General features: G+C 53.8%; 374 protein-coding genes, 2 tRNA genes, 1 rRNA gene and 2 riboswitches (1 of these 379 running past the window's edge). Of the genes, 165 read left to right on the top strand and 212 right to left on the bottom strand.

Going from position 1 to position 442,096, the window contains the following annotated elements; translation table 11 throughout:
- The first annotated feature begins 185 nt into the window (after positions 1-185).
- Together rrf and K355_RS0109085 are read left to right on the top strand one after the other, a co-directional pair.
- Positions 186-300, top strand: a 5S ribosomal RNA gene (rrf, locus tag K355_RS0109090).
- A gap of 104 nt (positions 301-404) precedes the next feature.
- Positions 405-481: transfer RNA gene (locus K355_RS0109085), tRNA-Met, on the top strand.
- Positions 482-813: 332 nt separating this feature from the next.
- On the opposite strand, the gene K355_RS0109080 is transcribed toward K355_RS0109085, so the two are convergent.
- Entirely contained in the window at positions 814-1,593 is a 780-nt protein-coding gene (locus tag K355_RS0109080) for an IclR family transcriptional regulator (RefSeq protein WP_022731817.1), read from the bottom strand.
- A gap of 179 nt (positions 1,594-1,772) precedes the next feature.
- On the opposite strand from K355_RS0109080, the gene K355_RS0109075 reads away from it, so the two are divergent.
- The 7 genes from K355_RS0109075 (at position 1,773) to K355_RS0109045 (ending at position 10,190) form a co-directional block, all read left to right on the top strand.
- Complete coding sequence (locus K355_RS0109075) at positions 1,773-3,290, top strand: ABC transporter substrate-binding protein (RefSeq protein WP_022731816.1); 1,518 nt, start codon at positions 1,773-1,775, stop codon at positions 3,288-3,290.
- A gap of 25 nt (positions 3,291-3,315) precedes the next feature.
- Positions 3,316-4,233 (top strand): ABC transporter permease, encoded by a 918-nt coding sequence (locus tag K355_RS0109070; RefSeq protein ID WP_022731815.1) that lies wholly within the window; start codon positions 3,316-3,318, stop codon positions 4,231-4,233.
- Between the two features lies 1 nt (position 4,234).
- Entirely contained in the window at positions 4,235-5,158 is a 924-nt protein-coding gene (locus K355_RS0109065; protein WP_022731814.1) for an ABC transporter permease, read from the top strand.
- A gap of 10 nt (positions 5,159-5,168) precedes the next feature.
- On the top strand, positions 5,169-6,182 hold the full coding sequence (locus K355_RS0109060; RefSeq protein WP_022731813.1) for an ABC transporter ATP-binding protein: 1,014 nt from the start codon (positions 5,169-5,171) through the stop codon (positions 6,180-6,182).
- Positions 6,182-7,147, top strand: coding sequence for an ABC transporter ATP-binding protein (locus tag K355_RS0109055; RefSeq protein WP_022731812.1), 966 nt, complete (start codon positions 6,182-6,184; stop codon positions 7,145-7,147). Before K355_RS0109060 ends, K355_RS0109055 begins: the two co-directional genes overlap by 1 nt.
- Positions 7,144-8,730: a gamma-glutamyltransferase gene (locus K355_RS0109050; protein ID WP_022731811.1), complete on the top strand. Its 1,587-nt coding sequence runs from the start codon at positions 7,144-7,146 to the stop codon at positions 8,728-8,730. The genes K355_RS0109055 and K355_RS0109050 overlap by 4 nt, the downstream gene beginning before the upstream one ends.
- A 65-nt stretch (positions 8,731-8,795) precedes the next feature.
- On the top strand, positions 8,796-10,190 hold the full coding sequence (locus K355_RS0109045; protein ID WP_022731810.1) for a M20 family metallopeptidase: 1,395 nt from the start codon (positions 8,796-8,798) through the stop codon (positions 10,188-10,190).
- A 639-nt stretch (positions 10,191-10,829) separates the two neighbouring features.
- On the opposite strand, the gene K355_RS0109035 is transcribed toward K355_RS0109045, so the two are convergent.
- Together K355_RS0109035 and K355_RS0109030 are read right to left on the bottom strand one after the other, a co-directional pair.
- Positions 10,830-11,186 carry a nuclear transport factor 2 family protein gene (locus tag K355_RS0109035; RefSeq protein WP_022731808.1) on the bottom strand — a complete coding sequence of 119 codons (357 nt, stop codon included), beginning with the start codon at positions 11,184-11,186 and terminating at the stop codon, positions 10,830-10,832.
- Positions 11,187-11,198: 12 nt separating this feature from the next.
- On the bottom strand, positions 11,199-11,657 hold the full coding sequence (locus tag K355_RS0109030) for a VOC family protein (RefSeq protein ID WP_022731807.1): 459 nt from the start codon (positions 11,655-11,657) through the stop codon (positions 11,199-11,201).
- A gap of 117 nt (positions 11,658-11,774) precedes the next feature.
- Between K355_RS0109030 and K355_RS0109025 the strand changes: the two genes are divergently transcribed.
- A complete protein-coding gene (locus tag K355_RS0109025) occupies positions 11,775-12,695 on the top strand; it encodes a LysR family transcriptional regulator (protein ID WP_022731806.1) in 921 nt (306 codons plus the stop codon).
- A 75-nt stretch (positions 12,696-12,770) separates the two neighbouring features.
- Here the strand turns inward: K355_RS0109025 and K355_RS23605 are convergent, their stop codons facing one another.
- On the bottom strand, positions 12,771-13,784 hold the full coding sequence (locus K355_RS23605; protein WP_051145960.1) for a GlxA family transcriptional regulator: 1,014 nt from the start codon (positions 13,782-13,784) through the stop codon (positions 12,771-12,773).
- Positions 13,785-13,882: 98 nt separating this feature from the next.
- On the opposite strand from K355_RS23605, the gene bcoG reads away from it, so the two are divergent.
- The 3 genes from bcoG to K355_RS0109005 all read left to right on the top strand — a co-directional run bounded on the left by bcoG (position 13,883) and on the right by K355_RS0109005 (position 17,303).
- Entirely contained in the window at positions 13,883-14,794 is a 912-nt protein-coding gene (gene bcoG / locus K355_RS0109015) for a 3-dehydrocarnitine:acetyl-CoA trimethylamine transferase BcoG (RefSeq protein ID WP_028791465.1), read from the top strand.
- Positions 14,794-16,251, top strand: coding sequence for a carnitine 3-dehydrogenase (locus K355_RS0109010; RefSeq protein ID WP_022731803.1), 1,458 nt, complete (start codon positions 14,794-14,796; stop codon positions 16,249-16,251). The genes bcoG and K355_RS0109010 overlap by 1 nt, the downstream gene beginning before the upstream one ends.
- Positions 16,252-16,364: 113 nt before the next feature.
- On the top strand, positions 16,365-17,303 hold the full coding sequence (locus K355_RS0109005; RefSeq protein WP_022731802.1) for an alpha/beta hydrolase: 939 nt from the start codon (positions 16,365-16,367) through the stop codon (positions 17,301-17,303).
- A 76-nt stretch (positions 17,304-17,379) separates the two neighbouring features.
- Here the strand turns inward: K355_RS0109005 and K355_RS0109000 are convergent, their stop codons facing one another.
- From K355_RS0109000 to K355_RS0108980, 5 genes are all read right to left on the bottom strand, one after another.
- Positions 17,380-19,386 carry a CocE/NonD family hydrolase gene (locus K355_RS0109000; RefSeq protein ID WP_022731801.1) on the bottom strand — a complete coding sequence of 669 codons (2,007 nt, stop codon included), beginning with the start codon at positions 19,384-19,386 and terminating at the stop codon, positions 17,380-17,382.
- A gap of 107 nt (positions 19,387-19,493) precedes the next feature.
- On the bottom strand, positions 19,494-21,125 hold the full coding sequence (locus K355_RS0108995; protein ID WP_022731800.1) for an ABC transporter ATP-binding protein: 1,632 nt from the start codon (positions 21,123-21,125) through the stop codon (positions 19,494-19,496).
- The gene (locus K355_RS0108990) at positions 21,118-21,945 is read right to left on the bottom strand and encodes an ABC transporter permease (RefSeq protein WP_022731799.1); all 828 of its coding nucleotides are present in this window, start codon (positions 21,943-21,945) and stop codon (positions 21,118-21,120) included. Before K355_RS0108990 ends, K355_RS0108995 begins: the two co-directional genes overlap by 8 nt.
- Complete coding sequence (locus tag K355_RS0108985) at positions 21,942-22,949, bottom strand: ABC transporter permease (RefSeq protein ID WP_022731798.1); 1,008 nt, start codon at positions 22,947-22,949, stop codon at positions 21,942-21,944. The genes K355_RS0108990 and K355_RS0108985 overlap by 4 nt, the downstream gene beginning before the upstream one ends.
- A 185-nt stretch (positions 22,950-23,134) precedes the next feature.
- A complete protein-coding gene (locus tag K355_RS0108980; protein WP_022731797.1) occupies positions 23,135-24,724 on the bottom strand; it encodes an ABC transporter substrate-binding protein in 1,590 nt (529 codons plus the stop codon).
- Between the two features lie 865 nt (positions 24,725-25,589).
- Between K355_RS0108980 and K355_RS0108965 the strand changes: the two genes are divergently transcribed.
- Both K355_RS0108965 and K355_RS0108960 read left to right on the top strand, forming a co-directional pair.
- Positions 25,590-26,003, top strand: coding sequence for a universal stress protein (locus K355_RS0108965; RefSeq protein WP_022731794.1), 414 nt, complete (start codon positions 25,590-25,592; stop codon positions 26,001-26,003).
- A 65-nt stretch (positions 26,004-26,068) separates the two neighbouring features.
- Positions 26,069-27,739, top strand: a complete 1,671-nt coding sequence (locus K355_RS0108960; RefSeq protein ID WP_022731793.1) for a BCCT family transporter — start codon at positions 26,069-26,071, stop codon at positions 27,737-27,739.
- Positions 27,740-27,849: 110 nt separating this feature from the next.
- Here the strand turns inward: K355_RS0108960 and K355_RS25065 are convergent, their stop codons facing one another.
- Positions 27,850-28,314: an META domain-containing protein gene (locus K355_RS25065; protein WP_022731792.1), complete on the bottom strand. Its 465-nt coding sequence runs from the start codon at positions 28,312-28,314 to the stop codon at positions 27,850-27,852.
- 236 nt (positions 28,315-28,550) lie between these two features.
- On the opposite strand from K355_RS25065, the gene K355_RS0108950 reads away from it, so the two are divergent.
- The 6 genes from K355_RS0108950 (at position 28,551) to K355_RS0108920 (ending at position 34,165) form a co-directional block, all read left to right on the top strand.
- Positions 28,551-29,543, top strand: a complete 993-nt coding sequence (locus tag K355_RS0108950; protein ID WP_022731791.1) for an Ldh family oxidoreductase — start codon at positions 28,551-28,553, stop codon at positions 29,541-29,543.
- Positions 29,544-29,845: 302 nt separating this feature from the next.
- Entirely contained in the window at positions 29,846-30,691 is an 846-nt protein-coding gene (phnC, locus tag K355_RS0108940) for a phosphonate ABC transporter ATP-binding protein (protein ID WP_022731789.1), read from the top strand.
- Between the two features lie 71 nt (positions 30,692-30,762).
- A complete protein-coding gene (gene phnD / locus K355_RS0108935) occupies positions 30,763-31,779 on the top strand; it encodes a phosphonate ABC transporter substrate-binding protein (RefSeq protein WP_022731788.1) in 1,017 nt (338 codons plus the stop codon).
- A 69-nt stretch (positions 31,780-31,848) separates the two neighbouring features.
- Positions 31,849-32,661: a phosphonate ABC transporter, permease protein PhnE gene (gene phnE / locus K355_RS0108930; protein WP_022731787.1), complete on the top strand. Its 813-nt coding sequence runs from the start codon at positions 31,849-31,851 to the stop codon at positions 32,659-32,661.
- Between the two features lie 3 nt (positions 32,662-32,664).
- Entirely contained in the window at positions 32,665-33,312 is a 648-nt protein-coding gene (locus K355_RS0108925; RefSeq protein ID WP_022731786.1) for an LbetaH domain-containing protein, read from the top strand.
- Between the two features lie 154 nt (positions 33,313-33,466).
- Positions 33,467-34,165: a DUF1045 domain-containing protein gene (locus K355_RS0108920; protein ID WP_022731785.1), complete on the top strand. Its 699-nt coding sequence runs from the start codon at positions 33,467-33,469 to the stop codon at positions 34,163-34,165.
- A 58-nt stretch (positions 34,166-34,223) separates the two neighbouring features.
- On the opposite strand, the gene phnN is transcribed toward K355_RS0108920, so the two are convergent.
- From phnN to phnG, 8 genes are read right to left on the bottom strand one after another with little or no spacing between them, the layout of a single operon-like run.
- A complete protein-coding gene (gene phnN / locus K355_RS23590; protein WP_022731784.1) occupies positions 34,224-34,865 on the bottom strand; it encodes a phosphonate metabolism protein/1,5-bisphosphokinase (PRPP-forming) PhnN in 642 nt (213 codons plus the stop codon).
- Positions 34,862-36,004, bottom strand: a complete 1,143-nt coding sequence (locus tag K355_RS0108910; protein WP_022731783.1) for an alpha-D-ribose 1-methylphosphonate 5-triphosphate diphosphatase — start codon at positions 36,002-36,004, stop codon at positions 34,862-34,864. The genes phnN and K355_RS0108910 overlap by 4 nt, the downstream gene beginning before the upstream one ends.
- Positions 35,997-36,692: a phosphonate C-P lyase system protein PhnL gene (phnL, locus tag K355_RS0108905; protein ID WP_033368770.1), complete on the bottom strand. Its 696-nt coding sequence runs from the start codon at positions 36,690-36,692 to the stop codon at positions 35,997-35,999. Before phnL ends, K355_RS0108910 begins: the two co-directional genes overlap by 8 nt.
- 24 nt (positions 36,693-36,716) lie before the next feature.
- Positions 36,717-37,499 (bottom strand): phosphonate C-P lyase system protein PhnK, encoded by a 783-nt coding sequence (gene phnK, locus K355_RS0108900; RefSeq protein ID WP_022731781.1) that lies wholly within the window; start codon positions 37,497-37,499, stop codon positions 36,717-36,719.
- Entirely contained in the window at positions 37,499-38,437 is a 939-nt protein-coding gene (locus tag K355_RS0108895; protein WP_022731780.1) for an alpha-D-ribose 1-methylphosphonate 5-phosphate C-P-lyase PhnJ, read from the bottom strand. The genes phnK and K355_RS0108895 overlap by 1 nt, the downstream gene beginning before the upstream one ends.
- Before the next feature lie 5 nt (positions 38,438-38,442).
- Entirely contained in the window at positions 38,443-39,576 is a 1,134-nt protein-coding gene (locus tag K355_RS0108890; protein WP_022731779.1) for a carbon-phosphorus lyase complex subunit, read from the bottom strand.
- Positions 39,577-39,578: 2 nt separating this feature from the next.
- A complete protein-coding gene (gene phnH, locus K355_RS0108885; RefSeq protein ID WP_022731778.1) occupies positions 39,579-40,187 on the bottom strand; it encodes a phosphonate C-P lyase system protein PhnH in 609 nt (202 codons plus the stop codon).
- Positions 40,184-40,672 (bottom strand): phosphonate C-P lyase system protein PhnG, encoded by a 489-nt coding sequence (phnG, locus tag K355_RS0108880; RefSeq protein ID WP_022731777.1) that lies wholly within the window; start codon positions 40,670-40,672, stop codon positions 40,184-40,186. The genes phnH and phnG overlap by 4 nt, the downstream gene beginning before the upstream one ends.
- Positions 40,673-40,804: 132 nt before the next feature.
- Here phnG and phnF point away from each other — a divergent pair, with 132 nt between their 5' ends.
- Entirely contained in the window at positions 40,805-41,518 is a 714-nt protein-coding gene (phnF, locus tag K355_RS0108875; RefSeq protein ID WP_022731776.1) for a phosphonate metabolism transcriptional regulator PhnF, read from the top strand.
- An 11-nt stretch (positions 41,519-41,529) separates the two neighbouring features.
- Here the strand turns inward: phnF and K355_RS25060 are convergent, their stop codons facing one another.
- Positions 41,530-43,737 carry a class I SAM-dependent methyltransferase gene (locus K355_RS25060; protein ID WP_022731775.1) on the bottom strand — a complete coding sequence of 736 codons (2,208 nt, stop codon included), beginning with the start codon at positions 43,735-43,737 and terminating at the stop codon, positions 41,530-41,532.
- 103 nt (positions 43,738-43,840) lie between these two features.
- The gene (locus K355_RS0108865) at positions 43,841-44,476 is read right to left on the bottom strand and encodes a trimeric intracellular cation channel family protein (protein WP_022731774.1); all 636 of its coding nucleotides are present in this window, start codon (positions 44,474-44,476) and stop codon (positions 43,841-43,843) included.
- Positions 44,477-44,797: 321 nt separating this feature from the next.
- Here K355_RS0108865 and map point away from each other — a divergent pair, with 321 nt between their 5' ends.
- Positions 44,798-45,547 carry a type I methionyl aminopeptidase gene (map, locus tag K355_RS0108860; protein WP_028791462.1) on the top strand — a complete coding sequence of 250 codons (750 nt, stop codon included), beginning with the start codon at positions 44,798-44,800 and terminating at the stop codon, positions 45,545-45,547.
- Positions 45,548-45,648: 101 nt separating this feature from the next.
- On the opposite strand, the gene K355_RS0108855 is transcribed toward map, so the two are convergent.
- Positions 45,649-47,841: a malate synthase G gene (locus tag K355_RS0108855; RefSeq protein WP_022731772.1), complete on the bottom strand. Its 2,193-nt coding sequence runs from the start codon at positions 47,839-47,841 to the stop codon at positions 45,649-45,651.
- A gap of 392 nt (positions 47,842-48,233) precedes the next feature.
- Positions 48,234-49,628, bottom strand: coding sequence for an MFS transporter (locus K355_RS23580; protein WP_022731770.1), 1,395 nt, complete (start codon positions 49,626-49,628; stop codon positions 48,234-48,236).
- Between the two features lie 444 nt (positions 49,629-50,072).
- Between K355_RS23580 and K355_RS0108835 the strand changes: the two genes are divergently transcribed.
- Together K355_RS0108835 and K355_RS0108830 are read left to right on the top strand one after the other, a co-directional pair.
- Positions 50,073-51,035 (top strand): TAXI family TRAP transporter solute-binding subunit, encoded by a 963-nt coding sequence (locus K355_RS0108835; protein WP_022731768.1) that lies wholly within the window; start codon positions 50,073-50,075, stop codon positions 51,033-51,035.
- 75 nt (positions 51,036-51,110) lie between these two features.
- Positions 51,111-52,877: a TRAP transporter permease gene (locus K355_RS0108830; RefSeq protein WP_022731767.1), complete on the top strand. Its 1,767-nt coding sequence runs from the start codon at positions 51,111-51,113 to the stop codon at positions 52,875-52,877.
- An 82-nt stretch (positions 52,878-52,959) separates the two neighbouring features.
- On the opposite strand, the gene K355_RS0108825 is transcribed toward K355_RS0108830, so the two are convergent.
- Positions 52,960-53,145, bottom strand: coding sequence for a PLDc N-terminal domain-containing protein (locus tag K355_RS0108825; protein WP_022731766.1), 186 nt, complete (start codon positions 53,143-53,145; stop codon positions 52,960-52,962).
- 145 nt (positions 53,146-53,290) lie between these two features.
- Positions 53,291-54,475 carry a BaiN/RdsA family NAD(P)/FAD-dependent oxidoreductase gene (locus K355_RS0108820; protein WP_022731765.1) on the bottom strand — a complete coding sequence of 395 codons (1,185 nt, stop codon included), beginning with the start codon at positions 54,473-54,475 and terminating at the stop codon, positions 53,291-53,293.
- A 210-nt stretch (positions 54,476-54,685) separates the two neighbouring features.
- Here K355_RS0108820 and K355_RS0108815 point away from each other — a divergent pair, with 210 nt between their 5' ends.
- Positions 54,686-55,648, top strand: coding sequence for a TPR end-of-group domain-containing protein (locus K355_RS0108815; protein ID WP_022731764.1), 963 nt, complete (start codon positions 54,686-54,688; stop codon positions 55,646-55,648).
- A gap of 96 nt (positions 55,649-55,744) precedes the next feature.
- On the opposite strand, the gene K355_RS0108810 is transcribed toward K355_RS0108815, so the two are convergent.
- Positions 55,745-56,422: a D-lyxose/D-mannose family sugar isomerase gene (locus K355_RS0108810; RefSeq protein ID WP_022731763.1), complete on the bottom strand. Its 678-nt coding sequence runs from the start codon at positions 56,420-56,422 to the stop codon at positions 55,745-55,747.
- Between the two features lie 253 nt (positions 56,423-56,675).
- Between K355_RS0108810 and K355_RS0108805 the strand changes: the two genes are divergently transcribed.
- The 3 genes from K355_RS0108805 to K355_RS0108795 all read left to right on the top strand — a co-directional run bounded on the left by K355_RS0108805 (position 56,676) and on the right by K355_RS0108795 (position 59,105).
- Positions 56,676-57,410: an SIMPL domain-containing protein gene (locus K355_RS0108805; protein ID WP_022731762.1), complete on the top strand. Its 735-nt coding sequence runs from the start codon at positions 56,676-56,678 to the stop codon at positions 57,408-57,410.
- 108 nt (positions 57,411-57,518) lie between these two features.
- A complete protein-coding gene (locus K355_RS23575; RefSeq protein ID WP_081649491.1) occupies positions 57,519-58,211 on the top strand; it encodes an rRNA large subunit pseudouridine synthase E in 693 nt (230 codons plus the stop codon).
- Positions 58,212-58,217: 6 nt separating this feature from the next.
- Entirely contained in the window at positions 58,218-59,105 is an 888-nt protein-coding gene (locus K355_RS0108795) for a 23S rRNA (adenine(2030)-N(6))-methyltransferase RlmJ (protein ID WP_022731760.1), read from the top strand.
- Positions 59,106-59,198: 93 nt separating this feature from the next.
- On the opposite strand, the gene K355_RS0108790 is transcribed toward K355_RS0108795, so the two are convergent.
- Together K355_RS0108790 and K355_RS0108785 are read right to left on the bottom strand one after the other, a co-directional pair.
- Positions 59,199-59,903, bottom strand: a complete 705-nt coding sequence (locus K355_RS0108790; protein ID WP_022731759.1) for a ChrR family anti-sigma-E factor — start codon at positions 59,901-59,903, stop codon at positions 59,199-59,201.
- Positions 59,900-60,490 (bottom strand): sigma-70 family RNA polymerase sigma factor, encoded by a 591-nt coding sequence (locus tag K355_RS0108785; protein WP_022731758.1) that lies wholly within the window; start codon positions 60,488-60,490, stop codon positions 59,900-59,902. Before K355_RS0108785 ends, K355_RS0108790 begins: the two co-directional genes overlap by 4 nt.
- A gap of 214 nt (positions 60,491-60,704) precedes the next feature.
- Between K355_RS0108785 and K355_RS0108780 the strand changes: the two genes are divergently transcribed.
- Genes K355_RS0108780 through K355_RS0108760 form a run of 5 tightly spaced genes read left to right on the top strand, consistent with a single transcriptional unit; the run spans position 60,705 to position 66,077 of the window.
- Entirely contained in the window at positions 60,705-62,048 is a 1,344-nt protein-coding gene (locus K355_RS0108780; RefSeq protein ID WP_022731757.1) for an NAD(P)/FAD-dependent oxidoreductase, read from the top strand.
- Positions 62,045-62,890 carry a DUF1365 domain-containing protein gene (locus tag K355_RS0108775; protein WP_022731756.1) on the top strand — a complete coding sequence of 282 codons (846 nt, stop codon included), beginning with the start codon at positions 62,045-62,047 and terminating at the stop codon, positions 62,888-62,890. The genes K355_RS0108780 and K355_RS0108775 overlap by 4 nt, the downstream gene beginning before the upstream one ends.
- A gap of 6 nt (positions 62,891-62,896) precedes the next feature.
- Positions 62,897-64,174 carry an SAM-dependent methyltransferase gene (locus K355_RS23570; protein WP_022731755.1) on the top strand — a complete coding sequence of 426 codons (1,278 nt, stop codon included), beginning with the start codon at positions 62,897-62,899 and terminating at the stop codon, positions 64,172-64,174.
- Positions 64,161-65,495 (top strand): MFS transporter, encoded by a 1,335-nt coding sequence (locus K355_RS0108765; RefSeq protein ID WP_022731754.1) that lies wholly within the window; start codon positions 64,161-64,163, stop codon positions 65,493-65,495. The genes K355_RS23570 and K355_RS0108765 overlap by 14 nt, the downstream gene beginning before the upstream one ends.
- A gap of 33 nt (positions 65,496-65,528) precedes the next feature.
- Positions 65,529-66,077 (top strand): DUF3833 domain-containing protein, encoded by a 549-nt coding sequence (locus K355_RS0108760; protein WP_022731753.1) that lies wholly within the window; start codon positions 65,529-65,531, stop codon positions 66,075-66,077.
- Here the strand turns inward: K355_RS0108760 and K355_RS0108755 are convergent.
- From K355_RS0108755 to K355_RS0108745, 3 genes are read right to left on the bottom strand one after another with little or no spacing between them, the layout of a single operon-like run.
- Positions 66,040-66,486: a nuclear transport factor 2 family protein gene (locus tag K355_RS0108755; protein ID WP_022731752.1), complete on the bottom strand. Its 447-nt coding sequence runs from the start codon at positions 66,484-66,486 to the stop codon at positions 66,040-66,042. The genes K355_RS0108760 and K355_RS0108755 overlap by 38 nt on opposite strands.
- Positions 66,483-67,250, bottom strand: a complete 768-nt coding sequence (locus K355_RS0108750) for an SDR family NAD(P)-dependent oxidoreductase (RefSeq protein WP_022731751.1) — start codon at positions 67,248-67,250, stop codon at positions 66,483-66,485. The genes K355_RS0108755 and K355_RS0108750 overlap by 4 nt, the downstream gene beginning before the upstream one ends.
- Positions 67,247-68,050 (bottom strand): DUF6134 family protein, encoded by an 804-nt coding sequence (locus K355_RS0108745; RefSeq protein WP_022731750.1) that lies wholly within the window; start codon positions 68,048-68,050, stop codon positions 67,247-67,249. Before K355_RS0108745 ends, K355_RS0108750 begins: the two co-directional genes overlap by 4 nt.
- Before the next feature lie 145 nt (positions 68,051-68,195).
- Here K355_RS0108745 and K355_RS0108740 point away from each other — a divergent pair, with 145 nt between their 5' ends.
- Positions 68,196-68,984 carry an RluA family pseudouridine synthase gene (locus tag K355_RS0108740; RefSeq protein ID WP_033368761.1) on the top strand — a complete coding sequence of 263 codons (789 nt, stop codon included), beginning with the start codon at positions 68,196-68,198 and terminating at the stop codon, positions 68,982-68,984.
- On the opposite strand, the gene K355_RS0108735 is transcribed toward K355_RS0108740, so the two are convergent.
- On the bottom strand, positions 68,931-69,857 hold the full coding sequence (locus K355_RS0108735) for an AEC family transporter (protein WP_022731748.1): 927 nt from the start codon (positions 69,855-69,857) through the stop codon (positions 68,931-68,933). The genes K355_RS0108740 and K355_RS0108735 overlap by 54 nt on opposite strands.
- 107 nt (positions 69,858-69,964) lie before the next feature.
- Between K355_RS0108735 and K355_RS23565 the strand changes: the two genes are divergently transcribed.
- Both K355_RS23565 and darG read left to right on the top strand, forming a co-directional pair.
- The gene (locus K355_RS23565; protein WP_033368692.1) at positions 69,965-70,681 is read left to right on the top strand and encodes a DUF4433 domain-containing protein; all 717 of its coding nucleotides are present in this window, start codon (positions 69,965-69,967) and stop codon (positions 70,679-70,681) included.
- Positions 70,678-71,718 carry a type II toxin-antitoxin system antitoxin DNA ADP-ribosyl glycohydrolase DarG gene (darG, locus tag K355_RS0108725; protein ID WP_022731746.1) on the top strand — a complete coding sequence of 347 codons (1,041 nt, stop codon included), beginning with the start codon at positions 70,678-70,680 and terminating at the stop codon, positions 71,716-71,718. Before K355_RS23565 ends, darG begins: the two co-directional genes overlap by 4 nt.
- 4 nt (positions 71,719-71,722) lie before the next feature.
- Here the strand turns inward: darG and K355_RS0108720 are convergent, their stop codons facing one another.
- The 9 genes from K355_RS0108720 to K355_RS0108675 all read right to left on the bottom strand — a co-directional run bounded on the left by K355_RS0108720 (position 71,723) and on the right by K355_RS0108675 (position 84,233).
- Positions 71,723-72,169, bottom strand: a complete 447-nt coding sequence (locus K355_RS0108720; RefSeq protein ID WP_022731745.1) for a methylglyoxal synthase — start codon at positions 72,167-72,169, stop codon at positions 71,723-71,725.
- Positions 72,170-72,308: 139 nt separating this feature from the next.
- Positions 72,309-73,715: a dihydrolipoyl dehydrogenase gene (gene lpdA / locus K355_RS0108715; protein ID WP_022731744.1), complete on the bottom strand. Its 1,407-nt coding sequence runs from the start codon at positions 73,713-73,715 to the stop codon at positions 72,309-72,311.
- A 24-nt stretch (positions 73,716-73,739) separates the two neighbouring features.
- On the bottom strand, positions 73,740-75,014 hold the full coding sequence (gene odhB, locus K355_RS0108710; protein ID WP_022731743.1) for a 2-oxoglutarate dehydrogenase complex dihydrolipoyllysine-residue succinyltransferase: 1,275 nt from the start codon (positions 75,012-75,014) through the stop codon (positions 73,740-73,742).
- A gap of 105 nt (positions 75,015-75,119) precedes the next feature.
- Positions 75,120-78,032 carry a 2-oxoglutarate dehydrogenase E1 component gene (locus K355_RS0108705; protein ID WP_022731742.1) on the bottom strand — a complete coding sequence of 971 codons (2,913 nt, stop codon included), beginning with the start codon at positions 78,030-78,032 and terminating at the stop codon, positions 75,120-75,122.
- 70 nt (positions 78,033-78,102) lie between these two features.
- Positions 78,103-78,978, bottom strand: a complete 876-nt coding sequence (gene sucD, locus K355_RS0108700) for a succinate--CoA ligase subunit alpha (RefSeq protein WP_022731741.1) — start codon at positions 78,976-78,978, stop codon at positions 78,103-78,105.
- Between the two features lie 2 nt (positions 78,979-78,980).
- On the bottom strand, positions 78,981-80,210 hold the full coding sequence (gene sucC / locus K355_RS0108695; RefSeq protein ID WP_258548867.1) for an ADP-forming succinate--CoA ligase subunit beta: 1,230 nt from the start codon (positions 80,208-80,210) through the stop codon (positions 78,981-78,983).
- 141 nt (positions 80,211-80,351) lie between these two features.
- Positions 80,352-81,302 (bottom strand): malate dehydrogenase, encoded by a 951-nt coding sequence (gene mdh, locus K355_RS0108690; RefSeq protein WP_022731739.1) that lies wholly within the window; start codon positions 81,300-81,302, stop codon positions 80,352-80,354.
- 683 nt (positions 81,303-81,985) lie between these two features.
- Complete coding sequence (zapE, locus tag K355_RS0108680) at positions 81,986-83,113, bottom strand: cell division protein ZapE (protein WP_022731737.1); 1,128 nt, start codon at positions 83,111-83,113, stop codon at positions 81,986-81,988.
- A 130-nt stretch (positions 83,114-83,243) separates the two neighbouring features.
- Positions 83,244-84,233, bottom strand: a complete 990-nt coding sequence (locus K355_RS0108675; protein WP_022731736.1) for a zinc transporter ZntB — start codon at positions 84,231-84,233, stop codon at positions 83,244-83,246.
- A 164-nt stretch (positions 84,234-84,397) separates the two neighbouring features.
- Here K355_RS0108675 and K355_RS0108670 point away from each other — a divergent pair, with 164 nt between their 5' ends.
- Positions 84,398-87,022, top strand: coding sequence for a mechanosensitive ion channel domain-containing protein (locus K355_RS0108670; protein WP_022731735.1), 2,625 nt, complete (start codon positions 84,398-84,400; stop codon positions 87,020-87,022).
- Positions 87,023-87,053: 31 nt separating this feature from the next.
- Here the strand turns inward: K355_RS0108670 and K355_RS0108665 are convergent, their stop codons facing one another.
- The 3 genes from K355_RS0108665 to nadA form a co-directional block, all read right to left on the bottom strand.
- Positions 87,054-87,458 carry an NUDIX hydrolase gene (locus K355_RS0108665; protein WP_022731734.1) on the bottom strand — a complete coding sequence of 135 codons (405 nt, stop codon included), beginning with the start codon at positions 87,456-87,458 and terminating at the stop codon, positions 87,054-87,056.
- A gap of 18 nt (positions 87,459-87,476) precedes the next feature.
- Positions 87,477-88,316 (bottom strand): carboxylating nicotinate-nucleotide diphosphorylase, encoded by an 840-nt coding sequence (nadC, locus tag K355_RS0108660; RefSeq protein WP_022731733.1) that lies wholly within the window; start codon positions 88,314-88,316, stop codon positions 87,477-87,479.
- A 76-nt stretch (positions 88,317-88,392) separates the two neighbouring features.
- Positions 88,393-89,415 (bottom strand): quinolinate synthase NadA, encoded by a 1,023-nt coding sequence (gene nadA, locus K355_RS0108655; RefSeq protein WP_022731732.1) that lies wholly within the window; start codon positions 89,413-89,415, stop codon positions 88,393-88,395.
- A 485-nt stretch (positions 89,416-89,900) separates the two neighbouring features.
- On the opposite strand from nadA, the gene K355_RS0108650 reads away from it, so the two are divergent.
- Both K355_RS0108650 and K355_RS0108645 read left to right on the top strand, forming a co-directional pair.
- Positions 89,901-90,227 carry a hypothetical protein gene (locus tag K355_RS0108650; RefSeq protein WP_022731731.1) on the top strand — a complete coding sequence of 109 codons (327 nt, stop codon included), beginning with the start codon at positions 89,901-89,903 and terminating at the stop codon, positions 90,225-90,227.
- 280 nt (positions 90,228-90,507) lie between these two features.
- Positions 90,508-90,732: a hypothetical protein gene (locus K355_RS0108645; protein WP_022731730.1), complete on the top strand. Its 225-nt coding sequence runs from the start codon at positions 90,508-90,510 to the stop codon at positions 90,730-90,732.
- Positions 90,733-90,797: 65 nt separating this feature from the next.
- Here K355_RS0108645 and K355_RS0108640 read toward each other — a convergent pair whose 3' ends face one another.
- The 8 genes from K355_RS0108640 to fsa form a co-directional block, all read right to left on the bottom strand.
- Positions 90,798-92,186 (bottom strand): glutamine synthetase family protein, encoded by a 1,389-nt coding sequence (locus K355_RS0108640; RefSeq protein WP_022731729.1) that lies wholly within the window; start codon positions 92,184-92,186, stop codon positions 90,798-90,800.
- Between the two features lie 43 nt (positions 92,187-92,229).
- Positions 92,230-93,051, bottom strand: coding sequence for an isocitrate lyase/PEP mutase family protein (locus K355_RS0108635; protein WP_245562928.1), 822 nt, complete (start codon positions 93,049-93,051; stop codon positions 92,230-92,232).
- Between the two features lie 27 nt (positions 93,052-93,078).
- A complete protein-coding gene (locus tag K355_RS0108630) occupies positions 93,079-93,570 on the bottom strand; it encodes a class I SAM-dependent methyltransferase (RefSeq protein WP_022731727.1) in 492 nt (163 codons plus the stop codon).
- Between the two features lie 99 nt (positions 93,571-93,669).
- Entirely contained in the window at positions 93,670-94,275 is a 606-nt protein-coding gene (locus tag K355_RS0108625) for a glutathione S-transferase family protein (RefSeq protein ID WP_022731726.1), read from the bottom strand.
- A gap of 106 nt (positions 94,276-94,381) precedes the next feature.
- Positions 94,382-94,723: a YrhK family protein gene (locus tag K355_RS23560; RefSeq protein ID WP_245562927.1), complete on the bottom strand. Its 342-nt coding sequence runs from the start codon at positions 94,721-94,723 to the stop codon at positions 94,382-94,384.
- An 83-nt stretch (positions 94,724-94,806) separates the two neighbouring features.
- Positions 94,807-95,757, bottom strand: coding sequence for a tyrosine recombinase XerC (locus tag K355_RS0108615; protein ID WP_022731724.1), 951 nt, complete (start codon positions 95,755-95,757; stop codon positions 94,807-94,809).
- Positions 95,736-96,425 carry a DUF484 family protein gene (locus tag K355_RS0108610; protein ID WP_022731723.1) on the bottom strand — a complete coding sequence of 230 codons (690 nt, stop codon included), beginning with the start codon at positions 96,423-96,425 and terminating at the stop codon, positions 95,736-95,738. The genes K355_RS0108615 and K355_RS0108610 overlap by 22 nt, the downstream gene beginning before the upstream one ends.
- A gap of 148 nt (positions 96,426-96,573) precedes the next feature.
- A complete protein-coding gene (gene fsa, locus K355_RS0108605; RefSeq protein ID WP_022731722.1) occupies positions 96,574-97,230 on the bottom strand; it encodes a fructose-6-phosphate aldolase in 657 nt (218 codons plus the stop codon).
- A 196-nt stretch (positions 97,231-97,426) separates the two neighbouring features.
- Here fsa and K355_RS0108600 point away from each other — a divergent pair, with 196 nt between their 5' ends.
- Entirely contained in the window at positions 97,427-99,658 is a 2,232-nt protein-coding gene (locus tag K355_RS0108600) for a primosomal protein N' (RefSeq protein WP_022731721.1), read from the top strand.
- 39 nt (positions 99,659-99,697) lie between these two features.
- On the opposite strand, the gene K355_RS23555 is transcribed toward K355_RS0108600, so the two are convergent.
- Complete coding sequence (locus tag K355_RS23555; protein ID WP_022731720.1) at positions 99,698-100,528, bottom strand: substrate-binding periplasmic protein; 831 nt, start codon at positions 100,526-100,528, stop codon at positions 99,698-99,700.
- A 64-nt stretch (positions 100,529-100,592) separates the two neighbouring features.
- Between K355_RS23555 and K355_RS0108590 the strand changes: the two genes are divergently transcribed.
- The 7 genes from K355_RS0108590 to atpC all read left to right on the top strand — a co-directional run bounded on the left by K355_RS0108590 (position 100,593) and on the right by atpC (position 107,014).
- Positions 100,593-100,913, top strand: a complete 321-nt coding sequence (locus K355_RS0108590; protein WP_022731719.1) for a MazG-like family protein — start codon at positions 100,593-100,595, stop codon at positions 100,911-100,913.
- A gap of 33 nt (positions 100,914-100,946) precedes the next feature.
- Positions 100,947-101,585, top strand: a complete 639-nt coding sequence (locus tag K355_RS0108585; RefSeq protein WP_022731718.1) for a glutathione S-transferase family protein — start codon at positions 100,947-100,949, stop codon at positions 101,583-101,585.
- Between the two features lie 498 nt (positions 101,586-102,083).
- Positions 102,084-102,641, top strand: coding sequence for a F0F1 ATP synthase subunit delta (locus K355_RS0108580; protein ID WP_022731717.1), 558 nt, complete (start codon positions 102,084-102,086; stop codon positions 102,639-102,641).
- Positions 102,641-104,173, top strand: a complete 1,533-nt coding sequence (gene atpA, locus K355_RS0108575; protein ID WP_022731716.1) for a F0F1 ATP synthase subunit alpha — start codon at positions 102,641-102,643, stop codon at positions 104,171-104,173. Before K355_RS0108580 ends, atpA begins: the two co-directional genes overlap by 1 nt.
- A 30-nt stretch (positions 104,174-104,203) precedes the next feature.
- Complete coding sequence (locus K355_RS0108570; protein WP_022731715.1) at positions 104,204-105,097, top strand: F0F1 ATP synthase subunit gamma; 894 nt, start codon at positions 104,204-104,206, stop codon at positions 105,095-105,097.
- 52 nt (positions 105,098-105,149) lie between these two features.
- Positions 105,150-106,568, top strand: a complete 1,419-nt coding sequence (gene atpD, locus K355_RS0108565) for a F0F1 ATP synthase subunit beta (protein ID WP_022731714.1) — start codon at positions 105,150-105,152, stop codon at positions 106,566-106,568.
- A gap of 41 nt (positions 106,569-106,609) precedes the next feature.
- Positions 106,610-107,014, top strand: a complete 405-nt coding sequence (gene atpC, locus K355_RS0108560) for an ATP synthase F1 subunit epsilon (protein ID WP_022731713.1) — start codon at positions 106,610-106,612, stop codon at positions 107,012-107,014.
- A gap of 102 nt (positions 107,015-107,116) precedes the next feature.
- On the opposite strand, the gene K355_RS0108555 is transcribed toward atpC, so the two are convergent.
- The 4 genes from K355_RS0108555 to K355_RS0108540 all read right to left on the bottom strand — a co-directional run bounded on the left by K355_RS0108555 (position 107,117) and on the right by K355_RS0108540 (position 113,818).
- Entirely contained in the window at positions 107,117-109,732 is a 2,616-nt protein-coding gene (locus tag K355_RS0108555) for an ABC transporter permease (RefSeq protein ID WP_147250365.1), read from the bottom strand.
- A gap of 24 nt (positions 109,733-109,756) precedes the next feature.
- Entirely contained in the window at positions 109,757-110,203 is a 447-nt protein-coding gene (locus K355_RS0108550) for a response regulator (RefSeq protein ID WP_022731711.1), read from the bottom strand.
- Between the two features lie 318 nt (positions 110,204-110,521).
- A complete protein-coding gene (gene ccmI / locus K355_RS0108545) occupies positions 110,522-111,814 on the bottom strand; it encodes a c-type cytochrome biogenesis protein CcmI (protein WP_022731710.1) in 1,293 nt (430 codons plus the stop codon).
- 21 nt (positions 111,815-111,835) lie between these two features.
- Positions 111,836-113,818 (bottom strand): heme lyase CcmF/NrfE family subunit, encoded by a 1,983-nt coding sequence (locus tag K355_RS0108540; protein ID WP_022731709.1) that lies wholly within the window; start codon positions 113,816-113,818, stop codon positions 111,836-111,838.
- A 206-nt stretch (positions 113,819-114,024) separates the two neighbouring features.
- Here K355_RS0108540 and K355_RS0108535 point away from each other — a divergent pair, with 206 nt between their 5' ends.
- Positions 114,025-115,041, top strand: coding sequence for a cation diffusion facilitator family transporter (locus K355_RS0108535; RefSeq protein ID WP_022731708.1), 1,017 nt, complete (start codon positions 114,025-114,027; stop codon positions 115,039-115,041).
- Positions 115,042-115,134: 93 nt separating this feature from the next.
- Here the strand turns inward: K355_RS0108535 and K355_RS0108530 are convergent, their stop codons facing one another.
- The 8 genes from K355_RS0108530 to K355_RS0108495 all read right to left on the bottom strand — a co-directional run bounded on the left by K355_RS0108530 (position 115,135) and on the right by K355_RS0108495 (position 125,131).
- Positions 115,135-116,295 carry a ribonucleotide-diphosphate reductase subunit beta gene (locus tag K355_RS0108530; protein ID WP_022731707.1) on the bottom strand — a complete coding sequence of 387 codons (1,161 nt, stop codon included), beginning with the start codon at positions 116,293-116,295 and terminating at the stop codon, positions 115,135-115,137.
- Between the two features lie 57 nt (positions 116,296-116,352).
- The gene (locus K355_RS23550) at positions 116,353-119,313 is read right to left on the bottom strand and encodes a ribonucleoside-diphosphate reductase subunit alpha (protein ID WP_022731706.1); all 2,961 of its coding nucleotides are present in this window, start codon (positions 119,311-119,313) and stop codon (positions 116,353-116,355) included.
- Positions 119,314-119,430: 117 nt separating this feature from the next.
- Positions 119,431-119,657: riboswitch (cobalamin riboswitch) on the bottom strand.
- A 166-nt stretch (positions 119,658-119,823) separates the two neighbouring features.
- A complete protein-coding gene (locus K355_RS0108520; protein ID WP_022731705.1) occupies positions 119,824-120,579 on the bottom strand; it encodes a PhoH family protein in 756 nt (251 codons plus the stop codon).
- Positions 120,580-120,916: 337 nt separating this feature from the next.
- A complete protein-coding gene (arsJ, locus tag K355_RS0108515; protein ID WP_022731704.1) occupies positions 120,917-122,143 on the bottom strand; it encodes an organoarsenical effux MFS transporter ArsJ in 1,227 nt (408 codons plus the stop codon).
- Between the two features lies 1 nt (position 122,144).
- Positions 122,145-123,185, bottom strand: coding sequence for an ArsJ-associated glyceraldehyde-3-phosphate dehydrogenase (locus tag K355_RS0108510; RefSeq protein WP_022731703.1), 1,041 nt, complete (start codon positions 123,183-123,185; stop codon positions 122,145-122,147).
- Positions 123,182-124,237: an ACR3 family arsenite efflux transporter gene (arsB, locus tag K355_RS23545; RefSeq protein ID WP_033368753.1), complete on the bottom strand. Its 1,056-nt coding sequence runs from the start codon at positions 124,235-124,237 to the stop codon at positions 123,182-123,184. The genes K355_RS0108510 and arsB overlap by 4 nt, the downstream gene beginning before the upstream one ends.
- Before the next feature lie 20 nt (positions 124,238-124,257).
- Positions 124,258-124,770, bottom strand: a complete 513-nt coding sequence (locus K355_RS0108500; protein WP_022731701.1) for an arsenate reductase ArsC — start codon at positions 124,768-124,770, stop codon at positions 124,258-124,260.
- Positions 124,771-124,801: 31 nt separating this feature from the next.
- Positions 124,802-125,131: an ArsR/SmtB family transcription factor gene (locus tag K355_RS0108495; protein ID WP_022731700.1), complete on the bottom strand. Its 330-nt coding sequence runs from the start codon at positions 125,129-125,131 to the stop codon at positions 124,802-124,804.
- A gap of 160 nt (positions 125,132-125,291) precedes the next feature.
- Here K355_RS0108495 and K355_RS0108490 point away from each other — a divergent pair, with 160 nt between their 5' ends.
- From K355_RS0108490 to K355_RS0108480, 3 genes are all read left to right on the top strand, one after another.
- Positions 125,292-125,606 (top strand): ArsR/SmtB family transcription factor, encoded by a 315-nt coding sequence (locus K355_RS0108490; RefSeq protein WP_022731699.1) that lies wholly within the window; start codon positions 125,292-125,294, stop codon positions 125,604-125,606.
- A 49-nt stretch (positions 125,607-125,655) separates the two neighbouring features.
- Positions 125,656-126,690, top strand: coding sequence for a permease (locus tag K355_RS0108485; protein ID WP_022731698.1), 1,035 nt, complete (start codon positions 125,656-125,658; stop codon positions 126,688-126,690).
- A gap of 111 nt (positions 126,691-126,801) precedes the next feature.
- A complete protein-coding gene (locus tag K355_RS0108480) occupies positions 126,802-128,397 on the top strand; it encodes a peptide chain release factor 3 (protein ID WP_022731697.1) in 1,596 nt (531 codons plus the stop codon).
- 78 nt (positions 128,398-128,475) lie between these two features.
- Here the strand turns inward: K355_RS0108480 and K355_RS0108475 are convergent, their stop codons facing one another.
- From K355_RS0108475 to K355_RS0108465, 3 genes are all read right to left on the bottom strand, one after another.
- Positions 128,476-128,805, bottom strand: a complete 330-nt coding sequence (locus K355_RS0108475; protein WP_022731696.1) for an AzlD family protein — start codon at positions 128,803-128,805, stop codon at positions 128,476-128,478.
- Positions 128,802-129,611, bottom strand: a complete 810-nt coding sequence (locus K355_RS0108470) for an AzlC family ABC transporter permease (RefSeq protein ID WP_022731695.1) — start codon at positions 129,609-129,611, stop codon at positions 128,802-128,804. Before K355_RS0108470 ends, K355_RS0108475 begins: the two co-directional genes overlap by 4 nt.
- Before the next feature lie 131 nt (positions 129,612-129,742).
- Positions 129,743-130,651, bottom strand: a complete 909-nt coding sequence (locus K355_RS0108465; protein WP_022731694.1) for a LysR family transcriptional regulator — start codon at positions 130,649-130,651, stop codon at positions 129,743-129,745.
- Between the two features lie 183 nt (positions 130,652-130,834).
- On the opposite strand from K355_RS0108465, the gene K355_RS0108460 reads away from it, so the two are divergent.
- From K355_RS0108460 to K355_RS0108435, 6 genes are all read left to right on the top strand, one after another.
- Positions 130,835-131,935 (top strand): ABC transporter substrate-binding protein, encoded by a 1,101-nt coding sequence (locus tag K355_RS0108460; RefSeq protein WP_022731693.1) that lies wholly within the window; start codon positions 130,835-130,837, stop codon positions 131,933-131,935.
- A 152-nt stretch (positions 131,936-132,087) separates the two neighbouring features.
- Positions 132,088-133,137, top strand: coding sequence for an ABC transporter ATP-binding protein (locus K355_RS0108455; protein ID WP_022731692.1), 1,050 nt, complete (start codon positions 132,088-132,090; stop codon positions 133,135-133,137).
- Positions 133,134-133,985: an ABC transporter permease gene (locus K355_RS0108450; protein WP_022731691.1), complete on the top strand. Its 852-nt coding sequence runs from the start codon at positions 133,134-133,136 to the stop codon at positions 133,983-133,985. The genes K355_RS0108455 and K355_RS0108450 overlap by 4 nt, the downstream gene beginning before the upstream one ends.
- Positions 133,982-134,788 (top strand): ABC transporter permease, encoded by an 807-nt coding sequence (locus K355_RS0108445; RefSeq protein WP_022731690.1) that lies wholly within the window; start codon positions 133,982-133,984, stop codon positions 134,786-134,788. Before K355_RS0108450 ends, K355_RS0108445 begins: the two co-directional genes overlap by 4 nt.
- Positions 134,789-134,841: 53 nt before the next feature.
- On the top strand, positions 134,842-135,897 hold the full coding sequence (gene speB / locus K355_RS0108440) for an agmatinase (protein ID WP_022731689.1): 1,056 nt from the start codon (positions 134,842-134,844) through the stop codon (positions 135,895-135,897).
- Positions 135,898-135,900: 3 nt separating this feature from the next.
- Entirely contained in the window at positions 135,901-136,704 is an 804-nt protein-coding gene (locus K355_RS0108435; RefSeq protein ID WP_022731688.1) for a carbon-nitrogen hydrolase family protein, read from the top strand.
- Here K355_RS0108435 and K355_RS23540 read toward each other — a convergent pair.
- A complete protein-coding gene (locus K355_RS23540; RefSeq protein ID WP_245562926.1) occupies positions 136,677-137,537 on the bottom strand; it encodes an AraC family transcriptional regulator in 861 nt (286 codons plus the stop codon). The two genes, K355_RS0108435 and K355_RS23540, sit on opposite strands and share 28 nt — an antisense overlap.
- A gap of 441 nt (positions 137,538-137,978) precedes the next feature.
- Here K355_RS23540 and K355_RS0108425 point away from each other — a divergent pair, with 441 nt between their 5' ends.
- From K355_RS0108425 to K355_RS0108395, 6 genes are all read left to right on the top strand, one after another.
- Entirely contained in the window at positions 137,979-140,102 is a 2,124-nt protein-coding gene (locus tag K355_RS0108425) for a methyl-accepting chemotaxis protein (RefSeq protein WP_022731686.1), read from the top strand.
- 597 nt (positions 140,103-140,699) lie between these two features.
- Entirely contained in the window at positions 140,700-141,833 is a 1,134-nt protein-coding gene (locus tag K355_RS0108415; RefSeq protein ID WP_028791454.1) for an efflux RND transporter periplasmic adaptor subunit, read from the top strand.
- A gap of 2 nt (positions 141,834-141,835) precedes the next feature.
- Positions 141,836-145,003 carry an efflux RND transporter permease subunit gene (locus tag K355_RS23530; protein WP_022731683.1) on the top strand — a complete coding sequence of 1,056 codons (3,168 nt, stop codon included), beginning with the start codon at positions 141,836-141,838 and terminating at the stop codon, positions 145,001-145,003.
- Between the two features lies 1 nt (position 145,004).
- Positions 145,005-146,456: an efflux transporter outer membrane subunit gene (locus tag K355_RS0108405; RefSeq protein ID WP_022731682.1), complete on the top strand. Its 1,452-nt coding sequence runs from the start codon at positions 145,005-145,007 to the stop codon at positions 146,454-146,456.
- 115 nt (positions 146,457-146,571) lie between these two features.
- On the top strand, positions 146,572-147,183 hold the full coding sequence (locus K355_RS0108400; protein ID WP_022731681.1) for an alpha-ketoglutarate-dependent dioxygenase AlkB family protein: 612 nt from the start codon (positions 146,572-146,574) through the stop codon (positions 147,181-147,183).
- 146 nt (positions 147,184-147,329) lie between these two features.
- The gene (locus K355_RS0108395) at positions 147,330-148,379 is read left to right on the top strand and encodes a LacI family DNA-binding transcriptional regulator (protein WP_022731680.1); all 1,050 of its coding nucleotides are present in this window, start codon (positions 147,330-147,332) and stop codon (positions 148,377-148,379) included.
- 26 nt (positions 148,380-148,405) lie between these two features.
- Here K355_RS0108395 and K355_RS0108390 read toward each other — a convergent pair whose 3' ends face one another.
- Positions 148,406-149,005 (bottom strand): DNA-3-methyladenine glycosylase I, encoded by a 600-nt coding sequence (locus K355_RS0108390; protein ID WP_022731679.1) that lies wholly within the window; start codon positions 149,003-149,005, stop codon positions 148,406-148,408.
- 338 nt (positions 149,006-149,343) lie between these two features.
- Here K355_RS0108390 and K355_RS0108385 point away from each other — a divergent pair, with 338 nt between their 5' ends.
- Genes K355_RS0108385 through folD form a run of 3 tightly spaced genes read left to right on the top strand, consistent with a single transcriptional unit; the run spans position 149,344 to position 150,906 of the window.
- Positions 149,344-149,640 (top strand): YggT family protein, encoded by a 297-nt coding sequence (locus tag K355_RS0108385; protein ID WP_022731678.1) that lies wholly within the window; start codon positions 149,344-149,346, stop codon positions 149,638-149,640.
- Positions 149,641-149,677: 37 nt separating this feature from the next.
- Entirely contained in the window at positions 149,678-150,010 is a 333-nt protein-coding gene (locus K355_RS0108380; protein WP_028791452.1) for a DUF167 family protein, read from the top strand.
- Positions 150,007-150,906, top strand: a complete 900-nt coding sequence (gene folD / locus K355_RS0108375; protein ID WP_022731676.1) for a bifunctional methylenetetrahydrofolate dehydrogenase/methenyltetrahydrofolate cyclohydrolase FolD — start codon at positions 150,007-150,009, stop codon at positions 150,904-150,906. The genes K355_RS0108380 and folD overlap by 4 nt, the downstream gene beginning before the upstream one ends.
- A 153-nt stretch (positions 150,907-151,059) precedes the next feature.
- Here the strand turns inward: folD and K355_RS0108370 are convergent, their stop codons facing one another.
- A complete protein-coding gene (locus tag K355_RS0108370) occupies positions 151,060-151,929 on the bottom strand; it encodes a DMT family transporter (RefSeq protein WP_022731675.1) in 870 nt (289 codons plus the stop codon).
- Between the two features lie 105 nt (positions 151,930-152,034).
- On the opposite strand from K355_RS0108370, the gene K355_RS0108360 reads away from it, so the two are divergent.
- Positions 152,035-152,979, top strand: a complete 945-nt coding sequence (locus K355_RS0108360) for a LysR substrate-binding domain-containing protein (protein WP_022731674.1) — start codon at positions 152,035-152,037, stop codon at positions 152,977-152,979.
- Here K355_RS0108360 and K355_RS0108355 read toward each other — a convergent pair.
- Positions 152,974-154,887: an SLC13 family permease gene (locus tag K355_RS0108355; RefSeq protein WP_022731673.1), complete on the bottom strand. Its 1,914-nt coding sequence runs from the start codon at positions 154,885-154,887 to the stop codon at positions 152,974-152,976. The genes K355_RS0108360 and K355_RS0108355 overlap by 6 nt on opposite strands.
- A gap of 187 nt (positions 154,888-155,074) precedes the next feature.
- Here K355_RS0108355 and K355_RS0108350 point away from each other — a divergent pair, with 187 nt between their 5' ends.
- Complete coding sequence (locus tag K355_RS0108350) at positions 155,075-156,313, top strand: winged helix-turn-helix domain-containing protein (RefSeq protein ID WP_022731672.1); 1,239 nt, start codon at positions 155,075-155,077, stop codon at positions 156,311-156,313.
- Positions 156,314-156,431: 118 nt separating this feature from the next.
- Here K355_RS0108350 and K355_RS0108345 read toward each other — a convergent pair whose 3' ends face one another.
- The 7 genes from K355_RS0108345 to K355_RS0108315 all read right to left on the bottom strand — a co-directional run bounded on the left by K355_RS0108345 (position 156,432) and on the right by K355_RS0108315 (position 163,869).
- Entirely contained in the window at positions 156,432-157,202 is a 771-nt protein-coding gene (locus K355_RS0108345) for an SDR family NAD(P)-dependent oxidoreductase (protein ID WP_022731671.1), read from the bottom strand.
- Between the two features lie 84 nt (positions 157,203-157,286).
- A complete protein-coding gene (locus tag K355_RS0108340; RefSeq protein WP_022731670.1) occupies positions 157,287-158,288 on the bottom strand; it encodes an ABC transporter ATP-binding protein in 1,002 nt (333 codons plus the stop codon).
- Positions 158,289-158,327: 39 nt separating this feature from the next.
- Complete coding sequence (locus tag K355_RS0108335; RefSeq protein WP_022731669.1) at positions 158,328-159,158, bottom strand: carbohydrate ABC transporter permease; 831 nt, start codon at positions 159,156-159,158, stop codon at positions 158,328-158,330.
- A gap of 9 nt (positions 159,159-159,167) precedes the next feature.
- Entirely contained in the window at positions 159,168-160,040 is an 873-nt protein-coding gene (locus tag K355_RS0108330) for a carbohydrate ABC transporter permease (RefSeq protein ID WP_022731668.1), read from the bottom strand.
- Positions 160,041-160,207: 167 nt separating this feature from the next.
- Positions 160,208-161,521 carry an ABC transporter substrate-binding protein gene (locus tag K355_RS0108325; RefSeq protein WP_022731667.1) on the bottom strand — a complete coding sequence of 438 codons (1,314 nt, stop codon included), beginning with the start codon at positions 161,519-161,521 and terminating at the stop codon, positions 160,208-160,210.
- A gap of 195 nt (positions 161,522-161,716) precedes the next feature.
- The gene (locus K355_RS0108320; RefSeq protein WP_022731666.1) at positions 161,717-162,667 is read right to left on the bottom strand and encodes a sugar-binding transcriptional regulator; all 951 of its coding nucleotides are present in this window, start codon (positions 162,665-162,667) and stop codon (positions 161,717-161,719) included.
- Between the two features lie 176 nt (positions 162,668-162,843).
- Positions 162,844-163,869 (bottom strand): aspartate-semialdehyde dehydrogenase, encoded by a 1,026-nt coding sequence (locus K355_RS0108315; RefSeq protein WP_022731665.1) that lies wholly within the window; start codon positions 163,867-163,869, stop codon positions 162,844-162,846.
- 490 nt (positions 163,870-164,359) lie between these two features.
- Between K355_RS0108315 and K355_RS0108310 the strand changes: the two genes are divergently transcribed.
- The 4 genes from K355_RS0108310 to sigJ all read left to right on the top strand — a co-directional run bounded on the left by K355_RS0108310 (position 164,360) and on the right by sigJ (position 167,861).
- The gene (locus K355_RS0108310; protein WP_028791450.1) at positions 164,360-165,583 is read left to right on the top strand and encodes an SAM-dependent methyltransferase; all 1,224 of its coding nucleotides are present in this window, start codon (positions 164,360-164,362) and stop codon (positions 165,581-165,583) included.
- Between the two features lie 220 nt (positions 165,584-165,803).
- Positions 165,804-166,223 carry a hypothetical protein gene (locus K355_RS0108300; protein WP_022731662.1) on the top strand — a complete coding sequence of 140 codons (420 nt, stop codon included), beginning with the start codon at positions 165,804-165,806 and terminating at the stop codon, positions 166,221-166,223.
- Between the two features lie 146 nt (positions 166,224-166,369).
- On the top strand, positions 166,370-166,804 hold the full coding sequence (locus tag K355_RS0108295) for a carboxymuconolactone decarboxylase family protein (protein WP_022731661.1): 435 nt from the start codon (positions 166,370-166,372) through the stop codon (positions 166,802-166,804).
- A 133-nt stretch (positions 166,805-166,937) separates the two neighbouring features.
- Entirely contained in the window at positions 166,938-167,861 is a 924-nt protein-coding gene (sigJ, locus tag K355_RS0108290) for an RNA polymerase sigma factor SigJ (RefSeq protein ID WP_033368751.1), read from the top strand.
- Positions 167,862-167,894: 33 nt separating this feature from the next.
- Here the strand turns inward: sigJ and K355_RS0108285 are convergent, their stop codons facing one another.
- The 21 genes from K355_RS0108285 to ccoN form a co-directional block, all read right to left on the bottom strand.
- The gene (locus K355_RS0108285; protein WP_022731659.1) at positions 167,895-169,937 is read right to left on the bottom strand and encodes a hypothetical protein; all 2,043 of its coding nucleotides are present in this window, start codon (positions 169,935-169,937) and stop codon (positions 167,895-167,897) included.
- A 170-nt stretch (positions 169,938-170,107) separates the two neighbouring features.
- A complete protein-coding gene (leuB, locus tag K355_RS0108280) occupies positions 170,108-171,211 on the bottom strand; it encodes a 3-isopropylmalate dehydrogenase (protein WP_022731658.1) in 1,104 nt (367 codons plus the stop codon).
- 91 nt (positions 171,212-171,302) lie between these two features.
- Positions 171,303-171,914 (bottom strand): 3-isopropylmalate dehydratase small subunit, encoded by a 612-nt coding sequence (leuD, locus tag K355_RS0108275; protein WP_022731657.1) that lies wholly within the window; start codon positions 171,912-171,914, stop codon positions 171,303-171,305.
- A 4-nt stretch (positions 171,915-171,918) separates the two neighbouring features.
- Positions 171,919-172,107 (bottom strand): hypothetical protein, encoded by a 189-nt coding sequence (locus K355_RS0108270; protein ID WP_022731656.1) that lies wholly within the window; start codon positions 172,105-172,107, stop codon positions 171,919-171,921.
- 12 nt (positions 172,108-172,119) lie between these two features.
- Positions 172,120-173,526 carry a 3-isopropylmalate dehydratase large subunit gene (leuC, locus tag K355_RS0108265; RefSeq protein ID WP_022731655.1) on the bottom strand — a complete coding sequence of 469 codons (1,407 nt, stop codon included), beginning with the start codon at positions 173,524-173,526 and terminating at the stop codon, positions 172,120-172,122.
- A gap of 628 nt (positions 173,527-174,154) precedes the next feature.
- Entirely contained in the window at positions 174,155-174,565 is a 411-nt protein-coding gene (gene rplS / locus K355_RS0108260; protein ID WP_022731654.1) for a 50S ribosomal protein L19, read from the bottom strand.
- 3 nt (positions 174,566-174,568) lie between these two features.
- The gene (gene trmD, locus K355_RS0108255) at positions 174,569-175,285 is read right to left on the bottom strand and encodes a tRNA (guanosine(37)-N1)-methyltransferase TrmD (protein ID WP_022731653.1); all 717 of its coding nucleotides are present in this window, start codon (positions 175,283-175,285) and stop codon (positions 174,569-174,571) included.
- A 3-nt stretch (positions 175,286-175,288) separates the two neighbouring features.
- Complete coding sequence (rimM, locus tag K355_RS0108250; RefSeq protein ID WP_022731652.1) at positions 175,289-175,963, bottom strand: ribosome maturation factor RimM; 675 nt, start codon at positions 175,961-175,963, stop codon at positions 175,289-175,291.
- Positions 175,964-176,010: 47 nt separating this feature from the next.
- Positions 176,011-176,421: a 30S ribosomal protein S16 gene (rpsP, locus tag K355_RS0108245; RefSeq protein WP_022731651.1), complete on the bottom strand. Its 411-nt coding sequence runs from the start codon at positions 176,419-176,421 to the stop codon at positions 176,011-176,013.
- A gap of 162 nt (positions 176,422-176,583) precedes the next feature.
- Entirely contained in the window at positions 176,584-178,071 is a 1,488-nt protein-coding gene (gene ffh, locus K355_RS0108240; RefSeq protein WP_022731650.1) for a signal recognition particle protein, read from the bottom strand.
- A gap of 232 nt (positions 178,072-178,303) precedes the next feature.
- Positions 178,304-179,173, bottom strand: a complete 870-nt coding sequence (gene panC, locus K355_RS0108235) for a pantoate--beta-alanine ligase (protein WP_022731649.1) — start codon at positions 179,171-179,173, stop codon at positions 178,304-178,306.
- Positions 179,174-179,233: 60 nt separating this feature from the next.
- On the bottom strand, positions 179,234-180,079 hold the full coding sequence (gene panB, locus K355_RS0108230) for a 3-methyl-2-oxobutanoate hydroxymethyltransferase (RefSeq protein WP_022731648.1): 846 nt from the start codon (positions 180,077-180,079) through the stop codon (positions 179,234-179,236).
- A 214-nt stretch (positions 180,080-180,293) separates the two neighbouring features.
- Complete coding sequence (locus tag K355_RS0108225; protein ID WP_022731647.1) at positions 180,294-180,992, bottom strand: cyclic nucleotide-binding domain-containing protein; 699 nt, start codon at positions 180,990-180,992, stop codon at positions 180,294-180,296.
- Between the two features lie 79 nt (positions 180,993-181,071).
- Positions 181,072-181,263: a cbb3-type cytochrome oxidase assembly protein CcoS gene (ccoS, locus tag K355_RS0108220; protein WP_022731646.1), complete on the bottom strand. Its 192-nt coding sequence runs from the start codon at positions 181,261-181,263 to the stop codon at positions 181,072-181,074.
- Positions 181,260-183,689, bottom strand: a complete 2,430-nt coding sequence (locus tag K355_RS23525; RefSeq protein ID WP_022731645.1) for a heavy metal translocating P-type ATPase metal-binding domain-containing protein — start codon at positions 183,687-183,689, stop codon at positions 181,260-181,262. The genes ccoS and K355_RS23525 overlap by 4 nt, the downstream gene beginning before the upstream one ends.
- Positions 183,686-184,204, bottom strand: a complete 519-nt coding sequence (locus tag K355_RS0108210) for a FixH family protein (RefSeq protein ID WP_022731644.1) — start codon at positions 184,202-184,204, stop codon at positions 183,686-183,688. Before K355_RS0108210 ends, K355_RS23525 begins: the two co-directional genes overlap by 4 nt.
- 36 nt (positions 184,205-184,240) lie before the next feature.
- Positions 184,241-185,734, bottom strand: a complete 1,494-nt coding sequence (ccoG, locus tag K355_RS0108205; RefSeq protein ID WP_022731643.1) for a cytochrome c oxidase accessory protein CcoG — start codon at positions 185,732-185,734, stop codon at positions 184,241-184,243.
- A gap of 242 nt (positions 185,735-185,976) precedes the next feature.
- A complete protein-coding gene (ccoP, locus tag K355_RS0108200) occupies positions 185,977-186,849 on the bottom strand; it encodes a cytochrome-c oxidase, cbb3-type subunit III (protein ID WP_022731642.1) in 873 nt (290 codons plus the stop codon).
- Between the two features lie 15 nt (positions 186,850-186,864).
- Positions 186,865-187,026 (bottom strand): cbb3-type cytochrome c oxidase subunit 3, encoded by a 162-nt coding sequence (locus K355_RS25355; RefSeq protein ID WP_022731641.1) that lies wholly within the window; start codon positions 187,024-187,026, stop codon positions 186,865-186,867.
- A 14-nt stretch (positions 187,027-187,040) separates the two neighbouring features.
- Positions 187,041-187,772, bottom strand: a complete 732-nt coding sequence (gene ccoO, locus K355_RS0108190; protein WP_022731640.1) for a cytochrome-c oxidase, cbb3-type subunit II — start codon at positions 187,770-187,772, stop codon at positions 187,041-187,043.
- Between the two features lie 12 nt (positions 187,773-187,784).
- Entirely contained in the window at positions 187,785-189,242 is a 1,458-nt protein-coding gene (gene ccoN, locus K355_RS0108185) for a cytochrome-c oxidase, cbb3-type subunit I (protein WP_022731639.1), read from the bottom strand.
- A 420-nt stretch (positions 189,243-189,662) separates the two neighbouring features.
- Here ccoN and K355_RS0108180 point away from each other — a divergent pair, with 420 nt between their 5' ends.
- From K355_RS0108180 to K355_RS0108170, 3 genes are all read left to right on the top strand, one after another.
- Complete coding sequence (locus tag K355_RS0108180) at positions 189,663-190,172, top strand: hypothetical protein (RefSeq protein WP_028791447.1); 510 nt, start codon at positions 189,663-189,665, stop codon at positions 190,170-190,172.
- Between the two features lie 75 nt (positions 190,173-190,247).
- On the top strand, positions 190,248-191,093 hold the full coding sequence (gene dapF, locus K355_RS0108175) for a diaminopimelate epimerase (RefSeq protein WP_022731637.1): 846 nt from the start codon (positions 190,248-190,250) through the stop codon (positions 191,091-191,093).
- 189 nt (positions 191,094-191,282) lie between these two features.
- Entirely contained in the window at positions 191,283-192,476 is a 1,194-nt protein-coding gene (locus tag K355_RS0108170; protein WP_022731636.1) for a phosphoglycerate kinase, read from the top strand.
- Between the two features lie 148 nt (positions 192,477-192,624).
- Here the strand turns inward: K355_RS0108170 and K355_RS0108165 are convergent, their stop codons facing one another.
- From K355_RS0108165 to gpmI, 11 genes are all read right to left on the bottom strand, one after another.
- Positions 192,625-192,870: a hypothetical protein gene (locus tag K355_RS0108165; protein ID WP_022731635.1), complete on the bottom strand. Its 246-nt coding sequence runs from the start codon at positions 192,868-192,870 to the stop codon at positions 192,625-192,627.
- Positions 192,871-193,080: 210 nt separating this feature from the next.
- Positions 193,081-194,067 (bottom strand): squalene/phytoene synthase family protein, encoded by a 987-nt coding sequence (locus K355_RS0108155; RefSeq protein WP_022731633.1) that lies wholly within the window; start codon positions 194,065-194,067, stop codon positions 193,081-193,083.
- Positions 194,068-194,177: 110 nt separating this feature from the next.
- On the bottom strand, positions 194,178-194,852 hold the full coding sequence (locus tag K355_RS0108150; protein ID WP_022731632.1) for a hypothetical protein: 675 nt from the start codon (positions 194,850-194,852) through the stop codon (positions 194,178-194,180).
- 219 nt (positions 194,853-195,071) lie between these two features.
- Positions 195,072-195,917 carry an alpha/beta fold hydrolase gene (locus tag K355_RS0108145; protein WP_022731631.1) on the bottom strand — a complete coding sequence of 282 codons (846 nt, stop codon included), beginning with the start codon at positions 195,915-195,917 and terminating at the stop codon, positions 195,072-195,074.
- Between the two features lie 39 nt (positions 195,918-195,956).
- Positions 195,957-196,763 carry a methyltransferase domain-containing protein gene (locus K355_RS0108140; protein ID WP_022731630.1) on the bottom strand — a complete coding sequence of 269 codons (807 nt, stop codon included), beginning with the start codon at positions 196,761-196,763 and terminating at the stop codon, positions 195,957-195,959.
- A 64-nt stretch (positions 196,764-196,827) separates the two neighbouring features.
- Positions 196,828-197,019, bottom strand: a complete 192-nt coding sequence (locus K355_RS0108135; protein WP_022731629.1) for a hypothetical protein — start codon at positions 197,017-197,019, stop codon at positions 196,828-196,830.
- An 84-nt stretch (positions 197,020-197,103) separates the two neighbouring features.
- Positions 197,104-197,664: an RNA pyrophosphohydrolase gene (locus K355_RS0108130; protein ID WP_022731628.1), complete on the bottom strand. Its 561-nt coding sequence runs from the start codon at positions 197,662-197,664 to the stop codon at positions 197,104-197,106.
- Between the two features lie 49 nt (positions 197,665-197,713).
- Entirely contained in the window at positions 197,714-199,288 is a 1,575-nt protein-coding gene (locus K355_RS23520) for a divergent polysaccharide deacetylase family protein (protein WP_245562925.1), read from the bottom strand.
- A 34-nt stretch (positions 199,289-199,322) separates the two neighbouring features.
- Positions 199,323-200,624 carry a S41 family peptidase gene (locus K355_RS0108120; RefSeq protein ID WP_022731626.1) on the bottom strand — a complete coding sequence of 434 codons (1,302 nt, stop codon included), beginning with the start codon at positions 200,622-200,624 and terminating at the stop codon, positions 199,323-199,325.
- Complete coding sequence (locus K355_RS0108115) at positions 200,621-201,958, bottom strand: murein hydrolase activator EnvC family protein (protein ID WP_245562924.1); 1,338 nt, start codon at positions 201,956-201,958, stop codon at positions 200,621-200,623. The genes K355_RS0108120 and K355_RS0108115 overlap by 4 nt, the downstream gene beginning before the upstream one ends.
- A 13-nt stretch (positions 201,959-201,971) precedes the next feature.
- Positions 201,972-203,564 carry a 2,3-bisphosphoglycerate-independent phosphoglycerate mutase gene (gene gpmI / locus K355_RS0108110; RefSeq protein WP_033368743.1) on the bottom strand — a complete coding sequence of 531 codons (1,593 nt, stop codon included), beginning with the start codon at positions 203,562-203,564 and terminating at the stop codon, positions 201,972-201,974.
- Between the two features lie 286 nt (positions 203,565-203,850).
- Positions 203,851-203,947: riboswitch (glycine riboswitch) on the top strand.
- Between the two features lie 203 nt (positions 203,948-204,150).
- Here gpmI and K355_RS0108105 point away from each other — a divergent pair.
- On the top strand, positions 204,151-205,593 hold the full coding sequence (locus tag K355_RS0108105) for an L-serine ammonia-lyase (RefSeq protein WP_022731623.1): 1,443 nt from the start codon (positions 204,151-204,153) through the stop codon (positions 205,591-205,593).
- 161 nt (positions 205,594-205,754) lie between these two features.
- Positions 205,755-206,288: a dihydrofolate reductase family protein gene (locus K355_RS0108095; protein ID WP_022731622.1), complete on the top strand. Its 534-nt coding sequence runs from the start codon at positions 205,755-205,757 to the stop codon at positions 206,286-206,288.
- 141 nt (positions 206,289-206,429) lie between these two features.
- Here K355_RS0108095 and rlmH read toward each other — a convergent pair whose 3' ends face one another.
- The 4 genes from rlmH to K355_RS0108075 form a co-directional block, all read right to left on the bottom strand.
- A complete protein-coding gene (rlmH, locus tag K355_RS0108090) occupies positions 206,430-206,888 on the bottom strand; it encodes a 23S rRNA (pseudouridine(1915)-N(3))-methyltransferase RlmH (RefSeq protein WP_022731621.1) in 459 nt (152 codons plus the stop codon).
- A 138-nt stretch (positions 206,889-207,026) separates the two neighbouring features.
- Entirely contained in the window at positions 207,027-207,416 is a 390-nt protein-coding gene (gene rsfS / locus K355_RS0108085; protein WP_022731620.1) for a ribosome silencing factor, read from the bottom strand.
- Between the two features lie 57 nt (positions 207,417-207,473).
- Positions 207,474-208,055: a nicotinate-nucleotide adenylyltransferase gene (locus tag K355_RS0108080; RefSeq protein ID WP_028791441.1), complete on the bottom strand. Its 582-nt coding sequence runs from the start codon at positions 208,053-208,055 to the stop codon at positions 207,474-207,476.
- Positions 208,056-208,078: 23 nt separating this feature from the next.
- Positions 208,079-209,365: a glutamate-5-semialdehyde dehydrogenase gene (locus tag K355_RS0108075; RefSeq protein ID WP_022731618.1), complete on the bottom strand. Its 1,287-nt coding sequence runs from the start codon at positions 209,363-209,365 to the stop codon at positions 208,079-208,081.
- A 320-nt stretch (positions 209,366-209,685) separates the two neighbouring features.
- Here K355_RS0108075 and K355_RS23515 point away from each other — a divergent pair, with 320 nt between their 5' ends.
- Together K355_RS23515 and K355_RS0108060 are read left to right on the top strand one after the other, a co-directional pair.
- Complete coding sequence (locus K355_RS23515; RefSeq protein WP_033368685.1) at positions 209,686-211,548, top strand: ABCB family ABC transporter ATP-binding protein/permease; 1,863 nt, start codon at positions 209,686-209,688, stop codon at positions 211,546-211,548.
- Positions 211,549-211,623: 75 nt separating this feature from the next.
- A complete protein-coding gene (locus K355_RS0108060) occupies positions 211,624-212,733 on the top strand; it encodes a YHYH protein (RefSeq protein WP_147250366.1) in 1,110 nt (369 codons plus the stop codon).
- Between the two features lie 64 nt (positions 212,734-212,797).
- Here the strand turns inward: K355_RS0108060 and K355_RS0108055 are convergent, their stop codons facing one another.
- The gene (locus K355_RS0108055) at positions 212,798-213,754 is read right to left on the bottom strand and encodes an AEC family transporter (RefSeq protein ID WP_022731615.1); all 957 of its coding nucleotides are present in this window, start codon (positions 213,752-213,754) and stop codon (positions 212,798-212,800) included.
- Positions 213,755-213,891: 137 nt separating this feature from the next.
- Between K355_RS0108055 and K355_RS23510 the strand changes: the two genes are divergently transcribed.
- A complete protein-coding gene (locus K355_RS23510) occupies positions 213,892-214,545 on the top strand; it encodes a DUF4269 domain-containing protein (RefSeq protein ID WP_022731614.1) in 654 nt (217 codons plus the stop codon).
- 1 nt (position 214,546) lies between these two features.
- On the opposite strand, the gene K355_RS25055 is transcribed toward K355_RS23510, so the two are convergent.
- The 4 genes from K355_RS25055 to nadB all read right to left on the bottom strand — a co-directional run bounded on the left by K355_RS25055 (position 214,547) and on the right by nadB (position 219,217).
- Positions 214,547-215,611, bottom strand: coding sequence for a sensor domain-containing diguanylate cyclase (locus tag K355_RS25055; RefSeq protein ID WP_022731613.1), 1,065 nt, complete (start codon positions 215,609-215,611; stop codon positions 214,547-214,549).
- A 147-nt stretch (positions 215,612-215,758) separates the two neighbouring features.
- The gene (locus tag K355_RS23500) at positions 215,759-216,841 is read right to left on the bottom strand and encodes a GGDEF domain-containing protein (protein WP_022731612.1); all 1,083 of its coding nucleotides are present in this window, start codon (positions 216,839-216,841) and stop codon (positions 215,759-215,761) included.
- 235 nt (positions 216,842-217,076) lie between these two features.
- The gene (locus K355_RS0108035) at positions 217,077-217,535 is read right to left on the bottom strand and encodes an MOSC domain-containing protein (protein WP_022731611.1); all 459 of its coding nucleotides are present in this window, start codon (positions 217,533-217,535) and stop codon (positions 217,077-217,079) included.
- A 35-nt stretch (positions 217,536-217,570) separates the two neighbouring features.
- Positions 217,571-219,217, bottom strand: coding sequence for an L-aspartate oxidase (gene nadB, locus K355_RS23495; protein WP_022731610.1), 1,647 nt, complete (start codon positions 219,215-219,217; stop codon positions 217,571-217,573).
- Positions 219,218-219,454: 237 nt separating this feature from the next.
- Between nadB and K355_RS0108025 the strand changes: the two genes are divergently transcribed.
- Entirely contained in the window at positions 219,455-219,865 is a 411-nt protein-coding gene (locus K355_RS0108025; RefSeq protein WP_051145964.1) for a GFA family protein, read from the top strand.
- 40 nt (positions 219,866-219,905) lie between these two features.
- Here the strand turns inward: K355_RS0108025 and K355_RS0108020 are convergent, their stop codons facing one another.
- The 8 genes from K355_RS0108020 to K355_RS0107985 form a co-directional block, all read right to left on the bottom strand.
- On the bottom strand, positions 219,906-220,880 hold the full coding sequence (locus tag K355_RS0108020; protein WP_211219026.1) for an SAM-dependent methyltransferase: 975 nt from the start codon (positions 220,878-220,880) through the stop codon (positions 219,906-219,908).
- A gap of 95 nt (positions 220,881-220,975) precedes the next feature.
- Entirely contained in the window at positions 220,976-222,277 is a 1,302-nt protein-coding gene (locus K355_RS0108015; RefSeq protein WP_022731606.1) for an esterase-like activity of phytase family protein, read from the bottom strand.
- 165 nt (positions 222,278-222,442) lie between these two features.
- Complete coding sequence (locus K355_RS0108010) at positions 222,443-223,048, bottom strand: flavin reductase family protein (RefSeq protein WP_022731605.1); 606 nt, start codon at positions 223,046-223,048, stop codon at positions 222,443-222,445.
- 86 nt (positions 223,049-223,134) lie between these two features.
- Positions 223,135-224,424: an amidohydrolase family protein gene (locus tag K355_RS23490; RefSeq protein ID WP_022731604.1), complete on the bottom strand. Its 1,290-nt coding sequence runs from the start codon at positions 224,422-224,424 to the stop codon at positions 223,135-223,137.
- A 53-nt stretch (positions 224,425-224,477) separates the two neighbouring features.
- Entirely contained in the window at positions 224,478-225,419 is a 942-nt protein-coding gene (locus K355_RS0108000; protein WP_022731603.1) for an ABC transporter permease, read from the bottom strand.
- Between the two features lie 11 nt (positions 225,420-225,430).
- Positions 225,431-226,501 (bottom strand): ABC transporter permease, encoded by a 1,071-nt coding sequence (locus K355_RS0107995; RefSeq protein ID WP_022731602.1) that lies wholly within the window; start codon positions 226,499-226,501, stop codon positions 225,431-225,433.
- Positions 226,498-228,108 (bottom strand): ABC transporter ATP-binding protein, encoded by a 1,611-nt coding sequence (locus K355_RS23485; protein ID WP_022731601.1) that lies wholly within the window; start codon positions 228,106-228,108, stop codon positions 226,498-226,500. The genes K355_RS0107995 and K355_RS23485 overlap by 4 nt, the downstream gene beginning before the upstream one ends.
- Before the next feature lie 125 nt (positions 228,109-228,233).
- The gene (locus tag K355_RS0107985) at positions 228,234-229,241 is read right to left on the bottom strand and encodes a BMP family protein (RefSeq protein ID WP_022731600.1); all 1,008 of its coding nucleotides are present in this window, start codon (positions 229,239-229,241) and stop codon (positions 228,234-228,236) included.
- Positions 229,242-229,717: 476 nt separating this feature from the next.
- On the opposite strand from K355_RS0107985, the gene K355_RS0107980 reads away from it, so the two are divergent.
- Complete coding sequence (locus K355_RS0107980; protein ID WP_022731599.1) at positions 229,718-230,818, top strand: site-specific DNA-methyltransferase; 1,101 nt, start codon at positions 229,718-229,720, stop codon at positions 230,816-230,818.
- Positions 230,819-230,958: 140 nt separating this feature from the next.
- Positions 230,959-231,168, top strand: coding sequence for a hypothetical protein (locus K355_RS0107975; RefSeq protein ID WP_101303042.1), 210 nt, complete (start codon positions 230,959-230,961; stop codon positions 231,166-231,168).
- A gap of 99 nt (positions 231,169-231,267) precedes the next feature.
- Here K355_RS0107975 and mutY read toward each other — a convergent pair whose 3' ends face one another.
- Positions 231,268-232,341, bottom strand: coding sequence for an A/G-specific adenine glycosylase (gene mutY, locus K355_RS0107970; protein ID WP_028791437.1), 1,074 nt, complete (start codon positions 232,339-232,341; stop codon positions 231,268-231,270).
- Between the two features lie 69 nt (positions 232,342-232,410).
- On the opposite strand from mutY, the gene K355_RS25050 reads away from it, so the two are divergent.
- The 9 genes from K355_RS25050 to K355_RS0107925 all read left to right on the top strand — a co-directional run bounded on the left by K355_RS25050 (position 232,411) and on the right by K355_RS0107925 (position 241,802).
- Positions 232,411-233,034, top strand: coding sequence for a DUF721 domain-containing protein (locus K355_RS25050; RefSeq protein ID WP_022731596.1), 624 nt, complete (start codon positions 232,411-232,413; stop codon positions 233,032-233,034).
- A gap of 233 nt (positions 233,035-233,267) precedes the next feature.
- Entirely contained in the window at positions 233,268-233,864 is a 597-nt protein-coding gene (locus K355_RS0107960) for a thioredoxin domain-containing protein (RefSeq protein WP_022731595.1), read from the top strand.
- Between the two features lie 77 nt (positions 233,865-233,941).
- Entirely contained in the window at positions 233,942-237,475 is a 3,534-nt protein-coding gene (gene smc / locus K355_RS0107955) for a chromosome segregation protein SMC (protein ID WP_022731594.1), read from the top strand.
- Between the two features lie 65 nt (positions 237,476-237,540).
- Positions 237,541-238,890, top strand: coding sequence for a class I SAM-dependent methyltransferase (locus tag K355_RS25045; RefSeq protein ID WP_162142290.1), 1,350 nt, complete (start codon positions 237,541-237,543; stop codon positions 238,888-238,890).
- Between the two features lie 445 nt (positions 238,891-239,335).
- A complete protein-coding gene (locus tag K355_RS26050) occupies positions 239,336-239,692 on the top strand; it encodes an AtpZ/AtpI family protein (RefSeq protein WP_028791436.1) in 357 nt (118 codons plus the stop codon).
- Between the two features lie 34 nt (positions 239,693-239,726).
- Complete coding sequence (locus K355_RS0107940) at positions 239,727-240,449, top strand: F0F1 ATP synthase subunit A (RefSeq protein WP_022731591.1); 723 nt, start codon at positions 239,727-239,729, stop codon at positions 240,447-240,449.
- Positions 240,450-240,509: 60 nt separating this feature from the next.
- Positions 240,510-240,734, top strand: coding sequence for a F0F1 ATP synthase subunit C (locus K355_RS0107935; protein ID WP_022731590.1), 225 nt, complete (start codon positions 240,510-240,512; stop codon positions 240,732-240,734).
- A 74-nt stretch (positions 240,735-240,808) separates the two neighbouring features.
- Positions 240,809-241,294, top strand: a complete 486-nt coding sequence (locus K355_RS0107930) for a F0F1 ATP synthase subunit B family protein (RefSeq protein ID WP_022731589.1) — start codon at positions 240,809-240,811, stop codon at positions 241,292-241,294.
- 4 nt (positions 241,295-241,298) lie between these two features.
- The gene (locus K355_RS0107925; protein ID WP_022731588.1) at positions 241,299-241,802 is read left to right on the top strand and encodes a F0F1 ATP synthase subunit B family protein; all 504 of its coding nucleotides are present in this window, start codon (positions 241,299-241,301) and stop codon (positions 241,800-241,802) included.
- 93 nt (positions 241,803-241,895) lie between these two features.
- Here the strand turns inward: K355_RS0107925 and K355_RS0107920 are convergent, their stop codons facing one another.
- The gene (locus K355_RS0107920; protein ID WP_022731587.1) at positions 241,896-242,861 is read right to left on the bottom strand and encodes a glutathione S-transferase family protein; all 966 of its coding nucleotides are present in this window, start codon (positions 242,859-242,861) and stop codon (positions 241,896-241,898) included.
- Positions 242,862-243,017: 156 nt separating this feature from the next.
- Between K355_RS0107920 and K355_RS0107915 the strand changes: the two genes are divergently transcribed.
- Positions 243,018-243,983, top strand: a complete 966-nt coding sequence (locus tag K355_RS0107915; RefSeq protein WP_022731586.1) for a LysR family transcriptional regulator — start codon at positions 243,018-243,020, stop codon at positions 243,981-243,983.
- Positions 243,984-244,008: 25 nt separating this feature from the next.
- On the opposite strand, the gene K355_RS0107910 is transcribed toward K355_RS0107915, so the two are convergent.
- The 4 genes from K355_RS0107910 to K355_RS0107895 are packed head-to-tail and all read right to left on the bottom strand — an operon-like array spanning position 244,009 to position 250,804.
- Positions 244,009-246,084, bottom strand: a complete 2,076-nt coding sequence (locus tag K355_RS0107910; RefSeq protein WP_022731585.1) for a hypothetical protein — start codon at positions 246,082-246,084, stop codon at positions 244,009-244,011.
- Positions 246,081-248,798, bottom strand: a complete 2,718-nt coding sequence (locus K355_RS0107905; protein WP_022731584.1) for a DUF4159 domain-containing protein — start codon at positions 248,796-248,798, stop codon at positions 246,081-246,083. The genes K355_RS0107910 and K355_RS0107905 overlap by 4 nt, the downstream gene beginning before the upstream one ends.
- Entirely contained in the window at positions 248,795-249,763 is a 969-nt protein-coding gene (locus K355_RS23470) for a DUF58 domain-containing protein (RefSeq protein WP_022731583.1), read from the bottom strand. Before K355_RS23470 ends, K355_RS0107905 begins: the two co-directional genes overlap by 4 nt.
- Before the next feature lie 3 nt (positions 249,764-249,766).
- On the bottom strand, positions 249,767-250,804 hold the full coding sequence (locus K355_RS0107895; protein WP_022731582.1) for an AAA family ATPase: 1,038 nt from the start codon (positions 250,802-250,804) through the stop codon (positions 249,767-249,769).
- Positions 250,805-250,919: 115 nt separating this feature from the next.
- On the opposite strand from K355_RS0107895, the gene K355_RS0107890 reads away from it, so the two are divergent.
- From K355_RS0107890 to K355_RS0107870, 5 genes are all read left to right on the top strand, one after another.
- Positions 250,920-251,498 (top strand): DUF1285 domain-containing protein, encoded by a 579-nt coding sequence (locus K355_RS0107890; protein ID WP_022731581.1) that lies wholly within the window; start codon positions 250,920-250,922, stop codon positions 251,496-251,498.
- The gene (locus tag K355_RS23465; protein ID WP_022731580.1) at positions 251,498-252,142 is read left to right on the top strand and encodes a CoA pyrophosphatase; all 645 of its coding nucleotides are present in this window, start codon (positions 251,498-251,500) and stop codon (positions 252,140-252,142) included. Before K355_RS0107890 ends, K355_RS23465 begins: the two co-directional genes overlap by 1 nt.
- Positions 252,143-252,165: 23 nt before the next feature.
- Entirely contained in the window at positions 252,166-252,456 is a 291-nt protein-coding gene (locus tag K355_RS0107880) for a hypothetical protein (protein ID WP_022731579.1), read from the top strand.
- A gap of 63 nt (positions 252,457-252,519) precedes the next feature.
- Positions 252,520-253,833 (top strand): CCA tRNA nucleotidyltransferase, encoded by a 1,314-nt coding sequence (locus K355_RS0107875; RefSeq protein ID WP_022731578.1) that lies wholly within the window; start codon positions 252,520-252,522, stop codon positions 253,831-253,833.
- On the top strand, positions 253,833-254,483 hold the full coding sequence (locus K355_RS0107870; protein ID WP_022731577.1) for a GDSL-type esterase/lipase family protein: 651 nt from the start codon (positions 253,833-253,835) through the stop codon (positions 254,481-254,483). The genes K355_RS0107875 and K355_RS0107870 overlap by 1 nt, the downstream gene beginning before the upstream one ends.
- A gap of 47 nt (positions 254,484-254,530) precedes the next feature.
- Here K355_RS0107870 and K355_RS0107865 read toward each other — a convergent pair whose 3' ends face one another.
- From K355_RS0107865 to K355_RS0107850, 4 genes are all read right to left on the bottom strand, one after another.
- The gene (locus K355_RS0107865) at positions 254,531-254,881 is read right to left on the bottom strand and encodes a hypothetical protein (RefSeq protein ID WP_022731576.1); all 351 of its coding nucleotides are present in this window, start codon (positions 254,879-254,881) and stop codon (positions 254,531-254,533) included.
- A gap of 162 nt (positions 254,882-255,043) precedes the next feature.
- Positions 255,044-256,864: a GGDEF domain-containing protein gene (locus K355_RS23460; protein WP_245562923.1), complete on the bottom strand. Its 1,821-nt coding sequence runs from the start codon at positions 256,862-256,864 to the stop codon at positions 255,044-255,046.
- A gap of 237 nt (positions 256,865-257,101) precedes the next feature.
- Positions 257,102-258,055 carry a site-specific tyrosine recombinase XerD gene (locus K355_RS0107855; RefSeq protein WP_022731574.1) on the bottom strand — a complete coding sequence of 318 codons (954 nt, stop codon included), beginning with the start codon at positions 258,053-258,055 and terminating at the stop codon, positions 257,102-257,104.
- 11 nt (positions 258,056-258,066) lie between these two features.
- Positions 258,067-260,055: a hypothetical protein gene (locus K355_RS0107850; RefSeq protein WP_022731573.1), complete on the bottom strand. Its 1,989-nt coding sequence runs from the start codon at positions 260,053-260,055 to the stop codon at positions 258,067-258,069.
- A gap of 525 nt (positions 260,056-260,580) precedes the next feature.
- On the opposite strand from K355_RS0107850, the gene K355_RS0107840 reads away from it, so the two are divergent.
- From K355_RS0107840 to K355_RS23455, 6 genes are all read left to right on the top strand, one after another.
- Positions 260,581-261,228, top strand: coding sequence for a shikimate kinase (locus K355_RS0107840; protein ID WP_245562922.1), 648 nt, complete (start codon positions 260,581-260,583; stop codon positions 261,226-261,228).
- A 4-nt stretch (positions 261,229-261,232) separates the two neighbouring features.
- On the top strand, positions 261,233-262,348 hold the full coding sequence (aroB, locus tag K355_RS0107835; RefSeq protein ID WP_022731570.1) for a 3-dehydroquinate synthase: 1,116 nt from the start codon (positions 261,233-261,235) through the stop codon (positions 262,346-262,348).
- A 150-nt stretch (positions 262,349-262,498) separates the two neighbouring features.
- Entirely contained in the window at positions 262,499-263,773 is a 1,275-nt protein-coding gene (locus K355_RS0107830; RefSeq protein WP_022731569.1) for an HlyC/CorC family transporter, read from the top strand.
- A 220-nt stretch (positions 263,774-263,993) separates the two neighbouring features.
- Positions 263,994-264,443, top strand: coding sequence for a CBS domain-containing protein (locus K355_RS0107825; RefSeq protein ID WP_022731568.1), 450 nt, complete (start codon positions 263,994-263,996; stop codon positions 264,441-264,443).
- Between the two features lie 164 nt (positions 264,444-264,607).
- Complete coding sequence (locus tag K355_RS0107815; protein WP_022731566.1) at positions 264,608-265,249, top strand: DUF2889 domain-containing protein; 642 nt, start codon at positions 264,608-264,610, stop codon at positions 265,247-265,249.
- 114 nt (positions 265,250-265,363) lie between these two features.
- The gene (locus K355_RS23455) at positions 265,364-266,707 is read left to right on the top strand and encodes a hypothetical protein (protein ID WP_022731565.1); all 1,344 of its coding nucleotides are present in this window, start codon (positions 265,364-265,366) and stop codon (positions 266,705-266,707) included.
- A 29-nt stretch (positions 266,708-266,736) separates the two neighbouring features.
- Here the strand turns inward: K355_RS23455 and K355_RS0107805 are convergent, their stop codons facing one another.
- The 3 genes from K355_RS0107805 to K355_RS0107795 form a co-directional block, all read right to left on the bottom strand.
- Positions 266,737-267,363, bottom strand: coding sequence for a c-type cytochrome (locus K355_RS0107805; RefSeq protein WP_022731564.1), 627 nt, complete (start codon positions 267,361-267,363; stop codon positions 266,737-266,739).
- Complete coding sequence (locus K355_RS0107800) at positions 267,363-268,616, bottom strand: PQQ-dependent sugar dehydrogenase (protein ID WP_022731563.1); 1,254 nt, start codon at positions 268,614-268,616, stop codon at positions 267,363-267,365. Before K355_RS0107800 ends, K355_RS0107805 begins: the two co-directional genes overlap by 1 nt.
- A 142-nt stretch (positions 268,617-268,758) precedes the next feature.
- A complete protein-coding gene (locus tag K355_RS0107795; RefSeq protein WP_028791434.1) occupies positions 268,759-269,055 on the bottom strand; it encodes a BolA family protein in 297 nt (98 codons plus the stop codon).
- A 160-nt stretch (positions 269,056-269,215) separates the two neighbouring features.
- On the opposite strand from K355_RS0107795, the gene K355_RS0107790 reads away from it, so the two are divergent.
- The 4 genes from K355_RS0107790 to gluQRS all read left to right on the top strand — a co-directional run bounded on the left by K355_RS0107790 (position 269,216) and on the right by gluQRS (position 273,920).
- Positions 269,216-269,866 (top strand): J domain-containing protein, encoded by a 651-nt coding sequence (locus tag K355_RS0107790; protein ID WP_022731561.1) that lies wholly within the window; start codon positions 269,216-269,218, stop codon positions 269,864-269,866.
- 192 nt (positions 269,867-270,058) lie between these two features.
- Positions 270,059-271,066 (top strand): cobaltochelatase subunit CobS, encoded by a 1,008-nt coding sequence (gene cobS, locus K355_RS0107785; protein WP_022731560.1) that lies wholly within the window; start codon positions 270,059-270,061, stop codon positions 271,064-271,066.
- A gap of 59 nt (positions 271,067-271,125) precedes the next feature.
- Positions 271,126-273,054, top strand: a complete 1,929-nt coding sequence (gene cobT / locus K355_RS0107780) for a cobaltochelatase subunit CobT (protein WP_028791433.1) — start codon at positions 271,126-271,128, stop codon at positions 273,052-273,054.
- Positions 273,055-273,080: 26 nt separating this feature from the next.
- Positions 273,081-273,920, top strand: a complete 840-nt coding sequence (gene gluQRS / locus K355_RS0107775; protein WP_022731558.1) for a tRNA glutamyl-Q(34) synthetase GluQRS — start codon at positions 273,081-273,083, stop codon at positions 273,918-273,920.
- An 11-nt stretch (positions 273,921-273,931) separates the two neighbouring features.
- Here gluQRS and K355_RS0107770 read toward each other — a convergent pair whose 3' ends face one another.
- Complete coding sequence (locus tag K355_RS0107770; protein WP_022731557.1) at positions 273,932-274,858, bottom strand: LysR family transcriptional regulator; 927 nt, start codon at positions 274,856-274,858, stop codon at positions 273,932-273,934.
- Positions 274,859-274,961: 103 nt separating this feature from the next.
- Between K355_RS0107770 and K355_RS0107765 the strand changes: the two genes are divergently transcribed.
- Together K355_RS0107765 and K355_RS0107760 are read left to right on the top strand one after the other, a co-directional pair.
- Positions 274,962-275,561 carry a short chain dehydrogenase gene (locus K355_RS0107765; protein ID WP_022731556.1) on the top strand — a complete coding sequence of 200 codons (600 nt, stop codon included), beginning with the start codon at positions 274,962-274,964 and terminating at the stop codon, positions 275,559-275,561.
- A gap of 223 nt (positions 275,562-275,784) precedes the next feature.
- Complete coding sequence (locus K355_RS0107760; RefSeq protein WP_022731555.1) at positions 275,785-277,851, top strand: putative bifunctional diguanylate cyclase/phosphodiesterase; 2,067 nt, start codon at positions 275,785-275,787, stop codon at positions 277,849-277,851.
- Between the two features lie 94 nt (positions 277,852-277,945).
- On the opposite strand, the gene K355_RS0107755 is transcribed toward K355_RS0107760, so the two are convergent.
- Positions 277,946-278,134 (bottom strand): hypothetical protein, encoded by a 189-nt coding sequence (locus K355_RS0107755; protein ID WP_022731554.1) that lies wholly within the window; start codon positions 278,132-278,134, stop codon positions 277,946-277,948.
- Positions 278,135-278,570: 436 nt separating this feature from the next.
- Here K355_RS0107755 and rpmB point away from each other — a divergent pair, with 436 nt between their 5' ends.
- Together rpmB and K355_RS0107745 are read left to right on the top strand one after the other, a co-directional pair.
- Entirely contained in the window at positions 278,571-278,864 is a 294-nt protein-coding gene (gene rpmB, locus K355_RS0107750; RefSeq protein WP_022731553.1) for a 50S ribosomal protein L28, read from the top strand.
- Between the two features lie 376 nt (positions 278,865-279,240).
- Positions 279,241-279,807: an HNH endonuclease gene (locus K355_RS0107745; protein ID WP_022731552.1), complete on the top strand. Its 567-nt coding sequence runs from the start codon at positions 279,241-279,243 to the stop codon at positions 279,805-279,807.
- A gap of 87 nt (positions 279,808-279,894) precedes the next feature.
- Here the strand turns inward: K355_RS0107745 and K355_RS0107740 are convergent, their stop codons facing one another.
- The 4 genes from K355_RS0107740 to K355_RS0107725 all read right to left on the bottom strand — a co-directional run bounded on the left by K355_RS0107740 (position 279,895) and on the right by K355_RS0107725 (position 284,500).
- The gene (locus K355_RS0107740) at positions 279,895-282,069 is read right to left on the bottom strand and encodes a TonB-dependent siderophore receptor (RefSeq protein ID WP_022731551.1); all 2,175 of its coding nucleotides are present in this window, start codon (positions 282,067-282,069) and stop codon (positions 279,895-279,897) included.
- A gap of 149 nt (positions 282,070-282,218) precedes the next feature.
- Positions 282,219-283,106, bottom strand: coding sequence for an AraC family transcriptional regulator (locus tag K355_RS0107735; RefSeq protein ID WP_022731550.1), 888 nt, complete (start codon positions 283,104-283,106; stop codon positions 282,219-282,221).
- A gap of 254 nt (positions 283,107-283,360) precedes the next feature.
- The gene (locus K355_RS0107730; protein WP_022731549.1) at positions 283,361-283,864 is read right to left on the bottom strand and encodes a disulfide bond formation protein B; all 504 of its coding nucleotides are present in this window, start codon (positions 283,862-283,864) and stop codon (positions 283,361-283,363) included.
- A 48-nt stretch (positions 283,865-283,912) separates the two neighbouring features.
- Entirely contained in the window at positions 283,913-284,500 is a 588-nt protein-coding gene (locus K355_RS0107725) for a YqaA family protein (RefSeq protein ID WP_022731548.1), read from the bottom strand.
- A 236-nt stretch (positions 284,501-284,736) separates the two neighbouring features.
- On the opposite strand from K355_RS0107725, the gene K355_RS0107720 reads away from it, so the two are divergent.
- Positions 284,737-284,822 (top strand) — tRNA-Leu (locus tag K355_RS0107720).
- A 109-nt stretch (positions 284,823-284,931) separates the two neighbouring features.
- Here the strand turns inward: K355_RS0107720 and tkt are convergent.
- Entirely contained in the window at positions 284,932-286,938 is a 2,007-nt protein-coding gene (gene tkt / locus K355_RS0107715; RefSeq protein WP_022731547.1) for a transketolase, read from the bottom strand.
- A 135-nt stretch (positions 286,939-287,073) separates the two neighbouring features.
- Here tkt and K355_RS0107710 point away from each other — a divergent pair, with 135 nt between their 5' ends.
- The 4 genes from K355_RS0107710 (at position 287,074) to fba (ending at position 290,384) form a co-directional block, all read left to right on the top strand.
- Positions 287,074-287,859 carry a triose-phosphate isomerase gene (locus tag K355_RS0107710; RefSeq protein WP_022731546.1) on the top strand — a complete coding sequence of 262 codons (786 nt, stop codon included), beginning with the start codon at positions 287,074-287,076 and terminating at the stop codon, positions 287,857-287,859.
- Entirely contained in the window at positions 287,856-288,317 is a 462-nt protein-coding gene (gene derI, locus K355_RS0107705; protein WP_022731545.1) for a D-erythrulose-4-phosphate isomerase, read from the top strand. The genes K355_RS0107710 and derI overlap by 4 nt, the downstream gene beginning before the upstream one ends.
- Before the next feature lie 63 nt (positions 288,318-288,380).
- Entirely contained in the window at positions 288,381-289,349 is a 969-nt protein-coding gene (locus K355_RS0107700; RefSeq protein ID WP_022731544.1) for a class 1 fructose-bisphosphatase, read from the top strand.
- 3 nt (positions 289,350-289,352) lie between these two features.
- Positions 289,353-290,384, top strand: coding sequence for a class II fructose-bisphosphate aldolase (fba, locus tag K355_RS0107695; RefSeq protein WP_022731543.1), 1,032 nt, complete (start codon positions 289,353-289,355; stop codon positions 290,382-290,384).
- A gap of 263 nt (positions 290,385-290,647) precedes the next feature.
- Here the strand turns inward: fba and K355_RS0107690 are convergent, their stop codons facing one another.
- The 4 genes from K355_RS0107690 to K355_RS0107675 all read right to left on the bottom strand — a co-directional run bounded on the left by K355_RS0107690 (position 290,648) and on the right by K355_RS0107675 (position 294,929).
- Positions 290,648-291,598 (bottom strand): D-ribose ABC transporter substrate-binding protein, encoded by a 951-nt coding sequence (locus tag K355_RS0107690; protein WP_022731542.1) that lies wholly within the window; start codon positions 291,596-291,598, stop codon positions 290,648-290,650.
- A gap of 90 nt (positions 291,599-291,688) precedes the next feature.
- Positions 291,689-292,723 (bottom strand): ABC transporter permease, encoded by a 1,035-nt coding sequence (locus K355_RS0107685; protein WP_022731541.1) that lies wholly within the window; start codon positions 292,721-292,723, stop codon positions 291,689-291,691.
- Positions 292,724-292,734: 11 nt separating this feature from the next.
- Complete coding sequence (locus tag K355_RS0107680; RefSeq protein WP_022731540.1) at positions 292,735-294,282, bottom strand: sugar ABC transporter ATP-binding protein; 1,548 nt, start codon at positions 294,280-294,282, stop codon at positions 292,735-292,737.
- Entirely contained in the window at positions 294,279-294,929 is a 651-nt protein-coding gene (locus K355_RS0107675) for a DUF2291 family protein (RefSeq protein ID WP_022731539.1), read from the bottom strand. Before K355_RS0107675 ends, K355_RS0107680 begins: the two co-directional genes overlap by 4 nt.
- 507 nt (positions 294,930-295,436) lie before the next feature.
- Here K355_RS0107675 and K355_RS0107670 point away from each other — a divergent pair.
- The 6 genes from K355_RS0107670 (at position 295,437) to K355_RS23450 (ending at position 302,934) form a co-directional block, all read left to right on the top strand.
- Positions 295,437-297,038: an FGGY-family carbohydrate kinase gene (locus tag K355_RS0107670; RefSeq protein ID WP_022731538.1), complete on the top strand. Its 1,602-nt coding sequence runs from the start codon at positions 295,437-295,439 to the stop codon at positions 297,036-297,038.
- 1 nt (position 297,039) lies between these two features.
- Positions 297,040-298,548 carry a glycerol-3-phosphate dehydrogenase gene (locus K355_RS0107665; RefSeq protein ID WP_022731537.1) on the top strand — a complete coding sequence of 503 codons (1,509 nt, stop codon included), beginning with the start codon at positions 297,040-297,042 and terminating at the stop codon, positions 298,546-298,548.
- Positions 298,548-299,480, top strand: coding sequence for a TIM barrel protein (locus K355_RS0107660; protein ID WP_022731536.1), 933 nt, complete (start codon positions 298,548-298,550; stop codon positions 299,478-299,480). The genes K355_RS0107665 and K355_RS0107660 overlap by 1 nt, the downstream gene beginning before the upstream one ends.
- Before the next feature lie 95 nt (positions 299,481-299,575).
- Positions 299,576-300,511: a sugar-binding transcriptional regulator gene (locus K355_RS0107655; protein ID WP_022731535.1), complete on the top strand. Its 936-nt coding sequence runs from the start codon at positions 299,576-299,578 to the stop codon at positions 300,509-300,511.
- Positions 300,512-300,534: 23 nt separating this feature from the next.
- The gene (locus tag K355_RS0107650; RefSeq protein ID WP_022731534.1) at positions 300,535-301,296 is read left to right on the top strand and encodes a DeoR/GlpR family DNA-binding transcription regulator; all 762 of its coding nucleotides are present in this window, start codon (positions 300,535-300,537) and stop codon (positions 301,294-301,296) included.
- Between the two features lie 1,086 nt (positions 301,297-302,382).
- Positions 302,383-302,934 (top strand): hypothetical protein, encoded by a 552-nt coding sequence (locus K355_RS23450; protein ID WP_022731531.1) that lies wholly within the window; start codon positions 302,383-302,385, stop codon positions 302,932-302,934.
- Between the two features lie 22 nt (positions 302,935-302,956).
- Here the strand turns inward: K355_RS23450 and K355_RS0107630 are convergent, their stop codons facing one another.
- The 3 genes from K355_RS0107630 to K355_RS0107620 form a co-directional block, all read right to left on the bottom strand.
- Positions 302,957-303,724 carry a 2OG-Fe(II) oxygenase gene (locus K355_RS0107630; RefSeq protein WP_022731530.1) on the bottom strand — a complete coding sequence of 256 codons (768 nt, stop codon included), beginning with the start codon at positions 303,722-303,724 and terminating at the stop codon, positions 302,957-302,959.
- A gap of 123 nt (positions 303,725-303,847) precedes the next feature.
- Positions 303,848-304,462, bottom strand: a complete 615-nt coding sequence (locus K355_RS0107625) for a phage tail protein (protein ID WP_022731529.1) — start codon at positions 304,460-304,462, stop codon at positions 303,848-303,850.
- A 295-nt stretch (positions 304,463-304,757) separates the two neighbouring features.
- Positions 304,758-305,216, bottom strand: a complete 459-nt coding sequence (locus K355_RS0107620; RefSeq protein WP_022731528.1) for a DUF6916 family protein — start codon at positions 305,214-305,216, stop codon at positions 304,758-304,760.
- 567 nt (positions 305,217-305,783) lie between these two features.
- Between K355_RS0107620 and K355_RS23445 the strand changes: the two genes are divergently transcribed.
- The 5 genes from K355_RS23445 to K355_RS0107595 are packed head-to-tail and all read left to right on the top strand — an operon-like array spanning position 305,784 to position 318,027.
- A complete protein-coding gene (locus tag K355_RS23445) occupies positions 305,784-312,074 on the top strand; it encodes a DUF4347 domain-containing protein (protein WP_022731527.1) in 6,291 nt (2,096 codons plus the stop codon).
- 36 nt (positions 312,075-312,110) lie between these two features.
- Positions 312,111-313,748 carry a TolC family protein gene (locus tag K355_RS23440; RefSeq protein ID WP_162142289.1) on the top strand — a complete coding sequence of 546 codons (1,638 nt, stop codon included), beginning with the start codon at positions 312,111-312,113 and terminating at the stop codon, positions 313,746-313,748.
- A 55-nt stretch (positions 313,749-313,803) separates the two neighbouring features.
- Positions 313,804-314,523: an efflux RND transporter periplasmic adaptor subunit gene (locus K355_RS23435; protein WP_022731525.1), complete on the top strand. Its 720-nt coding sequence runs from the start codon at positions 313,804-313,806 to the stop codon at positions 314,521-314,523.
- Positions 314,524-315,864, top strand: coding sequence for an efflux RND transporter periplasmic adaptor subunit (locus K355_RS23430; RefSeq protein WP_022731524.1), 1,341 nt, complete (start codon positions 314,524-314,526; stop codon positions 315,862-315,864).
- A 6-nt stretch (positions 315,865-315,870) separates the two neighbouring features.
- Positions 315,871-318,027, top strand: a complete 2,157-nt coding sequence (locus tag K355_RS0107595) for a site-2 protease family protein (RefSeq protein ID WP_022731523.1) — start codon at positions 315,871-315,873, stop codon at positions 318,025-318,027.
- A 1,077-nt stretch (positions 318,028-319,104) separates the two neighbouring features.
- Here K355_RS0107595 and K355_RS0107585 read toward each other — a convergent pair.
- From K355_RS0107585 to K355_RS0107525, 13 genes are all read right to left on the bottom strand, one after another.
- Positions 319,105-320,259: an iron-containing alcohol dehydrogenase gene (locus tag K355_RS0107585; RefSeq protein ID WP_022731521.1), complete on the bottom strand. Its 1,155-nt coding sequence runs from the start codon at positions 320,257-320,259 to the stop codon at positions 319,105-319,107.
- 22 nt (positions 320,260-320,281) lie between these two features.
- Positions 320,282-321,754 (bottom strand): NAD-dependent succinate-semialdehyde dehydrogenase, encoded by a 1,473-nt coding sequence (locus tag K355_RS0107580; RefSeq protein ID WP_022731520.1) that lies wholly within the window; start codon positions 321,752-321,754, stop codon positions 320,282-320,284.
- A gap of 15 nt (positions 321,755-321,769) precedes the next feature.
- On the bottom strand, positions 321,770-322,924 hold the full coding sequence (locus K355_RS0107575) for an iron-containing alcohol dehydrogenase (RefSeq protein WP_022731519.1): 1,155 nt from the start codon (positions 322,922-322,924) through the stop codon (positions 321,770-321,772).
- A gap of 26 nt (positions 322,925-322,950) precedes the next feature.
- Positions 322,951-323,613: an ABC transporter ATP-binding protein gene (locus tag K355_RS0107570; protein ID WP_022731518.1), complete on the bottom strand. Its 663-nt coding sequence runs from the start codon at positions 323,611-323,613 to the stop codon at positions 322,951-322,953.
- Positions 323,610-324,386: an ABC transporter ATP-binding protein gene (locus K355_RS0107565; RefSeq protein WP_022731517.1), complete on the bottom strand. Its 777-nt coding sequence runs from the start codon at positions 324,384-324,386 to the stop codon at positions 323,610-323,612. The genes K355_RS0107570 and K355_RS0107565 overlap by 4 nt, the downstream gene beginning before the upstream one ends.
- Positions 324,383-325,330, bottom strand: coding sequence for a branched-chain amino acid ABC transporter permease (locus K355_RS0107560; protein ID WP_022731516.1), 948 nt, complete (start codon positions 325,328-325,330; stop codon positions 324,383-324,385). The genes K355_RS0107565 and K355_RS0107560 overlap by 4 nt, the downstream gene beginning before the upstream one ends.
- A gap of 1 nt (position 325,331) precedes the next feature.
- Positions 325,332-326,231, bottom strand: a complete 900-nt coding sequence (locus K355_RS0107555) for a branched-chain amino acid ABC transporter permease (protein WP_022731515.1) — start codon at positions 326,229-326,231, stop codon at positions 325,332-325,334.
- 75 nt (positions 326,232-326,306) lie between these two features.
- Positions 326,307-327,620 carry an ABC transporter substrate-binding protein gene (locus K355_RS0107550; protein WP_022731514.1) on the bottom strand — a complete coding sequence of 438 codons (1,314 nt, stop codon included), beginning with the start codon at positions 327,618-327,620 and terminating at the stop codon, positions 326,307-326,309.
- A 21-nt stretch (positions 327,621-327,641) separates the two neighbouring features.
- A complete protein-coding gene (locus K355_RS0107545) occupies positions 327,642-328,979 on the bottom strand; it encodes an ABC transporter substrate-binding protein (protein ID WP_022731513.1) in 1,338 nt (445 codons plus the stop codon).
- A gap of 242 nt (positions 328,980-329,221) precedes the next feature.
- Positions 329,222-330,601 (bottom strand): sigma-54-dependent transcriptional regulator, encoded by a 1,380-nt coding sequence (locus K355_RS0107540; protein ID WP_022731512.1) that lies wholly within the window; start codon positions 330,599-330,601, stop codon positions 329,222-329,224.
- Positions 330,564-332,324 carry a sensor histidine kinase gene (locus K355_RS0107535; protein WP_022731511.1) on the bottom strand — a complete coding sequence of 587 codons (1,761 nt, stop codon included), beginning with the start codon at positions 332,322-332,324 and terminating at the stop codon, positions 330,564-330,566. Before K355_RS0107535 ends, K355_RS0107540 begins: the two co-directional genes overlap by 38 nt.
- A gap of 191 nt (positions 332,325-332,515) precedes the next feature.
- On the bottom strand, positions 332,516-333,253 hold the full coding sequence (locus K355_RS0107530) for a histidine utilization transcriptional repressor HutC (protein WP_022731510.1): 738 nt from the start codon (positions 333,251-333,253) through the stop codon (positions 332,516-332,518).
- On the bottom strand, positions 333,250-334,626 hold the full coding sequence (locus K355_RS0107525) for a formimidoylglutamate deiminase (protein WP_022731509.1): 1,377 nt from the start codon (positions 334,624-334,626) through the stop codon (positions 333,250-333,252). Before K355_RS0107525 ends, K355_RS0107530 begins: the two co-directional genes overlap by 4 nt.
- An 81-nt stretch (positions 334,627-334,707) precedes the next feature.
- Between K355_RS0107525 and hutI the strand changes: the two genes are divergently transcribed.
- The 12 genes from hutI to K355_RS23420 all read left to right on the top strand — a co-directional run bounded on the left by hutI (position 334,708) and on the right by K355_RS23420 (position 348,798).
- Positions 334,708-335,943: an imidazolonepropionase gene (gene hutI, locus K355_RS0107520; protein WP_028791428.1), complete on the top strand. Its 1,236-nt coding sequence runs from the start codon at positions 334,708-334,710 to the stop codon at positions 335,941-335,943.
- An 81-nt stretch (positions 335,944-336,024) separates the two neighbouring features.
- Positions 336,025-337,602 (top strand): histidine ammonia-lyase, encoded by a 1,578-nt coding sequence (gene hutH, locus K355_RS0107515; RefSeq protein WP_022731507.1) that lies wholly within the window; start codon positions 336,025-336,027, stop codon positions 337,600-337,602.
- Positions 337,603-337,796: 194 nt separating this feature from the next.
- Positions 337,797-338,831, top strand: a complete 1,035-nt coding sequence (locus K355_RS0107510; protein ID WP_022731506.1) for an ABC transporter substrate-binding protein — start codon at positions 337,797-337,799, stop codon at positions 338,829-338,831.
- 96 nt (positions 338,832-338,927) lie between these two features.
- The gene (locus K355_RS0107505; RefSeq protein ID WP_022731505.1) at positions 338,928-339,785 is read left to right on the top strand and encodes an ABC transporter permease; all 858 of its coding nucleotides are present in this window, start codon (positions 338,928-338,930) and stop codon (positions 339,783-339,785) included.
- Positions 339,778-340,602, top strand: coding sequence for a quaternary amine ABC transporter ATP-binding protein (locus K355_RS23425; RefSeq protein WP_022731504.1), 825 nt, complete (start codon positions 339,778-339,780; stop codon positions 340,600-340,602). The genes K355_RS0107505 and K355_RS23425 overlap by 8 nt, the downstream gene beginning before the upstream one ends.
- On the top strand, positions 340,599-342,101 hold the full coding sequence (locus K355_RS0107495; RefSeq protein WP_028791426.1) for an HAL/PAL/TAL family ammonia-lyase: 1,503 nt from the start codon (positions 340,599-340,601) through the stop codon (positions 342,099-342,101). The genes K355_RS23425 and K355_RS0107495 overlap by 4 nt, the downstream gene beginning before the upstream one ends.
- Position 342,102: 1 nt before the next feature.
- A complete protein-coding gene (gene hutG, locus K355_RS0107490; protein ID WP_022731502.1) occupies positions 342,103-342,903 on the top strand; it encodes an N-formylglutamate deformylase in 801 nt (266 codons plus the stop codon).
- Positions 342,900-344,585 carry a urocanate hydratase gene (gene hutU, locus K355_RS0107485; protein ID WP_022731501.1) on the top strand — a complete coding sequence of 562 codons (1,686 nt, stop codon included), beginning with the start codon at positions 342,900-342,902 and terminating at the stop codon, positions 344,583-344,585. The genes hutG and hutU overlap by 4 nt, the downstream gene beginning before the upstream one ends.
- Before the next feature lie 71 nt (positions 344,586-344,656).
- A complete protein-coding gene (locus tag K355_RS0107480; RefSeq protein WP_022731500.1) occupies positions 344,657-345,754 on the top strand; it encodes a TRAP transporter substrate-binding protein in 1,098 nt (365 codons plus the stop codon).
- A gap of 62 nt (positions 345,755-345,816) precedes the next feature.
- The gene (locus K355_RS0107475; RefSeq protein WP_022731499.1) at positions 345,817-346,338 is read left to right on the top strand and encodes a TRAP transporter small permease subunit; all 522 of its coding nucleotides are present in this window, start codon (positions 345,817-345,819) and stop codon (positions 346,336-346,338) included.
- Positions 346,338-347,885, top strand: coding sequence for a TRAP transporter large permease (locus tag K355_RS0107470; RefSeq protein WP_022731498.1), 1,548 nt, complete (start codon positions 346,338-346,340; stop codon positions 347,883-347,885). Before K355_RS0107475 ends, K355_RS0107470 begins: the two co-directional genes overlap by 1 nt.
- Positions 347,886-348,048: 163 nt before the next feature.
- On the top strand, positions 348,049-348,798 hold the full coding sequence (locus K355_RS23420) for a thioesterase II family protein (protein ID WP_022731497.1): 750 nt from the start codon (positions 348,049-348,051) through the stop codon (positions 348,796-348,798).
- Between the two features lie 13 nt (positions 348,799-348,811).
- On the opposite strand, the gene K355_RS0107460 is transcribed toward K355_RS23420, so the two are convergent.
- The 3 genes from K355_RS0107460 to K355_RS0107450 form a co-directional block, all read right to left on the bottom strand.
- Entirely contained in the window at positions 348,812-350,455 is a 1,644-nt protein-coding gene (locus tag K355_RS0107460; protein WP_022731496.1) for a cyclic peptide export ABC transporter, read from the bottom strand.
- Position 350,456: 1 nt separating this feature from the next.
- Positions 350,457-352,106, bottom strand: a complete 1,650-nt coding sequence (locus K355_RS0107455; RefSeq protein WP_022731495.1) for a cyclic peptide export ABC transporter — start codon at positions 352,104-352,106, stop codon at positions 350,457-350,459.
- Positions 352,107-352,217: 111 nt separating this feature from the next.
- Positions 352,218-353,303 carry a pyridoxal-phosphate dependent enzyme gene (locus K355_RS0107450; protein WP_022731494.1) on the bottom strand — a complete coding sequence of 362 codons (1,086 nt, stop codon included), beginning with the start codon at positions 353,301-353,303 and terminating at the stop codon, positions 352,218-352,220.
- Between the two features lie 194 nt (positions 353,304-353,497).
- Between K355_RS0107450 and K355_RS0107445 the strand changes: the two genes are divergently transcribed.
- Positions 353,498-354,793, top strand: a complete 1,296-nt coding sequence (locus K355_RS0107445) for a TAXI family TRAP transporter solute-binding subunit (protein ID WP_147250367.1) — start codon at positions 353,498-353,500, stop codon at positions 354,791-354,793.
- 13 nt (positions 354,794-354,806) lie between these two features.
- Here K355_RS0107445 and K355_RS0107440 read toward each other — a convergent pair whose 3' ends face one another.
- Genes K355_RS0107440 through K355_RS0107425 form a run of 4 tightly spaced genes read right to left on the bottom strand, consistent with a single transcriptional unit; the run spans position 354,807 to position 359,279 of the window.
- Positions 354,807-355,466 (bottom strand): hypothetical protein, encoded by a 660-nt coding sequence (locus tag K355_RS0107440; protein ID WP_022731492.1) that lies wholly within the window; start codon positions 355,464-355,466, stop codon positions 354,807-354,809.
- Positions 355,463-356,476 (bottom strand): ABC transporter substrate-binding protein, encoded by a 1,014-nt coding sequence (locus K355_RS23415; RefSeq protein WP_022731491.1) that lies wholly within the window; start codon positions 356,474-356,476, stop codon positions 355,463-355,465. The genes K355_RS0107440 and K355_RS23415 overlap by 4 nt, the downstream gene beginning before the upstream one ends.
- Positions 356,473-358,497, bottom strand: coding sequence for an MFS transporter (locus tag K355_RS0107430; protein ID WP_022731490.1), 2,025 nt, complete (start codon positions 358,495-358,497; stop codon positions 356,473-356,475). The genes K355_RS23415 and K355_RS0107430 overlap by 4 nt, the downstream gene beginning before the upstream one ends.
- Complete coding sequence (locus K355_RS0107425) at positions 358,494-359,279, bottom strand: hypothetical protein (protein WP_022731489.1); 786 nt, start codon at positions 359,277-359,279, stop codon at positions 358,494-358,496. The genes K355_RS0107430 and K355_RS0107425 overlap by 4 nt, the downstream gene beginning before the upstream one ends.
- Positions 359,280-359,470: 191 nt before the next feature.
- Between K355_RS0107425 and K355_RS23410 the strand changes: the two genes are divergently transcribed.
- The 5 genes from K355_RS23410 (at position 359,471) to K355_RS0107400 (ending at position 363,196) form a co-directional block, all read left to right on the top strand.
- Entirely contained in the window at positions 359,471-359,977 is a 507-nt protein-coding gene (locus tag K355_RS23410) for a YcjF family protein (RefSeq protein WP_022731488.1), read from the top strand.
- Positions 359,978-360,018: 41 nt separating this feature from the next.
- Complete coding sequence (locus K355_RS0107415) at positions 360,019-360,216, top strand: hypothetical protein (protein ID WP_022731487.1); 198 nt, start codon at positions 360,019-360,021, stop codon at positions 360,214-360,216.
- A gap of 47 nt (positions 360,217-360,263) precedes the next feature.
- The gene (locus K355_RS23405) at positions 360,264-361,622 is read left to right on the top strand and encodes a prohibitin family protein (RefSeq protein ID WP_022731486.1); all 1,359 of its coding nucleotides are present in this window, start codon (positions 360,264-360,266) and stop codon (positions 361,620-361,622) included.
- Positions 361,623-361,728: 106 nt separating this feature from the next.
- Positions 361,729-362,292, top strand: a complete 564-nt coding sequence (locus K355_RS0107405) for a YcjF family protein (RefSeq protein ID WP_022731485.1) — start codon at positions 361,729-361,731, stop codon at positions 362,290-362,292.
- A 127-nt stretch (positions 362,293-362,419) separates the two neighbouring features.
- Positions 362,420-363,196, top strand: coding sequence for a 4'-phosphopantetheinyl transferase family protein (locus tag K355_RS0107400; protein WP_022731484.1), 777 nt, complete (start codon positions 362,420-362,422; stop codon positions 363,194-363,196).
- Positions 363,197-363,271: 75 nt separating this feature from the next.
- Here K355_RS0107400 and K355_RS0107395 read toward each other — a convergent pair whose 3' ends face one another.
- Both K355_RS0107395 and K355_RS23400 read right to left on the bottom strand, forming a co-directional pair.
- A complete protein-coding gene (locus K355_RS0107395; RefSeq protein WP_022731483.1) occupies positions 363,272-366,775 on the bottom strand; it encodes an AMP-binding protein in 3,504 nt (1,167 codons plus the stop codon).
- The gene (locus K355_RS23400) at positions 366,776-383,974 is read right to left on the bottom strand and encodes a hybrid non-ribosomal peptide synthetase/type I polyketide synthase (protein WP_022731482.1); all 17,199 of its coding nucleotides are present in this window, start codon (positions 383,972-383,974) and stop codon (positions 366,776-366,778) included.
- A gap of 428 nt (positions 383,975-384,402) precedes the next feature.
- On the opposite strand from K355_RS23400, the gene K355_RS0107380 reads away from it, so the two are divergent.
- A complete protein-coding gene (locus K355_RS0107380) occupies positions 384,403-385,347 on the top strand; it encodes a cyclase family protein (RefSeq protein ID WP_022731480.1) in 945 nt (314 codons plus the stop codon).
- 73 nt (positions 385,348-385,420) lie between these two features.
- Here the strand turns inward: K355_RS0107380 and yghX are convergent, their stop codons facing one another.
- The 20 genes from yghX to K355_RS0107280 form a co-directional block, all read right to left on the bottom strand.
- Entirely contained in the window at positions 385,421-386,308 is an 888-nt protein-coding gene (gene yghX / locus K355_RS0107375; RefSeq protein ID WP_022731479.1) for a YghX family hydrolase, read from the bottom strand.
- A 273-nt stretch (positions 386,309-386,581) separates the two neighbouring features.
- On the bottom strand, positions 386,582-387,535 hold the full coding sequence (locus K355_RS0107370; RefSeq protein WP_022731478.1) for a D-2-hydroxyacid dehydrogenase family protein: 954 nt from the start codon (positions 387,533-387,535) through the stop codon (positions 386,582-386,584).
- A 41-nt stretch (positions 387,536-387,576) separates the two neighbouring features.
- Positions 387,577-388,806, bottom strand: a complete 1,230-nt coding sequence (locus K355_RS0107365; protein WP_022731477.1) for a beta-ketoacyl-ACP synthase — start codon at positions 388,804-388,806, stop codon at positions 387,577-387,579.
- Positions 388,803-389,528 carry a 3-oxoacyl-ACP reductase FabG gene (fabG, locus tag K355_RS0107360; RefSeq protein WP_022731476.1) on the bottom strand — a complete coding sequence of 242 codons (726 nt, stop codon included), beginning with the start codon at positions 389,526-389,528 and terminating at the stop codon, positions 388,803-388,805. Before fabG ends, K355_RS0107365 begins: the two co-directional genes overlap by 4 nt.
- The gene (locus tag K355_RS23395) at positions 389,525-390,031 is read right to left on the bottom strand and encodes a hotdog family protein (protein WP_022731475.1); all 507 of its coding nucleotides are present in this window, start codon (positions 390,029-390,031) and stop codon (positions 389,525-389,527) included. The genes fabG and K355_RS23395 overlap by 4 nt, the downstream gene beginning before the upstream one ends.
- Entirely contained in the window at positions 390,028-391,251 is a 1,224-nt protein-coding gene (locus K355_RS0107350; RefSeq protein ID WP_022731474.1) for a beta-ketoacyl-[acyl-carrier-protein] synthase family protein, read from the bottom strand. Before K355_RS0107350 ends, K355_RS23395 begins: the two co-directional genes overlap by 4 nt.
- A complete protein-coding gene (locus tag K355_RS0107345) occupies positions 391,251-391,850 on the bottom strand; it encodes a DUF3261 domain-containing protein (RefSeq protein WP_162142288.1) in 600 nt (199 codons plus the stop codon). Before K355_RS0107345 ends, K355_RS0107350 begins: the two co-directional genes overlap by 1 nt.
- Positions 391,851-391,858: 8 nt before the next feature.
- Positions 391,859-393,118 (bottom strand): NAD(P)/FAD-dependent oxidoreductase, encoded by a 1,260-nt coding sequence (locus K355_RS0107340; RefSeq protein ID WP_033368679.1) that lies wholly within the window; start codon positions 393,116-393,118, stop codon positions 391,859-391,861.
- Complete coding sequence (locus K355_RS0107335; protein WP_022731471.1) at positions 393,111-395,423, bottom strand: MMPL family transporter; 2,313 nt, start codon at positions 395,421-395,423, stop codon at positions 393,111-393,113. Before K355_RS0107335 ends, K355_RS0107340 begins: the two co-directional genes overlap by 8 nt.
- Entirely contained in the window at positions 395,423-396,073 is a 651-nt protein-coding gene (locus K355_RS0107330; protein ID WP_022731470.1) for a LolA family protein, read from the bottom strand. Before K355_RS0107330 ends, K355_RS0107335 begins: the two co-directional genes overlap by 1 nt.
- Positions 396,070-396,480 (bottom strand): acyl-CoA thioesterase, encoded by a 411-nt coding sequence (locus K355_RS0107325; protein WP_022731469.1) that lies wholly within the window; start codon positions 396,478-396,480, stop codon positions 396,070-396,072. The genes K355_RS0107330 and K355_RS0107325 overlap by 4 nt, the downstream gene beginning before the upstream one ends.
- On the bottom strand, positions 396,477-398,039 hold the full coding sequence (locus K355_RS0107320; RefSeq protein ID WP_022731468.1) for an HAL/PAL/TAL family ammonia-lyase: 1,563 nt from the start codon (positions 398,037-398,039) through the stop codon (positions 396,477-396,479). The genes K355_RS0107325 and K355_RS0107320 overlap by 4 nt, the downstream gene beginning before the upstream one ends.
- The gene (locus tag K355_RS0107315) at positions 398,029-399,738 is read right to left on the bottom strand and encodes a glycosyltransferase family 2 protein (RefSeq protein WP_022731467.1); all 1,710 of its coding nucleotides are present in this window, start codon (positions 399,736-399,738) and stop codon (positions 398,029-398,031) included. Before K355_RS0107315 ends, K355_RS0107320 begins: the two co-directional genes overlap by 11 nt.
- Complete coding sequence (locus K355_RS23390; RefSeq protein WP_022731466.1) at positions 399,735-401,417, bottom strand: ApeI family dehydratase; 1,683 nt, start codon at positions 401,415-401,417, stop codon at positions 399,735-399,737. Before K355_RS23390 ends, K355_RS0107315 begins: the two co-directional genes overlap by 4 nt.
- Positions 401,414-402,013 carry a COG4648 family protein gene (locus K355_RS23385; protein WP_022731465.1) on the bottom strand — a complete coding sequence of 200 codons (600 nt, stop codon included), beginning with the start codon at positions 402,011-402,013 and terminating at the stop codon, positions 401,414-401,416. The genes K355_RS23390 and K355_RS23385 overlap by 4 nt, the downstream gene beginning before the upstream one ends.
- Positions 401,994-402,242, bottom strand: coding sequence for an acyl carrier protein (locus tag K355_RS0107300; protein ID WP_022731464.1), 249 nt, complete (start codon positions 402,240-402,242; stop codon positions 401,994-401,996). Before K355_RS0107300 ends, K355_RS23385 begins: the two co-directional genes overlap by 20 nt.
- Before the next feature lie 2 nt (positions 402,243-402,244).
- On the bottom strand, positions 402,245-402,508 hold the full coding sequence (locus tag K355_RS0107295; RefSeq protein ID WP_022731463.1) for a phosphopantetheine-binding protein: 264 nt from the start codon (positions 402,506-402,508) through the stop codon (positions 402,245-402,247).
- Positions 402,483-403,316 carry a lysophospholipid acyltransferase family protein gene (locus K355_RS23380; RefSeq protein WP_022731462.1) on the bottom strand — a complete coding sequence of 278 codons (834 nt, stop codon included), beginning with the start codon at positions 403,314-403,316 and terminating at the stop codon, positions 402,483-402,485. The genes K355_RS0107295 and K355_RS23380 overlap by 26 nt, the downstream gene beginning before the upstream one ends.
- Positions 403,309-404,079 (bottom strand): beta-ketoacyl synthase chain length factor, encoded by a 771-nt coding sequence (locus K355_RS25040; protein WP_022731461.1) that lies wholly within the window; start codon positions 404,077-404,079, stop codon positions 403,309-403,311. The genes K355_RS23380 and K355_RS25040 overlap by 8 nt, the downstream gene beginning before the upstream one ends.
- An 8-nt stretch (positions 404,080-404,087) precedes the next feature.
- The gene (locus K355_RS0107280; RefSeq protein WP_022731460.1) at positions 404,088-404,486 is read right to left on the bottom strand and encodes a hypothetical protein; all 399 of its coding nucleotides are present in this window, start codon (positions 404,484-404,486) and stop codon (positions 404,088-404,090) included.
- A 281-nt stretch (positions 404,487-404,767) separates the two neighbouring features.
- Between K355_RS0107280 and K355_RS0107270 the strand changes: the two genes are divergently transcribed.
- Entirely contained in the window at positions 404,768-405,250 is a 483-nt protein-coding gene (locus K355_RS0107270; RefSeq protein ID WP_022731459.1) for a 4'-phosphopantetheinyl transferase family protein, read from the top strand.
- A 520-nt stretch (positions 405,251-405,770) separates the two neighbouring features.
- The gene (locus K355_RS0107265) at positions 405,771-406,130 is read left to right on the top strand and encodes a DUF2218 domain-containing protein (RefSeq protein ID WP_162142287.1); all 360 of its coding nucleotides are present in this window, start codon (positions 405,771-405,773) and stop codon (positions 406,128-406,130) included.
- A 124-nt stretch (positions 406,131-406,254) separates the two neighbouring features.
- Here K355_RS0107265 and K355_RS0107260 read toward each other — a convergent pair whose 3' ends face one another.
- A complete protein-coding gene (locus K355_RS0107260; protein ID WP_028791422.1) occupies positions 406,255-407,142 on the bottom strand; it encodes a LysR family transcriptional regulator in 888 nt (295 codons plus the stop codon).
- A 157-nt stretch (positions 407,143-407,299) separates the two neighbouring features.
- On the opposite strand from K355_RS0107260, the gene K355_RS0107255 reads away from it, so the two are divergent.
- Complete coding sequence (locus tag K355_RS0107255) at positions 407,300-408,799, top strand: CoA-acylating methylmalonate-semialdehyde dehydrogenase (protein WP_022731456.1); 1,500 nt, start codon at positions 407,300-407,302, stop codon at positions 408,797-408,799.
- A gap of 104 nt (positions 408,800-408,903) precedes the next feature.
- Here the strand turns inward: K355_RS0107255 and K355_RS0107250 are convergent, their stop codons facing one another.
- From K355_RS0107250 to nirB, 4 genes are read right to left on the bottom strand one after another with little or no spacing between them, the layout of a single operon-like run.
- Complete coding sequence (locus K355_RS0107250; RefSeq protein ID WP_022731455.1) at positions 408,904-409,917, bottom strand: siroheme synthase; 1,014 nt, start codon at positions 409,915-409,917, stop codon at positions 408,904-408,906.
- Positions 409,889-412,597, bottom strand: a complete 2,709-nt coding sequence (locus tag K355_RS0107245) for a nitrate reductase (protein WP_022731454.1) — start codon at positions 412,595-412,597, stop codon at positions 409,889-409,891. Before K355_RS0107245 ends, K355_RS0107250 begins: the two co-directional genes overlap by 29 nt.
- The gene (nirD, locus tag K355_RS0107240) at positions 412,587-412,937 is read right to left on the bottom strand and encodes a nitrite reductase small subunit NirD (RefSeq protein ID WP_022731453.1); all 351 of its coding nucleotides are present in this window, start codon (positions 412,935-412,937) and stop codon (positions 412,587-412,589) included. The genes K355_RS0107245 and nirD overlap by 11 nt, the downstream gene beginning before the upstream one ends.
- 4 nt (positions 412,938-412,941) lie before the next feature.
- On the bottom strand, positions 412,942-415,413 hold the full coding sequence (nirB, locus tag K355_RS0107235; RefSeq protein WP_022731452.1) for a nitrite reductase large subunit NirB: 2,472 nt from the start codon (positions 415,411-415,413) through the stop codon (positions 412,942-412,944).
- Between the two features lie 776 nt (positions 415,414-416,189).
- Here nirB and K355_RS0107225 point away from each other — a divergent pair.
- The 3 genes from K355_RS0107225 (at position 416,190) to K355_RS0107215 (ending at position 419,395) form a co-directional block, all read left to right on the top strand.
- On the top strand, positions 416,190-417,497 hold the full coding sequence (locus K355_RS0107225) for a NarK family nitrate/nitrite MFS transporter (RefSeq protein WP_240626433.1): 1,308 nt from the start codon (positions 416,190-416,192) through the stop codon (positions 417,495-417,497).
- Positions 417,498-417,622: 125 nt separating this feature from the next.
- A complete protein-coding gene (locus K355_RS0107220) occupies positions 417,623-418,213 on the top strand; it encodes an ANTAR domain-containing response regulator (RefSeq protein ID WP_022731449.1) in 591 nt (196 codons plus the stop codon).
- 3 nt (positions 418,214-418,216) lie between these two features.
- A complete protein-coding gene (locus tag K355_RS0107215) occupies positions 418,217-419,395 on the top strand; it encodes a CmpA/NrtA family ABC transporter substrate-binding protein (protein ID WP_022731448.1) in 1,179 nt (392 codons plus the stop codon).
- An 84-nt stretch (positions 419,396-419,479) separates the two neighbouring features.
- Here the strand turns inward: K355_RS0107215 and K355_RS0107210 are convergent, their stop codons facing one another.
- The 4 genes from K355_RS0107210 to K355_RS0107195 form a co-directional block, all read right to left on the bottom strand.
- Positions 419,480-422,224 carry a sensor histidine kinase gene (locus K355_RS0107210; protein ID WP_022731447.1) on the bottom strand — a complete coding sequence of 915 codons (2,745 nt, stop codon included), beginning with the start codon at positions 422,222-422,224 and terminating at the stop codon, positions 419,480-419,482.
- A gap of 5 nt (positions 422,225-422,229) precedes the next feature.
- Positions 422,230-422,451: a hypothetical protein gene (locus tag K355_RS23370; protein WP_022731446.1), complete on the bottom strand. Its 222-nt coding sequence runs from the start codon at positions 422,449-422,451 to the stop codon at positions 422,230-422,232.
- A gap of 33 nt (positions 422,452-422,484) precedes the next feature.
- A complete protein-coding gene (locus tag K355_RS0107200) occupies positions 422,485-422,868 on the bottom strand; it encodes a response regulator transcription factor (protein ID WP_022731445.1) in 384 nt (127 codons plus the stop codon).
- 153 nt (positions 422,869-423,021) lie between these two features.
- Positions 423,022-424,599 (bottom strand): helix-turn-helix domain-containing protein, encoded by a 1,578-nt coding sequence (locus K355_RS0107195; protein WP_022731444.1) that lies wholly within the window; start codon positions 424,597-424,599, stop codon positions 423,022-423,024.
- Positions 424,600-424,800: 201 nt separating this feature from the next.
- Between K355_RS0107195 and K355_RS0107190 the strand changes: the two genes are divergently transcribed.
- The 5 genes from K355_RS0107190 (at position 424,801) to K355_RS0107170 (ending at position 429,975) form a co-directional block, all read left to right on the top strand.
- Positions 424,801-426,162: an ABC transporter substrate-binding protein gene (locus K355_RS0107190; RefSeq protein ID WP_022731443.1), complete on the top strand. Its 1,362-nt coding sequence runs from the start codon at positions 424,801-424,803 to the stop codon at positions 426,160-426,162.
- A 117-nt stretch (positions 426,163-426,279) separates the two neighbouring features.
- Positions 426,280-427,296, top strand: a complete 1,017-nt coding sequence (locus K355_RS0107185) for a branched-chain amino acid ABC transporter permease (protein WP_022731442.1) — start codon at positions 426,280-426,282, stop codon at positions 427,294-427,296.
- 1 nt (position 427,297) lies between these two features.
- Entirely contained in the window at positions 427,298-428,461 is a 1,164-nt protein-coding gene (locus K355_RS0107180; RefSeq protein ID WP_022731441.1) for a branched-chain amino acid ABC transporter permease, read from the top strand.
- A gap of 3 nt (positions 428,462-428,464) precedes the next feature.
- Positions 428,465-429,226, top strand: coding sequence for an ABC transporter ATP-binding protein (locus K355_RS0107175; RefSeq protein WP_022731440.1), 762 nt, complete (start codon positions 428,465-428,467; stop codon positions 429,224-429,226).
- The gene (locus K355_RS0107170) at positions 429,223-429,975 is read left to right on the top strand and encodes an ABC transporter ATP-binding protein (protein WP_022731439.1); all 753 of its coding nucleotides are present in this window, start codon (positions 429,223-429,225) and stop codon (positions 429,973-429,975) included. Before K355_RS0107175 ends, K355_RS0107170 begins: the two co-directional genes overlap by 4 nt.
- Positions 429,976-430,084: 109 nt before the next feature.
- Here the strand turns inward: K355_RS0107170 and K355_RS0107165 are convergent, their stop codons facing one another.
- Positions 430,085-430,555, bottom strand: coding sequence for an Lrp/AsnC family transcriptional regulator (locus K355_RS0107165; protein WP_033368699.1), 471 nt, complete (start codon positions 430,553-430,555; stop codon positions 430,085-430,087).
- A 144-nt stretch (positions 430,556-430,699) separates the two neighbouring features.
- On the opposite strand from K355_RS0107165, the gene hppD reads away from it, so the two are divergent.
- Positions 430,700-431,812: a 4-hydroxyphenylpyruvate dioxygenase gene (gene hppD, locus K355_RS0107160; protein WP_022731437.1), complete on the top strand. Its 1,113-nt coding sequence runs from the start codon at positions 430,700-430,702 to the stop codon at positions 431,810-431,812.
- A gap of 204 nt (positions 431,813-432,016) precedes the next feature.
- Here the strand turns inward: hppD and K355_RS24840 are convergent, their stop codons facing one another.
- From K355_RS24840 to K355_RS0107140, 4 genes are all read right to left on the bottom strand, one after another.
- Positions 432,017-432,349, bottom strand: coding sequence for a GNAT family N-acetyltransferase (locus K355_RS24840; RefSeq protein WP_211219025.1), 333 nt, complete (start codon positions 432,347-432,349; stop codon positions 432,017-432,019).
- Between the two features lie 105 nt (positions 432,350-432,454).
- Positions 432,455-433,768: a TRAP transporter large permease gene (locus K355_RS0107150; RefSeq protein ID WP_022731436.1), complete on the bottom strand. Its 1,314-nt coding sequence runs from the start codon at positions 433,766-433,768 to the stop codon at positions 432,455-432,457.
- On the bottom strand, positions 433,768-434,304 hold the full coding sequence (locus tag K355_RS0107145; protein ID WP_022731435.1) for a TRAP transporter small permease: 537 nt from the start codon (positions 434,302-434,304) through the stop codon (positions 433,768-433,770). The genes K355_RS0107150 and K355_RS0107145 overlap by 1 nt, the downstream gene beginning before the upstream one ends.
- The gene (locus K355_RS0107140) at positions 434,301-435,359 is read right to left on the bottom strand and encodes a TRAP transporter substrate-binding protein (protein ID WP_022731434.1); all 1,059 of its coding nucleotides are present in this window, start codon (positions 435,357-435,359) and stop codon (positions 434,301-434,303) included. The genes K355_RS0107145 and K355_RS0107140 overlap by 4 nt, the downstream gene beginning before the upstream one ends.
- Before the next feature lie 203 nt (positions 435,360-435,562).
- On the opposite strand from K355_RS0107140, the gene K355_RS0107135 reads away from it, so the two are divergent.
- The gene (locus tag K355_RS0107135) at positions 435,563-436,405 is read left to right on the top strand and encodes an IclR family transcriptional regulator (protein WP_022731433.1); all 843 of its coding nucleotides are present in this window, start codon (positions 435,563-435,565) and stop codon (positions 436,403-436,405) included.
- 19 nt (positions 436,406-436,424) lie between these two features.
- Here K355_RS0107135 and K355_RS0107130 read toward each other — a convergent pair whose 3' ends face one another.
- Entirely contained in the window at positions 436,425-436,853 is a 429-nt protein-coding gene (locus K355_RS0107130) for a MarR family winged helix-turn-helix transcriptional regulator (protein WP_022731432.1), read from the bottom strand.
- A 79-nt stretch (positions 436,854-436,932) separates the two neighbouring features.
- On the opposite strand from K355_RS0107130, the gene hmgA reads away from it, so the two are divergent.
- The 3 genes from hmgA (at position 436,933) to maiA (ending at position 440,085) form a co-directional block, all read left to right on the top strand.
- Entirely contained in the window at positions 436,933-438,303 is a 1,371-nt protein-coding gene (hmgA, locus tag K355_RS0107125; protein ID WP_022731431.1) for a homogentisate 1,2-dioxygenase, read from the top strand.
- Positions 438,304-438,394: 91 nt separating this feature from the next.
- Positions 438,395-439,414, top strand: a complete 1,020-nt coding sequence (locus K355_RS0107120) for a fumarylacetoacetate hydrolase family protein (protein ID WP_022731430.1) — start codon at positions 438,395-438,397, stop codon at positions 439,412-439,414.
- Positions 439,415-439,425: 11 nt separating this feature from the next.
- Positions 439,426-440,085, top strand: coding sequence for a maleylacetoacetate isomerase (gene maiA / locus K355_RS0107115; RefSeq protein ID WP_022731429.1), 660 nt, complete (start codon positions 439,426-439,428; stop codon positions 440,083-440,085).
- 6 nt (positions 440,086-440,091) lie between these two features.
- On the opposite strand, the gene K355_RS0107110 is transcribed toward maiA, so the two are convergent.
- Positions 440,092-441,684, bottom strand: a complete 1,593-nt coding sequence (locus K355_RS0107110; RefSeq protein ID WP_022731428.1) for a gamma-glutamyltransferase family protein — start codon at positions 441,682-441,684, stop codon at positions 440,092-440,094.
- Positions 441,685-441,802: 118 nt separating this feature from the next.
- Here K355_RS0107110 and K355_RS0107105 point away from each other — a divergent pair, with 118 nt between their 5' ends.
- Positions 441,803-442,096 carry the 5' end (the start) of a GntR family transcriptional regulator gene (locus K355_RS0107105; RefSeq protein ID WP_022731427.1) on the top strand. The gene runs 420 nt beyond the window's last position, so only the first 294 of its 714 coding nucleotides appear in the window; its start codon is at positions 441,803-441,805; the stop codon falls past the right edge of the window.

Below are 442,096 nucleotides of genomic sequence, written 5' to 3'. Positions count from 1 at the left end.
GGCTGGGTGTGGAAGCGTGGCAACACGTGAAGCTAACCAGTACTAATTGATCGATCGGCTTGATTGATCCCTCTTGCTACTGTCTGCATAGCTTGCGCAGCGGTAAAATCTAGCAAGACCAAATACAACAGTGTTCGCACACACAATCACGATATCCATTCTCTTCAAATGCTGTGTTTAGATGGCTCGGTGGCATTAGCGGCCGGGAACCACCTGATCCCATCCCGAACTCAGAAGTGAAACCAGCCTGCGCCGATGGTACTTTGTCTTAAGGCACGGGAGAGTAGGTCACTGCCGGGCCTTCTAAACACAGCAACATATTCCCTAAATCACACCCAAACATCAAACGCCGCTTCTTCATTGACGCGGCGTTGTCTGTTTAAACAACAGAAAATACCCACTGACGCGGGGTGGAGCAGCCCGGTAGCTCGTCAGGCTCATAACCTGAAGGTCAGAGGTTCAAATCCTCTCCCCGCAACCAAATAAAAAAGGCTCGCCCTCGTGGCGGGCTTTTTTAATGTCTGGAAGGTGGGGTAGGTGGACTTGAACCTTATGTTCAAACCAAGCAAAGCTTTGCGCAGGTTCAGCGTAGGGCGAAGCCCATAGCTAAATCCTACCCCCGCAACCACTTCTGTTATAAATCGCTCCTTTGCGAGATATGACAAAGCCCAAAAACAAAACACCCCGCTCAGCTTTCGCAGAGCGGGGTGTTTTGTTTGGTTATATACAATCTCAGAATTTTGAATTTTAGATGATGTGCCGTGGGCTGGTCTCCGCTGCATCAATCATCTGATTGTGCAAGGTCGGCGCCGTTTATCTTGATGGCACAATAGATTGGGCAGCTTCAACAACAAGCGGGGCAATTTCCGCTTCCGCACGTTCGATGGTCCAGCGGATCGACGGCAAAGAACAGTGGATTGCGCCAACCGGTATTCCCTCAATACTGCATATCGGGGCGGCAACATTGACTTCATCGGGTAAAACCTGCCCCTGTGTGGTGCAATATCCCTTTTCTCGTGCCACCAGGATATTGTCGAGTATGGCACCACGATCCATCGTTGTGCGCTGGGTGTATTGCCGGGTTGGCCAGTTGCTTACCGCGTCACGGATGGCCTGATCGGACTGGCGGCTCAGGATGACGCGCCCCGATGAAGCGACAAGTGCGGGTACCCGTCGGCCAATCGCCGAAGCCCCGAAATTGGTGCGGTGATTGGGCATGCGCACGACATAAATAATATCGGTTCCGATTGGCTCGGCCATGTTGATGGTTTGTGATGTTTGGCGGCTCAGGTCGATCAAACGCGGCATTGCCAACTGCGCCAGATAATCAGCCCATAGATAACTGTACGCCATTTCCAGATATTTGACAGATGGCGAAAACCTACGTGTTTCCGAGTTCTTTTCCAGATAACCAAGCTCGTATAACGTATTGGCATATCGCTGTGCCGCACTCTTTTCAAGACCGGTAACCTTCACAAGATCGCCCAGGCCGAGTTCGGTTTTATCTTCGGAAAAAGCCTCAAGTATCCGCATGCCCTTTTCAAGGGATGTGACAAAAAGGGTGTCCTGCTGCCGGGCTTTGGCATCCGTCATGGTCGCATTTCCTCAGGTTTTTTAATGACAAACGTGCTGGTTGACATCCAGCTTTCAGTTGCCTTATCGTAGTTATATACAGTACGCTGTATTATAATATAATACAAGGTGTTTTAAATACATCTAATGTGTCTTGCCGCAAATATTGTGAAGCGGGGCATTCATATCAGGAGGCTATAATGAAACAGATCCTTAAGGGGGCTGGAATCTTTGCCCTCGCCATGGCTGCTGCTGGAACAGCTGCTGCCAACAAAGCTGACGATACCCTCAATGTCGCGTTCTCCAAAGAACTTGAAAATGTCGACAGTTATTTCAACTCTGCGCGTGAAGGCGTCATCATGCAACGCTCCATCTGGGATGGGCTGGTTTATCGCGATCCTTACACCGGCGAGTATAAGGGAAATCTGGCGACGGACTGGAATTGGGTTGATGACAAAACCCTTGAATTCAATCTTCGCCAGGGCGTTACCTTCCACAACGGCGAACCTTTCGATGCTGACGATGTGGTCGCGACCGTTAACTGGGTTGCGGACGAAAAGAACGGGGTGAAAACCCAGCGCAACGTCAACTGGATGGAAAGTGCTGAAAAGATTGACCAATTCAAGGTCCGCATTCACCTGAAGGCGCCATTCCCTGCGGCTATCGAATATCTTGCCGGGCCGGTGTCGATTTACCCCAACGAATACTACGCGAAAGTCGGTCCGACCGGCATGGGACTTAATCCGGTGGGAACGGGTCCGTACAAGGTTGTTTCGGTCGAACCGGGCAAGCATTTCGTGCTGGAGAAGTACGAAAATTATCACAAGGACAGCCCGAAGGGGCAGGCTAATATCGGTCGTCTCGATATTCGTACCATTCCTGATTTCAACACCCAGGCGGCCGAACTGTTCAGCGGCGGTCTGGACTGGGTCTGGCAGGTGCCGCCAGATCAGGCCGAAAGTCTGGCGGCTATGGGCGAGTTCACGGTTGCCAATGAAAGCACGATGCGCATCGGTTATCTGCAATTTGACGCGGCTGGTCGCAGCGGTGAAAACAACCCGTTCACCAACAAGCTTGTGCGTCAGGCCATTTCCCATGCCATTGACCGCGAAGCCATCGTTGCATCGATGCTTAAGGGGAAATCCCGTGTGGTCAATTCGGCCTGCTTTCCGTCGCAGTTTGGCTGTGATCAGGACGTTACCGTCTATGATTACAATCCGGAAAAAGCCAAGCAACTGCTAGCCGAAGCTGGTTATCCGGACGGGCTGGAGATCGACTTCTATGCCTATCGTGACCGCGAATATGCCGAAGCCATGCTGGGGTATCTCGAAGCGGTCGGTATCAAAAGCAATTTCAAGCTTTTGCAATATTCGGCATTGCGTGAACTGAGCATGAAGGGTGAGGTATCAATGTCGTTCCAGACATGGGGTTCCTATTCTATCAACGATGCGTCGGCGATCGTCAGCCAGTATTTCAAGCTCGGCAGTCTTGATAGTGCGCAAGATGAGCAGATCAAGGAATGGCTGGATGTTGCCGACAGTTCCGTCGATTCTGACGAACGCAAGGAATACTATTCCAAAGCGCTGAAGCGTATAGCGGAAGAAGCCTATTGGTTGCCGTTGTTCTCCTATAACTCGAACTACGTGTTCACCAAGGATCTGGAATATGCACCGACCACGGATGCTATTCCGCGCTTCTTCCAGATGAGCTGGAAATAATCCTCCGGATCAGGGGTTCAGAACGGTGTTGGTATATACGTTAAAAAGGCTTGGCTTGGCCTTGCTGGTTACGCTTGCGGTCTCCATGCTTAGCTTCGCGCTTCTCTATCTTTCTGGGGATCCTGCGGCAGCTATTGCGGGTGAAACGGCAAATGCCGATGATATCGAAGCTGTAAGGATATATTACGGCTTTGATCGACCATGGGTCGTTCAGTATGGCGAATGGATGTTCAATGCGATCAGGGGGGATTTCGGCACAAGTTATTACTTCAAATTGCCGGTATCACAATTGGTTGCTGATCGCCTGTCCGTCACGATGTTGCTTGGCTTATGCGGAATCTCGTTTGCGCTTTTAACGGCGGTTCCGTTGGGCGTTGCCGCCGCCGTTCGCCCCAACAGTATCATTGACCGAATTGCCTTGTTCCTTTCGGTCATGGGGCAGGCCATGCCAAGTTTCTGGTTTGGCCTGGTCCTTATTGTCCTGTTCAGTATCAAGCTTCGCCTTCTGCCGCCTTCCGGTTCGGACAACTGGCAGAACTTTGTGATGCCAACCATTGTGCTGGGCTATTACGCCATGCCGGCCATTATGCGCCTGACTCGTGCCGGGATGCTTGATGTGCTCGGTGCGGATTATGTCCGCACCGCACGCGCCAAGGGTGCCGGTGAATTCCGTGTCATGTTCAAGCATGCCCTTCGCAATGCCATCATCCCGGTTGTCAGTCTGGCCGCCGTGCAGATGGGCTTCATGCTGGGCGGATCGATTGTCGTTGAATCGATCTTTGCCCTGCATGGCGCGGGCTATCTGGCATGGGAATCCATTGGTCGTAACGATCTGCCAACCGTGCAGGCCTTGATCCTGGTGTTTTCGATGTTCTATATCGTCTTCACCTTCCTGTCGGATTTGTTGAATGCGTGGCTTGATCCGCGCATGAGGGTGGGCTGACATGACCAACACGACCGAAACCATCCACGCTGTCGCACCCAAGGTTGAACCCGAAGTCCTGAGCGGCCCGACACCACGACAGATTTTGGTGACCAAGGTTCTTGGTCACAAGGGGCTGATGTTTGGTGCTATCGTGCTTCTGGTCATCTTCCTGATGGCGCTTTTTGCGCCCCTTCTGGCACCTTATGATCCCTATCATCAGGACCTGATGCACCGGATAGTGCCCCCGGTATGGGATGCCAAAGGCAGCTGGGACAATATCCTTGGTACCGATCATCTGGGGCGGGACTATTTGTCACGTTTGCTTTATGGCGCACGTATTTCATTGGCCATCGGGGCGATTGCGGCCCTGATTTCCGGTATTATCGGCACTAGTATGGGGGTTGCTGCCGGTTATTTCGGCGGACGTGTCGATTCCTGTGTCACCTTTCTGATCAATGTGCGTCTTGCGATGCCCGTGGTTCTGGTTGCGCTGGCTGTGGTTGCGCTGTTTGGCGGTTCGCTTGAAGTCGTGATTACGGTTCTTGGTCTTTTGCTTTGGGACCGGTTCGCGGTCGTGATGCGGTCCGCCACCCTGCAATTGCGATCCATGGAATATGTCACCGCGGCTAAGGCTATCGGCTGTTCGACCAAGCGCATCCTGTTTAGCGAAATCATGCCGAACATCACAAACAGTCTGATTGTGATTGTCACGCTTGAAATGGCGCATGCAATTTTGTTGGAAGCGGCCCTGTCGTTCCTGGGCCTCGGGGTGCAGCCGCCAACACCGTCTTGGGGGTTGATGGTATCGGAAGGCAAGCAGATGCTTCTGTTCCAGCCATGGATGATTGCCATCCCCGGTGTCGCGCTGTTCATCCTTGTTCTGGCGATCAATCTGCTGGGCGATGGTCTTCGCGATGTTTCCGCACCTGAAAACCGCAACTAGGGGCATCAGCATGGAAAATATTCTTTCTGTTCGCGGCCTGACGGTCGATATCCCGCTGGCGGCCGGAACGCTGCATGCCGTGCGAGGCATTGATTTCGATGTGAAGCGGGGTGAAACCCTTTGTGTGGTGGGTGAATCAGGCAGTGGCAAATCCCTGACCTCGCTTGCGATCATGGGCCTTCTGCCCAAGCAGGCCCAACGTTCGGCACAGGTTCTTGATTTTGAGGGGGTCGATCTTCAAACGGCGTCAAAGCGCGATATGCGCAAACTGCGCGGTAACCGGATTTCGATGATCTTTCAGGAGCCGATGACCTCGCTTAATCCGGCATATACGATTGGCGATCAACTGATGGAAGCCCTTTTGCTTCATCGCAAGGTTTCCAAGCCAGTTGCGTGTGATCGTGCCATCGAACTTCTGGAAAAGGTCGGGATCACGGCGGCAGCCAACCGCATGAAACAATATCCCCATCAGCTTTCCGGCGGTCTGCGCCAGCGCGTGATGATTGCCATGGCCCTGATGGGGGAACCGGATCTGATCATTGCAGATGAACCGACAACCGCCCTTGATGTCACCATTCAGGCCCAGATATTGCGCCTGCTTAAGGATCTTCAGCGTGAATTGAACATGGCGATGATCCTGATTACCCACGATCTCGGCGTGGTGGCCCGCGTCGCAGACAAGGTCGCCATCATGTATGCCGGTGAAATGGTTGAATCGGGCAGCACCGCCGAAGTCTTTACCGCGCCAAAGCACCCCTATACCCGCGGATTGCTTAACTGTATTCCGGTGCCGGGTAAAACCGCTGCGGGGGAACATCTGGGGTCGATCCCCGGCATCGTGCCGTCTCTTATCGGTGATGTGGTCGGCTGTGCTTTCCGCAGTCGCTGTGACGAGGCAACCGCGCAATGTTCATCCGACATTCCCGCGCGGGTTTCGTCGGCAGGGCACCTTTATCGCTGTGTTCACGATTATGATGGGCCCGCATCCCCGTCGATGAACCAGCCAAAATCGGGGGAAGCATAATGTCCGTTCCGGTTCTTGAACTTGATAACGTCTCTAAAATCTTTTCGATCAAGCAAGGCATCTTTGGCAAACGCAAGGACCTTCGCGCAGTTGACGAGTTGACTCTAAAATTACAAAAGGGCGAGGTCCTTGGACTGGTCGGCGAATCCGGCTGTGGCAAAAGTACCCTTGCACGTATTTTGCTGGGACTGGAAACACCAACAAAGGGCCGGGTTCTGGTCGATGGTGAAGACATCACTACCCATGACAGATCCTATTTGGCGCGCCGTATTCAGCCGATTTTTCAGGACCCCTATTCGTCACTTAACCCGCGCAAAACCATAGGTGACATCATCTCGTTGCCGTTACGTGTGCACAAGGTCGGCGATCCGCGCGACTGGGACAAGCAAACCGCCGATATTCTTGATGTTGTCGGTTTACCCAAACGGGTTTTGCGTAGTTATCCAAGCCAGCTTTCAGGCGGGCAACGTCAGCGTGTCGCTATTGCGCGCGCACTGATTATGCGTCCGGAAATCGTGATATGTGATGAACCGACCTCGGCCCTTGATGTCTCGGTACAGTCGCAAATCCTTAATTTATTGTCGGATTTACGCAATGAATTCGGGCTGACCTATCTGTTCATCAGTCACAATCTTGCGGTGGTCGAACATCTGGCAACACGGGTAGCGGTCATGTATCTGGGACGTATTGTCGAAGAAGCAGACGCGTCTTCGCTGTTTGCCAGCCCGGATCACCCATATACCAAGGCGTTGCTGGAATCGGTTCTGACACCGGACCCATCATTTGGCGTTCCCGATACGCAATTGGGGGCTGTGTTTCCCAACCCGATCAACCCGCCTAGTGGATGTCATTTCCATCCACGCTGCCCGCGGGCGATTGATATATGTTCGACCAAGGCACCGGTCGCGACCCTTCATCAGGGCAAACGGGTTGAATGTCATCTGGTCGAAGGGGCGGTTCAATGATCCGCGACAATTTTTCCAACATGCAGTCGGTCCGTAAAAACGTCGTCACCGTCGAAAATGGTGGAGTGGTCGCAGCCCAACATAAGCTAGGTGCCCAGGTTGGGGCTGACATTCTTGCCGCTGGTGGCGATGCCATTGATGCCGCGATTGCAACATCTTTTGCCATGGGTGTGGTCGAACCCTGGATGAGCGGCCCGGCAGGTGGCGGTGCAATGGTGATTTACCGCGCCGACGAGGACCGGACCTATACCATTACCTTTGGCATGCGTTCTCCCGCGGGGCTTAAAATTGCGGATTATCCGTTATCAGGCGAGGGCGTTGCGGGAGATCTGTTCCCATGGCAACGCGTCGTCGGGGACCGTAATCAGATTGGAGCCACCGCAATTGCCGTACCCGGCACCGTTGCTGGTATGGGGCTGGCGTTTGATCGGTTTGGTACGATGCCGTGGCGTGATCTTGTTTCACCGGCGACAAGACTTGCGCAAGGTGGCCTATCGGTTGATTGGTATGCCGCCCTTATCATCGCGGCCAGCACCCGCGAACTTGCCAAGAACCCAACTGCGGCGGAGACCTTTCTTGAAGACGGGCAATGGCCAACCATTGCCGGATGGACAGCGCTTTCGGACAAGCGGATCAATCTTGACCGAATGGTAACCACCCTACAGCGAATTGCCGATAAAGGCGCACGCGAATTTTACGAAGGCGACCTTGCAGCGGAAATCGTTGCCGATGTTAAGGCTGCGGGCGGATGTTTGTCTCTTGATGACATGAAATCCTATCAGGCTGTTTTGGCTGACCCGCTGGCAACATCCTATCGCGGAGGGACGATCTTTACCCCGCCTGCGATGACGGCGGGTGAAAACCTTGCCGAATGTCTGGAAATTCTATCACATCAAGAACTCCAAGGCACTAAACCGGAGATGGATGCCTACGCCGCCTATGTTGACGCGCTTAAGGCTACCTATAAACGCCGTTTGCATGATATGGGCGATTTCGATGACAGTCGCGCCCCTGCCTGCACCACGCATTTCAGTGTGACCGACCGACACGGTAATATGGTTACCGTGACGCAAACGCTGCTATCGATCTTCGGCTCTAAGGTCGTCCTGCCCGGAAGCGGGCTTTTGATGAACAACGGGATCCTGTGGTTCGACCCTGAACCGGGAAGGCCAAACTCGTTAGCCCCCAACAAACGCTGTCTAATGAATGTTTGCCCGGTCATCGGGCAGCACAAGGACCGGCGTTTTGCCATCGGGGCATCCGGCGGGCGCAAGATTTTGCCAGCCATCCTGCAACTAACATCCTGCCTGATGGATTTCGATATGACCCTCGAAGACGCTTTTCATCAGGCGCGGGTCGATTTCAGCGGCGGCGATACGGTGATTATTGATCAAAGCCTTTCGCCCGATATCGTTGCTGCCCTTGGGGAACGCCATCATTCCGTGACCACACGCCGAACCGCTTTCCCCTATGCCTTTGCCTGCCCGGCTGGCGTACTTCGTCAGGGACAGATCAATCAGGGCATGACTGAAATCATGTCCCCCTGGGGCGATGCCGTGGCCGAAAATCGGAATGGGTCGTGAAACGCACAAGCGCTGCCATTCCCTTAAGGATTTGATGGCGTAGCGGAAATAATAAGGATTAATCAATGTCAACGCGTGCTGATGCTATCGAAAATGTCACCCGGTATTTCGAGGACGGGCAGTTCATCGACGAACTGCGTCGAATGGTCGAACAGAAAACCGAAAGCCAGAAGCCCGACAATCTAGAAGCGCTTTATGGCTATCTTGCCGATGTGATTGTTCCGATGGTGCGCGATATGGGGTTTGAAACCCGCATCATCGATAATCCCAAGCCCGGTTTCGGACCGTTTCTGTTTGCCGAACGCCGCGAAGGTGATGACTTGCAGACCATCCTGACATACGGGCATGGCGATGTGATCCTCGCACAGGAAGGCCAATGGCGCGAAGGACTTGAGCCTTTCAAGCTGGTGATTGAAGGTGATCGGGTTTACGGGCGTGGTACGGCGGATAACAAAGTGCAGCATTGCATTAATCTGGCGGCCCTGCGGTCGGTCATTCAGACACGCGGCGCGTTGGGCTTTAACTGCAAGGTGATCATTGAAATGGGCGAAGAGGCGGGGTCACCCGGCCTTGCCGAACTGTTTACCAATTATCGCGACCTTTTTGCCGCCGATGTCCTGATTGCATCCGATGGCCCGCGCCTTAGTGCTGAACGCCCGACCATGTTCATGGGGGCGCGGGGGGCTATCAATTTTGCGCTTTCGCTGAAATATCGCGACGGCGGACATCATTCGGGCAACTGGGGCGGGTTGCTCAAAGATCCGACGATCGTATTGTCACATGCGATTGCGTCGATAGTTGATGAACGTGGCCAAATTCAGATTCCCGAATGGCGTCCCGATAGCCTAAGTGATGAAGTCCGCGAGGCCCTTAAGGATTGTCCAATCACCCAATCCGAATCCGGACCGAGCATTGCCCCTGATTGGGGTGAGGAAAGCCTGTCTTTGGCGGAAAAGGTCTATGGCTGGAACAGCTTTGCTGTTCTGGCCGCAAAGGCCGGCAACCCGGAAAAACCGGTGAATGCCATCGCGCCCGAAGCCGTCGCGCATTGCCAGTTGCGGTATGTGGTCGGAACGGACGCGGATGAAATTTTACCGGCGTTGCGCCGTCACCTTGATAAACACGGCTTCACGGATATTGAAATCATTCCATCGACAAAAGGTTTCTTCCGGGCAACCCGGCTTGACCCGTCCCATCCATGGGTGATCCGTGTGCGTGATTCAATCACCGAAACCACCGGCATCAAACCGGCGGTGTTGCCCAATCTCGGTGGATCGTTACCCAACGATACATTTGCCTATATCCTTGAAATGCCAACCGTCTGGGTGCCGCATTCCTATGCGTCATGTTCACAACATGCGCCTAATGAACACATCCTGCAAAGCCTCAGCCGTCAGGCCCTGCAAATGATGGCTGGTGTGTTCTGGGATATTGGTGACATAGCTGGGCCCCGATCATGACGGGGGCAAAAGAAATATCCGCTGCAAACTGCACGCTTGATCCGATGGAATGGACGCTTAAGGGCGATCGCACGGAACTGCCGATTAGTCCGTGAAGGATCCGAGATCTCCTGTTGGCTCCTGAATGATGAAAGCCGGAAGAGCAGAAGTGCTATTCTGGCTTTTATATGTCGGTGAAGGTTTTGGTATATTTTTTGAGCTAGCAGAAAGAGTGAAATTGTTGTCAGCCAGATAGTTAGGCGTGGATATTGAACCCGCAAACAGGCCAGGCCTGTTTGCCAGGTTCTTTGCGAAGGCCAACGGCCGGAGCTGAGCGACCAAAGGGAGCGCTAATACTACCCCCGCAACCAATAAAAAGACCCTGTCACCTCACGGTGGCAGGGTCTTTTATTGCCCGCAGCGATAGTATTTAAACCTATGGCTTTCCTGCGTTATGGGCCTGTGCTCATAACTTGACGTCTTCAGGTCTAGCACGGCGAAGCCGCGCGCAGATTGCGTCCCGCCGCAGGCTGCAACCCATCCATCACCCATGCGCCTTCGTTGTTGTTGATTATTTGTCACAGAAGCTGAACAGAAAGGACGGGTTAATACCCCGCCCTCTTGTTTGCATCGAAAATGTGTCCGCATGGAAACCGGAACTTAGAGTCCGGAAATATCGGCGAAGACCAGGTAGTCGACAATTTGATTGTTCTCGAACCGCAGGGTGGTTGAAAAGAAAGCGGAATGACCGCTGCCATCAAGCCGCAGGTAGTCAACAGAGCCATTACAGATGGTGGTGTCACCATCTGCGTAAATGCCGTCAATCTGATGGGTCATGCTGGCGATACTGTCAAAAAACGTCTGGTTTGCGGCCAGAACCTGTTCCTTGCCGACGACAGGCGCGTGATTGCAAATACGAAAGTTGACGTTATCGGACAGGTATGTTGCGAGTTTTCTCACATCCTTGCGGTCGACGGCATTACGATAGAGGTCTTTTACATCGATCTCGGCGGTCATGTTTATGGTTCCTTATACTGCTGTACCAACACGGATGATGCTGGAGGTCTCGCCGCCGTACATGTTCCGTTTTGTTGGTTCGTTGGTGAGATACTGGATGAACTCGAATTCGAAGCCCGATGGATCCGTGAAGTAGATTGTTTTCCGGTAAGGATGATCGGCACCAATGGTTCCGATTATGTAGCCTTTGCTTTGAAGGCGAAGGGTCAAGCTATCGACGTCTTCGACAGTAAATCCGAGATGGGCGAGACCCGGCGCGTTGCTTTTTAAATCGCGGTTTGGTGCATCGCTGCCGCTGTTAAGCGTGATGTATTGCTGGTCTGTCCCGACATGAAGCCAGCGACGTTTTTGGCCGTACCAGTCACCTTCGCCCTGCCCGCGGACCTGCCAGTCAGGGAAGGCAGTCAGGATAAAATCAAGTGTGGTGCTGATGTCTTTAACCACCAGATTGACGTGTTCGAGCTGAAACATTGTGGCGTCTCCTGCACTATTGTTTGGATGACCACAGGCTAATTTGTTTCTCTATCCTTGGTAATATGATATCTTAGAAAATGATTGTGGAGATAAACTCAACAGAAGCGCCGGTTGATGAAAGACATAAACGCAACATTAATTTTTGCAGCCGTCATTGATGAGGGGAGCTTTTCCGGGGCGGCGGACAGGCTTGGTGTGACGAAGTCTGCTGTCAGCAAGCGCATTACAACCCTTGAAGCGCGGCTTGGTGTAAAACTTTTAAGCCGGACAACCCGAAAACTAAGTCTGACCGAGGCGGGTGAACGCTATTTGATCCATATTCGCGAAGCGCTTCGTGCAATCGAAGATGCCGAGTTCGCGGCGGGTGAATTGCAGGAAGTCCCGCAAGGGGTTTTGAAGATCAGTTCACCGATGTCGTTTGGCCGGTTGCATGTCGCACCGGTAATCCCGCAGTTTTTAAAGAAGTACCCGCAAATCAAAATTCAGATGGATATGAGCGACATGTCCCCTGATCTTGTCGGCGGGGGATATGACATTGCGTTACATGCCGGTGAACTGAGCGAGACCAGCCTTGTGCGTAGAAAGCTGGCACCGCTTCATAGCGTTCTGTGTGCGTCGGAAAGCTACATCGAAGAGTTCGGACCTCCTTTGATGCCCGATGAATTGGTCCGTCATAACTGCCTGCTTTATTCGTACCATACGTCTGTGGATGAATGGGTATTCACAAAGAACGGCACGGATACCCGCATTCAGGTGTCGGGATCCTATCAGGTTAATAACAGCGAAGCTTTACGCGAAGCGATATTGCAGGGGATCGGGATTGGGCGACTTCCGACGTTCCTTGCGGGGCCTGACATCCAAAGTGGTCGGTTGGTGCCGGTGTTGCAGGATTTCGAAATGCCGATGAAGGAAATCTATGCCGTATTTCCGGAACGGAAATATTTGCCGCAAAAGGTACGGGTCTTTATCGATTTCATTGTCGATTACCTGGGCGGTGATGTTCCTTATTGGGATCGATGGAAGACGTCGTTTTAGCGCGGGCAAAATTCAGTGAAGAAAACTGAAGGTTTGGGCAAAAGTGCGCAGCTTTAAAAGGCAGTGCTGGATCGATCAGCCTTTCGTTTCTTCATCCGGGTTAACCGTTGCAAAGGAACGGTTGCCACGCATTGCCCGGACACTTCGAATGGTGGTGCCAAAGCTTTGAGAGAAGGCCCGGCTGAGTGTGGAGCTGCTTTTAAAGCCGGTTTGAAGTGCAATACTGGTCAAGGGAAAATCAGTTGATTGTGCAAGATCACGCGCCCGGCCCAGACGCAGCATTTGATAATATTTTCCCGGCGCCATGTGCAGATTTTGGTGAAAAATGCGATCCAGACTGCGTAACGAACAGCCAACGTTGGCGGCAATCGCATCAAGCGAAACCGGTGTTTCGATGTTTGCAAGCATGTCACTGACAGCACGCCGCAAAAAGGCGGCCCCGGGGCCACGCAAACGATCCGCACCGCGTGTTTTTTCATACTGGTTTTCGGCGTCATAGACGAACAGATTACTGACATCAAAGGCAACAGCCGGTCCGAATTGGCCGGACAGAATGTGAAGCATCAACTCCATCACGGTCGATGCACCGCCCGATGTGATGAATTTGCCATCTTGTACAAAACGATCCTGCCGGACGATGACGTCGGGAAATTGTTCGGCAAACTGATCAAGTTCCTGCCAGTGAATGGTGGCAGACTTTTCATCTAGCATATTGCAAGCCGCAAGGATCCAGGCGGCTGTATCAAGTCCAATGACGTGCCCTGCATGTTGCGCAACATTAATCAGGCGCGCACGCGTTCGGGCATTAAGGTGATCGCGCATCTCATAACCCGAAATTACCACCAGATAGTCGATCTTTTCGCCGGGTTTACCTGATGATAGTCCAGCTTGCGGCGTGATGACCAAGCCGCTTGAACTTTGTACAGGTGCGCCATCAATTGTGCAGATCGTCCAGTTGATATCCGGTCCGTTTGGCAGGCGGCTGGCCGCGCGCAATGGTTCCAGCGCGCTGGCCAACACCATGTTGGAAAATCCATCAAACAGGACAAAGACAAAGTGCTGAGACTTGGTTGGATCAATTTCTGGCATAAAATGCAAAATAAGTGACGGAAGGTGCAAAATCAAACGTTGTGTTCAACGGTAAGCTATTTGCAGATTTTTTGATTTTACAACCCGAAGAGACCGTCATGCCCCTTACCATGAACCGCGAGGTTTTCATCACTGCTGCCGTTACCGGATCGGGTGCGACACAGGACAAATCCCACCATGTGCCAAGATCGCCGGCACAAATCGCCGCCAGCGCGATTGATGCTGCCAAGGCGGGGGCTGCTGTTGTGCATTGTCATGTGCGCGATCCTGAAACGGGCGCGCCGTCGCGTGATCTGGGGCATTACCGTGAATTGACCGAACGTGTCAGGGCGGCGGACGTTGATGTTGTCCTGAACCTGACGGCAGGTATGGGCGGGGATATTGTTTTTGGATCAACTGAAGCACCGCTGCCCGTCAACAAAGGTGCCACCGATATGATCGGCGCTACGGAGCGTATGGCCCATATTGCCGACTGTTTGCCGGAAATCTGCACCCTTGATTGCGGGACAATGAACTTTGCCGAAGCCGACTACGTCATGACAAATACACCGGGCATGTTACGTGCCATGGGACAGATGATGACTGATCTTGGTGTCAAGCCGGAGATCGAAGCCTTTGATACCGGACATCTGTGGTTTGCCAAGCAGCTCGTCTCCGAAGGCATCCTGACCAGCCCGGCATTGGTGCAGCTTTGCATGGGGATTCCATGGGGTGCGCCAAATGATCTGAATACCTTCATGGCGATGGTCAACAATGTACCGTCCGACTGGGATTGGTCGGCCTTTTCGATTGGCCGTGATCAGATGCCCTATGTTGCGGCATCGGTTCTGGCGGGCGGGAATGTTCGCGTTGGACTGGAGGACAATATCTATTTGTCCAAGGGCGTTCTTGCGAGCAATGCCCAACTGGTTGAACGTGCAGTTGGTATTGTTGAGAGCATGGGCGCAAAGGTGATTGGTCCGGATGCGGTACGCAAAAGGCTTGGTCTGACCAAGCGGGAGCCACGCTAATGTCCAGTACCAACCCAAATCCCAAAAAAGCAGCAGTTGTTGGCGGCGGCGTTATCGGCGGCGGCTGGGTCGCGCGTTTCCTTTTGAATGGCTGGAACGTTTCTGTGTTTGACCCGGATCCGCAAGCAGAACGCAAAATCGGCGAAGTTATTGAAAATGCGCGCCGTAGCTTGCCCGCACTTTATGACCGCGCGCTGCCAGAAGAAGGTATTCTTACCTTTCATAATGACATGGCTTCTACAGTTGCCGATGCAGCCTGGATTCAGGAAAGTGCGCCGGAACAATTGGCGCTAAAACACAAAATTCTGGCGGATATACAAGCCCATGCGCCAAAGGATTGCCTGATCGGTTCGTCGACATCTGGTTTCAAGCCAAGTGAGTTACAGGAAGAATCGATCAATCCCGGTCAGATCGTTGTCGCCCATCCGTTTAACCCGGTTTATCTGTTGCCGTTGATCGAAGTTGTACCGTCCAAGGCGACGGATGCCGCAGCTGTTGACGCCGGGTGTGAAATACTGCGATCCGTTGGCTTGAAGCCACTTGTCGTGCGCAAGGAGATTGATGCGCATATTGCCGACCGATTGCTTGAAGCGGTTTGGCGCGAAGGTCTTTGGTTGGTGCATGACGGAGTGGCAACCACGCAGGAAATTGATGATGCGATCCGGTTTGGCTTTGGTCTGCGTTGGGCGCAGATGGGGCTTTTTGAAACCTATCGCATTGCCGGGGGCGAGGCCGGTATGGAACATTTCATTGGGCAGTTTGGCCCGGCCCTGAAATGGCCCTGGACCAAATTGATGGATGTGCCTGAACTGACCCCGGAGCTGACCGCCCGCATTGCCCAGCAATCGGATGATCAGTCCGGACATATGACAATCCGCGAGCTTGAACGTCTGCGCGATGACAATCTTGTCGGCATGATGCGTGCGCTTAAGAAGTCAGGGAGTGGGGCGGGTGGTACGATCAATGATCACGAAGCATCCCTGCAAAATCATGGGTCAATTGATCACCTTCCCGTTACAGTAGATCGTCAAATCCCACAAAGCTGGACAGATTATAACGGGCATATGAACGAAGCCCATTATGTTGAAATCAGTGCACAGGCGAGTGACCGTTTCATGGAGCTCATTGGTGCAGATGCCGAGTATATAACTGCCGGAAGCAGCTATTTCACGGTTGAAAACCATGTTTGCTATGTACAGGAAATCACTGCTGGGGATCGTATTTCTGTGACGACGCAGTTGATTAAGGGCGAGGGTAAAAAACTACATCTGTTCCATCGCCTGATGATGATTGATGGACAGGTTGCAGCAACGGTTGAAACCATGTTGCTGCATGTCGATCTAAAAACGCGTCGGACGTCTGAGCCGGGTGGAATTGTCGCGACAAATCTGGCCGAAATCGCGGTCCTGCACGATCGTTTGGCCAAACCTGAACAGCTTGGTCGTGCCATTGGGTAAGCTCAAAACGGTTTAAGACGGGTAACAATAATGTCGTGACGGCCCCTGCAGCCTTTAACTGCGGGGGTATCCGCGTTACGCTGTTGCACGTTTTCTCCAATGAGGTCCCGGTGATGTCGCGTTCCGATCAGGTTTCTTCCGATCTTGTGTATGACCCAATGCCGGATGAAGAAGGTATTCGGTCCTTTATTGCCAAATGCGATGGTTTCTTTCCGCCGGACGCGGTCGCGGCGGGCATTGATCAGCAGCGCAAATGGTACGACGCACTCTGTGCCGAATTTACCTTTCCCCATCCCGACGGGATGGGGGTAGAAGATGATGTGGTCGGTGATGTGCCCGTGCGCCATTATCGCCCGGCAATGGTAACCACGAACCACAAGATTGTTTATATGCATGGCGGCGGGTTTGTGGTGGGATCGCGGGATAGCCATGATTCGATTTGTGCGGAAATTGCGCAAGCTGCCGGTGCTGAGTTAATCGCCATAGACTATCGCCTTGCACCGGAGCATGTGTGGCCCGCCCAGCACGATGATTGTTACCGTGTCGCGCAAAGCCTTCTGTCAGCGGGGCGGAAGCTTGTTTTGGTCGGGGATAGTGCCGGTGGCATGTTGGCCGCGGGTCTTGCGGTGCGTGCGCGCGAAGAGGGCTTTGGCGACCGGATTTTGGGGCAAGTATTGATTTATCCGGCCCTTGGCGGGGATTTGAACTGGCCAAGTTATGGTCAGATGGCCAACGCGCCGGGATTAAGCACGGATGACGTGATTTATTACCGAGATGTGCTTAAGGCCCCAATGGATGATCCATTTGCCCATGCACTGTCGGTTGAAGATTTGCGCGGGCTTCCGCCAACCTATATCACGGCAGCCTATTTTGATCCGCTGCGCGATGACGGCCGTGAATTCACAGCCCAATTGGCCCGTGCCGGGATTGATGTGCAGTATCGCGAAGAACCGCAATTAATCCACGGGTGGCTGCGGGCGCGGCACATGAGTGACGCGGCAAAAGCCGGGTTTTCACATTTGTGCGCAGCAATTGCGCAAATGGTGGGCTGAAAAAAAAACGATGATCTGGCGAATACAGATTTAGATGGAACGCTAAAAAGGGCCGGATAACCGGCCCTTTTCGTGTTTACATGAAATTGCGGGGAATGGTTTTTTCCCATTTCTTTTCAAATATTTGCTGATCATCTTCGTAGGCGATCATCCATGCACTGACAAACCAGTTGTCGCGATCACAGCTGAGTTCGGCATGGCAATCTGTGCGTACCGACCATTCATCACGCTTCAAATCACACGTCCATGCCGCCTCTCCGCGCATGCTATTGGGATCAAGCGGATTGATGGTCCAGGTTTCGCTGCGTACTGAACGGGTGGCAAGACGGGAATCGGGATGTTCGAATAAACCGGTATCTTCATAGATGCGGTATCGTGTTTCGTTCTGTGTGAGGTTGCGCTGCACACTGCGTTCAGTGCGGCTTGGCTTATGTTCGATATAGGTCGGTAACGGATCGGGGTTCTCGGGTTGCTTAACCGTAATTTTTTCATGATTGCCCAAAAGCGGCAGATCAAATTTGATTGATGATGGTGCAATGGTAAGCCCGGCATCAAAGGGCGGCGGCAAAATCATCGGCCAGTAGGATGTCGAAAGTGCTAGGCGAATACGATGGCCGGGTTTGAAACGATACCCGCAAGCATCGAGTGTCAGCGTGATTGTGACTTTCTTATCGCGCGGCATCGGTTGCGGATTGTCGTAATTCGCCGCCAGATCGCGATGCGCCAAGTTTAACACGCCAAACGAAACCCGGGTTGCCGTGCCGTCAGGATGAACATCAACAAGACGCGCGCAGAGGTTTGACCAATCTGCGTCGCATTCAAGATCAGCGTTCAGCACCGGGCGCCCCAAAAGGTCGACCTCAACGTCAAGCGGGGTGGTTTCAAACACCAATGATCCGGCATCATCACCACGCTGATCAATCGCCATTTCCGCGTCTGGTTTCAGGGTGAAATATTCTCCTGACGCCGTCCCGGTATCGAGCGGTGATTTCAAATAGATATCGGCAGCAGGCATTTTATCGTCGCCAGCCTCAAACGACAGTTTTCCGGCTGCCACAAACATCGAACGGGTTTCAGGTGTGCTCCAACTGTCCTTGGCAACCCAGAACCCCGGATCAAAGTCCCGACGCGGGGCGGGTTTTACCCCATCAAGGATATAGGCGCGCATTTGCGGTAGGGTATCGGCACCATTATTTTCGTTGCGCAGCCATTTGTTCCACCAATTGATTGCCTCTCCGATAAAATCGGCACGCGGTTTTGGCCATGCGAAATGCGGATATTTGTGCACCCATGGACCAATCAGCGCCTTGGACCGGTCAGGCATGCCTTCAATCGCCCGGATCGGGGTGTTGCGATAGCCATCGGCCCATCCGGCTAACACCATGGACGGGATTTTGACCGCATCGAAATCTTCGCAGATTGATGCATGTTTCCAGAAGTCATCACGGGTTTGATGCGCCAACCATTCTTCAAGGAAAAACGGTTCTTGCTCAAGCCGGTGCAACCACATGTTTCGCCAGTCATCACCGACCAGTTCGGGGTCAGGTGTGCGTGATTGATAGGCCAGCATGGTCGCAGCCCATGAAAGTTGCACAGCCAACTGACAACCGTTTTTATAGTGAATATCGTCGTTATATCGATCAACGGTAGAGGCAATTGAAATCACGGCCTTAAGCGCCGGAGGATTAAGGGCCGCGACCTGAAGGCAGTTAAACCCGCCCCATGAAATCCCCATCATGCCGACCGATCCATTGCACCAGGATTGTTTGGCAATCCATGCAATCAGCTCAACCGCGTTGGCCAACTCAAGTTCGGTATATTCGCCGTCAATTACGCCATCAGATTCACCCGATCCCCGGATATCAACCCGGACACCGGCGATCCCGGCCTTGGCAAATTCTGGATAGGTCGCCTCATCGCGTGAACAGGTACCATCGCCCTTGCGATAGGGCAGAAATTCAAACACAGCAGGGACCGGATCGGCATCGGTGCCATCGGGCATCCATATGCGCGCGGCAAGTCGGGTGCCATCGTCCAAAGTGATAAAGGTGTTTTCAATTACAGTGAATTTGCGGTCGGACATTGTGGGGCGTCCTTTGGAGCTTGAAGTTTTGGTTTACAGGATGGCTTATGAGAAAAGGCGGATCGTTTTATGCGATCCGCCTTTTGTTGCATGTTCTGAACGACTTGTCAGTGACCAGCACTTTCCATTTTACGTGTGGCAAGGACATTTTCCAGCCAACCCAGCTTCATTTCCGGAACCGACTTCAACAGGAGGTCGGTGTAATCATCAAATGGTGGGTTCAGGACCTCGGACCGTGGCCCGAAATCGACCAGCTTGCCTTGCAGCATGACCGCTACAGAATCAGCAATCGCGCGTACAATCGCAATGTCATGGGTGATGAACAGATAGGATACCTGGCGTTCTTTTTGCAAACGCATCAGAAGATCCAAAATCCCCTCGGCCACCAGTGGATCAAGGGCGGAAGTTGGCTCATCACACAAGATCAATTCTGGTTTGGCTGCCAGTGCGCGCGCAATTGCCACGCGCTGTTTCTGACCACCGGAAAGTTCGGCTGGATAGCGATCATAGAACGTTTCGCCCATCTCGATTTCATCAAGAAGTTCGATGACTTTTGCCTTGCGCGCAGCACCACGCATTCCGAAATAGAATTGTAGCGGACGGCCAATGATCTGGCCCACTGTCTGGCGCGGGTTCATTGCTGTATCGGCCATTTGATAGATCAGCTGAATACGGCGTAAATGATCGCGAGACCGTTTCTTTTGTTCGGCAGAAAGTTCTTCGTCGACAAAGGTGACCTTGCCTTCAAACGGGGGCAAAAGGCCGGTGATGACACGCGCCAATGTAGATTTTCCCGAACCGGACTCACCAACAACGGCAAGGGTCTGACCCCGCGGCACATGCAGCGATACGTCATGAAGAACCTGAACACCATTTCCATACGCCGCCGAGATGTTCTCAACTTTTAGCAACGCATCAGATTGATCTCGGGCTTCGGCCAGTTTGGTCTGACGGACATTGACCAGCGCCTTGGTATAGTCCTGACGCGGGTTTTCAATGATCTGTTTGACCGGGCCGTATTCAATGGTATCGCCATTGCGCAAGACCATGATGTCATCAGAAATCTGCGCGACGACGGCAAGGTCATGCGTGATATAAAGTGCTGCCGTTCCGGTTTTCTCAATCGCGTTTTTTATCGCGGCCAGAACGTCAATCTGGGTTGTGACATCAAGGGCGGTTGTCGGTTCGTCAAAGACGATTAGTTCCGGGTTGGAACAAAGCGCCATGGCCGTCATGGCACGTTGCAGCTGACCGCCGGAAACCTGATGGGGATACCGGTCCCCAAAGTTATGGGGATCAGGAAGTCCAAGAATTTCAAACAGGTAATCAGCGCGCTTTCGTGCTTCTTCGCGCGTCATCAACCCATGTTCAATCGAGCTTTCAATCACCTGATCGCCCAGCTTATGCGCCGGGTTAAAGGATGCCGCAGCCGATTGCGCAACGTAGCAAACACGTGCACCACGGATGCTGCGAATGCCTTTTTTGTTCATCGACAGGATGTCTTTACCATCAAGTAAAACCTGCCCGCCAGTGATGCGGACACCGCCGCGGCCATAGGCAAGGGCGGCCAGACCAATGGTGGATTTACCCGCACCCGATTCCCCGATCAGACCAAGGACTTTGCCCTTTTGCAGATCAAAGGAAACACCGTGCACAATATCGATATCCTGCGGGTCTTCACCCGGTGGAAAAATGGTCGCGCCAATGCGAAGATCGCGTACCGATAAAAGATCAGACATCACCGCGTCCTCCTTTCAGGCTGGACGTACGTTTTAGCAACCAGTCGACGACCATGTTCACACAGACGGCCAATGCCGCAATTGCGCCGCCGGGAATAAGGGCGGCCTGAATGCCGAAAATGATACCGTCCTTGTTGTCTTTGACCATGCCGCCCCAGTCCGCCGCAGGCGGTTGGATGCCAAGGCCCAGAAATGACAGGGTCGACAGGAACAGGATCGAGAAGGCGAAACGAAGACCAAATTCAGCAAGTAATGGAGAGAGCGCATTGGGCAGAATTTCGCGGAAAATGATCCACATCCGGCCTTCACCGCGCAGTTTGGCAGCCTCAACAAATTCCATAACCGCAATATCAAGCGCCACGGCACGACCCAGACGATAGACACGCGTGGAATCCAAAATTGCCATAACGGCAATCAGGATAAAGATGTTTTGCGGCAGGACGGCCAAAACCACCAGTGCGAAGATCAATGTCGGGATCGACATCATCAAATCGTTTAGGCGTGATAGCCCCTGATCAATTGGACCGCCTGATACGGCGGCTGTGAAGCTCAGGAAAATACCGATCGAAAACGACAGGATTGATGCCGCAAGCGATACAAACAGCGTTGTTTGTGCACCGTAAATCAACCGCGATAACAGATCGCGTCCAAGGTTGTCTGTGCCTAGAAGGTACAGCTCATTGGCGGGTTCCCAAACGCCGGCAACAATTTCACGTTCGCCAAAGGGTGCAATAAGGGATGCAAAAACAGCACAGAAAAATGCAAATAGAATGCCCAGAATACCGATCCAGGCGGTCAGCGGGATTTCACGTAATCTCATCGCGGATGCCTCAGTCTCGGATTGGCGATAATGGCGACAAGATCGGCCACCATGTTCAGAAGGATATAAACCGCAGCAAAGATAAGGCCGCAGGCCTGCACCACGGGCATGTCGCGTACCGTCACGGCATCGACCATATATTGCCCCATGCCGGGATAGACAAAGACAACCTCGACCACGACAACACCGACAACCAGGTAAGCCAGGTTCAGTGCAACCACATTGACGATTGGGGCAATGGCGTTTGGTGCTGCATGTTTGACAATCGCCTTAAACGCGCCAAGGCCTTTGAGCTCTGCTGTTTCCATATATGCCGATGACATCACACTGATGATGGCCGCACGGGTCATACGCATCATATGAGCCAAAACCACCATAACCAGTGTTGCCGTTGGCAAAGCTATGGCCGCCATGCGTTCAGACCACGGCATGCCATCATAGACGGTTGATGGGAATGTCGCGACACCCAGTTGGACAGCAAAGAAGACAATCAGCAGATAGCCGATAAAGAATTCAGGCAATGAAATTGCCGCCAGTGAGAGGATATTAATCACACGGTCCGGAATGCGGTTGCGATAATGGACCGCAACCATGCCAAGGCCAACTGCCAGCGGTACGGATATGGCCGCCGCAAAGAACGCCAGGAATAACGAATTGCCAAGGCGCTTGGTGATTTGTTCGGTCACCGGGGCACCACTGGCCCAGCTGTTGCCAAAATCACCCTGCACAACCCCGCCAAGCCATTCGAAATAGCGCGTGGTGATTGGACGATCCAGACCAAGATCGGCGCGTATATTTGCAATGGACTGTGGTGTGGCCGATTGACCAAGGTAAGTTTGGGCGAAATCACCCGGCAAGGCTTCGATCCCTGCAAAGATCAGGACTGAAACAGCCCAAAGCAACAGTAAACTCAAACCCAGCCGTTCGACGATCAAGACCGTCAAAGGATGGCTTTCTTTTAGTCGGTGTCGCGCGGCGTACACGCCGGCCAAGGGATTGGCCATAAACACATTCTCCCTGTATGGGCCTGAGCGGAAATTCAAGACGGGTGGGACAACGAAGAACCATCTTCGTAACCAATCTGGAATTTTCGATCAGACCGTCATTCAATCACGTGAGCCAACAACGAGATGGGGATCACGGTAAAAACCGTGATCCCGCATAATCGTAATTGGGATAAATCCCGATCTTAGCTATTGAGCCACAGACGTGTTGCGACATAGCCGTTTGACATGTCGTTACCAATGTCCTGAACAAAACCAGAAACATTCGTCGTCGTCGCGTTCACAAAGTCGTTAAACATCGGCAGGATTAAACCGCCGGTGTCACGGACCATCAGTGCCATGTCGTGGTACATTTCTTTACGCTTGTTCTGATCCAGTTCGGCACGCGCTTCGAGCAACACTTTATCGAAATCCGTGTTGAAGAAACGGGTATCATTCCAGTCAGCCGAGGAGAGATATGCTGTTGAATACATCTGATCCTGGGTCGGACGACCACCCCAGTAAGAGGTACTGAACGGTTGAACGTTCCAGACGTTTGACCAGTAACCGTCACCCGGCTCACGTTTGATTTCGATGTCGATACCGGCTTTTTTCGCACTTTCCTGATACAGAACGGCTGCATCAACAGCACCCGGGAATGCAACGTCGGATGTGCGCAGCAAAACCGAACCATCATGACCGGATTTCTTGAAGTGGAATGCGGCCTTATCCGGGTCGTACGAACGCTGTTCGATGCCTTCCGGGAACAGGGCGTATGTTTCGTTGATCGGGAAGTCGTTACCAACTTTGCCGTAACCGCCAAGAATCTTTTCGACCATGGTTTCACGGTCCATCGCATGTTTCAGCGCCAGACGCAGGTCGTTATTATCGAACGGTGCGGTGTTGCAATGCATGATGAAGACATAGTGACCCCGACCGGATGTGGTCTGGATATCAACATTCGGTGCGCGCTTGAGCAGGCTGACGGTTTTTGGGTCAACGCGGTTGATGAAGTGAACCTGACCCGATGACAGGGCTGCCATACGGGCGGTGGCATCGTTCATCACAATCATTTCGACGGAATCAACATAGCCGCGGTCGCTGCGCCAATCGTTCTCGTTTTTAACAAATGTCGCGCGGACACCGGCTTCAAAGTTGTCAACTTTGAACGGACCGGTACCGATGCCAGAGCTTGGATCGTCATACCCGCCACCCGGCTGGATCACGAGGTGATAATCGCTCAGCAGCAGTGGAAGATCGGCGTTGCCTTCAGAAAGGGTGATGACCAGATCGCCACCCTTGTTTTCGATACCTTTGATCGAACCGAGAACACCCAGAGCACCGGATTCCGATTTTTCATCGGTGTGACGGTTCAGGGTTTTGATAACGTCATCAATGGTCAGTTCGGAACCATTGTGGAATTCAACGCCCTTGCGGATTTTAAAAGTCCACACCGATGCGTCGGCATTCGGTTCCCAGGATTCAGCAAGTGCCGGTACAGCCAAGCCGCTTGTCGGGTGCGATTCGACAAGCGTGTCGCCCCAGTTACGGTTCATGGCAAAGGTGAACTGCGAAGAAGATTTCGCCGGATCAATGACGTCGGTTGAAGAGCCGCCCTGCAGGCCGAGCTTCAGGTGACCGCCGCGCTTGGGTTCCTGTGCCATGGCAGATTTGCCATAAAGGCTGGTCGCTGCCGCAAGGGTCAGACCAGCGGCCATGGAACGGCCAATGAATTCACGACGGTTCATTTCGTGTGCACTGACACGTGACGCAAAATACTTGATAGGATCAGTCATCCCAGTTCCTTCTCTGATATGTCATAAACTTGTTGAATTATGTATTGCTGTGGCAGTTCCGGCCTCTTGATTGGTCTTGGTTCTTCAAGGCCGGTCTTGGTACCGTTTCGGCACATCGGGCATGGCGCAGTTCTGAATTCTGCTAGTTTTGTCATGCCTCTGCTTTTGTGCAGTTGATGAGCCCCCCTTTGGCCACAAAATTTATCCCCTACGGGTGTGTGCACTACCATGGATGCAACTCCTAAAAGGAAAAGCACCCAACAGGTCAACCTCACCGAAACCAATCAATGTTTCGGCGTGGCAGCACGTGTTGTGTGGGACAGACAGTGCACAAATCTGTGTCATCGTGACATGGGTGCCTTACATGCATCAAGCCGCTGGCAGGAAGTGTCAGGTGATTTTCGCACCTGAAAATAGATATTCGACCAATAATCTTCGCGAAAAAACAGCATAGAAAATCGATATGTTTTGCTTTGAAATACCTTGCAGAATAAGGGTTTGATGCCGTGCGAGTGCCAATTGGTATATGCGTGAATTATCGGATTAAAAAAAAATTGAAAATTTCACGTTCGAACAGGAAAAAGACCAAAACCAGCTGACAAAAGTCAGTTGGTTTGATCAAAAAATATTCGAAACTGCGATTCGAAATGGATTGCAGAAACCCAACCCTATCCAGACAGGTCTCATGAACAACTACTGTCAAACGACAGGTTCCTAGTTTTCCTCGACTATTTCGCGTATGCGAAAGACAGACTTTGTAAATGGTGATTTTGATTTAGATGCCTGTCGGTGTTACGCTTTCGAAACTGTCCTGTTGATCGCAAGCGATCTGATTGTAAGGATGGTGTGTACAAGGGAGGGATCAATGTATCAAAAGGTGCTCGTACCTATCGATTTGGCCCATGCCGATAAGTTGGAAAAGGCAATTCAAACGGCCGTCGATTTAGCTCTGCATTATAAGGCGGAAATCTGTTTCCTCGGTGTGGGGGTAAATACACCTTCGGATGTGGCGCATAACCCGAAAGAATTTGAGCAGAAACTGTCTGAGTTTGCGAAATCCTGTAGCGCGAAATTTGGCGTTACTGCGACAGCAAGTGCGCATATCTCGCACGACCCAGCTGTTGACTTGAGTAAGGCACTCGTTGCCAAGGCCGACGAACTTAGTGCTGATCTGATCGTGATGGCAACGCATGTCCCCGGCGTTGCGGACCATATTTTTGCTTCTCACGGAGGATATGTTGCGTCTCACTCGGATCTTTCAGTGTTCCTTGTGCGTTAGGCAACAGTCTTATCGAATTTTCGGCTAGGGGTAGCTGTAAATCAAATAAACTTAGGGAGTTTAAAATGGGGTCAGAAGCTGACACGGGCATTGAAAGCCCAGACGGTGCGGCAAACCCGATCAAGACGGATTATGAAATCGGGCAAGACAATTTCCAAAAAGAGATAGGGCCTTTTGGCCTTGATGTACACAATCCGGTCTTTTTGATTTCCGGATTGTGTATTGTTGCTTTCGTCTTCCTCACACTGGCCTTTCAGGAAAGTGTCGGGCCGATGTTTAACGACCTTCGCGGTTGGCTGACATCGACGTTTGACTGGTTCTTCCTATCGGTTGCCAATGTTTTTGTTGTGTTGTGCCTGTTCTTAATTGTCTCGCCGCTTGGACGTGTGCGTCTTGGTGGTGCTGATGCGACCCCGGATTACTCTTATTCAGGGTGGTTCGCGATGCTATTTGCCGCAGGCATGGGCATCGGTCTTATGTTCTACGGTGTGTCTGAGCCGATTTCGCATTTCACGTCCTCGTTTGGTGGAACTGCGTTCGGGGATGACGGCATGCGAACCGACTGGGCACCGCTTGGTGCTGCGGCCGGTGATGCAGATGCCGCATTTGATCTTGGCATGGCGGCAACGATTTTCCACTGGGGACTTCATCCTTGGGCAATCTATGCCACGGTGGCACTGGCACTTGCGCTGTTTTCCTTTAACAAGGGATTGCCGCTCACCATGCGGTCGGTTTTCTATCCGATCTTTGGTGAACGCGTTTGGGGCTGGACTGGTCATTGCATTGATATTCTTGCGGTTTTCGCCACGCTGTTTGGCTTGGCGACGTCACTTGGTTTTGGTGCGGAACAAGCCAACGCCGGTCTTAACTTCCTGTTTGATATTCCGGTCAGCGATGGATCAAAAGTTTTCTTGATCATTGCAATTACCGGTGTGGCCTTGATTTCGGTGCTGGCCGGGCTTGATGCCGGGGTCAAACGCCTTTCGGAAATCAATATGGTGCTGGCGGCATTACTTTTGCTGTTTGTTGTGCTGGTTGGGCCGACGATGGACATCATCACGGGCTTCTTCACCAGTCTGGTCGCCTATGTTGAATATCTGCCGGCACTTTCCAATCCGGTTGGGCGTGCCGATACCAACTTTAGCCAAGGCTGGACATCGTTCTACTGGGCTTGGTGGATTTCCTGGTCACCGTTTGTCGGCATGTTCATTGCGCGTGTTTCGCGTGGTCGCACCGTGCGCGAGTTCCTCACTTGTGTCCTGATCATTCCGTCACTGGTCTGCATTCTGTGGATGACCGCATTTGGCGGGACTGCCGTTCACATGGTGACTGAAGGCGTTACTGCGATTGCCGAGGCAGGCCTTCCGATCAAGCTGTTTACGATGCTTGAGCAGATGCCTTTGCAGGCAATTACATCCTTCCTTGGTATCGTTCTGGTGATTGTATTCTTCGTGACCTCGTCGGATTCCGGTTCGCTTGTGATCGATACGATTACAGCTGGCGGCAAGGTGGATGCGCCAGTGCCGCAGCGTGTGTTCTGGTGCACGTTCGAAGGACTGGTGGCAATTGCATTGCTTCTGGGCGGTGGTCTTGGATCGTTGCAGGCGATGGCGGTTTCTACCGGCTTCCCATTTGCAATTGTTCTGCTGCTGGCGTGTTATTCGATCATTCAAGGATTGCGTACGGAACCCAAGGCGGTTGGTGCGAACTCCAAGGCAACTGTCGACAGCGACTGATGCTTGTCCTGCGCATTGCAGAACAAGACAATCTTAGAAAAGAAGGGGTGCAAATTTGCACCCCTTCTTACGTTTGGCACGTTTGACGTGCGATTTTTGTTTTGAGATTTTTACGGCGTGATCGGGACAAATTCCATGATCGGTTTTCCGTTGGTGTCGCTTAGCACCAGCGTATCTTTGGCGAGCTGCCAATCGCTGACCTTTTCCATCGCATTATTAAATGCGTTTTCGATCGCCATGGCATCTTCAACACACATCATTTGCGTGGCGCCAAGCGGCGATAATTTCAGTTTCCCATCGTTTTCTTCATATGTACCAAAGTAACGGTTACAGCCGGTCGACCCGACAACTTTGCTGTCTGCGGTGAAATTTGCACTGGCTAGAACGGGTGACATTGGGGCCAGGGTTTCGTTCCCGTCCACGACCATTGAGAGTTGCCAATTCTTGCCCGTTATTGCCGACCAGTTACTTACCATTTCGGGCTGTTCGGATTTACTGGTGGTGTTGCAGGCTGCCAGCAACAGGGCACTTGCCATAGCAAAGGAAGAAAGCGTCGTCGATTTGACAGTAAGCATGATGATTTTCCGTTTTTATCTCTGTCCCGGCCTATACCGCACAAGTATGGCCAGACTGTTCCCTATTTTCAGTGACACTGTCGCATATGTTTAAGGCAATATTTTAGCGCAAGGCCGAACCTTCATCGTCATCCACATACTGAAATGAAAACGCCTTTGCGCAATATGAGCTGATTTGGCTATGATATGGATCCTGCCCTTCATGACAGAACATCCAAGTCCAAGGCCACCTCATCATGAAAATCTCTCTGTCCGATGCGCATGCGCTCGTCAGTGATACATTGATCCGATCAAAGGTCCGTAAAGACAACGCGACATCCGTTGCAACGGCGCTGGTAGCCGCCGAGGCATCCGGGCAGGGCGGGCATGGGTTTCGTCGTGTGCCCGCCTATTGTGCTCAGGCACGTGCAGGCAAAGTCGATGGCTTTGCCACGCCGACAATGCAAATGCCGACACCGGGCGTCTTGCAGATTGATGCGCAGTTTGGTTTTGCCTATCCGGCTTTGGATTTGATGGTTAAACATCTGCCCGAAATGGCACGTCGTCAGGGGATTGCGATTGCATCCATCCACAAATCACATCATGCGGGGGTTATGGGGCTGACGGTTGAACGACTGGCCGAGCAGGGTCTGGCCGCGATGATGTTTGCCAATGCACCGGCTGCGATGGCGGCATGGGGTGGGCGTCGCCCAATGTTTGGAACCAACCCGATTGCTTTTGGTGTGCCGGTTGGGAATGCCGGTGACCCGATTGTGATTGACCTTGCCTTGTCCAAGGTCGCGCGCGGCAAGATCATGGCGGCCAAACAAAAGGGTGTTTCAATTCCGGGTGATTGGGCGGTCGATACCGATGGTAATCCGACAACAGACCCGGTTAAGGCCCTCGAAGGTACAATGGTTCCGGCTGGTGGGGTAAAGGGTGCCGCACTGGCCATGATGGTTGAGCTTTTGGCAGCGGGGCTTACAGGGGCACAGTTTGGTCACCAGTCATCATCACTGTTTGATGATAAAGGCAGGCCACCTGCATTGGGGCAAATGATCATTGCCATTGATCCCGTAGCAACTGGTGGGTCCGATATTGCAGATCACCTTGCCAGCATTGCCAATGAAATTGCCGCCGAAGAAGGTGTGCGACTTCCAGGGCTACGCGGTAAGTCGGTTAGACAGAAGGCAGAGTCCGACGGGATAGAGATTGAAGAAGACGTCATGGATGCAATCAATAGAATATAGAAATTGACCATGTTTGCCGTATGGCTGAGGATATTTACTTATATTTATGTGGTTTTTCACGATCATTATTTTCAGATTATATCTTTTTTAGTAATCATGTTTGCATGTAAATATGATTATGACAGTTTCTATTTTCATACCCTGATTTTTAATTCTAAAAATACTTGATGTATAGACAAGTTTAATTGTTGTCGGGCAAATTAGGCCTCCGTAATCATCGAACTGTAACATCAGTGTCACCATAGAGTCGCCGTTCATGCGTAGTTTCATCCTCCAGCGAAACATATGCAGGCGAATATTTGATGCTGGTTGTAGATATATCCGGACTGAACAAAAGCTTTTCCCGTGACAAGCGTGCTCTGAATAATGTCAGGCTCCAGGTTCGGGAAGGTGAAATGGTGGCGCTGATTGGCGCATCCGGTTCGGGAAAATCCACCCTTATTCGCCATATCGCCGGTTTGCTGCGCGGGGACCGTGATGGTGGCAAGATTGCCGTCTTTGGCGAGACCATTCAGGAAAATGGCAAGATTTCCCGTGGTGCACGCAAGGTGCGCGCCGACATCGGTGTGATCTTCCAGCAATTCAACCTTGTGAGCCGCTTGACGGTTCTGACCAACGTTCTGATGGGGATGCTGGGGCGTGTACCAGCATGGCGCGGGTCTTTGTGCATGTTTACAAAATCCGAGCGTATGCGTGCCATGAGTGCCTTGGCACGTGTTGGCATCGATGGGCATGCAACTAAAAAAGCTCGTCATCTTTCCGGTGGTCAGCAACAGCGTGCGGCCATTGCACGCACAATCACACAGGGTGCACGTCTTATTTTGGCTGACGAGCCGATTGCGTCGCTTGATCCGGCATCATCGCGCAAGGTGATGAATACGCTTGATCGCGTAAACCGCGAAGACAACGTCACTGTGATCGTATCTCTTCATCAAGTCGATTACGCCAAGGATTATTGCAAACGCACCATCGCCATGCGCGATGGTGAAGTTGTGTTTGACGGACCGTCAAGCCAACTGACACCGGCGTTCCTCCAAGAACTTTACGGTGAATATTCTTCCGAGCTTTTTGCAGATGGTTCTGATGACACGGCAAAGCCCGTGGCCGAGCCGGTTGCGAAAAAGGATCTGGCTGTGGCGACAAGCTAGCCGGGTCACTGATGTGAACTGCCTTACCTTTTTGAATTCATGTCTAAATCAAATATGACAGGGGACTTCTTATGATCCGTAAAACAATTGCGTCTGTTGCACTTGCAGCAAGCATGCTCGCTTCGGGCTTCGCCCAGGCCGATGTTGAGTTCAAACCGCTTGAAAATGATCCGGAGACCATCGTTTTTGGTTTTATCTCGACTGAGTCGAGTTCCAACCTGAAAGCTCAGTGGCAGCCGATGATCGATGATATGGAAGAAGTGCTTGGCAAAAAAGTCGACGCATTCTTTGCCCCGGATTATGCCGGTATCATCGAAGGCATGCGTTTTGGTAAGGTTCACGTTGGTTGGTTTGGTAACAAATCCGCAATGGAAGCCGTTGACCGTGCAGGCGGTGAAGTCTTCGTTCAGACGTCCAAAAGCGATGGCACGAACGGGTATTACTCCCACATCATCACGCAGGCAGATAACGACAAGCTCAACACGCTTGCCGACATGCTTAAATGCGATGGTTCATTGAACTTTGGTATTGGCGATCCGAACTCGACCTCGGGCTTCCTCGTGCCGTCTTATTATGTCTTTGCACAGAACGGCGTTGACCCGAAAGATTGCTTTAAGACCGTTCGTAATGCGAACCATGAAACCAACCTGATGGCGACTGCCAACAAACAGGTTGATGTTGCTGCCAACAACTCTGAGCAGCTTGCACGGACCAACATGGTCAAGCCTGAAATCACCGACAAGGTCAAAGTAATCTGGACATCGCCGCTGATCCCGTCTGACCCGATGGTGTATCGTAAAGACCTGTCACGCGAACTGAAATCTGAAATCAAGGCCTTCTTCCTAGGCTACGGTCGCCTTGGCAATGTTGAAGAAGCGAACAAGGTTCTTGGTGGCATTCAGGACGGCATGGGCAAATTCATGGAAAGCTCCAACGCGCAGCTTTACCCGATCCGTCAGCTTGCACTTTTCAAAGACAAGCTGAAAATCCAGAACACCGAAGAACTGTCTGCTGACGAAAAAGCAGAACGTGTTGCTTTCATCGACAAGAAACTCGCTGAACTCGACATTCTTGTTTCTTACGAATAATCGGCCTTTTGGCAGGGAGCGCACCAAAAGTGCGCTCCCTGTTCGCATTTACCATCCGGGATTTACACGATGAACAGCAGCATTTCTTCGACATCACTTGCCGCACCGGACTTGCCACCGCGCGACCTTAAACGGTCGATGGGAAGCATGCTTCTTTGGGCCTTCATTTTCGGTCTTTTGGCATGGTCGTGGGAGGGGGCTGATATGCGCCCGATGGCCCTGATCGAAAACAGTGGCAACATGGTCGATTTCGCAGATGGATTTTTCCCACCAGATTTTCTGATGTGGAAAACCTATGTCAGTGAAATGTGGATCACGATCCAGATTGCAATCTGGGGCACCGCACTTGCGATTGTCTGTTCGATCCCGTTTGGCATTTTGTGTTCTGAAAATATTGTTCCGTTCTGGGTGTATCAGCCGGTGCGCCGCCTGATGGATTCCTTCCGCGCAATCAATGAAATGGTTTTTGCCATGTTATTCGTTGTTGCCGTGGGCCTTGGCCCGTTTGCAGGTGTGTTGGCACTTTGGATCCATACGACCGGTGTTCTGGCAAAACTGTTTTCCGAGGCGGTTGAGGCCATTGATCCTGAGCCAGTCGAAGGCATTCGGGCAACCGGTGCCAATGGGTTGCAGGAAGTTATTTTCGGCGTGATCCCACAGGTTCTTCCGCTTTGGATTTCCTATTCTTTGTATCGTTTTGAATCAAATGTGCGGTCTGCCACGGTGCTTGGCATTGTTGGCGCCGGCGGGATCGGTATGGTTCTTTGGGAATATATTCGGGCGTTTTATTACGCCGAAACCGCAGCTGTTATGATCATCATCATTATTTCTGTCAGCCTGCTCGACATCATATCGCAGCGTCTTCGTAAGCTTGTGACCTGATCAATGGGATACAAGATTACGCAAACCAAACCGGCGATGAAGAAATTATCCGAACAGCCGACCCTTGATGAAACTGCCGTTGTTGTTGATTGCGAACTGGGATCCTGGACCGAGATTGGCCCGCGGACCAGTATCCGCGAGACCGTGATGGGCGATTATTCCTATGTCGTCAATGACAGTGAAATCATCTATTCGGACATCGGGAAATTCGTCAATATAGCGGCTCATACACGCATCAACCCTGGGCAGCACCCGATGGATCGGGCGTCCATGCATCATTTCCAGTATCGATCCAGCGCCTATGATCTGGGTGATGATGATCCGGCGTTTTTTGACTGGCGTCGAGAAAAGCGGGTCAAACTTGAACATGATGTCTGGATCGGTCATGGCGCCATCGTTCAGGGTGGTGTCACCATCGGGACTGGCTCCGTTGTTGGATCGGGGGCGGTGGTGACCAAGGACGTTGCGCCCTATACGATTGTGACAGGCATACCGGCTACACCCCTGCGTCCACGATTTGAAGCCGACATTGTCGATGCCTTGTTGCGCATCCGTTGGTGGGACTGGTGTCACGATATGCTTGCGGAAAATCTGAATGATTTCCGGACACTGCCGGTGCGTGATTTCTGTCTGAAATTCGATACGATCTGATTGGTTTCAATCTGTAATCCTTTTACAAGAATTGATCCCGGCCGGAGGTTGTTCTTCCTCCAGCGCATCTTTATCTAACTTCCCTGTTGCGCAGTATTGGTTGCTTTCCCAAAATGCCAGCCCCTACCGTCAGTAAGATTGACCCAGATATCCCATGACCGACTATCAACGTTATGCTCTTTATTTCGCACCCCATGCCGAAAGTGACCTTGGTACTTTTGGCAATGGCTGGCTTGGCCGTGAGCCGGCGCAGGATATCGATTTGCCCCGGCCTGAGATTTCAAACCTTAATGCGAACGATATAATTGCAGCCACGACCTCACCGACGCGATACGGGTTTCACGGCACGCTTAAACCGCCTTTTGCGTTAAAGAACGGGCAGGGTCGCGCTGATCTTGAGGCTGCGGTGGAAAGTCTTTGTGCAGATGCTGCGCCGATTACATGTGGTCCGTTGATATTGAAATCCATTGGCCAGTTTCTAGCATTGGTACCGACCGAGCCGGTTACACCACTTGAGAATCTGGCTGGAATGCTGGTGCGTGGTCTTGATGGCTTTCGTGAGCCGGAAGATGCGGCTGGCATGAACAAGCGCCGTTCTGCCGGGCTGACAGAACGACAGGAAGACTACCTTATCGCTTGGGGGTATCCCTATGTCATGGAAGAGTTTCGCTTCCACCTGACGCTTAGCAACAAGCTTGACCCTGAGCAATTGGCAAGGTTTGAAGCATCCCTCAGGCCAATTATCGCGCCGCTCTGTGATGCGCCGTTTCAGATTGATGATATCTGTCTTTTTGGGGATCCCGGAAACGGAAAGCCGTTTCGTTTGTTAAAGCGTTTTGCTTTGACGGGATAAGAAAATGCTGCAGTAAATCCTGCAGCATTTTTTATAGGAATAATCTGTAAGGGCCTGGCTAGATGCTGCTTGATACAGGTACTGAGGTTAGCTGAGGTGCAAGGTTCTTTGCACGGATCGCCTGAATAAACCGGCTGATCCCGGTTTCCAAATCTGCGTCGTTATGCACCTGCATGACGTTTGGCCCATTAACTTGGTAGGCCGATGCGCGCGCCAGACGTTTTTCAACTTCATACCGGTCTTCGCGTCCCCGTGCTTCAAGACGTTGACGCAAAACATCTGCGTTGGCGCAGATGCTGATGACACGGACATGATCTTCACCGACAAGTGCGCGTGCATCGTCAATCACGCTGCGCGAAACATTGACGATTACCGTTTTGCCATTGGTCACATCATCTTGCACGTGGCGTGGCACGCCATAACACATATCATGGGCCCGCCAACTCAGAAGGAAGGCGCCCTGTTTGGCCATTGACGGGAAATCTTCCGGGCGCACCGGAATATGATTTTCACCAATGGTCCCGGCCGGGCGGGTGATGCAGCGCCGTGGAAAGCAGCAATGTGCTTCTTCGGAAAGTCGGTCACGGGCACCGTCAAGAAGGCTGTCTTTTCCAACCCCGCTGGGGCCGACAACAAGGATCAATAGCCCGCGTTTGGGGGCATCATCCGTTGGATGATGCCGGTCGTCATGTTCGGTCATGATACCCGTACACCTTCGCGCCAGACACCGCGCACGATTGGATGATGGGGGGAATGATGGACACGGATCAGATCGCCGCGTTTGCCAACGGCGATTTCACCACGATCGGTCAGATCGACCTGGGTTGCCGGGTTAAGCGAAACGGTGCGAATGGCACGTGGCAGATCATATTCGTTGAAATCATCAAACAGCTTCATCGCCCCATGCAGCAGGCTGTGCGGGACATAGTCGCTGGAAATAATATCAAGATAACCGTTCTTGGCGAGATCACCCGCGGCGACATTACCGTTATGCGATCCACCGCGCACAAGATTGGGGCCGCCCATCATCACACCAAGTCCTGCCTCATGTGATGCCTTGGCGGCCTCAAGCGTGGTCGGGAATTCAGCGACCGTCATTTTGTCCGCGACGGCTTCGGCCACATGGGCATTGGTGGCGTCATCGTGGCTTGCCAGCGCAAGCCCCTTGGCATGAGCCGTTTCGACCACATGGCGGCGATGCTTTGCGGAATAAAGCTCGGAATCGCGTCTACGTGTTGCGACAAATTTGCGCATTTCCTCATCATTCAAGCCATATTTCCCCTGATAATAGGTGTAGTAGGCTTCTAGACTAACGAATTGGCGCTGGCCCGGTGTGTGATCCATGACCGACAACATTTTCACCAGTGGCATCTCAACCAAGGTACCAAGAGCCTCAATCATGCCGGGAAAGGAAGTTTCGCAGCGCAGATGCAATTTGTGATCCGCGCGCAAAAGATTGTTGTCTTGCGCGTGGGCAAGAGCCTCGACCGATTCAACCAGCCGGACAATACGTTCTGACCCTTCATTGACATCGCCAATCGATACGGCGTCAAAAACAGTCGTAATCCCGGCACTTGCAACCTGATTGTCATGCGCAATAACCGCAGCGGTGGCCGGCCAGCGGGTTTTTGGGCGTGGGGTCAGATGTTTGTCGAGATTGTCGGTGTGCAGTTCGACAAGACCGGGCATCAGGTAGTCCCCGCCCATATCTTCGGCGCCGGGCAGGTTGGATGCCCGATCCGACACATCTGTAATGATCCCGTCCTTTATCTGCACGGCGCCATCAATGACATCGTTCGCCAGCACAATTTTGGCGTTTGTAAAAATCTGTTCAGTCATTGGCCCCAACTTTAAACGATGTCACATCAAACGACCCTGTGCAGACGGCATCACGGGTTTCATGGTCGTGGAAAATACCGGCAATTGCCGCACCACGGGATTTGGCTTCTTCGATCAATGCCAGAACCGTTGCACGGTTGTCGACATCAAGCGATGCGGTCGGTTCGTCAAGCAGCATGACTGGATAATCGGCAATAAAGCCACGGGCAATATTTACTCGTTGCTGTTCACCGCCCGAAAAGGTCAATGGCGAAAGCTGCCAAAGACGTTCAGGAATACGCAGGCGGGACAAAAGACCCCGCGCCTTGGCCGTTGCATCGGCGCGTGATGTGCCAAGTGCGACCAGTGGTTCGGCAACAATTTCGAGCGTCGGCACACGCGGAATAACACGCAAAAACTGGCTGACATAGCCCATCGTGCGTTTGCGCATATCAAGGATCGCATGCGGGCTGGCCGTGGTGATGTCGAGCCATCCGCCATCGTGCCTGACGTTGATTGATCCGCTTGAGCATGTGTAATTGGCGTAAAGCATGCGCATGAATGTACTTTTCCCGGAACCGGACTCGCCGGTCAGCGCAATACAGTCCCCCGCCGATAAACTAAACTCTATGTCATTAAAAACCGGGATCGTTACGCTGCCCTGCGTGTGCAACGTAAAGCTTTTTGAGACGTTTTGAGCATGAAGCATTTCAGACATTTTTTTGCCCCGGGTTCAGTTCTGAAGAATGGAAGAAACAAGCAGCTGGGTGTAGGCATGCTGCGGATCATCAAGAACCTGATCGGTCAGCCCGCTTTCAATCACCTTGCCCTGTTGCATCACCATCAAACGGTGAGACAGCAAACGGGCCACTGCGAGATCGTGGGTGACGATAATCACTGCAAGATTAAGGTCGTGAACCAGCCCGCGCAGCAGATCGAGCAAACGCGCCTGAACCGAAACGTCCAGACCACCCGTGGGTTCGTCCATAAAGACGAGGCGCGGGCTGGTTACGAGGTTGCGGGCAATCTGCAAACGTTGCTGCATGCCGCCCGAAAAGGTTGAGGGCAAATCATCAAGGCGCTCGGACGCAATTTCGACTTTGCCCAGCCAGTTGTCAGCAGAACTGCGAATATTGCCATAGTGGCGATCACCCACTGCCATCAGGCGTTCGCCAATGTTCGCCCCGGCACTGACATTCATGCGCAGGCCATCTCGCGGGTTCTGATGGACAAAGGCCCAATCAGTGCGCATCAACAACCGGCGTTGGGCTTCTGACATTTCATAAACGTCGCGGGTGCCGTCAATCCGGGTTTGATACTCAACGCTGCCTTTGGTTGGTTCTTGTTGTGCGGAAATGCTGCGCAGCAAAGTTGACTTTCCCGAACCGGACTCACCAACGATGCCAAGAACCTCGCCCGGGCGAAGTTCAAAACTGACATCCTTGCAGCCAACCCGGTCGCCATACATCATGGTCAGGTCATCAACGCGCAGAAGCGGATCATTCATCTTGGTCATTACTCTGCTGCCTTTTCGCTGCTTGGGTTGCTTTTGGGGCCGCCAAGCGGCTGGTCATGATGTTGCGGGCCACGATGGCCGGCATCCTGTCGTTCGCTGCAATAATCGGTGTCAGAGCAAACAAACATCCGGTTGCCTTTGTCATCGAGGATGACTTCATCAAGGTAACTGTCGTGCGAACCGCACATGCCGCATTCGTCGTCCCATGATTGCACCTCAAACGGGTGATCTTCGAAATCAAGGCTTTTGACCTTGGTGTAGGGTGGCAGAGCATAGATACGTTTCTCACGACCGGCCCCGAAAAGCTGAAGCGCTGCCATGTTATCCATTTTCGGATTGTCAAATTTTGGGGTTGGGGACGGATCCATCACATAGCGATCGTCGACCATCACCGGATAGGCATAGGTCGTTGCAATATGGCCGTGACGGGCGATGTCTTCGTATAGTTTCACATGCATCAGGCCGTATTCTTCAAGCGCGTGCATTTTCCGGGTTTCGGTTTCACGTGGTTCAAGAAAACGAAGCGGCTCAGGAATAGGCACCTGATAGACAAGAACCTGATCTTCGCGCAATTCCTTTTCGGGAATGCGGTGCCGGGTTTGGATGATCGACGCCTCGGCGGTTTTTTCTGTGGTTGCCACATTGGCCGTCTTGGCAAAGAACTGGCGAATGGACACTGCATTGGTGGTGTCGTCCGCCCCCTGATCAATGACTTTCAGGGTATCTTTGGGGCCAATGACGGCGGCCGTTACCTGAACGCCACCCGTGCCCCAGCCGTATGGCATCGGCATTTCACGTCCGGCAAATGGTACTTGATAACCCGGAATGGCAACGGCTTTAAGCAGTGCGCGCCGGATCATGCGTTTGGTTTGTTCATCAAGATAGGCAAAATTATAGGCCGAAGCCGTATCAGCCGCATTATGTACAGTCTGTTCCATGGCGATTACTCCGCGGCTTCGGATTGGGTTTTGATTTCTTGTGCGTCGGCCTTGGCAAGTCGGGCTTCGACCTCGGTCCGCATGCGGCGCACCAGTTCCAGTTCACCCTGGAAATCGACGTAATGAGGCAGTTTGATATGTTCGACAAAGCCGGTGGATTGGACATTGTCGCTGTGTTCCATAACGAACTCGCTGTCTTGCGCCGGGCCCATGATTTGTTCGCCCATTTCATTGGCGCGCATGGCACGGTCGACCAATGCCATCGAAATCGATTTGCGTTCGTTCTGACCAAACACAAGGCCATATCCGCGGGTAAACTGTGGCAGTTTGGTTTTCGATCCCTTGAACTTATTGACGGTTTCGCATTCGGTCAGCTCAATGTCGCCAATATCAATGGCAAAACCCAGTTCTTCGGGTTCGATTTCGACCGATACCGTGCCATAGCGAATTTCACCGACAAAGGCGTGACTGTTGGCATATCCACGCTGTGTGGAATACCCAAGGGCCAGAACAAAGCCTTCATCCCCGCGTGACAGGTTTTGTAAACGCAAGTCACGCCCGGCCGGGAATTTGATCGGTTCGCGGGTTAAATCAGCAACCGGGGCATTTTCATCAACCGGTGTTGGTTCATCTTGAATAAGTCCCTCGTAGTTCAGGATATCATCCAAAACACGCGGCATATGGTCATCAACCGGGTTTTCACCACTTGGCGCTTCGGCGGGATCTTCGCCATTGGCCATCAGGGTGAAGTCCAAAAGTCGGTGCGTATAGTCAAACGTCGGGCCAAGAATTTGCCCTCCCGGAAGGTCTTTAAACGTTGCAGAAATACGGCGTGATACGTCCATTTCCGCTGTTTTGATCGGTTTGGAAAAGGCAAAGCGCGGCAAGGTCGTGCGATAAGCACGCATTAGGAAAATGGCTTCGATCAAATCACCGCGCGCCTGTTTGATCGCAAGGGCGGCCAGATCGCGGTCGTAGAGCGACCCTTCGGCCATAACCCGGGTGACCGACAGCGACAATTGCTGTTCGATCTGGTCGGTTTCGATTTCTCTGACGTCTTTGTTGCCACGGCGCTGTTCTGCCAGAAGCCGGTGGGCATTGTTGATGGCGCGTTCGCCACCTTTTACAGCAACATACATGGTTACTTGACCTCAATCCGGGTGGTGCGTGAAAGGGCGGCGATTTTGGTGTCGGACGCGAAAATGACATCGACACCGCATGGGAAAAGATGATGGTTCTCGGCTCGCCACGCATGAAACGCTGCCGGAAGACCTTTGATATCCAAACTATGGGTATCCTTGATCCCTGGGCCCCGAAGATGCATTTCCCGGTTGTCGGTGATGTCGTCGACCATCAGGATCAATGTTGCCGACTGATCAGGGTATTCGGCAGTGCCAACCGGAAGCTGTGCGATAAAGGACAGGTCTTCATCGCTTTGCGCAACGGCGAAATCGGCCTGCGAGGCGTCTGTTGTGATCGGGCTGCCGCAATGGAATTTCAAATGCGTGGTGGCCGCGTTGGTCGCACAAGCGGGAGACAACCAAACCGTGGTGTCCATATCCGCCATTGCAAGAAGTGCCGCGGTGGAGGATGTGTTTAGGCCATCTGGTGCAGTGATGTTAATCGGCAGGTTGTAAATGCGGCCGGGACGCGACATGGCGTCAAGTAACACACGGAAAACAGCGTTCGAATCAAATGCGGCATGATCAAAACCGGACAGCAAGTTACTTGTCTGGGATTGCAGGGTCATTCGTCTTCTCCGCGGACAAGGGTAAAGAAATCGACTTTGGTTGCGGCAACCTTATGGGCATGGTCGCGTTTGGCAGCGGCTTGTTGTTCGGCAAGGACGTCGATAAAGGCGCTGGCGGTCTGATCGCGCAACATAACGGCATCAAACAGGGCGGCATATTGTGCCTGAACCCGATCACGTCCCTTGACGTATGAGTGACCAACCGTTCCGTCTGAAAGGGTTACAGCGCAGCGTGTAACCGTCATTTCGCCAAGGTTGAACCGTTGTCCTCCTCCGCCTGCGCGACCGCGCACCATCACCATGCCGACTTGTGGCTCGCGTAGATGGCTCCACGTGGTCGCGCCGTATTTGTCGGACCATTCGGTTTCAAGGGTCTTACGGTCAGTGCGGGCAAGAACTGCCATCCAGCGTTGACGCGCAGCTATCGCGCTGTCGTCCGTCTTCGCGGTGTCTGGTGCTGCGGTCGGGGCGGCTTGGGCCATCATATGTCTGATCCTTTTTCATGGATGTCGACAAATTCAAAATTTGTCTAGACGTCTATACATGTTTACGTTATAAGCCGATCTATCGACCTTGGCAAAGGTCTTGCGGTGAAAGTTTTGTGAACGGGAAAAGTTATGGATTGGGAGCCGGGGCTATCTATCTGGAAGCAAATCGAAAAACAGCTTCTGACAGATATTGCGGACGGGGTGTTTTCCCCGGGGGATAAAATGCCGACCGAAATGGAACTGGTGCGCCGTTTCGGCGTGAATCGCCATACCGTACGCCGTGCGATCGCGGCCCTCGTCGATACCAATGTCGTCCGGGTGGAACAGGGACGCGGGGCCTTTGTTCAGGAACAGATCCTTGATTACCCTCTGGGCGCTAAAACCCGGTTTTCCCAGATTGTATCCGGGCGTCATCGCTTGCCGGACAAACGCTTGGTATCGTCCGAGGTGCTTAAGGCAACTGCAACGGTCGCGCAATGTCTGGACGTAAAGCTGGGCACACGGGTGATTGAACTGTTTTCAGTGTCCGAAGCCGACGGTGTGCCGCTGGCGGTGGCGACAAGTTACCTGCCAGCCGCGCGATTTGACGGCATTGTCGAGATTTTCATCGAAACAAAATCGCTGACCGAAGCGTTCAAACGGTTCGGGATTGACGATTATACCCGCAAAACCACCCGCATTTCAGCAGCACTGCCCTCGTCACGTGTCGCAAGCCTGCTTAAACAGGCCAAAAACCGCCCGGTAATCTCGACCGAAAGCATCGATGTCGATTCGGCCGGTGTGCCAATCGAGTTCGGCGTTACCGCTTTTTCCAGTGACCGGGTGCAGCTGATTGTCGAATAGTGCAGATACGTTTAATGGGCAGGCTTTCGACACCAGAACTGATACATTGCTCTGAATGTGTCGGGGTTATCAAGTTCATACGCGTGCCATTTATCAAGACGTTTTTCAGCAGAAAATCCGTTTAGTTCTTTCCGGAAATTACCGAGTTGACCCGCGAAATTCATTTCGAAATCGAGAAATTCCAGATTAAGGGTTTTCAAATATTCTTTGATTTCCGGCAAGGTGAAGCGGTGTTCCTGAATATGAAAGATCAGGTCGCGACAAGCACTCAAACTATGAAAGTCTGATCTGCGGCATAGTTGGGCTAAGACCAGATCACCTTTTGCGGCTGCGTTGATAATATATTGTCGGCACGTACGAATGCCGTCCGCGGTTGGTTCGAAATTTTGTTCGGCAACAATTTTGCGCCCTGCCAGAACGTCCTGTCGGGCTGCCTCGCTATACAGACCAATCTTCATGAGGCCGCCGGGTTTGACGCGTCGTACAAGAATTTCCCATCCCAAAAGCGGGCTTTCGAGATGGTGTAAAACGCCGACACATTCAACAACATCAAACTGCTTCTCTATTTCATCAAGTTGTAGAATATCGGCTTGGAAAAAGGAAATGTTGTCTATGTTGAGTTTTGCAGATTGCCGTTTCGCATAAGCTAGGCTGGCAAGACTAAGGTCAACTGCGGTTACTGTCGATGCTTTGTAGCGTGTGGCAGGTTGGATAGAATGTTGCCCGGTCCCACAGCCGGCAACCAGTATTTCTGGCGCGTCTGGCGCAACATAATCGCCAAGTTCAAGTAAAATAGGGGGGGATGTCAGGACGTCGGCGATTGACAGATCGTATCTGCGAACTGCTGCGTTTATCCACCTTGGGTATGGGTTCTGCTCATACATGTCGCGTACAGAAGAAGACACGCCATCTGAGATTTTTGTCAGTTGGCCGATAGTCGGTCGAATCTCGTTTTCTTCCAGCGGCTCTTTTATCTGCCTTTCTATAACCGGCAGGAGCGAACTGGGCCAATTTTGTGCTGTCAATATATTTGCCCACGCATAATGAGATAGTGGTGCGTAGGCAGCTAGTATCGTCAATTCCACCGGGTTAGGGGTGGCGCCATCCGCGACAATTTTTGCCAGTTTATTTTCAAGTTGGCTTATGGCCTGTTTTTCTGCTTCGGAAACGACATAAGCGTACTCGTTATTAAAGCACTGCAGGGCAAGGCTGATCGCAAGGGGTAATATTTCATCATCACGTGACGTATCCGATGTAAGCATTTCCCTGCGGCAGCGTGTCAGAATTCTCTCAAGAGCAATGTTGTCGATCGGGGTTGCAGACATCAGCATCATCAGGGATGTGCATTTTGCCAACGTAATCATGTCTGACCAAGGATCTGAAATACCAACCGCATCCGGCTTGGCCCAGCGGTTGAGTACTTCGGCGATTTGAGTATCGTGTTCTGCTGCGACAATCACGGTTTGCACAAGGTCCTGCATCGGCAAAGTTTCGGAGCGAATCAGATATTGTAACCTAATTTCGACGCCCGCAGAGGATGGTGCCGACGCGGTCAATATTTTCAGACAGTCACAAAATAGTTGCCAGTGACGGTTTTCGCCGGGTCGGCGGCCAATGGCGAGGCTGTGAAACTTTAAGGCCTCATTGTACTGGTTTTGTTTTTCAAGTGCGGTTGCGATATCAGACAATACGTCAGGATCTGATGATCTCTGCATCAGTGCCTGTTCTAGATGGGTTAACGCCTGATCTGTGTTCCCAAGAAGCAAGTGCGTTTGGCCGAGAAGTTTGTGTCTACTGAACGCGCCTTTGGGTGTGCTTGGGGCATTTTCGAGCATCGCAAGCGCGCGCGAATAATGTTTCTGCTTTATCAAAAGCGTGCCCAGATTATGATAGGCATCAACATAGCTTGGTTGAATAGCAATAGCGTTTTTGAAGCAGGCCTCTGCGTGTATAAAATCGTTTAAGGCAACCAAAACAACGCCGAGATGGTCGTGGGCTACTGCATTGTTTTGCTGAATAGAAACGGATTGGAATATCAGATTTCTTGCCTGTTCGTGCGAACCCGTCCGGTGGCAACATAGTCCAAGGTGATGCAGGGCAGCTGGGTGATCGGATTGTATGCGTAACACCTCAAGATATTTCCGTGAAGCCTCACGAAAGTCGCCTTTCGCAAAAAAATCGTCTGCTGTTTGCAATATACCCTGAACCGGATTGGACATTTTTTTGCCTATTTTGAATGTCTGTCGAAGACAAGCTTATTTTCCAACGTCTTTCGTTTGGGTTTACAAAGCGCATATTTCGTAAAAACCAAAATGACGCTGATCAATACTCCCGCCCGGGACGTGCTTTATAGACCGGGAACCCCAGCTTGAACTTGATTGCGGCAGCGCGCAGGATAAAGGCGGCAAAAAATGCGATGAAAGCAATCGGGCCACGGGGAAGTTCAAGAATATCTGTGCCAACCACATAAATACTGGCGCCCATAAAAGCACAGCTGATGTAAATTTCTGGGCGCAGGATAAGCGGGATTTCATTACAAACCACGTCGCGGACCATGCCGCCAAATGTTGCGGTGATCATGCCAAGGATGATGGCAACAAGTGGCGAAACACCAAGGTTCAATCCAATGGCCGCCCCGGTGACGCCAAAAAGTGCAAGCCCCAGTGCATCAAGCCAGATTAGCGCGACATAGCGCCGCTCGACAAGATGGGCCGTAAAATAGGTAAAGATCGCCGCGGCAATACAGGTAATGATCCAGGCCGGATCCTTGATCCAGAAAACCGGCGTTTCCCCGGTAATCACATCACGCACTGTCCCACCGCCAATGCCGGTAAAGGTCGCGATTAGGACAAAGCCGACAACATCCATCTGGCGTCGGGATGCTTCAAGTGCGCCTGTGATCGCAAACACCGCAACGCCCGCCAGTTCAAGCCAATAGATAATTTGGGTAATGGTCATAGCGCCCTATTTGGTTGCGGATTGTACATGGTGGTGTTTGGTTGGTTTTCGTCGTGCATTGTGGCCATCAACATCCTGATTTTCAAATGTACTATCAAATTTAAGTATAGTGTTATTGTTGTATCGAATGGTTATGGAATGGGCAGGGTACAATGAACTATTCTGTCTTGCGGGATATGCCGTCCGGTCATGAAATATCTGGCGAAATGCAAGCGCGTGGCTAATGCTGAAGATATCGCGAAGTAGCCACATCTGCATTTATGTGGCTTGTCGAAAACGGGTTTTCTTGACTTCGCAGCACGGCATCGTAATAACCAACTTATGACAATTTCATCGGATAAAGAACTCGATCATCTGCGTCGTATTGGCCGCATTTGTGCGCGCGCGCGGGACGTTATGGGGGCTGCGGCAGTACCCGGCATCACCACCGCGGAACTTGACCTTATCGGGCGAAAGGTCCTTGAAGATGCAGGGGCCGTTTCAGCCCCGGAAAGCGAATATAAGTTCCCCGGTGCGACCTGCATCAGTGTCAACGAAGCCGTTGCCCATGGCATTCCCGGGGATCAGGTTCTTGCGGATGGGGATCTGGTTAACATTGATGTTTCCGCGTCCCTTGATGGGTATTTTTCCGATACCGGAGCCAGCTTTGTCTGTGGTGCGGCAAAACCCGAACTGATCAAACTGTGCGACGATGGCAAAAAAGCCATGTGGGCCGGGATCAAGGTTGTCCGCGACAAGGCACCCATCCGCGAAATTGGGCTTAAGGTCGAAAATTTCGCGCGTAAGGGCGGCTATACCCTGATCCGTAATCTCGCGAGCCACGGTATTGGTAAATCACTACACGAACATCCTCATACCATTCCGACATGGGATGATCCCAAAGAACGCCGGACCCTTAAAAAAGGGCAGGTGATCACCATCGAGCCGTTCCTGTCTCTTGGGGCGAAATGGGCGGTGGATTGTGATGATGGCTGGACGCTGTTTTCTGATACTGGCGACGCCACGGTGCAATATGAACACACGCTTGTCGTCACCGACAAAGGCTATGAGATCATGACACTGAGTGCATAGAGATTAAAATGCTGCAATTTATGCTGCAGCACTTTGTGCAATAAAAAGCCGCCCAACGATGTGGGCGGCTTTTGTTTTGGGATCGATTGTAAAGGCGGTGTTTACGCGCCGTATTTCGCTTTGGCCTCGCGCCGACGGGCATGAAGAACCGGCTCGGTGTAGCCATTTGGCTGTTCGCGGCCTTTGAATACCAGATCACATGCTGCAGTAAAGGCAACGCTGTCATCAAAGTTCGGTGCCATGTTGCGATAGGTCGGATCCCCGGCGTTCTGCTTGTCAACGACCGCAGCCATACGTTTGAGGGTTTCCATGACCTGTTCTTTGGTGCACAGCTCATGATGCATCCAGTTGGCGATATGCTGGCTCGAAATACGCAAGGTGGCCCGGTCTTCCATCAGGCCAACATCATTGATGTCAGGCACTTTGGAGCAGCCAACACCACTGTCGATCCAACGAACGACATAGCCCAGAATGCCTTGCGCGTTGTTATCAAGCTCTTCCTGAATTTCGCTTGGCATTGGTTTGATATCGCCAAGACGCGGGATCGCCAAGATATCATCAAGATTGGCCCGTTCACGTTTGCCAATTTCATCCTGCACCGCACGAACATCAACCTGATGATAGTGAATGGCGTGCAGGGTGGCAGCGGTCGGTGAAGGAACCCATGCGCATTTTGCACCGGCATTGGGATGGCCAATTTTGGCGTCCATCATTTCGGCCATACGATCAGGTTTGGCCCACATGCCTTTACCGATCTGCGCAACGCCTTTCATGCCGCACTGAAGACCAACATCCACGTTCCAGTTTTCATACGCCGCGATCCAGTATTGATCTTTCATCGCATCCTTACGCACCATCGGACCAGCTTCCATGCTGGTGTGGATTTCATCACCGGTTCGATCAAGGAAACCGGTATTGATGAAGACAACACGGTCTTTGGCAGCCCGGATGCACTCCTTAAGGTTTACCGTTGTGCGGCGTTCCTCATCCATGATGCCGACCTTAAGCGTGTGTTCGGGCACATCAATCGCATTTTCGACAAAGGCAAACAGGTCGCTGGTCAAGGCGACTTCCTCTGGGCCGTGCATTTTCGGTTTCACGATATAGACACTGCCATGGCGTGAATTGGCCAATTCGTTCTTGCCTTCAACGTCGTGCTTGGCAATCAGCCCCGTGATCATGGCATCAAGGAAGCCTTCGGGCACTTCGTTGCCGTCGGCATCAAGAACCGCATCTGACGTCATTAGATGGCCTACATTACGCACCAGCATCAAACTACGGCCCGGCAGAACGACTTCGTGGCCGTCAACACCCTTATAGGTCCGGTCCGGGTTGAGGCGACGGGTTACCGTCTTGCCACCCTTTTCGAACTTTTCCTCCAGTGTACCCATCATCAGGCCAAGCCAGTTACGGTAGGCAAGGGTCTTGTCTTCCGCATCAACGGCGGCGACTGAATCTTCGCAATCTTGAATGGTCGTGACGGCCGACTCCATGATTACGTCAGAGACACCCGCAGCATGTTCTTTGCCAATCGGGTGGGTCGGATCAATGCAGATTTCGATATGCAGGCTGTGCTTGCGCAGCAGAATTTCCGAAAGTGCGCCGTTCTTTTCGTTGTAGCCAATGAACTGGGATGGCTGAGCAAGCGCGCTTTCACTGCCATCAGACAGGGTCACCACCAGTGTCCACCAGCCCGATCCATCATCGCGTACTTCATACTTTGTAACGTCAGCATGATGGCCGGTTGCAAGTGGGGCGGCTTCATCAAGGAAGTTCGCCGCATAGGCCACCACAGCTGCCCCACGCTTTGGGTTAAAGCCCTTGGTCTTTTCTTTGCCATCGGCATCATCTATGACATCCGTGCCATACAGAGCGTCATAAAGGCTGCCCCAACGGGCATTGGCCGCATTAAGCGCATACCGTGCATTCATCACGGGCACCACAAGCTGCGGCCCGGCAACACGGGCGATTTCCGGGTCAACATTCGTGGTGCTGATGTAAAAATCATCGCCTTCCGGCAGAAGATAGCCGATGTCGATCAAAAAGTTCTTATAGGCAACCGGATCGCGTGCCTGATCCTGACGTGACACATGCCATTCGTCGATCTTGGCCTGCAGCTCATCACGCTTTGCCAAAAGTGCTTTGTTGCGTGGCCCGAGTTCAGTGACGAGTTTTTCAAACGACGCCCAGAACTGATCAGAACTGATCCCCGTTCCCGGAATGACTTCGTTGGCAATCAGATCATGCAAAACCGATGCGATCTGAAGGCCACCTTTTTGGATGCGTTGGGTCATGTTTACTCTCACCAGACTTGGAACCGTCACGGGAACCGGCATGAAAATCCTGAACCCCGCGATAACGTTTGAGACAACATATGGTCTCAAACCGCAGTGGGTCCACAGCAGGTTTTATTATTTTGGGATGTTTTCCGCATTATGGAATGCTGTCCATAAGATGCGGCAGTGGCGAAAGAACGTTGATTTTCCTGACATTGGCCCAAAAAGGCCGACGTGTTCTCGGGCAAAAAGCAGGGGCACGGCCTGTGGCGCGCCATGATCGAACGGCAGCCGGGCACGTATTAAACATGCCATTACATATGGTTGTGTGAACACCAAATAGCGGTGATGCCCCAATTATAATTCAGGTTGCATCCCGATTTGGGAATGCAGCCTGATAAATCTCGTTCTTATTTCGCTTCTGGTTTCGCGCTTTCGTCATCCTCATCGACTGCGACATGCCCATAGTCGTCGGGATGTGCTGTGCCATCCGGCGTCAAAAGGTCGCTGACCTCATCGGTCTCTTGCGAAGAGTCTTTTGTGGAGCCGTCCGCGCTTTCGTCGGGAACTTCATCGGTAATCGATGACAGCTCAAACGCCATAGGGGTTGTGCGCGGAACCGCCACGAACTGACCTTGCTCCTCGAGAGAGATGCGACGACCAAACCCAGCACGATAAATGGCGAATCCGGCAACCAGAATCCCGATCACGGAAAACAGGAATGGCAGTGCCCAGGGGCCAAAGTACCCGATTGCGCTCGACCCTAGCAATGGACCCGCTGCGGCGGAGCCACCGTAAATAATCAAAAGGCCGCCCGATGCAGGCACGATGTCTTCGGGTTCGAGGTAATCATTCACATAGGCCACAGCCAATCCATAGATCGGCATGATGAAGACCCCGGTGATCCCGCCCCAAAGTGTCAGATTGTCTTTGATCACGTCGGGGATGACAAGCGGGATCAGCCCGCAAACAGCAAGACCAAGTAAGACAACAATCATCACGTATTGGCGCGGCACAATGTCAGAAAGCTTGCCGATCGGGAACTGCATGACCATGCCGCCCAGAATGACAAAAAACATGAAATAGGCGACGTTTTGCGTGCTTAAACCAAGTTCGGCGGCAAAGACCGGCCCAACACCGTAAATCGCCCCAGACAAAACCCCGGCGCCGGATGCGGCGACAAACCCCAGCGGTGAAATCTTGTAAAGACGACGAAACGTCATGCGTTCGCCACTAACCGCAGAAGGCGGTGGCTGACGGGTCAAAGCAAGTGGAACAAGCGACAGCGACAGCAAGACCGACGCAACGGTAAATAGCTCAAAGCTGCTGATTGGCGACATGTTCAGCAGCAACTGGCCAATTGCCAAGCCACCGAGTGACACCGTCATATAAATCGCAATTGTGCTGCCGCGTGACGTGTTGTCGGACTGCGCATTCAACCAGCTTTCCACCACCAGATAGAGGCCGGAAAGACAAAGACCGGTCATGGCGCGAAACAGTGACCATGTGAGCGGATCAACATACACAGCATGGAGCAATGTGATCGCCGAACCGGCGGATGCAAGGGCGGCAAAGGTCCGGATGTGACCCACGCGGTTCACAAGGCTGGCACCCCAGACAATCCCGGCGACAAAGCCGATATAGTAGGATGCCATGATGATACCAGTATAAACCGGAGAGAATCCTTCTGCCGAGGCGCGTAGCGCCAACAGGGATGATTGCAAAGATGACCCGCTGTTAAGCGCAAAGGCGGCAAACAACGTCGCAGACAATGCAATAATCAGGGCAACCGGCGAACGCGGCATGGAATCCTCAACTGAATTCTGGTGATGCAGGAACTACCCTGCGGCAAGGTTGGGAAAGCTGTCAATCATTACAACGTACTGAGCTAAAACGATTTACAGCCGTTCCCGAGATTAACGCTGCTTTGTGCGTTATGTTCCCGTGGGAATGCTTGTGTCCCTTTAAGCGTGAAGCCTGGCCGCGAATAGCGTCGGTTTTGCACAACTGCCATGTGAAAACTGACCCGTTTGGCGTAAGGTTTACATCTCTGACAGGCTGCGAAATCGCATAAGCAGCTTGACCTTCATGTACTTCATGCTTTCTATGGCCGTGAATTTGGGTCATTTTTGCCAAAACGCTCCTGAAACGGGGCTGTATTTTGCACTTATTGCCACCAACGAAAGGTTCGCTGCCAAGTTCGGCATTCAAAGCCGACAAGCGGACTGCTCATACAAGGGGAGGAAGCCTTGAACATTCTGCGTACACTTGGCGTAATTACCGCCGGTATCATGGCACTGTCTGCGGCGTCTGCCGTACAGGCCGAAACCCGTGTCACCCTGAAATCAGCCAAAGCTGCGTCATCCTATTACCAGATGGCCGCACAGCTTTCCGAAGCGATGAAAACCGGCACCAATGGTGACGTGATTATTACGGTTGAAGAAAGCCAGGGTTCGGTTCAGAACGTCATGGAAGCCATGGTCCGTTCGGGCAACTATGTGTTTACCTCCCCACCCGGTTTGGTCGGACTGGCACAAAACAGCAAAGGCCCGTTTGAAGGGCGCCCGACGGAAAAATTCGAAGCCGTTCGTGCCCTGTTCCCGATCCCGTCCCTGACCATGCATTTTGTAATGCGCAGTGATTCCGGTGCGACGGACTTCGCTGGTCTTGAAGGCAAAACCATCCTTCTGGGCAAAGGGTCCTTCGGCGCGAAAGAAGGTGAAAAATACCTCGATCTGTTTGGTCTTGGCGGTAAGGTTGAGCTGGCCGATGCCGAACTTTCCAACGCGGTTGCCGCACTTAAAAACGGTCAGATTGATGGTTTCGTTACCGCGGGCTCCTGGCCTGCGCCGAACGTGATCGAAGCAGCGGCCGGAACCGACGTCAATGTCCTGTCACTTTCCGATGAGCAACTTGCGCTGACCAAACGCGACAAAACGGTTATTCCAGCTGGCACCTATAGCGGTCAGGACGAAGACATCACAACCGCTTCGCTGTCGGTTGTTGCCTTTGCAACGACCGAGATGGAAGACGAAACCGCCTATCAGTTGACCAAGACATTCTGGGAGCAAAAAGCCAAAATGGGTGAAAGCTCATCGTGGTGGAATGGTGTTGCCCCTGACATGCTGGGCAATATCGCGGGCAAAATTCATCCCGGTGCATTGCGTTATTATGCCGAGGCCGGTTTCCCGGTCCGCGATGATCAGCGCTAACACCTGATTACCCATAAAACATAACAGGCCCGGCGTACCTGCCGGGCCCTTCTTTATCCAACAAACTGAATAAACATGTCGGCCATTTCTCGCCCCATCTGGATTATGCTTGGTGCAATTTCGATTGCATTTCACCTTTGGTTGATTTTTTCCGGCCTCGTCCCCAATCTTGTCAGCCGTCCGATCCATATGGCGCTTGCTTTGCCATGGGCACTGATCTTTGTTGCCAAAACACGGGCGCAAAATATATCAGGCGTGATCCTGACTGTGATTGGCCTGATCGGGTGTGGCTGGATTGTTTTGAATCATGGCAGTCTTGCTGATCAGTATGGTTTCCTGATGGGCAATACCCAGATCGCCATTGCCGTCGCCCTTTTGGGGATTGTTCTGGAAATGGCACGCCGCGCCATTGGCTGGCCGTTGCCGATGGTTGCGGGCATTGCATTGCTTTACGCGCTGTTTGGCGAATATGTTCCGGGCGAATTTGGCCATGCGGGGCTTCCGGTTGAAAGCATGCTGGGCACATTGACCATTGCCGAAGGCGGTCTTTGGGGCAGCCTGACCGGTGTATCGGTCAGCATTGTTGCGATTTTTGTGATTTTCGGTGCGGTCCTAAATGCTGGCGAAGCCGGGCAGGGATTCATAAATGTTGCCGGTGCGGCGGCGGGCCGTCTTAAGGGCGGTGCGGCAAAAGTATCGGTTATTTCATCTGCTCTGTTTGGCTCCATTTCGGGATCGGCATCGGCCAACGTGGCGTCAACTGGTGCGATTACTTTGCCCGCCATGACGCGGCTTGGGTATCCCAAACGCCTTGCGGCCGCGGTTGAGGCAGTGGCGTCTTCTGGCGGGCAGATCATGCCACCTTTGATGGGGGCAGGTGCCTTTGTCATGGTTGAACTCACCGGGCGACCCTATGTCGATATCATGGTTGCCGCGACCTTGCCGGCATTCCTCTATTTCCTTGCGGTATGGGTCGGGATTAACGCCTTTGCCATGCGGTTTGATCTTCCCGGTGTGCCAAAGGAAGACCGACCAACCATGCGCGCGGTTATCATCACGTCGTGCTTTTTCCTCGTCCCCTTCACCATTCTGCTTTGGGGTATGTTTGGTGGGGGCTACACGCCGCAATATTCGGCCTGTCTGGCCCTTGTTGTCGGGGCGGTATTGCTGTTCTTGGATGGAAATCTGTCGTTTGATCTGGCGCGCACGAAGGACCGTTTCACCGATGTCTGTCTTAATGCGGGGCGTCAGGTGGCGATGATCGGCTCGATCATTCTATGTGCATCGATTGTGATTGGTGTGCTTGGGCTAACCGGACTTGGGGTGAAAATCACATCGCTGCTTTTGTCGGGCTCTGGCGGGATGCTCTGGCCAGCTTTGCTTCTGACCGCATTGGCCTGTTTGATTTTGGGCATGGAAGTGCCAACAACAGCGGCCTATGTGATCTGCGTTTCGGTTGCCGGTCCTGCCTTGATCGAGCTTGGCCTTGATCCTTTGCAGGCACATCTGTTTGTTTTCTGGTTCGCACTTTTGTCGACCATCACACCACCGGTTTGTGGTGCGGTTTTCATTGCTGCGGGCATGGTCGAAGAAAACTGGCTCAAGGTTGCGGGCACTGCAATGGCGTTGGGTATTGGGCTGTATATCGTGCCGTTGGCGATGGTGGCCAATGCATCCCTGATTGATCTTGGGTCAGACCCCGTATGGGCGATTGCAGCAGGACTGAAGGTGGCTGTTGGTTTGACCGCGATATCGTATGGACTGATATCACCACGGCCATTGATTGTGCGGATTGGGCTTGCGCTGTCTGGTGCGATTGCGATTTTCGCGGCAGGTATTTGAGAATGCACAAAGCCCGACAGTTTACTGTCGGGCTTTGTCGTTTTAGATGCTGGTTTTAAATTCCAGCTGAAATCTTGCGGGCTTAGGCGCGCCCGCTACGCGGACCGGCAAACAGCCAGATGATCAGGCCCAGGACCGGCAGAACAAGAACAAGTACAATCCAAAGAACTTTCGACCCGGTGCTCGCACCACTGCCCAAAATATTAATGACCGCCCAGATATCGGCGATCAAAATGATTAAACCAAGTATTCCACCATATTCAAACATGTCCAAACCTCATTAATTTGTTGCTGCGGCTATTTGATACCGCGCTTGATCATGAAACGGCCAAGGACTCTATTTGTTCCCGCACGAGGAAACACACGCATTATATATGCGCCTAATGGTTGGGGTGTGTAAACGAATTTCGACCTCAGGCAACCTGCCCGGCAGACCAGCCAGACGACCAGGCCCACTGGAAATTAAATCCGCCAAGATGCCCTGTCACATCAACAACTTCACCGATGAAATACAGGCCAGGCACACTGCGGCATTCCATGGTTTTCGATGACAGTTCGTTGGTATCTACCCCACCAATCGTCACCTCGGCGGTGCGGTATCCTTCGGTGCCATTTGGCATGACAGCCCACTGATTGACATCCATTGCCAGCTTGCGAAGCGCCTTGTCACCGGTTTCGCCAATCGGACGTTCAAGGTCATGACGCGCTGTTATCATTTGCGCCAAACGGTTGGGCAAAATACGCGACAGCACCGTGTGAACGGCCTGTTTCGGGGTTTCACTTTTGGCCGATTTCAAAAGATCAAACGCGTCTTCTTCGGGATTGAGGTTCACTACAATCCCGTCGCCTTCATCGCAATAAGATGAAATCTGTAAAATGGATGGACCTGAAAGGCCGCGATGGGTGAACAGCAACCCTTCGCGGAATTGCTTTTTATTGCATTGAACCACCGCATCAACCGAAATGCCCGATAACTGACCCATTTGCGCGCGCAACTCAGGATCAAACGTCAGCGGCACCAAAGCCGCCCGGGTCGGGATGATGTTTAATCCGAACTGACGTGCAATTTGATACCCAAATCCTGTTGCCCCGATTTTCGGGATTGAAAGCCCGCCACATGCCACCACAAGCGATGCACAAGTCCATTGCGCGCCCGTGCGTGTTGTTACGTCAAACCCGCCATCGTCGCGGCGGATAATGTTGGAAATTTCCGTGTTCAGGCGAATAGTGACATCTGCGGCGTCACATTCATCAAGCAACATATCGATGATCTGAAACGAACTTTCATCACAGAACAACTGGCCCAACGTTTTTTCATGCCAGCTGATTTCATGATGGTTCACCATTTCGATGAAATCATGCTGGGTATAGCGTTTCAGGGCGGATACACAGAACCGCTTGTTCTGCGACAGGAAGTTTTCCGGGCTTGTATGGATGTTGGTGAAATTGCACCGTCCCCCGCCGGAAATACGGATTTTCTCGGCGGGTTTGTCGGAATGATCGACCACCACAACAGACCGGCCGCGCTTGCCAGCTTCGATGGCACACATCAGGCCCGCAGCACCCGCACCGACTACAAGAACATCAATATTTTTCACGCAGAACCGACCCGTTTGAATTTTTAAATACCGAACCGCTTATACGGATAAACGTACCCGTTGTCAGTGCGCATACATGCAAGGCTGCAATCATGCTGCAACATAGTTTGGTTGTTTGACTACACCTGTTTGCATTTTTGAAACGCTTTCTATGGGATTCTAAGCGTTACGCGGGTAACGTGACCAAATCATAAAAAGAGGAACACGGGGATGGTGACACTGTCTTTACGGCGGGCAACTTTTGTTGCATCACTTTTGATATTGGCAGGCATTTTCGCCGTACAGCCGGGGTTTGCCCAAACGGCGGAGCCTGAAACCCGTGAGGATGCCAAGTCGGGGGATGCATTCGATGCGGTGCCAGATGTCGATTTCAGCCCGGTGGATGCCAAAGAACGCACCAACATGCCGCCATTGATGGAACGCTATGTTCTTGATGAACTGAAAAGCCTGCGTACTGAAATGCAGGGCATGCGCGCGGAATTGATGCGCGAAGTCGTCAACCGGCAGCTTGAAGCCATCGACAAGGCGATTTCCTATTCATCCAATACCGTGACGTATTTCTTTTATTTCGTGGCTGCTGTCGGTGCGCTTCTGACCATGCTGGGCTGGCAGTCGCTTCGCGAGTTGAAATCAAGCGTGCGCAATCTTGCCAATACGGAATTGCAGCGTTTGTCTGAAGAATTCGAACGACGCCTGACCTCGCTTGAGGATGAGTTGCGTTTGAAATCCAAGGTGATCAACGAGCATCAGCACGAAATCGAACGCACACAGGAAATCCATGCACTGTGGCTGCAAGCCAATCAGGTCACGAACCCGCGTTCAAAAATCGAAACTTATGACAAGATCCTTGAACTGGCACCGGGCGATCCGGAAGTCATGGCCTATAAGGCAGATGCCGCCCTTCAACTTGGTGATCGCGACTGGGCACTGAGCCTGTGCAATCGGTTGCTGGCCGAAGAACCCGGAAGTGCCAATGGCCACTATCAACGGGCCTGCGCAAATGCCGGACTTGGTTTCCGCGAAGCCGCACTTGCCGATTTGCAGCGTGCGATCGAACTTTCTGAATCCATGCGTCAACCGGCCTGGACAGAAGAAGAATTCGAACCCCTGCGTGACATGCCGGAGTTTAACGAAATTCTTGGCGACAAAAATGACCTGCCGCCTGCTGAATAAACAGCAGTGTGGCACGGCCATCGGACCGACTGAAAACGCAAAAGCCCCGCAAAGAAAAATTGCGGGGCTTTTGTTTGCTTGCTCTATGAGGCGGTCTTACTGCGCAGGCAGTTCATTCCAAAGTGGGTGGATTGGTGCGACGTCTTCTTCGATCTTGGTAAAGCGCGCATCACAATCAAAGAAATAGTTATCGGCAAGATCATCATTAACCTGCGAAACTTCGCCGACAATAACCGGGCCTTTGCCAACTTCGCCGTAAAAGCGATGCACAAGGGTCCGCGGCAGGGTCACGCTTTGCCCCGGTTCCAGAACAACCTTGCCACCTGCAGGCAGGATGTTGAGCTTACCATCGGTGCGCACCTGTACGTCATTTACCCGGTCCATCTGACCATCTTCGGTCAGGTTGCAAAGCTCAATCACAAGGTTGCCGCCGCCGCGCACAATGATGTCTTCCATTTTGACCTTATGGTAATGCCATGGGCATTCCTGATCCTCACCGACAATCATGATTTTTTCGGCATAGGGTACTTCGCCGGGTTGACGCAGGATGCCATTGCGCAGGCAAAACAGGATCAAACCGCGCTTGGCAAAATTGCCTTCGCCATAATCCGTCACGTCCCAGCCCATCTGATGCCCGCGGCACCATTTTGCCAGATCGGGTTCTGCGGCCCACTGGTCCGGGCTGTAATGGCCCCAAACAGGAAGTTTAAAGGAAATGGACGCGTAAAGTTCTTTTGCATGCTCGATGCAGGCGTTGATTTCCGAACGCAGCATGGGGACCTCTTGTGACGTGTGATTCTGACGGGGCAGTATATCCTACCCCTGACGGTATGCGGCGCTTTTATCATGGGCAATCAAAGAATGCGATAGTTTTTGAATGCATTCAAATTCTGCTTTTATGATGAATTTCCGGCGAATACACTGCCTCTCTGTTGCCGCTTTTTATGTTGATAGATCATAATTAAAGGTATGATTTGCGCAGATATAATACATTTCGGTGCGCATTTGATTGGGAAGAGGCAAAGTTATGGTTCAGTCGTCTGGTTTGGTCAAGGTCGTCGCCGCCGTGATCGTTGGTGTGGCAATTGCCGGGGCGGGGTGGTTTGTTGGTAACGGTATCGCAAACATGCGATCGCTTGATCGCTATGTCACTGTTAAGGGATTGGCGGAACAGGATGTACAGGCCGACCGGGCGGTCTGGCCAATCACCTTTGTTGCAACCGATGATGTGCTTCAGACAGCGCAGGCGAAAATTGAGGCCGATACCAAAACGCTGATCGATTTTCTGGCAAGCCACGGCATTTCAAAGGAAATGACCGAACTGCAAAACCTTCAGGTTACCGATCAGCTCGCCCAGTCATATCGTTCTGGCCCGATTGAAAGCCGCTATATCGTCAATCAAACCATTCAGGTCCGGACTGAGGATGTGAAGGCGGTTGTTGCCGCATCTCAGGATATCGGCAAACTGCTTCAGGGCGGGATCGTTCTGGGTGGGCAGGGCTATAACCCCGGCCCAAGTTACATGTTTACCGGGCTTAATGACGTCAAACCCGAAATGATTGCCGCCGCGACCGCCAACGCCCGCGAAGCCGCCGCGCAGTTTGCCGCCGACTCTGGTGGTCAGTTGGGCGGGATTCGCCGCGCAACACAGGGACTGTTTCAGATTTTGGCAGCCGACGGCGCACCCAACATGAACGAAGCCAGCCAGATCAATAAAACCGTTCGAGTTGTGACCACGATGGAATATCTGATCCGCGACTGATGTTTGCGAGTTTCGCGGTGGGCTGAAACGTGATCCTTTGCCGACAAATTGGCATTTGGCACGTGGGGATGTGTTGACAGCCGCCGCAAAGCTGGTTTTATGCGCGCCATGGCGCAGCTGATCCTTTTTAACAAGCCGTATGGTGTTCTGACCCAGTTTACCGACCGTGAAAACGGCCGATCGACATTGGCTGACTATATCAAACAGCCCGGTGTCTATGCCGCCGGCCGCCTTGATCGTGACAGCGAAGGTTTGTTGTTGCTGACGGACAATGGGCCGCTCAATGCGCAGATTGCCCACCCCAAATACAAAAAACCGAAAACCTATCTGGTGCAGGTCGATGGTGAACCGACAGATGCGGCCCTTGATGCGCTGCGCGACGGGGTTGAGCTTAAAGACGGCATGACACTTCCGGCAAAGGTGCGCCGGATTGATGAACCGGCAAATCTTTGGGAACGCGATCCACCGGTGCGCTATCGCAAAGAAATCCCGACAAGCTGGATTGAGCTGACCATTGCAGAAGGTCGTAATCGGCAAGTGCGCCGCATGACCGCAGCGGTTGGTTTTCCAACCTTGCGCCTGATCAGGCATGCAATTGGGGACTGGACGCTTGAAGGCATTGCGCCGGGCGAACATCGCGTGATCGAGGTTGATGCACCGCCGGCAACCCATCGCCGCCTGTCCCCCGGATCGGCCAAGCCGCCGCGCAAACATCAATCGGGTGGCAAGGCGGATGCCGTGCTAAACAAATCCAAATCCCAGAAACCCGGTCGCCACCGGTCACGTCCGAAGAAAGGATAAGCCGCGATGCTGAGTTATCTGCATGGCTATCACGCCGGAAATTTTGCCGATTTGCACAAGCATGCGGCCCTTTGGTTGATCTTGACGCATCTGCGCAAAAAGAAAAAACCGTTCTGCGTGATTGATACCCATGCCGGTTCGGGATGGTATGACCTTGGCAGCGACCAGGCGGCCAAAACCGGCGAGTGGCATGGTGGTATTGGTGCCGCACAGACGGGCAAAAACGCGCCTGAAATTCTGCAAGACTACATGGATCATGTGAGCCGCTTTGATCCGATTGCCCACGGGCGCGAGTATGGCGTGCGGGACACGGATGAATATGCCGGTCCGTTCTATCCGGGATCACCGTTTATTGTGCGCGAAATGCTGCGTGATGAAGACGAACTGGTTCTGATGGAACTCCATCCGCGTGAAAACGAAACCCTGTATCACCGGGTGAAACGCGATCCGCGCATTCATCTGCATAAACGCGATGGATACGAAGGACTGGTTGCCATGATGCCGCCCGCGATCCGGCGTGGTTTGGTTCTGATGGATCCGAGTTACGACGTAAAACAGGATTATCAACGGGCGGCCAATTCCCTGCAAAACGCATGGGATAAATGGCCGACGGGCACCTTTATGCTGTGGTACCCGATCCTTGAAGACGGCTTTGATGCAGACCTTCGCAAATCGATTGGGGCGATCAAATCGCAAGGCGGTGTTTTATGCGCCGAACTGGCCGCCGACCATGGCGGGGCCAAAGGACGCATGCGCGGGGCCGGACTTTTGGTGATCAATCCGCCGTGGCAGTTCGATCAGGATATTGACGTCATCGGAAGCTGGCTGGCAAAAACATGCAAGCTGCCAGGACCGGGGCATCACACAACAAGCTGGCTGGTGCCCGCGGAATAAAATCGCAAACATGCTTTAAAACAAAAGCTCCGCTGGCAAGTTTGCCAACGGGGCTTTCTGCGTTGGGACGCAGTTGGATTTGGTAATCGTGCCTTAAATGCCAAAGAAAGGTTGCAGCAGCTTTGGCAAAAATCCGCTGAATTTCATCGGGGCATCGGTGGCAATCAGGCAAATGCACTCTTCGGCAGTATCGGCAATCGGTTGATGATCAACATCATCATCCAGATCGGCCACATCACCCGCCCGGAACCGCCCGATATCATCGATATAGGACCCTTTAAGCAGCAAGGTCATTTCATGACCGTGGTGACCATGGTCGGGGATCGAAACGCCGGGTGCGATTTTCATCAGGCGTACCGTGCCTTTGCTCTCGACCGATTTCAGCTGAAAATGCTTAACGCCCGGTGCAAGCGTCTTCCACGGCACATCTTCAAGTGACAGCACGTTGTCAGGCAAAAACTTGACCAATGGTGTGGGGATGGACGGCATGGCACTGCCGGTGATGCTTTCCCCAACGGCAATCCTGCGCGTCATTGGTAATTCTTGCACTGCCGGGTTTTCATTGGCGGTTTCACGTTCGAGCATTGCCATCACGTGATCAAGCGAATGATCGGCCATTTCCATGCGGGTCACATTTTCAAGAACAGCCCCACCCATGGTTTCAAATTCGGCAACTTTGTCGCGGCAGTGCGGGCACACGGTCATGTGCGTTGCCACAAGAAGTTCCATCGCCTGCGACATCGTGCCACTGGCGTAATCCATCAAGGTTTGGTCTGTTGGATGATGTTTAATATTCATGCGAGATCTTCCAGTCCGCCACGCATCTTGCCAAGTGCCAACCGCAATCGGGATTTTACCGTTCCGAGCGGGATATCAAGGCGTTCAGCAATTTCGCTGTGCGAGCAATCTTCAAAAAACGACAATTCAACAACGATCTTTTGGTCGGTTGGTAATTCTTCCATTGCAGCTTTGACAAGGACCGCGTGCTCATCTCGGCTGACAACTTCGTCTGCCAGCGGGTCCGTATCAACAATCAATGCCGTGTCAGAATCATCAACCTCGATATGTTTGCGTTGCCGGAACCTGTCAATGCGAAGGTTCCTGGCGATTGTGAAGATCCATGTACTTGCGGCGGCCTTTGAGGGATCAAACAGGTGTGCTTTGCGCCAAACCTGCATCATTGCTTCCTGTGCCAGTTCTTCAGCGGTTTCGGAATTGCCACCAAACCGGAACATGTACGCTTTCACCCGTGGGGCAAAATGCGCGAACAGACACGCAAATGCCTCCCGGTCACGTATCGCCGCAACGGAAACGATCCAATCGGCACATTTCTTTGCCTCGGCCGGGTCGGCCGGACCGGGGCGTTTGGTAACGGTGCCGCTCATTCTGGTTTCAGGTCCCCCTTGGGGCCGCGCCAAGATCATGTTCATCATGCAAAATCTTACGGCGGCCGCGAACTATCGGATCACTGCGAATTATACGTTTTTTGCCAGTCACTTACAAACTTGGTTGAGGCAAATGAACAAGTGATCCAGAACTTGGTGTCTTGCGTATTTATATGTAGTTTTAATCATAACACTGCAAGCGGGCCAAACGCATATGAACAACGTCACGTCGGGGAAACTAAATATAGCGGTTGTCGGGTCGGGTATATCCGGGCTTTCCGCCGCGTGGCTGTTAAGCCAGTCCCATAATGTGACGTTATATGAAAAGGATGACCGCCCCGGCGGCCATTCCAACACTGTTGATGCCGGGGATACGCCGGTTGATACCGGTTTTATTGTTTATAACACCCGTTGCTACCCCAATCTTTGCGCATTGTTTGACTATCTTGATGTGAAAACGACCGAAACCGATATGTCGTTTGCCGCCTCCATGGAGAATGGTGGTCTTGAATATGGCGGGGCAGATTTGACCGCGCTATTTGCGCAAAAACGCAATATTTTGCGCCCGCGTTTTTGGAAAATGGTGCGTGACATTTTACGGTTTTACCGTGAAGCCCCGGCCGCACTTGAGGATGGCACCGCAGAAACAACCAGTCTTGGCGATTATCTGCGTGACAATAAGTACTCGCAGTCCTTCATCAACGATCACCTTTTGCCCATGGGGGCCGCGATCTGGTCAACACCGGTTGATACCATGATGGCCTATCCTCTGGCGGCTTTCGTGCGATTTTGTCAAAATCACGGGCTTCTGCAAATCAAGGACCGCCCGCAATGGCGCACGGTTGTTGGTGGATCGCGTGAATATGTAAAACGCATGACCGCGGGTATTTCCGGCGGTGTTGTTCTTGATCGTGCGATTGCAAAGGTCGGGCGCACCGCATCGGGCGGGGCATATGTCGAAGACCGATACGGCAAACGTGATGAATATGACCACGTTGTTCTGGCCTGCCACGGCGATCAGGCGCTGGCACTGCAAGATGTCCCGGACCCAAGGGTGCGTGGGTTGCTGTCGGCCTTCAAGTACGAACGTAATCTGGCGATCCTGCATGACGATGAAAGCCTGATGCCAAAAAATCACAAGGTTTGGTCAAGCTGGAATTATCTGGCTGAAGAACAGGATGGTGAACAAAAAGTCTGCGTGACCTATTGGATGAACCGTTTACAGCACCTTGATGACGCCAAACCGCTTTTCGTCACACTGAACCCGGCCCAGCATCCGCGTGACGGAAGTGTCATCCGGTCCTTCCTGTATGATCATCCGTTGTTTGATGCCGGTGCGATGGCCGCCCAGAAAGACCTGTGGTCGATACAGGGGGTGGATAACATCTGGTATTGCGGCAGTTACTTTGGCTATGGCTTCCATGAAGATGGCCTTCAGTCGGGCCTTGCGGTTGCCGAGGCCCTTGGTAACGTACGCCGCCCCTGGACGGTCGAAAATGAAAGCGGGCGCATTCACGTTGCCGAACGTGCCGCTGTGCATGGCAGCGAGGCCGCATGACACAAAAATTTGCCTCTGCCTTATATGAGGGTGTCGTCACCCATCACCGCCTGCGCCCCAAAAAGCATAAATTGCGGTATCGGGTGTTTTCCTTCCTGCTTGATCTTGATGAAATCGACGATATCGCGGCGCGACTTCGATTGTTCAGCCGCAATCGGTTCAACCTGTTTTCATTTCACGATAGCGATCATGGCAGCATCAAAGGCGGCGGCACAGCAGCAGGCGCAAAAACCGATTTGCGCACCCGGCTTGAGACGGTTTTAACCGCCAATGATCTGGGTGACTGCACGCACAAGATCGAGTTGCTGTGTTATCCGCGATTGCTGGGGTTCGTGTTTAATCCGCTGTCTGTTTACTTTTGTCACCGGTCTGATGGATCGGTGGGGGCGGTGATCTATGAAGTGTCAAACACCTTTGGTGATCGCCATAGCTATCTGATCCCGGTCGGGGAAAAAGATATCGATAAAAACGGTGTGCTTCGTCAGTCCTGTGCCAAGGGATTTTATGTATCGCCCTTTATCGATATGGAGGCCGATTATCATTTCCGCATTCGTATGCCGGGCGACAATGTTGCCCTTGGCATTCGCGAAACCGATGCCAAGGGTGCGTTTCTAAATGCGGTGTTTGCGGGTGATCGAAATGAATTGTCTGACCGTAAACTATTAGGAGCGTTCATCCGTTATCCGCTGATGACATTAAAAGTTGTCGCGGGAATCCATTGGGAGGCCCTCCTTCTGTGGCGCAAAGGGATGACATTCCACAAACGACCAGCCCCACCATCACATCCGGTGACATACGTGCTGGCAACTGGGACGAAGGCGGCCCAAGCAGGAAAGAGATAACAAGAAATGCCCAACCGCAATCGTACTGCTTCTGTTTTTGGTAATCCCCTGCGTGATCGTCTCGTCCCGATGCTTGGCAGCATGACCGGCAGTCGCAGTATTTTGAAATCGATGCTACGCCATGTTCTTGCGCATCTGCATTACGGTCGACTGACGACCATTTTGCCAGATGGCGGAAGTCTGCATTTTACCGGCGAACAGGAAACCGACCTTCAGGCCGTTATTCAGGTCCACCGTTGGGATGCTCTGCGCCGGTTGGCAACGGGGGGTGACGTTGCCTTTGCCGAAGCTTACATGGATGGTGGCTGGAGCAGCCCGGACATTACCCGTCTGATGCGTGTTGCGATGCTCAATGAGGCCATCGTTCAGGCCCGGCTCGCGGGTGGTTTCTTGTCGCGCACGATTGCCCGCCTAGGCCATTTACGCAATAGCAACACGCTTGAAGGCTCAAAACGCAACATTTCCTATCACTACGATCTGGGTAACCGGTTTTACGAGGCGTGGCTTGATCCGGGCATGACCTATTCATCAGGCTATTACACGAAATCCGACGTGACGCTTGAAGCATCCCAGGATGCGAAATACGAACGTATTTGCGATTTGGCGCGTCTTCAACCGGGTGAAACGGTACTTGAGGTTGGCTGTGGCTGGGGTGGGTTTGCCGAACTGGCAGCGGCGAAATATCGCTGCAATGTGACCGGTTTGACCTTATCGAACGAACAGCATGGCTATGCCCGCCGCCGTCTTTTGATGCAGGGTCTTAATGACCGCACCGACATTGTCCTGCGCGATTACCGTGAACAGGACGGAAAATTCGACAAAATTGTTTCGATTGAGATGTTCGAGGCCGTTGGCGAAGAACACTGGCCAAACTATTTCGACATGATCCGAAAACGACTGCGCCCCGGCGGCAAGGCAGTTTTGCAGATCATCACAATTGATGATGACCGGTTTGAAACCTACCGCAAGGGGGCTGATTTCATTCAGCGCTATATCTTCCCGGGCGGCATGTTGCCGTCCCCGACCGCACTGGTCAAAGCGGTGAATGATGCTGGCCTGTATTTGCAACATTCTGAATTCTTTGGCCAGTCCTATGCCCGCACCTTGGCTGAATGGCATCGCCGTTTCCAACACGCATGGCAGGACATCTCCAAACAGGGGTTTGACGAGCGGTTTAAACGCATGTGGGAATATTACCTCGCCTATTGCGAAACCGGGTTCGAGCAGGGTTCGATCAACGTTGGTTTGTTTGTGATTGAGCACCCCAACAATGTCCCATCCTGATACCAGCAAACTTTCATCGGTTTTATATGCACTTCCGGCGATGGCGGCAGCCGTGCCGACAATTCCGGCTTACGTGTTGTTGCCAAGCTACTATGGCGACGATCTTGGCATTGGGCTTGGCATCACGGGTGCTGTTTTATTGTTGGTGCGCATTATCGACATGATGACAGATCCGCTGGCGGGGTGGCTTTCGGACCGTAGTGGCCAACGCAAAATATGGGTCGGCATCGGTGCGGTGGTTGCGGGCATCGGGCTTTGGTTCCTGTTTACACCGCCGCCAAGCCCGAGTGCGGGTTACTTGTTCTTATGGGCCAGTATCCTGTTTCTTGGCTGGACCTTGTTTCAGGTGCCCTATCTTGCGTGGGGGGCAGATCTTTCCGGTGATTATAAAAAACGGACCTCAATAACCGCCATGCGCGAAGGGGCGGGATTGCTGGGCATTGTCCTTGCGGGCGGAATACCCGTTGTGATGACCCATTCCAGTCGGGCGGGTGAAATTGAAACGCTTGCCATCGTGACAATCATTCTTGGGGCGATCTTTATTGCCCTTATGATCTGGCGGGTTCCTGACCGTGTTGCGCAGCATAGAACATCTGATGGCGGCAATCCTGACAGCCTTCAGGCTACAGTGCGCCTTGGTATCAGAAGCCTGCGTCAGAACGGTTTGTTCGTACGTCTTTTGTCTGCATGGATGATCAATGGTCTGGCGGCCGGGTTGCCTGCGGTCTGCTTCCCGCTTTTTGTGCGCTACTACCTCAAACTTGATCAGGAAACCGAAAACCTTCTGATCCTGCTTTATTTTGCTGCCGCCATCTTTGCCATTCCGCTGTGGGTGGCCTTGGCCGCCCGGATGGGGAAACACCGCATCTGGTGTGCCGCAATGGTGCTTGCGATCGTGGCGTTTATGTTTGTCCCTATGCTTGATGCCGGGGATGCGATTGGCTTTGCCGTGATTTGTATTTTTACCGGGGCGGCATTGGGGGCAGATCTCGCCTTGCCGCCCGCCATTCAGGCCGACGTTGATGACTGGGATCGCTTCCGGTTTGGTAAGCGCCGCACGGCCCTTTTGTTTGCACTTTGGAACATGACCAACAAGCTTGCCATGGCGTTGGCTGCGGGCATTGCCCTGCCCATTCTGGGGGCGTTTGGTTTGACCGAGGGGCGTTCTGATAATTCTTTGGCATTGATTGTTCTAGTGCTGATCTATGCGGTGATCCCTATCGTATTGAAAGCAGGAGCAATCGGGATGATGTGGGGTTTTCCGTTGGACGCATCACATCAGGTTGCCATTCGTCGGCGCCTGTTACGCCGCAACGTTTGATCTTGGGTCTTTAAAAACAACAGGAGCAAGCTGATGCTGCGAAATTCTATGGTGCTGTTCTTTATCGTGGTGCTAACCGGATGTGGGTCGATGAAACCGCAGGATTTTGCGCAAAAACAACCCCGCTTCGATGTGTTCGACTATTTCGAAGGCGAAAGCCGGGCCTGGGGGATTTTTGAGGATCGGTTTGGGAAATTGCGCCGTCAATTTACCGTCGACATCACCGGGACCATCGAAAACGATGTTCTGACACTCGACGAGCGGTTTCTCTATGACGACGGCGAAAAAGACCAGCGCGTCTGGACCATTCGCAAAACAGGCGATCATTCCTATCAGGGTCAGGCGGACGACATTATTGGCGATGCCATCGGCAGTCAGTATGGCAATGCGCTTAACTGGTCATACGACATGGATTTAAAAGTAGGTGACGGGTCGTGGCGGGTGAGTTTTGATGACTGGATGTTTTTGCAACCCGACGGCGTTCTGGTCAACCGTGCTCGGGTGAAAAAGTGGGGGTTTGAGATTGGCGAAGTGACGCTGTTCTTTACAAAGCCGCAACCCGCCGTGCAAGCCGCCGAATAAACCAACCTAGTACCGGGATTTTGGCATAGAAGTTTTGCGAGGCATCCCAATGATCGACATGCGATGTTAGTAAGCTTTTGTCTTCATTGAATGTTAGCGCTGTCATCCCGGTGATATCCCACTGACCAATCACCCGCATTCTTGCGCTAAATGTCCAGCGCAGAAAAGCCATATCACCGTCAAAGGCCGTGTGTGTGACGTCAAATTTTGGGTTTTCGGTTTCGCTAAAGGTTTTGGCCAAATAGGCACAAACCTTGTCGGGGCCGCGCACGGTTGTAAACGGATCTGTGAACGCGAAGTCGGCCGTGACCATGCTTGATAACTGATCGACAGTGTCAGGCGACAGGTTTTCATAATAAGCACTATAGGCCGCGACCAAGTGGCGTTGACGGTCGGTTGTGTCGGTCATTTTTTCACCATTTTGCGCATCAGTTTGAAATAGATCCGATAGGGCAAAATACGCGCAAGTTTTAACTGACGCACAAAAGCCGGTGGAAAAGCGATTTCAAAATCATTGCTTTCACAGAGCTCACGATACATGAAATCGGCAGCCTGCTGCGGTGTTTGTAAATGGGGCATGTCGAAATCATTCTTTTCGGTCAGGCGCGTTTTGACAAAACCCGGATTGACCAGACGCAATAAAACGCCACTTCCTTCCAGCTCGGCATGTAGTGTTTCACACAAATTGATCAATGCCGCCTTGGTCGGGCCATAGGCCCCGGCATTTGGCAGCCCGCGATATCCGGCAACAGATGCCATAACCGCGATCTCGCCCGATTTGCGGGCACGCATTTTGGCCAATAACGGCTCCAGACAATTCACGATGCCCATATAGTTGGTTTCAACGTGATCCTTGATGGTTGCAGCACTAAATGCGCCAACCGCCATTGGTGAATAGATACCCGCTGCCAGAACGACCAGGTCAGGCAGACCAAACTCATCTTCGATTGCCTCCACGGCCGCCTTGACTGCATCGACATCGGTGATGTCTAGCGGCACGGCTTTCATGTCGGGTTTGTCGTCTGCCAGTTTTTGCAAGGAGTCTGCATTTCGCGCCGAAATGATGACTTTTTGGTCGGCATCTGTTGGGCAATTCTGGAATTTTTCCGCTAAGGTCGCGCCAATGCCGGCAGATGCGCCGACAATCCAGATGGTTTTGAAGCTTTTTATCATCCCCGATCCTTTTGTCCGGTTCTGGTCATACAATTCATGCAGCGATAGATGATGGTCGATCCATCATTTGCCTCAAACTGCAACCCGACCCAGCGACCGTCCTGATCGTACCATGCGTTGGTGATGAGATCGCCGCTATAGGTGAAATGCGTTGCCATGAGTGTCCCGCTGGTCGTGCGCAGTTGTTCGCGGTCTTTGGCCTGAATTGTCACATCGTTGGCATTGCCGGTCAGCGTGTTGAGAACAGATGTGCTGTTTAAAACACCACAGTTCCAGTGGTCTGTTGGGAAAACCCCGGCGGGAAGATCCTTTTCACCGTCAGGGCCGGTTACCAGCAACTGTCCGTTGTCTTGTTTCGCGTTGATTGTTGTCTGTTCGCCATCATCGTCAACCTTGACCGAAAGTGCTGCAAGTTTGCCATCCTGCCACAGGCTTTCAGATCGGTAGCGGAAACTGTATGCGTTAAAGCCAAGGAAGGAGATATCGATGTTACTTTGGGCGACGACCTGAATGCCGTCGGTGAAGCGATGGAATTGGACGATGTGACTGCCGACCGGGGCATCATTACGCCGGATCTGAAACCGCAGTTCATTGCCGTACCGCTCAATCGGGTCAAAGTTCCGACAGGTCTGTGGACTGTCAAATGCAGACGTCAGTGCTGAGATTTCCGCAACCTTCCCTGTTGCATTTGGCCCGGCAATGTCATCAGCACGGGCATTGGCGCTGATCAGCAGCCCGGTCAGGAGACTGATCGTGGCAACAGTCAAAGAGGCAGGCAAAGTTTTTCGGATCGCAATCATGGCGTTTCCCGACAAATGTTAGTGTCACACGGTATTGGTGATCTCTTCTTGTTACGCACATCAGGGGAGTGTGGATCAAACGTCATGATCATTGCTGCAAATGTCTGGATGGGGTAAAGCAGGGGCAGATATGAAAGGCCACGCCATGCTTCACCCGATCGCCGAAGACCTCATCGCGCATGTATTGCATCGTGATTCAAACATCATAGTGCTGAACAAGCCGCCGGGACTGGCGTCTCATGGTGGGCCGAAGACCTATTTCCATGTCGATGCCTATTTGCCTGATTTGAAATTTGGCATTCAGCCCGAACCAACTTTGGCCCATCGGCTGGACCGTGATACGGCGGGCTGCCTGTTGCTGTGCCGTCATCCAAAATCATCGAAAAAAATCACCCGCCTGTTTACCGAGAAACTGATCGGTAAATCCTATTGGGCGGTGGTGCGTGGTGCGATGGCCGATGATCATGGCTTCATTGATGCCCCGATTGGGAAAACCAACGATGAAAGCGGCTGGACCATGCTGGTCCACGAAGACGGCCAACCGTCCAAGACCGAGTACAAGGTGCTCGGGCGTGGCAAGGACGCCGATGGGGCCGATATCACATGGCTGGAACTTGTACCCCATACCGGGCGTACCCATCAGCTGCGCGTCCACCTCGACCACATCGGTCATCCGGTGATTGGGGATCCGTTCTACGGGCGTGGCGATGAACCGCCGATCTTTGGCGAACCACCAACGTTGATGTTGCTATCGCGTCAAATCACTGTGCCGTTCCATGCCGAACGTGATCCGGTGATTGTCGATGCCCCACCGCCGGAACTGATGCGTGCTGGTTTGGCGGCGTGTGGCTATGACGGCGAGTATGCCGCGCATGCCGCCTCAATTGATGCTCAATACACCGGCGATGACAGCGACGCTGAAGGCGGAGAGTAACGTCTCAAGCGTGATAATGGACGCCATGGCATCGGGATCGCCATTCAACTGACGTGCGAGGATATAGGCATTCCCAGCACACGGCATGCCAGCATACAGAACCCCCATGGCCAAAACCATGCCATCGATACCGGCCAGATACAGGCAAACGCCGGTAATCAGCGGCAGGACGGCAAGCTTGATGGTGGTGGCCAATGCAATGGCGCCTAACGCCTGCTTATCCAGCACAAAGCGCAATCCGGCCCCAACGGACAGCAGGCTAAGCGGCAAGGCTGCGGTCTTGAACAGAGCCGCCGTATTTTCGATTGGAACCGGCACGTGAATATCACTGATATTCAGGACGGCCCCGGCCCCGGCAGCCAGAATGATCGGGTTTTTGACAATCCCGCCCAAGATGCGTTTCAGGTTGCTTTTGCCCCCGCTAAACGCGCTTAGAACCACAACACCGAGCATATTGGTGGCAATCACCATCACAGCGATAAAGACAATGGCCAGTGCAAGCCCCGCACTGCCGTAAAACGCATCGGCAACGGCGAGCAGCACATAGCTGTTATAGCGAACTGATCCTTGGAAAATCGACGTGAACAGGGGTGTATTGCGTGTAATCACTGGGCGCAACAGCAACAATACTGCTGACAGACCAAGGGTCGCAAACAGAGTGACGGTAACAGCTGTACCAGCATTACCGCTTGAGAAATCCGCCCGGTAAATCTCGACAATCAAAAGCGACGGCAGCAATAGATAATAGGTCAGCCGATCAATTCCGGCCCAGATATCCGCCCCGGTGATCAGATAGCGTTTTAGTGCCGCCCCAACCAGAATGGCGGCAAAGATCGGAAAGATGGCGGCGGTCAGTTCATAGGCGAGATTCATATAGAGAATGACCTAGAAATTGCTATGGTTGGTTTCAGTGGGTTGTTTGATAATGTAATTACAAGTGGCGATGTCACGTCATTTTTTCTAAAATTCTGGGGTCTAATTTGCCGGATAGATTTATTTTTCGCCAAGTGTACTACCAAGATATCGAAATATTTTTGGTTGACGGAGAGGTGCGTTCAAAAAATCACGAGAAGCCTCAGCTGTGTCATCAAGCTTCCTATCAGAGTATCGTTGACCGAAGAGGAAGTCCGCTTTTTCAGATGCCTGATGGCGGTGTTGTTAACGATTACGTACCATTCTATTTTTCCCCGATTACATCATTCACGTATACAATTTCCAAGGGGAATGTAGAGCTGATGTCTCCCTCAGGCGATAATTTAGGGCCCGCTTGCGAAGATGATAGGGTGTTTCTGGTTGCAAGGGTTGAAAGTTTCCGCGATAGCGGGCGGGATTTCTGTTTTAGTGACTTCGCCTTAAACTCAAATGCACCATTGCCAACTCTATGTGGTGACTTAGATTGTTTGGAAGCACATGTTCATTGGGATATGTTTGACGAGTATCCTTACAAAGGTAGAATCGAAGAGCTTGGTTATAATGGTGTTTGCCAATGGTTCAAAAGTATGGATCGTCCACCGGAACGGATGACACGAAGCCAAAAGCGCATGGCTGAATTTTTGGTTCGTTCCGCAGTCCCACTTGGTCTAATAGATTGCTTGATTGTCAAATCAGAGGTGATGAGAGATAAGCTCAATCATATGATGGATGTCTCAGCTTGGAACATCCCAATATACGTAAAACCCGGATGCTACTACCAATGACCATCTTATTCAAAAAAGGCGACATGTTTTCCGAGGCAGTGGATGCTCTCGTGAACACGGTTAACTGTGTCGGAGTGATGGGAAAAGGTGTTGCTCTTGAGTTTAAGAAGCGTTGGCCAGACAACTACAAAGAATACAAAAAATTGTGCTCTGCAAATGGCTTAAGGCCCGGCGAAGTTTTTGTTTTTGATACAAAACAACTTTTCTCGACAGATGGGCCGAGGTTTTTGGTCAATTTTCCGACTAAAGATCACTGGAGAGCTAAATCCAAGCTGGATTATGTTGAGAGCGGTTTGGATGCTCTCGTCGAGGCGATTGAGAATTATGGCATAAAATCTATCGCGATTCCGCCGCTAGGATGCGGAAATGGCGGGTTGGATTGGTCTGATGTAAAACCGTTAATCATCGAAAAGCTCGAGAAAGTCTCAAATGTTGACGTCCGGGTATTTTATCCAAAAGAAGCGTTCGATGAACCGGAGTATAGTCACCCTAAGTTTGCAATGACATTTGAGCGGGCAGTGCTTCTCAAATGTCTGGGTGACTTAGAGCGATATTTTGATGGATCATTCGATAGAATTTCGCTGCAAAAAATAGTGTATTTTTTGCAGGCTACCGGTGTGAATTTTAACCTGAAGTTCTCACGGAATTTGCACGGACCGTACTCAGAATCGTTGAAGAAAGCTTTTCTCGCTTTTGAGTATCATAAGATGATTGCCGGTTTTCAAACTGGCGATAGACAGGCACATGTAACACCAAGCGGATATGCTGCTGCAGATGAGTATCTTAATTCTAACGATGCAGCAGATCGTATTATTGATCGTTTAGGTAAACTGGTGCAGGGCTATGAAAGCCCTTACGGTCTGGAGCTGCTATCTTCTGTTCATTGGTTGGCACATCATGAGAATTGCTATCCGCTTGAGATGGTAATCAAAGAGATGAACAGCTGGAACGAGAACAAAAGAAACATCTTCAGCAATGAAACAATACGTGTGGCTTACGGGCGCTTGCAGGAAGATGGTTTACTGAACTGCGCGTAAATCACTAAACCTTGCGATTGGTGTAATCGGCAAAAGCCTGTTCTGGGGAATGACCGCGATATTGTTCGCAGATTTCTTCAAAATTCGGATTGCTGATCAGAAGGTCGGCTGTACTGCGGTTACACGCAATCGGAACTTCATACATGTTGGCAAGCCGGATCAAGGCGCGCACATCAACATCATGGGGTTGGGGCGTCATCGGGTCGGTGAAAAAGAACATTGCTTGCAATTCGCCATGTGCAATCATCGATCCAAGTTGCTGATCTCCACCAAAGGGCCCGCTTTTCAAGGCGACAATATCAAGATCGGGAAACCGTTCCTGAAGAACGCGACCCGTGGTGCCGGTTGCAAAAATCCGCGAGCCCGTGAACTGTGCCTTATGGGTTTCCAGCCAATCTGCCATTTCGCGTTTTCGACGGTCGTGGGCAACAAGTCCGATCGATAAAGTCATGGGATGCGATCCTCAGGCTGGAAAAGTTAAATCATCATACAAAATAAGCCGGTGTTTGGCAGGGCCAATTTATCCATCAGACAAAATAAAACGGCCGCCCGCAAGGACGACCGTTTCAATTATCCTATGACGGATAAGATTACATGTGGATTGCGCGTTTGTCCGCGTCCAGCGCTGCTTCCTTGACGGATTCGCCAAGAGCCGGGTGGGCGTGGCAGGTGCGTGCGATGTCTTCGGCGGATGCGCCGTATTCCATCGCCAGAACCACTTCGGCAATCAGGTCACCAGCAGCCGGGCCGACAATATGCGCGCCGACAACACGGTGCGTTTTCTTGTCTTCGAGGATTTTGACGAAACCTTCCGTGCTTTCCATTGCCTTGGCGCGACCATTGGCGGTGAAGGGGAATTTGCCGACTTTATAGTCAACGCCTTCTTCCTTCAGCTGCTCTTCGGTTTTGCCAACAGCTGCAACTTCCGGCCAAGTGTAAACAACACCCGGGACCTTGTCGTAATCGACATGGCCTTCTTCGCCAGCCAGCATTTCGGCAAGGGCTACACCGTCTTCTTCGGCCTTATGAGCCAGCATCGGACCGGCGATTGCATCGCCGATGGCGAAGATGCCACCAACATTGGTCTGGAAGTGTTCGTCGGTTTTAACCCGACCACGTTCGTCAAGCTCGACGCCAGCTTTATCAAGACCAAGGCCAGTGATAAACGGACGGCGACCAATCGCGACCAGAACGACATCGGTTTTGATTTCTTCTGCGTCGCCACCCTTGGATGGTTCAACAGTCAAAGTCACACCAGACTTGGTTGATTTCGCACCGGTAACCTTGTGGCCCAGTTTGAATTCAAGACCCTGTTTGGCGAAGATGCGCTGTGTCTGTTTGACCAGCTCACCGTCCATGCCCGGTAGGATACGATCAAGGAATTCGATCACGGTCACTTCGGTACCAAGACGACGCCAGACAGAACCAAGCTCAAGCCCGATCACGCCAGCACCGATAACAACCATCTTTTTCGGCACTTTCGGCAGAACCAGTGCACCGGTCGACGAAACGATGTTTTTCTCATCGATTTCAACACCCGGCAACGGGGTAACTTCCGAACCCGTGGCGATCACGATGTTCTTGGCGGTGATGGTTTCTTCGCCACCATCAAGAAGAGCAACCTTAACGGTGGTCGGTGACGTAATTTCGCCAGCACCTTTGACATAGGTAATCTTGTTCTTTTTGAACAGGAACTCGATACCTTTGACATTTCCGTCAACAACCTTGTCCTTACGGGCCATCATCTTTTCGATGTTGACCTTTGGCTTGCTGACTTCGATGCCATGGGTATCGAAATGCTCGGTTGCTTCCTCAAACAGGTGCGAGGAATGCAGCAGGGCTTTGGATGGAATGCACCCGACATTCAAGCAGGTGCCGCCAAGGGTGCCGCGTTTTTCAACGCAGGCAACCTTAAGACCAAGCTGTGCGGCGCGGATGGCGCAAACGTAACCGCCAGGACCGCCACCGATCACGACAACGTCGTAGTTCTCACTCATGAGTTCTTTGATCCTTTTGTCTGATCAGATGTCGAGCAGAATGCGTTCTGGGTTCTCGATGCATTCCTTGACGCGTACCAGGAACGAAACCGCTTCGCGGCCGTCAATGACACGGTGGTCATAGGACAGTGCCAGATACATCATCGGACGAATTTCGACTTTGCCGTCGATTGCGACCGGGCGCATCTGGGTTTTATGCATGCCGAGGATACCCGACTGCGGTGCATTGAGGATCGGGGACGACAGAAGCGACCCAAATACACCACCGTTCGAAATGGTAAACGAACCACCACTCATTTCATCCATGCCGAGTTTTCCGTCACGCGCACGCTTGCCGAAATCGACAATGGTGCTTTCCAGATCAGCAAAGTTCTTTTCTTCTGCTGAACGGATAACCGGAACAACAAGACCCTGCGGGGTGCCGACAGCAACGCCGATATCGCAGTAGTTTTTATAGATGAAGCTGGTGCCGTCGATTTCGGCATTAACAGCAGGCCACTCTTTGAGTGCCGTGGTGCAGGCTTTGATGAAGAAGGACATGAAGCCAAGCTTCACACCGTGTTTCTTCTCAAAACCTTCTTTGTATTTGTTACGGCATGCCAGAAGGTTGGTCATGTCCACTTCGTTATAAGTGGTCAGCATGGCCGCAGTGTTCTGGGCTTCTTTCAAGCGGCGCGCGATGGTCTGGCGCAACTTGGACATTTTGACACGTTCTTCACCGTCGCGCAGGTCACGCTCAGGCTTCGGTGCTGCCGGGGCAGGTGCCGCCGCCGGGGCTGCAGAACGCGATGCCGATCCGCCGCCTTCAAGGAAGTTCAGAACATCGCCCTTGGTCAGGCGACCGTCTTTGCCCGAAGCCGGAATTTTTGACGGATCAAGATTTTTGTCTTCGACCAGTTTACGAACAGCAGGGGCCAATGGATGGTCGCTGTTTGATGCGGTCGTCGAAGCAGGCGCAGCAGCAGGAGCCGGTTTGGCTTCTTCTTTCTTCGCCGGTGCTTCTTCTTTTTTCTCGGCTGGTGCCTCGTCCTTGGCTGGTTCCGCCGCAGCTGAACCTTCAGCACCTTCGGTGATCATGGCGATCAGGGCGCCAACTTCAACCTCGTCGCCTTCGCCAACAACCAGTTCGGCAATCGCGCCGGCAACCGGTGAGTTGACTTCAACCGTGACTTTGTCGGTTTCAAGTTCGACAATCGGTTCATCGGCTGCAACAGCATCACCAACTTTTTTGTACCATTTCGCCACTGTGGCTTCGGATACAGACTCGCCCAGTGCGGGAACTTTAACTTCAGTCGCCATTTTTTCCTCGACCGTTTTTTCAATCAGGCAGTGTGGGCCTGCCGTGATGCGAATGAATTCTAAATGAACGTATCGGACGGGCGATTCCTCGCCCGTCCGGTAAAGTTATTTGACGCTTAGTGCCGCATCGACAAGTTCGGCCTGTTCACGCAAGTGGGCCTTAAGAAGACCCGTTGCCGGCGAAGCGGATGCTGCACGACCGACATAGACGGGACGACCCGTCTTGTGTTTGATGCTGGCAAGTGTGCCTTCGATACGACGATCGACGTAGTACCACGAACCCATGTTTTCGGATTCTTCCTGGCACCAGACAACATCAGCATTCGGATATTTGGCCAGTTCCGTGGCAAGTTCTTGTTCTGGCCACGGATAAAGCTGTTCGACACGCACAAGCGCAACATCTTCGATGCCACGGTTTTCACGTTCGGCGAGAAGGTCGTAATAGACCTTACCCGACGACAGAACGACGCGTTTGACCTTGCTGTCAGCGACCATTTTTCCGCTTTCGCTGATCACCGGCAGGAATTTGGTCCCCGTGCCGAATTCGGACAGCGAGGATACAGCCTGTTTGTGACGCAGAAGCGATTTCGGCGTCATCAGGATCAACGGTTTACGGAACGAACGGCGGATCTGACGGCGCAGGATGTGATAATAGTTTGCTGGTGTCGTGACGTTCGCCACCTGCATGTTATTTTCACCACAAAGCTGCAGGTAACGTTCCAGACGTGCAGAACTATGTTCTGGACCCTGGCCTTCGTAACCGTGCGGCAGAAGCATCACCAGACCCGACATACGCAGCCATTTGGCTTCGCCCGAGCTGATGAACTGGTCAATGATGACCTGTGCGCCGTTGGCAAAATCACCGAACTGGGCTTCCCACAGAACCAACGAATGCGGTTCTGCAAGGGTGATACCATATTCAAAGCCAAGAACACCTGCTTCGGACAGCGGCGAGTTGAGAACCTCAAGCTCGGCCTGACCGGTGCGGATGTTATTGAGCGGGGTGTATTTTGCTTCGTTGGTCTGATCAATCAGCTTGGCATGACGTTGCGAGAACGTTCCGCGCTGGCAATCCTGACCAGACAGACGAACAGGTGTGCCTTCGCACATCAAAGTTCCGAATGCCATGGCTTCGGCAGTTGCCCAGTCGATACCTTCGCCGGTTTCAAACATCTTGGCTTTGGCCTTCAACTGACGAAGGATTTTGCGGTTGATGTCATAGTCACTTGGCGGGGTCGACAATGCACGACCAACTTCGGCCAGCAGATCGTCGGCAACGCCGGTATCACCGGTCCAGTCCGCATCTTCGCCGTGCGAGGATGCAAGACCCGACCATTTACCTTCAAGCCAGTCAGCCTTGTTCGGACGGTAATTTTCCGACGCCTTGAATTCGTCATCAAGATAATCCTGGAACGATTTGTCCAGTTCCTTGATGCGATCTTCGGTCAGAAGACCTTCCTTGATCAGCTGTTTGGCATAGATGTCCTTGGTGGTCGGATGTTTGCCGATCACGTCATACATCTTGGGCTGGGTGAATGCCGGTTCGTCACTTTCGTTATGGCCAAAGCGGCGATAGCAGAACATGTCGATGACGACGTCCTGTTTGAACTCCTGACGGAATTCAGTCGCGATACGTGCCGCATGGACCACTGCTTCGGGATCGTCGCCATTGACGTGCAGGATCGGAGCCTGAACGACTTTGGCAATGTCCGAGCAATAAGGCGAAGAGCGTGAATCTGTTGGTTTGGTCGTGAACCCGATCTGGTTGTTGACCACAAAGTGGATCGTACCGCCGGTACGATAGCCTTTGAGGTGCGACAGATCGAAGGTTTCTGCCACAAGGCCCTGACCGGCAAAGGCCGCATCGCCATGCAGGAGGATACCCATAACCTGCTCACGTTCGGTGTCTTTGCGTTGGGACTGTTTGGCACGAACCTTACCAAGGACAACCGTGTTGACCGCCTCAAGGTGTGACGGGTTTGCCGTCAACGAGAGGTGAACAACATTGCCATCAAATTCGCGGTCGGCGGATGTCCCGAGGTGATATTTAACATCACCTGAGCCCATCACGTCGTCCGGTTTTGACGGATTGCCCATGAATTCCGAGAAGATCGCACGGAACGGCTTGCTCATAACGTTGGCAAGAACGTTCAGACGACCACGGTGCGGCATACCGAACACAACCTCGCGGATGCCAAGCTGGCTCCCGCGCTTGAGGATCTGTTCCATTGCCGGCATCAGGGATTCACCACCATCAATACCAAAACGCTTGGTACCGACATATTTGGTGTGCAGATAGTTTTCGAACCCTTCGGCAGCAATCAGGCGGTCAAGGATGGCTTCCTTGCCGCGTGCGGTAAACTGAGTCTGGTTCCCGATGCTTTCAATACGCTGTTGAATCCATGCTTTCTGGTCAGGTTCCTGAATGTGCATGAATTCAATACCGATGGACCCGCAATAGGTTTTGCGTGCTATCGATACGATCTGACGAATGGTCGCGGTCTCAAGGCCAAGTACATTGGCGATGAAGATCGGACGGTCCAGATCGGCCTCGGTAAAGCCATAGGTCTTGGGATCAAGTTCCGGATGTGGTTCACGCGGGGCAAGGCCCAGCGGATCAAGATTTGCTTCCAGATGTCCGCGCACACGGAAGGATCGGATCAGCATCAGTGCGCGAATAGAGTCATTGGCTGCCGCACGAATGGCGTCGGAATTAACCGACCCACCAGCAGGTGCGGAATAGGCTGCCGGCGCATAGGCCGCTTGGACCGGACGTTCGGCATACCCTTGTGAGACGTCGTATCCCTCCATGCCGCCGACAACCGTGGTTTCCCGTGGTTGCCAGCTTGGCCCACGCATTTCTGCGAGGAGTGCGGAGGCGTCGTCCTGCAACCCGTCAAAGAACTCTGCCCAGCTTTGGTCAACCGCAGTCGGGCTTTCCGTGTAGCGCGCATAAAGTTCAGCGATGTAGGTTGCGTTCGACTCGTTCAGAATCGTATCGAGATCTTGAGGTTTCATTTGTGGTCTTGGAAGGCATGGTCCCCAAGAAGGACCACGCCCCCCCTTGCCTTTCCTCTGACTACCCAGATTAGCCCTTCAACGCCTTCAGCATGGTCGAACCGAGGCTCGCAGGCGAATCAGCTACAAGTACGCCAGCACTGCGCATTGCTTCCATTTTCGCATCCGCAGTGCCCTGACCGCCGGAGATGATCGCACCGGCATGGCCCATGCGTTTACCCGGAGGTGCAGTCACACCCGCGATGAAGCCAGCAACCGGTTTCTTGACAGCCGAAGCTTTCAGGAACTCACATGCTTCTTCTTCTGCAGTACCACCGATCTCACCAATCATGATGATGCCTTCGGTTTCCGGATCCCGCAGGAACAGGTCGAGGCAATCAATGAAGTTGGTGCCGTTGACCGGGTCACCACCAATACCGATACAGGTCGACTGACCCAGGCCAGCGGCCGTGGTCTGTGCAACTGCTTCGTAGGTGAGGGTTCCTGAACGCGACACGATACCGATTTTACCGCGACGGTGAATGTGACCGGGCATAATGCCGATTTTGCATTCATCCGGGGTGATGACACCCGGGCAGTTCGGACCGATCAGGCGGGTCGAAGAACCTTCGAGCGCACGCTTGACGCGAACCATGTCGGCAACCGGAATGCCTTCGGTGATGCAGACAGCCAGTTCGATTTTCGCATCGATGGCTTCAAGAATTGCATCAGCAGCAAAGGGCGGCGGAACATAGATGACCGAGGCATTTGCTTCGGTAACGTGTTTCGCTTCGGCAACGGTGTTGAAAACCGGCAGGTCAAGGTGCTTGGTGCCGCCTTTACCCGGGGTAACGCCGCCAACCATTTTCGTGCCATAGGCAATAGCCTGTTCGCTGTGGAAGGTACCCTGCGAACCAGTGAAACCCTGGCAGATAACTTTGGTGTTTTTATCGACGAGAACAGCCATAGTTACGCGGCCTCCTTCACAGCTTTGACCACCTTCTCGGCGGCATCGGCAAGGTTATCAGCCGAAACAATCGGCAGACCCGATTCTTCGAGGATCTTCTTGCCAAGTTCGACATTGGTACCTTCGAGGCGAACGACCAGCGGAACGTTCAGGCTGACTTCGCGGGCTGCTGCCACAACGCCGTCTGCAATCACGTCACACCGCATGATGCCACCAAAGATGTTGACCAGAATGCCTTCGACATTCGGATCAGACAAGATCAGTTTGAAGGCCGTGGTAACGCGTTCTTTGGTTGCGCCGCCACCAACGTCGAGGAAGTTTGCCGGTGCACCACCATAAAGTTTGATGATGTCCATGGTTGCCATGGCAAGGCCTGCACCATTGACCATGCAGCCGATGGTGCCATCAAGCTTGATGTAGTTGAGGCTGTGCTTGGCAGCTTCAAGTTCGGCCGGATTTTCTTCGTCTTCGTCGCGCAGGTCTTCGATGTCCTGATGACGGAACAGCGCGTTGTCGTCGAAGCTCATTTTGCAATCGAGCGCAATGATGTCACCATCGCCGGTCACGACCAGCGGGTTGATTTCAACCATTGCAGCATCGGTATCGAGGAAGCACTGGTACATTGCTGACATGAACTTGACAGCTTTGGAAACCTGCTTGCCTTCAAGGCCAAGAGCGAACGCCAGTTTGCGGCCATGGAAGCCCGAGAAGCCAGCAGCCGGGTCGATGTCAACGGTGACGATCTTTTCCGGGGTTGCTTCTGCAACTTCCTCAATGTCCATGCCACCTTCGGTGGATGCCATGAAGATCACGCGTGAGGAAGCGCGGTCAACGAGAACCGAAAGATACAGTTCACGTGCGATATCGCAGCCTTCTTCGATGTAAACGCGCTTGACTTCTTTGCCGTCCGGACCGGTCTGGTGGGTAACCAGGGTCGAACCGAGCATCTGTTCAGCGTTGGTGCCGACTTCTTCGACACTTTTGACAACACGAACACCGCCCTTATCGCCGGCTTTGTCTTCCTTGAAGGTGCCCTTACCGCGGCCACCTGCATGGATCTGGGATTTCACCACATAAACCGGGCCAGCCTGGGACTGGGCAGCTTCAATGGCTTCCTCGGCGGTGTAGGCAACTTTGCCGTTCGGCACAGTCACACCGTATTTGCGAAGAATTTCTTTCGCCTGGTACTCATGAATATTCATGTTAGGTCGCTTTCTTGCCTTCCGTACGATTTCCTGTGGGTCAGAAATCGGGATTTCAATGTCCCCGTAACTTGCGGGAGGGACTTTATTGCGAGGCCCGCGATCATTGAAGTTTGAAAAACTACAATGATTGAAAAACGGGCCGGTCACTGACCAGCCCGTTTCGCGTTCTTAGAGCATGCCCTTGGCAGCTTCGACGAGGCTGCGGACAGCTGCCACGGAACTCTCGAAGTTTGCCTTTTCGGACTCGTCGAGATTGATCTCGACGATGCGTTCGACACCGCCAGCGCCCAGAACAACCGGGACGCCAACGTAAATACCATCAACGCCGTATTCACCGCTCAGATAAGCAGCAACCGGCATGACGCGTTTCTGATCTTTCAGGTAGCTTTCTGCCATCGCGATTGCCGAAGCAGCCGGGGCGTAAAATGCAGAACCTGTTTTCAGAAGGGCAACGATTTCGGCACCACCATCACGGGTACGCTGAACGATCTCGTCGATCTTTTCCTGCGTGGTCCAACCCATTTTGATTAGGTCAGGAACCGGGATGCCTGCAACGGTCGAATAGCGGATCGACGGGACCATGGTGTCGCCGTGACCGCCAAGAACGAACGCGGTGACGTCCTTGACCGATACTTTGAATTCTTCTGCGAGGAAGTAACGGAAACGTGCTGAATCCAGAACGCCAGCCATGCCAACAACTTTCTTCGGATCGAAGCCAGTTGCCTGCTGCATCACCCAAACCATCGCATCAAGCGGGTTGGTGATCACAATGACGAATGCGTTCGGTGCATGTTCCTTGATGCCCTGACCAACCTGGGTCATGACTTTGGTGTTGATGCCGATGAGATCATCACGGCTCATGCCCGGCTTGCGGGCGACACCTGCGGTGACGATGACGACATCAGCGCCTGCGATATCCTTATAGTCACTGGTACCCTTGAGGTCGGCATCAAACATGTCGACGGGGGAGGATTCAGCAATGTCGAGCGACTTGCCCTGTGGCATGCCATCAACGATGTCGAAAAGGACGACGTCGCCAAGCTCTTTCAGTCCGACGAGGTGAGCAAGCGTGCCACCAATATTGCCAGCACCGACGAGCGCGATCTTGTTGCGGGCCATTCCGTTACCTTCTTCCCTATTGCACTTCCTGGGGGTCGAAACTCAAGTTGGGAGCGCGATTGAAAATTTAAACCTGCGAACGCGAAATATTCGTTCGTAAACATCAAGTGTCGTAAACTGATTTGTCCTGATTTACAAGGGGAAACGCCGCTGTTTTTACGAGGAAAACCGCCGGTTCCCGGTTTGTTGCAACTATGGTCTAAACGCTCAAAAACCGGTCATGCTGCAATTGCGAACAAGTCAGAATATGCAGCAAAACCAAAGCCAGTTTGCGATTGCGCGATGCCTAAAGGAAAGGCAGTGCGGGCTTTTGCCGCGAATTCGGGCGCGAGATGATGTTCTGATCCGCACAGCATTGCATGAAACTGCTATCTGCCATGCGGTGATGCTGTATTCGAAAAATCGCGCGTTCGGTGAATTTTGCGCATTTGTGCGTTTGTGATCGTGCTCACGCAAGAATCGCCGCCCGAAAAGCTACTGCGTGGCGAATAATTGCAATTGTTTTAAACTCAGGTGGGTGGAGTCGTTTTTCCCATACGAAAATATGGTGTCCGACTGTGGCATGGCGCGGGCTAATCCGCTGTGATTACCCGGGGAAAGTGCCCGATAAAACGCGCACATGGATACCGCGTCTCCGCACATCAATTTGCGCCTGTGCATATGTGATCAACAAGCACGCCTGATCAGGTCAGATGCGCCATATCGAGGTATTCCTGACTGCGCATTTCAGTCATACGTGACACTGTGCGCTGAAATTCAAACGAATAATCGCCGTCGGTATAAATCTCGGTGGGGTCGCATTCAATCGCACAGATCAATTTGGTTTTATGTTCATACATTGCATCGATCAGGGTGCCAAAGCGCTTTGCCCAATCCCGACGTGCGTCAGGCAATTTCGGAATGAAATCGATGACAATGGTATGGAAATGGGTGGCAAGTGCAATGTAGTCGCCCGGCCCAAGCGGGCGCGTGCACAGTTCTTCAAAGCTGAATTTGGCAACACCGGCCCCGACGGCCGAGATTTCGATCTTGCGGCCTTTAACAGTCAGGCTATCGGGGGCGACGCGTGCGCCTTCTGTCAGGGTGGTGAACATTTCGTCGATTTTGGGCAGGGCATCATCGCGCGATATCGGATAAACGAAAACGTCCGCCGCCGTCAGGTTGCGCATGCGATAATCGGTCGCGCTCGCCAGTTCAAGAACATCAAGCTTTTGCTTGATCATCTCAATAAACGGCACGAAATTCTGCCGCTGAAGGCCGTCTTTATAAAGGTCATCAGGTTGGCGATTTGATGTGGTGACGATCACCACACCATGTTCGAACAGATGTTCAAACAAACGACCGAGAATCATCGCATCGGTAATATCGGTGACCTGCATTTCATCGAAACACAATAGCCACGCGTCATTTGTCAGATCTTTTGCGATTGGCGGGATGGGATCGGCGTCGTCTTTTTCCTTTTGCTGACGATACCGGTGCATGCGGTTATGGACGTCTTGCATGAAGTCATGAAAATGAACGCGGCGTTTTTGTTCAATATCGATGGTTTCATAGAACAGATCCATCAGCATGGATTTGCCCCGTCCGACTTCGCCGTAGATATAAAGCCCGGACGGCGGGGTGGGTTCATCGCGGCGGCGCGTCAGGCCAAACCGTTCGCGCCAGCCACCTGATCCGGTTGCCGGTTCATAGTTTGACAGGGCGTTTTTGAGGCTTTGCAGCTTTTCCGCGCAGAGTTCCTGCATCGGGTCATGGGACAGCTCACCATTGGTGATTTTCGCGCGGTAACGTGAAAGCGGGCCGTCAGTCATTAACATATCTCGATTGCAGTGAAAGAAACGCGGGCGTTGGCAAAGTCATAGCGCCAAGCAGTACCGCATTGCAACAAGGTGCTGTGCAATTCAGCCACGGCCCATGCGCAGGCGGGGCGGTATCATCTGTTCATATCAGCCGCATTTTTTTGAACAACCAGACTTCCAGCGCGACAAATGCGCTTAAGATAACGACCACACCGACAAATCCCCATGGGCTGTCGGCGGCCGGGATGCCACCGACATTGATGCCCAGCAGCCCGGTGACAAAACTGATCGGCAGGAAAAGTCCGGCAATGACGGTCAACCAATACATGGTTCTGTTCATCCGTTCGGTTTCAAGCGCCATCAGGTTTTCATTCACGATCTGAATGCGCTCGCGCAGGGAGTCGAATTCTTCGACCAGACGGATGGTTTTGTCGGCCAGTGCGCGCGCACGTCGTTTAAACCGTTTGTCCGACCAGCTTGGTTTGTGCTCGACAAACTGGCCCAGTGCGTCGCGTTGTGGGGCAAGATGACGCCGCAAGCGCGACAGCTGGTTGCGAATGTCGGACCCGCGCATGCGCAAGGGCAATGTTTTACCTTCGGTCACTGTTTCCTGATCATCTTCGATGGCTTCGACGTCTTCTTCAAGGTCACGCACGACATTTTCAACCCGATAGGCCAGCCGTTCGGCAACGGTCAGGATGAAATCATCGGGACTGCGCGGGGCAGTCCCCTGTGCAATGGCATTACGGATATCGTCAAACGCCTTAAGCGGTTGATTGCGCAATGTGATGATGATGTTTTCCGACAGCCAGAAACGAACGGAAATCATGTCGGCCGGATCGTTTTCCGCATTCAAGTTGACCCCGCGCAGGTTCATGGAAAAACCATGATCATAGAAGAACACAGACGGGCGGGTGCCACGGGTGGCAAGGTTGGTGGCAATTGTCGGGTCGATGCCGGCAATATCCATCAGCCAATCGTGGACCCCCTCTGTCATCCAGTCGAGGTGAACCCAAAGATAATGACCGTCGTCAAGGGCGGGTATTTTGGTGGCAAGCTCGCCCCAGTCAATGGATTGCGCGGTACCGGTTGGGGCGACGTCGAATGCGTTGATCAGGCCCGATGTCGTCATCTTTGGTTCCCTTTGTGGCTGTGGCGCACAAATTTGAATGGTGGTTGGCGTGTTGCCGGGAACGAAACGTTGCGTGATTCGTTCTGGGCTTCAGTGTAACCTGTTTACAAATCGGGAGAAACGGTCAAATCCCGTTCCTCAAGGATCATGATGGAACATCAACTATGAATTCAGTACGTCGTTTTCTTATCGGGTTTGCAGTCTGTTTTGTCTGGCTGGCTGCGAGCGCGCCCTTGCAGGCACAAGACGCCGACGAAGGTCAGTCCGCAACCCAGCGGTTTGAGGTCAAATACGCACAAGACCGCATTGCTGACTGGACCAAACAGCTTGACGATATCGAAAAAGAACTCGATGACAACGATGTGCCAAGCCGCTTACTGGTGGATGGACGGAGTATTACAGAACGCATTCTTGAAGCGGGCCGAACGCTTCAGGGCCGCGCAAGCGAACGGCTTGAACGCATAAAAGCTGCCAAAAGCAAACTGGGCGAAGCCCCGGCAGAAGGCCAGTCCGAAGTGCCGGCCGTTGCCGAAGAGCGTGATCGCCTCAACAGGGACATTGCCAATGTCAGTGGGGTCATCAAACAGATTGAGCTTTCCAATTTTCGGGCGACCGAAATTTCCGATCAGTTGAGCAGTCTGGCACGCGAACGGTTTACCCGTCGCATTCTGGGCCGGGTCGGTGTGCCGACAGACGCCAAGGTCTGGGTAGAGGGCTGGGACCAGCTTTTCCACATTCCCAGCATGGTTCAGGCCCGATACGCCAACCTCGCAATTGATGGCAAGGTCGAAGACCAGCTTGGCGAAATTGCGCCGGGGTTGGTTTTGCTGGCGTTTGTTGTTATCGCGGCCCTGATTGGCGGCGAGGTCATCGTCCTGCGCTATATTCCGTCGCGCTGGAAATCAATGCCGACAGAGGACCGGGTGGCGTTGGTGTCGGGAACGCGGTTCCTGTTTACTGCAATGGTGCCGGGAATTGCGCTTTTGATTGCCTATCAGATGGTTGATGGACAGCCCGATTTGTTAAGCGGAAGCATTGGTGATTTCATCCATCAATGTTTTGGGGCAGCTCTGTTTCTTTTGTTTGTTGGGGCGGCAATTCGCAGCATTCATTCGCCCTTTGCACCGTCCATGCGCCGGTCCGGCACGACGGATCACGGGGCGCGGGTTGTCGGTTTGTGTTCTCTTGCGGTCGCTTTGATCTTTGCCTGGGACATGATCCTGTTGCAAGGGGCGACCACGCTTGGTACCTCGCTTGATCTGGCGTTGGTGCAAAGCGTTTCAAATGTCATGATCATCTCGATCCTGTTGTTTGTATCCTCGCTCGGGGTTTTCTGGATACATGACGAGCGTGACCGACACGAATTCTGGGCCAAGCTTGAGCGCCGCAGCCGCCGGGGTCTGAAAATGATTTCGATTGCCTTGCCGCTTTTGATGGTGCTCGGCTATGTGGCGCTTGCGCGTTTTATCCTCGAAAACCTGATGATGGCGGGCGCGTTCATGACGTCTTACTGGTTGCTGCGCGGTTATGCCCGTGCGTTGATGCATACCTATCTTGTCACCCCCGAAACCAGTGATGACAGTGCAAGTGCCAATGCGGTGCACGGCACGCTTTATTTCTGGCTGAGGATGACGATTGATGTGGTGATGGTCGTCATTGCCGTGCCGATCGCGGTCATGATCTTTACCGACATTGCCTGGGTGGATCTGATTGATGTTGCCGGGCAGGCCTTTATCGGAATTCAAGTGGGTGGCTTCAACATTTCGCTGCGCACGATCCTGATTGCGGTGATGATGTTTGTCATTGTGCTGGGGTTGATGCGATTTTTCCAGCGCATGCTCAGTACCCGCGTTTTGCCCAATACCAAGCTTGACGAAGGTTTGCAGCATTCGGTTTCGGCAATTTTCGGGTATGTCGGGATTTGCCTTGCAGTGCTTCTGGCGATTTCGGCGGCTGGTCTGGATTTGTCCAACCTTGCGATCATTGCCGGTGCGATTTCGGTCGGTATCGGTTTTGGGATGCAAAGTATCGTGAATAACTTTGTATCTGGCCTGATCTTGTTGGTCGAACGCCCGATCAAGGTCGGTGACTGGATTGTGGTTGGCGCAGATCAGGGGTTTGTCAAAGACATCCGGGTGCGCGCGACCGAGATCGAGACCTTTGACCGGTCCTCCATCGTGATCCCGAACTCGGAACTGATTTCCAATCGGGTTCTGAACTGGACGCTTAAGGAGCGGTCGGGACGTGGCATCATCAAAATTGGCGTGTCCTATGGGTCGGATGTAGAAAAGGTTCGCGAAATCCTGATTGAGATGGCCGATAAGCGCCGTGAGATCCTGAGCTATCCGGCGCCACAGGTCGTGTTTATGGATTTCGGCGCCAGTTCGCTTGATTTCGAACTACGCTATTTCCTGCGCGATATCGGGGATGTTTTGGCGGTTGCCAGCTCGATCCGCTTTGAATTGGTGCAGCGGTTCCGCGACGAGGGTGTCGAAGTCCCATTCCCGCAGCGTGATCTTAATCTGCGTGATATCGACAAATTAACCGATGCCATCCGCGAAGCTGGTCAAGGACGCAAACAGCCCGGACCTGAGGCCCAAAAGCTTGATGAACCTGCCCCGTCGACCCCGTCATCAGATGACGGCAATGATACGGGTGAGATTGGCGAAGGGGCTGAAAAGAAGGCCACTCCGCCATCTGCGGCAAAGGATGTTTCGCGCGATGCAGATGCCGCAGGCCGGTCGATCCCCGATGCGGGCGGAGAGCCCGACGGCGACGCACCGCGTTAGTGGGGGCGTTTGGGATTGTCTGGTTGGAAACCTAGATATCAAACAGTGCAGCGGTGATCTTTTGGCCCATGGGCGCCATGAGGTTCCGTTCACACGGGGTGAGCCAGCGCAGCTCGGCAATTTCGCGTGCCGGGGAAAGTGTGCCGCGATAGTCGGCCACAAAGCACGTCATGCGCACAATTACCCCGTCGGGCTGTTTGTGCCCCTGTCCGGCAAAGGTGCCCAACTCGCGGATGGTGTCAGGGATCAGATCAACGCCAAGTTCTTCGTTGATTTCGCGCATGATTGCGTCATGGGCGGTTTCGCCCGGATCAATTTTGCCACCCGGCAGGTAAAACCGATCCCGACCATGGCTGCGTACCGACAGGATTTTGGCTCCATCGCGCAAAATCCAGTTTGCCGTTTCGATGACTTTAATGATGTCCGGTTTTGTCATTCCAGCATCTCGCGCGATTTACAGGATCGCGACATCAAGTCCGATATCAACCGCCGGGGCCGATTGGGTGATCCGACCGACGGATACATAATCAACGCCGGTGGCAGCAATGGCGCCAATGGTCTGAAGGTTTACACCGCCCGACGCCTCGGTTTTGCAACGGCCATCGACGATGGCAACCGCTTCGCACAGCATTTCCGGGCCCATATTATCAAGCAGGATGATATCTGCCCCGGCACTTGCTGCTTCGTGGACCTGATCAAGGGTGTCGCATTCGACTTCGATTTTCGGCAGGTTGGCGGCCCGTGCGGCCTCAACACATTTGGTGATCGATCCGACAACGCCGATATGGTTGTCCTTGATCATCACCCCGTCATAAAGCCCCATGCGGTGGTTCTGGGCCCCACCCATACGGGTTGCATATTTTTCAAGCTTGCGCCAGCCCGGCAATGTTTTGCGGGTATCAAGTAGCTTTGTCGTCGTATCACCCATAGCAGCAACATAGGTCCGCGTGGTGGTGGCAATCCCCGAAAGGTGCTGCAGGGTGTTAAGGGCTGTGCGCTCCGCCGTCAGGATGCCGCGGGCATTGCCCTCAACCACGGCCAAAACGTCCTTTGCCTTGATGGCGTGGCCGTCTTCGCAGTGCTTTGTGATTTTGGCATCCGGGACCAGTTTACGAAAACAATCCAGCGCAATATCAAGCCCGGCGACGACGATATCCTCGCGGGTTTCAAGCGCGACACGCAGGCGCGCATTTTCGGGCACGACATTATCCGATGTGATGTCACCGGGGCCGATGTCTTCGGCAAAGGCGCGGTCGATGAATTCTGAAATTTCAGCTTGGGTCAGGACGGTCATGATGGGCAGCCGTTTTGAAGTCGTGTGGGAATGAAAACAGCCCCGCAAAATGTGCGGGGCTGTTAAATGGTTCGGCTTAGGCCGCGTCGTCTTTTTTCAGTGGAATGCCTTTTGACATTTCCAGCATCCGTTCAAGCGGTTTGACGGCTGCGACGCGCAAATCTTCCGGCATGACGATCTGCGGGCCATTATTGACCAGACACAGATACAGCTTTTCAAGCGTATTAAGCTCCATGAACGGGCAATTGTTGCACGCACACGATCCGTCGGCACCGGGTACGGGAATGAATTCCTTGTGCGGGGCGGCTTTTTCCATTTGGTGGATGATGTGTGGTTCAGTCGCGATCAGATATTTCTGATCCGGACCGTTGATTACATATTCCAGAATGGCACGGGTGGACCCGATATGATCGGCATGTTTGAGAATGCCATCATGGCATTCCGGATGGGCGGCAACCTTGGCGTCCGGGTTTTGCGTTTGCAAACGGATCAGTTCGCGTTCTGAAAACTGTTCATGCACGATGCATGAACCATTCCACAACGTCATGTCACGACCGGTTTTCTTGGCAAGATATGCCCCAAGATGGCGGTCAGGTGCCCAAAGAATCGGCTTGTCTGCCGGGATCTGATCAATGATCTCGGCGGCATTGGACGATGTTACGATAATGTCCGATGCTGCCTTTACCTCGGCCGAGCAGTTGATATAGGTGATCGATACGTGATCAGGATGCTGTTCGCGGAATTTGCGAAACGGTTCGGGCTGACACGAATCTTCGAGCGAGCAACCCGCTTTGGAATCGGGTAGCAGGACGGTTTTATTCGGGCTTAGAATCTTGGCAACCTCGGCCATGAAGCGCACGCCACAAAACACGATGACATCGGCATCGGTTTCGGCCGCCTTGCGCGACAGATCAAGGCTATCGCCGACAAAATCGGCAAGATCCTGAATTTCCCCATCCTGATAGTAATGGGCCAGAATGATCGCGTTCTTTTCTTTCTTAAGGCGGGCTATTTCCGCCTCAAGATCCAAAGTCGGATCAATCTGCATTTCCGACATTGCGTCCACCGAAGCTTCGGCAATTGTAATCATTTCATTCATGGCGTCGTCTCATCTCGCCTGTTGCAAGCCGGAGATAAGAAGCGGGGCCCAGCATTGCAAGTTAATGACAGTTTGAAACCTGAATATCGCCATTAGACCGCGATAGCAAGGAAATGGGGCGTCGTGCACGGATTCCCGAACTTTAAAAGGTGCATGGCCCTGGTTGCATTGTTTTGGTGCTTGGGAGGTATTCGGACTTTTCGGCAGAAACGTTGATAAATTTCGCAACGCAGCAAAATATAAAAATATGTTCGTTGTAAAATATCGATAAATATTCATATAGTGAATACTGGATATGTTTTTAGTATTTCACATGTGAGCAGATATTTTTATTTTGATCGTCGCGGAATAAAGCATCCTTTTTAAAGCACCTAAAAGGTGACGCGGACTTGCACATGGCTGAAATGAAATCCCGCCTGATTAATGACGGAAATAATTATTTTCGTTTTTTCTAACCAACGCGCTTTTGCGCGGTAGGAGCTACTTTGACAAACCGTACAACATCTAAAATTCTGAATTTTGTAAGACCGTTTAGCTTGCGCGGTCTGGCCGAAGTTCTGCCTGCCGGGTCTTATAAAGTCATGACCGAAGAAATGCAGGACGAAAAAGTCACATATCCGACGTGGCAGTGGGTTTCCACACAGATGCATTTGAACACCAACTCGGATCGCTCCGACGACGCACGTCTTATGACTGTCGATCCTCGCGATCTGGAAGTGGCGTATTTGCGTGATCAGAAAATGATCGATGCCCGCCCCAAAGTCGCCTTTTCGGCCAGAGGATCAAACACCCGGGCCAAGCGCGTCTTTTAATCGGGTTTCCCGACGATCCTGTTCCCGGTCAGGGCACCCTGACCGGAACGGTGGTCAAATCGTAAATCCGTAGTATTCCCACTCCCGCCTCAGTCTTCAGTTCCCATTTCTCGTTCCCGTGGCCTTTCGGAATCGGTCCTAAGCGGTCATTCCCGAACCAAAGATACAGGTCAGAAAGCTGCCTCCTGCTGTTACATATCAGCGTTGCAGAATGAGAAATACATGTTTGCCCAAGATGAGATCATAACGCATCAAGCTGATGCAAATGAGAGTCTTTAGTATGGATTGGGTCCCTATCGTCTTTGGTACGTTTAAAGTTGTCGCACTGCTGACGGCCATGTTCTTCGCCATCAAGTGGCATTACGATCAAGGCGAAAAGGGCGGGACGCGCGCGGTAATGCTCGCGGGGGCCAAAGTTGCCGCAATCTTCGTGCTAGCACTACTATGCCTGGGGTTCGTTACATTCTTCCTTAGCAGGGCGCTCGGTTTGAACCTGAGCTACTGATGATCGCATCACAAAGACACCTAAAATGAGAAATGGGGACAGATTTGTTTTTCTGGGAACATAGGTTAGATCGAAAATCCGTAATATTCCCATTCTGCGGCTGATACCTTAAGCGCCATATGTTCATATTCCGCCTGCTTGATTTTGGTAAAGGCGGTATGGAAGCGTGGGCCAAGCGTGCGCTTGTTGAAGTCAGAGGCGCCAAACTGATCAATCGCGTCCAGCCAGTGGCGCGGCAGGTCATTTAGGGCTTTGGCCTGACCGATTTCATCGGTACATGGCGTGCCCGGATCGATTTTACTTTCAATACCGTCAAGGGCTGCGCCCAGCGTAACGGCAGCCACCAGATACGGGTTGGCATCCACACCGGCAATGCGATGTTCAAAATGGCGGGTTTTGCCCGGTGTGCCGGGAACCCGCAATGCCACCGTACGGTTTTCAACACCCCAGTCATCGGATGCTGGTGAATACATCGCCGACGCAAACCGGCGCCATGAATTCATGAACGGGGCCAAAAGCAACATCGTCTCGCCAATCGAGCCGCGAATGCCGCCAATCGCATTCAGCATAAGTGGGCTTAACGATCCATCTGCCTGATCGGCAAACAGGTTGTTGCCCGCATCATCGGCCAGTGACAGATGCAAATGCATGCCCGACCCGGCTTCAGTGCCAAACGGTTTTGGCATAAACACGGCTTCTGTGCCAAAACGCCGTGCGACGGTGCGGATCAGGCGTTTGGCAATGATGACGTCATCAGCCGCCCGCATCAGATTGCGATAGCGGATCGTCATTTCATACTGGCCGGGGCCATATTCCGAAATCAGGGTTTCGAGTGTCAGATCAAGATGCTTGGCACCTTCATAGATCGCATCAAACAGCGGCGACATCTCATCAATTTCATCGACTGACATGGTATTGCGCAAGGTGCTACGGCGTTTGGTCAGGGCATAGGACGCCGGGTGATAAAGCCCGTCTGCGTCGGCTTCGCGATCGACCAAATAAAATTCCAGCTCAAACGCCCCCATCGGGGTGAAGCCGAGTTTCCGGGCACGGGTTACCTGTGCTGCAAATACATTGCGCGGGTCCACATCATGCGGCGTGCGGTCTTCGTTGTACATGCTGATCAAAAGTTGCCCGCGCCCCGTATGAGGCAAATAACCCAGCGTCCCGGGTACCGGCCAGCACCGACCGTCGCCCCCTCCGCCAGTTTGCACCAACCCGCAATCATCAACGTCCTCGCCGGTCACATCCTGTCCAAAAATCGAACTTGGCAGGCCGCGCCCGGATTTATAGATGGACTCAAGTTCATGACGCCGGATTGTCTTGCCCCGGCCAATCCCATGAAAGTCGGTCAGGATAATATCGATGGCTTCGACATCCGGGTATTTGGCAAGGAAGGCCTCGGCTTCGGAAATTTGTGAACCGCTTGGCGAAAGTGTCTCTGGTGTGCTCATTGTTTGCCTTGAACGCTATGCCCCGTGTCGAGGAAGGGGTTATTCAATTTTTGGGTGGGGTAAATATGTATTTTTCAGCTTCTGACGAAGACAGCGCATCTTTGGCGTAAGTAAAAGTCCCATGGTCTTTTACCTCGCGCGCGGCACGCATGAGGCCGCCAAGTGCCGCCCGGGCAAACGACCCGCCAACACTGATGCGTTTGACGCCTGCCTGTTCTAATTCGCTGACGCTGTAGGTCGGACCGGAAAGCCCCATCACAACATTGACCGGGCGGGTGACAGATGCGCAAACCGTTCGTATTGCCGCGATATCATTCAGGCCCGGCGCATAAAGAACATCTGCGCCCGCCTTTTCGAAGGCCTGAAGACGAAGAATTGTATCATCCAGATCGTGTTTACCATGCAGGAAGTTTTCTGCGCGCGCGGTTAACATAAAAGGATGTTTACGGGATTCTTCGACGGCGGCGGCAATGCGTTCTACAGCAAGGTTGAAATCAAAAATCGGGTTGTTGGGATCACCTGTTGCGTCTTCGATTGAGCCACCGACAAGTCCGATTTTTGCTGCGAGTGAAATCGTCTTTTCGCAGGATTCTGGATCAGGACCAAAACCGTTTTCCAAGTCGGCGGAAACAGGCAAGTTGGTTGCGTTGACGATATCTTGTGCATTTTGCAAGATGGCTTCGCGTGAAATACGTGCCGCAGAATCTTGTTGGCCAATGGAAAAGGCCAGCCCGGCGCTGGAGGTTGCCAATGCTTCATACCCAAGTGCGGCAAGGATGCGGGCGGACCCTGCATCCCAGGGGTTTGGGATGACAAACGCCCCGGTACGCAGATGCAATTGCTCAAAGAGCTGATACTTGTCCATTTGATCTGTCATGCCCCCATTAAAGGATTAACCTTGATACCGGCGGAAGAAATAGCGGTCTTTGGGGACCCCTTCGGGCAGCGGTTCTGCGATGGTGTTGGGAACATCAATTTTCTGATCAGACGCAACAATGGCACCAGTCATAAGGGCCGTCGGCAGGGTCTGGCCGATAAAGGCTGCGATTTTGGCGTTCAGGTCTTCATCGCCGGTGCCAACATCGGAATGCACAAGGGCGACTTTACCTTTGAAACGCTCCGCGGCCATTGGCAGGGTTTCGAAAATATCGCCAAGGAACAGATGGTCATCATCGGGAATGCATTTCGGGTGGGCGGCAATCTGCCGGTCAAACACATAGATTTCCCGGTCCGGCATGATTTCACGCAAATGATCGAACGTACGGCCATTGCCAAGGCCAACTTCGAGCACGATCCCGTCCTGATCCTTGATCATTTCAGCCGCTGCATTCAGGCAATCGCGTTGGGCCTGCAGGCGGCGGATAACACTGTTTAGACGTGACATATCATCGGGTCTCCGGGGCTTGTTGGATCAATATGGTCAATGGACCGTATTTGGCGTTAAAAACGCCGAGCCCATGACGCCCGGCGTTGATTTAAAAAATCAGCCTTTGAATTGGGTCGCATCGAATGCAGGCACACGCGACCGGAATTCATCCAGCCATGTGACGAGGTTGCCGTATGTTTGTCGCCATTTTCCGTCAAACCGCAGGTCAAGATACCCCAGTGCACAGGCAATGCCGACATGGCCGATATGAAGATCAGCACCAAATGCCGGTGGGTTTGCGTCAATTTGATCCAGTGCACGTTTGACCTTGTCCGCCTGATAGGACATCCAGCCGTCATCGCGTTTGTCTTCGGTACGCATGCGGGTTTCATAGACCTGCAGGATTGAGGCATCAATAATGCCGTCGCCCAGTGCCTGTAAGGTAAGGGCATCCCAGCGGGCATCACTTTCGGTTGGATGTAGGGTCACGCCATCGGCCTGCGCATCCAAGTATTCACAAATCACGCGTGAATCAAATATCTTGCGACCATCATCAAGAATAAGGATCGGGATTTTCCCCAGCGGGTTCTGCGTGCGAAGGCTGTCAGCTGGATCGTTGGTGTTCGACAGTTCGACCGACAATTGGTCGTAAACACCAAGCATCTTGGCAACAATCTTAACTTTCCGGCCAAATGGCGACGGGTCACTGGATCGCAGGATCATGATTTTTCTCCGGGCATTTTAACTGTTTGCGCGCAGTGTAAGGGGGAAAGAACGGCAAGACGAAGTGAATTTTTCCCAAATCAGGTCGTTCAGCGTCTTCACCCTTCTACCCGGTGGGGTTGCGGGCCTGATCCGTCGCGGTTTTGGCAGGGATGTTTTTATGGGAGCCTTGGCTTTCATCGTTATCATCAAGCCCGGCAAGATGAAGTTCGCGTGCCAGCCTTACGGCTGGACGTGCTGCAAAAAACACCGAGCCAATGATAAATAGCCACGTGCCTGCGTAAACCGTTGCATCATCCAAAAACAGGATACTGCCAACAATGAATAAAACCGCCGCCAGAAGGTCGATCACTGAATAGGCGATCTCATAGGCGCTGTAGACCGACCGGTGTTTGGGACTGGCATCAAAGCGGCGAGTTCGAAACAGTTTCATCGGGTTTCGGGCCATAAGATTTCCTTGCTGCTTTGTGTGATGATTGTCCCAACGCATCGGAAGCAGGATGGTTTCCATTCGACGATAATGTGCCGAAGTTATCGCCGGGCGCGTGGATGGGTGCCGTTGTAGACCGCCATCAATTGTTCGCTATCAACAGCGGTATAGCGTTGGGTCGTTGAAAGTGATGCGTGGCCCAAAAGATCCTGAATGGTGCGTAAATCACCGCCGCCTGCCAAAAGATGGGTGGCAAAGGAATGGCGCAGCGCATGCGGAGTTGCGGTATCAGGCAATTGTAAAAGATCGCGAACCTTGCGCATTTCGCGTTGGGCGACCTGGGCGACCAATCTTTTGCCACGCGCGCCGACAAAAAGTGCGTCATTGCCATGCGGTGCATAGGGGCAAGCACGCAGGTAATCTTCAATCGCATCGCGGATAATCGGCAAAACCGGGACAAGGCGTTGTTTGTTGCCTTTGCCCGTGATGACCATCGAGTCCCCTGTCGGGCTTTGATTGGCGTTCAGATCAAGGGCTTCGGAAATACGAAGGCCACAGCCGTATAAAAGCGTGAAAAGTGCAAGGTTACGCTTGGCAAGCCAAGGTTCATCTTGCCAGACACCCGCATTTTCAAGAACGGCCAACGCATCGACCGGTGAAAGTGGTTTGGGGGCGGTTTGGGGCAGGCGTGGATTGCGAATGGAACTGACGGCGGCATTCTGTCCGCGTCCTGACCGATCAAGAAACCGATAGAAATTGCGTAACGATGACAGGGCGCGGGCGGTGGATGTTTTGGCCATGCCATCCATGCTGCGCCGCGCCAGCCAGCTTCGAAAATCGCGCGGGTTTAAGCGCAGAAGCGCCTTCAGGTCTGGGACATCGCCAAGATGGCCACCGATAAAGCCGAGAAAAGCATAAAGATCGGCCAGATAGTTTTCGGTCGTGTGATCTGACGCACGTCGCTCATCAGAAAGCCACGTGCGCCAATCTGCGATGGCTTCGCGCACATCGCTCGGAACGGTGAGGGCGGTTAAACCGTTTGGGTGAGCCATCGACGCACGCCAAATTCAATCACGGATGCCAAAAACATGATCAGGTCATTGGCCTGTGCCGGGCTGAAATATCCCGGCTCCTTGACGCCAAAGGCAACAATGCCAACCGGATCGCCATAAAACGGCGCAAGTCGCACAATGGCAGCCGACCGTATTTCGGATGCTTTCGGACCAAAAATGGCCTCATCCCCGGCATCGTCGGGCAAAAGCCAGACATCCTGTTCGTCGCCCAGAACCTGATCAACCGCCCCTTTAACAAGGCGGCGCACGCGGCCATCACAGCTTGGCACCGGCGCTTCGTCGCATTCTTCAAAGCACAATGCGATGGCATCAAGATCAAGCAGTTCGGGCACAAGGTCCTGAAGTGCTTCGACAAAGGTTTCAAACCCGCGTGCATTTAAAATGGCCAAAACAGCGCGGTGGATACGGCTTTGGGTTTCAAGGTTGGATTTGGAAATATTGATCAGTTCGCTGGTGGCACCGCGCAGCTTTTCGCGTTCATCGCGCAACCGCGCGACGACATATTGCTGCATGTCGGCGACACCTGATCCCATTTCCCGGACAGGCAACGCAAGACTTTCAAGCAAGTCAGGGCGCGAAGTGAAGAAATCAGGATGTTCGGCGAGAAAGGTCGCGACATCGTCGGCGCGCAGTGCTGTCTTTTCCATCGGTTCCGGCTTGTACAGTGAGAAATAAAAAACCCGGCTGCCACAATGCGGGCAGCCGGGTTAAATGCATGTTAAAAACCGAACGCAATGTCGGCTTTTATCCGCTCATCAGGACAAAGACCTGATAACAGGCGGATGACAGGCCAGATTACAGAATCGACTGGCCGGTTTTTTCCCAGTCAGCAAGGAACGTTTCAAGGCCCTTGTCGGTCAGCGGATGCTTGGTCAACTGGGTCAGAACCTGCGGCGGAATGGTGACAACATCGGCACCAAGACGGGCCGAGTCGACAACATGCTGCGGGCCACGTGCGGAAGCAACGAGGACTTCGGTGGTCCAGTTCGGGTAGTTGCCATAAACATCAACGATGTCAGCAATCAGCTGCATACCATCGGACGAAATATCATCCAGACGGCCAACGAACGGCGAAACATAGGTTGCACCGGCTTTGGCCGCCAGAATGGCCTGACCAACCGAGAAGCAAAGTGTGACGTTGGTTTTAATGCCTTCGTCGGTAAAGGTACGGCAAGCTTTAAGGCCATCAGAGGTCAGCGGCAGTTTGACGACGACATTGTCGGCGATCTTTGCCAGCTTGCGGCCTTCTGCGACCATGGTGTCGTAATCGGTCGCAGCAACTTCTGCGCTGACCGGGCCGTCGACGACGTCACAAATTTCCTTGATCAGTTCGAGAAACGGTCGGCCTGTTTTTGCTACCAGCGAGGGGTTGGTGGTGACACCATCCACGAGGCCAGACATGGCGATTTCGCGGATTGCGTCAATGTCAGCAGTATCGATGAAAAACTTCATTGGATTTCCTATTCGGACCTTTTGAAGATCGTCGTTTGAAGATCGTTGTTCGATGATGCGGTTAGCTGCTAGGTTCGGGCTCCATCCAATGGACGGTTCCTGATCCAAGCTGTGGGACCGTTTTCTATTATGCCATGGGCCATCGAGGGTGTTTTTTCGAGCAGCCCGAAAGGCATTCCGACGGGGTTTATAATATATGAGCGCGGCAAAGGCCACATCTGGAAATCTGTTTGCTGATGATCCGGCCTTTCAGGTGACTGCCCAGACCATAAGCGTGCTTCCGCCGTTGCCGCTTGCCGGGCCGTATGACTACATCGTGCCCGAAGGCATATCGGTGCAATTTGGCGATTTTGTGGAAATCCCGCTTGGCCGTCAAACCCAGCGCGGGGTGGTCTGGGGCGATGCCAAGGGCGACGTCGAACCAAGTAAGCTGCGCGAAATTTATGGTGTTCTTCCCGCCGAGCCCATGCCCGACGTCACCCGAAAGTTCATTGATTGGGTGTCGGCCTATACCATGGCCCCACAGGGGGCGGTGCTGCGCATGGCCATGAGCGTGCCTGACGCGCTTGAACAACCCAAACCGATTTTCCGTTTTACGCTGAACGCCGATTTCGACGCATCAGGTTTGCGCATGACCCCGCCGCGCAAACGTGTTCTGGCGTTCTTGGCTGAGAATCCCGCGATGGAGCAGGGGGATATCCTGCGCGAAACCGGTGCCGGGGCAAGCGTGGTCAAGGGGCTGGTCGAAGCCGGGGCGGTGCGGCGTCTGATGGTCAAACCGCCGTCGCCATTTGATGCCCCTGATTTGACCATCCCGCGCCCGAACCTGTCCGATGAACAAACGATTGCGGCCGATGCATTATGTGAACGCGTCGATGCAGGTGGATTTTCCTGTACATTGCTCGATGGCATCACCGGGTCGGGTAAAACCGAAGTTTATTTTGAACCGATCCGCGCGGCCTTGGCCGAAGGTAAGCAGGTGGTTGTTCTGCTGCCGGAAATCGCCCTGTCGGCCCAATGGTTGCAACGTTTCCGCGACCGGTTTGGCGTGGTGCCAGCCCTTTGGCATTCCGAAGTCGGTCAGGCGCGCCGCCGTGATACATGGCGCGCGGTGGCAGATGGTTCTGTGCAACTGGTTGTTGGTGCGCGGTCGGCACTTTTCCTGCCCTTTCGCGATCTTGCGCTGATTGTGGTCGACGAAGAACACGAACATGCGTTCAAGCAGGAAGATGGCGTGATTTATCATGCCCGCGACATGGCAGTCACCCGTGCGCATCTGGGCAATATTCCGATTGTTCTGGCATCGGCGACCCCGTCGCTGGAAACCTTGGCCAATGTTGATGCCGGGCGCTATTACCGGGTCGAACTGGGCAGCCGTCATGGGGCGGCTGTCTTGCCTAGTGTTGAGGTCATCGACATTCGACAAGACAAACCCGAACGCCTGCGCTGGATTACGCCAACCTTGAAAAAACGGCTGGCTGAAACGTTTGCCAATGGCGAGCAGGCGATGCTGTTTTTAAACCGGCGTGGTTATGCACCGCTGACCCTGTGCCGGGCTTGTGGTCATCGGTTTCAATGCCCTAACTGCACCGCTTGGCTCGTGGAGCACCGTGCATGGGGCAAATTGCAATGTCACCATTGCGGATATCAGGCAAAGGCACCTGATGCCTGCCCCGCCTGTGGCGAGGAAGGCAAGCTTGCCCCCTGTGGGCCGGGGGTCGAACGGCTTTATGAAGAAGCGGTCGAAACATTCCCCAATATCCGGATTGAGGTTGCGACATCCGACAATATCATGGGACCAAAGGCGGCTGCCGAGCTGGTCCAAAGGGTTCACAATCACGAGGTCGATCTTTTGATCGGCACCCAGATTTTGGCCAAGGGCTATCACTTTCCTATGCTGACCCTAGTTGGGGTGGTTGATGCGGATCTTGGCTTGGCGGGTGGGGATTTGCGCGCAGCTGAACGCAGTTATCAGTTGCTAACTCAGGTGGCGGGGCGTGCTGGACGTGGCGATCGTCCGGGAACCGTGATGCTGCAAACCGCCGATCCGGCAAATCGCGTGATCAAGGCAATTGCTGCTGGTGATCGAAATGCCTTTAACGAGGTAGAGCTATCGCAACGCATGACTCATGGCATGCCGCCGCATGGGCGACTGGCAGCCCTTATTATAAGTGGCAAAAAAGAAAACGAAGTCGATGAAGCCGCATGGCGGATCGGGCGGGCGGCCCCGCGCGGGGATGGTTTGATGGTACTGGGGCCTGCCCCCGCCCCGTTATCCTTGTTGCGTGGGCGCTATCGTCGGCGCTTTTTGATCCGTGCGGATAAAACGGTAAAAATGCAGGCCCTGATCCATGAGTGGCTGTCGAAAGTCAAAACGCCGGGCAGTGTGCGCGTGCAGGTCGATATCGACCCCTATAGCTTCATGTAACCGGGCTTGCTTGGGGGCGATGTCGTCAAGTACGGTCCCTTAGTTGCCGTATTGCGATTTCCACCAGTCGACCCCGTCCGGGCCAAGATAGCGACGAAAAATCGTAAGCAGCCTGCCATCATGGCGCATGTCACGCAGGATTTCGTCATACTGGGCCAGAAAGACCTCTTTGTCTGGATAATCGGATGCGCGCGAAAATGGATTGTAATAAGCAGCCCGCCGAAGTGGGTTGTTCAAAAAGGCGATTTTGGCGCGGGATCCATTTTGGATCGTCTCATAGATAGTGCTTAGATAATTGACCGGGACAATATCAAACCGGTTCTCAAGTAGCATGGGAATCAAAAGATCATTTCGGGCAACCGTTTCGATATCCAGATCTGAATTCCAAAATGTCGGGGTATATGAATAGCCCGCAGCGGCCCCAACCCGATAGGCGCGCAAATCGGAATATTGATCAAAGTGAATGGTGCGCACGTCGTCGGCGCGAATGGCAAAGCGCCAATCCAGCAGCAGATGATTTTCATCAGGGTACAGCAGATAGGCTGACCGTTCGTCATTCTGTGACAGTGTCAGAACGATGTCGGAGTAACCGAGCCTGGCATTGTGAAGCAGTCGTTTGCCGCTATCGACAAAGCGGAACTCGTAATCCTTGATGTCCATTTCGCGCAAGACTTCGCGCATGATATCGACATCGATGCCGCGCGGGTTCTTATCCGAAAGCCATTTAAGCGGCGGCTCTGACAGTCCTTCAATCAGCAGCGTGCGGGCGTGTGCGGGTGCTTGGGCCATGATCAACCCCGCAATGACGGCAAGCAATTGCGCCGCCCGGCGAAGCGGCCAATGGGTTTTGCTGTCCTGCCTATGGATCATGTGCTTCTCATTAATTATGCTAAAAGCATCGTCAGCCAACTTACTTTATATGGGATGAATTCTTGTGAATAATTACAAAACAAATTCATCGAAGGCAGAAACGCAGCGCAGCATGTGCGACTGGGCCGAAGCAACGTTTGGGCCGGTCAGCGCACCGGTCTCACTGGTTGATCGTGCAATGCTTGAGATGGAAGAGCTTAAAGAAGCCGTTGTCGCGCAAGATCACGCCGAGATTGGCAAGGAAGCTGCCGACGTCTTAATTCTACTCTATCGGCTTGCCGATCAGTTTGGCCTTGATCTTGATCAGGAGGTCGCCGGAAAAATGGCGATCAATCGGTCGCGGACATGGGTGCAAAAGGGCGACGGTACCGGGTCACATATCTGAGCCTAACCTCCCATTCACTTTCAGGCAGACATTATGAGTTACACGCTTTTTTATGCGCCAGGTGCTGCGAGCATGGCAGTGCATTGGATGTTAATTGAGCTGGATGTGCCGTTTGAGGCGGTACTGGTCGACATTGAGAGCAATCAGCAACGCAATCAGGACTATCTGCGTCTCAATCCGACGGGTCGAGTACCGACTCTTGTCGTAGATGATACACCATACGGTGAATCCGTTGCTTTGATGATGTTGCTGGCCGAACGGCATCCGGGGTCGGGCTTGTTGCCAGAACCAGAAACGGCGCAACGCGCTGAATGGCTGCAGCTGACACTTTACATTGCCAATACATTGATGCCAGCGATGCGTGACTGGCTATATGCGGCCAAGGATGGCGACCCCAAAGGTGCCGCTGCGGTCAAGGCATTGGCTGAAAAACGGATCAGCTCGGTGTGGGACGATTTCGAAACACGGCTTTTGCGGGGCCAAACATATTTGATGGGGCCGACATTTGGCACGGTCGACATGTTCGCGATCATGTTAATGCGGTGGTCGCGTCATATGGGATGTGCCGCGACTGCCCGACCGGTGCTGCGCAGCTACATCAATCGCATCTGCGCGCTGCCGTCTTATATTGAGGTGAATGAACGCGAAGGTCTTTCGGGATGGCCAAGCTAACGGCATTTGCATTTCCGTGGACGCGGTCGGCAACGTCGCAAACCAGTTTGCTTATTCGTCTGGGCGTCTTCATTTTGATCCCAGAGCAAGCGCCTTGATCCGCAAAACAGACGCTTTGCCCGTTAAAATGTGAAGTCGATTACACATTTTTTGGGGAATCTGACCTTTTAAGTAAGGCGGATGTCGGGAGCCCCCATCAGAAAGTCGGGGGAATCGTACCTAAAAAGCGATTTTGCCAAGAGGAAATCCACGGAGTGCGGGAAACAGCTTGTTATAAAATAGTCGTAAGAAGTCGCGAAACGTCAGTGATTAGGCGCGGTTTTGCCACAACTTTAGGCAAGAATGAGAAAGTCCGTCCAAATGGGGTTGCGCGGGGGTTGCCCATGCAAAGGACATGTGATACCAAACGCTCGCTTCTCGGAAGGAAACCCTTTCGTGGAACCATTTTTTTATACGTATCCGAGTCGTTCTCATAACCAGAATTGAGGGCTTTCACCGGTGTCCCAAAATACTGCCGCGACCGGGCTCCAAGGGCGCTATGCCACAGCACTATTTGACTTGGCCAAATCGGCTAAGCAGCTTGATGCTGTCAAAAGTGATCTTGAATTGCTCGACCAAGCCATCGCAACAAGCGATGAGCTCCGGAATGTTCTCCGTAGTCCCGTGATTTCCCGGGATATGCAGGCCAAAGCGATGGCTGCTCTTCTTGATAAACTCGGTGTTTCCGAGGTGACCAAGAAGACAGTTGGGCTTCTATGTCAGAAGCGTCGTCTGTTTGTCCTGCCGGGCGTAATCAATTCCTACCTTTCCATGCTCTCAGCTCATAATGGCGAAGTGACCGCTCAGGTGACTTCGGCAGCCGAGCTGAAGAAAGAGCAAATCGAAGCCGTTACCGGCGCTCTCAAAGAAGTTGTCGGCGCCACTGTAAAAGTGGACCTTAAAATTGATCCGGCGGTTCTTGGCGGTCTTATCGTCAAGGTCGGCTCCCGGGTTTTTGATGCCTCGCTTCGGACTAAACTTCAGAAGCTCGAGCTCGCTATGAAAGGGGTTGCGTGATGGAAATCCGCGCCGCGGAAATCTCCGCTATTCTTAAGGATCAGATTGCCAATTTTGGTACTGATGCCGAAGTCGCCGAAGTCGGTCAGGTTCTGTCCGTCGGTGATGGTATTGCCCGTGTTTACGGTCTGGACAATGTTCAGGCTGGTGAGCTTGTTGACTTCCCAGGTGGTATTAAGGGCATGGCCCTTAACCTCGAAGAAGACAACGTTGGTGTCGTGATCTTCGGTTCTGACCGTACGATCAAGGAAGGTGACCAGGTTAAACGTACTGGCGCCATCGTTGACGTTCCGGTTGGGAAAGAACTTCTCGGTCGCGTCGTTGACGCACTGGGTAACCCGATCGACGGCAAAGGTGATCTGGGTGCAAAAGAACGTCGCCTTGCTGACGTCAAAGCACCGGGCATCATCCCGCGTAAATCGGTTCATGAGCCAGTACAGACCGGTATCAAGTCAATTGACTCCCTGATCCCGATTGGCCGTGGCCAGCGTGAACTGATCATTGGTGACCGTCAGACCGGTAAAACCGCAATCATCATCGACACCATTCTGAACCAGAAGCCGGTGAACGATGCTGCGAAAAACGACAGCGAAAAGATGTTCTGCATCTATGTTGCTGTTGGTCAGAAACGTTCGACCGTTGCACAGGTTGTTAAGGTCCTTGAAGAACGTGGCGCGATGGAAAATACCATCATTGTTGCTGCGACCGCTTCTGATCCGGCACCGATGCAGTTCCTTGCACCGTTTGTTGCTTGCGCAATGGGCGAGTACTTCCGTGACAACGGCATGCACGCAACGATCTTCTACGATGATCTGTCCAAACAGGCAGTTGCATATCGTCAGATGTCGCTCCTGCTTCGCCGTCCGCCGGGACGTGAAGCATTCCCGGGTGACGTTTTCTATCTGCACTCTCGTTTGCTCGAACGTGCTGCGAAAATGAACGACGAAAACGGCGCTGGCTCGCTGACCGCACTTCCGGTTATTGAAACCCAGGGCAACGACGTTTCCGCGTTTATTCCGACCAACGTGATTTCGATCACCGACGGTCAGATCTTCCTTGAAACCGACCTGTTCTATAAGGGTGTACGCCCGGCTGTGAACGTTGGTCTGTCGGTTTCGCGTGTTGGTTCGTCCGCACAGATCAAAGCGATGAAGCAGGTTGCTGGCTCGATCAAGCTGGAACTCGCTCAGTATCGTGAGATGGAAGCATTCGCACAGTTCGCATCGGATCTTGATCCGGCAACCCAGAAACTTCTGGCCCGTGGCGCACGTCTGACCGAGCTGCTCAAGCAGCCGCAGTACTCGCCGCTTAAAGTCGAAGAGCAGGTTGTGGTGATCTACGCTGGTGTTAAAGGCTACCTTGACGGTGTTGCAATCAACAAGATTCGCGCCTTCGAAGAGCAGTTCCTGTCGGACATCCGTTCGAGTGGCGCTGACATCCTTGATGCGATCCGCACCGAGAAGGTTCTGTCTGATGACAGCGAAACCAAGCTTAAAGCGTTCCTCAGCAAGTTCGCGAAAACCTTCGCGTAAGTTTGAACTTTAGGCGAAGGAGGAAACGCAATGGCTAGTTTGAAGGATCTGCGCTCGCGCATTGCCAGCGTCAAATCGACGAAGAAAATTACTTCGGCGATGAAGATGGTGGCTGCCTCCAAGCTCCGCCGTTCGCAGGATGCAGCGGAAGCAGCGCGTCCCTATGCTGATCGCATGGGGACGATGCTGGGCCGCCTCGCAGCTGCGGTAGGTGGAGTGCAAGGGGCACCAAAGCTTCTGGCCGGTACTGGTAAGGATGACGTGCATTTGCTCGTCGTCTTCACCGCGGACCGCGGCCTTTGCGGTGGTTTCAACGCATCGATCGTAAAAGCATCACGTCTTAAAATTCGTGCCCTTAAGGCCGAAGGCAAAACCGTGAAGCTGATCTGTGTTGGCCGTAAAGGCGCAGATGCGCTTAAGCGTGAATTTGGTGGCGACATTGTCGCCCGGTATATCGGCATCGAAGGTAAGAAGGGGATTAATTTCTCTTCGGCTTCCGAAGTTGCTGACAAGGTTCTGGCGCTTTACGAAGAAGGCGAATTTGACGTCTGCACGATCTTCTACAACAAGTTCGTGTCGGCTATTTCGCAAGTTGTTACAGCGCAGCAGCTGGTTCCGTTCGCGGGAGCAGATGTTGAAGAGCAGGAAGAAGAAGTCACTGGTTCTTCTGCGGTTTATGAGTATGAGCCGTCCGAAGAAGCAATCTTGGCTGATTTGCTGCCGCGTAATGTTGGCGTCCAGATTTTCGGTGCCATGCTGGAAAGCAGTGCATCCGAGCACGGTGCGCGTATGTCCGCGATGGATAACGCAACCCGCAATGCCGGCGACATGATCGACCGACTGAGCATCCAATACAACCGCTCACGTCAGGCTCAGATCACCAATGAACTGATTGAAATCATTTCCGGCGCCGAGGCTTTGTAAGCGGGTCGCAGGAAGTTAACGGATAGTTTTGTCCGAGCAGGAGACAATACCTATGGCGAACAAGAAGGCGGGGAAAATTTCCCAGGTAATGGGCGCCGTCGTCGACGTTAAATTCGACGGCGAACTGCCTCCCATTCTGAATGCGCTGCATGTTGACAACAACGGTCAGCGTCTGGTTCTTGAAGTTGCACAGCATCTTGGTGAAAGCGCGGTCCGTACGATCGCGATGGACACCACCGAAGGTCTGCAGCGCGGTCAGGAAGTCATCGATACCGGTGACGCGATCTCGGTTCCGGTTGGTCCGGAAACCCTTGGTCGTATCCTGAACGTGATCGGCGAGCCGGTCGATGAACGTGGTCCGGTCAAAACCGAAAAACGCTCACCGATTCACCGCGAAGCTCCGGCTTTCATCGATCAGTCAACCGACACCGAAATCCTGGTTACCGGCATTAAGGTCATCGACCTTATCGCACCGTACACCAAGGGTGGTAAAATTGGTCTGTTCGGTGGTGCGGGCGTTGGTAAAACCGTCCTTATCATGGAACTGATCAACAACGTGGCCAAAGGCCACGGTGGTTATTCGGTCTTTGCCGGTGTTGGCGAACGTACCCGTGAAGGTAACGACCTCTATCACGAGATGATGGAATCAGGCGTTATCAATCTCGAAGGCGATTCAAAAGCTGCACTGGTTTATGGCCAGATGAACGAACCCCCGGGAGCACGTGCACGTGTTGCTCTGACCGGTTTGACTTTGGCGGAATACTTCCGTGACGAAGAAGGCCAGGACGTTCTGTTCTTCGTCGATAACATCTTCCGCTTTACCCAGGCTGGTTCGGAAGTGTCCGCACTTCTCGGTCGTATCCCGTCTGCTGTGGGTTATCAGCCGACGCTGGCAACCGACATGGGCGCGCTGCAGGAACGTATTACCTCGACCAAAAAAGGTTCTATTACCTCGGTTCAGGCAATTTACGTTCCGGCCGATGACTTGACCGATCCGGCACCTGCAACTTCGTTTGCTCACCTTGACGCGACCACGACGCTCAACCGTCAGATTGCCGAGCTCGGCATCTATCCGGCAGTTGATCCGCTCGATTCTACCTCGCGTGCACTCGATCCGGGTGTCATTGGCAAGGAACACTACGAAACCGCACGTGAAGTTCAGCGTATTCTGCAGACCTACAAAGGTCTTCAGGACATCATCGCCATCCTCGGCATGGACGAGCTTTCGGAAGAAGACAAACTGGTCGTGGCACGTGCCCGTAAAATCCAGCGTTTCCTTTCGCAGCCTTTCCACGTTGCAGAAGTCTTTACTGGTAGCCCGGGCGTGTTCGTTCAGCTCGAAGACACCATCAAAGCTTTCGCGGCGATCTGCGCTGGTGAATACGACCATATGCCTGAACAGGCATTCTACATGGTCGGCACCATCGAAGAAGCCATCGAAAAAGCCAAGAAGATGGCCGAAGCTGCCTAAGGCAGTTTCGGTCCCCCTCCGGCTAAGGAGCGAGGATTGTCATGACTGATACGACTGTACTGGAACTTGTTTCGCCGTCTGCCCTGCTCAAATCCGAGCCGGTCGAGATGGTCGTTGTTCCGGGCATGGAAGGGAATTTTGGTGTGCTGCCAAAGCATGCGCCAATGATCTCGACCATTCGTCCGGGTGTCATCGACATCTATGCAGGTGGTAAGGTTTCCGAGCGTATCTTCGTCGCCGGTGGTGTAGCAGAGGTTAATCCCGAGCGTTGCACCATTCTGGCGGAAGAAGCGGTTGCGGTTTCCGATTTGAAAGCCGACGACGCGCAGGCACGTCTTGAAGCAGCAGATGCTGCTCTTAAGGCCGCCAGCACGGCACACGACAAAGCCAATGCCGAGCGTGAGCTCGAAATTGCGCGGGCACAGATTTCCGCCCTGTCGAACTAAGCGTCGGTTCTACGATTTTAAAAAGGCCGCCTGTTTTGTGCAGGCGGCCTTTTTTGTTTGTTGGTGCTCGTAATGAGCATTGCAAGATAAGCGGGCGGCTGGTTAACCGCGCCAACCTTGTTGCCTGCTCAGCGCCAAACGCTGCAAAAGTCCCCCGGCACCAAAGCCGAGCAGCGTGACCATCAGGATAGCACCCCCTGCCACCATGCCCGGAAACGCAATGACCTCTGCCCCAATGGCATGTGCAGCCAAAGTCGCGATCCCCCCGCCCAGAAAAATGCCGACAAAGCCACTGCTGGCCACCGAAATGCCGGTTTCCCATGCGGCAATACTGTTTATTTGACGCGGTCGCACACCAAGGGCACGCAGCATTGCAAGTTCCTGTGCCGTGCCTTGGCGTAGCGCAATAAGGCCACTGACCACCACCAGACATGCCCCCGCCGTTGCCAGCAGGGTCAACGCCATCATCGCGATGACCACCTGATCAAAAAGCGTTTCAAGCTTAACCAGAACGTCTTGCACTCGGATCGTCGGCACATTTGGAAACTGTTGCTGTAGGGCGCTTTGAACAGATGTGACTGTCTTGGCTTTGTCTAGCCTGGTATCGGTGACCTTTCTCAGGTCAAGGGTACTGATCAACCCGTGCGGTATTGGTTCTGTCGGTGGCGACAGGACCATCGGGAAATCAAGCGCAAGGCGTGTCCAGTCGATCTTGCGAAGATTTGCAATCGTGACCTGCTGCGGGTTGCCCAGCATATTAAGGGTGATCTGATCGCCGACGGTAATGCCAAGGGCATGCGCTATATCCGCATCCAGTGATGCGAGACGCCCTGTATCATGCCCCGTGCGCCACCACTCACCTGTGACTACGCGATTGTCCTGTGCTGCCTTATGTGGATGATCCGTCCATGAAAGACCACGGTCGCCCCGTACGAACCACTGGTATCGCTGGGGAACATTAATCTGGCTGATCGGGGTTTGATTGATATGGGTGACCCGTCCATGCATAAACGGCATTTGATCAACGCCAGTGACCGCTGCCATGGCTTCTGCCGTCGCGCGAAAAGACGGGCCGTCTTCTGGCGGCAGATCAAAAAACACCAGATCAGGTGTGTCACTTGGCAATGTCGACGTCAGATGATGGCCAGCCTGAATAGCAAATAAAACGACCGCCATCAGGCAGGTCACGGACAGCCCGATTGATGTCATGACGGTCAATGTCGGCGCGCCGGGCCTGGCAATATTGCGCAACGCCAATCGAACTGACGGCAGCAGGTTGTAAGGTCGGGTCGAAAGATATCGGCAACCCCGACGTAGCCCGACAGAAATCACCGCAAAAAGCATCAGGCAACAGATCAGTCCGACAATCAGGACAACTGAAAACCAGCTAAACCCGATTAGTTTACTTGAAACCGACAGCAGTGCGGTGATGATGGCGCCATAAAGCAGTGCGCTAATCGCTGTTTGACGGGGTTTCGTGCTGGTTTGGGGCAATGCCATGTGTCGCGCTAATTGATGGCGAAACAATGCGCTTGGCGATGTGATGCTGGCCTTGGTTAGCGGGCTGATGGATATCAGAGTGATGAGAAGAACAACAAACAACGCCACAGCGCCAAAGCGGCTTAGGGATGCGGGCATAGAAACCGCAATATCAAGCTCCGCCATATTTGCAAAAACAGGCACAGCAAAATATTCAATTATCAGCGAAAGCACGCCGCCAGTGACCAAGGCGAGGAGGGTAACGCACCCGATCTGCGCGGCAATGGCACCTAACACCTGTTGGCGTGTTGCGCCCATGCTGCGCAACACGGCAAAGCGCGGCTGGCGTTGGTCAAGATCAGCACGCAGGGCATTTTGCATCGCTGTTGCGCAAATCACAAAGATGGCAATGCCAATCAAACTGACAAACGCCATCGCGAAATCATTGATGCGCTCAATCCCCGGAATTCCATTGGTGGCATTGACAATTCGCCATCCTGCATCGGGGAACTTTGTTTCTATTGCCTCAATGATCTGACCGCTTTGGGCGTGTTTGTTTGGATCAAGGCGCAGCCGCGCATACCAGTAAACCTGACTATGTGTCGTGCCAAGGTTGGTAGTCTGAAAGGCGTTACTTGAAATGATGATCCGAGGGCCGAGTGAGAAAAGCCGGAAGCTGCGTTCAGGTTCGGTTTTGATCACATCGCGAATGATGAAAGCCTGCCCGCCAAGCGTAACCTGATCACCAAGGCGCAGATGCAATGTGTCCAGAAAGTTGCTGGCGACGATCGTACCGGGCATACCATCTTGCGCGGCGAGTGCCGTCTTGATCGATGAATTTGACGACAGCACCAGATCACCATACAGCGGATATGTGCCGTCAACTGCCTTCATCTCGGCAAGGATTGACGTGCCTTCGTTTTCGGAGGCAACCATGATCCGTTGTTCTGCCGTCAGGCTAAGCTGACCAAACCGTTCAAGAAAGGCGATTTCTTCCGGGGTTGGGGTGCGGTGAAACAACCGCAGTGAAATATCCCCGCCGATGGTTTGCTGAGCCGATTGCAAGGTGGCATCGCGGATGGTCTGGGTCAGGTTGGTGCAAACAGCAAGAACCGTGATGGCAAAGACCAATGTCGCGAATAGCGACCAAAGCCCGATGCCGGGTTGGCGCAACTCGCGAAAGCAAAAGCGTAAACTTGCCGGGATATATTGGGAATATCGAGAAGTCTGCAGGGACAAGGCAGTCTCGCTGGCACGCGTGGTTTACGGCGTGGGGGTTAAGGCAAGTCCCAGCCAGAATGATTCGATCATTTTCATAAGATCAATGAACTCTGTCACATCGACAGGTTTGCGCAAATAACAGTTTGCGCCAGCAGCATAACATAGGTCGACATCGTGTTCCGCCCCGGATGTTGTGAGTACGATCACAGGGATGGACGCAGAGTTTGGATCATTGCGGATATCGTGCAGCATTTCGCGCCCGTCTTTACGCGGCATATTCAGATCAAGCAGGATCAGCCGTGGGCGCGGGGCATTGCGATAAGGGCCGTCTTGTTGCAGGAACTGCAGCGCTGTCATTGCATCCTTGACGTGGTGCAATTCGACCGGGTGTTTAAATTCCCTTAGTGCTTCGCGAACAAGCCGTGCGTCGCCCGGATTGTCTTCAATCAGAAGCAGGTTATTTGCCTTGCCGCTTGTCGCAGGTGACATTGTCCCGATTATCCTTTTGGAGGGGTTTTTTCAAAGAAAATCCCATCTCTACGGCATATTACGATTGTTTTTTTAGTCAATGAAACAACTAAAAACCACCAGTTTCTGGCAATAATTGGCTTATGTATGTGTGGTGCCTAATTTAGGTTGGGGCTGGTGTTAAGTTTCATTCTCACATTTTTACGCGAAAATCAATGCGCTTGGGTGCTGTATGGGTATAAATCCCTATTCGTGAGTATGATACATAATATCCATTAAGGGCGGTTAGAAGGGGGATTTGAAAATTTTTATGATCAAATTGCACCCCCTCGTAAACCCCTAGTTGACGCGAAGACCAAGCTCGTCTGCCAGTGTTGTGAAGCGCGCAACCAGTTCCGAACGGTCCGCAAATTGGGTGGTCGCGCGGGTATAGGCGGCCTGCGCTGCATCCATGTCCCCGATCACGCTATAGGCCCGTATCAGACGCGCCCAGCCTTCCGGATTTTCTGGCTCGGCTTCAAGGCGCTCGGCCAGATTGTTGACCATGGACGCGATCATTTCCTGACGTTCTTGCGGCGTCATTTCCTCGGCAGCTTTGACGTCATCCTCGGTTGGCCCGGCCATCATCGGGGGAGATGGTTTGACATCAAGTCGCCCTTCAATGTCAATGCCTTGCGCCAATGCGGCATCTTGTATGCGCGATACCACCATTGGAAGCCATCCCGCATCGGCCGGTGCGTTGTTGGCAAGGACGACCCACCGGTCAATGGCCGCGGGATAATTGCCGTCCTGAATATCGCCAAGGCCAAGATAATACTGAATTCTGGGGTCGATACTTTCCGTCTGTGCCGCCTCGGTCAACGCGCCACGTGCGATGGCATTAATCTGGCCGTTATCGGCGCGAATGACACTTTCGGCATACATCGCCAGATAATCACCATCCCGACCTGACAGCTTGACCGCTTCAAGAAAGGCGGTTTGGGCCTCCGCCGGTCGGCCAAGCGCCATCAGGCTGGCACCGAGCAATTCCCATCCTTGAATGTTGTCGGGGTTTTCCAGAAGCTTTTGCGAAAGATCGCTTACGGCCCGGTTCAGAACGTCATTTCTGTCCTGGTCCATGGCCTCAGCCTGACGGACGGCATTGATTTCTGCCGTTCGACTGGCAATCGGGTGATCGGGCAAGGCAGGGCTGCCAAGATCAAGATAAAGTCCAACCCCGCCGATCAAAAACAGCGCGACGAGCCCGGCAATCAATGGGCGCAGGCGGGGCGACCCTTTGATGTTTATCTGGGCGGCCGATTGTTCTTTGATGCGCTGATCTGCGTTCAGGATACGTCGTTGCACTTCGATGCGTGCGGCACTGGCCTGTTCAGTCGTGAGAACACCACGGTCAATATCGCGATCAATTTCAGACAGCTGGTCCTGATAAACTGCCAGATCGCGCAGAATCTCATCATCAGCCCCGAGTATATCGGGTGCAGTATCCGGTTTGCTGTCGGTGTTCTTATCAGTCGGATTTTCTTTCGCGTCACTGCGAACGGACTGAGCTTGTTTTCTGTTTATCCATATCGGCCACAAGACAAAACCCGCCACCAGCAGGGTAACTGCGCCAAGAACAATTGCGATGGTCATAAATATTTCCTGTCGTGACGCTTATTCTGCGGGGGCTGGTTTGGCGGATGCTTTATGGGATCGGACCGGCGCACCAATGCGATAGCGCCGATCAGACAATGACATCAATCCGCCAAACACCATGACAAGGCCACCGGCCCACATCCACGGGATCATCGGTTTGACGTAAAAGCGCGTGATCCATTTGCCACTTTCATCCTGATCGCCGATGACGGCATAGATATCACCAGTAAAGCCCGAACGGATTCCGGCCTCGGTGGTTGGCATGCCTTCGACCGTGTAGACACGTTTTTCCGGTGTCAAAACAATGGTGCGTTCTCCCGGCGTGGTAATGGTCACTGTGGCTTCACGGGCAACAAAATTCGGTCCCTGATATTCGCGAATATCAGACAGTGTAAAGCGATGATCGGCAATATGGGCACTTTCCCCAATGCCAAGCGATTGCACCGATTCTTGTGTCCATGCCTGTGATCCGGTGATCCCCGCAACCACAATCGCGACCCCGGCATGAGCCAGCATGGTGCCATGGGCAGAGCGCGGCAAATCGCGCATGCGGCGCAGGCTGGTGGCAAAAGGTGCCCGGAACAGTTTGATCCGTCCCGCCCATTCAAGGATGGAGCCGATAAACAGCCACGCAGCCAGCCCCATGCCAAACAGCGCAAAGGCTGGACCACCCGAAAGCCAAAGCGTAACCAGTACGACCACGGCAGCAACCGACAAGGCAATCTTGAGTTTGCCCATCACGGCAAACAGATCGGCTCGTTTCCATGGCATCATCGGACCAAATGCCATGGCAATAATCACCGGCGTCATGATCGGAACGAATGTCGCATTAAAGAACGGCGCGCCAACCGAAATCTTTTCACCTGTAAGGGTTTCGAGCAACAGCGGATACAACGTGCCAAGCAACACCATAGCTGCGGCAATCGACAGCAACACGTTGTTGAAAATCAAGGCCCCTTCGCGCGAAATTGGCTGGAACAACCCGCCGCCCTTAAGGGTCGGTGCCCGCCACGCATAAAGCGTTAACGACCCACCAACGGCGATACACAGCAAGAACAGGATAAACACGCCGCGCGTTGGATCGGTGGCAAAGGCATGCACCGATGTCAGCGCACCCGACCGCACAAGGAAGGTGCCCAAAAGCGAGAAGGAAAATGCCAGAATTGCCAGAAAGATCGTCCAGCTTTTCAACGCATCGCGCTTTTCAACAACGATGGCGGAATGCAGCAACGCAGTTCCAGCCAACCATGGCATGAAGGATGCGTTTTCGACCGGGTCCCAGAACCACCATCCGCCCCAGCCAAGCTCGTAATAGGCCCACCAAGATCCAAGACCAATACCTGCGGTCAGAAAGACCCATGCCGCAAGTGTCCAGGGCCGTACCCAGCGCGCCCACGCCGGATCAACCCGGCCTTCGATCAGGGCGGCAACGGCAAAGGCAAAGGCTACCGAAAACCCGACATAGCCAAGATACAGGAAGGGCGGATGAATGGCGATGCCCGGATCTTGCAAAAGCGGGTTCATGCCTTCCCCATCAAGCGGCGGGTTCAAAACGCGCTCAAACGGGTTGGAAGTCAGAACGATGAATAAAATAAACCCGGCCGCGATCAGCCCCATAACGCCCAGAACACGCGCAAGCAATGTTGGCGGCAAATTGCGGCCAAAGGCGGCAACCGCCCCACCAAACAGGGTCAGGATCATCACCCAAAGCAACATCGACCCTTCGTGATTGGCCCAGACTCCGGTGATTTTATAGATCATTGGTTTGGACGTATGGCTGTTGGCCAGAACGTTCAAAACAGAAAAGTCAGACGTCACATAAGCATAGGTCAGTGCAACGAAGCTTGCCGCGACGAGTGCAAAACATGTGATGGCCAGACGCGGGGCAACCATCAACAGCACCGGATCACGGCGTGATGCCGCGACAAACGGGATGGTCGACTGGGCGACTGCCATCACAAGGGACAGTATCAGCGCGTAATGTCCGATCTCTACAATCATCAGTTGGCCTATGGTTGTGTTTTATGTGCCTGAACGCGAGATATAATCGCTTGAATGTGGCTTGGAAACCTTGCGGAATATCAAATATGCGCTATTTGCGGCACAGTGACCTCGGAAAATATGGCAATAGACATTACATATTGCGTCCAAACAGGCTATAAAATGCCTGTTAGACTGCGGAAATTGAATGCTAAAGGTCAGTTTATATGAGTCAATGTCCCGTCATTGACATTGCACAAAAAGAAATGTGGGCGCGTCGTGCAACGACGGCCTCCATTGTCATTGCTGCAACACTGATCGGGATTAAGGCCGTTGGCTGGTTCCTGACCGATTCTGTTAGTCTCCTGTCATCAATGGTCGACAGCATGCTTGATGTTGGTACCGCTGTTGTCAACTTCATGGCTGTGCGATCCGCGTGGCGTCCGGCCGACCATGATCATCGCTTTGGCCATGGCAAGGCCGAACCGCTTGCCGGACTTTTCCAATGTGCCTTTATGATCGGGGCGGCTGTTTTTGTCGTTGCCGAAGCATCTTCGCGCGTGTTCGAACCCCAGCCGATTCGCTTTGCCACCGAAGGCATCTGGATGATGGCGGTATCGATGGTCATGACTTTTGGGCTGGTCCTGCTCCAGCGCAAAGCAGCCCGCGTTTCGGGCTCGGTCGCGGTTGAAGCCGATTCGTTGCAATATACCAGCGACATTCTAGCCAATGCGGCGGTGATCCTTGCCCTTGTTCTGGGCATGTCGGGCTTCCTGTGGGCCGATCCGGTGATTGGTGTTCTGGTTGCCGGGTTCCTTGTCGTATCGGCGATCAAGGTCGGCAGACATTCGATCAAGGTTCTGATGGATGCGGAACTGCCCGAATCTGATAGTCAGCGGATCATTGATCTGACGATGAAAAATGCATCTGTGATCGGCATTCACCGTCTGCGGACCCGTTCATCTGGCGTTCACCGCTTTGCCGAAATTGAACTAATCATGGATGGCGGCATGTTGATGCGCGAATCACACACCATTTGCCATCAGGTGATGGACAGCATCCGGGCGGAATATCCCGATCTTGATATCACTATCCACCCGGAACCCCCTGAAGACATCCACCTTGATGAGTTCAGCGGCTATACCGAAGACCCTGAATTTTGGCACACCGGTCGCGCCAAACGCGCTGGGCAGGATGGCATTCCGGTGTCAAACAGCGGTGAAATTGCTGCGATGGGCCGATAGGCCAAACTATCCCGCGCTTCACACAGATCGTTCTGAGCCAAAAACGGCTGACAAGGTAACTTGCCAGCCGTTCTGTTTACTGGGCCAGTGGGGTTAATCCCAGCTTAGCGCGCCGCCATTCTGATATTCGATGACACGGGTTTCAAAAAAGTTCTTTTCCTTTTTCAAGTCCATGGCCTCAGACATCCATGGGAACGGGTTTTCGACCTCGGCAAAGACCGGGGTAAGACCAAGCTGGCCACAGCGGCGATTGGCAATGAAATGCATATATTGCTCGCACAGGGCCGCATTTAGCCCCAAAAAGCCGTTTGGCATAGTGTCCCGGCCATAGGCGGCTTCAAGTTCGGCGGCTTCGCGGATCATGCCACGGATTTCGTCCTGAAATCCTGCGGTCCAGAGATGCGGGTTTTCGGCCTTGATCTGGTTGATGACATCAATGCCGAAATTCAGATGGATGCTCTCGTCGCGCAGGATGTACTGATATTGTTCGGCAATGCCGACCATCTTATTGCGCCGCCCCAGCGACAGGATTTGCGCAAAACCGGTATAGAACCACATGCCTTCGAAAATGACGTAAAAGGCCACCAGATCACGCAGGAAATCCTGATCGCGTTCCGGGGTGCCGGTGGCAAAATCCGGGTCATCGAGATGCTTGGTATAGCGTAGCGCCCATGCGGCTTTTTCCGTAATCGACGGCACTTCGCGATACATATTGAAAAGCTCACCCTCATCAAGGCCGAGGCTTTCGACGATATATTGGAACGTATGGCTGTGGACGGCTTCCTCAAACGCCTGCCGAAGCAGATACTGTCGGCATTCCGGGTTGGTCAGATGGCGGTAAATCGCCAGCACGATGTTATTGGCAACAAGGCTTTCAGACGCGGCAAAGAAACCCAGATTGCGTTTAAGCATCCGGCGTTCATCCTCGGTCAGGCCATCACGCGATTTCCAAAGCGCGATGTCGGCCTGCATGGAAACCTCGGTCGGCATCCAGTGATTGTTACAGCCCGCAAGGTATTTTTCCCACGCCCAGCCGTATTTCAACGGCAAAAGCTGGTTCACATCCGCACGTGAATTGATCATGGCCTTGTCACTGACCGTGACACGGGCCGCCCCGCGATCAATGTCACCAAGGCCGGTGGCATCGGCGGTATGTGCGTGATCTGTTGCCCCGACATCATGTGATGCCGGGGAAGCGTTTTGAGCGGCATCGGTAGTGGCGGAAGACGTATCGTTTTCAACCCAGTCAAGCATGGTTCTCGTTCCCGAATTTATACTGTTCACACAGAGGTTTTTGACGGTGCATTTTGCCTATTGGCAGGCTTCGCATTCCGGGTCGTCGATGGAACACGCCTTGCCCCAGACTTCCCCGCCGACAATCGGATCAACTGTCGGTGCGGTATCGATCACCGCCGACGGTCGGGATGGTGTCTGACTGGGAGATGGCGAAGGAACAGGTGAGGTTGTTTGCACCGATGGCGTCGGGGCGGCGGCAACAGGGGCATTGGCCACCGCATTCAAGCGTCCATCGGTACCCTTCAGGGTCGATTTTTCAACATGGGTCGCGGCACTGGACCGCAGGTAATAGGTGGTTTTAAGCCCGCGCAACCACGCCAGACGATATAGGTCATTGAGCTTTTTGCCCGATGGATTGGCGATATAAAGGTTGAGCGATTGTGCCTGATCAAGCCATTTCTGACGGCGCGATGCCGCCTCGATCAGCCAGGATGAATCCAGTTCAAACGCGGTGGCATACAGCGTTTTGACCTCATCGGGGATGCGGTCAATCTGTCCGACGCTGCCGTCGTAATATTTCAGGTCCGATATCATCACGTCGTCCCATAGGCCGCGTTCTTTCAGATCAGCGATAAGGGCGGCATTGACCACGGTGAAATCGCCCGACATGTTCGATTTGACAAACAGGTTGCGATAAGCCGGTTCAATCGACTGGCTCACACCGCAAATGTTGGAAATGGTTGCCGTCGGGGCAATCGCCATGGTGTTGGAATTGCGCATCCCAATGGTTTTAATCCGTTCGCGCAACGGTTCCCAATCAAGGCGGCTTGTACGGTCAACGTCAAATTCGGCCCGCGTTTCGGCCAGAAGGTCGAGTGAGTCAATCGGCAGAATCCCGCGTGACCATAGCGACCCGTCAAAGCTTTCATAACGGCCACGTTCGGAAGCCAGATCGACCGATGCCGAAATCGCGTGGAACGAAATGGCTTCCATGCTTTCATCGGCAAACGCAATCGCCGCATCGGATGCATAGGCAATTTTCATGGTCTGCAACGCATCCTGAAAACCCATCAGCCCAAGGCCGACCGGACGATGGCGCAGGTTGGAAAAGCGGGCTTCGGGGATGGTATAGAAATTGATGTCGATCACGTTATCAAGCATACGCATGGCGGTTTTGACCGTTTGTGCAAGCTTGTCGTGATCAAGGCCATCTTTCGTCACATGCGCCGCCAAATTGACCGAGCCAAGGTTACACACCGCAACTTCATCATGTGATGTGTTAAGCGTGATTTCCGTGCACAGATTGGATGAATGGACAACCCCGCGATGGCCCTGTGGAGATCTGATGTTGCACGGATCCTTGAAGGTGATCCACGGGTGCCCGGTTTCAAACAGCATGGTCAGCATACGCCGCCACAGATCAACCGCACGCACGGTTTTGAAATTGCGGATTTGGCCGCTATTGGCGCGCGCCTCATACGTTTCATAGGCGGTTTTGAAGGCCGGGCCATACAGATCATGCAGGTCGGGCGTATCGTCGGGGGAAAACAGGGTCCAGGGGGCGTCTGCCATCACCCGTTCCATGAATAGGTCAGGCACCCAGTTCGCGGTGTTCATGTCATGGGTGCGCCGCCGGTCATCGCCGGTGTTTTTACGCAGATCAAGGAACTCTTCGATGTCGATATGCCATGTTTCGAGATAGGCACAGACAGCCCCCTTGCGCTTGCCGCCCTGATTGACCGCAATGGCGGTATCGTTGGCGACTTTCAAGAACGGAACGACACCCTGACTTTCGCCGTTGGTGCCCTTGATATGCGCACCAAGTCCGCGCACCGGGGTCCAGTCGTTGCCAAGTCCGCCGGAATATTTCGCCAAAAGCGCGTTGTCCTTGACCGATTTGAAAATTCCATCAAGGTCATCGGGCACCGTTGTCAGGAAACAGGACGAAAGTTGCGGGCGGCAGGTGCCAGCATTAAACAGGGTCGGGGTCGATGCCATGAAGACGAATGTCGAAAGCTGATTGTAAAATTCAATCGCCTTGGCTTCGCGGTCAATTTCACGGATGGCAAGTCCCATGGCAACCCGCATAAAGAACGCTTGGGGCAGTTCAAACCGTGATCCTTTGACATGCAGGAAATACCGGTCATATAGGGTTTGCAGCCCGAGATACTGAAAGTTTAAATCACGGTCGGGTTTGATCGCGGCGGTGATTTTCTTCAGATCAAATTTTGCCAGTTCCGCGTCAATCAACCCGGCGTCGATCCCGGCTTTAAGGGCGGCGGGAAAATAGGTCGCATAGCGATCCTGCATTTCGGCCTGCGTTGCCTGCTCGGGGCGACCGGAAACAAAACCAAGGGCCTCGGTCCGCAGTTTATCAAGCAACAACCGTGCACTGACAAAGGCGTAATTGGGTTCACGTTCAATCAGGGTCCGGGCGGCCATGATCGGGGCCAGCGCCAATTCACCAAGGGTGACCCCGTCATACAGATTGCGCCGGGTTTCGGTCATGATCGGATCGCGGCTGACATCGGCAAGCGTGCCGCAGGCTTCTTTAATCACCGTTGAAAGACGGTCAAAATCAAGTGGTGTTTTGCGACCATCGGGCTGGGTGACGGAAAGCTGTGGTGTGTCGGATGTTTTCTTTTTCTTGCGTGCATCGGCTTTGGCACGTTCGCGCGCACGGTCTTCGCGGTACAGAACATAGGCGCGCGCGACCTTATGATGTTCGCTGCGCATCAAGGCCAGTTCGACCTGATCCTGAATGTCTTCGATCTGAAGCGTATGGCCGGGTGCTGCACGCCGATGCAGGACAGAAACCACCTGTTCAGTTAGCCCATCGACGCTGTCATGAACGCGGTGTGAGCCCGATGCGGTTTCGCCCTCGGCGGCAAGAAACGCCTTGGTCAGGGCTGCCTTGATTTTGGCCGGATCAAATGCTGTGACCGATCCGGTGCGCCGGATCACCTGATAGCCTGTTGTGGAAGAATGTGATGGATCGGAAACGGCTGGTCGTTCCGCGTGCTGAGTAACTGACATCTTAAACCCCGAAATGTTGGGGCAAGGGCCAAGCGGATGCATGCGAGGACGAAAGCAAAATAGCCGGCATGCCGGCATGTCGCGTCACAAGCGCTCCACCGGACACCCCGCCCGAGAACGTTAATTTCCATCACGGCAGGTCTCCTGGCTCGCGGATATGGCGCTGTCATCCGGCCTTCCCGAAACGCAAATTCGTTTCAGTGACCATCGTTGGATGCAAGCTAACCGCTTACAGTTGCGGGGGCAGCTCCGGCATTGTTGCGTAAGGGCAAACGCACCGAATTCCCTCTTAGCCTTCCTCTGATCAGGGATCAAAGTGAAGGACCATGATGTCTATATATTGGGTGTGGTGGGTATTGCTCGTCAATATATATGTTTTATTGACAGCATTTGGTCATGGCGGCGAAATGCCGCGAAGCCAAGATTTTCTGCGGAACCGGGATGCATATAAAAAGTGGCGGACCCTTTCGGGCCCGCCTTTTCTTCTTTGGTTTGCTGCGTCGGATCTTGTTAAAGAACGGTCAACATGCTTGCGACCAGTGGGTGACGGACAATGTCCTTGTCACGTAGTCGGACGCAGGCAATGTCTTCGACATTTTCCAGACGGTCTGACATTTCCGACAGGCCCGACATTTCCGGCAAAAGGTCGGTCTGGTCCGGGTCACCAGTCAGGATCATGGTCGCATTCCAACCAAGGCGGGTCACCAGCATCTTAAGCTGGCCATAAGTGCAGTTTTGCGCCTCATCAATCACGACGAAGGCATTATTGAGTGTCCGGCCACGCATATAGCCGATCGGGGCGATTTCAATTGTGCCGTCCGAGATATAGGTGCGAAGTCGTTTGGTGCCGAGGCGATCATTAAGTGCGTCATAAAGCGGGCGTAGATAAGGGGCCATTTTGGCTTCGACGTCACCGGGCAGGAATCCGATGTTTTCGCCCGCCTCAACCGCCGGGCGGGCCAGAACGATGCGGCCAATTTCGCCTTTATCAAGCGCTTCAACTGCTTTGGATACCGCGATATAGGTTTTGCCCGTTCCCGCAGGGCCAAGTGCCAGCACAAGGTTAAAGTCATCGATTGCCGTCATCAAGGCTGCTTGGTTTTCACTTTTTGGCCGGATGTGACGACGGAAACTTTGGTCGCGTTGTCCTTTCTCTTCGGAAGTTTCGAGAGGGTGCCAATCGGCGTTTTTTTCATCAAACAGGTCATGGACATTGTTGTCTGACTGTTGCGGACGATTACGACGGCGTGCTGCGCGTTTACCCATTACGATCACCTCATCAATTGTGCCAAAAAAGCAAAACGCGCCGTTCCATCATGGAAGGGCGCGCAATCAATTTTCATATTCAGATGGAAGTGGCGGTAGGAGTTTCCGCCGGACACATCATGTTGCATGTGCGATCCGGGGGGCGAAAATTCTCGTTTTAAGACGCTTTCTCGCGGCACTCGGGAACTCCTCCTGCGGTCTAGTTCTTGACCGTTAATTGGAATCGTACCCCTATATGCAGTGTCTTGTCACGGGTTTTTGTATGATGAAATTTCGATGAATTTGGAAAATGAGTCTTTTCATATGCTTATCTTGCATCTGCGAAGAAGATTTTTATTCAACTCTGCGGTGCGGGTGTCTGATGGATCGGTAGAGCCACACTGATGATCCAACTGATGGTTAAAAACGCAATTGAGGTCACAAGACATCCAACCAGCCCGCCATAAAAGTAAGCCGCCCCGGAAAGGATCGTTCCGGCAAGGCGTCCGATGGCATTGGACATATAGTAAAACCCGACATTCATCGCGACCTTGTCGCCATCGGCATAGGCCAGAATTAAATAGGAATGCAGCGATGAATTTATCGCAAAGACAATCCCGAAGACCAAGAGCCCGGCCAGAACCGCAAATTCTGGAGCGAAACCTTGTTGAACAGCACTTGCAATCGCGACCGTGACAGCGATCAGGGCAACAATCCACAGCCGTGCGGTTCGGCCATCGGGTTCATGGCTTTGTGCGCGGAGCATCTTGGGGGCAATTGCCTGGATGAAACCATACCCGATCACCCATGCTGCCATATAGGTGCCAACTTCAATGTGGCTCCAGCCAAGTTCAGCCGCCAAAAATACAGGCAAGCCGACAACGAACCAGATATCGCGTGAGCCAAATAAAAACAAACGTGCAGCTGAAAGAATGTTGATCTTGCGGTCCGGGGAAAAGATGTCGCGAAATTTGGGTTTGAGGGCATTGGTCGGACCCGACATTTCCGCGCCAAGAGATAGAGCGACGGCAATCAGCGTGATGCCAAGTCCGGCAGCCATGGCCAAAAGGGCACCCGAAAATCCCAACCATGATAAAAGCGCGCCGCCCAAAAAGAAGCCAACGCCCTTCAACGCGTTTTTCGATCCGGTCAAAAGTGCTACCCAGCGAAACAGCGCACCTTTTGCCTCGGTCGGGACAAGAACCTTGATTGCCGACTTGCTCGACATTTTGGTTAGATCCTTGGCAACACCCGATGCCGCCTGAAGTCCCATGACATAGGCGACCGAAACAGCAGGAAGCCAATCAGGGTTGGTAAACGACAGTGCGGTTAGCGATGCGATTTGCAAGATTAATCCGGCAAATAGTGTAAAGCGCAATCCACGCACCTGTGCCAGCCACCCGCCCACCAGATTGGTGATGATTCCGGCAAATTCATAAAGAACGAAAAGAAGCGCGATCTCGAATGCCGAATAGCCCAGTGCGTAAAAATGCAACAGAACCAGCATCCGCAATGCACCGTCGGTCAGGGTGAAACCCCAATAGGCACCCGTAACCAGTGCATAATTTCGGATCGCGGATGACATTTTATGCTCCGCCGGCGTTATGGCTGGGCATGCTTTGGGCAACTTTGGTGGCAAGATCGACCATGCGGCAGACATATCCCCATTCATTGTCATACCACGCCAGAACTTTGACCTGACGTTTGTCGATCACCATGGTTGATCCGGCATCAATGATCGAAGACCGTGAATCATTGAGGTAATCCGCACTGACAAGCGGGCGTTCTTCATAGCCCAGAATACCCGCCAGATAGGTTTCCGATGCGTCGCGCATCAGACGGTTGACCGTTTCAACATCGGTGTCACGCGCCACTTCAAATACGCAATCGGTCAGCGACGCATTCAAAAGTGGTACGCGCACCGCAATACCGTTCAGTTTTCCGGCGAGTTCCGGGTAAATCATGGTGATGGCGGTTGCTGATCCGGTGCTGGTCGGGATCAGTGACTGCAGGCAGGATCGCGCGCGGCGCAAATCCTTGTGCGGTAAATCAACAATGGTCTGGGTGTTGGTGACATCATGAATGGTGGTGATTGAACCATGCACAATGCCAAGATTTTCGTGAATGACCTTGACCACCGGTGCAAGACAGTTGGTCGTGCAACTTGCCGCGGTCAAAAGGTCATGTTGCGTTGGATCATACAGATCGTCATTCACGCCATAGACAATATTAAGCGCACCTTCCTTGACCGGCGCGGCCACGATGACCTTTTTGATCCCCTGATCAAAATAGGGCTGGATGGTCTCTGGCGTTTTAAACTTGCCGGTACATTCCAAAACAATGTCACAGCCAAATGCCGCCCAGTCGGTGTCGCCCGGTGTCGGATTGTCGCTAAACGAGATTTTATGCGTCTGGTCAATCACGACCTGATCGTCAATGCATTCAACGCCTTTGGTCCAGCGGCCATGCACGGAATCAAATTCCAAAAGGTGGGCCGCGGTTTTCGCACTCCCCTTGATTTCGTTGATATGCACGAATTCAAGGTTCGGATGTCCCCATCCTGCGCGCAGGGCCAAGCGGCCCATACGGCCAAATCCATTGATACCAATGCGCATTTTTCCGGTCATTTTGAAACCTCGGAAGTTTGGGGTGTGGTGGTTTTTGCATCCGAAAACCAATGACGTGATCGGTTGGCAATCGCGACAAGCGACAGCATCACCGGTACTTCGACAAGCACGCCAACCACGGTTGCCAATGCCGCACCTGATGAGAACCCGAACAAACCAATGGCGGTGGCAACAGCCAGTTCAAAGAAGTTGGATGCGCCAATCATCGCTGATGGGGCCGCAATTTTATGCTCAACGCCCAGAACCTTGTTGGCGACATAGGCAATTGCAGCAATGAAATAGGTTTGCAGAATGATCGGCACCGCCAGCAGCACAATAATCACGGGCTGGGCAAGGATCTGCTGTCCCTGAAAGGCAAACAGTAGAACCAGTGTCGCAAGCAGGGCAAACATCGAAATCGGTTTAAGTTTGGCGTCAAATTTCTCGAACGCGGTCATGCCCTTTGACATGACGAATTGTCGCAAAAACTGCCCGACAATGACTGGAATCACGATGAAGGCAACAACAGAAATGGTCAGCGTTTCCCACGGGATGGTGATCGCTGAAATACCCAGCAAAAGTGCGACAATCGGTGCAAAGGCGAAAATCATGATGGTATCGTTCAGCGCAACCTGGCTGAGTGTGAAATTCGCATCCCCCTTGGTCAGGTTGGACCAGACAAACACCATGGCCGTACAGGGGGCCGCGCCCAAAAGGATCAAGCCAGCGATATAGCTTTCAATTTCGGCCTCTGGCAGCAGTGGGCGAAACAGAACCCCGATAAATAACCAGCCAAGGGCCGCCATGGTAAAGGGCTTGATCAGCCAGTTCACCCCAAGGGTGACCCCGATGCCGCGCCACTGTTTGCCCACTTCATGAAGGGCCTTGAAATCAACCTTCATCAACATCGGCACAATCATCAACCAGATCAGGATGGTGACCGGTAAATTGATTTCATAGGCGGTCAGATTGCCAATGGTCTGAAACAGGTCGGGAAGCATTTCACCAAGGGCAATGCCAACCACGATGCTCGCCGCGACCCAGACGGTTAAGTAGCGTTCAAACAGGTTCATCGGGGCATCTTCTTTGGTGGTCATGCGTCCTCGCTTGATGTGGTCTGGCCGATTTCATCGAGCTTGTGCTGCAATGACAGCCGATCGAGTGACTGGAACGGAAGACTGGTGAAAATCGAAATACGATTGCGCAACATCCGATAGGCAACGGCAAAGGCCAGACGTTTTTCGGCTTCGGTGCCGGTAACGGCTGCCGGGTCAGGAACGCCCCAGTGGGCAGTCACCGGCGATCCCGGAAAGATCGGGCAATCCTCGTTGTTCATGGTGTCACACACGGTAAAAACGAAATCGAATTTAACTTCGTCTTTCTGGGAATAAACTTCCATTTCCTTGGATGAAAACTCTGACGGGTCATGGTCAAGCGATTGCAGAAGATCTGCTGTATAGGGATGAATTTCACCGCGCGGGTGGGAACCTGCGCTAAACCCGAAAAAGTGGTCATGCCCCTCTTTTTTCAGGATGGCTTCGGCCATGATGCTGCGCGCGGAATTGGCCCGGCACAGGAAAAGCACGTTATAGGTTCCACCAGACATGTCACTTTGTCCTTTGCAGGGAAAGAATGAATTAACAGCAGTCCTTGGAGGGGGCGGTCAGTCCACATAATTCCGGACGACCATGGCAGCAATCATCTGTCAGGAACCCAAGAAGACCGCGCATCACTTCGGGCACGATGCGATAGATCATGGATCGACCGTCACGGGTTGCGCTGATTAATCCCGCATTGCTCAATGTTGCCAGATGCGACGACATGGTGTTGTGCGGAATGCCGACCTTGCGGGCAAGTTCGCCTGCGGCCATGCCGGTTTCACCCATTTGGGCAAGCAAGCGGAAAGCCGAAAGTCTGTGTTCCTGTGCCAGAGCCCCAAGGGCGGCAATTGCATTATTTGTGTCCATATGTCGAGAAATATCGACACAATTGTTGTTTGACAAGTGACAATTCTGTTTCAAAGCGGGTTTTGGGACGTGATCCTTCAGAATGTTCAATATTATCAGCATCTTGATGGAGAGGGAAAAACATCTTTAAATAACTAGAAGTATAGTTATAATTGGCGGCATGAAGGAAACAGACATTGCCCCTATCCTGGCCGCATTGGGCCATTCGGCCCGTCTGGGCATTTTCCGTCTGCTGGTGCGGGCGGGAGAAACCGGATTGAATATCGGTGAAATCGGTCGCCATACTGGTCTTCCGGCCTCGACACTGGCCCACCATCTGGGTGGGCTTGTTCAGGTTGGGCTGGTTCGGCAGGAAAAACACGGTCGCGAGGTCGTTAATCACGCCGAGATCCTGGCGGTGCGCAACGTGCTGGGAACACTGATTGATGAATGCTGCATCGGGGTTGATGTCGGGCAGGAGGAAGAGATGGTCTGAGCCATCCCTTTTTTTGCCTAAACATAACTATTATACTAGGGATATGGATATGTCAGATATTGCATTGAAACTTCGCCGGTTTGCCGAAACCGGTAGGTCCCTTGACCGGGTTTGGGTCACCATTGTCGCAATATTGTTGGCACTGGCCGTGGTCGTGCCTGCTCAATTACCCGGCAGTCTGGTCTTTACCGGGCAGCAGCTTGCATCGGTTGCGCCGTTCCTGCTGTTGTCGGTGATGATTGCCGCTTGGGCCGGGGCAACCGGGGCAGATAGCCTGATTGCGCGCGCTTTCAGTGGTCATCCTGTGAAAATGGTCCTGATGGCGTCTGCATTTGGCGCATTGTCGCCTTTCTGCTCGTGCGGCGTGATCCCGTTGATTGCTGCCCTGTTGTCGATGGGCGTTCCATTGGCGCCGGTGATGGCGTTCTGGTTGGCGTCCCCGGTGATTGATCCGGCAATGTTCATGCTGACTGTTGGCACCATTGGGATGGAATTTGCGGTCGGCAAATTGCTTGCCGCGATTGCACTTGGCTTGATTGGCGGTTTTGCCACGCTTTGGCTGACCCGGCTTGGTTTCCTGACCGACCCCTTGCGCGAAGGGATTGGAAACGGCGGCTGCGGCGGGGGTAAGATGCGGTCCCCGAAGCCGCCGGTATGGCGTTTCTGGCAGGAACCGGACCGTACGGACAGATTTCGCCGGGATGCCATCAAAACCACCCTGTTTCTGGGGAAGTGGCTGGCCCTGGCGTTTTTGTTGGAAAGCCTGATGGTTACCTATATTCCGGTTGAAACAGTTTCGGCTGCTGTTGGCGGGGATGGCGTTCTGCCCGTCCTGATCGCGACCCTTGTCGGTGTTCCTGCTTACCTGAACGGGTATGCCGCTCTGCCGCTGGTCGGTGGACTGATCGGGCAGGGTATGCAGGCCGGTGCCGGTATGGCATTTCTGGTTGCGGGTGGTGTATCGTCCCTTCCTGCTGCGATTGCGGTCTTCGCACTCGTCAAGAAACCGGTTTTCGCGCTGTATCTTGCCTATGCCCTGATCGGGTCATTCGCTGTCGGGCTGGTGTTCCAGATTGTGCACTGAACCGGTCGTGACGGGCAGAATTCATACCCGTCATGACGATTTCGGGATGGCGCGCACGCAAAAAATCGGTACAGTGCGCGCCAAATCGAAATCAGTATTAGTGGATCAAGAATGTCGACGATTGACCATCAGGTATCGCGTCGCCGTACCTTCGCCATCATCTCGCACCCGGATGCGGGTAAAACGACCCTGACGGAAAAGCTGTTGCTTTTCGGGGGTGCGATCCAGATGGCCGGTGCGGTTAAGGCGAAAAAGGAACAGCGCGGCGCACGTTCGGACTTTATGAAGATCGAACAGGACCGTGGTATTTCCGTGTCTTCGGCCGTCATGACGTTCGAGTTTGAAGATAACATCTACAACCTGCTTGATACGCCGGGCCACGAAGATTTTTCCGAAGATACCTACCGGGTTCTGACTGCAGTTGATTCCGCCGTCATGGTGATTGATGCCGCCAAGGGGATTGAAACCCAGACGCGCAAACTGTTTGAAGTTTGCCGTATGCGCGATGTGCCAATTACGACGTTTGTGAACAAGATCGACCGTGAAACCCGCGATTTCTTTGAACTGATCGACCAAATCGAACAGGATCTCGCCCTTGATGTGTCGCCGGTCACCTGGCCGATTGGCTCTGGCCGTGATTTTAAGGGCTGCTATGATCTGATCAACGACCGCATCCTGTTCATGGAAAAGGGCGGCAATGTTGTTAAGGATTCGATCCAGATCAATGGTCTGAATGATCCGAAATTGGATGAGTTGGTCCCAGATTACCTCGTCGCACAGCTGCGCGAAGACATCGAAATGGTCCGCGCGATGTGCCCGGAGTTCGATCTTGAAAGCTACCGCGAAGGGCACCTGACGCCGGTATTCTTTGGCTCGGCGATTAACAATTTTGGTGTGCGTGAATTGCTGCGCGGTATTGGCGAAAATGCGCCGACCCCGCGCCCGCAAGAAGCCGCCACGCGAACGGTTGAATCATCTGAAACCAAGGTGTCGGGCTTTGTGTTTAAGGTTCAGGCCAATATTGACCCGAACCATCGCGACCGCATTGCCTTCATCCGTCTGTGTTCCGGTCATTTCAAACGCGGCATGAAACTCAAACATGTGCGCGCGGGCAAACAGATGGCGGTGCATAACCCGATGCTGTTCTTTGCCAATGAACGTGACATTGCCGAAGAAGCCTGGCCGGGCGATATCATCGGTATTCCGAACCACGGGACTTTGCGGATTGGCGATACCCTGACCGAGGGCGAAGACTTGCGCTTCCGCGGTGTTCCGGCCTTTGCTCCGGAATTGCTGCAAAAGGTCCGTCTTGATGATCCGCTGAAAGGCAAACATCTTCAGCGCGCCCTTGAACAGCTCGCCGAAGAAGGCGCATCACAGGTGTTTAAACCGATGATGGGTGCCGACTGGATTGTTGGCGTGGTTGGGCAACTTCAGTTTGAAGTTCTCAAGGAACGCATTTCGGCGGAATATGGCATCAAGGTGCATTTCGAACAGACCCCTGCCTATGCGGCGCGCTGGGTGATGGGCGATGACCCGCTCGAAATCAAAAAATTCCGAGATACCAATCAGTCGGCGTTGTTTGAAGACCACGATGAAACCCTAGTCTTCATCGCGCGCAACGCTTGGCATCTTGAAACCGCGCAACGCGATTGGCCGAACCTGCGGTTCGAATCCACCCGCGAACAGAATATGGTTGTGACGTAGTACTACGTTTTGCAAGCCACATAAAAAAAGCCGCCCTCTCGTTTGAAGGCGGCTTTTTGTTTTCGCGTGCTTGGTCAATCAACTGCCAATAAAATACCGACCAACCCCCACCAGAACCATCCCAACCGCCATGGCGGCAAACAGATTGCGGGCCAGTGCCATCGTGATCACGGTGGCAGCAGCCCCGGCAATGCCAATCGCCCCGGCGGAAAGCGCACTGGGCACCCAGACGGAAATCAAAACCGCACCGGGCAACCGTTCAAGCACATGTGCCCAACGGCCATGTTGCGGCAACCGATCAGCCATCATAAGGCCGCCCAGACGCATGCCATATGTGACGGCGGCCATGCCAAGGATGGTCAGAACGGCTTCAAGGCTAAAGCTGGTCAAATCAGGAAAACTGTTCATTTGCCGACCTCCGGGGTGGGCGTGCCTTCGGGCGCGCCATAGGCTTGTCGACCATCAACGGCATATTCGGCCTCGGGGCTGGTGTCATCCATATCATCGCGCCATGTCAGGGCAGCGGTGACAACCCCGGCCCCTGCACCGGCCAAAATCGACCATGTGCCGGGCAGGGTATAATGCCCGATGATCGATCCGATGGCGGCTGCCACCCATGGCAGCAAGTCGACCTTGCCTTTCCACATGCCAATGGTCAGGGCTGCGAAAACAGCGGTAAAGGCAAAATCAAGCGCATAAACTTCCGGGTCGGGAATGCCGCCGCCCAAAAGGTAACCCACACTGTTGCCCGTCGCCCAAACGACCCCGAGGAAGATACCACCACCCAGCAAGAACCCCGGATTGGCAAGGTTTTCCTGCGTCATGGTGACGGCCCAGTTTTCATCGGCGACCATATGCATGCCACATACCTTGACCCAAAGAGGGCGGCCGCGAAACACTGGGCGCAGTGACGCCCCGATCAGGATATAGCGCATATTAATCACCGCCGTTGCGATGATGATTGTCGCCGCAGGCACCGTTTCGCGCCAAAGATCGACCGACACAAATTGTGCTGATCCGGCAAACACCGTCAGGCTCATGAACAGAAGTTCACCAAGTGATAATCCGCGCTGGGACGCAAGCACACCAAGCACCGCACCAAAAATGATGGTGCTGGGCAGAAGCGGCAAACAGGCGATTGCACCGCGCCTTATGGTTTCCGGGGCGAAGTGCCCCATCGTTGTTGGGGATGGGGCAGGTGTGGGGCGTAACATTTCCAATGTTTCCAAATCTTGTTCATTTGTGTGTCAGTTGACCTGACGCTTGGGTGGTGGGCGAGGAGCCTGCACCCATCATGGGGGAAATCAAATGGGGAATATTGGACAATATTGCTGTTGCGCAATGCTCAGTCGCGTTTGGCACCAAAATCATCAATCAATATATCAAGGAACAGCTCGGCCACCGGATCAAGTTGCTTGCTGTCGTCAAAGCTGGCCTGAAAGGTTGCCTCGACATAGAACTGATCCGGGCGGATCGCGCGCATGCGGCCGGCCTCAACGAACTGTTTGGCATAATGTTCGGGCAGATATCCCAAAAAGGCACCTGACAGGATCAGGCGTGCTTCGGCCTCCATGTCCGAAACCATCGCATGTGGCTTGGCGATGGCAAAATCCTTAAGGTCCCGGCCAAGCCAGAATTTACGCCCGACAATGCGATATCGTCTTACTTCGTCGATATCAATTTCGTCATCGGATTGGTTAAATAGCGGATGGTCGGAACTGCAATAAAATCGGTGCATCTCTGGATAGAGTGAAACGTAACTTAACCCCAGTACGGTTTTGGGAAACGCACAAATGCCCACCTGAACCGCACCGGTGACAATTTCGCGCAACAAATCGTTGGGCGGATAGGTCACAACGTTCAATGTCACATCCGGGGCCTGCTTCACAAAACGCGCAATGGTTTTTTCAATCTTGCGCGCACCGGGATCGGTGATGGTGTTGTCAGTCAGGCCAATGGTCAATGTGCCGTTGAGTTTGTCGCGCAGTGACCGCATCTTGGTTTCATATTGCGACACGGATTTGAAAAGCCGGTGGGCTTCCTCAAAGACAATCTGTCCTTCACGGGTTAGCGAAAACCCACTGCGCCCGCGTTTGCAAAGTGTGAAGCCAAGCCGGGTTTCAAGGGTGGTGACATAACTTGAAATCGTTGAAAGCGACAGGTTGAGTTCACTTTGTGCGGCGGCAAATCCCCCCACTTCGACAATCGTCAGGAAGATCCGAAGCAGCTTCAGATCGGTTTGCTCCATTGCCATGTGATGGGTGCTCCCTGTGCATTACTTTGAAGATTCCCAAAGTAAGTTTCAGCAATACGTGATTTTTCAATCCGCCGCAATTTGATCTGCTGCTGATACGACGTCGCCGCACTGGAAAACGACGACGGGAAAAAATCAAAAACGGACGCCCAAACAGCGTTCAAAGTATCAGAGGTGGATCACATGGACGACATCAAAAAGGGCATCAGTCGCCGTTCCGTTTTAGCCGGGATTGCGGGCGGTTCTGCAGTGGCGATGGCGGGTATTGCCGGTTTCCCCGGCATCGTGCGCGCACAGGAAAAAAGCCTGAAAATCGGTGCGTATGGCGGTTATTTCAAAGACAGTTTCGATAAACACATCTTCCCGGAATTCACCAAGGCGACCGGTATTTCAGTTGAATCAATTGCCCAGCCGACAGGTGAGGCATGGTTGGTTCAGCTCGAACAGGCGGCCCGTGCAGGTCAGGCACCTGCCGATGTGTCGATGATTTCGCAGGTCAGTATGCTGCGTGGTTCGGCCGCAAGCATCTGGGCAAAACTTGATCCGGCAAAAATGCCGAATATCGAAAACGTCATGCCGTCCTTCATTAATAAATATGACGATGGCAGCGTTTGTGGCGTTGGTGCGGTAACTTGGTACATCACCCTTGTTTCCAACTCCGATGTGATTACGCAGGCACCATCCAGCTGGGAAGAGCTGTGGAAGCCCGACCGCGCCGGTCAGCTTGGCTTGCTCGCACTGGTGACAAATTCCTTCCTGCTTGATGTGACGGCCAAAACCTATTTCGGGGGGCAGGAAATCCTCGACACCGAAGAAGGTATCATGAAGGTCATGGACAAGCTGGCCGAGCTTAAGGACAACGTCCAGCTCTGGTATCGGGACGAAGCCCAGTTTGAACAGGCACTTAAATCGGGTGAAATCCCGATGGGTCAGTATTACCACGATGTTGCCGGTCTTGCCGCGGCGGATGGATATCCGGTGCGGTCGACCTTCCCCAAAGAAGGTGGCATCAACGATTCCGGCAGTTGGGCCGTTTCCAAGGCATCCGAAAAGCTTGATCTGGCACATGTCTTTATCGACTTCATGAGCCAGCCAGAAATCCAAACACTTCTGTCACGCAAGGTCGGGACCTCTCCAACCGTGGCGCGGGCGAAAACCAGCCTTACCGATGCTGAATTCGCATCTGTTTCCTCGGAAATCGAACCGATCATTCCGCGGTACGACATGTATCAGCAGCGCGCTGACTGGCTGTCGCAGAAATGGACCGAACTGATCGTCAGCTGAACCTGACACAGGTTTCGCGCACGTATCGCTGATTTTGTCAGGCAGCATGCCACCTGTTGCACTGTGCATGGTCTTGCACCGGCATGCTGTCTGACATTTTTCTTGTTTCGGCAATCTAGTTGCCCCGTCTTTCGTCACATACAGGATCGCCAATGTCCGGTCTGGTCTTTGAGTCCATTGTTAAAAAGTTCGGCGAATTCACCGCCGTTCACGAAACCAGCCTTACAATCCCGCAGGGTAAGTTTGTTTGTCTGTTGGGCCCGTCGGGCTGTGGCAAGACAACCTTGCTTCGGATGATTGCCGGGCTCGAAGCCGCGACAGCGGGTCGTATCCTGCTGGATGGGGATGATGTGACGCGCATTCCAACCCACAAACGCGATTTCGGGATGGTGTTCCAGAACTTGGCCCTTTTCCCGCATTTGACGGTCGGCGAAAACATCGCCTATCCGCTGCGCATTCGGGGGGTATCCAAGTCCGACTGCTTGGCAGCGGTCAAGCGATTGCTTGATCTGGTTCAGTTGCCTGATATGGCCGGTCGTCCGGTTTCAAAACTGTCTGGCGGACAAAAACAACGGGTGGCCATTGCCCGGGCTTTGGCGTTGGAACCAAAATTGTTCCTGCTGGATGAGCCGCTCTCGGCCCTTGACGCCAAGCTGCGCGAAAGCATGCAGATTGAGCTTAAACAACTGCAACAAAAACTGGGTATCACGACCATTGTTGTGACCCATGACCAGCGCGAAGCCATGACCATGGCCGATCTTGTTGTTGTCATGTCTCAGGGCAAGGTCCATCAGGTTGCCCCGCCGGTCGAAATTTACCGCAAACCCAAGGATGCCTTCGTCGCCGATTTCATCGGCTCAACCAATTTAATCTCCGGGCGCATCAGTGGTTCGGGGAAGCTCGCCGTCCCCGGGGGCACATTGCTGGCCGATGACCTGCCCGCCACGGGGGATGTGACATTGTCGGTGCGACCGGAAAATATCCGGGTAACAGCAGGCAGTGGTGACAATACACCGGGATGTTTGGCCGGTGAGGTGTCTTACATCCGTGACCTCGGCGCGAGTATCGAGATGTATTTGTCGGTCGCCGGTCAGCAGATCACCGCGATAACCACCCCGTCGGACCGTCCCGACATTGCCGCAGGTGACGCCGTTTCGGTGCATTTCCCCAAAGATGCCTGTGTGGTGCTGGGGGACGCATGAAAATCAAACCGCGCACGTTTTCCGATTACGCCACCATCGGCTTTCCGGCCGGGATGTTGATGGTTTTCTTTGTGATCCCGTTTGGCATCATGATCGCGGTGTCCTTTTTCCAACGCGTTCAGGGGGCCTTTTATGAACCGGCATTCGTGTTTGATAACTATGCCCGGTTCCTGACATCGTTCTTTGGCGGGATTTTGGGGTTTTCCATCGGGTTGGCGGCATTGGTTGCGGTCGTTTCTGTTCTGCTGGCCTTCCCGTTTACCTATATCCTGACCCGGATGACCCGCCGCACTCAAGTGGTCTGGCTGGTGTTTTTGCTGTCGGTCTTATCGCTTTCAGAAGTTCTGATCGGCTTTGGCTGGTCAACGCTTCTGTCTCGTACAGCGGGCATAAGCAACCTGTTGGTCGCGCTTGGGGTTCTCGATAAACCCATGTCGTTATCGCCCAGTTTCGGTGCTGTCATGACAGGCATGGTGTATCAGACGTTTCCCTACACCGTTCTTGTGCTGTTTCCGGCCCTGTCGCGTCTTGACCCATCCTTGGTCGAAGTCGCCCGGACACTGGGGTCGGGGCCGGTGCGCAGCTTCCTCAATGTGGTTGTGCCAGCCTTGCGCAACAGCATCGTCTCGACACTGATCATGGTGTTTGTCTTTGCACTTGGCTGTTATCTGTTGCCGCAACTGTTGGGCAAACCGTCGCACTGGACGCTGTCCGTTCTGATTACCGATCAGGCGATCTATCAGTCGAACATGCCGTTTGCAGCCGCAATGGCGGTGTTTCTTGTACTGGTCAGCCTGTCGCTGGTGGCGATCTCGCTTCTTTATGGCAAGAAGGAGAACGCCGCATGATCAACACCTTTATCCTGCGGCTGTTCCTTGGGGCGATTGCACTGTTTATGGCGGCCCCCTTGGCGGTGGTGGCCGGGGTTTCGTTCAATGAACGCAAATCGCTGTCGTTCCCGCCAGAAGGCTTCTCGCTTGACTGGTACGCGCAGATTTTTACCGAAGACAGTTGGCGCAGTGCGCTTTTCAACAGTGTCGGTGTTGCGGTTGGGGCGTCCAGTCTGGCGGTGGTGGTTGCCTTTCCGCTGGCGTGGTTCCTGTGGCGGTTTCATGCCCCGTGGGCCCGGATTGTTCAGGTTCTTGGGCTGGCGCCCTTTATCTTGCCGCCGGTGATTACCGCCCTTGGGTTTTTAAGTTTCTGGACCACGGCCGGCTCCTATGGTCAGGCATGGACGGTTGTGATCAGCCACGGGATTTTCTTTGTCACCTTGCCGCTGGTGACACTGACACTGGGGTTTGAGGCCGTCGATGACAGTCTGGTCGAAGCCGCCGCAACCATGGGGGCCGATGACCGCACCATTTTGCGCACCATCATTCTGCCATTGATCCTGCCGTACATCATATCGGGCATGGCGTTTGCGTTCGTGCTGTCGCTCAATGAATACATTGTTGCCTATATGGCGGTCGGCTTCACGGTCGAAACCCTGCCGATCAAGATTTTCAATTCCTTACGGTATGGCTACACGCCAACCATGGCGTCGGTCACCGTTCTGTTTGTCGCCATCGCGGTGGTGGTGTTTGGCCTGATTGCCCGGTTCGGTGATTTGCCGCGCCTGCTTGGCGCGTGGCGCCATGACGATGACAGTTAATATGCACGCATCCCAAGAAACAATAACGTCCGACACGGATCAAGGAGGCCACCATGGTCAACACTGAAAAACTCGCAAAACTGCGCGAAAAATACGGCAACGCCAAAGGCGGCGATATGTTCGACCCGCACTTCAAGGAAGTGGCCGAAACCCAGTTTTCCGCCAGTGGCGAACGCAAATGGCCGTTTGCCGGTGTGCCGACATTCCTCGATGCACCGTTTGCGCCGGACGCGGCCAAGAATGACTTTGCCGGTCTTGATGTTGCGCTTGTCGGGGTGCCGATGGATTTGGGGGTGACCAACCGGGCAGGGGCGCGGCTTGGCCCGCGTGCGGTGCGTAATATCGAACGCATTGGCCCGTATGAACATGTGTTGCGCATGGTGCCCGGTGCCCAATGCAAGGTTGCCGATATTGGGGATGTACCGTTTCGCAGCCGTTTTTCGCTGGAAAGCTGCCATCAGGATATCGAGGATTACTTTACCAAAATCGTTGATGCCGGTGTGATCCCAATTGCTATTGGTGGTGATCATTCCATCAGCTATTCGATCCAGCGTGCGGTGGGCAAGGATCGTCCGGTTGGCATGATCCATCTTGATGCCCATTGCGATACCAGCGGCGAATACGAAGGGGCCAAATTCCACCATGGTGGCCCGTTCCGCCAGTCGGTCATGGACGGGGTTCTCGACCCTGAACGCACGATCCAGATCGGCATTCGCGGTGGGGCGGAATATCTGTGGGAATTTTCCTATGACAGTGGCATGACCGTCATCCACGCCGAAGAAGTGCCGCAAATGGGGGTTGAGGCCGTCATTGCCAAGGCGCGCGAAGTGATTGGTGATGGTCCGGTCTATCTGTCCTTTGATGTCGATTGCCTTGATCCATCCTTTGCGCCGGGGACTGGTACGCCGGAAATCGGTGGTCTGACATCACGTGAAGCATTGGCGATTTTGCGCGGTCTTAAGGGGCTGGATTTTGTTGGCGCCGACGTGGTCGAAGTCGCCCCGCAATATGATGCCACCACCAACACCGCCCATGCCGGTGCACAAGTTCTGTTTGAGGAACTTTGCCTTGTCACCGATGCGCTCAAACGGCGCAAGGCGGGGGTGTGATCAATGAAAATCGCGGTTTATCAGTCAGGCTCCGACGCAGTCATTGATAAACCGACCCGGATTGCGTGCCTTGCGCAACGTGCGCATGAGGCCCGCGATGCCGGTGCCGAGATGATCATTGCGCCGGAAATGTATCTGACCGGCTATAACATTGGACGTGACCGGATCGTCGAGCAATCCGAACGGTTGTCGGGCGAAAGCCTGTCGGCGGTTGCCGATATGGCCCGGGACATTGGCATTGCGATTGTGGTTGGCTTTGGAGAATTGGGCGAGGATGGGCGCAATTACAATGCCTGTGCCCTGTTTGACAAAACCGGCAAACGGCGGTTGCTCCATCGGAAAATTCAGTTGTTTGGTGATCTTGATCGCACCTGTTTTGCGCCAGGCAACAATATGCCGCTGGTGATTGACTGGAATGGCATCAAAATCGCGATGCTGATCTGCTATGACGTTGAATTTCCTGAATTGGTGCGCAGCATTGCACTTAAGGGATGTGATCTTTTGCTGGTACCAACCGCCCAGATGGCGCCGTTTGACCGGATTGCTGAAATGATGGTGCCAGTCCGTGCGATGGAAAATCAGATGTTTCTGGCCTATGCCAACCGTTGTGATCAGGAAGGTGACCTGAATTATGTCGGCAAAAGTGTGATTTGTGCGCCGTGGTCCGATCTGGCCCGTGCGGGGGATCAGGATAGTCTGATTATTGCTGATCTGGACTTTGACGCGCTTGAAAAGTCACGCAAAGAATTCCCGTATTTGCGCGATCGCCGACCCGAAAGCTATTTCGGGCTTTTGGGCGATGTTTGATCAAGATTGGCGATAAACGCCCCCGGACTAACCCCCCACATGCCTTTGAAATGTCGGTTCAAATGGCTTTGGTCGGCAAATCCGGTGGCCGCTGCCGCATCGGCAATGGATGATCCGTCAAACAGCATCCGTTTGGCGCGGCGCAATCGCATGTGGTTGAAATACGCATGCGGTGGCAGGCCGGTGGCCGCACGAAACACCCGCAACAGATGAAACCGGCTCAGCCCGGTCAAGGTGGCCAGTTCATCAAGCGATATGTTGGCATCAAGATGGGCAGCCATATAGTCAATCACCGCCGTGATGCGTTTGTCTTCTGATCCGGGGTGATAGGTATAGGGCGGCGCATCCGCATGGCGAAGCGCCAAACGTGCCGCACTATAAAGCAACCGGCTGTCGCGCTCCAAAAGACTGCTGGTTGGTGCAAGGTCGGGGCGGAACATGCGATGCAGCGACTGAAGCTGTAAATGCAGGTCCGGGTCATTGACCACGCAATTGCCAAAAAACGGCAAACCACCATCCTTGGGCGAAAGCTCGCTGACCAGATTGCCAAAGATTTCCGGGGCGATAAACATGATCTGGTAATGATAACCGTCATCTGACGCGGGGCCACCATCATGGACCTGCATCGGGTTCATCATCAAAAGCTGCCCGCGTGATGCGACATAGTTTGTCCCGCGCGTCATGAACCGTTCCGCCCCGTTTAGGATGGTGCCAAACGCATAGTAATCATGGCTGTGCTTGGGAAAGGTGAACTGTTTGTAATCGGCTTCAAACAAATCAATGCCGTCGGCGGCACGCCAATGACGGGCCGTTTCGCGGGGGCGTGTTGCCACAGATGAGTTTCTGTGTGCTGCCCGGCTATGTGACAAAGCCTGTTTCATCGGGCGAGTATAACGGCAAAAAATCGCCCGGCTTGTAGAATATTGTCATGGCGACAATGATGCCGCCCGGTTTGCGTGCGTGATGGGGCTATCTGTTTCAAACGTTCTAACTGGGACGAATAACCGGGCGGGAACCAAGGCACCGACTCGCATAAAGGCACGGGAATTTACGCCAATTGGATCCTTTCCAAATGGTCAGGTTTACCCTCTCTAACAGTATAGGGTTGGTTCATATGAACATTTTGAAGGGTATTTTTTGATTATGTGAGCTTTGAAAAACATCGTGACGATCAGTAAATACTAGACGAATGCGAATTTCATCTAAGTGTTACAAAACGGCTGGGCATCACACGGTAAGCATCGCGCCAAACCGTACACTTTGTTGGATGTCCCATGTTTCTTGATCGTATTCGCATCGGATCGCGCATCTTTGCCGGTTTCTTTGTTCTGGTTGTTTTGCTTGTTGGTCTGAGTGCTCTTTCCTCGACGTACCTTCTGGGGTTTGGTGGCCATGCTGATCGCATCGCCAAAAGCACAAACCTTGTCGGCCTTGCCAATGATTACGCCCTCAAACTCGAACGCCTGTCCAATCAGGTCCTGCTGTTTGCCCAGACGGTGGATATCCAGGACCGCGAAGGCATCGCCACCATTCGCGCCGCCGCCGAACAAAGCGGTGCGACACTGGTTGATGCCCTGCGTGATGCCGGGGATGGGGATCGTGCCGACGCGCTCGAAAGCCTGACGGCTGATTACATCGCAACGCTTGAACCCCTTGTCCTGCGTGCTGAAAACCTGACCGCTGCGTCCGATACCATGTTGCTGGGTGCCAGTCAGCTTGGACAATCGGCGGCCAAACTCGAAGAATTCATCGCCAAGCGCGATCCGGTAATGGCTGAAAAATATGGCGATAAACTGGGCGCGTTTAATCTGGCTGCCATCGTCAATAGCCTGCAATACCCCATCGTGCGCACGCCCGAGGCCCTTGAGGCCGCACGCGCCAAAACCTCCGAGCTCACCGACCTTCAGGAAGAAATCAAATCGGCCTTTGGCGGGCTTAAGCGCAACGAGAAAAAGCTGTTCTCCTATGCCGTACGCGACAATGATTTGCTCAAACAAGGGGCCAATCAGCTTGAAGGCTCCATCGGCGGTTTCCGTCAATCAATGGATGACTTTAAAACGGCCGTACGCGGTGTACAGGCCATCACCCAGAACATCCGCGAAGAAGCCATGGCAAGCCAAACCGCCCTTGTTGATGCCGCCCATGCCGATTCAACCAATTCCGCGCTGACCAACATCATTGTTGCGGCGATTGGCGTGCTGATCGCGCTGACACTGGCGTTTGGCATCACCATGAGCATCCTGCGCCCGCTTAAGCGTGTGAACGGCGATATGACCCGCTTAAGTGAAAATGACACCGACATTGATCTTGTCGATATCAATCGTCGTGATGAGTTTGGAGCCATGGCCCGCACTGTTTCGATCTTCCGCGACAATGCGCTCAAGATCGAAACCATGGCCGAAGAACGCATTACCCTGCAACGCATCGAAGAAGAAAAACGCAGATCCTCGCTCGGTGCGATGGCCAACACCATCGAAGGCGAAACCACAGGTCTGGTCCAATCGGTCAGCCATCAGGTCACCCGCATGCGCGAAGCCGTGACCGAGGTAGCAGCCGCCGCCGAACGTGTCACCACCCAGACCGAAACAGCAACCGGTGCCGCCGAACAAAGCCAGTCGCATGCAACCGCGATTGGCGATGCTGCCGTGCGGCTGACCAATGCCATCGGCTCGATCGCCAACCGGGTTGAACGTCAACGCGGTATTGCCCAGAACGCGGTTGGGTCGACCCAGCAATCGGCAAAGGCGGTCGATGATCTGCGCGAAGTCGCCACCAGCATCGAACAGATTGTCGATCTGATCCGCGGTATTGCCGGTCAAACCAATCTTCTGGCCCTCAATGCCACGATTGAGGCCGCGCGTGCCGGCGATGCCGGCAAAGGGTTCGCCGTGGTCGCTGCTGAGGTCAAAAACCTTGCCGGGCAAACCGAAAAGGCCACCGAACAGATCACCGAACACGTCAATGCCATGGGGGCCGTAACCGATCGGTGTGTGGCATCCATGGAAGACGTCGGTGTGACCGTGCGCGACATGATGTCGATTTCCGATGAGGTGGCCGGTGACGTCGAACAACAACGCCTTGAAACCGAAGAAATCACAGGCGCGATCGCCCTTGCCGGGGATGCGGCCCATAACGTCAGTTCGGCCATCTTTGAAGTCTCGAACGACATCGAAGCCACCCGCAAACTCAGCGTCGATCTAACCCGTCGTGCTGACGAGGTTGAACGAAATGTCACGGAACTGACCGCATCGCTGGATCGGGCGTTGGCCTCGGCCGGAAGTGACGAGGATACGACCGAAGACGGATCGGACAAGGACCAAACGTCATCAGAGAAGCAGAACTGGGATGAGGGCAACCTTGTGCGGTTTCCTCAATCGAGCATGTTAGGGGCTGCTTAAAACCGAAAGCATGTTGCATTTAATCTGCTCCATTTTGCCGGAGACAGTCTTCTGCCCGGCAAGGAAAGGGCCGCAGGACGTAGCGGGGCTACGTTCAAGGGTTTTGACGCTGCGGGGCGGAAGGCTGTCCCGGCCCGAAGGGTTTGTTTTTGGCGGCGTTTCGCGGTGTTACACCGTTTGACCGATGCGCCGCATCGCTCTGCACGCTGTGCCTTGCCAAACGACACGCCAAAAACAAACATAATGAAGCAGATTAAATGCAACATGCTTTGCAATTTCTGGCGACTTGATCGTTTCTGTGTGAACGAAACCGGCCTGCATACCGTACCGTGTATGCAGGCCGGTTTGCGTTTGCAAATTGAATGGCTGTGAAACGTTTGGTTTTGTTGGTGTCTTGATACAAGCTGCGACGTTTCTGATACACTTTTTGTGTGGTTCTGGCCGACGGGTTGCAGTAGCTTTTGCACCATAATGTATTTCACCAAAAAACAATCACCCGTGCCGGATAAAGAATTGAAATACAAAATGTTTCCCGGAGGGGAACAGGCCGCTCAGGGTGGTGGGTGAAACCTGCCCCGACTTGGAAGTATGAATGTGATGACGCGTAAAACAACGCTTCTGATCGCAGGTGTGGCAATCATCGCGATGGCAGCACTTGCGTATATTTTTGCCAAAGACGACATCATGGCGCTTGTCACCCCCGGTGAGCAAGCCCCGCAGGCGCGCGAAAAAGGCGGGGATCGCGGCCTTCCGGTGATTGCCGAATATGCCAGTCTGATGGATGAAAAAACCGTTGTTCAGGCCGTCGGAACAGGCAAATCAGCACTGGGTGTGACGATCTATCCTGCGGTGTCGGGCGAAGTGTCAGACGTTCTGTTTCGCGCCGGTGACAAAGTGACCAAGGATCAGGTTCTGGTCATCCTTGATTCGGATCGCGAACGTCTTGCGCGCAACCTTGCCGCCGTACAGGTAAAAGATGCCCAGCAGCTTCTTGGCCGTTACGAACAGGCCCGCCCACTTGGGGCTGTTGCCGACAGCGAGGTCGATACGGCGCGCACTGCATTGGCCGAAGCCAAAATTCAACTCGATCAGGCCGAAGTCAATCTGGCTGATCGCACCATTTTGGCCCCGTTCGATGGCATCGTCGGCATTTCTGAAATTGAGGCAGGCGACCGCGTTGACAGTTCAACCGTGATCGTCACCCTTGATAACATCGAAAGCATTCTGGTTGATTTCGAAGTCGCCGAAACCCGGTTTGACAATGTAAGGCCGGGCCAAAAGGTCCGGGTTGAAACGTGGAGCCTGCCGGGCGAGCTGTTCGAAGGAACCGTTGAGTCCATCGGCAGCCGCATTGACCCGGTCAGCCGGACGTTTAGTGTCCGTGCCCGTGTGCCCAACCCAAAAGGCCGTCTTTTGGCCGGGATGTCGTTTGCGGTTTATGTTGATATCGAAGGCAAAAGATACCCGTCCGTGCCCGAAATCTCGGTCCTTTGGGGGGACGAGGGAACCTACATCTGGCGGATCAAGGATGATGCGGTCTTGCGCGTACCCGTCCGCGTTGTCAAACGGACCAGTGGGCGCATTCTTGTGGATGGCGATATCGAAAAAGGCGATCTGATCGTTGTCGAAGGCGTCCTTCGTCTGCGCCCCGGTCGCAAGGTTGCGACTGTCATCCGCGACAACAACGATACTGGTATTGCCACCCGTGATGGCCTTGGTGAAGGTTCCTGACCATGACGATGGAAACCGGCAATCAAAACCATAATGATCTTGCGTCGCTCAGCATCCGGCGCCCGGTTTTAATCATCGTCGCGGCGATGTTGATCATTCTGGCCGGACTTGCCGCCATGCTGGGCGTTGAAATCCGTGAATTGCCAAATGTCGATCAACCAACAGTAACCGTCTATGCCACATACGACGGGGCATCCCCCGAAACAGTGGACTCGGAAGTCACCGGCATCCTCGAAGCTGCCGCATCACGGGTCAGCGGTGTTAAAGAAATCAGTTCCAACAGCGAAGAAGGCAGCGCGCGTGTCCGTGTGCGGTTCTTTCCCGATGTTGAGGTCAATGACGCGGCCAATGACATTCGCGAAGCCGTCAGTCGCGCCTCACGGAGCCTGCCTGATAACGTCGAAGACGTCCGTGTGGTCAAGGCCGACGCCGATGCCAGTGCCATCATGCGCCTTGCCGTGGTCAGCAAAAGTCTGACCGAGGAAGAACTCGCCAATATCGTCGAAGACCAGATTGAGCCTGCTTTGCTGGCTGTGCCCGGCGTTGCCGAAATTTCGATAAATGGTGACCGTGAACGTGTCCTTCATGTCCGGGTCGATCCGCTGCGTCTGGCAAGTTATGGGCTGTCGGTTCAGGACGTGGCCGATGTTTTGGAAACGGCACAGTTCGATATTCCAGCGGGCAGTTTTGAATCAAATGATCAAAAGCTGTTTGTGCGCGCCGATGCCTCCGTCTGGGAAGTTGGGCGCCTGAACCAGATGATGGTCCGCGACAGTATCCGGCTTGGTGATGTTGCCGATGTCTATTACGGCCCGGATGATGCGACCTCCTATGTCCGACTTGATGGACGCACCGTTATCGGTCTGGGTGTCACCCGTCAGGCGCAATCAAACACCATCGCAATTTCAAACGGTATCCGCGAGGCAGCAGAAAAACTGAACGCGCAATATGATGATGTTGATGTCTTCGTGAATTCTGATGATGCGGTGTTTATCGAAGGTGCCTTAAGCGAGGTGATCTACAGTCTCGCCCTTGCCATCGTGATTGTGATTGGCGTGCTGTATCTGTTTTTGCGCTCCTTTACCGCAACCCTGATCCCGACAGTGACCATTCCGATCGCGCTGATTGGCACGGTTGCGGCCATCTGGGCGATGGGATTTTCGATCAATATCCTGACCTTGCTGGCCCTTGTTCTGGCCACCGGCATGATTGTTGATGATGCGATTGTGGTTCTTGAAAACATTCAACGCCGCCGACATCAGGGGCTGGGGTCGATGGCGGCGGCTGTTCTTGGCTCACGTCAGGTCTTCTTTGCGGTGATTGCCACCACATTGACCCTGATCTCTGTTTTTCTGCCGATTTCCTTCCTGCCCAGCACCGCCGGAAGCCTGTTCCGGGAATTTGGCTTTGTGTTGGCATTTTCGGTAGCGGTGTCTTCTTTTGTCGCCTTGACCCTGTGTCCCATGCTGGCGTCGCGCTTGAAACATATTGATCCGCATGATGGGGATGCGAATGCCAAACCGAATATGCTGGAAAGGGTCGGTTATTTCTTTGCCGATATTTACAAAAGCATTCTCGAATGGGTTTTGCGGTTTCCCTATATCACGCTGATCGGCTGTATTCTTGTCGGGACAATGGCATTTGGTGTCTATAACAGCGTCACCAAGGAATTGCTGCCCGACGAAGACCGTGGGCGTATTCTTGTGTCGCTGCGCGGGCCCGACGGGGTTGGTATTGATTACATGGACCGTCAGGTTGAGACGGTCGAAAGTATTTTGCGTCCGGTCGTTGAGTCCGGGGATGCCTATAATATTTACACCATTGTCGGGTTGTGGGACCCCAATCGGGCCTTGGTCATTGCGCCATTGATCCCGTGGGATGAACGCGACCGCAGTCAGCAGGACATTACCGCCACCATTCAGGATCAGCTAAATGCTCTTCCCGGTGTGCAGGCCTTTGTCTATCAGCCCAACAGCCTTGGTCTGCGCGGCGGCAGTGGCGAGGGGCTGGAATTTGCCCTGACCGGAACCAGTTATCGCGTCCTTGCCGCACAGGCGCGCGACATGCAGCGCGAATTCGAAGAAAACTATCCCAACTTGCTGGGGATACGGATCTCCTATCAGACCACACAGCCACAGCTTCTGGTCAATATCGACCGCGAACGGGCATTTGACCTTGGCATTCCGGTTGAAAGCCTCAATGTGACGCTGCGCACGATGATCGAGGGATATGAAGTTACCGAAATCAACGTCGATGACCAGAACGTCCCGGTGAAACTGCGTTCAAGCCTTGGCAGCATCAATGATCCGTCCGATCTTGAAAATCTGTTTGTGACCGGGACGGACGGTCGGGTATTGCCGCTATCGTCCGTGATCAGTCTAAGCGAAGAAGCGGTCGCATCGGAACTCGAACGCGAAGGTCAGCAGCGCGCTGTGATGGTCTCGGCCAATCTTGCACCCGGCTATACCTTGCAACAGGCGGTCGATGATGTGAACGCAGCCGCTGACAAGGTTCTCTCCCCCGGGATCGGGGTGTTGATGACCGGCGATGCTGCGACCCTTGGCGAAACCAACAATGATGTACAGCTGACCTTCCTGATTGCCGTGCTGGTGGTGTTGCTGGTGCTTGCTGCCCAGTTTGAAAGTTTCATGTCCGCTTTGGTGGTTGTCCTGACAGTTCCATTTGGTCTGGCAGCCGCGATCTTTGCGCTGGGCTTAAGTGGGACATCAATCAATATTTACAGCCAGATCGGGCTTGTGATGCTGGTCGGCCTGATGGCCAAAAACGGTATTTTGGTCGTCGAATTTGCCGATCAGCTCCGCGATTCCGGTAAATCGGTCCGTGATGCTGTGCACGATGCGGCCATGGTACGGTTACGTCCAATCATGATGACAATGATTTCAACGGTCCTTGGCGGGTTGCCACTGGTGCTGGGGACGGGTGCCGGTGCCGAGGCCCGGGCGGCAATTGGCTGGGTTGTGTTTGGCGGGCTTGGGTTTGCCACGGTCTTTACGCTGTTTTTAACCCCGGTTCTGTATCTGCTGCTGGCACCGCTGGTGTCGGCGCGTGCGGATGGCGGGTTTAAATTGCAAAGTCAGTTGCGTGCGGCAGAAGCCATTCCTGATACCGGCGAAATTGACGACAGCAAGATTCAAGGAAGTGCGAAATAACATGCAGGTGAAACGACTTTCGGCACTTTCTTGCGCTGTCATGTTGATCGGGTTGGCCGGGTGCCAATCGGTGGGGCCAGATTATACCGCACCGAAATTTGATCTGATCGCCGCCTATACCCCGGAAATTCCGGTTATCGCCAATAACCCTGCCGATCAGGCCCGCTGGTGGGAAACCACAACCGATCCGGTTTTGGATGCCCTGATCAAAGAAGGTATCACCAACAATATTGATCTTAAGATCGCGATCAGCCGCATTCGCGCGGCGGCAGCAACCGCGCGTGGTGTGCGCGGGGAAAATGGTCTTGAAGTCGGTGCCAGCGTCGATGGATCGGCTGAACGCAGAACATCCAGCCGGATAGATGGCAATCGGGTAGATGATCTCGGATATGGGGCGGGGATTGATCTTTCCTGGACGGCGGATGTTTGGGGCGGGGAAGCCCGTGAAGAACAGGCCGCCGAGGCCGATTATCTTGAACAGGTTTATTTGCGCGAGGATGTCTATCGCGTGATGATCGGCGATATTATCCGTAACTATATCGAACTGCGCGGCAGCCAAAAACGTCAGGAACTGTTGCGAAGCTCACTTGATCTGCAACGCCAGACCAGCAACATCGTGCAGGTCCGCCAGCAAACCGGTCTTGCGTCCGAACTGGATCTATCGCGTGCGCGTGCCGAAGTGTCCGATATTGAATCAAGTTTGCCGGCTCTTCAAACCGACATAGACAGGTCAATCAATGCGATTTCCATTCTGGTTGGTGCACAGCCGGGAACCCATCGTGATGTGTTGCTTGATGTGTCACCCTTGCCGGAATTTCAAAGTGCACCGCCGATTGGTATTCCAGCCGATCTTTTGCGCCGCCGTCCCGATGTGCGTGCTGCCGAACTGGCCTTGATTTCCGCCACGGCGCAAATCGGGGTCGAAACCGCAACACTTTATCCTGAACTCTCACTCGATGGCTCTTTGGCCTTTGGCGTGACGGGGTATGGCACCGGTCCGATTATACGCACTGCAATGGCGGCCATTGGCGCACTGATTGATGCCACGCTGTATGATGGTGGGCTGCGCCGATCCAACATAACCGTGGCCGAAGAAGAAGCCGAGCAGGCCTTTCTGACCTATCGCAAGACCCTTTTGGCCGCGATTGAAGAAGTCGAAAGTGCGATTTACGGTTATGTCGGTGCCGTGCAGCAACGTGATTCGCTGATTGCATCGGTGCGCTATCACAGCGATGCATTTGAACAATCGCGGGTACGCTACGTTCAGGGGCTTTCGAACTTTCTTGATGTGCTTGATTCTCAACGCAGCCTGACAACGTCACAGCAATCCCTTGCCGATGCCGAGACCGACCTCGAACTTGAAACCATCAATCTTTATAGCGCGGTTGGCTTAAGCGTTGAGGATGTCGAACGGTATGCCGATCAGGAAGGGATAGATCTGGTCAACGGCTAGGGTCAGAATTGATGTGTGCCAAGTCACTGTGAAAACGACTATATCAGTGAACTGTGTCTTGAGTTTCGCCCACGTTCGTCCTAGGTGTTTGTCAGAATGACTTCCGGGGATGATCATGACCGGCGATCTGTTTGCCAACGAGCCACCGCGCAATTTGTTGCCCTTTGACGGGCAGGTTTTGCTGTTGCGTGGCATTATGCCTGATGACGATGCCGACCGGACCTTTGACCGGCTGCTCAGTGGCATTGTCTGGCAACAGGAAACCGCCCGGATGGCCGGTAAGGAAATCCCCGTTCCGCGCCTGACCGCATGGTTTGGTGAGGTCGCCTATCGCTATAGCGGTGTGTATCACCCTGCATCCCCTTTTCCGGCAAAGGTTGCCCCGTTGCGCGATCTGGCCGAAAACCTTGCTGGTGTGGCCTTTAACACGGTGCTGCTCAACCAGTATCGCGATGGCCGCGACAGTGTATCCTGGCATGCTGATGACGAAGATGTTCTTGGCCAGAACCCGGTCATCGCCAGCCTGTCCTTTGGCGAAGAACGCCGTTTTCATCTGCGTCACAAGACAACCGGGGATCGCATCAGCATTGATCTCCCCCATAATTCAGCCCTGATCATGGGCGGTGAAACCCAACATTGCTGGCTGCATCAACTGCCCAAAACCGCCAAACAAGTTGGGCCACGAATTAATCTGACTTTCCGCAATACCAGTCCCGAAATCCGTTAAAACCAAGGGCGGTTTTCTGTAACGTCAATGTCTTGTGGCAAGACAGTGTTGGTTCTGGCTATAGTGGTTTTAAGGAAAAAACATCTGCCGTCGTTGTCGTTGGGCGGGGCAGTTTAAAAACGCACGGACTGGGAGAGCAAATCGCAATGGCTGCAAAACGCGTAAAACTTCTGGATGTCGCCAAGGCGGCCGGGGTTTCGCAAGGAACGGCGTCCAATGCGTTTGGCAAACCTGATCTTGTCCGTCGCGAAGTCCGCGACCGCATTTTTGCTGCGGCCAAGGATCTTGGCTATCGCGGGCCGCATGTTATGGCGCGGATGTTGCGCACGGGTAAGGCCGGGGCGCTTGGCGTTGTGTTTCCCGATAATCTTGAATATGCCTTTTCCGATCCGGTGGCGATTGAATTGCTGCGTGGGATCGGGCGCGAATGCGCGCGCCATGGCGTCAATGTCATGATCATTTCGGCCGAAAACCCGCAGCAGGCGATTGCCGCGGTCAATAATGCCGCGGTCGATGCCTTTTTGGTGCATTGCTATTCGGACAATAATGACATTATTTCCGCCATCCAGCGCCGCAACCAGCCGCTGATTAGCATTGATACCGACATCGCCGGTGCGGCGGGAACGGTATTGCTCGACGATCATGCGGCGGCGAAAACGGCTGCTGCGCATTTGCTCGAGTGCGGGGCGCGCAAATTTGCCATTCTGTCGTTACAGGCAACAGAACATGATCATTTCGGCCCGATGAATGCCAACCGTGTTGGTGCGGCAAGCCACCGGGTCGTGCGTGAACGCATGGCGGGCTATCACGATGCCCTGCAATCGGCGGGCATTGCCCCGACCGACATCATCCATGTCGAATGCGACAACCATTCCGAACACAGTGCTAAAATGACGGTTGAGATGCTGGCACAGCACCCCGAGATCGACGGCATCCTCGCCATGTCCGATGTGATTGCGATTGGTGCGCTGGATGCTGCGCGCGAGTTGGGCCGCAAGGTGCCTGATGACCTTAAGGTCATTGGAATTGACGGCATTGTGGCCGGCGAACGCACCGACCCGCCATTGTCATCAGTACGTCAGGATTCGGTCGAAAAGGGCCGCCTGGCCGCCGAAATGGCCCTTGGCGAAGACACTGGTCGCACCATCATCCTCGAAACCGGCCTTTTGGTGCGCGGCTCAACCAAGACGGCCTAACCGCCGTGGGACATCCGAACAGAGGACTATTTTACCAGTTCTTTGTAACGGTAGCAGTCAACCGTATGGTCCATGACAAGGCCGGTGGCTTGCAGGAATGCATAGATGATGGTGGTGCCGACGAATTTCATGCCGCGTTTTTTAAGGTCTTTGGACAGCGCGTCGCTGAGATCGGTGGATACAGGAACGTCGCCCATGGTCGGCCAATGGTTGATGATCGGGGTGCCGCCGACGAAATTCCAGACGTAGGAATCGAAGCTGCCGAACTCTTTCTGGATGGCGATGAATATTCGCGCATTTTGAATAGTTGCGGCTATTTTTAATTTATTTCGAATAATCCCCGGATCGGCCAGAAGCGTTTGTTGCTTTGCTTCGTCATAAGCCGCGATCTTATGGACATCGAAATCATCGAATGCGGCCCGATATGTTTCACGCCGGGCCAAAATGGTCAGCCAGCTTAACCCGGCCTGCGCCCCTTCAAGGATCAGCATTTCAAAAAACTGCCGGTCGTCATGCACGGGCACACCCCATTCGGCGTCGTGATACTCGACGTAAAACGGTTTGTCGACATGGCTTAACGCCCAGCCGCATCGTTTTTTTCCGCTGTTTTGCACGCTGTTGGTCATGTTTTGCCTTTCCCGATGATCCAGTTATCTGTTGTGGCGCGAAGTGACGGCATGGGCAAGGGATGATCACGGGCAGACTGACATCTCCTGACAGTTTTTTGTATGCACAGGTATCGTTTTGGGTGTTTTAAATAGTATGAGGAATAGGGTAGGGCGTAAATTTGGGGTGTGTCGCGTCGTGATTGGGATCACAAACCGGGCAAAATCGGCCCAATAGGTGGTTAAATCAATGCTCTGCGCTTGCGTTGTGGGGCATTGCCGACTAGGTTTTGCTGCGTAAAAACATAATTTCGGGGCAGATTTTGCACATCCACCCCGGCGGCAGGTAAGGAGCAGCAATGCTGGCGATTTTTTGGCTTATTGATACGGTTGTGGGTATCTACATTTTCATGCTGATCGGGTCGGCAATTCTGTCGTGGCTTGTCGCGTTTAATGTGATCAATACCAGCAACAAGTTTGTCTATATGGTCGGTGATTTCCTGTACCGGGTGACCGAGCCCGCATTGCGGCCAATCCGGCGCATCATTCCCGATCTTGGCGGCATCGATATTTCGCCGATCATCCTGATTTTGGTGCTGCAATTTGCCAATATGCTGATCCAGACCGATGTCCGGATGGCGCTTGTCGGCTATTGATGTCTCATTTCGCCTATTCGTTCGTCTCATTTAGACAATGTCTGATGCTGTCTGCGTGATAGGTTCTGATCAAACAGGGATAAGTCTGTTCGTCAGGTTGACACCCAAGGCATCGCGCAACGCGATTGGTGATGTGGTGGCCGACGCTAGCGGACAAATGCAGCTTAGGGTGTCTGTGACCGCCGTGCCGGAAAACGGCAAAGCCAATCAGGCGCTGATAAAACTTTTGGCAAAAGCGGCCAAATGTCCTAAGTCCTCGATCAGGATCGTCTCCGGGCTGACTGATCGTAACAAAAAGCTGCTGATAGACGGCGATCCCGACGAGCTGATGGTGCAAATATCCCAACTTACGGGGCGGACAGACAGATGAGTGACGCAAAAATCATCGACGGCAAAGCCTTCGCAGCCAAACTGCGCGAAGACATCACTTCCGAAGTAACCAAGCTGAAAGCCGATCACGGCGTTACCCCCGGTCTGGCCGTGATCCTGGTCGGCGAAGACCCGGCCAGTCAGGTCTATGTGCGCAACAAGGGCAAACAGACCCTTGAATGCGGCATGAATTCCTATGAACACAAACTGTCCCCCGATACCCCGCAGGCAGACTTGCTGGCACTGATTGCCAAACTGAATGCCGATCCGAATGTGCATGGTATTTTGTGCCAACTCCCCGTCCCCGACCATATTGACGAGCAGGCCATTCTGGCCGCGATTGATCCGGCCAAGGATGTTGACGGGTTTCATGTGGTCAATGCCGGGGCGCTGGCAACGGGCGGCGAAGGTTTCGCACCCTGCACGCCGTATGGCTGCCTGATGTTGCTCAAAGACACGCTGGGCGATTTGTCAGGCAAACGCGCCGTGGTTGTTGGACGGTCCAACATTGTTGGCAAACCAATGGCGCAGCTTCTGCTCAAAGAAAGTTGCACCGTCACCATTGCCCATTCGCGCACCCGCGATCTGCCCGATGAAGTCCGCCGAGCCGATATCGTGATTGCAGCTGTTGGCCGCCCGAACATGATCAAGGGCGACTGGATCGCACCGGGGGCCACGGTGATTGATGTTGGCATCAACCGTGTTGAAGGCGATGCGGGCAAAATGAAACTGGTCGGCGATGTCGAGTTTGCAACCGCGTCCAAGGTGGCCGGGGCGATTACCCCGGTGCCGGGCGGTGTCGGCCCGATGACCATCGCGTGCTTGCTCAATAACACCCTGATTTCGGCCTGCCGTGCGAATGGCGTTGCGGTGCCGAAGCTTGGTTTTGGCAGCTAACGCTGTCAAAGACGACGAAATTCAAATCAAAGGCGGCCTTTCGGGGGCGCCTTTTTTGTTCGGGCTAAGTGAACATCTTGCGCGCGTAAGTTCGCGTAACAGCAGGTGTAAGGGGTGCTTCTATTACGCTGAGCGATTTACCCCTTATTGTCATCAAGCACCGCCGTTGTTTTTTTGTGAAGGGCGGTCAATGATGACCATCCCCACACCCGCAATGACGATGGCACCGCCGAGGCTTGTCATTATGGTTAGCTCTTCTCCGAGCCATAAAACGCCGCCAAGAATTGTCGTCACCGGAACCAGCAAGAGGAACGGGCTGACGAAAGCCATCGGGTATTTACCGATCAAGTGATACCAGATGCCTACTCCGCCTGCTGTCATTGCTATTCCAAGATAAATAACAGTTGCCCAAATCGACCAGTCTGCATGGACGACAAGTGCGATCTGGTTGGTTTCAAATATGGCCGATACAAGAAAAAGCTGCGGTGTCGCAAAGGCTGAAATCCAAGCGAGGCTGCGTAAGCCGCCAAAATCACCCAGTTTTCGAATTTTAATCTGACCAACGGCCCACGTCAGAATGCTGCCCAGCACCCAGAGAATTCCTGTGGTGCTGCCGTGAAGGTCAGGGTCGCCTGCAATCAGCACAATTCCCAAGAAAGAAATTAGTGTCGCGATTGATTTGCGCAGCCCCGGCTTTTCCCTAAGAAGCATGGCGCCTAATAAGATCAAAAGAGGGGCTTCAAGCTGCACCAAGAGAATGGTGGTCGAAACATCCAGTTCCTTCATGCCGGTATAGATCATTGCATAGGGCACCGTGATGGCAAGAACCGAGATCATCATGATATCGCGCATTTGCCCGCGTGGTGGCTTGACGAACCAGATCAGAATCAAGGCCGCGACGCCAAAGCGAAATGCGGCCAGCAGGATCGGCGGAAAGTAGTCAAGCGCGGCCTTGGCGAAAACCCAACCCGCACCGAAAATAACCGACATTAGGAGCGCTAGAATGAGATGTTTGTTTTTCATTATGATTTCTATAGTCTTTTCGAGGATGTGATTACCAATTTTGGTATGCTAATTGGCTATATTTGAATAAAAAACTGCGATACACCCAATCATTTGAAATGAAGCATGAATTCAGAAAAACTTAAGTCTGTCTCGCCGGGATGGTTGCCGTCGCTCAAATCGGTTCGCGCTTTGGAGACGGTTGCGCGACAGGGCAGCTTTCAACAGGCGGCTGAAGAACTTGGGGTGAGCCCGGCAGCAGTGCACCAGTTGGTGCGTGGTCTTGAAGATGTGCTAGGCCAGAATCTGGTCAGGCGGAATGGTCGCCACATTGCAATTACGAATGCGACAGAGGCGGGTTTGGCCGAACTGCATGTCGCCTTCAAAAGTTTGGCGTCGGGGGTTCGCAAAATCCGTGAATATGACGGACGGCGTCAGCTGAGAATCTCGGTCGATCCGTCATTTGCGCATGCGTGGCTGGTTGGCCGGTTAAGCAGGTTTCAGGATAAAAATCCCAATGTCGATGTCTTGATCGATTCAACCACGCGGTTTGCCGATCTCGTGCAGGGACATGCTGATATTGCCATTCGATATACCGCAGATATTGGTGATGAGGTACAGTCGGTCAGGCTGTTTGAGGATGAGACAATCGCCGTATGCAGCCCAGCCCTGATCAAGCAAAAACACGTTCCGCTTGATTTGGATGTTTTGGCGGAAACGCCGTTGCTGCATTTCGACTGGTTACAGTCGCCACAGATTCAGGTTAATTGGCAAAGGTGGATCGCCCTAGTTGACGGACCCGAAATCGAAGTACGAGGCGGGGCGCGGTTTACCGATTATAACGCAGTGGTTCAGGCGGCCATTGCCGGGCAGGGCATGGCATTGGTTGGCAGGCCGTTGGTGACAGAAGCACTGGCGATGGGGATACTCGTCGAGCCATTTGGACGCGGCTATCAGAACGGCTATGGCTACTATGCCTTAACCGCCCGATCAGTGGATGAGGCCAACGACGATGAAGTCGCAGAGTTTGTTTCCTGGCTGACCAATGAAAGTGCCCGTGACAGCCTATAACGGCCACACCCATAACAACATCGGCACGCCAACCGCCACCACGATGATTTCAATCGGGAGGCCGAGTTTCCAGTAGTCGCCAAAGCGGAAGCCGCCGGGGCCGAGGATGAGCGTGTTGTTCTGGTGGCCGATCGGGGTGAGGAAGGCGCAGGATGCGCCGATGGCGACCGCCATCAGGAACGGGTCGGAGCTGGCCTCAAGCTGGGCGGCACTGCCAATCGCAATCGGGCACATCACGGCCGCGGTGGCGGCGTTGTTCATGAAATCCGACAGGGTCATGGTAACGACAAGGATCAGGCCAACGGCAATGGTCGCGTTGCCCTGTGCCACCGATTGCAGCAGGAAGCGGGCGATCAAGTCGGCACTGCCGGTACTTTCCATGGCATTGGCGACGGGTATCAGGGCCGCAAGCAGGACGACAACCGGCCAGTCGACAGCATCATAAAGGGTTCTGGGCGATACCACGCGTATCAGCAATGCAGCCAGAACACCAAGAGCAAAGGAAATGGCGGCGGGTAGAATGCCAAAGGCGGCCAGCAGGATGGCGATGGCCATGATCACGGTGGTTTTAAGCGCCTGTGCCTTGTCCGCCAGATGGAGGGACCGTTCGGCGAGTGGTACACAGCCAAGCCGGTTGCCAAAGTCATAGATGGCTTCTGGTGGGCCCTGCATCAAAAGAACGTCGCCGGCCTGCATCGTCATGGTGCGCAAACGCGCCATCGAACGGCGGCCTTGGCGTGAAACGGCCAGCAGGTTGATGCCATAGCGGTTGCGCAGCCGTATGTCGGTCGCAGACCGGCCAATAAAGGCGGCATTTGGCAGAACAGCCAGTTCAATCAGCGAAATATCATCCGATTGCAGGGCGGTTTTATCGGCGTCTTTGGGCGCGTCACTCTGATCTGCATCGGAGGGGTTTTCTGTATCGTTGGTGGTTTCGGGTTTTGTGCTGTCGTCAGTCTCGGTGTCGGAAAGGGTTTCTTCGTCGCTGTCCAGTGCCTTGAGTTTGGCCTGCGCATCGCTCCATTCGGCCTCAAGGGTGAGCTCAACGGCGGAAAGGGCGGCGGCGAGGCCTTCTGGTTCGGTTTCGATCAGAAGAACGTCGTTCTGGTGCAATTCGCGAAAGGGGTTTGGGGCGGGGATGCGGCGTTCATTGCGAATCAAGCCAATGACCTGTGCGTCGGTTTTTTCCAGTTCATTGTTGATGTCGCGCAACAGCATGCCGATGGCCTTGCTGCCCTCGGTAATGCGGGCCTCGGTCAGGTAGGAGCCGGTTTCAAATCCCTCGGCCCCGGCACGTTCGCGGGTGGGGACCAGAAATCGACCCAGCAGAATGACAAACACCAGTCCGGATGCGGCAATCGCAATCCCTACGGGGGTGAAATCAAACATCGAAAAGCCATCGCCGTTCAGTCTGGCACGAAAGCCCGAAACAATCAGGTTGGGCGGTGTCCCGATCAATGTGGTCATGCCGCCCAAGATTGAGCCAAAGGCCAGTGGCATCAGGATTTTTCCAGGGGGCAAATTCTGCTTTCGGGCAATTTGAAGTGCCACTGGCATCAGCAATGCCAAGGCCCCGACATTGTTCATAAAGGCCGACAGGATGGCAGCGAGCAGACTAAGGGCGGCCATGGTGACAAAGGGACCGGCCGATTGCGGCAGAACCGTTCGGGTCAATGTATCGACCGCCCCGGATTTTTGCAGGGCCGATGACAGGATCAGAATACAGGCCACGGTAATGACCGCCGGATGTCCAAACCCGACAAAGGCATCGCCGGTCGGCACCAGCCCCAGCACGACACAGGCCAATAACGATGCCATCGCCACCATGTCATGACGCCAGCGCCCCCATAAAAACAGCGCAACTGTCCCGACAAGGACGCTCAGGATCATGATCTGTTCGATTTCCATCTTGCGTTCGTGTCCTGTGTTGCGGTGTGCGCGATGATTATCCGGGCAAAGGCCCTTGGCTGACTTGGCAGACGGTGTGACCCGTTAAGAAACCATACACGAAAACATATGGAATCCTCCTGCCGTATTTGTCAGGGGGATATGCTAACATCATGCTGTTTTTATTTGCCAATTTGAATGTTTAACCATGCCAGATGACAGTGTTCATATCCCGATGCGATCCGTTGCCGTTTCCATCAAGCAGGCGCGCAACCTTGCGCTTGTCGGGCAGGGGTTTGATTGCGACGACAATCGCCCGGTGACCAAACGCCGGATCATCAAGGCGATCCGACAAACCAATATGTTGCAGGTCGATAGTGTCAACGTTTTGACACGTGCGCATTACATGCCGATTTTCAGTCGATTGGGGGTGTATGACGCAGCCTTGCTTGATCAGGTTGTCTGGGGCACGGACCGGCAGCGCAAATTGTTTGAATATTGGGGCCATGAAGCATCGATGATCCCGGTTGAGGATTACCCGCTGTATCGCTGGCGGATGGAGGATGCGCGCAATGGCAAAGGCACCTGGGGCCGGATTGCCCGGATGCAGCGCGAACAGCCCGATCTGATCAATGGCATTCTGGCCCGGATTGAGCGCGAGGGTGCGATTGGTGCGAGTGACCTTGAAGACAAGCGTGCCAACAGTTCGGCATGGTGGGGATGGTCGGATACCAAAACCGCGATGGAATATCTGTTCTGGAGCGGTCAGGTCATGTCGCGCAAACGCCGCAGCAGTTTTGAACGGGTTTATGATTTGCCCGAACGGATCATTGGCGAAGTGGCCAATCTTGCCGCACCCGACAGGCAGGATGCGCAATGTGATCTGATTTGCAAGGGTATTGCCGCCATGGGGGTGGCGACCGAGGCGGATCTGCGCAAATATTTCCGCCTGCCGACGGCGGACGTTAAAGGGTGCCTTGTGCGTCTTGTCGAAGAAGGGCGGTTGTTGGCAGCGGATGTTCAGGGGTGGAAACAGCCGGGCTATATGTGCCCGAACGTCAATCCACGGTCACGGGCCAAGCCGACATGCTTGATGGTGCCGTTTGATCCGGTGATGTGGGAACGTGATCGAGTGGAACGTATTTTCGGGTTTAACTACCGGATCGAGATATATGTTCCGGCCGAAAAGCGCCAATACGGCTATTACGTCCTGCCGTTTATGTTAAACGGCGAATTTGTTGCGCGTGTCGATTTGAAAGCAGATCGGCAGGCCGGGGTGCTTTTGGTGCAAAGCGCGCATCTTGAAGATGGTTTTACCGCAGGTGATGTTGCCGGGGCGTTGATGGCCAATCTTGAACGCCTGTCGGCGTTCCTTGGCCTGTCGGGTGTTGTGGTGATGCCCGCGAATGATTTTTCGCGGTATCTGGCCAGTGTTCGCGTGGCCTGAAAAGGTAAACGGGGCGCAGGTCCCACAACCGCGCCCCGTTTTAACCATCATTCCAGCCTGACCACAACGAGTACAGGTCCTTGCTTCAGGACATTGCAGTCAACAGTTCCACCTGGCCTTACCAGCAGGTGTAACCCCCATCAGCCAGAACGATGGATCCGGTCATCAAGCTGGATGCGTCTGAGGCAAGGAACAGCACAACCGACCCGATTTCATCGGTCTCGCCCAAGCGGGCCATCGGGGTGCCATTGATCCATGCGTCATACATTTCCGGCTTGGATTTCACAAATTCATTCAGCGGGGTTGCGATATAGGTCGGTGCAACCGCATTGACGCGCACGCCGCGTCCGCCCCATTCAGCCGCCAGCGATTTGGTCAACTGATGCACAGCCGCCTTGGATGCGTTGTAATAGGCCTGTTCCTGTGGCTTGTTGACAATGACGCCCGACATCGAGCCGACATTGACGATGACGCCATTTTTCTTAGCCAGCATCTGCTTGCCAAATTCGCGGCAGCACCAGAATGTGCCGTTCAGATTGACGTCAACGACATTGAGCCAATGTTCATCCGCAACGTTTTCGGCCGGGGTTTCCGACCGTGCGATGCCGGCGTTATTGACAAGAATGTCGATGCCGCCCTGCTTGGCCATTTTTTCGGCACTGGCACGGACCTGATCGGTGTTGGTGACATCCATGATGTCGATGTCGGCGGAGTACCCTTTGGATTTCAGGTAATCACGGCCTTCTTCGGCGACAGCTTCGCTGATATCGCCAATGATGACATGTGCGCCTGCTTCTGCCAGTGCTTCACAGCAGGACAGGCCGATTGCACGACCGCCGCCCGTGACATAGGCACGGCGACCGGTAAGATCGAACTTTTTAAGATACATTTGGGTCTCACAGTTTTCTTGATTTGGTAAGGCGGGATCGCAACGCGTGTGCGGCATTGCGACCCGGTGTGCACGGTTTAGAAATTATCCAAGGGCCAGACCATGGGCGTCAAAACGATGGATGCGGTCCTGTTCCGGGGTGAGGAAGATTTTGTCATTCCCGCTGAGTGGCATTTCGCCGGTTGCCCGCACTGTCATCGCGCCAAATTCATCCGATTGGACATGGAGGTATGTTTCCGCCCCCAAGTGTTCGGCGATTTTGACCGTGGCCGGGATCACACCGCTTTCGGTGCTGACCACGAGGTGTTCAGGGCGAACGCCGATTTCATGACAACCATGTTTTGCCGCCAGTTCGCCGCCCAGGAAGTTCATTTTCGGCGAGCCGATGAAACCGGCGACAAATTTGTTGGCCGGTTTGCTGTAAAGATCCATCGGTTTGCCGACTTGCTCGACACGGCCAGCCTGCAACACGACGATTTTGTCGGCCATGGTCATGGCTTCGACCTGATCATGGGTGACATAGATCATCGTGGTTTTGAGGTCCTGATGCAGACCGGTGATTTCAAGACGCATGTTGACGCGAAGGGCGGCATCAAGGTTTGAAAGCGGTTCATCAAACAGGAAGGCAGCCGGGTTCCGGACAATCGCACGGCCAATGGCAACGCGTTGACGCTGACCACCCGAAAGGGCACCGGGGCGCCGTTCGAGATAGTCGGTCAGATTGAGGATTTTGGCCGCACTCTGGACTTTCTCGTTGATAACTTCCTTGCTTTCACCGGCCATTTTCAGGCCAAAGGCAATGTTGTTAAAAACGGTCATATGCGGATAAAGCGCATAGGACTGAAAGACCATCGACAGGCCGCGCTTGGCCGGGGCTTCGTTGGCAACGTCGATACCATCAATCATGATTTTACCGTCGGTGACATCTTCAAGCCCGGCAATCAGGCGCAGCAAGGTTGATTTGCCACAGCCCGACGGGCCGACAAAGACGACAAACTCACCATCATTGATATCAAGATCGACACCCGGAATCACATCCAGCGTTCCGAAGGTTTTCTTGACTTTCTCCAGTCGGATAGCACCCATTGCGGTGTTCCTTCTTTCTAGATTTCAATAGGGCAGCGGTTACTTGACCGCGCCAAATGTCAGACCACGAACCAGCTGTTTCTGCGAGAACCAGCCAATGACAAGAATTGGTGCAACTGCCAGAGTTGAAGCGGCTGAAAGCTTTGCCCAGAACAGCCCTTCGGGGCTTGAGTACGAGGCAATGAAAGCTGTCAGCGGTGCCGCATCGGACGTTGTCAGATTGAGTGTCCAAAAGGCTTCGTTCCAGGCAAGGATCACATTCAAGAGCATGGTCGATGCAATGCCGGGCAGGGCCATGGGCAACAGCACAAAGATGATTTCCTTGGGCAGGGTTGCGCCATCCATGCGGGCGGCTTCGAGAATGTCGGTCGGGATTTCCTTAAAGTAGGTGTAGAGCATCCAGACCATGATCGGCAGGTTCATCAAAAACAGAACCATGATCAGACCAAACCGGGTATCAAGCAGCCCCCAGTCGCGAAACATCAGATAGATCGGCACAAGGACGCCAACGGGTGGCATCATCTTGGTCGACAGCATCCAGAGAAGCGCGTCCTTGGTGCGTTTGGTCGGATTAAAGGCCATGGCCCATGCGCAGGTGACAGCAAAGACCAAGCCAACCAATGTGGAGCCGACCGCAAGAATGACGGAGTTCATGGCGAACTTGAAATAGTTCGACCGTTCCTGAACCTCGACATAGTTTTCAAGCGTCCAGTCAAAGGAGATGAAGCTTGGCGGAATGCTGACGGCTTCAAGTTCGCTTTTGAAACTGGTTAAAACCATCCAGAAGATCGGGAAGAAAATCAAAAGGCCGACAACCCAGGCAAAGGCCGAGAAGCTGATATAGCCAAGAGGTGTTTGTTTCTTTTCCATATCGCGCCCCTAATTATCCAGGTTCTTGCCGATGAGGCGGATCAGGAAGATCGCCACGATATTGGCCAGAATGACCGCGACAATGCCGCCGGCTGATGCGCCGCCAACGTCGTACTGCAACAGTGCTTGTGTATAGACAAGGAACGCAATGTTGGTCGTTGCCAGACCCGGGCCACCACCTGTGGTGACAAAGATTTCGGCAAAGACAGTCAGCAAGAAGATGGTTTCAATCAGCACAACCACGGTAATCGCGCGGCTGAGGTGGGGCAGGGTAATATAGAAAAAGATCGATACCGGACCGGCACCATCCATCTGGGCGGCTTCCTTTTGGTCGCGGTCAAGCGACTGAAGCGCTGTCAGAAGGATCAGCACGGCAAAGGGCAGCCATTGCCATGACACCATGATGATGATGGATGTCAGCGGCGCATTGGTAAACCAGTCAATTGCAGGCAGGCCGAGTAAACTGGCAAGCCAGGCAAACATCCCCGAAACCGGGTCCATCAAAAGGTTTTTCCAGACCAGTGCATTGACGGTCGGCATGATGAAGAACGGCGCAATCACCAAAAGCCGCAGGATGCCGCGACCAAAAATCGGTTGATCGAGCAGCAATCCCAGCAGGATGCCACCAATCACGGTGATGACCAGAACCGAACCGACAAGCAGCAGCGTGTTTGCAAGGGAAGCAAAGAACGCCGGGTCGGTCAGGAAAAATTCGTAATTGAGAGTGCCGATCCATTCTTCCGTGCCTGGCGACAACAGATTGTAGCGCAGGAAGGAAAAGTAAATTGTCATGCCCAGCGGGACGGCCATCCATAAGAACAGGACGATGATCGATGGCGCGGACATGATGCGCCCGGTAAGGGTCGAGGCACGTGTCGACATGATGTGCTCCCCGAAATTGATGTTGATGTCCCGATCCGGATGGAAAGAGGGTGGCGGTGTTAGAGCAAGTTGCTCTGTGGCCGCCACCCCAAGTTCATCAGGTCAAGGAGGTCAGGCCGGATGTCATTTCATGATGTGCGATGATCTGAAATCCGACCTGTGGTGCATCAGTAGTAACCGGCTTTGCGCATGGTGCGGTCGGTGCTGGCTTGTGCGGCCGAAAGGGCCTCTTCAACCGTGGACTGACCGGCAAGAGCTGCCGAGAACTGCTGGCCTACAGTCGTACCGATACCCTGGAATTCCGGGATCGCGGCGAACTGAACACCAACATAGGGTTTCGGTTTGAGGGTCGAGTTGATCGGATCTGCGCTGTCGATGGCGAGAAGCGTCTCGTCTGCAAAGGGTGCAGCCTCAAGATATTTCGGGTTTTCATACAGCGAAATACGGGTTCCCGGGGGAACGTTTGCCCAACCTTCTTTGGAGGCAACCAGTTCGAGATATTCCTTGGATGTTGCCCAGGCGATGAATTTCTGAGCCGCTTCGACGTTTTGGGAGCCCATCGGAATGCCAAGGTTCCAAGCCCAGAGCCAGTTGGCACCGGTGCAGGTTACAGCACAGGGGGCCTCGGTGAAGGCAACCTGATCGGCAACTTTGGATTCTTTGGGGTTGGTGACAAAGGATGCTGCGACGGTTGCATCAATCCACATGCCGCATTTGCCGGAGTTGAACAGCGACAGGTTTTCGTTAAACCCGTTCGATGTTGCCCCCGGAGGACCGTAGTTACCAAGGATGTTGGTATACATGTCCAGGGCGGCTTTCCATTCCGGCCCGTCGAAGGTCGGGTTCCATTCTTCGTCAAACCAGCGTGCGCCATAGGCATTGCCCATGGTCGAGATCAGCGCCATGTTTTCGCCCCAGCCAGCTTTGCCGCGCAGGCAGATGCCATAGACGCCGTTGTCCGGGTCATGCAACTTTTTGGCGATATCAAGGGTCTGATCCCAGGTCAGGCGACCGTTGACTTCAATACCGGCTTTCTCGAACAGATCCTTGCGGTACATCATCATCGAGCTTTCGCCGTAGAACGGTGCAGCATAAAGCGCATCATCCTTGGAGACGGCAGCCCGGATGGCAGGCATCAGATCGTCGACGTCATAGTCGGTGCCGAGATTATCAAGCGGTGCCAGCCAGCCTTTTTCAGCCCAGATCGGCACTTCGTAGGTGCCAATGGTCATGATGTCATACTGACCGCCCTTGGTGGCGATGTCGGTGGTGACGCGCTGACGCAGGGTGTTTTCTTCGAGGGTGACCCACTCAAGCGAAATATCAGGATTCTGCGAGGTGAAATCATCCGTCAGCTTCTGCATGCGGATCATGTCACCGTTGTTGACGGTTGCGATGGTCAGTTTGGTTTCGGCATTGGCGGTGAATGCAACACCGCCTGCTAGTAGCGCGCAAAGCGCGGCTCCCATAACGCGTTTCATGTTTCCTCCCTAAAGGACTATGTACCCGGTAAGCAAATTCTTGCTCGTATTGATCATTTGTTCAGGTGATGAGCATTCACTCAATTACTGGGTCTCTTGTCAAATTAAATCGTTCTTGCGGTGCACAAAAACAACCCCTGCCAAACGGGTTGACAGGGGGGATGGGTCTTGGTTCTTCGAGGGTTGTTGCGGATGCTACTGCAATAAAGATTCTGCGGTGGCTTCGTCGGTGATCAGGGTCGAGATCAGTTTGCCGCGCATCGCACCGCGAATCGCTTTGACCTTTTTCGTGCCCTTGGCAACCGCGATGGTATTGGTGGTCGGCGACTGGGCCGGGGCACTGGTAACGCAATGATTGACCGCATGGTCAAGGATGGTGCCATCCTGATCAAACGACCAGCTGATGACTTCGCCAATGCCGCCACTTTTGCGCAGCGACATCAGTTCATCCTTGCTGATGAAGCCGTCAATATGAAGCGGCGCGTCATCGCCAAGATGCCCGACCCCGATAAAACGAATGTCGGCCTCGGCGGCGAGTTTGAGGATATTATCCATCGGGGGTTGTTGCTGCATGCGTTGACGCATTTGCGGGTCTTCGATGATGACCGGAATCGGCAAGGGATAATGCGGTGCGCGGGTGCGGTCGGCAAGGTCGATCACCGCGTCATAGAAACTGGCAGCACCATCATGGGCAATGGTGCCGACAAGCGAGACGATCTTATGGTGGCGGCCATCAATCCGGCCAACCTCATCGACCATGGCGCGCATGGCACGCCCGGTACCCAGTGCTATGATTTGCGGATCTGGTGATTGCAGGGCGCGTTCAAGGTAGGTGGCCGCGGCCTGCGCCATGCCAAACATCGCCTCGGGGGCGGCAGGGTCAGTCGGGACAACGTCACAGGCGGCAAGATCGTATTTTTCACAAATCGCCTTGCCCAGTTCCATGCAATGCGCAATCGGATGATCAAGGCGGACCTTGACCAGACCTTCGCTGATGGCTGCCGACACAAGACGCTGTGCGGTCGGGCGCGAGACGCCAAGTTTAGTGGCGATTTCGTCCTGTGTATTGCCAGCACAATAGTACAGCCAACCCGCGCGGGCGGCTTCGTCCAGACGTGCGGCTTCCTTGCGTGTGCGTTTAACCATCCGATTTCCCCGAAATTATTTTTCTTCGTAACGTGCCGGGCAGGCGGTGGAATTTTCCATCCCTTAGACTGATTGCCTAGCGCCTTTTTGCGCATCTGACCAGCATGTTTGATTTCATAAACGACAAAACCCGCCTTCGAGAAGGCGGGTTTTGTATCGTGGAAAGACGTGAAACGTTATTTCTTTGGCAGGTATTCTGCGACCAGTGCTTCGGCGATCTGAACCGCGTTAAGGGCCGCCCCTTTGCGCAGGTTGTCCCCGACACACCACAGCGACAGACCGTTTTCAACCGTCGGGTCCTTGCGCACGCGCGAGATAAAGACATTGTCCTCGCCCTGCACTTCCTGCGGGGTGACATATCCTTCGTCCTGACGGTAATCGACCACCGAAACGCCAGGGAAGGCTTTCATCGCCTTGCGGGCTTCTTCGACGGTGATCGGGCCATCAAATTCGATGTTCACCGCTTCGCCATGACCAACAAAGACCGGGACACGGACACAGGTGGCGTGAACGGCAATTTCGGCCGGGGCCATGATTTTGCGCGTCTCGACCGCCATTTTCCATTCTTCGCGGGTGGCACCATCATCCATGAAGGTATCGATATGGGGAATGACGTTAAAGGCGATCTGCTTGGTGAATTCTTCCTTTTGCGGAAGATCGTTCACATAAATGCCCTTGGTCTGATTGAACAGTTCGTCCATGGCAGCCCGGCCCGCACCCGATACCGACTGATAGGTCGACACCACGATGCGTTTGATCGGGGCGATGTCCTGCAGCGGTTTAAGTGCCATGACCATCTGGATGGTTGAGCAGTTCGGGTTGGCAATGATGTTCTTTTTGGCGTAGCCCGAAAGTGCTGCGCCATTGACCTCGGGCACGACGAGTGGCACGCCCGGTTCCATGCGCCAGTAGCTGGAATTGTCAATCACGACACACCCGGCTTCGGCAGCCTTTGGCGCCAATTTCTTGGCCGCTTCACCACCAGCGGAAAACAGTGCGATATCAACCTTGGAAAAATCAAAGGTCGCAGAATCCAGAACGCTGAGATCGGTGTCATCGCCATAGGAAACCGTGCGGCCGATGGATTTTGAAGATGCCAGCGCAAAGATTTCGTCAGCCGGGAAGTTGCGTTCGGCAAGGGTGTTGAGCATTTCACGCCCGACATTACCAGTCGCACCGACAACAGCGATTTTATAGCCCATCAGATGCCTCTTTTCAGTCTGTATGGTATGTCGCGCCCCCAATATTTGACCCTATGGGACCCATAAGACCGGGCAAACGGCGCGAGAAACATACCTGTGGATAGTTTTCGATGATCTGCGGCGAGATGTAAGGCTTTCGGGGCAATTGCGCAAGCGTATCCTTGGCAGGGCAGCTACGATTACTACTTGAGATCGTAGAAAATTCTGGCAGAATTATTACGGGGTTCACGTACTGAACCCGAGATCAGAATCGTTCGGCGTCCTGCTTGGTTGATTTCTGCTTTTGGCATGGGCGTAACGCGGTGTGCCTGTCATGTGGTGTCATGTTCTGGCTTCCTTCCGAACGTCTTTAAGACATGATCCTGATTTAGGATTTTGCCTAATCTAGGGTCAGGCCTGATTTCGGGGCTGGTATGTATGCGCGGGTGGCACTGCGCATGGGGCGATCAATTTTCCGACTTTTACAGAAGGAAGGGCGATGACGTACCCGATGAATTTGGATTGGACACAAAAAAAGGTTCTCGATTTCTTTCGGGAACATGTTACGCGCGGAACATTGATATTCCGCGTTGATGACAGACACGAAGTGGTTCTGGGTGACGGCCAGGAACCAAAAGCCGCCATGACCATACCTGACTGGGGTAATACGCTGAAAATGGCGTTAACTCCCGATCCCGGTTTTGGCGAAGCGTTCATGCGCAGTGGGTTTGATCTTGTTTCGGGCGAACTGGAAGACCTGATCAAAGTGTTGCGCCTGAATTTCGAAGGCGGTCATTCCGCCAACGGGTTTGGCAGTTTCATTGAAAAACTGCAGGCCCTGAAATTCCAGATTGCCCAGTTTACCAGCATCAAGGCGGCATCACGCCGGGTGCGTCATCATTATGACATTGGCAATGACCTTTATACCCGTTTCCTTGACCCGGACATGCAGTATTCCTGTGCGTTCTGGGATGATGGCGCGCAAACACTTGAAGAAGCCCAACACCGGAAAATGAGCCTGACGACCCAGCGTTTGAAGATCAATGAACCGGGATTGCGGGTGGTTGATATCGGCTGTGGCTGGGGCGGCTTAAGCCGTTTCATTCGTCGTGAAACCGGGGCCGAAGTGCATGGCATTACGTTGTCGACCGAGCAATTTAACTGGGCGCAACAAAAACGACTGGAGATGGACGACAATGCCAGCAGCGGCCTTGATTACCATCTTCTTGATTATCGGGTCTTTGCCGATGCCAATGCCGGAAAATACGACCGGGTGGTATCGGTAGGCATGTTTGAGCATGTTGGCCGCCATCAGTTCAAAACCTATTTCGAGAAGGTTGGTGAGCTTCTGAAAACAGGTGGTCGGGCGGTGATCCACACGATTATCAAGCCACGTGCCGAATTTACCTCGCCGTGGATTGATCGATATATTTTCCCCGGCGGATATATCCCGGCGGTACATGAAGTGATCGAAGCGGCCGAACATGCCAGTCTGAGGGTGGACGCATCGCATTTCCATCCCGGGCGCAACTATGCCCAGACGTTGATGGCATGGCGCGACCGGTTTCGCGATGTGGCCGATCAGCTTGATCCGGAAAAATACGACACAGAATTCAAACGTATGTGGGAGTTTTATCTGGCAGGTTGCATCAATGCCTTTGACGAGGCAGAGGGCGGCGGTGGCATGCGGGTCGGCCAGTTCGTCTTTACCAAGCCGGGTTTTGACTACGCGTAATGTGACGGGGCGGGGAGCAAAAGTTCCCCGCCCCGTTTGATTTTAATCCCCATATGCAAAATATCGGTGATGAACCCCGAAAAATTGGGGAACACCAAAGGCGATAAAACAAGAAATGGCATTGTTGCCCAAAAAGATACACATCGCGTGATCGACCGGCACGTCAGATGTGGCGCATGCAAACGGTTCTAAACCGGTCATTTTGTCGGGAGGAAACGACATGTTGAAAGTCTTGAACTGGGACGACGGCACGGACCGGACCGTTGACACGAATACCGTCGATGCGCCCCATATTGGTCAGGTGGAAGATTACGTCAATGCACTTGCATCTATCGAGATATCGAGCTGTGAACGCGATATGCTGCGGGTCCACGCCAATGCACCGGGCCGTGAGATTAGCGGATTGAAGTTGGCCCAGACGGTGGGGCATTTCGGTGCCCGGATTGGCAATAAGAAATATGGCCGGTTGGCACGCAAGATATCCGAGGCGGCGGGACTTCCAATGTGTGACAGCGATGTCAGTGATTATCTGGCCGCGATCTTTACCCTTGCAGATGGGAAGCCTACGGACGGTGAAGACTGGACATGGGTGATGCATGAGGCGGTGGCCGATGGGCTGAAAGAAGCTGGCGTTATCTAACGCTAACAGGCGTCAGGTTTAGAAAAATTGATCCTTGTGAAAATAATTGGGCGGGCTGTGTAACACGGCCCGCCCTTGTTTCGTCCTTGTTTGCAGAAAGGGCATTTTGCCCGCCGAATTCACTGCTGTTTTCAAGGAGCACCATCATGAGCCGTTTCGCATTTCCCAAAACCAGCCCGAAACTGTTTGAGGCCATGTTTGAGCTTGCGAGCAAACTTGCGGAAGACGCGAAAATTTCGCCCGCACTGCGCAGCTTGATCGAATGCCGTGTATCGCACATCAACGAATGTGCCCATTGCCTCAGGATGCATTCAAAAAGCTATGGCGAGCAAGGTGGCGACCCGGTCAAACTTGCGATGCTGCCACTGTGGCGCAGTTCAAAGGGCTTTGATGATGGGGAGCGTGCGGCGCTTGACTGGGCGGAATGCCTGACCAAGGTCGAGAGTCAGTCGCGCATTTCGCAAAGTCACCGTGCGTTGCTTGAACATTTCGAAGAAGACGAAGTTTCGGAACTTACCTGCATCATATCAACCATGAATGCCTGGAACCGGTTGGGCATTGCGCAGCATGAATTTGCGTAAATCGGTTTGCGCAAATCCTGAGGGCGGGGGTGACCCTGCGCCTTTGCATCCCCGTCCCCTTTGGGGCAAAATGACATTCATATCGGCGATACGGGATTTTCCCGTATCGCTTCATGCGTTTGATGGACCCAAGATGGCAGATCAGATTTTCGAGGCACATCGACCCCGTTTAATGGCCCTGTCCTATCGTATGCTGGGCAGTCATGCCGATGCCGAGGACGCGGTGCAGGACGTTTGGTTGCGGTGGCGCGTACAGGATCATGACGTGATCAGGGATGCTACCGGATGGCTGGTGCGGGTCTGCAGCAATATCTGTCTGGACGTTTTGAAGTCTGCCCGACGGCAACGCGAAAACTATGTCGGACAATGGCTGCCCGAACCGTGGTTGCCGCCCGAACAACCCCAAGCCGAAAAAATGCTGATCGAACAGGATGGTCTGGGTCAGGCGTATTTGCTGATGCTCGAACGGCTGGCACCGGTTGAACGGATTGCGCTTGTTTTACACGAAGTATTTGACTGGACCCATGACGATATTGCCCCGGTGATTGAACGCACAGCCAACAATACCCGTCAGATCCTGTTTCGTGCCCGGCGCAAGATGGCGCGTGAAAATGATCGGGATCCGACACCCTTTGTTGCGGCAAAAGCCTGTGACCAGTCGAAAATCGAAGCGTTTATCAATGCCCTTAGTCTGGGGGATGTTGGGCAATTGATGAGCCAGTTGGCCCCGGATGTGATCATGCATTCCGATGGCGGGGGCAAGGCATCAGCCGCCCTTAATCCTGTCTTTGGCAATGATAACGTTGCGCGCTTCTTTGCCGGTGTCTGGGGCAAACGCAGCCCGGATGCCCGAATTTGTTATGTGACCAATCAACGCGAATGCTGGCTTTTGATGTATGAAGGTGCCGAGGTTGTCACCGCAATCAGCGCATCAGAACGTGATGGTTTGCTGGTTGATGTTTTTGTGCACCGCAATCCGGACAAACTGGCTCTTTTTGCCCCGATGATCCGTCATAAGGTGGCCGTTGCCGTTCCAAATACAAAGGCCGGAATTTAACCCGGCCTTTGCAAAAGTCTATTTTCGAAACGCCTATTTTGCGTTCTCATTGGCCTGAATGGTCAGCCCCAAAAGATCGGCTGTCGCAGGTGGTTGCATGCCGCCCGCGGCCAGTACGCCAAACGGAACAGGTGCATCGGGTGCCAATGTGACGATCAGGTGCTGTGGATTGCTAAACCAATCGACAAGCTCGGTCAGTGCATTTGACAGGCGAGGATACTGTGCGAACTTTTCCTGCGTTTGCATCAGGACCATTGCGCCAACCAGTTGCAAGTCCTCGGCGGTTTGGCCATTGCCCTGTGCCGCCAGCCTGAGGAATATTTTCACCAGTTTTTCACCTTGAACCTCAAGACGGGCAGCATTGAAGCTTGTTTTGGTCAAAGCGATTTGGCGTAGTTTTTCGGTCTGATCAAGGCGGGTTGAATTCAGTTCGCCCATGATTTCAGGTGTCAGATTACCAACACTTGCTGAAAGACTTATGCTGCCAATATCGTCGATGGATGTTTCCTCGATGTCGTAGGTATAGACACCGCTTTGATCATCCCACGTGACATTGATTTTGCCATTGAGACTGAGACGGTCAAAGTTTTCGAGGCCGGTCATACTGGCGATCAGGTCTTTCACCGGGGAGGTGTTGGGAAGTTCGATATACATTCCCTGAACGGCGCTGCGGCCCTTTTTGGCAAAGGTGGTGCCGTTTCCGTCAAAACGGACGGGATCACCGATGCTGGCCGACGCACGATCAATGCCAAACTTAAGGTTCTTGTTGGCATCAGTGTTGCCTGACAGCGAAAGGTCGGACACCAGGAAGCTTTCATAGACCATCGGTGACAGCAGAACGCCAAGATCACCAAGTGTCTGGTTTTGAGCCTTTTCGATCTGTGCCATCGGATCGTTGCTTGTCGGGGTGCCGTACATTTCAACAATTTGTTGCATACGGCTTAAAGACACTTTCGATATTTCGAAATGGCCAAGTTTGAAAACCGGCTTGTCTTTATGGTCCATCAGGTCGAACTGAAAATCTGAAACTGCCAGTTTAGCAACCTCGCCGTCTTTCAGGCCGTTGACGGCAACGCTGCCAAGTTTGGTGGTAAATTCGTCCTGAGAACTCGACATTTCGGTGACAGAGAAAGCATCGACCGACAGGTTATCAATCAGATGCTGCCATTCGCGGGCATCCAATTTATTGTTGCTATCAAATGCGTCAGAGCGAATGGATTGTTTCAAATTGGTCAGCGCAATTTCGCCAAAGCTGATTTGCGGTTTGTCGTCTTTGGAGGCTGTCACTTCGGTCAGGCTGATGGCCTGTGCACCAGATGAACTCAGACCATCAAAGGCAAAGCTGGAGAGGGTGATTTTTTCTTTGTTAGCCCGTTCAAGCAGCACGCCGGTTCCCGACAGGGCAGAGCAAAGATCGAAAGGCTTTTCAGATAAGTCGAAGGCTGTTTCGAACGATTGGGTGACGTCACAATCTGAAAAAGAAGCTGTTTCAATAGAAAGGCTTTGTTTTTCAGACGGAAGCACCAGACTAAGGTTTTGTAAGGTTAATCCCCCAAGTCGGCTTTCGGTAATATCATCAAGGGCGATCAGATCGGCCTTTGCCGTGCGGCCCAAGCCGTCTTCGACGTGAACGCCAGGCAGTTCGGCAGCCTTGGCAGCATAGTGAATGGCGCCATCCTTTTGGATAATGCGAAGATCAATTAAGGATGGTGCCGGGGACGATAGACGCGCGTCTTTGTTTTCGATCTGTCCGTTGTCCACGGTGACCGATCCCGCCAGAGTATCGCCAAACGGATTGGCATTCAGCAGCGTCAGCCAATTGACCTGTTCGAACTTTACGGTATCTCCGGTGATGGTGGCGCCGTCGGCGGTGCGCAGCGACACATCGGTTGCCGACATGGTGCCGCCAAACAGCGAGAGTGCGAAGTTATCGAATTCGCCGTGCAGTTCTGATCTGGGATTGGTCAGGTAGCTGCGGAACTGATTTTCAAAGAAAGAAGGGGCGGCAAAATGCGCAGCGGTGGCCGCGATTGCAACGACAGCAACGCCGCCAATAATGATTTTAGTTTTGCTCATGTGGCCCTGCCTGGGTGCGTTTGAAGATGCATTATTTGGATGATTGTATTTCAACACCTTCTGGCGTGCGCGATGCGGTGTCAACCCACCCTAAGGAACAGGAAAGCAAACGGGCCGGACTACAAAGTAGCCCGGCCCGTGGGTATCATCGTGGCAATTTGATCGGTTGATCAGGCCATTTTGTCGAGTTCGTTGATCAGGGCTTCGCCCATCACCGTGGTCGAAACTTTGGCCATGCCGGGCTGCATGATGTCGGCGGTGCGCAGACCACCTTTCAGCACGTTCTGAACAGCTGTTTCGATCATGGTTGCGTCATCACCCATGTCAAACGAGTAGCGCAGCATCATGGCAAACGACAGGATGGTGGCCAGCGGGTTGGCGATGTCCTGACCGGCGATGTCCGGGGCGGAACCGTGTACCGGCTCGTAAAGGGCTTTGCGCGCACCGGTGTCATCGGCCGCACCAAGGGACGCGGACGGCAACATACCGAGCGAGCCGGTCAACATGGCCGCACAATCAGAAAGAATGTCGCCAAACATGTTGGTGGTGACCATCACGTCGAACTGTTTTGGGTTACGAACCAGCTGCATGGCGGCGTTATCGACATACATGTGGCTGACCTCGACTTCCGGGAAGTCTTTGGCAACGCGTTCGACAACTTCACGCCACAGAACGGTTGATTCGAGAACGTTGGCCTTATCAACAGAACACATGCGCTTGTTGCGTTTCATCGCCATGTCAAAGGCAACGCGGGCAATGCGTTCGACTTCGGGTTCGGAATAGACCAGCGTGTTAAAGCCAAAGCGAACGCCATCGCGTTCTTCGATGCCACGTGGCTGACCGAAATAGATGCCGCCGGTCAGTTCGCGCAGGATCATGATATCAAGACCCTTAACGATGTCTTCCTTAAGCGTTGATGCACCGACAAGCGCGTCAAACACAAGGGCGGGGCGCAGGTTGGCAAACAAGCCCATTTCCTTGCGGATTTTCAAAAGACCGCGTTCCGGTTTGATATCAAACGGAATATCATCCCATTTCGGACCACCAACAGCGCCAAGTAGAACGGCGTCTGCGGCCATGGCTTTGGCAAGCGTTTCGTCGGTCAGTGGATTGTTATGCGCATCAATCGAAGCACCGCCGATCAGGCCTTCGGTGGTTTCGAAATTTACGTCGCGCTTTTTCGCCATCCAGTCCATGACGCGCTGAACCTGACGCATGACTTCCGGGCCGATACCGTCGCCCGGCAGCATCAATACTTTTTTGGTGATGGTCATAAATGAATCCTTCCCAGAATATATCGGGGCCATTCACCCCGTAGAGATAAAAAAGGGGCGGCAAACATCGGGCTTGCCACCCCTTTTTGAATTACAGCGACAGCCAAGGCTGGCTTGCAGCACGCTTGGCTTCGAATGCGTTGATGGCGTCGCCCTTTTGCAAGGTCAGTCCGATGTCATCAAGGCCATTGAGCAGGCAATGCTTGCGGAAGGCTTCGACTTCAAACTTGATGCAGCCGCCGTCCGGACCGGTGATTTCCTGTTTTTCAAGGTCAATGGTCACGGTGGCGTTGGAACCACGTTCGGCATCGGACATCAGCTTGTCGACATCTTCGTGCGGCAGACGGATCGGAAGGATGCCGTTCTTAAAGCAGTTGTTATAGAAGATGTCGGCAAAGCTTGGCGCGATCACGCAGCGAATGCCAAAATCAAGCAGCGACCACGGGGCGTGTTCACGCGAAGAGCCGCAGCCAAAGTTGTCACCCGATACCAGAATCTGTGCTTTGCGATAGGCTGGCTTATTCAGAACGAAATCAGGGATTTCGTTGCCATTGTCATCGAAGCGCATTTCATCAAACAGGTTCTTGCCAAGGCCGGACCGCTTGATGGTTTTGAGAAACTGTTTGGGAATGATCATGTCGGTATCGACATTGATCATCGGCAGCGGAGCGGCGACGCCGGTCAGTGTGTTGAATTTATCCATTGTCTTATCCCTTGCTTCCGGTTTCCCAGGCGAGACCAAGTGCTTCGATCAATTCTTCGGTTGCGTCAATTTCCTGTGCGACAAAATCGGGCAGGTTAATGCCTGTGAGTTGCGGCAACAGATGTTCGAGCACCGGGGCGCGTCCCAGTCGGGGGGCGCTTTCACGAAAATTGATGTGGGCCTGTTCTGCCATGGGAACCTGTTCTTAACCGAGTTTACGAATGTCAGTCAGATGACCGGTGATCGCAGCCGCTGCTGCCATCGCCGGGCTGACCAGATGGGTACGACCCCCACGGCCCTGACGGCCTTCGAAGTTACGGTTCGAGGTTGATGCACAACGCTCACCCGGTTCCAGACGGTCCGGGTTCATCGCCAGACACATCGAACAACCCGGTTCGCGCCAGTCAAAACCAGCCTCGATAAAGATTTCATGCAGGCCTTCGGCTTCGGCCTGTTCTTTGACCAGACCAGAACCCGGGACGATCATGGCATTGACTGTTTCGCAAACCTTACGGCCCTTGGCGACAACGGCAACAGCACGCAGATCTTCGATACGACCGTTGGTGCAGGACCCGATAAAGACACGGTCAATCTTGATGTCTTCGATCGGCGTTCCGGCGGTCAGACCCATGTATTCCAGCGAACGGGCAATGGCTTTTTGTTTGCCCGGATCGGACGAATCCGTTGGTGCCGGGACTTTGCCGGTGACCGCAACGACGTCTTCCGGGCTTGTGCCCCAAGTGACCTGCGGGACGATGTCGGCGGCATCCATTTCGACAATCTTGTCGTAATGCGCACCTTCGTCAGACGGCAGCGTCTTCCAGTATTCGACGGCTTGTTCGTATGCGGCACCCTTTGGGGCCATCGGACGGCCTTTGATGTACTCAAAGGTTTTTTCATCCGGTGCGATCAGGCCAGCGCGTGCGCCACCTTCGATCGACATGTTGCAAACCGTCATGCGGCCTTCGACCGACAGGGCGCGGATGGCAGAACCGGCATATTCGATGACATAACCGGTGCCGCCAGCAGTACCGATGCGGCCGATAATGGCAAGGGTGATGTCCTTGGCGGTCACGCCGGGATGCAGATCACCTTCTACCTTGACCAGCATGTTCTTTGCCGGTTTTTGAACCAGCGTCTGGGTGGCGAGAACATGTTCGACTTCGGACGTGCCGATGCCAAAGGCTAGTGCGCCGAATGCACCATGGGTGGAGGTGTGCGAGTCACCGCAAACCATCGTCACACCAGGAAGGGTGAAGCCTTCTTCGGGGCCGACAATATGGACAATGCCCTGACGCAGGTCAGACATCGGGAAGTAATGAATGCCGGTGTCGGCAGCATTTTTATCAAGGGTTTCAACCTGAATGCGGCTGTCTTCTTCCTTGATGCCTTCGGAGCGATCAGACGTCGGAACGTTGTGATCGGGCACGGCAAGGGTCAATTCAGGATGGCGCACTTTGCGACCGGTATTGCGAAGGCCTTCAAAGGCCTGCGGGCTGGTCACTTCATGGACAAGATGACGGTCAATATAAATCAGGCAGGTTCCATCATCCTGCGTGTCGACCACATGGCTTTCCCAAATCTTGTCAAAAAGGGTTTTAGGCGCACCCATCTCGACCTCCTCTTAAAATCGATCTCATATGCAGCGACGATCAGACTTTGGTACGCAGATCGGACATTAAACCGGGGATTTCGACCGAATAACACCCGTGGGGTGCGATACGGTTTGGCGCGCTTGGTCGCCTGTTCCTCCGGGCATCCGGGTTTATCCCGGCTTGCGAAATATTATTATCCAGAACCGCGCGGGTTTGATCGTTTTTGCCGCGGGAGTGCCTTTATACACCTCGGTCCTTAAATCGCAAGCCGCCGGGCGGGTGTTTTTCCGTGTGGCACACCCTTAAATAGAGTCGTGGGAAAAACAGCATCCCATAGTAGCTAAATGCGACAGAATCCTGATAGGTAAGGGATATCTGATATAATGAAAGCTGATGAAAATATCGTATGGTTTCTGCGGACATTGGGAAATCGGGTGGAAATCATGCGATTCGGTATAATGCACGCATAGGATGTATTTCTGTGTGCTTGATCACTTGGTAGCCGGTCCGGAGTTCTTTGGCTTTCAGGTGATCACGTCATCAGGCACGTCATCAGGTCGGATTTGCCCGTGGGTCTGATAAAATAAAACGGGCCCACCCGAAGGTGAGCCCGCTTATTATTCCGACACATCGGAACGCCAAGAATTACTTCTTGTTTTTGGTGCGTTCTGCGGCGGTCAGTTTGCCTTTGTGGCCGGTGGTCTGCTCGGCGATACGTGCAGATTTACCGGTACGACCACGAAGGTAGTAAAGTTTTGCGCGACGAACGTCACCGCGGCGAACGACTTCGATTTTGTCGATGGCCGGGGAGTAGTTCTGGAATACGCGCTCAACACCTTCGCCCGATGCGATTTTACGCACGGTGAAGGAAGAGTTCAGGCCGCGGTTCTTACGCGCAATGCATACGCCTTCGAACATCTGGATACGCTCGCGGGTACCTTCAATGACTTTCAGGTGTACACGAATGGTATCACCTGCGTCGAATTCCGGGACTTCGCGCTTTGCAGCGATTTTGTCGAGCTGCTCGGTCTCGAGCTGCTGGATGATATTGGTCATGGTTTAACCCTCTTTGATGTGCCCGTTTGCAACATACGCGTCCCAAAGGTCGGGTCGCCGCTCACGGGTAATTTCTTCTGCCTGAGCATGCCGCCAGGCTTGTACCTTGGCATGATGACCGGAAAGCAAAATCTCCGGCACGTCACGCCCGTTCCAATTGGCCGGGCGCGTGTAATGCGGATATTCAAGCAACCCGGTTTCAAAGCTTTCCTCATCAACGGAGGCGGTCGTATTGACCGTTCCCTCGATCAGGCGAATGCACGATTCAATCAGGACCATGGCCGGCAGTTCGCCGCCCATGAGGATGTAATCACCGATGCTGACCTCTTCGGCCTGATGTTCATCCAGAACCCGTTGGTCGATACCTTCGTAACGACCGCAAAGCAGGATGGCACCCGGACCCATTGCCAATTCACGGCAACGTTTCTGGTTCAGCACTTTCCCCCGCGGGCTGAGGTAAATCAGCGGTAACTGCGGTGCAGATGCACGCAATTCCAACAGGGCGGCGTCGACAATATCCGGGCGCATGACCATACCGGCCCCGCCCCCAAAAGGATTGTCGTCTACAGTGCGGTGGCGGTCGGTTGCATGATCGCGGATGTCTTTGACATCAAGCGACCAGATCCCGTTTTTGAGCGCCCGGCCAGCCAAGGACTGACCCAGAACGCCCGGAAACATTTCCGGGAACAATGTTGCAACTTTTGCCTGCCACACAGACATCGATCAGGCCTCCTTCCCGCTGCCGGTCGCGTTTTCCGCGCCTACTGCATCAGCAGAGACGGCATCAGAATCGCGGTCGGCCTGAGAGTCTTTGCGAGATTTGTTCGGACGACGTGCGCGATTGCCCGGTCCTTCCTCATCTTGCAGTAGCCCCTCGGGCGGATTTACCACCAGCTTGCGTTCCGACAGAACCACCTCTGGCACAGCTTCCTTGGTAAACGGAAGAACAACAACCTTGCCCCGGACTTCTTCAAGCGCGACTTCGATAACATCGCCTGCGCCAAAATCAGCCACACCCCGCACGGTGCCAAACAGCGAACCATCAATGTGGTAAGCGGTCAGACCAACAAGGTCAGCAAGATAAAATTCGTCTTCGTCTATCGTTTCAGGCAGTGCCGTCCGCGGTACATGTAGCTTGGTTCCCCGCAGCCGTTCGGCGGCGTCCCGGTCGTCCACACCTTCGATCTTTGCGATCAGCTGGTCGCGGACATGTCCGACAGGGGACAGCTTGTATTTCAAGCGGCCCTTGGCATCGAACAACGGGCCGTAACCGACAAGGTTATCCGGGTCGACGGTATAGCTTTTGACGCGGACAGCACCACGCACCCCGTGTGGAGCGGTGATCATGCCAACGCAGACATAAGCGTCGTCGTTTTTGGATTTGCGGGTATCAGCCATTTCGGTTCACAAGTTTCCGGTATCTGATCAAAGCGTACGTTCAGCGATTATTCGCCAGCAGCTTCTTCAGCAGGTGCTGCTGCTTCGGCAGCGGCTTCCGCAGCAGCGGCAGCAGCAGCTTCAACTTTTTCAGCTTTTTCGCGAAGACGTTCCTGAGCTTTCGCTTTCGGAGCAGACTTCTGTGGCTGTTCGGTCGGTTTGAACGCTTCGGCCAGGCCAGCTTTGCCCAGGAAACGTGCAACGCGTTCGGTCGGCTGTGCGCCAACTGAAAGCCAATATTTGATGCGTTCTTCTTTGAAGGTTACGCGGGTGTCAGAATCCTTCGGGAGCATCGGATCGTAAGTACCGACGCGCTCGATGAAGCTGCCGTCGCGCGGGGCACGAACGTCAGCAACTACGATACGGTAGTACGGACGCTTTTTGGCACCGCCACGGGAAAGACGAATCTTAACAGCCATTCGGATAAGTTCCTTTCAGCTTGGGTTTGTAGTCTTCTACATCATGGCCCCTAGGGGCCTATTCATTTAGTCTATGGGCGCCGGCTTTATGGGCCGGTTTGGTTCCTGATCAGAATTCGGTACGAACACTTTCAGGAACACGTTCGAGTATCTGGGGTCTGGCTATTTCTTCTTGCCGAACCCCGGAAATCCAGGAGGCATGCCACCGCCGCCCCCTAATCCCGGGAAGCCGGGCGGTAAACCGCCGCCGCCACCGGTTAATCCTTTTGGCAAATTATTCAGGTCGGGCATGTCCCCGCCTTCAAGCATTGCCGGGTCCATTTTCGGCATGCCGCCAAACAGACCCTTTTTACCCATCTTGCCCATCTTTTTGATCATGGTGGACATGGTCTGGTATTGTTTCAGAAGCTTGTTCACATCCTGAACCGAAAGTCCGCAACCCGCGGCAATACGCTTTTTGCGCGATGCCTTGATCAGGGCCGGGTTTTCGCGTTCCTTGGGCGTCATCGACAGGATGATGGCTTCCTGATGTGTCAGAAGTTTCGGATCGATCTTGGTCTGCGACATCTGTTTTTTCAGCGCGCCCATGCCCGGCAACATTCCCATGATGCCCGAAAGATCACCCATGTTCTGAAGCTGTTTGAGTTGGGACAGAAGATCGTTGAGGTCAAACTGACCTTTACGAAGCTTCTTGGCCATTTTCTCGGCGTCTTCGGCCTTGATGTTCTCAGCGGCTTTTTCAACAAGACTGACAACATCGCCCATGCCGAGAATGCGGTTGGCAATACGATCAGGATGGAAGGCTTCCATCTCGTCGATTTTTTCACCAACACCGAGCATCTTGATCGGGCAGCCAGTAATCTGACGCATCGAAAGTGCTGCACCACCACGTGCATCGCCGTCAACACGGGTCAGAACGATACCGGTGATGCCGACTTTTTCGGCAAATTCCTTGGCGACATTGACCGAGTCTTGACCGGTCATTGCATCGGTGACGAGCAGGGTCTCAACCGGGTTGACCGCATCACGGACCTGGGCGACTTCGCTCATCAGTTCCATGTCGATATGCAGACGACCAGCGGTATCTAGGATAACTGCGTCGTAGCCTTCTTTGCGGCCCATATCCATGGCGCGCTTGGCAATCGAGACCGGCTTTTCGCCCATCACGATCGGAAGGATACCCAAACCATTATCGTCGGCCAGAACCTTCAGCTGCTGCTGGGCGGCCGGACGGTAAATATCGAGCGACGCCAGAAGGACTTTCTTGTTGCGCTTTTTGGTCAGGTGCAGCGCGATCTTGGCGGAACTGGTAGTTTTACCCGAGCCCTGCAGGCCGACCATCAAGATTGGAACAGGCGGGGTGGAGGCAAGATTGATTTCTTCGCCATCGCCCAGCATGTTTTTAAGTTCGTCATGGACGATCTTAACAACCATCTGACCCGGTGTTACCGAGCGCAGAACATCCGCGCCAATCGCACGTTCGGTTGCATTGGAGATGAAGGTTTTAACGACCGGCAGCGCCACGTCAGCCTCAAGCAAGGCGACGCGTACTTCGCGCATGGCTTCCTTGACGTCAGATTCCTTGAGCGCGCCACGTTTGCGCAGCTTATCAAGAACCCCGCCAAGGCGATCGCTTAGTCCTTCAAACATTCCAAATCCCGTCTGTGTTGCTGGTGTTTCCACCGTGTGCGCACAAAAAACTAAAACCCAGTGCTCGAAAACTCGAGGACTGGGGGAGTCACCTCTGGGGCGACCTTTGGTAGGCAGGGTTTATGGGATCGGCTGTCGGGAGTCAAGCGCTATTGGGCGCAAAAGCGCAGAACATCGCGCTTTTTGAGTCAATTACGTCCCAATCAGTGATTCTGCCAGCCCAACCGGGTGTTTAACCCGCAGTATGGGCAGGCTCAATCGCGTGATTGTCAATCAAACGGGCTTTTCCCAAACGGGCGGCCACGAAGACTCGCGCCGGTTTGGTGACGGTTTGCGTGACAGGTTCGAGGGTCTGTGCATCGCGGATTTCAAGATAGTCAATCGGATCAAAACCCGCCGACAAAATATCTTCGCGTCCCTTGGCCAAAAGCGGGCCAATGTCGGCCCCGGAGGCCGCCGCAGCGGTGATAGAGGCAAGAACGCGGTTCAGTGTCGGGGCAATCGCGCGTTCATCGGGTGTCAGGTATCGGTTGCGTGATGACATGGCCAAGCCGTCTTTTTCGCGCAGGATTTTTGCACCTATGATCTCGACCGGGATGTTGAGGTCGGTGCTAAACCGGCGAATGACCATCAGTTGCTGATAGTCCTTCTGGCCGAAAATTGCGCAATCAGGCAAGGCTTGCAGCAAAAGCTTGGTGACGATCTGGGCGACCCCGTCAAAGTGGCCGGGCCGGGCCGCACCACATAAAACGTTGGTCATGCCACCATCGACATGAACCTTGGTGGCAAAGCCGTCAGGGTACATTTCATCAACCGAGGGCGCAAAACACAAGGCGACCCCGGCTCCATCAAGCAATTTCTGATCATCAGGAAGGGTGCGTGGATAGGCACCGAAATCCTCGTCCGGGGAAAACTGGGTCGGATTGACAAAGATGCTGACGATCACGCGGTCAGCGTGTTCAAGGGCCAGTTTCGTCAGGCTGATATGGCCGTCATGAAGCGCGCCCATGGTCGGGACCAAGGCAACACGAAGACCTTCGGCGCGCCAACTGGCGACAGTCGCGCGCAGATCAGCGACAGTGTGAACAGTCGTAAGGGACATCTTTATCGTCGAACCGAAAATTTCCAGAAATTGCGGCGGTCATATGGGCAGGTTTAGCCCTTAAACCGCGCGCAAGTTACCTTTTTTCGCAATGCCAAAGCAATGTTCATCCGATGGGAATTTCCGGGTACGGACTTCCTCGGCATATTTGCCAACTGCTTCGGATACGGAATCCCCAAGGTTGGCATAGCGTTTGACAAATTTCGGGGTGAAATCGGAAAATAGCCCAAGGATATCTTCGGTCACCAGAACCTGACCATCACAGGCAACCGATGCCCCAATGCCGATGGTCGGGATATCGATGGTTTCGGTGATCTGGCGTGCGACGCCTTCGACCGTTCCTTCGACGACGACGCAAAAGGCACCGGCCTTGGCAACAGCCTTGGCGTCGGTGATCATTTTCTGGGCGGCATCGTCGCCGCGTCCCTGGCTTTTAAACCCGCCCATGGTGTTGACCTGTTGGGGCATCAGGCCGATATGGGCCATGACGGGAACGCCGCGCGCATTAAGAAACTCGATGGTTTCAGCCATTTCAGCCCCACCTTCAAGCTTCACCGCAGCACAGCCGGTTTCGGCCAGAATATGGGATGCGGTCTGGAACGCCTGTTCCTTGGAACCCTGATAGCTGCCAAAGGGCAGATCAACAACAACGCAGGCGTTTTGTGATCCGCGCATAACGGCCTTGCCATGGTTGACCATCATGTCGACGGTGACGGCAAGGGTACTTTCCATGCCATAGACAACCATGCCCAGTGAATCGCCAACCAAAAGCAGGTCGCAATGTTCATCAAGGCGTTGAGCCATCGGTGTTGTATAGGCCGTCAGGCAAACAATCGGTTCAAGGCCCTTGCGGGCACGGAGTTGTGGAACGGAAACCCGCCCCGTCTTTTTGCTGGTGGCACTCATGACGTTTCTCCCCCGGTCCTACCGGAATTTGCTGCCCGATCTATGTCAGGCGAGGGGTCATGTTTACAATATGATGACCATTTGCGGGAAATGTTTTTTCGCAATCGCGGAATAAGCAATTCGGCCAATAGCTTGCAATTAAGCGATGTTTGTTCGTGCTGTTCGAAGGATATTGACCGATTTGGACAAATTGCGTTGCACGCGCACAGTAAAATTACAGACCTTCGGCAAGATCTTGGAGCATCTCACGACCGACGGCTTCAATATGGCGGTTGTCTTTTAGTGAAATCGTGGCTTCCTTGCGCAGCTGGGTCAGGGTGCGCGACACGGTTTCAATGGTCAGGCCAAGATAATCGGCAATGTCTGAACGGCTCATGGGCACGTTGATCATGTCGCTGTCTTCGCCGCGATGTTCCTGACGGCGGGCCAGCATCAACAGGAAGGATGCCACTTTTTCCTTCGCCGTTTTACGGCCGAGTAAAAGCATCTGGTCCTGTGCGGCAGCCAGTTCATCGACAGCCATTCCCAGCATGCGTTTTTCAAGCTGCGGGAAGTCATCAAACAGTTTTTCAAGCTTTTGACGCGGAAAACGGCACGCGGTTACCGGCTCAACCGCCTCGGCGGTGTAGCTGTAATTTGTATTGAGTGCCAGACCCAGAAAATCACCGGCAAACAGAAAACCGGTGATCTGACGGCGGCCATCGCCAAGAAGCTTGTACAGTTTTACCGAACCCGACGTGATGTTGAACACATAGTCGGCGTCTTCGGCTTCGTGGAAGATAGTGTTATGACCGTCAAACTGAACATGGGTCAGAATTTGGCGCAAATGATCATGCTCTGATCCGTGCAAAGACGAGCAGAACGTCAGGTCCTTAATAGAACAGGCTTCGCAAAGTTGTGGGCGGACTGCCATTGCAAACTCCGTTGCTCGTAATCCAAGACGTTCAGGCAATGACAATCTATGCGATTTGGCAGGTATGTTTCAAGCTATTCTAACTCTTGTCTTGTGTAGTTTGATTACGATTTTTGTGTGATGGGGTTTCATCGTCATCATCAAACAGGATGCGATTGGCTGCCCCTTCCATATCGTCGAACTGCCCGGATTTAAGCGCCCATAGAAACGCCCCCAAGCCAAGCAAGCCAAGAAACAGTGCAATCGGGATCAGCAGTAAAAGGTTGCTCATGCCATTGGGGCTCCGGCGTGTTGAGGGGCGGGCGAGGTTTGCGGGTAAGACGGATTGCGAGTTTGTTTGCCATTTGCGTGCAGGCGCAAGGCATTGGCAATCACCACCAGCGAAGACGAGGACATGGCAATTGCCGCAATCAACGGGGTGACCAATCCCGATACCGCAAGCGGGATGGTGATCAGGTTATAGGTAAAGGAGATGGAGAAGTTTTGCCGGACAAGTCGGTCGGCCTTACGCGCGATATCAAGGGCTTCGATCACTGTGCTAAGGCGGTCGCCCTGAAAAACAATGTCGGCAGCATTCTGACTGATTTCGGCCGCACTGGCGGGGGACATTGATGCGTGGGCGGCGGCCAAGGCCGGGGCATCATTGATGCCGTCACCGACCATCAGATCAAACATACCAGCGTCACGTCGTTTTTGAATATGGGCGGCCTTGTCGGTTGGTGTCAGGCGGGCACGCCATTTGGTAATGCCAAGTCGTTCGGCAAATTGTCGCACCGTTTGTTTGCGGTCGCCGGAAAGAAGGCTGATGTCAAACCCGTCGTTGCGCAGATGTTCGATGACGTCGCCCGCGTCAGCACGCGGGGTATCGCGAAAGACAAAGCGGACCGGGGATTGGCCCGGTTGCGTCATCCAGATTTCAGGTCCGTAAATGTCGCTGGGAAGATCGGCCTGTTCGGCGACATCGCAAAAGAACCGACTACCAAGGCGAATTTCACCGGCAAGTGTTTCAACCATCAGACCCAGCCCCGGCTTTTCAACCACATTTTTGAGCGGTGAAACATCACCGGCCGCACGCACCAGCGCACGTGATAAGGGGTGGTTGCTGTTGGCAGAAATTTGGGCGGCAAGGGCCAGTGCATCCGGATCAACCGGGCCATATAGTTCGGGTTTGCCGGTGGTCAGTGTGCCGGTTTTATCGAAAATCACCCCGGTAATTTTTGTCAGCCGTTCCAGTGCAGTTGCCGATTTGACAAGAATGCCGGCACGGAGCAAACGGCCCGTGGCAATGACTTGGACCACGGGGACGGCCAAGGCCAGTGCGCAGGGGCACGTGATGATCAAAACCGCAATGGCATTCATCAGCGCGTCATTCCACGGAACGCCGCCCACAAGCCACCAGCCAACAAAGGTGAGGAGCGACAGTAAATGGACCACCGGGGCATAAGCCTTGGCCACCCGGTCGGCAATCGCGACGTATTTTGCCCGGCCCTGTTCGGCATTTTCCATCAGGCGGACGATTTCAGACAGAAGCGTGCTATTGCCTGTTGCCGTTACACGGATACGCAAGGGGGCGGATATATTGGTTGTTCCTGCGAAAACCGTTGCGCCGGGCTTGATTTGGGCAGGGATGCTTTCACCGGTAATCACACTGGTGTCGACATCTGACTGGCCGTCGGATACTTCGCCGTCAATGCCAATGCGTTCGCCAGCTGCAACCAGAACGGTCATGCCGGGTTTTGCTTTTTCGGGCGAAACAAGGCGTCTGGTGCCGTTATCTTCAATGATTGTGATTGAGCGCGCGCCAAGGGATAAAAGATGTTCGGCAGCGGATCTGGCCTGCCCGCGGGCACGGCCATCAAGGTAACGCCCGATCAGTAAAAAGAACAAAAGCGTAATGGCGGAATCATAATAGGCGTGTGGTGCGCTTTGGATGGTTTGTGCCAAGCTCATGCCCAAGGCAAGGATCACGCCGAGACTGATTGGCACATCCATGTTGACCCGACGATGGCGGATGGCCCCCAAGGCAGACCGATAAAACGGCATCCCGGCATAGGTCGCAGCAGGCACGGCAATCAGGGCGGAAATCCAATGAAACAGATCACGGGTTGCCCCGCCCATGCCTTGAAAATATCCCGCCCAGACAGATACAGACAACAACATGACGTTGCTGGCGGCAAAACCGGCAACTGCGAGACAGCGCAGCAGTTCTTTGTTGCGCGACTGGGTGGCCTGTTCAAGGGCGGCCGGGTCAAATGGAATAACCCGGTAGCCCATTTGAAGAACAGGACGCAGCAAGCCATCGACATCTTCAATCTTGCCCGTCCAAGACAGGCGCAACCGGCGTGTGGTCATATTGACCCGTGCCGCCACGACGGAAGCATTTCGTTGCAAAAGGGTTTCAATCAACCAGACGCAGGCGGCACAATGAATGCCATCCACCATCAGATGCAGGTGATGCGTGCCGTTGGCATCCGTGCTGGCAAGGTCGGTGAAATCGAAATGGCCGAAATCCTCTTCATCCGGGCGAAGGGCCCGGACTTTGGGATCAATCGCGCGGCGTTTGTAATAGGACGATAGGCCCAACTCACCCAAAAGCGCGTAGGCACCTTCACAGCCCGTGCAGCAAAAATCTGGTGCGGCAGGGGACATGGATGTGACGCGTTCGCCGCAATGGCGACAGGTGGCAGATTGGTTCATGGCTGTACGACGACATACTCGACTGTTTGGTAATCATCCCCCATGGCGTGTGCGATGGTACGCAATTGCCAGCGGCCATAAACCGGGAAATTGGCACTGGCGCGATACTCGCCCGGTGCGATTTCGACCATCGGTACGGTCTGATCAAGGTCGTCGCGGTCTGAACGGTTCAGCACGACAGACATTTTCGCCCCGGTAATCGGATTGGAGTCGCGATCGCGAAACAGTACGGAAATGGTCGCGTTTTGGTTTATGACGCCTGCAACCGATAGCTTGCTGCGCCAGCCAAGTTCTTGTTGGCGGGCCGCACCGGACATGGCGGCATTGTAATTATTGCCTTCTTCAAAGGCGTGTTTGGTGACAAGTCCGTTCCAGCTGGTCATGGAAAAGGTAATAAGCGAGATATTGGCAATCAGCATGACAGCGAAACCGCCAACAAAGTACCACGGAATCCAGCGGTCCGACTTGCGCGGGCCGTTTGTGTTTGTCGATTGTGAGGTCATCTGTGTTGCCATGGGTTTATCTCCTGTGCCCAAGAACGCGGTGTGTCACTAATGCGCGGTCTTCGGGCCGGCAAATACTGTATCATAGGTTATGGAATTGGCATCTTTTCGGTCGGTGACTTTGAATTCAAACGGGGTTGCATCACCGTCCAGGCTGTCGGGGGCGGCGGAAATAAAGACGCGGAAACTACCCACCCGATCGGGTGCTACATCAAGATCAAAACTACCGTCCTGATTGGGTTCAAGTCCGATGACCTGCATTTGTGTCGGGGTGATGCCCGTGACCGTCAGTGCATAGGTTTTTGTCGCCTGTTCCTTGTTCAGGACCTTGATCGTGTAACCGTTGCGTACATCCCCGTCCGACAGACGGACAAACAGCGGGTTGCGATCGCGCAAGACATTCAGCTCAAGGACAGAACGGTTGAGCAAACCAAACATCATCACCGATGCGACAAGGGTCAGAATGACGGCATAGAAAATCGTGCGTGGGCGAATGATGCGTGTATGGGTGGCTTTGCCCATGGCGCGAAGCTGGGTGTTTTGGATGGAGTCAAACCGGACCAGATCGCGCGGGAAGCCGACCTTGTCCATCATCTCGTTACAGGCATCGATGCACAGCCCGCAGCCAATGCATTCCATCTGCAGGCCATCACGAATATCAATCCCGGTCGGGCAGACATTGACACAGGCATGACAATCAATGCAGTGCCCGGTTTCGGGGACTTCGCCGCGCACAAGATTTTTGCGTTTGATCGGGCCGCGCGTTTCGCCGCGCCAGTCTTCGTAGGTGACGATCAGGCTTTCATCATCAAGCATCGCAGACTGGAACCGTGGCCACGGGCACATATAGGTACAGACCTGCTCACGACCCCATCCGGCCAGAAGATAGGTTGAAAAAGTCAGTGATGCGATGGTGACATAAACCGCAAGAGACGCATTGCCGGTGAAAACATCGACGATAACCGTTGGTGCATCATTGAAATACAAAACAAACGCGCCGCCAGTTGCCATTGCAATGCCGACCCAGGCCAAATGCGTTGCACCGATTTTCCAGATTTTTTCCAATGTCCATTTTGATTTATCAAGACGCACACGCGCATTGCGGTCGCCTTGGATATGGCGTTCGACCAGCATGAAAAGATCGGTCCACACTGTTTGCGGGCAGCCATAGCCGCACCAGATGCGACCAAATAGTGACGTTGCCAAAAACAGTCCGATGGCGGCCAGGATCAAAAGCCCGGTGATGTAATAGACTTCCTGGGGCCAGATTTCGATAAAGAAGAAATAAGCGCGCCCCAGATCCATATCGATCAAAACCGCCTGATCGGGGGCGGTTGGCCCGCGGTCCCAGCGCAGCCACGGGACAACCCAATAGATTGCCAAAAGGGCAATCAGGGCAAACCATTTGAGGTTTCGAAAATACCCGGAAACACGTTTGGGGTAGACCTTGTCGCGGGTTTTATAAAGCGGTTGGTCACGATCATCTTCACCATCGGCGGCGATCGTGTTGGGGGTGGGATGCTGCAAATCGGACATGGCCATGTTCGCTACCTGAATTTTTCGCCGCACAACTTCGACTGCTCTCTGTGGTGGAACCACCAGCCGGGCTCTGCGGCGGCGCTGACATAACATTTGATGTGTTTGACAGCTTTGTGGGGCAGGCTCGAATTATTCAAATCTTAGACTGAAAGTACAAAAAGCCCGCCGCTGTCACCATGATGCATGTCAATTGCTGACAGGCTCATTTATGTGACGGGGCGACGGGCTTTCTATTTGCGTGGGCCTTACTGACCACCGCCAAGGGAGTGGACATAAACGGTCAGCATTTTGATGGTTTCTTCGTCCAGTCGGTCGCCCCAGGCAGGCATCACACCGCGCCTAGAATTTGTCACGGTGTCCGTCAGCGTTGCCTGATCGCCGCCATATAGCCAGATGGCGTCGGTCAGATTTGGGGCGCCGAGTTCCTGAATGCCTTTGCCGTTGTCGCCATGACAGGCAGCACAGTTTTCTTCAAAAACAATCGCGCCACGCTGGGCAGCATCGCCGTCGGTTGCCCGATTGGAATAGCCCATGACAAACTGCACGACATCGCTGATGTCTTCGCGTTCAAGCAATCCATCACGGCCAAAGGCAGGCATGTCGTTAAGGCGGGTATCTTCGTTTGCATCCCAGCGAATGCCGACATGAAGCGTTTCATTGATCGCGTCAAGCGAACCGCCCCAAAGCCATGCATCATCCTGAAGCGACGGGAAACCGGGATTGCCCGCCCCCCCCGTGCCATGACAGGGCGCACAGTTATCAGCAAAGATCGCCTTGCCCCCGGCCATCGAGAAATTCAGAAGTTCCGGATCATTGACAACTTCACTGACATCAAGTGCAGCCAGACGTTCCATGTAAGGGGCGCGTTCGGCAGCAACATTGGCCATGGTTTCGTGCAGTTGGGTGCGGTTGGTCGTGCCAAACGTCCCCTTGAGATAATCGGTCGCGGTTGGCCATGATGGGTAAACAACCCAATAGCCAACAGACCAGATGATGGTGACCCAGAAAACGTAAACCCACCAGGATGGCAGGGGCGTATTCAGCTCCTTGATGCCATCCCATTCGTGGCCGGTTGTTTCACGCCCGGATACTTGGTCTTTTTCGACGTTTGTCGGCATTGCTCTGTTCTCCCCTTAATCCTGATCCCGCAAGGGAATCTGGGCATGCGCTTCCATGTCTTTGTTGCGTTTTTTGCTTGGCCACATGACCCATGCAATAATCGCGCTAAACAGCAGCATCAGCCACAAACCCCAGAGAGGACGGAAAAAGTCAGCAAGTTGCGTAAAGAATTCCATGACTTTCCCTTCCCCTAGCGCAGGTTCATTTGCGGGTTGTACGTGGTAAAGTCGACCATCCGGCCCAACACTTGCAGATACGCAATCAGTGCATCCATCTCAGTCAGTTTTTGCGGATTGCCGTCAAAATCACCCGTCGCCGCCTTCGGATAGCGTGCAAGGAAATCGTCGTCATAGGCGGCGTCCTCGCTTGCTTGCAGGTAAAGGTCTGCCTTGGCGGCCTCGATCATCTCGTCGGTATAGGGAACCCCAACCATTTTGAGTGTTTCGAGATGCGCCTTGGCGTCATCGAATTCCAAAGCACGGTTCGCAAGGAACGGGTAGCCCGGCATGATCGATTCTGGAACGACAGAACGCGGATCGGTCATATGGGCAACATGCCAGGCATTGGAATATTTCGCACCGACACGGGCCAGATCGGGACCGGTTCGTTTTGATCCCCACTGGAACGGATGGTCATACATCGATTCGGCCGCAAGGCTGTAATGACCATAACGTTCGACCTCGTCACGGAACGGACGGATCTGCTGGGAATGGCAATTGTAGCACCCTTCGCGGAGATAGATGTTGCGACCCGCCTGTTCGAGCGGTGAATAGGGGCGCACCCCTTCGACCTTTTCAATGGTCTGTTCCATCGTAAACAGCGGCACAATTTCGACAATGCCGCCAATGATGATGGTCAGGAAAATGCCAAGGATCAGAACGAAGACGTTCTTTTCAACAATATGGTGTTTTTTAAGAAGCATGTTTCGTCCCCCTTATTCGGCCGCAACGGTTGCGGGTGTGCCAATCGGTGCTTCGTTGCGCAGATCGCCGCGGATCGTCTTGTAAACGTTCCAGACCATCAGGAACGAGCCGAGCAAGAACAGCAGCCCACCCGTTGCACGAATGATGTAATAGGGATGCATCGCCTCGACCGTTTCGATGAAGGAATACTGAAGAAAACCAAGTTCATCGTAAGCGCGCCACATCAGGCCCTGCATGATCCCCGATACCCACATCGAGGTGATGTAAAGAACGATGCCAATGGTGCCGAGCCAGAAGTGATGTGACACAAGGCGCATGGAATAAAGGCGTTCACGGTTCCAAAGGACCGGGATCAGATGGTAGATCGCCCCAAAGGATACGAATGCGACCCAGCCAAGTGCGCCGGAATGTACGTGACCAATGGTCCAGTCGGTATAATGCGACAGGCCGTTAACCGCCTTGATCGACATAACAGGACCTTCGAAGGTCGACATGCCATAGAAACCAACAGCCGCCACCATGAACCGCAAGACCGGATCAGTGCGCAGTTTGTCCCAGGCACCTGAAAGGGTCATCAACCCGTTGATCATCCCGCCCCAGGACGGCATCCACAACATGATCGAGAAGGTCATGCCAAGGGTCTGCGCCCAGTCAGGAAGGGCGGTGTAATGCAAGTGATGCGGACCGGCCCAGATATAGAGGAAGATCAGCGCCCAGAAGTGAATGATCGACAGACGGTATGAATAGACCGGCCGTTCGGCACGTTTGGGGATGAAGTAATACATCATGCCAAGGAAGCCAGCCGTCAGGAAGAAGCCAACCGCGTTATGGCCGTACCACCACTGGGTCAAGGCATCCTGAACGCCGGAAAACATCGAATAGGATTTGGTGCCAAACAGCGAAACCGGGATTGCAAGGTTGTTGCCCAGATGGAGCATCGCAATCGTGACGATGAACGCCAGATAGAACCAGTTCGCGACATAAATATGCGGCTCGCGACGTTTGAGAAGCGTGCCGACAAACACAGCCAGATAGCAGACCCAAACTATGGTCAGCCAAAGATCGACAAACCATTCTGGTTCAGCATATTCACGACCCTGAGTAACGCCCGTGACATAGCCGATTGCCGCCATGACGATGAAAAGCTGATATCCCCAGAATACAAATGCCGGAAGCGCCTTTCCGCCATAAAGCGAGGCGCGGCAGGTCCGCTGCACCACATAGAATGACGTCGCCAGCAGCGCATTGCCGCCAAAGGCAAAAATCACCGCAGACGTATGCAACGGGCGCAAACGCCCGAAGTTGAGATATTCGATATCGAAGTTGAGGGCCGGAAACGCCAATTGCCAGGCGAGAACATCGCCCACCAAAAAACCAATCACACCCCAAAATACGGTCGCCAATGCGCCCCAGCGCACAACGTCCATATTGTAATTAACAGCAACAGATGATGGTGCTGTCTGTGCCATGCTCCCCTGGCTCATGCTCGACTCCCGTTCAAGGTATTCGGGGAACTGGTCAACCCTTGGCTGGCCGGTTCCAATCTGTCCCGGTGAACGGCATGCTGCTTACAAGCTGCCATTCCCCTGCACCAAAAGCCCCACCCATACGGTGTCGTCCCGGATGGGCGACATCGTCACAGGCGAGGTTTTCTTAAGTCTTGAGCGATTATGCGGGATTGTGATGGTCACGCCATTGATGTGCATCAAATAGGTGCGCGTAAAACCAACCTGCTACTCAATCATAAGAAAATATAGGCCTGCATATTTAAGGACTCTTCAGTGCTGAGAGTGTTTATGCGCGGTTGGCCGGGTAAAGGTGTTGATGCACATCAAGGTTGGGTCGAATTATTTGCGCCATTATCACGAAAATTCTCAAGGATCAGGGCCATGGCAGCAACATATTACGCACGTCCCCTTACATCGCACACAGCCGACATGACGTATCCGCTTGTGCAGATGTTGCAGGCTGATCTGACGTTTGATCGGTGGTGCGAATTTGTCGCCGAATGTTGTTCACCCACGTCCAACATCGTGCCCGGCGATGGATGCGAAGATATTCTTTGGCTGCGGTCGCGCGGCATTATCGTGGTTGCCAACGAGCGTGGGTATATCCACGGGCTGTTTTCCTATCAGGTGCATGATGACATGGCCGATGGTCGTGTTCTTCATCTTGATAATGTGATGACGGTGGAAATTGTTTCGCGGCCCTATGTGCTCGATGCCATGCGCGAAGCCATGACCCGATTGGCAGCGGAACATCAATGTGGGAATGTTTATGTCTCGCTTGGTGAAATGGACCAACGCCAACGCGATTATTTCAAGGCGGCCGGTTTCACACCGCGCAAAGTACGCTATTGCGCACCAGCGACACCTTTCAAGCCAGCAATCTCAGCCTGACCAACAGGTGGGGCGCTTATATGTCGTGATAAGCCGCATGTGGACGCAGGGTGAAATCATGATTATAAGGCAGGTATGAACGGTATTCCTTTTGTCAAAATGCATGGTCTTGGAAATGATTTCGTTGTCTTTGACGGACGACGTGATCCCGCTGTGCTTGATCTTGATCACGCAACCGCTGCCCGTATCGCGGATCGTAAAACCGGTGTCGGCTGTGATCAGTTGATTGTCATTGAGCCCGCCCGTGACGAGTTGGCCGATGCGTTCATGCGCATCCGTAACAATGATGGTGGCGAGGTCGAGGCCTGTGGCAATGCGGCGCGCTGTGTCGCCAATATTGTGATGGGTGAACTTGGCCGCAAAGACGTGATCATCGAAACCGTGGTTGGGTTGCTCGATGCCAATGGGTTGGCAGATGGGCAGATCACGGTTGATATGGGACAGGTCAAACTGGACTGGCGCGATATTCCGTTGGGCAGTGCGGTTGATAGCAACCATATTCCGCTATCGCTGGGGCCGCTTTCGGACCCGGTTGGGGTAAATGTTGGTAATCCGCACGCTGTTTTCTTTGTCGATGATGCCGAGGCGATTGATATTGAAAAGCTTGGTCCGGTTCTTGAGCATCATGAAATGTTCCCGGAACGGGCGAACATCGAAGTATGCAGCATCATTGGTGAAAATCAGTTGCGCATGCGGGTATGGGAACGCGGTGTCGGTGTGACACGCGCCTGCGGCACGGGGGCATGTGCCGCCGGTGTTGCTGCGGCACGCCGTGGCCTAACCGGGCGCAAAACCGAAATCATTCTGGATGGCGGCAATTTAACCATCGAATGGCTGCCCGATGATCATGTTTTGATGACCGGGCCGGTTGCGACCAGCTTTTCGGGCTTTGTACATGCATCCCTTTTGGCCCATCACTGATCAGGTTTCAATAACCGGCCCACACGAATTGTGAAGGCCGTCTTTTTTGACAGGTATTCTTACGGACCCCATCTGGTCTTGCGTTGGTTGTGCTGATCGGGCAAAACAGGGCGCATCAGGATTTGGTCCAATCCATGTCGGGACATCCCCCATCCCGTCTTTTGTAAAACTCAAAAGCAGGTTCAGATAATGGCTGACTTCAATACGCTTGACGGTGTCAATGTCGCTGGCAAGCGCGTTTTGCTGCGCGCTGATCTTAACGTCCCGATGAAAGACGGTGTTGTCGGGGATACTACCCGTATCGACCGAACCGTTCCCGGACTGATCGAACTGGCCGATGCCGGTGCGAAACTGGTTGTAATCACCCATTTTGGCCGTCCGAAAGGTGCCCGTGTACCGGAAATGTCACTTAAACCGGTCGCAGAGGCACTTGCCAAACAGCTTGGTCGTCCTGTGAAGTTTGCCGATGATTGCATTGGTGATACGGCAGCAGGTGTTGTGAACAGTCTTGAAAACGGTGAGATCGCCCTTTTGGAAAATCTGCGCTATCACGCAGAAGAAGAAAAAAACGATCCGGCATTTGCCGCCGAACTGGCCAAGCTTGGCGATATTTATGTCAATGATGCCTTTTCATGCGCGCACCGTGCACATGCTTCAACCGAGGGACTGGCACGCGCGTTGCCGTCTTATGCAGGTCGTTTGATGCAGGTCGAACTCGAAGCATTGAGCGAGGCGCTTGAAGCGCCGAAACATCCGGTGATGGCGATTGTTGGTGGTGCCAAGATTTCGACCAAACTTGATCTTTTGGGCAATCTGGTTGCCAAGGTTGATCAGTTGGTGATTGGCGGCGGCATGGCCAATACGTTCCTGGCCGCCAAGGGTGTCAATGTTGGTAAATCGCTGTGCGAGCATGATCTTCTTGAAACAGCACGCGAAATTTTCAAAAAGGCCGAAGCCGCCAATTGTGAAATTGTGTTGCCAGTCGATGGTCTTGTAGCCAAGGAATTTGCCGCCAATGCGCCGCATGATGTTTCTGACATCAATGATGTTGCGGATAACGGTATGATCCTTGATGCCGGTCCAAAAACGATCGAAGACCTGAACAAGCGTCTGGAATCGTGCGAAACGCTGGTGTGGAACGGACCTCTGGGTGCGTTTGAAATCAACCCGTTTGACACGGCAACCGTTTCGGTTGCGCAGCATGCCGCCAAACTGACCAAGGAAGGCAAACTTCTTTCGGTTGCTGGCGGTGGTGATACGGTTGCTGCCCTGCGCCATGCCAATTCTGATCAGGCATTTTCCTATGTCTCGACGGCTGGCGGTGCTTTCCTTGAGTGGCTGGAAGGCAAGGTTCTTCCGGGTGTTGCGGCCCTGCGCGGTTAATCCTGTCGCACCACAGAACACCAAAATGATAAACCCCGCCAATTTGGCGGGGTTTTCTTTTGCATCCCGAAGTGGTGCAGCATTGCTCGACAGAAGCAAAGTCGGCGCAAAAGGCCTGATCAGGAGCATTCCGGCTTGTTTGCCACGGTCACTCAGCTTTTTCTTGATAGAAAATGAGGCCGATGCTCCGCAAAACTGGCGGGACCGATCGAATGATGTGGGCCAGCCCTAAAACAAGCACGCCATGTGATGTGCCAACATTTCCAGACATCACATCATCAAAAAGTGTGTCGCCGGTATCATTCAGGGCGGTGAACAGTAATATGAAGCCAACAACAGCATCGACCCATTGGTTGCGGATCCAGGATTCCACCTTTTTTAGCAACGGAAACATTAATTAACCTCTTTTGCGAACGAGAGAGAGGCCGCAGGGAAGTCTTTTCGTGAATTTTGGCTCTTTTAGTCTGGTTTCCGACATTTGGGACGAGTTTGGCAAAGTCAAATTCGTTGCGGCCGTTATTTTGCTAAATTGTGGCGAAAAACATCATGGTTGAGGTTTGCTCGAAGGTCGAGCCTCTTTGTGAATTCGATCCAAAAGCCCGTCTTATTGTTCGTTAACGTCCGGCAGGCTGCTTTGGGCTGTGATTTGCATGATCTCGTCGCGGTCCGACAGAAACGCAGCATATCCATTTTCCATCATCGCCCCACCCAGTTCGATATAAACCGTAAAAAGGCGCGACAGGGTGTCGGCTTCGTCAGCATCAAGAACGGACAGCAATTCGCCAGAGCGGGCCTGACCGGTTTCAAAATGTTCCCAAGCATGTTCCATCAGGATCGAGCCCAAAAGGTCAAGATCGCTATATCGGCCCTGCCCGATAGCATTGCGAATCTCGCCAATTGTAATATCGGCCGCAATCAAAACTTCGGACGGGATGGTGACGAGGCGGTCGGGGCCTTTGATGTCCTCGGGAAGGTCACGCAGGATATGGATGATGTAGCAGAAAATCGCCATGTCGCGCGCATGATACAGCGGTGCGTTCGTCAGCGGCGACGTATAGCCAATTGCCTCATCATACCGTGCCGACAGCAGATAAACGAAAATCGATGCCGGTGCGGCAGTCGCCCCCTCGCAATAGGAAATGAAATCGTCCCATTCATCCATCGGGTCTTCGGCAATATCGCGGCGCAAGGCGTCGGCAAGTTCGATCCATGGATCGGTTGCAAGATCGCTGCGTCCCAGTGTTTGACGTAAGGCATCATAGACATTTTCATCAAGAGGGCCGGTTTCGGGCAGTGGATTGGGCTTGTCAGCCTTGGAAGCAACAATCTGTGCTTGCCAGTTATCAAGGGTCGCAAGGACGTTTTCACGGTCGAGTTGACGTTCGGTGTCTGGCAGTTCGAGAAAACCGTCGTCGACAATATCGTCAATCACCCGCATGGAGGCGTAACTTGCCAAAAAGAACCGCTGGCGTTCCGGGCTCAGCCGCATGGCAGCGCGATAAAGATTGGCATTCTTGGCCGAAGCAAGCGCATTGCAGGCGTCAAATGGTGCGCCAAGGATGACTTGTTCGGGCTGGTGCGAAGTGCTCATGCGCGTTTATATGTCCCTGTGTTTCCTGCCAAGAGTCATACAGGACAGCAAGGTGACGCAACAAGGTATTTGATGGTTGATCGGCCAAAAGATACAACGGCGAAGGTGGATCAAAACTCGATCCGGTAGCGTGCAGTCAGGCCAAGCATGGCATCAATGCCATCAAGCATGCCTTGATGCGTTTCGGAAGGTGTCAGGCTGTGCGATACGCTGCCGTGCAGCCCGATCCAGATGTCTTCAAGTGGCATGAAGGATAAGGATGCGGCAAACCCGGCACCATCAAAACCGCTGCTGCCATCCGAGAGCATAATACGCGATGAGCGTGTTTGATGCTCATAGCTTCCAGCTTCATAGGCACCGAAATTATCCGCCCTTGGACCGCTGAGATCGACAAAGGGTCCGACAGCAATGCCGACATCCGGAGTTGGGGCATAGCCAAGGCCAACTTGCGCACTCATACCGTTTCTGTCGGTGGTCTGCCCGTTAAGTTCAAGCCAGACCTGTCCGGCATCATCAGTGTTGTTGGTGTCATCGGGGCTTATTTGGATGCCATATGTTGTGCTGCCGGAGATATAGCGCCCCAAACTGTTATGGCCAGCCGGGGGTAAAATGCCTGACATGAGATTTCCACCCGGCACAAGGTAGGATGATGAAGACGAGGGTGCATCTGTCATGGTTGATGTCGCCGTTGACTGCGCATAGGCAGCATCCAGCGGGCCAAATCCGAATACGGTGGCCAGCGGTGCTGCAAGCAGCCAGTTGATCGACAAATGCGGGTTCGTCATGCGGCTTGTTCCCAAGCAGTAAGAAACAGCACAACATTCAACGCGAGGCTCAGGACAAAGCCTGTACGCTAGCCAACTTGGGCAAGATCTGTGTCGGTCCCATACCAACGATGTATCTGTTCGCGGCGTTAATTATTTTGGCTCAACGTTTCGCGAACAGTCAGGCATCAGGCTATTTGGGGCCGGGTTTTGTATGGTGCGGCATTCGTTTGGGAATGCCTATTGCAACTGGCCGGTCAAAAATGCCCTGATTGCGTTTATTTGTGCTCTGTCATTCAAATGGGGAGCGTGCCCGCAGTTAGCTACTGCGAAAATCGGCATTTGTGGTTTTTTTTGTTTCATCTTGTCGACGATGCGACGCGGTATCAGGTCGGATTGTTCACCGCTGATCAGCATAACGGGGCAGGGAAGCGCATCAAAAACGTCCCATGCATCAAAAGAATCAATATGTTCGGCAAAAACGCGCATGACTTCGGGATCGTAATGCATCATGAAATTACCATTGGGCAGACGCCGAACTGAACGCGATGCCAAAAACGACCAGGTTGCATCATCTTTGACCCCGAATGGGGCATAGATCATCCGAACGATCTTTTCGACCTCGTCGATTGTTTCAAATTCCGGTGCAGCACCAACGTAGGATTTAATACGGTCAACGGCACCTTGATCCAGTTCGGGGCCGATATCATTGAGAACCAGCTTTTCAATGCGCCCGGCGACTTCGGCGGTGGCATAAAGGCCGATCAACCCGCCCATTGATGTGCCAATCCAGTCGCACGTATCAACATTGAAGTGATCAAGCATCTCAAATGTCTGGGCGACATAAAACGGGACAGTGTATTCCTGATCGGGGTTCTTTGCCCAGCTTGAAAAACCCCGTCCGATCATGGTTGGGCACAGCACATAATACTGATCGGTAAAATGCGGTGCGACATGATCGAAGTCATCTGCCAGACGGGCAAGGCCGTGGCTCATGATCAGGGGACGTTTGGACGGATCGCCCCAGCTTCGGACATGCATTTCATAGCCGCAAGCTTTGACGAAATGTTCGCGAAAGTCAGCCATGGGAATGTTCCTGTCATAAGTTGGGCGTTATGGTCGGCTTTATGCCGGGCGTTTGCGCGCAATCATGAAAAGCCGGTTGAATGGAAAAAGAGTGCGGCCATCATCGCGCGGGGGATAAACCTGAGACAGCCGTACCTTGTATTTTTCGGTAAATTTTGCGCGGGCTTCGTCATCGGGCAGGGCCGCCATTACCGGACGCAGTGTGGTTGAGCTAACCCAGTTGTGCACCGGGTCCTCGCCGGTCAGCACATGGCAATATTGGGTTTGCCAAAGATCAATGTCGTCACATTCCGGTGCCATCGCATCAAAATAGTCGCCGGGGCGCATGATGCGTGCGGCATGCATGGCCTTGGCCACTTCCTTGGGCCAATCAAGACCGGCTTCGCCGATCAATTGGTGGCTGGGAGCAAGGAAATTATTGGGGACCTGAATGGCCAGCAACCCACCGGGGCGCACGAAACTTAAAAGACGTGCAAACAGTTTTGAATGGTCAGGCACCCAATGAAGGGCGGCATTGGAAAACAGAAGGTCGACTTTCTCTTCTGGTTCCCAACTGGCGATATCACCCTTTTGCCAGTCGATGTTTTCGTCGCGCTTTTGGGCGGTATCGATCATTTCATCAGACGAATCGATCCCGACAATTTTAACGTCATCGGTTGCAGTGCCTGCATAGGCCGCCGCCAGCAATGCGGTGACATTGCCCGGGCCGCAGCCCAGATCAACGATGTGACGCGGTGAAAATCCGTCGGCCGCTTTGGGTAAGCGGGCAATCAGGTCGATGGCCGGTCGTTGGCGTTCATTGCCAAACAAACCGTAGCGGGCAGGATCCCAATGTGTATTGCTCATAGACTATCCCTAACGCGCATCGACCCGGATTGAAACCTGTTACTTGTCGCGGTTTGAATGCAGATTACGCGTGGTCGGCTTCTTCAAGCTGATCATAATGGCCTTTGATCAGGTGGAACATGAACAAGACAGCGCCAATAAACAGGGCCAGGCCGACAAAATAAGAATAACCGTCATGCGAACCCGACGCATAAAACAGGCCGAAAATGCCGACCACGATGGTCAGAACACCAAAGATAACCCGATCCGTACCCATGTTGGAACTCCTCTAAACCACTGGTATTTTGTATGTCATGAAATTGGGTGAAAAACACGTCGCAATCAAGCCGCGATGGTGGGGTTATAGACCCTTCACTTCACGAATTCTTTGCGGTACATCACGAAATGACTCAGCAATTTGCAAATAAACCGGTCGTTTGAACGGTACAATCAGGTCGGGCAAAGTGACAAAATCCGTCCAGCGCCACGCATCAAATTCAGGATTGGGCACATCAATCTTGATGTGTTTGTCTTTGCCGGTAAAGCGCATGGCGAACCATTTTTGTTTTTGGCCGCGATAGGCGCCCTTGAACGCCTTGCCGATCAAATGGTCCGGCAGATCGTAGGTCAACCAGTCAGGTGTTTCAGCAACGACTTCAGCCTTATCGGTGCCGATTTCTTCTTTAAGTTCGCGCATGGCGGCATCAAGGGCAGTTTCGCCGTCATCAATCCCGCCTTGGGGCAATTGCCATGCCCCTTCAAAACCAAGTCGGTTGCCCATCCAGACCAGACCGTCGGCATTAAAAAGGGCAATGCCGACACAGGGTCGATAGGGCAGGTCTTCGGCTTGAACCTTTGGGTTATTGGGTGTTGGGGTATCCATGTCGGTTGCCGGGGTGGTGGTTTTGGTCTTACGCGCCATGATGGCTCCTGACTACGGAAGTACCAGACAAGACTGGCACTTTTTCCAGCTAGTTTTCAATGGTGTTGGTTGGCTCGGCAGATCCGTCGCTATTTTCTTGCGCGGCGGCAGCTTCGTTTTCGAGTTGTTCGGCCTGACGCCTTGCGGCTTCTGCTTCGTCGGCGGACTGGGCGGTGACCTGACGGTTTGCAAGAGCACTTACCGGCGCGAGAACAACGCCTTGCCGACGCAATCTGAATGCCCAGTTTTTAAGCCGCTGAATGGTGACAGGGTAGGATTGGGCAAAGCCGATGGCTGCACCATTGCGTTTGGCCAGTTCAACCAGTTCGTTTAATCGAGCGTCAATTTCGCGACGGCTGGGAACGTCATCAATCACGATGTTACCAACGGCATTTGGCGAACTGGCATTTGCTGCGAGCTGCGCGCCATAGCTTGCGATGCCGCTGTTGGATCCTTCGACATACATCAGACCCGACCGGGTGATGATTTCAAGCACCGGACGGATGGCGCTATCCATGCTGCCAAACTTTGATCCCTGATGGCTGACAAGTCCGGCGTATCCCGGGAACCGGGCCAGCAACCATTCAAGCCGTACAAGGTTTTCGCCCTCGGACAGGGAGGTCAGAAGTGCACGTGGTCCCGGATCGGAAAGCGGAAAATCATTGGGTTCCATCGGCACTTGCAAGAAGACTTCATGGCCCATGGCGCGTGCATCCATTGCGACTTTGGCAATGTCGCGGGCATAGGGTGAAATCCCCAAAGAGATGTTCAGTGGCAGATCATTGATGGCAGCCTCTGTACGGGCTGTATTCAAACCAACACCGGTGAGGATGATGGCGACATAAGGCTGATTCTCGACAGTTTCAAAGGGACGTTTATAGGCATCAAACGGGGTTGTCCCATCATCCCCAATCCGTGGAATTCGCCCAAAGCTGCCTTCTTCGTCAAGGCCAGGTACGGGGGCCGGGCGCAAGGGATCAGGTTCAATCGGATCGTCAATTGCGCCTTCTTCTGCTATCAGGGCCGCGAGTTCTTCGGGGGTTGGCTGCGTACTGTCACCTGTCGTGCCATCTTGATTGGGGGCGCCGATCAAATCAGACACACCCTCGAGCTGATTGGCAATATCGTCGGAAGTTTGCCCATTTTCAGGTGTGTCGTCCGGCGCATTTGCGTCTTGGGCTGCGCGATCACGATCCTGAACATCCTGAACGCCGCGCGAAATTTCTTCCTGAAGTTCACGCTCAGATCCGGGCACTGCAACGGTGGCCTTGGGACCGCCAAGATGGAACAGGCGCCATCCGGTTTCAGGATCAAGAACCGGGATCATGGCAACAGCTGTTGCGCCAAACGGGAATATGAAAAGCGTGATGATCAGAAGTTTAGACAGCCAGCTGCGCCGCGATTTCGGGCGCTTCGGCATTTTCTTGACCTGAACTTCAATGGGGAGTTCGCTGAACGGAAGATCGTCTTCGTCAACGCCGTCGGATGCGGCGTTATCCGCATCCGACATGGCGTCGTTCATCCCATCGTCGAGGTCATCAGCCATATCATCGGCCATGTCCTCGTCGAAATCGCCGTTCTTTTTCTTACCGAACGGCAAAGAATTTAGGATTTTCCTGAACACGACTTGTCAGTCTCTCACGATGCCGTTCTGGTCCTTAACCTTGCGGGCGCGGACCAAACAGGGAAATGCCCCTAATCATGTCCAGCGCACGCGACAGCTGATAATCGTCAATCGCAAGCTGTTCGGCATCATCGCGACGGGAATTTGCATCCTTTTCCGCATCTGACGTGCCTTCATCTTCATTGCGCAATGCGCCACTGAGCGATGCTTCGGAGCGACGTACATCGCTTTCAAGGCTTTCGACGCGGGCCTGCGGGACGATGATGTCAGGTACGATACCGACTTCCTGAATGGATTTTCCAGACGGGGTGTAGTAGCGCGCTGTCGTCAGACGAAGGGCAACATTGCCCGGCATCGGCAGGATGGTTTGCACCGATCCCTTGCCAAAGCTGCGTGTGCCCATGATCACGGCACGGCGATGATCCTGAAGCGCACCGGCAACAATTTCAGATGCCGAAGCAGACCCGTCATTAATCAGAACAACCATCGGCAGGCCCTCGGCCAGATCGCCAGTACGGGCGTTATAGCGTTCGGTGTTTTCCGTGTCGCGCGGTCGGGTTGATACGATTTCACCCTTATCAAGAAACGCATCGGAAACCGAAATTGCCTGATCAAGCAAACCGCCCGGATTGTTGCGCATGTCAATCACCAGACCCTTGATTTCAGGGCCGATCTGATCGCGCATGTCGCCAATGGCGCGCTGCAGTCCGCTAAAGGTTTGTTCGTTAAACTTGGTGATCCGGATATAGCCGATGTCTTCTTTGACTTCGGCACGGACCGATTGGATTTTGATCACCGCCCGGGTCAGCGTGACATCGAACGGGGCCTGTTCACCCTTGCGGATGATGGTCAGAATGATGTCGGTATTGACCTTGCCACGCATCATTTCGACGGCATCGTTCAATGTTTTGCCACGGATGGCGGTGCCATCAATATGGGTGATGAAATCGCCCGGCTGCAGACCGGCCTTCTCAGCAGGCGTGTCATAGATTGGCGAGATGACTTTCACAAAGCCTTCTTCCATCGTGACTTCGATGCCAAGTCCGCCGAACTCGCCGCGTGTGTCGACCTGCATTTCCTCGAAATTATCCATGTTCAGATAAGAGGAATGCGGATCAAGCGATGTCAGCATGCCGTTGATGGCGGCTTCTATAAGCTGCTTATCATCGACTTTTTCGACATATTTTGTTTTGACCTGTTCAAAAACATCGCCAAACAGGTTCAACAGGCGATAGGTCTCGGCCGAGGAGCTTGAAGACTGCGCCAAACTTGGCGACGCAAGGCCGAAAGTCATGCCGGTCGCGAGAGCGAGTACTGCCAATCGAGAGGTTTTCATCCACTTACCTTGCCGTTTTTCGAGGCCAGCCACGGAAGCGGATTAATCGCTTCTCCGTCCTGACGCATCTCCAGATACAGTTTTGGCGCAGTTTCACCCATAATACCAACAGGTTCGCCAGCCAACACATATTGTCCTACCACACTGTCGAGCCGATCAAAACCGGCGATAAGACTATGGTATCCTTCGCCGTGTTCGATAATCAAGAGGCGACCGTAACCGCGGAAAGGACCAGAAAAGACAACTTTACCGTCAAAAGGGGAGACAACCTGCGCATTTTCGCGTGTGCTGATCTCGATCCCCTTTGACCGGGCGACGGTTAAACCGTCCGGCCCACGTGATTTTTCACCAAACAGTGTGACGACTTTGCCACTGACGGGCATGCGCAAATGGCCGCGCGCCAATGTTATGGAACTGCCAACAGCGAACTTTTCGTCATCCGTACTTTCCGCACTGGGGGCATTGCCCTTTTCGGCGGGTGGTTTGGGAGGTTCATTTTTCGCAATTGTTGAGGTTCCCAGCGTATCACTATCGGGTTCGGTGCGCTTGGCTAATTGTGGTTCGGGCTGTTGTTTGATCGGCTCGTCCGGGCGCATCCGAGGTATAGGCAGCCCTTCGGCGCGTGTACGTAAGGTCGCCAACAGGTCACCAAGTGACTTTGCCTCGTCGGCAAGCTTACTGACGGCTTTGGCGGCTTCGCGGGCTTCTGCCTCTGTTTCCGACCGTAAACGGCGTTTTTCATCAAGTAACGCGGCAAGGGATCCGCGTTCTTGTTGCAGGGCGGCAGTTGCCGTCGCCATCTCTTCGCGGCGGTCGCGGATGTCGGTGCGCAATGTCGAGATGTCATGCAGTTCGTCGCGCAAATCACGCGCATGTTGTTCAACACCGGGCAGGGCGGCCTTTAACAGAACCGCAGACCGCAGGGTATCTTGCGGCGATGTTGGCAGCGCAATCACGGCCTCGGGCGGGGTGGTTGAAAGTCGCTGAAGCGCCATCAGAATGCGGGCATATTGCCCGGCCTTGTCTTCGAGGCTGGTATTGGCGCGTTTTTCACGTGCTTCAAGCGTTTCGAGCTGATCTTCAAGGTCGGTCAGGGTTGTTTCAAGGCGCTGGGTACGGCGTGCAACCGAAATGGCCTCGGATTGCAGGGCTTGTTCTTCGGTCCAAAGCTCACGCGATTTACGCGACAGGAATTCTTCCTGTTTTTGCTGTTCTGAAAGCTGATTTTCAAGCTGATCGAGTTTACGATCAACCTTTTGCAGCGATTGGGCAAAAGAAGGCGCTGCCCCGCCTGCAACCAGAACTGCAAAAGCAGCCAGCGCAGGCAGGGACATCTTTGAAGCTGTCTTAGCTCGCAAGAAGCGCATCATGTCCTTTCAGACCCTTAAGCAAGGGTTTGCCGGTCATCTCATCTGGTTGGGCAACACCAACCAATTGCAGCAATGTCGGTGCGACATCGGCAAGACGCCCATTTTCAAGCGTTACCCCTTCTGGACCGTTAACAAGAATGGTCGGTACCAGATTAAGCGTATGGGCGGTGTGCGGTTCGCCGGTTTTCGGGTTGACCATGACTTCGCAATTGCCGTGGTCGGCGGTCACAAATGCAACCCCGCCAACCGATTTGATAGCGTCAATTACTTGCCCAAGGCAGGTGTCGACCGCTTCGGCGGCTTTCATCGCAGCACTCAGAATGCCGCTATGGCCAACCATATCGGGATTGGCGAAATTCAGGATGATCGCGTCATAGGTTTCCGCCTTGATTGCGGCAACCAGTTTTTCGGTAACTTCCGAAGCGGACATTTCAGGTTGCAGGTCATAGGTTGCGACCTTGGGCGATGCCACCAGAATACGGTCTTCGCCCTCAAATACCTGTTCTTCGCCGCCGTTAAAGAAGAACGACACATGCGGATATTTTTCGGTTTCCGCAATGCGGAGCTGTTTGAGCCCTGCCTTGGAAACGACTTCGCCAAAGATATTTGGCAGAACCTGTGGTGGGTATATCGCATCCATATAGGCCGCATGGGCGGATGAATATTCGACCATGCCCGCGGCAACGGCGAAGTTGACCGGCGTACCACGATCAAATCCGTCAAATTCCGGCGCACAGAGGGCGGCCAGAATTTCACGCGCACGGTCCGCACGGAAATTGGTCATCAGCAAACCATCGCTATCCTTGATTCCGTCAAAATCACCAATCACGGTTGGCAGAACAAACTCATCGGTGGTGTCTGCGTCATAGGCGGCCTTAATCGCAGCTTCGGCACTTTGCGCGGTGCGGCCATCGGCGTAATTTTTGCCCTGCACCATTGCAAAATAGGCCTGACTGACACGTTCCCAGCGATTGTCACGGTCCATCGCGTAATAGCGACCGGTCACCGTGGCAATTTCAACATTGGCATCGCCAAGAAGGGCGCGGAATTTCTCAAGGAATTTGGCGGCACTTTTAGGCGCGGTATCACGCCCATCAAGATACGCATGGATTTTGACTGGAATCCCAGCCCGCGCAATAATCTTTGCCAAAGCTGCCATATGGACTTGATGGGAATGAACCCCGCCGTCCGACAGGAGACCTGCGATGTGGCAAACGCCTTTGCTGTCGGTCAGTTTGGCGATGATTTTTTTGACCGCATCGGTGTTGGCAATGGAACCGGTTTTGACGGCTTCGTCAATTTTGGGCAATTCCTGCATGACAACACGACCAGCCCCCAGGTTCATGTGACCGACTTCCGAGTTGCCCATTTGACCCTCGGGCAGGCCAACATCCAGACCACAGGCCTTTAAAAAACCGGTTGGATAGGTGGCATAAAGTTCATCCCAGACAGGCGTGTTGGCCAAGGCAACAGCGTTGTCCTTGGTTTCTTCACGATATCCCCAGCCGTCCAGAATGCACAGCACCACAGGACGCGGGCGCTTTACGGAATTCAACTCAGTCACGTTCATAAACCCCACAGATAAGAATACTGATACAGATAAAGGCTGAATTTCCTGTAAATATGGTGACTTACAGGATGGTTCGCCAGAAATCCTGTTGTGCGCACTGGGTGGGACAGCCGTTAATCACATCAGGAAAATGTTCGATATCGGCAATTTAGCATGAAACCCCTGTGATAACAGCCACCCGAGAGGTGAATTTTTTGCAGGTGCAAAGCTGCTTTTTGACAGGGGGGCATGGCACGGATACTCTTGCCGACAACGGTGATCCTCAGAGGTGACATTTATGGCATCTCGTACCGTGACGGGAGAGTCCGACCATTGCCGTGGTCGGCGCCGAAGGAGCAATCGCCCCAAAAAAAACTCTCAGGCAGATGGACCGTCGCGGATTGAGGCTCTGGAGAGAGAAAAAGAAAGTCGCATCTATCATATCAGGGCGATGTTCGGATTCCACCGAAGGATGAAATCCGGTTGGCAGAAACATTGTTTTTGCAAGCAGGGGTACAATCTCAGGTCAAGGGACAGAGGGGGCGAGACACCGGTTCGCAAACAGCGCGATTTTTTGCGCGTTCAAGAGCCGTGAAGGAGGCCCTTTATGACCAATGTTCCCGACACCGATCCATCTTCGGGATCGCAAGACAGATCATCACATGACGTAAACCTGTCTGTTGTCGATCTTTATACCATCGGGATCGGACCATCGAGTTCGCATACGGTTGGCCCGATGCGTGCGGGATACCGATTTTGCCTTGAGCTTGAAGCGCGCAATCTTTTGACCAAAACAGGCAGTGTGATTGTCGATTTGTATGGGTCACTTGCCCTGACCGGCAAGGGCCATGCGACAGATACGGCGGTGATTATGGGGCTTTGTGGGCAACGGCCGCGCAGCATCGATCCCGACCAAATTCCCCCAACCATTGCCGCGATTGACGCCAATAAGCAGCTTTCACTGTATGGGCAGCATGCGGTGGCGTTTAACCGTGATACCAATCTGGTTTTTCATTTTACCGAGACTCTGCCGCAGCATCCCAACGGCATGCGCATTACCGCCTTTGACGGTGATGGGGTTAAAATCCACGCACAGGAATATTTTTCAGTCGGTGGTGGGTTTATTGTGTCTGGCGATGACCGGGGGGCGGAATATTCCGGCGATAACATTACCCTGCCATTCCCGTTTTCATCAGCCGATGAGTTGATGGCGATCTGTAAGCGTGAAGGACAGTCGATTTCCGACATCATGATGGCCAACGAGCAAAGTTGGCGGGTGGCCGAGGAAACCATTGAGTTTCTTGATCGGGTGCACGGCGCGATGATGGCCTGCATTGATCGGGGCTGTAAAACCGATGGTGTTTTGCCTGGCGGATTAAAAGTCAAACGCCGGGCCAGCAAGCTTTATCATGAATTGACTGACAAACCCGAAGCGGGCCTTCGCGATCCGCTGACTGTGATCGACTGGGTTAATCTTTATGCGCTCGCAGTGAACGAAGAAAATGCTGCAGGTGGGCGGGTTGTGACCGCACCGACCAACGGGGCGGCCGGGGTTATTCCAGCAGTGCTGCGCTATTACGAACGGTTCGGGGCCAATGCCAGCCAGATTAAAATCCGTGAGTTCCTTCTGACGGCGGCGGCGATCGGATCGATCTATAAAAAGCGTGCATCGATTTCGGCTGCTGAGGTTGGTTGTCAGGGTGAGGTCGGGGTTGCCTGTTCAATGGCGGCGGGGGCTTTGTGTGCGGTCATGGGCGGAACGCCAGAACAAGTTGAGAATGCCGCCGAGATTGGTATGGAGCATAATCTTGGCCTGACGTGTGATCCGATTGGCGGGCTTGTGCAGGTGCCCTGTATCGAACGCAATACCATGGGGGCGGTTAAGGCGATCAATGCAGCCCGGCTGGCGCTGCGCGGTGATGGGCAGCACACAGTGTCACTTGATAAGGTGATCGAAACCATGCGCCAGACGGGACTCGACATGCAAAGTAAGTACAAGGAGACCAGCCAGGGTGGTCTTGCGGTTAATGTGAACGTTGTTGAGTGCTAAAAGCTGTTTGGAAGAATAGGGTGTGAAATCAATGCCTTCGGATGTGATGTTCGAAGGCATTGATGTGTCCGGCCTCTTTGTTGCCATCGTTGGTTGGCAATCTGTTATGCTTGATTGAGGGAAAAGGGGCAAAGACCCCACCAAAGGTTGGATATAAACACATGAGCAAAAAGCTGTTCCGCATTTACATTGCGGTCAGTCTGGATGGCTTTATCGCGCGTGCCAATGGTGCGGTCGACTGGCTGGATCAATATGATCCGGCGGAATTCGATTTTGATAGCTTTCTGGACACCGTCGGGACCTTGATTATTGGCCGGAAGACCTTTGATCAGGTCATGCAATTTGGCGACTGGCCGTATGAGGACTGTCGCACCATCGTTTTGACATCACGTGATCTTCCCAAAGACCGTCCGGCCAATACAGAGGCCTATGGTGGCAGCATCATCGAACTGGTTGATCAACTGCGCAGCAACCGGGCTGATGATGGTGACATTTGGATCGTTGGTGGGGGATCTGTGGTGACACAGTTTCTGTTTGGCGGTTTTGCCGACCAGCTTGATATCTTTACGGTTCCCGAAGTTCTCGGACAGGGAATTTCGTTGTTCGGTCAGGATGCAGGTGGGATTAAGCCGAAATTGCTGGCCACCGAGCGCTATAATTCAGGGGTTGTCCGTTCCCAATACGGATTGCATTAAAAAACGAAAAATCGCGCCGGAGCCAAGCCGTTCTGGTGCGATTCCTGTTTTATGATCTTTGCTCAGGCGTGCCTGTTTCATCACCCGCCGCAGTTTTCTTTTCGCGAGTGTAATGAGCGAAGTTTAATCCGCCGGGCTGGGTTATTCGCGGTGGTAGGGATGGTTGGTCTGGATGGCGTGGGCGCGGAAAAGCTGTTCGGCAATAAGGGCGCGTACCAGCATATGAGGCCACGTGGCCTTGCCTAGCGACCAAAGCGTATTGGCGCGCGATTTCAAGGCGGGCCCGTGCCCGTCTGCTCCGCCAATCACGAATGCGATATTGCCGGCATATTGGTCAATCCAGCCTTCAAGTTTTTGCGAAAACTCGATCGATCCATATTCCTTGCCGCGTTCATCAAGGGCGACAACGAACGCGTTGTCAGGGATGACACCCAGCAGAAGTTCTGCTTCGCGGTCTTTAAGCTGATTTGGGGGGAGTTTTTTCTTTTCTTCGACTTCGCGGACAACGAATGGCCAGCGAAGGCGCGCGGCATAATGGTCAAACAGGTCTTTTTCCGGGCCGGATTTCATGCGGCCCACAGCAGCAAGAGTAATTTGCATACGTTTGATCCAGACCTTTGACCGGGCCGTTATCTTGAGTGTCGTCGTGACAACATCGCGCAGTATGAGGCCGATACTGCGTGCAACCGCCTGATTGCACGCAGGCCAGCGACATGTCCAAACAAAGGGTGCTGACTGTTAGTACAGTCGCGCGGCCTGCTGTTTGAGTGCCGGGTTTTCAACGCCCCACATCTCTTCGATGTTGTAGAACGCACGTACTTCCGAGCGGAACAGATGAACAATGACGTCGCCGGTATCAACCAGCACCCAGTCACCCTGTTCTTTGCCTTCGGCGGCAGCGCGGCCTTGTCCAGCGGCTTTGATGGCTTCGACAATATGTTCTGCCATGGAAGCGACACGACGTGACGATGAACCGGTTGCAATGATCATATGATCTGCAATCGACGTCTTGTCGGTCAGTTCGATGGTGACAATGTCTTCTGCCTTGTCTTCTGCGAGAGTACTCTGGATCAGCGAAAGCATTTCGCTCGGGTTCAGAGTTGTTTTTGCGGTACCTATGGTCGCCACCTTAATTTTCCGCGGGATGCCCCGGCATGTCGCCGACAGCAAAATTCACCGCGTTGCTTACACCTGCCATCTGCCTTCGGCGCGAATTGCGGTCGAAGATGCCGGATGGCGCTTGATTGGCAGGTATACCCAGGCCGGAACATTTAGATCGGCCAGCAAACCCGCCTTGTCCATCGGGATGCGCCAACGTTCCATACGGCGCGCAGCGGTCCCGGACAATGCCTTGTTAGAATACCCTTCACGGTCGATGACCGCAATGGGAGCATGCAAAATCAACCTGTCCCACCATTTCCATTTATGGAACTGGGCCAGATTGTCTGCTCCCATCAGCCAAACAAATCGTGTTTGGGTAAAACGACGTTGCAAGGCTGCAAGAGTGTCCGCCGTATAGCGGGTTCCGAGTTCGGTTTCAATTGCAGAAACCACAATGCGGGGATGCTTTGCCATCATTCGTGCAGAATCAAAGCGATCCGCGAGGTCAGCCATGCCATCGCGCGACTTCAGCGGGTTCTGCGGTGACACAAGCCACCATACCGCATCAAGTTGAAGGCGCTTTAATGCCTCAAGCGAGATATGCAGGTGCCCTTCGTGGGCGGGATTAAACGACCCGCCCAGCAAGCCAACCCGCGGTGGGGCCAAATGTGATCTTGGTGCAGCCGCAATCATGGGCGCGTTTGGCCTGTGCCGCGAACGATGTATTTATAACTTGTCAGCTGTTCGACTCCGACCGGGCCGCGCGCATGCAGCTTGCCCGTAGAAATGCCAATTTCCGCCCCCATACCAAATTCACCGCCATCGGCGAACTGGGTTGATGCATTGACGATCACAATCCCCGAATCAACTCCGTTCATGAACGTCGTGGCGGCGGCTGCATTTTCGGCAATGATCGCATCAGTGTGGTGAGAGCCGTACGTATTGATATGATTAACTGCATCCGTAACGCCGTTGACGACTTTGATCGAAACAATTGCATCAAGATATTCGGTCACCCAATCCTCGTCCGTAGCCGGTTTGATATGGCCGTCAATTGATTGCGCGATGTCATCGCCGCGCAACTCGCACCCCTTAGCGACAAGGGCTTCGGCAATGCGCGGCAGAAGGCGACCGGCAACAGAGCTGTCGATCAGGATGGTTTCGGTTGAGCCACACACACCGACACGGCGCATCTTGGCATTGACGACAATGTCGACAGCCTTTTGCGGATTGGCACTGGCATGGACATAGGTATGGCACAGCCCTTCGAGGTGCTTAAACAGTGGAATGCGGCTTTCATCGGTGATGCGCGCAATCAGGGATTTCCCCCCACGCGGTACAATCACATCAATATAATCGGAAAGTTTCAGCATCTCGCCCACAGCGGCACGATCTGTCGTCGGGATCATCTGGATGGCATTGTCGGGTAGGCCTGCTTTGGCAATGCCTTCGGCCATGCAGTCAAAAATCGCGCGTGACGAATGAAAACTTTCTGACCCACCGCGCAAGATCGCAGCATTGCCAGATTTGATGCACATCGCACTGGCATCTGCGGTGACGTTCGGGCGGCTTTCATAAATGATACCGATAACGCCAAGCGGTACCGAAACGCGCGCGATATCAAGCCCGTTATGTTCCGGACTCCAACGTGCCAGTTCACGACCGACCGGGTCGGGCAGTTCTGCAACGGCCTCGATACCTGCTGCCATGCCTTCGATTCGGGCCGGATCAAGGGCCAAACGATCGAGAAGGGCGTCGGTTAGTCCCTTGGCACGACCGGCTTCCATATCCTTGGCATTGGCGGAAAGGATCGCACCTGCATTGTCGCGCAGCTTGGCAGCCGCGGCTTTAAGGGCAGAGATTTTTGGTTCTGACGGGGCCTGTGCAAGTTCCAGCGCTGCTTTGCGTGCATTGATGCCCATATCGCGCATCATTGCTGCGATATCCTGGTTTTTGATACTGGCAAGAGCCGTCATGGTCCTGTTTCCGTTCCTTTAAGCGTGTGCGTCTTCGATCCGTATGATGGATCGTTCTTTTTGTGATTTTATCAACAAATTGACAAAATAGACCGCAAACCGTTTATCCGCAATGACCTTGGGATTAAAATGCGTTCCCCTGACCGAGCCTGCGACGTTTCTCCTCAGAACAGTGCGGTTTGGTCCGACGGGGTCAAGTCGACTTAAGCTTGCCAAACCGGGTTCGCCGTTCCATTTGTTGATGACAGAATGAAAAGGCACACCGCCAGAGCATACCGCAATGCCGTCGGTGACCGTTTGGGGATAAGATTTTGAAGAATATGGGTTCCGGCCAGTCAACTGCGCGCGCAGAGCTTGGCGTTGTTAAGAACTTTTTGCCGTATTTATGGCCACGTGGCGAATTTGAGCTACGCGCGCGTGTCGTCATTGCCCTGTTGTTTCTTGTCGGGGCAAAAGTTGCCAATGTCTATATGCCGGTACTGTACAAATATGCCGTTGATGCGTTGGGCGGGGCAGGACAGAAAACCGGCCAGGCTGCGTCGGGTGGTGCAGACACCACATCATTAATTGTTGTCCCCGTTGCCCTGATTGTCGGGTACGGGATGGTGCGCATTCTGGTGTCGGCCTTTGGCGAATTACGTGATGCGGTTTTTGCCAAGGTGGCACAACGTGCCATTCGCACATCTGCCCTTGGTGTATTTGAGCATCTTCACGGGCTTTCGTTGCGGTTCCATCTGGACCGTCAGATGGGCGGGTTGTCGCGGGCGATTGAACGCGGGGTCAAGGGGATTGAGTTCCTGTTGTCCTTCATGCTGTTCAACATTCTGCCGACCCTGCTTGAGATTTTCATGGTCTCGGCAATTTTGTGGGCGCTGTATGATTTCTGGTTTGCGCTGATCACGTTTGTCACCATCGTGATTTATATTGCCTTTACCCTGATCGTCACCGAATGGCGGATGAAGTTCCGCCGCGAAATGAACCAGCGTGATGACGAAGCCAACACCAAGGCCATCGACAGCCTGATCAATTACGAGACGGTCAAATATTTCAACAACGAACCCCACGAAGCAAAGCGCTATGATGCGGCCCTGCGCGGGTATGAAACGGCTGCTGTTTTGTCTCAGGTGTCGTTGTCCAAACTTAATATCGGGCAGGGTGCGATCATTGCCGTTGGGTTGGTTCTGAATATGCTTTTGGCAGCCAAGGGCGTTCAGGATGGCAACATGACGGTTGGCGACTTTGTTCTGGTTAATACCTACCTGTTGCAGCTTTATATGCCACTTAACTTCCTTGGATTTGTCTATCGTCAGATCAAACAGTCTTTGACCGATATGGAACGGATGTTTTCGTTGCTCGACGTCGATAAGGAGGTTGAGGACAAGGCGGGATCGGCTGAACTGGCATGCAGCGATGCAGCCATCCGGTTTGAGGATGTAAAGTTTTCCTATAACCCGGACCGTGAGATTCTAAAGGGTGTCAGTTTTGAGGTGCCAGCGGGCAAGACGGTTGCGGTTGTCGGGCCAAGTGGGGCGGGTAAATCGACGCTGACGCGGTTGATGTTCAGATTCTATGACGTCTCAGCAGGACGGATTACGATTGATGGGCAGGATATCCGCGATGTGACGCAAAACTCGCTCCGTCGGGAAATCGGGATCGTACCGCAGGACACCGTTCTGTTTAACGATACGATTGCCTATAATATCTCATACGGGCGTCCGGGGGCTGAGCAGTCCGAAATCGAAGATGTCACCAAACTTGCCAGCATCGAGGGCTTTATCGAAGGCCTGCCCGAAGGGTTCAAAACCAAGGTCGGCGAACGTGGTCTTAAACTGTCGGGGGGTGAAAAACAACGTGTGTCGATTGCACGTATGTTGCTTAAACGCCCGAAAATCATGATTTTTGACGAGGCTACTTCGGCCCTTGATACCCGGACCGAAAAGGATATCCAGCAGGCGTTGCGCGACGTGTCACGCGGGCACACAACCTTGATCATTGCGCACCGTCTTTCAACCGTGATTGACGCCGATGAGATCATCGTTCTTCGCGATGGTCAGGTGGCCGAGCGCGGTCGTCATCAGGATCTTTTGAGCCAAGAGGGGCTTTATGCCGAGATGTGGGCGCAGCAACAGGAGCTCCGCGAGGCCGAGGAACTCCTTGCTCATGCTGGGGAAATTCCCGGTTAGGTGAAATTTGGACTGGACCCTTGTGACGTCATCCCCAAATAATGGGTGAGGTCACATTCTTTGGGGGAAAGTCTGTTGTCTAAAATAACACGTCGTCAGCTTCATGCATTACAAGCACATCAAGACCATGATGGTCATCATCATGCGCATCGCCATGACGCACATTCCCATATCCATGAACCGATGGATGAGGGGCAATATGCCGGTGACAATCGTGATGACGTTGACCGCATGCGTCGGAATGTTCTGGTTGGGATGGGTATGTTGCCGTTGGCGGGGATGGTCTTAAATCCCATGCATCAGGCATGGGCGCTCAGCAACGAAGTCAACACTCGCGAAGACAGTCGGTATCGGTACATCACATCCAATGCGATCCCGGACCATTCCATGGGAAGTTTCCCCAATAGAAGCAACCCGAATTCAATCAAGGCTCAGTCGTTCGAATTTCGATTACCGATTAATCCTGAACGCAGTGGCCGGTTCATGCCCAACCCGCGCAATTTATTTGGTGTCGCGGTAAATGGTGTGCCCTTTGATCCGTTTACGGCGGAGTTCTGGCAACGTGACCGCCAATCGGGTTGGCGCTACGAGGCGATTTCACCGACATTGGATTTGGGGCTTGATCAGAACAATGCCCATGTGCAGCCAAACGGCACGTATCATTATCACGGTGTACCCAAGGGATTGATCAAAAGCTGGTCGCCAGATCAGCATTCCATTCGCATCGGTTTTGCCGCCGATGGTTTTCCGATTTATGCAATGTTTGGCTATGAAAACCCCAATGATCCGAATTCGCCGATCACACCATTGCGCAGTTCATGGCAGGTCAAAAGCGGTACGCGCCCGGGTGGTCCGGGTGGAAAATATGACGGCACGTATGGCGAGGATTTTGAATTTGTTCCGGGCCTTGGTGATTTGGATGAAGCCAACGGCCGCGAAACTGTCACCCCGGAATATCCAAACGGCACATATGCCTATTTCGTAACTGAGTCTTTCCCGTTTATTCCGCGCATGTTGGCCGGCATTTCAGATCCCAGTTTTGACAAGGGACCGGGCGACATGCCGCCCGGTGGCAAAGCTGGGGGGCCAAATGGCGGTCCCCCGGGTGGTCCCGGCGGACGCCCCAAACCAGGTCGAGAAGGTTTCCCCGGCCAACGCCCCCCACTTGGCAAGCCGCCGCGCTAAGACGAGTTTGACCGATATCGCAATCAGAACGCCAAAGAGAAAAGGTGTTCTGATCCGCCGGTCTTCAGGGCAGTGGTCCGAAAGCCTGTGTCAGGTCAAGCAGCCACAATGCGGTGCTGATGGTCATGAAGGACAGTGAGTTTGCAATCATTAGAGATGCGGCACATAACCCTTCATGGCCATAGCGTTGACCCAGTATTGGAAAAATGCTGAGCATCGGGGAGCAGGCAAAAGAAACGCAGGCGATTTGCATGATCGGATCAATATCAGGAAGTAGCCAAACCAGTGTGAAAACTGCCAGCGGATGCAAAATTAGTTTTCCGCTGACGATACCGGCAAGATCGGCGCGCAGACCTTTAAGTTTAAGTCCCACCAGACCGCCGCCGATGACAAATAGGGCGACCGGCCCGGATGCCGACGCCAGCATATCGACGGCTGTAAAAATCGGGCGCGGAATGACCCATCCTGAAAGCGAAATACACAGACCAACGACAATGCCGATAATGATCGGGCTTTTGCCAAGATTAAGGAACGCCTTGCTCAGAACGCGCCCTTTGCTTTGATCCTCGTTCTGGCCGCTATCGCCCAGAACAAGTGCCATTGGCATCATCACAAGGGTTTCGATCATCACACATAGGGCCAAACCCACCTCGGCGGCTGGTCCCAATAGTTGCAAAGCAATGGGATACCCGACAAATCCGCTGTTACAAAACGACATTCCTGTGCCCTGAAGCGTTGCGTTTGGTTGCTTCTTCTTCGCAATTTTAAGGGCGTAAAAATATCCGAATGCGAACACGATGAGCGATCCGCCGCCATAAGCCATCAGATAAATTGGTTCGATGATCTCGGAAATATCGCGTTGCGCCATGGCCCGGATTAAAAGGCATGGCAGGGCAAAGTTCATGACAAATGCCCCCATCCCCCGGACAATGGTCTGTGGAACGATGTTGCGATAAACGGCAAAATAGCCAACCGCGATAATCAGGAAAATCGGTGTGGTGATGGCAAGGATGTCAAGCATCTTACAGATGGATCCGATACGTGGGGTGGCAAGAAAACGCGCGGAAAAGCGTATTGTACCCAAGGGATTGGAAGGAAGTGTTGCGTTAGGTATCACCTTTGCGTAACGCAGGGTCAAGAAACAGAACGGATTTGATCATGAACCAAACGGTGATGGATTGGCCTGATCCCTTGTGTGCGGCGGCCTTTCACGGGTTGGAAAAGCTGCAACAGGCATCTGAGGTTGGTGGAAACGCAGCTTTGGCGTTGCAGCACGCGGATGTTCTTGGCCTGTTGGCGGAATTTGATCCGGTGATCGCGGGAACATTGCCAATCGCGATCAATACGGAACAGTCCGATATAGATATCCTGTGCCATGCGGTCGATCTGTCGCGGTTCAATGACTGTGTCGACAGCACATTTTCGAGTTACCCGCACTATCGTCGTCACCAGCGCGCGCCGACAAAACATGTCGGGGTGGCTAGTGTTGTAAGGTTTGAGTGCGCCGGGGGTGATTGTAACGGATTTGAAGTCGAGATTTTTGCAACCGATTGCCCGAGTACAGCCCAATACGGATTTATTCATATGCTGGCCGAGGCCAGAATTTTGGCTCTGCTTGGCCCTGATTTCGCAAAGCGCGTTCGCGCACTTAAGCGCCAGAATGTGAAAACCGAACCGGCGTTTGCGCAGTTGTTAAGGCTTTCGGGTGATCCCTATATTGGCTTGGCGGAACTTGCAAACATGTCAATGGATGAAATGGCAGCGTTTGTTAACCGCAAGTGGCTGTCCGCGGCAGGCAGACAGGATGTCTAACCTATGTGGCGGGAATACTGAGCGCTTTATAGACAACGTTTTCAATACCTTGTGATTTTGCCGATCCAAGGGCTTCTTGGGCAACGCCAAGAATTTGATTTGCCGTGAAATGTTGCTTTGCCACAGGTGGTGCCCATGTTGCACCAACACTGATGGTAATGCGGGTGGGGTTGCCGTCAGCATCATAGAACCGGCACTGTTCGCGGACGGTGTCACAGAGTTTGAAGCCAAGAAAACTTGTCTGTTCTTCACGGACCGTTGGCATCAGACAGGCAAAACCGGAATCACCAATATGCCCGACGACATCGCGGTCACGCAGGCTTGATGTGATGGCCGCAGAAATAGCCTGAATGATATGCTCAGCTGTTTCATCGCCGTAGTTCTGTTCCAGCTTATCGAATTGATCAATTTCAAACCGGTATATGGCAAGTGGTGCATTTTGCAGTCTGGCATTGACCAGTTCACGATGAAGAAATTCAGCAATACCGGTCTTGTTCCAGATGCCGGTTAATGGATCAATCAGCAGACGGTGTTTGGCCGGTTCAAGGTCATCAAGTACCTGTTGTGGACTGCGCGCACCATAGCGTATGGCGATGGTTGTTTCGGCCCAATGCCCCAAGTCTTCAAGAATTTGAATGTCTTCCGCAGAGAATGTGCGTGCCATGCTGTCAACAATACACAGGGCGCCGATTTTAAAGCCATCCGGATTGGTTAAAGGCACACCGGCATAGGCACGAACATGCGGAACGCCAGTGACCAATGGATTATCGGTGAAACGTTGATCGCTTGTTGCATCTTCGACGATAAAAGGGACATCGTCATTAATCACATGGCCGCAAAATGAAATGTCACGCGGGGTTTCGGTTGTCGGTTGATTGATGTTGGATTTGAAAAACTGCCGATCATTGTCGAGAAGTGAAATCGCAACGATTTCCGAGCCGAAGATACGCTGTGCAACACGTGTGATACGGTCCAGTTCCGGGTCGGCTTTGCTGGTCAGAATACCCATGCTTTCAAGGGATTTCTGACGGGCATATTCGTTATCTGGCCGCTGTGCGGATTTCACTCTTCATCCCCCGATGTCCCAAAGCCCTTTTGAAGGTCAAGTTTTAGGGATTTTGGACACAGGATCAAGTCAGCATTTTTTGATTAAGACGTGTTTTTGCCCGGACTTCAGGCGCCTGCTGTATCCTGTCGAAACGTGATCGGTTGATCATTCTTCGAGCGTGTCGAGACTACCATGTTCATCAAGTGGGATGTAACGCACCGTATCCCGCCCCCCTTCTTTTGCTTCGTACAGGGCATCGTCGGCCGTTTGTAATACCTGATCAGGGCTGTATTTCGTCGTCGCGTGCGGCGATAACCATGTCGCACCGACACTTACTGTCACCGATACCAGTTCGCCGTCTTTGTTGGTGACTTTGCATTGCTCACGGAATGTTTCGCAAAGCTTATAGCCAAGATACATCATCCGTTCCAGGCGCAACCCGGGCAGAATACAGACGAATTCTTCACCGCCAAACCGCCCGATGATGTCCTGGTCGCGCATGCTGGATGCCATGATTTCAGAGATCGATTGTATCACCTTGTCGCCGATCAAATGACCATAGGTGTCATTGACCCGTTTGAAATGATCAATATCAAGCATGAAGATGCCAACTGGCGCACTTTTGATTTGTGCCGATGAAATCTCGCGCCCCAGAAGTTCTTCAAGCCCGCGCCGGTTCCAGATACCTGTCAGCGTATCAATCAGAACGTCACGTTGTGCGGTATTGAGGTCTTCGAGAAGTTGTTTCTGGCTGCGTTCGCTATAGCGCAGCGCAATTACGGTTTCGACCCAATGGGCAAGGTCCTGAAGCGTTGCGATTTCGTCCTTTGTAAAATCGCGTTTTTTGCTATCAATGACGCAAAGCGTGCCAAGCTTGTATCCTTGCTGATTGGAAATCGGAACGCCAAGGTATGATCGGATTTCCGGGCCCCCTGTCACAAGTGGGTTGTCGTGAAACCGGTCATCATCAAGCGCGTTGGAGACAACAAGTGGCGCATCATGCATCACCGCATGGCCGCAAAATGAAATGTCGCGACCTGTTTCTGAGACCGCAAGATTGACGCGCGACTTAAAAAATTGCCGATCATTGTCGAGTAAGGATATCGCAACAATATCGGATCCGAACAAACGTTCGGCCAGCCGCGTAATGCGATCAAGTTCCGGATCGCGCGGCGTTGAGAGCAATCCCATTGCTTCGAGTGATTTTTGACGATCAACTTCGTCAGAAGGAACGGGCGCTGGTTTCACAAATCGATCTCCTAGCTTTCTCAGCCGAGATTTAGAAAATACGGGACAGTTTCAACACGTTTCATCAGCAAGTCGGTTGTGCGTTAAAGCAACTCGAAACCAGCTTGCACCGCGAAGCGTTATGGGCTCATGGCGTAATGACCCATCCCAACCTAGGCAATTGATATCCCTTAATCAGGTTGGTTCGATTAGCCCGTATTTAAAGGTAGACCCTAAGTATAATCTACCGAAGGTGTCAATCGACCATCGATGTGATGTGCACGGTGTCGCCACATTGAATGGTGCCGTCTTTGATGACACGGCATGTCACACCGCCGCGCCAATCTGGACGAAGGGCTTCTTCAAGGCCTTCTGCGGCGTCTTCCATCCGGTGACACGGATCGGTCTCCCCGGTGATTTCAAACACGACTGAACCAATAGAAATTTTGGCTCCGATGTCACGCGGAAGGAGACTGCCGCTGACCAGAAGGTTTGCGCGCCGGGTTGTCCAGGGAAGATCTGTTCGATCAATTACCGCGCAGGCTGTTTGCCAGTCTTCGTTCGACAGGATGGTGACCTGACGTTTACGCAATTTTCCCCGATAATCGCCATCCAGGCCCAATGCCGTCGAACATGTGATTTGTTCGAGTGTCTCCATTGGGGCGCGCGATTTCGCCTTACGAGCGATCCCGATAAGTTTGGCTTGCCCGGTCATGCTTCTTGTTCCTGTTTGCTGATGTTGCCGATGGATCAGGTTTTCCACTGACCGGAAATGACCCAGCGGCCGGCGAAGTTTTCTGGCACCAGAATTGTTTGGCGCGGTGATCCGCTTTCATCAAGTTCGGGATAGTCGGTGGTGTAATGCAGGCCGCGGCTTTCGCGGCGCCACAGGGCTGACTGAATGATCAGTTTGGCAACAACCGACAGGTTACGCAGTTCGAGCAAGTCATTGGTGACGCGGAAATTGCCATAATACTCGTCAATTTCCGACAGCAACAGATCAACCCTGTGCTGGGCACGCTGAACGCGTTTGGTGGTGCGGACAATGCCGACAAAGTCCCACATCACGTTGCGCAACTGTTCCCAGTTATGGGCCACAATGACTTCTTCGTCTGAGTCGGTAATGCCGGTTTCGTCCCACTCGGGGATTGGTTTGAAATGATCTTCGACCGGCAGGGCCTCGATAATATCTTTTGAGGCGGCTTCGCCAAACACCAGACATTCCAAAAGCGAATTGGATGCCAATCTGTTTGCACCGTGCAATCCGGTTCCTGCACATTCGCCAATCGCATAAAGCCCGGTAAGGTCGGTACGCCCGCGAAGGTCGGTCAAAACCCCGCCGCATGTGTAATGTGCTGCGGGTACAACCGGGATCGGTTGCTTGGTCATATCAATGCCATAGGTCAGGCAGGTTTCATGGATGGTCGGGAAATGTTCCCGAATGAAATCTTCGCCTTTGTGGGTGATATCAAGATAAACGCAATCGGCACCAAGGCGCTTCATTTCATGGTCAATTGCGCGTGCAACGATGTCACGCGGGGCCAGTTCGCCGCGCTCATCAAAGCGGTCCATGAAACGCGTGCCATCGGGCAATAGCAGTTTGCCGCCTTCGCCCCGTACGGCTTCGGTAATCAGGAATGACTTGGCTTGCGGATGATAAAGGCATGTGGGGTGGAACTGGCTGAATTCCATATTCATCACCCGGCACCCGGCACGCCATGCCATGGCAATGCCATCACCGGTCGAGCCATCCGGGTTGGACGTGAAACGATAGACTTTGCTGGCGCCACCAGTAGCCAGAACGACGGTGCGGGCATTAAATGATTTTACCTGCCCGGTTTCGAGATCAAGTGCATACGCCCCGATACAACGCCGGCCTTCGCCGCCAAACTTTCGGTCGGTGACAAGATCAATTGCCAGAAAGTTTTCAAAAACCTTGATGTTGGGGTGATTGGCGGCCTGACCTTGAAGCGTGGTTTGAACAGCCCGGCCGGTGGCATCAGCAGCATGGACAATGCGACGGTGGCTGTGCCCACCTTCACGCGTCAGATGAAATGGTTGATCATTCCCGCCTGCCGGGTCTCGGGTCAATTGAATGCCAAGTTCATCAAGCCATGCAATGGCACGCGGTGCGTTGGCTGCAACATATTCGACCGTTTCACGCTTGCACAGGTCAGCCCCGGCAATCAGCGTATCGCGCACGTGGTTTTCGATACTGTCAGCAGCATCAAGCACTGCGGCAATGCCACCTTGCGCCCAGTTGGTCGAGCCATCGTCGATCTTTCCCTTGGAAAGAACAGCGACCTTGACGTGTGGGGCGAGTTTAAGGGCGGTCGACAGTCCAGCAGCACCGCTGCCAATAACGAGCACGTCATAATTGAAAGAGTTTTCGGACATGTTATCCCATCACATTTGGGCAGGGCTGGATGGCGGGGAATGGCGCGGTGGCGTCTTCATCCTGCCCTTATCAGAAGCCGCAGAATAGGACTGCTGTTCGCCAATCTCAAACATATTTGTCTGAAATCCATGCCTGAAATTGATTTGCGGCTGTTTTGATCGGCGTTAACACCTTGCGATATGCCGATCACCCGATAAATTAAATCGCATGGATCAATTGTGATTTGGGGCATTGTCATGATTAAGAAAGCCGACACGAACGTCGTTTTTGACGGTGGATGCCATTGTGGTGCGGTGCGTTACAGCGTGATGGCACCGCTTGAAGATGCGGTGATGTGTCATTGCCAACTATGTCGCAAATTACATGGGCATGTCAGTTCGTATGCCGGTTTTGATAAAAGTGCTCTGACGCTTGTACGTGATGCCGGATTGCGCTGGTATCGGATATCGCCAAAGACGGATCGGGGATTTTGCAAGGAATGTGGTTCAGGGATTTTCTGGCGCCCGGTCAAGTCCGATCACATGGCACTAATGCCCGGTACCCTTGATGACAGTCAGGGTCTTAAAACCGGCGGGCAGATTTTCTGTGCAGATAAAGGCGATTATTATCCGATTGATCCATCGATCAAGGAAATTGCGGCGTCCTGATTTGAACGCCGCAATTTGATATGATGATTGGGTTCAGACCCTAGTCCTGATCGGTCACGCCGGGTACTTTCATCCAGGTCAGTTCGTGCTTGTTATTATAAAGATGCACAACCTTTGATCCCGGGATATCGGCAAACTGGGTGATGGCGGAATAGTCGGTGTCACCTTGCAGTTTGATAGTGCAGATAAAATTGGTTGCCATAGCGGCATCCATCCATTGATTGACCAACTGATACAGGCGGTCCGGGTAACAGATCACGTCCGAGCACAGCCAATCGATATAGCCAACTTCTTCCGGGTTAAGGCCAAAGGCACTTTCCTGACGGAAATCAACACGCGGCAATTTGGCGATATTGGCGTCAAGGCGGGCTTTGTCGATGGAAATGACATCGGTGCCAAATTCATGCAAAACCCACGTCCAACCGCCGGGGCTTCCGCCCAGATCCATGGTGCGATCACCAGCCTGCGGTCCCACACCAAGGCGTGTAAAGGCTTCCCACAACTTCAAATAGGCCCGGTTGGGCGGTGTTATTTTGTCTTCTTCAAACTCGATCTCGCCGTTTTTCCAAGGGCTGGAACAATCAGCAGACGCGATGATGGTATCAGGATCAATCAGGGTCCATGAGCCAAGCGGTGCCGTTGGGGCCGGCTCGCCAAAAATCTGACGTTTGGCCGACACATGGGGCAAGTTTGCCTCAATCAGTTTGGCGCGGGAAAAATGGTCAAACTTGAACATCGCCCAGTTGCGCTGATTGAATTTCAGGATTTTGGCCGCACCCTTGATCGAGGGAATTGCAATCCGTACCGGGTTGCGCCAGACGTTCTGTGCCCAGAACACACACCGTTCCGGACCGGGTGCGAACATCAATCGGTCATGGCGTTCGGTGACATCGCCAAGTTCATTGAACAACTGGTCCTCAAACCCGACAGGGGCAAGGTAACCCGTTTCATCCATTGGCTCGATCACGGATTCTACGCCGTCCGGCGTATCGAATATCTGTTTTTCTGTCATCATGGGGCTGCTTTTACGCCCATTTCACGCAATAAAAAAGCGGGAAAGCCGCATGGCAGCTTTCCCGCAGAGATGTGCCGTCAAAGACAGACTGAAAATTAGTATTTATCCGCCTGAACCAGACCGTCGATCAGGATCACCTGGGTCGGGTCACCTTTGATGCCAAAATCATTGTCATTGATCATGGCAAGTGCGCCATCACCCATGATGGCAAGGCCCTCAAGCTTGTTGGGGGCCCGCGGATAATCGGCACTGTCAAACCGCAACGTTTTGGTAACAGCTGTCAGTTTGATGCTGCCAAGGTCGTTGAGTTGTTCAAGTGTCGGGTTGGTCGACATATCATCCCAGCGGCTTGCCAGAATGTTGGTCGCACCTGCCAGTTTGACTTCATGCAGTTTGGTGGTTTTGTCGGTGCGTTCAAGAACCAGAAGGCGATCATTGCCAAGTGCCAGAACTTCAGAAATGCGTGGCGCATTCTGTTTTTTTGACGGATCGTTGCGGAAGGTCTGCGGATCATCAAGCTGATAGATATATTCGCCGCTTAGCTTTTCCGATACGCGGTCATACACAAACAGACGGGTGTTCTTGGCCGCTTTGTACGCATCGGCATTCGGGTTTGCCAGCGGGTTCTGAACCATGAAATACAGCTTGGTTTCGTCTGGCGAAACGGCCATCGACTCAATGCCGCGGTTCGTCTGGCGTTTGACCAGAATGGCCGGAAGACCACCGGTGACCTTATAGGCTGCACCGTCGAAATCTTTTTCAGATCCGGCTGGGACAATACGGTTGATCACGGTGCCGTCGGCGGCAACATGCAGAACCGACGGGCCGTTTTCTTCACCAATCCAGTAAGAACCATCGGTCAGACGAATGATGCCTTCGGCGTCGATGGACGATACCGACTGTTCCAGCGCATTACCGTTGGCATCAACCGGCTTTTCGGTTTTGGCAACGGTCAGTTTGTTGGTAAGGCCGGTCAGTGGAATGCCGTTTTGATCCTTGATGGTGATGACATCCTTGATGTCAAAGGTACCATTGTCACCCAGGAAAATGGTGTAGATCGACGGCGAATAATCCGGGGTCGGATAGACACGGACTTTGTTGCCATGGCAGACGGCGTCTTCTGAAACGCCAAGAACGGTTTCAACATCACCGCAAACAAAGTTCGGGCCACGGTCAGATACGGCATAAAACATGTTGGCCGGATCGCCCGGACGACGATACGCACCCGATCCCAGACCAACGGTCAGATCACGTGCCTTGCCGCCATCAACCATAACCGTCGACAGATTGTTGATTGCGCTTTTGGTTTCGAAAATCTTGGCTTCGCCCGCCATTGCCGTTCCGGCAAGAAGCAGTGCTGCGATGCCGGCAACGCCAGCCGCAAATGTATGTTTCATAAAAGTGCCCCCAGAAAAATCATCAGAAACGTAAAAAAGCCCAGCTCAAGCCCGTTTGATGTTCGAGCGAACTGTGTTTCTTTTCACATTAGAGAGTTTCTGTGACGGTTTGTTTGCGCTTGCGCGTCGCTTTCATGAAACAAACCGGCGATCAAGTAACAGGGGTTACTTCCAAAAATCTTCGCGTTTGACGGTAAAGGTTTCCGAGATGCTGGCGTATTCCTGATAGCCCAGTCGGGCAAGCGGTTCGAAAAGGGTAATATCGACCATGCCATCGCGAATGATCGCATCATCAATGTGCAAACCAACCACGGTGCCAATCACCATCGCGCAGGGCTTCTCCGGGTTGGCACTGGGCAATTCGACGATCTGAAATACTTCGCATTCCATATGGATCGGCACACCCTTGATCAAATGCGGTTTGACGCATGTGGCGGGCAGCTTTTCAAGCCCGGCATATTCAAACTCGTCTTCTCCCGGCGGTAATGGTGCCGAACAGAAATTGATCTCGCGCAGCATGGATTTTGGTGCGACGGCAGCGACAAATTCGCCGGTATCGCGTGTGTTGCGAAGGCTGTCGACCGATCCCCCCGACGAAAACATCACCATTGGCGGATTGCCATGCACCGCATTGAAAAATGAATAGGGTGCAAGGTTTGGTCTCCCGGCTTTATCCACCGTCGAAATCCAGCCAATCGGTCGTGGTGCTACGCAGGCCTTAAAAGGATCGTGGGGAAGATTGTGGGTGGTTTTTCCGGGTTCGTAGAACATGAGACGTCCGTTCAGAGGGTAATGGTTTCTATTCGGTCGGCGGTTATGCCCCGATCAGCTTGATATGTCGATCACCGGGCCTTGGATCAAAGGGTCGGTGCATATTCATGTTCACGTACATGGTCGGGGCGGTCATTCAGATGCAGGCGGGTTTGTGCCATCGGGGTTTCGGCGATGATTTTACCGCGCCGGATGACAAATAGGCGATTGGTCCGAATGCGGATGGCTTCGATGGTGTCGCGGGCTTGCAGGACAACAAAATCGGCGTTGTTGCCAACTTCAATACCGTATCCTTCAATCCCCATGATCTTGGCCGGTTCGGTGGTCACGGCGTTAAAGCAGGCCCGGATATCGTCGCGTGATGTCATTTGTGCAACATGAAGCCCCATGGACGCGACTTCAAGCATATCCCCCGACCCCATCGAGTACCAAGGGTCCATAACGCAATCATGACCAAAGGCAACGGTCAAACCAGCGTTGCGCAATTCCGGCACACGGGTCATGCCACGGCGTTTGGGATAGGTGTCATGGCGGCCCTGAATGGTGATGTTGATCAGCGGGTTGGCTATTGCGGAAACCTCGGCCTCTGCCATTAGCGCGATCAGTTTGGATACATAGTAATTATCCATCGAATGCATGGAGGTCAGATGCGATCCGGCCACACGGCCCTGAAGGCCAAGGCGCTGGGTTTCATAAGCAAGCATTTCGATATGGCGCGACATCGGGTCGTCTGTTTCATCGCAATGCATATCGACCCGCAAACCCCGGTCTGCGGCCATTTCGCAAAGCTCTGTGACGCTGGTGGCCCCATCGGCCATGGTGCGTTCGAAATGCGGAATACCACCCACGACATCGACACCCTTATCAAGGGCACGGATGACGTTTTGCTTGGCGGTCGGGCTCCGGAAATAACCATCCTGCGGGAAGGCAACCAATTGCAGATCAAGGTACGGGGCGATCTGCTTTTTAACGTCAAGCAACGCATCAACCGCCAACAACCGATCATCGCAGACATCAACATGGGTCCGGATCGCAAGCAGGCCCTTGGACACGGCAAGGTCACAGTATTTAAGGGCGCGTTCGATGACGGCATCTGTGGTCAAAAGCGGTTTAAGCTCCCCCCAAAGTGCGATGCCCTCAAGAAGGGTGCCCGACTCATTCATGCGTGGCAGACCAAGCGACAACGTCGCATCCATGTGGAAATGGCTGTCGACAAAGGGCGGGCTGACCAGCATGCCGCCGCAATCAATCACCTCAAGCGCAGGGACATCAAGATTTTCACTGATCTCGGCGATTTTGCCATCGACAACTGCGATATCAACGCCCGTTGCACCATTGGCAATATTGGCATTTTTTAGGATCAGATCGGGCTGCATGATGTCGTCCTTGGTTGGTGGTGGCGAATTCGAGTTGGAGGTCTGCCGTCAGATCAGCGTTGGCCTTTGAACCAGGGGACCAAAAGTGCTTTGGGGTAATCAGCTTTGCGCGCAACCACGATCAAGGCAATGATCGAGAGGATATAGGGCATCATCAAGAACACTTGCGATGGGAAAAACGCGCCGACTTCGGTTTGGAGGCGGACCTGAAACGCGTCAAATGCGCCAAACAGCAATGCACCAATAAGCGCCTTACCCGGTCTCCAGCTGGCAAAGACGGTCAGCGCAATGCAGACCCAGCCGCGCCCGTTGATCATGCCAAAGAAAAACGCATCGAAGGCAGACATGGTCAAGAATGCCCCACCCAGTGCCATCATGGCCGAGCCGACCACAACAGCACCAATGCGTAATCCGTAAACCGAAAGTCCCTGTGCTTCAACCGATGACGGGTTGTCACCAACGGCACGGATCGCGAGGCCAAGTGGGGTGCGATACAAAACCCAGCCGGTGACAAAGACCAGCACAAGGGCCAGCATCGTCATCGCAGTTTGCGAAAACAAAGCCTGCCCGATAAACGGCAAGTCAGACAGTATCGGGATATCAAGCGGCTGAAACGGGATGATCCGCGGTGGCGAGGACACATCGGGCAATGCCGTGCGATAGGTGAAATACGACAGGCTGGTCGCAAGCAACGTTACCCCGATGCCCGATACATGCTGGCTCAGGCCAAGCGGCACGGTCAGGATCGCATGGATCAGTCCGAAAAATCCCCCGGCAAGGGCGGCAACCAGAACCCCACCCCAAAGACCGGCGCCGAGCCAAACTGCCATCCAGCCCGCCATGGCACCGGCAGTAAAGATGCCCTCGATCCCCAAGTTCAGCACCCCGGCCCGTTCGCAAACAAGTGCGCCCAGCACACCGAAAATCAGCGGAGTGGCAATGCGAATGGCGGCTTCCCAAAAACTTGCGGCCAAAAGGATATCAATGATTTCCATGTCTTTTCCCCTTAACCGGCTGTCTTTTTGCGGTCGAACCGGACTTTAAATCGGGTCAAAAATCCGCCGATTAAAACGCACAGCAACGACATCGCAACAATCAGATCCGCCAGATAGCTTGAAACACCAATCGCGCGGCTCATGGAATCTGCCCCGACAAATACCGATGCAACGAAAAGTGCTGATATAATCACCCCCACGGGCGACAGGCGCGCCAACATGGCAACAACAATCCCGGCATAACCATATCCCGGTGACAAATCGGTTGCGAGATATCCACGCGTCCCGGCAACCTCGGAAACGCCAGCCAGTCCGGCCAAGCCACCGGAAAGGGCGGCGACGAGGATCATGGTTTTGGTCACTGAAATACCGGAAAATTTCGCCGCAGCAGCGTTTTCACCAACGGCACGAATTTCAAATCCCCAGACGGTACGTTTGACAAAAACTGCCAAGCCACTTGCGGCAACCAGCGCAATGATCAGCCCCAAGTGTACGCGCATGCGTTCCAGCAGCGGGGGCAAAATGGCACTATCAATGATTGGTTCTGATTGCGGCCAGCCCATCGACATTGGATCTTTCAAAGCCCCTTCCAGCATCATCTGAACAAATAGCAGCACGATGAAATTCAAAAGAAGCGTCGTGACGACTTCATCAACACCCATGCGGGTTTTCAAAAGCGTCGGTCCGATCAGCATCAAGGCCCCGGCCAATGCGCCCGCAATCATGATCGCTGGGATCATGACCCAACTTGGCCCGTCAATTACACCGGTTCCAACAACAACGGCGGCCATGGCCCCCATGTAAAGTTGTCCTTCGGCACCGATGTTCCAAAGTTTGGCGCGAAACGCGATGGCAGCCGCAAGGCCGGTCAGGATCAAGGGCGTTGCGCGGGTCAGCATTTCGGAAGTCGAAAAGACCGAACCAAATGCACCAGTGATCATAAGGCCATAGGCGTCAATAATCGGCGCGCCGGCCAAGGCCAGTGGAATGGCGGCAAGCAGGATGGCAAAGATCGCGGCGAAAACCGGAACACCATAGACAAGGACCGGGCCGGGATTGGATCTGGGTTCGAACCGGATCATGGCGTTTCTCCCGGATGGATGGTGTTGCTGGTCGGTGCTTGCTGTGTATCGGTTTTGGTTTGTCCGGCCATCATCAGGCCAAGCTCGGATCGGTCAATGGCGTCGGTTGGAATGGCCTTTGAAACATGACCGGCGTGAATAACGGCAATCTGGTCTGAGATCGTCAAAAGTTCGTCCAAATCTTCGGAAATCAGAATGACGGCAGCCCCATTTTGCCGCGCCTCAAGCAAGCGGCGGTGGACTTCGGACTGTGCGCCAACGTCAAGGCCGCGCGATGGCTGATTGGCCAAAATCAGTTTTGGCGATTTTTCCAAGACCCGGGCCAGAATAAGCTTCTGGATGTTGCCACCCGACAGCAATCTTGCTGATGCGTCCGGGCCGGGGCAACGTACATCGTAATCCTTGATTGCCTGTTCGGCGCGTTTGCGAATGGCGGCGAAATCAAGGAAGCCGAATTTTTGGTAATCCTTTGACCGGACGTCTTCGATGGCGATGTTCTCGGCAACACTCATAGATCCGACCATGCCATCGTGATGGCGGTCTTCGGGGATACGGGCAATGCCGTTCTGGGCAAATTGATGGGCATCGAATTTTGTAACGATTGCTTCAAAAATCTCGACAGTGCCGCTATCGGGTTTATCAAGACCAGCAAGCAATTGTGCCAGTGCGGCCTGTCCATTGCCCGATACACCAGCAATGCCAAGAATTTCACCTTCGCAGGCGGTCAGGTTTACACCATGAAGGGATCGTCGAGCATCGCCACGATCAATCGTCACATCTGACAATCGCAACACAGGTGCACCTGGTACGCGTTCGGTGCGGCGGCTGACCGGGACCTCGCGACCGACCATCAGTTCGGCAATCGAGCGATGATCGGCATCGCTTGTTTGCATTTCACCGACTTTTTTACCTCCGCGTAAAACCGCAATACGGTGTGACACGGCAAGGACTTCGGCGAGTTTATGGGCAATGATGATGACCGAAAGGCCGGTTGCGGCCAGTTGGCGCAAGATGACAAACAGGCTGTCGGCTTCTTGCGGCGTCAGTACTGCGGTGGGTTCATCGAGAACCAGCAAGCGCGCGTCGCGATAGAGCGCCTTTAGGATTTCAACGCGCTGCTTTTCGCCGACGGTCAGTTTGTGTACTGGCTGATCAAGATCGACATTCAAGCCTGATCCCGACATCAGGTCCGCCAGCTTGGTGCGCGCCGCCGTCCGGTCGCGCCGTAGTCTGAAAATCGGTTCGGTTCCAAGAACGATGTTATCAAGCCCCGACAGATTTTCTGCCAACGTGAAATGCTGATGAACCATGCCGATCCCGGCATCAAGTGCGGCCTGAGGTGCGCCGGGTTCAAGATGTTCAAGATTGCCATCGCGATTGGTGACCGTGACGGTGCCTTCATCGGCGACATAATGGCCAAACAGGATGTTCATCAATGTGGTTTTGCCCGCACCGTTTTCGCCAAGAAGGGCAACAATTTCGCCCTTATGGACCGTAAGGTCGATGGCATCATTGGCTATCAGCGGGCCAAACTTCTTGGTAATCCCTGCAAGCTGAAGCAGCAGTTCCGGGGACGTTTTATGTGATGAGTGCGCAGCAGATGACATCCGGGTAATCCGTTTGGTTTTTATGCGTCACGCTGTGGGGCGATAATGTGGTGCGTGGCCTGTTGGCCCAAAAAGAAAGGGCAGGTCGGCTTTTATACCGAACTGCCCTGCATTTTAAGGAAATCTTACATAGAAGATTTCGGTTCTTCGTCATTTACCGGGACGGTGAACGCGCCAGAAAGAATTTCTGCTTTCTTGGCCTCGACGTCTGCAACCGTGCCATCGGGCAGAAGGGCCGGGTCAAGCACGACGCTGCCGCCGTCATATTCCATGTAGCTGAATTTGCCGTAGTTTTCGGCTTTAAACTCACCAGCTTTGACCGCTTCAATCGCGTGGTCAACGGTGGCTTCCATATGCCAAAGGGCCGAACCCAGAATGGTCGACGGATAATCCGCTGCGGTGTCGATCACGTTGCCAACGGCAAGGATATCGCGTTCCTTGGCGGCATCGGAAACGCCAAAGCGTTCGGCGTACATGATGTCGGCACCTTTATCGATCATGGCAAAGGATGCTTCTTTGGCCTTGGGCGGATCGTACCAGCTGTTGATGAAGGTCACCATGAATTCAACATCCGGATTGACCGATTTGGCACCTTCCATGAAGGCATTCATCAGGCGGTTTACTTCCGGAATGGCAAAACCACCGACCATGCCGATCTTGTTGCTTTTGGTGGCCGCACCGGCCGCCATGCCAACCAGATAGCTTGGCTCATGGATGTAGTTATCAAAGACCGAGAAGTTTTCGCCTTCCGGGCCAAAACTTGAGCCCATCAGAAACGCGGTTTCCGGATACTGTGCGGCTACCTTACGTGCGGCACGTTCAACACCGAAAACTTCCCCCAAAATCAGGTTGGAGCCATTTTCAGCATATTCGCGCATGACGCGCTCATAGTCGGTATTGGCCACGTTTTCCGAGAATTCGTAGGAAATGTCGCCGCGTTCCTGGGCTGCGTTCAGTGCTTTGTGGATACGTGAAACCCACTGCTGTTCGACTGGAACGGTATAGATCGCCGAAACCTTGATCGGATCGGCAGCCTGTGCCGGTGTGCCAAAGCCAAATGAAACCACCGCTGCTGCGGCCACCATGGCCGAAAGCAAGGCGCGGCGGGAAAGGCCGAATGTACCAGACTTCATTATGTCCCCCTGAAGGTTATTGCCGTTGTGCGAAGTTCTACTTTTATGATCGGTTTGTGAGCAGATTGTATACGCGATCAGAAAAGAGGCAAGGCAAGTTCTGTCCAAATGGTCAGTTTTCACCCTTGGCGCTAAGTATTTGGGATGACATTCAGTTTTATGATGTGTTCCGGATTGCAGAACGGCCAACGCGTGCGTCTTTGACGCGAAACACGCTGCTATGAGCCGTAAGTCGCACTGTATTTTAATCCTGCATTCTGCGGAGTCCGACCGGTCAGACCGGAGAATGAGGCCTTGGCGATGAAGGGTCCAAAATCTTCCGGTTTTTGAAGCATACCGGTTAAGATTGTCTAAACAGATCACGCACTTTCTAACACAATGCGAATCCTTGAAAAATTTCGGAGTCGGTTAACTCTTTCATTAACTATTTCGGTTGATGCTTTGGTCAAGTTTCAAGGGGGAACCTAGAAGGCATCATGACAAAAAAGACATCTTTACCACTTGATCAGGTTTTGGTTGGCGACTGCATCGAAATGATGAACAGCCTGCCAGAGAAATCCGTCGATCTGATTTTCGCCGACCCGCCCTACAATCTTCAGCTTGGCGGTGATCTTTTGCGTCCGAACAACTCCAAGGTTGATGCGGTCGATGATCACTGGGACCAGTTTGACAGTTTCCGTCACTATGACGAGTTTACGCGCGACTGGCTAACAGCAGCGCGCCGTGTGCTTAAAGACACCGGTGCGATTTGGGTGATCGGTTCGTACCACAACATTTATCGTGTTGGTAATACGCTTCAGGACATTGGGTACTGGATCCTCAATGACATTGTCTGGCGCAAAACCAACCCGATGCCGAATTTCCGTGGCAAGCGGTTCTGCAACGCGCATGAGACGCTTCTGTGGTGTTCGAAAAGCGAAGAGCAAAAAGCAATCACGTTCAATTACGAAGCGATGAAGCAGCTTAATGAAGGCTTGCAGATGCGCTCGGACTGGTTGATGCCGATTTGCTCTGGCTCGGAACGTCTGAAAGACGATAACGGTAAGAAAGTCCACCCGACCCAGAAACCCGAAGCCTTGTTGCAACGTGTTTTGTTGGCAACCACCCGTCAGGGCGATGTTGTCCTTGATCCGTTCTTTGGCACCGGGACGACGGGGGCTGCTGCACGCCGCCTTGGTCGTCACTTCATCGGGCTGGAGCGCGAAGAAACTTACGCCGAAGCGGCCCGTGAGCGGATTGCCAAAGTGCAGATGCTTGATGGTGATAGCCTTGAAGTTACCGAATCGAAACGGTCGCTCCCGCGGATTCCGTTCGGGGCAGTGATCGAACGTGGCCTGCTGTCGCCGGGCGAGAAAATTTATGACAACCGTGGCAATGTTGCCGCGATGGTCCGTGCTGATGGCTCCATCAGCCATAAGGATAATGCGGGTTCTATCCATCAGATTGGTGCCCGTGTACAAGGCGCAGAAGCTTGTAATGGTTGGACTTATTGGCATTACAAATGTGACGGCCGATTGGTTTCGATCGACAATCTGCGCAGCCAGCTTCGCAAGGAAATGGGTCAGGTCCCCGCCTGATCCTGATCGGGAATTCCCGGTTAAATCTATGATGCCTAAAAGCCGACGTGGTTTAAAAACACGTCGGCTTTTGCATTTTCAGGCGAAAGTTGTTATATCTTAGGTCTTGAACTTATCCGTAAGGATAGATGGAGGCGAAAATGCAGGCAGGACCAGTAGGTGGTGCAGGATATGCACCAAACCCGATCCAAATTCAGCAGGCGACAGCACCGATTGCTGAAACTGGCAGCAATGATTTGCAGTCCCCATCGTCACAACGTGTCGAGCAAACAGCAGAAGCAGAAACTTCGCAACAGGCTGCGCCAACGCCCACCGAGGGCCGAGGACAGGTCATCGATATCTACGCCTGATCGCGCCGTGCGAGTTTACAAAAAGACAAAGGCCCGTGGTTTTAATCACGGGCCTTTGTTTTGGTTACCTCAAAGACATGTCGTTTTTGACTGGGGGCTCTAACGATACGTCAGCGCATGTCGGACAATTTTTTTCATCACGGTCGGCAGGGCAAAATCGGCCAACCCGTCAATGGTTGTCCAGCTGCCGTGCATCTGGTCAGCCTGATCAGCGGGCAGGGTCGTGGCCAGAACGGTGACGTTCAGGTGAAAATGGGTAAAGGTATGCCCGACAGCACCTTCAAGTTCTGACCATTTTGCCGTTATCGGCGCTTCGGACAGCATGACCTCGTCGGGGGCCTCAATGGCGCGCCAGTCACTGCCCGGAACCTCATAAAGCCCCCCCAGCAATCCTTTTTCCGGGCGACGCCGGACCAGAATGCGACCGTCATCTTCGCGGCGTATCCAGAATGCATAGCCAACCCGCGTTGGTTTGGCTGCTTTTTTACGTTTCTTGGGAAGATCGGGGGCGATGCCTGATTTGCGGCCTTCGCAATCGGCCTGCCATGGGCAGATGCCACAGGCCGGATTGCGCGGGGTACAGATGGTCGCGCCCAAATCCATCAACGCCTGGGCATAATCGCCTGGCCGGTCTGACGGGGTCAGGGCTGATGATTTTTCCTTAATTTCCGGCTTTACATCGGGGAGCGGGGTTTCAAGCGCGAACAACCGCGAAATCACCCGTTCGATATTGCCATCGACCGGACTCGCATGACGGTTAAAGGCAATGGCGGCAACCGCGCAGGCGGTATAGGGGCCAATACCGGGCAATTTGAGCAAGCCTTCCTCGGTATCGGGGAAGACGCCGTTGTGGTCGTTTGCGACAACTTTGGCGCACTTATGCAGATTGCGCGCCCGGGCATAGTAGCCAAGCCCCTGCCAACCATGCAGAACATCATCAAGTTCTGCACGGGCTAGGTCGGTGACAGTCGGCCAGCGCTGCAAAAACGCATGAAAATACGGACCCACCGTTTGCACGGTGGTTTGTTGCAGCATAATTTCGCTGAGCCATACATGATATGGATTGGGCAAATCGCCCGGTTCTGATCGCCACGGCAGGGTACGATGATGGCGATCATACCATTCAAGCATGCTGCGGTTGAGGCGATGTATTTCCTGATTGGTGAAATGCACGGCGTTCCCGTGTTATGTTGCGGGTTGAATGACGGGTAATTTTGATCTGACCCTACGAAAGAAGCGGGCGTGAGCAAGAAAAAAGATATCACCGATACGAATGCAGGGTCCCGAGCGGATCAGGTGTCGGGCGACGTGGCGGCAAAAAACGCCATCAAAAAGAGACAGAATATCACCCCGATGGGCAGTTCTGAACGGCGCAATGGCCTTCGCAATGTGGCGCCACTTGTCGGCAACCTAACACGTCCCTTGGTGCGTAAGCGCGGTTTTTTCCAAACTGAAATTATCCTGCATTGGGCTGAAATCGTCGGACGTGATCTGGAAAAATTCACGATGCCGGTCAAATATATCCAGCCACGCGGCGAAAATGCCGGTGGTGGGACATTGGTCATTCGGGTCAGTGGTCCGGTCGCGATCGAGCTTCAACACCGCATGCCCCAGATCATTGATCGGGTGAATACCTATTTCGGGTATCGTGCTGTTGAACGGATCAAAATGATGCAAGGCGATATATCGCGTCCTGAACGCACGGTTCACACGCCGACATCCGTCCCCGAAGGCAATATTGCCAAGGCCAGTGAAATCAACATCGCCAAAATCGAAGATCCGCATTTGCGCGAAGTCCTGACCCGGCTCGGGCGTCACATCGCCGGGGCAACCGGTGGTCTTCGGCCCAAGGATGGCAAAAAATAACCTTGCACAAACAGGACGATCCGTCCCAAACAGGCGATCTGTTTTGACACGCGATGGGCATTGGGCCCGTCGGAAGATATCGAATCATTTTATTGGAATGTACGATCACGGAGTTGCCGCATTTTCCCGGCAGCTTGGCGACTCGTTGGTGCGATAGCTGTTTTGGCGCGCGTGTTGACTCCCGCGCTGCAACAGGCTTGTAATCACAAAACTTTGTTTTAACGGAGGTTTCCTTGCTAAAGGCAGTTAAGTTTTTTGCTGGCGCGTTTTTGTTGGCGCTCGGCGTTGTTAGCGCACAACCGTCGCAGGCAGCAGAATGGAAAGAACATGTTCTGGGCGATGCCGATGCACCAGTGACGATTATTGAATATGCTTCTTTGACCTGTCCGCACTGTGCTGCGTTCCACAATGAAGTCCTGCCTGAAATCAAGGAAAAGCTGATTGATACCGGCAAGGCGAAAATGATTTTCCGCGATTACCCGCTTGATGGTATCGCCCTTCGCGCGGCAGCCGTTGCGCAGTGTGCCGGTGATGACCGTTATTTCGGTGTTTTGAGCATGCTGTTTAAATCGCAGATGACCTGGGCCCGTTCGGAAGACCCGATTGAGGGCATCAAACAGGTTGTGCGGTTTGGCGGCATGAATGGCGATGCGGTTGATGCGTGTCTGGCCGACGAAGCAATGATTGATGCGATTGTTGCATCGCGCATGAGGGGTGAGCAGGAATACAGCGTTTCATCCACGCCAAGCTTTATCATTGATGGTGAAACCATTGCTGGTGCACGCGAAGCTGAATTCTTTATCGACAAAGTCGAAGACCTTATCGACTGATAAAATTAAGATCTGCCGGATACCGTCTGGGACGGTGTCCGGCGATAGGGGCAAAAGGTGCGGACCGGGGGACATGATTGGTCCAGTTTAAATCGTTACGGCTGACGGGGTTCAAATCCTTCGTCGATTCAACAGATCTTCTGGTTGAAGACGGGCTGACAGGTGTTGTCGGCCCGAACGGCTGTGGCAAATCCAATCTTGTTGAAGCGCTGCGTTGGGTCATGGGGGAAACCTCGGCCAAGCAAATGCGTGGTTCGGACATGTCCGACGTTATTTTTGGCGGGACATCGTCGCGACCTGCGCGCAACGTGGCCGAAGTTAGCGTGACGCTTGATAACAGCGAACGCAAAGCCCCCGCCATGTTCAACGATTTCGAGATGCTCGAAGTCACACGGCGTATTGAACGCGGCGGCGGATCAAATTACCGGGTAAATGGCAAAGATGTGCGTGCGCGCGATGTGCAATTGCTGTTTGCCGATGCCGCGACCGGTGCGCGGTCCACGGCCATGGTCTCCCAGGGTAAAATCGGTGCGCTGATTGGTGCAAAACCAAGTCAGCGCCGCCTGATTTTGGAAGAAGCTGCCGGGATTACCGGCCTGCATTCGCGCCGCCACGAAGCCGAACTTCGATTGAAAAATGCCGAACAGAACCTTGAACGTCTGGAAGACGTCCTTGTGACTCTCGATGGGCAAATCGCGTCCTTGCAAAAACAGGCGCGACAGGCCGAACGGTATCGCAAACTGAGCATTGGCATCCGCCAAACCGAAGCACTGCTGTTTCATATTCGTTGGACGGACGCACAGAAACGTCAGGAAGACGCCCGTGAAGTGCTGGTGGCAGGTGAAAGTGCTGTACGTGACCTGACATCGTCAGTCACCGAAGCCACCACCGTTCAGGCCCATATTGCTGCAAGTCTGCCCGACCTTCGCAAAAAAGAAGCCGATGCGGCCGCCGCCCTGCAACGTCTTTTGATCGAGCGCGAAGGTCTGGATAAGGATAAAGCCCAGATCGAAACCCAGATGAGCCAGCTGCGCGGGCGCATTCAGCAAATTGATGCCGATCTATCGCGCGAAGCCGAACTGGCAAGCGACGCACATGGCGCACTTGAAAAGCTGAAAGCCGAGGGCGAAGAACTGCGTGATGCGCAGGGTGGTGAGGATGACGAGCTTGATATGGCCAAGGAAACGGCTGCTGAAAAGGCGCTGTTTGTCGAAGAGCTTGAAGCCGAGGCCGAAGCCCTAACCAGTAAGGTTGCCGACGAAGAAGCACGCCTGAAATCGGTTCAGCAACGTCTTGGTGAACTCAATGGACGGCGCAATCGCCTGACCGAGCGCCATGACGAAGCCGTTGCCAAACTTGATGATATTCGCATCGAAGCAGATTTTGACGAGGCCCTTGAAGAAGCAAGCATGCATCTTGAAGAGTGCGAAGAGCTGTGTGAGCAGCGCAAAATGGCAACCGAAGAAGCCGAAATGCGCTTGGCCGAATTGCGCGACCGCGAAGACAATCTGAAAACGGCTGAAAACGACGCCCGGGATGCTCTGCGTGATGCTGAAAGCAAAAAGTCGCGCCTTCAGGCGGAAATAGAAGCCCTTGAAAGCCTGCTTAAAGGCAACGCCGATCAACAACACCGCGCTGTTATCGAAGATATTTCGGTGCAAAGTGGTCTTGAACTGGCGATGGCTGCTGCCCTTGGCGAAGACCTTGATGCGCCCGATGCCGATGACGCGCCGATGCATTGGTCGGTGATTGATCCGGCCACGGATGATCCTGCCTTGCCCGACGGTGTCGTCGCCCTTGCCAAGTTTGTCGAAGCACCGGCCCTTTTGAACCGCCGTCTTTGGCAGATCGGGGTTGTTGATGACGAGGCAACCGGCAACTGGCTGGCCAAGAACCTGAAGGCGGGGCAGCGGCTTGTCTCGCGCGAAGGCGCGCTTTGGCGCTGGGATGGCTATCGTATTTTGGCGGGGGCAGAATTGCCGGCTGCTGTTCGATTGCGTCAGCGTAACCGCCTTGAAGAATTGCGTGGCGAACTTGAAGAAGCCGAGGCCATCGTCGAGACGGCAAGCGAGCGTTCAGAAATCGCCAACGAAAATGTCGAACGCCTCGAAGAAGAAATCGAAACGGCCCGTACTGCCGAACAGGAAACCCATCGTGCGGTGCGTGAAGCCGAAGGCACTCTGTCGCGTGCCCGCGAAGAAATAGCCAACATCAAACGCGATGCCAGCGCGATTGAAGGCCGTCTGCAAAACGCAGAAGAAGCCGAAAAGCGCGCCAAACTGGACCTTGATGAAGTCATCGCCGAATACAACGAGCTGTCAGCTCTGCCCGAAGAAAGCAGCGAAGGGCTGATGGAAATCAAGGCCGAACTGATCGAAAAACGCGCCAATCTGGCCGATGCGCGTGCCGATCAGATGGAAGCCAGAAGTCAGCTTGATCGCATGTTGCGTGATATGTCGGGCCGACGGAAGCGTCTTGAATTTGTTGAAAACGAAATTTCATCCTGGAATGAACGGGCGTCCGGTGCAGGGGAACGGGTTTCAGAACTGCGCGAACGTCAGGAAGAAGCCCGGATGGAGATCGAGGAGCTTGAACTCAAGCCCGAAGAGATCGAAGAACGCCGCGCGATCCTGTCTGACCGGATTGATCTTTCTGATCAAACCCGTAAGGAAGCGGCCGACGGATTACAACGTGCCGAAAATGCTCAGCGCGAAGCCGACGTCAACCTGAAAGAAGCCGAACAGAAACTGGCCGAAGCCCGCGAGGGGCGCGTGCGCTGTGAAGCGCTTCTGGAGCAGGCCGAACAGCATCGTCGTGATTTGATCGAACGCATTCGCGAACGGATCAATGCGACGCCAGACCAATTGGTTGAGTTGGGTGAAATTGACCTGACCAAGGAACTTCCCGGCGAGGGTGACATTGACGCCCGTCTGCAACGCCAATCGCGTGAGCGTGAAAATCTTGGTGCAGTCAACCTCAGGGCTGAAGTTGAGCTTGCCGAGATGCAAGAGCAAAAAGATACCATGGTATCTGAACGTGATGACCTGACAGCGGCGATTGACAAATTACGCAATGGCATCAATCAGCTTAACCGCGAAGCACGTGCGCGGCTTAAAGTCGCCTTTGACGAAGTCGACAAACATTTCCAACAGTTGTTTGTTCGCCTGTTTGGCGGCGGTGGCGCGCATCTGATGCTTACCGATGCAGATGATCCGCTCGAAGCCGGGCTGGAAATCATGGCATCTCCGCCGGGCAAGAAATTGCAGCACCTGTCGTTGCTATCAGGCGGGGAGCAGGCCTTGACTGCGGTGGCGCTTTTGTTCGCGGTCTTCCTAACCAACCCGGCACCGATTTGCGTGCTTGATGAGGTTGACGCGCCGCTTGATGACGCCAACGTTGACCGGTTCTGTAAGTTGCTTGAAGCGATTGGCCGCCATGCCAATACGCGCTTCCTGGTCATTACCCACCATCGTATGACCATGGCCCGCATGAACCGCTTGTTTGGTGTCACCATGGCCGAACGCGGCGTCTCATCTCTGGTTTCAGTCGATTTGCATCAGGCAGAAGTCTATTCCAAGAAAGAGCAAACCGAACTTGATTTCACCGGTTAGGTCACTTTCCTATGGTGGCTTGGAATGTTACACCTCTTTGAAATTCAATGAAGGTGAAGGCGGCAATGTCCCAAAAAGTGCGTGAACTCTATGAACAGTATCCCTATCCACTGCGCGACCCGCAGCAGGAAAAGGAACGTTTGCTCATGCCGCCAATGGATAGCTTGTCACGGATTAACCATTATGGTTTTTCCGGGCGCAAAGTGATCGATAACAACTTCCGTGCGCTTGTCGCAGGGGGTGGCACCGGCGATGCGATGATCTGGCTTGCCGAGCAACTGCGCGACGCTGGGGGCACGGTGACCTATCTTGAGCCGTCGCTTGCCAGTACTAAGGTTGCCCGTGCGCGCGCCGAGGCACGCGGGCTTGAAAACGTTACCTATGTCAATGCGACGATATCCGACTTTGCCGGGTCAAAACCCGATGGATTTGATTACATCAATTGTGCGGGTGTGCTGCATCACCTTGAAGATCCCGAAGAAGGCCTGCGCGATTTGACGATGGTCCTGAAGCCCGATGGGGCGATGGGGGTTATGGTCTACGGCGAACACGGGCGTCTGGCGGTTACAGAATGGCGCAAAATGGTGGCCCCACTTTTGCCCGAAAAGGATCTGGGTGCGCAATTGGCGATGACCAGAGCACTCTTGGCCGACCTTCCCGAAGACAACATGTTGCTAAAAATGGGCGGCGGTCCGGGCTTTATCAAAGGACTGCTTGAAAACGATCCGGAAATTGTCGACTTGCTGCTTCACCCCGTGGAATGTGCCTATGACGTTCACGGGGTGTATGATTTTGCCGCCTCGGCCGGATTGGAGGTTGCGGCCTTTACCGGGTTCTTTGGTTTTGGCGGCACGGGCAAGGCGCATTACGCCATCGAAAATCTTGTGCGCGATCAACGTATCTTACGCGAATTGGCGACCAAGCCACTATGCGATCAGCAGGCCTTCTGTGAACGGTTTAGCGGGGCGATGCCGCTGCATGCGTTTTATCTGACCAAAGCCGAAGCTGTGGGTGCGGGCGATGCACAAGGTGCCGGTGGCGTGTTACCCGACGCAGATTTGGCGCCTTATTTCTTTGTCCGGCCGAACGAGACGTTTTTTGACGATCTGATCGCGCTTTCGGGGCAGCCGGTTTTGATCGAAGATGGCAGCGGGAATGCAATTGACCTGACCGGCGGGCCTGATTTGGCAAAACTGCTTTCTGTGTTTGATGGGACCAGAACGGTTGAACAGCTTATTGCAGTTTTACGCGATGAAATTCTTGATCGCCAACCCATCGACATGAACCAGATTGCCGCAAACACCCTTGGCGCTGTTTGGGCCTTGTTTAACAAGTTCGACTGGATGCTCGCCGCACTTCCTAATGGATGGCAACAGGCTGATCAGCAAAGAACACTTTCGGTGCGCAAACTGTAATTTTCGGATCTTTCGGACGCCCCGGCGCGGAGTGCGCTGTCGGTGAATCGGCATTGGTAAAATCGCACTGTCTGGTTTCAAATTGCCTTTGGCGGGTGAAATATCGGTCACTTTGGTTGAAAACACCCGAATAGATTGAAATTAAGATTAACTGTGATCTTGGGCACTCATTGTGCTTAAATGCGTAAGAAACAAGGAAAACCGCCGGTTGCAGCGGATGTTGCCCGTGACAGAGCAGTATAATCGTCTGCAACTATCGCCTAACGTCAAATGTGTTTTCCTTCACATTATGGTAGATAAGTATTTATTTTTCAGATACTTAAGTGACTTATTGAGTGCCCTGTCGGGTGGGGTTTTACAGCTTGACAGCCCATGGGGTGCTAAGTATGTTGCCCGCGCATTTCCTTGCGACGTTTGCAAGGCTGCTAAAGCGGGGTTCACGACAATGAGCGATGACAAAGATCGCGCTTCATTAGAAGAGCTTGAGACGAAGCTTTCGGCAGTCGCGCACAAACGCGAAGAAAAGCACAGCCCGAACCGGGCGACTGGTAAACCATCCCAAGGGATGGCAATCGGCATGAGGATTTCGGCGGAAATGATCGCTGCGGTTCTTGTTGGTTTGCTGATTGGCTGGGCGCTGGATCGGGTGCTTGATACGACGCCTTGGCTTATTGTTCTGTTTGTCTTTCTCGGAGCAGGGGCTGGAGGTTTAAACGCTTATCGCGTTGCCAAAGGGTACGACAGTGCTGTCGGACTTGGGCGTGCGATGAGGGAGCGCAGCAAGCAGGGCGACGAGGATTAACCTCGAAACCTTATAATATTGAGCGAGGATTACGGTGGCTGGACCGCTAGAGCAGTTTGAAATCAAACCATTGGCCGATCTTTCGGTTGGCGGTATTGACGTTTCCTTCACCAACTCCGCACTTTGGATGGTGATCGCAGCCGTTCTGGTAACGTGCTTCATGACGATGTCTATGCGTCGTGGTGCATTGGTTCCTGGACGCTGGCAGGGTGCTGCCGAGGTGATGTATGAATTCGTCGCCAATATGCTCAAAGACAACGTTGGAAGTGCGGGACGTAAGTATTTCCCGTTCATTTTCACGCTTTTCATGTTTGTGATGTTCGGGAACCTGCTTGGCATGATCCCGCACAGCTTTACTTTTACGAGCCACATCGCGGTTAACTTCGCGCTGGCTCTGGTGATTTTCATTGGCGTGACGGTCATCGGCTTCATGCGTCATGGTACGCATTACTTCCGGATGTTCTTCCCGGAAGGCGCGCCGATTGCGACCGCGATCATTTTGATCCCGATTGAAATCATCTCCTATTTCTCTCGTCCGTTCAGCTTGGCGATCCGACTGTTTGCTAATATGACAGTTGGCCACATCATGCTGAAGGTTATCGGTGGGTTCGTCGGCCTGATTGGCATTCTTGGCGTGCTTCCGTTTGCTCTTCTGACGGGGATTACTGTTCTGGAGTTCGGCATTGCTGCGCTTCAGGCTTATGTGTTCACAATTCTCACCTGCATCTATCTCCATGATGCAATCCACATGCACTGATGTGTGTGGTTTGGTGTGATCTCTTCTGATTGCCTTTAAGAAATTCGAAAGGGTGAAGTTATGGAACTCGATGCTGCAAAGATGATCGGTGCTGGCCTGGCTGCTATTGGTATGATTGGTGCCGGTATCGGTGTCGGTAACATCTGGTCAAGCCTGATTGCCACTGTTGGCCGTAACCCGGCTGCCAAAGCTGATGTAGAACTTTATGGCTGGATCGGCTTTGCCGTTACCGAAGCTATTGCGCTTTTCGCACTTGTCGTTGCGCTGATCGTTCTCTTCGTATAATCGGCGCCTTTTGAGCGAATACTCGGCCCGGCGAGGAACGCCCTCGCCGGTGTCGTTGAATTCGGGAGTAGGCTATGCCGCAGTTTGATATTGCGACGTTCTCAGAACAGATTTTCTGGCTGTTTGTTATTTTCACCATCTTGTATTTCCTGATGTCGAAAATTGCGCTGCCAAAAGTTGGTGAAGTTCTTGAACGCCGTCAAAAGAACATCGAAGACAATCTTGGCAAGGCTCGGGCGTTGAAAGACGAAACCGATGCCGCCATCGCGAAGTACGAGGCTGCTTTGGCAGAAGCTCGTGATGCTGCGCAAGCAGACATTCGTGAAGCTTCGGAAAAGGCTGCTGCAGAGCAGGCTAAAAAAACCGAAGCACTGGTCAAGAAGCTGTCTAAAAAGACATCTGATGCCGAAAAGGCAATTGTGGATGCCAAAACGGATGCGATGAAAGGTGTTGCGGAAGCAGCCTCTGAAATCGCCCGCGAAGCAACCGACAAACTTATCGGCGTCAAGGTTCAGGCCAAAACTGCCGACAAGGCTGTTTCGGCTATTGTAGGAGAGTAAGATAATGGCAACCCATGAGGTTACTTTCCTTACCGATCCATACACATGGACCACGCTTTCGTTCGTTTTGGTCGTTGGGTTTGGCGGGTTCAAAGCCGTCAAAGGGATCTCTGCTGCACTTGATAAACGTGCAAAGAAGATTTCCGACGACATTGACGAAGCTCAGCGTCTTCGCGAAGAAGCTCAGGAGCTTCTGGCCAATTATCAGGCCAAACAACGCGAAGCCCTGAAGGAAGCTGACGAGATCCGCGCGCATGCCAAGGCTGAAGCCGACCGTATGCTGGAAAGCGCCCAGGCTGAGCTCAAAGCGGCACTTAAGCGCCGTGAACAGCAGGCTCTGGAACGTATCTCCAATCTCGAAAGCCAGGCGGTTGCCGAAGTTCGTGCGCATGTCGCCGAAATCGCAACCAAGGCGACTATGGCCCTTGTTTCTGACAAGGTTTCTGGTGCCAAGGCTGACGAACTGGTTGATAACGCGATCGCGGAAATCAAGGGTCGCCTGAACTAAGATTTTCCGTTTTACGGATTTAAAAACCCCGCAGCAGTGCTGCGGGGTTTTTTGTTTGTCTGATGACAACCATCACATGACTGCTTGGGGCTGTTATAAAGCTTTGAACCTGTCGCGGTCATGGGGCGCATCGAAATCAAGAGCCGGCCCAATTGGCACCACGCCGTGCGGGTTTATGGTCGGATGGCTTTGGTAATAGTGGTTTTTGATATGGTCAAAATGGACCGTTTCTTTGATCCCGGGATGTTGATAGAGCGCACGGGTATAGTTCCAAAGGTTTGGATAATCGCGCAGCATCCGCAGATTGCATTTGAAATGCCCGTGATAGACCGGATCAAACCGCACCAGCGTCGTAAACAGCCGCCAATCGGCCTCTGTGAGGCGATCACCCGCAAGGTAGGGCTGGGTTGATAAACGGTCTTCAATCCAGTCCAGCGCATTAAAAAGCGTCTTGGCGGCGTCTTCATAGGCAGACTGTGTTGTGGCAAAGCCGGATTTGTAAACGCCGTTGTTGATCTCGTGATACACGCGTTCATTTACTTGGTCGATTTCGCCACGCAAATCTTCCGGGTAATAGTTGCCGGGCTTTGCTCCAACATCGTCAAACGCGCTATTTAGCATGCGGATGATCTCGGACGATTCATTACTCACAATGCTGTTGGTTTTCTTGTCCCAAAGGACCGGCACGGTGACACGACCGGTATAGTCCGGTTTCGCATCGGTATAGACCTGATGCATGAAGTCACGGTCGGCCAAATCGTCTGCCAAACCGTCTTTGCGCGAAAATTCCCAGCCATTTTCTGCCATATGCCAGTGAACCACAGACACAGAAATCATGTCCTCAAGGCCCTTAAGCGCGCGCATGATCAATGCGCGATGCGCCCACGGGCAGGCATAGGAAACATAAAGATGGTAACGGCCTGATTCGGCGGGGAAACGGGCATCGGCATCGTTGGACAGCCAATTGCGAAACGCAGAATCCTGACGCTTGAATTTTCCGCCCGTGCTTTTGGTATCGTACCACTGATCTTGCCAGCGTCCTTCGACCAACAGTCCCATCTTGGTTCCTCCGACGTCGTCGTTTTGGATTTAGGGGATCTGCTTTACGCGATCCTGTCCCTATTGTCGTCATTTCCGCGTTGAAGACAATTAGGTGATGTGACATTAATTTGTTTCCAAACAGGCAACAGTTTGGCGGCAGGCAGGAGCAAAGTAATGTTGATCGGAAATCTTGATGCGATGACTGTTTTCGCCCGTGTGGTTGAAGAACGCAGTTTTTCAGGAGCGGCGCGAAAGCTTGGCATGTCAAAATCTGCTGTCAGCAAACATGTGACCAAGCTTGAAGACAATCTTGGCATTCGCCTTTTGAACCGGACCACAAGACGGTTGAGCCTGACCGATGCCGGATCAACATTTTATCAGCATTGCGCGCGTGTGGTCGAAGAAATCGAAACCGCCGAGCATGCCCTGACCGATTTACGCGGTACTCCGCGCGGCACACTGAGAATATCGGCACCCCTGACGTTCGGGCAGATGTATTTGCCTGCCCTTGTCACAGAGTTCATGGAACAGTATCCCGGTTTGCATGTCGACATTCATCTGGCCGATCATATGGTTGATCTCGTCGCCGAAGGTGTTGATATGGCCATCCGTATTACCAGACTGAAAGACTCAAGTCTGATCGCGCGCAAGCTGGCTGATTTTTCCAGTCACATCGTCGCGGCACCATCGTATTTACAAGAACATGGCGAACCGAAAACGCCACAAGACCTGACCCAGCATAAAACACTGTCCTACACCAACCTTCCCAGCCCGAACATTTGGGATTTCAACGGACCGGACGGACAGGTCAGTGTACGTGTTGATCCGGTTTTATCGTGCAATAACGGTGAATTTACCTCGACCGCGGCAATTCGTGGGCTGGGTATCGCGCGCGAGCCGGAATTCATTGTCGCCCAAGCCCTTTTGGATGGACGTCTGGTGTCGATCCTAAAGGACTTTAATGCCGATAGCGGCGGGGGCATTTACGCGGTTTACCCTGAACGTCGCCATTTGCCGACAAAGGTTCGGGTCTTTATCGATTTTCTGGTGGAGAAATTCCGGGGCGGATTATGTTCGTTCCATCAACAAACCTGCGCTGATGTGGCCCAGGGCAAAGGCCCCATTCGTTCGTTACAGTGACCCAAAGACAAAATGGCGGTTCGACCTATTTACTTTCTACCCGCCAGCCAACCAGACAAATCGCGCCGATCAACAGCGCAATCAACGGAATCGGCAACAGATTGGTGATGCCGCCAACAATGGTGCGATAGCTGTCTGTTTCCAGGAAACCAGCCCAGTTCAATCCATGCCGGACCCGGTCGCTGGGGATATGACGGAAATCGGGAAGTCCGTTTTCAATACGCCCGATATATCCGTCATTTTGCGCAACCAATCCGGCAAGGATTTCGGGGGTGGAATTTGTATTGCGTGATTCGGCGGTCAAGACGTCGCGATCAACATGCAAGGCCGTTTGGGTTCGGTCACTAAGGTCCCGTCCTCTTACCCGGATCAATCCGCGTTCAGCCATGGGAACAACCGCCTGCCATGTCTGGTCGGGTTGTTTTTCAAAGGCGGCATTTACCTGTTCACTAGTTTCGGGGTTGATCACACTTCCAATTTCAGGATTTGCCCCAATTTTTCGCCAATTCAGGATCAGGCTTTCACCATCCGCACTGCGCACAGTCGTGATGGTGTTTTCATCGAGTGCCGGTTCTTTCATCAACCAATGCGATAACCGGCGCAGAAGTTCCGCCACCGGGCCACCGCCATCATGACCGCGCTGCCAAAGCCACATCTGATCGGAACTGAGCATCGCAACCCGGCCTTCTTCGACCCTTTGAAGGGTCAAAAGCGGCATGTCATCCGCACCTGTCATCAATGTCATGACATCGGGATCGGATGTTCTGGTTTCGATTTGCCGGTACCAACGACCCCATTTGGGCGGCGTGCTTGGCGAGCCGGCAATTGCGGCTGTGACGGGATGTAACCGGCCGGCATCGTTCACGCGCGGCACAAACGGTTGTTCCATAATCCGGCCGGTCGCAACCGCGGGCATCAGGTCATTTAGCACTGTACTCGAAAGCCCGTCTGCCCCGATATATTCCGGCCCGGCGACCACCAGTGCCGCACCACCCCATTTTACGTAATCGACAACCTTTTCCAGATAATGAGCCGGCAGCACACCACGCATTTGATAACGATCAAAAATGATCAAATCAAACTGGCGAAGGCGCACTTCAAACAGGTCACGAATGGGAAAAGGAATAAGAGCCAATTCATTGATCGGGGTGTCATCGCCCTTTTCGGGTGGCCGCAGGATGGTGAAATGCACAAGATCAACCCCCGGATCAGCCCGTAAAAGATTACGCCATGCACGTTCACCCGGATGGGGTTCCCCCGATAGCAACAGTACCCGCAACCGGTCGCGAACCCCGGTGGTTTCAAGGATCAGGCGGTTGTTGGTTTGATCGGTTTCATCTTCGATCTCGTCCATGCGCAGTTCAGCCAGAACCGGTCCAGCATGAGGAACCGGGATGTTGATGCGGTGTTGTTCATTGGCGGGCAGGTAGATTTCTTTCTCGGTGCCATCTTCAAGCAACATGCGCACGGCAATTGGTGTGCCTTTGGCAAGGTCATGATCAATGGCCTCGACCATGAATTCCGCATCCTTGCCAACAATGCCGTAATCGGCACTTTGGCGAATTTGCAATCGTCTGTCGTGTTCGTCTTCATGTCCGGAGATCAACACATGCAGTGGCGCGCCCAGATCAAGGCGGGCGGGCACATCGTGCACCTGACCATCGGTGATCATCATGATCCCGCCAAGCCGTTCACGGGGAATACCACCAAGCAAGCGGTCAACAACCGCAAACATGCGGGTATCAGATTGGCCTGTGACATCCTCAAACCGCAGTTCAATCGTATCATTGCCGGCAAAACGGTCGCGAAGTTGCTTGATCGTTTCGTCGGTTTGCTCGGACCGATCACCAATTTCCTGACTTGCACTGCGATCCACAAGGACCAGCACAATGTCGCTCAGTTTTTCACGGTCCTGATCGGCAAACTGTGGTGCCAAAAGTGCAAGCAGCACAAGCACCATTACCACCCCGCGCCAGATGGTGCCGCGCAGCCGAAACAGGGCAAAAACCACCACCGCAATCAGGCACAGCACAGCCAGAATTTGCAAAATACCGATATCAAGCAACGGCGATATCTGAAGATTCTGCCAGTCTTGGGTCATCGGCCAAGCCTTTCAAGGATGGCAGGTAAATGCACCTGATCACCCTTGTAGCTGCCGGTAAGCGCATACATCACAAGATTAACACCAAACCGAAATGCCATTTCGCGCTGTCTTGGTGAAATATCCTCGGCGCGCATTTCCTCGCGGCCTTCGGGTAACATCCATGCCGATGCCCAGTCATTGCCCCCAAACAGCACCGATGCCACACCATCCAGACGCTGATCCGGACGGGCATCAAGCCAAATGGGGGCCGAAAACCGGCCATAGGCATGATCAAGCAGATAAAAACTGCGAAATACGATGTGATCGCCCGGTGCACGGTCAAGGATCGGGATTTCAAGCCCGGCCAGAAGACGCCGCAACCGGGCGGGTTCAACTTCGCGGTCGCGGCTGTCGATCAGGATCATTCCCCCGTTTTCAAGGTACTTGTTCAGCCGGTCACGTGCCCGTTCAGAAAACGGTTTCTGACCATCGACAAGCGGCCAATAGATCAAGGGATAAAAACTCAGTTCGTCCGTTTCCGGATTGACCCCGTCGACACTACTAAGATCGGCTGCACTGCGTCGACGCAGGATCTCGGTTAATCCCGCCATGCCGGCCTGACTAAGCCGGTCCACCGGTGCAACCCCGGTTTCAAAATAGGCCAGTCGGGGCGACAAGGCTGCTTCCTGAAGGGTTGCGGCATTACCATCGGTCGTAGATGACAACAGCACCGTGCTGGTCGACGTGCCAAGCATCGCAAGTGCGATGAGGGTGGATGTCACCGCATTGCTTTGCCGGTTGCGGCGCAGACTGACGTGATGCACGGCCAATAAGGTAAGCCCATCGACCAGCAACAAAAGCAACGCCCCAATCAGGCACAAAGCGGCAAGATCAATCTGGTTATGATCCGTGATTTTGCGTTTATCAATCCCGGATGGCCACGTCACATCATTGGCAAGTGATCCCAGAAACGGGCCAAGGTTCAGGGCAATTGCCTGACCGTTTTCGCCGTAAATGCCGGGCGGATGACGTGGTGTCGGTGTGGCGAGTGGTGCGCGAAGGGGCAGGATCATCGCATCGGGTTGATGGGCCTGTCCAAACCCGTCGAGAACCGATTGCGGCGGTAAACTGGTTTGCAGTTCACCACTGTTGGGATTGCTCGGACTGGCAAGTGGAAGGATTCTTTGCCACAGCTCAACAAACAGTCCCGACATCGGCAAGTTCGACCAATCGGCCCATGGGGTGACGTGAAACAGCACAAGGCGTCCGGCATTTTGCGCGGAGCTGGTAATCAAGGGGGTGCCATCCGTCAGACGTGCCCAGGTTTTGCTCAGAATGTCGGGGTCTGGTTCGGCCAGCAATTGCCGGGTAATGGTAATTTCCGGTGGAATGGTAATGCCAAAAAACGGACTGGTTTCGGGGAAATCAAGCAATCGCTTTGGCTTTTCCCACGACATGGAACCGCCAAAGTCGCGATTGCCCAAACGCAAGGTGACGGGCAAAAACTCATTGCCGATTTCTGTCGAACTGTCGCCAGCAAACCGCACCAGCATGCCGCCGTCGTTGACCCATCTTTCAAGGTTTTTATGTTGGCTGCCCAATCCTGAAATTGGGCCGGTTGCCACCAGAACATCGACTTTCTGTTCCAGCAATTTGCCAAGCGGCTGATAGATGACTTCGGCATAGGGGGACAGCGCCCGATCAAGGAAGAAATACCGGTCCGATAAAACCGCCGGACTGTCCCCGGAACTGACAATCACACCCACGCGACGTTGTTGCCAACGCGCACCTGTTTGAAACACCGTCGCGGCACTTTCGCGTCCCTCAATGCCGACGGTCTGAATGGCATTGGCGATATCACTTGGCAAAAGAACGGTCAGTTCGGTCTGTTCAGTATCGGCAGCAATTTCGGCGTTATGGCGCAACAGGACCGATCCACGTTCACCGCGTGCAAGAAGATTGATCGTGCGGGCCGTGTCGCTGCGATTATGGGAAAGTGTGGCGATCAAGCCAGTGCGTGACCGGATCAGGGATCGTACCGCCATCCGATCATTAATCGTCGGTTCGATCACCGTGATCGGGGCGATTTGAAGAAGCTCCTCGGCAAGTTCGGATTTGCCGGGGTTTGCCATCTGGTCGCTTAGCCAAAGTACACTGCCAATCGTTGTGTTCATTTCCTGTTGATTGGAAATCAGATCAGACAGGGCAAAATAATCAGCCGCCCAAGGACGCGGTTGTAACCGGCCAATAAGGTCTTGCGCCCCGCGAGGCGAAAGTGGGCCGACAATGTCGGGCAGCTTCCACGTGGTTGCACCGGCGGCCTCGGGGGCAGTGCGCGCGATATAAACCGATTGCAGATCAAACCGTGCCTTATTGATGATCTGATCCAAGGCCGAGCGGTATTGAGACCACTCGGATGCACTCGACCAGCCATTATCGACAATGATCAAAATCGCGCCGTTGTTTTGGGAAAATTCGTTTCTGTTCATCACCGGGCGGGCTGCTGCGACAATCAGCAAGGTCAGAATAAGACAGCGCAGAATGGTTTGCCAGATTGGCGCACGCTGAACATCCCGGCGCTGGCTTTTTAAGCCGCGCAACAATCGGGCTGCGGGAAACGTGATTTGCTTTGGTGCGCGTGGGGCAGACCGGATTAACAGCCAGACAATCGGCAGGACCATAAGGCCTGCCAGCATCGCCGGATACAGGAATGTGATGGCCGAAAGGCTCATGACGTCTCCTGCGTTTTATGACCGTCCGGGATGGGGCGGTTCAGGTTGGGGCGTCCACGCCCGTTTGACCCGCTTTGGTTCTGACGTTCGCTAAGATGTTGATACAGTGCCAGAAGGGTCGGGCTTGCACTTTCCGATGTGACGTGACGATCGCACAGCCAGTCGTTCTGGCGCGCAGCATCACGGACATCGGCCCGCCATTTTTGTGCCCGGCTTTTGAAACCCTCGGCGATGTCTTCGAATTTTTCGCTTTTGAAAATCAGGGTGTCATTGGAATCAAGGAAATTGACCCGTCCCTGAAACGGCGGCGAGATTTCAGCAGGGTCCAGAATATGAACCAGTGCACCGTCATTCTGATATTGGCCCAAATGACGGACGGCATTTCGTGTCTGGGTGCCGTGATCGGCAAATTCCAGAAAATCGCCCAAAACCAAAACAGAATGTTTGCGTCCCGGGTGCATGTTCAGGCCTTGCTCGGCGATGCTTGGTGGAGTGGCCAACATGGCATGTGCCAGTTTTTCCAGATGTTCGGCGGATGTAACCCGGGTACGTTCTACATCAAACGTGCCAACAGTTTCACCATTTCGGACCAAAAGGTCGGCCAGGGCAATCGATATGATAAGCGTGCGTTCGGCCTTGCTTGGAATGTCGCGTGCAGATGACCAATACATCGACGGCGATAACACCGGCCAGATCCAGTAATTATGACTGGCCTGCCATTCCGTTTGACGGATGAAGGTATGATCACTGCGTGCTGAACGGCGCCAATCGATCTGATTGGTTGGATCGCCCGGAACATATGGCCGGAACTGCCAAAAATCACTACCCGGCCCGACTTTGCGGTTGCCATGCAATCCCCCGCGCAGACTGATGGCTGTCCGGCGGGACTCATCAATCAGTTGGGGCAGTCGTGCCGCCAGCGCACGGGCAGCAGCAACATGATCATGCACGGCATTAAGCGCCAATTCTTAGCTCTCCTGAAGGTGGGCGAGGGCATCTGTGATCAGGCTTTTTGCAGTATATCCTTCGGCACGCGCACCATAGGTCAGGCCAAACCGGTGGCGTAGAATGGGAACAGCCAGTTCAGAGACATCTTCAATCGATGGCGCAAACCGGCCATGCAGCATCGCCCGTGCCCGGCAGGCTAGTGACAGTGATTGGGCGGCACGTGTTCCCGGACCCCATGCAACATTGTCGCGGATATCGACCATTGATGTACTTTCCGGGCGGCATTCGCGGCACAATGCAATGATGATATCAAGCACGCGGTCGGGCATCGGCAGGCGGCGGACAAAATCCTGTGCCTCGGCCAGATCATCGGCCTGAAGAACCTGCCTTGGCCGGGTGGGATAGCGCCCGGTGGTTTCCGTGACGATTTTACGTTCTTCGTCCGCATTGGGATAGGCCAGACGCACTTCAAGCAAGAACCGGTCAAGCTGTGCTTCGGGTAATGGATATGTGCCTTCCTGCTCGAGCGGGTTTTGGGTTGCCAGAACATGGAACGGTTCAGGAAGTTTGTGACTATAGCCCGCTACCGATACTTCGTGTTCCTGCATGGCTTGAAGCAGGGCCGACTGGGTTCGTGGGCTGGCACGGTTTATTTCATCGGCCAGAAGAAGCTGGCAGAACACAGGCCCCTTGATAAAGCGAAAGGCGCGTTTGCCATCCGTGCCTTCTTCAAGGACTTCGGACCCAAGGATATCTGCAGGCATCAGGTCAGGGGTGAACTGAATGCGCTTGTCCAAAAGGCCCAGTACTTTGCCCAATGTATGGGCGAGTAACGATTTCCCAAGCCCCGGCGCACCAACCATCAAGACATGGCCGCCAGATAAAATACCGATAAGTGTTTGCTCTACAGCCTCATTCTGCCCAAATATAATGGATGAAACCATTTTGCGGGCTTCGGCCAGGCGACCGACACATTCGTCCAAACGCGCGGCGTCGCGTTCAAGACTGCTATCTTGGGAAAACCCCATCTCTTCGGGGAAACGTGGCGCGTTTGTCATGGCGGGAGACTTTGCTTCCTCTGTTGCAGTGCAATCGCTGACCAGATTAGGGAACGCAAAAGAATTCACATAATCACTACGGGAAAACATTTGGTTCCGGAGTTAACTGTACAGCATGAGCAATAACGAAAAAACCACCGATCTCGCCGAAAAACTTTGGTCGCGCCTGCGCGGGCAAAAGCCCGACACCGGACGGCATCCGCAGATTTGCGGTGATATCCCTATGTCTATAGGTCGGGATGGCACATGGTTCTATCAAGGTGGGCCCATTGGCCGAATTGAGTTAGTGAAACTTTTTTCTTCTGTCCTGCAACGTGATGAAGAAGGCGGTCATTGGCTTGTAACCCCTGCTGAAATGGCGCGTATTGACGTTGAAGACGTTGCATTCATTGCCGTTGAGATGGAAAACAAGGGCACGGGCCATGATCAGATCCTTCGATTCCGCACCAATATTGATCAATGGGTCGAGCTGGACGGGGACCATGCATTGCGGGTTGAGCATGATCCTGAAACCGATGAACCATCGCCTTATATCGCGCTTGAACGCGGGCTGGAGGCGCGCCTGAACCGGGCGGTATTTTATCAACTTGTCGAATTGGCTGAGGAAATCATTGAACCTGAGACCGGGATGACCAGTATAGGTGTATATAGTCACGGACAGTTTTTTGAGATTGGCCGTATGGAGACCGTTTAATGACGCCAGCTGAAATCATTGCCGCACTGAATGCTCCGCGCGGTGATGCCGTGCAGCGCCGTGGTGATCACGCTGTCGATTATCCCGGATCAAAATCGCGCGCGCGCGCCTTTGCTGACGGGGATTTGATTGCCCGTCCTGCGGCGGTTCTGGTTCCACTTGTCAAACGGACCAATGGATTACATGTCATTTTAACCCGTCGGACGGATCATTTAAGTGATCACGCCGGACAAATCAGCTTTCCCGGCGGCCGGCAGGAAGAATTCGATGCCACCATCGAAGAAACGGCCTTGCGCGAAACCGAGGAGGAAATTGGCCTGAACCGGGGCCATATTGAACTGATTGGTCGTATTGATGATTATTATACCGTGACGGGCTATCAGGTGACCCCGGTGATCGGGCTTGTGACACCGCCGTTTGATCTGGTACCAGATGATCACGAGGTGGCCGAAGTATTTGAAGTCCCGTTGGAATTCATCCTCAATCCGGGCAACCAGAAACTGCAAACCGTAACCTTTGAAGGCGCACGACGGCGATATTTTGCCATCCCGTACCGGGAATATTACATCTGGGGGGCGACCGCCGGGATGCTGGTTAATTTCAGCGAAGTCCTGCGGGCATCGCGCACCGAGATGCACACATAAATGACGTTCAGGGAAAAAGCGTAATGCTAAGACAAATCATTCAGATTGGCCTGCCCCTGATACTGCCGTTTGTCATCTATGGCATCTGGTTGAAATTCGCACGTGCCAAAGCCATCCGCGAAGGCCACGATATCGTGCCACCCTGGAGCAAAGGTCCGTGGCTGTTGCTGTTTGGTGCGGGTGTTGCGTTAACCGCAGCAATCCTTATTTACACGGCACTTGGGACTGGTGCGCCGCCTGATTCGGTTTATCACGCGCCTTCTTTGGGCGACGGCGGTGTTGTTGAACCGGGTTATTTCGAACCCAAGGAATAACACCCCACGACCTTTGAACTTAGGTCCTGCCCCTAGACAACTGACGGACATCAAGACTGTGCGATGACAGGAATGGAACCAACAGGCAGATTGCGGCCCTATGGCATTATGGTCGCGGAAGATACGGCACGCGTGTTTGATGCCATCGAACAGCATGGCGGGCGTGCCCGTTTTGTTGGGGGTGTCGTACGCGATGCGTTGCTCAGACGTGATCTGCATGATGTTGATATTGCCTGTGACCTTGGCCCGGATGAAACCACGTCCGCACTTGAAAAGGTGGGCATCCGTGTGATCCCGACCGGAATTAAGCATGGCACAGTGACTGCAATCACCGATGCCGGTGCGTATGAGATTACCACGTTGCGGGTTGATGTCTTAAGCGATGGTCGTCATGCCGAAGTTGCCTTTACCGACAACTGGTTTGAAGACGCCAAACGGCGGGACTTTACATTCAACGCGATTTATTGCGATCTGGACGGCACCCTTTATGACCCGTTTGATGGTCAAACTGATCTGGGCGATGGGCGTGTCAGGTTCATTGGCACAGCGGAAAATCGCATCGCCGAAGATTTTTTGCGCATTTTGCGGTTTTTCCGGTTTCAGGCGTGGTTTGGCCGCCCCCCGATTGACCCGGTTGGTGCCGAAGCCTGCCGCAAGGGGGCGCGTGGATTACTTGATATTTCCCCTGAGCGCATCCGCGATGAAATGTTAAAGTTGCTGCTGGCCAAAAGCCCGGCGGGCACGATTGGCGACATGATTGGGTTTGATATTTTACCCGTGATCTTGCCGCAACTGACCCAGACAGCAAACCTGCGCATCATGCAATGGCTTGATAGTACCGCATTGGCCGACCCGGCGATTCAACCCGATCCCCTTCGACGTTTGGCAGCACTGTTTAAGCCCACAGATGACAACGATGTTAGCGCTAACATCGCCGAAGAATTCGCCCGGTCCTTGCGCTTGTCAAACACCGAAACAGATCGGTTCAGTGCGATGATTTCTGATGCGGCGCTGATTGAATCCGACCTTGATGCCGATACCGTTCGACGTGATTTGTATCGGATTGGGGCTGATCGTTTTCGGGATGCGGTTCTTTTGGCATGGAGCATGCGGGCTTCTGTCCCGCCGCGGTGTACCCAAGACGAAAACAAAGGCTGGCAAAACCTTGTTGCAACCGCCGCTGATTGGCAGCCAATACACCTGCCAATCCAAGGTCGCGATATTCTGGCCGCCAAGCTTGCCCCGGCTGGTCCAAAAATCGGCATGCTGTTAAAGCAGGCCGAAGAATATTGGTTGGATCGTGGCTGTGAACCCGACAGCGCAGAACTGATCAAATACCTTGCCAGTCACCCGATGACGGACGAACAGGAAGCATAATGAGAAAAGCTACTACTGGACATCGCATTTGCTGTTTTGGCGACAGTTTGGTCAATGGTGTGCGTGATGGGGAAAAAGGCGGTTGGCCGATGCGATTGGGCCGCCGGTTGCTGGGGGAGGCAAAGCACGAAACCACCATTTATAATCTTGGCATTCGCGCTGAAACGACCGAGGGCCTGAAAGCACGTTGGAAGTTTGAAGCCGAACTGCGCATGGTGGCCGAATTTCCGTCGGTCTTGTTGTTCAGTTTTGGCGTTAATGATGCCAATCATGCCGAAGACCGGGGGGAGGAAACCACTATGCGGGTATCACCGGCCAAATCGGCGGGCAATGCTGCCGAGATCATTGGCGAAGCTGCTAAACTGGCACCGACACTGTGGATCGGGCCGCAGGCGGTGATTGATGGCGGTAAATCAAGTCAGGAAATCAACGAACGGCTTGAAGGGCTTAACCAGATTTATCTGGAAACGGCGCGTGGGTTTGATGTGCCCTATCTTGATCTGCTTGGCACGACGCTAACCGATGAAACCTGGCAGCGCGCATTGCGCCGTGGCGATGGCTATCATCCCGATAAGACCGGCTATGACCGGTTGGCTGATTTGATCTGGGATTGGAATGACTGGCAAAAAGCGGTTGGTCTGACCGACTGATCTTTGCGGTATTCAGCACAGCGCAGCCGTGTGGAGATGCCTGAAAATCAGGCGTAGATATCGATATACTGACCACGGCCACTGGATGGGCTTGCACCAGCATTCGCTGTGCCAGACGGCTCATATCCGGTGGCGCCAAATTGTTCGATATCGTTTTCAAGAACGATGTCACGTGCGTCATTGCGGACAAATTGTTGCTTTTGATTGCGGTCCTGTTCAAAGGCGCGCACTGCGCGTTCAATTTCTTCGTCCGATGTAACGGCAGCCTGATTGTTCTTATCGACAATCTGGTCTTGCTGTTGCTGATCCTGCTGGGGTTGCTGACGCGGTGCGATTGGCCGCGTTGGACGAACCGGAATGACTTGTTGCAGGTCGGATGAAGAAGAAACGCTGACCATCGACGTGAAATGCTCGTTTAAAATGGTGTTATTTTGATGGGATATTAAACGCAGCGTAGATAAATAAAAGCATTATTTTGCTGTTTTCAAAGCCGTATGGCGTCTTCCATTTCGCGCGATATTCAATGAAAACTGACCAAAGATCGATAAACCCGAACTGCTTTAGGCGGGGATATGCGTAATTTCATCGCTCGTACCGGGTATTTCATAACAGGCACTGGCGAACCGCGTGGGGCTGCTTTTTGCCGTCGCCTTCAGCTTGGCGGCCGCGATTGAAATATGATCAAGGGTAATGTCGCTGCGTTCCGGGGGAATGCGCACCATCGCCGCGCTGACACTCATTAGGTCAAACCGCGCTTCAATACCGTCACGTCCCTTACCGGTCAGATATCCAGCTTCGCGTGTTTCGGCGTCATAGAAGCTTTTGATCTGCTCATCGAACATGGATTGAACGCGTTTAACTGCGGCGACGGCTTCTTCGAAATCAATCGATTGAACATAGGCAAAGAAATCATCGCCGCCAATATGACCGACAAACCAGTCATTCTGGCTTAGCACCTTGCCAAGGATATCCTTGAATAACAGGATCGCCCGGTCACCCTGACGGAACCCATAGCGGTCATTGAACGGTTTAAAATTGTCAAAATCAAAATAGACAGCAAAGCGGCGCTTGCGCGTGTTCGACAGTGCATTTGCCGCATAACGGTAAATCGCACTATTACCCGGAAGACGCGTGAGGGGATTTTCATCACGTGCATTTAGCGTGTTGCGTTCATTCACCGCATGCAAAAGCGCACTTTGGTCAAGCACGCCAAGGTATCGGCCATTCTCAGTCAGGATGACGCCGTCAATTGCCTTGGTGTTAACAAAGGTCTCAAGCAGTTCCGATAGGCTGGTTCGGATATCGGCAACCGGACAGCGGCGCAAAAACCGTTTGATATTGGTACGGTTGGCCGGATTTTGCAGCAACTCGCGCCCAAACGGGGTGTAGATGAAAGATTTGAATTCAGAATCTCGCACCACGCCAAGCGGTTCACCATTCTGATTAACCACCGGCACCAGCGAAATATCCGGGTTGTGTTGAAAATAGGTCAGGATATCAACCGGGTTAATGTCGCTTGGTAGGGCGGGTGTATCGAGAAGGTAAGACCGTACAACATCGTCGTCACGTTCGGTTTGTCGGCGGTTGTCGGCGGCAAGGTCGGCCGCAATCTTGATGGTGTCTGTTTGTTCAGGCAATTCTATTGACGGGTGGGCAAGGAAAAAGCCCTGCACAAGGTCACAGCCAAGTCGGCGACAGCAGAGGAATTCTTCGCGTGTTTCGACACCTTCGGCGACGACTTGTGCGGCAATCATATGGGCAAATGCGTTGATTTGCGTGACAAACAGTTCCTTGCGACGATCGCGGTCGATGCCGTCGATGAAGAACCGGTCAATCTTGATGATATCAGGCTCGCATTCATAGATCGCGCGCAATTGGGCAAAGCCGCTGCCGTAATCGTCAATGGCAATTTTAAAGCCCTGACTGCGATAGCGGACCAAAATGTCCTGAAGATATTGGGCGTTGCTGATGTCGTGACGTTCAGAAATTTCCAGAAAGATCGTGTCGCGCTCAAGCCCGGCATCCGATAGCAATTTTGCAGTTTGCCCAGGTTGATAATCTTCGGTCTTAATGACGCGGTTATCAAAATTATAAAACAGTTTCAGGCGCGTGGCACCGGGGAGGCGGGCAAACTTTTTAATCGCCTTTTCACGCAGCATCATATCAACGCTGTGCAGATTTCCGGTTTCCCAAGCCGTATCAAACAGGGCCTGAATGGATGCGAACCCGGCACTATCCCAACGCCGTAGCAACGCTTCATAACCAAAAACATGCCCAGTGTGCGGGCTGACAATCGGCTGGAAGGCAAAGTCGACTTTGTCGACAACCTGTTGCCAGTTTCGAAGCACGGCAGGCTGGGCGGTGGGTCTGTTGGTTGTCACTGCGTTGTCTGCATTATGAGCCAATGCAGTTCCCCGATTTGCCAAAATGTTTTTCGTTCCCTACTGAATAGGATAAAGACAGTTTTTGTTTGATTTGCTCTAGCTCAGGTTTGGCAACAACTTGATGACAGTACGGTTACTGATATATGACAACCGCAGAAAACGTGCATTTCTTCGTAAAATGACCGTCGTTTACCTATACGAACGGAGTAGACAAATCTTGCGGGGCTGCGTGCGTTACTCGGTTTTGGTCATATGTGCCAGTGGATGATGTTCCTGCACCAGCCCGCGCAACCGTGACTCGAGAACATGAGTATAAATTTGCGTGGTTGAAATATCCGAGTGGCCGAGCATTTTTTGTAAACTGCGCAAATCCGCCCCGTTGGCCAAAAGGTGGCTGGCAAAGGAATGACGCAAAACGTGCGGGGATACCCGTGACGGTGCCACACCTGCATCAACCGCCAGATCCTTGATCATGTTCAGGAACATTTGCCGGGTCAGATGCCCGGTTTTTCCACGTGACGGGAAAAGGTATGAGGATTGCCCGGCGCGGTTTGCATGGCCGTCGGATTTGTCTGATGGAATAAAAGCATCGCGCACCGAAATGTAGTCACGCAGGGCATCACGGGCCGGATCGGATAAGGGCACCAGACGTTCCTTGTCGCCTTTGCCCCTGACAATCAGCATTTGGGGATCGCGTGCCGCCGCCGCATAGGGCAGTTCAACCAGTTCGGAAACCCGCATGCCTGTGGCGTACATCAATTCGACCATCGCCAAAAGACGTTTGCCTTTAATGCCGGAATGGTTGGATGCTGCCGTAATCAGGCGATCAATTTCATCGATCGTCAGGAACTTTGGCAAGGTCTGGCCTTGCCGGGGACTGTCGATATTGGCCGATGGGTCTTCGTTGCGATATCCGTCGGAATACAGGAACTTGTGAAATTGCCGGACGGCTGAAAGTCGCCGTGCCTGTGTGCGTGGCGCAAGCCCGGCCGCACCGAGTTCGGCCATATAGCGCCGCATATCACCATCACCCGCCGACACAGGATCAGATTTTCCTGCCTTTAACGATCCAACATAATCGTCAAGATCGCGGCGATAGGCATCAAGCGTATGTGGACTGGCCCCGCGTTCAGCCGCCATCATTTCAAGAAAGGCCGAAATCAACGCGCTTGCAGGTGCCTTTGTCATTGCACGTGCCGTTACCGATCAGAGGCCAGAAGAAGCTCAACGGCCAAGTGCTGTGCATCTGCTTGAAGGCCAACCATCGTCAGGGCGGCAACCGTATCGGCAAGTGCCTTTGGATCGGCATTTGGCATGGTTGAAATCTGTTGTGCCTGAATGGCCATTGCGACGGTTTTTGCCTTTTGATTGCCGGTTGCGCCAACGCGCAGGTAATGATTGACTACACTGCTGATGGTTGTGCGTTCTTCGGCATAAGGTGCAATCAGCAAGCTGTTCCACGCCCCTTCGGGAACCTCGATGCCAAATCCGTCATACAGGTTGAAAACCAGTTCCGCATTACGTCGCGCTGCTGCCTGATCGGAACTGGCTGCTTGTATTTCCTGCCATTCGGTCATGCGGGACCGATGATCGGTTAAGGCCTGTAGATCGACCGTTTGCGATGGTTGTGTCGGCGCCGGTGTTACTGCACCACCCAGACCAAAACGTGGTTGATTGGTGGTCGCGCCATTCATGACGTCCTGATTGACTTGAACGGCATCATCGTTTGGTTTTGGCGCGCCGGTGTCTTCGAGACCCGATATCGCGAGAACAGGGTAAAGCAGGCTCAAGCGCGACGAAATATCATTGCCGGGATTTGCCGAAGACTTGGCAACCTGAAGCCAGCTTGCCGCACGTTCGATGCTGTTAACCGCGATCGATGTCTTAAGGGCCGTGATTGCAAACCAAGAGAAATCACCATTTATCGGAATTTCTTCCACCAGTGGCGCACAAAGCCGCGCAGCCTGAAGGAAATCGCCTTCGATCTGGGCGGTTTCAAAAAGGGCTGCGAGTATTTCTGCACGTACGGCAGGCACATCGCTTTTTGCGGCAGCCTGATAAAGTTTGGCGTACTGACGGGCCTGAACGCCTTCGGCGGCATCATCTAGGGCATTTTCAAGATCGGCCGGATCGAAATTAACCGCGCTATAAATATCGCCAAGCTGTTGGGCACTAATCAGGCCAAGATTTTCGGCCTTGCGGGCGGCTTCAAGGCGCACATCGGTCGGGGTTGCAACCGCGTTGGTGAGGCCAATGATGGACACCGCATTTCCGGTTTCAAGCTGACTTTCCGGGATGGATTGTTTGGCGATAGATAAAAGCGCGATATCAATCGGGCGTAAATCAGTCAGAAGATCGGCATCAACCGCCGTTCCACCGCGAATGGCCGCGACCAGACCAAAGAATGTTGCGTCGCTTTCGCCGTCCATTTCACGGACAAGGTCGACCGAAAATGCCGCAGATGTCGGATCATTGGCATGAAGCGCGCACATGGCTGCTGCTTTTAGCCAGAACATTTCATCGTAACTGGCGCTGTAGCTTTCAATCGTGGCACAGGCATCATCGATGCGTCCGGCAATCAGAAGCGCGTTAACTTCGGCCTGTGCCAGCATGGCCCCACGCGATCCTTGCGGGGTTGCGCGGACCAAATCAATTGCGCCGTCAAGCGCACCCATGTTGATCAGTTTGGCAACGCGAGCCTCAAGCAGGCTGACCTTGGGCGTGTCTTGCGGCAGGGCGGCCACCGACAGTAACAGCCGTTGTTGCAAATCACGTGCGGTATGTGTGGCCGGGGTGGCGGGAAGTTCCGAAACCAGCTTGGCAGCTGATTTACGTGTCGTGCCGTTCCACATATCAACACCAAGACCACCCTGCGACGGATCAAGGGTGCCGACTGCTTCGGCATCAATAGCCTGAAGGGTTACGGACTGAACTGCATTTGGATCAGACGGGAAACTGTTAACAGACGTTGAACCCGACCCAAATCCACCGGGGTTTGACCCGGTTGTGCCATTGTTGGCAGGCATGTCGTTCCCGGGTTGAGTTACTGCATCTTGCTGTGCTTCCTGTTTTAAAAACAAGGGCACAGGCGCTGAATTCTGGGCATTGGCGGTTCCCGGCGCAAGTCCGGTTCCCGTCATCATTGCCAGCAAACAGGTCTGCAGTAACAGGCGGGAACGCAATGTCATCTTAATTGAACCTCGAATTCGGGATGGTTTCTTCGATTTGGCTGGTTGGGGCCGGAATATCCCAGGTGACCAGGAAAACGGCGCCGCCGACGATTACAGCAAGGACCAGCAACAGAATAATACGCGATAAGATCTTCATTTTTATCCAGACTTCGATGCGTTTGTGCGAATGACGCGTCTACCAGTATGCTGACGAAGCAGAAAGATGCAAGATACGCAAACAGCGATATACCCAATCGGGCAAAATCCCGCTTTGGACTGTTTGGCTTTGCCTCATCCGTGCCGTGATACAGGTTTATGTTCAACGGGCTGGATGACATTCTATTTCGGCAACTTCAAGGCAGTATAGGTGTCGGTTCCTCACAGAGCGTTAACAGCAAAGTCGCAAAGAACAATTGTCTGATCCGCATTCATAATCGCTGCATATAACGTGCGAGAACAATTTTACGCGGTAAATTGTCGTAAAGAGCGTGCGGTTCGCTTGCGTTCGAGGCTAAGCTGGCCTAAAGAATTAGGTAAATTTTGTTGAAACCAGATGAACTACAGGACTGCAAACCGAACATGGAGAGCAACATTGCCGAGTCGGGTTTGCACGAAGATGTGATTGCCAAAATCCGCCGGGGCCTTAAGGGTTACCCTTTGGTTTTCATTGGCCTCATGGGTGCAGGAAAAAGCTGTATTGGCCGTATGGTCGCCAAGGAACTGAATCAGGATTTTGTCGATGCCGACCGCGAAATAGAAGAAGCCGCTGGCTGCTCGATTGCTGATATCTTCAAGCTGTATGGCGAAGAAGCATTTCGCGACGGCGAAGAGCGTGTGATTGCCCGCTTGCTCGAAGGTGAGCAACTCGTGCTGGCCACTGGCGGCGGGGCCTTTATTCGTGAACGCACTCGAAAACTCATTCTCGAAAAATCTGTATCAGTGTGGCTGCGTGCCGATCTTGAATTGCTGTTGCAACGGACAAGTGGACGGACTCATCGTCCGTTGTTGAACCGGGGCAACCCGCGCAAGATTCTCGCAGATTTCATTGAGACCCGTTACCCGATTTATGCCGGGGCCGACATCATCTTTGATTGTGATGAATCGTCCAAAGAAGAAACCTGTGACGCAGTTCTTGAACTGATGGCCAAGTCCTTTGACGATGACGGCAATTTGATCAGAACAGGAATCTAACACAGTGAGCAATCACGACACTCTTCGCGTTGAACTTGGCGCGCGCAGCTACGACATTCTTGTGGGCAGCAACCTTTTGGCCGATACCGCCAAATACATAGCACCTTTCGTGCGTAAAGCCGGGGTTGTCGTCATCAGCGATGCGGTCGTTGCCGACAAACATCTGCCCACGGTTCTGGCGTCCCTTGATGGTGCAAGCATCGCGCACCGTGAAGTTGTCGTACCGTCGGGTGAAAAATCTAAAAGTTTTGCCACGTTCGCAGATGTCGTCGAACAGATACTGGCGATGGGAATTGAACGGTCGACCGTGATCATCGCATTGGGCGGTGGGGTTGTTGGCGATCTGGCCGGATATGTGGCGGCTTCATTGCTGCGCGGGCTTGATTTCGTGCAAATCCCAACGACGCTTTTGTCACAAGTCGATAGTTCTGTCGGCGGGAAAACCGGTATTAATTCCAAATCGGGTAAGAACCTTGTCGGTGCGTTCCATCAACCGCGTCTTGTTCTGGCCGATACCGCCGTTCTCGACACATTGTCGCCACGTGAAATGCGCGCTGGCTATGCCGAGGTTGCCAAATACGGCCTGATTGATGATCCGGACTTCTTTGCGTGGCTTGAAGAAAACGGGCAGGCGGTCATCGATACCGATGGGCCTGAGCGCCGTCAGGCTGTGATTAAAAGCTGTGCGGCAAAGGCCCGCATCGTGTCCGAAGATGAACGCGAAGGCGGCAAACGCGCATTGCTTAACCTTGGTCATACATTCGGTCATGCATTTGAAGCCGAAACGGGTTATGGGCAGAAACTTCTGCACGGTGAAGCGGTTGCCATGGGCATGGTGATTGCCCATGACGTGTGTGGTGCCATGGGTATGGCACCCGCAGGTGAAAAAGACCGCATTGTCGCACATTTGAAATCGGTCGGTTTGCCGGTATGCGCATCGGAAGTTTCGGGCATGCACTGGGATATCGACAAGGTCATCAGTCATATGTCGCGTGACAAAAAGGTCCGCGACGGCGAGATCACGTTTGTCATGACACGTGGTATTGGCAAGGCGTTTACATCCAAGGCGATGGATGTGGACAAAATGCGCGCGGCCATTACCCGGTCATGCCGCGGCTAAGCGTCGTACGATCCATATTAATCTGATTGTTTCTGTCTGGTCGTTTTAACGACCAGACTTGTGAAGTCGTTGACGTAGCGACAATTGACCTTACAAGTGATTTACGGACAAAGTTGTCCGGTTGCGATCACTCTTTGGAGACGGCCCTGAATGACAATCACGATTGTCGTGATTTTTTTCCTGCTGATGTTGTCGGCATTTTTCTCTGGCTCGGAAACCGCGCTTACGGCAGCGTCGCGTCCGGTCATGCATCACAAGGAACAGGATGGCGATCTTAGAGCCGCGACGGTTAACCGGTTGCGCCAGTATCAGGAGCGTTTGCTAGGGGCGATTTTGCTGGGCAATAATATGGTCAATATTCTGGCCTCTGCCCTTGCGACTTCGGTGATGATTGAGCTGTTTGGTGAGAACGGTGTCGTTTACGCCACCATCGCCATGACCGCACTTGTTCTGGTGTTTTCGGAAATTCTGCCAAAAACCTATGCGCTTCAGCATGCCGATACCATGGCGCTGCGTGTGGCCCGCCCGATGAGTATTCTGGTGGTTGTTTTTGCACCCATCACCCAAAGCATTCAGGTGATTGTTCAGGCAACCCTGCGCCTGTTTGGCAGCGGCGAAGGCCCGGGCATGGACAGCGAACGTGAATTGCGCGGTGCGATTGAACTGCATGCCGATGACGTTGTTGTCGGTGACCATCATGCTGAACGCACGATGTTGCATGGCGTGCTTGATCTTGAAGACGTTGGCGTCTGGGAAATCATGGTGCATCGCCGCAAGGTGCAGATGATCGACATCACCCGTCCGATGGACGAAATCCTTGATACAGTTCTGGCCAGTCCGCACACCCGTATTCCGATTTATGAGGAAGACCCCGATAACATCGTTGGCGTTCTGCATGCCCGCGAAGTGTTAAAGGCGGTCGTGCGCGGCGCCAAACCGGCGACGGCAAAAGAAGTCCGTGAACTGAGTTCTGAGGCATGGTTCATCCCCGATTCAACGACCCTTGCCGATCAGCTTAAGGCGTTCAAGGAGCGCCACGAGCATTTCGCAATTGTTGTTGATGAATACGGTGCGTTTGAAGGTGTGGTTTCACTCGAAGACATCCTTGAGGAAATCGTGGGTGATATCGCCGATGAAACCGATGTCGAAGTGATTGGTGTACAGCCGCAAACCGACGGATCGGTCATTGTGCGCGGTGATGTGACCATCCGGGACCTGAACCGTCGTTTCGCATGGCGTCTGCCCGACGAAGAGGCCGCAACGGTCGCAGGATTGTTACTGTATGAGACCCGACGCATTCCCGATGTCGGTCAGCAGTTCCGTTTCCACGGATTTGAATTCGAAGTTCTGCGCCGAATTCGCAATCAGGTCACCCGCATCCGCATGCGTGAAGTGACAGACCTTACCACCGACGACCGCGAATAGGCGGTCGTTCTTTGCCGGTGGTGTTGCCGTGCTTTGATTTCCCGTTTTGACGTAAACAGTTTTAAGTTTTTCGACTTATGGGTTAAAATCAGGTTTGAGCTCTTGACCCAAAAGATCGCAGGACCATTTTAAAATAAGGTCCACTGCGTTTCATCGCGCAGCACCAGATGATCTGATCGGGTTTGGACATGTGGCAACATCAATCTGCAGAGAGAGAAGCATGGATACGAAAATCGTACCAGGCGTGGTCAAGGAACAATCCATCGCGACCCTTAACCCAGCCGATTCCGTGATGGATGCCGTCAACATGATGTCGGAACGAAAAATCGGCGCGGTTGTCATTGTCGATAACGCGGCAAAGCTCGCCGGTATTTTCACCGAACGCGACCTTGTGAACCGTGTGGTCGCAAAGGGTGAAGATCCAGCCACCACACCACTTTCAAAAGTCATGACAGCAAATCCCGATACGCTGGGACCAAACGATACCGCAATGAATGCGCTGGCACTTATGAGTGCACGTCGTTATCGCCATCTGCCGGTTGTCGACGGGGATGTGGTGATTGGCATGGTTTCGATCCGTGATCTGTTTAACGTGGTTAAAGCCCAACTTGAAGAAGACGTTCGCGAACGCGAAAAGTTCATCTTCGGGTCGGATTACGGCGTGGCATAGGCGCCTTAACACGCTTATTTAGCTTAATTTTTTATCTTCATTCTTTCGCGATGACGTGGGCGTGGTTCCCGTCATCGTGTGGAATGATTTGGCAAATCAGGACTTTGCTACTTGACATCACATGGGTGAAGGACTTTACGTTTACGTAAAGGAGAGATAGCCCCATGCCATTATCCAGCCCCGCCGCCCGCGAACATATTCACACCCGTACTGTGACCTGTCAGGGTTTTCGCCGCACAGATGGTTTGTGGGATATCGAAGGTCATATCACCGATACCAAAACATACGGATTTGCCAACAACGACCGCGGCGAAATCCCGCCCGGTGTGCCGGTTCATGAAATGTGGCTGCGGGTGACAGTTGGCGATGATCTTGTGATTCGTACGGTCGAAGCCGTCACTGATTATGCGCCGTTCAATGCATGTGATGCGATTGCACCGGCATATGAAAACCTGGTTGGGCTGAAACTTGGTCCGGGTCTTAGAAAGCAGATCAGAGACCGGGTTGGCGGCATTCACGGATGCACGCATCTGACCGAATTGATGGGGCCCGTGGCGACCACGGCCTTTCAGACAATCTTTCCGATCCTTTCGCGTGAGGCCGAAGAAAAACGCCTAGCGGAACTGGCGGCGGGTGAAGGTCCCGATCCCGCCAGTGATGCCACGCCAAAGAAACGAAAAATGCCGCTGATCAATACCTGTCATGGCTGGCGCAGTGATGGTGCTGCGGTCAAGCGCATTGCACCAAGTTTCTATACTGGTGATGAACCGATTGACGAAGATGACGACAGCCTGCGGGAGCTCTGAAAACAAAACCGGCATTGTCTTGCAAGTACCTTGCAGATTTCCAATATCATTAAGGTCACAACCACAGCGTTTGTCAGGCGACCGATGATGTCTTCGCGATGCAGAAAAGAACCCATGTTGCCTAACGATACAGGTTTGCGCGATGTGTTCGTCCGCGGGATGCTGACGGTGTTGTTGGGCTGCGGGGTGACCGGTGTTGGTAATGCCCCGCTCGCATCGGCACAAGAACTTGCCTTTCCTGTCGTAGAAGTCGGCCAGACGACTGGCGACGGTATGGATACGTTTTTGATCCTGCAAACCAACCTTCAACCGCCGTATCAGGAATTACAGGACGGTATGCTAAGCGGTTATTCCATTGCCGTGCTTAATTGTGCCTTTGACCGGATTGGTATTGGATACGGGCTTGCGGTTGCCCCGCGCCAGCGAAATCGCGAAATGGTCCGAAATGGCAGGGCCGATGGCTTTTTCCTTGCTCGCCTTAGCCCGTTCATGGACGAATACGCTGTGCCATCTTATCCGCTGGCACTGGAAAAATGGGTCTGGATTTCCAAGCGGTTCAGTGAAAACGATCCCCGTTCTGGCTTGCAGACTAAACCCGTTAACATGTCTGCCGTTGGTGCCATTCTTGGGTCGAATGAAGCCGAATGGCTTCTGGAAGAAGGTTACGCTGACATTAACCGTGCGCCATCGTTCTCATCATTGGTTTCGCAAGTTATGGCAGGTCATGTGGAATATGCGCTGGTTGATAAACAAAGTTTCGAAGCTGCCCGTAATGAGCTTGGCTTAGGGTCGGAGAATTTTGAACTGCGCTTTGAACGCTATGCACCGTTGGTGGTCTATTTTTCAAAAGTGTATCTGCAAAAATTCCCCAAGATGTTGAATGATTTAAACGACAATCTGGAATTTTGTGAAACCGTTCCGATGAATCTGGAGCCATGGGAAAGGGCGGCGATTGAACGTGATCAATTGCCATCAATAGAAAAACTGGCGGGCGCATCGGAGCTGATCACAAAAATTCGCACCGAACTGGATAGTGCAACCTACGACACAGAAACCCGTAAACTGCTTGATGTTGAATGGATCGCCAAAGTCCGCAACGGTGACATCAGTCTTGCGGCGTCCGACATCTTGGAAAACGACCTGTCGCAATATTTGCGGGAATTCCAACAGGCATCGGGTGGTCACGTTGCGGAAGCCTTTGTTTTCAATCTTCGTGGCGAAGTGATCGGCATGAACCGGGTGACGTCGGACTTTGATCAGTCAGACGAGACGAAATTCCAAATGACCGACAACCTCAACCGCGGCCATGCGCAGATTGACGACATCCTTTTTGATGGCTCAACCCGTTCGTTCCTGTCGCAGATTACCGTTCCTTTAATTGATCCGGATACCGGCAACGTCATGGCGGCACTTACCGTTGGTTTGGATGTGTCAGCAGCATTGCGCCCCGAAAGCTAAGCTTTCCAATCTGCCCTTTGATTGGTGATTTATTTTCCCGATGGATCACTGATCTTGATATCGATCTGGCTATACCAGTCCGATGCCTGCTGCATTTCAGCGTCTGTCATATCTTTGGCAATCGGGGTCATGACGTCATGGGTGCGCTTACCTGTCCGGAATGCCTTGATCTGGGTTTCGATGTAAATGTTGGTTTCCCCGGCCAAATTGGGGGCGTCGGGCAAATCCGAAATACCGTTTGCGCCATGACAGCCAACACATAGCCCCGGTGCGTCGTCTTCTGTCTTGTCTGCAGGTAATGTGGTCACAACGTCAAAATGATTGAACCATGTTGCGACATCCCTGATTTGGTCGTCGGATAATCCGCGCGCAACCACAGTCATCATTTCATGTTCGCGTTCGCCGCTTTTGAACGCGTGCAATTGCGCCATCAGATAGTCAACGGTTTCCCCGCCAATATGTGGTGCAATCGGAATGCGGGCCTTGCCATCCAGCCCGTGACAGGTTCGGCACATGCCCGCAACCTTGCGGCCATCTTTCAAGTCGCCGGTGATTTGGTTGGCGGTGGCGTCAGAGGCGGGGACGTCGGAGTTTTGGGCGATCAGAACCCCGGCGGGCAAAAGCCCGCCGAGGAGCACGATCATTAGAATACGCATCAATTGCCCTCATACCAGATGCGATACAGTGCACCGGCAAGATCATCTGAAACAATGATCGAACCATCGCGCAGTTGGGCGACATCTACCGGACGGCCGAGATATTCGTCATTCTCGTCAATCCAGCCTTCGGCGAAGGGTTCGATGCTGGCGTTTCCTTCGGCATCAATAAAGGTCACCATCACACGCGCACCGACCGGTGTCGTGCGGTTCCATGACCCGTGCTGGGCCGAGAATATGGCGTTCTTGTATTTGGCGGGAAACATCTTGCCCGTATAGAAGCTCATGCCAAGGTCGGCGGCATGGGCAACGGTTTCGACCGCTGGCATTACGACGTCATAGGGGACGTCCTGTCCGGCATATTCATTGGTGCGGACATCACCGCCGCCATACCATGGATGGCCAAAATGCTGGCCTGCTGCGGTTTGATGGTTGATTTCGCCGGGCGGAATTTCATCGCCCATGCCATCGACCTGATTGTCGGTCCACCACAATTCGCCGGTTTCCGGATGGAAGTCATGACCAACCGAATTACGCACCCCATAGGTATAAACCTCGCGGTCGGTACCATCGGTATTGATACGGATGATGCCGCCGATCCCGTGATCGCGATACAGATCAAGTTTGTCAGGCGGGGACACGTTAAACGGCTGGCCGAGCGAGATATAAAGTTTCCCGTCCGGACCGAGTTTGCAAACACGTGCGGTGTGGTTATAGCTTTCTTCTGCTGGCGGAACCAGATCGCCTTGCTTGATGACATTGAATGCCGCGACGTCCGGGCTTTCATAGAAAAATTCGGCTGCCGGGAAGGTCAGGACGCGGTTCTGCTCGGCGATATACAGCATGCCGTCGGGCGAGAAACATGGACCGTTCGGGATGGCAAAACGAAGTGATGGAGCAAAATCTTTCACCTCGTCGGCGACGCGGTCCTTGTTGCGGTCGGTAACCGACCAGACCTTGTCTTTGCGGGTGCCAACAAAGACAACAACCCCTTGTGGGCCAACGGCAATATGGCGGGCGTCGGGAACAATGGCATAGAGACCAATCTTGAACCCGGGCGGCAATGTGATGCCTTCAAGGGTCTTTTTGATCCCGGCGGCATAGTCGCCACCCTGTTCAATGACGGTGAATTCTGTCGTTCCGGTTGATTGGAAGTTTGAGAGCTTTTCGAGATTGTCCGGCGCAGGTGCTTGCGCATGTGCGGTACCGGATAAGACAAGGGCAATGGTCGCCCCGATGAGGCGCTTGTTCATTACATAGTCCTCCCGTTTAAACCAGATACCATTGACCGGTATCTGTGCCACGCCTGCAATGGTTGCAGGCGTGGCTTGTTCTTAAAGCAATGCGCTTAAAGGGAAGGATCGTCTAGGTTGATTTCACAATGTGGAAATCGCCTTATGGATTTCTTTGTGCCGCTACTGCTTCGTACTCTGCCGGGGTCATGGTTTTCAGGGCGAGCGCATGGACCCGGTCCTTGAGAAGCTGATCAAGGGCGCTATAAACAAGTCGCTGACGGCTGACGCGGTTTTCCCCGTCAAATTTGTCAGAGACAACCAGAACTGAAAAATGGGACTCGCCACGCGGGTCTGCACCCGAATGACCGGCATGTTTCGACGAATCGTCGATGATTTCGAGTTTGGCCGGGGTAAATTCTTTGGTCAGGATGTCACGGATCTGATTGGCGATCTGCATGATAAGAGCCTCTATTTCCATTGGATGTTTGCAGATCACTGCAAAAAACGAAACGTAGGGTGACGTTTTGTCATGCGACGGCAGTTTTTCAAGCCTTTTATCGCATTTAATCGAACCGTATGATATTGCGAGCAGCGATATCCAGAACATATAGACGCACATGAACCGAGGACACCGCAACAAGCGCAGAACACTTTACCATGACGAACCGGTCTTGCCCGAATGCGATTGGCCAGACTGTGACGGTCATGGGGAATTTCGTGCGCCCAAAGATCGCAAGCTGAGTGAGTATTATCAGTTCTGCCTCGAGCATGTGCGCGAATACAACAAATCCTGGAATTACTATGCCGGCATGAAGGCCGAAGATATTGAAAGTGACATGCGCCGTGATACGCACTGGCAGCGCCCCACTTGGCAGTTCGGTCACATTCGCGGGTCCAAAAAGCCGTTTAATTTCAAATTCCGGGACGGGTTCGGCTTTTTCAATGAAGACGGCGATCAAACCCATCATGGCCCCGGTGCCGATGACCGGGCGCGCGCAGAGCAAAAACGCAAAAGCGAAGAAGCTCAGCGCCGTGCAGGGGCGCTTGGCATGCCGTCCGAGCAACAACAGGCGATGGCGACGCTTGATCTTGGCTGGCCGTTCACCCGAGACGAGTTGAAAACCAAGTATAAGGCCCTGTCAAAGAAGTATCACCCGGACGCAAATGGCGGGGATAAAGTGGCAGAAGAGCGGTTTAAAATGATCAGTGCGGCTTATTCGTCCTTGATGAGCTATATCCGCGATCTTGAATCGCGTGTTTCACTTTGATCCTGAGTGGATTTTTGTTAAATCCGATTGTCGAACCGGCCCGTAGGATGGCTTATCGATTAATCCTTTTGCGGTAATAGAGATTTTTTGCGCATCTTCCCTTTGTGTGATGCGACTTAGCCGCTATTAATGAGCAAGTTTAATGAAACGACCGCGCCACCAGCGTCGGTCCAAGATAATGCGCGAGTACTTATGAGCCAAGGTTACGAAGCGACAGGTGCAGCAGCCGAACATCCGCTGGACACGCCTGATACCACCATTTCCGTCCGTGATACGTTCGGGATTGATGCCGATATGGACGTTCCTGCCTTTAGTCAGGGCAGCGAACATGTGCCAGCGATTGATCCGACCTATCGGTTTGACCGCGATACCACATTGGCGATTTTGGCGGGCTTTGCCCACAATCGCCGTGTGATGATCCAAGGGTATCACGGCACGGGTAAATCGACCCATATCGAACAGGTGGCGGCACGCTTGAACTGGCCGTGTGTACGCGTGAACCTTGATAGCCATATCAGCCGTATTGACCTGATCGGTAAGGATGCGATTGTTCTGCGGGATGGCAAACAGGTTACCGAATTCCGCGAAGGTATTTTGCCGTGGGCGCTCAAACGCCCGGTCGCGATGGTATTTGACGAATATGATGCCGGTCGCCCGGATGTGATGTTTGTCATCCAGCGTGTTTTGGAAGTTGACGGTAAATTGACCCTGCTTGATCAGAACAAGGTCATTCATCCGCATTCACACTTCCGCCTGTTCGCAACCTCGAACACGGTTGGCCTTGGCGATACCACTGGCCTTTACCACGGTACCCAGCAGATCAACCAGGCGCAGATGGACCGTTGGTCGGTTGTTGCGACCCTGAACTATCTGTCGGTCGAAGATGAAACCAACATCATCGCCGCCAAGGTGCCTGATTTTGATACACCTGAAGGCCGTTCGAAAATCGAAGCCATGGTTGCGCTTGCCAACCTGACGCGGCACGGGTTTGTTGCCGGGGATATTTCAACCGTGATGAGCCCACGTACCGTGATCACCCTGGCGGAGAACACCAAGATTTTTGGTGATATGTCTTATGCCTTCCGCGTAACGTTCCTGAACCGTTGCGATGAAGTCGAACGACCGATTCTGGCTGAATACTATCAACGGTGCTTTGGCGAAGAACTGCCTGAAGAAGCCATTAATGTGATGGTTCGTTAAGCAGCGGTCCCATGGCATTAAAGCAGATCGGCGAGTTGGTTCCCAAGGCGGGTGAGACAATGAAAAATGATGAGGCTCTTTCCGGGTTTTTGCGCGGCACGGCGGCGACGTTTCGCGCGCTTGCCGGGCGTAATGATCTGGAAGTAGGCTTTGTCAAAGGTGGTCGACCCGGCGGATATGGTGAACATGTCCGTCTGCCGATGCCCAAGCAAGCCCTGCCAAAGGGCGAAGTTGCTGATTTGCGCGGTGTTGCAGATGGTTGGGCGCTTAAAATGCGCCATCATGATGCGGCATTGCACGCCCGGCGTATGCCCGAAACCGCCGAAGCACAGGCTGTTTATGACGCACTTGAAACTGCGCGCTGCGAAGCGGTGGGATCGCGGTATTTTCCCGGTGTGCGTAAAAACCTGCGCGAACATTTCGAACAGGATTGTCACGCCAAAGGATATCACCGGCTGACCGCACGCGAAGACGCACCGTTTGCCGATGCCATCGGTATGCTCGCCCGTGAAGTCTTCACGGGCGAAAAAGCCCCTGAATCAGCACAGCCACTGATTGATCTGTGGCGGTCGCATATCGAAGACAAGGCCGGGGCCGACCTTGGCGATCTGCGCGATGTTCTTGATGATCAGGACGCTTTTGCGCGCAGCATGCGCCGTTTGCTCGATCATTTGTCGCTTGAAGATGACCTTGGCGACGATTCTCCACCCGATCAGGATAGCGAGGATGACGAGGAACAAGGTGGCGAAAACGATCCTGATCAGGAGGATCTGGAAAGTCAGGGCGGCCAGCAGGGGCAGAACGACGATTCTGAACCCGATGGCAGTGACGATCAGCAGGATGCCGGCACCGAAGACGCCGAAGCCGGTGAAGGCGATATCGACGATCAGCAGCTTGAAGCCATGTCGCAGGAAGAACAGCCTGCCGGACCGGGTGAACAACCTGAGTTTGATGGTCGCAATGAGCCGCTTGAACGTGGGTATGAGCCGTTCACGCGTGAGTTCGATGAAATCGTCACGGCTGATGAGCTGTGCGAAGGGCTGGAACTTTCCCGTCTGCGGGCCATGCTTGATAAGCAGCTGGCGAATTTGCAAAACGTGGTGTCACGTTTGGCCAACCGGTTGCAGCGCCGCCTGATGGCGCAGCAAAACCGTGGTTGGGACTTCGACCTTGAAGAAGGCATTCTCGATGCCGCCAAGCTGGCCCGGATTGTCTCGACTCCATCCACGTCCCTGTCGTTCAAACAGGAACAGGATACTGATTTCCGCGATACGGTTGTCACCCTTCTGATTGATAATTCCGGCTCCATGCGCGGTCGTCCGATTACGATTGCGGCCCTGTCGGCTGATATTCTTGCCCGTACGCTGGAACGCTGCGGGGTGAAGGTCGAAATTCTAGGTTTCACCACCCGTCAGTGGAAAGGCGGGCAGTCGCGTGAACGCTGGGTCGAACAGGATAAACCGCCAAAACCGGGGCGTCTCAATGATCTGCGTCATATCATCTATAAGGCGGCCGATACGCCGTGGCGTCGTGCGCGCAAGAACCTTGGCTTGATGCTGCGCGAAGGGTTGCTTAAGGAAAACATCGATGGTGAGGCGCTTCTGTGGGCGCACGAACGTCTTTTGGGTCGTTCCGAGCAGCGTCGGATCATGATGGTGATTTCCGATGGTGCCCCGGTCGATGATTCAACGCTTTCGGTCAATTCGGGTAATTACCTTGAACGGCATTTACGTGAAGTCATCGACTGGATTGAAACCAAGTCACCGGTCGAACTGATGGCAATCGGGATTGGTCATGATGTGACACGCTATTACCAGCGTGCCGTGACCATCAACGATCCCGAGGAACTGGGTGGCGCGATGCTGCGTGAACTTTCCGACCTGTTCGATGAAAAAGGTGCCCGTCAGCCCAAACGCCCAATCCGCCACGTTCCACCTGATACCGGGCAGGCGCGTGATCGTGCCGCAGGTGATCGCGACCGCTGGTAAATTTCTTGGGGGACGGTGCTGACGCTATGACAGCAATTACCCGATTTGCGCCAAGCCCAACTGGCTATTTACACCTTGGTCATGCGGCATCGGCACTGTTTTCATTCAAACAGTCCGGGCCACATGGCCGGTTCCTGTTGCGGATTGAAGACATCGATCAAACCCGTTGCCGTGCGGAATATCTTGATGCGATTTATCAGGACCTCGCGTGGCTGGGGCTTGAATGGGAAGAACCCGTTCGTGTGCAATCAGATCATTTTTCGGATTATCAGAACGTTCTTGATCGCCTGACGGATATGGGGTTGCTGTATCCGTGTTTCTGCACGCGTAAAGACATTCAGGCGGAAGTCGTCCAGATTGGCAATGCACCGCATGGACCGGATGGAGCGCTCTATCCGGGGATCTGCCGTGCCTGTTCTGCCAAGGAACGTCGTGACCGTATCGCCGCAGGTGAAAGTTATGCCCTGCGTTTGGATATGACGGCAGCAGTTAGCCGGGTTGCTCGGGAACTGTTCTGGTTTGACCGTGCGGCGGGGCGTCAGATTGCTACACCGGAAATTTTCGGCGATGTTGTCCTTGCCCGCAAAGAGACTCCGACCAGCTATCATTTGTCGGTGACCCATGATGACCATTTGCAGGGCATCAGCCTTGTTACCCGTGGTGAGGACCTGTTCTTTGCCAGCCACCTGCATCGGTTGCTGCAAGAAGTTTTGGGCTATGACGTGCCGGAATATCACCACCATGGCCTGCTGACTGGGCCGGATGGCAAGCGATTTGCCAAACGAGATAAATCCAAAACCTTGCGATCCATGCGTGAAGAAGGGCTTGAGCCGTCAGATGTTATCGCGATGACCGATCAGGTTTAAGAAAACGGCTTTTAGACGCTGTTTGGTCCATTGGTTTCCAGAAGGTCAGGGCGGTCGGTAAACCAGTTTCGAATGAAATCAATCATCAGCCTGTTCTTGACCGGAAGGTTGCCCTGATAAGCATACACAAGGTAGATCGGCCGCAAGGGGGAACGATACCCCTCTAGGGCGGTTTCAAGCCGCCCGGCAAGGATTTCGGGCATCGCGACATAACGCGGCAGGCGGGCAACACCCAGCCCCTGCACGGTGGCATTTCGGATAAGCGGGTAGTGGTTTAACCGCAAGTTACCCTGTGCGGTGATCGACTGCGGACCGCTTTGTGAAAAGAACACCCATTTCCGGTCCTTGTAATATTGAAAATTGACCAGACAATTATGATCCGAAAGATCATCCGGCGTTTGCGGTTTGGTGTGTTGCTGCCAGTATGCCGGGCTGGCACACACCAGTTCGTATAGTTGACCAAGCGGGATGGCAACCTGATCGGGATCGTCGGTCAGTCCGGCGCGAATGGCGATATCAATATGTGACGCCTGCAAGTCGCGGAACGTGTTTTCCAGTTCCATTTCGATCTGGATGCGTGGATGGACCTTTTGAAATTCGACAATAATGTCCTGCAAGAACATCTCGCCAAACGATACCGGCACCGTGATGCGCACGCTGCCAACTGGTTCACCGCGCAGTGCTTCGACGGCTTCAAACGCGGCATCGGCACTTTGGGTAATATTCTGGCAATAAGCCAGAAAAGTCCCACCGATTTCGGTTAGTTCGAGTTTCCGGGTGGAGCGAAACAGCAATTGTGCACCCAGCACACCCTCAAGCCGTTTGACATGCTGGCTGATCAGCCCTTTGGACACGCCGGTTGCAAGGGCGGCATCGGTAAAGCTGCCCTGTTCAATCACCGCAGAAAAGCTGCGCATTTCGCTAAGATAATCTTTCATTGTTTAATATATTAAACAACATGTTTGAAAATTGCCAGATTATCGACCGAACTGTTTTGTGAAATCCTTCATTCATTGGAAAATCCACATATGGAGACAGATGATGAAGGTACTATTGATCGGGGCATCGGGGATCATCGGCAAAGGCGTTGATGCCAAACTGTCCGCACGCCATGACATTATTCGTGCATCGCGCAACAGCGGCGATGTGACAGTTGACCTCAAAGACCCGGCATCGATTCGTGCGATGTTTGAAAAAGTCGGTGCGGTTGATGCAGTGGTGTCAACAACCGGCAAAGTCCATTTCGGAGACTTTGCCGACATGGACGAGGAAAAATACCGTATCGGGATTGATGACAAATTGTTCGGGCAGGTCAATCTTGTGCTGATTGGCCGGGATTATGTTGCAGACAATGCGTCTTTCACCCTGACCACCGGTATTTTGTCCCGCGATCCGATCCGCTATGGCAGTTCGGCATCAATGGTTAATGGTGCAATCGAGTCCTTTGTCAAAGCTGCGGCAATTGAAATGAAGCCGGGCCAGCGTATCAACGCCGTAAGCCCGGGTGTGATCCTTGAGGCTATGGAAGGCTACGCACCCTATTTTCGCGGTCATGATCCGGTGCCTGCGGCGCGTGCGGCAATGGGATATGCCAAGTCTGTCGAAGGTCTTCAGACCGGCCAGGTGTTTGAAATCTTCTGATTATTGATTGGGTTCAGACCCTAATTACCCCCGAACAGTTGCGCTACAGCGGGGCTGTTCGGGGATTCTTCGTGAATGAAATCAAAACCTTGTGACTTTTGCTGGGAAGTCTCTATTTCCGCTCTTTTTACGGGTGCGTTGTTTGTATATTCGCTCTGGCTTGATTTAGTACCTATGTATAGGATCATAGATACGTACGATGAAGCAGAGGCGAAAAGTACTGATGGATCAAAAAGCCACCAGTTTGGTCAAAAGGTTCGCAAAGCGCTTTGTCGATCCGGATGTCGGTCACGAAGCAGATAAAGATCTGATCGGCAAGGTGCGCCGGGATCAGCTTGATCTTGCATATCGCAATAGCTGGGCGAACATTCTGGTCAACCTTGCCGCAGGGGCAGGGCTCTTGGTGATGTTCTGGGTGCAGGGCGAAGTTGTCCTTAACACCTTGCTTTGGTTCGCCGCCGTTCTGGCCGTGTGTATTGTGCGTTTATGGTCGGGTTTCCGGTACTATAAGCTACGTCAGAAAACGCCTGAACTTGATGATCGGGATTATAAACACTGGTATCAACAATATGTCGCCGGTGTGCTGGTTGCTGTTGTGCTGTGGGCGGTGATTGGGGGGCTGCAAATCCCCAATGTACGTAGCGAAAGTCAGTTTTTGACTCTGATTATTTTTTCCGGTCTTGCGGGTGGTGCCACCGGCATACTTGCGCCGATTTTCATTGTCGGACGGGTATATCTGGTCATCTTGTTATTGCCCCCATCCATTCTTTTGCTTGGAATGTCAGGACCCAATTACATTTTAGCAATTTTGGCGATTATCTTCCTGTTCGTCATGCTGTTTACCCATCGCAACAACCACGTGGTTCTGTTTCGGTCCCTGATCCTCCATCACCGCAACGAGGGGCTGGTCGAAGATTTACGGCACAAGAACCGCGTTACCGAGGACTGGAATGCCAAGCTTGAAGCCCGTGTGGCACAGCGTACGGAAGAACTCCGCAATCTGGTGGTGCATGACACGTTAACGGGGCTTTTGAATCGTGACGGAATTGTCGAATGGTTTGACGAGGTCTGTGGCCGGGGCGGGGATCTTGATTTTGCCGTTCTGTTTATTGACCTTGATCACTTCAAACAAATCAATGACGGGCTAAGCCACGCAATCGGCGATGAAGTGCTTCGGGTCGTTGGTGCGCGGTTGCGTCAGTTTGGTGGGCCACAACATGCGGTTGGCCGTTGGGGCGGGGATGAATTCCTGATGGTGCTGGCGGCCCCGATTGATGATCTTCACTCGCTGGTTATGGCAACCATCAAAAAGACCCGTGACTCGGTCAATCAACCGATCAATATTTCCGGCCATACCCTGCATGTTGGTTTCAGCACGGGGGTCGCCTTTGCCACCGGCCATAATCCGGGCATTTCCGAACTGATCCACTGGGCTGATCTGGCTGCTGCCGAGGTCAAACGCGAAGGCCGCGGCAACGTACATAACTATGACAGCACGCTTCTGGTCGAACAGGAACGGCGCTTGAACATCAATCAGGCGCTCCGCCGGGCTGTGCAGGGAAATGAGTTCTATCTTGCATATCAACCCGTAGTCAGGGCGAAGGACGGCGCCATCACCTCGTATGAGGTTCTGCTTCGTTGGAGCAGTGCCGAGCTTGGAGCCATCACGCCGGATGAATTCATTCCAATCGCCGAAGAATCGGCTCAGATCGTCGAGATCGGTGAATGGGTGTTGCGTGAAGCCTGCGCGACGCTCAACAGCTGGCAGGATATTTCACCGACAACCAAGGTGGCAGTCAATGTTTCCATACGCCAGATCGTTGTGCCAAACTTTGCCCGGATGGTCGAGGGTATCCTGCGTGAAACAGGAGTCCCGGCAAACCGTCTGATTCTTGAAGTCACGGAATCCATTTTCGACCAACGCCAAATCATACTGATTGCCGATGTTTTGTCGGTTCTTCATGACATGGGCATTGAAGTTCACATTGACGATTTTGGAACGGGGTATTCATCCTTGTCACGGTTGCATCAAATCCGGGTGGATGCGGTCAAGATCGATAAGTCGTTTGTCCTTAAAATGGATGAAAATGCCCGTGTTGTGATTGAAGGTGCGATTTTGATCGCGCATCGCTTTGGTCTTAACGTCATTGCCGAGGGTGTCGAAACCGATCAGCAGCGCGCAGAACTGGCAGGCATGGGGGTCGATGCCTATCAGGGATACTTCTTTGCTCGCCCGGCCAAGGGCCCTTGTTTAGATCCGCACTGGCAAGCTAAAAAGTCATCAGTCTAGGGTCCTGACCCTAAGACGTCTGTAGAACGCAAAACGGCCTGCCATGAATCATGGCAGGCCGTTTGTTTCTTATCGTGCAACCAGGTGCGCGGTACTAGCGGCTGAAGTCAAACAGGACGACGAAGGCAACGGGCACGAGTGCCAGTGCGACATAAATCCAGGCCGATGCGATCGGTATGCCGAAATGGGCCAGAACAAAGCCAACCAGATACAAGACCAGCCCGATAACCGCGACCAGCAGAATTCCCAAAAGGGGAAGGGACACATTGCTATCTGTTTTCATTTCGCACCTTGCTTTGAAAGATAATCCTGAATTCTGTGAGGATAAAGCTATCAGCACATACGCGTCGTTACTTTGATCCGTGTCAATTTCCAGTCGGGCCCGGCGAACTGCGATGTCTGACTTTATATATATGCTCTCTGGCGGGAGAATCGGCATATGCGGGCGTTGAATTTGGTCGATTTCCCCTAAAAACATGGCTGTGATATTGTCGCGCTGGTTTGAAAAGAGGCTGATTCCTTGCGGTTGAGTTGGGGAAAATACGGCCCATACCCAAAATTGGTGGCAAAACACACCAGATAGGCGTTTTTGTCGCGTTATTGCGTTGATGAAGGCTTGACGGCATTGGTCAGAGGCGGTAATAACCCGGCTCCAAGCGCGGGCCTGCGTGTTCAGGCCAAGCGTCCTTTTGCGAATTTATAGACCAGGAGATCAGGTCATGGCACGTCGCTGCCCGGTATCCGGCAAAGGCGTTTTGGTCGGCATGAATGTGAGCCACGCCCACAATCGTACCAAACGTCGTTTCCTCCCGAACCTGCAGCCGACTTCGCTGCTTAGCGAGTCGCTCGGTCGTTCGGTGCGTATGCGTCTGACCACCAATGCTGTCCGCACCATCGAAAAACGTGGTGGTCTGGATGCGTTTTTGCTCAGCACTGCAAATGCAAAGCTTCCGGCTGATTTGGTGAAAATCAAACGCCAGGTTGCCAAAGCTGTTGAAGCAAAAGCTGCCTAATCAGGCTTCTGCTTTACGCACAGATTTTACGAGGGCTCGCTTCTGGCGGGCCCTTCGTTTTTTCTGAATATATTTGGCTTGGTTTTAAGCTGCATGAATTGCCGCACCATCATGGATGGGCGGCTTTTTTGTGGCTGCGATATCCGTGCTGTCGCCTGGCTTTTCTTGGCTTGAACCGGTGTGCGAACACGTAAATGCGACTCGGCGGAACACGGTCTTTGCGCTTTTGTAAAATTGGTTTATACTTTGCTCTATCAGTGGTTTATGTGGCCGCGTCGCGTTAGGTTGTGGAACGTCACGATATCTTCATCTTCCAAGATTCCCGAACCTGCTAAATACAAGGAAGCGACTCGGTAAACACGGTGGAGCGAATGGTATGCATTTATCGCCCAATGTGTGTCCTGCACTTGTGCTCAACGCCGATTTCCGGCCGTTGAGTTACTTCCCGCTGTCTCTATGGTCCTGGCAGGATACGCTCAAGGCGGTCTTTCTTGATCGCGTTAATGTTCTCTCGGAATATGATCGCGAAGTTCATTCGCCATCCTTCACAATGAAGCTTCCCAGCGTTATCTCGCTCAAGGAATATGTTCCGCTTAAAAGTAGCCCTGCCTTCACACGGTTTAACGTGTTCTTACGTGATCAGTTTTCCTGTCAGTACTGCAACGATCGTCTGCCGACCAATGAGCTGACATTTGATCATGTCATTCCGCGGTCACGTGGGGGACGTACCAACTGGGAAAACATCGTCACGGCCTGTTCGACATGTAACCTGTTTAAGGGCAGTCGATCGGTGCGCGAGGCGGGACTTCGGCTTCGCAGGACGCCGGGACAGCCCACGATGCACGAACTCCAGCATACAGGACGCCGTTTCCCGCCAAACTATCTTCATGAAAGTTGGCGGGATTTTTTATACTGGGATACCGAGCTGGACTACGATTTCTAAGCTGTGTGGTGTCGCGTGAAACAAAAAAGCCGACGGAATATGCTCCGTCGGCTTTTTAAATGGTCGTAGCTGTGATCTATGCTGCGATTACCAGTTCACAGTCAACTTCAGAAGAGCACTACGTCCTTCAGCATATCCACAAGCGGTTATCGAACTGCAGCCTGCGACATATTCTTTGTCGAGAAGGTTGGAGACGTTCAAGCTGAGGTCCCATTGGTCCTCAAGACCATAACCGATCCCGGCATCAAACACCGTGGCTGAGGGTACTTCGTTCTCGTTGCTCTCGTCAGCATAGGATGCTCCTTGATAACGAGCGCCACCAATCAGGCGAAGTCCCTCAAGGGTACCTTTGCTAAAGGTATAGTCGAGGCTCAGGCTTGCCATTTCTGTTGGAACAGTCACTGGCTGTTTGCCGATAAGGCTCCGATCTTCTTCTTCGGTGATTTCGAGGTCGTACGCAGTTGCACTTGCAGTCAGGCGGAGTTCTTTGGTTAGATTGGCTTTGGCCTCAAGCTCAATCCCCTGTGAATGTACTTCGCCCAGTTGGCGTTCATTCTGGAACGTACCTGTGATTACGTTTTGTCGTGTTAGATCGAATGCCGCAACGGTGAACAGGCCATCAAAGTTCTGCGGAACATACTTCAAGCCAGCCTCATATTGTTCGCCTGTTTCGGGGCGATACACACCATTGGCACTTGATCCCAGAACCGGGTTGAAGAAGGTTGCTGCGCTGACATATGGGGTCAGGCCCGAGTTGAAGATATAAGCAATGCCAGCCCGACCGCTCCACTCTCCCTCGGACTCACTGTAGTTGTTGTAAGTCGAAATGGGGTCGTCAGCATCGGTAGAAATGTAGTCATAGCGCCCGTTCAGTGTTGTAATCCATCCATCGCCAAATCTTATCTGGTCTTGTGCATAAAGCCCTATTTGGTTCATGACAATGTCCTGATCCAGATAGGCGCTACGTGCAACCTGCGAGGTGCCATGAACCGGATTGAGCGGATCAATATCGGTACCGGCGCCAGATGATTCTTTTCGGCTCATGTCGAACCGTTTCATATCGATGCCACCCAATAGGGTGTGATCCAGGTTGGCGGTGGAAAACTTCTGTTCGAGTTGGTTGTCCAGACCGATCGTGGTCATTTCGGTTCGGTGTTCAAAGCCCCAGCGATCAAGATCGTAGTTGCTACCGCTTGGGGCAGAGCCGCCAACGGCGTATCCGCTGGGATAGTAATAGATTTCGTGAATGTCGATGTGGCCTACACGTGCGTTCTGGCGGAAGGTGAGATCATCATTGATGTCGTGTTCAAGTTCGTAGCCCACCATGGCCTGACGACGCATATCTTTATCGAGGTTTGGTTCTGTAAAGTTGATGTCAGGGTCAATTTTGCCGTAGGGCGCATCCACCACAGTGCCATTGTAGGGCAGGAAGCCAAGGCCACCATTATGCTGGCCATCGACAAAGGTGAAACTGCTGAGCAGGGTTAGGCTGGTATCGTCATTTGGGGTCCAGAGGAAAGTCGGCGCGATTGAGCCCTGAAATCCCTCATTCTCGTCAACTTGTTCTTCGCCATTGGTAAACTGACCTGTTACCCGATAGGCGGCGTCGTTGCTGAGCCGTTCACTGATATCGACACCAGTGCCTAACTTTCCAGTGTCGGTTACCGATAGTTCAAGTCTATGTAACGGCTCATCGGTCGGGCGCTTGCTGACATAATTAACCATCCCACCGGGGTTTGTTCCCCCATAGAGGACAGAAGCTGCACCACGCAAAACCTCAATACGCTCAAGGTTGTAATCCTCGATCATGAATGCGCCAAAGCCATAAGCGTAATTTTGCAACCCGTCGAGGTAGGTGCCTGTTTGTGTTGCATCGAAGCCGCGAATGTAGATCCAGTTGGTGTCTGTATCAGAGCCATATGGCTGACTGAAAACGCCCGCTGTGTAGCGTAGCGCCTCGTCAACCTTATCCACACCGCGGTTCTCCATTTCCTCACGGCCAATTACGGATACTGACTGCGGAATTTCTTCTATGGGTGTGTAGGTTTTTGAGCCGGTGCTTGACTGTTTGGCAACGTAACCTTCTACGGGCGCTTTGGCGTTGTAGCTTTCAGTTTCAATGACCAGAGCATCAAGGGTGACGTCCTGTTGTGAAGCTTCATCACTTGATTGCGCCCGCGCAAAATCGGGAGCAGCAAACACCAGTGCGACTGCTGTACCAAGCAAAAGAGTCGTCGACAGTTTCTGTCGTGTAAAACGCATTTGGCAATTCCCTGTGTCGGTTGTCTTTTACGACGACCAGCTTGGCGGGAACCTGCGGGCCATCTTCCATGATGGCCTTTCGATATCACGTCAGAGGGTTGTGAATATTGAACTGGATTTGGGTGTATTGAACGAATTTTGGTTTAATTTCAGGCGGCGGTTTCTTTGCGCCATGCACCGGGGGTGGTTCCGACGACCCGGCGGAAAACACGGGTGAGGTGGGCTTGGTCAGCAAAGCCGACGCTGGCGGCAACATTGGCAAGCGATGTGCTGCTCTGGCTTAGAAGGTCCATGGCACGTTCGACCCGTGCCTTCATCTGCCATTGCTGTGGTGGCATGCCGGTTGAGGCGCGAAATGCCGAGCAAAAATAGGACTGGGAAAGCCCGGTCAACTGGGCAAGTTCATCCAGACGGATGGTGCGACCGCAATTTTGTTCAATATAGGCAACCGATTTGCGCAAGTGATGCGGGGCAAGTTTGCCGCGTTTGCGCGGTAAGGTCTCGGGCTTGCGCGGTTCAAGCAAGGCAGCGGTCAGGGCGGTTACAAGCCCGTCGCCGTAAATCTGCGGCCCGGACATGCCGTTTTCAAGATCATCGGCAATCAGCCGGACCAATGCATTGATGCGCGGGTCGCAAAACCCGATGCGCGGGGTTTCCAGTGCGGTACGATCAACCGTTGTGCCAAGACTGGTTTCAATCGCGTCGATATCAAGATGGAGATCAAGATGACGTAGCCGGCATTTGCCGAGAATTTCAGAAGAAACTTCCATGCCCGCCGGAATATAGGACAGGCATCCCTGACCATGCTGATCCTGACGAAGTTCATTACCCGCAGTCTTGACCTGAACGCGGGCGTCGCCAACACAGTCAAGAAAGGCAACCAGACGCGGGGCTTGCGAAACGTATGTCCCGCCAGCTTCCTGTTCACATTCGACATGCCATAGATCGGTAATGGCTGCATTCCAGCGACGGAAACGCAGATCATCACGAAGGGAAATACCTTCGATCTGGCTGGTCATGTGTGGATGGAATGTCATGTCGGTCAATTCAAGCTGGTCCGTGTGGTGTAAAAAAAATCTCGTGCGGAATCGCCAAGAATCGCTGACTGAATATAACCGGGAATATCCCGCAAACAATAACAATTCGCATTATCAATCGAGTATTTGTTCATTTTGCGCGGTATTGTTCGCTTTTTAGGTGTGTGGTGTTGTGAAAAAACCCGCCTGAGGTGTCAGGCGGGTTTTGACTGTGCGTAAACCGCTATCACATCAAAGGTGTGATTTTGTATGGTTTATTTCTTCATCCAGCGTGATGGTGAGATCAGGCAAAAGACCGTCAATGCCGCAGAAAAGAACAAATTGACCGTTGGCATGGTGATACCAAACAGTTTCCAGTCGATCTTGTCACAGCGGATAATCGGCTGCGCCATGAGTTGCGCCTTAAGGTCGGCAACTGAGCTGGCACCACTTTCAACGCCGCCGCACATTGCTGGTCCCTGCCACCAAAGTTCTTGTACGCCGACGTGATAAAACGCAATTGCGGTGCCGACTGCAAACGTAATGCCACACAGATAAACAATAAACCGCGCGGCAGCCGGAAAGCGCAGCAGCAATAACGCAATAACCGAAAGTCCCGCGACACCATAAAATGGCATGCGCTGATACAGGCATAAAACGCACGGCAGAAGCTTCTGGACATATTGCGCATAAAAGGCAAAGCCAAGGCTGCCAACCGATACCAGAAAAAGTGCGATCAGTGGAAAGGCTGAAATTGTGCGGGTACGGTGCTGTTTCATTATCAAGATGTCCGTATTGCGTGGATGCTGTTTTGGGCGGGGACGGCCTTAACCATGCGGCACAAGTTTGATCGCGGCAAAGCCACCAATAAGAACCACAACAAATATGGTGAAAAGGAGGCCCAATCGCCGTTCGATAAAATCGCGAATGGCCGGACCGAACTTCCAAATCAGGGCGGCAATGACAAAGAACCGCAATCCACGCGCAAAGATCGAGGCAACGGTAAAGACAACAGGATCAAGGGCCGTAACCCCCGACAGGATCGTGATGACTTTATAGGGGAACGGTGTCACACCGGCGATAAATACCGCCCAGGCACCCCATTCATTATAATAGTCGCGGAATTGATCAAACTTTGCGGCATAACCATAAAGCTGAAGAACGGGTTGGCCTACGGCTTCAAACAGGAAGTAGCCTATGCCATAGCCAACCATCCCGCCAAGAACCGACCCGACAAGACAGATCAGCGCATAGCGCCATGCCTTGGTCGGTGCGGCAATGATCATTGGGATCAAAAGAATATCGGGTGGAATCGGAAAGACCGAGCTTTCAATCGCAGCAATGAAAAACAATGCCAACCCCGCGTGGCGGTGGGCGGCAAGATTCATGGTCCAGTCATACAGGCTGCGAAGCACGGCGGGTGCGCCTTCTAATCTAAGTGTTGTTTTATGAGTTGATCGAAATTCGATATGTGCCGGGTTCGTACCCGCAAAAGACGCGCCGATCAAAGCGTATTTTGCCCCTAATCGCAACGCTGCAGTTCATTGTGGGCCGGATCCTTGCATTTTTGCATAAACCCCCATTGACCCCACGAAAATTACAGCTATTATCCCGCCCGTCGATGGGGGTGCAGCACGCACCCATATAGCCTGCCCCTGTGGCGGAATTGGTAGACGCGGCAGACTCAAAATCTGTTTCTCTTTGAGAGTGGGAGTTCGATTCTCCCCGGGGGCACCATCGCTTCTCTCCTTGCTTTCAGCGATTTAATAATCGCGCCAAAAAAATCTCATTCCGCCTATACGGGGTTTAATGTGGGTCCGAGTTAGTGTCCCGGACCCGCAGGTTGTTATTTTGCGATTACTGTTTTCGCTCTTGCGACGATTGCCTCGGTGGTGATGCCGAACTCGGCGTAAAGGCGTTCAGCCGGGGCCGATGCACCGAAACCGGGCATGCCAATGACATCTGCTTCGCGATCGACATAGCGTGTCCAACCAAAGGCTGAGGCAGCTTCAACCGCGATGCGTGGTGCTGAGCCCAGTACTTCTTCGCGATAGGTTTCGGGCTGTGCGTCGAAAAGTTCCCAGCACGGCATTGAGACGACCGCCGATGCGTATCCTTCTGCTTGAAGAATCTCTGCGGCCTCAACCGCCAGTGAGACCTCCGTACCGGTGGCGAGAAGTGTTATGTCACGTTCCTTGCCAAACTCGCGGATAATATAGGCACCGCACCGGGTGAGGTTTTCAGATCCGGCTTGGCGCAGTTGCGGTACGTCCTGACGGGAGAGTGCCAGCAGAGATGGCGTGCCCTCTGACCTTACCGCAATGTCCCAGGCTTCGAGTGTTTCGATCGCATCCGCCGGACGGAAAACGTTGAGGTTGGGAATGGCGCGCAAAGATGCGAGATGTTCAACAGGTTGGTGTGTCGGTCCGTCCTCTCCAAGACCGATGGAATCGTGTGTCATGACATATGTCACGCCAAGTCCCATCAAGGAGGCAAGGCGGATGGCGTTGCGGGCATAATCAGAAAACACTAGAAAGGTACCACCATATGGCTTGAGCCCGCCATGCAATGCCAGTCCGTTCATCGCGGCGGCCATGCCAAATTCACGCACCCCATAACCAATATACCTTCCGGGATTTTCGGCCGTGAATTGGCCGTCAACAGCCGGGACGCGGGTCAGGTTTGAGCCGGTGAGGTCCGCACTGCCACCGATCATTGCGGGGATGGCTTCAGTAAGGTGTTCAAGGGCGATTTGTGAGGCTTTCCGGGTTGCAACCGTCTGTGGTTTTTCAAAAAGGCAGGCACGTGCCATTGCCACTGCACGTTCGTATGTTTCTGGAAGATGTCCTGCGACGCGGGCGGTAAAGCTTTCTGAATGCTCCGACGCGGCCAGTTTGGCTTCCCAGGCTATCCGGGCATCGGTGCCGCGTGTGCCGATGGCATGCCAGTTGGCGGCAAGCTGGGTCGGGATTTCAAAGGGCGTGGAATCCCATCCCAAGTTTGCCTTGGCAAGTGCGCCTTCTTCTTCGCCAAGCGGGGCACCATGTGCCTTGGCGGTGCCTGCACGGTTGGGAGAGCCAAAACCGATTGTCGTTTTCATGGCAATGAGGGATGGGCGCTTGGTTTCGGCTTTGGCTGCTGTCATTGCTGCGTCCAAGGCTTTTGCATCATGTCCGTCACACGTGATGACGTGCCAGCCGCATGCTTTTAAGCGAGCCGGGATATCTTCTGAAAATGAGATTGATGTTGGGCCGTCGATGGTGATGTCATTGTCATCATAAAGCAGATTGAGCTTGCCAAGGCCAAGATGCCCCGCGAGTGAAATTGCTTCCTGACCGATGCCTTCCTGAAGGCACCCGTCGCCGTGCATCACCCAGGTACGGTGATCGACAAGATCTGGAAATTCTGCGGCGAGTGCACGTTCAGCCAGCGCCATGCCAACGGCGGTTGCAAGACCCTGTCCGAGGGGGCCGGTCGTGGTTTCAACCCCTTTTGCATGACCCCATTCGGGATGGCCGGCTGTGATGGAGCCCCACTGACGGAAATTGCGTATCTGATCAAGAGTCATGTCGGCATAGCCCGTCAGATGCAGCAGCCCATAAAGCAGCATTGATGCATGGCCATTCGACAGGATGAACCGGTCACGATCCGGCCAGTCGGGTGCTGACGCATCAAATTTCAGGTGTTTGCGAAAGAGCATTGTCGCCGCATCCGCCATGCCCATTGGGGCGCCCGGATGCCCGGAATTGGCCGTGTTCACAGCATCAATGGCAAGGGCGCGCAGACAGTTGGCCAGTGCGAAGTTTTCAGGGTCTTTGGCGGCTGCGGCCGCGATTTGTGATTGATTGTTCATAGGGTCCTCCTCTGTCTGAAAGCTAGCAGTAGCGCCTCTTGTGAACAATTAAAAATAACAAAATAACAAAAATAATGTTGAATAATGTGAGATAAATGTTATTTCTTCCGAACCAAGACGGAGGAAATATTTGCCATGCCCAAGGTTTGGATCGGCACCAGCTGGAAAATGAACAAGACGTTGCCCGAAGCGCTGAGCTGGGCAAAGGGGCTGGCGTCAGCCGATCTTTCACCTTCTATTCAGACATTTGTTATTCCGCCTTTCACCGCGACCCGGCAAGTCAAGGACATGTTGGCGAAGACATCCGTGCTGGTGGGGGCACAGAACATGCATTGGGCCGTTCAGGGTGCCTGGACCGGTGAGATTTCCGCGCCAATGCTGGTTGAATGTGGCCTCGATCTTGTTGAATTGGGGCATTCGGAGCGTCGCGCGCATTTCAACGAAACGGATGAGACGGTGGGGCTGAAAACGGAAGCTGCGGTTCAGCACGGTCTGATTCCGCTGATTTGTATCGGTGAGACGCTTGAAGATCGCGAAAAGGGCCGGGCTTCCGAGGTTCTCGCCAAACAAGTGCGCGGTGCGCTTTCCAAGCTGACGGATTGCCAGAAAGCGGCTGAAATCTGGCTTGCTTACGAGCCGGTATGGGCCATCGGTGAGAACGGTATTCCTGCGACATCGGATTATGCCGATGCACGTCAGGCAGAAATTATCAAAGTTGCCGAAGACGTGCTGGGCCGCCGCGTGCCGTGTCTTTATGGCGGATCAGTCAATCCCGGGAATTGTGCCGAGCTGATCACGTGTCCGCATATTGATGGCCTGTTTATCGGGCGCTCAGCGTGGGACGTGGACGGGTATTTGGACATTCTTAAGCGTTGTGACACTGCGCTGAACGCGCAGGTCAATATGGAGGAAACGATATGAAAATCGCAGTGGCTGGCGACAGTGCTGGCGAGGGACTGGCCAAGGCATTGGCTGAGTATCTAAGCAACAACCCGGATTACGATGTGACCGAAGCCTCGCGGACCGAAGCCGGGCCGGACGATTACTATGCCAATCTCTCGGACCGGGTGGCTTCGGCGGTAAAGGCGGGGGTCTATGATCGTGCCATTCTTTGCTGTGGTACTGGTATCGGGGTTTGCCTTGCTGCAAACAAGGTTCCAGGCATTCGCGCAGCGCAGGCGCATGACACCTATTCTGCGGGCAAGGCCGCAACATCGAACAATGCCCATATCATTACAATGGGTGCACGTGTTGTCGGTGTGGAACTTGCCAAGGATATCGCCGATGCGTTTCTGTCAGCGGTGTTTGATCCACAAGGAAAGTCGGCAACCAACGTTCAGGCCATCGACGCTGTTGATGCAAAATACCATACAGCGTAAGTCAACGGATCGCAGGTTCGGCACCAATGGTGTCTGACCCACCTTTGACGACGGATGTTGAACATGCTGATTTTGCCAAATGACCGTGCCGCCGATGCCGCAATGCTAAAAGCCTGTCTACCGACGGGCGAATTGGGCAGTTTGTTGGATGCAATCGCCAATGCTTTGCCGGCCATTGCCGCGCGCCTTGCCGCCGGGAAATTGCCTGGTGATCCTGCTGCACCATGTGGCCACAATGAAAGTGGCGATGCGCAAAAGGCGCTGGATGTCGGTGCACATGATCACATTATTGCTGCTTTGAGGGGGTGTGGTGTTCGTCACCTTTTGTCCGAAGAAGCCCAAGCAGTTGAAGTCCTTGATGCCAATGGCAATTACGATATTGCAATTGATCCGATAGATGGCTCTGGATCAATTGGTATTGGTGCGCCGCTTGGCATGTTGTTTGTCATTTACCCAACGGGACCTGCGAACTTTTGCCGTAAGGGTTCCGAAGCGGTTGCTGCCGGATATGCATCGTTTGGCCATTCGCTGGATTTTGGGTTTACCGCCGGGCAGGGCGTCCATATCGCCACATATGATGGGCGTGATTTCAAAATGACTGCAGTCGATATTCAGCTAAAGAGCGAGGCGGGAACAATTGCCTATAACGCCTCGAACGAACGACATTGGTCGCCGGGCCTGCAGGCGTGGGCGTCCGATTTGCGCGCCGGTGCGGATGGTCCGCGTGGACGCAATTTTAATATGAGATGGCTGGCCGCAGCTGTCGGGGAATTGCACCGTATTCTGTTAAAGGGCGGGGCGTTTATGTATCCGGCAGATCGGCGTGACGGTTACCGTGAGGGAAGATTGAGGCTTGCCTATGAAGCCGTTCCAATTGCCTGTCTGATCGAGGCAACCGGCGGTCGCGCCACCGATGGGACCAACCGTATTCTCGACCTGATGCCCGCAACACCGCATCAAAATGTACCGCTTGTGTTTGGCGCACGCGAAGAGGTCGACATCATCGCAAGATATCTCTCGGAGGAGAATTGACTTATGGCACGCATTACGCTTCGCCAATTGCTCGACCATGCCGCAGAACACGGTTATGCCGTACCGGCATTTAACATCTCGAACATGGAAATGGGGCTAGCAATCATGACAGCGGCGCGCGAAGCAAATGCGCCGGTGATCCTTGCGGCCTCACGCGGGGCGCGTGCCTATGCGGGCGATAAACTGCTGGCAAGGTTGATTGACGGGCTTGTCGAAACCTTTCCGGAAATTCCGGTTTGCATGCATCTTGATCACGGGAACAATCTGGCGACTTGCGCTACTGCGATCCAGCACGGTTTTACATCCGTGATGATGGATGGTTCGCTTGAAAGTGATGGCAAAACCCCGGCCGATTACGCATACAATCGTGACATCACCGCACGCGTTGTGGAAATGGCGCATGCCTGCGGTGTTTCGGTTGAGGGCGAGTTGGGAGTTCTCGGATCGCTTGAGACCGGTATGGGGGATCAGGAAGACGGTCATGGTGCCACCGAGAAGCTGTCAGGCGAGCAATTGTTGACCGACCCCGAAGAAGCCGAACGGTTCGTGCGCGAGACGGGTGTTGATGCCTTGGCCGTCGCGATGGGGACAAGTCACGGTGCCTATAAGTTCAGCCGTCAGCCCGATGGCGATATCTTGGCAATGACTGTCATTGAAGAAATCAACCGCCGCTTACCAGACACGCATCTGGTCATGCATGGCTCTTCATCGGTGCCTGACGACTTGCGTCAGGTGATTAACAATTTTGGGGGCGACATGCGACCCACTTGGGGTGTGCCGGTCGACGAGATCCAGCGCGGTATTCGTTCCGGGGTACGTAAGGTGAATATTGATACAGACAACCGCATGGCCATGACGGCGGGCGTGCGGCGTGTTCTTTCGGAAAATCCGGGGGAGTTTGATCCACGGAAGTACCTTAAGGAAGGCACCGCCCTGATGACCGAGCTGTGCAAATCACGGTTCGAAGCCTTTGGGACCGCCGGTCACGCCGACCGTATTAAACCGTTGTCGCTTGAGGCAATGGCAGTAAGCTGACGGGCGACATATACAAGAAGCGGTAAAGAGCTTCCTTCGCTGGTTCCTCATTAAAAGTCCCCGTCAGGTGCGGGGACTTTTATTTTGCGCAGGATATTCACCAAAAGATAACGACCACACTACTCCGGTATTTAGTAATTTGTAACGATCACTACAAAAAGAAAACCCCGCTCAATTTGAACGGGGTTTTCTTCAGATAGGAAGGGAGCATGTGATGCATCCCTCCTCATTGTCTATGCTTGGACCTAAATCAGGTGGTTTGATTACCGATCAAGCTGGAACGGTCCAGAGAAGGAATAAACATCAAGAATGCTGGCATCGACCAGAATGCAATCAAAGAGCTGCTTTTCTTCGACAACCTTCAATTCCCCGGTGGTGATGAAGTGATCGGCCTGACGAACGGCTTCTTCTGCAAAGATCGCAACCGGTTGCAGGACGGTGTAGGTCAATTCACCTGCCTTGACGGCTTCAACAGCATCAGGTGAACCATCAAAGCCGCCAATGATTTTGCCTTCAAGTTTACCAGCTTCTTTCAGGGCGGCAATCGCACCAAGAGCCATTTCGTCATTGCCCGAGATCACGCCCGAGATATCCGGGTTGGCCTGTAGCATCGACTGCATTTTTGAATAGCCCTGGGTACGATCCCAGTTTGCCACTTCCTGTGCTTTTTTCTCAAGATCGGGGTATTGGGTCAGCACCGTTTCAAACCCGTTCGAGCGCGTCTGGGCATTGTTGTCCGACGGTGCGCCAAACAGTTCAACATAGGAGCCACTATCGCCCATCGCATCGACCCAGGCCATGGCACCAAGGGCAGCACCTTGTGCGTTGTTTGATACCAACTGTGCTTTGGCAAGGCCTGTCTGATTGATTTCAGCATTCACGATGAATACGGGGATGCCAGCGGCAAACGCTTTTTTCACGGCACCGATCGAACCGTCGGCATTGGCCGGATCGAGAATAATCGCCTTGGCCTGATTGGTGATCGCGGTGTCAACGAGGTTGCTTTCGGTGTTGGTATCACCCTTGTGTGCCCCGACATTGGCGTCATAGCCAAGCTCTTCTGCCGTGGCTTTGGCAACTTCCCCTTCAGTAAACCAATAGGGATTTGAAGGATCATTCACGATGATCGAAATCAGGCCGTCTGCCATCGCCGCAGTCGACATCAAAGGCAGGGCAGCAATCGTTGCGAAAAGTGTACGCTTTATAACGTTCATTTTGGGTGTCCTCCCGTTGGGTTTTGATATTACCGGACGTGTCCGGCGGTTATTCGGGCGCAAGACCACCCTGTCTCGCACCCGAATTCGTTATCGGCCGGAACGGCCGTATTGAAGGCTGTTAAGCAGCACGGCGAGCACGATCACCGCACCGGTAAAGACGGTTTGCCAGTAAGCAGAAACGCCGATAATGACGAGGCCATCGCTCAGAAAGCCGATTACAAAGGCGCCGAGCATCGTGCCGCGTACGTTGCCACGCCCCCCGGTAAGTGCCGCCCCGCCGATTACTACTGCTGCGATGGCCGTGAGTTCGTAAGTGGTGCCGGCGGTCGGACCTGCGGATGTCAGCTGTGAGGAAAGCACAAGCCCGGCAATGGCGGCACAAACACCCGACAGCACATAGACCGAAACTTTCACGCCACGGGTAGGTACGCCCGACAGTTCGGCCGCCCGTTCGTTCCCGCCCGACGCATAGAGCCAACGACCAAACGCTGTTCGCATCAGGACAAGACCAATGATCAGGGCAACCACTGCCAGAACGATCACGCCGATGGGAACGCCCGCGATACGGTTGAAACCAAGCCAGTCAAAGCCGGTATTGCCCAGTGCTTCGGTGCCGCCCAGATTGTTGTATGTGAGACCATTGGTCATCAACAGCGCAACACCGCGTGCGACATAGAGCATCCCAAGCGTTGCGACGAAGGCCGGAACCCTGAAAAAGGCGATGAGCACCCCGTTGACCGCCCCGACAAAAGCGCCAAGTGCGATGGTCAGGACGACAACGGCCCAAACCGGCGGGTACAGAATGACGCCGGAGGATGGAATTTCGACACCTTGCATAAGGTAACCTGCGACCACTCCGGACAGACCAAGTGTCGAACCAACCGAAAGATCAATGCCGCCATTCAGGATCACGAGCAACATGCCGATGGCCAGAAGGCCAAAGATCGCCACATGAGATGACATGGTCAGGAAGTTGCTGCCGCTGAAATAGACAGGTGACAGGAACGAGAAGGTGATAACAATCGCCACCAACGCAAAGAATGCACGACCTTCCAGCAGGATCTTGCCGATATTGAGGTCTATGCCACCTGCAGCAGGCGTAGAAGTCGTGGTTTGTGCCATGTCTGGCCTCCCTAGTGGTGCACGGCTTCGCCAGAGGCGGCCATGATCTGTTCTTTGGTTGCTGTATGGTCGAATTCGGCCGCAATTCGGCCTCTGTTCATGACGATGATTCGGTGCGCGATGCTCAGGCACTCTCCGACTTCCGAAGTCGAATAAAGAACCGCGAGCCCGCGTTTTTCAGCGGTGCTTGCCAGCAGTTTGAAAACCTCGGCTTTTGCGCCGATGTCGATCCCGCGTGAAGGTTCATCCAGCAGGATGACTTCCGGCTGGGTGGCGAGCATTTTTCCGATCACGACCTTTTGCTGGTTCCCCCCCGAAAGCGCGCCAATCATGGTGGCACCGCTTTCGGTTTTGACCGTGACTTCGCGAATTGAGTCTTCGATCACCTTGCTTTCGACCTTGCGGCTGGTGAACAGGCCACGGGTAAAGGCCGCAATTGATGAAAGTGAAAGGTTTTGTCCAACCGTCATTGTCTGGACGAGACCGTCGCGTTGACGGTCTTCGGGTACAAGAACCAGACCGGCATTGATGCGCTCGGAAATGGAAAGGTTGGAAACATCCTGCGTATGCAGTTTTACAGTGCCGCTTTGCGCCTTCAGGCGTCCTGCTGCACATTCCATCATTTCTGTCCGTCCTGCTCCCATCAACCCATAGATGCAAACAATCTCTCCGGACCGGACGCTAAGGTTAATGTGATCAACCACCAGCCCGTTGCCCGACGCATCGGGTACGCACAGGTTTTCGATCGTAAGGGCCGGTGCGCCCATTTTGCTGTTGGGGCGCGCGCCAAGGTTGAAGTTTTCACCTACCATGTTGCGCACGATCCATTCGATGTCGATTTCCGCACGGGGGGCCCATGCCGTCATTTCGCCATCACGCAGGACAACAGCGTGGTCCGTGATCTCCAATGCCTCTTCAAGGTGATGGGAGATATAAACGATGCTGACCCCTTTGGCGGTCAGGTCGTTAATGACCTTGAAAAGGACTTCGACCTCGGACGAGGACAGGGCGGAGGTTGGTTCATCCATGATCAGGATGCGGCTCTTGGCCTGTAATGCGCGGGCGATCTCGACAATTTGCTGCTGCCCTAAGCGCAATTCCTCGACCGGGGTGAGCGGATCAATATCTTCTTCCAGCTCTTCCATGAGGGAGCGTGTTATGCGTTCTTCCTCGGCGAAATTGACACCGGTTGCTGTGCGGATTTCGCGCCCCATGAAAATGTTGTCACGGACATTCAGGTTTCCGGCCAATGCCAGTTCCTGATGAATGATCGAGATGCCATGCGCCAGAGCATGATTGGCGCCGTGAAAACGCACGGGTTCATCATCAAGCAGGATATCTCCGGATGTCGGTGCAATAATGCCCGACAGGATTTTCATCAATGTTGACTTGCCGGCACCGTTCTCGCCAAAAAGGGTCGTGACCTGTCCGCGGTGGATGTCGAAATTCACGCCCTTCAATGCCTGAAGCGGGCCGTAAAATTTGGCGACATCGCGGGCCGACATCACAACTTCGTCGGCGGTGAATGTTTCTGGTGTGATGGTCTGAAGTGCTGTCATTGGACCTGCACCTCGACCGGGGTGATCAGCCACATTTTCGGATTGATCAATTTGAAAACGCCGGTAATGGAAATTGTCTTTCCGGGAAGCGACTCTCTATCCAGGTCTTGAAGAATTTCGGACTTCATGGCCCGATTGATGCCAGCACCGGCATCCTGATACTCGATCTGGTTTTTGAATTCGCCAAATGCGATATCGCCCGGCGCGTCACGAAGATCCGTACCATTGATTGCAGGACCCGTTTGAACCCGGATGCGGATATCTTCAAGTCCATCAACGGTGACGTCGTAAATGCCGCCTTTTCCTTCGCCAACCGTACCGGTCAGTTCCACTGGTAGCACCGGCATTGCGCCACCGGTGCCGTATTGTTCGGCTGCGGCCTTTTTATCCTTTGCCAGCGCATTTGCCAGTGTTTTTGCGTCAACAGCGCGGCTGATCACGTCATCGCGGATGCGCGGGAATTGTGCCGCGCCATACGTATCGGCAGAAAATCCGGCAACACGCATGTCCTGCTCGGATCCGATTGTGACAACCGTGGTATCAAGGGCGATGGCAGTCAGGACACCAAGGACGGTTGCTCCGATGAGCATGCCACGCCGACCAAGACGCGGTTTGAGGGATCTGGTGGATATATCGGTGGCACTCATTGTCTCTTTATCCTCCCGTCTAGCCACGCTGGGCCCTGTTAATCTCTTTGGGGAGGGGCTGGTTAACTCTGAACATTGTCGCGAATCTGAACTTTTTGCCGCCAGCAATGTGGCGCGAAACGCGTCGCTGATCAGAACCAGCTCGGCCTGTCTTGGTGCAGGCCATTTTCCTCCCGATGCACAAAACGAAGCATGATTTTGCACGTTTCGCTTGTCCCATCCCGAATCCCGTTTTTGGTTGAAACCGCCATTTTCTGCGATTGGCTGGCCCCGGTATCCGGTTTGTGTTTATTACCATAACTGAAAAAAATTACAAAAAAAGTAAAAAATTACACTCGACATCGACCAATGTCGGGTTATGCTGAAAAAACAGCTCGGGAAGATTCTTCTCTTGCAAAGGCCGCAGTGACCGAAAAGTCGGAGGCCAGATAAAGAAAAAACAGGGAGGACGTCGCATGGCACACACATGCTGCGTGACTTGCTATCTGCGCCAACAAAAGGTGCAGCATGGCTGAGCGCGACATCATTATTGGGATCGATGCGGGTACGTCCGTCATCAAGGCCGTCGCTTTTAGTCTTTCCGGACGTCAGCTCGGAGATGCTGCCGTTCCCAATCAGTATGCGAGCGGCCCAAGCGGTGCTGCGACGCAGGACATGAACCGGACATGGGAAGACTGCGCCAGCGCGTTGCGTTGCCTCGGTGATAAAATCAAGGACCTCGCCAGCCGCACCGCAGCCCTTGCTGTCACAGGTCAGGGCGATGGCACCTGGCTTGTCGGTAAAGATAATCGCCCGGTCAGTGACGCATGGCTGTGGCTGGATGCACGGGCGGCAGAAACCACGCGTGACCTTGCGGCCAAAGAGGTTAATTCAGAACGGTTTCAGGTTACCGGCACAGCGCTAAATACCTGTCAGCAGGGTGCACAGATGGCGCATATGCATCGCCATTTCCCGGCACTTCTTGATCGGACCGAAACCGCCATGCATTGCAAGGATTGGCTTTACCTTAATCTGACCGGGATGCAGGCAACCGACCCCTCAGAAGCCAGTTTTACGTTCGGGGACTTCCGCACGCGTAGTTATTCCGATCTTGTGATCGACGCCCTTGAACTGCGCAGCCGAAGCCACCTGTTGCCCGATATTCTTGATGGCAGTCAGCAAACCCATCCACTTGGTGATGCGGCCGCGGCAAAGACCGGTCTTTTGGCCGGAACTCCCGTCAGTCTTGGCTATGTCGATATGGTCATGACCGCACTTGGTGCTGGTGTCTATACCGGGACGCCGGGGGCCGCATGTTCGACGATCGGATCGACCGGTGTGCATATGCGCGCGGTCAGGGATACGGATGTACGCCTTGGGGGCAATTCCGGCTATGTCATTTGCCTGCCTGCCGCACATATGGTGACACAGGTTCAAACAAATATGGCCGCTACGCTTAATATCGATTGGGCGCTTCGCATGGCGGCCGACCTGATGAGCGAAACAGGACATCTCCACGATTATGCCGATCTGGTTGCCCGTATTGATGATTGGTTGGCGCGGTCCGAGCCCGGACAAATTCTGTATCATCCCTATGTGTCCGAAGCGGGCGAGCGCGGACCGATGGTCAATGCCAGTGCGCGTGCCGGATTTATCGGTCTTTCATCTGGACACAGTTTTCCTGATCTGATCCGGGCCGTAGTTGAAAGCCTTGGCATGGCGGCACGTGATTGTTATGGCGCAATGGATGAATTGCCCAGAGAACTGCGCCTGACCGGCGGCGCTGCGCGATCAAATTCATTGCGCGCCATTCTTGCTGCCGCGGTAGGTGCTCCTGTGCGGGTTTCGGGCCGCGAAGAAGCCGGTGCAGCCGGATGCGCAATGATGGCTGCTGTCGCTATCGGTGCTTATTCCGACATGGAAAGCTGTGTTGCCGAATGGGTGTCCCCCCTTCTGGGCGAAGCCGAGGCACCCGATCCGGATTTAGAGGCAACTTACGCTGAACTCTATCCCGTTTATGTCGAAGCCCGCGAGGCACTTGAACCGGTCTGGGATCGGTTGGCGGTGCACCGTGATCGGCCAATAGACCCAAAAACGAACGCGTCAAAAACCGCGCAAGGAGGATCGTGACATGAGCATCCGGGAACTCGATCTGTTTATCATTGGTGGCGGTATCAATGGCGCAGGCTTTGCGCGTGATGCCGCTGGTCGCGGTCTGAAGGTCGCCCTGTGCGAAAAGGATGACCTGGCCGAAGGGACGTCATCACGTTCGGGAAAGTTGGTGCATGGGGGACTGCGCTATCTGGAATATTACGAATTCCGTCTGGTGCGGGAAGCCCTGATTGAGCGTGAAGTTCTGATGAACGCCGCCCCGCATATTATCTGGCCTTTGCGCTTTGTCTTGCCGCATTCGCCTCAGGACCGTCCTGCCTGGCTCGTGCGTTTGGGGTTGTTTCTCTATGACCATTTAGGGGGACGAAAAAAGCTGCCGGGGACACGCACACTTGACCTGCACAGGGATCCCGAGGGTGCACCGTTACTTGATACGTATAAAAGAGGGTTCGAGTATTCGGACTGCTGGGTAGATGATGCGCGTCTGGTGGCGTTAAATGCGCTGGATGCCGCGCAACGCGGTGCGATTGTGATGACGCGTACGCCAGCAGTAAGTGCGCGTCGCGAAAATGGCAAATGGCATGTCAGCACACAGAACAGGCTTACCGGCGAAACGCGCAAATTTGTTGCGAAATGTCTGGTGAATGCGGCAGGCCCGTGGGTGACCGATGTCCTGACCCGGGTTGCTGGTGCCAATTCGACGCGCAATGTGCGACTTGTCAAAGGTAGTCACATCATCGTGCCAAAGTTCTGGGATGGGCCGCACAGCTATCTTGTTCAGAATGACGATAAGCGCGTGATCTTTATTAATGCCTATGAAGGTGACAAGGCGCTGATCGGGACAACAGATATTGCCTATGACGGCAAGGCAGAAGACGTGGCGATTGATGATTACGAGATTTCCTATCTGCTTGATTGCGTGAACCGTTACTTCAAGGAAAAACTCCGGCGTGAGGATATTCTCGAGACATTCTCGGGTGTTCGGCCCTTGTTTGATGACGGTAATGGCAACCCATCGGCGGTTACCCGGGATTATGTGTTTGACCTCGACGAGGGTGGGGGAGCACCGCTTCTGAACATTTTTGGGGGCAAGATTACAACATTCAGAGAACTCGCAGAACGCGGTATGCGCGAAATCCGTCACATCTTTCCGGATATGGGCGATGACTGGACAGAATGTGCCGCACTCCCCGGCGGGGATATGCCCGATGCCGATTATTCTGCATTCGGTGAGGCGCTAAAGTCTGAATTCCCGTGGATGCCACGACCGTTACGCGACTATTACGGGCGGCGTTATGGGACATTGACCCGTCGGATTGTGGGGAATGCGACAGGATTTGACGGGTTGGGACGTTTTTTCGGCGCGCATTTTTATGAGGCAGAGGTCAACTGGCTGGTAGAAAACGAATGGGCGATGACGGCCGAGGATATTATCTGGCGTCGCACCAAACACCGGCTCGATATGACCGAGGTCGAAATTTCAACATTCACTGAATGGTTCGACACAACATACGCGGTAGTTTCCTGATGACCCTGAGCCTTTCTCTTAACACCAATCCGCTGGTGAACCGTTTTGCGGATCCCGATGACCTGATTGACTGCGTGGCTCGTGATCTGCGCATTCGTGATCTTCAACTTACGCATGAATTCATCAATCCGTCTTGGCCTGCACCTGTGATTCGACGGCTTACGCGGCAAATGGGGGCGGCAATGAGGCGCACCGGTGTGTGCGTGACGTCGGGCATGACGGGCCCTTATGGGCGCTTGAACCACTTTGGTCATCCCGATGTTGACGTTCGACGCTATTATGTTGATTGGTTTAAGTCGTTTGCTGACATCATTGCGGATCTCGGTGGGACCTCTGTGGGGACGCAATTTGCCATCCTGACCTACCGGGAGCAGGATGACCCCGCGTCGCGTGAGGACATGATTAAAGTCGCCATTGATTGTTGGGCCGAAGTTGCCGAGCACGGAAAAGCCGCCGGTCTGGACTATGTTTTCTGGGAACCGATGAGCATCGCCCGCGAATTTGGGGAGACCATTGCCGAATGCATTTCGCTTCAAGACCGGCTGACGGCTGAGAACATGGCCATTCCGATGTGGATGATGGCCGATATTGATCATGGCGACGTGACATCGGATGACCCGAATGATTTCGATCCTTATGCTTGGGCGCGTGCCGTCCCAAAAATCTCTCCGATCATTCACATCAAACAAAGTTTGATGGACAAAGGAGGTCATCGCCCGTTTACCGCCGAGTTCAATGCCCGTGGCCGCATCCAGCCCGAACCATTGTTATCGGCTTTCGCGCAAGGCGGGGCCGTAAATAACGAGATTTGTCTTGAGCTGTCCTTTAAGGAACGTGAACCCAATGACCGGGAAGTCATCCCGAACATCGCCGAAAGCGTTGCTTTCTGGGCGCCGTATATCGATACCGGTGCGTCGTCGCTTAAACTTTGAACGTATATGGTTCCGGTAGTGCTTCCCTCAATTTCGCGCTGGTCTTATAAGGAAACAACTCTTTACGTTGAGGCCCATCCGGGCTGAAGGATGTTATGAACGAAACTGACGAAACGCTCGCCATTCGGGCTGCCTGGATGCACTATGTTGGTGGCCTGACTCAGGCCAAGGTTGCAAAAAGGCTTGGTTTGCCATCGGTTAAGGCGCACCGGCTTATCGCCAAAGCCGTCGCTGACGGGCGTGTGAAGGTCTCGATTGAAGGGGACATCGTCGAGTGTGTTCAACTTGAGACGCGGCTGTTTGAGGCTTACGGCCTTAAGCTCTGCGAGGTGGCACCAGATATCGGCGAAGAAGGACTGCCCGTGCGGGCACTGGCACTGGCAGGTGCAGCATATCTTAAACGCCAGTTCGAGGCGGGCGAACATTCGATTATTGGATTGGGACATGGTCGAACATTGGCCGAAGTCACACGCCAGCTTCCCCGGATTGATGCCAAGGGCCTTCATTTCGTCTCCTTGCTTGGTGGCCTGACCCGCAATTTTTCGGCCAACCCGCATGATGTTATGCATCGGCTTGCCGAAAAGACCGGCGCGCGCGCTTATGTGATGCCAGTCCCGTTTTTCGCCAACACGGTTGAAGACCGTGAAGTGCTGCTGTCCCAGCGCGGCGTGGATGAGGTCTTCCGCATGGCGCAGGAGGCAACCTTAAAAATCGTCGGGATTGGCACCACCACGGCCGATGCACAGCTTGTATCATCGGGCATGATCGAACCCGCCGAAATTGAGGAAATCGCGGCGGCCGGCGCACAGGGAGAAATGCTTGGGGATTTCTTCCATGCTGATGGGGCTGTTGTCAAAACGACGCTCTCGGCGCGAACGCTGGCAGTGGGCTATGATCCTGAGCGTAAAGAGGATATTGTCGCCGTTGCGGGCGGACCGGATAAGATTGATGCGATCCGGGCGGTGCTGCGATCGGGTAGGGTGGCTGGCCTTATTACGGACGAACGGACCGCGCGCGCTCTGCTAGATTGATATACCGCGCAAAAGGGCACCCCATGAAACGAGATGACCGTAGGCAACAGATCCTTGATGCATTGGTGCGCGATGGTGCCGTGCAGCTTGATGAACTTGCCGAGACTTTCGGCGTGTCGAAAATGACCATTCACCGTGATTTCGATGATCTTGAAGGCGAAGGGTTGCTCCGCCGGACGCGTGGTGGAGCAACGATCGAGCCGGGGTCACAGTTTGAAAGTGACTTCCGTTTTCGCAACCTTCAAGGACACGATCTCAAGGAACGTATGGCGCGCGCCGCCCTTGAATGGGTGGAGCAGGGCATGACGGTTATGGTCAATGACGGTTCTACTGCGGCGGTTCTGGGGAGCCTGTTACCTGAAAAACGTCCGCTTACGGTGGTGACAAACAATGATGCCGTCATGGAGCAGCTCAAATCGGAACCTGGGATCACCGTGCTTGCCCTTGGTGGTCGTTATTCAGCGAAATATAATGCCTGGGTTGGCCGGGTGACGGAGGAGACCCTTGCTGCCTTGCGTGCGGATATTGCCTTTATCTCCACACCGGCCGCAGGCGATGGCCATGTCTATCACATGGATGATGACATCACCCGTACCAAACGACGGATGATGGATGCCGCGACACGTTCGGTTTTATTGATCAATCATTTGCGGTTCGATCATACAGCACTTCACGTTCTCGCCCCGTTTTCTGAGTTCTCGGCGGTGATCACTGATGCTCAGCCATCTGCGTCAGCACGTGCACAGATTGAATCCGTTGAAACGGAACTTGTGATTGCGGAATAATCTGGTGATGCTAAGAATCGTTGATGTTCGAAAATTACACCGCGACTCTGTTCTGGACGTATGGTTCTGAGTGCAAGTTTTTAGCGGATGGCACTTTGCTCTCGTTCGTTTGAAGTTTGTTTATTGTAGTAAGCTAAAGTCTCAGCCTATCAAGTGGCGATGTGCGTGGAAGTTGAATGGACCCATCAAATGAAATTCAGCTTGTATGTTCGAACGTTGCAATTTTACTGTCTTGAATACGTTCGTTATAATCAATCTTTCATTCCGGAAATCTGTCCAAAACACTGACATGTTGACATGAAAATTGAAGATATACCCCGGAAATCCCGTTGATTTTATTGTATTTGATATAGCCTCAAAATCTGTCTCACTTAGTGAGTGGGAGTTCGATTCTCCCCGGGGCACCATCGCTTTTCTCCTTGCTTTCAGCGCTTTTATTGTCGCAGTACGAGAATTTCAGCCTTCACCACGTTGTAGGTATCGGTCGATGACGAGAGCTTGCGATCAGCTTTTTGTTGCCTTCCTCAACCATTGTCTCGGGGCACGCCACATCACGAACTGTCCGTGACAGAGTGGCCGGTTCAACTCAGGCGTAAGGGGATACGGCAGCCTGAGCAGCACGTGACGTTCTGCTGGTGACTTCTGGAAATCAGGCGCATCAATCCCATCAGAGCCGGTTCCCAACCAATAGGTCAGGTCGGTGAGAGTTCCGATATCGGCACCCTTGCCCATTATGCCGACTGCGCGATTGAGGATAACCCGACGTCTCCAGACGTCCGGTACGCCGTCCCGCTCCAGATCGCTGCGGTTGTCGCAGCTCTCGCGGCTCTCGCCGTCGCGGCACAGGCTCTACCACCGGGCAGCCAACCCGAAATGCAAACTTCATCATGAGCCGGCGTTCATTTGGTGTCGGGGCAGAGGGAGCACCACAGTTCGTGTGTTCGAAGAATGTCATCTTTCCGTCAATCGCTCAGGTTCGGTCACACAGTACTCTTCGCCGAGATTTTCAGTTACTTCTAGCATTCCGTGTGTCTCTGTCCTATACGTGAAAGGTGCTGGAAGTCATTCGATTTCAGGGGGTAGGCTATGGCTAAACGTCAGATGTCTGGGCGTCGAGATTTGCCTGGTGGACTGTCGATCCGACCGCATCGCGATAGCGTTGCCGATAAGGCGTTCGTCAGCAAGTTGATCAAGGATAATCGCGACGATATCCGCGCCGCAGACGGCGCAAAAGACTACCTTGAATCTATCGTCGACATGCAAGAAACCGCCATGCAAACCGGTTATGGTGCCGCCTTTGGCAATGCCGCGCATTTCATCATCGAAAAAATCGGCGTCAATGTCGGCCGTCTGTTGGTCGAAAGTGGCGGCACGGAGGTGCGCATCGTCGATTTGCAGTTCATCCCCAGCGCCCAAGACCTGGGCTACGGTCCCATCGTCATCGGCACCATGCAGCAAGCGGCGGCGCAGCAACGCGTGCAGTTGGCGATCACGGTTTTGAGCAACCGTCCGAAATTGAAACACTGGTTGACGCTGAAGGGCTTCGTCGTCGACGAAACCAATCCCGCCGCCGACCGTATGGTGTGGAATCCCAGCGCCGAAGCCATGGGCGCATCGCGCATCTTCACGCCGTCCTAGACTCAGGACCTCGGCTAGTTCGTTAAAATAGATCGTGTTGCATTTCCGCCGTGATGAAGACGTACGCTCGGTCATGGTCGGTCGGTTGGCGCACCTCGCATCCATGTAGCGCATTCACCGAATTGGGAAACACCACCAAGGTGTTCTCCCGGTAAGGCACCGTCGTCACGCATTCGATGTCGTTTTCATCCAATTCAAACGCATCCAGACGGCCTTTCGGCCCGCTTTTCCAGCGAAACAAGTTCAGCCCGCCGCCAACGGACGTGTCATCGGGCGTGCGCAAATACAACAACGCCGTAAACAACCGGTTGGGCGTATCCAGGTGCGCCTTGCGGTGCGATCCTGCCGTGAGCGCGGGTGAAATAATCTCAAGGCGCGCATCGCACAGCACATCGGCTGCGCGCCAATCCGCCTGCCCGTCGACGCCAAAACGGCAGTCGTCGGGCAGGTCGGGTTGTGTTTCCGCCAAGTGCCCCTTGAACAACGCGCGCACCGCATGGGTGATGTCCGGACGCGTGTGGGCGGTCACGAAATCGGTCCATATGGGATCAAACAGCTCGGTTTTGATGAACACCCACGCCGGCGTCGGGGCGCGCAGGTTGTCCGCATCGGCGTCACCGCAATAAGGCGGCCGCGTGGACAACAATTTGGCGAACAGATCCGCATCCAGGGCATTCTCCACCACCAGGTGGGGAAACGGCTCGGTGCGCACATCTTCGGCGCGCGCGTGGGCAAAGATAGTCCGTTCAAGCAGCCGCTGGCCGGTCACATTTGCGTTGATGTCTTGCATATCCGCCCGCCTGTGTTTCTCTTAATTATCTTGATAGGTGACGTGTTACATGGAGTGCCGCGGTGGGGAGCGAATGGTCGTTCACAGGTTGAACCGTATACGAAACCACCGCGCCCTCGCCGTTTAGTTGCGCGACGGATACACGCCCTGCATGGCGATCGAGAAATTCAGCGCGATGATCGGTTGCAAGACGGAAAACTGTTGGTCGCCACCTGTCTCGGCGTTGATGACCGTCGGCTTGCCACCCACTGCATCCACCTCAAGGCCGCCGATCGGCACCACAACGCCCTTGCTGGCCGCCGGAACAAAGGTAAGGTTTTTGTCGCTACGGCTCTTGATGCTGGCGCCGATGTAATCGCCCGGATCGGCTACAACGGTCTGACCATCCTCGGTCGAAACGAACAAATCGGCGGAGATACTGACTTGGCCGCCGGCGGCGACGGCATCGTGGGTATGCGCCGGCATTTGATTAACGCTCAAGACCCGGGTCGTGGCCCCGGCACGTTCGCCGAGCGCATAAATCGGCTGCCCCGGCCCTTCGCCTTGGCCGATCGGCGCGCGCCCACGAAGATCGGGCAGCCCAAAGCTCGAACGTGCATCACCGCCGTAATGGTCGCTCAGCAACGAAAACAAGGCCTGATTGTCGCTTATGGCCACCAACTGGCCCGCGCACCAAGACCACCCTCGCGGCGGAAACGAAAAACCGAACGCACCGATAAACCCCAGAAATGTTTCCATTGTGATTTTCTCCCTATCATAGAAATTGCCAAATCAGCCGATGGACGACGTCATGCATAATGAAATGCTGTAGGAATAAAGCCCGTTGCGTAACCGAACATAAGACGGCGTCCCTTGTTCCACACCCCTACAGCAAACCGCATCTACGCTCTCGTTATCTCCTCGTCTTTTTTATAATGATTGATCGTTTAGAGGGTAGAATGCCATTGAATTAACGTTACGCTACAACCTATCCGATATCTAGTTTTTTATAACATTCATTGAATTGTAAAATACCGTCCGAAAAATACACGCATCAATTGAAAATTGCCTCGTAATAAATTCCCGGTTCTTGATCCGGATAGACCAAGGTGCGGGTCAGCATAACGTATGGAATCGTCCCCAATTGCGGGTGCAACACGTCATAATGCGACCCGCCCAGGGTGACTCCGTTGAGGCTGCGAAACACCAGATTGAACGGCATGCGCGCCTGACCGGGGTATCTGAATTTCGGCTTTTCTGAGCCTTCGACCAATAAAAACGGCGCTTGGCCATTGGCCCCCGCCAGTGTGATTTCATGGCTCATCAAGCTGGTGAAGTGGTCCATCAACAGTTGGTCACGACGCATGCGGCTTGGCGCCTGCGTCGTGTCGTCCGCGCGCGCCGCAGGGTTTTCCCCCGCATCCTCCGCGTCTCGCGCGTCGTCGCCGATGTATTGTGACAACGCGCTGGGGCACTCAACCGTTTGCAAGACAAGAGGCTGATCGTTGGACATGACGGCATTTCCTTTCCCTATTCGTAATTCCACCCACATTGCGTTAGAATCTGATCGAACCCATTACGATTAATGGCCTGTTTTAAGTTGAGGCCACCGCCTGTCAATGGCTTCCTCAAACACACGCATGGCGTATTTTTTCTTGAAAACACTGCCGCAAAAAAATAAAAAAACCTTACGATCAAGTATTTGCGGCTATTTTAACACACAGGCGTTGTAGGATGTAGAAATTTGACGTATCACTCTCATACAGGTAATGATATAGGTGCGCATGGATTTTTACACGCGACTTTATACGTTTGGATGGTTTCATGACTGCTTATGGCCTCACGCTCGGGGGCCGCGCGGCGGGCTTGCATTTTCATCGTCTGTCTGTCCCAAGCTGGGGCGCAGGTGGAGTTTGGCTTGCCGACGGAGACTGAGGAACTAGACAACTTTGGGGTCTAAATCCTGCTCTCGGAACGTGTGGAAATGCGTGTCCACACGAAGACGAAGCGGGGTACGGGAACGAGACAAATACGCGCGCAAGGTATAGCGCGCGCAAGGTACAGGTAAGGACGATTAAGCATGGGTATTTTTGCCAAGCGCGATGCGCGCAAGCAGCGTTCGGTCGCCACGGCGTCTCGTACAAGGACTGGCGTTCCCGGTGCCATTGATCGTTTTCCCGCCCCGGTGATCGCGCCCATGGCCATGGCCTTGGAACAGCGCTTTATGTTCGACGCCGCCGGCGTGGCCACCGGCGCGGAAGCGGCGCAACAAGCCGCCGCGAACAGTTTGGCCGACACTCCCGCGAACGATGCGCCAAGCACGCCCGAACGCCATGAATTGGTGGTGGTCGACACTTCCGTGGACAACTATGAAGCCTTGATCGGTGACCTCGCCGCCAACATAGATGTGTTGCGCATCGGTGCGGATCAGGAAGGTTTGCAAGCCTTGGCCGCGGGCGGCGAATACGCCGGTAAACAATACGACGCCATACATGTGATATCCCACGGTCGCGAGGGCGAATTTCAGTTGGGGTCGTCCCTGGTCACCAGCGCCAACCTGGATGCGCACGCAGGGGCATTGAGCGCCCTGGGCCAGGCGCTCACGGCTGACGGCGATTTGCTGTTGTATGGCTGCGAAGTCGGCAGCGGCATCGGCCAGGATTTCATCGACGACATCGCCCAGCGCACCGGCGCGGACGTCGCCGCATCCACCGACCCGACTGGCGATCAAGGCCAGGGCGGCGATTGGGATCTGGAAGCCAGCAGCGGCGTGATCGAAACCGACCTGCCCTTCACCGACTTGGCCCTTGCGGACTTCGACACGATTCTGGCGCTGCCCGACGGCGTTCAGGACGTCACCAATACCACCGTGCCCGGCAGTTTCATTAACGGTTTCACCATGACCACCGATACCGGTGCCGCAACGCTTTATACGGACGACGCGGCAGGCCTCTATTATGGGATCACCCCGTCGACCGCAAGCGTTCAGTTCACCGTCAGCGCCGACGGCTCCACGCTGGGGAGCTTCGACCTGACGGGCTTGACGTTTAAAAAATACAATGGAAGTGGCGACTTTGATTTCACCATTACTGGCATCAAGGCCGGTGGGAACGTCTCGACGTCGTTCACCACATCAAACGGAAGCACGGCCTACTCTGCGGGCGACTATTCGGCCTTTACCGGCATCACCGGCTTCACCGTTCTCATGACCCCCACGGGCGGCACCGGCAACAGCGTTGACGCAAACACCTTCGACAGCTTCACGGTCGCAAATTCGGCAGAACCGTTTGGTATTTCGTCGTCGACCTACGACGCCAGCACTGGCGAGTTGGCGGTCACCGGCACCAGTTTCACCGCCACCGGCGGCGCGAACAACGACGTCGACGCCAGCAAGATCACCATCACCGGCGAAGGCGGCGAGACCTACACCTTGACCGACACCGCAGATGTCGACATCGCCGGATCGACGTTCACCTTGACCTTAAGCGCCACCGACAGGGCGGCGGTTAATCAAATTTTCAATACCGACGGCACTTCATCGACTGGCGGAACTGCATATAACGTGAACGGGGCGGCGGGCTTCATCGTCGACAACGCCTCGGGAACCGACAGCGGCGCCGACACCGTCACGGTCAGCAACGTGGCCGATCCGACCATCACGTCTGCGACTTACGATTACAACACCAATGTGTTGACCGTCACCGGCGCAAACTTCGTGCACAAAAGCGGCGCAACCAACGACGTCGACGTATCTTCGCTGACCCTGACCGGTGAAGGCGGCGCGACCTACACCCTGTCCAGCGCCAGCGACGTGGAAATCACCAACGGCACCACTTTCACCGTCACGCTCACGGGCACGGACATCGTCGGCGTCGAAAGCCTGTTGAACAAGGACGGCACTTCTTCGGCGACGGCAGGGACCACCTACAACATCGCCGGGGCCGACAACTGGATGGCGGGGGCGACCGCCGCCAACAACATCGCCGATACCACCGGGAATGGCATTACGGTTTCGAATTATGCTGTGCCTGCGATCACGTCGGCGACCTATAACGCCACTACCAATACGCTTGTCCTGACCGGAACCAATTTTGTTTCTGCATCCGGGACGAACAACGACATAGATGCCAGCCTGCTAACCATCACCGGTGAAGGAGGCGAGACCTATACATTGACGGATACATCGGATGTGGATGTGTCTTCGGCGACCAGTGCGATAATTACGCTTAGCAATACAGACATTGTTGCGGTTGAAGGGCTGTTGAACAAGGATGGTACGACATCTGCAACGGCGGGTACGACCTTCAATATTGCTGCGGCTGATAATTGGATGGCAGGCGCGCCAGCGGGCAATGACGTTGCGGATGCGACAACCGCAGTTACGGTCTCGAATTATGCTGGTCCGACGGTGACGTCGGCGAGTTATGACTATAACAATAATGTCCTGACGGTCACCGGGACAAACTTTGTGTCCAATTCCGGCGCGGCCAATGACGTTGACGTATCGTCGATTACGATTACCGGAGAGGGCGGAACGTCCTATACACTGACAAGTGCGACTGATGTGGACGTCACATCTCCTACCCAGTTTGAGCTTACCCTGAGCGGTGCGGATCTGGTCAATGTCGAAAGTCTTTTGAACAAGGATGGAACGACGTCGGCCACGTCAGGCACGACCTTCAATATTGGCGTTGCCGATAACTGGATGACCCAAAGCCCGGCAGCAATCGACATTTCCGATACAGCTGGCAACGGCATCACGGTATCGAACTATGCAGCACCGGCAATTACATCAGCGACGTATGACTGGGCAAACGGGCAGCTTGTCCTGACCGGAACCAACTTTGTTGGCAGTTCGGGGGCGAACGACGACATCGATGCAAGCCTTTTGACCCTGACCGGTGAGGGTGGGGCAACATATACACTCAGTGACAGCAGTGATGTGGATGTAACCTCGGCCACCAGCGCGACCGTGGTATTGAGTGCTGCCGATCAGTTGGCTGTACGTGGCCTGTTGAACAAGGACGGCACGTCTTCGGATGGCAGCACGACCTATAATCTGGCGGGTGCCGATAACTGGATGACGGGGGCTCCTGCGGGGAACGATATTGCGGATGCGACGGCCGGGATTACCGTTTCGAATGTCTCTGCTCCGACTGTGACTTCGGCAACATACGATTACAGCACCAATGTGTTGACGGTAACGGGGAGCAATTTTGTTTCCAGCAATGGTGGGAACAATGATGTTGATGTGTCGACCCTGACATTTACCGGTGAAGGCGGGGCAACCTATCAGCTCACGTCAGCTACCGATGTCGAGATTACGGATGGCACGACATTCTCGGTCACATTGTCTGGTGACGATATTGCCGGTGTTGAAAGCCTGTTGAACAAGGACGGGACGACTTCTGCCACTTCAGGGACCACTTTCAATCTGGCGGTTGCGGATAACTGGCTTGCGGGTGCGGCGGCCTCAACCGACATCGCGGATGGGACCAACGCGATTACGGTTTCAAATTACGCATCACCGGCAATTGCGTCGGCGACATATGATGCGGCGAACGGACAGCTTGTGCTTACGGGGACAAACTTTGTTGGCCAATCAGGCGCGACAAACGACATTGATGCAAGTTTGCTGACAATCACGGGGCAGGGTGGCGCGACCTATACCCTGACAGACAGCGCAGATGTTGAAATCACATCGGCGACCAGTGCGACAATTACGCTCAGCGCCACGGACCAGTTAAATGTCGAAGGGCTTCTGAACAAGGACGGCACGAGCGCCGGGGGCGGAACCACTTATAACATTTCTGCGGCGGACAATTGGATGGCAGGTGCGCCTGCGGGGGATGACGTTGCGGATGCGACGACAGGTGTTACTGTTTCCAATGTTGCAGCCCCGACAGTCACCTCGGCAACGTATGATTCTGATACCGGTATCCTTTCGGTTACCGGTGCGAACTTCACCAAGGCATCCGGTGCTGCGAACGATGTTGACGTCTCGACGATCACGCTGACGGGCGAGGGCGGTACACATACGATTACGTCTGCGACCGATGTTGAAATCACCAGTGCGACCGCGTTTTCGCTGACGCTTTCAGGTGCCGACAAGACAGCGGTTGATGCGTTGCTTGATCAAATCGGTAGCTCATCAACCGGTGGTACGACATATAACATCGCGGTTGCCGATAACTGGATGGCGGCAGCAGACCCTGCAACCGATATTGCCGATACAACCGGCAACGGTGTGACGGTTACAATCAATCCCAAGATCACCTCGGCGACTTATGACGCATCAACAGGTCAGTTGGTGGTGACGGGAACGAACATTCAGGCCAATGGCGGCGGGGCGGATATTGATGCGTCAACCTTGACCATCACGGGCGAGGGTGGTGAAACCTATACGCTAACCGATACGTCGGATGTTGAACGGGATTCCGTTTCGCAGTTTACGATCACGTTGAGTGCAACCGACAAGGCGGCACTTAATCAAATCCTTAACAAGAACGGCACCGGTTCAACAGGTGGAACCACCTTTAACCTTGCAGCTGCAGACAACTGGGATACGAATGTTACGGATGGTGACACCAGCGATACAACTGGCAATGCCATTACGGTCTCGAATGTGGCAGTGCCGACTGTTACCTCTGCGACCTATGATGTTTCCACCAACGTTTTGACAGTGACGGGCACCGGGTTCCTGAAATCATCGGGTGCAAACAACGACATTGATGTTTCGACCCTGACCATCACAGGTGAAGGCGGGGAAACCTATACACTAACTGATAGCAGTGATGTTGAAATCAACAGTGCGACCAGTTTTGCCGTAACACTTTCGAGCACGGATGCCGCAGGTGTGGAAGCCTTGACTCAGGCCAATGGGACCACTGCGGCAAGTGGGGCGACCTATAATCTTGCTGCGGCGGAAGACTGGGCCAAGGGGGCGGATGCTGCGGTGAATGTTGCGGACTTGACGGGCAACGCCATCACGGTTTCGAACTTTGCAGCCCCGGCGGTTACAGGCGTAACCTATGACGCAAGCACCGGGCAGCTTGTTCTGACCGGTACCAATTTCATTGCGGCCTCGGGGAGTGCGAACGATATTGATGCGTCGCTTCTGACCCTGACCGGTGAAGGTGGTGCAACCTATACGCTGACCGATACGGCAGATGTTGATATCACCTCGGCAACCGCTGCGACCTTAACGCTGAGTGCGACGGATCAATTGTTTGTCGAAGCACTTCTGAACAAGGATGGCACGGCGTCAGATGACAGTACGACGTATAACCTTGCTGCAGCGGATAACTGGGTTACGGGAAGTGCCGCGTCTGTTGATGTCTCGGATGCGACCAGTGGCGTAACCCTGTCCAATTATGCAGCCCCGACAATTACGTCTGCGACCTATGATTCCTCGACGAATACATTGACAGTGACCGGGACCAATTTTGTCGCTGCAAATGGTGCGAATAACGACATCGATGTTTCGGTGCTGTCGCTAACGGGCCCGAACGCGGCGAGCTATACGCTGACAACGACGGCAGATGTTGACGTAACCTCCGCGACCCAGTTTTCCGTGACACTGAATGCCACCGATGCGGCCGCTGTTGAGGCCATTCTCTCTGCAAATGAAGCAACCGGGGCCGTTTATGGTGTTTCTGCGGCGGATAACTGGCTGGCAGGTGCGCCAGCATCGACAAACATCACAGATACTGGCGGGGTTACCGTTTCGGGATATAGTGCGACAGATACAGGTAGCAGCGGTACCAGTACAAATGTAAGTCAGAATGGCGGTCAGGGGCAAGGCAATGCGCCTGCGTCATCAAGCAACAATACGCCTGCACCTGTTGTTGTCGTTGACGTGACGGCACCCCCTCCTGGACTGACGAATGTCGGCGGGGTGGACGGTTCGACAACCGCTTCGGTTCTGTTCGGTTCGGACACAGGGTCTGCTGGTGATCTTGGTGATCCGAGTGCCGGTATTGATTCGATGACCATCGTGCGCAATGTGGTCACGGGCAATGATGCCCAGTTGAACCAGTTCTATGGTGCCGGTGGGGCAACTGGTGGTGGTAGTGTGGGGGGCTCAACTGGTTCGGGTGGCTTTGCTGGCGGGTCATCGGGGAGCCTTGGCAGTATTGCTGATGGTGGAAGTTCCGGTGGTCTTTCGGGCCTTCTTGGTGATGCCGGTGGTGGACTGAGTGGCCTTGCCAATTCGTTCCTGGGCGGAAACGACGGGCAACCTTCCGAAGACGGTGATCTCTTGACCTTTAACGATTATTCACCAAGAGCCAGTGGCTTCTCTGCTGAGTTGGCATCTTCTGTCGGCATGCGGGAAACAGCTCTTTTGGACGCATTATTGGACGAAGCATAAGAGATGATTAAAAAGACAAATACGGGGGAGACTTTTTTGTCTTTGGATACAGTTAAACGTCGTGAAACTGGCAGTTCGGCGCTGCCAAGAATGATGGCAGCCAGCAGTATGTTGTTGCTTGGGGCCTGTGCGGTTGTTCCGGAAACAATGACAATGGCAGATCACCTCAATCGTGTTGAGACCGATCGCAAGGCGTTGTTTGCTGATCAGGAAAAGGTGACGGCGCCAATTACTGTGTATGAGGCAACGGCCCGCGCCCTTAAATACAATCTTGATCAGCGTCTCAAGCTGATGGAAAGTGCGCTTGCCAGCAACAACCTGACTGTGGCCAATCTTGATCTTTTGCCAACGTTGTCTGCCGAGGCAGGGTATGATGGGCGCGACAATTTCAATGGTTCGAGCAGCAAGTCGCTGACGACCGGATCCCAATCACTTGAAAATTCGACGTCTAGCGACCGGGATATAAATACCGCCAGTATTGGCGTTACATGGAACATTCTGGACTTCGGCTTGAGCTATGTTCGTGCGCAGCAAGTCGCCGACCGCGTATTAATCGCCGAAGAGCGCCGCCGCAAAGTCGTTCATAATATCACCCAGGATGTGCGTGCCGCTTTCTGGAATGCTGTTTCAGCGGAACGTTTGCTGGAAAGGATTGCACCGCTATCGGCTACGGTAGAAAAGGCCCTTGAAGATGTACGCGAAGCGCAGGCATCGGGAAGTGAAGCGCCGCTAAGTGCGCTACGGTATCAAAAAGAACTGCTTGATACGTTACGTCAGCTTAAGGTCTTGCGTCGGGAACTGAATGCTGCAAAGACCCAGCTTGCGACCCTGATGAATTTGGAACCGGGTACCAAATACACTCTGGATCCGGGGCCTGTTGATTTTCAGGTGCCCGACATCAGGATCGGTGACGTCGACAAGCTGGAACGTATCGCTCTTTTGCACCGTCCGGAACTGCATGAAGAAGCCTATCAGCAGCGCATCAGCCACAAGGATGTCCGTCGTGCATATCTTGAAATGCTGCCCGGACTGGAACTTGATACAGCCTGGAACTACGACAGTAACTCCTACGCGTGGGAACAGACCTGGTTCTCCTGGGGGGCTTCGATCAACAAGAACCTCTTCGAGGTCTTTACAGGGCCAAAACGTATCGAGCAGGCAGAGGGACGCCTTGATGTCGTCGACTATCGCCGTTACGCGATGAGCATGGCGGTGATGAGCCAGGTGCACATTGCGCTTGCCGGTTACACCCAATCAATTGACGAGTTTCAAACGGTATCCGAGCTCTATAACGTAGAAGAAGGTATCAAAGGTCAAATCGATGCCAATGTCAGCACGGGCAGTGCCGGCCAGCGCGAAGCCATTCGTGCGGACCTGCAGTATCTGCTTTCGGAGCTGCGCCGGGATCTGGCCTTTGCCCAAATGCGCAATTCGGTTGGGCGGCTTTATCTTTCTTTGGGGGGGGACCCGTTGCCAGATAAAGTTTCCGGCAAGGATATCAAAACGCTCGCAGCCGAGATTCAGAACGTGACGTCACAGTGGTTTACGGGCGATATCAAGATGCCAGACGATGATGAAATTCGTCAGCAAATTGAAACAACCACCCGCGAACAGGAAACTGAAGAGAAAGATCAGGATCCCATTAAGAAGTTGGTTTCCTGGTTTACCTCCTGAAATGTTGCCAGTTATAGTGACCATACCAAGATTTTTTGCCCGGAGCCTGATCGTAATGATCGGGCTTTGGGCCTTTGTTTCTGTCTCTGATGCGCAAGAACAGCAATCGGTCCGTGCCTTGTTGAAAGCGTCAAGCAGTGCGGTTCTTTCCAGTCAAATTTCCGGGCGGGTTACGGACATTCCGTTTGTCGAAGGGCAGAGGTTTGACAAGGGGGATTTGCTTGTCGGTTTTGACTGTCGGTTGATGCGTGCGCATCAGGATATTGCAAAAGCGACCCTTGTTGGCGAGCGCAAGTTGCTTGAAAACAAGAAAAAGCTTTTGAAGCTTCAGTCTGCTGGCGCACTGGAAGTTGCTTTAAGTGAAGCAGCCGTCGCCAAAGCACAAGCAGAGTTGACAGCAGCCGGGTATGTGGCAAGCCAATGTCAAATTACGGCCCCATATCAGGGGCGTGTGATCCGGCGCGATGTCCAGCCCCACGAGACGGTCGCACCGGGTGATCCGCTTATCTCAATACTTGATGACAGCGTCCTGGAACTCGAATTGGTTATCCCGTCTGGTTGGTTATCCTGGCTGAAAACCGGGCGCGCGTTCAATGTGATTGTCGATGAAACGGGCAAGACTCTCGAAGCCGAGATTCTTAGACTGGGGGCGCAAATTGATCCGATAAGCCAGACCGTCAATGTCTATGCGCGTTTTGCGGAAAATTCCGATACATCGAACCTGATCGCAGGCATGAGCGGAACTGCGCAATTTTCGACCCCGTTGAACCCGTAGATGACACCAAAAGCGACACCAGCGAACAAAACAGCCCTTTTGCGTCTTTTTCAGTTTGAGAAAGAGGTTAGGCACGCCAGAAACCTTTCTGATCTTGCGTTTGTTTTGGTCAACCAACTGCGCGGGCTTGTTCCTTTTGACTCGGCGACCTTGTTTGGTGTTCGAAAGTCGGTGGCCAAACCTTTGCAGGCTTCTGATGTTGCAAGCATTGACACCAACGCGCCATATATCCGGTGGCAAGCAGATGTGCTTGGTCATTTTTTGGGGACGGGCGCGGGCAGCTCATCTGGTTGGTTGCCGCTACAAGATATCGAAGACCAGGATCCGCGAGGCTATCAGGAATGGGGGCAGCAGCCTGCTTTCTGGCTGCCGTTGATAGCACCATCCGGCCAATTGATGGGAGGGCTCTGGATATCTCGCGAGGGGGAGTTCCGTTCGGAAGAGATTGCTCTTCTTGAAAAGGTCGGGGAAGTGGCAGCCCATGCCTGGACGGCCCTTGATCGCTCCTGGTCGCCATCTTTTTCTGCGACGCGAACCAAAATGATTGCGATCGCAGCAACCTTCATTGTGTTCGCCGCAATGTTTTTTCCGGTGCAACAAACCGTGTTGGCGCCTGCGGAAGTGGTTGCACGCGAAGCCGCAATTGTGACAGCACCAATGAATGGTGTGATTGAGTCCGTTTCTGTTGCTCCCAATGAGCCGGTGAAGGAAGAAACGGTTCTTTTGCGGTATGACGCCACAGAAATTACAGGCCGTCTGGCCGTTGCCGAAGAGGAGCTCCTGGTTGCGCAAAGCGAGTTGATGAGTGCTCAGCAGGCATCTTTTGTCGATCCGCGTGTCAAGGGCGAGCTTGCCGTTCTGCGCAGCCGGATGGCACTGCGCAAAACAGAGCGGGATTACGCGCGTCGTATTCTGAACAAAGTAGTGCTCGTTTCGCCGCGTGACGGGGTTGCCGTCTTTCGGGACAAGGCGGATCTTGAGGGAACACCGGTTCAAACGGGGCAGGCGCTCATGCAGATTGCCGATCCGCTTGATACAGAACTTCTGATAGAACTGCCTGTTGCAGATGCATCCGTATTTGAAACAGGTGCTGACGTAACGCTGTTTCTTGATCATTCACCATTGGATCCGATTGATGCCAAGCTGCGTTATAGCAGCTACACCCCGGAACCAACGCCGTCAGGTGTGTTGAGTTATTATATGAAGGCATCATTTTCCGGAACCGAGCGGCCAAGACTGGGGTTGCGCGGAACAGCACGTATTTCGGGGAATGATGTATCGCTTTTCTTTTTTCTGTTCCGTCGCCCGATTTCGGCATTCCGTCAATTTGTTGGCTGGTAAGCGACGATGGCAGAGGAAACAGCAAAAGAAGTCTCAACGGGCAGGACAGAAGCGACGCAAACGCGTTTGCCAGAACTACGTGATGACCTGAAGTTGCTGAAAGGGCCGACCGATGTGGCCGGCATACCGACCTGGACAATTCATGACCCTGTCCGTAACCGCTTTCATCGCATCACCAGTGATGCGCATGACCTGCTTTCTTTCTGGCATTTGGCAACCCCGGACGCGGTTGCAAGAGCAGTAGAAAAATCCACAGGAAAGCGCCCTGCTGACGCCAGCATTGATTGGCTTGTGCATTTCTTGCGAACCAATTTTCTGGTGCGTCAACAAACCGCTGAAGGGGTAAAAGGCCTGTCGCGTATTGCAGGTGCCGGGAAAGGTCGATTTATCCGCCGTCTGCTCGGTCAATATCTGTTTTTCAGGGTTCCCCTTATACGACCCCAAAAATTTCTCGATGCCACGTGCGGCTTTGCAGATTTGTTGTGTTCGAGGACCATCAGGGTGCTGATTATTCTGATGGGAATTGTCGGGGTATTTCTTGTCACGCGCCAGTGGGATACTTTCTCGGCAACTTTCCTGCACTTCTTTAGTTGGGAAGGTGTTGTCTGGTACGGTCTAGCGTTAATTTTCACGAAGATACTTCATGAGTTCGGGCATGCTTATGCGGCAACACGTGCCGGCTGCCGTGTCCCAACCATGGGGGTTGCTTTTCTGGTGATGTGGCCGGTGCTGTATACCGATACGTCTGATGCGTGGCGTTTGGTTTCGCGGCGGAAGCGTTTTGGTATTGGTGCTGCGGGCATCGTGACAGAGCTCTGTCTGGCCTCAATAGCAACTTTCCTGTGGAGTTTTTTGCCCGAAGGACCTGCAAAGAGTGCGGCGTTCCTTGTCGCAACAGTCACTTGGGTTCTTACGCTTGTGATTAACCTTAATCCGTTCATGCGATTTGATGGTTACTACCTTTTGTCGGATGCATTGGGTTTCGAAAACCTTCAGGATCGTTCTTTTGCGCGCGCAAAATGGTGGTTGCGAGAAACGCTGTTTGGTTTCGGTGAAGCACCTCCAGAGCCTGCCGGCAGGCAGTTCGGGATTTTCCTGATTGCCTATGCTATTGCGGTTTGGCTGTATCGTCTGATTCTTTTCGCTGGTATTGCGCTTCTGGTTTACGGCTTCTTTTTCAAGGTTCTCGGCATTTTTTTGTTCGTTGCCGAGATCATATTGCTCATCGGGATGCCGATCTGGCGCGAGCTTTGCGAAATTGTCAAAAGGCGATCTCAGATGCAATGGAACCGCCGCCTGATGGCCTCTGTGTGCGGCAGTTTGGCTGTGCTTGCCTTGTTATGCCTTCCTTGGAATACCAACATCAATTTGCCGGCATATCTTCAGGCCGGGGAACGAAGTGTTGTGTTTGCACCGGAAGCGGCCAGCTTGCAAAGCTTGGCTGTGCGGCGCGGAGACATCGTCAAGGTCGGTGATGAGCTACTCACACTCAAGGCGGAAGAGTTGGATTTCTCCATCCAGAAAACCAAGTTGAGTATCGCCATGCGCAAGGAACTCATCCGACGTGAAGCAGCCGGGGGCCAAGAACGCACAAGGATCAATATTCTCCGGCAGGATATGGAAAGTGATTTGGCGAGGCTTGTTTCTTATGAGGAGCAGCGTCAAAAGATGACCATTCGGGCCCGTTTTGCGGGCAAGGTGGTTGAGTTAGACGAAAACTTGCGGTCGGGAATGAGCGTAAGCAAGGAAAAGCCACTGATCACGATCGTTGATCAACATATGGATCAGGTTGTTGGCTATGTGAACGAAGACCGGCTTGAGGAAATCCAGGCCGGTATGTCAGCTACATTTTATCCTGACGACTACGCGCAACCATCCCTGAGCCTTATGGTAAAGGTCGTCTCTCCGGTAAATAGTTCTTATCTCGAAGCACCGTTTCTTGCGTCAATCTATGGCGGGAAGGTCGCTGTGGAACAGGACCAAGATAAAAGGCTGGTTCCCATCGAGAGTGTTTATCGGGTGGTCTTTGAAGTGATTGATGCTCAATCATCAAAAGATAGAATTGAACGGGGAATCGTCAAGCTTAAAGGGGAAGGCAAAAGCATTGCCGGGGCGTTTCTCAGAAAGGCCACAGGTGTACTACTGCGCGAAGGCAATTTCTGATAAGGTGTGTTTATCTAGGTCGGTTGGCAGCCCATTTTACCTGAAAACGTCAGCTATTCTGGCAATCAGAAACACTCTAAAGGCACTATGCTTTTGAATCAAAAACGGTCACACCCTTAATCGATGTGACCGCATACGAGTTGCCAGAGTTCACTTAGTTTAAGCGATTTCCGAAGAGTGCCAGACATTTTTGGTGGTGAGATAGCTTTCAAGGCCCTCAGCGTCGGCTTCCCTGCCATAACCGCTAGGTTGAATGTTTGCTCAAAGAAAAAGCAATTTTTGACAATCCTGTTTGAATAATGCGTTGGCAAGCAGGACACAGGCTACCTATTCTGTGAATTCGTGTAATTTGTGGACGAAACAGGCAAGAACCACTCGTTTATTGTTGTCGGTATGAAAAAAAGAAAATGATTTCATTTAATTATTTTTCTGCCGCAAAATTTTCTTGAACAACTATTTCGGTTTTATGTTGCTTGATATGACTGCTTTTCGGGACGTCGACTTTGCAACAAATGAGGGTGTAGAGCGCGACCCCAGATTCCTGATCTGCGGCAGAGTGAATTTTTAGAACAAATTCATTTTGCAAAGCTTGAATAGGCGCCGAGTGTTCCCGTCGAGATGATAAAGCATGTAACATAATTTCAAAGAAGCCCTGATGAGCCGATAAGTTTAATTGGTATTTTATTTTAATTTAGGAGTTGACAGAATTTTCACGACTGCACGCAGGGATTTTCAGTTTGTCGAACATTGCGAAATCCATTCCGTAAATATGTCCAAGAACAGCAAATAGCAAACGGCAAAATACTGAGAATATCTAAGAATATCACTGATTTCATTGAATTTTATCCGCCCTCAAAATCTGTTTCACTTAGTGAGTGGGAGTTCGATTCTCCCCGGGGGCACCATCGCTTTTCAAACCCAGCCTGAAAAGGTTGGGTTTTATCGTTTCTGGGCTGTTTGCCCTGAACAGTTTAATGCGCAGCGAAGCTGTAACCGTATGGCTTTGGTGAGCAAACAAAAACCGGCATCCCCATAGGACACCGGTTTTATTCGTTCTGCACATCGCCGCTTAGGTTGTTAGTAAACCTCGCGGTAGATCGCCTCGATATCTTTGGTGGTCATGTCGCGTGGGTTGCTTTCGATCAGGCGGTATATCTTGGTGAAGACTTCTTCTGCCATTTCGGGAAGGGAATCTTCGGTAACACCAAGATCACGCAGCCGGGTTTCAAGACCGCTTGCGGGCACCATTTCTTCAATCCGGCGGACAAACGCCTCGGCGGCCTCGTCGTCGGATGCAAAATCGGCATCCTCAATCAGGCAAGGGGCGAGTTCCGCATAAAGCTTGCCCGCTGCTGGCAGGTTAAACCGCAGAACCTGCGCCATCACCAACGCATTGGCATGGCCATGCGGGATGTGGAACCGCCCGCCAAGCGGATAAGCCAACCCATGAATGGCGGCCACCGATGCATTGGCAAAGGCCATCCCGGCAATCAGAGACCCTTGCAGCATGGCAGACCGCGCATCCTGATCACCTGGGTTTTCAATCACTTTCATCAGGTTCTTGCCCAGTAGCGACAGGGCGGTGACGGCCATGCCATCGGCAATCGGGTTTTTGCGCGTCCGGCTGGTATAACCTTCAATCGCGTGCACCATCGCATCAAGCCCGGTGGCCGCTGTGACCTTTTGCGGCAAACCATAGGTTAGTTCGGCATCAAGCAATGCGATGTCGGGCATCAATTGCGGGGTATAAACAACCTGTTTTAGGTGATCTGGATCGGTAATTACCGACACCCATGTCACTTCTGATCCAGTTCCCGCCGTGGTCGGGATCTGGATCAGTGGCAGGCGATCACCCGTCGCTTTGTCGATGCCGTAAATCTCTTCGATGGTTTGGTCGCTATTGGCCAAAAGTGCCACCAGCTTTGCACTGTCAAGCGAGCTTCCGCCGCCAAGACCAATAACGCCGTCCGCTTTCCAGTCCTTTGCCCCGTCAATTGCCTGTTGGACGATATGTTGGGGTGGATCGGCGGCAACGTCGGAAAAGACCTGCACGGCGATGCCAACCGATTCCAGCGACTGTAGCGCCTGATCGGCAAAACCAAGGGCGATAATGCCCGGATCGCAAATGATGGTGACACGGGTGGCACCAAGTTCCTTCATCAGCAGGCCGGCTTTGGCAATGCCACCGGCCTCGCAAACGATGCGCGGGACACTTCGAAACATGAAACTCATGGTGGGGCTCCTTGATCGCAGATCAGTTGGCTTTTCCGGCAAGTCCGCCGAGGCACATGTATTTGATTTCAACAAAGTCATCGACGCCGTATTTCGAGCCTTCTCGGCCGATCCCGGATTCTTTGACGCCGCCAAACGGGGCGGATTCTGTTGAAATGATCCCTTCATTGATGCCGACAATGCCGTATTCCAACGCTTCGCCAACCCGCCAGATGCGCCCAATGTCACGGGCATAGAAATAGGCTGCCAACCCAAACGGCGTGTCGTTTGCCATGCGAATGGCTTCTTCTTCGGTCTTGAACTTAAACAGCGGCGCGACCGGGCCAAAGATTTCCTCCGAAAATATCCGCATGTCATCGGTCACCCCGGTCAAGATGGTCGGGGTGAAAAAGTTGCTGTTAGGCTGATGGCGGGCACCACCAAGAATGGCTGTCGCCCCCTTGGAAATCGCATCGGCGACCAGTGTTTCGACCTTCTCGATGGCCTTGGTATTGATCAGCGGACCTTGGGTAATGCCATCTTCCATGCCATTACCAACACGTAGCTTTGCAACCGCTGTGGCAAGTTTTTCGGCAAAGGCGTCATAGACACCCTCTTGCAACAGAATGCGGTTGGCACAGACACAGGTTTGTCCGGCATTGCGGTATTTTGACGCAATTGCACCGGCAACGGCCTCGTCAAGATCGGCATCGTCAAACACGATGAACGGTGCATTGCCGCCCAGTTCCAGGCTGACTTTTTTCACCGTATCGGAACATTGGCGCATCAGAAGTTTACCGACCTGTGTGGAGCCGGTGAACGACAATTTACGTACGATTGGATTGGATGTGAGTTCATTGCCGATCTCCGCCCCATGGGATGCGGTAACGACATTGATCACCCCTTCGGGGAACCCGGCACGTTTCGCCAGTTCGGCCAATGTCAATGCCGTAAGCGGGGTGTCTTCCGCCGGTTTGATCACAACCGTGCAGCCCGCGGCCAGTGCCGGGGCACATTTGCGTGTGATCATCGCCATCGGGAAGTTCCACGGCGTGATGGCGGCAACAACACCAATTGGCTGTTTGATGGTGATGATGCGCTTGTCAGCCCCGTGCGATGGAATGACATCGCCATAGATGCGTTTGCCTTCTTCGGCAAACCATTCAATGAAGGAGGCACCATAGGCAACTTCGCCCGCTGCCTCGGCAAGCGGTTTGCCCTGTTCGCGGGTCATCAAAAGCGCAAGGTCATCCTTGGCAGCCATGCACAGGTCAAACCATTTGCGCAAAACAGCCGCGCGGTCCTTGGCGGTACGTGCACGCCATGCCGGAAGGGCATCATTGGCAGACTCAATCGCCTGACGGGTTTCAGACGTCCCCATATCGGGCACATTTGCAAGGTGCTCACCAGTGGCAGGATCAAGAACGGCAAAGGTGTTGCCGCTGGTCGCATCAATCCATGCGCCATTGATGTGGCCCTTGGTCTGCCAAAGGCCGGGATCATTTAACATAAGCATTGTGGAGCTCCGTCCTTAAAGCACGCGGGCGTAAATTGCGCGCGCCGCGTCAAATGTCATCTCGCGCGGATTGTTGATCAAAAGGCGTTCGACCTTCATCGCATCGGTGGCCAACATATCCAGATCACTTTCGCTGACGCCAACTTCGCGCAGCGTTTTGGCAAATGGCATGCGGTTGACCATGTCGGTCATGAACGCAATGAACCGATCACAGGCCGCATTATCATCGGCAAACCGTTCACCCGGCAAAACCGCACGGGCAAGTTCGCCATACTGGCGGCATGCAGCGTCACGGTTGAACTTCAGGACCTCGATCAGGACCAAGGCATTGCTATGTCCATGCGGCACATGAAAATGCCCGCCCAGCGGATAGGCAAGCGCATGAACCGCCGCCACAGGCGCATTGGCAAATGCCATTCCAGCCATCATCGATCCTTGCAGCATGGCTTCGCGCGCGGCCCGGCTTGGATTTTTTGAAACCGCGTCGTCAATCGTGCTGGTCATCAGTTGCAAACCACGAATGGCCAGGCCATCAGACAGCGCATTTTTCTTATGCTTGGTGGTATAGGCCTCAATGGCATGTACCATGGCATCAATGCCGGTCATGGCGGTGATGGATGCCGGAAGTCCCATCGTCAGTTTGGCATCAAGAAGGGCGATATCAGGATAAAGCAACGGGGAGACAACCCCCTTCTTTTCCTGTGTCGGGGTGGTGACGATTGAAATCGGGGTGACTTCCGATCCGGTTCCCGCCGTGGTTGGCACCTGAATAAGCGGCAGGCGCGGACCCTTAGCCAGACCGATACCGTATATGTCAGAAAGCTTTTGATCCTGACCACACAAAAGGGCCACCAATTTGGCAGTATCCATCGAGGACCCGCCGCCAAGCCCGATGATGATATCGGCCTTGAAATCAGCCGCCCCTTTGACCGCCTCAAGAATGGTGCTTTCGGGTGGATCGGCTTCAACCCGCGTCCAAAGCAGCGTTTCGATTCCGGCCTGCTTAAGCGCATCAAACGGGGCGTCAATCAGCCCGACCTTTTGCAGGCCCGGATCAGTAATCAGAACCGCGCGTTCTGCACCAAGCTCGTTGCACAAAGCACCAAGCTTAAGTGCACCATCAAATTCGCAAATCACGCGCGGCGTTGTTTCAAACGTAAAGTCGGACATGGAAAACCTCGTCTTGTTTGGGGCGCTTATGCGGGCTGCATGTCGGCGGGGTGAACGGTGCCGCGTTCAATGCGATAGCTGCCCGTCACCAGATCGGAAGAATGGCTGTCATCAGATTCTGAAATCAGAACACAAAGGCCACTGCGGCCCAGATTGGCGATGACTTCCGATAGACGCCGCGACAAAACAGGTGCGACACCCTCGAACGGCTCATCAAGCAACAATAATTTGCGACCCGGCATCAACGCTCGGCCAAGCGACACCAGCTTTTGCTGCCCACCAGATAATTGCAAAGCCCGGCGTTGCCGGAACTGGGCAATTTCCGGCAGCAGGTCATAAACCCACTCAAGCCGTTCCATTGCATCGGTGATGCCGTTTGTCCATGCGGGCATCAGGATGTTTTCCTCAACCGTAAGCGACGGGATCAAACGCCGGTCTTCGGGCATGTAACTGATGCCGTTCTTCGCCCGCGCGTGATCCGCCATTTTGCGAAGGTCCTTGCCGTCAAAGCTGACGTCGCCGCCGTCAACTTCAAGCAACCCCATAATGGCGCGCATCAATGTGGTTTTACCCGCACCGTTGTGACCAATAAGGCCAAACATCTGTCCCGATGGCACCGACAACGACACATCGCGCAGGATCGGAATATTGCCGATGGAAACATTCAGGTTTTTGATTTCCAGGGTCATGATGCGCCATTCCCTTTTTTATGAGTTGGACGATGGCCGGTCACAAGGTCGCGGACCCGGTTATCGGCAAGGACTGCTGCGGGTTTGCCGTCGGCAATAATTTCGCCGCTATAAAACGCCAACACACGTGAGACATATCGTTCGACAACGTCCATATCGTGTTCAACAAACAAGACCGTTACACCATGTTGGCGCACCGCATTCATCACCGTATCCATAAGGCCGGTTTTTTCATCCATGCTGACGCCACTGGTCGGCTCATCAAGCAGCAACATCTGCGGATTACCAATTAGCGCCATGGCGATATCAACCAGTTTCCGTGCCCCTTGCGGAACGGCAGTGACCTTTGAATTTTGGTAATTCTCAATGCCGAATTCTGCGAGAATTTCCTCGGCCCGCGCGATGCGGGCGTCGCTTCGAAGCGGACTTAGGAAACTGGGCCGCGGGCTTTCTGCTGCGGCAAGTGCGACAATCAGATTGTCAATCACCGACATATCAGGAAACAGTTGTGCTACCTGAAATGATCGGGCCATGCCCGCACGGGTAATGGCACGCGGTGAATGTCCAAGGATCGATTTACCATTGAACAGGATTTCGCCACGTGTTGGTTTCAGGTAACCGGTAACCATATTGATGAACGTGGTTTTACCCGCCCCGTTCGATCCGATAACACCGACAACTTCGCCCTTGGCGACCTGCACGTTCAAATCCTTGGCCGCGATCACGGCTCCGAACTCTTTGTTCAGGGAACGGGTTTCAAGAATGGTGGTCATGTGCGTTCTCCTGACTTTTCACGTGAGACCAGGCTCCAAAGACCTTTGGGCAGGAACACGATGACGCCAAGCAGGGTGAAACCAAGGATCATCTGCCAGGTGTTGGGGACAAATTCGATTGAGTATGTCCGAACGACCGAGAAAACGATGGCGGCAATAAACGGTGCCGCGACATGGCCAAGCCCGCCCAGAAGGGCAATGAAAATGAACTCGCCCGACGTGGTCCAATAGGCCATTTCCGGATCAACGTGACCGGTGGCAAGGGCGGTTAAACCACCACCAAGTGCGGACACAGAGGCGGCTGCAACATAGTTGCCATACAAAAGCCAACGCGGTGACAGGCCAAGATATTCCACCCGGACTTCGTTTTCGCGGACGGCCTCGCAGATCACACCGATCCCCGCCTTGGTATAACGGTGGATCAGAACGGCGATCAGCAAACCGGCAAGAACGGTCATGGTAAAGACGGTTTGCTGGCTATCGGCACCGGTTTCCGGTGCCCAGCCAAACACGGTCCAGTTATGAACGTTAAAGCCATCCGTACTGCCAAGGCCCTGACTTTTGACCAGAATGCCAAACAGGATCATGGAAAACGCCAGTGACAGCATCGCAAAGAAAATATCGCGGTAACGCGTCAAAAGCAGACCAAGGATCATGGCGACAACAATGGCAACTGCCATGCCCAGCGCAAGGGCGGCAATCGCATCATGAATGCCAAAGAACTGCCCGCCCATGCCGACGGTATAGCCACCGATGCAGTAAAAAAGACCCTGCCCAAATGATACGAGGCCTGACCGCATCTGCATGACGACACCCTGCACAACAAGTGCCTTGGCAAGGGCAATGGTCAAAAGAAAGATCAGCCAGCCCGGGGATACAAAACCAAACAGGACACAGGCGATTGCGACCAGCGCAAGCGAGATTTCAGTTTTATCAAATCGCATGTCAGATTTTCCTCGCCATGGTGCGACCAAACAGGCCTTCGGGGCGGAACGCCAAAACCAGCGACATCACGCCGTAAATGACGAAAAGTTCGAACTCCGGCGCGTAATGCACGGCCGCGGCACGGCTCAGCCCAACCAAAAGCGCACCAACCGCTGCACCGCCAATGCTGCCAAGGCCGCCGATGACGACCACGGCAAAGGCCAGCACGATGACTTCGATTCCGATGCCCGGCACAACCGAAATGGCAGGTGCCGTCAACGCACCGGCAAGTGCGCCAAGCGTGGTGCCCAGAACAAAGGTGATGGTAAACATCAGGCGAACATTGACACCCATAGCAACCGCGATTTCGCGGTCATGGATCACTGCACGCAGGACCTTGCCCTGATTGGTGCGTTCCAGCCACGCCCAAAGGCCAAGGCCAAGAACGGCCGACACACCGACAAGTGCCAGATCGTAATTTGACACCTTAAGCAATCCGAACGCCGTTCGCCCAAGTTCTGTATAGGGTTGATAGGCAAAATACGGGCTAACCCCCCAGACGATTTTCATTGTGTCTTCAAGGATAAGCAAAAGCGCATAGGTAATGATCACCATCAGGATTTCGTCGCGGCCATACATCAGGCGCAGCAATCCACGTTCGACAATCACACCAACAATCAGGCCGGCAACCAGTGCGGCACCAACCAGCAACAGATAGCTGATCCATGCCGGGCCAATGCCGTTGTTGAAATACCAGCCAACCAGTGACGCCGCAGAATAGGCGCCAATGGCATAAAAACTGCCATGAGCCATATTCAGAATGCGCATCACGCCATAAATAACGGTCAGGCCAGCGGCAACAAGAAACAGCCACGATGCATAGATCGAACCATCAATCAGGACGGCAAGAAGACTTGTCATCACAAATATCCAATGTGCAGGAAAAGGGGCGGACATCCCGCAATGGGGATGTCCGCAGTCACAGGGAGAATGCGCTTAGTTACACTGAGCGCCCGGGAAACCCTCGGCAATCCACTCCGCAGCAGAAACGCCTTCTGGCGGTGTGACACACTCGCCAGAGAACGAGACTTTATTCACGATGGATGCCTTGTCGTCTTCGTAATGGTATTCGCCGTAGGTGATGCCCTGCATGGCCTGATGACCATTGGCACGCGCCATTTCGACGGTCCCCGAAACTGACTCAAAGGTTGCGCCCTTGATGCCGGATGCAAGCTGTTCAGCGGTCGGGATTTCTTTGTCGGCAACGCCTGCATTTTCTGCAGCAAACTTCAGGCCAAGGATCGCCTGCGCCATTTTGGTTGCCGGATAGACCGGGTCAAGGTCATAGGCTGCGGTGTATGCACCCTTGAACCAGGTGTTCAGCGCGTTGTCCGGTGCAAAGGCACCAAACGGGCCACGTGCGCCAATGATCATGCCATTGGGTGCCTGATCCTTATAGGTGGCAAAGCTTGCTTCACCACAGGTCAGAAGGCCGGTCGCATCTTCAAGAAGGCCACGGGCATTTGCCTGCAAGACAAGTGCTTCCATGTCACCACCCCAGAAGGAGGAGTGAACGATTTCCGGGCGTTTAACCGACAGGGCAGAAATTTCTGCGCCGTACTGGCCCTGATAGATTTTCGGAAACTGTTCTTCGACGATTTCTGACTCAGGAAGAAGTTTCGCAGCCGCTGCGGTAAAGTCTGCCCAGCTGTCCTGACCCCAGGAATAGTTCTGCTGGATGCCCGAAAGACGGGTGACATCCGGACGGGTCGCGGCCAGATAGCGGACGGCACCGATGTTATCGACCGATGCGTCAAGGCCGGTACGGAACATGTACTGGGCATCTGCATTGTCAGCAAACAGGCGCGGGGTCCCGCAGTCATATGCGATGGTGAAGGTTTTAAGCTCCTCGGCAACCGGGGCGATGGCAAGGCAATCACCGGATGAAACATACCCGATAACCGCATCGACTTTCTGACGCTGTACAAGGTTACGGTATTCTTCAACCTGCTTGGTGGCACCACCGGCTTCGTCAATGATCACGGCTTCGATTTCGACGCCATTGATGCCCATTTTGTCGTAAGGGGCCGGTAGTTCGCCTTTGTTGAGTGCTTCAACAAGAACCTTGGCAGCATTGGCAGACGGAACACCAAACGGGCCCGCTGCGGCACCTGACAGGAATGTCACGATACCAACGCGGAATTTGCCGTTTTCGGCCGCAGATGCACCCGTTGCCATACCGGCAGTCAGGGCAAGGGCTGCGACGCCCGAAACCAGATATTTGCTGAAAGTTGCTTTATTATTCTTCACGTTTTCCTCCCTAGGAAAGCTCTATGGTGTTGGCGGTGGTACTGCCTCCGACCCGCCCGCCACCGCGTCGCGGCGGCGTTTGACCATCTCTTTTGACGGCTTGAGGTCTTCGGCGTCGTAGATCGCCCAATTCCCCACCATCAGTTTTGATGGCGGAAAATCTTCGTTATGGACGACCGTGCCCACGGCTTGCGCCTGGACAATCTGGTGGGTATCTGGATCGATGTAGGATGCGAAACCGGGTGGATCTTCCGGAAGGGCCAGTTGCAACCCCTCAAGCGCTTTGATCAGCGCCGCGTCGTCATTGGCTCCACCGGCTTTTTCAATCGCGCGTGCAATCGCGATAATCCCGGTATAGGCACCTTCGGCGGCATAGGTCGGAAAACGCCCGGTCATTTCATGGAACTGGGTGACAAACCGCTTGTTGCGTCCGGTATCGGGCCAGTTGTTATGATGGCGCGCCGACAGGATCAGCCCCGGATACGGTTGATCGCCAAGGGCGGTCATCACATCGTAATTCGCCCCGGTATCAAAATTGGCCAGCCGCGTGGTTTCAAAGAACCGCGTGGTGGCGGCCTGCTTGATAAAGGCAATGAAATCTCCGCCCCAAAGTGCGGTCACAACGATGTCGGGTTTGGCCGACTGAAGCGCGTTTATATAGATTGAGTAGTCTGGCTCATACAGTTTTGGCCAAAGTGACCCGACGGTTTCATACGCCACACCAAGATCGGAAAGGGCGAGTTGAAGGTCGGTCCATGACACATGACCGTAATCATAATCCGGGCCGATAAACGCCAGTTTGCGCCAACCGGTTTGTTTTTGCAGATCGCGCAGGTATCGCGCACCGGCGGCCATCGACGTCCAGCTGTCATTGGTCACACGGAAATAATATTTATGCCCGGCCTCGATGCTGAGCCGCGAAGAGGCATGATCGGTGCCGACCATGATGATCTTTTCGCGCTGGGCAAGGTCACTGACCGCATGCGCGACACCTGACGAGACAATGCCGCAAAAGAACTGTGCCTTGTCATTGGCAATGAAATCTTGCGCCAGTCGTACCGCATAGGATGCCTTGGACCGCGGGTCATCGGCAATGACACGCAGTTTTGGTGCGGGTAACCCGGCTTTGGCTTCTTGGGCAAGGTCATCAAGGGCAATCTTGATCCCGGCGATGCTGTCACGACCATAGGTCGCCGATCGTCCGGTCATTGGGTACAAACAGCCGACAACCGCGTCCGCTTCTGCGGATGTGGCGCCAAGCTCAAAACGTTCTGCCTGTGCGGGTGTCCCCGCCAACAAGACCAACGTTGCGACAATTATGGTGATGCACCCGGAAACCGGATGTTTGAGCATCTCCATGACGTATCCTCCCTACGAATGGTTGTTCCATTCGTGTTTGTACCTTTGTTGGGCTGTTGCGCAAAGGCTGTGCCAGTTTGGAGGAATGCGCCGCGAAGCCTGTCAGGGCGCGGTTTTGAACGTTTCTGGGTGTTTGGGCGGCTGGGTTTAATCGCGTGTTTGAGCGGCTTTCGCTCCAAAAGGAAAACCCTTATGAGCGGTTATCGCTCATAAGGGTTCAATTCGGTCAGTGGCAAAAAGGATTATTGCAGGCCAAGTCGCTGTAAACGGCGTTTTAAGGCATGGCGCGAAATGCCAAGAATTTCTGCCGCCCGGCCTTTGTGCCCGTCGGCCTGTTCAAGGGCGTCCTGCACAATGTGGCGTTCGGTGACATCAAGGCGGTCCTGTAATTGCGGATGGGCGGCATTTGATAAACGGTTTGCGCCATCGGAATAATGCGGATCATCGGTTTGATGAAACTCACCGGGCAGCACATCTGCACTGATGGTTTTGCCCGGGTACAGGATCGTCAGACGCTCAATCAGGTTTTTAAGCTCGCGCACATTGCCGCGCCACGGGTGGGTGCGCAAGATACCTTGCGTTTCGCTGTCAAACTCGATCGGGCGGCATCCTTCGGCCTGTGCCTGTCGATCTGCGAAGTGGCTGACAAGGCTCAGGATATCTTCGCCGCGTGCACGAAGAGCGGGAATATCAATGGTAATGACGTTCAATCGATAAAACAGGTCTTCACGAAACTGACCAAGCCGGACTTGTTCGGCAAGATCGCGGTTCGTTGCGGCAATCACCCGCACGTCCGCCGATGCAGACCGTTCTGCCCCGACCGGGCGATAATCGCCGTTTTCAAGGAAATGCAAAAACTTAGCCTGAAGGGCGAGGGGCAATTCGCCAATTTCATCTAGAAACAACGTGCCGCTGTCGGCCAGTCGCACCAACCCCGTACGTTTTTGATGCGCGCCGGTATAGGATCCTTTTTCCGCCCCGAACAATTCCGATTCAATCAGTTGTTCGGGCAATGCCGCACAATTGACCTCGACAAAGGCGCGGTCTTGGCGCGGGCTTTGGCTGTGGATGGCGCGTGCGACCAATGCCTTGCCCGTGCCGGATTCACCAAGGAGTAAAATACGGCTCGCACTGCTTTGTGCGACCCGGTCAATGGTGGTGCGAAGGGCGCTCATGGCGGCACAATCACCGATTAACCCGTTGGCGGGCACAGCATCACGGCGGCGATGATAATCAAGTTCCAGCGCGACCTGACTTTGATCGAGCGTGGTTTTGATGGTGTGGATCAACTCATCAAGCTCAAACGGTTTGCTAAGATAATCCGCAGCCCCGTTTTTAACCGCCTGAACGGCCGCGCGCGTATCGCCATGGGCCGAAATCATGATGACCGGAATGCTGATATCCAATTTCTGGATGCTGGTAAGCACCTCCATGCCATCCGCACCCGGAAGACGCAGATCAAGCAGGATGATATCAAATTGCTGTTTGCGCACCGCCAAAAAGGCGTCTTCGCCGGAATGTACTCCGGTGACGTCCATGCCTTCTGTACGAAGCGCAAAGCTTAATGACCGGACGAAAGATTCTTCATCGTCGACGATCAGTATTCTGATCTGCCTGGACATTTTTTGTTATTTCCTCCTGACCAATCCCCGGGCCACTGGCCGGGAACGTCAATATTATCGTCGTGCCCTCTTGCGGGGCGCTTTCGATGTTGATCGTACCGTGATTGGCATCAACCAATTGCTGGCTGATTGTCAGTCCCAATCCGGTACCTTTGCTTTTCATGGTAAAAAATGGCTGGGTGACGTCAAGTAAATGCTCACGCGCGATGCCACACCCATCATCGGTAACCCGAATTTCAACCGTGTCGCCGTGATCCTCGGCCCGCAAACTCACCGTTCCACCCGCATTACAGGCCTGCACGGCATTAATGCCAAGGTTGAGCAAGATTTGTAAGATTTGTTCTGGGTCGACATAGACGTTAAGCCGCGAATCCCCGCTGGTAAAGAACCGGACGTGTGCCTCATCGGCAACCGGTTCAAGCAGGATCGACGTTTGCCGGAATAACTCGCGGATTGCAGTGGCCTGTGGTGCGGCTTCACCCGGACGACCGTAGGATAACAAATCATTGACCACACGGGATAACCGGTCGATCTGACTGCCTATATCATCCAAAAGCGTGATGCGTTCTTCGTCCTGTTCGCGCCGGCTTAATGCCTGAACCGTGGTTTTCATTGTCGCCAGCGGATTGCGAACCTCATGCGCGACACCTGTGGCAAACTGCCCGAGAACCGCAAGCTTTTCGGCCCGCACCGTGCGATCAATCAAATCCTTGAGCTGCCAGGCCATGGTATTGAACGCCTTGGCAACTGTACTGATTTCATCGCGCCGTCGGCCTTCGGGCAGGCGGTAATAAAGGTCGCCCGATGCGATGCTGTTGGCACCCTGCACCAATGTATCCACCCGGCGGCGTAGACTGCGCGACAGGGCAAAGAAGATCGCCAAAATCACCGCAATAATCAGAATGGCGGTGGCATAAAGCCACAGTCGGGTTTCATCAATTGGCTGTAAAATGGTGCCCGGATGAACGCTCATGACGATGTTCCAGCCCGGAAGGATGCTGGGCCCCTCGACCAGTTCGCCGGTGACCTCGGCCGGGCGTCCCGTCGGGTCAAGTACCACGCCACCCGGTGTGCGCAGTAATGGCTCAATCACCCCGGCAACCCCGGCACTTGCCAGCAATTCGGTCAAGGATGACAAACGCATATGAAGGGCCACCGATACGTTTTGACCAAGTCCGGAATCGCGGATTTGCTGACGCATCAACAGCCAGCCGGAATTCCCATTTTCGGGCAATTTCGGACCAATAAACTCGACCCCTTCATGGGTGACCCGCGGAAGTCCACTGATATCCCAATCGGTTTTCGACCAATAGGGCGGACCGGATGCGGCCTGCCCGGCGACAAGACGATCAAGATTGTCCTGCCGGTCAAAAAACAGCACGCCATACAAATCGGGGGAGTCTGCCTCAACCCGCAACAGCGTCAGCGCTTCTTCGGCCTGCGGTGTGTTGGGTGCGTCAATAAATGCCGGCAAGGCCGGGTGGTTGGAAAGCGTGACCAGCTGATAAATACGCGCATCGAGAAATGCCGAAAGCTTATTCGATGTTGCGGCGACCTGAGCGCTCAACCGCTCCCCGGTCAGGCGATCAATCAGTTCATTGGAAAAGCGTTGATACAAAAAGCTCAACGCAATCAGCGCGCACACAACAACCCCAACCGATAACAGCGTATATCGGGCAACAAGGCTCAGACGTTGATTGCGCGACCAATGAAAGGCGGACACGGGCGTTCCCTGCGAACAGAATGGTGGTTGCTTTTATTGCTTTGCAATCTGTTTTGGCGGATTCCGGACAAAGCGGCAAGATAAAGCTCTCAAACCATCGTTCGTCCGAACGTTATTTCATATCGAAATGGGGGGCGTGACGTTATCTTTGGTCTGCTTCTAAAGCACTTATTCTGGACTGTGCTGTATACCTAAATCGCCGAGTGCATCCGGTATCCCGGCGCGAACAGCAGGCGTGCGGATGTGATCCCATGATCGCCATTCCATGTCGTGCGTTCCATCAGGAATAAGGGCGCGTCTTTGTGGGTGCAAAGGATTTTGGCTTCGGTTTCCGATGCCAGCACGGCGGAAAATGAAATGTCACCCTTGGTGTAGGGCGCATGAAGCACCAGCCATTCATTGGCACTGATTTTTGACAGGTCCGCCTCGGCAATTGTTGGTGTGGCCGCAACCGAAACCCAGCGTTCTTCGAACATGTAGGGTTTGCCATCGGCCAGATGAAGCGACGTGATATGGAACATGTCACTGTCGGGTGTCACGGCCAGATTGGTGCAGATTTCCGGCGGTGGGGTGCGGCGTTCGCTATACAGCAGGCCATAGGCATATTTCTGCCCCCGGCCTTCGATTTCAAGCCGGATGACCGGGATATCAAGTTTGGCCCGGCGGACCGGATGGCTGGCAACGCGCGTTCCGGCCTTGCGGCGGCGATCGAGAAATCCCTCATTTGCCAGCTCGCGCAGCGCACGGTTCACAGTGGCGCGCGCGCAGCCAAGCTGTTCGGCCAGTTCGACTTCTTTGGGGATCAGGTCGCCCGGTTTCCATTGGCGGGTATGGATGCGATGCAAAACCTCGTCATGCACGCTTTGCCAGTTGGTCTGGGACGCTGCCGCGGTCGTGGTTGGCGGTGTTATCTGGATATTGGTGCTCACACCGATGCCTTAAGTTGTTCCATCACCTGGCGGTACCGGTCGGTGATCGTGTCATGGGCGATGTGGCGGCCATCGGTCACGACATGGCGACCCGCCGACCAGACATCACGCACCATGCGATCATCTCCGGCAAAGATATATGTATCGAGGATCGTATCGCCTGTTCGACCGATCAGGTCAACTGCCGAGCTATCAAGTGCGATCAAATCGGCCAGTGCACCGACCTCGATCTTGCCGGAATTTCGGCCGGCTGCCTGCGCCCCACCTTTGGCAACCGCTTCAAACAAACGCCGTCCTGTGGAGTGCTCGGGTGTGGCCAAAGCCGCGCGTGATTTGTCGCGCAGGCGTTGGCTGTAATCCAGGGTGCGCAATTCTTCGGACAGTGAAATGCGGATGTTGGAATCCGATCCGATTCCAATGTTCCCCCCGGCGTCCAGATAGCGCACTCCGTCAAAAATACCATCGCCAAGGCTGCTTTCGGTGATTGGGCAAAGTCCTGCAACCGCCCCGGTTTTGGCCAGTCCCAGCGTTTCGTGTTCGACCATCTGGGTGCAATGGATCAGGCACCAGTTTTCATCAACATCGGCATTTTCCAGCAACCATTCGACCGGACGCTTGCCCCAGAATGCGCTGACCTCATCGACCTCGGCGATCTGTTCGGCCAAATGCATGTGGATCGGACCGTCCTTGGAAAGCTTCGTCGTGGCGATTAAATCTTCGCGACCAACCGCACGCAGCGAATGCGGTGCGACACCCATGCGGGTGTCAGATGGCAGGGATTTCAACGCCTTGGAGGATTCCTCATACAATTTAGAAAAGCGTTCCGGATCATTGCCAAACCGGATTTGGCCATCACCGAGCGGCCGTTTGTCGCAGCCGCCATATTGATAATGGACTGGCAAAAGGGTCAGGCCAATGCCGGTGATATCGGCGGCGGCGGCAATGCGTTCGGCCATTTCGGCAATGTTGTCATAGGGCGCGCCGCCCGGTTGATGGTGCAGGTAATGGAACTCGGTATTGTTGGCGTAACCGGCTTCCAGCATTTCCATTTGGACAAAAGATGCAATGGATTCAACGTGATCCGGTGTGAGTTGATCCAGAAAACGGAACATTAATTGCCGCCATGTCCAGAAGGTATCACGCGGATCGGGGCCGCGTTTTTCGGTCAATCCGGCCATGGAGCGTTGGAACGCATGGCTGTGCAGGTTGGCAACAGCAGGCAGCAGGATGCTCGTGCGGGTGACATTGGCGTCATTTGGGGCAGGGGAATCGGCCTGAAGGCTTGATATTCTGCCGGTTTGATCGATTTCAACCCGGACGTTGTTTTCCCAGCCTGCTGTCGTAAGTGCCTGTTTTGCCCAAAGAACCGTCATTGCCTATACCCGTCTTGACAGAGTTATTATGTACGTACATATTATCGTTAATAACAAACTTATCAAGGGGTGATGCTTCGCATGTTGCTGGGAAATGCAAAAATCGCAACCATCGATAAAACGTCCGACGGGGACCGATTTTCTTATTGTATGAGGAATAACGGTGCCATCGCGATCAAGGACGATATGATCGTCTGGGTCGGCGACGCCGATGCCATCCCGGCAGAGTATGAAGACCCCGCAAAATTCCCCTATCATGACCTTGAGGGTCGCCTGATTACTCCCGGACTGATTGATTGTCACACCCATGTGGTGCATGGCGGCAACCGGGCTGTCGAGTTTGAGATGCGGCTTGAGGGTGCGGGCTACGAAGAAATCGCGCGCGAGGGCGGCGGCATTGTCTCGACCGTGACCGCGACCCGTGAGGCGGATGTTGATCAGCTTTTGAAGAGTGCTCTGCCGCGTGTGGATGCGCTTTTGGCCGAAGGTGTTTGCGTGATTGAGGTCAAGTCCGGCTATGGGCTGGACCGCGAGACGGAACTCAATATGCTGCGCGCGGCCCGCGAAATCGAGAAACATCGCGCGGTGCGGATCAAAACCACCTTCCTTGGTGCGCATGCCACCCCGGCAGAATTCAGGGGCGAACCGGACCGTTATATTGATGAGGTTTGCATTCCGACATTGCGTGCGGCGCACGCCGAAGGGCTGGTCGATGCGGTTGACGGGTTCTGCGAAGGGATTGCCTTTAATACCGATCAAATTGCACGGGTGTTTGATGTCGCGCGCGCGCTTGGCATTCCGGTCAAGCTACATGCCGAACAGCTTTCCAATATTGGTGGCACCAAGCTGGCGGCCAGTTACGGCGCGCTTTCCATCGATCATGTCGAATACGCCAATGAGGATGACGCCAAGGCGATGGCGGCATCCGGATCGGTTGCGGTTCTGTTGCCCGGTGCGTTTTACACCCTGCATGAAACCCAGTTGCCGCCGATTGAGGCCTTTCGCAAACATGGCGTGCCAATGGCGGTTGCCACCGATTGCAATCCGGGCACGTCGCCATTGATGTCGATTTTGCTGACCATGAACATGTCCTGCACGTTTTTCCGTCTGACGCCCGAAGAAGCATTGGTTGGGGCGACGGCTCATGCTGCGCGTGCGCTTGGATTGAATGATACGGGGCAGGTCAAGGCGGGCATGCGCGCCGATCTGGCGATCTGGGATGTGACGCATCCGGCCGAGCTTTCATATCGCATCGGGTTTAACCCGCTGTTTGATCGTATTTTCGGCGGTGTTTCCGTGGAAAAGTCAGTTAGCTAACTCATTAAGGCAGACGCAAGACCAACCCAACCCTAATCCAATGCCCAAGCCCCATAACGCTGTATTCTAAAGGGATGCATAATGACCGCGACCCATAACCAGACCCAAGGCAACACCACGCCCCTAACGCTCGTGCCAGCATTGGCGACGCTTGCTGATCTTGAAGCCATCTGGCGTGATCAGCGCGCGGTTAAACTTGATCCGTCGGCCAAGGCTGGGGTTGAGGCGGCACATGCGATGGTGTGCGCAGCAGCCGATGGGGATGCGGCAGTTTATGGGGTCAATACTGGTTTTGGCAAACTGGCATCAGTCAAGATTGCATCGAAAGATACCGAAACCCTGCAACGCAACCTGATCCTAAGCCACTGCTGCGGGGTCGGCGAAGCGCTTGATGTGCCGACCACACGGTTGATGATGGCGTTGAAATTGCTGTCGCTGGGGCGCGGGGCATCGGGGGTGCGCTGGGACATTATCGATCTGATCGAAGGGATGCTTGAAAAGGGCGTTGTGCCGGTCATCCCGTCGCAAGGATCGGTCGGGGCATCGGGTGATCTGGCGCCACTGGCCCATATGGCAGCGGTCATGATCGGGGCGGGTGAAGCGGTATATGAAGGCGCGACCATGCCCGGTGCGGATGCCCTTGCCAAAGCCGGTTTGACCCCGGTGGTGTTGGGCCCCAAAGAGGGCTTGGCGCTGATTAACGGCACGCAGTTTTCAACTGCCTGTGCGCTGGTCGGGCTGTTTTCCGCGTGGCGGAATGCGGCAAGCTCAATCGTTACCGCATCACTTTCGACCGACGCGATCATGGGGTCAACTGCCCCACTGGTTGACGAAATCCATACATTGCGCGGCCATCCCGGCCAGATCAATGTCGCGCGCGCCATGCGTGATTTGATGGATGGATCGGAAATCCGCGAAAGCCACCGCGAAGGCGACACCCGGGTTCAGGACCCTTATTGCATCCGTTGTCAGCCACAGGTGACCGGGGCGGCGATGGATTTGCTGCGTTTTGCCGGGCACACGTTGGAGATTGAGGCCAATGCGGTGACCGATAATCCGCTGGTCCTTAAAGAAGATGGCCGCATCGTTTCGGGCGGGAATTTCCATGCTGAGCCAGTAGCCTTTGCTGCCGATCAAATCGCGCTTGCCGTGGCGGAAATCGGGGCGATTGCGCAGCGCCGGGTAGCACTTATGGTTGATCCGACATTATCGCATGATTTGCCACCATTCTTAACACCGGAACCGGGTTTGAATTCTGGTCTGATGATTGCAGAAGTGACCACGGCGGCATTGATGAGTGAAAACAAACACCTGGCAAACCCGTGTTCAACCGACAGCACACCAACCAGTGCCAATCAGGAAGACCATGTGTCGATGGCCGCACACGGGGCGCGCCGCCTTGCACGAATGAATGCCAATCTGTCTTACATTTTGGGGGTTGAGCTGATCTGTGCAGCCCAAGGTGTTGAATTCAGAGCCCCGCTTAAAACCAGTGCCGGTTTGCAGGACGTTCTTAAGACCGTGCGCGAAGATATCGCGACCGTCAAACAGGACCGTTATATGGCGCCCGATCTGGCCAAGGCCGGTGAGCTTGTGACCAACGGAACACTTGTCAGTACAGCCAAACTTTCGGGCTTTGTCGTCGGAGAGCCTGCTTAAGAGAAAATATGTTTCCCCGGAACGTCCATTTCCAAAGGGGCGTCCCGGTTTCGTCCGCATGATTGCCATAGGCGGAAGGCGGCAAAAGCAAAAAGACGGGTGATGAAATTCACCATTCAAGGGAAGAGACTATCCGCAAACCGGATCAGTTTAAAAATGACAGCGCAAAATGCGCTTTTATCAGAGGGGCTAACATGTCTTTGACACGCATTAAACTTACCGGCCTTGCCGCCATCATGATGCTGGGTGCATCGACCACTGGGGCAAGTGCATCCTATTGCAGTGACGGTAATACCGTGAAATTCGCGGGGATCAGCTGGGAAAGCGGCGCATTTATTACGCAGGTTATGATGAAAATCCTTGAAAAGGGATATGATTGCCAAGTGGACGCCATTCCGGGAAATTCGATCACCCTGGAACAGGCAACGGCAAATAATGACATCCAGATTTTTGCCGAAGAGTGGCTTGGCCGCAGCGATATCTGGAACAAGGCCGTCGATCAGGGCAAGGTCAAGGCGATCGGTGCAACCTTTGTTGGCGCGAGCGAAGGCTGGTTCGTGCCTGATTATGTCATCAAAGGCGATGAAAAACGCGGGATCGAGCCAATGGCACCCGATCTTAAAAGCGTTTCACAGCTTTCCGATCCCAAAATTGTTGAACTGTTTACCGATCCGGAAGAACCGTCCAAGGGGCGTTTCCTGAACTGTCCGTCCGGTTGGACCTGTGAAGGGATCAGTTCGGCGAAACTGGAAGCCTATCAGCTTGACGCGCATTACGTGAACTTCCGTCCGGGCACGGGGACAGCACTCGATGCGGCAATCAAGTCGGCCTATCTGCAGGGTGACCCGATCCTGTTCTATTATTGGTCGCCGACCGCGATGATGGGCAAGTTCAACCTTATTCAGCTTGATGAACCGGCTTACAGCGATGCGTGCTGGGAAGAAATTTCGAAATCGGACGGCAAGCGCGAACAGGGCTGTGCATTTCCGAGTGTCGATGTTGCCTATGGTGTGAATAGCGGCTTTGCCGAGGAAGCACCGGAAATCATTTCGGTTCTCGAAAAGGCGACTTTCCCGCTGGACGAGGTGAATGGCAGCCTGGCTTACATGTCAGACAATAGTGTTGATGCCGATGTCGTGGCCGAGGAATTCCTGAAAACCAAAGCAGATGTCTGGGGCCCGTGGGTGACCGACGAAGCCAAAGCGAAAATCGAAGAAAGCCTGAAATAAGACGATGAACCTGCGTCCTCCTGCCGGAACAATCCGGCAGGAGGCCCGGCACGGAAGGCGTTCCTGCCGGAGAAGGCAATAGAAGGAAATTCTTTGATGTTCCCTGACAATCTTCATTATTCCATTCGTGGTCCGGTCAATGATTTCATTGAAATGCTGGTCATTAATTACGGGTGGGTATTCAAGGCGATTTCACATGCGTTGCTTCAATCGGTTTTGCTGATTGAGAGCGCATTGCGCGGGCTGCCATGGTGGTGTGTCATCATCATTTTCATGGTTGGTGCGTGGTACAGTTCGCGTCGTATCATCCTGACCGCGGCGGTCGGTATGTTGCTGTTTCTGGTGGGGGTTCTGGGTCTTTGGGACCTTACGATGCAGACGCTCGCATTGATGTTGATGGCGACAATCGTTTCGGTGTTGATCGGTGTGCCGGTGGGTATCCTTGCGGCCAAGAACGGGTTTGTTCGCGGGACCATTTTGCCCATTCTTGATATCATGCAGACCATGCCGAGCTTTGTTTATCTGATCCCGGCTTTGATGCTGTTTGGGTTGGGCAAGGTGCCAGCAATTCTGGCAACCATTATTTATGCCGTGCCGCCATTGATCCGTTTGACCGATCTGGGCATTCGTCAGGTGGATAAGGAGGTTGTCGAAGCCGCAACGGCATTTGGGGGTAGTCCTATCCGAATTCTGTTCGGGGTTGAATTGCCGCTGGCAACACCGACGATCATGGCCGGTTTGAACCAGACAATCATGATGGCGTTGTCGATGGTCGTCGTGGCATCCATGATTGGCGCACGCGGCCTTGGTGAACAGGTTTTGAACGGCATTCAGACGCTGGATGTCGGTAAGGGTCTCGAAGCCGGTATCGGCATTGTTATTCTTGCGGTTCTTCTTGACCGGATCACGCAAGGTTTTGGCAAAACCCGGGCCGGAGGCGCGTCCAATGGGTAAAATTGAAATCCGCAACGTTTTTAAGATTTTCGGTCATCAGGAAGACAAGGCCCTTGAACTGGCCCGTCAGGGACTGGGCAAGGAAGAAATCCTCAGTCAGTCGGGATGCAGTGTCGGGCTTAACAATGTCAGCATGACCATTGATCCGGGCAAGATATTCGTGATCATGGGATTGTCGGGGTCGGGGAAATCGACCCTTGTTCGGCATCTAAACCGATTGATTGAACCCAGCAGTGGCGAGGTTCTTTTCGATGGCAAGAACATCCTTGATCTGTCGCCCAAGGAACTTCGCAAGTTTCGCACACATCATATCAGTATGGTGTTCCAGAGTTTTGCGTTGATGCCGCACCGGACGGTATTGCAGAACGTGATTTACGGGCAGCGTGTGCGCGGTACGGCACGTCAGCAGGCGCGTGAAATCGGTCAGCAATGGATCGATGCGGTTAACCTGTCGGGGTATGAAAACAAATATCCGCATGAATTGTCGGGCGGGATGCGTCAGCGTGTCGGTCTGGCCCGTGCGTTGGCGGCTGATACTGATGTGATCCTGATGGATGAGGCTTTTAGTGCACTTGATCCATTGATCCGGGCCGAAATGCAGGACCAGCTGTTAGAACTTCAGACCAAATTATCGAAGACCATCGTGTTTATTACGCACGATCTTGAAGAAGCGCTTCGTATCGGATCGGAAATCGCAATCCTTAAGGATGGCGAACTGGTTCAGGTCGGAAAACCAGCCGATATTCTTAACAATCCGGCGAATGACTATGTCGCCCGGTTTGTTGAACGTCGCCCGGTTGGTGTGGGTGCTAAATGATGCAAACGGTTAAACTTTCAAAATCGTTGAGCTGGGAACAGGTGGCCGCCGTTGCGAACGGGGCGCGGCTGGAACTGGCACCAGATGCGGTTGAGCGCATTGCCCATGGGCGTGCAATTGTTGATGCGCTCGTGGCGCGCGGGATCAAGGGGTATGGCATCAATACCGGTGTCGGTGCCCTGTGCGATGTGATTGTTGACCGGGACCAGCAACAGGCGCTGTCGCATAATATCCTGATGAGCCACGCATGCGGGGTGGGGGCGCCGCTTGGGCGGGTTGAAACCCGTGCAATCATGGCCGCCCAGATCAATAATTTTGCACATGGTGCATCCGGGGTGCGGCCAGAAATCGTCAATGCCCTGATTGCGCTTTTGAATGCGGATTGTATTCCGGTGGTGCCGTCGCGTGGGTCGGTTGGGTATCTGACGCATGGTGCGACCATTGGTCTGGTGTTGATCGGACACGGACATGCCATGCACGATGGCGTTCGTATTACCGGGGCGCAAGCCTGTGCGCGGGTTGGAATGGAGCCGTTGCAGTTGCAGGCCAAAGAAGGGCTTAGTCTTGTCAACGGGACGCCGTGCGCGACCGGCATGGCCTGTATTGCGCTTTGGCGATTGTCGGGTTTGCTGGACTGGGCGGATTTGGCGGCTGCGATGACGGCAGAAAATCTCGGCTGTCAGATGGCGGCCTTTTCGCCAAAAGCACTGGGGTTACGCAAATCGGACGGTTTGCAAAAGGTCGGGGAAACGCTTCGAACCTATTTGCAAGACAGTCCGATGCTGGCGGCATCAGCGGGGAAACGGACACAAGACCCTTTGAGCGTGCGATCGGTTCCCCACATTCATGGCGCGGCGCGCGATGTGCTTGATGACGTGATTGCCACCGTTACGCGCGAACTTGAAAGTGTCACTGACAATCCGGCTGTTCTGGGGAATCCGGAAACACCGGAAGTCCATTCCCAGGCCCATGCGGTAGGGGCGGCGTTGGGACTGTCGATGGACAATCTTGGTGTTGCGGTTGCGCAATTGGCGGCAATTTCAGAACGCCGGATCGACCGGATGGTCAATCCGCTGGTTAGCGGTTTGCCAGCATTTCTGGTGCCCGAAAGCGGTGTGTGTTCGGGCTATATGATTGCGCAATATACCGCCGTGTCACTGGTTTCGGAAAACCGACGGCTCGCCGCACCGGCCAGTCTGGATGGCGGGATTACATCGGCCTTGCAGGAAGACATGCTGACCCATGCAACCCCGGCGGCATGGAAAGTTCTGACCATTCTGGACAATCTTGAACTTGTTCTGGGGATTGAACTTCTGGCAGCGGCGCAAGCCTATGACCTGCATGGCGATGACGTGAAACCCGCCGTTCGGACCGGAAAGTTTCATGGCGATATTCGAAAATCCGTTCCGCCCTATCGAGACGACCGTCCGATGCAGAACGATTTTGACGCCATTCGGGCCTTTATGAAGGCCAATGTCATCAATCAGGAGATCGATTGATATGAAACCTGTAGAAATCCATCGTGGTGATAGCCCGATTGTTCTGGGATTGCCCCATACCGGGACCTATGTGCCAGACGATATTGCCGCCAAGCTCAATGATCGCGGTCGGGAATTGGCCGATACCGATTGGCATATCCATACGCTGTATGACGGGGTTTTGGACGGTGCGACCACGGTGCGCGCCACGTTCCATCGGTATGTGATTGATGCCAATCGCGATCCGGCTGGGGAAAGCCTGTATCCCGGTCAAAACACCACAACTTTGGTGCCGCTGACCGATTTTGATGGTGAAAATATCTGGGATGTCGCGCCCAACGAAGAAGATATCGCCGCGCGTGCCAAACAGTTCCATGCACCCTATCACGCAGCCCTTTGGGCAGAGCTTGAACGGGTACGCGCCAAGCATGGTGTGGCGATTTTGTATGATTGTCATTCGATCCGGTCACACATCCCGTTTTTGTTCGATGGCACCCTTCCTGATTTCAATATCGGCACCAATCTTGGCACGACATGCGATCACACGATTGAAACCCTGACCCAGGATATTTGTGCGCAGGCCGAAGGATATTCATCCGTTCTGAATGGCCGTTTCAAGGGGGGCTGGACCACACGCCATTATGGCCGCCCGGAGATTCATCAGCACGCTATTCAGATGGAGCTTGCACAATCGACCTATCTTGAGGCTGAGGCAGCGCCTTGGACCTATGACGAGACGCGGGCGGCAAAACTGCGCACCCATCTTTCTGAAATTCTGGAAACTTTGGCCGCATTGGCCCCAGCGCTAAGAGGTAAATCATGACCAATCAGAGCAACAACCCACGTCATAATCAGCGTGATGTTTACCCGGCGACCGGCACAGAGATCACAGCCAAAAGCTGGCTGACCGAAGCGCCGATGCGCATGTTGATGAATAACCTTCATCCTGATGTCGCCGAAAATCCGCATGAATTGGTGGTGTATGGCGGGATTGGCCGTGCGGCCCGGACATGGAAAGATTTTGATCAGATCGTTGCCAGCTTAAAAGAACTTGAAGACGACCAGACGCTTTTGGTGCAGTCGGGCAAGCCGGTCGGGGTGTTTCAAACCCACAAGGATGCGCCGCGCGTTTTGATCGCCAATTCCAACCTTGTGCCCCATTGGGCCAATTGGGATCACTTTAACGAGCTCGATAAAAAAGGGCTGGCGATGTATGGCCAGATGACGGCGGGTTCGTGGATTTATATCGGGTCGCAGGGCATCGTTCAGGGCACCTATGAAACCTTTGTCGAGGCCGGGCGTCAGCATTATGAGGGCAGCCTTAAAGGCAAATGGATACTGACCGGTGGTCTGGGCGGCATGGGCGGCGCACAGCCGTTGGCGGCTGTGATGGCCGGGGCATGTTGTTTGGCGGTTGAGTGCGACGAAACCCGCGCTGATTTCCGCCTGCGGACCCGCTATGTCGATGCCAAGACCCATTCGCTTGACGAAGCATTGGAGATGATTGATCGCTGGACCAAGGCGGGAGAGGCCAAATCGGTCGCCCTTATTGGCAATGCGGCCGATGTGTTCCCCGAGCTGGTCAAGCGCGGCGTGCGTCCGGATATTGTGACGGATCAGACTTCGGCCCATGATCCGGTGCATGGGTACTTGCCGCAAAATTGGACCGTGGCGCAGTGGCGCGAAAAGCAGGAATCTGATCCCAAAGCAGTTGAAAAAGCCGCCCGTGCATCAATGCGCGTTCAGGTCGAAGCCATGGTGGCATTCCATGATGCCGGTATCCCGACGGTCGATTACGGCAACAACATCCGTCAGGTCGCGCTTGAAGAAGGTTTGGAAAACGCCTTTGCGTTTCCCGGCTTTGTTCCGGCCTATATCCGACCGCTGTTTTGCAAGGGGATTGGTCCGTTCCGCTGGGCAGCGTTGTCGGGTGATCCGGAAGATATTTACAAGACCGATCAGAAGGTCAAAGAATTGATCCCCGATGATGAGCACCTGCATAACTGGCTGGATATGGCGCGTGACCGGATTTCCTTCCAGGGCCTTCCGGCACGTATTTGCTGGGTCGGGCTGGGGCAGCGCCATCGTTTGGGACTGGCGTTTAACGAGATGGTCAAGAATGGTGAGTTGAAAGCCCCGGTGGTGATCGGTCGTGACCATCTTGACAGTGGTTCGGTCGCAAGCCCGAACCGCGAAACCGAAGCCATGCAAGATGGTTCGGACGCGGTCAGTGACTGGCCGTTGCTTAATGCGCTGCTTAATACCGCATCGGGGGCCACATGGGTTTCGTTGCATCATGGCGGCGGGGTCGGAATGGGCTTTTCGCAGCATTCGGGCATGGTGATTTGTTGTGACGGCACAGAAGATGCCGCACGTAGGGTCGAACGCGTTCTTTGGAATGATCCGGCAACCGGTGTGATGCGTCATGCCGATGCGGGATATGACATTGCACTCGATTGTGCGCGTGAACACGGGCTTAATCTGCCCGGGATTCTCGGCAAATAAATTCGATACGTTAAACGACAGGTGCGGGGGCTCCCCGCCCCTGATCAGGGTTCAATCAAGGAGGCTTAACAATGAAAAGACGTGATTTTCTGACCGCCGGTGTTGCCGGTGTTGGTGCAGCGGCCGCGGCCGCAACTTTTGCAACGCCTGCGATTGCACAGGATAAACGCCAGTGGAACATGGTTACCGCATGGCCCAAAAATCTTCCTGGGCCGGGTGTTGCCGCACAGAAACTGGCTGATCGTATCACCACCCTTTCGGGCGGGCGGATTGAAGTCAAACTGCATGCGGCGGGTGAACTTGTTCCGGGCAATGGTGTGTTTGATGCGGTTGCCGAAGGCACAGCAGAAATTTATCACGCAGTTCCGGCCTATTGGGGGTCAAAATCCAAAGGCATCCTTCTGTTCGGGTCGCAGCCATTCGGCCTGCGTGCCGACGAGCAGGCCGGTTGGCTGGCCCATGGTGGCGGTCAGGACCTGTATGATGAAATGTATGGTCAGTTCGGGTTGAAGCCGTTCCTGTGCGGTAACTCTGGCCCGCAGTGGGCCGGTTGGTTCCGCAATGAAATCAATTCGGTTGATGACCTTAAGGGGCTTAAATTCCGTACCACGGGCCTTGCGTCCGAGATGTGCTCAAAACTTGGCATGGCAGTTCAGGCCATGGGCGGGCGCGACATGTTCCAGGCGTTGCAGTCAGGTGCACTTGATGCCGGTGAGTTCATTGGTCCGTGGTCCGATAGTGCGCTTGGTTTCTATCAGGTTGCCAAAAACTACTACTGGCCGGGTGTTGGTGAGCCGTCCTCAGCCGAGGAATGTGCGGTTAATGCCAAGGCGTTTGCCGATCTGCCAGATGATTTGAAAGCCGTGGTCAAATTTGCCTGTGACAGTCTTTATAACGAAGTCTGGACCGAATATGAGACCAAGCATGCCATGGCATTGCAGAAACTGGTGGCCGAGCAGGACGTCAAAGTCCGTATGTTGCCAGAAGAAGTGATCACCGCCATGGGTGAAGCAGCGGCCGAAGTGATTGGCGAATTGCGCGAAAGCGACGATGCGTTGACACGCAAAGTAACCGAAAGCTTTGTGTCTTATCGTGACCTGATTGGCGGTTATATGACCTATGCCGATAACGGTCAGATGAATGCACGCGCCAAGGTGCTTGGCTTCTGATAAAGATGCTAACCGGCGCAAGGGGTTGCCCTTGCGCCGGTTTTTGCTTTCGGGGGGATTTGATGCAACGCCTTGCTGATCGGCTTGATCTTGTGAACCACTGGACCGGGATGACGGTGCGCTGGTTTGCGCTGTTGATGGTTCTTTTGCAGTTTTCCGTGGTTTTGCTGCGCTATGTTTTCGGGTTCAGCTTTATTGCGCTGAATGAAAGCGTTTTGTACCTGCATTCCGGGCTTTTCATGCTTGGTGCGGGTTATACGCTTTTGGTGGATCGGCATGTGCGGGTCGATATTTTCTATGCCGCAGCCAAGGACACCACCAAGGCGCGCATAGATACGTTTGGCTATGTGTTTCTGGCAATCCCGTCGATGGCGGCCTTACTGTATTGGACATGGCCATCGGTGGTTAATTCCGTATCCATGATGGAAGGGGCGATTTCGGTTGGGGGGATTCCTGCCGTGTGGCTTTTGAAATCACTGATCCCGGCGTTTTGTCTTCTTTTGATTATTCAGTCTGTGGCCTGTTTGCTCAGGCAAATCATTATTTTGCGCGGCGGTGCTGAAGACAGGGGTGCGCAAAGCTAATGGAATATCTTGATTTATTGATGTTTGTCGCCCTGATGGGCTGCATCCTTCTGGGTTTCCCGGTGTCATTTTCGATTGCCGGTGTTGCGGTGGCGTTTGGCTATCTCGGCTGGGTCACCGATACGATGAACATCGGTCTGATGGGGGCGTTCGGACAGCGGGTCTTTGGCACGCTGACCAATGACGTTTTGATCGCCATTCCGTTGTTCGTCCTGATGGGGGTTGTTCTTGAACGGTCGCGCATTGCCGAGGATTTGCTTCATACCATGGGGCGGTTGTTTGGCCAGTTGCGCGGCGGGCTTGGCATTTCGGTGGTGTTGGTGGGGGCCCTTTTGGCGGCATCGACCGGGATTGTTGGCGCGACGGTGATTGCCATGGGCATGATCGCGCTGCCAACCATGTTGCGCACGGGATATAACCCGAAACTGGCATCCGGGCTTGTTTGTACGGCCGGGACATTGGGGCAGATTATTCCGCCCTCGACATTGTTGATTATCCTGTCGGATGTGATGTCATCGGCCTATCAGCAAGCGCAGTATGAACAAGGCAAATTCACGATTGAAACCATTTCAGTCGGGCAGATTTTTGCCGGGGCCTTGATCCCGGGCCTGACACTGGTGGCGATTTACATCATCTATATTTTGCTGCGCGGGTATTTTTGCCCGCAGGACATGCCGCCGGTTCAAAGTGACGATGGTCGACCCAGTATGGGGGAGGTGTTCGGCGCGGTGTTGCCACCGGTGTTGCTGATTATCGCCGTACTTGGTGCGATCCTTGGCGGGATTGCCACCCCGACCGAGGCCGCATCGGTTGGCGCGATTGGGGCAATCCTGATGGCGGGTGTGCGTCAGGGAGCTAATCGTAATCTGGTTCTTTTGGGCACAGTTGCCCTTTTGATTTTGGCGATCATGGCCGGCATCGCGCCGGTCCGTTTGCAGCGCAGTGATCTGACCGGGTTTGATTATGTGCTGGGTGCGGGCTACGTCGTGCTGTCGATTGCCGGGATTGTGGCGATTGCGGCCTGTTTGAAACAGGCATGGAAGGCGGATGTTTTGAAATCCGCGCTGACATCGACCATGACGGTATCGTCGATGATTTTTGCCACCATCCTGACGGCCAGCATGTTCTCGCTGGTGTTCATCGGGTTGGGCGGTGAAGACCATGTGGCGGAAATCCTTGAATCCATGCCCGGCGGCCCGACGGGGGCGCTGTTCTTCTGCATGGCGGTGATTTTCGTTCTGGGCTTCTTCCTTGATTTCGTTGAAATCACGGTGATCTTGCTGCCGCTTATTGCGCCCGGCTTGATCATGATGGGGCATGATCCGGTGTGGCTGGCGATCCTGATTGCGATCAATCTTCAGACGTCGTTCTTAACCCCGCCGTTCGGGTTCTCGTTATTTTACCTGCGCAGTGCCGCCCCGCCGGAAATCACCACCGGCCAGATTTACAAAGGTGTGGTGCCGTTCATCGCGCTTCAGGTGTTTGGCATTTTCGTGATCTGGCTTTGGCCGTCGCTGGCGGTCTGGTTGCCGAGTGTGGTGTTCTGATCTGATCAGGTTGCAAAGAGATATGTTTAAAGGCGCCCTCGATAACTGTCGGGGGCGCTTTGTTTTGGGCGATGTCAGGCATGAAAATCGTGCGCGTTGGAGTTACGGCTAAAACGATGATAACAAGGGGTTTGTCGTTTTCTGGTTCGCGCATGGGGTCTTGATGGACAGCAGTAAATGGTTTGTATCCTTACCGGGGCAGGTGCCCGCACGGCGGCGGCTGTTTTGCTTTCCGTTTGCCGGCGGCGGGGCATCGTTTTACCGGTCGTGGCGCAGCCTGATACCTGATGATATCGAGATTGTGTTGGTGTGCCTTCCGGGGCGGGAACAGCGGTTTGGCGAACCATTGATTGATACAATCGATGGCATGGTTGCGGCCATCCATGCGGCCATCGGGCCATTGACCGATAAGCCGTATGCGTTTTTTGGCTATTCGATGGGGGCGATCATTTCGCACCATCTGGCGTGTAAGATGGTTGCGGAGGCTAGAGAAGGGGATTGCGGGCCAGAGCATTTGTTTTTGGCGGCACGGCGTAGCCCCGATATCGCGATGAAACGCGCACCCTTGCATGGGTTGTCGTCCGAGCACTTCTGGCAAGAGGTTGCCAAATATGGCGGGACACCCAGTGAAATTCTTGAAAATCAGGAATATCGGGACCTGTTTGAAGCGCCACTTCGCGCCGATTTCAAGCTTTCGGAAACGGCATATTCCGGTGATCTTGCCAAGCTGTTCTGTCCGATTACCGTGTTTGGCGGGGATATGGATACAAGCCCGGTGCCAGACGACCTTGAGGGGTGGCAGAAGGCAACCACGGGCGGGTTTGCCAAGCATGTTTATGCTGGCGGGCATTTCTTTATCACCGACCATCAGGATGCGGTGATCGGGGCGGTTGCGGACGCGTTTGGCGATTGATCGACGTTTGGGCCTAGGTGCTGCTGGTCTCGTCAAACTGCCCATCGCGGACATGATAGATGCGATCCGCAAGGTGGAACCATCTGTCATCATGGGTGACGCAAATCAGGATTTTGCCCTGTGCGCGCAAGTCGGGCAGGATTTTTTCATAAAAGACCGAACGGAAATGCGGGTCCTGATCCGCGGCCCATTCATCAAGCACGAGGACGGGTTTTTCTTCGAGAAGGGCGGTGATCAGGGCCAAGCGTTTGCGTTGGCCCTGCGACAGGGATGTTGTTGAAAAGGTGTTGTTTTCAAGCGTTACCTTATTGGCGATTTCCATCTGATTGAGCAGGGCGTTGACCTTATCTTCGTCAATCGGGTCAATACCATAAAGCGCGTCAAAAAGATGGTATCCGGCAAGGACCGAGGCAAATTGATCGCGGTAGTTTTGGAGCTGATCAATGCTTAGGGGCGTGCCATTGACCGTAATTTCCCCGCTGTCAAAGGCGCGAAGACCGGTCAAAAGCGCGATCATGGTTGATTTTCCCGCCCCGTTGCCCCCGGTGATAAAGGTAATTTCACCGCGTTTGAAGCTGGCGTTCAGCGGGCCAACGGAAAATCCGCCAGTTGGGCCGGGATAGGTAAAGCGTACATCGTTCAGCGCAATTTCAGCGATGTCGGTAAGCGGTGCGCTGGCGTCTTTTCTGTCGGTGGCATTGGCTTCGTGCTGGTGCTGTTTTATGAGCGCATCACCGATTTCTTCTTGCAGGCTGGTGATTTTGGCAAGGGCGGCTTCGCTGTCGTTAAAGGCGGGCAACGTCATGATGGTCGAGCCGATGGGGCCAAACAAAAACAGGGTGGCGGTGGTGGTTTGCACCGCGACGTCATGATAGTCGGATGTGAACATCGGCACGATGAAAACCATGGCCGCCATCATGATATAAAACGCAAGTTGCACGGCGGCGGTTTCACGGGTCCATTGTTGTTTGATGGTGGCCTTGGTATCGCGGGTACGTTCCGACCGGGTTTTGAGCCGCGACAGCAGGGTTTCACGGCGAAGACTGTTCATCTTCACTTCCTTAAAACCATCAAGCAGATCGGTCAGCCCGCCAAACAGTTTGCCTTCGTCCTCGGCGGCTTCGCGGACAGCGGCATTAATGCGTTTGATACGATACAGGTGAATGCCGACAGCCAAGGCAGCAAGCACGGCAATCATGGCAAAGGCAAACAGCGACAACCACGCCAGATACAGGCTGACAAACACGATCAGAACCAGTTGCTGTATGCCGTTCATCAGCATCGGCAAGGTGTTTGAGATGGTCTGCATTTCCTGGGTCATGGCGGCCTGTATCGGCCCCTGACCAACGGTTTCAAGCGTTTCGGGGGAGGATGTGCGGACTTCGTCAAACAGGGATAAACGGAATTGATGCAGAATGCGTTCGACCTCGCCTGCGACAAGCGTGTCTGCGGTGTGTTGCGACCAGATGAAGCCGATCAATGACAGGGCCATGAGGGCCAGAAGGCGTGCGCTGATGGTGCCCTCTTCGGCCTGAGACGAGGCCATATTGACGATGACCAGAACCATGGTGGTCGAGACGGCCGCCATGACGAGGAGGGCGACAACAGTGCGCATATTGATGTTCGCGCGCGTGCGCAGGACATTGAACAGCATCATGTCATATCCTCCCGCGCGGGTCAGTGAGATCAAGCTCGCTCAGCTTTCCGGTATCAAGGTGCAATCGACGGTCAGCAACATCAAAATAATGGTCGTCATGGGTGACGGCGATGATTGTTGTGCCGCGTTGTTTAAGTTCAGGCAGAATTTCGCGGTAGAACTTTTTACGGAAATACGGGTCCTGATCGGCCGCCCATTCATCAAGAACGATGATCGGGCGATCTTCAAGAATAGCCGTAATCAGGGCCAAGCGTTTGCGTTGTCCAGCCGACAGGGCGATGGTGATAAACCGTCCGTCGCGAATGCCGGTCACGTGGGCAAGCTCAAACCGTTCGATCCAGTATTGCGCATCCTCAACCGTGATGTCGGTTGTGCCAAACAGTTCCTCAAACAGATGAGAGTCTGAAAAAACGGTCGCGATCAGATTGCGATAGGCCGACATGCTTTGCGGGCCAAGCTGGACATTGTTGATGCTGACCTTGCCAGATACAGGACGATACAGAGCGGTCAGAAGTTTGATCAAGGTCGATTTACCCGCCCCGTTGCCGCCGGTGATAAACAAAAGCTCACCGCGTTTGACGGATAAGTCAATCGGGCCCAATTCAAACCCGTGACGTGGATCGCGGTTGGGATAGGTGAAGACAACATTTTCAAAACTGACGTGATCAAAAGGATCGCTGAGCGGCATGCCGTCTTCGGCAATCGGTTCGCGAATGTCTTCGAGGTCTTGTGACAGTTGCATCATGCGAACGGCTGATCGTTCTGCCATGCCAAGTACGGACATTGACTGCACAATGATGCTGATCGGGCCGATCATGAACAGGACGGCAGTACTGATTTTGGCAACGTCGGCATCAAAACTGTCGGAATATACCGGCACGATAAAGACGATGATGGCCAGCAGGATATAGAAAGCCGAAATGCCCATGATCATCTGACGCGAAATCATGGTTTGGGCTTTTTTGCCGATCTCGGCCTTGTTGTCAGACGCATTGTCAAAGGCGACCTTGAAGGCGTCGCTGCGTTTGGACCACATCCGGACTTCCTTGATGCCCGCGAACAAATCAGACACCCGGTCAAACAGGATGGTTTCAACCTGATGAAGTTTGCCAAACCACATCGAAAGCGTTTTGCCCATTCGCAGATAGATCAGAATGCCGACCCCGACCACGACGACAATGATGAAAAACGCCAGCATCGACAGCCAGAACACATAGGCCATGACAGCAACCAGCAGCAGCAGGCTTCTAAAAGCCATGCCGATCATGTGGGAGTTTTGCGAGATGTTCTGTGTGCTTTGGGTGATGCTGTCAAAAAGGCGGGACTGGCCGAAAATCTCAATCTGGGCGAAGTCGGCAACGGCGATTTGCGACAACAGCTTTTTGCGGACCCGGTCGATGCCGTTTTCGATTTGCCGGGCAATGGTGCTGATCAAAAAGACTTCGGCAAGGAAGTAAACAACGGCCAGCACGATAAAGGTCGCGGCAAGTGCCCAGTTCACCTCGTCAATGCCGTTGTCGGCGATTTCTTCGGCGGCCGTGTTGACAATACCAAGAAGTGCTGCGCTGCCGACACCCGAAAGTGCACCCGCAACGCCAAGCCGGATGACAAGGTTGTTATCGCCCCAAGATAACAATTCCAGCAACTTCATTTAGTTAACGGCCCCCAAAACAAACCTAGCGTTGATAGATTAACTGTAGCATGGCCTGATGAACTGTCCAGCGGCCCAAATATGTTTCGTGAAATATCCATCAAATACGCATCAAACATTTGGCTGAAGATACTGGTCGGGAATGGCACCTTCGCTGTTGATCACAAGCACGCGACTTTGGCTTGTGAGGGCAAAGCGGTCCCGTAGTTCGGGGTTTTGCGCGACATGCCACAACCCGGCAATACCCGATATCCCGGTGTCCCATGTATCAAGCGGCGGATCGTTGCGAACACCGAGTGTCATCTGGTCCTGTACGCGTTTGGCAATGGCATCGTTAATCACGATATTGCCAATGCAGACGTCTTGAAGAATTTCAAATGCCGACAGGCTGGGACAACCACACGACAGCCCGACCATACGGGTCAGAAGTTTTCCCGGCACACGGGTCAATGTGCCGCGTTCGATGCTGGTTTTAACGCAGGCAGCGGTTTCAGGTTCGACAGAACAGACCACCGGCTTTTGCCCGGTTTCATGCCACATGCCAATCGCACAGCCCGCCGCCATGCCGCCGACCCCACATTGCAGAAAGATGCTGTCGAGGGTTTCATTCTGGGCACGAAGTTGACGGGCGCATTCGACTCCCAGCACGGCGTAGCCCGCCATGATGTCGCGCGTCACATCCAGATCGCCACTGTAATCGGTGTCGGTGATCAATAGGACATTCGATGCGATTGCCGCGTCGCTGGCGGCAAGCACTGCATCATCATAGGTGCCATCGACATAAACCAGTTCCGCGCCATTATCGCGGATACGCCGCATGCGTGCCGGGTCAACGTCGCTTCCGACATAGATTTTTGCCGGGCAATTGAATTTCGTCGCCGCCCACGCGGTTGCAAGGCCGTGGTTGCCATCGGTGGCGGCGATGGCGGTATAGTCGCGGCACTGAGGGCTTCCGGGTTCAATGCCGCGTTTAAGGAGTTGACGTTTCAGCCCATAGGGCGCGCCAAGGGCCTTAACTCCGCCAAGGCCAAACCGTTTGCTTTCATCCTTGATCCAGACCTTGCCAATGCCAAGCTCATTGGCCAAGCCCGGGCATGATAGCAACGGGCTTTGGCAGTAGTCAGGCCAAGACGAAATCAGATCAAAGGCCTGATAAACCTCGTCGCGTCCGGGGACAAAGGCGTTTAAACCGATCACTGCATGATCCTGAGTGGCAAGGGTGGTGTCTGAATATACATACTAATGGTTATGATAAGGGCTCTTTGGATCGTCAAATACAATTTGCTTAAGAATACAGGTTAAATGTCTGAGAAACTTTGCAATGCGCAAGATTGAATCTCGACGGTGCGCGATAAAATCCAGTACAGTAAAGCCTGTTGCGCAAACTGGTTGTGGTAGAATTGACCTTGTGGTTTTCATCGGACGGCCTGACTAAACCAATAAGATGGACGATTGTATCGCTGTATCTCGTTTGCGGGATGTCGGCTGGTTACGCGCAAGACGCGACAACGGCGGATTCCGCGCAGGCCAGTGCCCGCAAAGCCGAGGCTTTTGATGTCGACCAGTATGATGCGGATGATATCAAGATCAGCGACAGTAACCCGGATATGGTTGATGGGTGGCTTTATAAACCCGATGCCATTCCCCTGTCGCAATATCGGCGCAAGTCGCAGGGCCCTGACAGTCTGATCGCATTGTCGAATGCCACAGAAATTATGGGCGATGGCAAAAGCGAACGGTCCTATTACGCCGCGATCTATAGCGGCAGTACGAATGGCGTGTATTTTCAGGTGGCAGCGAAAATCTGCGACATGATGCGTCGCAGCTACAAACGTCATCGAGTTCATTGTGTGCCACTTCGATCCCAGGGGGTTGGCAGCAATATCCAATTGATGAAAGAAGGTCGGGTCCAGCTGGCGATTGTGCAATCAAACAACAACTGGGAAGCTCAGGCCGGGGTTAACCCGATCCCTGGCGCGCGGTCTGTCATGTCATTGCATGACGAGATGGGGCTTTTGATTGTGCGTCAGGATTCCGAGATTGAAAGCATTGCTGATTTACGCGGAAAGCGGATTAATATTGGTCCGGAAGGGTCGGCATCCCGTGAGTTGTGGTTGGAATTGCTGGGGCAATATGACATTACGCTTGACGATATGGAAACGATCTACAGCGTTGCGCAGGACTACAACCGGCTTGGTATTTGCGAAGATTATATTGATGCGTTTGGTCTGTGGATCGGGCATCCGGCATCCATCATTGAAGACAGCCTTGCCTGTGATGCCAAAGTGATTGGCATGGGCGGACCATTGACCCAGAAACTGGTTTCGGCAAACCATTATTTCTTTGATCAGGTCCTTCCGGCGAGGACGTATGACCGGCAGGAACAGGCAATTAACTCATATGGTTTCAAGGCGTCACTGATGGCCTATGAAGTGGCTGACCCCTATGTGGTATACTGGGTGACCCGCATAATACACGAGAATATCGAACAGCTGAAAACCGAGTTTCCAACCTTTCGCAGTGTTATGGCCGATGACATGTATGAGAAGGGCAATTTCCTGCCGTTCCATAAAGGGGCGGCATGCTATTGGGAAACTGATCTGCATGCCTGCGACTGGCAGCAGTTCTATAATGAGCCAGATAGCGTTTCAAACGCGGCAAACACGCCTTACACCTATATGCAGTGATACTTACCTACGTTCAGTCAAGCGGCAACCAGCCGATGTCCGGGGCGCTTTGCGCGGTGGCCTTACGAAAAGTCACGCCGACATAGCCCGCCTTTAGCAAGCGATGACAGTTTTCAAAATCTGTTGCCGGGCACCAATGGGTTATATCATTGGTTTGGTGGGGCATTGGGTTTTTGCCGAGGTCAGCGCGGATCAAAAACCGATGGCCGCCATATTTTTCCTTCAGACCACGAATGATCATTCCGGCAGACAGAATGTTGATCAGGCTTGCGACATTGCCTGGTGCGACGGTGGTCAGTGCAATTTCACGTCCGGCAGTGCGTGCCGCGTTTAGACGATGACACGTCAATTTATATTGCCAGTTCTGCCCACGACAATCGCGTCTGACCGCAACGCCGTCGATATGCGCCACCGATTTTAGTTGGTCGGGCGGTAAGCCGTGATCGGCTCCGAAATTAAGATCACCGTGGCGGGGTAACCCCAAGACGCCATAGGCAAGCAGGGTATCTTGATCAAGGATGCCAAATATCTGGCCGCAGTCAGACAGATGCTGCTTAAAAAAGATGTCTGTTTCACCCGCGACGAGTGTGGGGTCGGCATCGGCAAGCACATCGTGATGCAACGCAATGACGGCGGATAGATGGGTTTCATTCAGACGGGCAATTACAGTCATTTGATAATTTCAGCGTAATCAAGCAACGAAAGTGGTGGATAGAGTGCCAGCCTGCGCGCCGATGACAGCCGGATCAGATAAGAAAACCGGTCAAGTGTTTCAATGGGAATATCAGCCGGTGAGACGCCATTGATCAGGATGTCTTCGACCTTGCTTGCGGCTAACCGTCCGACAAGTTCATAGCGGCTGACCAAACCCAGCATTGCCTGCCCGTCGCGGACTTCAAGTTCCGTGGCACTAAAGGCGGCCAGACCGTTGTCAAAGCCAGCATCGGTCAGGGCATCGCGGTACGTGCCAATAAAGTTGTCGGGTCCAATATAGAGGATATCCGCACCGCGTTTGGCAAGATCGGCAACGGCGGGCGCGATGTCACTTGATGACGGATCACCATTTTGGCCAAGCGGGGCGGCAAGGACGTCAAATCCCATTTCGGTCCCAAGTGCGGTCAGTTCTTCGACGTTGGAAACCGAGTTGTCTTCACCGCTATTATAGACAACCCCCAACTTGGTCATTGGGTGATACGCGCGGATGGCCTGAATTTGTGCAGGCAGCGGGGCAATGTGGGTGGCCCCGGTGATGTTGGGGCGCGATTGTCCGAGCGGCGCGGCAATGCCTGTTTTCCAAGGAGACGACACCATGACAAACACCACGGGAAGATCGGTGATGTTTTCATCGGGATCGACCTGGTTATATTTGCCAACAACGTTGGATGTGATCCCGGTACCCCAGGTATAAACAAGATCAGGCGGGTTTTTGCGTAAGGTCGCGATGATGCCCGGGATGCGGGAAAGATCGCGTTCAACATCATAAATCTGAAGATCGACAGGAATGCCGCGGTCGGCAAAAAAGCCCCGAAAACCGTCTTCGACCCGTGTTTCGCCACGCCAAAGGATCATTGCAATTTTCAACGGATCGGGGCTGTTGGTTTGCGCCAAAACACTGGCCGTGGAAAACGTGACGGCCAGCACAAGCACGGTGAGGATACGCAAAAAATGGATCAGATGGGTCATGGTGCGTCCTCCTTCACGGAGGGTTTGGTTTTTTGATCTGCGGGCACGTGACCGATCATGATTTCAAAGAAAATCACCGCAACCGCGGCAATCGCCCCGAAACACAAGACGGCCGCATCGGTGCCAACCCACAAGGTCAATCCGGCAGCCAGCAACGGTCCCAAGGCGCCGCCAAGCCGTTCTGCCAGTCGCAGAACGGCAAGCACCGGGCCCGATCCATGATCGCGGGTGAAATCGGCACTGATTTTCAGACTGGCAGAAAGTTGGGCCGGGATTGAGGTCGCCTGTGCAAGACCAAGCATGGCAACTGCGACGGCAAAGGTTGCATATTGTGGCATGAAGCCTGCCAGCAACAAGCCGGTTGCGGTTAGTCCGCCGCCAATGCCCACAGCCCGAATTTCATTTTGTTTGCTATCGGTCCAACGCGCGACCCCCCAACCTGTCAGAAGGGCAACAAGACCATAGAGCATGATCACACGCCCGGTTTCTGCGGTGGTCGCACCAGATTGCAACAAGATCAAAGGGGTCAGGTAATAAAGAAACCCGCTGAGGATCAGTTTGGCCGGGACGGCGGCAAAAAGGACCAAGACTTGCAGTCGTCGATTGCCCAGCATGGCCTTGAAGGCTTTGCGTGTCGGGACAGGGGGGGAAGTTTTGCCGCGCACGGTGTTGTCCATCAGGAAGAAGGCCAATGCAACCGCCAGACAGGCCATTGCGGCCCCGGCAACAAAGGTGATGGCGTCACCAAAGTGACCGGCAAAAATACCGCCAACCGCCGGGCCACAAATATCGGCAAGCATAATGCCGCTGACCATCATGGCCGTCCCCTGTGTGCGGTTGCTGTCATTGGTCGCATCAAGGACATAGGACTGACAGGCGACAAAGGTTGTGGCGTAGCCGATGCCCGATAATGCGCGCCACAGGATCAGATCCCAAAGACCGGTGGCAAAGGCCGTTCCGCACAGGCCAATGGTGGCAAGAAGGGCCCCGGCCAGATACATGCGCAGCGACCCGATCCTTTCCTGAAACAGGCTGCAGAGTGGCATGGCAATGGCAACCATCAGAAGATGTGTTGCCATGACGATCCCCGCACCAAGCTGCCCATCGATGGTGGGTGCCGTAACCTGACTAAAGAACGCGGGCATGATTGGACGGGCGAGTTCTTCGGCCAGAACAAACATGAAGGCCAGCATGCGCACGCCGATCAGTTTGACTTCGCGTTCCCGGTGCGGTCGGGTGCCGACCTTTTGCGCCGTGCGGCTGATCACGGTGTTGATATGTTCCATGAAACTGCCGATTTCATCGCGTGTCGACTGACCATGCAGGATTGTGAATTTACGTTCACGGACATTGGTCAAAACCCGTCGGGCAACCCGGGCGGGCAGGGCGACATTGACGGTCAGAACCAGTAAGACAAGTTCAAACGACAGTGCCAGCGTGATGATGAAAATGATCGCGATATCAAACAGATTGTCGGTGACCGGGCGCATCAGGGCGGCGCGGTCATGACCAATGACAATTGCCAGATCATTTCCGACATGATCGTTGTGGGCGTCATGGCCAAGCGTGACACGGGTGATGATGTTGGGGTGTGTGTCGGTACCGGCATCACTGTCACTGGCAAGTGCCTGTTTGATCGCATCACGCGCCATGCCGCCGACATGCAGCAGGTCCTGCCCGTGTACGATTGCAGCAAAGCTTAGATCCGGATCGCCAGATTGCAGTTGATGTACGACGTCTTCGAACCCGACAATCGCATCGAGCGGGATGCCAAGTTCCAAGGCATGTTCGATTTTCTCGGCCAGTGTTCTGGCTTCGATTTCGGCCTTTTCACGGATTTCCGATTGCAGGTCGGCACGCGCAAGATCGGCCGCGCGCCATGAAATCCCGATCAGTGCGACACATAGTGCCAAGGTGCTAAACAGCAGTAAAATCCAGATCGTGCCCTTTGGCACGATGCGGCGATGGGATGTTTTCGCCGCACCGGGCAGAGGAGATTTTGGTTTAGTGTTCTGGGTCATGTGGATTTCTCGACCGATGTATCGCGATCTGTCTGGGGATCATCATTTGGCAGCTGGTCGCGAATTTCACGATACAGCGCGATCAGGTCCATCTCGCTTTCGGTAAGAACATCCTTGTCATGGGCGGTGCTGGTGCCTGCCTGACCGGCGAGTGCGCGTTCGATATCTTCGTGGAGTTCGGAAAATACCCGGTGGCGGCGGCGCATTAAAACCACCAGAAGGCCCAAAACAGGAATGATGGTGAGCATCCCGATGGCGGCCGATTTCCACATTTCGGTAAAGGCGCCATCGAGTTTACGGAAATATTCGTCGCTGTCGGCGGTAATTACCAGCATACCGGCACATTGGCCCAGACTATCGCGCAGAGGTGTCACGGCGATGACGCCCTGATCGGTAAAGCGAGTCCAAGATGTTTTGTCCTGTGCGTCCGGCGGTACTTCCGTGGTACCAGCACCTTGGGCTGTCTTGGTGGCCGTATCGGGAGCTGTTTGGGTGATAATCGTTCCCTGACAGTTTTGTACCGCGATGTGGGTGACTTCGCGCGACATGCCAAGGCGGCGATCCAGAATCGCATCAAGGTTTTCCATATTTTCCAGACGCAGTCCCAGATCAATCCCGGCCAGGAGGTCCTGACTGGTTTCGTTGCTGACGACGTTGATCCGCTGTGTGACCAAGGTTCTTAGCGTTTGATCAAAGCGCAGGTAGTTCAGCACGGTTGTCATGCCAAGTGCAGATGCAAGCACGAGAAAAAGTGCAACACCGATCTTTGTTGCCAGGCTCACTGCAATGCTCCTGCGAAGGCGCGGAAAGGGCAATCCAACATTATGGTCCTTTGTGGCAGGCGTTTTATTCTTAAAAGGCTATCGTCGGTTGCCTAAGTGCTGCGGTCAAGTGCGTATAAGCCCCTGAATCGGTTTGCAGTGTGAAAATTTAGCGTTTATGCTTTAGGTACTTAACAAAACCGGGGGGTGATATGGGCAATGCACGGTTAGAACAGTTGAAGCGCAACAAGCAAAAGCGGCTTGCTGGCGGCATTGTTCGGCGCAATACGCTTTGGGCTGCGGGCACCGGTCTTATTCCCATTCCCGTTCTGGACTCGACCGCGGTGGTTGCCGTGCAGCTTAAAATGCTGGCAGAACTGAGCAGTCTTTATAATGTCGATTTTCGCAAGAGCAGTGGTCAGGCTGTCATCGCGACGATGATGACCAGTATTACCGGTGGTGTTTTAGGAAAATCGTTTTTGGCGACGGGTATTTTTTCCGGGCTGTCCAAGGCCTTGCCGGTGCTTGGCGCGTCCTTGAGTATTCTGACCATGCCGGGTTTCAATGCGGCTTTTACCTATGCGCTGGGCCGTGTTTTTGTGATGCATTATGCGGCAGGCGGGACCTTGAAGGATTTCGATCCGAAACAGGCAGAGCCGTACTTTAAAGAAAAATTCAAAGAAGGCTTCACGGTCGTAAAAGACGCGAAAGCGGCATGATCGATCCAGCAGGGTAAACTCGGGCGTCGGAATCCAAAGTTATGCAATTAATGATTATCATACTTTATTTACTTGCCGCGATCGTCTGCGGTCTTTTGGGGCGTAAAACCTCGTTCGGGTTTTTGGGGCATTTCATTCTGGCGGTTGTGATCACGCCGATTGGGGACTTTTTGGTGCAGCTTGTCGCCCGTCCGTCGCGCGAAGTTCGTGAAAAAATCAAAGATATCGAAGACTACTGACGTGCAATCGACTTTTCAGAAAAAAGCATACGAGAACGAGATAACGAATGGTTGATGGCACCACAATGTCCGCAAGCGGTCCCGATAGAGGGGAGGACGACGACGGGCGTCCACGCGGGATTGCCGGGCGGATCGTTTATGGGTTGCAAAGCGTTGTAAAGCGCTATCAGACCAGTTTTCTGATCACGATCTTTTTCGTTCTGATTGGGATGATCGCGCTGGCGCCGCAGATATTTATCACCATTCCGTCAGGGCATGTCGGGGTCATGTGGTATCGATTCTTTGGCGGGACAGTTGTCGAACGGAGCTACGGCGAAGGCGTTCAGCTGATCTTCCCATGGGATAAAATGTTTATTTACGATGCACGTTTGCAAAATCAGGCGCGCGTCTATGACACCATTTCATCCAACGGTTTGTCGATGGAAGTCGACATTGCGGTGCGTTATCGCATTAACCGTGAAGCGGCCGGGATGCTGCATAAACTTGTGGGGCCGGATTACCCGGAAGTTCTTGTTTACCCTGAAATCGGTTCGCATGCGCGTGAGTTGATTTCACGTTACACCCCTGAACAGCTTTATACCGAAACGCGTGCGTTCATTCAGGCGGAGATCCTTGAGCGGATGGTCAATCAGCTTGGCTCATCCCTGGTTAATCAGAGTTTTCAGGGACGACTGGTGACGGTTGAGGATGTTTTGATCCGGTCGGTCAAGCTTCCGCAGCGTGTTGCCGATGCGATTGAACGCAAGGCCGAACAGTATCAGGCGATGCTGGAATATGATTTCCGTCTGGCACGCGAAGAAAAAGAAAAGCAGCGCAAGAAGATCGAGGCCGAAGGTATTCGTGAATTCCAGGATATTGTCGCCAAGACGATCACCGAGGAATATCTGCGTCTGCGCGGGATTGAAGCGACCATGTCGCTGGCGACATCACGTAACAGCAAGACCATTATTATCGGTGGCCGAGACGGGCTTCCGGTGATTTTGAATACAGCCGATGCGCCGGGGGCGTCGCGGGAGTCTGAGGAGCCCGGTGCCGAATTGACCGGGGATCGGCAGGAAACATTGCCATCTGCGAATGACTTTAACGCACGCGGTACTGAAATCTCGCCGCAGAATGCCATTTCACCGGGGCTTCGTGACCCTGATGGCAAAGGGCCGTCATCAAGCCAGGCCAAGCCAAAAAATCCAAATGCCCCAGGCGGCCAGCCGACACCGGCGATGAAGCCAGACGCACCGAAAGCCGGTTCGGCAACACCAGATGTTGAAGAAGCAACCGCACCAGGCACGATGCAAAAGGTGATGGAGTCCATCGCCCCGATTTACGATCCAAGTGGATCACGTGCCGAGGCACCGGCCGGGCATGAGCCCGCAGCCGTGCCGGAAATGAAATCGGACTTAAAACAGTAACAACTTCTGTTTATTGCGATAAACCACAAGTTGGGTTAAGCTGCGGATAAATTAGGTATCCGTTTTGTAACCTTGCCAGCCAACAGATAATTGCAAAGAGGCCATGATGAGCGAAGCAGATAAAGTCGACGAGACTGAAGAAGTTGCCGTAGAAGAAGAAGCTGAGCTCCGCGCTGTCGTGCGTGGATGCATTCATCGCCATGCTGCCTATGCGGCGGTTGGCGGGCTTGTTCCAATTCCTTTCCTTGAGATGGCAGCAAGCAGCACCATCCAGCTTCGCATGGTTGCGAAACTGTGTGATGCGTATGGTGTGCCGTTCTCGGAAAATGCGATCAAAAGTTCGATCGCAACACTGGTGGCAACGGTATTGCCGGTGACGGGTGTCGGCTATGCGACGGCACGCCTGATCCGTCGTGTTCCGGTTGTCGGAACGATCTTTGGTGTTGTGGCGATGCCGACCTTTGCCGCGGCCTGCACCTATGGGCTGGGTCGTGTCTTTGCATGGCACTTTGCCAAGGGCGGGACGATTGCCGACTTTGACGCGGATGAAGCATCTGAAAAATTCAAGGACGAGTTTGCTGAAGGCAAGCGCAAAGCGTCGGAATTTGTTAAGGGCGGCAGTAAGACGACAGCGAAACCTGCTGGTAATGCGTCGACAGCCAAAGCGTAATCGGGTTTTCGAACCAGATTGCCGATATCTTTTCTGGAATGCCCAAAGCATGCTTTGGGCATTCCTTTTGTTTGTGGGGCAGGGTACTTTGCCCCATCTACCCGCCCCGCTATGATGAGGCCGCGACGTGACTGCGTCTGATGCCGTGAAACTGCAATCGTTTGACCTACTGCGCCCCACACAGTCGGGCAGCTTTGACGCGGATAAAATCCTGCGTGCGACGCTGGCGGTGATTGATCTTGACGTGTTGACGCCAGAAGATCGGGCCGCACTGATCACGTCATCCTTTCACATGCGCGAAACAGATCGGCTCGAAACTTTTAAACATGCCCGCCGCCGCGATAGCTTTGTGGCAGGTCGGTTGGCCGCCAAGCTGGCGTTACAGCACCATTGTCCGGATGTGGACCCATCCGATGTTTCGGTGGAAAACGGCGTATTTGATCAACCAGTGATGATCAGTGAAGTCAAAGAGTGCGATATTGCGCAGCTGGGCGTATCAATTTCGCATTCGCAAAGCTATGGCGCCGCACTGATTTTTCATCGTGCCCATCCGATGGGGATTGATGTTGATATGCCGTCACAAGAGGATGTTGGGCCCGTACTTACGGGGCTTGAACCGAAAACCCGTGCGCAGTGTGACGGGCTAGCCTTATCCGATTTTCGGGCGGCCAGTTTGCTTTGGGTGGCGCGGGAAAGTCTGGCAAAGACATTAACGACCGCGATGATGAGCCCGCTTGCGCTTTATACGCCATCAGAGATTACGCAGAAGGGCACGTGTTTCATCCTGCGATATGAAAGTTTTGGGCAGTATCAAACCCATGTCTGGCCGGGGGCAAAAGCCTGGCTTGCCCTGACCATGCCCGCCCGGACCGAGTTTGAAGGTGCTGGTCCAAGCTGGCGGTAAGTTTCCGGTAATACCGGTACTTTGAAAAGCGGTGCTACGCCTTGATCAATTCTGGTTTGGGTGTGATTGCAGTCTTCAGGTTGTCCGTTCGATTTGTGCGTGCATGGCTTGCGCGACATGGCTGATGTCGGGGCCCGTAATCATGGTGCCATGAGTACCCGGCACCATGGACAGTTTCAGGTTTTCGGCGGTAAATTTGCGCCAGCCATTAAAATCATCCCCCTCGATAAACGGTGCACCGCGGACAATGGTTTCCGGGCGGATCAGCAGGATATCGATATCGTCGATTTTCGGTGGAATGTAATGCACGGCGGCAAGGGCGTTGTTTTGGAAAACAGCGAGCAGGCGGCGCATGGTATCGCGGTCGGCTTCCTGAGGCAGAAGGTCGGATTTTTTGCCGTGTTCAAGCAGATAATCGATGCGTTCTTCGGGTGTTAGTGGCCGCAGGTCTTCGGCCTGAACAATGCCAAGTTCGCCAAAGATATCGGCAAGATATTCAGACTCGTCCTTACGCAGCATTTCGCGCACAGAATCGGGAACGGCGATGGCATCAAGCAGGCTGATGCTACGCACATCAACACCCGCCTGTGCCAAACGGTATCCGGCCTCAAAGGCCAGTAATCCGCCAAAACTCCAACCGGTGACACGTATTGGTCCGGTTGGAACGGCTTCACGGATGGCCGGAAGATATGATGCGACCATTTCCTCGACGGTGGCGTTCAGGCCCTGTCCTTCGTCAAGGCCACGTGATTCAACCATATAAACAGGTTGTTGCGGACCAAGTGCGCGGGCGAGTTCCTGATAACACAGGATGTTGCCGCCAACCGGATGGAAGCAAACCATCGGAATGTCTTTGCCTTCGGGGTTGACCGAGACAATCGGGTTTTTGGCCTTGTCATCGCGCAGACGGGCTTCAATGCGGGCGACAAGTTTGCCAACAGTTGCGCCGCTAAACAGATCACTTAGCGGGATTTTGACATCAACCGATTGAGTGAGTTTGGACAGGAATTGAACTGCAAGAACACTGTGGCCGCCAAGCTCGAAGAAATCGGCATTGGCATCATCGACCGAACAATCAAGCACATCGCCCATCAGCGCGGCGACGGTGCGTTCGAGATCGGACTGCAACGGTGCTTTTGGCTTGTCGGTCACGGTTGATTGGATGCTCGACGGGGCCGGGAGTTTTGATTTATCGACCTTGCCGTTTGAGGTCAGCGGGATTTGATCAAGGCAGATGATGTAGCCCGGAACCATATAGGGTGGTAGCGACTGTTCGAGTTGTATGCGGCAAGACGCAATGTCAAAACCGGCATCGGTGGTGAGATAGGCGACAATATTTTCGGCCCCCTGACCAGCTGCTTTGTGCAGGATCACCGTAGCGTGGCGCACCAGCGGGTGTTTGGTGATGGTGTTTTCAATTTCGGCCAGTTCAACCCGGTTGCCACGCACTTTGACTTGACCGTCTTCGCGCCCGACAAAGACGATTTCGCCATCATTGCGCCGACGGCCGATATCACCACTGCGATACCAGCGCGTTCCATCGGGGCGGGTGATGAAGCTTTGATTGGTTTGAGCATCGTCATTGAGATACCCCCGCGCAACGCCAGCCCCACCAATCAGGATTTCACCCGGAACGCCGTCAGGAAGGGGACGGTTTTTATCATCGCAGATGTTGATCGTGACACCATTGATCGGTGATCCAATCGGTGGCGGCAGGATTTGGCGGAAGTTGTTGGACGTCATGACATATTGGGCGGCTGAAACGCAGCATTCGGTTGGGCCATATGCATTGACCAGCTTAATGTTGCCATGACCGGGTAGGGCAAAAAAACGTTCGACCAAATCTGATGCAACCGGTTCACCACCAAGCACCACCATCTGTGCGGGGCAGGATTGGCCGGTTTGTTGCCAGTGGTTGACCAGCAGGAAAAACAAACTTGGCGTGGCATCAAGCTGATCAATTTTGTGATCCGTAATAAAGCCATGCAGGGCCTCGGGATCGGTTCGGGTTTCGAGGCTGGGAATGTGCAGGCTGTGACCGTGCAAAAGGGCAGCAAAAATCTGAACGACCGATCCGTCAAAGGCAAAGGGTGCAACACAAGTCAGGTTCAGGCTGGTATCGGTGTTATCCGCACCAATCAATTTTAGCTGCGTCTCAAGAACCGATTTGGCAAGATTGACCACCGATCCATGTTCGATCATGACCCCTTTGGGCATGCCGGTCGTGCCGCTGGTGAACAGAACGTAGGCAAGGTCCGAGGTGTTGGTGGAGACTGCCGGTGCGTCATCCGATATGGGGGTAAGACTGGAAAGGTCATGGCGCATACGTCTGCCCGAAGTCGGCGCAATTTTGTTATCTGGCGACAGCACAAGATCAAAGGTGTAGGGGGCCGGATCAAAGCCGGGGGCATCGATGGCGGACCGGGTCACCTTGAACCCGCCATGTTCAAAAGCCCAGTCGGTCAGGAAGGCCTCAGGGACAAACAGGTCTTCGAGGAAATCAAGCCGGGTGTCATATCCCATACCGACATTATCAGACGCAAATTGCGCGAGATCGCGAAGATAGGCATCGCGGCGGTCCGCATCCCAGATGTTGCCAAGATATATCGCGCCACCGGGGGCCAGAAGTTTGGCCGCCTTGGCCAGAACCTGACGCAAATAGCCGAAGCCCGGGAAGTTTTCAATCACACTGTTAAGGATGATCAGGTCAAAGGAGCCTTCCTCAAACACGTCAATGTCATGGGCGGCAAGCTGACGGCCCATCACATGTGTCATGCCCGAATGAATTGCCAGAGCTTCGGTGCGTTCGACATTGCGACGTGACAGGTCGGTTGCGACATAATGCCCGACAACCGGGGCAATATGTTTCATCGTGAAACCAGATGCGCAGCCGATTTCAAGGACATTGGCATCGCTTGAAACAAGGCTGGACACCTTGGTCCGCGCATTGTTGCCAAACGCATCCATGGCCGATGGGGCAATCGGCTGACCGGTAAAGGCGCTTTTCCAGCCACCGGCAAGCACGTTATCAGCCGTATCCCCGGCAAGGTGATCCCAAAGTTCGGTCGACATCAGGGAGCCGGGCATTTCGGAGATGCTGTCAATCGCATCATGATCAAGACACATGACATGTTTGACGCAATCACACCGCCACTGCATCTGATGAAGATCGCCAACATGTTTGGCATCAGCCAAAATAAGCGGGGTTACGGCATTGCGCGCAATGGCAATGCGCCGGATTAACGGAACATTGGGATCAAGGGGCACAAAGGCATGGCCGGATTTCAAAACACCAAGAATGGCAGCAATATAATGGCGGTTGCGCCCGGTCATCACACCAATCATTGCCGCGTCTGGCAATTTTAGCCCGACGATGAAATTGGCAATCTGATTGCTTTGGCGATCAAGCAGATCGAAGGAGACGCTATCCTCCTCGTCCTCAATCGCAATGCGGTTGGGATACTCAGATGCAATGGCCGCAAACTGTGCAACGATACTGCCAAGGGATGCCGTGGACGCAGTTTCGCCGTCGGGATTGGACGTTTCCAAACTGTCGAAGTCAAAGTCGGCGATTTTCATTTATGCATCCCTTTGGGCGTTTTTGTTCGTGTGGTTTTGTGCCGCTGCTGCGGCAAATTTCGTCAGGAAGCCAAGCCATTTTTGCATTGTTTCCGCCCCGAAAAGATCGGTGTCGTATTCCAGTGTGAAACGGGCCTGATCGCCGTCCTCGGTCAGGAACAGGATAACGTCATGCTTTGCCGTCGTGTTATCGACAAAGGCATCCATGTTGTCAGGCAGGAGACTGTCATGGCCAGTATTGGCGATTGGCAGCCCACCGCTGGTGTCATCCGTGCCGGTCAATGCGCCGAACCGCTGATATTCGAAAACGACATTCACAAGTGGCTGGCGGTTGGCGTTGCGTTTGGGTGCTACGGCGCGCACAAGTTCGTCAAACGGATAGTCTTGACGATCAAGGGCGGCGGTAACATCGCGATGGATTTCGTCAATCAATGTATCGAGTTCGGTATCGGCATCAAGTTTGACCCGGATCGGCAGAACATTGACGAAGAAACCAATCAGGCCCTCCGTTTCGGTTTTCTCGCGACCGGCAACACCCATGCCGATGACCATGTCGTCCTGTCGGGTAAGACGATACAGCATGGCGGAAAACAGAGCCATACCAACAGATGATAATGTTGCTTTGTGAGCGCGTGCCAGCGCGTGCAATCCGCGCAGGACATCATCGTCAATCATCATATGGGCATGTGCCCCGCGATAGGATTGCACAGCGGGTGCCTGATAATCTGTGGGCAGCATGATTTGGTCCGGCGCGTTTTTAAGCTTCTCACGCCAGTAGTTCGCGGCATCGGTCCAGTCTTGTTGCGACTGCCAATGGGCAAAGTCTTTATAGGTGATGGGCAAGGCGGCCAGGTCGGGCGATGTTTGAGTAAGCGCGGCCTGATACAGAACGCCCAGTTCATGGGTTAAAATACGTGATGACCAGCCATCGCCGACAATGTGGTGGGTTGCGATCAACAGCAAACATTCGTCATCAGTAATCTTGATCATGTGAGCGCGGATCAGTGGCGGTTGGTCCAGTTTGACCGGTTTTGCGGCTTCTTCGCGGGTTAGGCGCAGAGCTTCACGTGCCGGATCAGCAAGGGCCGACACATCACTGTTGATGATGTCGGGGGTCGATATCGGGTGAACGCGCTGTTTGATAACACCGTCATGTTCTTCGAATGCGGTGCGCAGCGGTTCATGGCGATCAACAAGATTTCGAAGCGCGGTTTCCAAGATTGGACGTTGTAGTGAACCGCTACAGCGCAGCACAAACAACATGCCATATGCGCCGGTATCGCCGGCCATCTGTGACAGAAGATAAAGGCGTTTTTGCGCGTGGCTGGCCGGATAAAGATCCAGTTCGGGCGCGGATGGTATTGTCGTATTTTGTGTCGTTGTGTCGGTAGATGGCGTTTGGTCGATCAGTCTTGCCAACCCGGCGATGGTTGGCGTGGCAAAGAAATCAGCCATGCTGATGCGTGTGCCGGTTTTGTCGGCAAGACGGTTCACAATGCGGATCGCCAGCAAACTATGTCCACCAAGAGTAACGAAGCTGGTGGCAGGATCACTGATCGGCTTTTTGAAAACCTCGCTGAAGATGTCCGCAACGACAATTTCTGTGCCAGACGGTTCTGCCGACTGGGTGTTGGAAACCTCGGTCGGGGCTTTCGGTTTGGCCGCATCGTGATACCAGTGTTTCAGCGCTTCAATTGGGGTGCCAGATAGAAGGTCAATGCCGCCAATGGGCTGCGTTCCCGATTGTATCAGGCGTTCAAGGGTGGCGGCAAAGACCTGACCAAGGGCGTCGATCGATGCGCGATCAAACATGTCGGCGTAATAGTCAAAGGCGACCGTCATTTTACCCGGCAGGTCGCGTATGAAGATACCGAGATCATTTTTACAATGATGGCGGTCGACGATCACCGGCTGCGGCGCCTGATCGTTCAGGTCAGCCGCATGCGTGGTTGCTTCGTAGTTCATGTAGGAAAGTGATACTTCCGAAAGCAATGTGCGATCCGGTGACGCTGGTGGCGTGAGATCATCAAGCAATTGATCAAGGAAGTAAGCGCGGTGGCGCATGGCGCTGACATGATGTTCTTGCATGCGTGCCAGAAGGTTTGAGACGGTTTCATCGCCATCAAGGTGCATGCGCAAGGGCAGAAGCGAAACCATCATCCCGGCGACATCGCGGAAACCGCCGGCATCGCGGGCACTGACCGGCACACTAATGACGAGATCATCGGTCTTTGCCATCCGGCCCAGCACGGTAAACCACGTTGCCATGACAAGTGTGAACATGGTGACACGGTTACGGGCAGCGAATTTGCGCGCGTTGCCAAGCAGTTCTGCGTCAACAGCGAATGATGTAATCTCACCATTGAAGGTGTGATAGGCGGGTCGCGGACGGTTTGATGGCAAGTCAAGCTTTGGCAGGTGATCAGCGTAAAGTGATTGCCAATAGTTCCGGGCCGCCGCCAGACGTTGGCGGCTGTCGTCAGTCTGGCTCCACCATGCATAGTCTTGTAACTGATATTTAAGTGGTGGCAGTTCGGTGCCGGTATAAAGTCCAAAGAGTTCCCCAAGCAGACGTTCGGTGGTGAAACCATCGGCCAGCACATGGTGAATATCAAAGAACAATAATGTTTTCCCAAATTGATCTTGCAGTAACGCCCAGCGGACGGGGAATTCAGTATCAAGATCGAACGGTGCGACCAGTGCAGTGCTGGCATCTTCAAGTGATCCGGCGATGGTACGCACGGTCAAATCCGGGAGCGCTTGATCCACGGGCAAGATTTCCATCTGCCAGCTTTCTGTGGTGCTGTCGGAAATAATCCGGGTCCGCAGAAGATCATAGCGCTCGGTCAGTTTTTTGATCGCAGTAGCAAGCTTATCGATATCGAACTGCGGACTAAGGATATAGGCATGGGGCAGGTTGAAGGCGGTTCCCATGTTACCTTTTTGCGCGGCATTTAGGACCGAGATTTGTTCGGCTGCAAGCGGATAGCGGTCAAGCATTGGCGCGCGGCGCGGATCATCGGTCGGACCGGCAGGGGCTGTTTTCGGCTCAGGTGTGAAGTGGGATGAGGCCTCGTTTAATCCTGTGGCTGGTTTGGGTGTCAGATGCAATTTTTGGGCGAGCTTCTCGACGCTGGAATGTTCAAACAGGTCGGTCAGCGTGAGATTGTGCCCAAGTTCACTGGTCATGCGATCAATGATTTGCATGCCGGTAATGGAATCTCCGCCGAGTGCATAGAAATCGTCATCCGGTTCAACAGCGTCATATCCAAGCGTTTCTGCCCAGATTTTACAGATGGTTGTTTTCGGATCGCTGACATCGATAGAGGTGTCGATACGTGCCGTTGTCGTCGGCGCGATTGAGGTGGGTTGGAAATCGGCCAATTCGACAATGGATGCGATGTTTGGTGCGGAAAACAGATCCGAGATGGTCAGGGAAACGCCAAGATCATTGTTCACCCGGTCTACGATTTGCATGCCGGTGATGGAGTCACCGCCAAGGGCGAAGAAATCATCATCGTGGCTGATATGTTCATAGCCCAAGGTTTCAGCCCAGATTGACGCGATAATTTCGCTGGCCGTTTGGGCATTGGGAGCATCTGCCGTCACTTGGGTCTTGGAAGCTGCTGCAATGTCATTGCTGTTGGCCACAGAGGACGGCGCCCCGCGTGCCTTGTGCAGGACCGCGGGATCCAGAACGGTCAACTGTGCGGTGGCATGCGAAATTGCCGAACGCCACAATGGGATGGCGTCTTTGGGCGAAATCCATGAACCGTCTTCAAGCCGGACCTTATGGCGTGCGGCCATGCCTTGTTCGCTGAGTGCACACCAGTCGATTGTCAGCGCCGGGCGTATGTTTGCCGCACGATAATGGGCAAGGCCGTCAAGGAATGCATTTGCTGCGCAATAGGCAGTTTGACCGGGGGCGCCACTGATGGCGGTCAGGCTGCCAAACATGACGAAGGCCTCGAGGGGATCATCGCGGGTAAGTTGATCAAGATTGCGCGCCCCGATTATCTTTGCCGCAAGGACGGCATCAAAATCCGCCATATCGCGCCGTGCAAGGAAGCCGCCATCAGCAATACCCGCAGCATGGACGATGGCCGTGATCGGTCCCATCCGGTTTCGGATGTCGTCAAGGGTCGTGCTGAGTAATGCGCGATCTGTGATATCGCAAGGGAGCACCGATAGCGTGATGCCCCGATCGCGCAGGACCGCGATCTCGGACTTGGTGGCGTCATCAAGCATGGTTTCGCCGCGCCGGCCGAGCAAGGCCAACTGCACCTTGCCGTTCGCAGCGAATTCTTTGGCCAGTGCCATGGCAAAGCCGCCTGTACCGCCGGTGACAACGCAAACACCGTGATCTGGCCACGTGTCCGCCGGGCTTTTTGGGTCGATTACCGGTGCGGCAAGGTCACGCACATGGCGCGCGCCCTTGCGATAAACGGCGACGGGATCCTGTGCTGCACTGTTGGATAGTTCAGCGCCAAGATGTTCGAGAACCTCATACGTGGGGAGATCGACAAAGCTGATATCAAGCTGCGGTTCTTCCTTGGCAATCGCAAGGATGAGCCCCGCCACCGCCGATTGATCCGGGTTTGGCGTGATCGGATCGGAGGCAATGGTAAAGGCGCCGCTGCCAACAACAACCAACCGTAAGCGACCCTGCATGTTGTGCAGAATGGTGCGCAGGGTATCGGCGGTTCGGCGTGCGCTGTTTTCATCTGCGGACAGGGCCAATACAGCATGTGATCGCGTTGCCAGATCATCCTTGGACAAGGCGTTGGGGTGGATGTGTTTACATCCATCGGGGAGAGGCCAGAAGTCAGTGTTGCTGATGAACAGGCTGTCCGATGGAATGGGAGCAGCGGGCAAGGGGGATTTTTGCCAAACAGTGGCAAGAAGTTCGGGGCGACCCTGCGTTTGGGCCTGCCCGGTTTTGACGAAGTTAACACCGGTGGCCAACAAAACAAGCTGACTGGTTTTGGCGTCATATAGGGCAATTTCAAAGATACCATCAGCGCGTTCTTCGCTGCAGGCGTAGACATCACCGGTTGGAATGCCGTGCAGGGTTATCTGATCAATGCCGACCGGTACATATCCGGTTCCCAGTTTCATCAAGGGCATGCTGCACGCAACATCACCAAGTGCAGGATGCAAAAGCCAGTCGTTGATATCGTGCAGATAGGCGGGCTTTAGCTGCAGGTGTTTAATCGCGACTGTTTCGGTGCTGTCGAACTGTAGCGACAGGGTGCAATCCCAACGATCACTGACGTTGATCGCGCCAAACTGATTGGAAAATGTTGAATTGGGCACCTTGTTAATGGCGCGAAGACGGATGTCCTCAAGCGATGATGTGGGTGGCGTTGTTATGGCAGAGGTCGAATGCCAAGTGGCGGTGGCAAAGACGCGCCAAGTACCATTTTTAAGGCGTCCAGCGAGCTCAACCTTACCGTCATCGTCAAAGGACAGGCTGACTTTGCCGTCTGGTAAACTGTTTTCAACCAGTGCCGAGTGCCAGACAAGGTTGGACAGACAGACTGGTTGATTTGGCGTGGAGGAAAGGCTGGCCGCGGCCTTTGCTATCAGGGCCGGAACAGCCATGCCGACCAGTGTCGGATGGCCATTGAGTTTGTGTTCGTGCAAAGGCCAGAAAGCAGGGTCATTGATAGCGATGCTAAAGACGCGCGCGGTTGGTGTTTCGACCGGCCCCTGCAAGATGCCTTGTGATGTGGTTTGTTGGGAGCGGGTTTCGAAAACAGGTTTGCATGTTTTACGGACAAACGGGGCCGGGGGCAGCGAAACGCGCCGCGCCTTGGCATCGGCAGGCCATAGCAAGTTTCCACCGTTAAGGTAGCGATCAATTTGGGTTTGTGCAGTCGTCGCGTTTTTAAGTACGACCTCGCAATTGGCGTCTGTTGGGGTTTTGACACTGCTTGGCGTTTCAATTCCGGTGGCCAGTCCAAGCAAATGATCAACAAGCTCTGTACGGGTTTGTGCGGCAAAGGCAAAGCGATGTTTTAAGGCATCGCGTCCGGACGCCAATGTTAGGGCAATGTCACAAATGGCCAATGACGGATCGTTGCTGATACGGTGATGAAGGTTTGCGGCATATTGGCGCAGGGCATCAACGCTACCTGCCGACAGGGCAAAGACAAACGGCGTATCGGGTTTGAATTCTGATTGCGGACGGTTCGTCCGCTCTGGTGCGGTTTCGATCACTATATGGGCGTTAATGCCACTAAGCCCGAACGAACTGATGCCAGCCCGGCGCGCAGCACCCTGATCGGGAAGTTTCACGCGTTTTTGCGCGACCTGAACCGGGGCACGGTCAAAATTGATCTTGGGATTTGGGCTTTCAAAATAGGGCTGTGGCGGTGCCTGATCATGGCGCAGCGCCATGATGGCGCGGGCCAGACCAAGTGCGCCTGCGGTGCCGTCAAGATGACCATAATTGCCCTTGCCCGATCCGATAAAAGCGAGAGCTTTTTGGCCTGATATTCCCGCAAAGGCGCGTGTCAGGCCATCAATCTCAATCGGGTCACCAAGGGATGTGCCGGTTCCGTGGGCTTCGAAATACGACACACTGGCAAGATCAATGTCGGCGGAACGTGCCGCGTCCTTGATAACTTCGGCCTGCATCACTGGGTTGGGGGTGGCCGCACCGCTTGAGGTGCCATCCTGATTGACCGCACTGCCGCGAATAACCGCGTGAATAGGGTCGCCGTCCTTCAGTGCGTTGCTAAGCGGCTTGAGCACAAAGATAACGCTGCCTTCGCCCATGCCTGTACCATCGGCACCGGCGTCAAAGGCACGGGTACGGGCGGTCGATGAGTCGATGGTAAAACCGTTCTCGGCATCCGGCGGACAGGGTAGGAGTTTGGCCCCACCGGCAATGGCTACCGTGCAACTGCCATTGCGCAGGTTCTGACAAGCGTGATGGACAGCAACCAGTGAAGACGAACAGGCGGTATCAATGACATTGGCCGGACCGTGCCAGTCCTTCAGGAACGACAGGCGCGTGACAATGTTTGACGGTACGTTCAATGCAAAGGCTTGTTCGGCCTTGGCGGGCGGGATGCGATCTATGGCCATACGCCAAACCAGATTGGTGCCGCCCCCGGCAAACACACCGACCTTTTGGCCCTTAAGCGCATTGCCGCCATAGCCGGCATCTTCCATCGCCATCAAGGCGGTTTCGATAAACAGGCGTTGATCGGGATCAAGCAGCCCGGCATCTATTGGGGCAAGACGGAAGCGTTGCGCATCAAATTCAAACAGGGTGTCGAGATAGGCGACTTCGCGGAAGCGTGTCGGGACGGGTTTGCCGATTGCGCTATAGAGTTCGTGCGCATCTGCTTCGCGGGCGGCGGGCAATGGGCGGACAAGATCACGCCCGGCGGCGATATCGGTCCAGAATTGTTCTGGCGTGTCTGCACCGGCAACCTGAAGCGCCATGCCAATTACTGCAATCGGTTCATCATTGGCAAGAATGGCACTTTCGGATGTGGTCAATCCGCTGTCGGTCGGGATGTTTGCATCACGGGTAATCAGGTCGGCCTGACCGGCAATCGACGGATTGGCAAACAGATCGACAATCGCGATTTTGCCGGGCCAGCGGGCATCAATTTTTTCAAACAGACGAAGTAGCAACAGCGAGTTACCACCAACGTCAAAGAACCCGTCGTTACGGTCCGGGGTCACGTCGGGCAGAACTTCTGCCCACAACCGCGTAATGTCGGCTTCTATGGTGCGGGTTGCAGCCTGGGTCTTTTGGGCGGGCTGCGCAGCAGATTTTGCAGGTGCGGTGCTTTTGGCCAAATTGGCGCGGATCGGTTTACCGGCAAGAGCCTTACGGTCAATCTTGCCACTGCTGGTTAGAGGCAGATGATCAATCGCAAAGAACCGCGCGGGGATCATATATTCGGGCAGGCATTTGCGCAGATGTTCGCGCAATGTTGCAACGTCAAGATCCGGCGAGCCCAGGACAAACGCATGCAGTTCATCAAGGCCCGCGACCTTGACCGCCTTGATCGGTGCGCGTTCGACATTCGGGTGACTTTCAAGGGCGGCTTCGACTTCGCCGCACTCGATCCGGTATCCGCGAATTTTGACCTGATGATCAATGCGGCCCAGATATTCGACGGTGCCATCACGGCGCCAGCGACCGAGATCGCCGGTGCGATACAGGCGGCTTCCCGGTGCTGCCGGATCGCTCGGGAATTTTTCTGCACTGAGTTCAGGGCGGTTACGGTATCTAAGTGCGATTTGCGGACCGCCCAGAATGATTTCACCGGCAACCCCGATGGGGAGTGGTTTGAAATCGCCCGACAGAATATGCACCGTGGTATTGGCAATCGGTTTGCCAATCGGAACGATACTGCCTGTTTGATGGGGGGAGCATGCCTGCCAAGTGACATCAACCGTGGCTTCTGTCGGGCCATAAAGGTTGTGAAGTTCGGTGCCGAATTTATCGAATAACAAAGCGTTGAACCGTTGCACAACAGCCGCATCAAGGGCCTCACCACTGGCGAAAACACGCCTGAGTGTTGCCAGCTTCTCGATATCAACCATGCCGCTTTCGATGGCAAACAGGAAGGTTGCCAGCATCGACGGCACGAAGTGCATTGTCGTTACGCGGTTTTCGCAAATGGCATCAGCAATTTGCCGGGGGTCGCGTTCAGCACCGGGGGTGGGTAAGACAACTTGCGCGCCAGTCCATGACCACCAGAAAAGTTCCCAGACCGATACATCAAAGGTGATTGGTGTTTTTTGCAAGATCACATCATCGGGACCCAGCGGGAAGGCATCCTGCATCCAAAGGATACGGTTCAGCACACCGCGATGGGCGATCTCGACCCCTTTGGGGCGGCCGGTCGAACCGGATGTAAATAAAACATAGGCCAGATCGTCCGGGCCGCTCATCAGCGTGGGTATATCGGCATCTTCATGACCATCAAGAACAATGGTTTTCGTCGGGTTAAACAGGTCGGTCAGATCAGGCGTTGTGATCACGAACCCATCGCCCAGATCATCAAGCATGTCTTTGCGGCGTTGTTCGGGGTGATCAGGGTCAAGCGGGCTGTAGGCCGCACCGGCCAGAAGAATGCCGTGAATGGCGGCCAGCATGTTAACCGAACGGCGCACCGCAACGCCGACGACATCGCCGGGTTTGATTGATTTCCCGCGCAGTATTTCGGCGATCCCGGCTGCACGTCGGGCAAACTGTTGGTAACTGAGCGCGTCAGTATCGTCGCGAACGGCGATGGTATCGGGCGTTGCTGCAACCTGATCAAGGAACGGTTCGGAAATACTGCGATCTATCGGCAGGTGTTTTTGGGTGGCATTGAACTGGTCAATTTGGGCGCGTTCAGCATCGGGCAGGATCGACAGAGCTGATAGCGGCGCATTTACCATCCCAGACAGGGCAGCATGGCACAGCGTTTCAAGCCGTTCGACAAAGGCGACGATCGTTGCCCGATCAAACAGGGCGGTATCAAACTCGATATGGCCGGAAAGCTTTGCGTTTTTGCGGAAAAAATAGAAACCCAGATCAAATTTGGCAAAGGGGAATTCGGTTTCGCGCAGCGAGATTTCCATGTCGCCAAAGGTGCGTATTTCGGGCATGTCGTCCTGCCAGGCAACCAGCACGTCAAACAGCGGATTGCGCGACAAATCACGCGGCGCATTGACGGCATTGACGACGTCCTCAAACGGGACAGCCTGATCGGACAGGGCCTGCATGATGGTTTTTGTGGTGGTGGCCAGATGGGCGTCAAACAGTGCGTCTGGGTCGACCTTCTGGCGAAGAACGACCGTATTGACGAAGAAGCCAATGACATTGTCCAGCGACGCATTATCCCGCCCGGCGACCAGCATACCCATCGGGATATCGGTCTGCCCGCAGTGACGATAGAGCAGAACCTGTGTGAGGGCCGTCAGGATGCTAAACGCTGTTGTGCCATACCGCTCGGCGGCTTGGTCAATCAGTTGCGATGTCGTGTTGCTAAATGCGACGGCCTGAAAATCACCGGCAAAGCGCCGTTCGGCCGGACGGGGATAATCAGTTGGCAGGTTTAGGGGTTCTGCCAGCGGAAGAAGGCGATCTTTACAGTGTGTTAGGGCCGCTTTGCCTGCATCTTTTGCAAGATAGGCACGTTGCCAGCTTACGAAATCCTCATAGTGATGGGTGATCGGGGGCAGTGACGGCGTGCCGCCATTCAGTTCGGCCTGGTAAAACGTGGTCAATTCGCCCAGCAATATCGGCATCGACCAGCCATCACATATGGCGTGATGCAGCGATATCATCAACAGGTGATGGTCCGGGCCCAGCGTGATCAGATCAGCACGTGCCAGTGGCTGATCCTCAAGATCAAATGGGCGGGCGGTTTCGGCTGCGACAAAGTTGTTGGCCGTTGCTTCATCCATATGATGATGGCGCAACACCCATGATCCGGACGGTGCAAGGACCTGAACAACGCCGTCCGGGTGGTCCGGGTCGGATGTAAAGCGTAAACGCAAAGCATGCTGGCGGTCTTCAAGGTGATGGAGTGCGCGCTGTAACGCGGATGCATCGATTGTGCCGGTCAACTCAAACGTGATCGGCACCGAGTAAACGGCCAGTTCGGGCTGCATGCGTTGCAAGACCCACAAGCGCGCCTGTCCACTTGAAAGGGCAAAGCGGTCTGCGTTTGTTCGGGGCAGGATTTCCTGTGCGGGCGCATGCTTTCCATCCCCGACCAGTGTGGCGATATTTGCGACCGTGCGTGCGGTAAAGATGTCTTGAATTTTCGGGCGCTGGCCTGTGTGGGTTTCGATCATGCCAGCAAGACGCATGGCAAGAAGACTATGACCACCAAGGGCAAAGAAATCAGACGATGGCGTGATTGCCTTGCCGGGGAACAGTGTTTCAAAATGGCCCGCGATCAAGTTTTCGGACGCAGTACTTTGCGTTTTTTCGACAGCACGAACATGATCGGCTTGGGCAATTGCCGCTTGCAGATTTTTACGGTCAACCTTGCCATTTGCGTTCACGGGAAGATGCGGGAAAACCACGAAACGTTCGGGGACCATATAGTCGGGGAAATCGCGGGCAAGGGTGGCTGCCCACGCGTCCCTGTCATCATTGTCCGCGGCAATCGCGGCACCGAGAAACGCGTCTGTACCGGTACCAATCGGTAAGACACAGACGTTGCGAATGCCCGCAAGGCTTGAGAGTTTCTGTTCGATGGCTGTCAGTTCAATGCGATGGCCGCGGATTTTGACCTGCCCATCCCGGCGCCCGCCAAATTCGATGGTGCCATCCTGACGCCAACGTACCCGGTCCCCGGTTTTATAAAGGCGCTCTTCGTTAATGCCATCAATCTTTACAAATGATTTTTCGGTGCGTTCGGGGGCGCCGGTATAGCCAAGTGCAAGCCCGTCGCCAGCGGCATAAAGTTCACCCCAGACATCCACCGGGGCCAGTTGGCCGTCGCCATCGACAACATAGATGCGGGTATTGCCAATCGGCCTCCCAATCGGAATGTGACCTGTTCCAAGATCATTTTCAGTGATCAAATGTGTGCATGTAAATGTCGTGTTCTCGGTTGGGCCATAGCCGTTGATAAGCATGACGTCAGGACAGGCCGCACGGACCTTGCGCAAATGGGCAGGGCTCAGGGCCTCGCCACCGCTCATCAAACGTTTGAGCGATTTGAACGATTCTGGTGTTTCGTCAGCAATGAGGTTGAACAGGCTGGCTGTCATCCACATTGTCGTGACACCGGCATCGGCAAGCGTGGTGCTCAGTGTCGAGAGGTTAAACAGGGCCTCATTGTCAAGGACATGTAAGCGCCCGCCGTTCAAAAGCGGTGCCCAGATTTCGAGTGTGGCGGCGTCAAAGCCAAGAGACGCAGCCTGTGCAATGACGTCGTTTTCATCAAACGGAATGGCGTGGTTGTTCAGAACAAGGCGTGCAACGGCCCGGTTGGGCACAAGAACGCCTTTTGGTTTACCCGTTGATCCAGACGTGAACATGACATAGGCAAGGTCATCACCTGACCGTTTTGCAGGGGATTTGAATTTGGCGGTGGCCCCATTGGCTTGTGCCGTTGGCAGGGGCGCAACATTAAAACGTTTCGCAAGTTCCGTCAGACGATCCTGCTCGTGGGGGCTACAAAGAAGCGTGTTTGCACCGCATTCGTCCATCAAATCGGCAATTGCATTTGCCGGTAGGGATTTGTCGATTGGCAGGTAGGCATTGCCATGCCAGACCAAACTCAGAATGGCGATAATCGCATCGGTATTTCGTTCTGTGGCAAGGGCGACGGTTTGGCCGGGCTGGACACCAATCTCGTCGAGTTTGGTTGATTGTTCTGACAGCAAGACGCCAAGGTCGCGATAGCTGATCCTGGTTTTGCCATCGCTAATTGCAATGCGATTGGCACAGGCGGGGTCTTGAATGCGTAACGCAAGTAATTCACCAAGCCCCGTGTCGCGCGGGTATTGGGAATGTGTTGCGTTAAGGTCTTCGATTAAAAACTGCCGTTCGTCACTTGGCAGAATATCAATCTCACCCAGTGGTTCATCCGGTTCTGTGGTCAAGCTACCAAGGAAAGAGAGTAAGCGTTCGGCAAAGCGCTCCGCCCAGTGGGGGCCATAAATTGATGTTTTATATTCAATTGCGATAAATGTTCCGGCACCGCACTTGAGAAGTGTTGCCATCAGCGGGAATTTTCCCGCACCGAAATCAATATCGTTGATGTCGTCAATATCTTCGTTGATTTCGATCGTGCTGACCGCATCAAACGGCAGGTCGACCGGCGCTTTTGCCGTCTGTGACAGATCTTTGATCAAACGCGATAACGGATAATCCTGCACATCGAGCATCGACAGTATTTCACGGGCGACGGTACCGACCAAGACGTTAAAGCCTGCCTGGAGGTCGACCTTAATCGCAATTGGCAACACGTTGGCAAAGCAACCGATGATCTGTTGATTATCCGGACCATGTCGCCCGGAAAACGGTTGCCCGAGAACCGCGACGCCATGTTCCTTGTGGCGTGCAATCACAGCCAGAATGAGTGCGTTCCAGATGGCGGTCGGCGTGGCGGTTTTAATATGGCGCGATAGCGTCGTAAAGGCGTCAACCTGCTGGCTGCTCAGCTTTTTAAACAGGCGTGTGGAACGACCAGGATGTGTCGCATCTGATCCGGCAGGCAATGGTGTTGCTAGCAGCAATTCACTGCGTTCTTTCCAGAAATTTTTTCCGGTTTGCCCACGGTTGCCAGCCAAATCCTCATGCCCGCGCCTTGCAATGGATTGTGCCGTTTCGGGACGAGGCTTCTCGATACCGTTTAGGGCGTCGAGAAACGCAAGTTCGAGGGTGGGGGCGGATTGTCCGTCAAAGCACATGTGATCAATGGCAAGTGCAAGGATCGGCGGACGGGAGCTATTTTGCGCAATATAGCCAACTCGGGCCAGCGGACCGTTTTGCAAATCAAACAGGCCAATTCGGATGTCTTCAACGCGATCAAGTTCTCTAATCGGGACCGGCATAGTGGCGTGAACGCGATGCTGCAGCTGACCTTGGTGCTCGTCAAATGTGGAGCGCAGGGCGTCATGGCGCTCTATGACCTGTTCAATGGCGCGTTTGGCGTCTTTAAAGTCGGTGTTTTGAGGCAATCGGAAGCTGACAATAATGTGATGGCTGTTGTTTGCTGGCTGATCGCGACGGGCCAGCCATTGCCCCTCGACTGCAGGATGGGCCGGAAACGCAGAAACGATGGGGCCGGGTTTTAGATCTTCCTCGTCATTTGAGGTTTGTGCCGGTTGCTGTTGCGGTTCTGCGGAGCCGGTTGTTTTAGAGCTAAACGCAAGCTGTGCGCCATGTGCCCAGATGGTTGCCAGGCCATGGGAGAGTGCATCCTGTCCCCGAAGCATTTTTCCTGCTGTGCTTTCGGGCGGGGAGGCAGATTGCAGGGCAATGCAGTGTTCGGCCTTGACCCCGTTCACCGCTGCCAGACGGGTTGCCGTCTGGCCCGGACCGCATTCAATAAACAGACCTGTGGGGGCGGATGACAACAGGCCATGAATATTGTCGGCAAACCGGACACCATGACGCAAATGGCGCACCCAATAATCCGGGTTTGTCGCGTCTTCATCGGTCAGCCATTTTCCGGTCAAGTTCGACTGGATCGGGATGTTTGGTGCGTGCAGGCTAACTGTGGCAACTTCATCACGGAATGCCGCAAGGATAGGATCCATCAGATAAGAATGGAAGGCGCGTGAGACCACCAGACGCCTGCCAGATTTACCCGTCGCTTTCAGATGACTTTCAAGGCGATCAATAGACGCGATATCACCTGCAACCACATGCTGGCGCGGTCCGTTTTTCGCCGCCAAGGACAGCTTGGAGCCAAAATGCGTCAGAATATCGGTAACGTCGTCTTCGGGCATGGAAAGGGCGTACATTGCACCGGGGGCGGTTTGGCGCATGAGTTTGCCGCGCATCACAACAAGGCGCAGGGCATCTTCAAAGGACATGACGCCTGCGATGCAAGCCGCGACATATTCACCGATACTATGTCCAGCCAAACCTGATGGCGTGACGCCATACCGCATCAGCCAGGTCGCAAGTGTATACTCAAAGATAAACAAAGCCGGTTGGGCATAGTCGGTGTTGGCAAGTTGTTCTGTTTCGGCAGGCATGGGGGCGGTCGATAAAAGCAAATCCCGCAAGTCAATCGGACCGGAAAAGCCGATAACTTCTTTACAGGCGCGATTGATCAGTTCGGCGGACTCCGGGTCCGCATCAAACAGGGCACGGGCCATCCCCGGACGTTGCGATCCTTGGCCGGGAAATAGCAATAAGGTTTCGATTGGATCGCCCGAAAGGCTTGCGTCGATGCGCATTGGCGAATGGTTAGACGTGAGTGCGTCAATGGCTGATGCTGTATCGTGCGCGAGGATCACGACACGTTCTGAATGAGGTTCGGCTACTGCCAGTTCCGTCGCCAGAAGGGAGAGATGGTTAGCTGAGCCATCATAGCTTAGTTGCGCGGAAGCATGTGCGGTAATTTCGTCGAGTTCGCTACGGGTCGGGGCGCTGAACTGCAATATGTGAAGGCCATTTTGCCAGATAACCGGGATTTCTTTTGGCAAAGATCGAACTGGGACACTTGTTTCTTCTGACAAGGGGGGGTTGGTGATTGCGTTTTCACGCACCGTCTTGAAATTGGGGCAGGTTTTGCAGATACGGTCAGCAAGGGCATTGATTGATGCACACTCGGCAATCTCAAGCAGGGACATATCAATCCCGAAGAGTTCCGAAAGCTCGTACTGCACGCGGGGCAGTAGCAGCGAATGAGAACCCGCTTCGATCAGATTCTCATCCGGCCCGATATCGTCATTTTCAAGCAACACGGCCCAGGTACGGGTGATTTCAGCGACGATCTGTTGTCTATCCTGTGCGATCGGCTCAGGAGTGCTTTGGTGCATCCCGACAACGGTGTTTGTGTCCGGTGCGCCGTCGAGATCTTGACCGTTGTTAGCCAAGGTCACCTTAAGATTGGGAAAGGTATCGCAGATGTAACGTGTCAGGCCGTTGATGGTCGGGTGTTCAAAAATCTCAAGCAGGGAAAGATCATGACCGACAAGTCGCGACAGCGCATATTGCGCGCGGGGCAGCAGCAGCGAATGCGCGCCAGCTTCAATCAGGTTGTCATCTGGCTCAATATCGTCATTTTGGATCAACCCGGTCCAGATGCGGGTGATGTCTGTTGCAAGTTGCTTTTCATCTTCTGATACTAGAACCGGGATTTCATGCAAACTGGCGGACAGATTTTCGCTATTTGGCGTGTTCTCATTCAGACCGAGGCTTTCTTGGTCAATAGTCACAAGATTGCCAAGGGCCGCGATATCCTGATCGGGATTGGCCAAAACTGCTTTAAGAAGCTGTTCAAATTGATCTGCAATTTGCCTGACGGCAGGCTCATCGATGCGATTGGCGTCAAATTGCCAGATTAGTTCTGCTCTTGATTGCGCGGGGGATATTGCTTCGCTGAAGAATGCCAGGCTCAGATCATTGGCAGGGCCAACCTGAATGTTGATGCGTCGGGTTAAAAGGCCGGAAAATGCAATCGGTGTTGCAGAATCAAGACTGTTGAAATTAGCACCTGACGCCGAAAGGCTTTTTGCGCCAATACTGGCCATCCGTAAACGCAGCGGGGTTATGCGGGCATGACGAACATCTCGGCGGGAGGTGGCAAAGATGTTTTTGCCTAATTCCGATATACTTTTGTGTTCACCTAAGTTCGTGTCGTAGGGGGCGACGCATGTGAATGTGCCGGGTGTGTTTCGCTCAGCCTTACCAAGCCGATTGAGCATCGGCATATTCCAGACTGGATGATTTTGATGTGTAATTCGCCCGAGCAGGATGGCAAAAATGCTCGTTGTCATCGCGGTTGCTGACATGCCACATGCGCGTGATACGCTTTGTAATGACTTTAGCGTCGCGTCATCAAGTGTGTCGGTAAATTGTGCGCTTTTCTGTGCCTCTCCAACCGGGTGAGCCGAGAAAGTGGATGGCGGCCTGTCGGGTGTAAGGCGTTCGCGCCAATAGACCAGATCATTTTGATATGCAGGCCCATCAGAATACACAGCGTCGGCTTCAACAAACGCGCGGTAGGAATGGAATGGGCATTCGGGAATATCGGTTTTTGCGCTTAGCGCGTTATAGATCGATGCTGTCCGTTCGGCGATCAAGTGACCCGCGTATCCATCACATACAAGATGGTGATAAACACGGACCCACCAGAAAAGGTCCTCGCTTAGCTGCAGGACCTGATGACGACTGTTTTCTCCGACCTCAAATGCAAGAGGGCGGGTTTGAAGGGCTTTGGCTTTAAGGAAGGCGGCGGCCTTTGGGTCATCTGCAGAGCGCAGATCAACGACACCAAAATCTGTTGGTCGGCATTCATCAACAAAGAACTGAGTGACCTGGCCTTGATGACTTGAAAAATGCAGGCGCAGAGCATCATTTTCCCCGTCACACTGGACAATGGCCCGGTGCAAAAGGTCTATATCGAGTTTTCCACCGAACTCAATAACATTGCAGATATTATATTGTACGGGATCACGGCCTTTGGCCAAATCCAGCCAAATAGCTGCTTGTGGCGATGTAAGAGGATAATGGTCCTTATCCTTCCCAGCCATCATATTTGCTTGTTCTTTTTGCAACGTCTGGCCCTTCAAACGTTGGTGCTGAAATCAAAATGCTCGCTCAAGAAACGTGTCTTTGGGTGTTTTTTGCGTTGAACTTTTTGATTTCCCCCGAAACCTTGAGGTTGGAATATGACGTTCTTTAAGCGTAATTTTCAAGTGGTACATGAAAAAAAACTGTTAAAGTTTAATGGTGTTATGCAATTTTTGGTTGGACCTTAATTGCGCCGACATGGGAGGCCCTTCTGCGCGATGTGGTGACGTTTGTTATAAGTGATTTTGTGTTTGAGCGATAACCGATCATTCTAAATTCAAGGTTGATCGAATCTCGCTCCCTATAGCACGAAATGGCGCAGTTTTCCGCGTTGTTTTCTTGGCATGTTAATTGCCCATCCTGGAATCCTTATCAACTTAGGGAGGAAACAATGCAGAAATCAAAAATCCTGATCGCAGCGTCGGTTATTCTGGGCATGGCCTGTGCCAATGCTGTTCACGCCGAAGACCGGTTTGCCTCAAAATTTGGTCCGGATGACCAGATCGGTGCGGCCAATAATCTGAGTGCAGAAACAACCTTGGCGGCGATCAAGCTGATCTCAACCGGAAAGGTCTATTCACTGGGGATGGAAATATCACGCGAAACACCGGCCTTTGCGCCGCGTGGTGTTGCGGTAACAGTATTCTCGCCCAGTCAAAGCGGGAATAAAACCATCGGCAGCAATTCCGGAACATATAACGATGATATGTTCACCGGCTGGCTGGGCGTTGGGACCCAGATTGATGGCCTTGGTCATCTTGGCGATCATCACACCTATTATAACAATAATCATGCCGAGGACTTTGTCATGGCCACCGGCCTGACCAAGCTTGGCATTGAAAATGTGCCACCGATTGCGACGCGGGGGGTGTTGCTTGATATCGCAGCGATCAAGGGAACAGATCGTCTTGACGGCGGGTATGTGATTACCCTTGATGATCTGACAAAGGCGCAAAAAGCGGCTGGAACGGAAATCCGCAAAGGCGATGTGGTCCTGATCCATACCGGGTGGCTTGATCTGGTGGGCAAGGATGATGGGCTTTATGGCCGTACCGAACCTGGTCTTGGGCTTGCCGCCGCGGCTTGGCTGGCTGATCAGGGTGTCGTCGCCGTTGGGGCCGATACATGGGGGCTTGAAGCCGTCCCGCATGAAGACCCGAATGCGTTTTTCCCGGTTCACGTCAAACTTCTGGCCGAAAACGGGGTTTATATCCTTGAAAACATTGTCACCCGCGACCTTGCCGCAGACCGCGCGCATGAGTTCCTGTTTGTACTGGGTCAGGCCAAGCTTAAAGGTGCGGTGCAGATGATCATTAATCCGGTGGCTGTCCGTTGAATTGACAATCGGCTTTGATGTTAAACATAGAAGCTGGCGGTCCATCAGGATCGCCGGCTTCTGTCAGTTTGCGTTAAGTCAGGTACTTGTTGAACCAGTCGATGGTGCGTTGCCATGCCAGTTCGGCCGCATCTTTGTCGTAGCGCGGGGTGGTATCGTTGTGGAACCCATGATTGGCCCCGGGATAGATGTGGGCTTCATAGACCTTATCATTGGCTTTGAGCGCCGCTTCATAGTCGGGCCAGCCGGCATTGATGCGCTCATCAAGCTCGCCGTATTGCAGCAATATCGGGGCCTGAATGCGCGGCACGTCTGTGATATCGGCCTGACGTCCATAAAACGGTACAGCAGCCGCCAGTTCCGGGTAGGCCACCGCCGCCGCGTTGGCAACACCCCCACCATAACAAAAGCCGGTGATACCAATCTTGTCGGTTGTGGCATCATGAGCGGTGAGGAATTCAATGGCGGCGAAAAAATCATTCATCAGCTTGGTCGGGTCGACCTCGCGTTGCAGTTCACGGCCCTTGTCATCATTGCCGGGATATCCGCCAACCGATGTCAGGCCATCGGGGGCAAGGGCGATAAAACCCGCCTTGGCAACGCGGCGCGCGACGTCTTCTATATAGGGGTTCAAACCGCGGTTTTCATGCACCACGACAACGCCGGGAAGTTTGCCGGTCGCGTTGGCGGGCTTGACCATATACCCACGCACATCGCCATGTCCGTTGGGCGATGGATAGGTAATGTATTCGGGGACGATATCGGGATCGGTAAATTCAACTTGATTGGCAAGCGAGTAATCCGGGCTCATGGCACTTAGAACCGCCGCAGCGGTAATGCCACCCACTGTGTAACGCCCTGCCCGGTCAAGGAACTCGCGCCGGGAAATAATCCCGTGGGCATAAAAATCATAAAGCTCAAGAAGCTCTGGCGAAAAATCCTTGGCAGTCAAACGTTTCATCGTGTGCTCCTTGTCGGCATGACGTAGGCGGTAGCAAAGATGGTGACGACGATTGAAATCAGACGTTAGAAATTTCGCAGACAAGGCACTGGTCCGTCTGCTTTGGGGCCGTGATTTGAGCGATCCTTGACGGTGGGCGAAGATTGCACATATGGCAAGCTCCTTTGGCGATCGTGCCGCCAAACTGTGAGCATGATTACATTAGCCGACATGTGTTTTTAGAAAGGGGAGGCTCCTTCAAGACTTCGATGTGGTGGAATTTACAGGAGGATACTACACCGTAATCACACGGACGGGGTTTCCCGCAAGCCATGCGAGGATGGCATCTACCGTTTCGCCGTAAAACACATCCCACGTATGGCGTGTGACATAGCCAAGATGCGGGGTCAGCACAAGACCATCGCATGTGCGTAGCGGGTGGGATGCAGGAAGGGGTTCGATGTCATAGACATCCAGACCGGCCCCGGCAATCTCGCCATTGTTAACCGCCTCAATCAGGGCCGCGTCATCGACAATCGGGCCACGAGATGTGTTGATCAGATAGGCGGTTTTTTTCATGCATTTGAATTCATCGGTGCTCATCATGCCAGCGGTTCGCTCGGACAGGCGTTGATGAATGGTGACGAAATCGGCATCGGCCAAAAGGGATCCTTTGTCTGGCATGTATTTGACGCCTAGTTCTGCACAGCGTTCCTTGGTTAAATTCTGGCTCCAGGCGGTGACGCGCATCTCAAAAGCCTTGGCGATGGTTGCAACCTTTGCACCCAGCCGACCAAGCCCGATGATGCCAAGGGTCGATCCGGCAAGATCCTGCCCAAGCCCGACCTGCCAGCCGCCGGTGCGCATGGACATGTTTTCCGGCACAACTCCGCGTGCCAGACCCAGCATTAGCGCGAATGTCAGTTCCGGTGTTGCGGTGGAGGGGGAATTGGTACCGCAGACTGTTATGCCATGATCGTTGGCATAGGTCACATCAATCGCATCGTTGCGTTTGCCGGTGGTGACTATGAGTTTGAGGTTGGTAAGGTTTTCCAGCAGGGATGCGGGCAAGGGCGTTCTTTCGCGCATAACACAGAGAACATCAAACGGTTCAAGACGTTTTGCCAAAGCCGCGCCATTTGTAAGCGTGTCATGAAATACGGTAATGTCGCCATGCGCCCTAACCCCGGACCAGTCGGCAGAGGCCAGGGCAAGGTTTTGATAGTCATCAAGAATGGCGATGCGCATTGTCAGGCGTTTCCCATGAGGTGAGGGCTGGTGGTTGAGGCCTATGGCAGCGTGAAAATCAGCGATGTGTTGATGCCGCCAAAAGCAAAATTGTTGCTCATCATGTATTGGGCGGACAGGCTGCGTGCGGTGTCCTTGATATAATCAAGCTCCGCACAGGCCGGGTCGGGGGTTTTAAGGTTTGCGGTCGGAACAAACTTTCCGTCGCGCATCATTTCCAGTCCCAGCCATGCCTCGATCGCACCACAGGCGCCCAGCGTATGGCCAAAGTGGCCCTTAAGCGTATGGATTGGAATGGCGCGGTCAAACACCGCACGGGTAGCTTTGCTTTCGGCCAGATCGCCGTGATCGGTGGCAGTGCCATGGCCATTGACGATGTCGATATCGGCTGGGGTCAGCTCCGCATCCTCAAGCGATTTACGCAGGGCGATTTCCATTTTGTCGGCTTGGGGCTGGGTGATATGTGCGCCGTCGGAATTGGATGCAAACCCGACAATCTCTCCATAGATGGTCGCACCACGCGCCTTGGCATGTTCGTATTCCTCAAGAATCAGTGTCCCGGCCCCTTCGCCAATAACCAGTCCGTCACGATTGGCATCATAAGGGCGCGGGGTGATTTCGGGGTGGTCGTTATTGTCGCTGGTGGCAAACAGAGTGTCAAAGACAGCGACCATGGTCGGACAAAGTTCCTCAGCGCCACCGGCAATCATCAAATCCTGCATGCCGTATTTGATGGCTTCATAAGCATAGCCGATCCCCATGCTGCCGGATGTGCAGGCGGTCGATGTTGGGATGATCCGCCCGCAAATGCCGTATAAAACGCCGATATTGACCGCCGAGGTATGGCTCATCATCTGGATATAGCTGGTCGCGGTGATGGCGTTGCTATCGCCGGTTTCCATCAGTTTGGTAAAGCCCATAACCGGTGGGGTGCTGCCAAATGATGACCCATAGGCAATGCCAAGGCGTCCGCCCTGTAATGTTTTCGTGTCATCGCGAAGCCCGGCCATTTCAAGCGCCTTGTCGGTGGCCGCAACCGACATCTGGGCAACGCGGCCCATGCTGCGCAATTGTTTGCGGGTGAGCTTGCCCTTAAGCGTGAAATTCTCGACCGGACCGGCAAGGCGGGTGCGCAGGTCATAGCGCCCATCCCAGTCATCCATGCGGCGAATGCCGGTTTCGCCCGCATACATCCGTGCTGAAATGGTGGGCCAATCATCGCCCAGTGCAGTAATCCCGGCCATGCCGGTAACAACGACGCGCCGGGTCATAGCATGCCCCCGTTTACACTAATGACCTGACGGGTGATGTAGGCCGCATCATTTCCACACAAAAACGCAATGGTCGCGGCAACTTCATCGGCCGTACCGTAGCGGCGCATCGGGATCATTTTTTTGACCTCATCGGCGGGCAATTCATCGGTCATCTGGGTTTCAATCACCCCCGGGGCGACGGCGTTGACGGTAATTTTGCGTTTAGCCAGTTCAAGCGCCAGCGATTTGACTGCGCCAATGATCCCGGCCTTGGACGCGGCATAATTGACCTGCCCGCGGTTGCCCGCTAGGCCGGCGATGGAGGTCAGTGCGACAATACGACCGCCCTTGCGCCGTTGGATCATCGGCATGACAAGCGGCTTTATGACGTTATAAAACCCGTCCAGATTGGTATGCAGCACAGCATCCCAATCGTCATCTTCAAGGGCGGGAAAGGCGGCGTCACGGGTCAACCCGGCATTCAGCACCACACCAAACGGCGCGCCATGTTCGGCAATGTCGGCTTCAAGTGCGGTGCGGGTGGCATCGCGGTCAGCAATGTCAAAGCGGATAAGACGCCCGGTGCGTCCCATGGCAATGACGTCATCAAGGACCCTTTGCGCGCCATCGCGGTCGGAATGATAATGAACGATGACATCATATCCATCGCGCGCAAGGCGTTTGGCGGTGGCGGCCCCGATGCCCTTGCTGGCACCTGTTACCAGAATGGTTTCTGTCATGACGTTGTCGTTTCTTGGTTGTGGGGCGTGTGGGAAGAGGCAGACGTGGTGGCTGTGTCACCGGGTTGATAGACATTGATCTGGGCAGCGACAATGACGTCATTTCCGTCGCGAATTTCGCCTTTGAAGACGCCCATTTCGCCATCTTCAAAAACATTTTCGACATATATGTTCAATCGGGTACCCGGTTCAAACCAGTCGCGGGTCATGGTCATTTTGCGTGTGCCGAGCAAATAGCCGATGTGTGGGAGCGCCGCAGGGTCGGCAGATTTAGCGCGCCAGCCACTATATGCGGCGACGGCCTGCGCAATATATTCAAGCCCGACATAGGTGGGGACACCGTGGCCTTTTTCAAAGAACATGCTCGTTTGTTGAATTGTGACTTCGGCCTGAAGGTGATCCGGCCCGGTATAGCAGACCTGGTCAATCAGCAGCATCGGGGCGCTGTGCGGGACAAGCTGATCAATGGCGGGTATGGTTGTGGTCTGTGCTGCGTTGGTCATGATGTCATCCCTGCGGGGATAAAACCGCGTCCGAGAATGACCGATACGTTGCTGCCGCCAAAGGCGAAGGAATTGCTCATCATGGCAAGTCTATCGTTCGGGGCAACCCGCTGCCCCGTTTGTGCGACAAGGTTCATAGGGGTAACGTCCGGGTCAATAGCACCATCCCAGTGATGGCGGGGCAATGGTGCGCCATCATGCGCCTGTTGTAGTGAAAGCCATAGGATGGCGGCCTCAATCGCACCCGCCGCACCTAATGTGTGGCCGGTCATGGGTTTGGTCGAGCTGACGGCAACCGTTGTGCCAAATATCTGTGCAATCGCGGTGCTTTCCATGCTGTCATTAAGTGGCGTCGCGGTGCCGTGCATGTTGATATAGCTGATATCATCCGGTGTCAGACCGGCATGTGCCAATGCAGATTTCATCGCGGAAATTGCCCCGATCCCGTCGGGGTGCGGGGCATTTGGATGATGGGCATCGGATGTTTCGCCAACCCCCATCAGGGCAATGTCGCCTGCGTCCCGGCGCAGCGTGAACAGCGCGCAACCTTCGCCGATATTAATGCCGTCACGGTTTTTGCTGAGCGGATTACAGACGCCCTCGGAGATGGAATTAAGCGCGTCAAATCCGCGCACGGTTAGACGGCACAGACTATCGACCCCGCCAACAATCACGGCGTCACACATGCCCGCATCCATCAGTCGTTGGGCGGATGCGAAGGCCTTGCCGCTTGATGAGCAGGCGGTCGAAATCACATACGCCGGACCCGACAGGCCCAGCGCATCGCGCAAAAAGTCGGCAGGCGATCCGATTTCCTGATGCTCATAGCGAAAACCGGGGGCCCATGTGCCGGTTTCGAGCATGTCCTGATACCCGGTGGTGCCTTCTTCGATACCCGAGGTGCTGGTGCCCAGAATGATGCCGATGCGGTCCGTGCCAAAGGTCGTAATCAGATCGTCAATTTCAGAGGTAATCTGGGCCATGGCAGTCCATAGCAGGCGGTTATTGCGGGTGTCATATTGCGTAAGATGATCGGGTAAGGCGACAAGCGGTCCGGTTACGGTGCCGAGCATGGTGGTGCGATCAATCAGAAAATCGTCATGGGCAATCATGTCCGCCCGGCGGTCGCCAAACAGGGTGCGCGATGTTTGCTCTATCCCCTGTCCAAGGGCGGAGACAATACCAAGGGCCGACAAAAAGGTCGAAGTCACCGACATCATCAGGACCCCAGTCTTTGCGATCTGATGGTCAGGGTATAGCCCAGTTTCATATTGCGCAGGGTTGCCACACCCTGCCACGGATCGCGGATCGGTTTTTCAATCGCTACGAACACCAATCCATCACCGGTGGTGCGGATGGTGCGTTGACCCATGGTTTCTTCGACGGTCATGGATTGATCCACCGCGTCACTGACAACATCGTCTGGCCAATAGGTCATGACGATATCGCCAAGCAACCGTTCAGGGTCAAGGGCATCTGGCACCCAGTCGGCCTTGACGATGTTGAGCCCATCAAGGGTCCAGTCAATGGTCATGGCCCGGCGGCCAAGATCATCAAGCACGGCAATCCTGACCTGACCGGGCTGGGCCGAAATCCGGGCAAGGAAAGTGGCCGTGCCCGGCTCACCGTTTTTGGGGCGCCATTGTGCGGTGACCTGTTGAGTAGCCTCAAGGCCTTGGGCAGTGTCCCACGGGTTTTCCGGCAACTCTATGGTAACCCCCGGTGCCAGTGCAACCGTATACGCAGGATTGGACGCAAACGGGTTGGGGACCGACAAGTCGGCAAAATCCGTAACACAGGCGTTCAGAGACAGGGTCATGAATAGGATCAGGATGGATCGCATAAGTCGTGCAACATCTCCAGGTAACGGTCAGTTTTGCTTACCAGCGGATTGTCGAGGTTCCAAGCGTATCCTGCAAGGATCGAAACAACCATACGTTTGAGTTTTGTATCATCATCGGGTTGATTGAAAATAATCGTTTGTAGACGTCCGTCATACCATGCATCGACATATGAACGGAACGTTTCTACACCCCGGTTAAGCGGAATGGCGTAATCCGCATCCCAATCGACGGCCTGACCAGTGTGACGCGCAATAAGCACCTTTGCCGCCAGTTCGGCGGAATGCATGGCAATGGTCACACCCGATGAAAAAACCGGGTCAAGGAAACCAGCAGAATTGCCCAGAAGAACATAACCGTCGCCAAAAAGGGTGTCCGATTGCGCGCTATATCCGGCAATGGCATTCAGCGGACGGGTCGGTTCGGCCTTGGCCAGAAGGGGACCAAGGCCGGTATCGCCGATCAACCGATCAAAGATGGCCTGATCATCAAGACCATCAAATTCCGGGTCCTGATCGGGGTAAATCACCCCAACAGAGGACGTGCCGTCGGAAAACGGAATCAACCAATACCAAATTTCCGGGCGGACGGGGTGGACCGTGATCAGGATTTTTTCCCGGTCATAATCGGGGTCGGATATCTGATCGCGCAGATGGGTAAACAGGGCGCGCCGTTCGGTCGATTGGCTTGATTTTATAATGCCTAGCATTCGGGGCAGGACCCGGCCATAACCACTGGCGTCGAGAACAAACGTCGATCTTATCCGACCGGTTTGACCCGCATCATTTTCATAGTCGAGGGTACAGTCACCATCGCGCAAGACCGCATCGGTGACCTTATGCCCAAAACGGATATCGACCCCGGCATCGATGGTGGTTTGGGCCAGGATGTGATCAAACCGGCTGCGTTGAACCTGAAAGGTAGTGCCCCATCCGGTGTCTTCGAAGTTCTCGCGAAAATCAATGGACTGATAAAGTGATCCGCGTTCAAAAACGGCCCCATTTTTGTGTTGGAATCCGGCTTTTTCAACCGCATCAAGCAAACCAGCCCGCTCAAGCACATTCATGCAGTGAGGCAGAAGGCTTTCGCCGATGACAAAGCGCGGGAAGGTTTGCGCTTCAAGAACAATCACGGTTAATCCCGCATCACATAGACATTTGGCCGCAACCGTTCCGGCCGGTCCGGCACCGATGATGGCGATGTCACAATCGGTCATGAGGTGGCTTTCAGAATGATTGTCAGACATCGGATTGATCGGCTTTCACGGATGTTGGGCACATGGCATAGGACAGCACCCATGCCGTTGGAAGGCCAATGGCCATGATGGTTCCGATGGCGCTGACCACGGGAACAGAACTGCTGGCGAGCAGGCCAAAGGCCAAAATGCTGCTGATCAGCGATAAAAACACGGCAAACCGGGTCGTATCCTGCTGGCGGTGCTTTTGGCTTTCGGAAAAGAAGATCACGTAATCTGCCCCGATGGCAAAGACCAGAAACAGTGCCATAATGGTAAAGAAATTGATTGTGATCCCGATTGTAGCCGCCCCGCCAAGGGCAACAAGCATCGCCCCTGCAGGCGTTCCCAAAACACATAGCCCACGGATCATGCCATAGCGTGCTATGGCGAGAATCCCGGCACTCAACAAGGCAATAGCCAATCCCACCGTTGCCCAGTTGCGATAATGGGAGAACTGGTCGGTGATGGTGGCGCGCGGGTTGATCAAACGGGCGGCGTCGATATTGGCAATTGCCATGGCAACGGCATTCGCATCGGTCACGGCGTTTAGCCGGACGATATCGGTCGTGCCATCGCGCAGGTTTGCCAGTTCCGGGAACTGGACAAAGGCATCTGCATCGGCGTGTAAATAAGGGGCGTCGGGGTTGGGCGTTTGAATGTTGATCGGAAGCAGCGGGGCCAGTTTTGGTGCGTAGATTTCAAAGAGCTGATCTTTGATCAGGGTACGGTTTTCGTCCTGCCGTTTGATCGACGGGATCATGTCCGACAAGCCAAAGGCAGACCCGACAGTGCCGTCTTTGATCAGGGGACGCAGCGCGTTTTGTACGGCCTCGCCCGTTTGAAGGCGGGATTGGCTGTCTGCGCCATCAATCCGGATAAAGACGGGGTTTCCGCCCATGCCCATGGTATCCCCGATCAGGCCCGCCTGCGTTGTCAGGGTGTCGTTGCCATGCCCGAGATGGCGGATGTCATCATCGGTTGGTATGAACAAAATACAGATCGCAAATCCACCAAGGATGGCAAGTGCAGCCATCCCCCGGACCAACCGGGGCAGACGCAGACGGCGCAAGGTATCATCAAGTTTCTGATACACACGCGGGATGAGCGACCGGTGTTTGATGCTCCGCGCGGGCAAAAGCGGGAGGACGAAAAGCACGGTGACATAGGCTGCGATAAGCCCGGCGATGGAATAAACCGCGATTTGGGCAAGAAGGATGGCCGGGCTGATGGCCAAAACCGCAAAGCCGCAAACCGAGGTCAAAAGGCCAAGGCTTAGGCCGGAACGGATCGTCGCAATCCGGGCCGTCGGTGATTTTTCATCGGCGGGCAGCACCAGATAATGCAGCGCATAATCGACCGATATCCCGATCAGACTGGCCCCGAAGACCAGCGCAATGGCATGAATGCCATCGAAAATCAGGGTGACGGCAGCAATCCCGGCGATCAAGCCGCTGCCGACCGTGATCAAGGTGCCGATCAGGGGGAGTGGGGAGAAAAACACACTGAGCACCATGGCAAAAATGCCAAGGGTCGCAATGATGGCGATGCGCTGGACATCGGCTTTTGCAGCAGTTGCCTCGGCCACAGCGAAGAAGACTTGCCCGGTTTTAGCGATGGTGAGTCCGTCAGATTGATTGGTATTGTTCTGGGCGTTGGTGATGACGTCATTGACCTTGCCCACCCATGCGATGTCCCGTCCTTGACGCCGAAGGTCCGGGGTCAGAATTATAAGGATCGGGGTATAGAAATTGTTGTCTCTTTGCACGATCCCGGAAGGACCAAGTTTGTTGCCCAGTTCGGCCAGAAAGTTGGGGAGCAGGGAGAACGGATCGGCGCGAAGCGATGCTGCACTGACCATTGAAGCAGGTGCATACAGCGTTTTTACCGCGTTTTGATAAACCGGTTCCCCGTTGCCGTCGCGCAAAAGTGCCCGGTCCCTGTCCGACAGCAGGCTTTGCGCATGGGGCAGGTAAAAATCTGAAAGCCGCGCAAGGTTTCCTGCGTCATATCCCGGCATAGAAACCGACTTTGTGCCCGGAATGTTTGCGATGTCAGAAGCAAGGGCGCGGGTTGCCGTTTCAAGCATGTCTTGCTGGTTGGCCGACACCATGATGATGGCCTGATTGGCATCATTTGCCAGTAAGTCGCGCACGGTTTCGATATCGGATTTTCGGGCGGTGTCGTCGGTTTTTTCCAACCCGATCAGGGACAGGACATCACCATCAATCCGGGCGCTGCCCGATGTGACCTGCCAGATTGCAGAGGCCACCATGATCAACAGAAAAATGCCCCATATGCCCCCGCGCACTGCCATCAATCAAAGTTTCCCGAAAGCAGTTTGGCAAGATCAGTCGGGAGTGGTAGGTCGTGGCGTTTTTGATCGTTCAGCGTGATTTCATCGCGGTCGCCCGATGGTTTGTGCAGGGTGACGTGGGTGACGAATTCATCGCCCTTAACGATGATCTGGCTGATTTGTTCGGACAATCCGTTGTTGTTCTTTGGTGCTAACGTGACTTGCCAGTTCGATGCTGTGGCGGTTTTGGCGGGTGTGATGGTGAATTGATCAGACAGTGGGTCCCAGTTTCCGCCGAGGACGGCGGAAATCAGCGCGATGAACTGATGAAACCGCGCACCTGATGCAATGGTTTCAAATGTGCGGTCATCATGTTTGCGGGTGATCCCCTGATCGTTCATCACGGTGGTATCGGGAAACGGTTTCAGGTTTTGCCAAATCAGACCTTTGCTGGGTGACAGGGTAAATTCACCGGTCGAGGTAAGTGGTGCTTCAAAGCCGTCAAGATGGCGGTCAAGGGCAAAACTGCCAGTCAGATATTGCTGATCGCTGATCGGGGTAAGCATGGCGGTTGAAGTTAAACCTGTCGTGTCGGCATTGACCGGAAATGCTGGAAACACTGCCGCACAGAACAGGATCAATGCCCAAGCTTTTGACCAACGGTGTGTCATTGCGTCATGGCCTCTAGCCTTTCAATCAGAAAGTCGGGGCTGCGAAACAGCATTTCACCGGTGTCTTTTTCAACGGCGACCTGAATGGTAAAGCCCTTGGTCAGTTTGGTGCCGGTTTTCGCATCCGTGATCAGGTAGTCGATTTTCAGGCGGTTTTCGAATTCACGCAGAGTCGCCGTGATAGTAATTTCCTGCCCGAAGGTACATGGACCAACATATTTCACCCGCATATCGACAATCGGCCAGACATAGCCCGATGCGTCCATTTGTGGATAGTTGTAGCCAATCTTGTTGAGCAGCGCACAGCGGGCATTTTCAAAAAACTGGACGTAGTTGCCGTGCCAGACAACATTCATCGGATCAAGATGATAAAACTGGATCGTTTCGGTGACAGATGAACTGATCATGACGCGATTTCTTCATCATAAAGCGCCCAGTGGCGATTCTGAATGCGCGACACCAGAAGGCGCAAGGTGCCTTCAAGCGGCTGGTCTTCGGCGATGAAGGGGATGTCTTCCTTTAAGCTTTCGATAAAGGCTGAAACTTTGGGGCCGAGTTGTTTGGGATGAAGTTCGCCGGATTTCTGACGCAAGGCCATTGCCTGACCAACAGCCAAAAGGTTTGCCGCCACGACCTGTTCGGTCAGTTGCAGAACGCGCAGGCAATCGCGTGCGGCAATCGTGCCCATGCTGACCTTGTCCTGATTATGACATTCGGTAGAACGCGAAAAGACGCTGGCGGGCATGGTTTGTTTCAAAGCCTCCGCCGTCCAGGCAGACGCGCCGATTTGCACGGCCTTAAGCCCGTGATTAATCGATGCGCGGTCGGGATCTGCCCCCGACAAGTTGGATGCCAGTCCATGATTGAATTTGGTATCAACCAGAAGGGCCATCTGGCGATCCATCAAATCGGCCAGATTGGCGACCAGTGTTTTCATACCGTCGGCGACAAAGGCGACATGTCCGCCATAGAAATGCCCGCCATGCAGGATGGTGTTTTCCGTGATATCCAAAAGCGGGTTGTCATTGGCACTGTTAAGTTCTGTTTCGAGGGTCCGCCGGAAGGTTGGCATCATATCGGCCAGCACCCCGATAACATGCGGGGCACAGCGCAGCGAATAGCGGTCCTGAAGACGGGCCGGTTCATAGGTGCTACCCAGCGATGACAAATCATCTTCGATCCATGCCGCAATTTGCGCCTGCCCAGGATGGGGTTTGGCGGCAAAAAGACGCTTGTCGAAATGGGCGGGATTGCCAAGTAAACCCATGCTGGCAAGGGCGGTAATACGCGATGTCAGTTTGCACAGGTAATTGGCGCGCACAAAGGCCTGACACATGAGGGCAGTCATCACGGCCGTGCCGTTCATGATGGCAAGGGCCTCTTTGGGGCGCAAGGTCAGCGGGGTTAATCCGGCGGTTGCCAAGGCGTCTTGGGCGGATGTTTTCTGACCGCGATAAAGAACGTCACGTTCGCCGATCAAAGCCGCGGCAACATAGGAAAGCGGGGTTAGATCCCCACTGGCACCAACCGATCCTTCTTCGGGGATCAGCGGGGTAATGTCATGGGCCAGCAAGCTCGTCAGTTGGTTGAGCAAATCAACACTGACACCGGAATAACCCGTGCAAAGGGATGCCAGACGTACGGTCAGTACCGCGCGTGCCTGTTCGGGCGCGAGAATATCGCCCAGCCCGCAGCCGTGAAAGCGACTAAGATGAAGCGGCAGTTCTGCAACCAGTTCTGGGGGCACACGGCGTGAAACAGAATCACCATAGCCGGTGGTCACACCATAAATATGACCCTTGTCGCGCAGTTGCTGATCCAGGAAATCAGCACCCTTTTGAATGCGGGCACGAAAATCGCGATCCCCCGACAACACGGGTTGGGCACGTTGTTCGGACAGGGCAAAGACATCTTCGACCGTAAGATCGTTTTCGCCAAAGATTACATTGATGCGGTTATTGGTCATCACCGTCCTTTTTCTTTGCCCAGAAATCATGGAAATTGAACCATTGCAGCGGTTCCATAACAACTATCTTTTCAAGCCATTGCGCATATTGGGTGGCGTAGCCTGTGATGGCCTCGGTCCGGTGCTTGCGTGGCAAGGTCATTGTGTCGGCCAGTTTCTGCCACTCGATTTTAAATCGTTTTCCCGAGCGCCAGGCGGCTGCCATATAAACCGGGCATTGTAGCAGATATGCCAGAACAAATGGTCCTTGCGGGAAATTGGCATCTTGACCAAGGAAGGGAACCGCGACGGATTTATCGCGGGCACCAATCGCAACCCGGTCTGCGGCAATGACAATCCATTCCCCACGTTCAACCCGTTCGCGCAGCATGATGGCGGTATCAGGGCCGATGTCGGTGACTTCGATCAGGTCGACCTGACTTTCCGGGGCCAGTTTTTGCAGCACGCGGCCAAACCGGGCCGCATTTTTTTGATGCAGCAAGACATTAACGCGGAAATCGCGATCCCGGCTGGCGATGGCACGCACCAGTTCCATATTGCCAAAATGCGATACCAGCAAAACGGCGGCCTGATCACGCGGCATATAGGCAAACAGATTGTCGGCATCATCAGGCAATTCGAGATCATCTATTTTTAGCTCACCACACCACGCGGCGATTTTATCAAGCGCACTTTCGCCAAAGCGCAGAAAATGACGGAAACTGTTCCAGCGGGTGGGGGCAACGGGTGCGCCATTTTGGTGCGCGCGGGTCAGAAAGTCATGCGATGCGCGCCGTGCAATGCCGCCGGTCAGATAAAAATAGACGATTACGGGCAGCATGATTGCAAGACAGGCGCGCCGTCCGGCAACGCGGTAAACCCAGCCAAGAAACCGCATGCCAAAATACATGCCGCGCTCGTCGATTTCCGCCCAGTGGGCGGACGCATCCGTGCTATCCTGACCGCGATCAGCCGTTTGATCCTGGGCAAATTTTCCGCCGCGCCAAATGTAACCGGGCAGTCGGCCAAGCATGCCAAACACCAACCTCGTATGCATCCAGCTAATCAAAAGGTTGTCCTTCCACATGCGGAAGTTTGAGGTGTTGTTTTCGGGATATGTGACCTCGGTCGGAACATGGTGGACGGGGACACCGCGCCAGTAAAGGCGCACCATCAATTCGGTATCGAAATCCATTTTGCGGCCGCAGCCTTCTTCGCGCCAGACCGCAAGGCTTTCGGAAACCGGGTACACGCGAAAGCCGCACATGCTGTCGCGGATGTGGGTCGATAATGTTTCGATCCAGACCCATACATGGGATACCCAGCGTCCAATGCGGCGTTTTTGCGGGATGCTGTCATCATAGACCGGAAGGCCGGTGATCAGCGCGGTTGGGTCTTCGTGCGCGATGCGGATCATTTCGGTAAGGCGGTCAAGATTGTGCTGCCCGTCGGCATCGACCTGGATCGCGTGGGTGAAACCGGCGCGTTCGGCCATGGCAAGGCCCGCCATCACCGCGACACCCTTGCCGCCGTTTTCGGCCAGATGCTGACAGGTGACGCCGTTTTCGGGATCATGCAGGGCAGCGACAACATCGTGTGTCTGCGTGTTTGATCCGTCATCAATGATGATCACCGGCAGGTCATATTCACGCACACGCGCCACCACATCGCCAAGCACGTCATGATGGTTATGGGTCGGGATGACGGCACAGATTTTCATGTGGAAGCCTCGCGCCATTTCAGAATGCCGGAACTGTGGTCACCTTCCGCGTCGGAATGGTAGCGGAATTTGACTTTCCTGTTGTCCCGATCGCACTCAAGTTCAAGCATCAGTGTTGATCCCGGTGCAATCGGTTTGCGGTATTTAAGTTGCGTCACTTCACTGATGGTAACCGGGACACCAAAAAGCGTTGCGGCTTGATGGATCGCCCAGTGCAGTTGCACGACACCGGGCAGGATCGGCATGCCAGGAAAGTGGCCACGGAAATAAAGCAGATCGGCCGGCAGGCGTAGCGACAGGTTGATCCGGTCATCATCGCGATTTTGTATAACGATTTCAGGCGTTAAAGGTTCCATATTGTTAAAAAGAGAACGCAATAAATGAAGCGGGCGTTTGCCCTGACTGTCAGACGGCAGTTGATCGACAAAGCGCCAGCGTTGCGGTAGGGCAGCGTCATCTTCGAATTTGGCGATTTCACGCCGGAGTTTCCGCCCCATGCGAAACCGTCCGATATCGGCCAGCATATCGCGGCCCGCGGGCGACAGGACGGCCACCACGCCAAGGCGGCGGTCACTTTCATCGGGGATCAGCGCAATGGCGTCTTCGACCAGACTGCTTTGGCGCAAATGGCGTTCAACACCGCCGAGCGAAATGCGTTTGCCTTCGATCTTGACCACCCGGTCGGCCCGGCCATGCAGGGTGAAGGTTGCGCCATCGATCTTTGCGATATCTTCGGTCTGATACCAGTCATCGCCTGCGATGTGGGCGGCGCGCACGCGCAGGCATCCGGCGTCATTCAGCGCCACCTCAACCCCCGGCAGGGGATGCCAGACGCTTTGGGCGTCAAGCTGGCGGCGATGGGCGATGCCCCCGGTTTCGGTGCTGCCGAAAATTTCGGTCGGGCAGGTGCCGAGCATCGCGGTGGTTTCACTTGCAGCGGCAACATCAAGCGGACCACCCGATGAAAAGATCAGGGATGGGCGCGGAACGTTTGCCAGATCGGGATGCAGGTTTTTAAGATGGGCCGGGCTTGTGATCAGGACATCGCCGGTTACGATATCGCCCTGCATCATTTCCCAATAGGGGGCGGGATCGGCGGTAAAGATGCGCCCGGTCATCACCGGCCAGACGATGCGGAAAATCAGGCCATAGATATGCTGATGGGATACCAGTCCGACAATGCGCGCGCCCGCAGGAATTTGAGGCCGCCAAAGCTGTTCCTGCACTGTGATTTCTGCTTCGATCAGGGCGAGGGTCTTGGCGACCGGTTTGGCATCCCCGGTCGAGCCGGAAGTAAAGAACACCGCGCGGCAATTGGATGCGGCGGGCAGCGTCATGTTGCTGGTGTTTGTGGTGGTGGCGGTCGCGGCGAGCCTTTCGCGGATTGCTGCGTCATCAAGATACAGATCGAACTGGTCGCTAATGCCGTCGAGATAGGCCGAGCGGTCGGTTGCCGGGAAAATTACGGTCGCACCCGCACGCCACGCGGCGGTGATTGCAATCAGGAACAAGCGGGCCGACTGGCAATGGATGGCGATGCGTGAAGACGCGGACAGGGCAGGGCAAAGACGGTCGATATCGGAACGCAGATCGCCCGTGCTAAACACCCGGTCACCTTCGATGCAAAGGGCGACGGTGGCGTTTTTCGGATTATGCAGATTTTCGATAAATCCGGTCATGGGGTTTCCGTGCCGTTTCGGGTTTTGCGATCATGACGGGCGCGCAGAATGCGCCGGACCGGCCATTCGCCAACGAACAATAGGCCCATCACGATGTAGGAAATAAGGCCGTTATACAGCGTCCAGGTTTCCATGCTGGTATATTGTGCCGTCCAACCGGCGATGATTGCATTGGCGGCAAAGAACCCGATCCAGACCTTGGTCAGTTTGCGGGTATAGGCAATCGAATAATCGTCAAGATCGGGTATCTTGATCCGGGCGAGGCGTTCGACCATCGGTTGGTCGGTAAAAAGCGTGATGGTAAAGACCGATCCCATCGTCAGGCTGACGATTACCGGATAGAAACGAATGGCAAGAATCTCGCTTGCAATCCCACCGATGGCAACAATGATGGCAACCAGAACCGCAAGACCAGCGGCGGCATAGCGTTCTGCGAAAACAAATGTCACGGCGCGTAAAAGCACCACGATCAGAAGCCCGATCAGGATGAACTGCGGGGGAAATACCGACAGCCCGAAATAAACCAGAACCGGATAGGCAACACCCAGTGCGGCAAGCAGAGAGGTTGCGACCCGTTTAGGAGCTGACCAAGACATGGATTTTCTCGACGACATCGTCGACGGTGCGGACAGACCTGAATTCCATCGCCGGGATTTTCTTGCCGGTGATTTCCTGGAATTTGACGATTAGGTCGACGGCATCGATGCTGTCGAGGTCAAGATCTTCGAACAGGCGGGCATCGGGGGTGATATCCTCGGCGGGGACTTCGAAAAGTTCGACCAGATAATCGTGAAGCTGCTGATAAACGTCTTGGCGACTGTGCATGATTATCCCTCCTTTCCCGAAGCCTGAATGAATTTCGCCAGATTATGCACCGATGCGAAATGGGTTTTCACATCTTCGTCTTTGGCATCAATCCGGACATCATATTTTTTCTGGATCGCGACGCCAAGTTCAAGTGCATCAATGGAATCAAGACCCAGACCGTCGACAAACAGGGCTTCTTCGCTGTCGATATCGTTTACATCGACATCCTCAAGATTGAGCGTGTCGATGATGAAAGCTTTAAGTTCGGTTTCCAGCGAAGTCATCTTTAAGTCTGTCCAGAATGTAATCTTTGATGAACCGGGTCAAAGCGCGCGCTTGTTTGGCGCGCGGCAAGTCCGGATCGTTAATATCGTCAAATGATAACGGATGATCGACTTCCAGTCGGTAACGAATTTTCGACGGTGGAATGCGATACCACGGTACCCCCTTTTTCAAGGTATCGTGATTACAGTGCACAACCACAGGAATCAAGTCGGCTTGTGTCTCTATCGCGATGTTTGCGACTCCGCGTTGCAGTTTTCCAAGTTTTTTCTGGCTGGGTGTGCGAGTGCCTTCGGGGAAGATCAGGATATTGGCCCCCGATTGCAGATGATGCCGGGCCTGCGTGATCAGGTTTTCCGGGTTGTCGTCATTGCGAATAAATCCGGCGGCGCGCACAACCCCAAACAGGAACGGATTGCGAAACAGTTCGTGTTTGACCACACATTGGCAGCGATCAAGCTGCGACAGGATCATTACCACATCAAGCAAGGTCGGGTGATTGGCAATAATCAGCGAGCCTGTGGCATCGCGCAACCGTTCGAGGTGGTGTGTTTCCACCTCGGCAACGCCGGAATGATCAAGCATCCAGACAAACAGGCGAAAGCCACGGCAAATCACCAGTTGGGCATATTTACGCCGTTTGGCACGGTTGCGTAAAATCACCATCAGGGCCGGAAAAATCGTCAGCGCCATGAACAGGCCGCCCAGCCCGAAGATGGAAAACGCCAACCCGGTGCCAACAAGTCGCCAGTACCAGTTCAGGTTCCTGCGGGTGCTTTGTACTGTTTCGGCGCAGGCAGGTTTAGTCATGACGCGAAACGGTCCATGCGGTGGTGCTGCTGCCAAGGGTTAGCGGGGAGGCAGAGGGTGATGCAAAAAAGGCAGTCAGGTTTTTGACCTGATCATATGATGATGCGGCGATGGTCTGTGCCCGGTCTGATCCGCAGGATGAGAAAGCAAGGGCTTTACCTGTCGCCGGGATCTCAGGGGTGGTGTCGCCATCGGGCTCAAGGCGCATGGCAAAGGCAATCGCCGTCTGGGGTTCGGCGACAGTATCAGTATAGACATCTGGCAACGGTAAATCGACATAGCACAGGATGACGGGGCTTTGTGTTGCCATCATTTGACAGACGGTTTCGGTCAGTCCGGCGATCAGGCTGTCATTGCCCGCGGCAATGGCCGTGTGGCTCTGGGTGATCGACCAGTTGATCGACGCAATACCGACAAAGGCATTATGCACCGACATGCTGAAATCCGCGGGCGAAAGGGCCTCGTTGGTTGCGACCTGATGGAGAAGCTTAACCGTGCGGTTGATGTTGCCGTGCCGAGAACAGAAAACAATATGCGGGTTGTCGGCGGGGGTGATCATCTGGGTAAGCGTTTCGGCGGCGGCGCGACCAAACAGGTCAAGCCGCCGCCGCCAACCGGGTTTAATGCTGCGCGCCAGATCGTTCTGGGCCGACGGGTGGGATACAGCCGACGTGTTTTCGGATGTGTGCAAGGTCAGGCTGGCCTGACCGTTGGTATCTTCCCACAAAGCCCAACGTGACAGTCGGGCGCACAGCAAAGTCATTTGGTGTCCTAGTTGGCAAGTGCCGCACGGGCCGAGACCGCGCGCAGGATGTCCTGTCTCAGGTTGTTGACCCACCGGTTATAGTTCCGATGAATCGTTGTACCATTATATTGGAGATTACTACTATCGGCGTAAATGATTGAGTACTGTTTCTGATTAAACGAGATAGCAACCTTTGCACTGTGCGACCGCGGAGCATAGGTTGCGGTCAACTGGCCTTCGCCTTCGCGCTGAACAATCCATTCACGTGTCGAAGCTGTTTCGATGATGGTTTCTTCAATCTCGGCCATGCTGAGTTTGGCGACATCGGCGGGGAAGGGCTGATTGGAGAAGTTCTGAACGGTTGCCGAGCATGCTGCAAGCACTGCGACAACGACAAAAACAGAAGCAAGTTTCAAACTACGCATTTTGATCTGCCTTGATTAATGGGTGGAAAACTGACTCAATCATGTCGGTTTGGGTCAAATTGCCCCGTGACCAGTGCGGGGGCGTCCCGGTACCGCACAAAAGCCGTTCTTGGAACGACTTTACCGATGATGCAGGGCGCGTGATTGTAATTCAGCAATAATGGATTGTGCAGGTGGCGGCAAGTACCACTCTTGGGAAGTGTAACTCATCGGACGCGAGGCGCTTTTCCCACTTTGATGGCGAGGTTGTTTCGGCCATACGCAAACTTGAAGATATACCATTGAAACGAAGTGCAGCACGCCAAGCGTCGTCATTGTTGGCCTGGGATATGCTGTGCGACCTTGTTGCCTATGTTGCAAAGGGTAACGACGCAACATGCCTTAAGGACGAGGACGGTCGTCCTTGGGCGGAAATTGCCGGTCATCGCCACGGCGTAAGCATTAGCCATAGTCGCGGTTGGGTGGTGGTTGCGGTTGCGGTTGATCCGGGGCTTTTGATCGGAATTGATCTTGAATATCGCGATGAAGGCCGTTCTGTTCCTCAAATGGCAGAACAGCTTGGTTTGCCAGGCACGACGTCCGTCTCTGACTTTTACGATGCCTGGTGCCGGTATGAGGCGATCTTTAAGGCGACGGGGGAAAGTGACCCCGTTGTTCAGCTTGATTTATCCTCGGTCGTCCTGCCCGTGCCAGCGGATTTTGCCAGCAGTTTGGTCATGGTAGACGCCAGGGAAAAGTCGCATCCAGACTCGATTAATAGGTAGGGTGAAACCCGCATCGTCTTGCAAATTCTCAGTGCCGCTGTGTGTTGCCGTGAGTGATTAGCGGAATTTGGGCGCTAGACAGCTGATTTCACAAAAAGTTTACATTACATTCGTCTGACTTTTGCCTGTAGGCGGTGGTTTTTGGCGCGTGCCAATTGATGTGATCTATCTGTCTGTAACTAAATAATAAAACAAAAAATCGGATTTTTGGGGCGTGCTGAATTCCCGGTCAAATGACCGACAATTCAGCTATGGTGGACGCGGTGCGGCAAGTTATTTTCGCGGTCTGACTTGCGGTGGCGCAAATTCGCAACATTTTCTGTTTAATCGAGATCAATTTCGGCGTAATGCTTTCATATATTATTGACCATCGGTCACTATTGTTGCGCGCATACGAAGCATGGTATTCATGTTAAGCGATAATTCAAACCATGCCGGGTGCGATGTGATGTCAGGTGATGATCAGGGTTCCATCAACGTAAAGACTGTGGTCGACACGGATGACAAGGAAGCCGGCTTGGTGGATCAGGAAGGCAAGAATACGTCTGGGAATACACAGTTGTCTGAAGTCGGATTGGATCAGAATATGGACGCCAACTATTGTTTTGCAGATATCTATGTACGTAACGCACCCGTTTATTTAAAGGGCTTTACCGGCGAGCCGGATGGTTCTGTGCAGGCAGAGTTGCGTGATAGCAACAAGGGTCTTCTTGCGTTCGAGCAGGGGGTGTGTGAAATCACCGCAAGCTCGTCTTTCTTGACAGTTGCCATGTCGGCGTCTGACAACGCCGGGCTTGACCAGATCCGCGATTATTTTGAACAGACTTTGCGCAAGATGTCGGCTGAAAAAGCCATTGAATTTGATTGGCGCAAAAAGTGACCAATAGTCACCTGATTAAGTGAGTTTCTGCTGTCGCCCTAACGGAGCAGCGACCGCTAGATAAAAGATGTCGCAGAAAAACAGGCGCAAGGAATGATGTCCTTGCGCCTGTTTTTGCATGCTGTCAGGCAACAACAAACCGATCACGCGCCGCACGCACAACACGGGTAAGATGTTCGGCAACGGCGGCGACACTTCTGGTGTCTTTGGTGTCGGGATGTTGCAGCATCCAGTAATTGCGGGTGAACCGGATTTCAGGCAGCAAACGGATCAGGTCGGGGATGCCCTGGGTGGCGTAATCATGCAGGATGCCGATGCCGTGACTGTTGCGCACGGCCTCCATCTGGGCGACGACACTGCCGCATTCAAAGCGACGGCGCATCAGTTTGCCAAGGCGCGCAGCATAATCAAGTGCGCGGCTGTAAATCAAATCTTCGATGTGCGTGACAAACAAGCGGTCGGTCAGGTCAGCCTCGGTTTCGACGGTGCCGAACTGATCGACATAGGCCTGTGTGGCATAGACGCTGAGCGTGTAATCGGTCAGTTTCTTGATCACCAGACGGCCCTGTTTGGGGCGGTCAAGGGTGATGGCGATATCGGCTTCGCGTTGGGATAGGGAAAAGGTGCGCGGCAGAGGCACAAGCTGAATGACAAGATCGGCATGCTGGGCTGCAAATGCCGCCATCTCGCTTGCGAGGAAATAGTTCCCCAGCCCGTCAGGGACGCCAACGCGTACTGTGCCGCTGATGGTTTCGGTCTGGTTCGACACTGCCGTGCCAGCCCGTAAAAACGCAGATTCAGCTGTCTCCGCCGCGATCATCAGTTCCCGCCCGGCCGTGGTCAGCTCCGACCCGGTGGTGCGCCGCTCAATCAGCTTCGTGCCAAGGTCATGTTCAAGCGCGGTCAACTGCCGCCCGACGGTGGCATGGTTGAGGCCAAGTTGACGGGCAGCGGCAAGGATTTGTCCCTGCCGGGCGACGGCAAGAAAAATGCGAAAGCGATCCCAATCCATGATCAAATCCTTATGAGAACTGGCGACTTTAAAAATTGCACATCGAATTTGCATAAATGATAATTGATGTGCATCGGTGTGCATACCCATAATGTCGCCACTTTGCGGATGGTATCGTCACGCAATCAACAAATCAGGTTTATCGGGAGGAACCCCCATGTCCAACCAGCTTACCCATTACATTGGCGGCAAACGCGTTGCCGGAACATCTGGCCGTACGGCGGCTGTTTTCAATCCGGCCACCGGTGCGCAAAGCGGCACCGTCGATCTTGCGTCAAAATCCGAAGTCCGGGCGGCGGTTGATTCGGCAGCGGCTGTGCGTGCGGAGTGGGCGAATACAACCCCGCTGCGCCGGGCGCGTATTCTCAATAAATTCCTTGGCATTCTCGAAGACCGGTCCGAAGAACTGGCCGCAGCCATCACCGCCGAACACGGCAAGGTTTTGTCCGATGCGCTGGGCGAAGTCACCCGCGGGATCGAGGTTGTTGAGTTCGCTACCGGCGCACCGCAGCTTTTGAAAGGTGAATTCACCGAAAACGTCGGTACCAAGGTGGATAGCCATTCTGTGCGTCAGCCGTTGGGTATCGTTGCCGGTATCACCCCGTTCAACTTCCCGGCGATGGTGCCGATGTGGATGTTCCCGGTGGCCCTTGCGTGCGGTAACTGCTTTATCCTCAAACCGTCCGAACGTGATCCGTCGGCATCGCTTCTGATGGCAGAATGGCTGACCGAGGCCGGTTTGCCAGACGGCGTATTCAACGTTGTTCAGGGTGACAAAGAAGCGGTTGATGCGTTGTTGTTCGATGCCGACGTCACCGCGATCAGCTTTGTCGGGTCGACCCCGATTGCGAAATACATCTATGAAACCGCAACCGCGCAGGGCAAACGCTGTCAGGCGCTGGGTGGTGCGAAAAACCACATGATCATTATGCCGGACGCCGATATGGATCAGGCGGTTGATGCCCTGATGGGCGCGGCTTATGGATCGGCAGGTGAACGTTGCATGGCGATTTCGGTCGCAGTACCGGTCGGTAAGGAAACCGCCGATACCCTGATTGAGAAGCTCGTACCGCGCATCAATGAACTGCATGTCGCACCGGGTACCGATCCGAAAGCCGAGATGGGGCCGCTGGTCACCGCGATGCATCGGGACAAGGTTGTTGGCTATATCGACAAGGGTGTCAAAGAAGGTGCCAAACTGGTTGTTGATGGCCGTGGTATCAATCTTCAGGGCTATGAAGACGGCTATTTCGTCGGCGGCACCCTGTTTGATGATGTCAGCCCGGATATGAGCATCTACAAGGAAGAAATCTTTGGCCCGGTTCTGTCGGTTGTTCGTACCGATGATTTCGAAACGGCTGCGGATCTTGTGGATAGCCACGAATACGGCAATGGTACTGCGATCTTTACCCGTGATGGCGATACCGCCCGCGAATTTGCTGCACGCACCCAGACCGGCATGGTCGGTATTAACGTACCGATCCCGGTTCCGATGGCGTTCCATTCGTTTGGCGGCTGGAAGGCATCATTGTTTGGCGATCACCACATGCACGGCCCAGAAGGTGTTCGGTTCTATACTAAACTGAAAACCATCACATCACGCTGGCCGACCGGCATTCGCAAGGGTGCTGAGTTTGTGATGCCGACAATGAAATAAGCAATCGGCTGATTGCAGAAAGAAAGCCGCGTAAGGAAACTTACGCGGCTTTTAGTTTGTGGATGACAGGGAGCCATAATCCACAAGGGGACATATGAAGGGGGTTAATGCGTGATCGGCTGGGTCAGGGTGACGATATTAAAACCCTGTCGCGCGAAGATTTTTGATTGCTGGGCAACGCTTTCGCGTTTGCGTTCGGGGTGTTCGTCAAGCGTGATGCAGCCAATCGGGATGACGGTGGCATCGCGACGCGCAAGGGTCAGGATGTCATCGGCAATGTGATCTTCGTGAAAGACGATGTCAGCGGTTTCAATCGCACGCGCAATGCCGTGTGGCAAGTCAAGCGCGTTATCAACATGAACATCCGCCATAAGTGTTTGGCCGCCGGGGACGGTTGCCGAACTGCCATCGGGCACGAACTGACGAAGGGCAAGATCGACGTCTTCTGGGCAAATGGACCGTGCAGAGTGGGTTTGTAATCCACGCTGGAAAAAATGCGTCCAGAACCGTTGGCGCGATACATTGTCATGCAAATGATCGGCAACCTTTTGCCGGGCATCGCGTGCAACTCGGGCAAGCTGCGACATGGTGGCGGGCAGAACCGTTTCAAGACGCTGACGAATGATGCGGGCCAGTGCCGGGGCACAGGCCCCGGTCGAGATCGTGATCATCACCGGCGAACGATCAAGGATGGCAGGCACAATGAAATCACACTGTGCGGTCTTGTCGACAACATTCAACAGGATGTTGCGCCGTTTGGTTGCCGCCTTCACGCGTGCGGTAAGATAGGGATCGTCGGTGGCGTCAAACACCATCGCGGCGCCATTGACCATGGTGTCAACGAAGGGCGTGCTTTCCCAAACAATGCGCCCTTCGTCCACCATCACAGCGATATCGTCACAGATTTCGGGTGCGACGACCGTGATATTGGCCTGACTTTTAATTAAAATGCGAAGTTTGCCGGTGGCGACTTCACCGCCACCAAGAACAAGAACCTTCTTGCCGGTGACATGAATGAAAGCCGGGAAATAGGCATAGTTTTCGGTCAGGTCAGGGTTGATGGTCCCCATGCCCGGTTCACGGATGCGATCATTCAGCGGCGCGCGGTAGTGCGTCATCGAGAATCTCCTTTATTTCCGGCAAACAGGAACCACATCCCGTTCCGGCCTGAAGCAAGCGGCCGATATCGGTTGGGGAAACGGCGTTTTGTTCGACAATGGCCTTGCTGATGGCGGCCAATCCGACCGAGAAGCATGAACAGATCAGGCGGTCATTGATTGCACCGGCATCGGGCATGCGCCCGGCCAACAAGGCGTTGCGTTCCGGCGTTGCAAGGGCATCTGCCGCCAGCAGGTTTGATATCCAGTCGCGCCCAAGGGCCGGGCGGTCCGGACCGATGAACAGCGCACCGGTGATGCGGTCACCGCTCAATCTGGCGTAACGGTGAATGCCTTTTTTGCTGTCGCTATATTCAATGATCTGTTCATCGTTGGTGTTGGCTGCCATGGGTAGGAGTGACTTGAACATGCATGATTGTTCGCCGGCGATTTCATAGATCATGCTGCCTTGTCCGGTTGCTCCGACCCAATAGGGCAGGTTGCCAAGATCAACCGGTGTGCTGGAGAACAGTAAACCTTGCCATTTCGCGACAAATGGTTCGACGGATACCGGGGTGTATTTGGTTTCGGGTTGGCCCGAATGGGGGTCGACATTGGGGGGCGTAAGCCGACCAATCCCACCCGCGGCCGAGTAGACATCGTTCCAGTGCATCGGAACGAAAACCTGTCCGGGGGCTTGCGCGTCCGTGATTGCAACACGCATCAGCGATGTGCCGTGTTTGCTGTTGATCCGGGCGAGGCCGCCATCTTTAACCCGGTAACGGGCGGCATCCTCAGCACAGATTTCAAGCAGAGGTTCGGGGCGATGGGCCGACAGGCGTGCTGCCGTTCCAGTGCGTGTCATGGTGTGCCATTGATCGCGGTAGCGACCACTGTTGGCGACCAATGGGAAATCGGCACTTGTTTGTGATTGCGGGATGATATGTTCAACCCCGATCATTTTCGCACGACCACTTGATGTGGTGAAAATGCCATTGCCATAAAGGCGTTCAGCGCCGGTAATAGGCTGGTTCTTGCGCGATGCGGGCCATTGGAAGGGCTCCATTGCGTCATAGGCGGATTTTTTTGCCTTGTGCCAGACGCCAATGTCAAAGGCGCGCAGCCCATCATTTTCAAATTCTGACAGGGCGGCATGTTCAGCGAAAATATCACTTGGACCGCTATATTTGAACGATTTGCCATATCCCATGGATTTGGCGACTTCGGACATGATCCACCAATCGGGTTTGGCGTTGCCTTGGGCGTCACGGAATGGGCGCTGGCGTGAAATACGGCGTTCGGAATTGGTGACGGTGCCCGATTTTTCCGCCCAACCGGATGCGGGCAATTTGATATGGGCGTGGCGCAATGTATCGGTATCGCTGACCACGTCCGATACAATCACCAACGGGCAGCGCGACAGGGCCAGGCGGACGCGATCGGCGTCGGGCAGGCTGACGGCGGGATTGGTGGCCATGATCCAGACGGCCTTGATCTCGCCGGTTTCAATCGCGCGAAACATATCAACCGCTTTAAGGCCTTCGCCCGGTTCCAGAACGTCTGATTTCCAGAACCGTTTGACGCGATCAACATCAACCGGATCGTTTGGGTTCATATGGGCGGCAAGCTGATTGGCAAGGCCGCCAACCTCGCGCCCGCCCATGGCGTTGGGCTGGCCAGTGACCGAAAACGGGCTGGAGCCCGGTTTGCCGACACGACCGGTTGCCAAATGGCAATTAAGGATCGAATTGACCTTGTCCGACCCGCTTGAGGATTGATTGATCCCTTGTGAAAACACCGTTACGGTGCGATCAAAGGCAGAAAACCAGCTAAAGAACGTTTCCAGTTTCCCCAGACCTGAGCCGAATGCATCAGCGCTGTCATGGGTGTCGAGCCCGCATTTTTTTGCGGTTGTCTCGAGATCGGGGCAGTCGGCGCGGGCCTCTGCCACAGCCTGTTCGTAGCCGCTAACATGGCGGGCGACGTATTTAAGGTCGGTATTGCCGGTCTGATCAAGCCATGCCAGCAAGCCATTAAACAGGGCAACGTCGCTGCCCGGTGTGATCGGCAGGTGCAAGTCGGCAATATCGCAACTTGCCGTGCGGCGTGGATCAATCACGATAATCTTCGTGCCGTGCTTTTCCTTGGCCGCGCGCAGGCGCTGATTAAGCACCGGATGACACCATGCCAAATTTGATCCGGTCAGAATGACCAGATCGGCAATTTCCAAATCTTCGTAGCAGCCCGGCACCACGTCAGCACCAAACGCACGTTTGTGCCCGACCACTGTCGATGCCATGCACAGGCGCGAATTGGTGTCGATATGGGGCGATCCGATGAAGCCCTTAATCAGTTTGTTGGCGACATAATAATCCTCGGTCAGAAGTTGACCGGAAACATAAAACGCCACCGATTTTGGCCCGTGCTGCGCGATGGTGTCACGTAGACGGTCGGCGGTTGCGGATATGGCGGTGGACCAATCGGTTTTTGCGCCGTCGACTTCGGGGTCGAGTAACCGGAAATCACGTTTGGTTTCCGCCGTGATCGTATCGATCAGCGCGGCCCCTTTGGAGCATATTCTCCCAAAGTTGGCCGGGTGCTCGGGATCACCGCCGACAGCAAATCCATCACGGGTTGGCGAAATGATCAGGCCACAGCCAACACCGCAATAGGGGCAGGTTGTTTTGACCTCATCCCGCATGGCGCAGTCCGGCTTGCAGTTCGGTTAGTCCGACACGCACGGTCCCGTCAACGATTTTGCATTCGACCTTGGCCGCGCAGCCATCATCAGGTCCTTGTGCCTCGCCGGTTTCAAGCGAGAAAACCATATTGTGCAGCGGGCAGGTTACGAAATGACCATGGACAATGCCCTGTGCCAGCGGCCCCTGTTTGTGCGGGCAGCGGTCAAGAAGCGCGTAGACCTGATCATCAAGAGTGCGGAAAATGGCAATCCGGTCGGTTTCGGTTTGCAGGGTGCGGGCACCTTGACGCGGGATGTTGGCGACAGGCCCGACATCAATCCAGCTTAGAATGTCTGTCATTTTCCTACTCCGCTGCGACCATGGGAAGGGGGGTGAATTCATGGGCATCAACGCCTTGGCTCGCGCGTTCTGCCCATGGGTCTATTTGTGCTTTCTGCTGACTGACCTTAAAGCGGTCAAACAGCGCCTTGCGGTTGGCGGCATCATCGACCATCTGGTCCTGAACGTGCTTCAGGCCAACCCGCTCGATCCATGGCGCGGTGCGTTCAAGATAACGGGCTTCTTCGCGGTATAGCTGGATGAAGGCACCGCAATATTCCATGACCTCCTCGTCGGTGGTGACCTTGCACAGAAGCTCGGTCGCCTTGACGTGAATGCCGCCATTTCCGCCCACATGAAGATCCCAGCCGCCGTCGGTTGCGACCACACCAAAATCCTTGATCGTGGCTTCGGCACAGTTACGCGGGCAGCCCGATACGGCCATCTTGAATTTATGGGGCATCCATGATCCCCATGTCATTTTTTCAAGTTCAACCGCCATGCTGAGCGACATCTGGGTGCCAAAGCGGCACCATTCCTGCCCGACGCAGCTTTTGACGGTACGCAATGATTTGCCATAGGCATGGCCCGATACCATGCCTGCTGCATTCAGATCTGCCCAGACGCCCGGAAGGTCTTCTTTTTTTACACCCAGAAGGTCAATGCGCTGCCCGCCGGTGACCTTGACGGTCGGGATTTCAAACTTGTCGGCAACGTCGGCAATGGCACGTAATTCGCGCGGGTTGGTCAAGCCACCCCACATGCGCGGAATAACCGAATAAGTGCCGTCTTTTTGGATGTTGGCGTGAACACGTTCGTTGATAAAGCGCGATGCACCGTGATCAACATATTCGTTCGGCCAGGCTGCCAGAAGATAGTAATTCAACGCCGGACGGCAGACATGGCACCCATCCGATGAAGCCCATTCAAGTTCCTGCATGACGGCGGGCATGGATTTGAGTTTTTTGGCAACGATCAGACGGCGCACGCTGTCATGATCATGTTCGGTGCAGGTGCAAATCGGTTTGACGGCTGCGACCTGATAATCGCCGCCCAGGGTCGCCGCCAGCAGGTTCTCAACCAGTCCGGAGCATGATCCACATGACGCGGATGCCTTGGTGTGGCCTTTGACCTCATCAAGGGTGGTGAGCCCCTTTTCAGTGATGGCCGAAACGATGGATCCTTTGCAAATGCCGTTGCAGCCGCAAATTTCTGCATCATCTGGCAGGGCGGCAACGGCATCAAGCGGGTTTCCGGCAGCACCCCCGGCGAATGCCTGACCAAAGGCAAGCGTGTCACGCAATTCGGTGACGTCCTGGCCGTCTTTCATCAGCTGGAAGTACCAGCCACCATCGGATGTGTCGCCATAAAGGACCGCGCCCTTGATCTTGCCGTCTTCAAGAACGATACGCTTGTAAACGCCACGACCAGCATCGCGGAACACGATTTCTTCGGTGTCACCGCCGCCCGAAAAATCCCCGGCAGAGAAAACATCAACGCCGGTCACCTTCAGCTTGGTCGAGGTGACCGAACCGGCATAGCCAAGGGTTTCGATTTCAACCAAATGATCGGCACAGGATTTGGCCATTTCAAACAATGGGGCCACAAGACCATAGCATTGACCACGATGCTGTACGCATTCACCAACCGCGAAAACGGCCGGGTCACTGGTGGTCATCACATCATCAACGACAATACCGCGCTCGACGGTAAGCCCGGCATCTGTGGCAAGGCGTCCATTGGGGCGAATACCAACAGCCATAACCACCAGATCCGCCGGGATCATGGTGCCGTCCTTAAGGCGAACGCCGGTAACGTTTTCGGTGCCAACGATTTCGCCCGTATCGGCAGCGGTAATGACCTTGATGCCGCGGCGCTCGAGCTCCTGCGCAAGAAGGTAACCCGCCGACGGATCAAGTTGGCGTTCCATGACATGGCCTGCAAGATGCAGGACCGTTACGTTCATGCCGCGTGCCTGCAAACCAACCGCGGCCTCAAGGCCAAGAAGCCCGCCGCCGATGACCACGGCGGGGCCACCTTTGGCGGCAGCACCCAGCATGGTATCGACATCATCGACATCGCGGAAAGTGACAACGCCATTCAGTTTGTGGCCGGGGACCGGAATAATGATCGGATCTGAACCGGTCGCTAGCAATAACCGGTCATATTCGGTTTCCGTTCCGCTTTTGGAAATAACAACTTTACGGATGCGGTCAATCGAAACGACGGGATCACCGGAATAAAGGTGAATGTTGTTTTCGCTGTACCATTCCGGCGTGTTGATGACGATTTCATCGAAACCCTTTTCACCCGACAACAACGGCGACAGCATGATGCGGTTGTAGTTAACCCGGGGCTCTGCGCCGAAAACGGTGATGTCGTATTTGTCCGGATTGCGGGACAGGATTTCTTCTACGGTGCGCATGCCGGCCATGCCGTTGCCGATGACAACCAGGCGGGCTTTTGCGGTCTTTATTGCGGCAGGGACGTGGTTCATTTGTCTCTGGCTCCTCGTCGCGGGATGCGAAGTTGGCACAAAAAAACGCCCGATGCGGTCTGCCTTCGAAAAAGGCATGTCGCAACGGACGTCATTATCCGGGGAACCCGTCATTGGATTCTTTATATATAGGATCGGCATCTTGGCCGGAGCTGCAGGCGACACTGCCCGCGCTCATGTGTTTCTGTATTCAAGTGCCGTGCCAGAATGTGAATTTCGGTAAATTATCTCGTAAGCAACTGAGATATATGAAGGATCATGGGAAGTAGCGATTGCCTGATATTCGAGCAAAGCAGTAAATAGCACAAAAAATAAACAGCACAAAATGTGAGTGATTTATTTTCGTGCATATTCGCCTGATTTTCAGACGTTCCATTTTTTACGTTGCAGTCGCGATCAGTTAAAGCTGTTATATTTCAGTGTTTTGAAAGTTTTATCCCGCATCGCGGAAAAATTGGCGCGGTGTTTGCACATCCTATTTCCGTGTGAGCAGCTTTGACGAAAGCAGGCCCAATGACGGGTGGCTCACAGTTCTTCGTCCAACGGCGGACGATCAGACGTTTGGAACTGCCGCGCGATGACCGCGCAGCGCGTTCGATCCGAATGACGGGCCGCCTGCGGAATCCATCTGATGAAGCATGAAGGCCCATAGCAAAAACCGTCGGTTGTTCACGGCACTCAAGATGCTCTGTTCGGCCAAAACGAAGGGCTTCACCGTTATGGAAATCAAGAACAAGGCTACACGCATAAACCTGTTCAGTCTCAAGACTGTCCAGATGCGCACTTTTCACCTGACCTGGCTTTCATTTTTCCTGTGTTTTTTCGGCTGGTTCGGGATCGCACCGCTTATGCCGCTGGTCCGCGATGATCTAGGCTTAAGCAAAAGTGAAATCGGCAGTACGATCATTGCATCGGTTGCCATCACGGTTCTTGTGCGACTTCTGATCGGCCCACTGTGTGACAAGATCGGTCCGCGCAAAACCTATACCGGCTTGCTGGTGCTTGGCTCGTTGCCGGTGATGTTGATCGGCCTTGCCGACAGCTATGAAACCTTCCTGCTTGCGCGTTTGGCGATTGGCTCAATCGGCGCATCCTTTGTGATCACGCAGTATCACACCTCCACCATGTTTGCGCCCAATGTTGTCGGTACGGCCAATGCCACGACAGCAGGCTGGGGGAACCTTGGCGGTGGTGTGACGCAGATGGTCATGCCACTGATTCTTGCCATGATCCTCGGGTTTGGGCTTTCCGAAACCATGGGCTGGCGTTTGGCGATGGTCTTCCCGGGCGCGATCATGCTTGTGGTTGCGGTTCTTTACTGGGTCTTCACCACCGACTGCCCGGAAGGCAACTATGCCGAAATGCGCAAAAGCGGTGCGCTGTCGGCCGAGGATGACCATGCCGGGGCGACCAAAGGCATGATGGCGGCGATGTCTGATTACCGCGTTTGGGCCTTGTTCCTTGTTTATGGGGCGTGCTTTGGCGTTGAGCTGACCATCAATAATATTGCCGCGATCTACTTCTTTGACCGTTTTGATCTCAGCCTTGCCACGGCGGGTGTGATTGCCGGTCTGTTTGGCCTGATGAACATCTTTGCCCGGACGCTGGGCGGCGTGTTTTCCGATAAGTTTGCCGCCAAAGGCGGCCTTTCGGGTCGGGTCAAATTCCTGTTTTTCGCACTGTTTGTCGAAGGCATCGCACTTGTTGCCTTCTCGATGATGGATGCCTTGGTCATTGCCGTTGCCGTGATGATTGTCTTCTCGCTGTTTGTTCAGATGTCAGAAGGTGCGACTTTCGGTATTGTGCCGTTCGTTAACCGCAAGGCACTTGGATCGGTTGCGGGCATTGTCGGTGCTGGTGGGAATGCCGGTGCGGTTGCCGCAGGCTTTTTGTTCAAGTCCGAGGCGCTTACCTATCAGGAAGGGCTTTTTTATCTCGGTTGTGCCGTGATTGTGTGTTCTTTTGCGGCCTTGGCTGTCCGTTTCTCGGCAGCAACCCAGGCCGAAGAACAGCAACGGTTTGATCGTGCGCATGCAGAACGCATGGGCACATCTGGATCGGGTCAGCCGGTACCTGCGGAATAAACGCACAACAATGATTTTTCGGGATGCGGCCTGTGTCGCATCCCGGTCCTTCAACCGGTCGAAAAAAATGCCGGAGAAGATAACACAGACAGAGAGGCCTCGGCCGTCAGGGAGTTTGGGATAACTTGGTAAGGACAGAAGACTTCAACATTCTGGTGATTGACGAAGATCCTGACCGTGCGGCGATTGTCGAGCGCGGACTGGTTGAAAGTGGCTATACCCGTGTGGCCCGGATCGGGACGTCTCACAATCTGGTCGAACGTATTCAGGCACTGGCACCCGATATCATCATTATTGATCTGGAAAACCCGGATCGCGATACGCTCGAACAGATGTTTCAGGTGTCGCGTGCCATTGCACGCCCGATTGCCATGTTCGTTGATAAAAGTGATTCAAGCATGATCCACGAAGCGGTTGCCGCCGGGGTCAGTGCCTATGTGGTGGACGGGTTGCGCGAAGACCGCATTCGTCCAATTGTTGAAATGGCAATTTCGCGGTTTAATGTTTTTGATCAGTTGCGCCGTGAACGCGACGAAGCAAAAGCCAAACTCAATGAGCGCAAACTGATTGAGCGGGCCAAAGGTATTTTGATGAAGGAAAAGGGTCTGACAGAAGAAGATTCCTATAACCTTCTTCGAAAGAACGCCATGAAACAGAACCGCAAGATCTATGAGATCGCGCAAAGCGTCATCACCGCGTTTCAGTTGGAGTTTTAGGGAATGGGGAACAAGGTTCGTCTGGGCTTCGTGCCATTGGTTGATTGCGCCATCCCGGTTGTTGCGCGCGCCATGGGATTTGCCGATCAGGAAAATATCGAACTTGAATTGGTACGCGAAATGTCGTGGGCGGCCATTCGTGACAAGCTGTCATATGGCGTTTATGAGGCCGCCCACCTTTTGGCCGGTATCCCGATTGCTGCCCGCCTTGGATTGGGTGGCGTTCCGGTGCAGCATCTTGTTGTGCCGATGGCGCTTGGCCGGGGTGGTAATGCGATTACGGTGTCCACGCGGCTATATCAACGGATGCTTGAGGCCGATCCTGCGGCGATGCATGGGCCACGTGGCTTATCGGCGCGCGCGTTGAAAAAAGTCATCGACGAAGACCGGGCATCGGGCCGCCCGGTCATGTCATTTGCAACTGTTTTCCCGTTCTCAAGCCACAATTACGAACTGCGCTACTGGATGGCTGCGGCTGGGATTGATCCGGACAGGGATGTTAATATCGGGGTGATTGCGCCGCAACGCATGTTTGACAGCCTGCGCAATGGCTGGGTCGATGGATATTGCGTCGGGGAGCCGTGGAACCAGCGGGCGGTTTTCCATGGGGATGGGGTCATTGTCGCGTTGAAAGACGACATCTGGTCGCGTAGTCCGGAAAAGGTCCTTGGTGTGCGGCAGGACTGGGTGGATTCAAATCCTGACACGGTTTCGGCCCTTGTTTGCGCCCTTGTCCGGGCGGCGGAATGGGCCGATGAGCCGGGCAATCGCGCGGAACTTGCCCAGATGTTGTCAGAAGAATCCAATGTCGGTGCGCCTTATGATGTGCTTAAGGCGTCACTTGACGGGCGTCCGGTTCTGCGCCCCGGCGAAGCCCCGATTGAGGTGCCGGATCGGCATGTTTTTTATCGCTATACCGCGACCTTCCCGTGGTTGTCACAGGCAAGCTGGGTCGGCGCACAGATGAAACGATGGGGGCAAGTGCCCGCCAACACCGACCTTAATCAGGTGATCCGGCAAGTCTATCGCCCGGATCTCTATCGGACGGCGGTTAAGGGACTTGATGTTGCGGTGCCGGCACATGATTGGCGGGTAGAAGGCACAAATGGTGCTGAGGACCGTGCGTTTGTCGGACCGGACAGTTTCCTTGATAACTCGGTATTTGATCCTGAACTGGGCTGATCGCGCGGTCGTGTGCGAGATAAGGGAACGTCAGCCGGATAATTGTCTTTGGAAAGGGTCAGTATTTGGTGTGCTCCTTAGCCGCTAACTCGCCGTGCTTGGGGCAAACACATGACCGGGGATAAAGACACGGAATGTCGCGCCTTTACCCGGTGGGCTTTCGGCCCATATTTTGCCCTGACAATGTTCAACAACATGTTTGGCAATCGCCAGGCCCAATCCCGATCCCGATGGTTTGGGCTTATCATCGGCATATTTCCCCCCGCGTGAGAATTTATCAAAAATGATCTCAAGCTCGTTGGGGGCAATGCCGCGGCCATTATCGGTGATCGATACCAGATACCCACCGTCCATGGCCTCGCCTCGGACAGAAACGCTGGGATATTCCGGATCCGAAAACTTTGCCGCATTCGACAACAGGTTGATGAACACCTGTGTCAGGCGGTCCCGATCAACATGCAGCATCACGGTCTGTGCGGCGAGATCGGTGGTAAGTGCAACTCCCTTGCGATCCAGCAACCCTTTGACCGCATCGACACTTTCATCAAGCACTGTGCGCGGATCAACATCAATCGCCCGCCAATCGGAATGACCGGCTTCAAGTCGGGCCAGATCAAGGTGATCATCAATCAGGCGGGTCAGGCGTTCGCTTTCACGCACAATGATGCTGAGGAAATGTTCGGCCCGTTCGTGGTCAAGGGTCGGGGTGTCGACCAGAATTTCGGAAAATGACCGGATAGAGGTCAAAGGTGTTCGGAACTCATGACTGACCATGGTCAGGAATTCATCCTTAAGCCGGTCGAGTTCTTTGAGCCGATCATTGGCCGCGCGCAGCTCGGCAGCAGCCTTTTCAAGCTCTGCCGATTTTTGTTCAAGGCGCTGGGAATATTCGATGACGTGCGAGGTTTCTTCGAGAATTTCCAGCACTTCCTCAAGGCTGACCATTTCACCCTTGGCGACCGATGAAACCATCACACGCGCCGACGCGGCCCCGATTGACCCGGCCAAAAGCCGTTCGGTAAAGGCAATCATATCGGCGTTTGCTTCCCCCTTGCCGCGCCATGGGGTATCTTTTTCCCAGCCAAAATCACGGAACGAATGAAACGCGCGTTCGCGGCCCAGAAACCGTTCGACAAGCTCATAAAGATCATCGACCGATGCCGATGACCGCCAGATAACGGTATCCTGTCCTTTGCGTGAAAAGGCATCGACAAACAGGGTTGCCTGAATGCGTTCCAGTGCACTTGGCGATGTGAACAGGCTGATCAGAACGTAAAATGCGGTATTAAGCGACATTGACCAGATCAGCGCATGGGTCAGCGGTTCGAAATCGGAAAGACCAAACAGGCTTTCGGGGCGCAACCACGGATGGCCAAACGCACCGTTCAGGATCAGGGCCGGGTTCATCCAGCCGCTATCGGCAAGCGACGGCAGCAAAAGCGTATAGGTCCAAATCAGAAAACCAACCACAAGCCCGACCTGTGCGCCGGTTTTTGTGCCACCTTTCCAATACAGCCCACCAATCATGATCGGTATGAACTGGGCCGTGGCCGCAAAGGAAATCAGCCCGATTTCAGCCAGGGCGTCACTGGCCCCGGCGGATCGGTAATAGGCAAAGCCCAAAAACACGACGACGACGATGGATGCGCGCCGGATGAAAATCAAAAGTCCGGTTAAATCATCGCGTTCGGTCATGCGAAACGGACGAATGCGCAGCAAGGCCGGCACGATCAAATCGTTACACACCATGGTCGAAAGCGCGATGGTGGCGACAATTACCATGCTGGTACTGGCCGAAAGCCCGCCGACGTAGGCCAAAAGGGCCAGAAGTGACTGGCCTTCAAACAGCGGCACGGAGATGACAAAAAAGTCCGGGTCGGACCATGCCGGAAGGGCGCCAAGCCCCGCCAAGGCAATCGGCAGGACAAACAGGTTCATGCCCAGCAAATAAAGCGGGAAGGCCCAGCTTGCAGTCGGCAAATGGCGTTCATCGACATTTTCAACAATGATGACCTGAAACTGGCGCGGCAAGCACAGGATGGCCGCCATCGACAGCATCATCAATGTCATCCAGCGCGCACTACCATCTTCAGGCAGTTGCAAAAGCTTGGCGGTGTCAGGCGTGTTGAGTGCCTGTGAAAACAGGTGATCAATCCCGTCATACATCACAAAGCAGACAAAGATGCCAACCGCCAGAAGGGCAAACATCTTAACCAGACTTTCAAAGGCAATAGCGGCAACCATGCCTTCGTGATGTTCATCGGCATCAATGAACCGCGTGCCAAACAGAATACCAAACAGGGCCAGCCCAACGGCGGCCCAGAAGCCACTGTCTGAAAACACGCTTATGGTTTCGGCAACTGGTTGGGTCATGCCATAATCCCAGACGGTCAGAACCGTATAGCTGGTGGCAATCGCTTTGAGCTGAAGGGCAATATAGGGCGTTGTGCCAATCACCGCGATCAAGGTGACCAATACAGAAAGCTGCGTGCTTTTGCCGTACCGTGACGAGATGAAATCGGCAATTGAGGTAATGCGGTGCGCCTTGGAAATGCGCAGCATCTTGCGCAGTAAAAACCACCAGCCAAGGAAGATTACGGTCGGGCCAAGGTAAATGGTCAGATATTCAAGCCCGTTACGCGCGGCCGTGCCGACCGCCCCGTAAAAGGTCCATGATGTGCAATATACTGCAATCGAAAGCGTATAGACGGTTGGATTGCGGACCCATGATCGCCCGTCGCGCGCACGTTTGTCGCCCCACCATGCAATGGCGTACAATAAGCCGACATACCCAATCGATACCAAGATGACCAGTTCAGAGGACAGCATATAGTCTATGGCCTCTCTGACTGGGCGACTTTACGCAACGAGCGGGTGAGAATGGCGCAAAGTGCAATCAGGACGGCCCATCCAGCAAAGAAATACACAAACAGGATCGGCAGGCCAAAGATTTGCCCATCAAGCGAAAAGACCCCAACCAACGGCGGTATCCATGCAAAAAACGCGGCAAGTACCAAAACAAATGCCCGTTCCGTCAATCTGCGTGGTGGTGTCATGATGGGGCTCCTGCCAATTGGGTGAAGGCTGCGTTAGCATTCCGTTCGTTCAAGCAGGGCCTTTACCCGTGATACGACATCGCGGGTCGAAAAGGGTTTGGTGACAAAGTCATCAACGCCAAGTTCCAATCCCTTGCGCCGGTCGACTTCGCGTGTTTTGGCCGTCAGCATCATGATCGGGATCGGTTTGGTTTTCGGATCGGCGCGCACGGCGCGTACGACTTCAAACCCGTCACAGCCGGGCATCATGACATCAAGGAGCACCATGTCGGGAATGTCGCGGGCGATCATTTTAATCGCGGTTTGGCCATCTGTGGCCACACTGACATCATAGCCTTCTTTTTCCATCAAAAAGCTAAGCGACTCAACAATGGTTTCCTCATCTTCGGCGATCAGGACCTTGGGTCTCTTGTTCAAAGGACGTTCTCCCCGATTTTTCGGATTTTATGCGGCCAATCCTAACCGTTAATTGATCGAATTATAATGCTACTTTGGGGTGGTATGGTTCATGCGATCAGTCAGGGTGCCAATGTGCGTTAAAATTGCAAGGATCCTGCAAAATACGTGTGGTTATGCGCCGGGCGATACAAGTGCCGTATCCGACATTTCGTACGCCCGCTGTCGACAATCTTCGCGCGGGCACTGTCGGCACGATATCCCGACGGGAATGGCTGAATCTGGCCGCTCAAGCGGTAACCCATCGGCATAGACCACATCATGGGCAAAGGCCGTATCACAGCCAATCATCACCGAATAAACCGATTGCGGAACCCCGTATCCGCCCGCGCCTGTGCGAAGTGCACGCGCGACAAACAAATATTCACTTGTGTCAGGTAGGCGGACAAATTGCGGAATGACCCGTTCGGGGGCAAGATATGCTTCATGCACGGCCCAGCGCGGGCAGGCCCCGCCATAGCGCGGCAGTTGCAAGCCCGATGCTGAAAACCGTTTGGAAATATTACCGGCAATATCGGTTCGCAAAAGGTGGAAGGGAATGCCTTCCGACCCGGTGCGCCGTAAGGTTGTCAGGCGGTGACAGATTTGTTCCCAGCTTGCCGCATAGCGTTGCTGCAGCAATTCAATGTCGTGGCGGAACGTGCGCGCATCGGAAAGAAACTGTTCATAAGGAAACAAGAGGGCCGCCGCACAATAGGACACCAAGGCCTCAGTCGCGCGGTGTCGTCCGGCATCGCTGCTAATCGACGCCTTATCAAGAACGCCGTTGATGGCATCAATCGCCTCGATGCTACAGATGGTGCGCGCTGCCTGAAATCGTGCGGACGTGATTGGTAATGCGCGCGAAAACCGCACTGTTTTGGTTTTCTGGTCCCACTCAAAACCGCCGGTGGGGAATTCTTCAGAAGGTAAACGTTCAACCCTGATCTTGTGATGGCTTTCAAGGTAGTTGATCAGGTCGGTCAGGAATAATCCACCGTCCGGGTCAATCGCCGGGCGCATATTCGCGGCCTGATCCTCAAGCGACGGGAAGTAGTTGGCATTGTCATTAAGCAAATCATCAACTTCTTCGGCCGGACTTGTTGCCGGGCGTCCGGCATCACCGCGTTCAAGAAAGTTAAAAATCTCGGTCGCAGATTCGGCCAGTCTCTGTGATTCACGCACCAGTGTGGCGTTAAAGCGCGCGCGCTGTTCATTGGGCAGGTCGTCATAATCGTTGAAAATCTCGGCAACAGAGCGGATGGAGGTGATCCGCGTCAGGATTGAATGGCTGGCTTCGGTCAAAAATGGATCGTGGCTAAGGCGCTCGGACAGGGCATCAACATTGTCCAGCCCGCTGCGATAGGCACGATACAGCGACAGAAAGGCCGCAATCATGCCCGGTGCAGCGGCGATCATGGACGGAAACTCGCTGCGTTCAATCGGGGTTGTGCGAAACACCGGATCAGATGCGGCTTCGCTGAGGTCCGATAAGAGACGGCTTTCTTCCGAACCTGACAATGTATGGGGTTGAATGTCCAGCGCCTCGGCAATGCGCATCAGCAGCCCACCCCCAATCGAACGTCGGTTATGTTCGATAAGGTTCAGATACGACGGCGAAATCCCGGCGGTCTTGGCCAACGCATTCTGGGTCATGCCGATGTCTTTACGGCGACCGCGAATACGATGTCCGATGGGGGCCTGACGGGTCATACTAAAGTCTCATTTTTGACAAAATTTACAAATTTTCACAATGTCCATCTATATATTTACAAAAAAACTCTTCTATATCAACTAGGTGTTGATTCATTTTCAACACACCCCCATTGTTTTAGCAGGTCGTGAAAAAAACAAACCAGAAAATAGGCCTCAGATTTTTCTGAAACAAATCCCAAGACATTGGGGAGGAAAACCATGTCGGAGACCAAGAATATCCTGAATGTATCACGTCGTACGGTCCTTAAAGGATCCGCGGCAACCACAGGTGCGGCCCTTATCGGCGGCACTTTCCCGATGCATTTCATCAAGAACGCCCACGCCCAGACTTTCCGGGGCGATCCGGGCAATGCCAGCAGCATCAAACTCGGCTTTAACGTACCGCAGTCCGGTCCGTATGCCGATGAGGGTGCTGACGAATTGCGTGCCTATCAGCTTGCGGTCAAACACCTCAATGGTGAAGGCGACGGCGGGATGCTTAATACCATCAAGCCGCTTGAGCTTAAGGGCAACGGTATCCTCGGCAAGAAAGTCGAGTTCGTTACCGGTGATACCCAGACCAAATCCGACGCGGCACGTGCATCGGCAAAACGTATGATCGAAAAAGACAACGTTGCCATGATTACCGGTGGTTCGTCTTCGGGCGTTGCTGTCGCGGTTCAGGGTCTCTGCCAAGAAATGGGCGTGATCTTTATGGCGGGTTTGACCCACTCGAACGATACAACGGGTAAAGACAAAAAGCGTTATGGCTTCCGCCATTTCTTCAACGCTTATATGTCTGGTCAGGCAATTGCGCCGGTTCTTTTGGATGAATATGGTGCAGAACGTCGCGCCTATCACCTGACGGCCGATTACACTTGGGGTTGGACTCAGGAAGAATCGATCAAAGCCGCAACCGAGAATATCGGTTGGGAAACTGTGAACACTGTCCGTACCCCGGTTGGTGCAGGTGACTTCTCGCAGTATATCACGCCGGTTCTGAACTCTGGCGCCGATGTCCTGATCCTGAACCACTATGGTAAGGATATGGTCAACTCGCTGACACAGGCTGTTCAGTTCGGTCTGCGTGACAAACAGGTAAATGGCAAGAACTTCGAAGTCGTTGTTCCGCTGTATTCCCGCTTGATGGCACAGGGTGCTGGCGATGCTGCAAAAGGCATTCTGGGTACCACCAACTGGCATTGGTCGCTGCAGGATGAAGGTTCACAGGCCTTTGTGAAATCGTTTGGTCAGGAATACGGCTTCCCGCCGTCCCAGGCAGCGCACACTTGCTATGTTCAGACGCTGCTTTATGCAAACGCGTGTGAAATGGCTGGTACGTTTGCACCTTGGGAAGTCATCAAACAGCTCGAAGGTTTCGAGTTCGATGGCGCTGGTAACGGCAAGACCCTGTACCGTGCAGAAGACCATCAGTGCTTCAAAGACGTTCTGGTTGTACGTGGTAAACAAGAACCACAGTCTAACTTTGACCTTCTTGAAGTCGTCAAAGAAGTGCCGCGTGCACAGGTTGAGTATCCGGCCGACATGTTCGGTGGGGAACTGGGTCCGTATCAGGTTTGATACAGTCCAAATAATGCAAGCAGGGCCGACCATTTCCGAATGGTCGGCCCATTTGCCAGCACGCAGGTCTCTTTGGTCTTTTCATTAAGTCCTTTACGAATACGCGGCGGATAACTGATGGACGCTATATTTCTTCAAATTCTCAATGGTTTGGACAAGGGCGGTGCTTATGCACTGATCGCACTTGGCTTGACTTTGGTGTTCGGCACGCTCGGCGTGGTGAACTTTGCCCATGGCGCCATCTTTATGATGGGCGCCTTTTGTGCGGTGACACTGGAAAAAATCCTGACCCTGTCTTTGCGGGTCAAAGATGAATCCGTGACCTTCTTTGATGCCTACAAGGAAACGCCTTACCTTGAAGTCTGGTTTGGCGATACCGGGACGGCAATCATTGACTGGTCGGTACCGTTATCGATCATTCTTGCGATACCCGTGATGTTGTTGATCGGCATCGTGATGGAACGCAGTTTGATCCGGTACTTCTATAAACGTCCGCATGCCGACCAGATCCTTGTGACCTTTGGCCTGGCCATTGTGATGCAGGAACTGATCAAGGCGTTCTTTGGCGCCAACCCGATCCCGCAGGGGGCACCGGATATTGTTGCCGGTTCTGCTGCAATCGGGGCCGTGTTCGGCCTTGGCGAAGCTGTTGTTTACCCTTGGTGGCGTCTGATTTATCTGGCGTTCTCGCTTGTGACCATCGGGCTTGTTTTCTCGTTCCTGCATTTCACCACCTATGGGATGGTTGTGCGCGCCGGGATGGCGGACCGCGAAACGGTCGAGCTTCTTGGGATTAACATCGAACGGCGCTTTACGATTGTGTTTGGCATGGCTGCGGTGGTCGCAGGCCTTGCAGGCGTGATGTACACGCCAGTTCTGCCCCCGGATTACCATTTGGGGATGGATTTCCTTGTGCTGTCATTTGTCGTGGTGGTTGTCGGGGGTATGGGCTCTTTGCCCGGTGCGGTGCTCGCAGGGTTCCTGCTGGGTATCTTGCAGTCCTTCTCATCCATGACCGAGGTGAAAGATATCTTCCCGGGCATTGACCAAGTCATCATTTACCTTGTTGCCGTCGTTATTCTGCTGACCCGCCCGCGTGGTCTGATGGGTCGTCGCGGTGTGATGGAGAGCTAAAATGACAAACACAAAAATCGTCTCGCCAAAGCAGGATATCCTTTACATGGTCATTCTGTCGGCAGTGGTCCTGACCATGCCGATCTGGCTGCAGCCCTTTGGGGCGGCCTATCCTGACCTGATGCAGAAATTCATGATCTTTGGCATCTTTGCCATTGGCTACAACATTCTGTTTGGTCTTACGGGGTATCTTTCCTTTGGCCATGCGGCCTTTCTCGGGGTGGGCTCTTACACCGCTGTCTGGTCGTTTAAACTGCTGTCGATGAACGTTATTCCGGCGTTGATTTTCGGAACTGTGCTGTCGGGGTTGTTTGCGCTGGCCATCGGGTTTGTCTCGTTGCGCCGCTCGGGGATTTACTTCTCAATCCTGACACTCGCATTTGCGCAGATGTCCTATAACCTGGCCTATTCTGTTTTGACCCCGATCACCAATGGTGAAACCGGTCTGCAGTTGACCCAGGGGGATGCGCGTATTCTGGATCGTGCGGCTGGTATTCAGGCGGATGCGTCGCTTCCGACCCCGAACCTGTTTGGGATTGAAGGCATCGGCTATTCCGGGTTCTATATTTGTGCGGCCTTGATGTTGATTTCGTTCTTCATCTATCTGCGCATCTTCCGGTCCCCATTTGGCCTGAAACTACGTGCGATCAAATCAAACCAGAGCCGTATGGGATACACCGGGTATAATACCCGTCCCTATTTGATGACGGCCTTTGTCATCTCGGGCATGTATGCCGGGCTTGCTGGATCGCTTCTGGCGGTCACCGATCCGTTGGCAGGTGCTGAACGCATGCAATGGACCGCATCGGGCGAGATTGTCCTGATCACCATTCTTGGTGGTGTTGGCACGCTGATCGGTCCGCTGCTTGGGGCGGGCGTCATCAAGTATTTCGAAAACATCCTGTCGGCCTTTAACGACACGGTTCTTGTGAATGCGTTTTCCTTCCTTCCGGACTGGTTGGCAAATGGGGTCGCATCAGTTCTCGGGTTGTTTGTGGGCGATGGCTGGCACCTCACACTTGGTCTGGTGTTCATGCTGATCGTGATCTTCCTGCCCGGTGGCATTATGGAAGGGATCAATCGCCTTTGGCGTCTTGTGAGCAACCGTTCGTCATCCTCCGCAGAGGACAAAGAAAAAGAACAACCTTCGACGAAGGAGGCCTGACCGATGTCTGAATACATTCTTGATGTAACCGATGTGGACAAGAATTTCGGCGGTTTGCGTGCGTTGTCTGACATCAATCTTCGGGTCAAGGAAGGCACAGTTCATGCCATCATTGGTCCGAACGGTGCGGGTAAATCGACGCTTCTGAACGTGATCGTCGGGCGTCTTGCCCCCAATCGGGGCCGGGTTTTGCTTGGTGATGAGGTTTTGACGGGCAAACAACCCCACGAGATTAACCAGCTTGGGGTTGCGCGTGTCTTCCAGACACCGGAAATCTTCCCGGATTTGTCATTGTTGCAAAACGTGATGATCCCGGCCTTTGCCAAGCGCGATGGCGAATTCAAAATGGGGTTCCTCAAAAGCCTGTTTGCGGAAAATGAAATCCGCGAGCAAGCCGAACATCTTCTTGAGGATGTCGGGTTGATTGATCATCAGGATCAGATTGCAAGTTCGATGTCGCGCGGCGATAAACGCCGGCTTGAACTGGCAATGTGTTTGGGCCAGCGTCCCAAGCTGTTCCTGCTTGATGAGCCGACTGCGGGTATGTCGCGTCATGACACCAACCGCACGATTGAACTGCTGCAAAGGATCAAGGAACGCGGCATGACCAAGGTGATTATTGAACATGACATGCATGTTGTGTTCAGTTTGGCCGACCGCATCAGTGTTCTGGCACAGGGCGCAATTATTGCCGAAGGCACCCCTGAAGAAGTGCGCAATGATCCCAGAGTAAAAGAAGCCTACCTCGGAGGGGAAGCGGTATGAACGCAGTGCCAAAAACGGAACCTGTTCGCAATCAGGGCGGTGACCCGGCGTTTTTCTCGGTCCATAACCTGCATGCCTATTACGGCGAAAGCTATATCGTGCAAGGTGTGTCCTTCGACATCCGCGAAGGTGAGATCCTGGCCCTTTTGGGGCGTAACGGGGCGGGTAAAACCTCGACCTTGCGGGCCTTGGCCCGCATGGCGAACCCGGAACTCAAGCATGGTGAAATCTGGCTCGACCATCAGCCGCTTCACACCATGAAGGCATGGCAAGCAGCCCAGCTTGGGCTTCAGCTTGTGCCAGAAGATCGTCGGATCATTCCGGGCATGACGGTTGAGCAGAACCTGGAACTGGCCCAGATTGCCGAGCCGATCGGCTGGTCGATTGAACGTATTTATGAGCTGTTCCCGCGTCTTGGCGAAAGGGCGGAACAGGAAGCCATCACGCTTTCGGGTGGTGAGCAGCAGATGTTGGCAATTGGCCGGGCACTTGCCCGCGATATCAAGCTTCTATTGCTTGATGAGCCATACGAAGGCTTGGCGCCGGTGATTGTTCAGGAAATTGAAAAGACGCTGCAAAACGTCAAAAAACTGGGCATCACCACGATTATTGTTGAGCAAAATGCCATCGCGGCACTCAAGCTTGCAGATCGCGCGATTATTATGGACAGCGGCGAAATCGTCTTTGATGGCACCGCGCAAGAGGTTCTCGATAACGAAGAACTGCGTGACCAGTATCTCGCGATCTAACGATTTGATTTGGGGGGAGTTCGAAGCTCAGGGATAGGGGGAGTTTCGAAACAGAAAAGACCGTACCTTCGGGTGCGGTCTTTTTTCGTTTGGGCGTGCGGGTCAAATTTCAGGTTTGCGCACCAACGGCCAACCCCTCGAAATCCTTCAGTACGTTTAGGACAATTGATGTTTTGACATGCTGGACCGAGTCATGGGGCAAAAGCACCTCATTGACGAAATGCGACAGCGCGGCAAGATCGCGTGTGGCGACCTTAAGGTGATAATCCATCTCCCCGGTCAGGGAAAAGGCCTCAAGGACCTCAGGCAAACCGGCCAGAAGGCGGGCAAACCGTTTGGCATTGTCGCGGTTATGGGTGGCAAGCGTGACGGATATCACCACCAGCAATCCCAAACCCATTTTCTGACGGTCTATATCGGCACGGTATCCGCGAATGACCTTGTCATCTTCAAGCCGCGCACGACGGCGCGAACATTGCGATGCCGAAAGCCCAATCCGCTCAGACAGGTCATTGTTGGTCAGGCGGCCGTCCTTTTGCAGTTCGGCCAGCAATTTAAGGTCTAATTTATCAAGTTGCATGATATCCGCGCTATTTTGATGAACCATGCATGATGTGTGCATTAAGTAGTCAGAATCAACCATAAATGCATGCACTTTGCGCGTGGTTTGGCGCACGATTGGATTAATCAGAAATTGAATAATTCCAGTCAGAGGAGACTTCATATGGGCCCGTTCCCCCATGATGCGCCGCGCGCCACCATCACCGACAAAAATCCCGCCGGTACGGACGGGTTTGAATTTGTCGAATTTGCCCATGAAGACGCCGCAACACTTGAAGCCCTGTTTACCCGCATGGGCTATGTGCCGGTTGCCAAGCACAAAACCAAAAACATCACCGTCTGGCGTCAGGGCGATATCAACTACATCCTCAATGCCGAACCGGGCAGTCACGCGATGACGTTTGTGCAAAAGCATGGTCCGTGTGCGCCGTCAATGGCGTGGCGGGTTGTTGATGCCAAACATGCCTTTGATCATGCGGTCTCCAAGGGGGCGGAACCTTATGTCGGCAATGACAAGACACTCGATGTGCCAGCCATTGTCGGGATTGGCGGCTCCATCATTTATTTCATCGACACATATGATGAAACCGGATCAGCCTATGACGCGGAATTTGACTGGCTTGGCGAACGCGATCCAAAACCCGAAGGTGTCGGGTTCTATTATCTCGACCATCTGACCCATAACGTCTATCGCGGCAACATGGATAAATGGTGGGATTTCTATCGCGATCTGTTTGGTTTTACCCAGATCCATTTCTTTGACATTGCCGGGAAAATCACCGGGCTGGTCAGCCGTGCGATCACCTCACCTTGCGGCAAAATCCGCATCCCGCTGAACGAATCGACCGATGATAAAAGCCAGATCGAAGAGTATCTGAAAAAATACAAAGGCGAAGGCATTCAGCACATCGCGGTCGGCACGGACGGCATTTACGATGCCACCGATAAGCTTGCGGCCAATGAACTTAAATTCATGCCCGGCCCGCCGGAAACCTATTACGAAAAATCCCACGAGCGCGTGCACGGTCATGATGAACCGATTGAGCGGATGAAACAGCACGGCATCCTGATTGACGGCGAAGGGGTGATTGATGGCGGCATGACTAAAATCCTGCTGCAAATCTTCTCAAAAACCGTAATCGGCCCGATCTTTTTCGAGTTTATCCAGCGCAAAGGCGACGAAGGCTTTGGCGAAGGCAACTTCCGTGCCCTGTTTGAAAGCATCGAAGAAGACCAAATTCGCCGCGGTGTTCTCAAGGTTGATGCTGCGGAATAATTGTTGGTCAGAAGCGTTCGATAAAAGCCCGGGTTGATGTAAATTGACTTGGGCTTTTGCCTTTAAGATTTCTGAGCTCAAACCGAATGGGGTAGCTTCTTTTCAAAATAAACGCGGTTGAACCCGTCTTCGATGCGTCGACCTGTTTCGACATAACCAAGATGCGGGTAGATCGACAAATTCTGGGACATCTTTTCATTTGTATTAAAGACGTACATGAGGAAAACCCTGTTTTCTGGCAGCATTCTCGCAAGTGGCGATAAGGCGTTTACCGATACCTTTCCCCTCATATTCGGGCGCAACCGCAATGTTTTCCAGTATCATGGCATTATCGTCATCAGGGTAAAAAACGATAACGCCGACAGGCCGGTCTTCGTCATCGGTTGCGACGTAAACATGCCCGGCCATGATTTGCGAGGTCACGTCGGCAGTCATGGGGGCTGGTTTGCGCCCGATCACGGCGACATAGCGCTGATAAGCTGAAATCGTGCATTCGCGAATGGCTGTTTCATCGCCAAGACAGGCAGGACGGATCATCTTTTTCCCCTAATCACTTGCACCACCATAATTTCGTATGGTGGTGCAAGTAAATCAATGAGTTTGGGGGGCGAGGTGGCTGTCCAACCAAAAAAGGTGGCGTGACTAATAGCTGCCAAACCCCAAAAGATGTGGCAGCCAAAGAATAAGACCGGGAATGGCGACCATCAGAACCACGCGGACAATGTCCGCCGCCAAAAACGGCAGGATACCGCGCGACAGCGTGGTGATCGTCATGTCCGATGACACGCCTTGAATGATAAACAGGTTCATGCCAATCGGCGGGGTGATCAGGCCGATTTCAACCACTGACACCAGCAAAACGCCAAACCACACCGGATCATAGCCAACCCCGGTAATGACGTTAAACGCCGGAACCACGGTCAGAAGGATCATCGACAGGCTGTCCATAAAACAGCCCAGAACGATGTAAAACGCCAGAAGCGTTATCAGCACACCAAGCGGCGAATACCCCTGTGTGGTGATCCAGTTGACCAGTGTCTGGGTCAGCCCGCTGGTTTCAATAAAGAAATTGAAAAGCGCCGCCCCGATCAGGATCAAAAAGATCATGCCGGTCATGCCCGCCGTTTCGCGAATGCCCGCACGCAATGTCGCCCAGTTAAACTTTTTGCGAATGCCCGCAAACAAAAGTGCCCCACCCGCACCAACAGCTGCCGCCTCGGTCGGGGAAAACAGCCCGGCATAAATCCCGCCAATGACAAGGACAATCAGCACAATCGCATCCCACATCTGAAGCAAAGCACCCCAGCGTTTCGACCACGGCACATACTCACTGACCGGGGCCAAGGATGGATTGCGCATTACCTGAAGGCGGATGGACGCGATATAAAGGATGGTCGCCAAAATCCCAGGTATCATCGCGCCCGCAAACAGGGCACCAATCGATTGTTCAGTCATCAGCGCATAAATCACCAAAAGGATCGACGGCGGAATCAAAACGCCCAGTGTCCCACCCGCCGCAATTGATGCCCCGGCAAGGCTTTTGGCGTATCCGCGTTTTTGCATTTCGGGCAAGGCCACCCGGCCCATGGTCGCACAGGTCGCAAGCGACGATCCGCAAATCGCGCCAAACACTGCACTGGCCCCGACACTTGATGCGGCCAAACCGCCGGGACGATGCCCGGAAAACGCGGTGATACCGCGAAACAGATTGCCCGACAGGCCGGAATGGGAGGCAAACACACCCATAAAAATAAACAGCGGAACAACCGATAGCCCATAGGGGAAAATCGCTTCAAAGGGAAGGCTTGCCATCACATAGCTTGCTGACATCCAGTCGGTCAAAAGCAAGGAGCCGCCAATGCCGACAACCGCCATCGCAATCGCGACGGGAACGCGCAAAAGTGCGAGTGTCAGGGCGACAACAAACCCGATTAATCCTGCCCATTCGGTGGCCATCAAATAGTCTCGCTGGTTAAAAGCGTTTTAAGAAAATGCACCAGACACACCAGTGTCGAGATCGCCATGCCGCTGAGCAAAAAGCCCCAGAACAGGATCATCGGGATCGCAAGGTTTTGCGACACATCACCGTAATCCCATTGCTCCATCGCCCGCCCCCAGGACAGATAGAGCAAAAAGGCCATAACACCGGCGCACAAAAGCGGGATCAACCTGTCGATGGTGTTGAAAAGGATGCGAAGACGGTTTTTACCGATCAGATCGACCGTGACATGGGCACGCGCACTAAAGGCATAGGGGATTGCCCATGAGGCGGCGGCCATGACGCAAAACTGGGTCAAATCAACCGCGCCAACCATCGATTGCCCGCCGATCCGCCGCCAGACAATATCAACAACCACAATGCCAATCGCGCCAATAAGGGCCGACATGCCAACAAATGCCAGAATGTCGGTCAGCCTGTTCATCGCGCGGTCAAGTTGGTCGACCGCGGCATAAAGCCGCGATCCACCAGATTTGTAAGCGCGTTGCGTCATTTGTCGCCAGCGTGATATTTGGCGTCAAATTCCGCGACCAGTTCCTGCGCACGCTTGTAAATCGCCTCGGGATCGGCAACGCCTTTTTCTTTCAGGCTTTCAAGGTAATCCTTGATCATTGGCTGGACCGATGCCTGCCATTCCGCGCGCGTCGCATCATCAATTACGATGATTTCATTGCCGCGTTCTTCGGCGGCCGCTTTGCCAACCGCTTCCCATTTGGTCCACCAGTCACCGAATTTACCCACCAGTGCATCGCCGGAAATTTCATCAATTGCCGCACGGACATCTTCGGGCAGGCTGTCATATTTCTTCTGGTTCATCACAAAATAGAACCCGGCGGTATAGGCCGCCGCATCGGTATGATATTTCAAAAGTTCATTGGCCTTGACCGCATTGACCAAATCCCAGGTCGTTACCAGACCTTCGATATTGCCTTTCTGCAGGTTTTCGTAAATCGCTGATGGCGGCAGCCCAACCGGTGATGCGCCAAACGATTCAAGCATGGCCGAAACCGCCGGGCTTGGGGTGCGAAGACGAAGACCCTTAAGGTCGTCAAGCGATCTTACCGGGGTATCAAGGGTATGGATCAGCCCGCCTTCATGGGTGAAAAGACCCAGAACCTTAAAGTCCTGATAGTCACTGCCAAGAAGGCCTTCCTTATAAAGTTGCCACAGGGTTTCCGACCCGGAATCGGCATATTTCACAAGGAACGGCATTTCAATGACCGACGCAGCAGGATAGCGATCGCGCGGAATGCCATTGAGGCCCACGGCCATATCCATCACGCCCGCACGCACCTGATCGGCCTGCCGGTCGATCTTGCCAAAGGCGGATGTAGCGTCAAAGATTTGCACCTCAACCTTGCCATTGGTCTTTTCCGAAAGCTGCTTGCCCCAGTTTTCAAGAAAATCGACCTGAAAACCATGGCTTGGCGGCAGATAGTGGCTGACCTTAAGGGTGATGTCGGCGGCCTGTGCCACGCCGGCCCCGGCAAGCATGGTTGCCCCGGCCAGAATGCTCATCACCGTTTTGCGTAAATTCATCGGTTTCATGTTCCTCTCCCTGTTTTCTTGATCATGGGGTTGTTGTTTGTTTGGGCGTCGGCATTTCCGGTCTTATTGAGTCTGGCCGGTGGATGGGGATTGCGCATCCAGTCCATCAGGTTTGATCCGACGCCGAATGTGATTTCCTCTTTGCTTTGGAATTATGATATATATAATCAATTACGCAATATGAAATTTATAAAGGTAATTTTTTGACCCAGTTTCCGACAAAAGACCTTTTGACCGATCAGGTTGACTTGGATGCACCAGACGCAATGAGTGCAACCGATGCGCCGGATACGCGCAAAGGCATCCAGTCGGTTGAGGTCAGTGGCGTCATCATTGCCGCTTTATGCGATTTCAAATTCCCGGTCCCGCTCAAGGATCTGGCCGCCGCGGTCGATATGTCACCGGCCAAGGTGCATCGTTATCTGGCAAGTCTGGTGCGGATCGGCCTTGCCTGGCAGGATGACCAAACCGGGCTTTATGGGCTGGGCCCGATGGCGCTTCGTATGGGAATTTCGGCGATTGAGCGCAATGACGTTGTCATGCGGGCCGGGCGTTTATTGCGAAAATTGGCCATTGAATTACGCTCATCCGGGCATCTGGCAATCTGGGGTGAACGCGGCCCGGTTCTGATCCGCACCGAACATGGTGGTCCGCCGATCATATCAACCATGGGGTTGGGAACGGTCATGCCGATTTTGCGCTCGGCCACCGGGCAGGCCTTTTTGTCGGCCATGCCCAGAAGTGCCATCGAACATGTCATTCACGCCGAACAAGACATCCTGCATTGGGATGATGCGACGGTGGATCGCCTTATTACCGATACCCGGGCGCGCGGCGCGGCGGTGATCGAAGGCGATATTGTGCCCGGCTTATCGGCGATCAGTGCGCCGGTTTTCAATCTGGACGGGGCGGTCGCGTGCTGTGTGACGCTGATGAACCCCAAGGCCAATTACTTTCAACCCGGACACCCGGCTTTCGATACGTTCCGCACTGAAATTGATGCATTCACCCAAAGTTGGGGTGGTGATCCGCGCGGTGAAGATTGAGGTGGAAAAGGAATGCTGATCAAAGATCGTTCAGCTTCGTCAGGAGGGCAGACAGCCGACTGAAATCGTCCTCACCCAGAAAGTCGCGGACTTTTTGGTCATAGGCAATGCCTGCTTTGCAAAGCGACGCAAACGCCGACTGGCCTTGGGAGGTTAATTCAAGGCGCAGAATACGGCGGTCCTGTTCGTCCTGACGACGCTTTAGCCAACGGCGCTGCTCGATGGAAAAGACTGCGCGCGAAACCTTGGTTTTATGAAGCCCGGTATGGGTAACGATTTCGGTCGCAGTCAACGCGCCATATTGGCCAAGGGTGGCAAGAACGCGCCATTCGGATCGGGTCATCCGGTATTGATCGCGATAAATATCGCGGAAACCGAAACTGACCTTTTCGCTGGCGTGATGCATCAGAAACGGCAGAAAGCTGTGTAAATCAAATTCGGTTTTCATGGCTGAAAAAGGCCGTTTGATAGTTACAAAAATAATGGTTACGAATGTAACTATATCAAATATTGTTAGGGAAAAGGCAATGACCGATCATATCGCAACCAGCAAAACCGCCCAAAACGGCGCAAGCAGCGATTTGTCTTACATGCCCGGTTTTGGCAATGATTTTGAAACGGAATGCCTGCCCGGTGCACTGCCCCAAGGGCAGAACAGCCCGCAAAAATGCCCGTATGGCCTGTATGCCGAACAGCTTTCAGGATCGCCCTTTACCGCACCACGCGGCACCAATGAACGGTCATGGTTGTACCGTATTCGTCCCAGTGTGCGCCACAATGGCCGGTTTAAATCCCTGTCCCTGCCAGATTGGAAAACCGCCCCTTGCGTGGGCGATCATAGTCTGGCCCTTGGGCAATTGCGCTGGGACCCGGTCCCGATGCCGTCCGAACCAACCGACTTTATGACTGGCATGCGCACGGTGACAACGGCCGGGGACGCCATGACGCTAAGCGGCATGGCAAGCCACGTTTATGTCTGTAACACCGATATGGTCGATGATTACTTTTTCAATGCCGATGGTGAAATGCTGATCGTGCCCGAAAGTGGCACGCTTCGGATTTTTACCGAACTTGGCATCATGGATGTTGAACCGCTTGAGGTTGCCCTGATCCCGCGTGGTATGATGTTCAAGGTATCCATCGTCAAAGCCGGAATTGACGGCGGGGCGCGGGGCTATGTCTGTGAAAATTACGGCGCGAAATTCACCCTGCCCGAGCGCGGGCCGATTGGTGCCAACTGCCTTGCCAATCCGCGTGATTTTAAAACGCCTGTGGCGGCTTATGAGGATAAAGAAACCCCGTGCCGGATTTTGATCAAATGGTGTGGCAAGTTCCATCAAACCGATATCGGACATTCGCCTTTGGATGTGGTGGCGTGGCATGGCAATTACACGCCGTTCAAATATGATCTTCGGACCTTCTCACCAGTCGGGGCGATTTTGTTCGATCATCCCGATCCGTCGATCTTTACCGTTCTGACCGCCCCGTCGGGCGAGGCCGGGACTGCGAACATCGATTTCGTCATTTTCCCGCCGCGCTGGATGGTCGCCGAAAACACCTTCCGTCCGCCATGGTATCATCGCAACATCATGTCCGAATTCATGGGCCTGATTTGCGGGCAATATGACGCCAAGGAAAAGGGCTTCGTGCCCGGTGGCATGAGTTTGCACAACATGATGCTGGCCCATGGCCCCGATGCGTTCGGGTTTGAAAAGGCATCGAACAGCAACCTCGGCCCGGAAAAACTCGAAGGCACCATGGCCTTTATGTTCGAAACCCAATTCCCGCAGCAGCTGACCAAATTCGCCGCCGAACTTGAAACCCTTCAGGATGATTATCTTGAATGTTGGGATGGGCTTGAACGCAAATTTGACGGCACCCCGCAAGGTCGCCCATGAAGCCCAAATTTAAAGCCCAAACGTAGCGGCCAGCCGATAAAAAGACGATTTTCTGGACTTAACGACAAGAATGCCGGAGGCATGAAACCCAATGAAACTTGCAACCCTTAAAAACGGTACACGCGATGGCCAGCTTGTTCTGGTGACAGGTGATCTTTCACATTATGTCGATGCCAGCGCGATTGCCCCCACCTTGCAGGCCGCCCTTGATGACTGGGCGATTGTTGCGCCGCGTCTCACCGAACTGGCTGATGAAACCGCCGCCGGATCATCGATCGCCAAACGCGAAGCCCTTGATACCACCCAGCTCCATTCCCCCTTGCCGCGCGCGTTTCAGTGGGCGGATGGGTCGGCCTATGTCAACCATGTCGAACTGGTGCGTAAAGCCCGCAGTGCGGAAATGCCCGAAACATTCTGGACCGATCCCCTGATGTATCAGGGCGGATCGGACCGTTTCCTTGGGCCGCGTGACGATATTGCAATGGCCGATACCGCGTGGGGCATTGATATGGAAGGCGAGATTGCGGTCATCACCGACGATGTCCCGATGGGCGCCAGCCTTGATCAGGCACGCGATGCCATCCGCCTCATCATGCTGGTCAATGATGTGTCGCTGCGCGGCCTAATCCCCGGCGAACTGGCCAAGGGATTTGGTTTTTTCCAGTCCAAACCCTCGTCGGCCTTTTCACCCGTCGCCGTCACCCCCGACGAATTGGGCGATGCATGGGATGGGGGCAAGGTGCATTTGCCTTTGAATGTTGATTTGAATGGCAAACCGTTTGGCCGGGCCAATGCAGGTGTTGATATGACCTTTGATTTTGCCCAACTGGTGGCGCATGCCGCACGCACACGCCCCCTTGGCGCGGGCAGTGTGGTCGGGTCGGGCACGGTTTCAAACAAACTGGACGGGGGCCCGGGCAAGCCGGTCGCAGAAGGCGGGGCAGGCTATTCCTGCATTGCCGAAATTCGCATGATTGAAACCATTGAAACCGGTGCGGCCAAAACCCCGTTCTTGCAGTTCGGTGATCGGGTCAAGATCGAGATGCTCGGAAAAGACGGCACATCGATCTTTGGGGCGATCGATCAGACCGTAACGCAATATAAGGGCTAAGGTGGCGGATCATGGCTGAGGTCGTTTTATATGATTACTGGCGATCCTCAGCCAGCTATCGGCTGCGGATTGCCTTGGGGCTTTTGGGCATTGCGTACCGCACGGTGCCAGTAGATTTGCTCGCCGGGGGGCATAAGTCCCCCGCATACCTGCAGCATAACCCACAAGGATTGGTTCCCGCGCTTGAGATTGACGGGATCATGATGACCCAGTCGGTGGCGATCCTTGAATATCTTGATGAAACCCGACCCGGTCAGGGATTGTTGCCCACTGATACCTTGGCCCGCCAACGGGTTCGCGCACTTTCACACGTGATCGCGATGGATATTCATCCCGTTTGTAACCTTGGCGTGGTGCGCCATGTCATGGATATGGCAACCGCCCATGGCGAGGACCCCGATGCGGCGCGATCAGAATGGATGGCAAAATATATCGGATCGGGTCTGGCTGGATTTGAAGCCATGCTGGCCCAAGGTCCTGAAGCTTCCCAAGGCGATTTCTGTCATGGGGATCGGCCCGGCATGGCCGATATTTGCCTGATCCCGCAGCTTTATAATGCCCATCGCTGGGGCGTTGATACCAGCCGTTTTCACCGTATCAACGCCGTTTCTGAACGCTGTTTTGCTATCAAGGCGTTTGAAAACGCCCATCCTGATCATTGCCCGCGATAGCCCGTTTTAAGCCCCAATCGCCATGCCATCACTGCGCGGATCATGCGCCCCATCGACAAAACCGTCTTCATCAATGCGGATGATCCCGGCCTGACCGGCAAGCGCACTTTGGGCTTCGATCTCACGCAAGATATGCCCGCGTTGGGTTAGATCATCAAACACGTCATCCCCGGCATCGGCTTCAAGTTTCAAGCTGTCATTGGCATCTGAAAATGTCTTGCCCAGCAAGAAGCGTGGCTTTGCCAATGCCTCAGCAGGCGACAGGCCAAAATCAAGCAACCGGGTTAGCAACATGGCAAGGGTCTGTGGCTGTCCATCCGCACCCTGCGTCCCATACAGCAAATGCGGTTTGCCGTGTTTCAGTGCCAAGCCGGGGTTGAGGGTATAAAATGGGCGTTTGCCGGGTTTGAGTTCGTTGGGGTGACCGGGCTGGGTGCTAAAGGCAGCCCCCCGATTTTGCCAGATGATGCCGGTATCGCCCGCGACAACTCCGCTGCCCCAATCAAAATAGGTACTTTGCAGCACACTGGTGCAATTGCCCTGTGCGTCGGTTGCCGCCAAAAACACCGTATCGCCATGGCGGAACGGGTGGGGCCAATCCATTGCGTGGGCGGTTGAAATATCGTCGGCGGCGGATGTCAAAACCTCGTCGGTCAACATATTGCTCAGATCATCAAGGTTGAAATCCGGGTCGGCAATGCGGTCGCGCGCCAGAAACGCGCGTTTAATCGCCTCAACCACCAGATGGTAATGATCGGCCGTTCCTTCGGCCCAGTTCTTTGGCCCCAGTTCGTGCAAGATCCCCATGGTCATCAGGGTCGCCAATCCTTGTGTCGGGGCGGGCGGGGCATAAAGCGTGACATCGCCATAGGCAAGTGACACCGCATCTACTGTGCGGGTGCGTGTTTGGGCAAGGTCATTTGCCGTGATCGCGGAGCCTGCGTTTGCAAGGCCGGCAATAATGCGCTTTGCCAGATCGCCGTCGTAAAAGTCGCGCGCCCCCTTGGTCGCGATCTGTTTGAGGCTGCGGGCAAGGTCGGGTTGTTTGAATGTTTCGCCGGGCGTTGGCATCCGGCCATCGGGGGCGAATATGGCGGCAAATCCCGGCCATTTTTCAAATTCGTCTTTACGGAAGTTTAGCCAGAAACACTGCGATGCACTGATCGGGAAACCGTTTTCGGCCAGTTCAATCGACGGGGTGATCAGGTTCGACAGGCTGCGTTTCCCGCCCCAATGGCTGGCGGAATGATCCAGCGCGTGTTGCCATGAATCAACTGTGCAGGCGGTGGTTAATGTTGATGCCGGACCACGCAGGGGAATGGGCGTTCCCGGTGTTATGGTCTCAGGCGTCTTTTCGCCAGCCTGACCAATGCCAAGAAACGATTGAACCTTGCCCGATTTGTCCGACACCATCCAGACCGCATCCCCGCCAATACCGCAGAAATGCGGGCATGTTACCGCTAACATCGCGGCTGTGGCGACGACCGCCTCAATCGCGGTGCCACCATCGCGCAGCACGTTTGCCCCGGCTTGGCTGGCGGCGGTGCTGGGGCTTGTGACCATGGCGCGGAAGGGGGAAGGGGCCGTTATGTCGGTCATGGCAGCGGTTTCTTTCTGTAAATTCAGATTGGGGTATCTGTGGTGGCTAAATTGTATGCAATCAACTATACAAACGAGACGGGTAAATTGTATGGCGCATCAAACGTGACGGATCGGCATGAAGGCATCTGATAAGGTAAAACATCGCACCGACATGATCAGTTCGGCATTGCGGTCGGCCATTCTTGAACGGGTTTTGATGCCCGGTATGAAACTGCCCGAAGATTCGCTTGGCGAACGGTTTGGCGTCAGCCGCACGCTGATCCGCCAATCGCTTGAACGGCTTGCCGCCGAAGGCCTGATTGAGCTTCGCCGTAACAAGGGGGCGATGGTTGCCAAGCCCAGCCTTGAAGAAGCCCGTGATCTGTTTGAATTGCGCACCCAGATCGAAGACCTTGTGATCAGCCGGGTG

Origin of the sequence: Thalassospira lucentensis MCCC 1A00383 = DSM 14000, from assembly GCF_000421265.1 — a bacterium.
Taxonomy (GTDB): Bacteria; Pseudomonadota; Alphaproteobacteria; order Rhodospirillales; family Thalassospiraceae; genus Thalassospira; species Thalassospira lucentensis.
This window is presented reverse-complemented; position numbering and strand designations above follow the sequence as displayed.

What these genes read in the sequence shown, in the direction of transcription:
- K355_RS0108000 (WP_022731603.1), bottom strand. Translation starts at nt 225,419, where the DNA reads ATGGAAATCATTGATATCCTTTTGGCCGCAAGTTTTTGGGAAGCCGCC.
- nirD (WP_022731453.1), bottom strand. Translation starts at nt 412,937, where the DNA reads ATGACAGACATTCTAAGCTGGATTGATGTCGGGCCTGTCGCCAACATC.
- K355_RS0107865 (WP_022731576.1), bottom strand. Translation starts at nt 254,881, where the DNA reads ATGGTCAGCGTTTCTTCTTCATCCGACCTGCAACAAGTCATTCCGGTT.
- hutI (WP_028791428.1), top strand. Translation starts at nt 334,708, where the DNA reads ATGTTGCTGGGAAATGCAAAAATCGCAACCATCGATAAAACGTCCGAC.
- sucD (WP_022731741.1), bottom strand. Translation starts at nt 78,978, where the DNA reads ATGGCTGTTCTCGTCGATAAAAACACCAAAGTTATCTGCCAGGGTTTC.
- K355_RS0107760 (WP_022731555.1), top strand. Translation starts at nt 275,785, where the DNA reads ATGGATCAAAAAGCCACCAGTTTGGTCAAAAGGTTCGCAAAGCGCTTT.
- K355_RS0108210 (WP_022731644.1), bottom strand. Translation starts at nt 184,204, where the DNA reads ATGGCAACACAGATGACCTCACAATCGACAAACACAAACGGCCCGCGC.
- K355_RS0108630 (WP_022731727.1), bottom strand. Translation starts at nt 93,570, where the DNA reads ATGTCACGTCTAAACAGTGTTATCCGCCGCCTGCAGGCCCAACGCGAT.
- K355_RS0108750 (WP_022731751.1), bottom strand. Translation starts at nt 67,250, where the DNA reads ATGATAAAAAGCTTCAAAACCATCTGGATTGTCGGCGCATCTGCCGGC.
- K355_RS0108995 (WP_022731800.1), bottom strand. Translation starts at nt 21,125, where the DNA reads ATGTCTGATCTTTTATCGGTACGCGATCTTCGCATTGGCGCGACCATT.
- K355_RS0107120 (WP_022731430.1), top strand. Translation starts at nt 438,395, where the DNA reads ATGAAACTTGCAACCCTTAAAAACGGTACACGCGATGGCCAGCTTGTT.
- K355_RS0107195 (WP_022731444.1), bottom strand. Translation starts at nt 424,599, where the DNA reads ATGACCCGTCAGGCCCCCATCGGACATCGTATTCGCGGTCGCCGTAAA.
- K355_RS0108155 (WP_022731633.1), bottom strand. Translation starts at nt 194,067, where the DNA reads ATGAGCACTTCGCACCAGCCCGAACAAGTCATCCTTGGCGCACCATTT.
- phnG (WP_022731777.1), bottom strand. Translation starts at nt 40,672, where the DNA reads ATGATGGCCCAAGCCGCCCCGACCGCAGCACCAGACACCGCGAAGACG.
- K355_RS0108920 (WP_022731785.1), top strand. Translation starts at nt 33,467, where the DNA reads ATGACCGACTATCAACGTTATGCTCTTTATTTCGCACCCCATGCCGAA.
- K355_RS0107405 (WP_022731485.1), top strand. Translation starts at nt 361,729, where the DNA reads ATGAGCGAAGCAGATAAAGTCGACGAGACTGAAGAAGTTGCCGTAGAA.
- K355_RS23405 (WP_022731486.1), top strand. Translation starts at nt 360,264, where the DNA reads ATGGTTGATGGCACCACAATGTCCGCAAGCGGTCCCGATAGAGGGGAG.
- K355_RS0109030 (WP_022731807.1), bottom strand. Translation starts at nt 11,657, where the DNA reads ATGTTTCAGCTCGAACACGTCAATCTGGTGGTTAAAGACATCAGCACC.
- K355_RS0108415 (WP_028791454.1), top strand. Translation starts at nt 140,700, where the DNA reads ATGACGCGTAAAACAACGCTTCTGATCGCAGGTGTGGCAATCATCGCG.
- maiA (WP_022731429.1), top strand. Translation starts at nt 439,426, where the DNA reads ATGGCTGAGGTCGTTTTATATGATTACTGGCGATCCTCAGCCAGCTAT.
- K355_RS0108625 (WP_022731726.1), bottom strand. Translation starts at nt 94,275, where the DNA reads ATGATCCTGCGATCCAGTGACCCGTCGCCATTTGGCCGGAAAGTTAAG.
- K355_RS0108765 (WP_022731754.1), top strand. Translation starts at nt 64,161, where the DNA reads ATGTCCCATCCTGATACCAGCAAACTTTCATCGGTTTTATATGCACTT.
- K355_RS0107800 (WP_022731563.1), bottom strand. Translation starts at nt 268,616, where the DNA reads ATGAACAAGCGCCTCATCGGGGCGACCATTGCCCTTGTCTTATCCGGT.
- K355_RS0108705 (WP_022731742.1), bottom strand. Translation starts at nt 78,032, where the DNA reads ATGAAACCTCAAGATCTCGATACGATTCTGAACGAGTCGAACGCAACC.
- K355_RS0107930 (WP_022731589.1), top strand. Translation starts at nt 240,809, where the DNA reads ATGCCGCAGTTTGATATTGCGACGTTCTCAGAACAGATTTTCTGGCTG.
- K355_RS0107935 (WP_022731590.1), top strand. Translation starts at nt 240,510, where the DNA reads ATGGAACTCGATGCTGCAAAGATGATCGGTGCTGGCCTGGCTGCTATT.
- K355_RS0108335 (WP_022731669.1), bottom strand. Translation starts at nt 159,158, where the DNA reads ATGGAAAAGAAACAAACACCTCTTGGCTATATCAGCTTCTCGGCCTTT.
- K355_RS0107510 (WP_022731506.1), top strand. Translation starts at nt 337,797, where the DNA reads ATGTCTTTGACACGCATTAAACTTACCGGCCTTGCCGCCATCATGATG.
- hutG (WP_022731502.1), top strand. Translation starts at nt 342,103, where the DNA reads ATGAAACCTGTAGAAATCCATCGTGGTGATAGCCCGATTGTTCTGGGA.
- arsJ (WP_022731704.1), bottom strand. Translation starts at nt 122,143, where the DNA reads ATGTCATCCGCGATCCGAAATTATGCACTGGTTACGGGTGCCTATTGG.
- K355_RS0108760 (WP_022731753.1), top strand. Translation starts at nt 65,529, where the DNA reads ATGCTGCGAAATTCTATGGTGCTGTTCTTTATCGTGGTGCTAACCGGA.
- K355_RS0108585 (WP_022731718.1), top strand. Translation starts at nt 100,947, where the DNA reads ATGAGTTACACGCTTTTTTATGCGCCAGGTGCTGCGAGCATGGCAGTG.
- K355_RS0107330 (WP_022731470.1), bottom strand. Translation starts at nt 396,073, where the DNA reads ATGACACACCGTTGGTCAAAAGCTTGGGCATTGATCCTGTTCTGTGCG.
- K355_RS0107685 (WP_022731541.1), bottom strand. Translation starts at nt 292,723, where the DNA reads ATGGCACAAACCACGACTTCTACGCCTGCTGCAGGTGGCATAGACCTC.
- derI (WP_022731545.1), top strand. Translation starts at nt 287,856, where the DNA reads ATGAAAATCGCAGTGGCTGGCGACAGTGCTGGCGAGGGACTGGCCAAG.
- K355_RS0108550 (WP_022731711.1), bottom strand. Translation starts at nt 110,203, where the DNA reads ATGTCACCTGCGACAAGCGGCAAGGCAAATAACCTGCTTCTGATTGAA.
- K355_RS0107790 (WP_022731561.1), top strand. Translation starts at nt 269,216, where the DNA reads ATGAACCGAGGACACCGCAACAAGCGCAGAACACTTTACCATGACGAA.
- ccoG (WP_022731643.1), bottom strand. Translation starts at nt 185,734, where the DNA reads ATGGCCATGTCCGATTTGCAGCATCCCACCCCCAACACGATCGCCGCC.
- K355_RS0108095 (WP_022731622.1), top strand. Translation starts at nt 205,755, where the DNA reads ATGAGCAAAAAGCTGTTCCGCATTTACATTGCGGTCAGTCTGGATGGC.
- K355_RS23530 (WP_022731683.1), top strand. Translation starts at nt 141,836, where the DNA reads ATGACGATGGAAACCGGCAATCAAAACCATAATGATCTTGCGTCGCTC.
- K355_RS0107495 (WP_028791426.1), top strand. Translation starts at nt 340,599, where the DNA reads ATGATGCAAACGGTTAAACTTTCAAAATCGTTGAGCTGGGAACAGGTG.
- K355_RS0108825 (WP_022731766.1), bottom strand. Translation starts at nt 53,145, where the DNA reads ATGTTTGAATATGGTGGAATACTTGGTTTAATCATTTTGATCGCCGAT.
- K355_RS23485 (WP_022731601.1), bottom strand. Translation starts at nt 228,108, where the DNA reads ATGTCATCTGCTGCGCACTCATCACATAAAACGTCCCCGGAACTGCTG.
- K355_RS0108980 (WP_022731797.1), bottom strand. Translation starts at nt 24,724, where the DNA reads ATGACTGATCCTATCAAGTATTTTGCGTCACGTGTCAGTGCACACGAA.
- K355_RS0107335 (WP_022731471.1), bottom strand. Translation starts at nt 395,423, where the DNA reads ATGGCAGTGCGCGGGGGCATATGGGGCATTTTTCTGTTGATCATGGTG.
- K355_RS23430 (WP_022731524.1), top strand. Translation starts at nt 314,524, where the DNA reads ATGACACCAAAAGCGACACCAGCGAACAAAACAGCCCTTTTGCGTCTT.
- K355_RS0107525 (WP_022731509.1), bottom strand. Translation starts at nt 334,626, where the DNA reads ATGACGGTTCTTTGGGCAAAACAGGCACTTACGACAGCAGGCTGGGAA.
- K355_RS0107700 (WP_022731544.1), top strand. Translation starts at nt 288,381, where the DNA reads ATGCTGATTTTGCCAAATGACCGTGCCGCCGATGCCGCAATGCTAAAA.
- K355_RS0108405 (WP_022731682.1), top strand. Translation starts at nt 145,005, where the DNA reads ATGCAGGTGAAACGACTTTCGGCACTTTCTTGCGCTGTCATGTTGATC.
- K355_RS0108300 (WP_022731662.1), top strand. Translation starts at nt 165,804, where the DNA reads ATGTTGAAAGTCTTGAACTGGGACGACGGCACGGACCGGACCGTTGAC.
- K355_RS0107210 (WP_022731447.1), bottom strand. Translation starts at nt 422,224, where the DNA reads ATGCTGTCCTCTGAACTGGTCATCTTGGTATCGATTGGGTATGTCGGC.
- K355_RS25065 (WP_022731792.1), bottom strand. Translation starts at nt 28,314, where the DNA reads ATGCTTACTGTCAAATCGACGACGCTTTCTTCCTTTGCTATGGCAAGT.
- K355_RS0108140 (WP_022731630.1), bottom strand. Translation starts at nt 196,763, where the DNA reads ATGAGCAATACACATTGGGATCCTGCCCGCTACGGTTTGTTTGGCAAT.
- K355_RS0107690 (WP_022731542.1), bottom strand. Translation starts at nt 291,598, where the DNA reads ATGAACGTTATAAAGCGTACACTTTTCGCAACGATTGCTGCCCTGCCT.
- K355_RS0108520 (WP_022731705.1), bottom strand. Translation starts at nt 120,579, where the DNA reads ATGGGTAAACGCGCAGCACGCCGTCGTAATCGTCCGCAACAGTCAGAC.
- K355_RS23455 (WP_022731565.1), top strand. Translation starts at nt 265,364, where the DNA reads ATGTTGCCTAACGATACAGGTTTGCGCGATGTGTTCGTCCGCGGGATG.
- K355_RS0107575 (WP_022731519.1), bottom strand. Translation starts at nt 322,924, where the DNA reads ATGTCCGACTTTACGTTTGAAACAACGCCGCGCGTGATTTGCGAATTT.
- K355_RS0109060 (WP_022731813.1), top strand. Translation starts at nt 5,169, where the DNA reads ATGGAAAATATTCTTTCTGTTCGCGGCCTGACGGTCGATATCCCGCTG.
- K355_RS0108965 (WP_022731794.1), top strand. Translation starts at nt 25,590, where the DNA reads ATGTATCAAAAGGTGCTCGTACCTATCGATTTGGCCCATGCCGATAAG.
- K355_RS0108015 (WP_022731606.1), bottom strand. Translation starts at nt 222,277, where the DNA reads ATGAAACATACATTTGCGGCTGGCGTTGCCGGCATCGCAGCACTGCTT.
- K355_RS0108790 (WP_022731759.1), bottom strand. Translation starts at nt 59,903, where the DNA reads ATGAATATTAAACATCATCCAACAGACCAAACCTTGATGGATTACGCC.
- K355_RS0108325 (WP_022731667.1), bottom strand. Translation starts at nt 161,521, where the DNA reads ATGAAACGCGTTATGGGAGCCGCGCTTTGCGCGCTACTAGCAGGCGGT.
- K355_RS0107665 (WP_022731537.1), top strand. Translation starts at nt 297,040, where the DNA reads ATGAGCATCCGGGAACTCGATCTGTTTATCATTGGTGGCGGTATCAAT.
- mdh (WP_022731739.1), bottom strand. Translation starts at nt 81,302, where the DNA reads ATGGCCCGCAACAAGATCGCGCTCGTCGGTGCTGGCAATATTGGTGGC.
- K355_RS0108225 (WP_022731647.1), bottom strand. Translation starts at nt 180,992, where the DNA reads ATGGCAGTCCGCCCACAACTTTGCGAAGCCTGTTCTATTAAGGACCTG.
- K355_RS23555 (WP_022731720.1), bottom strand. Translation starts at nt 100,528, where the DNA reads ATGATCCATAGGCAGGACAGCAAAACCCATTGGCCGCTTCGCCGGGCG.
- nadB (WP_022731610.1), bottom strand. Translation starts at nt 219,217, where the DNA reads ATGTCCGAAAACTCTTTCAATTATGACGTGCTCGTTATTGGCAGCGGT.
- K355_RS0107910 (WP_022731585.1), bottom strand. Translation starts at nt 246,084, where the DNA reads ATGACCCAAGACTGGCAGAATCTTCAGATATCGCCGTTGCTTGATATC.
- K355_RS0108385 (WP_022731678.1), top strand. Translation starts at nt 149,344, where the DNA reads ATGCTGGCGATTTTTTGGCTTATTGATACGGTTGTGGGTATCTACATT.
- K355_RS0107880 (WP_022731579.1), top strand. Translation starts at nt 252,166, where the DNA reads ATGCTAAGACAAATCATTCAGATTGGCCTGCCCCTGATACTGCCGTTT.
- dapF (WP_022731637.1), top strand. Translation starts at nt 190,248, where the DNA reads ATGAACGGTATTCCTTTTGTCAAAATGCATGGTCTTGGAAATGATTTC.
- tkt (WP_022731547.1), bottom strand. Translation starts at nt 286,938, where the DNA reads ATGAACAATCAATCACAAATCGCGGCCGCAGCCGCCAAAGACCCTGAA.
- K355_RS23415 (WP_022731491.1), bottom strand. Translation starts at nt 356,476, where the DNA reads ATGACCCATCTGATCCATTTTTTGCGTATCCTCACCGTGCTTGTGCTG.
- K355_RS23445 (WP_022731527.1), top strand. Translation starts at nt 305,784, where the DNA reads ATGGGTATTTTTGCCAAGCGCGATGCGCGCAAGCAGCGTTCGGTCGCC.
- trmD (WP_022731653.1), bottom strand. Translation starts at nt 175,285, where the DNA reads ATGTCTGTGTGGCAGGCAAAAGTTGCAACATTGTTCCCGGAAATGTTT.
- K355_RS23550 (WP_022731706.1), bottom strand. Translation starts at nt 119,313, where the DNA reads ATGTCAGTTACTCAGCACGCGGAACGACCAGCCGTTTCCGATCCATCA.
- K355_RS0109010 (WP_022731803.1), top strand. Translation starts at nt 14,794, where the DNA reads ATGTCCAGTACCAACCCAAATCCCAAAAAAGCAGCAGTTGTTGGCGGC.
- K355_RS0108475 (WP_022731696.1), bottom strand. Translation starts at nt 128,805, where the DNA reads ATGAACAGTTTTCCTGATTTGACCAGCTTTAGCCTTGAAGCCGTTCTG.
- K355_RS0109035 (WP_022731808.1), bottom strand. Translation starts at nt 11,186, where the DNA reads ATGACCGCCGAGATCGATGTAAAAGACCTCTATCGTAATGCCGTCGAC.
- K355_RS0108600 (WP_022731721.1), top strand. Translation starts at nt 97,427, where the DNA reads ATGAGCGCGGCAAAGGCCACATCTGGAAATCTGTTTGCTGATGATCCG.
- K355_RS0107545 (WP_022731513.1), bottom strand. Translation starts at nt 328,979, where the DNA reads ATGGAGATGCTCAAACATCCGGTTTCCGGGTGCATCACCATAATTGTC.
- K355_RS0107130 (WP_022731432.1), bottom strand. Translation starts at nt 436,853, where the DNA reads ATGAAAACCGAATTTGATTTACACAGCTTTCTGCCGTTTCTGATGCAT.
- K355_RS0108480 (WP_022731697.1), top strand. Translation starts at nt 126,802, where the DNA reads ATGTCGACGATTGACCATCAGGTATCGCGTCGCCGTACCTTCGCCATC.
- K355_RS0108435 (WP_022731688.1), top strand. Translation starts at nt 135,901, where the DNA reads ATGAAAATCGCGGTTTATCAGTCAGGCTCCGACGCAGTCATTGATAAA.
- K355_RS23465 (WP_022731580.1), top strand. Translation starts at nt 251,498, where the DNA reads ATGACGCCAGCTGAAATCATTGCCGCACTGAATGCTCCGCGCGGTGAT.
- K355_RS0108075 (WP_022731618.1), bottom strand. Translation starts at nt 209,365, where the DNA reads ATGACGGCTCTTGCCAGTATCAAAAACCAGGATATCGCAGCAATGATG.
- K355_RS0107925 (WP_022731588.1), top strand. Translation starts at nt 241,299, where the DNA reads ATGGCAACCCATGAGGTTACTTTCCTTACCGATCCATACACATGGACC.
- phnH (WP_022731778.1), bottom strand. Translation starts at nt 40,187, where the DNA reads ATGACCCTGCAATCCCAGACAAGTAACTTGCTGTCCGGTTTTGATCAT.
- K355_RS23435 (WP_022731525.1), top strand. Translation starts at nt 313,804, where the DNA reads ATGATCGGGCTTTGGGCCTTTGTTTCTGTCTCTGATGCGCAAGAACAG.
- K355_RS23490 (WP_022731604.1), bottom strand. Translation starts at nt 224,424, where the DNA reads ATGCAGCCCGATCTGATCCTAAAAAATGCCAATATTGCCAATGGTGCA.
- K355_RS0108740 (WP_033368761.1), top strand. Translation starts at nt 68,196, where the DNA reads ATGCTTCACCCGATCGCCGAAGACCTCATCGCGCATGTATTGCATCGT.
- odhB (WP_022731743.1), bottom strand. Translation starts at nt 75,014, where the DNA reads ATGGCGACTGAAGTTAAAGTTCCCGCACTGGGCGAGTCTGTATCCGAA.
- K355_RS0108865 (WP_022731774.1), bottom strand. Translation starts at nt 44,476, where the DNA reads ATGACCATTACCCAAATTATCTATTGGCTTGAACTGGCGGGCGTTGCG.
- K355_RS23410 (WP_022731488.1), top strand. Translation starts at nt 359,471, where the DNA reads ATGGGCAATGCACGGTTAGAACAGTTGAAGCGCAACAAGCAAAAGCGG.
- panC (WP_022731649.1), bottom strand. Translation starts at nt 179,173, where the DNA reads ATGTCCCTTACGACTGTTCACACTGTCGCTGATCTGCGCGCGACTGTC.
- K355_RS0108345 (WP_022731671.1), bottom strand. Translation starts at nt 157,202, where the DNA reads ATGTATCTTAAAAAGTTCGATCTTACCGGTCGCCGTGCCTATGTCACG.
- K355_RS0108450 (WP_022731691.1), top strand. Translation starts at nt 133,134, where the DNA reads ATGAAAATCAAACCGCGCACGTTTTCCGATTACGCCACCATCGGCTTT.
- K355_RS0107995 (WP_022731602.1), bottom strand. Translation starts at nt 226,501, where the DNA reads ATGATCCGGTTCGAACCCAGATCCAATCCCGGCCCGGTCCTTGTCTAT.
- K355_RS0109005 (WP_022731802.1), top strand. Translation starts at nt 16,365, where the DNA reads ATGTCGCGTTCCGATCAGGTTTCTTCCGATCTTGTGTATGACCCAATG.
- K355_RS0108120 (WP_022731626.1), bottom strand. Translation starts at nt 200,624, where the DNA reads ATGAAAACCTCTCGATTGGCAGTACTCGCTCTCGCGACCGGCATGACT.
- atpD (WP_022731714.1), top strand. Translation starts at nt 105,150, where the DNA reads ATGGCGAACAAGAAGGCGGGGAAAATTTCCCAGGTAATGGGCGCCGTC.
- K355_RS0109080 (WP_022731817.1), bottom strand. Translation starts at nt 1,593, where the DNA reads ATGACGGATGCCAAAGCCCGGCAGCAGGACACCCTTTTTGTCACATCC.
- K355_RS25045 (WP_162142290.1), top strand. Translation starts at nt 237,541, where the DNA reads ATGTCCCAAAAAGTGCGTGAACTCTATGAACAGTATCCCTATCCACTG.
- K355_RS0107175 (WP_022731440.1), top strand. Translation starts at nt 428,465, where the DNA reads ATGTCTGAATACATTCTTGATGTAACCGATGTGGACAAGAATTTCGGC.
- K355_RS0108485 (WP_022731698.1), top strand. Translation starts at nt 125,656, where the DNA reads ATGTCAGATATTGCATTGAAACTTCGCCGGTTTGCCGAAACCGGTAGG.
- K355_RS0107770 (WP_022731557.1), bottom strand. Translation starts at nt 274,858, where the DNA reads ATGAAAGATTATCTTAGCGAAATGCGCAGCTTTTCTGCGGTGATTGAA.
- K355_RS0109065 (WP_022731814.1), top strand. Translation starts at nt 4,235, where the DNA reads ATGACCAACACGACCGAAACCATCCACGCTGTCGCACCCAAGGTTGAA.
- atpC (WP_022731713.1), top strand. Translation starts at nt 106,610, where the DNA reads ATGACTGATACGACTGTACTGGAACTTGTTTCGCCGTCTGCCCTGCTC.
- K355_RS0108670 (WP_022731735.1), top strand. Translation starts at nt 84,398, where the DNA reads ATGAATTCAGTACGTCGTTTTCTTATCGGGTTTGCAGTCTGTTTTGTC.
- ccoN (WP_022731639.1), bottom strand. Translation starts at nt 189,242, where the DNA reads ATGGCACAGACAGCACCATCATCTGTTGCTGTTAATTACAATATGGAC.
- K355_RS0107280 (WP_022731460.1), bottom strand. Translation starts at nt 404,486, where the DNA reads ATGCGTAGTTTGAAACTTGCTTCTGTTTTTGTCGTTGTCGCAGTGCTT.
- phnC (WP_022731789.1), top strand. Translation starts at nt 29,846, where the DNA reads ATGCTGGTTGTAGATATATCCGGACTGAACAAAAGCTTTTCCCGTGAC.
- K355_RS0108665 (WP_022731734.1), bottom strand. Translation starts at nt 87,458, where the DNA reads ATGACAAAACCGGACATCATTAAAGTCATCGAAACGGCAAACTGGATT.
- K355_RS0108635 (WP_245562928.1), bottom strand. Translation starts at nt 93,051, where the DNA reads ATGGACAAGTATCAGCTCTTTGAGCAATTGCATCTGCGTACCGGGGCG.
- K355_RS0108310 (WP_028791450.1), top strand. Translation starts at nt 164,360, where the DNA reads ATGAATTTGGATTGGACACAAAAAAAGGTTCTCGATTTCTTTCGGGAA.
- K355_RS0108350 (WP_022731672.1), top strand. Translation starts at nt 155,075, where the DNA reads ATGCCAGATGACAGTGTTCATATCCCGATGCGATCCGTTGCCGTTTCC.
- K355_RS0108020 (WP_211219026.1), bottom strand. Translation starts at nt 220,880, where the DNA reads ATGATGACAGAAAAACAGATATTCGATACGCCGGACGGCGTAGAATCC.
- K355_RS0109075 (WP_022731816.1), top strand. Translation starts at nt 1,773, where the DNA reads ATGAAACAGATCCTTAAGGGGGCTGGAATCTTTGCCCTCGCCATGGCT.
- K355_RS0107300 (WP_022731464.1), bottom strand. Translation starts at nt 402,242, where the DNA reads ATGCACAGTCGCCAAGACGTTTATCAGCAGCTTCACGATTATCTGGTC.
- K355_RS23385 (WP_022731465.1), bottom strand. Translation starts at nt 402,013, where the DNA reads ATGTCTTGGTCAGCTCCTAAACGGGTCGCAACCTCTCTGCTTGCCGCA.
- K355_RS0108780 (WP_022731757.1), top strand. Translation starts at nt 60,705, where the DNA reads ATGAACAACGTCACGTCGGGGAAACTAAATATAGCGGTTGTCGGGTCG.
- phnE (WP_022731787.1), top strand. Translation starts at nt 31,849, where the DNA reads ATGAACAGCAGCATTTCTTCGACATCACTTGCCGCACCGGACTTGCCA.
- K355_RS23605 (WP_051145960.1), bottom strand. Translation starts at nt 13,784, where the DNA reads ATGCCAGAAATTGATCCAACCAAGTCTCAGCACTTTGTCTTTGTCCTG.
- K355_RS23450 (WP_022731531.1), top strand. Translation starts at nt 302,383, where the DNA reads ATGGCTAAACGTCAGATGTCTGGGCGTCGAGATTTGCCTGGTGGACTG.
- K355_RS0108425 (WP_022731686.1), top strand. Translation starts at nt 137,979, where the DNA reads ATGTTTCTTGATCGTATTCGCATCGGATCGCGCATCTTTGCCGGTTTC.
- K355_RS23400 (WP_022731482.1), bottom strand. Translation starts at nt 383,974, where the DNA reads ATGATGGCTGGGAAGGATAAGGACCATTATCCTCTTACATCGCCACAA.
- K355_RS0107165 (WP_033368699.1), bottom strand. Translation starts at nt 430,555, where the DNA reads ATGCAACTTGATAAATTAGACCTTAAATTGCTGGCCGAACTGCAAAAG.
- K355_RS0107655 (WP_022731535.1), top strand. Translation starts at nt 299,576, where the DNA reads ATGAACGAAACTGACGAAACGCTCGCCATTCGGGCTGCCTGGATGCAC.
- K355_RS0107975 (WP_101303042.1), top strand. Translation starts at nt 230,959, where the DNA reads ATGCAGGCAGGACCAGTAGGTGGTGCAGGATATGCACCAAACCCGATC.
- K355_RS0108960 (WP_022731793.1), top strand. Translation starts at nt 26,069, where the DNA reads ATGGGGTCAGAAGCTGACACGGGCATTGAAAGCCCAGACGGTGCGGCA.
- K355_RS0108925 (WP_022731786.1), top strand. Translation starts at nt 32,665, where the DNA reads ATGGGATACAAGATTACGCAAACCAAACCGGCGATGAAGAAATTATCC.
- K355_RS0108105 (WP_022731623.1), top strand. Translation starts at nt 204,151, where the DNA reads ATGACCAATGTTCCCGACACCGATCCATCTTCGGGATCGCAAGACAGA.
- panB (WP_022731648.1), bottom strand. Translation starts at nt 180,079, where the DNA reads ATGAGTGCCACCAGCAAAAAGACGGGGCGGGTTTCCGTTCCACAACTC.
- K355_RS0107150 (WP_022731436.1), bottom strand. Translation starts at nt 433,768, where the DNA reads ATGGCCACCGAATGGGCAGGATTAATCGGGTTTGTTGTCGCCCTGACA.
- bcoG (WP_028791465.1), top strand. Translation starts at nt 13,883, where the DNA reads ATGCCCCTTACCATGAACCGCGAGGTTTTCATCACTGCTGCCGTTACC.
- K355_RS0107245 (WP_022731454.1), bottom strand. Translation starts at nt 412,597, where the DNA reads ATGCGGGATGAGGTCAAAACAACCTGCCCCTATTGCGGTGTTGGCTGT.
- K355_RS0107395 (WP_022731483.1), bottom strand. Translation starts at nt 366,775, where the DNA reads ATGAAAATCGCCGACTTTGACTTCGACAGTTTGGAAACGTCCAATCCC.
- K355_RS0108490 (WP_022731699.1), top strand. Translation starts at nt 125,292, where the DNA reads ATGAAGGAAACAGACATTGCCCCTATCCTGGCCGCATTGGGCCATTCG.
- K355_RS0108470 (WP_022731695.1), bottom strand. Translation starts at nt 129,611, where the DNA reads ATGTTACGCCCCACACCTGCCCCATCCCCAACAACGATGGGGCACTTC.
- K355_RS0107855 (WP_022731574.1), bottom strand. Translation starts at nt 258,055, where the DNA reads ATGACAAAGGCACCTGCAAGCGCGTTGATTTCGGCCTTTCTTGAAATG.
- K355_RS0107920 (WP_022731587.1), bottom strand. Translation starts at nt 242,861, where the DNA reads ATGGGACTGTTGGTCGAAGGACGCTGGCAAGATCAGTGGTACGATACC.
- K355_RS23575 (WP_081649491.1), top strand. Translation starts at nt 57,519, where the DNA reads ATGGCGCAGCTGATCCTTTTTAACAAGCCGTATGGTGTTCTGACCCAG.
- K355_RS0107905 (WP_022731584.1), bottom strand. Translation starts at nt 248,798, where the DNA reads ATGAGCCTTTCGGCCATCACATTCCTGTATCCGGCGATGCTGGCAGGC.
- K355_RS0109045 (WP_022731810.1), top strand. Translation starts at nt 8,796, where the DNA reads ATGTCAACGCGTGCTGATGCTATCGAAAATGTCACCCGGTATTTCGAG.
- K355_RS26050 (WP_028791436.1), top strand. Translation starts at nt 239,336, where the DNA reads ATGAGCGATGACAAAGATCGCGCTTCATTAGAAGAGCTTGAGACGAAG.
- K355_RS0108510 (WP_022731703.1), bottom strand. Translation starts at nt 123,185, where the DNA reads ATGACCGGAAAAATGCGCATTGGTATCAATGGATTTGGCCGTATGGGC.
- leuC (WP_022731655.1), bottom strand. Translation starts at nt 173,526, where the DNA reads ATGGGTGCGCCTAAAACCCTTTTTGACAAGATTTGGGAAAGCCATGTG.
- K355_RS24840 (WP_211219025.1), bottom strand. Translation starts at nt 432,349, where the DNA reads ATGATCCGTCCTGCCTGTCTTGGCGATGAAACAGCCATTCGCGAATGC.
- K355_RS0108150 (WP_022731632.1), bottom strand. Translation starts at nt 194,852, where the DNA reads ATGACGAACCCGCATTTGTCGATCAACTGGCTGCTTGCAGCACCGCTG.
- K355_RS0108985 (WP_022731798.1), bottom strand. Translation starts at nt 22,949, where the DNA reads ATGGCCAATCCCTTGGCCGGCGTGTACGCCGCGCGACACCGACTAAAA.
- K355_RS0107675 (WP_022731539.1), bottom strand. Translation starts at nt 294,929, where the DNA reads ATGAGTGCCACCGATATATCCACCAGATCCCTCAAACCGCGTCTTGGT.
- hutH (WP_022731507.1), top strand. Translation starts at nt 336,025, where the DNA reads ATGACCGCGACCCATAACCAGACCCAAGGCAACACCACGCCCCTAACG.
- ccmI (WP_022731710.1), bottom strand. Translation starts at nt 111,814, where the DNA reads ATGACCATCGCAATTGTTCTTGGCGCAGTTACCCTGCTGGTGGCGGGT.
- K355_RS23570 (WP_022731755.1), top strand. Translation starts at nt 62,897, where the DNA reads ATGCCCAACCGCAATCGTACTGCTTCTGTTTTTGGTAATCCCCTGCGT.
- sigJ (WP_033368751.1), top strand. Translation starts at nt 166,938, where the DNA reads ATGGCAGATCAGATTTTCGAGGCACATCGACCCCGTTTAATGGCCCTG.
- K355_RS0107825 (WP_022731568.1), top strand. Translation starts at nt 263,994, where the DNA reads ATGGATACGAAAATCGTACCAGGCGTGGTCAAGGAACAATCCATCGCG.
- K355_RS0107735 (WP_022731550.1), bottom strand. Translation starts at nt 283,106, where the DNA reads ATGACATTCCATCCACACATGACCAGCCAGATCGAAGGTATTTCCCTT.
- arsB (WP_033368753.1), bottom strand. Translation starts at nt 124,237, where the DNA reads ATGAACCTGTTTGAACGCTACTTAACCGTCTGGGTCGCGGCGAGCATC.
- K355_RS0108055 (WP_022731615.1), bottom strand. Translation starts at nt 213,754, where the DNA reads ATGCTTGACATCCTTGCCATCACCACACCGATTTTCCTGATTATCGCG.
- K355_RS0108330 (WP_022731668.1), bottom strand. Translation starts at nt 160,040, where the DNA reads ATGTCGACACGTGCCTCGACCCTTACCGGGCGCATCATGTCCGCGCCA.
- K355_RS0108675 (WP_022731736.1), bottom strand. Translation starts at nt 84,233, where the DNA reads ATGACGACATCGGGCCTGATCAACGCATTCGACGTCGCCCCAACCGGT.
- cobT (WP_028791433.1), top strand. Translation starts at nt 271,126, where the DNA reads ATGAAAAATGATGAGGCTCTTTCCGGGTTTTTGCGCGGCACGGCGGCG.
- K355_RS0107415 (WP_022731487.1), top strand. Translation starts at nt 360,019, where the DNA reads ATGCAATTAATGATTATCATACTTTATTTACTTGCCGCGATCGTCTGC.
- K355_RS0108360 (WP_022731674.1), top strand. Translation starts at nt 152,035, where the DNA reads ATGAATTCAGAAAAACTTAAGTCTGTCTCGCCGGGATGGTTGCCGTCG.
- K355_RS0108165 (WP_022731635.1), bottom strand. Translation starts at nt 192,870, where the DNA reads ATGTTTCCGTTGCTAAAAAAGGTGGAATCCTGGATCCGCAACCAATGG.
- K355_RS0108830 (WP_022731767.1), top strand. Translation starts at nt 51,111, where the DNA reads ATGTCGGCCATTTCTCGCCCCATCTGGATTATGCTTGGTGCAATTTCG.
- K355_RS0107455 (WP_022731495.1), bottom strand. Translation starts at nt 352,106, where the DNA reads ATGAAGTTGCTGGAATTGTTATCTTGGGGCGATAACAACCTTGTCATC.
- darG (WP_022731746.1), top strand. Translation starts at nt 70,678, where the DNA reads ATGACCATCTTATTCAAAAAAGGCGACATGTTTTCCGAGGCAGTGGAT.
- K355_RS0107325 (WP_022731469.1), bottom strand. Translation starts at nt 396,480, where the DNA reads ATGATCAGTTCATCTGTCACCGAAACGATCCAGTTTTATCATCTTGAT.
- phnD (WP_022731788.1), top strand. Translation starts at nt 30,763, where the DNA reads ATGATCCGTAAAACAATTGCGTCTGTTGCACTTGCAGCAAGCATGCTC.
- K355_RS25060 (WP_022731775.1), bottom strand. Translation starts at nt 43,737, where the DNA reads ATGTCCAATCCGGTTCAGGGTATATTGCAAACAGCAGACGATTTTTTT.
- phnK (WP_022731781.1), bottom strand. Translation starts at nt 37,499, where the DNA reads ATGACCAAGATGAATGATCCGCTTCTGCGCGTTGATGACCTGACCATG.
- K355_RS0107595 (WP_022731523.1), top strand. Translation starts at nt 315,871, where the DNA reads ATGGCAGAGGAAACAGCAAAAGAAGTCTCAACGGGCAGGACAGAAGCG.
- nadC (WP_022731733.1), bottom strand. Translation starts at nt 88,316, where the DNA reads ATGACCGTCCTGACCCAAGCTGAAATTTCAGAATTCATCGACCGCGCC.
- nirB (WP_022731452.1), bottom strand. Translation starts at nt 415,413, where the DNA reads ATGAACCACGTCCCTGCCGCAATAAAGACCGCAAAAGCCCGCCTGGTT.
- K355_RS0107740 (WP_022731551.1), bottom strand. Translation starts at nt 282,069, where the DNA reads ATGCGTTTTACACGACAGAAACTGTCGACGACTCTTTTGCTTGGTACA.
- K355_RS0107850 (WP_022731573.1), bottom strand. Translation starts at nt 260,055, where the DNA reads ATGACATTGCGTTCCCGCCTGTTACTGCAGACCTGTTTGCTGGCAATG.
- K355_RS0108855 (WP_022731772.1), bottom strand. Translation starts at nt 47,841, where the DNA reads ATGACCCAACGCATCCAAAAAGGTGGCCTTCAGATCGCATCGGTTTTG.
- ccoO (WP_022731640.1), bottom strand. Translation starts at nt 187,772, where the DNA reads ATGCTTCTTAAAAAACACCATATTGTTGAAAAGAACGTCTTCGTTCTG.
- K355_RS0108135 (WP_022731629.1), bottom strand. Translation starts at nt 197,019, where the DNA reads ATGGGTACGGATCGGGTTATCTTTGGTGTTCTGACCATCGTGGTCGGC.
- cobS (WP_022731560.1), top strand. Translation starts at nt 270,059, where the DNA reads ATGAGCCAAGGTTACGAAGCGACAGGTGCAGCAGCCGAACATCCGCTG.
- K355_RS0108990 (WP_022731799.1), bottom strand. Translation starts at nt 21,945, where the DNA reads ATGAGATTACGTGAAATCCCGCTGACCGCCTGGATCGGTATTCTGGGC.
- K355_RS0108285 (WP_022731659.1), bottom strand. Translation starts at nt 169,937, where the DNA reads ATGAGCAAAACTAAAATCATTATTGGCGGCGTTGCTGTCGTTGCAATC.
- K355_RS23580 (WP_022731770.1), bottom strand. Translation starts at nt 49,628, where the DNA reads ATGCCGCGTTCGCCGGTTGCCCTGATTATTGCATTGTCTGCGACGTTG.
- K355_RS0108170 (WP_022731636.1), top strand. Translation starts at nt 191,283, where the DNA reads ATGGCTGACTTCAATACGCTTGACGGTGTCAATGTCGCTGGCAAGCGC.
- K355_RS0107140 (WP_022731434.1), bottom strand. Translation starts at nt 435,359, where the DNA reads ATGAAACCGATGAATTTACGCAAAACGGTGATGAGCATTCTGGCCGGG.
- K355_RS0107870 (WP_022731577.1), top strand. Translation starts at nt 253,833, where the DNA reads ATGAGAAAAGCTACTACTGGACATCGCATTTGCTGTTTTGGCGACAGT.
- K355_RS0108810 (WP_022731763.1), bottom strand. Translation starts at nt 56,422, where the DNA reads ATGCTGCGTTCGGAAATCAACGCCTGCATCGAGCATGCAAAAGAACTT.
- map (WP_028791462.1), top strand. Translation starts at nt 44,798, where the DNA reads ATGACAATTTCATCGGATAAAGAACTCGATCATCTGCGTCGTATTGGC.
- K355_RS0107875 (WP_022731578.1), top strand. Translation starts at nt 252,520, where the DNA reads ATGACAGGAATGGAACCAACAGGCAGATTGCGGCCCTATGGCATTATG.
- K355_RS0107540 (WP_022731512.1), bottom strand. Translation starts at nt 330,601, where the DNA reads ATGTCCAGGCAGATCAGAATACTGATCGTCGACGATGAAGAATCTTTC.
- K355_RS0107440 (WP_022731492.1), bottom strand. Translation starts at nt 355,466, where the DNA reads ATGACTGTAATTGCCCGTCTGAATGAAACCCATCTATCCGCCGTCATT.
- K355_RS0107185 (WP_022731442.1), top strand. Translation starts at nt 426,280, where the DNA reads ATGGACGCTATATTTCTTCAAATTCTCAATGGTTTGGACAAGGGCGGT.
- K355_RS0107180 (WP_022731441.1), top strand. Translation starts at nt 427,298, where the DNA reads ATGACAAACACAAAAATCGTCTCGCCAAAGCAGGATATCCTTTACATG.
- speB (WP_022731689.1), top strand. Translation starts at nt 134,842, where the DNA reads ATGGTCAACACTGAAAAACTCGCAAAACTGCGCGAAAAATACGGCAAC.
- K355_RS0107260 (WP_028791422.1), bottom strand. Translation starts at nt 407,142, where the DNA reads ATGGATTGGGATCGCTTTCGCATTTTTCTTGCCGTCGCCCGGCAGGGA.
- fabG (WP_022731476.1), bottom strand. Translation starts at nt 389,528, where the DNA reads ATGACAGAAACCATTCTGGTAACAGGTGCCAGCAAGGGCATCGGGGCC.
- gpmI (WP_033368743.1), bottom strand. Translation starts at nt 203,564, where the DNA reads ATGAACGTGACTGAGTTGAATTCCGTAAAGCGCCCGCGTCCTGTGGTG.
- phnL (WP_033368770.1), bottom strand. Translation starts at nt 36,692, where the DNA reads ATGCTTCATGCTCAAAACGTCTCAAAAAGCTTTACGTTGCACACGCAG.
- K355_RS0107145 (WP_022731435.1), bottom strand. Translation starts at nt 434,304, where the DNA reads ATGACGCAACGCGCTTACAAATCTGGTGGATCGCGGCTTTATGCCGCG.
- K355_RS0107795 (WP_028791434.1), bottom strand. Translation starts at nt 269,055, where the DNA reads ATGCAGATCGCCAATCAGATCCGTGACATCCTGACCAAAGAATTTACC.
- K355_RS0107730 (WP_022731549.1), bottom strand. Translation starts at nt 283,864, where the DNA reads ATGAAACAGCACCGTACCCGCACAATTTCAGCCTTTCCACTGATCGCA.
- K355_RS0108395 (WP_022731680.1), top strand. Translation starts at nt 147,330, where the DNA reads ATGGCTGCAAAACGCGTAAAACTTCTGGATGTCGCCAAGGCGGCCGGG.
- K355_RS0108145 (WP_022731631.1), bottom strand. Translation starts at nt 195,917, where the DNA reads ATGGCTGACTTTCGCGAACATTTCGTCAAAGCTTGCGGCTATGAAATG.
- K355_RS0108460 (WP_022731693.1), top strand. Translation starts at nt 130,835, where the DNA reads ATGGACGACATCAAAAAGGGCATCAGTCGCCGTTCCGTTTTAGCCGGG.
- K355_RS0107555 (WP_022731515.1), bottom strand. Translation starts at nt 326,231, where the DNA reads ATGACAAGTCTTCTTGCCGTCCTGATTGATGGTTCGATCTATGCATCG.
- rplS (WP_022731654.1), bottom strand. Translation starts at nt 174,565, where the DNA reads ATGACCAATATCATCCAGCAGCTCGAGACCGAGCAGCTCGACAAAATC.
- K355_RS0108745 (WP_022731750.1), bottom strand. Translation starts at nt 68,050, where the DNA reads ATGATTGCGATCCGAAAAACTTTGCCTGCCTCTTTGACTGTTGCCACG.
- K355_RS0107255 (WP_022731456.1), top strand. Translation starts at nt 407,300, where the DNA reads ATGTCCAACCAGCTTACCCATTACATTGGCGGCAAACGCGTTGCCGGA.
- K355_RS0107980 (WP_022731599.1), top strand. Translation starts at nt 229,718, where the DNA reads ATGACAAAAAAGACATCTTTACCACTTGATCAGGTTTTGGTTGGCGAC.
- K355_RS0107710 (WP_022731546.1), top strand. Translation starts at nt 287,074, where the DNA reads ATGCCCAAGGTTTGGATCGGCACCAGCTGGAAAATGAACAAGACGTTG.
- K355_RS0108610 (WP_022731723.1), bottom strand. Translation starts at nt 96,425, where the DNA reads ATGGAAAAGACAGCACTGCGCGCCGACGATGTCGCGACCTTTCTCGCC.
- K355_RS23510 (WP_022731614.1), top strand. Translation starts at nt 213,892, where the DNA reads ATGAACCAAACGGTGATGGATTGGCCTGATCCCTTGTGTGCGGCGGCC.
- K355_RS23380 (WP_022731462.1), bottom strand. Translation starts at nt 403,316, where the DNA reads ATGACTAAACCTGCCTGCGCCGAAACAGTACAAAGCACCCGCAGGAAC.
- K355_RS0107370 (WP_022731478.1), bottom strand. Translation starts at nt 387,535, where the DNA reads ATGCGCATCGCCATTCTTGATGACTATCAAAACCTTGCCCTGGCCTCT.
- K355_RS0107190 (WP_022731443.1), top strand. Translation starts at nt 424,801, where the DNA reads ATGTCGGAGACCAAGAATATCCTGAATGTATCACGTCGTACGGTCCTT.
- K355_RS0108370 (WP_022731675.1), bottom strand. Translation starts at nt 151,929, where the DNA reads ATGAAAAACAAACATCTCATTCTAGCGCTCCTAATGTCGGTTATTTTC.
- K355_RS0108910 (WP_022731783.1), bottom strand. Translation starts at nt 36,004, where the DNA reads ATGACTGAACAGATTTTTACAAACGCCAAAATTGTGCTGGCGAACGAT.
- K355_RS0107320 (WP_022731468.1), bottom strand. Translation starts at nt 398,039, where the DNA reads ATGACCAATAACCGCATCAATGTAATCTTTGGCGAAAACGATCTTACG.
- K355_RS0108735 (WP_022731748.1), bottom strand. Translation starts at nt 69,857, where the DNA reads ATGAATCTCGCCTATGAACTGACCGCCGCCATCTTTCCGATCTTTGCC.
- K355_RS0107505 (WP_022731505.1), top strand. Translation starts at nt 338,928, where the DNA reads ATGTTCCCTGACAATCTTCATTATTCCATTCGTGGTCCGGTCAATGAT.
- K355_RS0108465 (WP_022731694.1), bottom strand. Translation starts at nt 130,651, where the DNA reads ATGGCAATGGAGCAAACCGATCTGAAGCTGCTTCGGATCTTCCTGACG.
- K355_RS0109025 (WP_022731806.1), top strand. Translation starts at nt 11,775, where the DNA reads ATGAAAGACATAAACGCAACATTAATTTTTGCAGCCGTCATTGATGAG.
- K355_RS23420 (WP_022731497.1), top strand. Translation starts at nt 348,049, where the DNA reads ATGGACAGCAGTAAATGGTTTGTATCCTTACCGGGGCAGGTGCCCGCA.
- K355_RS0107670 (WP_022731538.1), top strand. Translation starts at nt 295,437, where the DNA reads ATGGCTGAGCGCGACATCATTATTGGGATCGATGCGGGTACGTCCGTC.
- K355_RS0108390 (WP_022731679.1), bottom strand. Translation starts at nt 149,005, where the DNA reads ATGACCAACAGCGTGCAAAACAGCGGAAAAAAACGATGCGGCTGGGCG.
- K355_RS25355 (WP_022731641.1), bottom strand. Translation starts at nt 187,026, where the DNA reads ATGGAATTCTTTACGCAACTTGCTGACTTTTTCCGTCCTCTCTGGGGT.
- rlmH (WP_022731621.1), bottom strand. Translation starts at nt 206,888, where the DNA reads ATGCAAATTACTCTTGCTGCTGTGGGCCGCATGAAATCCGGCCCGGAA.
- K355_RS0107110 (WP_022731428.1), bottom strand. Translation starts at nt 441,684, where the DNA reads ATGACCGACATAACGGCCCCTTCCCCCTTCCGCGCCATGGTCACAAGC.
- K355_RS0108890 (WP_022731779.1), bottom strand. Translation starts at nt 39,576, where the DNA reads ATGTATGTTGCTGTAAAAGGTGGCGAACGCGCCATCAACAATGCCCAC.
- K355_RS0107315 (WP_022731467.1), bottom strand. Translation starts at nt 399,738, where the DNA reads ATGAAAATCTGTGCCGTCATCCCGACCCATAACCATCATGACGTGCTT.
- K355_RS0108495 (WP_022731700.1), bottom strand. Translation starts at nt 125,131, where the DNA reads ATGGACACAAATAATGCAATTGCCGCCCTTGGGGCTCTGGCACAGGAA.
- zapE (WP_022731737.1), bottom strand. Translation starts at nt 83,113, where the DNA reads ATGACTGACGGCCCGCTTTCACGTTACCGCGCGAAAATCACCAATGGT.
- K355_RS0107830 (WP_022731569.1), top strand. Translation starts at nt 262,499, where the DNA reads ATGACAATCACGATTGTCGTGATTTTTTTCCTGCTGATGTTGTCGGCA.
- K355_RS0107345 (WP_162142288.1), bottom strand. Translation starts at nt 391,850, where the DNA reads ATGACCCTGTCTCTGAACGCCTGTGTTACGGATTTTGCCGACTTGTCG.
- K355_RS0108500 (WP_022731701.1), bottom strand. Translation starts at nt 124,770, where the DNA reads ATGTCTGGTGGAACCTATAACGTGCTTTTCCTGTGCCGGGCCAATTCC.
- leuD (WP_022731657.1), bottom strand. Translation starts at nt 171,914, where the DNA reads ATGGATAAATTCAACACACTGACCGGCGTCGCCGCTCCGCTGCCGATG.
- K355_RS0108010 (WP_022731605.1), bottom strand. Translation starts at nt 223,048, where the DNA reads ATGTTCTACGAACCCGGAAAAACCACCCACAATCTTCCCCACGATCCT.
- K355_RS0108115 (WP_245562924.1), bottom strand. Translation starts at nt 201,958, where the DNA reads ATGTCCCTGCCTGCGCTGGCTGCTTTTGCAGTTCTGGTTGCAGGCGGG.
- K355_RS0107915 (WP_022731586.1), top strand. Translation starts at nt 243,018, where the DNA reads ATGTTGATCGGAAATCTTGATGCGATGACTGTTTTCGCCCGTGTGGTT.
- K355_RS0107580 (WP_022731520.1), bottom strand. Translation starts at nt 321,754, where the DNA reads ATGCTTATGTTAAATGATCCCGGCCTTTGGCAGACCAAGGGCCACATC.
- K355_RS0108795 (WP_022731760.1), top strand. Translation starts at nt 58,218, where the DNA reads ATGCTGAGTTATCTGCATGGCTATCACGCCGGAAATTTTGCCGATTTG.
- K355_RS0107250 (WP_022731455.1), bottom strand. Translation starts at nt 409,917, where the DNA reads ATGACGCACTACCGCGCGCCGCTGAATGATCGCATCCGTGAACCGGGC.
- K355_RS0108815 (WP_022731764.1), top strand. Translation starts at nt 54,686, where the DNA reads ATGGTGACACTGTCTTTACGGCGGGCAACTTTTGTTGCATCACTTTTG.
- K355_RS0107620 (WP_022731528.1), bottom strand. Translation starts at nt 305,216, where the DNA reads ATGTCCAACGATCAGCCTCTTGTCTTGCAAACGGTTGAGTGCCCCAGC.
- K355_RS0108320 (WP_022731666.1), bottom strand. Translation starts at nt 162,667, where the DNA reads ATGGTTAAACGCACACGCAAGGAAGCCGCACGTCTGGACGAAGCCGCC.
- K355_RS23425 (WP_022731504.1), top strand. Translation starts at nt 339,778, where the DNA reads ATGGGTAAAATTGAAATCCGCAACGTTTTTAAGATTTTCGGTCATCAG.
- K355_RS0108530 (WP_022731707.1), bottom strand. Translation starts at nt 116,295, where the DNA reads ATGCTTGACTGGGTTGAAAACGATACGTCTTCCGCCACTACCGATGCC.
- K355_RS0107340 (WP_033368679.1), bottom strand. Translation starts at nt 393,118, where the DNA reads ATGTCTGACAATCATTCTGAAAGCCACCTCATGACCGATTGTGACATC.
- K355_RS0108535 (WP_022731708.1), top strand. Translation starts at nt 114,025, where the DNA reads ATGAGTCAATGTCCCGTCATTGACATTGCACAAAAAGAAATGTGGGCG.
- atpA (WP_022731716.1), top strand. Translation starts at nt 102,641, where the DNA reads ATGGAAATCCGCGCCGCGGAAATCTCCGCTATTCTTAAGGATCAGATT.
- K355_RS0108025 (WP_051145964.1), top strand. Translation starts at nt 219,455, where the DNA reads ATGATTAAGAAAGCCGACACGAACGTCGTTTTTGACGGTGGATGCCAT.
- K355_RS0107215 (WP_022731448.1), top strand. Translation starts at nt 418,217, where the DNA reads ATGGGGAACAAGGTTCGTCTGGGCTTCGTGCCATTGGTTGATTGCGCC.
- K355_RS23370 (WP_022731446.1), bottom strand. Translation starts at nt 422,451, where the DNA reads ATGACACCACCACGCAGATTGACGGAACGGGCATTTGTTTTGGTACTT.
- ffh (WP_022731650.1), bottom strand. Translation starts at nt 178,071, where the DNA reads ATGTTTGAAGGACTAAGCGATCGCCTTGGCGGGGTTCTTGATAAGCTG.
- K355_RS23390 (WP_022731466.1), bottom strand. Translation starts at nt 401,417, where the DNA reads ATGACCGGATTTATCGAAAATCTGCATAATCCGAAAAACGCCACCGTC.
- K355_RS0107350 (WP_022731474.1), bottom strand. Translation starts at nt 391,251, where the DNA reads ATGATGTCGGTGACTTCGACCTTTTTGTCGGCCCTTGGTATTGTCTCC.
- K355_RS0108775 (WP_022731756.1), top strand. Translation starts at nt 62,045, where the DNA reads ATGACACAAAAATTTGCCTCTGCCTTATATGAGGGTGTCGTCACCCAT.
- rpsP (WP_022731651.1), bottom strand. Translation starts at nt 176,421, where the DNA reads ATGGCTGTTAAGATTCGTCTTTCCCGTGGCGGTGCCAAAAAGCGTCCG.
- K355_RS0107630 (WP_022731530.1), bottom strand. Translation starts at nt 303,724, where the DNA reads ATGCAAGACATCAACGCAAATGTGACCGGCCAGCGGCTGCTTGAACGG.
- K355_RS0108295 (WP_022731661.1), top strand. Translation starts at nt 166,370, where the DNA reads ATGAGCCGTTTCGCATTTCCCAAAACCAGCCCGAAACTGTTTGAGGCC.
- folD (WP_022731676.1), top strand. Translation starts at nt 150,007, where the DNA reads ATGAGTGACGCAAAAATCATCGACGGCAAAGCCTTCGCAGCCAAACTG.
- K355_RS23515 (WP_033368685.1), top strand. Translation starts at nt 209,686, where the DNA reads ATGGGTTCCGGCCAGTCAACTGCGCGCGCAGAGCTTGGCGTTGTTAAG.
- K355_RS0108445 (WP_022731690.1), top strand. Translation starts at nt 133,982, where the DNA reads ATGATCAACACCTTTATCCTGCGGCTGTTCCTTGGGGCGATTGCACTG.
- K355_RS0107460 (WP_022731496.1), bottom strand. Translation starts at nt 350,455, where the DNA reads ATGATGCTGTTCAATGTCCTGCGCACGCGCGCGAACATCAATATGCGC.
- gluQRS (WP_022731558.1), top strand. Translation starts at nt 273,081, where the DNA reads ATGACAGCAATTACCCGATTTGCGCCAAGCCCAACTGGCTATTTACAC.
- K355_RS0108035 (WP_022731611.1), bottom strand. Translation starts at nt 217,535, where the DNA reads ATGACCGGGCAAGCCAAACTTATCGGGATCGCTCGTAAGGCGAAATCG.
- K355_RS0107560 (WP_022731516.1), bottom strand. Translation starts at nt 325,330, where the DNA reads ATGCGATTTGATAAAACTGAAATCTCGCTTGCGCTGGTCGCAATCGCC.
- K355_RS0107470 (WP_022731498.1), top strand. Translation starts at nt 346,338, where the DNA reads ATGGAATATCTTGATTTATTGATGTTTGTCGCCCTGATGGGCTGCATC.
- K355_RS0107585 (WP_022731521.1), bottom strand. Translation starts at nt 320,259, where the DNA reads ATGAGTTTCATGTTTCGAAGTGTCCCGCGCATCGTTTGCGAGGCCGGT.
- K355_RS0108805 (WP_022731762.1), top strand. Translation starts at nt 56,676, where the DNA reads ATGGTTCAGTCGTCTGGTTTGGTCAAGGTCGTCGCCGCCGTGATCGTT.
- K355_RS0107170 (WP_022731439.1), top strand. Translation starts at nt 429,223, where the DNA reads ATGAACGCAGTGCCAAAAACGGAACCTGTTCGCAATCAGGGCGGTGAC.
- K355_RS0107815 (WP_022731566.1), top strand. Translation starts at nt 264,608, where the DNA reads ATGCCATTATCCAGCCCCGCCGCCCGCGAACATATTCACACCCGTACT.
- K355_RS0107755 (WP_022731554.1), bottom strand. Translation starts at nt 278,134, where the DNA reads ATGAAAACAGATAGCAATGTGTCCCTTCCCCTTTTGGGAATTCTGCTG.
- K355_RS0107225 (WP_240626433.1), top strand. Translation starts at nt 416,190, where the DNA reads ATGCGCACTTTTCACCTGACCTGGCTTTCATTTTTCCTGTGTTTTTTC.
- leuB (WP_022731658.1), bottom strand. Translation starts at nt 171,211, where the DNA reads ATGACCATCACCAAAAAAGTATTGATGCTGCCGGGCGACGGTATCGGC.
- ccoS (WP_022731646.1), bottom strand. Translation starts at nt 181,263, where the DNA reads ATGAGCAACCTTTTACTGCTGATCCCGATTGCACTGTTTCTTGGCTTG.
- yghX (WP_022731479.1), bottom strand. Translation starts at nt 386,308, where the DNA reads ATGAAACGTTTGACTGCCAAGGATTTTTCGCCAGAGCTTCTTGAGCTT.
- K355_RS0107985 (WP_022731600.1), bottom strand. Translation starts at nt 229,241, where the DNA reads ATGAAGTCTGGTACATTCGGCCTTTCCCGCCGCGCCTTGCTTTCGGCC.
- hutU (WP_022731501.1), top strand. Translation starts at nt 342,900, where the DNA reads ATGACCAATCAGAGCAACAACCCACGTCATAATCAGCGTGATGTTTAC.
- K355_RS0107805 (WP_022731564.1), bottom strand. Translation starts at nt 267,363, where the DNA reads ATGCGTATTCTAATGATCGTGCTCCTCGGCGGGCTTTTGCCCGCCGGG.
- K355_RS0108645 (WP_022731730.1), top strand. Translation starts at nt 90,508, where the DNA reads ATGGATTGGGTCCCTATCGTCTTTGGTACGTTTAAAGTTGTCGCACTG.
- K355_RS0107380 (WP_022731480.1), top strand. Translation starts at nt 384,403, where the DNA reads ATGCAGAAATCAAAAATCCTGATCGCAGCGTCGGTTATTCTGGGCATG.
- K355_RS0109055 (WP_022731812.1), top strand. Translation starts at nt 6,182, where the DNA reads ATGTCCGTTCCGGTTCTTGAACTTGATAACGTCTCTAAAATCTTTTCG.
- K355_RS0108455 (WP_022731692.1), top strand. Translation starts at nt 132,088, where the DNA reads ATGTCCGGTCTGGTCTTTGAGTCCATTGTTAAAAAGTTCGGCGAATTC.
- K355_RS23560 (WP_245562927.1), bottom strand. Translation starts at nt 94,723, where the DNA reads ATGGCCCGAAACCCGATGAAACTGTTTCGAACTCGCCGCTTTGATGCC.
- hppD (WP_022731437.1), top strand. Translation starts at nt 430,700, where the DNA reads ATGGGCCCGTTCCCCCATGATGCGCCGCGCGCCACCATCACCGACAAA.
- nadA (WP_022731732.1), bottom strand. Translation starts at nt 89,415, where the DNA reads ATGAATGAAATGATTACAATTGCCGAAGCTTCGGTGGACGCAATGTCG.
- K355_RS0108785 (WP_022731758.1), bottom strand. Translation starts at nt 60,490, where the DNA reads ATGAGCGGCACCGTTACCAAACGCCCCGGTCCGGCCGACCCGGCCGAG.
- K355_RS0107895 (WP_022731582.1), bottom strand. Translation starts at nt 250,804, where the DNA reads ATGACAAACGCGCCACGTTTCCCCGAAGAGATGGGGTTTTCCCAAGAT.
- rpmB (WP_022731553.1), top strand. Translation starts at nt 278,571, where the DNA reads ATGGCACGTCGCTGCCCGGTATCCGGCAAAGGCGTTTTGGTCGGCATG.
- rimM (WP_022731652.1), bottom strand. Translation starts at nt 175,963, where the DNA reads ATGGCTGATACCCGCAAATCCAAAAACGACGACGCTTATGTCTGCGTT.
- K355_RS0107480 (WP_022731500.1), top strand. Translation starts at nt 344,657, where the DNA reads ATGAAAAGACGTGATTTTCTGACCGCCGGTGTTGCCGGTGTTGGTGCA.
- K355_RS0108400 (WP_022731681.1), top strand. Translation starts at nt 146,572, where the DNA reads ATGACCGGCGATCTGTTTGCCAACGAGCCACCGCGCAATTTGTTGCCC.
- K355_RS0107475 (WP_022731499.1), top strand. Translation starts at nt 345,817, where the DNA reads ATGCAACGCCTTGCTGATCGGCTTGATCTTGTGAACCACTGGACCGGG.
- K355_RS0108340 (WP_022731670.1), bottom strand. Translation starts at nt 158,288, where the DNA reads ATGGGTGCTATCCGACTGGAGAAAGTCAAGAAAACCTTCGGAACGCTG.
- K355_RS0108615 (WP_022731724.1), bottom strand. Translation starts at nt 95,757, where the DNA reads ATGGCTCACCCAAACGGTTTAACCGCCCTCACCGTTCCGAGCGATGTG.
- fba (WP_022731543.1), top strand. Translation starts at nt 289,353, where the DNA reads ATGGCACGCATTACGCTTCGCCAATTGCTCGACCATGCCGCAGAACAC.
- K355_RS25040 (WP_022731461.1), bottom strand. Translation starts at nt 404,079, where the DNA reads ATGACTTTGCTGTGCGCCCGACTGTCACGTTGGGCTTTGTGGGAAGAT.
- K355_RS0108540 (WP_022731709.1), bottom strand. Translation starts at nt 113,818, where the DNA reads ATGATTGTAGAGATCGGACATTACGCGCTGATACTGTCCCTTGTGATG.
- K355_RS0109000 (WP_022731801.1), bottom strand. Translation starts at nt 19,386, where the DNA reads ATGTCCGACCGCAAATTCACTGTAATTGAAAACACCTTTATCACTTTG.
- K355_RS0107890 (WP_022731581.1), top strand. Translation starts at nt 250,920, where the DNA reads ATGAGCAATAACGAAAAAACCACCGATCTCGCCGAAAAACTTTGGTCG.
- K355_RS0107365 (WP_022731477.1), bottom strand. Translation starts at nt 388,806, where the DNA reads ATGACCCGGCGCGTCGTTGTTACCGGCATGGCCGGGATTACTGCACTG.
- K355_RS0108950 (WP_022731791.1), top strand. Translation starts at nt 28,551, where the DNA reads ATGAAAATCTCTCTGTCCGATGCGCATGCGCTCGTCAGTGATACATTG.
- K355_RS0107745 (WP_022731552.1), top strand. Translation starts at nt 279,241, where the DNA reads ATGCATTTATCGCCCAATGTGTGTCCTGCACTTGTGCTCAACGCCGAT.
- K355_RS0109050 (WP_022731811.1), top strand. Translation starts at nt 7,144, where the DNA reads ATGATCCGCGACAATTTTTCCAACATGCAGTCGGTCCGTAAAAACGTC.
- K355_RS0108570 (WP_022731715.1), top strand. Translation starts at nt 104,204, where the DNA reads ATGGCTAGTTTGAAGGATCTGCGCTCGCGCATTGCCAGCGTCAAATCG.
- K355_RS0107430 (WP_022731490.1), bottom strand. Translation starts at nt 358,497, where the DNA reads ATGACCCAGAACACTAAACCAAAATCTCCTCTGCCCGGTGCGGCGAAA.
- K355_RS0108755 (WP_022731752.1), bottom strand. Translation starts at nt 66,486, where the DNA reads ATGACCGACACAACCGACCGTCAACGCCACTTGGTCGCGGCCTATAGT.
- K355_RS0108640 (WP_022731729.1), bottom strand. Translation starts at nt 92,186, where the DNA reads ATGAGCACACCAGAGACACTTTCGCCAAGCGGTTCACAAATTTCCGAA.
- K355_RS0107765 (WP_022731556.1), top strand. Translation starts at nt 274,962, where the DNA reads ATGAAGGTACTATTGATCGGGGCATCGGGGATCATCGGCAAAGGCGTT.
- K355_RS0108720 (WP_022731745.1), bottom strand. Translation starts at nt 72,169, where the DNA reads ATGACTTTATCGATCGGACTTGTTGCCCACGACCGTCGAAAACGCGAA.
- K355_RS0108355 (WP_022731673.1), bottom strand. Translation starts at nt 154,887, where the DNA reads ATGGAAATCGAACAGATCATGATCCTGAGCGTCCTTGTCGGGACAGTT.
- K355_RS0107650 (WP_022731534.1), top strand. Translation starts at nt 300,535, where the DNA reads ATGAAACGAGATGACCGTAGGCAACAGATCCTTGATGCATTGGTGCGC.
- K355_RS0108380 (WP_028791452.1), top strand. Translation starts at nt 149,678, where the DNA reads ATGTCTGATGCTGTCTGCGTGATAGGTTCTGATCAAACAGGGATAAGT.
- phnN (WP_022731784.1), bottom strand. Translation starts at nt 34,865, where the DNA reads ATGACCGAACATGACGACCGGCATCATCCAACGGATGATGCCCCCAAA.
- ccoP (WP_022731642.1), bottom strand. Translation starts at nt 186,849, where the DNA reads ATGCCGACAAACGTCGAAAAAGACCAAGTATCCGGGCGTGAAACAACC.
- K355_RS0108895 (WP_022731780.1), bottom strand. Translation starts at nt 38,437, where the DNA reads ATGGAACAGACTGTACATAATGCGGCTGATACGGCTTCGGCCTATAAT.
- K355_RS0108130 (WP_022731628.1), bottom strand. Translation starts at nt 197,664, where the DNA reads ATGGCGCGTAAGACCAAAACCACCACCCCGGCAACCGACATGGATACC.
- K355_RS0107625 (WP_022731529.1), bottom strand. Translation starts at nt 304,462, where the DNA reads ATGGAAACATTTCTGGGGTTTATCGGTGCGTTCGGTTTTTCGTTTCCG.
- fsa (WP_022731722.1), bottom strand. Translation starts at nt 97,230, where the DNA reads ATGAAGTTTTTCATCGATACTGCTGACATTGACGCAATCCGCGAAATC.
- lpdA (WP_022731744.1), bottom strand. Translation starts at nt 73,715, where the DNA reads ATGAGTGAGAACTACGACGTTGTCGTGATCGGTGGCGGTCCTGGCGGT.
- K355_RS0107660 (WP_022731536.1), top strand. Translation starts at nt 298,548, where the DNA reads ATGACCCTGAGCCTTTCTCTTAACACCAATCCGCTGGTGAACCGTTTT.
- K355_RS0108270 (WP_022731656.1), bottom strand. Translation starts at nt 172,107, where the DNA reads ATGGCAGAACAGGCCCACATCAATTTTCGTGAAAGCGCCCCCCGACTG.
- K355_RS0107680 (WP_022731540.1), bottom strand. Translation starts at nt 294,282, where the DNA reads ATGACAGCACTTCAGACCATCACACCAGAAACATTCACCGCCGACGAA.
- phnF (WP_022731776.1), top strand. Translation starts at nt 40,805, where the DNA reads ATGGATTGGGAGCCGGGGCTATCTATCTGGAAGCAAATCGAAAAACAG.
- K355_RS0107295 (WP_022731463.1), bottom strand. Translation starts at nt 402,508, where the DNA reads ATGACTTCGCTGGAAACCGAACTTAAAGCTTTCATCATCGACACGCTC.
- K355_RS23525 (WP_022731645.1), bottom strand. Translation starts at nt 183,689, where the DNA reads ATGAACCAATCTGCCACCTGTCGCCATTGCGGCGAACGCGTCACATCC.
- K355_RS0108315 (WP_022731665.1), bottom strand. Translation starts at nt 163,869, where the DNA reads ATGGGCTATAAAATCGCTGTTGTCGGTGCGACTGGTAATGTCGGGCGT.
- K355_RS0107565 (WP_022731517.1), bottom strand. Translation starts at nt 324,386, where the DNA reads ATGACCACCATTCTTGAAACCCGTTCCCTGAACAAAGAGTTCGGAGCC.
- K355_RS0108180 (WP_028791447.1), top strand. Translation starts at nt 189,663, where the DNA reads ATGGCAGCAACATATTACGCACGTCCCCTTACATCGCACACAGCCGAC.
- K355_RS23395 (WP_022731475.1), bottom strand. Translation starts at nt 390,031, where the DNA reads ATGACCAACGCAGCACAGACCACAACCATACCCGCCATTGATCAGCTT.
- K355_RS0107570 (WP_022731518.1), bottom strand. Translation starts at nt 323,613, where the DNA reads ATGACCCTGGAAATCAAAAACCTGAATGTTTCCATCGGCAATATTCCG.
- hmgA (WP_022731431.1), top strand. Translation starts at nt 436,933, where the DNA reads ATGACCGATCATATCGCAACCAGCAAAACCGCCCAAAACGGCGCAAGC.